At 66.6% G+C, this 456537-nt stretch carries 394 protein-coding genes, 4 tRNA genes, 3 other RNA genes and 3 pseudogenes (1 of these 404 cut by a window edge); 186 read left to right on the top strand and 218 right to left on the bottom strand.

The genetic code is table 11. The features are described 5' to 3' along the window. Window positions 1–170: 170 nt before the first annotated feature. The 6 genes from AAFN88_RS08715 to xerC all read left to right on the top strand — a co-directional run bounded on the left by AAFN88_RS08715 (window position 171) and on the right by xerC (window position 5395). On the top strand, window positions 171–770 hold the full coding sequence (locus AAFN88_RS08715) for a hypothetical protein (protein ID WP_347519884.1): 600 nt from the start codon (window positions 171–173) through the stop codon (window positions 768–770). Continuing rightward, complete coding sequence (locus AAFN88_RS08710) at window positions 767–1030, top strand: hypothetical protein (RefSeq protein WP_347519883.1); 264 nt, start codon at window positions 767–769, stop codon at window positions 1028–1030. Before AAFN88_RS08715 ends, AAFN88_RS08710 begins: the two co-directional genes overlap by 4 nt. A 113-nt stretch (window positions 1031–1143) precedes the next feature. Beyond that, a complete protein-coding gene (locus tag AAFN88_RS08705; RefSeq protein WP_347519882.1) occupies window positions 1144–2421 on the top strand; it encodes a phage major capsid protein in 1278 nt (425 codons plus the stop codon). A 2-nt stretch (window positions 2422–2423) separates the two neighbouring features. Next, window positions 2424–2966 (top strand): HK97 family phage prohead protease, encoded by a 543-nt coding sequence (locus AAFN88_RS08700; RefSeq protein ID WP_347519880.1) that lies wholly within the window; start codon window positions 2424–2426, stop codon window positions 2964–2966. A gap of 1 nt (window position 2967) precedes the next feature. Further along, complete coding sequence (locus AAFN88_RS08695) at window positions 2968–4215, top strand: phage portal protein (RefSeq protein WP_347519878.1); 1248 nt, start codon at window positions 2968–2970, stop codon at window positions 4213–4215. Window positions 4216–4234: 19 nt separating this feature from the next. Beyond that, entirely contained in the window at window positions 4235–5395 is a 1161-nt protein-coding gene (gene xerC, locus AAFN88_RS08690) for a site-specific integrase (protein ID WP_347519877.1), read from the top strand. A 90-nt stretch (window positions 5396–5485) separates the two neighbouring features. Here xerC and AAFN88_RS08685 read toward each other — a convergent pair. The 3 genes from AAFN88_RS08685 to AAFN88_RS08675 all read right to left on the bottom strand — a co-directional run bounded on the left by AAFN88_RS08685 (window position 5486) and on the right by AAFN88_RS08675 (window position 7251). Continuing rightward, window positions 5486–5561 (bottom strand) — tRNA-Glu (locus AAFN88_RS08685). 203 nt (window positions 5562–5764) lie between these two features. Then, entirely contained in the window at window positions 5765–6865 is a 1101-nt protein-coding gene (locus AAFN88_RS08680; RefSeq protein ID WP_347519876.1) for a low specificity L-threonine aldolase, read from the bottom strand. Continuing rightward, on the bottom strand, window positions 6862–7251 hold the full coding sequence (locus AAFN88_RS08675; protein ID WP_347519874.1) for a hypothetical protein: 390 nt from the start codon (window positions 7249–7251) through the stop codon (window positions 6862–6864). Before AAFN88_RS08675 ends, AAFN88_RS08680 begins: the two co-directional genes overlap by 4 nt. Window positions 7252–7354: 103 nt before the next feature. On the opposite strand from AAFN88_RS08675, the gene AAFN88_RS08670 reads away from it, so the two are divergent. Both AAFN88_RS08670 and rpoH read left to right on the top strand, forming a co-directional pair. Continuing rightward, a complete protein-coding gene (locus AAFN88_RS08670) occupies window positions 7355–8311 on the top strand; it encodes an RluA family pseudouridine synthase (protein WP_347519873.1) in 957 nt (318 codons plus the stop codon). Between the two features lie 195 nt (window positions 8312–8506). Further along, window positions 8507–9391, top strand: a complete 885-nt coding sequence (rpoH, locus tag AAFN88_RS08665) for an RNA polymerase sigma factor RpoH (RefSeq protein ID WP_347519871.1) — start codon at window positions 8507–8509, stop codon at window positions 9389–9391. An 81-nt stretch (window positions 9392–9472) separates the two neighbouring features. Here rpoH and AAFN88_RS08660 read toward each other — a convergent pair whose 3' ends face one another. The 4 genes from AAFN88_RS08660 to AAFN88_RS08645 all read right to left on the bottom strand — a co-directional run bounded on the left by AAFN88_RS08660 (window position 9473) and on the right by AAFN88_RS08645 (window position 14775). After that, on the bottom strand, window positions 9473–10084 hold the full coding sequence (locus tag AAFN88_RS08660; protein WP_347519870.1) for a hypothetical protein: 612 nt from the start codon (window positions 10082–10084) through the stop codon (window positions 9473–9475). A gap of 13 nt (window positions 10085–10097) precedes the next feature. Continuing rightward, window positions 10098–12143 carry a hypothetical protein gene (locus tag AAFN88_RS08655; protein WP_347519868.1) on the bottom strand — a complete coding sequence of 682 codons (2046 nt, stop codon included), beginning with the start codon at window positions 12141–12143 and terminating at the stop codon, window positions 10098–10100. A gap of 178 nt (window positions 12144–12321) precedes the next feature. Then, complete coding sequence (locus AAFN88_RS08650; protein WP_347519867.1) at window positions 12322–13614, bottom strand: adenylosuccinate synthase; 1293 nt, start codon at window positions 13612–13614, stop codon at window positions 12322–12324. Between the two features lie 6 nt (window positions 13615–13620). After that, window positions 13621–14775, bottom strand: coding sequence for an ATP phosphoribosyltransferase regulatory subunit (locus AAFN88_RS08645; RefSeq protein WP_347519865.1), 1155 nt, complete (start codon window positions 14773–14775; stop codon window positions 13621–13623). A 296-nt stretch (window positions 14776–15071) separates the two neighbouring features. Here AAFN88_RS08645 and AAFN88_RS08640 point away from each other — a divergent pair, with 296 nt between their 5' ends. Then, a complete protein-coding gene (locus tag AAFN88_RS08640) occupies window positions 15072–15608 on the top strand; it encodes a paraquat-inducible protein A (RefSeq protein WP_347519864.1) in 537 nt (178 codons plus the stop codon). A gap of 116 nt (window positions 15609–15724) precedes the next feature. Here AAFN88_RS08640 and AAFN88_RS08635 read toward each other — a convergent pair whose 3' ends face one another. The 3 genes from AAFN88_RS08635 to AAFN88_RS08625 all read right to left on the bottom strand — a co-directional run bounded on the left by AAFN88_RS08635 (window position 15725) and on the right by AAFN88_RS08625 (window position 19510). Further along, on the bottom strand, window positions 15725–16714 hold the full coding sequence (locus tag AAFN88_RS08635; RefSeq protein ID WP_347519863.1) for a hypothetical protein: 990 nt from the start codon (window positions 16712–16714) through the stop codon (window positions 15725–15727). Then, entirely contained in the window at window positions 16671–18248 is a 1578-nt protein-coding gene (gene serA / locus AAFN88_RS08630; protein WP_347519862.1) for a phosphoglycerate dehydrogenase, read from the bottom strand. Before serA ends, AAFN88_RS08635 begins: the two co-directional genes overlap by 44 nt. 92 nt (window positions 18249–18340) lie before the next feature. Next, window positions 18341–19510 (bottom strand): phosphoserine transaminase, encoded by a 1170-nt coding sequence (locus tag AAFN88_RS08625; protein ID WP_347519861.1) that lies wholly within the window; start codon window positions 19508–19510, stop codon window positions 18341–18343. A gap of 301 nt (window positions 19511–19811) precedes the next feature. On the opposite strand from AAFN88_RS08625, the gene AAFN88_RS08620 reads away from it, so the two are divergent. The 4 genes from AAFN88_RS08620 (at window position 19812) to AAFN88_RS08605 (ending at window position 23923) form a co-directional block, all read left to right on the top strand. Continuing rightward, on the top strand, window positions 19812–21797 hold the full coding sequence (locus tag AAFN88_RS08620; protein ID WP_347519860.1) for a hypothetical protein: 1986 nt from the start codon (window positions 19812–19814) through the stop codon (window positions 21795–21797). Window positions 21798–21801: 4 nt separating this feature from the next. Further along, the gene (locus AAFN88_RS08615) at window positions 21802–22467 is read left to right on the top strand and encodes a hypothetical protein (protein ID WP_347519859.1); all 666 of its coding nucleotides are present in this window, start codon (window positions 21802–21804) and stop codon (window positions 22465–22467) included. Then, window positions 22467–22832 (top strand): hypothetical protein, encoded by a 366-nt coding sequence (locus tag AAFN88_RS08610; protein ID WP_347519858.1) that lies wholly within the window; start codon window positions 22467–22469, stop codon window positions 22830–22832. Before AAFN88_RS08615 ends, AAFN88_RS08610 begins: the two co-directional genes overlap by 1 nt. A 143-nt stretch (window positions 22833–22975) precedes the next feature. Further along, a complete protein-coding gene (locus AAFN88_RS08605) occupies window positions 22976–23923 on the top strand; it encodes a hypothetical protein (protein ID WP_347519857.1) in 948 nt (315 codons plus the stop codon). On the opposite strand, the gene AAFN88_RS08600 is transcribed toward AAFN88_RS08605, so the two are convergent. The 7 genes from AAFN88_RS08600 to AAFN88_RS08570 form a co-directional block, all read right to left on the bottom strand. Continuing rightward, window positions 23880–24254 (bottom strand): type II toxin-antitoxin system RelE/ParE family toxin, encoded by a 375-nt coding sequence (locus AAFN88_RS08600; RefSeq protein ID WP_347519856.1) that lies wholly within the window; start codon window positions 24252–24254, stop codon window positions 23880–23882. The genes AAFN88_RS08605 and AAFN88_RS08600 overlap by 44 nt on opposite strands. Continuing rightward, on the bottom strand, window positions 24254–24526 hold the full coding sequence (locus AAFN88_RS08595) for a type II toxin-antitoxin system Phd/YefM family antitoxin (protein ID WP_347519855.1): 273 nt from the start codon (window positions 24524–24526) through the stop codon (window positions 24254–24256). The genes AAFN88_RS08600 and AAFN88_RS08595 overlap by 1 nt, the downstream gene beginning before the upstream one ends. A gap of 67 nt (window positions 24527–24593) precedes the next feature. Further along, window positions 24594–25043: a MaoC family dehydratase gene (locus tag AAFN88_RS08590; protein WP_347519854.1), complete on the bottom strand. Its 450-nt coding sequence runs from the start codon at window positions 25041–25043 to the stop codon at window positions 24594–24596. Window positions 25044–25096: 53 nt separating this feature from the next. Further along, the gene (locus AAFN88_RS08585) at window positions 25097–25579 is read right to left on the bottom strand and encodes a GNAT family N-acetyltransferase (protein WP_347519853.1); all 483 of its coding nucleotides are present in this window, start codon (window positions 25577–25579) and stop codon (window positions 25097–25099) included. Then, complete coding sequence (locus AAFN88_RS08580; protein WP_347519852.1) at window positions 25579–26058, bottom strand: cupin domain-containing protein; 480 nt, start codon at window positions 26056–26058, stop codon at window positions 25579–25581. The genes AAFN88_RS08585 and AAFN88_RS08580 overlap by 1 nt, the downstream gene beginning before the upstream one ends. A 41-nt stretch (window positions 26059–26099) precedes the next feature. Next, window positions 26100–26897 carry a PhzF family phenazine biosynthesis protein gene (locus AAFN88_RS08575; RefSeq protein WP_347519851.1) on the bottom strand — a complete coding sequence of 266 codons (798 nt, stop codon included), beginning with the start codon at window positions 26895–26897 and terminating at the stop codon, window positions 26100–26102. A gap of 13 nt (window positions 26898–26910) precedes the next feature. Further along, a complete protein-coding gene (locus tag AAFN88_RS08570) occupies window positions 26911–27174 on the bottom strand; it encodes a DUF1127 domain-containing protein (RefSeq protein ID WP_347519850.1) in 264 nt (87 codons plus the stop codon). A 115-nt stretch (window positions 27175–27289) separates the two neighbouring features. Between AAFN88_RS08570 and AAFN88_RS08565 the strand changes: the two genes are divergently transcribed. Continuing rightward, window positions 27290–28657: a PLP-dependent aminotransferase family protein gene (locus AAFN88_RS08565; protein WP_347519849.1), complete on the top strand. Its 1368-nt coding sequence runs from the start codon at window positions 27290–27292 to the stop codon at window positions 28655–28657. A gap of 62 nt (window positions 28658–28719) precedes the next feature. Beyond that, the gene (locus tag AAFN88_RS08560) at window positions 28720–28944 is read left to right on the top strand and encodes a hypothetical protein (RefSeq protein WP_347519848.1); all 225 of its coding nucleotides are present in this window, start codon (window positions 28720–28722) and stop codon (window positions 28942–28944) included. 95 nt (window positions 28945–29039) lie between these two features. On the opposite strand, the gene AAFN88_RS08555 is transcribed toward AAFN88_RS08560, so the two are convergent. From AAFN88_RS08555 to AAFN88_RS08475, 17 genes are all read right to left on the bottom strand, one after another. Beyond that, complete coding sequence (locus AAFN88_RS08555) at window positions 29040–29759, bottom strand: LrgB family protein (protein WP_347519847.1); 720 nt, start codon at window positions 29757–29759, stop codon at window positions 29040–29042. Then, window positions 29756–30136 (bottom strand): CidA/LrgA family protein, encoded by a 381-nt coding sequence (locus tag AAFN88_RS08550; protein ID WP_347519846.1) that lies wholly within the window; start codon window positions 30134–30136, stop codon window positions 29756–29758. Before AAFN88_RS08550 ends, AAFN88_RS08555 begins: the two co-directional genes overlap by 4 nt. A gap of 43 nt (window positions 30137–30179) precedes the next feature. Further along, complete coding sequence (glmM, locus tag AAFN88_RS08545) at window positions 30180–31526, bottom strand: phosphoglucosamine mutase (RefSeq protein ID WP_347519845.1); 1347 nt, start codon at window positions 31524–31526, stop codon at window positions 30180–30182. Between the two features lie 56 nt (window positions 31527–31582). Next, window positions 31583–32740, bottom strand: coding sequence for a dihydropteroate synthase (folP, locus tag AAFN88_RS08540; protein WP_347519844.1), 1158 nt, complete (start codon window positions 32738–32740; stop codon window positions 31583–31585). Between the two features lie 114 nt (window positions 32741–32854). Next, on the bottom strand, window positions 32855–34789 hold the full coding sequence (gene ftsH / locus AAFN88_RS08535; protein WP_347519843.1) for an ATP-dependent zinc metalloprotease FtsH: 1935 nt from the start codon (window positions 34787–34789) through the stop codon (window positions 32855–32857). Window positions 34790–34877: 88 nt separating this feature from the next. Further along, complete coding sequence (tilS, locus tag AAFN88_RS08530; RefSeq protein ID WP_347519842.1) at window positions 34878–36263, bottom strand: tRNA lysidine(34) synthetase TilS; 1386 nt, start codon at window positions 36261–36263, stop codon at window positions 34878–34880. Between the two features lie 27 nt (window positions 36264–36290). Beyond that, window positions 36291–37382, bottom strand: a complete 1092-nt coding sequence (ybgF, locus tag AAFN88_RS08525) for a tol-pal system protein YbgF (protein ID WP_347519841.1) — start codon at window positions 37380–37382, stop codon at window positions 36291–36293. Window positions 37383–37638: 256 nt separating this feature from the next. After that, window positions 37639–38160 (bottom strand): peptidoglycan-associated lipoprotein Pal, encoded by a 522-nt coding sequence (pal, locus tag AAFN88_RS08520; RefSeq protein ID WP_347519840.1) that lies wholly within the window; start codon window positions 38158–38160, stop codon window positions 37639–37641. A 147-nt stretch (window positions 38161–38307) separates the two neighbouring features. Then, on the bottom strand, window positions 38308–39696 hold the full coding sequence (gene tolB, locus AAFN88_RS08515) for a Tol-Pal system beta propeller repeat protein TolB (RefSeq protein WP_347519839.1): 1389 nt from the start codon (window positions 39694–39696) through the stop codon (window positions 38308–38310). Next, window positions 39693–40634: a cell envelope integrity protein TolA gene (locus AAFN88_RS08510; RefSeq protein WP_347519838.1), complete on the bottom strand. Its 942-nt coding sequence runs from the start codon at window positions 40632–40634 to the stop codon at window positions 39693–39695. The genes tolB and AAFN88_RS08510 overlap by 4 nt, the downstream gene beginning before the upstream one ends. Window positions 40635–40685: 51 nt before the next feature. After that, window positions 40686–41192 (bottom strand): protein TolR, encoded by a 507-nt coding sequence (gene tolR, locus AAFN88_RS08505; protein ID WP_347519837.1) that lies wholly within the window; start codon window positions 41190–41192, stop codon window positions 40686–40688. A 3-nt stretch (window positions 41193–41195) separates the two neighbouring features. Beyond that, on the bottom strand, window positions 41196–41924 hold the full coding sequence (gene tolQ, locus AAFN88_RS08500) for a protein TolQ (RefSeq protein WP_347519834.1): 729 nt from the start codon (window positions 41922–41924) through the stop codon (window positions 41196–41198). Between the two features lie 3 nt (window positions 41925–41927). Next, entirely contained in the window at window positions 41928–42389 is a 462-nt protein-coding gene (gene ybgC / locus AAFN88_RS08495; RefSeq protein ID WP_347519832.1) for a tol-pal system-associated acyl-CoA thioesterase, read from the bottom strand. After that, window positions 42386–43456 (bottom strand): Holliday junction branch migration DNA helicase RuvB, encoded by a 1071-nt coding sequence (ruvB, locus tag AAFN88_RS08490; RefSeq protein WP_347519830.1) that lies wholly within the window; start codon window positions 43454–43456, stop codon window positions 42386–42388. The genes ybgC and ruvB overlap by 4 nt, the downstream gene beginning before the upstream one ends. Beyond that, complete coding sequence (gene ruvA / locus AAFN88_RS08485; RefSeq protein WP_347519827.1) at window positions 43453–44058, bottom strand: Holliday junction branch migration protein RuvA; 606 nt, start codon at window positions 44056–44058, stop codon at window positions 43453–43455. The genes ruvB and ruvA overlap by 4 nt, the downstream gene beginning before the upstream one ends. After that, window positions 44055–44645, bottom strand: coding sequence for a crossover junction endodeoxyribonuclease RuvC (gene ruvC / locus AAFN88_RS08480; protein WP_347519825.1), 591 nt, complete (start codon window positions 44643–44645; stop codon window positions 44055–44057). Before ruvC ends, ruvA begins: the two co-directional genes overlap by 4 nt. A 54-nt stretch (window positions 44646–44699) precedes the next feature. Next, entirely contained in the window at window positions 44700–45449 is a 750-nt protein-coding gene (locus AAFN88_RS08475; protein ID WP_347519822.1) for a YebC/PmpR family DNA-binding transcriptional regulator, read from the bottom strand. 293 nt (window positions 45450–45742) lie between these two features. Between AAFN88_RS08475 and AAFN88_RS08470 the strand changes: the two genes are divergently transcribed. Next, window positions 45743–46027, top strand: coding sequence for a hypothetical protein (locus AAFN88_RS08470; RefSeq protein ID WP_347519820.1), 285 nt, complete (start codon window positions 45743–45745; stop codon window positions 46025–46027). 27 nt (window positions 46028–46054) lie between these two features. Here the strand turns inward: AAFN88_RS08470 and AAFN88_RS08465 are convergent, their stop codons facing one another. From AAFN88_RS08465 to AAFN88_RS08445, 5 genes are all read right to left on the bottom strand, one after another. After that, window positions 46055–46867 carry a TIGR00282 family metallophosphoesterase gene (locus AAFN88_RS08465; RefSeq protein ID WP_347519817.1) on the bottom strand — a complete coding sequence of 271 codons (813 nt, stop codon included), beginning with the start codon at window positions 46865–46867 and terminating at the stop codon, window positions 46055–46057. Between the two features lie 15 nt (window positions 46868–46882). Beyond that, window positions 46883–47527 (bottom strand): 5-formyltetrahydrofolate cyclo-ligase, encoded by a 645-nt coding sequence (locus AAFN88_RS08460; protein WP_347519815.1) that lies wholly within the window; start codon window positions 47525–47527, stop codon window positions 46883–46885. 41 nt (window positions 47528–47568) lie between these two features. Continuing rightward, window positions 47569–47725, bottom strand: a non-coding RNA gene (ssrS, locus tag AAFN88_RS08455) — 6S RNA. A gap of 18 nt (window positions 47726–47743) precedes the next feature. After that, window positions 47744–48106 carry a cell division protein ZapA gene (locus AAFN88_RS08450; RefSeq protein WP_347519813.1) on the bottom strand — a complete coding sequence of 121 codons (363 nt, stop codon included), beginning with the start codon at window positions 48104–48106 and terminating at the stop codon, window positions 47744–47746. Window positions 48107–48133: 27 nt separating this feature from the next. Continuing rightward, window positions 48134–48370 (bottom strand): hypothetical protein, encoded by a 237-nt coding sequence (locus AAFN88_RS08445; RefSeq protein ID WP_347519811.1) that lies wholly within the window; start codon window positions 48368–48370, stop codon window positions 48134–48136. Window positions 48371–48690: 320 nt separating this feature from the next. Between AAFN88_RS08445 and tkt the strand changes: the two genes are divergently transcribed. The 11 genes from tkt to AAFN88_RS08390 all read left to right on the top strand — a co-directional run bounded on the left by tkt (window position 48691) and on the right by AAFN88_RS08390 (window position 60828). Continuing rightward, a complete protein-coding gene (tkt, locus tag AAFN88_RS08440; RefSeq protein WP_347519809.1) occupies window positions 48691–50700 on the top strand; it encodes a transketolase in 2010 nt (669 codons plus the stop codon). A gap of 76 nt (window positions 50701–50776) precedes the next feature. After that, entirely contained in the window at window positions 50777–51781 is a 1005-nt protein-coding gene (locus AAFN88_RS08435) for a class I fructose-bisphosphate aldolase (protein ID WP_347519808.1), read from the top strand. A gap of 79 nt (window positions 51782–51860) precedes the next feature. After that, the gene (gene gap, locus AAFN88_RS08430) at window positions 51861–52868 is read left to right on the top strand and encodes a type I glyceraldehyde-3-phosphate dehydrogenase (protein WP_347519806.1); all 1008 of its coding nucleotides are present in this window, start codon (window positions 51861–51863) and stop codon (window positions 52866–52868) included. 112 nt (window positions 52869–52980) lie between these two features. Next, on the top strand, window positions 52981–53391 hold the full coding sequence (locus AAFN88_RS08425; RefSeq protein WP_347519804.1) for a hypothetical protein: 411 nt from the start codon (window positions 52981–52983) through the stop codon (window positions 53389–53391). 4 nt (window positions 53392–53395) lie between these two features. Further along, on the top strand, window positions 53396–53899 hold the full coding sequence (locus tag AAFN88_RS08420; RefSeq protein WP_347519803.1) for an AAA family ATPase: 504 nt from the start codon (window positions 53396–53398) through the stop codon (window positions 53897–53899). 38 nt (window positions 53900–53937) lie between these two features. Next, on the top strand, window positions 53938–54606 hold the full coding sequence (locus AAFN88_RS08415; RefSeq protein WP_347519801.1) for a thiamine phosphate synthase: 669 nt from the start codon (window positions 53938–53940) through the stop codon (window positions 54604–54606). Window positions 54607–54717: 111 nt separating this feature from the next. Continuing rightward, a complete protein-coding gene (gene efp, locus AAFN88_RS08410; RefSeq protein WP_347519800.1) occupies window positions 54718–55284 on the top strand; it encodes an elongation factor P in 567 nt (188 codons plus the stop codon). 73 nt (window positions 55285–55357) lie between these two features. Further along, window positions 55358–56161: an inositol monophosphatase family protein gene (locus AAFN88_RS08405; protein ID WP_347519798.1), complete on the top strand. Its 804-nt coding sequence runs from the start codon at window positions 55358–55360 to the stop codon at window positions 56159–56161. A gap of 143 nt (window positions 56162–56304) precedes the next feature. Next, entirely contained in the window at window positions 56305–57837 is a 1533-nt protein-coding gene (locus tag AAFN88_RS08400; protein WP_347519797.1) for an OmpA family protein, read from the top strand. Between the two features lie 114 nt (window positions 57838–57951). Further along, window positions 57952–59109 (top strand): flagellar motor protein MotA, encoded by a 1158-nt coding sequence (locus AAFN88_RS08395; RefSeq protein WP_347519795.1) that lies wholly within the window; start codon window positions 57952–57954, stop codon window positions 59107–59109. A gap of 270 nt (window positions 59110–59379) precedes the next feature. After that, window positions 59380–60828: a peptidoglycan -binding protein gene (locus AAFN88_RS08390; RefSeq protein ID WP_347519794.1), complete on the top strand. Its 1449-nt coding sequence runs from the start codon at window positions 59380–59382 to the stop codon at window positions 60826–60828. Between the two features lie 132 nt (window positions 60829–60960). Here AAFN88_RS08390 and AAFN88_RS08385 read toward each other — a convergent pair whose 3' ends face one another. After that, entirely contained in the window at window positions 60961–62799 is a 1839-nt protein-coding gene (locus AAFN88_RS08385; protein ID WP_347519792.1) for an ABC transporter transmembrane domain-containing protein, read from the bottom strand. Window positions 62800–63078: 279 nt separating this feature from the next. Between AAFN88_RS08385 and rpmE the strand changes: the two genes are divergently transcribed. Next, entirely contained in the window at window positions 63079–63300 is a 222-nt protein-coding gene (gene rpmE / locus AAFN88_RS08380) for a 50S ribosomal protein L31 (RefSeq protein WP_193367937.1), read from the top strand. Between the two features lie 169 nt (window positions 63301–63469). Here rpmE and AAFN88_RS08375 read toward each other — a convergent pair whose 3' ends face one another. After that, window positions 63470–63883: a DUF1465 family protein gene (locus AAFN88_RS08375; RefSeq protein ID WP_347519790.1), complete on the bottom strand. Its 414-nt coding sequence runs from the start codon at window positions 63881–63883 to the stop codon at window positions 63470–63472. Window positions 63884–64249: 366 nt separating this feature from the next. Here AAFN88_RS08375 and AAFN88_RS08370 point away from each other — a divergent pair, with 366 nt between their 5' ends. Beyond that, on the top strand, window positions 64250–64717 hold the full coding sequence (locus tag AAFN88_RS08370) for an Hsp20 family protein (RefSeq protein ID WP_347519788.1): 468 nt from the start codon (window positions 64250–64252) through the stop codon (window positions 64715–64717). A 92-nt stretch (window positions 64718–64809) separates the two neighbouring features. Here AAFN88_RS08370 and AAFN88_RS08365 read toward each other — a convergent pair whose 3' ends face one another. Further along, the gene (locus tag AAFN88_RS08365) at window positions 64810–65991 is read right to left on the bottom strand and encodes an MFS transporter (protein ID WP_347519787.1); all 1182 of its coding nucleotides are present in this window, start codon (window positions 65989–65991) and stop codon (window positions 64810–64812) included. A 299-nt stretch (window positions 65992–66290) separates the two neighbouring features. Here AAFN88_RS08365 and AAFN88_RS08360 point away from each other — a divergent pair, with 299 nt between their 5' ends. From AAFN88_RS08360 to fetB, 3 genes are read left to right on the top strand one after another with little or no spacing between them, the layout of a single operon-like run. Next, window positions 66291–67766: an ATP-binding protein gene (locus tag AAFN88_RS08360; RefSeq protein ID WP_347519784.1), complete on the top strand. Its 1476-nt coding sequence runs from the start codon at window positions 66291–66293 to the stop codon at window positions 67764–67766. A gap of 51 nt (window positions 67767–67817) precedes the next feature. Then, window positions 67818–68432, top strand: a complete 615-nt coding sequence (locus AAFN88_RS08355) for an ABC transporter ATP-binding protein (RefSeq protein WP_347519782.1) — start codon at window positions 67818–67820, stop codon at window positions 68430–68432. After that, the gene (gene fetB / locus AAFN88_RS08350) at window positions 68429–69226 is read left to right on the top strand and encodes an iron export ABC transporter permease subunit FetB (RefSeq protein ID WP_347519780.1); all 798 of its coding nucleotides are present in this window, start codon (window positions 68429–68431) and stop codon (window positions 69224–69226) included. Before AAFN88_RS08355 ends, fetB begins: the two co-directional genes overlap by 4 nt. 131 nt (window positions 69227–69357) lie before the next feature. Here fetB and AAFN88_RS08345 read toward each other — a convergent pair whose 3' ends face one another. From AAFN88_RS08345 to AAFN88_RS08335, 3 genes are read right to left on the bottom strand one after another with little or no spacing between them, the layout of a single operon-like run. Beyond that, window positions 69358–69789, bottom strand: a complete 432-nt coding sequence (locus AAFN88_RS08345; RefSeq protein ID WP_347519778.1) for a thioesterase family protein — start codon at window positions 69787–69789, stop codon at window positions 69358–69360. 8 nt (window positions 69790–69797) lie between these two features. Further along, window positions 69798–70586, bottom strand: a complete 789-nt coding sequence (locus AAFN88_RS08340; protein WP_347519777.1) for an alpha/beta hydrolase — start codon at window positions 70584–70586, stop codon at window positions 69798–69800. A gap of 8 nt (window positions 70587–70594) precedes the next feature. Beyond that, complete coding sequence (locus AAFN88_RS08335) at window positions 70595–71890, bottom strand: O-acetylhomoserine aminocarboxypropyltransferase (protein ID WP_347519775.1); 1296 nt, start codon at window positions 71888–71890, stop codon at window positions 70595–70597. 1068 nt (window positions 71891–72958) lie between these two features. On the opposite strand from AAFN88_RS08335, the gene AAFN88_RS08330 reads away from it, so the two are divergent. From AAFN88_RS08330 to AAFN88_RS08320, 3 genes are all read left to right on the top strand, one after another. Next, window positions 72959–74410, top strand: a complete 1452-nt coding sequence (locus AAFN88_RS08330) for a TrkH family potassium uptake protein (RefSeq protein WP_347519773.1) — start codon at window positions 72959–72961, stop codon at window positions 74408–74410. Window positions 74411–74417: 7 nt separating this feature from the next. Next, window positions 74418–75641, top strand: coding sequence for a hypothetical protein (locus AAFN88_RS08325; protein ID WP_347519771.1), 1224 nt, complete (start codon window positions 74418–74420; stop codon window positions 75639–75641). Between the two features lie 209 nt (window positions 75642–75850). Next, window positions 75851–76405, top strand: a complete 555-nt coding sequence (locus AAFN88_RS08320) for a peroxiredoxin (RefSeq protein WP_347519769.1) — start codon at window positions 75851–75853, stop codon at window positions 76403–76405. A gap of 106 nt (window positions 76406–76511) precedes the next feature. Here the strand turns inward: AAFN88_RS08320 and AAFN88_RS08315 are convergent, their stop codons facing one another. Both AAFN88_RS08315 and AAFN88_RS08310 read right to left on the bottom strand, forming a co-directional pair. Beyond that, window positions 76512–77378, bottom strand: coding sequence for a cysteine hydrolase (locus AAFN88_RS08315; protein WP_347519768.1), 867 nt, complete (start codon window positions 77376–77378; stop codon window positions 76512–76514). A 91-nt stretch (window positions 77379–77469) separates the two neighbouring features. Beyond that, window positions 77470–77934, bottom strand: coding sequence for a nuclear transport factor 2 family protein (locus AAFN88_RS08310; RefSeq protein WP_347519766.1), 465 nt, complete (start codon window positions 77932–77934; stop codon window positions 77470–77472). A 208-nt stretch (window positions 77935–78142) separates the two neighbouring features. On the opposite strand from AAFN88_RS08310, the gene AAFN88_RS08305 reads away from it, so the two are divergent. Beyond that, window positions 78143–78703 (top strand): TetR family transcriptional regulator, encoded by a 561-nt coding sequence (locus AAFN88_RS08305; protein ID WP_347519764.1) that lies wholly within the window; start codon window positions 78143–78145, stop codon window positions 78701–78703. A 123-nt stretch (window positions 78704–78826) separates the two neighbouring features. Here AAFN88_RS08305 and AAFN88_RS08300 read toward each other — a convergent pair whose 3' ends face one another. Further along, window positions 78827–79609, bottom strand: coding sequence for a 3-hydroxybutyrate dehydrogenase (locus AAFN88_RS08300; protein ID WP_347519763.1), 783 nt, complete (start codon window positions 79607–79609; stop codon window positions 78827–78829). Window positions 79610–79657: 48 nt separating this feature from the next. Next, the gene (locus AAFN88_RS08295; RefSeq protein WP_347519761.1) at window positions 79658–80587 is read right to left on the bottom strand and encodes an AEC family transporter; all 930 of its coding nucleotides are present in this window, start codon (window positions 80585–80587) and stop codon (window positions 79658–79660) included. 96 nt (window positions 80588–80683) lie between these two features. Between AAFN88_RS08295 and AAFN88_RS08290 the strand changes: the two genes are divergently transcribed. Further along, window positions 80684–80899, top strand: coding sequence for a hypothetical protein (locus tag AAFN88_RS08290; protein WP_347519759.1), 216 nt, complete (start codon window positions 80684–80686; stop codon window positions 80897–80899). Between the two features lie 303 nt (window positions 80900–81202). Continuing rightward, window positions 81203–82969 (top strand): hypothetical protein, encoded by a 1767-nt coding sequence (locus AAFN88_RS08285; RefSeq protein WP_347519757.1) that lies wholly within the window; start codon window positions 81203–81205, stop codon window positions 82967–82969. Here AAFN88_RS08285 and AAFN88_RS08280 read toward each other — a convergent pair. The 6 genes from AAFN88_RS08280 to AAFN88_RS08255 form a co-directional block, all read right to left on the bottom strand. Beyond that, window positions 82962–84335 (bottom strand): TRAP transporter large permease, encoded by a 1374-nt coding sequence (locus AAFN88_RS08280; protein WP_347519756.1) that lies wholly within the window; start codon window positions 84333–84335, stop codon window positions 82962–82964. The genes AAFN88_RS08285 and AAFN88_RS08280 overlap by 8 nt on opposite strands. Before the next feature lie 4 nt (window positions 84336–84339). Further along, complete coding sequence (locus AAFN88_RS08275) at window positions 84340–85083, bottom strand: TRAP transporter small permease (protein WP_347519754.1); 744 nt, start codon at window positions 85081–85083, stop codon at window positions 84340–84342. Window positions 85084–85218: 135 nt separating this feature from the next. After that, the gene (locus AAFN88_RS08270) at window positions 85219–86229 is read right to left on the bottom strand and encodes a TRAP transporter substrate-binding protein (protein WP_347519752.1); all 1011 of its coding nucleotides are present in this window, start codon (window positions 86227–86229) and stop codon (window positions 85219–85221) included. Between the two features lie 321 nt (window positions 86230–86550). After that, window positions 86551–87924, bottom strand: a complete 1374-nt coding sequence (locus AAFN88_RS08265; protein WP_347519751.1) for a sigma-54 dependent transcriptional regulator — start codon at window positions 87922–87924, stop codon at window positions 86551–86553. Window positions 87925–87926: 2 nt separating this feature from the next. Beyond that, window positions 87927–89822, bottom strand: a complete 1896-nt coding sequence (locus AAFN88_RS08260) for an ATP-binding protein (RefSeq protein WP_347519749.1) — start codon at window positions 89820–89822, stop codon at window positions 87927–87929. Then, on the bottom strand, window positions 89797–89979 hold the full coding sequence (locus AAFN88_RS08255) for a DUF1192 family protein (RefSeq protein WP_347519747.1): 183 nt from the start codon (window positions 89977–89979) through the stop codon (window positions 89797–89799). The genes AAFN88_RS08260 and AAFN88_RS08255 overlap by 26 nt, the downstream gene beginning before the upstream one ends. 183 nt (window positions 89980–90162) lie before the next feature. On the opposite strand from AAFN88_RS08255, the gene AAFN88_RS08250 reads away from it, so the two are divergent. The 3 genes from AAFN88_RS08250 to AAFN88_RS08240 all read left to right on the top strand — a co-directional run bounded on the left by AAFN88_RS08250 (window position 90163) and on the right by AAFN88_RS08240 (window position 93931). Further along, window positions 90163–91167 carry an NAD(P)H-quinone oxidoreductase gene (locus AAFN88_RS08250; protein ID WP_347519745.1) on the top strand — a complete coding sequence of 335 codons (1005 nt, stop codon included), beginning with the start codon at window positions 90163–90165 and terminating at the stop codon, window positions 91165–91167. A 193-nt stretch (window positions 91168–91360) separates the two neighbouring features. Continuing rightward, entirely contained in the window at window positions 91361–92014 is a 654-nt protein-coding gene (locus AAFN88_RS08245; protein WP_347519743.1) for a cell cycle transcriptional regulator TrcR, read from the top strand. A 363-nt stretch (window positions 92015–92377) separates the two neighbouring features. Further along, window positions 92378–93931: a peroxidase family protein gene (locus tag AAFN88_RS08240; RefSeq protein ID WP_347519741.1), complete on the top strand. Its 1554-nt coding sequence runs from the start codon at window positions 92378–92380 to the stop codon at window positions 93929–93931. A gap of 209 nt (window positions 93932–94140) precedes the next feature. Here the strand turns inward: AAFN88_RS08240 and AAFN88_RS08235 are convergent, their stop codons facing one another. The 3 genes from AAFN88_RS08235 to AAFN88_RS08225 form a co-directional block, all read right to left on the bottom strand. Next, window positions 94141–95139, bottom strand: coding sequence for an Ldh family oxidoreductase (locus tag AAFN88_RS08235; RefSeq protein WP_347519740.1), 999 nt, complete (start codon window positions 95137–95139; stop codon window positions 94141–94143). A 33-nt stretch (window positions 95140–95172) separates the two neighbouring features. Beyond that, entirely contained in the window at window positions 95173–95982 is an 810-nt protein-coding gene (locus AAFN88_RS08230; RefSeq protein ID WP_347519739.1) for an SDR family oxidoreductase, read from the bottom strand. Window positions 95983–96183: 201 nt separating this feature from the next. Further along, window positions 96184–98079 carry a propionyl-CoA synthetase gene (locus AAFN88_RS08225; protein ID WP_347519737.1) on the bottom strand — a complete coding sequence of 632 codons (1896 nt, stop codon included), beginning with the start codon at window positions 98077–98079 and terminating at the stop codon, window positions 96184–96186. Window positions 98080–98532: 453 nt separating this feature from the next. Between AAFN88_RS08225 and AAFN88_RS08220 the strand changes: the two genes are divergently transcribed. The 5 genes from AAFN88_RS08220 to AAFN88_RS08200 all read left to right on the top strand — a co-directional run bounded on the left by AAFN88_RS08220 (window position 98533) and on the right by AAFN88_RS08200 (window position 106126). Then, window positions 98533–100761 carry an ATP-dependent endonuclease gene (locus AAFN88_RS08220; protein WP_347519735.1) on the top strand — a complete coding sequence of 743 codons (2229 nt, stop codon included), beginning with the start codon at window positions 98533–98535 and terminating at the stop codon, window positions 100759–100761. Continuing rightward, window positions 100758–102641: a UvrD-helicase domain-containing protein gene (locus AAFN88_RS08215; RefSeq protein WP_347519733.1), complete on the top strand. Its 1884-nt coding sequence runs from the start codon at window positions 100758–100760 to the stop codon at window positions 102639–102641. The genes AAFN88_RS08220 and AAFN88_RS08215 overlap by 4 nt, the downstream gene beginning before the upstream one ends. An 11-nt stretch (window positions 102642–102652) precedes the next feature. Then, window positions 102653–103144, top strand: coding sequence for a GNAT family N-acetyltransferase (locus tag AAFN88_RS08210; RefSeq protein ID WP_347519731.1), 492 nt, complete (start codon window positions 102653–102655; stop codon window positions 103142–103144). A gap of 386 nt (window positions 103145–103530) precedes the next feature. Then, window positions 103531–104811: a sugar-transfer associated ATP-grasp domain-containing protein gene (locus AAFN88_RS08205; RefSeq protein ID WP_347519730.1), complete on the top strand. Its 1281-nt coding sequence runs from the start codon at window positions 103531–103533 to the stop codon at window positions 104809–104811. A gap of 100 nt (window positions 104812–104911) precedes the next feature. Continuing rightward, window positions 104912–106126 (top strand): aminotransferase class I/II-fold pyridoxal phosphate-dependent enzyme, encoded by a 1215-nt coding sequence (locus AAFN88_RS08200; protein WP_347519728.1) that lies wholly within the window; start codon window positions 104912–104914, stop codon window positions 106124–106126. An 83-nt stretch (window positions 106127–106209) separates the two neighbouring features. On the opposite strand, the gene AAFN88_RS08195 is transcribed toward AAFN88_RS08200, so the two are convergent. Further along, window positions 106210–106857 carry a cupin domain-containing protein gene (locus AAFN88_RS08195; protein WP_347521650.1) on the bottom strand — a complete coding sequence of 216 codons (648 nt, stop codon included), beginning with the start codon at window positions 106855–106857 and terminating at the stop codon, window positions 106210–106212. A 50-nt stretch (window positions 106858–106907) separates the two neighbouring features. Here AAFN88_RS08195 and AAFN88_RS08190 point away from each other — a divergent pair, with 50 nt between their 5' ends. Next, window positions 106908–107600 carry a hypothetical protein gene (locus AAFN88_RS08190; RefSeq protein WP_347519726.1) on the top strand — a complete coding sequence of 231 codons (693 nt, stop codon included), beginning with the start codon at window positions 106908–106910 and terminating at the stop codon, window positions 107598–107600. Window positions 107601–107778: 178 nt separating this feature from the next. On the opposite strand, the gene AAFN88_RS08185 is transcribed toward AAFN88_RS08190, so the two are convergent. From AAFN88_RS08185 to AAFN88_RS08175, 3 genes are all read right to left on the bottom strand, one after another. Beyond that, on the bottom strand, window positions 107779–108906 hold the full coding sequence (locus AAFN88_RS08185) for a slipin family protein (RefSeq protein WP_347519724.1): 1128 nt from the start codon (window positions 108904–108906) through the stop codon (window positions 107779–107781). 508 nt (window positions 108907–109414) lie between these two features. Then, window positions 109415–109490 (bottom strand) — tRNA-Asp (locus tag AAFN88_RS08180). Between the two features lie 511 nt (window positions 109491–110001). Continuing rightward, window positions 110002–112071: a methyl-accepting chemotaxis protein gene (locus AAFN88_RS08175; protein WP_347519723.1), complete on the bottom strand. Its 2070-nt coding sequence runs from the start codon at window positions 112069–112071 to the stop codon at window positions 110002–110004. 277 nt (window positions 112072–112348) lie between these two features. Here AAFN88_RS08175 and AAFN88_RS08170 point away from each other — a divergent pair, with 277 nt between their 5' ends. The 3 genes from AAFN88_RS08170 to AAFN88_RS08160 all read left to right on the top strand — a co-directional run bounded on the left by AAFN88_RS08170 (window position 112349) and on the right by AAFN88_RS08160 (window position 116889). Beyond that, on the top strand, window positions 112349–113992 hold the full coding sequence (locus AAFN88_RS08170; RefSeq protein WP_347519721.1) for an acyl-CoA synthetase: 1644 nt from the start codon (window positions 112349–112351) through the stop codon (window positions 113990–113992). A gap of 156 nt (window positions 113993–114148) precedes the next feature. Next, window positions 114149–115225, top strand: coding sequence for a glycosyltransferase family 2 protein (locus AAFN88_RS08165; RefSeq protein ID WP_347519719.1), 1077 nt, complete (start codon window positions 114149–114151; stop codon window positions 115223–115225). After that, window positions 115222–116889: a hypothetical protein gene (locus AAFN88_RS08160; RefSeq protein WP_347519717.1), complete on the top strand. Its 1668-nt coding sequence runs from the start codon at window positions 115222–115224 to the stop codon at window positions 116887–116889. Before AAFN88_RS08165 ends, AAFN88_RS08160 begins: the two co-directional genes overlap by 4 nt. Before the next feature lie 278 nt (window positions 116890–117167). Here AAFN88_RS08160 and AAFN88_RS08155 read toward each other — a convergent pair whose 3' ends face one another. Further along, window positions 117168–117338: a YdcH family protein gene (locus tag AAFN88_RS08155; protein ID WP_347519714.1), complete on the bottom strand. Its 171-nt coding sequence runs from the start codon at window positions 117336–117338 to the stop codon at window positions 117168–117170. Between the two features lie 79 nt (window positions 117339–117417). Here AAFN88_RS08155 and AAFN88_RS08150 point away from each other — a divergent pair, with 79 nt between their 5' ends. Continuing rightward, the gene (locus tag AAFN88_RS08150) at window positions 117418–118038 is read left to right on the top strand and encodes a UbiX family flavin prenyltransferase (protein ID WP_347519712.1); all 621 of its coding nucleotides are present in this window, start codon (window positions 117418–117420) and stop codon (window positions 118036–118038) included. Between the two features lie 15 nt (window positions 118039–118053). Here AAFN88_RS08150 and AAFN88_RS08145 read toward each other — a convergent pair whose 3' ends face one another. Genes AAFN88_RS08145 through AAFN88_RS08135 form a run of 3 tightly spaced genes read right to left on the bottom strand, consistent with a single transcriptional unit; the run spans window position 118054 to window position 120323 of the window. Continuing rightward, on the bottom strand, window positions 118054–118641 hold the full coding sequence (locus AAFN88_RS08145) for a hypothetical protein (RefSeq protein WP_347519710.1): 588 nt from the start codon (window positions 118639–118641) through the stop codon (window positions 118054–118056). Window positions 118642–118650: 9 nt separating this feature from the next. After that, on the bottom strand, window positions 118651–119211 hold the full coding sequence (locus AAFN88_RS08140) for a TIGR02444 family protein (protein ID WP_347519709.1): 561 nt from the start codon (window positions 119209–119211) through the stop codon (window positions 118651–118653). Beyond that, window positions 119208–120323 carry an ATP-dependent 6-phosphofructokinase gene (locus AAFN88_RS08135; protein ID WP_347519707.1) on the bottom strand — a complete coding sequence of 372 codons (1116 nt, stop codon included), beginning with the start codon at window positions 120321–120323 and terminating at the stop codon, window positions 119208–119210. The genes AAFN88_RS08140 and AAFN88_RS08135 overlap by 4 nt, the downstream gene beginning before the upstream one ends. A gap of 206 nt (window positions 120324–120529) precedes the next feature. On the opposite strand from AAFN88_RS08135, the gene AAFN88_RS08130 reads away from it, so the two are divergent. Beyond that, window positions 120530–120736: a DUF465 domain-containing protein gene (locus tag AAFN88_RS08130; protein ID WP_347519705.1), complete on the top strand. Its 207-nt coding sequence runs from the start codon at window positions 120530–120532 to the stop codon at window positions 120734–120736. Between the two features lie 54 nt (window positions 120737–120790). On the opposite strand, the gene AAFN88_RS08125 is transcribed toward AAFN88_RS08130, so the two are convergent. Further along, window positions 120791–121522, bottom strand: coding sequence for a GGDEF domain-containing protein (locus tag AAFN88_RS08125; protein ID WP_347519704.1), 732 nt, complete (start codon window positions 121520–121522; stop codon window positions 120791–120793). Between the two features lie 283 nt (window positions 121523–121805). On the opposite strand from AAFN88_RS08125, the gene purE reads away from it, so the two are divergent. Next, the gene (gene purE / locus AAFN88_RS08120; protein WP_347519702.1) at window positions 121806–122303 is read left to right on the top strand and encodes a 5-(carboxyamino)imidazole ribonucleotide mutase; all 498 of its coding nucleotides are present in this window, start codon (window positions 121806–121808) and stop codon (window positions 122301–122303) included. A gap of 16 nt (window positions 122304–122319) precedes the next feature. Beyond that, window positions 122320–123456, top strand: coding sequence for a 5-(carboxyamino)imidazole ribonucleotide synthase (locus tag AAFN88_RS08115; protein WP_347519700.1), 1137 nt, complete (start codon window positions 122320–122322; stop codon window positions 123454–123456). Here AAFN88_RS08115 and AAFN88_RS08110 read toward each other — a convergent pair. Together AAFN88_RS08110 and AAFN88_RS08105 are read right to left on the bottom strand one after the other, a co-directional pair. Beyond that, a complete protein-coding gene (locus AAFN88_RS08110; protein WP_347519697.1) occupies window positions 123434–123850 on the bottom strand; it encodes a response regulator in 417 nt (138 codons plus the stop codon). The two genes, AAFN88_RS08115 and AAFN88_RS08110, sit on opposite strands and share 23 nt — an antisense overlap. 8 nt (window positions 123851–123858) lie before the next feature. Continuing rightward, a complete protein-coding gene (locus AAFN88_RS08105; protein ID WP_347519696.1) occupies window positions 123859–125226 on the bottom strand; it encodes a sensor histidine kinase in 1368 nt (455 codons plus the stop codon). Window positions 125227–125763: 537 nt separating this feature from the next. Here AAFN88_RS08105 and AAFN88_RS08100 point away from each other — a divergent pair. After that, a complete protein-coding gene (locus tag AAFN88_RS08100; protein WP_347519694.1) occupies window positions 125764–126279 on the top strand; it encodes a PAS domain-containing protein in 516 nt (171 codons plus the stop codon). A gap of 126 nt (window positions 126280–126405) precedes the next feature. On the opposite strand, the gene AAFN88_RS08095 is transcribed toward AAFN88_RS08100, so the two are convergent. Next, window positions 126406–127116, bottom strand: coding sequence for a COQ9 family protein (locus AAFN88_RS08095; protein ID WP_347519692.1), 711 nt, complete (start codon window positions 127114–127116; stop codon window positions 126406–126408). Then, window positions 127109–127705 carry a peptide deformylase gene (gene def / locus AAFN88_RS08090; RefSeq protein WP_347519691.1) on the bottom strand — a complete coding sequence of 199 codons (597 nt, stop codon included), beginning with the start codon at window positions 127703–127705 and terminating at the stop codon, window positions 127109–127111. Before def ends, AAFN88_RS08095 begins: the two co-directional genes overlap by 8 nt. A gap of 416 nt (window positions 127706–128121) precedes the next feature. Here def and rpsU point away from each other — a divergent pair, with 416 nt between their 5' ends. Then, entirely contained in the window at window positions 128122–128325 is a 204-nt protein-coding gene (gene rpsU / locus AAFN88_RS08085; protein WP_167223142.1) for a 30S ribosomal protein S21, read from the top strand. A gap of 211 nt (window positions 128326–128536) precedes the next feature. Here rpsU and AAFN88_RS08080 read toward each other — a convergent pair whose 3' ends face one another. Continuing rightward, window positions 128537–129154 carry a GNAT family N-acetyltransferase gene (locus tag AAFN88_RS08080; protein ID WP_347519688.1) on the bottom strand — a complete coding sequence of 206 codons (618 nt, stop codon included), beginning with the start codon at window positions 129152–129154 and terminating at the stop codon, window positions 128537–128539. A gap of 362 nt (window positions 129155–129516) precedes the next feature. Beyond that, window positions 129517–131121 (bottom strand): tetratricopeptide repeat protein, encoded by a 1605-nt coding sequence (locus tag AAFN88_RS08075; protein WP_347519687.1) that lies wholly within the window; start codon window positions 131119–131121, stop codon window positions 129517–129519. A gap of 405 nt (window positions 131122–131526) precedes the next feature. Between AAFN88_RS08075 and AAFN88_RS08070 the strand changes: the two genes are divergently transcribed. Beyond that, a complete protein-coding gene (locus AAFN88_RS08070) occupies window positions 131527–134229 on the top strand; it encodes a PAS-domain containing protein (RefSeq protein ID WP_347519685.1) in 2703 nt (900 codons plus the stop codon). Between the two features lie 22 nt (window positions 134230–134251). Here the strand turns inward: AAFN88_RS08070 and AAFN88_RS08065 are convergent, their stop codons facing one another. Continuing rightward, window positions 134252–134674: an NUDIX hydrolase gene (locus AAFN88_RS08065; RefSeq protein WP_347519683.1), complete on the bottom strand. Its 423-nt coding sequence runs from the start codon at window positions 134672–134674 to the stop codon at window positions 134252–134254. Between the two features lie 75 nt (window positions 134675–134749). Here AAFN88_RS08065 and AAFN88_RS08060 point away from each other — a divergent pair, with 75 nt between their 5' ends. Further along, window positions 134750–136234, top strand: a complete 1485-nt coding sequence (locus AAFN88_RS08060) for an AMP nucleosidase (RefSeq protein WP_347519682.1) — start codon at window positions 134750–134752, stop codon at window positions 136232–136234. A gap of 43 nt (window positions 136235–136277) precedes the next feature. Here the strand turns inward: AAFN88_RS08060 and AAFN88_RS08055 are convergent, their stop codons facing one another. From AAFN88_RS08055 to AAFN88_RS08025, 7 genes are all read right to left on the bottom strand, one after another. Then, entirely contained in the window at window positions 136278–136889 is a 612-nt protein-coding gene (locus AAFN88_RS08055; RefSeq protein ID WP_347519679.1) for a GNAT family N-acetyltransferase, read from the bottom strand. A 212-nt stretch (window positions 136890–137101) separates the two neighbouring features. Continuing rightward, window positions 137102–138784, bottom strand: a complete 1683-nt coding sequence (locus tag AAFN88_RS08050) for a methyl-accepting chemotaxis protein (RefSeq protein WP_347519677.1) — start codon at window positions 138782–138784, stop codon at window positions 137102–137104. 27 nt (window positions 138785–138811) lie between these two features. Continuing rightward, window positions 138812–139378 (bottom strand): hypothetical protein, encoded by a 567-nt coding sequence (locus AAFN88_RS08045; protein WP_347519675.1) that lies wholly within the window; start codon window positions 139376–139378, stop codon window positions 138812–138814. 545 nt (window positions 139379–139923) lie between these two features. Next, window positions 139924–142437, bottom strand: a complete 2514-nt coding sequence (locus AAFN88_RS08040) for a cation:proton antiporter (RefSeq protein WP_347519674.1) — start codon at window positions 142435–142437, stop codon at window positions 139924–139926. 147 nt (window positions 142438–142584) lie between these two features. After that, a complete protein-coding gene (locus tag AAFN88_RS08035; protein WP_347519672.1) occupies window positions 142585–142917 on the bottom strand; it encodes an SHOCT domain-containing protein in 333 nt (110 codons plus the stop codon). A gap of 30 nt (window positions 142918–142947) precedes the next feature. Beyond that, entirely contained in the window at window positions 142948–143640 is a 693-nt protein-coding gene (locus tag AAFN88_RS08030) for a hypothetical protein (RefSeq protein WP_347519670.1), read from the bottom strand. Window positions 143641–143766: 126 nt separating this feature from the next. After that, complete coding sequence (locus AAFN88_RS08025; protein ID WP_347519669.1) at window positions 143767–144510, bottom strand: TIGR02281 family clan AA aspartic protease; 744 nt, start codon at window positions 144508–144510, stop codon at window positions 143767–143769. 409 nt (window positions 144511–144919) lie between these two features. Between AAFN88_RS08025 and AAFN88_RS08020 the strand changes: the two genes are divergently transcribed. Beyond that, window positions 144920–145795, top strand: a complete 876-nt coding sequence (locus AAFN88_RS08020) for a GNAT family N-acetyltransferase (RefSeq protein WP_347519668.1) — start codon at window positions 144920–144922, stop codon at window positions 145793–145795. A 187-nt stretch (window positions 145796–145982) separates the two neighbouring features. Further along, window positions 145983–146381, top strand: a complete 399-nt coding sequence (locus AAFN88_RS08015) for a VOC family protein (protein ID WP_347519666.1) — start codon at window positions 145983–145985, stop codon at window positions 146379–146381. On the opposite strand, the gene guaD is transcribed toward AAFN88_RS08015, so the two are convergent. Both guaD and AAFN88_RS08005 read right to left on the bottom strand, forming a co-directional pair. Further along, a complete protein-coding gene (gene guaD / locus AAFN88_RS08010; RefSeq protein WP_347519664.1) occupies window positions 146378–147688 on the bottom strand; it encodes a guanine deaminase in 1311 nt (436 codons plus the stop codon). The two genes, AAFN88_RS08015 and guaD, sit on opposite strands and share 4 nt — an antisense overlap. A gap of 10 nt (window positions 147689–147698) precedes the next feature. Next, window positions 147699–148934: a urate hydroxylase PuuD gene (locus AAFN88_RS08005; RefSeq protein ID WP_347519663.1), complete on the bottom strand. Its 1236-nt coding sequence runs from the start codon at window positions 148932–148934 to the stop codon at window positions 147699–147701. A 170-nt stretch (window positions 148935–149104) separates the two neighbouring features. Here AAFN88_RS08005 and AAFN88_RS08000 point away from each other — a divergent pair, with 170 nt between their 5' ends. Together AAFN88_RS08000 and AAFN88_RS07995 are read left to right on the top strand one after the other, a co-directional pair. Next, entirely contained in the window at window positions 149105–150091 is a 987-nt protein-coding gene (locus AAFN88_RS08000) for a LysR family transcriptional regulator (protein WP_347519660.1), read from the top strand. 221 nt (window positions 150092–150312) lie between these two features. Then, window positions 150313–152004, top strand: a complete 1692-nt coding sequence (locus tag AAFN88_RS07995; protein WP_347519659.1) for a tryptophan halogenase family protein — start codon at window positions 150313–150315, stop codon at window positions 152002–152004. A gap of 165 nt (window positions 152005–152169) precedes the next feature. On the opposite strand, the gene AAFN88_RS07990 is transcribed toward AAFN88_RS07995, so the two are convergent. The 8 genes from AAFN88_RS07990 to uraH form a co-directional block, all read right to left on the bottom strand. Further along, window positions 152170–153252 (bottom strand): BMP family ABC transporter substrate-binding protein, encoded by a 1083-nt coding sequence (locus AAFN88_RS07990; RefSeq protein WP_347519657.1) that lies wholly within the window; start codon window positions 153250–153252, stop codon window positions 152170–152172. Window positions 153253–153303: 51 nt separating this feature from the next. After that, window positions 153304–154233: an ABC transporter permease gene (locus tag AAFN88_RS07985; RefSeq protein WP_347519655.1), complete on the bottom strand. Its 930-nt coding sequence runs from the start codon at window positions 154231–154233 to the stop codon at window positions 153304–153306. Window positions 154234–154253: 20 nt separating this feature from the next. Beyond that, window positions 154254–155372, bottom strand: a complete 1119-nt coding sequence (locus AAFN88_RS07980; RefSeq protein WP_347519654.1) for an ABC transporter permease — start codon at window positions 155370–155372, stop codon at window positions 154254–154256. Continuing rightward, the gene (locus AAFN88_RS07975; protein WP_347519652.1) at window positions 155362–156921 is read right to left on the bottom strand and encodes an ABC transporter ATP-binding protein; all 1560 of its coding nucleotides are present in this window, start codon (window positions 156919–156921) and stop codon (window positions 155362–155364) included. Before AAFN88_RS07975 ends, AAFN88_RS07980 begins: the two co-directional genes overlap by 11 nt. Further along, on the bottom strand, window positions 156918–159251 hold the full coding sequence (xdhB, locus tag AAFN88_RS07970; RefSeq protein WP_347521649.1) for a xanthine dehydrogenase molybdopterin binding subunit: 2334 nt from the start codon (window positions 159249–159251) through the stop codon (window positions 156918–156920). The genes AAFN88_RS07975 and xdhB overlap by 4 nt, the downstream gene beginning before the upstream one ends. 47 nt (window positions 159252–159298) lie before the next feature. Further along, window positions 159299–160651, bottom strand: a complete 1353-nt coding sequence (locus AAFN88_RS07965; RefSeq protein ID WP_347519650.1) for a nucleobase:cation symporter-2 family protein — start codon at window positions 160649–160651, stop codon at window positions 159299–159301. 66 nt (window positions 160652–160717) lie between these two features. Then, entirely contained in the window at window positions 160718–162202 is a 1485-nt protein-coding gene (gene xdhA, locus AAFN88_RS07960; protein ID WP_347519648.1) for a xanthine dehydrogenase small subunit, read from the bottom strand. 4 nt (window positions 162203–162206) lie between these two features. Next, complete coding sequence (uraH, locus tag AAFN88_RS07955) at window positions 162207–162563, bottom strand: hydroxyisourate hydrolase (protein WP_347519646.1); 357 nt, start codon at window positions 162561–162563, stop codon at window positions 162207–162209. A gap of 269 nt (window positions 162564–162832) precedes the next feature. Between uraH and puuE the strand changes: the two genes are divergently transcribed. The 8 genes from puuE to AAFN88_RS07915 all read left to right on the top strand — a co-directional run bounded on the left by puuE (window position 162833) and on the right by AAFN88_RS07915 (window position 170186). Next, on the top strand, window positions 162833–163741 hold the full coding sequence (gene puuE / locus AAFN88_RS07950; RefSeq protein ID WP_347519645.1) for an allantoinase PuuE: 909 nt from the start codon (window positions 162833–162835) through the stop codon (window positions 163739–163741). Window positions 163742–163752: 11 nt separating this feature from the next. Further along, window positions 163753–164256 (top strand): 2-oxo-4-hydroxy-4-carboxy-5-ureidoimidazoline decarboxylase, encoded by a 504-nt coding sequence (gene uraD, locus AAFN88_RS07945; RefSeq protein ID WP_347519643.1) that lies wholly within the window; start codon window positions 163753–163755, stop codon window positions 164254–164256. Further along, window positions 164253–165506 (top strand): allantoate amidohydrolase, encoded by a 1254-nt coding sequence (locus tag AAFN88_RS07940; protein WP_347519641.1) that lies wholly within the window; start codon window positions 164253–164255, stop codon window positions 165504–165506. The genes uraD and AAFN88_RS07940 overlap by 4 nt, the downstream gene beginning before the upstream one ends. A gap of 13 nt (window positions 165507–165519) precedes the next feature. Further along, entirely contained in the window at window positions 165520–166758 is a 1239-nt protein-coding gene (locus AAFN88_RS07935; RefSeq protein ID WP_347519639.1) for a M20/M25/M40 family metallo-hydrolase, read from the top strand. Next, window positions 166755–167510: a class I SAM-dependent methyltransferase gene (locus AAFN88_RS07930; RefSeq protein WP_347519638.1), complete on the top strand. Its 756-nt coding sequence runs from the start codon at window positions 166755–166757 to the stop codon at window positions 167508–167510. The genes AAFN88_RS07935 and AAFN88_RS07930 overlap by 4 nt, the downstream gene beginning before the upstream one ends. A 73-nt stretch (window positions 167511–167583) precedes the next feature. Beyond that, complete coding sequence (locus AAFN88_RS07925; protein WP_347519637.1) at window positions 167584–169191, top strand: gamma-glutamyltransferase; 1608 nt, start codon at window positions 167584–167586, stop codon at window positions 169189–169191. Window positions 169192–169262: 71 nt separating this feature from the next. Beyond that, window positions 169263–169826 (top strand): methyltransferase domain-containing protein, encoded by a 564-nt coding sequence (locus AAFN88_RS07920; protein ID WP_347519635.1) that lies wholly within the window; start codon window positions 169263–169265, stop codon window positions 169824–169826. 102 nt (window positions 169827–169928) lie between these two features. Beyond that, entirely contained in the window at window positions 169929–170186 is a 258-nt protein-coding gene (locus AAFN88_RS07915) for a DUF6455 family protein (protein WP_347519634.1), read from the top strand. Window positions 170187–170195: 9 nt separating this feature from the next. Here AAFN88_RS07915 and AAFN88_RS07910 read toward each other — a convergent pair whose 3' ends face one another. From AAFN88_RS07910 to AAFN88_RS07900, 3 genes are read right to left on the bottom strand one after another with little or no spacing between them, the layout of a single operon-like run. Next, a complete protein-coding gene (locus tag AAFN88_RS07910; protein ID WP_347519632.1) occupies window positions 170196–171629 on the bottom strand; it encodes a homospermidine synthase in 1434 nt (477 codons plus the stop codon). Window positions 171630–171666: 37 nt separating this feature from the next. Further along, window positions 171667–172215 carry an N-acetyltransferase gene (locus tag AAFN88_RS07905; protein ID WP_347519630.1) on the bottom strand — a complete coding sequence of 183 codons (549 nt, stop codon included), beginning with the start codon at window positions 172213–172215 and terminating at the stop codon, window positions 171667–171669. Window positions 172216–172226: 11 nt separating this feature from the next. Further along, window positions 172227–173357, bottom strand: a complete 1131-nt coding sequence (locus tag AAFN88_RS07900; protein ID WP_347519629.1) for a type III PLP-dependent enzyme — start codon at window positions 173355–173357, stop codon at window positions 172227–172229. A gap of 673 nt (window positions 173358–174030) precedes the next feature. Between AAFN88_RS07900 and AAFN88_RS07895 the strand changes: the two genes are divergently transcribed. Beyond that, a complete protein-coding gene (locus AAFN88_RS07895) occupies window positions 174031–175698 on the top strand; it encodes an alpha-D-glucose phosphate-specific phosphoglucomutase (RefSeq protein ID WP_347519628.1) in 1668 nt (555 codons plus the stop codon). 20 nt (window positions 175699–175718) lie between these two features. Here the strand turns inward: AAFN88_RS07895 and AAFN88_RS07890 are convergent, their stop codons facing one another. The 5 genes from AAFN88_RS07890 to AAFN88_RS07870 all read right to left on the bottom strand — a co-directional run bounded on the left by AAFN88_RS07890 (window position 175719) and on the right by AAFN88_RS07870 (window position 181696). Next, window positions 175719–177128 carry a phosphotransferase gene (locus AAFN88_RS07890; protein ID WP_347519627.1) on the bottom strand — a complete coding sequence of 470 codons (1410 nt, stop codon included), beginning with the start codon at window positions 177126–177128 and terminating at the stop codon, window positions 175719–175721. A 6-nt stretch (window positions 177129–177134) separates the two neighbouring features. After that, window positions 177135–178334 (bottom strand): acyl-CoA dehydrogenase family protein, encoded by a 1200-nt coding sequence (locus tag AAFN88_RS07885; protein WP_347519625.1) that lies wholly within the window; start codon window positions 178332–178334, stop codon window positions 177135–177137. Window positions 178335–178469: 135 nt separating this feature from the next. After that, window positions 178470–179243, bottom strand: a complete 774-nt coding sequence (locus AAFN88_RS07880; protein ID WP_347519624.1) for a glucose 1-dehydrogenase — start codon at window positions 179241–179243, stop codon at window positions 178470–178472. Next, window positions 179240–180889, bottom strand: coding sequence for an acyl-CoA synthetase (locus tag AAFN88_RS07875; protein WP_347519623.1), 1650 nt, complete (start codon window positions 180887–180889; stop codon window positions 179240–179242). Before AAFN88_RS07875 ends, AAFN88_RS07880 begins: the two co-directional genes overlap by 4 nt. A 33-nt stretch (window positions 180890–180922) precedes the next feature. Further along, on the bottom strand, window positions 180923–181696 hold the full coding sequence (locus AAFN88_RS07870; protein ID WP_347519621.1) for a GntR family transcriptional regulator: 774 nt from the start codon (window positions 181694–181696) through the stop codon (window positions 180923–180925). A 119-nt stretch (window positions 181697–181815) separates the two neighbouring features. Here AAFN88_RS07870 and AAFN88_RS07865 point away from each other — a divergent pair, with 119 nt between their 5' ends. Then, window positions 181816–182754, top strand: coding sequence for a hypothetical protein (locus AAFN88_RS07865; protein WP_347519619.1), 939 nt, complete (start codon window positions 181816–181818; stop codon window positions 182752–182754). A gap of 45 nt (window positions 182755–182799) precedes the next feature. Here AAFN88_RS07865 and AAFN88_RS07860 read toward each other — a convergent pair whose 3' ends face one another. The 12 genes from AAFN88_RS07860 to AAFN88_RS07805 form a co-directional block, all read right to left on the bottom strand. Continuing rightward, window positions 182800–183189 carry a RidA family protein gene (locus AAFN88_RS07860; RefSeq protein ID WP_347519618.1) on the bottom strand — a complete coding sequence of 130 codons (390 nt, stop codon included), beginning with the start codon at window positions 183187–183189 and terminating at the stop codon, window positions 182800–182802. Between the two features lie 81 nt (window positions 183190–183270). Beyond that, the gene (locus AAFN88_RS07855) at window positions 183271–184431 is read right to left on the bottom strand and encodes an iron-containing alcohol dehydrogenase (protein ID WP_347519616.1); all 1161 of its coding nucleotides are present in this window, start codon (window positions 184429–184431) and stop codon (window positions 183271–183273) included. 11 nt (window positions 184432–184442) lie between these two features. Further along, on the bottom strand, window positions 184443–185879 hold the full coding sequence (locus AAFN88_RS07850; RefSeq protein WP_347519614.1) for an aldehyde dehydrogenase family protein: 1437 nt from the start codon (window positions 185877–185879) through the stop codon (window positions 184443–184445). Between the two features lie 65 nt (window positions 185880–185944). After that, window positions 185945–186202 carry a hypothetical protein gene (locus AAFN88_RS07845; RefSeq protein ID WP_347519613.1) on the bottom strand — a complete coding sequence of 86 codons (258 nt, stop codon included), beginning with the start codon at window positions 186200–186202 and terminating at the stop codon, window positions 185945–185947. A gap of 190 nt (window positions 186203–186392) precedes the next feature. Then, window positions 186393–187391: a TRAP transporter substrate-binding protein gene (locus tag AAFN88_RS07840; RefSeq protein WP_347519611.1), complete on the bottom strand. Its 999-nt coding sequence runs from the start codon at window positions 187389–187391 to the stop codon at window positions 186393–186395. Between the two features lie 54 nt (window positions 187392–187445). Beyond that, window positions 187446–189362: a TRAP transporter large permease subunit gene (locus AAFN88_RS07835; protein WP_347519609.1), complete on the bottom strand. Its 1917-nt coding sequence runs from the start codon at window positions 189360–189362 to the stop codon at window positions 187446–187448. Next, window positions 189346–191076, bottom strand: coding sequence for a gamma-glutamyltransferase (locus tag AAFN88_RS07830; RefSeq protein WP_347519607.1), 1731 nt, complete (start codon window positions 191074–191076; stop codon window positions 189346–189348). The genes AAFN88_RS07835 and AAFN88_RS07830 overlap by 17 nt, the downstream gene beginning before the upstream one ends. 231 nt (window positions 191077–191307) lie before the next feature. Continuing rightward, complete coding sequence (locus AAFN88_RS07825) at window positions 191308–191988, bottom strand: FadR/GntR family transcriptional regulator (protein ID WP_347519604.1); 681 nt, start codon at window positions 191986–191988, stop codon at window positions 191308–191310. A gap of 137 nt (window positions 191989–192125) precedes the next feature. After that, window positions 192126–194450, bottom strand: coding sequence for a 3-hydroxyacyl-CoA dehydrogenase/enoyl-CoA hydratase family protein (locus tag AAFN88_RS07820; RefSeq protein WP_347519601.1), 2325 nt, complete (start codon window positions 194448–194450; stop codon window positions 192126–192128). Between the two features lie 100 nt (window positions 194451–194550). Next, window positions 194551–196689, bottom strand: coding sequence for a methylmalonyl-CoA mutase (gene scpA / locus AAFN88_RS07815; protein ID WP_347519599.1), 2139 nt, complete (start codon window positions 196687–196689; stop codon window positions 194551–194553). A gap of 10 nt (window positions 196690–196699) precedes the next feature. Next, window positions 196700–198712, bottom strand: coding sequence for an acetyl/propionyl/methylcrotonyl-CoA carboxylase subunit alpha (locus tag AAFN88_RS07810; protein ID WP_347519596.1), 2013 nt, complete (start codon window positions 198710–198712; stop codon window positions 196700–196702). Between the two features lie 45 nt (window positions 198713–198757). Next, window positions 198758–200290 (bottom strand): acyl-CoA carboxylase subunit beta, encoded by a 1533-nt coding sequence (locus AAFN88_RS07805; protein ID WP_347519593.1) that lies wholly within the window; start codon window positions 200288–200290, stop codon window positions 198758–198760. Window positions 200291–200562: 272 nt separating this feature from the next. On the opposite strand from AAFN88_RS07805, the gene AAFN88_RS07800 reads away from it, so the two are divergent. From AAFN88_RS07800 to AAFN88_RS07790, 3 genes are all read left to right on the top strand, one after another. Continuing rightward, the gene (locus AAFN88_RS07800; protein ID WP_347519591.1) at window positions 200563–201972 is read left to right on the top strand and encodes an XRE family transcriptional regulator; all 1410 of its coding nucleotides are present in this window, start codon (window positions 200563–200565) and stop codon (window positions 201970–201972) included. A 251-nt stretch (window positions 201973–202223) separates the two neighbouring features. Further along, the gene (locus tag AAFN88_RS07795) at window positions 202224–203285 is read left to right on the top strand and encodes a putative sulfate exporter family transporter (protein ID WP_347519589.1); all 1062 of its coding nucleotides are present in this window, start codon (window positions 202224–202226) and stop codon (window positions 203283–203285) included. Window positions 203286–203359: 74 nt separating this feature from the next. After that, window positions 203360–204253, top strand: a complete 894-nt coding sequence (locus AAFN88_RS07790; RefSeq protein ID WP_347519587.1) for a LysR substrate-binding domain-containing protein — start codon at window positions 203360–203362, stop codon at window positions 204251–204253. 54 nt (window positions 204254–204307) lie between these two features. Here the strand turns inward: AAFN88_RS07790 and AAFN88_RS07785 are convergent, their stop codons facing one another. Next, a complete protein-coding gene (locus AAFN88_RS07785; protein ID WP_347519585.1) occupies window positions 204308–205015 on the bottom strand; it encodes an SDR family NAD(P)-dependent oxidoreductase in 708 nt (235 codons plus the stop codon). 120 nt (window positions 205016–205135) lie between these two features. On the opposite strand from AAFN88_RS07785, the gene AAFN88_RS07780 reads away from it, so the two are divergent. From AAFN88_RS07780 to AAFN88_RS07770, 3 genes are read left to right on the top strand one after another with little or no spacing between them, the layout of a single operon-like run. Next, the gene (locus AAFN88_RS07780) at window positions 205136–205987 is read left to right on the top strand and encodes a fumarylacetoacetate hydrolase family protein (protein ID WP_347519583.1); all 852 of its coding nucleotides are present in this window, start codon (window positions 205136–205138) and stop codon (window positions 205985–205987) included. Next, the gene (locus AAFN88_RS07775) at window positions 205984–207156 is read left to right on the top strand and encodes a mandelate racemase/muconate lactonizing enzyme family protein (protein ID WP_347519581.1); all 1173 of its coding nucleotides are present in this window, start codon (window positions 205984–205986) and stop codon (window positions 207154–207156) included. Before AAFN88_RS07780 ends, AAFN88_RS07775 begins: the two co-directional genes overlap by 4 nt. 7 nt (window positions 207157–207163) lie before the next feature. Further along, window positions 207164–207925, top strand: coding sequence for a FadR/GntR family transcriptional regulator (locus tag AAFN88_RS07770; protein WP_347519579.1), 762 nt, complete (start codon window positions 207164–207166; stop codon window positions 207923–207925). Here AAFN88_RS07770 and AAFN88_RS07765 read toward each other — a convergent pair. The 5 genes from AAFN88_RS07765 to AAFN88_RS07745 form a co-directional block, all read right to left on the bottom strand. Then, window positions 207871–208647 carry an SDR family oxidoreductase gene (locus AAFN88_RS07765; protein WP_347519577.1) on the bottom strand — a complete coding sequence of 259 codons (777 nt, stop codon included), beginning with the start codon at window positions 208645–208647 and terminating at the stop codon, window positions 207871–207873. The genes AAFN88_RS07770 and AAFN88_RS07765 overlap by 55 nt on opposite strands. After that, the gene (locus AAFN88_RS07760) at window positions 208644–209726 is read right to left on the bottom strand and encodes a sn-glycerol-3-phosphate ABC transporter ATP-binding protein UgpC (protein ID WP_347519575.1); all 1083 of its coding nucleotides are present in this window, start codon (window positions 209724–209726) and stop codon (window positions 208644–208646) included. Before AAFN88_RS07760 ends, AAFN88_RS07765 begins: the two co-directional genes overlap by 4 nt. A 9-nt stretch (window positions 209727–209735) precedes the next feature. Continuing rightward, window positions 209736–210545 (bottom strand): carbohydrate ABC transporter permease, encoded by an 810-nt coding sequence (locus tag AAFN88_RS07755; protein WP_347519573.1) that lies wholly within the window; start codon window positions 210543–210545, stop codon window positions 209736–209738. Beyond that, on the bottom strand, window positions 210545–211408 hold the full coding sequence (locus AAFN88_RS07750; RefSeq protein ID WP_347519571.1) for a sugar ABC transporter permease: 864 nt from the start codon (window positions 211406–211408) through the stop codon (window positions 210545–210547). Before AAFN88_RS07750 ends, AAFN88_RS07755 begins: the two co-directional genes overlap by 1 nt. Before the next feature lie 61 nt (window positions 211409–211469). Further along, the gene (locus AAFN88_RS07745; protein ID WP_347519569.1) at window positions 211470–212798 is read right to left on the bottom strand and encodes an ABC transporter substrate-binding protein; all 1329 of its coding nucleotides are present in this window, start codon (window positions 212796–212798) and stop codon (window positions 211470–211472) included. Window positions 212799–212904: 106 nt separating this feature from the next. Between AAFN88_RS07745 and AAFN88_RS07740 the strand changes: the two genes are divergently transcribed. The 9 genes and pseudogenes from AAFN88_RS07740 to AAFN88_RS07700 form a co-directional block, all read left to right on the top strand. Continuing rightward, a complete protein-coding gene (locus AAFN88_RS07740; protein ID WP_347519567.1) occupies window positions 212905–213756 on the top strand; it encodes a hypothetical protein in 852 nt (283 codons plus the stop codon). Between the two features lie 13 nt (window positions 213757–213769). After that, window positions 213770–214645 (top strand): SMP-30/gluconolactonase/LRE family protein, encoded by an 876-nt coding sequence (locus AAFN88_RS07735; protein WP_347519566.1) that lies wholly within the window; start codon window positions 213770–213772, stop codon window positions 214643–214645. A 932-nt stretch (window positions 214646–215577) separates the two neighbouring features. Further along, window positions 215578–215937: a metalloregulator ArsR/SmtB family transcription factor gene (locus AAFN88_RS07730; RefSeq protein ID WP_347519565.1), complete on the top strand. Its 360-nt coding sequence runs from the start codon at window positions 215578–215580 to the stop codon at window positions 215935–215937. Next, complete coding sequence (locus tag AAFN88_RS07725; RefSeq protein ID WP_347519564.1) at window positions 215934–216434, top strand: SRPBCC domain-containing protein; 501 nt, start codon at window positions 215934–215936, stop codon at window positions 216432–216434. The genes AAFN88_RS07730 and AAFN88_RS07725 overlap by 4 nt, the downstream gene beginning before the upstream one ends. An 83-nt stretch (window positions 216435–216517) precedes the next feature. Then, complete coding sequence (locus AAFN88_RS07720; RefSeq protein WP_347519562.1) at window positions 216518–216934, top strand: SRPBCC family protein; 417 nt, start codon at window positions 216518–216520, stop codon at window positions 216932–216934. Between the two features lie 13 nt (window positions 216935–216947). Then, on the top strand, window positions 216948–217406 hold the full coding sequence (locus AAFN88_RS07715) for an AAC(3)-I family aminoglycoside N-acetyltransferase (RefSeq protein ID WP_347519560.1): 459 nt from the start codon (window positions 216948–216950) through the stop codon (window positions 217404–217406). A gap of 88 nt (window positions 217407–217494) precedes the next feature. Next, window positions 217495–218115 (top strand): YdeI/OmpD-associated family protein, encoded by a 621-nt coding sequence (locus AAFN88_RS07710; RefSeq protein WP_347519559.1) that lies wholly within the window; start codon window positions 217495–217497, stop codon window positions 218113–218115. A 179-nt stretch (window positions 218116–218294) separates the two neighbouring features. Next, window positions 218295–218989: pseudogene (locus tag AAFN88_RS07705) on the top strand (ATPase, T2SS/T4P/T4SS family); the annotation flags it as partial. Between the two features lies 1 nt (window position 218990). Further along, window positions 218991–219254: pseudogene (locus AAFN88_RS07700) on the top strand (DDE-type integrase/transposase/recombinase); the annotation flags it as partial. A 76-nt stretch (window positions 219255–219330) separates the two neighbouring features. Here the strand turns inward: AAFN88_RS07700 and AAFN88_RS07695 are convergent. After that, complete coding sequence (locus tag AAFN88_RS07695; RefSeq protein WP_347519557.1) at window positions 219331–219564, bottom strand: hypothetical protein; 234 nt, start codon at window positions 219562–219564, stop codon at window positions 219331–219333. Between the two features lie 1525 nt (window positions 219565–221089). Here AAFN88_RS07695 and AAFN88_RS07690 point away from each other — a divergent pair. After that, window positions 221090–222073, top strand: a complete 984-nt coding sequence (locus AAFN88_RS07690) for a site-specific integrase (protein WP_347519556.1) — start codon at window positions 221090–221092, stop codon at window positions 222071–222073. A gap of 281 nt (window positions 222074–222354) precedes the next feature. Here the strand turns inward: AAFN88_RS07690 and AAFN88_RS21950 are convergent, their stop codons facing one another. From AAFN88_RS21950 to AAFN88_RS07615, 16 genes are all read right to left on the bottom strand, one after another. Then, window positions 222355–222912: a hypothetical protein gene (locus AAFN88_RS21950; RefSeq protein WP_367576144.1), complete on the bottom strand. Its 558-nt coding sequence runs from the start codon at window positions 222910–222912 to the stop codon at window positions 222355–222357. A 284-nt stretch (window positions 222913–223196) separates the two neighbouring features. Beyond that, the gene (locus AAFN88_RS07685; RefSeq protein WP_347519555.1) at window positions 223197–228695 is read right to left on the bottom strand and encodes a type IV secretion system DNA-binding domain-containing protein; all 5499 of its coding nucleotides are present in this window, start codon (window positions 228693–228695) and stop codon (window positions 223197–223199) included. Beyond that, a complete protein-coding gene (locus tag AAFN88_RS07680; protein ID WP_347519553.1) occupies window positions 228692–230233 on the bottom strand; it encodes a hypothetical protein in 1542 nt (513 codons plus the stop codon). The genes AAFN88_RS07685 and AAFN88_RS07680 overlap by 4 nt, the downstream gene beginning before the upstream one ends. Continuing rightward, window positions 230230–232353, bottom strand: coding sequence for a hypothetical protein (locus tag AAFN88_RS07675; protein WP_347519552.1), 2124 nt, complete (start codon window positions 232351–232353; stop codon window positions 230230–230232). The genes AAFN88_RS07680 and AAFN88_RS07675 overlap by 4 nt, the downstream gene beginning before the upstream one ends. Window positions 232354–232479: 126 nt before the next feature. Then, window positions 232480–233775: a DNA cytosine methyltransferase gene (locus AAFN88_RS07670; RefSeq protein WP_347519551.1), complete on the bottom strand. Its 1296-nt coding sequence runs from the start codon at window positions 233773–233775 to the stop codon at window positions 232480–232482. A 605-nt stretch (window positions 233776–234380) separates the two neighbouring features. Then, window positions 234381–236666 (bottom strand): phage/plasmid primase, P4 family, encoded by a 2286-nt coding sequence (locus AAFN88_RS07665; RefSeq protein WP_347519549.1) that lies wholly within the window; start codon window positions 236664–236666, stop codon window positions 234381–234383. 623 nt (window positions 236667–237289) lie between these two features. Further along, window positions 237290–237365 (bottom strand) — tRNA-Lys (locus AAFN88_RS07660). Window positions 237366–237605: 240 nt separating this feature from the next. Beyond that, entirely contained in the window at window positions 237606–238760 is a 1155-nt protein-coding gene (gene rodA / locus AAFN88_RS07655; protein WP_347519547.1) for a rod shape-determining protein RodA, read from the bottom strand. Beyond that, window positions 238760–240658 carry a penicillin-binding protein 2 gene (mrdA, locus tag AAFN88_RS07650; RefSeq protein ID WP_347519544.1) on the bottom strand — a complete coding sequence of 633 codons (1899 nt, stop codon included), beginning with the start codon at window positions 240656–240658 and terminating at the stop codon, window positions 238760–238762. The genes rodA and mrdA overlap by 1 nt, the downstream gene beginning before the upstream one ends. Before the next feature lie 14 nt (window positions 240659–240672). Next, window positions 240673–241188, bottom strand: a complete 516-nt coding sequence (mreD, locus tag AAFN88_RS07645) for a rod shape-determining protein MreD (RefSeq protein WP_347519543.1) — start codon at window positions 241186–241188, stop codon at window positions 240673–240675. After that, entirely contained in the window at window positions 241185–242084 is a 900-nt protein-coding gene (gene mreC / locus AAFN88_RS07640; RefSeq protein WP_347519542.1) for a rod shape-determining protein MreC, read from the bottom strand. Before mreC ends, mreD begins: the two co-directional genes overlap by 4 nt. A gap of 132 nt (window positions 242085–242216) precedes the next feature. Continuing rightward, window positions 242217–243257: a rod shape-determining protein gene (locus AAFN88_RS07635; RefSeq protein WP_167223262.1), complete on the bottom strand. Its 1041-nt coding sequence runs from the start codon at window positions 243255–243257 to the stop codon at window positions 242217–242219. A 72-nt stretch (window positions 243258–243329) separates the two neighbouring features. Then, the gene (locus tag AAFN88_RS07630; RefSeq protein ID WP_347519540.1) at window positions 243330–244919 is read right to left on the bottom strand and encodes a 2-isopropylmalate synthase; all 1590 of its coding nucleotides are present in this window, start codon (window positions 244917–244919) and stop codon (window positions 243330–243332) included. 512 nt (window positions 244920–245431) lie between these two features. Further along, window positions 245432–247099 (bottom strand): tripartite tricarboxylate transporter permease, encoded by a 1668-nt coding sequence (locus tag AAFN88_RS07625; protein WP_347519537.1) that lies wholly within the window; start codon window positions 247097–247099, stop codon window positions 245432–245434. Window positions 247100–247114: 15 nt separating this feature from the next. Next, window positions 247115–247624 (bottom strand): tripartite tricarboxylate transporter TctB family protein, encoded by a 510-nt coding sequence (locus AAFN88_RS07620; RefSeq protein ID WP_347519536.1) that lies wholly within the window; start codon window positions 247622–247624, stop codon window positions 247115–247117. A 175-nt stretch (window positions 247625–247799) separates the two neighbouring features. After that, the gene (locus tag AAFN88_RS07615; protein WP_347519534.1) at window positions 247800–248780 is read right to left on the bottom strand and encodes a tripartite tricarboxylate transporter substrate binding protein; all 981 of its coding nucleotides are present in this window, start codon (window positions 248778–248780) and stop codon (window positions 247800–247802) included. A gap of 237 nt (window positions 248781–249017) precedes the next feature. On the opposite strand from AAFN88_RS07615, the gene AAFN88_RS07610 reads away from it, so the two are divergent. After that, entirely contained in the window at window positions 249018–249830 is an 813-nt protein-coding gene (locus AAFN88_RS07610) for an aspartate dehydrogenase (RefSeq protein WP_347519532.1), read from the top strand. 159 nt (window positions 249831–249989) lie between these two features. On the opposite strand, the gene AAFN88_RS07605 is transcribed toward AAFN88_RS07610, so the two are convergent. From AAFN88_RS07605 to miaA, 6 genes and pseudogenes are all read right to left on the bottom strand, one after another. Continuing rightward, window positions 249990–250559, bottom strand: a complete 570-nt coding sequence (locus AAFN88_RS07605) for a GNAT family N-acetyltransferase (RefSeq protein ID WP_347519530.1) — start codon at window positions 250557–250559, stop codon at window positions 249990–249992. Between the two features lie 235 nt (window positions 250560–250794). After that, window positions 250795–251820: pseudogene (gene ilvC / locus AAFN88_RS07600) on the bottom strand (ketol-acid reductoisomerase); the annotation flags it as partial. 142 nt (window positions 251821–251962) lie between these two features. Continuing rightward, the gene (locus AAFN88_RS07595) at window positions 251963–252760 is read right to left on the bottom strand and encodes a class II glutamine amidotransferase (protein ID WP_347519529.1); all 798 of its coding nucleotides are present in this window, start codon (window positions 252758–252760) and stop codon (window positions 251963–251965) included. A gap of 139 nt (window positions 252761–252899) precedes the next feature. Next, window positions 252900–253418 (bottom strand): acetolactate synthase small subunit, encoded by a 519-nt coding sequence (gene ilvN, locus AAFN88_RS07590; RefSeq protein WP_347519526.1) that lies wholly within the window; start codon window positions 253416–253418, stop codon window positions 252900–252902. A gap of 87 nt (window positions 253419–253505) precedes the next feature. Then, a complete protein-coding gene (locus AAFN88_RS07585) occupies window positions 253506–255269 on the bottom strand; it encodes an acetolactate synthase 3 large subunit (protein ID WP_347519525.1) in 1764 nt (587 codons plus the stop codon). A 190-nt stretch (window positions 255270–255459) separates the two neighbouring features. Then, window positions 255460–256440, bottom strand: a complete 981-nt coding sequence (gene miaA, locus AAFN88_RS07580; protein ID WP_347519524.1) for a tRNA (adenosine(37)-N6)-dimethylallyltransferase MiaA — start codon at window positions 256438–256440, stop codon at window positions 255460–255462. 88 nt (window positions 256441–256528) lie between these two features. Between miaA and serB the strand changes: the two genes are divergently transcribed. Further along, window positions 256529–257428 carry a phosphoserine phosphatase SerB gene (gene serB / locus AAFN88_RS07575; protein WP_347519523.1) on the top strand — a complete coding sequence of 300 codons (900 nt, stop codon included), beginning with the start codon at window positions 256529–256531 and terminating at the stop codon, window positions 257426–257428. Between the two features lie 128 nt (window positions 257429–257556). Here serB and AAFN88_RS07570 read toward each other — a convergent pair whose 3' ends face one another. The 4 genes from AAFN88_RS07570 to hflK all read right to left on the bottom strand — a co-directional run bounded on the left by AAFN88_RS07570 (window position 257557) and on the right by hflK (window position 261705). After that, on the bottom strand, window positions 257557–259047 hold the full coding sequence (locus AAFN88_RS07570) for a DegQ family serine endoprotease (protein ID WP_347519521.1): 1491 nt from the start codon (window positions 259045–259047) through the stop codon (window positions 257557–257559). Window positions 259048–259360: 313 nt separating this feature from the next. Beyond that, on the bottom strand, window positions 259361–259546 hold the full coding sequence (locus AAFN88_RS07565) for a DUF2065 domain-containing protein (protein ID WP_347519519.1): 186 nt from the start codon (window positions 259544–259546) through the stop codon (window positions 259361–259363). Between the two features lie 113 nt (window positions 259547–259659). Continuing rightward, the gene (locus AAFN88_RS07560) at window positions 259660–260538 is read right to left on the bottom strand and encodes a protease modulator HflC (protein ID WP_347519517.1); all 879 of its coding nucleotides are present in this window, start codon (window positions 260536–260538) and stop codon (window positions 259660–259662) included. Between the two features lie 12 nt (window positions 260539–260550). Continuing rightward, the gene (gene hflK, locus AAFN88_RS07555; protein ID WP_347519516.1) at window positions 260551–261705 is read right to left on the bottom strand and encodes an FtsH protease activity modulator HflK; all 1155 of its coding nucleotides are present in this window, start codon (window positions 261703–261705) and stop codon (window positions 260551–260553) included. A gap of 159 nt (window positions 261706–261864) precedes the next feature. Here hflK and apbC point away from each other — a divergent pair, with 159 nt between their 5' ends. After that, window positions 261865–262998, top strand: coding sequence for an iron-sulfur cluster carrier protein ApbC (gene apbC, locus AAFN88_RS07550; protein ID WP_347519514.1), 1134 nt, complete (start codon window positions 261865–261867; stop codon window positions 262996–262998). Window positions 262999–263107: 109 nt separating this feature from the next. After that, a complete protein-coding gene (locus tag AAFN88_RS07545) occupies window positions 263108–263581 on the top strand; it encodes a YHS domain-containing (seleno)protein (RefSeq protein ID WP_347519513.1) in 474 nt (157 codons plus the stop codon). A gap of 27 nt (window positions 263582–263608) precedes the next feature. Here AAFN88_RS07545 and AAFN88_RS07540 read toward each other — a convergent pair whose 3' ends face one another. From AAFN88_RS07540 to AAFN88_RS07525, 4 genes are all read right to left on the bottom strand, one after another. After that, the gene (locus AAFN88_RS07540; protein WP_347519511.1) at window positions 263609–264019 is read right to left on the bottom strand and encodes a L,D-transpeptidase family protein; all 411 of its coding nucleotides are present in this window, start codon (window positions 264017–264019) and stop codon (window positions 263609–263611) included. Between the two features lie 277 nt (window positions 264020–264296). Continuing rightward, window positions 264297–264719: an SRPBCC family protein gene (locus tag AAFN88_RS07535; protein WP_347519509.1), complete on the bottom strand. Its 423-nt coding sequence runs from the start codon at window positions 264717–264719 to the stop codon at window positions 264297–264299. A gap of 191 nt (window positions 264720–264910) precedes the next feature. Beyond that, complete coding sequence (locus tag AAFN88_RS07530; protein WP_347519507.1) at window positions 264911–265438, bottom strand: dihydrofolate reductase; 528 nt, start codon at window positions 265436–265438, stop codon at window positions 264911–264913. Between the two features lie 3 nt (window positions 265439–265441). Beyond that, entirely contained in the window at window positions 265442–266236 is a 795-nt protein-coding gene (locus AAFN88_RS07525; protein WP_347519505.1) for a thymidylate synthase, read from the bottom strand. A 175-nt stretch (window positions 266237–266411) separates the two neighbouring features. Here AAFN88_RS07525 and ssrA point away from each other — a divergent pair. Together ssrA and AAFN88_RS07515 are read left to right on the top strand one after the other, a co-directional pair. Then, window positions 266412–266788, top strand: a transfer-messenger RNA (tmRNA) gene (gene ssrA / locus AAFN88_RS07520). Window positions 266789–266930: 142 nt separating this feature from the next. Further along, window positions 266931–267452, top strand: coding sequence for a ClpXP protease specificity-enhancing factor SspB (locus tag AAFN88_RS07515; RefSeq protein WP_347519504.1), 522 nt, complete (start codon window positions 266931–266933; stop codon window positions 267450–267452). 83 nt (window positions 267453–267535) lie between these two features. On the opposite strand, the gene AAFN88_RS07510 is transcribed toward AAFN88_RS07515, so the two are convergent. Continuing rightward, window positions 267536–267736 carry a hypothetical protein gene (locus AAFN88_RS07510; protein ID WP_347519502.1) on the bottom strand — a complete coding sequence of 67 codons (201 nt, stop codon included), beginning with the start codon at window positions 267734–267736 and terminating at the stop codon, window positions 267536–267538. Between the two features lie 173 nt (window positions 267737–267909). On the opposite strand from AAFN88_RS07510, the gene AAFN88_RS07505 reads away from it, so the two are divergent. Together AAFN88_RS07505 and AAFN88_RS07500 are read left to right on the top strand one after the other, a co-directional pair. Next, window positions 267910–268572: an alpha/beta family hydrolase gene (locus tag AAFN88_RS07505; RefSeq protein ID WP_347519500.1), complete on the top strand. Its 663-nt coding sequence runs from the start codon at window positions 267910–267912 to the stop codon at window positions 268570–268572. Between the two features lie 57 nt (window positions 268573–268629). Continuing rightward, window positions 268630–269436: a YafY family protein gene (locus AAFN88_RS07500; RefSeq protein ID WP_347519499.1), complete on the top strand. Its 807-nt coding sequence runs from the start codon at window positions 268630–268632 to the stop codon at window positions 269434–269436. A 48-nt stretch (window positions 269437–269484) separates the two neighbouring features. On the opposite strand, the gene AAFN88_RS07495 is transcribed toward AAFN88_RS07500, so the two are convergent. Then, a complete protein-coding gene (locus AAFN88_RS07495; protein ID WP_347519497.1) occupies window positions 269485–270975 on the bottom strand; it encodes a methyl-accepting chemotaxis protein in 1491 nt (496 codons plus the stop codon). 491 nt (window positions 270976–271466) lie between these two features. Here AAFN88_RS07495 and fumC point away from each other — a divergent pair, with 491 nt between their 5' ends. The 4 genes from fumC to AAFN88_RS07475 all read left to right on the top strand — a co-directional run bounded on the left by fumC (window position 271467) and on the right by AAFN88_RS07475 (window position 274988). Beyond that, window positions 271467–272888: a class II fumarate hydratase gene (gene fumC / locus AAFN88_RS07490; protein ID WP_347519496.1), complete on the top strand. Its 1422-nt coding sequence runs from the start codon at window positions 271467–271469 to the stop codon at window positions 272886–272888. Between the two features lie 24 nt (window positions 272889–272912). After that, window positions 272913–273263, top strand: coding sequence for a ribbon-helix-helix domain-containing protein (locus AAFN88_RS07485; protein WP_347519494.1), 351 nt, complete (start codon window positions 272913–272915; stop codon window positions 273261–273263). Between the two features lie 115 nt (window positions 273264–273378). Continuing rightward, the gene (locus tag AAFN88_RS07480) at window positions 273379–273729 is read left to right on the top strand and encodes a YciI family protein (RefSeq protein WP_347519492.1); all 351 of its coding nucleotides are present in this window, start codon (window positions 273379–273381) and stop codon (window positions 273727–273729) included. Continuing rightward, a complete protein-coding gene (locus AAFN88_RS07475) occupies window positions 273726–274988 on the top strand; it encodes a sigma-70 family RNA polymerase sigma factor (RefSeq protein ID WP_347519490.1) in 1263 nt (420 codons plus the stop codon). Before AAFN88_RS07480 ends, AAFN88_RS07475 begins: the two co-directional genes overlap by 4 nt. Before the next feature lie 3 nt (window positions 274989–274991). On the opposite strand, the gene AAFN88_RS07470 is transcribed toward AAFN88_RS07475, so the two are convergent. After that, the gene (locus tag AAFN88_RS07470; protein WP_347519489.1) at window positions 274992–278462 is read right to left on the bottom strand and encodes an AsmA family protein; all 3471 of its coding nucleotides are present in this window, start codon (window positions 278460–278462) and stop codon (window positions 274992–274994) included. A 479-nt stretch (window positions 278463–278941) separates the two neighbouring features. On the opposite strand from AAFN88_RS07470, the gene AAFN88_RS07465 reads away from it, so the two are divergent. After that, entirely contained in the window at window positions 278942–279106 is a 165-nt protein-coding gene (locus tag AAFN88_RS07465; protein ID WP_347519488.1) for a hypothetical protein, read from the top strand. A 159-nt stretch (window positions 279107–279265) separates the two neighbouring features. Here the strand turns inward: AAFN88_RS07465 and AAFN88_RS07460 are convergent, their stop codons facing one another. The 6 genes from AAFN88_RS07460 to AAFN88_RS07435 all read right to left on the bottom strand — a co-directional run bounded on the left by AAFN88_RS07460 (window position 279266) and on the right by AAFN88_RS07435 (window position 287517). After that, window positions 279266–282049 carry an HAD-IC family P-type ATPase gene (locus tag AAFN88_RS07460; protein WP_347519487.1) on the bottom strand — a complete coding sequence of 928 codons (2784 nt, stop codon included), beginning with the start codon at window positions 282047–282049 and terminating at the stop codon, window positions 279266–279268. A 169-nt stretch (window positions 282050–282218) separates the two neighbouring features. Beyond that, window positions 282219–283619: an FAD-linked oxidase C-terminal domain-containing protein gene (locus AAFN88_RS07455; RefSeq protein ID WP_347519484.1), complete on the bottom strand. Its 1401-nt coding sequence runs from the start codon at window positions 283617–283619 to the stop codon at window positions 282219–282221. Between the two features lie 92 nt (window positions 283620–283711). After that, a complete protein-coding gene (locus AAFN88_RS07450) occupies window positions 283712–285019 on the bottom strand; it encodes a TRAP transporter large permease subunit (protein WP_347519483.1) in 1308 nt (435 codons plus the stop codon). A gap of 10 nt (window positions 285020–285029) precedes the next feature. Then, window positions 285030–285557 (bottom strand): TRAP transporter small permease, encoded by a 528-nt coding sequence (locus AAFN88_RS07445; RefSeq protein ID WP_347519481.1) that lies wholly within the window; start codon window positions 285555–285557, stop codon window positions 285030–285032. A gap of 71 nt (window positions 285558–285628) precedes the next feature. Then, window positions 285629–286615: a TRAP transporter substrate-binding protein gene (locus AAFN88_RS07440; RefSeq protein ID WP_347519480.1), complete on the bottom strand. Its 987-nt coding sequence runs from the start codon at window positions 286613–286615 to the stop codon at window positions 285629–285631. Window positions 286616–286830: 215 nt separating this feature from the next. Next, complete coding sequence (locus AAFN88_RS07435; RefSeq protein WP_347519478.1) at window positions 286831–287517, bottom strand: aspartate/glutamate racemase family protein; 687 nt, start codon at window positions 287515–287517, stop codon at window positions 286831–286833. Between the two features lie 84 nt (window positions 287518–287601). Here AAFN88_RS07435 and AAFN88_RS07430 point away from each other — a divergent pair, with 84 nt between their 5' ends. Then, complete coding sequence (locus tag AAFN88_RS07430) at window positions 287602–288318, top strand: hypothetical protein (RefSeq protein ID WP_347519477.1); 717 nt, start codon at window positions 287602–287604, stop codon at window positions 288316–288318. A 10-nt stretch (window positions 288319–288328) separates the two neighbouring features. Here AAFN88_RS07430 and AAFN88_RS07425 read toward each other — a convergent pair whose 3' ends face one another. The 7 genes from AAFN88_RS07425 to AAFN88_RS07395 form a co-directional block, all read right to left on the bottom strand. Then, window positions 288329–288823: a hypothetical protein gene (locus AAFN88_RS07425; protein WP_347519476.1), complete on the bottom strand. Its 495-nt coding sequence runs from the start codon at window positions 288821–288823 to the stop codon at window positions 288329–288331. Window positions 288824–288948: 125 nt separating this feature from the next. Further along, complete coding sequence (locus tag AAFN88_RS07420) at window positions 288949–289497, bottom strand: winged helix DNA-binding protein (RefSeq protein ID WP_347519473.1); 549 nt, start codon at window positions 289495–289497, stop codon at window positions 288949–288951. Next, window positions 289494–293162, bottom strand: a complete 3669-nt coding sequence (locus tag AAFN88_RS07415) for a hydantoinase B/oxoprolinase family protein (protein ID WP_347519472.1) — start codon at window positions 293160–293162, stop codon at window positions 289494–289496. Before AAFN88_RS07415 ends, AAFN88_RS07420 begins: the two co-directional genes overlap by 4 nt. Before the next feature lie 359 nt (window positions 293163–293521). Continuing rightward, window positions 293522–293857, bottom strand: a complete 336-nt coding sequence (locus AAFN88_RS07410) for a hypothetical protein (RefSeq protein WP_347519471.1) — start codon at window positions 293855–293857, stop codon at window positions 293522–293524. Window positions 293858–293860: 3 nt separating this feature from the next. Continuing rightward, entirely contained in the window at window positions 293861–294178 is a 318-nt protein-coding gene (locus tag AAFN88_RS07405) for a hypothetical protein (protein WP_347519469.1), read from the bottom strand. A gap of 79 nt (window positions 294179–294257) precedes the next feature. Further along, window positions 294258–294857 carry a glutathione S-transferase N-terminal domain-containing protein gene (locus AAFN88_RS07400; RefSeq protein ID WP_347519468.1) on the bottom strand — a complete coding sequence of 200 codons (600 nt, stop codon included), beginning with the start codon at window positions 294855–294857 and terminating at the stop codon, window positions 294258–294260. A 151-nt stretch (window positions 294858–295008) separates the two neighbouring features. Next, window positions 295009–296400, bottom strand: a complete 1392-nt coding sequence (locus tag AAFN88_RS07395) for a methyl-accepting chemotaxis protein (RefSeq protein WP_347519466.1) — start codon at window positions 296398–296400, stop codon at window positions 295009–295011. Between the two features lie 201 nt (window positions 296401–296601). On the opposite strand from AAFN88_RS07395, the gene AAFN88_RS07390 reads away from it, so the two are divergent. From AAFN88_RS07390 to ligA, 26 genes are all read left to right on the top strand, one after another. Further along, the gene (locus AAFN88_RS07390) at window positions 296602–297348 is read left to right on the top strand and encodes a DUF3750 domain-containing protein (protein WP_347521648.1); all 747 of its coding nucleotides are present in this window, start codon (window positions 296602–296604) and stop codon (window positions 297346–297348) included. 119 nt (window positions 297349–297467) lie between these two features. Continuing rightward, the gene (locus AAFN88_RS07385) at window positions 297468–298199 is read left to right on the top strand and encodes a TerB family tellurite resistance protein (RefSeq protein ID WP_347519464.1); all 732 of its coding nucleotides are present in this window, start codon (window positions 297468–297470) and stop codon (window positions 298197–298199) included. A gap of 271 nt (window positions 298200–298470) precedes the next feature. Next, window positions 298471–300345: an ATP-binding cassette domain-containing protein gene (locus tag AAFN88_RS07380; protein WP_347519462.1), complete on the top strand. Its 1875-nt coding sequence runs from the start codon at window positions 298471–298473 to the stop codon at window positions 300343–300345. Beyond that, window positions 300342–301265 (top strand): EamA family transporter, encoded by a 924-nt coding sequence (locus AAFN88_RS07375; protein ID WP_347519460.1) that lies wholly within the window; start codon window positions 300342–300344, stop codon window positions 301263–301265. Before AAFN88_RS07380 ends, AAFN88_RS07375 begins: the two co-directional genes overlap by 4 nt. 59 nt (window positions 301266–301324) lie before the next feature. Further along, window positions 301325–302014 carry an N-acetylmuramoyl-L-alanine amidase gene (locus AAFN88_RS07370; protein WP_347519459.1) on the top strand — a complete coding sequence of 230 codons (690 nt, stop codon included), beginning with the start codon at window positions 301325–301327 and terminating at the stop codon, window positions 302012–302014. 29 nt (window positions 302015–302043) lie between these two features. Continuing rightward, window positions 302044–302447, top strand: an RNA gene (gene rnpB, locus AAFN88_RS07365) — RNase P RNA component class A. 405 nt (window positions 302448–302852) lie between these two features. Continuing rightward, window positions 302853–303329, top strand: coding sequence for a division/cell wall cluster transcriptional repressor MraZ (locus AAFN88_RS07360; RefSeq protein ID WP_347519457.1), 477 nt, complete (start codon window positions 302853–302855; stop codon window positions 303327–303329). Next, on the top strand, window positions 303326–304351 hold the full coding sequence (rsmH, locus tag AAFN88_RS07355) for a 16S rRNA (cytosine(1402)-N(4))-methyltransferase RsmH (protein WP_347519456.1): 1026 nt from the start codon (window positions 303326–303328) through the stop codon (window positions 304349–304351). Before AAFN88_RS07360 ends, rsmH begins: the two co-directional genes overlap by 4 nt. After that, complete coding sequence (locus AAFN88_RS07350; protein ID WP_347519454.1) at window positions 304348–304755, top strand: hypothetical protein; 408 nt, start codon at window positions 304348–304350, stop codon at window positions 304753–304755. The genes rsmH and AAFN88_RS07350 overlap by 4 nt, the downstream gene beginning before the upstream one ends. Continuing rightward, window positions 304752–306551, top strand: a complete 1800-nt coding sequence (locus AAFN88_RS07345; protein ID WP_347519453.1) for a penicillin-binding protein 2 — start codon at window positions 304752–304754, stop codon at window positions 306549–306551. The genes AAFN88_RS07350 and AAFN88_RS07345 overlap by 4 nt, the downstream gene beginning before the upstream one ends. Then, window positions 306538–308037 (top strand): UDP-N-acetylmuramoyl-L-alanyl-D-glutamate--2,6-diaminopimelate ligase, encoded by a 1500-nt coding sequence (locus tag AAFN88_RS07340; protein WP_347519451.1) that lies wholly within the window; start codon window positions 306538–306540, stop codon window positions 308035–308037. The genes AAFN88_RS07345 and AAFN88_RS07340 overlap by 14 nt, the downstream gene beginning before the upstream one ends. Then, window positions 308037–309512, top strand: coding sequence for a UDP-N-acetylmuramoylalanyl-D-glutamyl-2,6-diaminopimelate--D-alanyl-D-alanine ligase (locus AAFN88_RS07335; RefSeq protein WP_347519449.1), 1476 nt, complete (start codon window positions 308037–308039; stop codon window positions 309510–309512). Before AAFN88_RS07340 ends, AAFN88_RS07335 begins: the two co-directional genes overlap by 1 nt. A 13-nt stretch (window positions 309513–309525) precedes the next feature. Beyond that, a complete protein-coding gene (gene mraY / locus AAFN88_RS07330; RefSeq protein ID WP_347519447.1) occupies window positions 309526–310614 on the top strand; it encodes a phospho-N-acetylmuramoyl-pentapeptide-transferase in 1089 nt (362 codons plus the stop codon). 280 nt (window positions 310615–310894) lie between these two features. After that, window positions 310895–312337: a UDP-N-acetylmuramoyl-L-alanine--D-glutamate ligase gene (murD, locus tag AAFN88_RS07325; RefSeq protein WP_347519445.1), complete on the top strand. Its 1443-nt coding sequence runs from the start codon at window positions 310895–310897 to the stop codon at window positions 312335–312337. Beyond that, on the top strand, window positions 312334–313455 hold the full coding sequence (gene ftsW, locus AAFN88_RS07320; RefSeq protein WP_347519444.1) for a putative lipid II flippase FtsW: 1122 nt from the start codon (window positions 312334–312336) through the stop codon (window positions 313453–313455). The genes murD and ftsW overlap by 4 nt, the downstream gene beginning before the upstream one ends. Then, entirely contained in the window at window positions 313455–314621 is a 1167-nt protein-coding gene (gene murG, locus AAFN88_RS07315) for an undecaprenyldiphospho-muramoylpentapeptide beta-N-acetylglucosaminyltransferase (protein WP_347519442.1), read from the top strand. The genes ftsW and murG overlap by 1 nt, the downstream gene beginning before the upstream one ends. Further along, window positions 314618–316042: a UDP-N-acetylmuramate--L-alanine ligase gene (murC, locus tag AAFN88_RS07310; protein ID WP_347519440.1), complete on the top strand. Its 1425-nt coding sequence runs from the start codon at window positions 314618–314620 to the stop codon at window positions 316040–316042. The genes murG and murC overlap by 4 nt, the downstream gene beginning before the upstream one ends. A gap of 5 nt (window positions 316043–316047) precedes the next feature. Further along, window positions 316048–316980, top strand: coding sequence for a UDP-N-acetylmuramate dehydrogenase (gene murB, locus AAFN88_RS07305; protein WP_347519439.1), 933 nt, complete (start codon window positions 316048–316050; stop codon window positions 316978–316980). After that, the gene (locus AAFN88_RS07300; RefSeq protein WP_347519437.1) at window positions 316977–317921 is read left to right on the top strand and encodes a D-alanine--D-alanine ligase; all 945 of its coding nucleotides are present in this window, start codon (window positions 316977–316979) and stop codon (window positions 317919–317921) included. Before murB ends, AAFN88_RS07300 begins: the two co-directional genes overlap by 4 nt. Then, window positions 317909–318832 (top strand): cell division protein FtsQ/DivIB, encoded by a 924-nt coding sequence (locus AAFN88_RS07295; protein ID WP_347519435.1) that lies wholly within the window; start codon window positions 317909–317911, stop codon window positions 318830–318832. Before AAFN88_RS07300 ends, AAFN88_RS07295 begins: the two co-directional genes overlap by 13 nt. Before the next feature lie 46 nt (window positions 318833–318878). After that, window positions 318879–320144, top strand: a complete 1266-nt coding sequence (gene ftsA / locus AAFN88_RS07290; RefSeq protein ID WP_347519433.1) for a cell division protein FtsA — start codon at window positions 318879–318881, stop codon at window positions 320142–320144. 93 nt (window positions 320145–320237) lie between these two features. Further along, entirely contained in the window at window positions 320238–322196 is a 1959-nt protein-coding gene (gene ftsZ / locus AAFN88_RS07285; RefSeq protein WP_347519432.1) for a cell division protein FtsZ, read from the top strand. A gap of 301 nt (window positions 322197–322497) precedes the next feature. Continuing rightward, window positions 322498–323448, top strand: a complete 951-nt coding sequence (lpxC, locus tag AAFN88_RS07280) for a UDP-3-O-acyl-N-acetylglucosamine deacetylase (RefSeq protein ID WP_347519430.1) — start codon at window positions 322498–322500, stop codon at window positions 323446–323448. Window positions 323449–323720: 272 nt separating this feature from the next. Next, the gene (locus AAFN88_RS07275) at window positions 323721–324575 is read left to right on the top strand and encodes an outer membrane protein assembly factor BamD (protein ID WP_347519428.1); all 855 of its coding nucleotides are present in this window, start codon (window positions 323721–323723) and stop codon (window positions 324573–324575) included. 31 nt (window positions 324576–324606) lie between these two features. Then, entirely contained in the window at window positions 324607–326265 is a 1659-nt protein-coding gene (gene recN / locus AAFN88_RS07270; RefSeq protein ID WP_347519426.1) for a DNA repair protein RecN, read from the top strand. 33 nt (window positions 326266–326298) lie between these two features. Then, window positions 326299–328461 (top strand): NAD-dependent DNA ligase LigA, encoded by a 2163-nt coding sequence (ligA, locus tag AAFN88_RS07265; protein WP_347519424.1) that lies wholly within the window; start codon window positions 326299–326301, stop codon window positions 328459–328461. Between the two features lie 662 nt (window positions 328462–329123). On the opposite strand, the gene AAFN88_RS07260 is transcribed toward ligA, so the two are convergent. Next, a complete protein-coding gene (locus AAFN88_RS07260; RefSeq protein WP_347519423.1) occupies window positions 329124–330545 on the bottom strand; it encodes an ATP-binding protein in 1422 nt (473 codons plus the stop codon). A gap of 238 nt (window positions 330546–330783) precedes the next feature. Here AAFN88_RS07260 and AAFN88_RS07255 point away from each other — a divergent pair, with 238 nt between their 5' ends. Next, on the top strand, window positions 330784–331608 hold the full coding sequence (locus tag AAFN88_RS07255; RefSeq protein WP_347519422.1) for an ABC transporter substrate-binding protein: 825 nt from the start codon (window positions 330784–330786) through the stop codon (window positions 331606–331608). Window positions 331609–331910: 302 nt separating this feature from the next. Then, a complete protein-coding gene (locus AAFN88_RS07250) occupies window positions 331911–332180 on the top strand; it encodes a hypothetical protein (protein ID WP_347519421.1) in 270 nt (89 codons plus the stop codon). A gap of 69 nt (window positions 332181–332249) precedes the next feature. On the opposite strand, the gene AAFN88_RS07245 is transcribed toward AAFN88_RS07250, so the two are convergent. Next, window positions 332250–334097, bottom strand: a complete 1848-nt coding sequence (locus AAFN88_RS07245; RefSeq protein WP_347519420.1) for an aminopeptidase P family protein — start codon at window positions 334095–334097, stop codon at window positions 332250–332252. Between the two features lie 210 nt (window positions 334098–334307). Here AAFN88_RS07245 and AAFN88_RS07240 point away from each other — a divergent pair, with 210 nt between their 5' ends. Continuing rightward, window positions 334308–334955, top strand: coding sequence for a DUF1127 domain-containing protein (locus AAFN88_RS07240; protein ID WP_347519418.1), 648 nt, complete (start codon window positions 334308–334310; stop codon window positions 334953–334955). Window positions 334956–335322: 367 nt separating this feature from the next. Here the strand turns inward: AAFN88_RS07240 and AAFN88_RS07235 are convergent, their stop codons facing one another. Together AAFN88_RS07235 and AAFN88_RS07230 are read right to left on the bottom strand one after the other, a co-directional pair. Then, a complete protein-coding gene (locus AAFN88_RS07235; RefSeq protein ID WP_347519417.1) occupies window positions 335323–336213 on the bottom strand; it encodes a 50S ribosomal protein L11 methyltransferase in 891 nt (296 codons plus the stop codon). 32 nt (window positions 336214–336245) lie between these two features. Then, window positions 336246–338552: a UvrD-helicase domain-containing protein gene (locus AAFN88_RS07230; protein WP_347519415.1), complete on the bottom strand. Its 2307-nt coding sequence runs from the start codon at window positions 338550–338552 to the stop codon at window positions 336246–336248. A 148-nt stretch (window positions 338553–338700) separates the two neighbouring features. On the opposite strand from AAFN88_RS07230, the gene AAFN88_RS07225 reads away from it, so the two are divergent. After that, entirely contained in the window at window positions 338701–339840 is a 1140-nt protein-coding gene (locus tag AAFN88_RS07225) for a succinylglutamate desuccinylase/aspartoacylase family protein (protein ID WP_347519413.1), read from the top strand. Window positions 339841–339950: 110 nt separating this feature from the next. After that, entirely contained in the window at window positions 339951–340964 is a 1014-nt protein-coding gene (locus AAFN88_RS07220; RefSeq protein WP_347519411.1) for a S1C family serine protease, read from the top strand. 155 nt (window positions 340965–341119) lie between these two features. Here the strand turns inward: AAFN88_RS07220 and AAFN88_RS07215 are convergent, their stop codons facing one another. Then, on the bottom strand, window positions 341120–341359 hold the full coding sequence (locus AAFN88_RS07215) for a helix-turn-helix transcriptional regulator (RefSeq protein WP_347519409.1): 240 nt from the start codon (window positions 341357–341359) through the stop codon (window positions 341120–341122). Between the two features lie 259 nt (window positions 341360–341618). Between AAFN88_RS07215 and AAFN88_RS07210 the strand changes: the two genes are divergently transcribed. Beyond that, entirely contained in the window at window positions 341619–342497 is an 879-nt protein-coding gene (locus AAFN88_RS07210) for a LysR family transcriptional regulator (RefSeq protein WP_347519408.1), read from the top strand. A 101-nt stretch (window positions 342498–342598) separates the two neighbouring features. Further along, the gene (locus AAFN88_RS07205; protein ID WP_347519406.1) at window positions 342599–343366 is read left to right on the top strand and encodes a hypothetical protein; all 768 of its coding nucleotides are present in this window, start codon (window positions 342599–342601) and stop codon (window positions 343364–343366) included. Window positions 343367–343539: 173 nt separating this feature from the next. Here the strand turns inward: AAFN88_RS07205 and AAFN88_RS07200 are convergent, their stop codons facing one another. From AAFN88_RS07200 to AAFN88_RS07190, 3 genes are all read right to left on the bottom strand, one after another. After that, on the bottom strand, window positions 343540–345345 hold the full coding sequence (locus AAFN88_RS07200) for a chloride channel protein (protein ID WP_347519403.1): 1806 nt from the start codon (window positions 345343–345345) through the stop codon (window positions 343540–343542). A 214-nt stretch (window positions 345346–345559) separates the two neighbouring features. Next, window positions 345560–346033 carry a pentapeptide repeat-containing protein gene (locus tag AAFN88_RS07195; protein WP_347519401.1) on the bottom strand — a complete coding sequence of 158 codons (474 nt, stop codon included), beginning with the start codon at window positions 346031–346033 and terminating at the stop codon, window positions 345560–345562. 100 nt (window positions 346034–346133) lie between these two features. After that, the gene (locus tag AAFN88_RS07190; protein WP_347519398.1) at window positions 346134–346634 is read right to left on the bottom strand and encodes a thioesterase family protein; all 501 of its coding nucleotides are present in this window, start codon (window positions 346632–346634) and stop codon (window positions 346134–346136) included. A gap of 158 nt (window positions 346635–346792) precedes the next feature. Here AAFN88_RS07190 and AAFN88_RS07185 point away from each other — a divergent pair, with 158 nt between their 5' ends. From AAFN88_RS07185 to AAFN88_RS07175, 3 genes are all read left to right on the top strand, one after another. Further along, window positions 346793–347755 (top strand): hypothetical protein, encoded by a 963-nt coding sequence (locus tag AAFN88_RS07185; RefSeq protein ID WP_347519396.1) that lies wholly within the window; start codon window positions 346793–346795, stop codon window positions 347753–347755. Window positions 347756–348107: 352 nt separating this feature from the next. Beyond that, window positions 348108–349022 (top strand): VacJ family lipoprotein, encoded by a 915-nt coding sequence (locus AAFN88_RS07180; protein WP_347519394.1) that lies wholly within the window; start codon window positions 348108–348110, stop codon window positions 349020–349022. 4 nt (window positions 349023–349026) lie between these two features. Further along, window positions 349027–349668, top strand: a complete 642-nt coding sequence (locus AAFN88_RS07175) for an ABC transporter substrate-binding protein (RefSeq protein ID WP_347519392.1) — start codon at window positions 349027–349029, stop codon at window positions 349666–349668. 64 nt (window positions 349669–349732) lie between these two features. On the opposite strand, the gene ettA is transcribed toward AAFN88_RS07175, so the two are convergent. The 8 genes from ettA to AAFN88_RS07135 all read right to left on the bottom strand — a co-directional run bounded on the left by ettA (window position 349733) and on the right by AAFN88_RS07135 (window position 363060). Further along, window positions 349733–351409: an energy-dependent translational throttle protein EttA gene (ettA, locus tag AAFN88_RS07170; protein ID WP_347519391.1), complete on the bottom strand. Its 1677-nt coding sequence runs from the start codon at window positions 351407–351409 to the stop codon at window positions 349733–349735. Window positions 351410–351546: 137 nt separating this feature from the next. After that, window positions 351547–354297: a sensor histidine kinase gene (locus AAFN88_RS07165; RefSeq protein WP_347519390.1), complete on the bottom strand. Its 2751-nt coding sequence runs from the start codon at window positions 354295–354297 to the stop codon at window positions 351547–351549. Between the two features lie 2 nt (window positions 354298–354299). Next, entirely contained in the window at window positions 354300–354617 is a 318-nt protein-coding gene (locus tag AAFN88_RS07160) for a hypothetical protein (protein ID WP_347519388.1), read from the bottom strand. Window positions 354618–354671: 54 nt separating this feature from the next. Further along, on the bottom strand, window positions 354672–355049 hold the full coding sequence (locus AAFN88_RS07155) for a response regulator (RefSeq protein ID WP_347519387.1): 378 nt from the start codon (window positions 355047–355049) through the stop codon (window positions 354672–354674). A 126-nt stretch (window positions 355050–355175) separates the two neighbouring features. Further along, window positions 355176–357983, bottom strand: a complete 2808-nt coding sequence (locus tag AAFN88_RS07150) for a DUF2339 domain-containing protein (protein ID WP_347519385.1) — start codon at window positions 357981–357983, stop codon at window positions 355176–355178. Window positions 357984–358010: 27 nt separating this feature from the next. Next, window positions 358011–361481: an acyl-[ACP]--phospholipid O-acyltransferase gene (locus AAFN88_RS07145; protein WP_347519383.1), complete on the bottom strand. Its 3471-nt coding sequence runs from the start codon at window positions 361479–361481 to the stop codon at window positions 358011–358013. A 45-nt stretch (window positions 361482–361526) separates the two neighbouring features. Further along, a complete protein-coding gene (locus tag AAFN88_RS07140) occupies window positions 361527–362435 on the bottom strand; it encodes an alpha/beta fold hydrolase (protein ID WP_347519382.1) in 909 nt (302 codons plus the stop codon). Between the two features lie 4 nt (window positions 362436–362439). Beyond that, on the bottom strand, window positions 362440–363060 hold the full coding sequence (locus AAFN88_RS07135) for a TetR/AcrR family transcriptional regulator (RefSeq protein WP_347519380.1): 621 nt from the start codon (window positions 363058–363060) through the stop codon (window positions 362440–362442). 270 nt (window positions 363061–363330) lie between these two features. On the opposite strand from AAFN88_RS07135, the gene AAFN88_RS07130 reads away from it, so the two are divergent. From AAFN88_RS07130 to AAFN88_RS07120, 3 genes are read left to right on the top strand one after another with little or no spacing between them, the layout of a single operon-like run. Then, on the top strand, window positions 363331–365022 hold the full coding sequence (locus tag AAFN88_RS07130) for a Na/Pi cotransporter family protein (RefSeq protein ID WP_347519378.1): 1692 nt from the start codon (window positions 363331–363333) through the stop codon (window positions 365020–365022). 51 nt (window positions 365023–365073) lie between these two features. Next, window positions 365074–365436 (top strand): phosphoribosyl-ATP diphosphatase, encoded by a 363-nt coding sequence (hisE, locus tag AAFN88_RS07125; protein WP_347519376.1) that lies wholly within the window; start codon window positions 365074–365076, stop codon window positions 365434–365436. Continuing rightward, window positions 365436–366275 carry a DeoR/GlpR family DNA-binding transcription regulator gene (locus AAFN88_RS07120; protein ID WP_347521647.1) on the top strand — a complete coding sequence of 280 codons (840 nt, stop codon included), beginning with the start codon at window positions 365436–365438 and terminating at the stop codon, window positions 366273–366275. Before hisE ends, AAFN88_RS07120 begins: the two co-directional genes overlap by 1 nt. 172 nt (window positions 366276–366447) lie before the next feature. On the opposite strand, the gene phnE (AAFN88_RS07115) is transcribed toward AAFN88_RS07120, so the two are convergent. The 5 genes from phnE (AAFN88_RS07115) to AAFN88_RS07095 form a co-directional block, all read right to left on the bottom strand. Then, window positions 366448–367266: a phosphonate ABC transporter, permease protein PhnE gene (phnE, locus tag AAFN88_RS07115; protein ID WP_347519374.1), complete on the bottom strand. Its 819-nt coding sequence runs from the start codon at window positions 367264–367266 to the stop codon at window positions 366448–366450. Then, window positions 367263–368057 (bottom strand): phosphonate ABC transporter, permease protein PhnE, encoded by a 795-nt coding sequence (gene phnE / locus AAFN88_RS07110; RefSeq protein ID WP_347519372.1) that lies wholly within the window; start codon window positions 368055–368057, stop codon window positions 367263–367265. Before phnE (AAFN88_RS07110) ends, phnE (AAFN88_RS07115) begins: the two co-directional genes overlap by 4 nt. After that, complete coding sequence (gene phnC / locus AAFN88_RS07105; protein WP_347519370.1) at window positions 368054–368887, bottom strand: phosphonate ABC transporter ATP-binding protein; 834 nt, start codon at window positions 368885–368887, stop codon at window positions 368054–368056. The genes phnE (AAFN88_RS07110) and phnC overlap by 4 nt, the downstream gene beginning before the upstream one ends. After that, window positions 368887–369915: a phosphate/phosphite/phosphonate ABC transporter substrate-binding protein gene (gene phnD, locus AAFN88_RS07100; RefSeq protein WP_347519368.1), complete on the bottom strand. Its 1029-nt coding sequence runs from the start codon at window positions 369913–369915 to the stop codon at window positions 368887–368889. The genes phnC and phnD overlap by 1 nt, the downstream gene beginning before the upstream one ends. Before the next feature lie 247 nt (window positions 369916–370162). Further along, window positions 370163–371035: a LysR substrate-binding domain-containing protein gene (locus tag AAFN88_RS07095; protein WP_347519366.1), complete on the bottom strand. Its 873-nt coding sequence runs from the start codon at window positions 371033–371035 to the stop codon at window positions 370163–370165. Between the two features lie 194 nt (window positions 371036–371229). Here AAFN88_RS07095 and AAFN88_RS07090 point away from each other — a divergent pair, with 194 nt between their 5' ends. From AAFN88_RS07090 to phnY, 3 genes are read left to right on the top strand one after another with little or no spacing between them, the layout of a single operon-like run. Continuing rightward, entirely contained in the window at window positions 371230–372441 is a 1212-nt protein-coding gene (locus AAFN88_RS07090; protein ID WP_347519364.1) for a 2-aminoethylphosphonate--pyruvate transaminase, read from the top strand. Window positions 372442–372459: 18 nt separating this feature from the next. Next, window positions 372460–373740 carry a phosphonoacetate hydrolase gene (gene phnA / locus AAFN88_RS07085; RefSeq protein ID WP_347519363.1) on the top strand — a complete coding sequence of 427 codons (1281 nt, stop codon included), beginning with the start codon at window positions 372460–372462 and terminating at the stop codon, window positions 373738–373740. A 14-nt stretch (window positions 373741–373754) separates the two neighbouring features. Next, window positions 373755–375215, top strand: a complete 1461-nt coding sequence (phnY, locus tag AAFN88_RS07080; RefSeq protein WP_347519362.1) for a phosphonoacetaldehyde dehydrogenase — start codon at window positions 373755–373757, stop codon at window positions 375213–375215. 39 nt (window positions 375216–375254) lie between these two features. Here phnY and AAFN88_RS07075 read toward each other — a convergent pair whose 3' ends face one another. Next, window positions 375255–375608 (bottom strand): hypothetical protein, encoded by a 354-nt coding sequence (locus tag AAFN88_RS07075; protein ID WP_347519360.1) that lies wholly within the window; start codon window positions 375606–375608, stop codon window positions 375255–375257. A 171-nt stretch (window positions 375609–375779) separates the two neighbouring features. On the opposite strand from AAFN88_RS07075, the gene AAFN88_RS07070 reads away from it, so the two are divergent. The 4 genes from AAFN88_RS07070 (at window position 375780) to AAFN88_RS07055 (ending at window position 381195) form a co-directional block, all read left to right on the top strand. Then, the gene (locus AAFN88_RS07070; protein WP_347519359.1) at window positions 375780–376622 is read left to right on the top strand and encodes a DMT family transporter; all 843 of its coding nucleotides are present in this window, start codon (window positions 375780–375782) and stop codon (window positions 376620–376622) included. A gap of 245 nt (window positions 376623–376867) precedes the next feature. Continuing rightward, window positions 376868–377890, top strand: coding sequence for a putative 2-aminoethylphosphonate ABC transporter substrate-binding protein (locus AAFN88_RS07065; protein ID WP_347519357.1), 1023 nt, complete (start codon window positions 376868–376870; stop codon window positions 377888–377890). Window positions 377891–378053: 163 nt separating this feature from the next. Next, a complete protein-coding gene (locus AAFN88_RS07060; protein WP_347519354.1) occupies window positions 378054–379169 on the top strand; it encodes a putative 2-aminoethylphosphonate ABC transporter ATP-binding protein in 1116 nt (371 codons plus the stop codon). Then, complete coding sequence (locus AAFN88_RS07055) at window positions 379153–381195, top strand: putative 2-aminoethylphosphonate ABC transporter permease subunit (protein WP_347519353.1); 2043 nt, start codon at window positions 379153–379155, stop codon at window positions 381193–381195. Before AAFN88_RS07060 ends, AAFN88_RS07055 begins: the two co-directional genes overlap by 17 nt. 71 nt (window positions 381196–381266) lie before the next feature. Here the strand turns inward: AAFN88_RS07055 and AAFN88_RS07050 are convergent, their stop codons facing one another. Next, window positions 381267–382784 carry an ATP-binding protein gene (locus AAFN88_RS07050; protein WP_347519352.1) on the bottom strand — a complete coding sequence of 506 codons (1518 nt, stop codon included), beginning with the start codon at window positions 382782–382784 and terminating at the stop codon, window positions 381267–381269. Window positions 382785–383034: 250 nt separating this feature from the next. On the opposite strand from AAFN88_RS07050, the gene AAFN88_RS07045 reads away from it, so the two are divergent. After that, window positions 383035–383769 carry a transporter substrate-binding domain-containing protein gene (locus AAFN88_RS07045; RefSeq protein ID WP_347519351.1) on the top strand — a complete coding sequence of 245 codons (735 nt, stop codon included), beginning with the start codon at window positions 383035–383037 and terminating at the stop codon, window positions 383767–383769. A gap of 190 nt (window positions 383770–383959) precedes the next feature. Further along, window positions 383960–384328, top strand: coding sequence for an SPW repeat protein (locus tag AAFN88_RS07040; RefSeq protein ID WP_347519348.1), 369 nt, complete (start codon window positions 383960–383962; stop codon window positions 384326–384328). 24 nt (window positions 384329–384352) lie between these two features. Here the strand turns inward: AAFN88_RS07040 and AAFN88_RS07035 are convergent, their stop codons facing one another. The 4 genes from AAFN88_RS07035 to acsA are packed head-to-tail and all read right to left on the bottom strand — an operon-like array spanning window position 384353 to window position 389547. After that, the gene (locus tag AAFN88_RS07035) at window positions 384353–384601 is read right to left on the bottom strand and encodes a phosphopantetheine-binding protein (RefSeq protein ID WP_347519346.1); all 249 of its coding nucleotides are present in this window, start codon (window positions 384599–384601) and stop codon (window positions 384353–384355) included. Next, window positions 384598–385785 carry a dihydrolipoamide acetyltransferase family protein gene (locus tag AAFN88_RS07030; RefSeq protein ID WP_347519345.1) on the bottom strand — a complete coding sequence of 396 codons (1188 nt, stop codon included), beginning with the start codon at window positions 385783–385785 and terminating at the stop codon, window positions 384598–384600. The genes AAFN88_RS07035 and AAFN88_RS07030 overlap by 4 nt, the downstream gene beginning before the upstream one ends. 10 nt (window positions 385786–385795) lie before the next feature. Next, window positions 385796–387790, bottom strand: coding sequence for a pyruvate dehydrogenase (acetyl-transferring) E1 component subunit alpha (pdhA, locus tag AAFN88_RS07025; protein ID WP_347519343.1), 1995 nt, complete (start codon window positions 387788–387790; stop codon window positions 385796–385798). Further along, window positions 387787–389547, bottom strand: a complete 1761-nt coding sequence (gene acsA, locus AAFN88_RS07020) for an acetate--CoA ligase (protein ID WP_347519342.1) — start codon at window positions 389545–389547, stop codon at window positions 387787–387789. Before acsA ends, pdhA begins: the two co-directional genes overlap by 4 nt. Window positions 389548–389762: 215 nt before the next feature. Between acsA and AAFN88_RS07015 the strand changes: the two genes are divergently transcribed. Together AAFN88_RS07015 and AAFN88_RS07010 are read left to right on the top strand one after the other, a co-directional pair. After that, window positions 389763–392240, top strand: a complete 2478-nt coding sequence (locus AAFN88_RS07015) for an ATP-binding protein (protein ID WP_347519341.1) — start codon at window positions 389763–389765, stop codon at window positions 392238–392240. After that, entirely contained in the window at window positions 392227–393135 is a 909-nt protein-coding gene (locus AAFN88_RS07010; RefSeq protein WP_347519339.1) for a hypothetical protein, read from the top strand. Before AAFN88_RS07015 ends, AAFN88_RS07010 begins: the two co-directional genes overlap by 14 nt. Window positions 393136–393142: 7 nt before the next feature. Here AAFN88_RS07010 and AAFN88_RS07005 read toward each other — a convergent pair whose 3' ends face one another. Beyond that, complete coding sequence (locus AAFN88_RS07005) at window positions 393143–393712, bottom strand: HPF/RaiA family ribosome-associated protein (RefSeq protein ID WP_347519338.1); 570 nt, start codon at window positions 393710–393712, stop codon at window positions 393143–393145. 446 nt (window positions 393713–394158) lie between these two features. Between AAFN88_RS07005 and AAFN88_RS07000 the strand changes: the two genes are divergently transcribed. The 7 genes from AAFN88_RS07000 to AAFN88_RS06970 all read left to right on the top strand — a co-directional run bounded on the left by AAFN88_RS07000 (window position 394159) and on the right by AAFN88_RS06970 (window position 398929). Next, on the top strand, window positions 394159–394965 hold the full coding sequence (locus tag AAFN88_RS07000; RefSeq protein ID WP_347519336.1) for a bifunctional DNA primase/polymerase: 807 nt from the start codon (window positions 394159–394161) through the stop codon (window positions 394963–394965). 105 nt (window positions 394966–395070) lie between these two features. Continuing rightward, window positions 395071–395259 carry a SlyX family protein gene (locus AAFN88_RS06995; RefSeq protein WP_347519335.1) on the top strand — a complete coding sequence of 63 codons (189 nt, stop codon included), beginning with the start codon at window positions 395071–395073 and terminating at the stop codon, window positions 395257–395259. Window positions 395260–395268: 9 nt separating this feature from the next. Continuing rightward, window positions 395269–395523 (top strand): hypothetical protein, encoded by a 255-nt coding sequence (locus tag AAFN88_RS06990; protein WP_347519333.1) that lies wholly within the window; start codon window positions 395269–395271, stop codon window positions 395521–395523. A gap of 67 nt (window positions 395524–395590) precedes the next feature. Next, window positions 395591–396382, top strand: coding sequence for a hypothetical protein (locus tag AAFN88_RS06985; RefSeq protein ID WP_347519331.1), 792 nt, complete (start codon window positions 395591–395593; stop codon window positions 396380–396382). 81 nt (window positions 396383–396463) lie between these two features. After that, the gene (locus tag AAFN88_RS06980) at window positions 396464–396916 is read left to right on the top strand and encodes a universal stress protein (RefSeq protein WP_347519329.1); all 453 of its coding nucleotides are present in this window, start codon (window positions 396464–396466) and stop codon (window positions 396914–396916) included. A 157-nt stretch (window positions 396917–397073) separates the two neighbouring features. Continuing rightward, entirely contained in the window at window positions 397074–397349 is a 276-nt protein-coding gene (locus AAFN88_RS06975) for a hypothetical protein (RefSeq protein WP_347519328.1), read from the top strand. Window positions 397350–397432: 83 nt separating this feature from the next. Further along, the gene (locus AAFN88_RS06970; RefSeq protein WP_347519327.1) at window positions 397433–398929 is read left to right on the top strand and encodes an SLC13 family permease; all 1497 of its coding nucleotides are present in this window, start codon (window positions 397433–397435) and stop codon (window positions 398927–398929) included. Between the two features lie 3 nt (window positions 398930–398932). Here AAFN88_RS06970 and AAFN88_RS06965 read toward each other — a convergent pair whose 3' ends face one another. The 4 genes from AAFN88_RS06965 to AAFN88_RS06950 form a co-directional block, all read right to left on the bottom strand. Continuing rightward, complete coding sequence (locus AAFN88_RS06965) at window positions 398933–400321, bottom strand: Glu/Leu/Phe/Val dehydrogenase (protein WP_347519325.1); 1389 nt, start codon at window positions 400319–400321, stop codon at window positions 398933–398935. Window positions 400322–400331: 10 nt separating this feature from the next. Continuing rightward, a complete protein-coding gene (locus AAFN88_RS06960) occupies window positions 400332–400736 on the bottom strand; it encodes a phasin family protein (RefSeq protein ID WP_347519323.1) in 405 nt (134 codons plus the stop codon). Window positions 400737–400888: 152 nt separating this feature from the next. Then, window positions 400889–401995, bottom strand: a complete 1107-nt coding sequence (locus AAFN88_RS06955; protein WP_347519322.1) for a TRAP transporter substrate-binding protein — start codon at window positions 401993–401995, stop codon at window positions 400889–400891. Between the two features lie 249 nt (window positions 401996–402244). Continuing rightward, window positions 402245–403033: a DeoR/GlpR family DNA-binding transcription regulator gene (locus AAFN88_RS06950; protein WP_347519321.1), complete on the bottom strand. Its 789-nt coding sequence runs from the start codon at window positions 403031–403033 to the stop codon at window positions 402245–402247. Window positions 403034–403250: 217 nt separating this feature from the next. Here AAFN88_RS06950 and AAFN88_RS06945 point away from each other — a divergent pair, with 217 nt between their 5' ends. Genes AAFN88_RS06945 through AAFN88_RS06935 form a run of 3 tightly spaced genes read left to right on the top strand, consistent with a single transcriptional unit; the run spans window position 403251 to window position 407395 of the window. Further along, window positions 403251–404714, top strand: coding sequence for an NAD(P)/FAD-dependent oxidoreductase (locus AAFN88_RS06945; RefSeq protein WP_347521645.1), 1464 nt, complete (start codon window positions 403251–403253; stop codon window positions 404712–404714). Further along, a complete protein-coding gene (locus AAFN88_RS06940) occupies window positions 404704–405972 on the top strand; it encodes an FAD/NAD(P)-binding oxidoreductase (protein WP_347519319.1) in 1269 nt (422 codons plus the stop codon). Before AAFN88_RS06945 ends, AAFN88_RS06940 begins: the two co-directional genes overlap by 11 nt. A gap of 1 nt (window position 405973) precedes the next feature. Further along, window positions 405974–407395, top strand: a complete 1422-nt coding sequence (locus tag AAFN88_RS06935; RefSeq protein WP_347519317.1) for an FGGY family carbohydrate kinase — start codon at window positions 405974–405976, stop codon at window positions 407393–407395. 10 nt (window positions 407396–407405) lie between these two features. Here AAFN88_RS06935 and AAFN88_RS06930 read toward each other — a convergent pair whose 3' ends face one another. Both AAFN88_RS06930 and AAFN88_RS06925 read right to left on the bottom strand, forming a co-directional pair. Beyond that, window positions 407406–407822: a hemerythrin family protein gene (locus tag AAFN88_RS06930; RefSeq protein WP_347519316.1), complete on the bottom strand. Its 417-nt coding sequence runs from the start codon at window positions 407820–407822 to the stop codon at window positions 407406–407408. A gap of 153 nt (window positions 407823–407975) precedes the next feature. Further along, window positions 407976–408965 (bottom strand): magnesium transporter, encoded by a 990-nt coding sequence (locus AAFN88_RS06925; protein WP_347519315.1) that lies wholly within the window; start codon window positions 408963–408965, stop codon window positions 407976–407978. 108 nt (window positions 408966–409073) lie between these two features. Here AAFN88_RS06925 and AAFN88_RS06920 point away from each other — a divergent pair, with 108 nt between their 5' ends. The 3 genes from AAFN88_RS06920 to AAFN88_RS06910 all read left to right on the top strand — a co-directional run bounded on the left by AAFN88_RS06920 (window position 409074) and on the right by AAFN88_RS06910 (window position 411422). After that, a complete protein-coding gene (locus AAFN88_RS06920) occupies window positions 409074–409820 on the top strand; it encodes a BON domain-containing protein (protein ID WP_347519313.1) in 747 nt (248 codons plus the stop codon). A gap of 19 nt (window positions 409821–409839) precedes the next feature. Continuing rightward, window positions 409840–411159 carry a hypothetical protein gene (locus tag AAFN88_RS06915; protein WP_347519311.1) on the top strand — a complete coding sequence of 440 codons (1320 nt, stop codon included), beginning with the start codon at window positions 409840–409842 and terminating at the stop codon, window positions 411157–411159. A 65-nt stretch (window positions 411160–411224) separates the two neighbouring features. After that, a complete protein-coding gene (locus tag AAFN88_RS06910; RefSeq protein WP_347519310.1) occupies window positions 411225–411422 on the top strand; it encodes a hypothetical protein in 198 nt (65 codons plus the stop codon). Window positions 411423–411458: 36 nt separating this feature from the next. Here the strand turns inward: AAFN88_RS06910 and AAFN88_RS06905 are convergent, their stop codons facing one another. From AAFN88_RS06905 to AAFN88_RS06875, 7 genes are all read right to left on the bottom strand, one after another. Next, window positions 411459–413240: an ABC transporter ATP-binding protein gene (locus AAFN88_RS06905; protein ID WP_347519307.1), complete on the bottom strand. Its 1782-nt coding sequence runs from the start codon at window positions 413238–413240 to the stop codon at window positions 411459–411461. A 23-nt stretch (window positions 413241–413263) separates the two neighbouring features. Next, on the bottom strand, window positions 413264–414208 hold the full coding sequence (locus AAFN88_RS06900; RefSeq protein ID WP_347519305.1) for an acetamidase/formamidase family protein: 945 nt from the start codon (window positions 414206–414208) through the stop codon (window positions 413264–413266). Window positions 414209–414210: 2 nt separating this feature from the next. Next, entirely contained in the window at window positions 414211–415833 is a 1623-nt protein-coding gene (locus AAFN88_RS06895) for an ABC transporter substrate-binding protein (protein WP_347519303.1), read from the bottom strand. A gap of 74 nt (window positions 415834–415907) precedes the next feature. Beyond that, the gene (locus tag AAFN88_RS06890; protein ID WP_347519302.1) at window positions 415908–416828 is read right to left on the bottom strand and encodes an ABC transporter permease; all 921 of its coding nucleotides are present in this window, start codon (window positions 416826–416828) and stop codon (window positions 415908–415910) included. Then, window positions 416828–417676 (bottom strand): ABC transporter permease, encoded by an 849-nt coding sequence (locus AAFN88_RS06885; protein ID WP_347519300.1) that lies wholly within the window; start codon window positions 417674–417676, stop codon window positions 416828–416830. Before AAFN88_RS06885 ends, AAFN88_RS06890 begins: the two co-directional genes overlap by 1 nt. Continuing rightward, window positions 417673–418290, bottom strand: a complete 618-nt coding sequence (locus AAFN88_RS06880) for an ANTAR domain-containing protein (protein ID WP_347519298.1) — start codon at window positions 418288–418290, stop codon at window positions 417673–417675. The genes AAFN88_RS06885 and AAFN88_RS06880 overlap by 4 nt, the downstream gene beginning before the upstream one ends. Next, window positions 418287–419471, bottom strand: a complete 1185-nt coding sequence (locus AAFN88_RS06875) for a transporter substrate-binding domain-containing protein (protein ID WP_347519296.1) — start codon at window positions 419469–419471, stop codon at window positions 418287–418289. The genes AAFN88_RS06880 and AAFN88_RS06875 overlap by 4 nt, the downstream gene beginning before the upstream one ends. 300 nt (window positions 419472–419771) lie before the next feature. On the opposite strand from AAFN88_RS06875, the gene AAFN88_RS06870 reads away from it, so the two are divergent. Together AAFN88_RS06870 and AAFN88_RS06865 are read left to right on the top strand one after the other, a co-directional pair. After that, a complete protein-coding gene (locus AAFN88_RS06870) occupies window positions 419772–420173 on the top strand; it encodes an MbcA/ParS/Xre antitoxin family protein (protein WP_347519294.1) in 402 nt (133 codons plus the stop codon). Further along, complete coding sequence (locus AAFN88_RS06865) at window positions 420170–420865, top strand: RES family NAD+ phosphorylase (RefSeq protein WP_347519292.1); 696 nt, start codon at window positions 420170–420172, stop codon at window positions 420863–420865. Before AAFN88_RS06870 ends, AAFN88_RS06865 begins: the two co-directional genes overlap by 4 nt. An 85-nt stretch (window positions 420866–420950) precedes the next feature. Here the strand turns inward: AAFN88_RS06865 and AAFN88_RS06860 are convergent, their stop codons facing one another. Next, window positions 420951–421937, bottom strand: a complete 987-nt coding sequence (locus AAFN88_RS06860; RefSeq protein WP_347519290.1) for an ABC transporter substrate-binding protein — start codon at window positions 421935–421937, stop codon at window positions 420951–420953. Between the two features lie 244 nt (window positions 421938–422181). Here AAFN88_RS06860 and AAFN88_RS06855 point away from each other — a divergent pair, with 244 nt between their 5' ends. The 6 genes from AAFN88_RS06855 (at window position 422182) to AAFN88_RS06830 (ending at window position 427601) form a co-directional block, all read left to right on the top strand. Beyond that, a complete protein-coding gene (locus tag AAFN88_RS06855; RefSeq protein ID WP_347519287.1) occupies window positions 422182–422850 on the top strand; it encodes a TetR/AcrR family transcriptional regulator in 669 nt (222 codons plus the stop codon). Window positions 422851–422967: 117 nt separating this feature from the next. Further along, entirely contained in the window at window positions 422968–423768 is an 801-nt protein-coding gene (locus tag AAFN88_RS06850; RefSeq protein ID WP_347519286.1) for an ABC transporter permease, read from the top strand. After that, the gene (locus AAFN88_RS06845; RefSeq protein ID WP_347519285.1) at window positions 423765–424859 is read left to right on the top strand and encodes an NAD-dependent epimerase/dehydratase family protein; all 1095 of its coding nucleotides are present in this window, start codon (window positions 423765–423767) and stop codon (window positions 424857–424859) included. Before AAFN88_RS06850 ends, AAFN88_RS06845 begins: the two co-directional genes overlap by 4 nt. Next, window positions 424846–425694 (top strand): GNAT family N-acetyltransferase, encoded by an 849-nt coding sequence (locus tag AAFN88_RS06840; RefSeq protein ID WP_347519284.1) that lies wholly within the window; start codon window positions 424846–424848, stop codon window positions 425692–425694. Before AAFN88_RS06845 ends, AAFN88_RS06840 begins: the two co-directional genes overlap by 14 nt. Before the next feature lie 39 nt (window positions 425695–425733). Then, window positions 425734–426798, top strand: a complete 1065-nt coding sequence (locus AAFN88_RS06835) for a dihydrodipicolinate synthase family protein (protein WP_347519283.1) — start codon at window positions 425734–425736, stop codon at window positions 426796–426798. A 23-nt stretch (window positions 426799–426821) separates the two neighbouring features. Further along, window positions 426822–427601, top strand: coding sequence for an ABC transporter ATP-binding protein (locus AAFN88_RS06830; RefSeq protein WP_347519281.1), 780 nt, complete (start codon window positions 426822–426824; stop codon window positions 427599–427601). Between the two features lie 92 nt (window positions 427602–427693). Here the strand turns inward: AAFN88_RS06830 and AAFN88_RS06825 are convergent. Beyond that, window positions 427694–427769 (bottom strand) — tRNA-Ile (locus tag AAFN88_RS06825). 102 nt (window positions 427770–427871) lie between these two features. Beyond that, a complete protein-coding gene (locus AAFN88_RS06820) occupies window positions 427872–428513 on the bottom strand; it encodes a CHAP domain-containing protein (RefSeq protein ID WP_347519279.1) in 642 nt (213 codons plus the stop codon). Window positions 428514–428878: 365 nt separating this feature from the next. Between AAFN88_RS06820 and AAFN88_RS06815 the strand changes: the two genes are divergently transcribed. Next, complete coding sequence (locus AAFN88_RS06815) at window positions 428879–429130, top strand: hypothetical protein (RefSeq protein ID WP_347519278.1); 252 nt, start codon at window positions 428879–428881, stop codon at window positions 429128–429130. 18 nt (window positions 429131–429148) lie between these two features. Then, the gene (locus AAFN88_RS06810; RefSeq protein ID WP_347519277.1) at window positions 429149–429649 is read left to right on the top strand and encodes a septal ring lytic transglycosylase RlpA family protein; all 501 of its coding nucleotides are present in this window, start codon (window positions 429149–429151) and stop codon (window positions 429647–429649) included. A 74-nt stretch (window positions 429650–429723) separates the two neighbouring features. On the opposite strand, the gene AAFN88_RS06805 is transcribed toward AAFN88_RS06810, so the two are convergent. The 5 genes from AAFN88_RS06805 to AAFN88_RS06785 all read right to left on the bottom strand — a co-directional run bounded on the left by AAFN88_RS06805 (window position 429724) and on the right by AAFN88_RS06785 (window position 436279). Beyond that, window positions 429724–430326 (bottom strand): glycine zipper domain-containing protein, encoded by a 603-nt coding sequence (locus AAFN88_RS06805; protein ID WP_347519276.1) that lies wholly within the window; start codon window positions 430324–430326, stop codon window positions 429724–429726. A gap of 108 nt (window positions 430327–430434) precedes the next feature. Then, a complete protein-coding gene (locus AAFN88_RS06800; RefSeq protein WP_347519274.1) occupies window positions 430435–431331 on the bottom strand; it encodes an MBL fold metallo-hydrolase in 897 nt (298 codons plus the stop codon). Between the two features lie 90 nt (window positions 431332–431421). Then, complete coding sequence (gene rpoD / locus AAFN88_RS06795) at window positions 431422–433530, bottom strand: RNA polymerase sigma factor RpoD (RefSeq protein ID WP_347519273.1); 2109 nt, start codon at window positions 433528–433530, stop codon at window positions 431422–431424. A 100-nt stretch (window positions 433531–433630) separates the two neighbouring features. After that, window positions 433631–435598 carry a DNA primase gene (gene dnaG, locus AAFN88_RS06790; protein ID WP_347519271.1) on the bottom strand — a complete coding sequence of 656 codons (1968 nt, stop codon included), beginning with the start codon at window positions 435596–435598 and terminating at the stop codon, window positions 433631–433633. Window positions 435599–435823: 225 nt separating this feature from the next. Next, window positions 435824–436279 (bottom strand): GatB/YqeY domain-containing protein, encoded by a 456-nt coding sequence (locus AAFN88_RS06785; RefSeq protein ID WP_347519270.1) that lies wholly within the window; start codon window positions 436277–436279, stop codon window positions 435824–435826. A gap of 178 nt (window positions 436280–436457) precedes the next feature. Here AAFN88_RS06785 and carA point away from each other — a divergent pair, with 178 nt between their 5' ends. The 3 genes from carA (at window position 436458) to greA (ending at window position 441540) form a co-directional block, all read left to right on the top strand. Continuing rightward, on the top strand, window positions 436458–437717 hold the full coding sequence (gene carA, locus AAFN88_RS06780; protein WP_347519268.1) for a glutamine-hydrolyzing carbamoyl-phosphate synthase small subunit: 1260 nt from the start codon (window positions 436458–436460) through the stop codon (window positions 437715–437717). Then, window positions 437710–440985 carry a carbamoyl-phosphate synthase large subunit gene (gene carB, locus AAFN88_RS06775; protein ID WP_347519267.1) on the top strand — a complete coding sequence of 1092 codons (3276 nt, stop codon included), beginning with the start codon at window positions 437710–437712 and terminating at the stop codon, window positions 440983–440985. The genes carA and carB overlap by 8 nt, the downstream gene beginning before the upstream one ends. 78 nt (window positions 440986–441063) lie before the next feature. Continuing rightward, a complete protein-coding gene (gene greA, locus AAFN88_RS06770) occupies window positions 441064–441540 on the top strand; it encodes a transcription elongation factor GreA (RefSeq protein ID WP_347519265.1) in 477 nt (158 codons plus the stop codon). Between the two features lie 40 nt (window positions 441541–441580). Here the strand turns inward: greA and AAFN88_RS06765 are convergent, their stop codons facing one another. Both AAFN88_RS06765 and AAFN88_RS06760 read right to left on the bottom strand, forming a co-directional pair. Further along, on the bottom strand, window positions 441581–442099 hold the full coding sequence (locus AAFN88_RS06765) for a GNAT family N-acetyltransferase (protein ID WP_347519262.1): 519 nt from the start codon (window positions 442097–442099) through the stop codon (window positions 441581–441583). Between the two features lie 71 nt (window positions 442100–442170). Next, a complete protein-coding gene (locus AAFN88_RS06760; RefSeq protein ID WP_347519261.1) occupies window positions 442171–442671 on the bottom strand; it encodes an Lrp/AsnC family transcriptional regulator in 501 nt (166 codons plus the stop codon). A gap of 203 nt (window positions 442672–442874) precedes the next feature. Here AAFN88_RS06760 and AAFN88_RS06755 point away from each other — a divergent pair, with 203 nt between their 5' ends. From AAFN88_RS06755 to AAFN88_RS06735, 5 genes are all read left to right on the top strand, one after another. Further along, the gene (locus AAFN88_RS06755; protein WP_347519259.1) at window positions 442875–443900 is read left to right on the top strand and encodes a mitochondrial fission ELM1 family protein; all 1026 of its coding nucleotides are present in this window, start codon (window positions 442875–442877) and stop codon (window positions 443898–443900) included. A 110-nt stretch (window positions 443901–444010) separates the two neighbouring features. Then, on the top strand, window positions 444011–444670 hold the full coding sequence (locus AAFN88_RS06750; RefSeq protein WP_347519258.1) for a 2OG-Fe(II) oxygenase: 660 nt from the start codon (window positions 444011–444013) through the stop codon (window positions 444668–444670). A 35-nt stretch (window positions 444671–444705) separates the two neighbouring features. After that, window positions 444706–446616 (top strand): hypothetical protein, encoded by a 1911-nt coding sequence (locus AAFN88_RS06745; protein WP_347519256.1) that lies wholly within the window; start codon window positions 444706–444708, stop codon window positions 446614–446616. Between the two features lie 84 nt (window positions 446617–446700). After that, window positions 446701–447141 carry a VOC family protein gene (locus tag AAFN88_RS06740; RefSeq protein ID WP_347519254.1) on the top strand — a complete coding sequence of 147 codons (441 nt, stop codon included), beginning with the start codon at window positions 446701–446703 and terminating at the stop codon, window positions 447139–447141. A gap of 247 nt (window positions 447142–447388) precedes the next feature. Then, window positions 447389–448639 carry an MFS transporter gene (locus AAFN88_RS06735; RefSeq protein WP_347519253.1) on the top strand — a complete coding sequence of 417 codons (1251 nt, stop codon included), beginning with the start codon at window positions 447389–447391 and terminating at the stop codon, window positions 448637–448639. Window positions 448640–448654: 15 nt separating this feature from the next. On the opposite strand, the gene AAFN88_RS06730 is transcribed toward AAFN88_RS06735, so the two are convergent. Then, on the bottom strand, window positions 448655–450391 hold the full coding sequence (locus AAFN88_RS06730) for a SulP family inorganic anion transporter (RefSeq protein ID WP_347519252.1): 1737 nt from the start codon (window positions 450389–450391) through the stop codon (window positions 448655–448657). Window positions 450392–450772: 381 nt separating this feature from the next. On the opposite strand from AAFN88_RS06730, the gene trxB reads away from it, so the two are divergent. Both trxB and AAFN88_RS06720 read left to right on the top strand, forming a co-directional pair. Beyond that, window positions 450773–451762, top strand: a complete 990-nt coding sequence (gene trxB, locus AAFN88_RS06725; protein ID WP_347519251.1) for a thioredoxin-disulfide reductase — start codon at window positions 450773–450775, stop codon at window positions 451760–451762. Window positions 451763–451958: 196 nt separating this feature from the next. Next, complete coding sequence (locus AAFN88_RS06720) at window positions 451959–452849, top strand: LysR family transcriptional regulator (protein ID WP_347521644.1); 891 nt, start codon at window positions 451959–451961, stop codon at window positions 452847–452849. Window positions 452850–453303: 454 nt separating this feature from the next. Here AAFN88_RS06720 and msrP read toward each other — a convergent pair whose 3' ends face one another. After that, on the bottom strand, window positions 453304–454290 hold the full coding sequence (gene msrP, locus AAFN88_RS06715; protein WP_347519249.1) for a protein-methionine-sulfoxide reductase catalytic subunit MsrP: 987 nt from the start codon (window positions 454288–454290) through the stop codon (window positions 453304–453306). Between the two features lie 301 nt (window positions 454291–454591). Here msrP and AAFN88_RS06710 point away from each other — a divergent pair, with 301 nt between their 5' ends. Next, a complete protein-coding gene (locus AAFN88_RS06710) occupies window positions 454592–456082 on the top strand; it encodes an ATP-binding protein (protein ID WP_347519247.1) in 1491 nt (496 codons plus the stop codon). A 25-nt stretch (window positions 456083–456107) separates the two neighbouring features. Here AAFN88_RS06710 and AAFN88_RS06705 read toward each other — a convergent pair whose 3' ends face one another. Next, on the bottom strand, window positions 456108–456537 hold the 3' end of the coding sequence (locus AAFN88_RS06705; protein WP_347519245.1) for an elongation factor G. Its footprint extends 1616 nt past the window's final position; the window shows 430 of its 2046 coding nt (coding positions 1617–2046); the start codon falls outside the window, past its right edge; the stop codon is at window positions 456108–456110.

The following is a 456537-nucleotide window of genomic DNA, read 5'->3' as shown; positions in this document are numbered from 1 at the left end:
AATACACTGTTACATCAGATGTAACGGACCCCTCTAAATAACGACGAGTTACTGTTTGCGCTGTTACATTGGGCGCAACGCGTGGCAGGCCTGGGCGCCGGGCTTCGGGCTCAAGCGCGTCAATTCGTGGTCCTTGCCACGGTTGCCGAATCCGTGGTACGGACCACGTTATGGAAACGACCTTCACCCCGACCCTCTTCACGCCCGGCGAAGCCGAAGGCATCACGGGCGTTTCCACGGCCCTGCAGCGCGACTGGCGCCGACGCGGCTTCCTCCCCTCAAACGACGGCCATGCGCGTTTCGACGTCTTCGCCCTTGCGGAGATGTGGGCGCTGAGGCTTTTGGCCGAGCGCGGCATCGGGCCACAGCAAAGTCGCAAGGCCGCCGCTTGGCTGGCGGCCGGAATCGTCCATGAAGCGCTACAGCATCGCCAGGCTTACGAGGGCGACTTCGAAGCCGCCGCGCTGCGCGGTGCCCACCCTGACGATAACGTCCAGGACCGGCTTGATGTACTGGCCAGGTGGATCGTGCAAGAACGCAGCCGACCGCGCGGCGCCGGACAGGTACTGCCGGCGCGCTTCTTCGTCTGGACCGGTGATGGCAAGCGCCGATGGGTCGACTCCGTCGATGCTTGGTTTGACGACATTGATGGCGGCCGACGCAAGGGCGCGGGCGCTGTCATCGTGATGGACCAGCGGGCGCTTGGCCGAAGGCTGCTTGACCTGGCGCGCCGGCCGTTTGTTCACGTTGAAGAAGGCGAAGCCGAATGACCGGGACCACGTTTGACGCACAGTTCCTGCCGCCCGATCACCCGAAGGTCCAGGAAGCCGCCGCCGCGCTCCAGGAGCTGCGCCAGCGGCTGCGGGGCGTTGGCTTCAGCGACAACGATATTGCCGAGGCGCTGCTTTCCGAAGCGCTGGCGACCATGACCGCGCAGCACGGTGCGCAGCACGTGGCTTGCCACCTGGGGGCGCTGGGGAAGCTGCTGATTCACCTGGAGCAAAACCCGCCCCCGCAAGCAAGACACTAGCGCGACGGGGCGCGCGCTGGCCGGCCGTCGTGATGACGCCCGCTCCCTTAGATGGAACGCCCCAACCAACGCCCGTCGTGATGACGCGCGCTATCCCTTAGAAGGAAACTCGAATGACAAAAATCAGTGACCTGTTGAAGCAGCGCGACACGCTCCGGCGCGAAGCGCAGAAGATCATCAAGACTGCCGAGGACGCCGACCGCGCGCCCGAGGGCCAGGAACAGACGCGCCTGGATGAAATCAGGACCGAAAGCGACGCCCTGGAAACCCGCATTCGCAACCAGGCCATGATGGACGAATTCGACCGCCAGGCGGAGGGCGATCCGCTGGACGGCCAGGGTGGTGAATTCGAGCGGGAGGCGTCGCAGGTTTCTCTGCTGCGCGCGATCGCCTGTTCTGCGGGCCTGGAGGGCGACTACGGCCGCGAGCGCGAGGTCAGCGCGGAGCTGGCCCGCCGCTCCGGCCGCAAAGCGCAAGGCGTCCTGGTCCCGGCCAACGTGCTGCACGTGCGCGCCCATCGCGGCCTCGAAACCCGTGTCACGACGGCCGCTGGCGGTGGCGCAGGCGCGATCTTCGAGTCCGGCCGGCCGGACATGTTCATTGACGCGCTTCGCGCCAACCTGGTCACGTCGGCGCTTGGCGCCACCGTGCTAAACGGCCTGGAGGGTGGCCCTGTTTCGCTGCCGGCGATGGACAGCGGACAGTCGGGCAGCTGGATCGCCGACGATTCCGCATTGACGCCGGCAGACGTCGACGTCAACAAGCGCCAGCTCACCCCGAAGACGGTGGGCTGTCTGACCGAGTTCAGCCGCAACTTCGTCCTGCAATCGTCGCCGGACGTCGAAGACATGGCGCGGCGCGACTTCTCCGCCGCCCTGGCGGTGGCGCTTGACGGCGCCGCCCTGGTAGGCGGTGCCGCCAATGAACCGAGTGGCATCTTGGATCAGATTACGCCGGGAACGCTGGGGACTCCGACCTGGCAGGAAGTGCTTAACATCGTGAAGGGAGTCGAGGTCGCAAATGCGGCGATGGGCCGTCTCGGCTGGGCTGTAAACCCGAACGCCGTTGCGACCCTGCGCGGCACGACGAAGGTCAACGCCGACGCCGGTGCAGGGTTCATCATGGACTCGCCCCGCGAGCTGGCGGGCTATCCGGCCATGTCGACCACCGGACTGCCAGTGGATGAATCGCCGGAGAACGGCAGCGTTGTATTCGGTGACTGGGCAAGCCTGGTTGTCGGTTACTGGACCGGCATCGACATCTTGGCCAACCCCTACGCGGCGACGGCATACGCCAAGGGCAACATCCAGGTGCGTGGCTTGCTTACGGCCGACGTGGTTCTCCGTCATGTCGAGTCCTTCGCCGGCGCCATCGACGTTCCGGCGGCGTAAGCATGACGGCGGCAGCGCAAAACCTGGAGCATCGCGGCGCGCTGGAATGGCGCGTCGCGGGCCGCCGCCTGGTTGGACACGCCGCGGTGTTCGACCAGGCGGCCGACATCGGCGGCAAGCGAGAGGTCATCCGGCGCGGCGCCTTCGCGAAGGCACTGGCCAGCGGCGCCGATATCTTGGCCCTGGTTGACCACTCTCCGCAGCAGCTGCTGGCCCGCACCCGGTCGCGGACGCTGCGCTTGGCGGAAGACGCGCGCGGCCTGTCGTTCGAGATCGACCTGCCGCAGACGTCCCTGGGGAGTGATATCTTGGCCCTGGCAGAGCGCGGCGACCTGGGCGGCGCGTCTTTCGGCTTCATCATTCCGAAGGGCGGTGAGCGGTGGCAGGGGCACACGCGGGAGCTGGTCGAAATCGACCTGCGCGAAATCAGCATCGTGCACAGCTGGCCGGCCTACCCGACCACGGACGTTGCTGCCCGCTCACGCGGTGCGGATCGCGGCGACGTGCTGCGCACGCTGGCGCGGCTCAAGGCGGAGTTTATGTGACATGGGACTGCTTCGACGCCTTGCCGACGTCTTCGACCCGCCGCCGCCCATCGAGGAACGCGCGGGCGGCTTTGACTTCGATCCGCGCCTCGTCGACTTCGACCGGCCGGGGCGCCAGCTCGCTGTTGGGGCCGATTCCGTCCTGTCCAACTTGTCGGTCGCAAACGCCTGCGTGCGACTGCGCTCCGAGCTGCTGGCGGGCGTCCCGCTGGAGCTGTTCCGACGTACGCCGGACGGCGGCGCGGAGCGCGCGGAAGACCACCCGCTCTTTTGGCTGCTGCGCGACGCTCCCAACGATCGCCAGACGGCTTTCGAAGCGCGGGAACTGGCCGGCCGCTCCCTGGACCTGGCCGGCAACGCCTATGCGCGCGTGGCGCGCGATCGCACCGGGAACGTCACGGCGTTTCGTGTCGTGGCGCCCGGCGCCGTCTCTGTGGAACTGCTGCGCGGCGCGCGTCTGCGCTATCGCTTCATGGAGCCGCAGAGGCCGCCCGAGGTGGCCCTGGAGGGCGCGGGCGAAGTCCTGCACGTGCGCGCGGCTTCCCATGACGGTTTCATAGGTCGCTCGCCGTTGCACGCGGCACGCGGCGCGCTGGCTCTCGCCCTAGCCGGTGCGCAGACCGAGGCCAACATCATGGCCAACAGCCTGCGGCCAAGTGGCGTGTTCTTGTACGACAAGGTCCTAAAGCCAAACCAGCGCGAAGAGCTACAGAAGTTGCTGACCGACATGGTTACCAGCAAGAACGCCGGCGCGGCGATGCTCCTGGAGGCTGGCGTGAGATTCGAAAAGGTGTCTTTCAGCGCCAAGGACTCGGAACTACTGGGCTCGCGCAAGTTGGCGGCTGAAGACGTCGCGCGCATCTTCGGAGTGCCTCCGGCCGTGGTCGGCATCGGCGACCGGCCGACCTATGGCAGCGCAGTCGAAGAAGCGCGCCAGCTGGTGCAGAACGCTTTGCAGCCACTGGCCGCGCGGATCGAAGGTGCGATGGAGCGCGACCTGTTGAGCGAGGCCGAACGGCGCACGTACTTCATCCGGCATGACTTCGGCGCGCTGTTGCGCGGCGACCTGAAGTCGCGCTTTGAAGCCTACAAGATCGGCCGCGAGGCCGGGATATTGTCGCCGAACGACTGCCGCCGCCGCGAAGGCGAAGCGCCAATCGAAAACGGCGACGAATACATCCGTCCGCTGAATTTCACGCCGCTGGGAACGCCGCCGGCGCCGCCAGCTCCACCGCGTGAGGTCGATTAACCAGGCAAGGGAGGCTGGCATGGCCAGGATTCGGGTGAAGTACATCAAGCAAGACGTCGACCGCCACGGCAACTTGCGCACTTACCTGGCGATGCCCGGGCGCCGCAAGGTGCGCATCCGCGCGGACGTCGGCACGCCAGAATTCTGGACCGAGTACCACGCGGCCGTTGAAGCGGCGGAGTCGCCGGCTGCGGAGCCGGTGATATCCGAAGATCCCGGACAGCCGGCCGCACCCGGCTCGCTGGCCTGGCTTTGCCAGCGCTGGTACGCCTCTGCCGAATTCAAGCGCCTGGGACGCTCCACGCAGCGCACGCGCAGACGCATCCTGGAGCGCTGCTGCGCGGTGCGCGACCAGAAGGGCGTGACGCGCGGTGCCAAGCCCTATCGCACCCTGGAGTCGCGCCACGTGCGCGCCTGGCGCGACAAGCTGGCCGAAACGCCCGAAGCGGCCAACGGCCTGGTCAAAACGGTGCGCCGGCTGTTCGCCTGGGCCTGTGATCCGAGCGTGAACCTAGCCGAGCGCAACCCGGCGCGCGACGTGCCCAAATTCACCGGCAATGGTGAGGGCTGGCACGCCTGGACTACCGGGGAAATCGAGCAATACATCGCGCGGCATCCCATCGGAACGCAGGCTTACTTGGCGCTGGCACTGCTGCTGTTCACGGGCGTGCGCCGGTCGGACGTGGTGCGCCTGGGCCGCCAGATGGAGCGGCGCGAAGGCGATGGCGTGTGGCTGCGCTTCACGGAAACCAAGGGTGCCGCCCGCCTGGCCAAGCAACGCGAGATTCCCATGCTGCCGGACCTGCAGGCCGCCATTGAAGCCTGCCCCTCAGGTCACATGACGTATCTGGCAACGGCTTATGGCAAGCCCTTCACCGGCAACGGCTTCGGCAACAAGTTTCGCGACTGGTGCAAGCAGGCCGACCTGCCGCACTGCTCGCCGCACGGCCTGCGCAAGGCCGGCGCGACCATCGCGGCCGACGCCGGCGCTTCGGCACACGAACTGATGGCGATCTTCGGCTGGCGCTCCATCCAGGAAGCCGAGCGCTACACGCGCCAGGCCGACCGCCGGCGCCTGGCGGGCCGTGCCATGCGCCTGTTGAAGCCCGAAGGCTTCGGCGATGCCTCGATCACGCTGCTGCCGACTGGCAGCGCCAAGGACCGCAGGGGCGCGGGGTGAGTCAAAAAGTCCCACTTCGAAGGGGGGTGCGGCCCGGTGGGACTTTTCCGGCATTTAAGCCGTTGAAATGGCTATGTCGCGGAAAGCGGATGGCGTCCCCTAGGGGAGTCGAACCCCTGTTTCCGCCGTGAGAGGGCGGCGTCCTAGGCCACTAGACGAAGGGGACCAATGGCCGGAAGGCCGGTGATGTAACCCAAGACCCGGCCGCTTGCAAGCCCTCTTTGCAAGGCCCGGCTTTCCGGAGCCCTCCCCTCCATCCTTCGAGACGGCGGCCGCGCCGCCTCCTCAGGATGAGGGTTGGGCTTTGGGCCTTCGAGACGGCGGCGGTACCGCCTCCTCAGGATGAAGGCCGTGCCTGGGGGCGGACGGCTAGCCGCCCACTCCGGCCCCCACCCCTGCCAGGCGTGCCGCCTCGGCCAGGAGGGCGGCCACCTCCTCGGGCCGGCTGTCGAAGGCGGTCACGAAGCGGCAGAGGGGCGCGCCACCATCCGCCGGGCCTTCGTCGCGCCAGACGTAGAAGACGAAGCCCTTGGCCTGCAGGCCCTCCACCAGGGTCCTGGGCAAAGCGGCGAAGACCTCGTTGGCCTCCACCGGGGCCGTCACCTCGACGCCGGGCAGCGCGGCCAGCCCTTCGGCCAGGCGGGTCGCCTGGGCATTGGCGTGCTCGGCGTTCCTCAGCCAGAGACCGTCGCTCAGGTAGGCCTCGAGCTGGGCCGAGACGAAGCGCATCTTGGAGAAGAGATGGCCGCCGCGCTTCCGGAGATAAGGGAACTCGGCCGCCTGCTCCGGCTTGAAGAAGATCGCCGCCTCGGCCGCCAGGGCGCCGTTCTTGGTCGCCCCCAGGGTCAGCACGTCGACGCCGGCCTTCCAGCTCGCCTCGGCGGGCGAGCAGCCCAGGCGGGCCAAGGCGTTGGCGAAGCGCGCGCCGTCCATGTGCAGGGCCAGCTTGTGCTCCTTCGCCACGGCCGCCAGGGCCGCCACCTCGCCCGGCACGTAGACCGTGCCCTGCTCGCTGGCCTGGGTGATGGAAATCGCCGCCGGCTGAACATGGTGGACGACGCCGGCGCCGCTCACCGCCGCGGCCACGGTCCCGGCGTCGATCTTGGCGTGGGGGCCGTCCAGGGCCACCAGCTTGGCGCCGCCGGTGAAGAACTCCGGCGCGCCGCACTCGTCGACGTTCACATGGGCCTCACGATGGCAGTAGACGGCGCCATAGCGCGGCACCAGGGCCGACAGCGCCAAGGCGTTGGCGGCGCTGCCGGTGGCCAGCGGAAAGACCGCCACCTCGTGCTCGAAGACCTCGGCCACAAGCTTCGCCAGGCGCTTGGTGATTGCGTCCTCGCCATAGGGCATGGCCGGGCCGGCGTTGGCGCGGACCACGGCCTCCAGGATCTCCGGGCTGGCGCCGCTGACGTTGTCCGACGCGAAATTCGGGGCGGGGGTTAGCGCTGCCGGAGTTAGATCGGTCATGGGGCCTGCCGGGCGCCGACCGGCACCGCCTTGACCCGGCCCAACTCCCGCCCGCTCGCCAGGTCGACGATCACCAGTTGCTGACAGCCCCGTTCCGCCTGGCCGGTAAAGCGCACCACCAGGCGGTCGCCCGCCAGTTCGCTGCCGGCAAGGCTGCAGCCGTCGGGAACCACCAGGTCGAGAGCTCCGAAGGGCGTGATCGGGGCGCCCGCGCCGCCGCGGCCCGCGCCGGTCATGGCGCCGACGGCCGCCGCCCCGGTAGCCGTTTCTCCGGCACCTTCTCCCGCCCCGTCCCCGGTGCGCGTCACCAGGCCGTACACCAGCAGGGCCATGCCGGCCATGATGAGGATGCCCATGAAGATGACGAGGGCTTTCAACGCTTGCATCGGGTAGAACCCCTTATCAGAACCTGTATCCGTGGTTAGGGAGCGAGGAAGCATGGCCGCCCAGCGGGGTCAAGGTCCAGGTGAGGGTCAAGAGCGACATGAGGTGACGGCGGGGCCGGAGGCGGCCGGCGCCCGGCTCGACCGCCTGCTGGCCGAAGCGCTGCCCACCCTCTCCCGCAGCCGGCTCAAGACCCTCATCGAGGACGGCCGGGTCAGCGCCGGCGGCACGGCGGTTACCAGCCCGGCGGCCAAGGTCAAGGCCGGCCAAACTTTCGCCATCATTATCCCCGAGGCTCGTCCCGTCGCCCTGGAAGGCCAGGCGATCCCCCTGGAAATCCTTTACGAGGACAAGGATCTTATCGTGCTGAACAAGCCGGCAGGCCTGGTCGTTCATCCGGCGGCGGGGAACCCCGACCGAACCCTGGTCAACGCCCTCATCGCCCACTGCGGGCACCAGCTCGAGGGAGGATTGACCGGGATCGGCGGCGAGCTGCGCCCTGGCATCGTCCACCGCCTGGACAAGGACACCTCAGGCGTGATGGTCGCGGCCAAGAGCGAGGCGGCGCACCAGGGCCTGGTCGAGCAGTTCTCCGCCCGCAGCATCGAGCGCAGTTACCTGGCCCTGGTCTGGGGACGGCCCAGCCCGTCGCAGGACGCGATCACCGGCAACATCGGCCGCAGCCCGCGCAACCGCAAGAAAATGGCGGTTCTGCGCCGCGGCGGCCGCCCGGCCGAGACCGGCTACCGGGTGCTCGAGAGTTTTCAGAACGGCAAGGTCAGCCTGGTGGAATGCCGCCTCAAGACCGGGCGCACCCACCAGATCCGCGTCCACATGGCCGAGGCCGGGCATCCCCTGCTGGGCGACCCGCTCTACGGCCGCGGCGACGGCCGCCGGGCGAAGGCCCTACCGGCGCCGGCGCAGGCGGCGCTGGCCGCCCTGGGCCGTCAGGCTCTACATGCGAAAACCCTGGGATTCCAACACCCTGTGAGCGGGGATACCTTGCAGTTTACCTGCGAACCACCATCTGACATTCGTGACTTGATTCGTTCCTTAGAATGATTTTAAAATATACCTGACTGAGCAAGTCGGAATTAGCGCAATCCTGAGGGGGACCCATGCTTGAGCGGCGTTCGCGGACACCGCGGCCCTCCCCCGGCGGAGAGCCCCCGGCGTCAGTTTGCGTTCAGTCGGTGAGTGTATTGAGGAGTCCGGGGCAGAGGACCAGCCCCAGACCATCGAGGATGGAGTACCGCTATGGCCGCCCCTAAAGTCCCTGTCCTTGCCCCGGAAGGCAATCTCAGCAGCTATCTGCAGGAGATCCGCAAGTTCCCGATGCTGGAGCAGGAACAAGAGTACATGCTCGCAAAGTCATGGCGGGAACGCGGCGACACCGAGGCCGCGCACAAGCTGGTGACCTCCCATCTGCGCCTGGTGGCCAAGATCGCCATGGGCTACCGCGGCTACGGCCTGCCCCTCTCGGAGCTGATTTCCGAGGGCAACGTCGGCATGATGCAGGCGGTCAAGCGCTTCGACCCGGAGCGCGGCTTCCGCCTGGCGACCTATGCCATGTGGTGGATCCGCGCCTCGATCCAGGAATACATCCTGCACTCCTGGTCGCTGGTGAAGATGGGGACCACGGCCTCGCAAAAGAAGCTGTTCTTCAATCTGCGCAAGCTGAAGGGCCAGCTCAAGGCGATGGAGGAAGGCGATCTGCACCCGGAGAACGTCTCCAAGATCGCCGAGACCCTGGGCGTGCCGGAGCAGGACGTGGTGTCCATGAACCGCCGCCTCTCGGCGCCGGACCATTCCCTCAACGCGCCGCTGCGCATCGACGGCGACGGCGAGTGGCAGGACTGGCTGGTCGACGAAGGCGAGGATCAGGAGACCCTCCTGGCCGAATCCGAAGAGCTGGGCAAGCGCCGCGCGCTCCTGAAGGCGGCGATGGAGAACCTCAACGAGCGCGAGCGCCACATTCTGCAGGAGCGCCGGCTGAAGGATCAGCCAACGACCCTGGAGGACCTGTCCCAGGAGTACGGCATCAGCCGCGAGCGGGTGCGCCAGATCGAGGTGCGCGCGTTCGAGAAGCTGCAAAAGGCGATCCGCAACGCCGCCATCGAGGAACGCCTCGCGGTAAGCTGACGCGGGCCGCCGGCGGCTCCCCCTTTCCGATTTCGCCTAAGGCCCCCGCCCCGGCAGGGGCGCGCGGAGAGCCGCATACCTTCAGCGAACGGGCTCCGGCTGCACCAACTCCGCTTCGGCGGTCTCCAGGCCCGGCTCGGCATCGCCTGCCTCGCCCTCGTCGTCTTCGGCCTCTTCGTCCTCGTGCGGCAAGGCCATGACCGCGCCCTCGGCCACGGGGTGGCCCCATTCGGCGATCAAAGCCTTCTGCTTGCGGATCAATCCCTTGATGCGGGCCTGGGTGGTCATGCGGTAGTAGCTGCCGACGACCGTGGGCATGAAACCGAAGATCGCCCAGCCGACCCCCGCCGCCCCGTAGGCCACGACCCAGACGAAGACGTCGCCGATCAGGTCCATGGCCACCGGGTGGCTCTGCCCCCGCGACCAAAGATTGATTATGGCCGGCAGGGTGCCGGCGAAATTCAGCAGCCCCACGGTGATCGCCAGATGCTTCTCGCGGGAGCGGTCGGTGACGTAGGCCACCACGGTCGGCCCCATCATGGTCGCAATGACCAGGGTCGTCGGCAGCAGCAGCGCGGCAAAGGGGAACAGCAGGACCAGAACCATCGCCTTGACCCAAGGCTTCATCGGTCCACGCTTCGCCTTGCGCCGCTTGCCCTTGCCCGCCGTCTTCGCCCGTGCCGCCTTGGCCATGCTTCCCCTCGCCCTAGAATACGGAGTTCAAGGTGATCAGCAGAACGGTCACCGCGGCGATAACCGAGGAAACGATGCTGGAGGCCTCGCGGGCGCTGGCGCGCACCACCGCCGGCTTGGTGAGGCCGCCGTTGCGCAGCCAGTTCATCTGTTCCACCAGCGAGGCGAATTCCGCCTTGGCGTGGCGGAACCCCTCTTCATCTGCAGATCGCCGCTGCGGGTTGTCGACCATCTCAACCAGGGCTGCGAGGTTGCCCTTGGCCGCCAGATCACGCAGCACCGCCATCATCTGCTCGCGCCGGGTGCGGTTGCGGAACTCCGCCACCGCCGGCTGCAGAAGGGCCGCACACCAAGCCGCCAGATACGGCAGGTGCTGCGGCCCCGCCGCGGCCTGCACCTCCGCCAGCAACCGCACGACGCCGAGGTTGAAGACCTTGGCGTCGTCGTCATGCGTCAACTCGGTAAAAGCTCGATCGGGCGCCGACTTCATACGCGCGGAGACGAAACCCGCGATATGCCAGTCGATCGGCAAGCGCTCGGTCTTGCCGTCGCGGGCCAATTGCTCCAGCGCCGGCAGCAGATCGTCGAGGTCGGCCACGTAGTCGTTGCGCAGCAGCGGGCTCTGGCAAGGCCAGCTTGGATTGAGCGAATAGAGCGCCCGCTCCGCGCCGTAGCCGATACGCGGCTTCGTCAATTGCAGGATGATGAGGTCGTAGGTGCGCGCGAAGGCCACCATGTCCGCACGGGTTTGGGGCTGCGCTTCGATCCAGTGTTGCGGCAGCTTGTCGATCATCAGCTCGGCAAAGGTCTGGCGCCGCTTGTCATCGTGATAATTCACGGCGAATGCCGTAGCCAAGCCCTGGATGCGCGCGGCGACCTGCTTGTAGCGCAGCGGCGCTTGATGATCCAAAGCCACGAGCACGCGCGACAGCAGGCGGTCTTCCAACGAGTTGACGGCGCCGCCGCCGATGCCGATGACCGACTGAGTCGCCGAGCCCACGGCATTGGCGCAGACGTCGTCCGACAGCGAACGGCGAATCCAGCTTTCGAGATCGTTACTGCGGATGACCTGCAAGGCCGCCTGCCAGTTGCGGCCCATGGCGTTGGAAAGCGCCGGCGCATTGTTGTATTCGGCGCCCTCGAAGGGAAAGAGGCGCGCCGCCTTGGGCGGCAACAGGGCCTGCTTCGGGCTGAGATGGCGTCCGTTCAGCCAGAGCTGCAGGTCGTCGTGGCGCCAGCGTTCCTCGGGATCGTCGCAGAGCAGGCCGCGCAGCACCTCCACCATGGGCAGCGACAGGCGCGTTTCGCCTACCAGGGTGGCGTAGGAGCCTTTGCTGATCTTGGACTCGACGATTTCCTGCTCGCTCAGGTGCGCGACGGGATTGCCGCCGCAGATCAGCACCAGGATCAGGACGCCCAAGGCATAGAAATCATCGGCGGGGCTGCCGTGGCCGCGCCCTTCCGGCATCGACATGGCGCTGTCGATCGGTTCGTAGATCGACGGCTGGGCCATGGCCGGAGGGCCGGAGAAACACTCCCCAAGCAGCACCGATTCCCGCGTTCCATCGGCAAAGAAAAGATTGTCCGCCCGGATGCTGCGATGGGTCAGCAGGCGGTCGCCCAGTTCCTTGAACATCGGCAGCAGCGGATTCATGACGACGCGGACCACGCGGTCCTCGCGCCAGGGGTCGATGGTCGCCTCCGGGCTGGGGAGGATGCGCTCGCCGCCCGGCTGATGCAGCACGATGATGAAGCGGCGCGCCTGCGCCGGCGGCCAGTAGGCCACACCCCAGCGCAGCGGCGAGGTCATGGGCAGGCGGTTGAAGCGGGAGAACTGAGTCAGGACCTCAGTCCTGGGGGCGACGTCCGTGCGGCAGACCAGCGCGAAGAGGGCCTTGGGCGCGCCGCGTTCGTCGGAAGCGCTGTACGCCTTGACGCCGCCGGGCGCATCCAGTGCGGGAATCGGCTGCTCGGGGTGGATCCGGTACCGGTCCGCCACCAAGACAAGGGCGGACTGGTCGCCCCCCTTCACATCCGCTTGCCGCGCTTGACTGCTCATTGCCGTATCTAAAGACGTCGAAAGGCCGCCGGGCGGTCCGGAGAACCGGCCGGCTGCCTTCAACTTAGCCGCAATAAGGCAAACAGATGGTTAAGGCCCCGGCCTCGAAAGCGCAGAGTTCCGCGGCTTTCCAACGGCCCGTAGGCTTATGGGGGCTGCCGACGCCCCCGGCGGAGGATCAGTCGGCGAAGGGGTCGCGCACCAGGATGGTGTCGTCACGCTCCGGCGAGGTGGAAAGGAGGGCCACCGGCACCTGGATCAGTTCCTCCAGGCGGCGGATGTACTTCACCGCCGGGGCCGGCAGATCGGCCCAGGAGCGCGCGCCCATGGTGCTTTCCGACCAGCCGGGGATGGTCTCGTAGACCGGCTTGGCCGCGGCCTGGCGCGACGGCTGCGCCGGCAGGTAGTCGATCCGCTCGCCGCCGACCTCATAGCCGACGCAGACCTTGATTTCCTCCAGGCCGTCCAGCACGTCCAGCTTGGTCAGCGCGATGCCGTCGATGCCGGCCACCTTGGCGGCCTGGCGCACCATCACGGCATCGAACCAGCCGCAGCGCCGCTTCCTTCCCGTCACCACGCCGAATTCGCGTCCGCGCTCGCCCAGGCGCTCGCCGATGGCATCGGTCAGTTCGGTCGGAAAGGGGCCGCTGCCGACGCGCGTGGTGTAGGCCTTGGTGATGCCCAGCACGTAGTCCAGCGCCGCGGGGCCCATGCCGGAGCCGGCGGCGGCGCTGCCGCCCACGGTGTTGGACGAGGTGACGAAGGGATAGGTGCCGTGGTCGACGTCCAGCATGACGCCCTGGGCGCCTTCGAAAAGAATGCGCCGGCGGTCGCGGCGGGCGGTATCGAGGCTCTGCCACACCCGGTCGGCAAAGGGCAGGATGCGCGGCGCCAGTTCCAGCAGGCTGGCGACGATCTCGTCGGCGGTGAACTCCGGCTGGCCGAGGCCGCGCAGCAGCGCGTTGTTGTGGACCAGCAGGCCCTCGACGCGCTGACGCAGCAGCTCGGGATCTGCCAGGTCGCAGAGCCGCACCGCGCGGCGGCCCACCTTGTCCTCGTAGGCCGGGCCGATGCCGCGCCCGGTGGTGCCGATCTTGCCGTCGCCCTTGGCCGCCTCGCGGGCGCGGTCCACCGCGCCGTGCATGGGCAGGATCAGGGCGACGCTCTCGGCGATGCGCAAGCGCTCCGGCGTCACGTCGACGCCCTGGGCACGGATGCGGTCGATCTCCTCGATCAAGGCCCAGGGATCGACCACCACGCCGTTGCCGATGACGGAGAGTTTGTCCTGACGCACCACGCCCGAGGGCAGCAGCGACAGCTTGAAGACCTCGCCGCCGATCACCAGCGTGTGGCCGGCGTTGTGGCCGCCTTGGTAGCGCACCACCACGTCGGCGCGCTCCGACAGCCAGTCGACGATCTTGCCCTTGCCCTCGTCCCCCCACTGGGACCCGACGACGACCACGTTAGCCATGATGGATCAGTCCTTTATTTCTGAAATCTCACCGTCGCGCAGCACAAACCCGCAGCCCAGACGCCGGGCCTCGGCCGCGGGGTCCGCCGCCGCCGCGAGGCCGGCCAGCGTAATCCAGCCCTCGGCACGCAGGCGCCGGCCTTCCGCCGCAGGCGTACCCAGCGGCAAGTAGATGCGCCGGATCGGCGCCGGTGCCGGCAGCGCCCGCAGCACCGTGTCCATGAACAGCGTGAAACCGGTCGACGACTCGCGCTCCCCGTTGGGACCGGAGGCCTCGTAGCGGCCGCCGCGGCCCAGCTCGCCGCGCACGCCCTTGGCGAAGAGGATGAAGCTGATGCCGGTCTGGTACTCGAAACCACGATGCTCCACCGGATCGACAGTCAGGCGCGCCTGGGGCGCCGCCGCGCGGATCAGCGCCACCACCTCGACCAGGTGCTTCACCTCGCCGGCGGCGGCCGCGGGCAGGGCCAGCTTCTCCAGCGCCGCCAGCGCCTTGTCGGCCGGCCCGGCGGCGCGCAGCAGTTCCTGGAACAGCCCGGCATGCCCGGCAGCCAGATCGGTCACCGCCGCGGCATCCTTGCGGTCGAGGGCGAGGCGCAGTTCGGCGACCTGTTCCGCGCCCAGGCCGAGGTCCTGGGCCAGGGCGCCGACCAGCGGCGGCAGGTTCAGGTCGACGGAGAGGCCCTCGACACCCAGCGCCGTCAGCGCCTCGATGGCCAGGGCCACCACCTCCGCATCGCCGGTCGCGTCGGTGGCGCCGATCAACTCGACTCCGGCCTGGGCGAATTGGCGCTCAGGGCGCAGTTGGCTGCCGCGCACCTGCAGCACCTGGCCGCCGTAGCAGAGGCGCAGCGGACGCGGCGCGTTCTTCAGCCGCGTGGTGGCAATGCGCGCCACCTGCGGCGTCATGTCGGCGCGCAGGCCCATCATGCGTTGGCTCACAGGATCCATAAGGCGGAAGGTCTGCCCTGCCAGCGCGGCCCCGGCGCCGGTCAGCAGCGCCTCCTCGAATTCCAGCAGCGGCGGCTTCACGCGGTCGTAGCCCTGTGCCTGGAAAGCGGCGATGAGGCGCTCGACCACCGCCGACTCGTGCGCGGCGTGCGGCGGCAGCACGTCTTCCAGGCCGGCCGGTAGAAGGCCCTTTTCGGCGTGATCGGTCATGTCAGCAGGTCAGCGGAGAAAAGCGGTCCGGTTCCATGGGATAAGCACGGAAGCGGTCGTGCCCCGTCCCCTCGGCGCCATCTGCGCCGCCACGGGGCCCGCTTCCGCCCTCTGTTACCAGCCCAGGCCGTCGCGGGCAAACAGAAAACCGCCCAGCACGCTCCGTCCCCGAAAGTAAAACGATTAGAATCAAGACCTTGAAATCACCGGGACTGGCTGCAGGGCGGACTGGGGTGTAAACTGACCGCCGACATTCAAGACCGGACGCCAGCGCCCCGCCCCTCTATCCTGCCCCCATGAACCTGAAAGCCTTCCGTCTCTCCCCCCCGGGCACCTTGGCCGCCGACAGCCGCGGGCCGGACCGTTTCCTGGGCCTGTTGCTGCTGGCCGCGGCCGCGGCGCTGCTGGCCGGCTGGCTGCTGCCGGTGATGACCGTCCACACCCTGGTGATCTTCGACGACGAGGTCTCCATCCTGACCGGCGCCTTCCGCCTGCTGGAGAGCGGCGACTACGCGATCTTCGTGCTGATCGTGCTCTTCACCGTGGTGCTGCCGGTCGGCAAGCTGATCTTCGCCTGGCTGGCCTGGAGCCGCCTCAGGGTCGACGACCCGCGGGTGCGCCGCGCCCTGCACTGGGTCGAGGCCGTCGGGCGCTGGTCCATGCTCGACGTCTTCGTCATCGCCATCCTGGTGGTGGTGATCAAGCTGTCGCTGATCAGCGACGTGGAGATCCATTCCGGGCTCTACGTCTTCATTGCCGCGGTGGTGCTCTCCATGATCGCCGTGCGCCGCATCGCCGTGCTGGCGCACCGCAAGCTGGAAGAACGCGGATAAGGACCACATGCTTCGAGACGCACGCTTCGCGTGCTCCTCAGCATGAGGGCAGAGCTCAAGCCTCATCCTGAGGAGGGCCGCAGTCCCGTCTCGAAAGATGTGCTCAGGGAACGCCGTCAGCGGTACAGCCGCACTTCCAGGCCGTCGTCGAGCTGGAAGATCACCTCGTCCATGCCGTTGCCGTCCAGGTCTTCCAGGCGGAAGTCGCCGATGATCTGCGCGTCGTAGAAGCTGCGCCCGAGAAGCTTCAGCTCGCCGTCCTGATAGCGCATGACGCGCAGGGAGCGGCGCCGTGCCGAGGGCAGGAAGATCTCCGGCAGGCCGTCCTCGTCGAAGTCGAGAATGGCGGAAAGCCCCAGCTCGCGCGAGCCGATGAGGTGATTGGAGAAGCCGGCCCAGGACGCCTCCTCCACCAGCTTGTCGCCCTTGAGGGAGACGATGCGCAGGATGCCGCCGATGTGCGGCGTCTCCACGTAGGCCACCTCGATCGCGCCGTCGCCGTCGAAGTCGGCGGCGCCGACGGGGTTCAGCCAGCGCTGCGCGGTGAGGTTCTGCGGCCCCTCGGCGATCAGCTTCAGCTCCTCGCCGACCAGGCCGTAGGCGGTCAGCACCGCGCCGTGCTCCAGGGAGGAACGCACCAGCAGCACCTCCGGCTCGCCGTCCCGGTTCAGGTCGGCCAGGCGGGGCTTGAGGTCTTCGAAGACCTGGTCCTCGGGGAGCAGCAGTTGGCGTTCGCTGCCGTCGGCAAGGCGCAGCAGCAGGCCGCCGGCCTCCACCGCGTCGCCCAGCACGCCGTGGTCGTAACGTTCGGTGGGTGCGATCAGCCAGGCCTCGGCGACGCGCCCCCAGGCGCCGCCCGCCGCCAGGGCCGGCTGGCCATCGGGCAACGCGTTCTCCGGTCGCACGGTGCGGCGCAGCTCGATCTTCATGCGCGAAGAGGGCTCGGCGAAGAAGGGCCGGAAGCCGAGGGCCTCCAGGCTCTTGATCGAAGCGGCCGCCGCGCCGTCCGGCGCTGCCCAAAGAAGGGCGGCGCCGAGCAGCGCGAGGCCGGCGACGAGGGCCTTAGAAGCGCAGGGGCTCGGCCTGCTTGGTGTGCGGCAGGGCACGCACCTTCTCCAGCGTCTGGGGATCGATCTGCCCGTCCAGTTCCAGCAGCGCGATGGCGTCCTGCCCCTGGGCGGCGCGGCCCAGGTGGAAGGTGGCGATGTTCACCCCGGCATCGCCCAGCGTGGTGCCCAGCGCGCCGATGAAGCCCGGCTTGTCCTCGTTGGTGATGTAGAGCATGTGCGGCGTCAGCGCCGCCTCGATGGAGATGCCCTTGATGTCCACCACGCGCGGCTTGGTGCCGCCGAAGAGGGTGCCGGCCACGCTGCGTTCGCCGCGTTCCGTGGTCACGGTCATCCGGATCAGGGTCTGGTAGTCGCAGTCGCGCTCGTGCTTCACCTCGGCCACGTCGATGTCGCGTTCGCGCGCCACGTGCGGCGCGTTCACCATGTTGACCGTATCGAGCATGGGGGTGAGCAGACCGCAAAGCGCGACCTGCGTCAACGGCCGGGTGTTGTGCTCCGCAACGTCGCCTTCGTATTCGATGGTGATCGACTTCAGGCCGGTGCGGGTCAGCTGCCCGGCGAAGCTGCCGAGCTGCTCGGCCAGCGTCATGTAGGGCTTGAGACGCTTGGCCTCGTCAGCGGTGAGCGAGGGCATGTTGAGGGCGTTGGTGATGGCCCCGGTCACGAGGTAATCGCTCATCTGCTCGGCGATCTGCAGGGCCACCTTCTCCTGTGCCTCGGAAGTCGAGGCACCGAGGTGCGGCGTCGCCACCACCTGCTCCAGGCCGAAGAGCACGTTTTCCTTGGCCGGCTCCACGGTGAAGACGTCCAGCGCGGCGCCGGCGACGTGACCGGACTCGATGGCCGCCTTCAAGTCTTCTTCCACCACCAGGCCGCCGCGCGCGCAGTTGATGATGCGCACGCCCGGCCTGGTCTTGGCCAGAGCCTTGGCGTCGATCATGCCGCGGGTTTGGTCGGTCATCGGCACGTGCAGGGTGATGATGTCGGCGCGCTTCAGCAGCTCGTCCAGTTCCACCTTCTCCACGTCCAGGTCCGCGGCGCGGTCGGGCGAGAGGAAGGGATCGTAGGCGATGACCCGCATGCGCAGGCCCTGAGCGCGGTCGGCGACGATGGCGCCGATGTTGCCGCAGCCGATGACGCCCAGCACCTTGCCGGTCAGCTCACTGCCCATGAAGCGCGACTTCTCCCACTTGCCGGCCTGGGTCGAGGCGTTGGCCGCCGGGATCTGCCGGGCCAGGGAGAGCATCATGGCGATGGTGTGCTCGGCGGTGGTGATGGAGTTGCCGTCGGGCGTGTTCATCACGACAATCCCGCGGCCCGTGGCTGCAGGAATATCCACGTTGTCGACGCCGATGCCGGCGCGGCCGACGACTTTCAGGTTATCCGCGGCGGCGATGATCTCCGCCGTCACCTTGGTGGCCGAGCGGATGGCCAGGCCGTCGTAGTCGCCGATGCAGGCCTTCAGTTCCTCCGGCGTCATGCCGGTCTTCACGTCGACCTCGACCCCGCGCTCGCGGAAGATCTCCGCCGCCTTCTCGCTCAACTTGTCTGAAATCAATACCTTTGGCATGTCGGCTTAAACCTCTTTGTCGCGGTGCGCCAATTTCACGAGGGGGCGCACCGGCGTTGCATGGAACTCTCTGTTGCTTGAGGGTGTGCCGCTCAGGCGGCCGCCTTCTCCGTCTTCACTGCACCGTAGGCCCAGTCGAGCCAGGGCAGCAGGGCCGCCATGTCGGACGGCTCCACCGTGGCGCCACCCCAGAGGCGCAGGCCGACCGGCGCGTCGCGGTAGCCGCCGATGTCGTAGGCCACGCCCTCTTCCTCCAGCAGCGACGCGATGCGCTTGGCCGCCGCGCCCTGGGCGTCCGCATCCAGGGAGAGGAACCAGGGGTCGACGATCTTCAGGCAGATGGAGGTGCAGGAGCGCGTCTCGGGCGTCGCCGCCAGGAAGTCGGCCCAGTCGGAGGCCTCCACCCAGTCGGCCACGGCCTTGAGGCTCTGCTCGGAGCGGCCAATGAGCGCCTTGAGGCCGCCGATCTCCTCGGCCCACTTCAGGGCGTCGAGGGCGTCTTCCACCGCCAGCATGGAAGGGGTGTTGATGGTCTCGCCCTTGAACACGCCCTCGATCAGCTTGCCGCCCTTGGTGAGGCGGAAGATCTTTGGCAGCGGCCAGGCCGGGCTGTAGCTCTCCAGGCGCTCGACGGCGCGCGGGCTGAGCGCCAGCATGCCGTGCGCCGCCTCACCGCCCAGCACCTTCTGCCAGGACCAGGTGACCACATCCAGCTTGTCCCAGGGCAGGTCCATGGCGAAGGCCGCCGAAGTGGCGTCGCAGAGGGTGAGGCCCTGGCGCTCGGCCGGGATCCAGTCGCCGTCCGGCACCTTCACGCCGGAGGTGGTGCCGTTCCAGGTGAAGACCACGTCGCGGTCGAAGGAAACCTGGGAAAGGTCGGGCAGGTCGCCGTAGTCGGCCTCGATGACGTTGAGGTCGGTCAGCTTAAGCTGCTTGGCCGCGTCGGTCGCCCAGCCCTTGCCGAAGCTTTCCCAGGCCAGCACGTCGACGCCGCGGGCGCCGAGCAGCGACCACAGTGCCATCTCCACGGCGCCGGTGTCGGAGGCCGGGACGATGCCCAGGCGGTAGTCCGCCGGCATGCCCAGGATGGTCTTGGAGCGCTCGATCACCTCGGCCAGCTTGGTCTTGCCGACCTTGGCGCGATGAGATCGGCCCAACGCCGCCTCGCTCAGACCACCCAGGGACCAACCCGGGCGCTTGGCGCAGGGTCCTGAGGAAAAGCAAGGGTTCCCAGGCCGATTGGCCGGGCGGACGGCGTTCATAAGGCAGCTCCTTAGAAGAAAGAGTGGAAGTGTCGCCGCACCCCATTTGAGCAATCAAACGCCCACAACTCCGGGGCGCGCGCGGGCGGATACTAGCACCATGCTGCACCGCGTCAATTATTGATGCGCCGCTTTCCGGCGCCAAAGCGTCGCGACTGGCAAACTTGACCGGAGGGTCAGGAAATGGGGGCGCCGGAGCCGCGCCAGAAGCCCGCCACCCTCCCCCGCGCTCTGGCATCCGCAAGCCGTCTCGGCAATACTGTCTCTCAACCTGGAGATTAGTCGCCCTAAGGGCCCCAACATGATCCGCCGCTTGGTCTTCGTTCTCAGCCTTCTGGCCACGCTGCTGCCCGGCACCGCCGCCGCACGAGACGTCACCTGGCAGGAGGTGGCGCAGTCACTCATCATCGTCGCCGGTACGCCGGAGCCCTATGAGTCCAAGTTGCTGTCCCAGGATGACCTGCAGAACAGACGGCTTGTGCAGGTCGAGAACCCGGTCTTCCTGAAGGGAGGCCCATCAGACATTCCGGTTCTGCTCCAGGTACTTCCCTACGACCTCGTGCTTTGGAACCAGCCGACGGTCTTCTTTCTGAGGAAATTCTCGCTGGAAGAAGGTGCCGAAGGGAGAGAGCTCTACGGTTGGACCTCCTGGTACGGCTATGAAGGCATGTTCGGCTTGGATTACGGACCCAGACCGCGGCTCTATACCGACGGCTTGGCGGCGCAAATCAGGAAGCTGATCGCCCAGAACGATCGCTACCGGGAAATCGGCTCCGCCTATAAGCCGGACCCTGACGACCCTCTTCTGGTAGAGGTTCAGAAAGATCTCCACGAGATCGCAAACTCACTGGACCTTCAGGTGGGCACGGAACCAGCGGAGATCGCACCCCACAGCCTGGCAATCCGCCGCCTCTTGTATCGGGGAGAAGACATCGTTCCACGACTAGTTTCCTTGCTTGATTCCACTGAACCTTTCCCAGCGGGATACATCATCGAGGATCCGACCCACTTCCAATGGACCGACAGGAGACCTCCGCCCTCTGCGAGCAACATGGGCGAAGCCATCGATATTCTGCTGGGAAGCTGGTCGGGCTCCATCTTCGGCTATGGCAAGTCCTTGCCCACTCACCGATCTGTCGTCGAACTCTGGCAGACCTACCTCGGATACCAGCTATCGGGGATCGACCCGTCGCAGGTTGGGCCGGTCGATTGGAAACTGGTTGCCCAAAGCCAGTTGATAGCTGAAGGAACACTGACCATTGCAGAGGACCCGTACGAGCGGGACATCTACAAGCCCTATAGCAGCATCTGGGCGACCCTCTCGAACCCAAGGTTCGTGAAGGGAGAAGATCAAGGCGCCCCCTATCGAATACTCCTCAACGAGCATTGGATCCGGCGGGCGAAGAACATCGAGGGCAAGGTCGTCGTTTTCTCCAGGGGGAGGCAAATCAGCACAGCCGACCAGCAGCCATTCTATGGCCTTGTCCTCGTAGAAGATCACAAAGAGCTTCATCGATCCGAGGGCTTTGACTTCAACCAACTCGACACTCTTCTGGCGGTAAGTCGGAGTTACCGGGAGAGCGGAGAATCCTTTCAAATCGACGCCAACGATCCCTACTGGTCGGAACTCAGACGCAGCCTCGAGAGCATAGCGACAGCTTCCGGTAAGGACGAGTTCAGCTCCGCCGTGCAGCGCGTGATCGAGTATGGCGAGCCGGCGGTTCCCTATCTCATTGCACTCCTGACTGCTCAGGAACCGTGGCCCTATGGTAAAATTTTCAGTTTTCTGGAGCGACCGTGGCTGGGCACCCCGTCTACTGTCTACGCAAAGAACTGGGGACACATCGCAATGCAGTCTCTCAATTGGATCACGGAGTTACCCCTGAGCGAGTGGCCCATCGGCCCCTCCCTCGTCGAAGAGCCGGGGCGAAGCGCATACTGGTCCGCCTACCTCGGACAGAGGCTATCCACGCCGGAGGGGCGCCTGTCGCTGTCGCACGATCCGGCCGTGAGCAAAGCCGAAGCGCTGCGCCGCGCAATCTCAGCCGAACTGCCTCCTGGCGTGGGGCGACCGGAAATCGATGCCTTCTTCGACAGACGAGAGCTATCCCCCTTCTACGATGAATTCAGCTACTACGGCGCGATCAGCCCGCGTTACCAGGCCGTTGTGCCCGATGCCAATCCCGGCGACGACCTGGACGAGACGGTCGTCGTGCACATCTTCCTCGACAGCGACGCGCGCCTCATCGGCTCCGACGTGCGCTATCTCTTCGACCTCTACCGGTGAGGATATGAAGAAAACGGCTGCCTTGCTTGCCTTCTTCTTGCTGCTCCTCAATGGAGCGGCAGCGGCAACCGACAACGTCGAGATTCACTACCTGCCCTTTGACCTCTCGACCTATCACGCCATCACGCGCGAGGGCATTACCGGCGCGGCGCACGCTTCGGCTGAGGTTGGCCGGACCGATCCGCGTCTCCTGCAGGTGATGTTGGACATCGAAATGGCGCCCGACGGGCCGCCCCTTGAAGAGCAGTTCATCCGCGCCCGCATCCGCCTTCCCAATGGCTGGACCGCCTACTTCGACAAGACCGGCGGCGTCCAGGTGCCGGAGCGGAGCGTGACCCTCGATCAAACAACCCGAGACGGCGTGGACATGAACCTGGCCCTACTCACTGGAGCGGACACCAAAGGCCTGGTGCTCGAATGGGCCGTCCAGCAAGCCGGAGACTTCGTCGAGAAGACAACAGACTGGCCGAAAACCGACTACAGTTTCCGTATCATTCTCGCTATGCCGCTTGCCATGGCAGACAGAGTCATCGTGCAGGTCATTCATCACGACGACATCGACGCCCGGCCCGAGAAAGATGGAATGGTAACCCTCGGCGGCGGCAAGTCTTTCGAGCTCCACTTCGATCCCGTGACGAAAGAGCTCGGGCAGATACTCCGGTATCAGTGATGAACAAGGAATTCCTGCCGCGCATTGCCGAGCTCTTCGAACTGCTGCGCAGTGATGGCCGGTATCTCACCGGCGAATTTGATTCCAAAGACGATGAGGCTGCCGCCTTCGATCTCTTCGAGCACGACAACATGATCTGCCCGGCCGCGTGGAAGATGCTGAATGGGTTCGAGACACTCCATCCTCTCGACAAGGCTGCCCTGCAAGATCCGATACTCTTCGGCACGCGGCTGCTTAAAATTCCGGACGGCAGCGATGACGGGGCGACGACCCGTGAAATCGGCCACCTCGAGCATGTTCTGCGCTATGCCCGCAACCTTGAGGAACTCCGCCAGGTCTGCCTGCGCTGCATGACGGAGCCCTAAATCTCCGAACTCCCACTCCAAAGAACAGGCGCCGCCGCTGTACAGGCCGCCGCAGAGAGATCACACTATCGTCGTTACTTCCTGTTGTAGCGTCGTCCTGTCCGTGACTTGCCGCAGCTTCCGGAGGTGCCCCAGCGTCCGCCATGACGAAAGCGCCTGCCTCCGCCGTCCGGGGCTTGACCCGGCCGCTGATCCTCACCGGCTTTCTGGTGGCGGGCGAGGTCGCGCTGATCACCGGGTCGGCGGAGTTCTTCCGGGCCATGAACGGCGACATCCCCGCCGACCTGCTGAGCGGGCTGCTGCCCGCCGCCGACGACCCCACCCTGCGCGCCGAGGCGCTGCACGCGCGCCTCGCCTGGATTGTCAGTGTCGTCCTGGCGATCTTCGCCTCCATCGGCGCCACGCTGCTGGCGGTCACCAAGATCATGAAAGAGGCCGAGCCGCTGCGCCGCTGGCTGCTCATCGCGGTCGCGGCGCTCGCCTTCGTCACCGCCATCGTCGCCGCCGGCTCCGACGTGTCGCGCGAGGTGCTGCAGCGCCCGGTGCTGGAGCCGACCCTGGGAAGCTGGAGCGTGGGCGGCATCGCAGTCGCGACGACCTTCACCACCATCCGCCAGGTGGTGAACGCCCTCTTCTCCGCCGCCACCGTCGCCCTGGTGCTGGCGCTGGCCGCCCGCGCGGCGCTGGGCGCGACCCAGGAGGTAGCCCGGGGCCGCGGCCTGAAGGCCGCCGAGCGCAAGGCGGACCTGCGCGAGCTGCTGCTGGCCGCCGCCGCGGTGCTGGTCTCCATCGTCATCACCATGGCGGCCTGGCTGACCTGGCCCAAGGCGGGGCTGGCCGACAACTCCGCCGCCTTCGTGACGCTGGATCACATCGCCCAGGGGGTAGGGCTCTATTGGGGCGGGGTCTTCTCGCTCTGCCTGGTGCTCGCCTACCTGCCCTGTGTCGCCTACCTGAAGGATCTGGAAGGCAAGGGCGCGGCAGCAGGTGACGCCGCCGGCAACGGCGGCAAGCAGGTGAAGCTGCTGCAGGACGTGGCGGCGCTCCTCAGCCCCTTCGTCTCGGCGCTGATCCCGGTTTTCCTGATTTAGGTGACCAAGGTCCGAGCAGCCGGCGCGCCAGAAGACTCTGCATGTCGCGCCGCCCATCCGCGATCACGTAGACAACGACACGCCGTCGCTTTACCCGGTAGATAAGCCGATAGGGCTTGAAGAAGACCTCTCGAAACTCGGTAATTCCGAGATCAGCGAGTTCACGCGGATGACGGCCGCGATCCGGCAGTTCCGCGAGACTGGCCAAGGCGGCTTCTACACGGTCAAGCACATAGGCCGCGGAGTTCTCCGAGTCATGCCCACTGATGTAGCTGCAGATATCATCAAGGTCGCGTAGTGCATCCTCGGTGAGGACAACCCCATAGGGCATCAGCCGCTGTGCTTCTTGCGCAGAGACGCCAAAGCATCCTTCGCACTATGCACGCGCCCCTCTTCCACTTGGCGATTGCCGAGCGCCAGAATCTTCAGCAGTGCCAAAGTTTCCTGAGTCTGCTCATAACTCTTCACGTCCTGGATCACCGCCTTGGCCTCACCGTTCTGGGTGATGACCAAGGGCTCCCCGGACTCTGCCAGCCCATCCACAACCTGGGCCGCATTCGCCTTCAAATAGCTGATCGGCTTGATCTGGCTGGAGAACTTCATGGAGGGAACTCCAAATCTTGAAGGGGACTAAATATAGTCTGAATTTAGTCCGATCACAAGACCCGGTTCAGGCCGTCCGGCGCGCGAAGATGTGGATGGCGGTGAAGGTCATCACCGCCTCGCCGTGCTGGTTGCTGACCTCGTAATCCATCAGCAGGGTGCCGCGGTCGGGTTTGGACTTGGAGGGGCGCTTCTCGCGCACCCTCCCCTTCACCTTCAAGGTGTCCCCGGGGCGCACGGGGCGCAGCCAGCGCAGCTCGTCCAGACCCGGCGAGCCCATGGAGCAGGCGTTGATGACCTTCTCCTGGTAGAACAGCCGAAAGGCGACGGCGAGGGTCTGGAAGCCGGAGGCGATGAGACCGCCGAAGGGGCCTTCCGCCGCCGCCTCGGCGTCGATGTGAAAAGGCTGCGGATCGTAGAGCAGGGCGAAGTCGAGGATCTGCGACTCACTGAGCGTCGCGCCCTTGCTGTGGAATTCCTGCCCCGGCTCGAAATCGTCGAAATAGAGATCCTGCACGGCTGCGCGCCCTTCCTGCTGTTCATCCCGCGGGGGAGAAGATAACCGCCGTATCAGGCGGAGGCGAGCGCCGACAGGTCGCAGGCGAGGCGGCGGACATCGGCAGGCGTCTCCGCCTCCGGCGGCAGGGGATGGAAGCCGAGCTCCGCATAGAGCGCCTGGGCGGCGGTCATGAAGTCCAGGGTTTCCAGCACCATCCACTTGTGCCCTCCGGCCCGCGCGCCCGCCAGCGCCGCCTGGACCAACCGGCGGCCGAGGCCGCGGCCGCGCCAGCCTTCGCGAACCCAAAGGCGCCTCATCTCGCAGGTCCCGCCCGCCAGCGGACAGACGCCGACCCCCGCCGCCGGCGTGCCGTCGACACGGGCGATCCACAGTCCGCCGGCCGGCGGGCTGTAGCTGCCCGGCAGGCCGGCCAGTTCGGCTTCGAAGCCCTGGAGGCAATAGTCCACCTGCAACCACGTGGCATACTCGCGGAACAGCGCCCGGACATCGTCCAGGTCGTCCGCCGCGGCCGCCGAGACCACGATCTGCGCCATCAGTAGGGCTCGCCGTTCTTGTGCGTGAAGCGGTAGTTTCCATCCGCGGCGGCGGGCAGGAAGAGGTCGATATCCGGATAGTGGCAGGAGTCTTCGGGCGAGCGGCCGCCGACCTCCAGATAAACCGCCGAGGCGTTGCCTCTGTTGACCAGATGGTGACCGTCTTCCCTGCCCGCGGGAAAGCCCGCGGCCATGCCGGGCGTCAGCACCTGCGCGCCGGCATCGGTGATGAGGGTCACCTCGCCCTCCAGCACATAGACGAATTCGTCCTCGTGGCTGTGCCAATGGCGCTGCGACGACAGCGCCCCCGGCGGCAGGCGCACCAGGTTGACTCCAAAGGCGGAGAGACCCAGGGCATCGCCGAGCCTCCGCTTCTCCCGCGCCCCGCAGGCCGAACCCCAGGGTTCGGGGTAGGAAGATCCCTTACGGGCCTCCAGGGAAGCGGGATCGAGGGCGGGCAGCATCGGGTTCTCGGACATGAATACTCCTGGTCGGTCGTTCCGGTTGATCGGCCGCCAGTTTATACGCGGATGCGGCCCTCCAGAAAGGGGGCGACTTTGCCGGAAATCAATGTGCGGCCGCCTTTGTCCTCCACCTGCAGTTCGCCGAGGCGCGACGAGACCTGCCGCGCCGCCAGCTTCGCCTTGCCCAGCCGCTTTGCCCAGTAGGGGGTGAGCACCACGTGGGCTGAACCCGTCACCGGGTCCTCCGGGATACCGGCGTGGGGTGCGAAGTAGCGCGAGACGAAGTCCACCTCGTCCCCTTCAGCGGTGATGATGAGGCCGTCGCCCGGCAGCGCTTTCACCTTGGCCAGGTCGGGCGCCGCGGCGCGCACCTCCGCTTCGTCGGCCAAAACCGCCATGATCTTGCCGCCGTCGACCTTTGGCGCCTTCAGCACCTCCTGCGGGACGATGCCCAGGGCCTTGGCGACGGCGCCGCCGTCCGTGAAGACCGCCGGCGGCTCGCTGGGGAAATCGAGGGTGAAGACATCACCCTCGCGGCTCACCGTCAGCGGACCGCTGGCCGAGTGGAACAGCACCCGCTCCATTGCCGGGTCGATATAGGTGGCGATGACATAGGCGGAGGCGAGCGTCGCATGGCCGCAAAGCTCCACCTCCACGGCCGGGGTGAACCATCGCAGGCGGTAGCCGCCGTCCTCGGGCACGAAGAAGGCGGTTTCCGAGAGGTTGTTCTCCGCCGCGATGGTCTGCAGGGTGGTGTCCGGCAGCCAGGCATCGAGCGGGCAAACCGCGGCCGGATTGCCGCCGAAGACGGCGTCGGTAAAGGCATCTACCTGATAAAGTCTTATCTCGGTCATCGCCATCTCCTCCTCACCTTCGCCAAAACGGCTTGTCGCTCTCGCAGCGGACCTCCAGGCGGGTGAGGCCGATGTCCCGCAGGCGCGCGTCGTTCATCGCCTGCAGGCAGGCGCGGCTTTCCATACGCTGCTGCCAGACCACCAGCAGGTCCATGAGGCCCAAGGCCATCCGCCGGGCCCTCTGCCGGGCCATCCTTGGACCCAGCCCCGGACCGGCGCCGGAAGCGCCGCCCAACAAGCGCGCGGCCGGCAGGGTGGCATCCTTCATTGTATCCATCTTACCCTCCTATCCAAGGAGATTGTATCGATTATATTTCTTATCATTGTATTAGTTGTTGCCCTTTCCTCCGGTCAATTGCTATATTGTCATCATGACAAATTGGATGCCTTCCTTGGAGAGCGCCGCGGGCCCGCGCTACCTGGCCATTGCCGACGCCCTGGCCCGCGACATCACCGCCGGCAAGCTGAAAACCGGCGACCGCCTGCCCACTCATCGCGACCTCGCCTGGCACCTGGGAGTCACCGTCGGCACCGTCAGCCGCGCCTACGCCGAGGCGGAGCGGCGCGGACTTACCTCCGGCGAGGTCGGCCGCGGGACCTTCGTGAATGTCCCGGTTTCCTCCGAGCAGCTGCACCGCTGGCATGACGCCACGCCCGGCACCATCCACCTTCACTCGGCCCCCCCCATGCCCTGCCCCGAGGAAGCGGAGATCGCGGAAGTCTTGCAGCGCGTCGCCGCCGGGCCGCGGGCCATGGAGATGATGCGCTATCAGAATCAGCGGGGCCTGCTGGAGCACCGGGAGGCCGGCGCTCTGTGGATCGGGCGCTCGGGCTACGAGGTGAGCGCCGAGCAGATCACGATCAGCGCCGGCGCCCATCATGGCGTGCTCATTGCCCTGGCCGCGGTGGCGCGGCCGGGCGATCATATCGTCTCCGACAGCCTGACCTACCCCGGCATCCGCAGCCTGGCACGCCTGCTCGGCCTGCGCCTGGACGGGCTGGAGCGCGACGCCGCAGGGCCGCTGCCCGAGGCCTTCGAGGAAGCCTGCCGCACCCACGACGTGAAGGCGATCTACCTCTGCCCCAACCAGCACAATCCGACCAGCCTCACCATGCCGGAAGGGCGCCGCCGCGACCTGGCCGTCCTCGCCCGGCGCTACGGTGTCGCGGTCATCGAGGACGACACCTTCGGATTTCTGGACGGCTCCGAGCCGCTGCCCATCGCCGCCCAGGTGCCGGAGCTGGGCTACTACGTGGGCAGCCTCTCTAAGACCGTCTCGCCGGGACTGCGCATCGGCTACGTCGTGGCCCCCGAAAAAGTGCAGGGCCGGTTGGGCAATGCCGTCCACAGCACCTGCTGGATGGCCTGCCCCCTGACCGCGGAGATCGGCGCAGAGATGATTCGCAGCGGCGTCGCCGCCCGCGTCAGCGCCGGGCGCAAACGCGAGGCCGAGGTGCGCAGCGCCATCGCCCGCGAGACCCTGAGCGGCTGGGATTTCGACTGCAGCGAGGGGGCCACCTTCCTCTGGCTGCGGCTGCCAGAGCCCTGGCGCTCCAACGAGTTCGCTGGCGAGGCGGAGAAGCGCGGCGTCCTCGTCACACCGAGCGACCCCTTCATGGTCGGCCGCCGCGAGAGCGCGCCGGCGGTCCGCGTCTGCTTCGGCCCGCCGAAGGACAGCGACGAGCTGCGCCGCGGCCTCTGTCTGCTCGCCGAGCAACTCCAAGAAGGCCCCACCTGCGCCTTCAACAACGTGGTGTGAGTCGAAGGGCTCAAGCGATGGCCAAGAAGCTTTAGTGCTGGCGCTGCCAAGTCGAGGTCCCGATGCTCGACGAGGCGGAGTGGGTGCAGGTGGAACCGCCGCTGTCGAACGCGATCAAGCAAATCAAGCGCTACCGCACTGAGCATGGCGTATCTCTCGCCAAAGCGAGACGTGACGGCTATGGGAAGGAGCGCTGGAACGCTACTTCCAAATCACTGGGTACCGCGAAACGAATGCAGACGCCCTTTGGCACCATAGACTGGTCTACTTTGGTCCACCCTGCATAGAGTGTGGAAAACCGCTTCGCACCCCCAAGCCAAGCTTTGCGCTGAGTGTGGAGCAACCGTAGCCGTGCCAAGTCAAGGCTGAAGGCACTCGCCCCTTACCGCAGCCAGTCGATCAGCAGCGGCACCAGGAAGGCGGTCAGCAGGCCGTTCAAGCCCATGGCGATGCCGGCGAAGGTGCCGGCCACCTCACTGACGTGGAACGCCCGCGCGGTGCCGATACCGTGCGCCGCCACGCCGGCGGCGAAGCCGCGCGCCTTCCAATCGGTGATACCCAGCAGGTTCAAGACGGGTGTCGCCAGCATGGCGCCCAGGATGCCGGTCAGGATCACCAGCACAGCGGTCAGCGACGGCAGGCCGCCGATGCGCTCGGAAATGCCCATGGCAATTGGCGTGGTCACCGATTTGGGCGCCAAGGACGCAAGGGTCTCGAAACTGGCGCCCAGCAGGGCGGCGACGCCGACGGCGCTGACCACCGCAGTGACGGCACCCGCAAGCAACGCTACCAGCATGGGCACGACGACGGCACGCACCTTCCCGAAGTGGCTGTAGAGCGGAATCGCCAGGGCGATGGTCGCGGGCCCCAGCAGGAAGTGCACGAACTGCGCGCCCTCGAAGTAGGTCTGGTATTCCGTGCCCGTGGCGGTCAGCAGGGCGACCAGCAGGACCACGGCGATGGCGACGGGGTTCAGCAAGGGATTGAGCCCCGCGCGCTCGTAGAGCCACTGCGCGGCGACATAGGCCGCCAGCGTCACCGTCAGCCACAGCAGCGGCCCGGTGCGCAGGTAAACCCAGATGTCGGAGAACTCGGCGATCATCGGGCGCCTTCCTGACTATCGCCCGCGTCATCGTCCAGCTTCATGAGCCGCATCATGGCGCGCATCACCACCGCCGTGACCACGATGGTGGCGACCGAACTGACCAGCAGGGCCGTGACCAGCGCCAGCCATTCGGCCTGGATGCGCGCCAGGTGCTGGAGCACGCCGACGCCGGCGGGCACGAAGAGCAAAGAGAGGTGTTTCAGGAGGGTGCCGGCGGTGGTCTCCAGGCTGCCGGGAATGCCTTTGCGCAGGGCCAGGAAGGCCAGCATCAGCACCAGGCCCAGCACCGGGCCGGGGACCGGCAAATGGGTGAGGCGCACCACCGCCTCGCCGATAAGCTGGCACAGCAGGAGACCCGTCAACGCCGTCAGCATGACCCCGCCCCCGCTCGGCCCCCTGTCTTTCGGATCCGCCGGATCAGCCGGCGCGCTGCTCTATGGTCTGGCAGATGTCGCCCACCACCTGGTCGACCAGGGCCTCGTCCTCGCCCTCGGCCATGACGCGGATCAGCGGCTCGGTGCCCGACTTGCGGATCACCAGGCGCCCGGCATCGCCCAGGCGCATCTCGCCGTCGCGGATCGCCGCCTGCACCTGGTCGTCCTCCAGCGGCGCGCCGCCGTTGAAGCGCACGTTGCGCAGCAGCTGGGGCAGAGGCTCGAAGAGCCGCGTCACCTCGCTGGCCGGCCGGTCGGACTGCACCACCACCGCCAGCACCTGCAGGGCGGCGATGAGGCCGTCGCCGGTAGTGGCGAAGTCGGTCAGCACGATATGGCCCGACTGCTCGCCGCCGACGTTGAAGCCGCCGGCGCGCATCTGCTCGACGACGTAGCGGTCGCCGACGGGGGTGCGCACCAGACCGACTCCCAGGCCACCCAGGAAGCGTTCCAGTCCCAGGTTGGACATCACCGTGGCGACCACCGCGCCGCCGCTGAGGCGCCCGTCCTGCAGCCAGGAGCGCCCGACCAGGGCCATGACCTGGTCGCCGTCGACCACGTTGCCCTTTTCGTCGGCCAGGATGGCGCGGTCGGCGTCGCCGTCCAGCGCGATGCCGAAGTCGGCGCCGTGGGTCACCACCGCTTCCTGCATGCGCGCCGGGTCGGTCGCGCCGCAGCGCTGGTTGATGTTGAAGCCGTCGGGATAGACGCCCACGGGCACCACCTCGGCGCCCAGCTCGTAGAGTACCTTGGGGGCGACGCGGTAGGCGGCGCCGTTGGCGCAGTCGATCACCACCTTCATGCCGTCCAGGCGCAGGCCGCGCGGGAAACTGCTCTTCACGAACTCGATGTAGCGGCCGTGGCCGCTCTCGTCGAGGCGCTGGGCCCGGCCCAGTTGATGGGCGGGCGCGACCGCGCAGCCGCCGTTGTCGATGCGCGCCTCGATCTCCTTTTCGACTTCGTCTGAAAGTTTGTAGCCGTCAGGACCGAACAGCTTGATGCCGTTGTCCTCGTATGGGTTATGCGAGGCAGAGATCATGACGCCCAGGTCGGCGCGCATGGAGCGGGTCAGCATGCCCACCGCCGGCGTCGGCAGCGGGCCGAGCAACACCACGTCCATGCCGACGGAGAGGAAGCCGGCGGCCATGGCGGGCTCCAGCATGTAGCCGGAAAGGCGCGTGTCCTTGCCGATCACGACCGTATGGCGGTGATCGCCGCGCAGGAACTGGCGGCCGGCGGCCTTGGCCACCGCCAGCGCGGTCTCGGCGGTGATCGGCTCCACGTTCGCGGTGCCGCGAATGCCGTCGGTTCCGAATAGCTTGCGTGTCATCTGCGGGTCCTGGTTCTGCGACTCGCCATCTTCAGCGGTCGAAGGTGGCGATTTCCTTATAGCAGGCCGCCACCGGCCCTGTCCGCCCGGCTCTCGCCGTCCTCGACCGGCGCCCCTTCAACGGGAGGCGGCACGGCGCCGGCCGCCCGCCAGAAGGCGGCCGCCTGGGCGGTCTCGGCCACGTCGTGAACGCGCAGGATCTGCACGCCGCGCTGCAGGCCGAAAAGCGCCGCCGCCAGGGAGCCGCCGAGGCGCTGCTTGGGCCCGGGCGGCGCTTCGGAAGCCTGGGGCGCCAGCTTGGCGATGAAGCTCTTGCGGCTGGCCCCCAGCAGCACCGCGGTGCCGAGGCCCTGGAACAGCGCCAACTGCTCGAAGAGCTGGAGGTTATGGTCCAGGGTCTTGCCGAAGCCGATGCCGGGATCGACGACGACGCGGCCGGGATCGATGCCCGCGGCCGCGCAGGCCTCCAGACGCCCGGCCAAATAGCCGTAGATATCGAGCGCCACCGAATCGTAGGTCGGGTTGGCCTGCATGGTCTGCGGCTCGCCCTGCATGTGCATGAGGATGACCGGCACGCCGGTCTCGGCCGCCACGGCCAGGCTGTCGGGATCGCCCTCCAAGGCGGTGACGTCGTTGATGATGGCGGCGCCGGCGGCCACCGCCTCGGCCATGATGGCGGCATGGCGGGTGTCGATGGAGACGACGGCGCCGGCCTTGGCCAGGGCCTCGACCACCGGCAGCACCCGCGCCCGCTCCTCGGCCAGGCTGACCGGCTGCGAGCCAGGGCGTGTCGACTCGCCGCCGACGTCCAGGATGTCGGCGCCGGCCGCCAGCATGGCCAGACCGTCGCGCACGGCAACCTGCGGATCGGCGCGGTCGCCGCCGTCGGAAAAGGAGTCCGGCGTCACGTTGAGAATGCCCATGATCCGGGGACGGTCGAGGCTCAGGCCCGCCAGCGGCGCGCGCGGCGCAGAGAGGCGCTGCAGCAGGGCCTCCGCCGCGGCGCCGCCGCGCCCCGGCGCCTGCCTTTCCGCCCAGAGCGCCAGCTCGGCCAGCGGCAGCACGGCGCGCCGGGTGTGGCGGCCGGCCCGCCAGATCGCCTCGCACTTGCCAAACCGCAGCGGCCCGCCGGCCAAAGGGAGAAGGACCTCCGCCGCGTCGACTTCCGCCGGCCCGCGCAGGCCGACCGGCCTCAGTGTGAGTGCGCCCGTCATTCCCTTGCTTATATCCGCGCCCGGCCATCAAGAAAACGGTCAAAGAAAAAGGGCCTCCGTGCAGCGGAGGCCCTGTTCTTATCGGTTTGCGCTGGAACGGCTAGCTTCCCGGCCCTAACTTCCCGGCTGGGGCTCCGGCTCCAGGCCACCCGGCGCATCGCCGCTGTCCTTGCCGGCGGCCTTGCCGCTGGTCGGCACCGAGGAGCGGCGTCCCGTGGGCCCGCTCGGCGTCTCGTCGCTGCGGTCGATACTGCCGCCGTCGATGATGATCTTCACCTCGTCGCCGGAAAGCGTCTCGAACTCGAGCAGCGCCTTGGTCACCGCGTGCAGGTCGTCCATGTGTTCGGTCAGCACGGTGCGCGCTTTCGCTTCGGCCTCTTCGATGAGACGCCGGATCTCCTCGTCGATGAGGCGCGCGGTCTCCGGCGAGATGGTCTGGCTGCGCGAGACGGAGTGGCCGAGGAAGACCTCTTCCTGGTTGTCGACGTAGCGCAGGCGGCCGAGCTTGTCGCTCATGCCCCACTCCGTGACCATGCGGCGGGCCATGTTGGTGGCCTGCTGGATATCGTTGCTGGCGCCGGTGGAGACGTTCTCGATGCCGTAGATCAGCTCCTCGGCCATGCGGCCGCCGAACATCATCGCCAGCTTCGCCGTGATCTCCTTGAACTTCAGGCTGTAGCGGTCGGACTCCGGCAGGTTCATGGTGACGCCCAGGGCGCGGCCGCGCGGGATGATGGTGACCTTGTGCAGCGGGTCGTTGCCCGGCACGAAGAGACCGACCAGGGCGTGACCGGCCTCGTGATAGGCGGTCATCTCCTTGTCCTCTTCGCTCATCACCATGGAGCGTCGCTCGGCGCCCATCATCACCTTGTCCTTGGCGTTCTCGAAGTCCGCCATGGTGACGACGCGCTTGTTGGCGCGGGCGGCCAGCAGCGCCGCCTCGTTCACCAGGTTGGCGAGATCGGCGCCGGAGAAACCCGGGGTGCCGCGCGCGATGGTCTTGGCCTCCACGTCGGGGCCCAGCGGCACCTTGCGCATGTGAACCTTCAGGATCTTCTCGCGGCCGATGATGTCGGGGTTCGGCACCACCACCTGGCGGTCGAAGCGGCCCGGGCGCAGCAGCGCCGGGTCCAGCACGTCGGGACGGTTGGTGGCGGCGATGAGGATGACGCCCTCGTTGGCCTCGAAGCCGTCCATCTCCACCAGCAGCTGGTTCAGGGTCTGCTCGCGCTCGTCGTTGCCGCCGCCCAGGCCGGCGCCACGGTGGCGGCCGACGGCGTCGATCTCGTCGACGAAGATGATGCAGGGGGCGTTCTTCTTGCCCTGCTCGAACATGTCGCGCACGCGGCTGGCGCCGACGCCGACGAACATCTCGACGAAGTCGGAGCCGGAGATGGTGAAGAAGGGCACGTTGGCCTCGCCGGCGATGGCGCGGGCCAGGAGCGTCTTACCGGTGCCCGGGGGCCCCACCAGCAGGCAGCCCTTGGGAATCTTGCCGCCCAGGCGCTGGAACTTCTGCGGGTCGCGCAGGAACTCCACGACCTCTTCAAGTTCCTGCTTGGCCTCGTCGATGCCGGCCACGTCGTCGAAGGTGACGCGGCCTACTTTCTCGGTCAGCAGGCGCGCCTTGGACTTGCCGAAGCCCATGGCCTTGCCGCCGCCGCCCTGCATCTGGCGCATGAAGAAGATCCACACGCCGATGAGCAGCAGCATCGGGAACCAGGTGATGAGGATGTTCAGCAGGGTGTTGTTGTTGTCGACCGGCTTGACCGTGAAGGTCACGCCGCCCTCGCGCAGCGCCGGGATGAGACCGCCCAGTTCGTCCGTCGCACGGGTGGCAAACTGCCGGCCATCGCTGTCGATGCCGGTGATCTCGCTGCCCTGGATGGTCACGGAGGTGACCTGGCCGCTCTGCACGTTATCCAGGAAGGTCGAGTAAGGGATATCCTGCTGAGGACCCCGGCTGACATTGCTCTGGAAGAAATTGAACAGCGCAAACAGCAGCAGAACGATAATGATCCACAGCGCTGCGTTCCGGCTGAAATTCACGGTCTAACCCCTGTTAAACGTCCAGGCACAAAAAAAATGCCCGGCGGCCAGCAGGCCGCCTCTCGTAGAAGATAATGCGCCTTGCAGTCTAAACAACCGTAAAAGCAGGGCTGGTTAACCCATTTTGGGGGGCAAAACGACACTCTTTCAACCGCTTGGCCGTTCCAGCATCCCGAAAATAGCCCACAGGTGGCACCGCCGCCAGGCCACGGCGGTCGCGGATGGCCGGCAGGGCGCCGCGGGCCGCCGCCGGGATGCGCGCGGCCCGCGCCCCGGTTCCCGCCGCCTCCAGCGCTTCCGCCAGGCGGCGCCAACCGGCGCTGCCCAGCGGACCGATGGTCATCCCGCCGCCCGCCTCTCCCTGCGGTTGTGCCGCCGCGCCGCGGGCCAGCCGGACCTCGAAGCGGCCGTCCCACAGCAGAGCGCCGCCCGGTTTCAGAGCGGCCTCGGTGCTGCGCCCGGCCTCCCGGACGATGAGCCAGCGCCCCTCGCCCGAGGCGGTTTCCCGCGGCAGGATGCGGCAGCCTCCCAGGGTCACCCCCCGCTCCAGGCCGTCCTCCAAATAGGCATGCAGGCGTTCCAGGCGCTCCAGGCGCGGCGTATAGTCACAGCCGCCCACGGCCATGAGGCAGCGCGCCAGGGCGCGCAGCGACACCTCGGCGCTCTCGCGGCGCAGGAATTCCGGATTCAGGTCCAGAAAGCCCGCCGGATCGGGCCGCACCGCCCGCGCCAGGGCCGCCGCCACGTCCGCCTCGATCGCCGCGCGGGCCCGGCCCAGGTTATGGGTGGCGCTGCCCAGGCGCGCCGGCGTCATCCCCTCGCCCGCCAGTTCCGGCAGCAGGCGGCGCAGCCGGACCCGCGCGAAAGCAGCATCGGCATTGCTCGGATCCTCGATCCAGTCCTGCCCGCGTGCCTCTAACTCCTCGACAAGCTGCGCCTTGGAGAGGGCGAGCAGCGGGCGCAGCAGGCGCAGCCCGCTGGTCTCGCTGACCGGCGCCATGGCGGCCAGGCCATCCAGCCCGCTGCCGCGCCCGAGACGCAGCAGGAAGGTCTCCGCCTGGTCTTCCAGATGATGCGCCAAAGCGAGATGGAAGATGCCGCGCGCCTCGCAAGCCCGCAGCAGCAGCTCGTAGCGCGCCGCGCGCGCCGCCGCCTGCAGCGAGCCGCCGGGCTTCTTCGCCGGCTTGTCGCCGCGCCAGCGCAGGATGTGGTGGGCGATACCCTGGGGCTTCAATTGCCCGGCGACCCAGGCGGCCTCTTCCGACGCGCCGGGCCGCAGGCCGTGGTCGACGGTGAAGGCGGTGAGGCGTCCGCCGCGCGGCGCCAGCCAGTCGGCGAGCAGCAGCGCCAACGCCATGCTGTCCGCGCCGCCGGAAACCGCCGCCGCCACATGCGGCCGCGGCTCGAAAGGCCCGAGTTCCGCCATCAGGCGGCCGAAGGCCTCAGGGGTCACGCCGGCGGAGCGCGCGGTCATTGGCCGATCCTCCGCCGCCCGCGCACCTCAGGGACAGCTCAGCCGCTGCGATTCCCGCTGCGCCCGCGACAGGATCGTGGCCGGGGCGTCGGCATAGCGGTCCAGCAGCACGCCGAAGGTGCCGCAAGCATCCTGGGTGCTGCCCAGCGACGCCAGCGACATACCGAGCTTCAACAGGTTGTCGGGCGCCTTGGAGTTGTTGGGATAGGCCTCGAAGCCTTCCGCGAAGGTCACGGCCGCCTGCTGGTAGTTGCCGCGCACGTAGTAGGTCTCGCCCAGCCAGTACTTGGCGTTGCCGGCCAGGGCGTCGTCGGGGTGCTGCACCAGGAAGGCGGCGAAGGCCTGCTCGGCCCCCGCATAGTTGGCCTGGCGCAGCAGGCCGAAGGCATAGTCGTACTGCTGCTGCGGCGTCCCCTCCGGCAGGACTCCGGCGCCGGACGGCACGGCGGCCTGCTGCTGACCGCCGGGGGCCGGGGCAGCCTGAGCCTGAGCCTGAGCTTGAGCCTGGGCCGTGGTGGAGGCCTGCCGGCTCTGGAAGCTGCTGAGATCGCTCTCGCTGATGGAGCCGATGCTGCCCGGCTGGCTGGGGGCCGGGGGGGCCGCGCCGGCCTGCGGCAGAGCCGCGCCCTGTCCGCCCGCCATCTGCGGCCCTTCCGCGACCGGTGTCTGGGGCTGGGGCTGGCCCTGGGCGCCCACCGGCGGCAGGCCGCCCTGCTCCAGGTTGCGCAGGCGCAGGTCGACGTCGGCGACCAGCTTGTCGAGGCGGTCGCTGACGCTCTGCATACGGAAGCCCATATCCTCGACGCGGCCGGTCAGCTCCTGCATCTGCACCTCGAACTGGTCGAGCTGGAGCTGGAGGCGCGCCGCCTGGGTCGGGGCCAGGCCGCCGCCGGAGGCGGCCGCGCCCGCCGGGGGCGCCTCGCCGCCATAGACTTGGCGCTGCAGGTCGGAAAGTTCGCGCTGCAGGCGCTGGATCTGGTCGTCGACGCTCTGCTGCGCCAGGACGGGCTGCGGTCCGGCGAGCATCACCAGCAGCAGGGCCAGTGCTGCGCCGCGCGCGAAAGACATCATCTTGGAAGTCGTGGTCGTGAAGGGGAAGCTACGGACCTCGCCGGCCATCGCTCGTTCCTCCGCTCTATATTCGGTTCCGGGAGCCTGCTCCGGGGTGCCCTAGCGGCTCCGCCGGCCATCCTCTGTGGCAGGTTTTCTTGTCATCTTTATGGCGCGGTTGCCCAACGGAGACCAGTATCGCGGCCGGCGCCGGGCCCCTCGCGGAGCGGGAAAAGCGCGCCAAGTAAGCGAAAACCCCGACCGGGAAAGCGGCAGGCGCTCGACCGGACGGGGTTCGCAAGACGACTGAGGCGTCAAACGCCGCTTAGTTCACAACGAAAGCGCCGCGGCGGTTCTGCGCCCAGGCGGAGTCGTTGGAGCCGAGCACGGCCGGGCGCTCCTCACCGTAGCTGACGGTGGTGAGGCGGCCGGGGTTGATGCCCAGGGCCACCAGATAGTCGCGCACCGAATTGGCGCGGCGCTCGCCGAGCGCCAGGTTGTACTCGCGCGTGCCGCGCTCGTCGCAGTGACCCTCGATGGTCAGGGTGACCGACGGGTTGGTGTCGAGCCAAGCCGCGAGGGCCTCGACGGTGCCGCGCTGGTCGGCGCGGATGTTGTACTTGTCGAAGTCGAAGAAGACGCGGTCGCCAACTTCGACGGTCAGCTCTTCCTGGGTACCCGCGCCAGGACCGGGAATGGTCTCAGCCTGCGGGGTCGGCGTCGGCTGCTGAGTCGTGCCGGTTCCGCTCGAGCCGCTGCCGGACGCTGCGCCGGAATCTTCGGACGGAGTAGAACACGCCGCGAGCAGCAAGGCCGCAGCGAAAGTCGTAACAAGGGAAAAGCGCATATTCTGCCCTCTCAAACACATCCCCGGATTTTCTGGATTGAGGCCGATCTGTCACCGGTGACTTAACAGATCGAACCTGCTTGATACGGCCCCCCAACGTCGGCAACTAACAGCCGAAAATGGTTAACGGACTATACCGACGCCCCCCTACTGAATCAAGGGGGACCACGCCGGGTCTGAGGCGTCCAGAGGCGTCACAAGCTCGCGTTCGTTGAAACCTGTAAGATCAATCGTAAAGATCTTACTACTGATCTGCCCGCGCGAGTCGGCGCGCGAGGAGCGGAAGTAGGACAGGACCCGCCCGTTGGGGGCCCAGGTAGGGGCTTCCACGTTGTAATCCCTCACTAACATCCGTTCGCCGGTGCCGTCGGGACGCATCACGCCGATGTAGAATTCCCCCGCATGTTGACGGGTGAAAGCGATCAAATCTCCGCGCGGCGACCATACCGGGGTGTAGTAGTACCCCTGTCCACGACTGATTCGTCGCACATTGCTTCCATCACTATTCATCACATAGATCTGAGGCCGCCCGCCGCGGTCGGAATTGAATACAATTTCGCGCGAATCGGGGGAAAACGACGGCGAGGTGTCGATGGCCGGGTGATTCGTCAGCCGCGTCTGGCGCCGGGTGCGCAGATCGACGGTGTAGATTTCCGAATTGCCGTCCTTGGCCATGGAGAGGATGACCGCATTGCCCTCGCTGGAAAAGCGCGGAGCGAAGGTCATGCCCGGGAAGTCGCCGAGCACTTCCTGCTGGCCGGTGTTGAGGTTGAAGAGATAGACCCGCGGCACCTCGGCCCTGCCGTTGGACTGATAGGCCATGTAGGTGATCTCGCGGCTGGAGGGCGAGAAGCGCGGGGTCAGCACCAGTTCGTTGCCGCTGGTCAGGAAGCGGTGATTGGCGCCGTCCTGGTCCATGATGGCCAGGCGCTTGATGCGCCGGTTCTGCGGTCCCTGCTCGGCGATATAAACGATCTGTGTATTGAAGTAGCCCCGCTCGCCGGTCAGGCGCTGGTAGATCTCGTCGGCGATGCGGTGGGCGATGCCGCGCCAGTTGGCCGGCGGCGTAGTGTACTGGGTGCCGCGCATCTGCACCTCCGAGAAGGTGTCCCAGAGGCGGAACTGCACCACCATGCGCCCATCGGCCTGGAGCTGCACGACACCGCTAACCAGCGCCTGGGCGTTGATCAGGCGCCAGTCGCCGAAGCGCGGGCCGTAGCGCAGACTGGAGGAGTCCTGGATGAAGGCGCCCTTTTCGACCGGCCGGAACAGGCCGCTGCGCTCCAGGTCCGCGGCGACCACGGAGGCGATGTCGGCGCCCAGCTTGGCCTCCTCCCCGACCTCGCCGAAGAGATCGGTGATGGCGATCGGCAGGGGCTCTACGAAGCCTTCTTCGATGTCGACGTTGAGCTGGGCGCGCGCCGGCGCGGCCACGGCGGCCGCCAGCAGGCCGGCAGCCAGGCACAGGAAGACCCGCAACTTGGCTGGATTGGTGCGCCCGGTCGGACGGGACTTGAAGCGGTGCATCGACGTCATGATCCAAGCATCTCTCTCGGGTTGAAGGTCAGGTTCATCGTCTTCCATTCGGAATACTGGGCGACGGGCAGCTGGAAGGGGCTGCACTTGAGGATCGCCCGCACGGCGTTCTCGGCGGCACTGCGGAAATAGGCATCGCGGTTCATCCGCACGGTATCGACCACCCGCGGCTGACCGATGACCCGCCCATCCGGCGCCAGGTTCACCGTAACCTCGACGATCAGATCCTCCGCCTTGCGCGCGCCGGCATCGATGCGCCAGCAGCGCTTGATCTGATTCTGCACCGAGTTCTCGAGCTGCTGGCGCTGCACGGCGGAGATCCTGGGCGTCGGCGCCTGAACCGGCGCGCGCGCAGCCTGCTGCGGTTGGCTGGAAGGCTTGTCCTTCAGCTTCTCCACATTCTTCAGGATCGAGGTCAGCCGGTCTTCCGGCTTGGGCTCTTCCTTCTTCTTCTCCGGCTCCGGCTGCTGGGCGACCTGCACCGGCGGCTTGGGCTTGGGCCTCGGCTTGGGCGGCGGCGCTTCGGCCTCCGGCTCCGGTTCGGGTTCCGGCTCGGGCTCAGGCTCGGGTTCCGGCTCTGGCTCGGGCTCGGGTTCCGGCTCCGGTTCGGGTTCCGGTTCGGGCAGGGGCGCCGGCTCGGGCTCCGGTTCGGGCTCAGGGGCCGGCTCGGGTTCCGGCAGGGGTTCTGGCTCGGGCGGCGGCGCCTTGGCGATCTCCGGCTCGGGCTCGGGCGCCTTCTCCGGCGCCTCGTTGACCGGCTCCGGCTCGGGATCGGGTTCGGGCGCCGGGGCTTCGGTGTTGGCCTCCGGCTCGAACACCATCTCCATCGTCGGCGTATCGAAGTTGACCATGGGCTCGCGCAGCACGGGCAGGCCGAACACCAGGGCGAGGATGACACCCAGGTGCAGAAGCGCGGAAAGGAAACTGGCCTTACCCATGATGGCGTTCAGCGATGCTCTCTCGGCTCGAAATGACGTCCGGCGGCGGGCTTACTGCGGCGCGGCCGGCTTCTGGCTGGCCGGCTGCTGGCCGTCGTCCGGGGCGGCCGCCTCGCCGCCCTTCGGCAGCTCGGCGATCAGCGCCACCCGCTTGAAGCCGGCGGAGTTCACCGTGCCCATGACCTGCATGATGCGGCCATAGGCGATGGCGCGGTCGCCGCGCACGAAGATGCGCGTGTCGGGCTTGCTCTCGGTGATGGCGCGCAGGCGCGGCACCAGCTTGTTCAGCTCGACCTCCGTGTCCTGGATATAGATCGTTCCTTCCGCGTTGACGGAGATGACGAGCGGTTCTTCCGGATCGGCGATGGACTGGGCCTGGGTCTTCGGCAGATCGACCGGCACGCCGACGGTCAGCAGCGGCGCCGTCACCATGAAGACGATGAGCAGCACCAGCATGACGTCGACGAAGGGCGTCACGTTAATCTCGCTGAGGGGGCGATAGCGCTTCTGGGCGCTCCGGCCACCGCGGCGGCCCGACGATATGAGTGTCGCGGCCATGGTTCAGTTCTTCTCGTCCAGCTTGCGCGACAGGATAGCGCCGAACTCGCCGGCGAAGGCTTCCAGCCGTCCGGCGTAGCGTCCCAGGTCATTGGACAGCTTGTTGTAGCCAATCACCGCCGGAATGGCGGCGACCAGGCCCAGCGCCGTGGCGAAGAGCGCCTCGGCGATGCCCGGCGCCACCACGGCGAGGCTGGTGTTCTTGGCCGCGGCGATGGAGGTGAAGGCGTTCATGATGCCCCAGACGGTGCCGAAAAGGCCGATGAAGGGCGCCGCCGAACCGACCGAGGCCAGGAAGGTCATGTGGCGCTCCAGCCGGTCCATCTCGCGCCCCATGGCGATCTCCATGACCCGCTCGATGCGCTGCTGCAGGCTGGCCTTGATCTCCGCCGAGTTGGCGAGGCCGCGCGCCGAGGAGCGCCGCCACTCACGCATGGCCGAGACGAAGATCGAGGCCATGGGGTCGGGCGGGCGGTTGTCCAGCCGGTCGTAGAGGTCGTCCAGCGAGCCGCCGGACCAGAAGGCCTCCTCGAACTGGCCGGCGCGCTCCTTCAGGCGGCGCAACCGCAGCACCTTCTCGAAGATGATCGCCCAGCACCAGAAGGACGCCAGCAGAAGCAGGACCATGACGATCTGCACGACGATGTCGGCTTCCAGGAAAAGCCCCCAGACCGACAGGCTCGGGTCGACCGAACCTTCGAGCACAAGAGAATTTACGGCGTCCTGTTCCATGGGTTACCCCTGCTCCAAAGGCTGTACGAATGGTTCCAAGGCGGCGCGGATGGGCGCCGGAATGCGTGCCGGCCGGCCGTCGCCGCCGACCGAGGCGATGACGACCACCAGGCGGACCAGTTCCTCGCCGGCCCGGCAGATGCTCTGCACGGCGCTGAGCCGCGCGCCGCGCAGCTCGGTCAGGCGCGAGCGCACCTCCACCAGGTCGTCGAGCCGCGCCGGGCGGCGGTAGTCGACCTCGCAGCGGTGCACGGCGAAAACGATGTCGTGGCTGTCGCGCAGCTTCGACTGTTCGATGCCTGCGAGACGGAGGATCTCGGTCCGCGCCCGCTCCGCGAACTGCAAATAGCGCGCGTAGTAAACGATGCCGCCGGCATCGGTGTCCTCGTAGAAGATGCGCAGCGGATAGCGGTGCTCTCCGTCGACCACCCTGCCCGACAGCCCGAGGCCTTCGACGTCGCTCAAGCCGCGCCTCCCCCGTTGCCCGAATCCTCAGCCAGGAAGTCGAGCTGTTCCAGGCTGCGCGGCACGTCCAGGCCCAGATAGCTGAAGCCGCCGCGGGTCAGCACCCGCCCGCGGGGGGTGCGCTGCACCAAACCTTGCTGGATCAGGTAAGGCTCGATGACCTCTTCCAGCACGTCGCGCTGCTCGGACAGCGCCGCCGCAAGGGTCTCGACCCCGACCGGACCGCCGCCGTAGTTGTCGGCCATACAGCGCATGTAGCGCCGGTCCATGGCGTCCAGGCCGCGCTCGTCCACGTCCATGCGCTTCAGGGCGCTGTCGGCCTGCACCGCCGCCACTTCCTCGACCCCGGCCACCGCCGCGAAGTCGCGCACCCGGCGCAGCAGGCGACCGGCGACCCGCGGCGTGCCGCGCGAACGCCGCGCGATCTCCGCCGCGCCCTCGGAAGTGAGCTTCATGTCCAGCACCCGCGCACCGCGGCTGACGATGAGTTCCAGTTCATCCGGCTCATAGAACTGCAGACGCAGTGGGATGCCGAATCGTTCCCTCAGAGGCGTGGTGATGAGGCCCGAGCGCGTGGTCGCGCCGACCAAGGTGAAGGGCGGCAGGTCGATGCGCACCGAGCGCGCCGCCGGCCCTTCGCCGATGATGAGGTCCAGGTGGAAGTCCTCCATCGCCGGGTAGAGCACTTCCTCCACCGCCGGGGACAGGCGGTGGATCTCGTCGATGAACAGCACGTCGCGCGGCTGCAGGTTGGTCAGGATCGCCGCCAGGTCGCCGGCCCGCGCGATGACCGGGCCGGAGGTGGCGCGGAAGCCGACGCCCATCTCGCGGGCGACGATCTGCGCCAGGGTGGTCTTGCCCAGGCCCGGTGGGCCGAAGAACAGCACGTGGTCCAGGGCGTCGCCGCGCCCGCGCGCCGCCTCGATGAAGACGCGCAGGTTTTCGCGCACCGCGCGCTGGCCGATGAAGTCGTCCAGGTGAGAAGGGCGCAGGCTGATCTCGCCGCTGTCCTCCTCGCGGAAGTCCGGCGCCACCACCCGGTCGTCCTGGGCGCTGAAGTCGCTCATGACGCCAGTTCCTTGAGGCCCGCCTTGATCAGCGATTCGACCGAGGCCTTGGCGCCCAGATCACCGCTGGCCTTGGCCACCGCGGCGAAGGCCTCCGCCCGGCGGTAACCCAGGTTTACCAGCGCCGAGACCGCGTCCTCCGACACCTCGCCGCCGCCCGGCCCGGCGCCGTTGACCGCCTCGGCGGGCCCGAGGGCCATGCCGCCGGCCTTGTCCTTCAATTCACTGGCGATACGCCCGGCGAGCTTGGGGCCGACACCGCTGGCGCGCGTCAGGGAGGCCTTGTCCTGAGCGGCGATGGCGCGCACCAGTTCGTTGGGCGGCAGCACCGAGAGCACGGCCAGCGCCATCTTGGCGCCGACGCCCTGCACCGAGTGCAGCAGGCGGAACCAGTCGCGCTCGGCGGTCTCGGCGAAGCCGTAGAGGTGGATGTGATCCTCGCGCACGTGGGTCTCGATCCACAGCGCCGCGGCGCCGCCAGGCGGCGGCAGCAGGCCCAGGCTGCGCCCGGAGCAGAACACCAGGTAACCGACCCCGCCGACATCGAGGATCGCCCAGTCGTCGCCTGTGGAATCGACGATGCCGGTCAGCTTGCCGATCAACGGCGGCCTCCCGCGACGCGACGCCGGGAGGCCGGCCTGGCTCCCGCCGCGGACCTGCCTGCGGCGGCCCCTGACAGATCTGCGAGGGGATCCTCAACGCCGGCATCCCACTTGCGGCCGGTGGCCAGATTGTGGGCGTGACAGATGGCGACGGCCAGCGCGTCGGCGGCATCCGCTTTTGCCGGATTGCAGCCGGGCAGCAGGCGGGCGACCATCATCTCGACCTGCTGCTTGTCCGCGTGGCCGGTGCCGACCACCGCCTTCTTGACGATCATCGGCAGGTACTCGGCGACCTCCAGCCCGCCCAGCGCCGGGGTCAGCAGCGCGATGCCGCGCGCCATGCCGAGCTTCAGGGTGGAGGACGGGTTCTTGTTGGCCAGCGTCACCTCGACCGCGGCGGTCTGCGGCGCGTGAAGGGCCACCACCTCGGCGATGCCGCGGTGAAGCTGCAGTAGGCGGGAGGCCAGGTCGGCCTTGCCGTCGGAAACGACCACGCCATTGGCGACGTGCCTGAGGTGGTTCCCCTCGGCATCGATAACGCCCCAACCGGTATGGCGCAAACCCGGATCAAGCCCAAGTACTCGCATTACGGTCGCTTCGGTTCCCCCAATCGATTCGCCCTCTGCCAGGCGGTCAGGCTGCTAGGCGGTCAGGCGCGCCATGACGTCGTCGCTGATGTCGAAATTGGCCGAGACGCGCTGCACGTCGTCGCTGTCGTCCAGCACGTCGAGCAGTTTCAGCATGGTTTGGGCCTTGTCCTCGTCGATGGCCACCGTGTTCTGCGGGCGCCAGGTCAGTTCCGCCTCGCGCGGATCGCCGAACTTCTCGGTCAGGGCATCGCGCACGGTCGAGAAATCGTCGGGATCGCAGGTGACCTCGTGCTGCTCGGCGCTGCTCTCCACGTTGCTAGCCCCGGCCTCGACCGCCGCCTCGAAGACCGCGTCGGCCGAGCCGACCTCGGCGGGGTAGCTGATCACGCCCAGCCGGTCGAACATGAAGGACACCGAATTGGTCTCGCCCAGGGAGCCGCCGTGCTTGCTGAAGGCGGCGCGTACCTCGGAGGCCGTGCGGTTGCGGTTGTCGGTCAGCGCCTCGACGATGACGGCCACGCCGCCGGGGCCGTAGCCTTCGTAGCGGACCTCTTCGTAGTTGATGCCCTCGTCGCCGCCGGCGGCCCGCTTGATGGCCCGCTCGATGTTGTCCTTGGGCATGTTGGCCGCCCGCGCGGTCTGGATGGCGCCGCGCAGGGCCGGATTCTTGTCCGGATCCGGCAGGCCTGCCTTGGCCGCCACCATGATTTCACGGGTGAGACGTGCGAACTGCTTGGCGCGCTTCTTATCCTGCGCGCCCTTGCGGTACATGATGTTCTTAAATTGTGAATGGCCCGCCATAACTCGACGATCCTGATCCTACATAGTGGGACGATAAGGTGAACAGTCTACCATATTTTGAGTGAAGCGGGGCACTCCAGCGCAACGCATAAGCCTCCAATATGGCGACATTAGGGCGGCTTCTAGCAGGTCGCCGGATCGATCTAAAGTCTTTCGAGCGCGCAAAACCGCAGGTTGGAGGTGAATAAGGCGGGAAAGCGGCCCGGAAATGCAAGGGGCCGGGTTAACGCCAAATTAACGCCGCCGAGTCACTCTCAAGCCCGTCTCAGCGCTTTCCTGAAGGACGGAATCCCATGTCGCGGCCCTTGAACATCATCGATCTGGCCATCACCGAGGAGGTGTCCAACGACGCCGCCGAGGTCGCCCGGCGCCTGGACCAGGCCGCCGATCTGGTCGAGGAGTTTGCGGAGGAAAGCGCCCTGGGGGCCCTGAACGCCCTGCTGTCCGCGGCCACCGCGGACAAGAACAGCGCCGGCGAGATCTGCCGGCTGGCCGAGGAGACTTCCGACCAGACGGAAATCCTGCATTCGGAGATCGAGCGCTTCCTCGCCGTTTCCGCCGGCCAGCGCCCCAACTGACAACGCGGCGGCCGGCCCTGAACGGGCCTAATCCGGAACCGTCTCCGCAAGGCGCCCGCCGAGCCTGATCGGCGCCACGCGCCGGGCCAAGCCCGTGGCGTCGTCGGTCTCCACGAAGACCGCGCAGAGCGTCCCCTCGCCACCGGCGACGCTCAGCCGCTCGCCCCGCACCTTCTTCACGAAACGCTCCATCGGCACGGTCTTGTCCATGCCGATCACCGAATCGTAGTCGCCGCACATCCCGGCGTCGCTCTGGTAGGCCGTGCCGCCGGCCAGGATCATGCTGTCGGCGGTCGGCACGTGGGTGTGGGTCCCGACGAAGAGCGACACCCGGCCGTCGACCACGTGGCCCGCGGCCATCTTCTCCGAGGTCGCCTCGGCGTGGAAATCCAGGATCGCCGCGTCCACCGTGGCGCCGAGGCGATGCTGGGCCAGGATGCCGTTTATGCAGGCGAAGGCGTCGTCCAGGTCTTCCATGTAGAGCTGGCCCATGACGTTGAGCACCAGGACCTTCTTGCCGCGCCGCGTCTGGAACACGCCCGCGCCCCGCCCCGGGGTGCCCGCCGGGAAGTTCTGCGGGCGCAGCAGCCGGGGCTCACCGTCGATGTAGGACATGACGTCACGCTGGTCCCAGGAGTGGTTGCCGCCGGTGATCACGTCGACCCCGAGATCGAAGAGCTGGCGGCAGATCTTGTCGGTGATGCCGAAGCCGGAGGCCGCGTTCTCGCCGTTGGCGACCACGAAATCCAGGTCGAGGCGCTGGCGCAGGCCCGGCAGGTGGGCGGCGACGGCGTCGCGCCCGGGCCGGCCCACGATGTCGCCGCAGAACAGAAGTCGCATGCTCGTAATCTTTCCTTACTCTTGCCCGTCTTGATTTGCCGCAGCGCCAGGCACCACCACGCCGCCCTCGGTGACCACCAGGTCGAGGGGCTGGTCCGTCGCCTCGCGCGGGACCGCCGGCACCTGCTGATCGGCGTAGGCGAGGCCGACCGCCAGGATATCGCCCGCCTTGCGCAGAAGGGCAAGGCTGCGGTCGTAGAATCCGCCCCCATAGCCCAGACGGTAGCCGGCCCCGTCGAAGGCCAGCAACGGCACCAGCAGCAGGCCGGGCCGTAGCGCCTCGGCCGTCGCCGGAGGCTCCTGGGTGCCGAAACCCGCCGGCTGCAGGGCATCGCCCGGCCGCCAGGCGCGGAAATCGAGCGGTTGCCCGGCCGCGCGGATGGCCGGTAGGGCCAGGCGGCAGCCAAAGGCGTCCAACGCCGCCATCAGCGGACGCGGGTCGATCTCGTCCCCCATCGGCCAATAGCCGGAAACCACGATCTCCTCGGCCAGGGTCTTGCCCGGGAGGAAGCGGGCCAGAAAGTGGTCGCGCAGGACCCCCGCCGCATCCCCCTTGGCCGCCCGCTCGCGTTGGGCGGCTAAGGTCCGCGCGGCCTTGGCGGCCTTGCGCAGCGCCCGTTTTTCTTCCTGTAGGGGAGAGATCGCGGAATCGGCGGGCAAAATCGGGGCTTTCGGGGTGGACGGGGGAGGCAAGGAGCATGGGCGGCGCCGCGAAGGCCGTTGGCAACATGAATCCTCTGCGGCCTGCCAAAGCAGGTGGGCGCCATATACCGAGACCAGGGTCCCGGCAGGGACAGCTCCCTAGAGGTTTGTATTGGCCCCAGGGATTGCGATACCTGACGCACCCCGCAGCACCGCCACACTCAGAGGCTTTATCTAGGCACCCTGGAGGCGGGCGGCAATAGCCTCGATTCGCTGAGCACAAGCATCCAGGGCCCGTGACGCCTGCTCTTGGGAGGCCACGGCCGTACCGCCGGCAGCCGCGGCCGGAGCCGCCTGCGCAGCGGGGCGGCCGGCCTTGAGGCCGTCGACCTGGCGCTGGGCGTCGAAGAGCTCGTCGGCGATCAGAAGGCAGCTCATGAACAGCAGGCGCTGCTCGCCGACCTGCCCGATACCGCCCTCCAGCTCGGTCATCTTGGCGTCGATGTGTTCGGCCAGTTGCAGCAGGTGGCTTTCCTGACCGTCGTCGCAGGTCACCTGATAGCTGCGGCCGTGAACGGTGAGCGAAATCTGTGCCATGCCCGGTTTCCTTCCTCTGGCCTTCTTCTAGCTCACCAGCTTGCGCAGGCGCCCGATGGTCGCGTCCAGGCGCGTGGACACCGTGCCGGCAAGCTGCTGCAGGCGGGCGTTCTCCCGCCGGGCCGCCTCCAGGGCTTCGCGCAGGGCGTCGTCGTCGCCCGTCTCGCCACCGGGCCCGCCCTGGGCGGCCCGCTGAGCCACCACCCGTTCCAGGTTGTCGATGGCAACCTGCAATCTGTGGCTGGCTTCTTCCAATCGGGGCATTCGGCTTCCGTTCGAATTGTCTGTCCGTGCGCTCCGCTCGAGACCGGTTCCCCTTCGAGCCGATCTCCAGTCGTGACGACGCGGCGGATTCCCGCGCCGCGCGCCGTGTCTGAGGATAGGCTTCGCCTTCGTGACCGGTCAACTGCGGACCCTGGACCGGGCCAGCTTTGCCACCATGCGCCCGCGGCGGAATGAAAGGCGGCAGATTCCGCCTTTCTGCGGCGATATGCCGGTTGACCTCGGCGGGACGTGGCGGCATGTTGCCGCACGAAAGCGGCCTGTGCTGCCGCCCTCCGTTCCCCACCAGGTGGACCTTCTTAATGGACGTCGTCACGTCATCCCCGACGCAAGACAGCTCAGCAATCCCGGAAAACCAGCGAGACATGGCCAACGCGATCCGCGCCCTCGCCATGGACGCCGTGCAGAAGGCCAATTCCGGCCACCCCGGAATGCCCATGGGCATGGCCGACGTCGCCACGGTGCTGTTTTCGCGCTTCCTGAAGTTCGATCCTTCGCGCCCCGACTGGGCCGACCGCGACCGCTTCGTGCTCTCCGCCGGCCACGGCTCCATGCTGCTTTACGCGCTGCTGCACCTGACCGGCTACGAGGACATGACGCTGGAGGAGATCAAGAACTTCCGCCAGCTCGGCAGCCGCACCGCCGGCCACCCGGAATACGGCCACGCCGCGGGTATCGAGACCACCACCGGTCCGCTGGGGCAGGGCCTGGCCAACGCCGTCGGCATGGCGCTGGCCGAACGCCTGCTCAACGCCCGCTTCGGCGACGGCCTGGTCGACCACTTTACTTATGCGATCGCCGGCGACGGCTGCCTGATGGAGGGTATCAGCCATGAGGCCATCTCGCTGGCCGGCCACCTGCGGCTCGGCAAGCTGATCGTCCTCTTCGACGACAATTCCATCTCCATCGACGGCAGCGTCGACCTGACCTGCAACGACGACCAGATCAAGCGCTTCGAGGCCTCTGGCTGGGAGACCGCCAGCGTCGACGGCCACGACCCGGAAGCCGTGGCCGCGGCCATCGCGGCGGCCCGCGAGAGCGACAGGCCGAGCCTCATCGCCTGCAAGACCACCATCGGCTACGGCGCGCCCAACAAGCAGGGCACCGCCGCCACCCACGGCGCGCCCCTGGGCGAGGAAGAGATTGCCGCCGCCCGCGAGGTGCTGGGCTGGCCCTACCCGCCTTTCGAGATTCCCGAGGCGGTACTGAACGCCTGGCGTGCCGTGGGCCGGCGCAGCCAGGACGCGGTGAAGGCCTGGCAGGGCCGCCTTGAGGCCAGCGAGCAGCGCGCCGTCTTCGAGCGCCAAATGGCCGGCAAGCTGCCCGAGGGCTGGCAGGATGCCGTCGCCGCCTTCAAGGCCGAGATCGCCGCCGAGGCCCCCAACGTGGCGACCCGGGTGTCCTCGCAGAAGACCCTGGACGTGCTGGCCGCCGCGATCCCCGAGATGATCGGCGGCTCCGCCGACCTGACCGGCTCCAACAACACCAAGGCCAAATCCCAGGGCGTGGTGACGCCGGACGACTTCTCCGGCGCCTACATCCACTACGGCGTGCGCGAGCACGGCATGGCCGCCGCCATGAACGGCATCGCCCTGCACGGCGGCCTCATCCCCTACGGCGGCACCTTCCTGGTGTTCAGCGACTACTGCCGCCCTTCGATCCGCCTCTCGGCGCTGATGGGCCAGCGGGTCGTCTACGTCATGACTCACGATTCCATCGGCCTGGGCGAGGACGGTCCGACCCACCAGCCGGTCGAACACCTGGCCGCGCTGCGCGCCATTCCGAATCTGCTGGTCTTCCGTCCGGCCGACACCATCGAGACTGCTGAGTGCTGGGAACTGGCCCTGCAGAGCGAGGATGCTCCCTCGCTGCTGGCATTGACGCGCCAGGGCCTGCCGACCCTGCGCAAGGACATCTCCGAGAACCACTCGGCCTACGGCGCCTATATCATGGCGCCGGCCGACAGCGAACGTCAGGTGACGCTGATCGCCTCGGGCTCCGAGGTGCAGATCGCCCTGGAAGCGCAGAAGCTACTGCGCGACGAAGGTATCTCGGCCGCCGTGGTGTCCATGCCGTGCTGGGAGCTTTTCGAGCAGCAGCCGCCGCATTACCGCGACGAGGTGCTCGGGCCCGGCACGCTGCACATCGCCATCGAGGCCGCCCTGCCCTTCGGCTGGGAGCGCTGGATCGAATCGGGCGGCGCCTTCGTCGGCATGCGAAGCTTCGGCGCTTCGGCCCCGATCAAGGACCTGTACAAGAAGTTCGACATCACCGCCGAAGCCGTTGTGGACGCCGTCAAGACCCGGATTTGACCGCCCCCACGGCGCCGCGGGTTTTCTTTAGGACACCTGCTCCCCCGGAGCAGGCATGCATTTGGAGGCCCAGTTTATGACTTCTTCTGCGCTGGCGGAAACCGCCCAAGCCCTGGTTGCCGACGGCAAGGGTATCCTGGCCGCGGATGAAAGCTCCCCGACGATCAAGAAGCGCTTCGACAGCATCAAGATCGAAAGCACCGAAGAGAACCGCCGCGACTACCGCGACATGCTGTTCACCACGCCGGACGCCGGCAAGTACATCTCCGGCGTCATCCTCTACGACGAGACCATCCGCCAGAAAGCCGCCGACGGCACGCCGCTGGTCAAGAAGCTGACCGATGCCGGCATGATCCCCGGCATCAAGGTCGACATGGGCGCCAAGCCGCTGGCCGGCCACGAAGGCGAGACCGTGACCGAGGGCCTGGACGGGTTGCGCGGGCGACTGGAGGAATACGCCAAGCTGGGTGCGCGCTTCACCAAGTGGCGCGGCGTCTACCGCATCGGTGACGGCATCCCCACCCCGGGCTGCATCACCGCCAACGCCCATGCCCTGGCGCGCTACGCCGCGCTGGCGCAGGAAGCCGGTCTGGTGCCGATCGTCGAGCCGGAAGTGCTGATGGACGGCGACCACGACATCGATGTCTGCGAGGCGGTCACCGAAGAGGTGCTGCGCAGCGTCTACAACGAACTGGTGTTGCAGGACGTCTGGCTGGAAGGCACCCTCCTGAAGCCGAACATGGTGATCTCCGGCCAGGACTGCGAGGAGCAGGCCGGGGTTCAGGAAGTCGCCGAGCGCACGGTGCAGTGCCTGAAGCGCACCGTCCCGGCCGCCGTGCCCGGCATCGTCTTCCTGTCCGGCGGACAGAGCGACGCCTTGGCCACCGAGCATCTCAATGCCATGAACAAGCTGCCCGGCACGCTGCCCTGGAAGCTCAGCTTCTCCTACGGCCGCGCGCTGCAGGCGGCGCCGCTGAAGGCGTGGAGCGGCAAGCCGGCGAACCTGGAAAAGGGCCAGGCCGCTTTCCTGAAACGCGCCCAGGACAACGCCGCGGCAGCGAGTGGCACCTACGCCGCCTGATCCGCGGCACCCAAGAAACGCAGGGGAACCGTCGGCGGCCCGGACCGGGGCCGCAGGCACTAGGGAACGGAGACTGAATATGGCAGTTCGGGTTGGTATCAACGGTTTCGGGCGCATCGGGCGGCTGGTGTTTCGCGCGGCAATGGAAGCCAAGCGCAAGGACGTGGAATTCGTCGCCATCAACGATCTCGGCACGCCCGAGGCGAACGCGCACCTGCTGAAGTACGATTCTGTGCACGGCATCTACCCCGGCAAGGTTCAGGCCATGAAGGACGCCATCAAGGTCGATGGCAAGAAGGTCAAGGTGTTGGCCGAACGCGACCCGGCCAAGCTGCCCTGGGACGACCTGGGTGTCGACATCGTGATGGAGTGCACCGGCATCTTCACCAGCAAGGAAGCCGCGGGCAAACACCTGGACGCCGGCGCCAAGAAGGTACTGGTCTCGGCCCCGGCCTCCGGCGCCGACATCACCGTGGTCTACGGCGTCAACCACAAGAAGCTGAAGAAGAGCCACAAGATCATCTCCAACGCCTCCTGCACCACCAACTGCCTGGTGCCGGTGGCCTGGGTGCTGGACAAGACCGTCGGCATCAAGCACGGCTTCATGACCACCGTCCATTCCTACACCGGCGACCAGCCCAGCGTCGACACTCTGCACAAGGATCTGCGCCGCGCCCGCGCCTCGGCCCTGTCGATGATCCCGACCTCGACGGGCGCCGCGCGCGCCACGGGTCTGGTGCTGCCGGAACTGCTGGGCAAGCTGGACGGCACCTCGGTGCGCGTGCCGACCGCCAACGTCAGCCTGGTCGACCTGGTGATCGAGGCGAAGAAGAAGACCGACGCCGAAGCCATCAACGCCGCCATGGCGAAGGCCGCTAAGGGCGACCTGAAGGGCGTGCTGGAAATCAACGAGGCGCCGCTGGTCTCCTGCGACTTCAACCACAACCCGGCCAGCTCCACCTTCGACGCCACCCAGACCCAGGTCCTGGACGGCACCTGCGTGCGCATCCTGTCCTGGTACGACAACGAGTGGGGCTTCTCCAACCGCATGAGCGACACCGCCGTGGCGCTCGGCAAGCTGCTCTAAGGGCTTGCCCCCGGCCCCGCCCGCGGTGCGGGCGGGGGGTTGGGAACGATCCGGAACGGCACACAAAAATAAAGCGGGACCTTCGGGTCCCGCTTTTTATTATCATCCGGCCATGAGCGAACGCGTCATCATCATCCACTCCCTGGAACAGGCGGTCACCGCGCTGAAGGCGGCGCGCGACCTGGGCCTGCCGGTGACGCTGGCCTCGCCGCCGGGAGCGGCGGCCTACACCGGCGCGCTGTGGTTCCGCGAGGTGGTGAAGCAGGCCGAGCGCGAGGTGCCCCAGGCCGAGGTGTCCTCGATCCTCGACTGCGGCGACAAGCCGGGCCTGGTCATGGCGGCCTTCCGCCAGGGCGTGCTGCGGGTACGCTTCACCGGGCCCAAGGCGGCCGCGGACAAGCTGCGCGCCATCGCCGAGGCCGAAAGCCACCACTTGATCACCGGCCCGCTGGAGGCGCTGGACCTGCTGGACATCGCCGATAGAGCCCAGGCCTGCCGCGATTGGCTGAAGACGGAGACTTGAAGACATGACGAAACCGCCGGCGCCTCTGGGGATCGACGAACTGCCGCTGTCGCAGAAGGATATCGACACCCTGCAAAAGATCTGCCGCAACGCCGGCAAGCAGGCCAACCAGTTCTGCCTCTTCTCCGGCCCCAGCGGCACCGGCAAGACCATGGTCGCCGCCGTGATGGCCAATGAACTGGAGCGGCCGCTGCAGCGGATGAAGCTGGGAGCGGTGGTCGGCAAATCGGCCGGCGAGACGGCGGAGAACCTGACCGCCCTGTTCGCCAAGGCGCAGGAAGCCGAGGCCGTGCTGTTCTTCGACGAGGCCGACGCTCTGTTCGGCAGGCGCAGCGAAGTGCAGGACAGCCACGACCGCTTTGCGAACCAGGAGGTCGGCCACCTGCTGGAGGCCCTCGCCGCCTACAGGGGCCTGGTCATCCTGAGCAGCAACCGGAAGGCCGAAGCCGGCTCGCCGGTCTCGGCCTGCAAGGCCCACAGGCTGACCTTCGCCCGCCAGGACGACTGAGCCCCCGCCCCACCGCCTCCTCCGAGAAAGCCCCGCCCTTGTCCGAGCCTTTGTCCGACTTCCTGCCCCGCCTGATGCTGGTCTCGCCGCTGCTGGACGACAGCGCGGCCAGCGCTGTCGCCAAGGCTCTGGAGGCCCTGGATCCGGCAACGCTGGGCGACATCGAGGTTTCCGCCCTGCTGCTGCGCGGCGGCGCGCTGGACGACGCCGCCTTCGCCCGCCTGGCGGCGCCGCTGATCGCCGCGGCCCAGGCGCGCGACATCGCGGTGCTGCTGGAAGACCGCCCGGAACTGGTGGCCGCCAGCGGCGCCGACGGCCTGCACCTGACCCTGGCGGAGGACGAAAAATCGCCCGTCAAGGCGCTGCGCAAGCGCTTCGGCGAGGATGTCATCCTGGGCGCCGGCTGCGGCGGCTCGCGTCATTTGGCGATGACCGCCGGGGAGGACGGGGCCGACTATCTCGGTTTCGGCGACTTGGAGGGATCCGAGGGTGGCGGGGCGGCCGCCAACCCCGAGGTCATCGCCTGGTGGGAGGCGGTCATGACCCCGCCCCAGGTCGCTTTCGGCGCCAGGACCGCTGAGGAGGCCCGTGCCCTGGCCGCCGCGGGGCCCGACTTCCTGGCCCTCGGCCCGGCCTTCTGGCTGGGGGAAAAGGACCCTGCCGGGGCCCTGAAGGCGCTGCTCGGCGGCCTTGGCGAGAGCCGCTGACAGCGCGGATTTCCGCGCTTTCCGCCGGGCCACCTCCGGCGTTGCCACCCTGGAGGCAAGCTGGTAGCTTCCGCGCGCTTTCCAGAACACCTAATCCCGGACGATCCCCCAATGAAGATCAACGGCAACGCGATCCGCCCTGGCAACGTCATCGAACACAAGAACCGCCTGTGGCGTGCCGTCAAGATTCAGCACACCCAGCCCGGCAAGGGCGGCGCCTACCTGCAGTGCGAGCTGAAGGACATCCGCGACGGCACCAAGCTGAACGAGCGCTTCCGCGCCAGCGAGGACGTCGAGCGCGTCCGCCTGGACCAGAAAGAGTATCAGTACCTCTATGAGGACGGCGACATGCTGACCTTCATGGACAACGATACCTACGAGCAGATCACCCTGAACAAGGATCTGGTGGGCGAGCCGGTGGTCTTCCTGCAAGAAGGCATGAGCGTCACCATCGAGTCCTACGAGGACGAGCCGATCTCGGTCATGCTGCCGGACACCGTGGTCATGGAGATCACCGAGGCCGACCCGGTGGTGAAGGGGCAGACCGCCTCCTCCTCCTACAAGCCCGCGGTGCTGGAGAACGGCAGCCGTATCATGGTGCCGCCGCATATCGAGTCCGGCACCCGCGTGGTGGTGAACACCGCCGACGCCAGCTACGTCGAGCGCGCCAAGGACTGAGGCCGCCCGCGCCCCTTCCCCGAAGACCGCTCCCCCAAACGACCCAAGAAGCTAGAAAGACCGCAAGACCCGCATGGCCACCCGCTCCGCCCTCTTGAACGTCATGACCAAGGCCGCCGACAAGGCGGCCCGCGGCCTGAAGCGCGACTTCGGGGAGGTCGAGAACCTGCAGGTCTCCCGCAAGGGCCCGGCGGATTTCGTCTCCGCCGCCGATCTGAAGGCCGAGAAGGTCCTGAAGGAGGAGCTGCAGAAGGCGCGGCCGGGCTACGGCTTCCTGATGGAGGAGTCGGAGGCGGTGGCGGCCAGCGACGACAGCGGCCGGCGCTGGATCGTCGACCCCCTGGACGGCACCAGCAACTTTCTTCACTCGCTGCCGCATTTCGCCATCTCCATTGCCCTGGAGGAGCGCGGCGAGATCATCGCCGGGCTGGTCTACGATCCGATCAAGGAAGACCTCTTCCATGCCGAAAAGGGCCAGGGGGCCTTTCTCAACGACCGCCGGATCCGGGTTTCCTCCCGCACCAGGATGACCGACTGCCTGATCGCCACCGGCGCGCCCTTCGCCGGTAAAGGCGACCGCCCGCAGTTCCTGGGCGAGATCGACGCCGTCATGGCCAATACCGCGGGAATCCGCCGCTGGGGCGCCGCCGCCCTGGACCTGGCCTATGTGGCGGCCGGGCGTTTCGACGGCTTCTGGGAGCGCGGGCTGTCCCCCTGGGACTACGCCGCGGGCCTGATTCTGTTGCGCGAGGCCGGCGGATATGTCAGCGAAATGAATGGGAAAGCCCTCACATTGGGCTCGCCCAGCATCCTGGCGACCAACAACGCCATCCACAGCGACCTGATGAAGCTGCTACGCAAACCTTTAAGTAACTAAAAGGCTCAATAATAAGCCCCTCCGCGGCACACCGCTGTGCCGCCCGCCGCCCCTGCGGCCCCGCAAAGCAGGTTGTCCCGGGCGCGGTGGAAGCATAGTGTTAACCACAGTGGTTAGCAGGGGAAACTGGGGTATTAGGGGCTATGAGCAGACTCGCATCACTCGGCCGAAATACGGCGGAAAACCGGGCGAAAGAGCGCCGGTTTGCGCCGGCCTGCGCGGCTGCCGGCGCCCTCGCCCTGACCCTCACCGCCACTGCGGCCCTGGCGCCCGCGGCGCTGGCCCAGTCCAACTCCGGCATCGTCATCAACAGCGACGTGCTCAACAGCCTTGGCCCCGGCCCGGCGGCCACCGCGCCGCTGGCCCCGCAGCCGGGCTATCTGCCCGCGCCGCAGGTCCGGGCCCAGCCGTCCCAGGCGCCGGTCCTGCGTCTGCCCCCGCAGCAGGCGCCCGGCAGCCAGAACTTCCAGTCCTACGGCAACGGCAACTACGTGGTGACCCGTCCGGGTACCTTGCTGTTCCCGCCGCTGGAGGCCCCAGCCAGCACCCTTGCGCCGGATTTCCAGGACAATCACGCGGCCCGCGCCGAAGCCATGCAGAATGCCTTCGCCGAGGGCCCCGAGCCCTCCTCGCAGCTGCTGATCCCGCTGGACAACGGCCAGCGCCCTGCCGGGGGCGCGAGCGCGGACGGCAGCATCGTCGTCTTCATGGACAACCTGCCGCCGGTCGACGAGAGCGCCGCGGCCGGCGACGCGCCCAGGCTGACCCTGCGCCGCCCGCCGATAGCCGTGCCGCAGCCGGCCCCGCGCAAGCCGGAGGTATCGCCGGAAATGCTGGCCGAGGTCGGCGTCACGACGGTCGATGAGCCGGCCGCGCCCCTGGCGCCCGAATTCCAGACCCCGGCGAAGAACGACGCGGCCCCGACCATGGCCGAGGTGCCGCCGGTCGCCGAGGTCGAGACTGCCGCCATCGAGCCCGCGCCCGCCGCGCCGGCCCCCGTCGTCCAAACTCCCGTCGTGCAAGCCACCGCCGAGACAGCGACCACCGCCACGGCCGCGCCCGGAAACATGGCTGCGCCCGCCGCGCAGCCTGCCGAGGTTCCGCAGAGCACGGCGAAAGCCGGTGCGATGCCGGCCAGCAGCGCCGACATGCCGGCGCCCGTCGCCACGACCGAGCCGGCCCCTCGGGAGCACATGGCCCAGGCGGAAAGCGACGGCCCGGTCAACCTGCTGCCGGCGAGCGAAGTTCAGGCCGCAGCGCCGATGACCGGCGAGACGGTGGCCAGCGCCGACGTGCCGGCGCCGATCGCTGCCGCACCCGCTACGCCCGGCGTCCAGACCGCCAGCCTGGCGGTCGGCGCGCCGCTGGAAGACATCAGTGTCACCTTCGACAACGATTCGGCGGAACTCTCGGACCTGGTTCAGGCCGAGTTGCTGTCCCTCGCCGACAGCCTGCGCGCCAACGAAGCGGGCCGCATCCAGGTGCTCGGCTTCGCCAGCGCCAAGGACGGGTCTCAAGACCTGGCGCGCAAACTGGCCTTGTCCCGGGCGCTCAAGGTTCGCAGTTTCCTGATCGATGCCGGCGTTCCCTCCGCGCGCATTCAGATCCGTCCGGCCGGCGAGCAGACCGGCAACGGTCCTGCAAATCGGGTCGACATCCGGCCGATTGACAGCTAACCCTTAAAGACGCGAGCTTAAGGTGGATTCCCCGGCTGCGCGGGTCGCAGCGCGGGCCGATCTGCCTTATGATTGACACATCCGCCCCGCGGACCCGAGGGTAAGACCGTCACGATGTCCTTCCTGCAGACCTATCTCATTCGAATGGTGGCGTTTCTCGCGGCCTGCGCCGTGGCCGGCGCCTTCATCGCACCACAGTTGCAGGACGCCTTTGTCGCCAATCTCTGGCTCAACGGTCTGATTATTCTCATTCTGATCATTGGCATTGCCTACAGCTTCATTCAGGTGCTCGGCCTGCGCGGCGAGATCTACTGGCTGGAGACCCTGCGGCGCGAAAGCCGCGGCGGGCTGGTCTTTCCCGGCACCCTGTCGCAGGACAGGCCGCCGCGCCTGCTGGGCCCCATGGTCACCATGATCGGCGACAAGGCCGGGCGGCTCAGCCTCTCGACCATGTCGATGCGCTCGCTGCTGGACACCATCCAGGCACGCATCGAGGAATCGCACGAGATCTCCCGCTATGTCATCGGCCTGCTGATCTTCCTCGGCCTGCTGGGCACCTTCTGGGGCCTGCTCGACACGGTCAACGCCGTGGGCGAGACCATCGGCGGCCTGTCGGGCGGCAGCGGCGACGCCGTCGCCCTCTTCGAAGAACTGAAGGGCGGCCTGCAAGCGCCGCTGTCAGGCATGGGCACGGCTTTCAGTTCCTCGCTCTTCGGCCTCGCCGGTTCGCTGGTGCTGGGGTTCCTGGAACTGAACTCGGCCCAGGCGCACAACCGTTTCCTCAACGAGCTGGAAGAGTGGCTCTCCAGCGTCACCAAGCTGGGCAGCGGCGGCGGCTTCAGCGGCGAAGGCGAGCAGCCGGTCTCGGCCTACGTCCATGCCCTGCTGGAAAAGACCGCCGACAGCCTGGAGCAGCTACAGCGCACCGTGGCGCGCGGCGAGGAAGACCGCGCCAGCGTGAACCAGAACCTGGCGGCGCTGACCGAACGCCTCAGCAGCCTCACCGACCACATGCGCACCGAGCAGTCGGTGATGCTCTCCATCGCCGAAACCCAGGCCAGCATGAAACCCCTGCTGCAGCGCCTGGCCGATTCCGGCGAGGAAGGCGGCGGCCTCGACAAGGCCACCAAGGGCCACATCCGTAATCTGGACCTGCGCCTGGAGCGCATGTCGGCGGAGATGGCGCACGGCCGCGAGTCCGCGGTCGAAGAACTGCGCAGCGAAATCCGCCTGCTGACCCGCACCCTGGCGGCCATGGCCGAAGAGGGTTAGGTAAGGCCCCACCATCAGGATTAGGTGCATCATGAGATCGACTTTTCGACCGCACCCGACAGGAGCCACGCGCAGCACGATGTGGTGCATCGGGCAAGCGTGGCGACGCCGCGGGCGCGGAGCGAAAAGCGACCCTGCGGGCGGTCGGGAAGGTCCCGTGGACGTCGTCGCACCGGCTTGCCGATGGCCCACATCGCCTGCACCGGTGCTCCTAGCCACGGGGCGTTCCCGACCGTCTCATGGCGCACCTAATCCTGATGGTGGGGCCTAATGTACGCGCTGGGCAGAGGAGGGTCGCGCCGTTCGATCAACATCTGGCCGGGCTTCGTCGACGGCCTCGCAACTCTGCTGCTGGTCGTCATCTTCGTCCTCATGGTCTTCATGGTGGCGCAGTTTTTCCTCTCGGTCGCCATCACCGGCAAGGACGAGGCGCTGACGCGCCTGGAAAGCGAAATCGCCGAGCTGGCCGAGCTTCTGGCGCTGGAGCGGAACGCCAATACCGAGCTGCGGCTCAACGTGCAGCAACTCTCCGCCGAGCTGCAGTCCTCCCTTGCCTCGCGCGAATCCCTGGCCAACCAGCTCGCCACCGTCAGCGAGGAGCGGGAGTCCCTGGTCAACCAGCTTGCCGCCCTGGCCGACGAGCGTGACCGCTTGGCCGCATTGCTGTCCGAAGAACAGGCCGAGCGCGAGCGTCTGGCCGGCGTCGCCGCCAGCAGCGAGGAAGAACTCGCCGCAGCGCGGACGGAGTTGCAGCAGAACCGCCAGGCCCTCAGCGAGGCCGAGACGGCGTTGGCCGACGAGCGCGACGAGTTGAACGCCGCCCTCGCCCGCCTGGAGGTCGAGCAGAAGAAGCTGGAAGAGGCCCTTGCCGTCATCGCCGCCGGCAAGGCCGAGCTGGAGGACGCCTATTCGACCATCGAGGCCGACAAGGACAAGATCGAGGCGCAGCTCGCTGAGTTGGCGATCCTCAAGTCCCTGCGCGACGATCTGGTGGAGAAGCTGCAGGCTTCGCAGAGCTCACGCGAAGAATTGGAAAGCGAGCTGAAGTCGGAGCGCACGGCGCTCGCCGAACAGAAGCAGCTCTCCGAGGAAGCTCAAATCCAGGTGACGCTGCTGAACCGCCAGCTCGCCGCGCTGCGCGAACAGCTCGCCCAGGTCGCCGAGGCCCTGGAAGTCTCCGAAGCCAAGAACAAGGAGCAGGAGGTGCAGATCGCCGACCTCGGCAAGCGCCTCAACGTCGCCCTGGCCAGCAAGGTGCAGGAGCTGGCGCGCTACCGCTCGGAGTTCTTCGGGCGCCTGCGCGAGGCGCTGGGCAACCGCCAGGACATCCGCATCGTCGGCGACCGCTTCGTCTTCCAGTCGGAGATCCTCTTCGCCAGCGGCCAGGCCACCATCGGCGGCGAGGGCCAGCGCCAACTGGCGCGGCTGGCAAGCACCTTGAAGGAGATCGCCGCCGACATCCCCGGCGAACTCGACTGGGTGCTGCGCGTCGACGGCCACACCGACCGCGCGCCCATCAGCACCGCGGCCTTCCCTTCGAACTGGGAACTGTCGACGGCGCGCGCCGTCTCGGTGGTGAAGTTCCTCATCAGCGAGGGCATCCCGCCGCAGCGCCTGGCCGCCACCGGCTTCGGCGAGTTCCAGCCGCTCGATCCCGGCGGCGACGAGATCGCCTACCGCCGCAACCGCCGAATCGAATTCAAGCTGACCCAGCGCTGAGTGGTTCTGCTACGAGACGCTTCGCCCTTCGAGACGGCCTTTCAGGCCTCCTCAGGGTGAGGCTTTAACCCAGACCTCATGCTGAGGAGGCCGCGCAGCGGCCGTCTCGAAGCATGCGCCGATTGGAAATCCTCAGCCCCCCGAAGCGCGGACACCCTCTGCGCCGGCGCCGTTGCCCAGCGCCGCGCCTTCGCCGAACTGCAGGGTGGCGAGGTGGGCGTAGAGGCCGCCGGCGGCGACCAGCTCGGCATGGGTGCCGCTTTCCACCAGGCGGCCCTGGTCGATGACCAGGATGCGGTCGGCCTTCAGCACTGTGGCCAAGCGATGGGCGATGATGAGGGTGCTGCGTCCGGCCATGAGGCGGTCGAGCGCCTGCTGCACCACGCGCTCGCTCTCGGCGTCGAGGGCCGAGGTGGCCTCGTCGAGCAGCAGCAGCGGCGGATCCTTCAGGATGGCGCGGGCGATGGCGAGGCGCTGGCGCTGGCCGCCGGAAAGGCGCACGCCCTTCTCCCCCAGGTAAGTGTCGAAGCCCTCGGGCAACCGCTCGAGGAATTCCAGGGCCCCGGCCGCCGCGGCCGCCGCACGCACCTCTTCGTCGCCGGCCCCGGGGCGCCCGTAGCGGATGTTCTCCCAGGCGTCGGCGGAGAAGACCACCGGCTCCTGCGGCACCAGGCCGATGCGCGCCCGCAGATCGGCCGGATCGGCCTCCGGCAGTGCCACGCCGTCGAAACGGACGGCGCCGCTCTGCGGATCGTAAAAGCGCAGCAGAAGCTGGAAGATGGTGGTCTTGCCGGCGCCGGAGGGGCCGACCACGGCGACCTTCTCGCCCGGCGCCACGGCGAAGTCGAGGCCCTGCAGGGCCGAGTGGTCGGGGCGCGAGGGATAGTGGAAGACCACGTCTTCGAAGGCGACGGCGCCGCGCGGCGGCTGCGGCAGAGCGACAGGGTTGGCGGGGGCGGTGATGTCGGGCTCCACAGCCAGCAGATCGAGCAGGCGCTCGGTGGCGCCGGCGGCGCGCTGCAGGTCGCCGATCACTTCCGAGAAGGCGCCGGCGGCGCCGGCCACCACGATGGCGTAGAACACGAAGGCGGAAAGTTCGCCGGCGGAGATGCGCCCGCTGATCACGTCGTGGCCGCCGATCCACAGGATGGTGCTGACCGCGCCGAAGACCAGCACGATGACCACCGCGGTCAGCATGGCGCGCGCCGCCACGCGCTGGCGCGCCGCGGCGAAGGCCTCCTCGACCCGCGCGCTGAAGCGCCTGCGGTCGACGCCCTCGTGGACGAAGGCCTGCACGGTGCGGATGGCGTCCAGCGCCTCACCGGCGTAGACGCCCAGGTCGGCAACCCGGTCCTGGCTGGTCCGGCTGAGGCGCCGCACCCGGCGCCCGTAGGTGAGGATCGGCAGCAGCACCAGTGGCACCACCAGGAAGACCAGCGCCGTCAGCTTCGGCGAGGTGACGACCAGCAGCACGCTGCCGCCGATCAGCAGCAGAAAGTTTCGGATGGCGATGGAGACCGAGGAGCCGACCACGGTCTGCAGCAGCGTGGTGTCGGTGGTCAGCCGCGACAGCACCTCGCCGGTGCGGGTCAGCTCGTAGTAGGCCGGCGAGAGCGTGAGGATGTGGTCGAAGACGCGCGCGCGGATGTCGGCCACCACCCGCTCGCCGATCCAGGACACCAGGTAGAAGCGCGCGTAAATGGCCAGCGCCAGCAGGAAGACCACGCCGAAGAGCACCAACACCGCCTGGTTCAGCAGGGTGGCGTCGCCGGTGGAAAAACCTTCGTCGACCAGCCGGCGCAGCCCCACGCCGAGGCCCAGCACCGTGCCGGAAGCGATCACCAGGGCGGTCATGGCGCCGGCAAGCTGCAGACCGTAGGGGCGCACGAACTGCCACAGCTCGACCAGCAATTTCAGGCTGCCCCGGGCCCGCGCGTCCTCGCGCTGCGGCGCCGGGACGGCAGAAGACATTCTCATAAACAGACGATCCCTTCGTCCCCGCCGCCCTAAGGCCTGTATGGGCGCGGGTGGCGAGAAGATAACGCCTCACAGGGCGCTTGGCGAACCCTCAGGCGCCCGGCGCGGGCCATCGATAATTGCGATTATTGCAATAATTGGAGCCTGCCCCGGAAACGATCATCAACCCTTTGGAAATCAAGGCTCATTCGGATCGGCCCCGGCGCTCCGGCCGGGGCTTGCACCGCCGGACGGTCTCGGGTATACAGCGCGGCGCTTTAAAGGATCAAAGCCATGAAAAAAGACATTCATCCCGACTACCACGAGATCACCATCCAGATGACCGATGGTAGCGAGTTCAAGACGCGCTCCACCTACGGGGCCGCGGGCGACACCATGCGCCTGGAGATCGACCCCAAGACGCACCCGGCCTGGACCGGCGAGCATCGTCTGGTCGACAGCGGCGGCCAGGTGGCCAAGTTCAACAAGCGCTTCGGCAGCTTCGGCCTGAAGTAAGACGGGCTGAGCCAGCCGGGGCGCCGAACGGCGCCTGCCAGTACGACATCGAAGGGCGGCAGTTCTGCCGCCCTTTTGTCATGTCCGCAGGACGGCTCGACGAGAGCCTGGAGCAGATCAGGATCGGCTGGAATCGCCGGAGGCGATCCAGCGGCCCTGTGAATCCGATCTAGCTGAACTGCCGGCGCGGCGGGTCCTGTAGCGAATCCAGGCGGGAAACCCGCTGGTAGAGGCGAAGCGAGCGGTCCAGCAGCTCGGCCAGACGCGGCTGCAGGGAGCCGTCCACCGGCGGCTTGGTTTCCTCGCAGACCGACTTCCCGGCCAGGCGGAATTCCGGCGCCTTGGCCTCCTCGCGGGACATTTCCCCCGCGTGCACCGCCTTCTGCACCAGCAGCCAGGCCATAATCTGGGTCAGGCGCGAGGTCAGCCGCATGGCCTCGCAGGAGGCCAACATGCGGTCGTTCGGCGTCAGGCGCTCGCGCTCCAAAGGCTCGCGATGGGTCAGGTAGTCGCGGGCCTCGCGGGTCAGCGCCAGGGCCTCCTCGAAGGTGCTGTCGAAAAAGGCGACGGTGGTATCACTCAAACTGAAGTCTCTTGCCCTGAAATCTGTCGTAGCGGCCACGGAAAGCCGCAGGCCGGCCCAAGCCGCCCGCGCTCCGTTCTCCGGCTCCCTACTCTCCGGCGGCGAGTTTAACCGAGGCCGGCTTAATAATCCCTTGGTCTCGAAAGGGACAGGCCGCGGCGGCGTCGGGGTCGAATTTATGAATATTTTCCTTCATCTTCGGAACGTCGGGGCGCCTTGAATCGGCGCCGGGCCCTCACGATATATCCAGTGCCGCCAAGGGGATGCCTCCCAGCAGGGTCCCACATCCGGCGGCAAGCAAGCGAGGGTCCGACCATCCGGTGGGCCCGATGACCAAAACCATGTTGCTCAAAGGAGAATGTGGACATGCGTACCATGGATCTTTCCCCCCTGTACCGCGCCTCGGTCGGCTTCGACCGGCTTCTGAAATCGCTCGATACGGCTGGCCGTCTCGAGGAGAGCGCGTTCAGCTATCCGCCCTACAACATCGAGAAGGTCAGCGACGACGCCTACCGCATCGTCATGGCGGTCGCCGGCTTCGGTGAGGACGAACTCGACATCACCGCGAAGGAAAACAGCCTCGTGATCTCCGGCCGCAAGGACAAGGCCGAAGGCGAGGACGAGGTGACCTTCCTGCACCGCGGCATCGCCAACCGCGCCTTCGAGCGCCGCTTCGACCTTGCCGACCACATCAAGGTGACCGGCGCGAAGCTGGAGAACGGCCTGCTGGCCGTCGAGCTGGTGCGCGAGATCCCCGAGGCCATGAAGCCGCGGAGCATCGCCATCACCAACGGCGACAAGAAGGCCAAGGTGATCGAGAACGAGGCGGCCTAAAGAGCCGCCGCCCACCCCCTGTCCGCCAGGGGGTTCATGACCGGAACGGCCGGCCGGATGGAGCAATCCATCCGGCCGGTTTCGTTTTGCGCTCAGGCAGGGCGTACCCGCCAGGCGGCAAGGAAGAGGCCGAGGCCGACCACCGCCGCGGCCAGCATGACAGCCAACACCAGGTCGTAGCTGCCCAGCTCCCACAGCAGCGCGCCGACGAAGGGTGCCACCGCCACCGTCAGCTTGAAGATCATCGCCTGGCTGCCGCTGACGGCGCCGAAGTTGGCCCGGCCCAGCACGTCGCCAATGACCAGCGGCTTCATGATGCTGGTCACCCCGTGGCCGGCGCCCTGCAGGATGACGAAGGGCACCAGCATCATCGGCACCAGCGAGGCGGTGAAGAGGGAGGCCGTCGCCAGCGCCACCGAGCCGAAACAGGCGGCGGTGATGCCGCGGTTGGAGACGTGGCGCTCCACCGCCATCATCGCCAGCCGCCCGGCCACCTGCATTGGCCCGATCATGGCAGCGGCGAAGACCGCCATGCCCGCCGGGATGCCGCGCTCGTCGAGCAGCGGCAGCAGGTGGTTCAAGATGGTCGAGTGGTTGAGGCCCAGCAGCGCGAAGCCCACGGCCAGAAGCCAGAAGGCCGGGCGGCGCAGGAAGCCGCCTCTCCGGCTGTCCTCGCCGCCGCCGTCTTCCAGCTCGACCTCCGGCTCCGCCGTCGCTTCCATCGTACGCGCGCCCAGCCACATCAGCGGCAGGCCGAGAAGGCAGATCATCAGCGCAAAAGCCAGGCAGCTCCAGCGCCAGCCGAAGGCCTCGGCGATGCCGTGGGCCACCGGAAAAGACAGGGTGCCGGCGAGTCCGGCGACCAGGGTGATGAGGGTGATGGGGCGGCGCGCCTGCGTCCCTTCGGCGCGCACCACCAGGGCGAAACAGGCATCGTAGAGACAGAAAGCGGTGCTGATGCCGATGAGGCACCACAGCAAATAGAATTGCCACAGGGATTGCACAACCCCCAACAAAGCGATGCAGAGCCCGCCCGCAAGCGCCCCTCCGGCCAGCACCTGCGGGCCGAGGCCGCGGTCGATGAGGCGCCCGGCCAGCGGCGAGAAGACCGCCGAAAGCCCGATGGCCAGCGTGACGGCGCCGGTCAGCTCCGCCTTGGCCCAGCCGAAATCCGTCTCCCAGCGCAGGATTAGCGCTGGAAAACTGTAGAACAGCCCCGCCCAGACGATGGTCTGCGCCAGGGCGAGTTGCCAGACCGCCGGAAGACGCCGCACGCCTTGCTCCTCTTATCTACCGTCCTGTTATCTACCGTCTTGGCCGGTCTCCGTCGGCGGAGGCGGCTGCGATGATCATAGTCCTAATCGGCCGCTCCGTCCCCTGCCGCCGCCACGGCGCGGCAGGCCGCTCATACTTTGTTAACCATTGGCGTCAAGGATCTGCTTTGCCTTCCATAGTAGGATGGCGGCCAAGCGGCAGGGCGCCGAAATAACACGAGGGACGGCAGGTGCCGGGCATCGACACCGAAGAAACAAATAGGACAAGACTCCTGCGACCCCAGGTCGGCAAGGCCTGGTTGCCGCTGCTCGTTCTCATCCTGGTCTCCAGCATCGCCGGCGGCTACGCCCTCTACCGCTCCAACCTGCACTGGTTCGAGACCAACAAGGCGGAGGAAACCGCCACCGCCCTGCGCCTGGTCGAGGCCATGGTCGCCAACTACACCGACATCCGCAGCGACGTCCTGGCGGACGACGCGCCGGTGCCCGCCACTTTCCGCGCCCACTCCATCGATCGCTTCAACGCCGCGCGCGACAGCGACCATCAACTGCAGATGGACTGGCTCGGCATCCCCGGGCGCGAGATCGCCACGGCGCCGCAGGACGAGACGACGGCCGCCGCGATCCGCGAGGCGGCCCGGACCGGGCGCAGCGAACCGCGCAGCGAGTGGCTGACCCGGAACGGCGCCCTCGTGTTTCGTACCATCGCGCCTTCGGTCGCCAGCCAGCAGGCCTGCGTCGACTGCCACAACCTCTATGTCGGCAGCGGCGAGCCTTGGCGCTTGGGCGACGTCATGGGCGCCTTCGTCATCGACGTGCCCGCCGCCGGCTTCCTTGCCGCCGCGCGCCGCGGCGCTATCGTCTCCGGCGGCGTGCTGTTCCTGGTGCTGGCCACGGTGAGCGGCCTCATCCTCTTCCTGCAGCAGCGCCGCCACCAGGCCGAGGTCCTGGCCTCCGCCCATGCCGAGCAGGCGCGCACCGCCAGCGAGGGACGGCGCATCGCCGAGGCGGCCAGCCGCGCCAAGTCGCGCTTCCTCGCCCTCATGAGCCACGAACTGCGCACGCCCTTGAACGCGATCCTCGGGTTCTCCGAAGTGATGACGCGCGAAACCATGGGCCCGATCCCCGCGCGCTATGCCGACTACGCCCAGGACATCCACAAGAGCGGCCAACACCTGCTGACGGTAATCAGCGACATTCTCGACCTGGCGCGGGCCGAAGCCGGCCACCTGCGCCTCAGCGAGCAGGAGATCACTCTGGAGGACGCCGTCGGCCCCTGCCTGCGGCTCATCCGGCCGCGCGCCGAGCAGCAGAAGATCACCGTCACCGCCAGGCTGCCCAAGGACCTGCGGCTCGACGCCGACCTCACCAAGCTGCGCCAAGCCGTCCTGAACCTGCTGTCGAACGCGGTGAAGTTCACGCCGGAAGGCGGCCGCATCCTGGTGAGCGCCGAGCTGCGCGACGACGATGCCCTCGCCATCGCCGTCACCGACAGCGGCATCGGCATCAAGCCGGAGGACATTCCCCAGGCTCTCACTCCCTTCGAGCGCCTGGACGCCGCCGAGCAGATCGAGGGGACCGGCCTGGGCCTGCCGCTCGCCAAGGTGCTGACGGAGCTGCACGGCGGGGCGCTGGAGCTGGAGGGCCTGCCCGAAGGCGGTACCCGCGTCACCATCGTCTTGCCGCCGGAGCGCGTTCACACCGCAAGCGCGGTGGAAGCGGGCCCGATCAGCGCCGGGGTGGAGCCGCGCCTGGCCGCCATGCCGGAGCGCTGAGCGGCGGAGGCTAGCGACATCCGGGCCGCGATGGCCTAATCTGCCCGCTCTATGCTGAGCGTCAAGAATCTCACCCGCCCCGGCCTGGAGCCGGTCGCTTTCGAACTGGCCGCCGGCGAATGCATCGCCCTGCGCGGCCCCTCCGGCGCCGGCAAGTCGCTGCTGCTGCGCGCCATCGCCGATCTCGACCCCAACGAGGGCGAGGTTGCCCTGGACGGCACGCCGCGCGAGAAGATTGCAGCGCCCACCTGGCGCCGGCGGGTCGGCTACATCCCCGCCGAACCGGGCTGGTGGTCAGAGCGTCTGAGCGATCATTTCCAGGACTGGGCGGCCCAGGCGGGCCCGGCCCGCCGCCTGAAGGTCTCGCCGGAGGCGGAGACGCGCCGGGTCAGCCAGCTCTCCACCGGCGAACGCCAACGCCTCGCCCTGCTGCGCGCCCTGGAGCATCGCCCGGAAGTACTGCTGCTGGACGAGCCCACAGGGCCGCTGGACGAGGAAACCACCGCCGCCGTCGAGGCGCTGCTGCGCGAGAAGCAGGAAAACGGCCTCGCCTTGCTGTGGGTCACGCACGACAAGCGCCAGGCCGCGCGCGTGGCGACGCGGCGCTTCTGGATCGACCGCGGCCGCCTGCGCGAGGAAATGCTGGAAGAGGCAGAAGCGCGGTGAACTACATCCGCCTCGACTATTGGGACCTGGGCCTGGCCGCGCTGCTGCTGCTCGGCGTGGCGGCCTTGTCGCTGGCCCTGCAGTTGAAGATCGAGAAGAAGCTTCTGTGGGCGGGCCTGCGCTGCGCCCTGCAGCTCGCCCTCGTCGGCCTGGTGCTGACCAAGCTCTTCGAGCTGGTCTCGCCCTGGTGGACCGGCCTCGCCGCGCTGGCCATGGTGCTCTTCGCCGGGCGCGAGATCATGGCCCGGCAGGAGCGCGGCTTTGAACCCGCCTGGGCCTACGGCATCGGCACCTCGGCCATGCTGATGGCCGCCGCCCTGGTCACCATCTTCGCGCTGACCACGGCGGTGAAACCGGAGCCCTGGTACGACCCGCGCTACGCCCTGCCGCTGCTGGGCATGATCATGGGCAACACCATGACCGGCGTGGCGCTGGGCCTGCAGCGCCTGACCGAGGGCGCGCGCCAGCAGCGCCCGGGCATCGAGGCCCTGCTCTGCCTCGGCGCGACACGGCGCACGGCCCTGCTGCCGGTGACGCGCCAGGCGCTGACCACCGCGCTCATGCCGATCATCAATGCGCTGGCCGCCACCGGCCTGGTCTCCCTGCCCGGCATGATGACCGGCCAGATCCTCGCTGGCGTCGAGCCGCTGGAGGCGGTGAAGTACCAGCTGATGATCATGTTCATGATCGCCGGCGGCACCACGCTGGGCGCCGTCGCCGCCGTCTTCGTCGGCGTCTACCGCCTGACCGACAGCCGCGACCGCCTGCGGTTGGATCGCTTGGCGGGGGATTAGGTTTTCTGGATTGTCGCCCTCGGGCTTGACCCGAGGGTCCATTCCTCAACCGCACGGTCCGGAGAAGTGGATGAATGGATGCTCGGATCAAGTCCGAGCATGACGATTGAGGATGTCGGGAGGGGCAGCGCTCACACCTGCAACGTCTCGAGCGCCTTCCTTAGCCCGTCCGGGATCGGTACCGGCGTCATGCCGGCGCGTTCGACGAAGACGTGCACGAAGCTGCCCAGCGCCGCGGCCTCTTCGCGGCCGTCCTTGAAGAGGCCGATCTCGTAGCGTACCGAGCGGTTGCCCAGGTGGCCGACGCGCAGGCCCGCCTCGACGTCTTCGGGAAAGGCGAAGGAGGCCTTGAAGCTGCAGCTGCTCTCGGCGCAGACGCCGATCACCGGGCCGTCGTGGATGTCGAGCCCGCCTTCGCGGATCAGGTATTCGTTGATGACCGTGTCGAAGTAGGAGTAGTAGACGACGTTGTTCACGTGGCCGTACAGATCGTTGTCCATCCAGCGCGTCGGGATGGTGAGGAAGTGTGGGAAGCGGTCGCGGGTTTCGGCTACATCACTCATCGGCGTCTCTAGAGAATCGTCCTCAGCGCATCCAACGTCTCGTCAGGCTTTTCGGCCAGCATCATGTGGCCGCAGCCGGGGATCAGCACCTGCTGCGCCTTGGGGATCGCGCCGGCCAGCTTCGCGCCGGCGCGGGCCGGAGTCATCTTGTCCTCAGCCCCCATGATCACCACAGCCGGACAGGCGACCTTGGCGGCGGCCTCCATCCCCTCCTGATAGGCATTGCAGGCGGTGAGGTCGGCGTGGAGCACGCCGGGCCGCACCCGCTCCAGCAGGCGCTCGCCGCCGCCCATGAGCCAGGAGCCCGGGACGCGCGCGCCGCCGAGATGCCCGGCCGGGCCGAAGCCCCAGGAGGTCATGAGGTCGAAGGCCTTGTGGTCGTTGGCTTCCGCCGACGCCAACAGGTCCGGATGCACCGGCATCTTCGGCGCCGCGCCCAGCAGGGCCAGCGCCCGCACGCGGCTGCCGTGCCGCGCCGTGGTTTCGAGGGCGATCAGCGCGCCCTGGGAGTGGCCGGCCAGCGCCGCCCTGCCCGCGCCCACCTCGTCCAGCAGCTTCACCACCCAGTCGGCCAGGGCGGCGATCGATGTCAAAGGCGCGCCTTGTGACTTGCCGTGGCCCGGCAGGTCGACGGCCAGCACCGAGCGGTCGCGGTGGGCGAAGTAGCGTGCCGGCAGCGCCCAGACCGTATGGTCCAGGCCGGCGCCGTGCAGGAAAACGATCAAGGGGAGATCCGGGTCGAAGGCGCGTCCGCCGGTGCCGGCATGGACGTGCTGTCCCGCAACGGTCAGGTCCATCTTGGGTTTCAGTCCTTCTGGGAAGCCTTAAGCGCCTGGCGCAGGTCGGCGATGATGTCGTCGGGGTCTTCCAGACCGACCGAGAGGCGGATCATGTCCTCTCCCACCCCGGCGCGCCGCAGCTCCTCCGCCGTCATCTGCTGATGCGTCGTGCTGGCCGGATGGATGACCAGGGTCTTGGCGTCGCCGACGTTGGCGAGGTGCGAGGAAAGCTGGCAGGCCTCGATGAATTTGGCGCCCGCCGCGCGCCCGCCCTTCACGCCGAAGGAGACGATGGAGCCGCAACCCTTGGGCATGAGCTTCTGCCCCAGGGCGTGGTCGGGGTGCTCGGGCAGGTCCGGGTGCAGGACCCAGGAGACCGCCTCCTCGCGCTGCAGCGCCTCCAGCACCTTGTGGGTGTTGGCCATGTGGCGCTCCATGCGCAGCGGCAGAGTCTCGATGCCCTGCAGGATGTAAAAGGCGTTCTGCGGCGCCATGGTCGCGCCGAAGTCGCGCAGGCCCTCGGCACGCGCGCGCATGGCGAAGGCCTGGGGGCCGAACTCCTCGGCGAAATCGATACCGTGGTAACCGGCATAGGGCTCGGTCAGGGTGTCGAACTTGCCGCTGTCCTCCCAATCGAAGCGCCCGCCGTCGACCAGCAGGCCGCCGAGCGCCAGGCCGTGGCCGCCCAGCCACTTGGTCGCCGAGTGCATGACCAGGTCGGCGCCCAGTTCGACGGGACGACAGAGGTAGGGAGTCGCGAAGGTGCTGTCGATGGCCAGCGGCAGCCCGGCCTTGTGCGCCACCTCGGCCACCGCCGGAATGTCCAGCACCTCCAGGCCCGGGTTGCCGAGCCCCTCGGCGAAGACCAGCCGCGTCTCCGGGCGGATGGCGTCGCGGAAGGCGGCGACGTCGCGCGGATCGACGAAGGTCGTGGTGATGCCGAAGCGCGGCAGGGTGTGGGTGAAGAGGTTGATGGAGCCGCCGTAGAGCGAGCGCGAGGCGACGATGTGCCCGCCCTGGCCCATCAGCGTGGCGACCGCCAGGTGCAGCGCCGCGTGGCCCGAGGCCGTGGCGATGGCGGCGACGCCCAGTTCCAGCGCCGCGATGCGCTCCTCCAACACCGCCGTGGTGGGGTTGGAGATGCGTGAGTAGATGTGGCCGGCGCGCTCCAGATTGAACAGCGCCGCCGCCTGGTCGGTGTCACGGAAGACGTAGGACGTCGTCTGGTAGATCGGCACCGCCCGGGCGCCGGTCGCCGGATCGGGCTGCTGGCCCGCGTGCAGCGACAGAGTATCGAACTTCAGGAACTTCGGATCCGCCACGTGACCTCCCTCTGCCTGGCCTTCCTCCTGCCTGGCCTTTCCCCCTGCGTCATCTTCGGGGGCGGCCGTATCGCGCAGGCGGCGGAATCTTACACGAATGGCCCCGGTGGAGGGACATTCCAAAGCTCCGGTCAGGGGGCGGCTCGAGGCCATCGCAAGGCGCGGTTTCGGGGCGAAGAGTGCACAAGAGGCCGGGCATCTTGCGCAACCGGCCGCCTCGGGAAGGCCGCCTGCAAATAACTGCGGGGAATTTACTTTAGAAATAATCTAAGTCCAGGCTAAATAGCCGCGGACACCAAGAAAAGGGGCCTAAAATTAAAGGAGGGCCTTCGATCCTTATGGATCGTGGCCCTTCCCCTTGTTTAAGTCCTACCCTGTCAACTTGCCTGGGCGAAACAGTAGCAGCGTCCCTCAGACGGTCAAGTGGAGAATCGTTAAGGCCGGGCGAAGTCCCTAAAAACACTCAACTCTCTGCGGATTCCCCGGCTTCCCGGCCATCCCGGCGCCAAGGGCGGCAAGAGGGCGCGCCGCGGCTGAAGAGCCGCAAACCGGCATCTGTGGATAACTCTGGGGACAAAAGAAAAAACCGCCGGGCGATCCCGGCGGCAAGTTTAACAGGGAGGCGTTACAAGGAACGGATAAACATCCGAAAGACGGTCGGGAGGACCCGGGGAGGGCTCACCGAGCCGTCTGTGTCTAAAATTAGTCCTAAACTCCTAAAAAAAGGTTAACGAAACCTTCTATACAGGGTCAGCCGCAGAAAAACTTCTAAGTTACTGTTTTTCAATGCTATAGAAGCCGGCCTCACGCTTTGGACAGAACTTGCCGAGGACAAATAGCGGGGGAAAAGCCGCTGAAAATTAACTTTCGCCGGGCATTTCGACGCCGTACCGGCGAATCGGGGACATCCCCCCCGCCGGCCGTTTCGCCGGCGTTGCAGTCTTGGCCCCGGGCGGGGAAAGCGTGAAAATGCCGCCGCCGCCTCGCGAAGCTTGCCTCGCGGCAAGCGGCGCCGCGCAGCGAAAAAACCTATGCAGCACCGTTTCATCTCAGACGAAGGGCTCGCCGTTGACCGAAATTGACGTCACGCCGGTTGCCAGAGTCCTGGGCCTGATGCTCTGCGCGCTGGCCGGAGTGATGCTGGTTCCCGCCGCCGTCGACGCCAGCTTCGCCAACCCCGATTGGACGGCCTTCGTCGAGTCCGCCGCGGTCACCGGATTCATCGGCGGCGCCATGGTCCTGGCCACCCAGCACCGCGGCGCCTTCGAACTCAGCCTGCGCCAGGCCTTCCTCCTGACCGTGGCGAGCTGGCTGACGGTCACCGCCTTCTCCGCCCTGCCGTTTCTGGGCCTGGGGCTGGACTATACCGACGCCTTCTTCGAGGCGATCTCCGGGATCACCACGACGGGCTCGACCGTCATCTCCGGCCTCGACGCACTGCCGCCGGGGATCTTGCTGTGGCGTTCGCTGCTGCAGTGGATCGGCGGCCTCGGCATCATCGTCATGGCCATCGTCATCCTGCCCTTCCTCAGGGTCGGCGGCATGCAGCTCTTCTACACCGAAAGCTCCGAGCGCTCGGAGAAAGTGGTGCCCAGCGCCTTCCACCTCTCCGCCTGGATCGGCACCATCTATGTGGTGCTGACCGCCACCTGCGCGCTGCTGTACGGCGCGGGGGAGATGTCGGCCTTCGACGCCGTCAACCACGCCATGGCGACGCTGTCGACCGGCGGCTACTCCACCCACGACGCCTCCTTCGCCTACTTCCGGCAACCGGCAACGCAGTGGACCGCGATCCTCTTCATGCTGGCCGGCGCCTTGCCCTTCGTCGCCTACATCCGTTTCCTGAGGGGCGAACGCCGGACCTTCTGGCGCGACCCGCAGATCCGCGGCCTGCTGCGCTTCCTGCTGATCGCCGTCGGCGCCATGGCGGTCTGGTTATGGGCAACGCGGGAGATCGACTTCCTCGACGCGCTGCGTCTGACCGCCTTCAACATCACCTCGGTGGTCACCACCACGGGCTTCGCCAGCGACGACTATGGCGGCTGGGGCGCCCTGGCCGTGGCGGCCTTTCTGATGTTCACCTTCGTCGGCGGCTGCACCGGGTCGACCTCCGGGGCCATCAAGATCTACCGCTACCAGGTGCTGTGGATCATCGTGCGCAGCCAGCTCATGCGCCTGGTCAGCCCGCGCCGCGTGGTGCTGCTGCGCTACGGCAGCCGCAGCGTCCCCGCGGACGTGCCCGCCTCGGTGCTGGCTTTCGTCGCCGTCTTCCTCGCCACCGTGGCGCTCTTCACCGTCGCCCTGGCCGGCATGGGCCTGGACCTGGTGACCGCGCTGTCGGCCAGCGCGACGGCGATCACCAACGTCGGCCCGGGCCTGGGGCCCATCGTCGGCCCGGCCGGGAACTTCGCGAGCCTGCCGGACGCCGCCAAGTGGATTCTTTCCGTCGCGATGCTGCTGGGACGCCTGGAGATCTTCAGCGTGCTGATCCTCTTCGATCCCGAATTCTGGCGCCCGTGAAGCCGCCATGACCGGCAACGGCCTCGTTCTCACTGCGGTGGCGATCCTGCTCGGCGCGGTGCTGCTCAATCCGCGCCTGGTGAAGTGGCCCTTCTGGCAGGCGACCGTCACACCGCTGGCCTCCATCATCGGCTCCGGGTTCCTTGTCGCCGGGCCGATCCTGGCCCACGCGGCCGGCCGCCACGCCTGGCTGGCCATGCTGGGGCTCTGTGCCCTGGCCTACCTCTTCGGCGACGCCCTGCGCCACAACATCCGCCATGTGGAGCCGCTGCTGGCCAGCCGGCACCGCAGCGGAATCTCCGCGACGGTGCGCGGGCTCGAGCGCGCCTCGGAGCTGGCACTCTCCCTCGCCTATTTCGTCTCGGTCGCCTACTACCTGAACCTCTTCGCCGCCTTCGGCCTCAGGATCGAGGGCATCATCGACCCCTTCTGGATCCGCGTGGCGGCGACGGCCAGCATCGCCGCGGTCGGCGCCGTCGGCGCGCTGGGCGGGCTCACCGGGCTGGAGCGCGTCGAGATCGGCGCGGTCGGCCTGAAGCTCAGCCTCATCGGCGGGCTCTTCGCCGCCCTTGCCGTCACCACCGCGGCGGCGCTGGCCGGCGGCAGTTTCGGCTGGCCGGAACTCCCGCACGCCTACGGCCTGCACGAACTCACGCTTCTGCTGGGGCTGGTGATCCTGGTGCAGGGTTTCGAGACCTCGCGCTACCTCGGCAGCAAGTACGACGCCGAGGTGCGCGTCCGCAGCATGCGCTGGGCCCAGGGCATCGCCACCGCCATCTACCTGGTCTTCATCCTGCTGATCACGCCCTACTTCACCGACGGGCTGCCGCAGCAGGGCGGCGAGACGGCGATCATCGACATGCTGCGGCCGGTCAGCCTGGCGGTGGCGCCGGCATTGATCATCGCCGCCCTGGCCTCCCAGCTCTCCGCGGCCGTCGCCGACATGAACGGCGCCGGCGGCCTGCTGACCGAGATCTTCGGCCGGCGCCTGAAGGTCCGGATCGGCAACCTCATCACCGCGCTGGTCGCCATCGCCATCACCTGGTCGGCCAACATCTACGAGATCATCGCCTACGCCTCCAAGGCCTTCGTCGCCTACTACGCCCTGCAGTCGGCCCAGGCCTTCCTCTCGGCCTGGCGGCAACGCCGTTTCCTGCAGGCCGCCTTCTTTCTCGCCGCCATGGCGATCGCGCTCGCCATCATCCTCTTCGCCACACCGGTCACGGTCTGACGCCGCCGCGGCCGGCCGCAGGGTCCCAAGAAGCCCAAAAATCCGCCGGTTTCAGCGGTTTCGGTTTTCCACAAAAAATCTTCCATTCGCTCTTGATTTTGCAGTGCAACATATTATATTGGAATAATTCCAATTAACAAAGAAAGACCCGCTGGGCCAAGGCCCAGGGCTTTCCAGATACCTTTTTCGCTACCGCGAGGAGATTTTTGATGATCGGCCGAAAACTTCCCCCCGTGACCTTCCGGACCCGCGTCCGCGACGAGTCCATCGAGGGCCCGAACCCCTTCCGCTGGGAAAACAAGACCACCGACGACTACTTCAAGGGCAAGAAGGTCGTGCTCTTCTCCCTGCCCGGCGCCTTCACGCCGACCTGCTCCACCTACCAGCTGCCGGACTTCGACAAGATGGCCGAAGACTTCCGGGCCAAGGGCATCGACGAGATCTACTGCCTCTCGGTCAACGACGCCTTCGTGATGAACGCCTGGGGCAAGCAGCAGGGCCTGGAGAACATCAAGCTCATCCCCGACGGCTCCGGCGAGTTCACCCGCAAGATGGGCATGCTGGTCTGCAAGGATAACCTGGGCTTCGGCATGCGCTCCTGGCGCTACGCCGCGGTGATCGATGACGGCGTGGTCAAGGCCTGGTTCGAGGAGCCCGGCTTCTCCGACAACTGCGAGACCGACCCCTACGGCGAGTCCTCGCCGCAGAACGTTTACGAGAAGCTCACCGACGAGGTTCTCGGCGAGAAGTCCGAAGCCGCGTAACGCGACGGGGCCTCGCCGCGAAAGCCAACGGCCCGCCATACGGCGGGCCGTTTTTCGTTTCCGGCAGCGGTCTTCCGCAGGCCGCCCCCGCAATCGGCCGGAGCCGTCAGACGGTGAGCGCGCGAATGCGTTCCTCAGCCTCATCGGTCGCCCAGACGGCGTTCGCCATCATGCGGAAGTTGATGAGAGCGGCGAGATAGCCATCGCCCTCGGGCACCTTCGCACCGGCGGTCGCATCCTGCACCACCGCGACCTCGAATCCCTGCTCGATGAAGTCGCGCATGTGGCTTTCGACGCAGAGATTGGCGGACATGCCGGCGAGAACGATCTGCTCGACCTTGAGCTTGCGGAGCTGGAGTCCGGCGTCGTTCTGCTGGGGACCGTAGATCTTGTGCGGCGAGGCGATGATGGTCTTGCCGTCGAAGATGTAGTCCTTGTACTCGGCCATGAAATCCGCGCCCGAGCCCTCGAGGCCCTTCGTGTCCAGCGGGCCCGGACGGTCGAACATGCCGATCGAGTGCATCACCTTTTCCAAGGCGCCCTCGAACTGCCAGCGATGGTCGTGCGGGTAGTAGTAGTGGGGAGAGACGACCACCGGCATGCCGGCGGCCTTGGCGGCGCGGAACAGGCGGGCGATGTTCTCCACCACATTGTGCTCGGTGACGCTCTCACCGACCACGCCCCAGGTCACGCCGTCGGGACTGAGGAAATCGATCTGCGGATCGACGACCAGCAAGGCGGCGCGCCCCTTCTCCAGCGCCATCGTAGAGGACGGCAGAGCGGGATCGGCCGGCGGCGCATAGGCGCTCAGGTCTGCCGCGTCGGCTTCCGACGCCGCAAGGCCGCCGCTGGCCGCGGCCGCCGCGAGGCCCGCCGCCCCCGCAACGCCGGCGGCGCCGGCGGTAACGAAGGCTCGGCGGTCCATGAACGCGCCTCGGCCGCCGTCCTGATGGTCATGATTACCGTTTTTCATCGTCTTGCTCCTTTCAGGCAGGGCGCGCGGCCCGCTGCGATGTGCGACCGGCACAGCCGGGCCGTCGACACGTTCCGGGATTTCGGCGGCCTTACAGCCCCAGTTCGGACAAACCCGGGTGATCCGCCGGCCTGGGTCCCAGCGGCCAGTGGAAAAGGCGGTCGCCCTCGCAGATCCGCAGGTCGTTGATCGAAGCCCGGCGCACGGCCATCAGTCCGTCGGGAGCGAACTCCCAGTTCTCGTTGCCATAGGCCCGGAACCACTGTCCGTCGGGACCCAGCGCCTCGTAGGCGAAGCGCACTGCGATGCGCGCGGCGTCGAAGCTCCACAGTTCCTTGATGAGCCGGTATTCGCGTTCGGCCCGCCATTTGCGGGCCAGGAAAGCTTCGACCTCGGCGCGCCCGTTCAGGAACTCGTTGCGGTTCCGCCAATCCGTATCCGCCGTGTAGGCGGCGGCGACCTTGATGGGGTCCCGGCTGTTCCAGGCGTCCTCGGCGGCGCGAACCTTCACGGCGGCAGAATCCTTGTCGAAGGGAGGAAGGGGTGGACGGGTCATGATGTCGCTCCAATATGTACCGATCTGTTCACTTTAATGCGCCCTATATGAACCGATCGGTTCACTTTTTCAAGATCATTTTCGCGCTCCGATCTAGAAGCTTGCGGAGTTACATCATAAACTATTATTTTATCTTATATTTTTCTGAACCCCTTGCCCTTACAGGCTGGATAATCCATATACCGATCTGTTCATGATTGGAGGGCTTATGCGCCCCAGCAAGCGAGACGAGCTGGTCCGGAAGGCACAGGAGATCTTCTACCGCGACGGCTTTCATGCGACGGGCATGGATTTGCTGTCCGCCGAGACCGGGATTTCCAAGACCACGATGTTCAAGCACTTCCGCAGCAAGGAAGAGCTCATCCTTGCGGTCCTGCGGCTGCGCGATCAGAACTTTCGGAATTGGCTGTTCCGCCGCATGGAGCAGGCCGGGCCACCCCGCGCTCAGCTCCTGGCGATGTTCGATGCGCTGGCGGAGTGGTTCGCCGCTCCGGAATTCCGCTCCTGCATGTTCATCAAGGCCGCCTCGGAGTACCCGGATCCCGCGCACCCGATCCACGCACAGGCCGCGGAGCACAAGCGGCTGCTGTTCCTGCAGTTGGAGAAATTCGCCGCCGCCACAGGCGCAGCGGAGCCCGCGGTCCTCGCACGGGCGCTGCTGCTGCTCAAGGAAGGCGCCATCGTCACCGCCCACCTGGGTCACGAGAAGGACCCTGCCGGCGATGCGAAGGCGGCCGCCGAGGCGCTCGTCTCCGCCGCCCTTGCCTGACCCCCGCCCCCGCAATGACCGCGGGCCGGCGGCGGCCCGAGGCCGATGCTTCCTATTACCCGGCTGATTTCCCCGGCCGGCGCCGCCTTCCGCCGGAAGCCCCCGGTTGCGGGAACGAGCTCTCTACTGCGCCATCCAGCCGCCGTCGATGGACAGCGGCGCACCGGTGATCTGGTCGGCCGAGGGCGAGCAGAGGAAAACCGCCAGGCCGCCGATCTGCTCGGGCGTCGAGAAATCCTTGGACGGCGTCTTCTCCGCCACCAGGGCCAGCTTCTCTTCCTCGTAGCTCTTGCCGGAAGCCGCGGCGCGGTCCTCGATCTGCTTTTTCACCAGCGGCGTCAACACCCAGCCCGGGCAGATGGCGTTGCAGGTGATGCCGGCCCCGCCGGTCTCCAGCGCCGTCACCTTGGTCAGGCCGACGATGCCGTGCTTGGCGGCCACGTAGGCCGACTTGTTGGCCGAGGCGGAAAGACCATGCGCCGAAGCGATGTTGATGACGCGGCCCCAGCCCTTCCTGCGCATGGCCGGCAACGCCGCCTTGGTGGTGTGGAAGGCCGAGGAGAGGTTGATGGCGATGACCGCGTCCCAGCGCTCGTCCGGGAAATCCTCAAGGGGAGAAACGTGCTGGATACCGGCGTTGTTCACCAGGATATCGACCGCGCCGAACTGTGCTTCCGCGTCCTGCATCATGCGGGCGATCTCCGCCGGCTTCGACATATCGGCCCCGTCGTAGGCGGCGGTGACGCCGTTTTTCTCCGCGATCTCCTTGCGCAGGGCCGCGATGTCGCCGGCCTCGCCAAAACCGTTCAGGACGATGTTCGCGCCTTGCGCCGCCAGCGCCTCGGCGATGCCCTGCCCGATGCCGCTGGTCGAACCGGTCACCAGCGCGGTCTTTCCCTTCAGCATACGAACGATCCTCCCGAAAGGTTCTCTGTCGCTGGGGCGTTGCTACCGCTAAGGCCTGAGCAAGGCAAGCAGGAAGGTCAAGGTCACCACCGAGAGGGCGGTGGAGATCAGTACCGCCGAGGCCGCGCGGCCCAGATAGATGTCGTATTGGCGGGCCATGATGAAGACATTGGCGCCCACCGGGGTCGCCGCGGTGATGACGGCCACGGTGGCGGCCAGGGGCGGCAGTTCGAAGACCCAGAACGCCAGAACCGCCATGACCGCGGGGTGAACCAGCAGCTTCATGGCGACCATGGCCAGGGTCTCCTTGATGTCGCCGCGCAGTTCGAAAGCGGTCAGCGAGGCGCCCAGGGCGAAGAGCGCGCAGGGCGCCGCCGCCCCGCCGAGCAGCGCCAGGAAGCGTTCGCCCGCCCCGGGCAGAGGAGCGCCGGTCAGCCCATAGGCGATCCCGAGGACCAAGGCGAGAATGATCGGGTTGAGGGCGATCGCCCTGAGGGTCTGGCCGGCAAGCCGGCGCCAGCCCTGCCCCGCGCCGCGCCGGAATTCGATCAGCACGGTGATCACCGGCAGGATGATCACCGCGTGAAAGGTGATGATCAGCATGAGCCGCAGGCCTGCGGCCTCGCCCAGGACGGTGAAGATCAGCGGGATCGCCAGCAGAACGGTGTTGGAAAAGACCGAACCCATACCGAACAGCACCTGTTCCACCGGGCCGGTGCGGAACACCAGGCGGGCCACCGCCAGGGCCAGCAGAAAGGTGACCAGGACCGCCGTGAAATAGCCGCCGACGATGGTGAATTCCACCGGCCCCATGCCGCGCGCCATGGCGCGGAACAGCAGCGCCGGGATGGCAAAGTAGAAGACGAAGGTGTTGAGGCCCTTGATGGCCTCCTCGCTCATCCAGCGCAGGCGGCCAACGAGGTAGCCGCAGAGCACCAGGCCGAAAATCGGCAGCACGGTTTCCAGGATGGATAGCATGGGCGTCGGAAGGGTCTCGGAACCGGCGGAAAGTCTTCGGATCAGGGGTTGGCAAGCGGCTGGAGGCCGCCGCCCGGATAAGCCACAATAGCAGCCATGGATCCGAAACTCACGGCCTGGCTGATCGTCATCTTCGGCTACCTGCTGCCCCTGGCCCACGTGATGCTGTCGCCGCGCGGAGGCCGCTGGCGTCCGCCGCCCGGCAGCGGCTGCCCGCTGGGCCCCCGGGTCGGCTGGATCGTCCTGGTGCTGCTGCTCGGCCCTGTCGGCTGGTTCATGTTCTGGCGCAGCCGCAAGCGGACCGGGACCTAGAAACACCTGCTTCTTGCCGCCCGGCACGGCGCCGGCAGCTCCGAGGACCGTCTCGAAAGGGAGTGAACCTTTCCGAGCGGCGCCGGCCTTCCGCCGGCTTGCAGCGCAGTCCCGGACAAGCGCAGTGCCCCCCAGCGCTCGCTGACAAGCCGGGGCGCGCCGGATACCGCGTCTCTTCGGCGGCAGTCACCATCTTGTGACGAAGCGTGAGGCGCCGGGAGAATTGTACAGCCGCCTCCGTTGCAGCATCGTCGACTCCGGCTCGCCCGACCTCATGAACGTTTTGCGCAGGAGCCAGGCCCCATGCGACAGCCCTTCTTCACCGGAAGCCTGGCCGGACTGGGTTTGGCCATGTTCTTGTCGGTTCAACCGCTGACCCGCGAAGCCATTGCCATTGAGCCCTTGGTGCAACTCGCCCAGCCCGGACCTTGGTCCGCCATCGATTCGATCATCGGCTATGGGCAACGCATCTGGTTCGCCAATCAGGAATCCTTCCGCAACCACAATGCGGCGGATATCTACAGCTACGACCCGGCAACAGGCGAGCTGCGTTACGAGCGGTCCCTCTTCAGCCAGGGAGCAGGCCGGCCGCTGACGGCGGAAGGTCTGCTGTATTGGCCCTTCGAGGACCCTCGCTTTACCGCCAACCGTGCCGAGTTCGCGGTCACCAACGGCACGGACTGGGCATGGCGCATCTTGCCGGAGGGGGAAGCCTTTCACCTGCATGTCATGACCGCGCACGATGGCAAGCTCTATGCAGCGTCATCCGCCTGGCGCGCCAACCTGCAGGTCTCGGCCGACAAGGGCGCAACCTGGCAGATGCTCTATGATCATCCAACGCCAGAGGGGCAGGTGTCGCGCATCACCTCTCTTGCATCCTTTCAGCGCCGCCTCTATGCGGGCCTCACCCAACGGCGCAATCTCGGGCAGCGCATCCTGACAGTGACGGAAGAGCACGTCGCGCCAGCGCCCGGTTGGCCCGCCGCCTATACGGCGAGCAACCTCACCAACTTCCGCGGCAACCTCTTCGCGATCCTCCAGGACGATGACGGCAGCCGGTTATGGTACAGCGATGGCGGCCCGGCGAAGCCTGTCGGCGAAGGCCCCTCGGGCCAGCCGCTGCACGCCTTGGCAGCCGGCGAAGACACCCTCTGGGCCATCACCGCCGGCGGCGGCGAAGGTGCGCTCTGGCAATCGGAAGACGGGCTTCAATGGACCAAGTCGCAGAACTTTCCCAATGCCGCCCCCATTTCCTTGGCGGTTTACCAAGGAGCCCTCTTTGTCGGCAGCATCGGCCCAGGGGGGCGGGGCACTCTGTGGGGGCCGCGCCCGCCGGCGGCGCTGCGCCGGCCGCCGCCCGGCCAGTCAGCATTCGGCCAGTCAGCATTCGGCCAGTCAGCGCTCGGCCAGTCAGCGCTCGGCCGGCCTTCGCCAGCCTTGCCGCCGGCGGGACGCCGAAGCGGAGGCATCGAACGCCATCTCGCCGCACTGGACAACCTGACCGCACCCGAAACGCTGAACGATCGCGACTGGCAGTACAAAAGCCTCATGCCGCCCCTTTGGGCCCTGGCCCAGGCCAATCTGCCGCGCGTAGGGGCCGCCCTGGCGGCGCGCTTGGAGGCGGCATTGCCGGAGCGTCCCCTTACGATCTTCGGTGGCAAGATCGAGGTTCGCACCTCGGCCCTCGCGCGCTGGTACCTGCTCTGGGCGATGGCGCAGCAGGGCGGCGGCCGGGTGCCGCCTGCGTTGCTCGCCGTGCCCTGGGACGTTCCGGTCAACCAGCCGGAGAAGTACTTCCATCCGGCGCCGGCGGCGGCCTGGGCGATGGCGCAGCTTGGCCAGGGAGATCGTGAAAGCCTCGCCGCCCTGATGGCGCGCCTGACCCGCCCCGGCGATCCGGACTGGCTGGCCGGCGATATCGTCGGGGCCCTGACGGTTCTCACCGGACAGCGCTTCGGTCACGACTACGGCGCGTGGCGGAGCTGGTGGGACCGGCAGCGACAAGAAACGCCGTCACGGGACAAACGACCGCCGTCAGAGGCCGGCCCGGAACCGCCGCCCCCTACTTGATGATCACCTCCGGCCCCATCAGCGCCGTGGGCAGCACGGTCGAGATCCAAGGCACGTAGGTGACGATGATCAGGAAGAGGAAGAGGATCCCCAGCCAAGGCAGCGCCGCCTTCACCACATCCAGCACCGGCATGCCCGCCACCCCCGAGGTGACGAAGAGGTTGAGGCCCACCGGCGGCGTGATCATGCCGATCTCCATGTTCACCACCATGATGATGCCCAGGTGAATTGGATCGATCCCCAGCTCGATGGCGATGGGGAAGACCAGCGGCGCGACGATGACGATGAGGCCCGAGGGCTCCATGAACTGACCGCCGATCAGCAGGATCAAGTTGACGATGACCAGGAACATGACCGGCCCGAAGCCGGCTTCCAGCATGGCCCCGGCGATGGCCTGAGGAATCTGTTCGTCGGTCAGGACGTGCTTCAGGATCAGCGCGTTGGCGATGATGAAGAGCAGCATGATGGTGGTCTTGCCCGCCTCGAAGAGGGCGTGCTTGGTGTCCGGATGGAAGAATACGGTGACCAGCGCCTGCGGCCGCTTCAGCAGCGAGTGGCGCTGGTCGCCTTCGCCCTTCAGCGGCCCCATGTCCTTGTAGACGAAGTTGGCGATGACGAAGGCGTAGACCGCGGCCACGGCGGCGGCCTCGGTGGGCGTGAAGACGCCCCCGTAGATGCCGCCGAGGATGATGACGATGAGGAACAGGCCCCAGGCCGAGTCCTTCGCCGAGGCGAAGATCTCGCCCCAGCCGGCCCAGTCCTGCGCCGGCAGATGGCGGATCTTGGCGGCGATATAGATGCCGACCATCAGCATCAGGCCGGCCAGCAGTCCGGGAATGACGCCGGCCAGGAACATGCGCCCCACCGAGACGTCCACGGCGGAGGCATAGACCACCATAACGATGGAGGGCGGGATCAGGATGCCCAGGGTGCCGGCATTGCAGATCACGCCGGCGGCGAAGTCCTTGCTGTAGCCGACCTGGCGCATACCGGCGATGACGATGGTGCCGATGGCGACCACGGTGGCCGGCGAGGAGCCGGAGAGCGCGGCGAACATCATGCAGGCGAAAACGCCGGCGATGGCGAGTCCCCCCTGGAAGTGGCCGACGCAGGCGATGGAAAAGCGGATGATGCGGCGCGCCACGCCGCCGGTCGACATGAAAACCGACGCCAGGATGAAAAAGGGAATGGCCAGCAGCGTGAAGTGCCCGGCGAAGGCGTTGAAGAAAGTCTGGGCGATGGAGCCCAACGAGCTGTCGGAGTAGACCAGCAGGAAGACGACCGAGCTGAGGCCGAGAGCGATGGCGATGGGCACGCCGATCAGCAGCAGGCCGATCACCATAGCGAAGAGGAAAACGACATCCACGGCCTCAGTCCTCCCGCTTCACGTTATTGGAGTTCGCCGGTCCCGAGCCCGCCGGTCCCGAGCCCGCCGGTCCGGAATCTGCCGGTCCGGAATCTGCCGGAATATCCTCCAGCCTGCCGCCGGCGCCCTCGATCAGGTCCTCGGCCTCGTGGCCGGCGACGATGACGTCGATTTCCCCGGCAACGACCCGCCAGGCGATCTGCAGAAAGCGGAAGGTCAGCAGGAAAAGTCCGATGGGCAGCGCCGCGTAGGGAATGAAGCGCGGCAGCTTTTCGTAAGCCTCGCCGGCGTTCATCGGCCCCTCGATGAAACGCAGGAAATCCAGCATGGGAATGTCGTTGACCTCGTACCAGGCCTGATCGCGGAAGGAGCCGTCCAGCTCCGGCAGTGCGGCGAAGGGGGCCCAATAGTTCCAGGCGCCGGCCAGCAGCAGGAGCGAAAAGGCAAGGCTGCAGCCCACGGCGAGCAGCGCCAGAACGCGGCGCGCGCCGGGGCCGACCATGTGCAACACCACGTCGACACCCAGGTGAACGCGGGTCTTCACGCAGTAGGACGCACCGATCAGCACCAGCCAGGCGAAGAGGAAGACGGTGGTCTCCAGCGCCCAGAGAATATTGCTGTTGAAAACATAGCGTGCGACGACGTTGGCGAAGGTCACCAGCGTCATCAGGCCGAGGAGTACCGCGATCAGCGTCTCCTCCATGTCGTTGACCACGCGCCCGAGCCGCGTCTTCGGCTGGTCGTGCATGGCATTCCCCCTTAGCGAAGCCCTTTGCGAAGCGGACTATGTTCTATTTGATTTCGACCGGCAACCGTGCCGGCGCGGCCCGGAAAGCTCCGGACCGCGCCAGGTGATCACGGGTTCGCCGGAGGGCGAAAACCGTCAGTTCGTCGCGTTGGCGGCCTGCGCGGCGGCGATCAGGTCGGCGCCGATGTCGTCCGCGAACTTGTCCCAGACCGGCTTCATGGCGGCGACCCAGGCAGCGCGCTGCTCCGCATTCAGGGCCCGCACCTTGCCGCCGGCCTCGATAATCGCCTTCTTGGCGTCCTGGTTGACGGCCTCGGACTCGGCGTTGCGGCTGGTGGTCACCTCTTCCAGGATGGTCGCGAGCTGGCTGCGCACATCGTCCGGCAGGCCGTCCCACCACTCGGTCGAGGTCACGACCAGGTAGTCGATGACGCCGTGGTTGGATTCGGTCACACCGTCCTGCACTTCGAAGAACTTCTGGCCGTAGACGTTGGACCAGGTGTTCTCCTGGCCGTCGACAACGCCGGTCTGCAGGGCGCCGTAGACCTCGGAGAAGGCCATCTTCTGCGGATTGGCGCCCAGTGCCTCCATCTGAGCGACGAGGACGTCGGAGGGCTGGACGCGGAACTTCAGTCCGGCGGCGTCAGCCGGCGTCAGCAGCGGCTTGTTGGCCGAAATCTGCTTCATGCCGTTGTGCCAGAAGGCCAGGCCCTGCAGGCCGCGGCGGCGCATCGAGCCCTTCAGCTTCTCGCCGTCCGCCGAGGTCTGGAAGCGGTCGACCGCGTTGATGTCGTCGAACAGGAACGGCAGATCGAAGAGGCGGAACTTCTTGGTGAACTTCTCGAACTTCGACAGCGAGGGCGCGGCCAGTTGCACGTCGCCGGCGAGCATCGCCTCCAGCACCTGGTCGTCGTTGTAGAGCTGCGAGTTCGGGAAGACCTCCATGCAGGCCTTGCCGTTCATCTCCTCGTTGACGCGCTGGGCCAGCAGCGTGGCGGCGATGCCTTTGGGATGCTTGTCGGTGTTGGTGACATGGCTGAACTTGATGACGATCTCGCCCTCTTCGCAGGCTGCGAGGGCTGAGGTTGCGGACAGGGTCGTGGTGAGCGCCACGGCGGCCGCGGCGACAATCAGTTGCTTCTTCACTGGATTTCCTCCCGTTATTCTTTGGCGCGCGGCGCCGGAGCCGCTTGCCCCCGCGCCCGCACACTGGGTTTTCAAGAGCAACGGGCATGCCAGTTTCCGGGCACACCAGCATCTAGGCGTTAAGTTATTGTTTGAACTGGAGCAGGCCGCCGGAAGATCAAGGGCCACAACCGGCGCGCGTGTGGCGCGCCACCCATCGGCGGCCCCCGATGTGTAGGAATCTACACAAGCCGCGCTGGCGGCGCTTTAGCCGGCCACCGCCGGAAACCCCACCCAGACCATAAGCGGCGTCCGCACCGCCCAGGGCGAGTCCCGCAGGTCTCACTCGTCCTCGCCCGCCAGAAAGTCCTCGCGCTTCAGGCCGTGGCGCTGCAGCTTGTCGTAGAGGGTCTTGCGCGACAGGCCCAGAGCTTCGTAAGTGGCCTTGAGACTGCCGTTCTGGCGACGCAGTTCGGCTTCCAGGATCGATTTCTCGACCGCTTCCAGGCGCTCTGACAAAGGCCCTTCGGCCGGGCCGACCGACGCCGCCGAAAGGCCCGGCACCACCTCCTCCAGGCCGAGCACGAAACGGTCGGCGGCGTTCCGCAGCTCGCGCACATTGCCGGGCCAGCCGTAGGAGGCCAGTGCGGCCAGCAGCGCGCCGTCCAGTTCCGGGATCTCGCGGCGATAGCGCGCCCGCGCCTCGCGCGTCAGATGATGGAACAGCAGCGGTATATCCTCGCGGCGCTCGCGCAGCGGCGGAATGGTCAAGGAGACCACGTTGAGGCGGTAGTAGAGATCCTCCCGGAAACGTCCTTCGCGGCAGGCAAGGGCCAGATCCGCCTTGCTGGCTGCCACGAAGCGGATATCGAGCGGCACCGGAGTATTGGACCCCAGGCGCTCGATGGTGCGGGTCTCGATGGCGCGCAGCAGCTTCACTTGCAGGTCGAGCGGCATGGACTCGATCTCGTCCAGCAGTACGGTGCCGCCGTCGGCGAATTCCAGCTTGCCGGTGCGCGCCTTCTGGGCGCCGGTAAAGGCGCCGGCCACATGGCCGAACAGCTCGCTCTCGATGATATCGGCGGGCACCGCGCCGCAGTTGATGGCGACGAAGGGGCCTTTGCCGCGCGTGCCGAAGTCGTGCAGGGCGCGGGCCACCACCTCCTTGCCGCTGCCTGTCTCCCCCACCACCAGCACGTCGGCGTCGGTGTCGGCCAGGGCCTTCACCTGGCCGCGCAGCCGCTCCATGGCCGCGCCGCGGCCGACCAGCCGGGCCTCCAGCCCGGCGCGGCTTTCCTCCAGTTCCTGGCGCAGGGCGCGGTTCTCCAACACCAGCCGGCGGGTCTGCAGCGCCCGCGCCACGACGCTGGCGAGGTGCGAGGTGTCGAAGGGCTTCTCGATGAAGTCGTAGGCCCCGGCCCGCATGGCCTCCACCGCCAGGGGCACGTCCCCGTGGCCGGTCACCAGCACCACCGGCAAGGCCGGATCGATCTCCAGAGCCCGGCGCAGCAGGGCGAGGCCGTCCATATCCGGCATCTTGATGTCGGTCACCAGCACGCCGTAGAGAGTGCGGCTGAGATGCGCCTCGGCCTGGCGCGCGGCGGCGAAACAGGTCGTCTTGTGGCCGCAGAGCTCCAGTCCCTGCTGCACCGCATGACGCAAGGGCTTCTCGTCGTCGACGAAGAGGACCCTCGCCTGGCCTGGGCCTTCCTTCACGGTCACGCCGACTCCTTCAGGGCCGCGGCCGGCAGCAGCGGCAATTCGATGACGAAGACCGCTCCGCCCCCGGGATGGTTCTCGGCGCGCAGGGCGCCGTCGAAGTCCCGCATGATGTTGTAGGAGATGGAAAGGCCGAGGCCGAGCCCCTCACCCACTTCCTTGGTGGTGAAGAAGGGATCGAAGATACGGCCGATCTGATCGGGTGGGATGCCGGGTCCGTGGTCGCGCAAAGTGATGGTCACACGTTCGCCGGCCTCTTCCACGGTGATTTCCAACCGCGGCGCCGCCTGCCCCTGCATGGCGTCCAGAGCGTTGGAGACGAGATTGAGGATCACGGATTGCAGGCGCACCCGCCCCGCGCGCACCACCAGGCCGCGGTCGGACTGCCGAAGCGTCACCTCGGCGCCGGCGCGCTCCAGGCGGATGCGAAGGAAGTCCAGAGTGTCGTCCAGCACCTCCGCCAGCACCACGGGGCGCAGCTCACTGCGCGGCTTGCGCGCGAAGGTCATGAGATGCTTGCTGATCTCCGCCATGCGGGCGGTGAGGTCCTTGATGAGCTTCAGATTGCCGCAGGCCTCGGCCTCGCGGTTGCGTTCGATGAGCAGTTGGGCGTTGTCGGCATAGGAGCGGATGGCGGCCAGGGGCTGGTTGAACTCGTGGCTGAGCGCCGCCGACATCTGGCCCAAGGCCGCCAGCTTGCCGGCCTGGATCAGATCGTCCTGGGCTTGGCGCAGCTCCGCCTCCGCCGCCTGGCGCTCTGCGATTTCGCGCCCCAGCTGAACGTTGACCTCGGTCAGATCGGCGGTGCGTTCCTCGACCCTGTGCTCCAGCTCCGCCGAAGCGCGGCGCTGGTATTCGATGCGTTCGATGAGACGGCTGCGGCGCTGGAGGATCAGGGTGGCGATCAAGAACGTGATGGCGCAGGCCAGCGCCGCCACCACCATTGCGGTGGCGGTTTGGGAACGGGCAAGCCGTGTGGAAGCCAGGACATGCAGGGTCCAGCCCGCCTCCGGCATGTCCCTGGAAACTTTCACGTACTCGATGCCGCCGTCCGCCTCGTCCTCTCCGGCCACGGTCATGAGCTGCGGCGTTCCGTCTTTCAGGACATCGATGCGCAGGTCGAGCGGCAGCAGGTCGACCGTCCGGTAGCGCCGGTTTTCCGCGATGGCGGCCAACGCTTCTTCGCCCAGGGGGGCAAGACTGCGGTAGCGCCACGCCGGCCGGCTGGAGATGAAGATGACGCCGTGCGGGTCCGTCACGATGACGTCCTCTTCCTCGCTGGCGCTCCACGCGCGCTCGATCTCGTCGAGGCTGACCTTCACAACCACCACGCCAAGGGCGCCGCCGCCCGGCGCCGACACCCGCGAGGCGAAGTAATAACCGCGCTTGCCGGAATTGATGCCCAAGGCGAAGAAGCGGCCGAGACGTCCCTGCATGGCGTCCTGGAAGTAGGGCCGGTAGTTGAAATTGTGATCGACGAAGGAATAGTCGCTGTCCCAGTTGCTGGCGGCGAAGGTCTTGCCCGAGACGTCCATGAAATAGGTGTCTTCGGCGCCGGTCAGCAGGTTCACCGTCTCGGTCATCAGATTGGCGCGCTGGCGCGTGGCGGGATCGTCCGGAGAACGGAAAAGCTCCACGACATCCTGGTGGAGCGCCAGCAGCCTGGGGATGGTCTGGTACTTGGCCAGCGCCCCGGAAAGGTTGCTGGCGTAGAGGTCCAGCTTCGCCGAAGCGCGGTCGCGGGTCTGCTCCAGAAAAAGATCCTCGGCCCAGGTACGGGTCAGCAGGACGACGACCACGCAGACGGCCAACGCCAGGCCGATCTGCACGGCCGTGCGCAGGCGGCCGGCCCGCTGGCCGCCCCCCGCCTCAACTCTTGAAGAGGGAGTCCGCACCGCTCAGATAACTCTTCTTGGCGGCGATCTTGTCGCGCACACGCTGGGCCTCGGCCTCCAGTTCGGCCAGGTACTCCTCCAGTTCCTCGACGCCCAGGCTCTCCAGATCCTTGGGCTTGGGGCGCTGCTTGCGCGGCTCCAGGTCGTCCACATCCATGGGGCACTGCCTCCCAGTCTCGCGGTCCATTCCGCAGTTTTCCGCCGGTCCCGCCCGAAGGCCGGCGGCGCTTCAGGGCCTCCCGGCCCCTTTTCAATTGCCCGGAGGCACTATACTAAATCCCTCCCTAGGAAGGCGATTCATCCCCCGCACCGCAAGCCCCAAAATGAAGGAGCCGCCCCCATGAGCCAGAGCCTGCCCGCAACTATGAAGGTGATCGAGATCAGCGAGGCCGGCGCCCCGGAGGTGCTGAAGCCGGCCGAGCGGCCGGTCCCCCAGCCGGGCGAGGGCGAGGTGCTGATCAAGGTGGCGGCGGCCGGGGTCAATCGGCCCGACTGCCTGCAGCGCCAGGGCAGCTATCCGCCGCCGCCGGGCGCCTCCGACATTCCCGGCCTGGAGATCGCCGGCGAGGTCGTGGCCCTGGGCGCCGGCGTCAGCGCGCCGAAGCTGGGCGAGCAGGTCTGCGCCCTGGTGACCGGCGGCGGCTATGCCGAGTATTGCCTGGCGCCGGCGCCCCAGTGCCTGCCGGTCCCCAAGGGCTACTCCCTGGCACAGGCCGCGGCCCTGCCGGAGACCTTCTTCACCGTCTGGGTGAACGTCTTCGAGCGTTCCGCCCTCAAGCCCGGCGAGAGCTTCCTGGTCCACGGCGGCACCTCGGGCATCGGCACCACGGCGATCCAGCTCGCCAAGGCCTTCGGCTGCACCGTCTTCGCCACCGCCGGGTCGGCGGAAAAGGTGAAGGCCTGCGAGGATCTGGGCGCCGACCGTGCCATCAACTACCGCGAGGAGGACTTCGTCGAGGTGGTCAAGGCAGCGACGGACGGCAAGGGCGTCGACGTCATCCTGGACATGGTGGGCGGCAGCTACATCCCCCGCGACATCAAGGCCATGGCGACGGACGGGCGGCTGAGCTTCATCGCCTTCCTGGACGGACCCAAGGCGGAGGTCAACTTCGCCGCCGTGATGATGAAGCGCCTGACCATCACCGGCTCCACCCTGCGCGCCCGCCCGGTGGCCGTGAAAGCCGCCCTGGCCGAGGCCCTGAAGGCGAAGGTCTGGCCCCTGCTGGAGGCCGGGAAGATCGCCCCGGTCATGGCCGCCAGCTTCCCCCTGGCCGAGGCCGCCAAGGCCCACGAGCTGATGGAATCCTCCAGCCATATCGGCAAGATCGTCCTGACTTTGGACTGAAAAACCGCGGGATTCAGCGCCTTAGGGGCGCCCCGCTGACCCCGCGGGAGAATTTCCGGGCAAACCGCGGCCCCGAGCTTTATTCGCGCTTGGCGGGGCCCTATATTGGGGGTATTCCCACGTCGGCATGAATAACGTGCCGCCGGCCGGGCGCAGGGAACTGCCGCCGGTCGGATGGAAGGAGGATTATCTGATGTCACTACCGCTCATGCCGAAGGCGACGGCCGTCTGGCTGATCGACAACACCGGCTTGACCTTCGAGCAGGTTGCCGATTTCTGCGGCTTGCATGCCCTGGAAGTGCAGGGCATCGCCGACGGCGAGGTGGCCGTGGGGATCCAGGGTATGGACCCGATCGCCAGCGGCGAGCTGACCCGCGCGGAGATCGAGCGCTGCGAGAAAGACGCTTCGGCGCGCCTGGCCATGGCCAAGAGCAACCTGCCGCAGCCGTCCAAACGGACCAAAGGCCCGCGCTACACGCCGGTGGCCAAGCGCCAGGACAAGCCGGACGGCATCGCCTGGCTGGTGCGCCACCATCCGGAGCTGAAGGATTCCCAGATCGCCCGCCTGATCGGCACCACCAAGACCACGATCCAGGCGGTGCGCGACCGCAGCCACTGGAACTCGCCGAACATCCGCCCGCGCGATCCCGTGCTGCTGGGCCTGTGCAGCCAGGGCGACCTCAACACCGCCGTGGAGAAGGCCCGCAAGGCCGCCGAGAAGGCCGGCATCACCCTGCCGAAGCCGGAGTACGAGCAGGAAGAGGCCGCCGCGCCCGAGCCCGCCGGCGACCCGGACAATCCCTTCTCGCTGGAAAACTTCGGCCTGCCGAAAAGCGGCAACGACTGAGGCATCACCATCGAGTGAAAAAGCCTCTCCCGCGGTCAGCGCGGGAGGGGTTTTTTTTCTGCCGCAGCCGTCCTGCCGCTTCAGTGCCCGGCGTAGAGGTCACCGGGGCCCTGCGGACGGGATCCGGTCGAAGGTGAATTGATCGTCGAGGCCCGCGCTCTGCACGGCGCTCCCGCGCAGAAGGTTGCCGCCCGCAAGGGGCGCGTCGCGCTGGATCGCCAGTGCCTTGGGACTAACGGCGCGCGCCGATGCGCCACCGCCTGGAATCTCGCCCTATACCCTGCGCCCTGCCCCCGAATTGCGATTGCCCGCCACCGCGGCACTTTCCATAACGGAGGGCTCAAGGCAAAAGGGGAAAACAAGATGGCCGGCAGCGAAAAACAGACCTCCCTCAAGGACCGGCTGCTCGGCGCGGCCCTGAAGGCCGTCACCGCCGTGCCGCCGTTGCACCGCCTGCTGAACAAGCGCCTTATCAACACCTACGCCTACGCTACCGGACCGCGCCCGCGCCCCTTCTCCATGGCGGCGTCCTATACCACCTGGCGCGGACTGACCGACCGGCGGTTTTCCGGCCGCCATCTGCCGGCCGCAGCCGCCTACAACGCCGCCTTGCCGCCGCAGGACGAGGTGCTGAAGCTGTTCGCGAAAACCAGCGACCTGCGCGCCCGCGACACCAGCCTGCTCTTCCCCTTCTTCGCGCAGTGGTTTACCGACAGCTTCCTGCGCACCAAGTGGAAGAAGCCGGACGAGCAGGACTTCTCCGAGAACGAGAGCAACCACGAAATCGATCTCTGCCAGATCTACGGCATCACCGAAGCGCAGACCGCCATGCTGCGTAGCTTCGAAGGCGGCCGCCTGAAGAGCCAGACGATCGACGGCGAAATCTTTCCCGCGCCGCTGTTCGAGGAGCGCGACGGACAAGTGCAGCTGCGCCCGGAGTTCGAGAAACTCTACAGCGAAGACAACTTCAACCGCGTTTTCGCCAACGCCGACGACGCCCACAAGAAGACCAGCTTCGCCGTCGGGCTGGAGCACGGCAACTCGACCCTCGGCAACACGCTGATGAACACCCTCTTCCTGCGCGAGCACAACCGCATCGCCGGGGAGCTGCAGAAGGCGCATCCGGATTGGGACGACGAGCGCCTGTTCCAGACCACGCGCAACATCTGCATCGTGCTGCTGCTGAAGATCGTCATCGGCGACTACATCGTGCACATCGCGCCCGCGGACTTCCCGCTGATGGCCGTCCCCGGCATGGCGGAGAAGGAGCGCTGGTACCGCACCAACTGGATCGCGGTGGAGTTCGCCCTGCTCTACCGCTGGCACGACCTCATCCCCTCCACCGTCAGCTTCAACGGCGAAACACGCGATTCCAGCGCCCTGCGGCACGGCAACGCCTGGCTGCTGGAGACCGGCATCGACCGGGTTTGCCGCGAGGCTTCCCACCAGCTTGCCGGCAAGATCGCCCTGGGCAACACGCCGGACTTCCTCATGAAGGTGAAGGAAAGCAGTCTCGCCATGGCGCGGCGCTGCGAGCTGGCGCCCTACAACGCCTACCGCGGCTACTACGGCAAGAAGCCGGCGCAGAGCTTCGAGGAGCTGACCCGCGACCCGGCGCTGGCCGCCAAGCTGAAGGACGCCTACGGCGACATCGACAAGCTGGAATGGTTCGTCGGCATCTTCGCCGAGGGCTACGACGACAAGGAGATGATGGGCGATCTCCTGAAGACCATGGTGGCCAACGACGCCTTCACCCAGGCCCTGACCAACCCGCTGCTCGCCGAAGCGGTCTACAATGCAGAGACCTTCTCGCCGGAAGGCCTGACGATCATCGAGAACACCGGCAGCCTGGCCGATATCGTCCAGCGCAACACGGGGATCGGCGACACCGCGGAAGTCGGCTTCCAGATCCGCTAGCCAACTGGACCGAAGGTCCGGCTGGCAGCTTTCCTGCGGAGCGGGTGTCACCCCCACCCTGACCCTCCCCCATCGGGGGCGAAGGGGAAAGAGTTTGCGGCGGCAAGAGAACTCGCCTTCCCCCTTTGAAGGGAGAAGGCCGGGATGGAGGTGAAGGCCGAATCCCTTCCCTCCGGATTACGCCCTCAATAGAGATTGCACGTGAAGGCCTAAGCCAGCGCCTTCACCCGCGTCCACAGCTCGGCGTCGACGGCGAAGCCGCGGTGGCGGGCGTGGTGCAGGGCTTCGCCCTTGGCGAGGCCGGGCAGGTGGACGCCCTCGTCGGCCTGCACCGCCTCGAACCAGTCGTGCAGGCGCGCATGGAAGCCGGAGACCGGGGAGACCGCGAGAACGAAGAGGCCCGCACCCGGCGACTTCGCCCCCTTGTTGAAGGCCGGCGCGTCCTTCGACCAGTTGGCGCCGGTGAGGCCCGCCGCCAGCATCTCCACCATGAGCGCGATGTTGGCGCCGCGCGCACCGCCGAAGGGCAACAGGCTGCCGGCCAGGGCGGCGCGGGCGTCGGTGGTGGGGTGGCCCGCCGGGTCGAGTCCCCAGCCCTCCGGGATCTCGCGCCCCGCCTCTGCGTATTCGCGGAGCTTGGCGAGCGAAGAGGAGGACGACGACTGGTCGATCACCAGGGCCGGCGCATCCTCCGTGCCCCTCGGCACCGCAAAGGCGATGGGGTTGGTGCAGAAGACCGGCGTCTTGCCCCCGGAAGCGGCCATGACCGCCGGGCCGGCGTTGGCCGCGACCAGGGCGGCGAAGCCGTGCTCCTCGGCCAGCTTGCGCGCGAAGTAGCCCAGCGCCCCGCAGGGATAGCCGTTGCTGAGCGTCAGCAGGGCCAGACCCAGCCGCTCCGCCCCCTCCGAAAGGCGCGGCAGCGCCAACTCGAACCCCAGGTGCGGCAGGCCCTCGGCGGCGTCGACGCGCGTCACGACCTCGGTGACTTCCTCGACGACCGACTCGGCCTCGCCCCTGGCGCGCCCGGCTGCCAGGGCGTCGCGGTAGGCGAAGAGATGCTTCAGGCCGACGCCGCGGTTGCCCTCGGCCTCCGCCGTCACCAGGGCGCGCCCGGTCGCGGCGGCATGAGCAGGCGACGCCCCGGCAGCTTTCAGCGCCGCCACCGCGGCGGCCAGCGCTTCGTTGAAGCTGACGGTAATCTCGGCCACGGACCGAGTCCTGCTCTGCCCGCTCCTAATCCTTCACCCATCCTCCTTGACGGGGACGGTGTAGTTCAGGCCCAGGCGGCCGCCGTCGGCGTAGATGGTCTGGCCGGTGACGTAGCTGGAAGCGGGCGAGGCCAGGAAGACGGCGACGTTGCCCATCTCCTCCGGCTCGCCGAGACGGCCCATGGGGGTGCGCGACATGAGCCGGTTCCAGGCCGCCGGGTCGTTGTTCACGGCGCGCACCATCTCGGTGTTGATCGAGCCGGGGCCGACGCCGTTCACGCGGATACCCTTGTCGGCCAGCGCCAGCGACATGACCTTGGTGAGCTGGTTCACCCCGCCCTTGGCGACGCAGTAGGGGGTGATGGCCGGAATCGCCATCACGGCGTTGACGGAGGACATGTTGACGATGGTCCCGCAGGTGCCGTCGGCGCCCTCACCAGTCCGGGGCCCCTGCTTGACCATCTGCTTCGCCGCCGCCTGGCCGCAGAGGAAGACACCCTTGAGGTTCACGCGGAGCACCGCGTCGAAATCCTCCTCGGTGAAGTCCAGGAAGTCGCCCGCCTTCACGATGCCGGCGTTGGCCACCATGCAGTCGATGCGCCCGAAGGCCTTCACGGCTTCGGCGATCAGCGCCTCGACCTCAGCCTTGTCGCCGACGTCGCAGGGAACGAAGACGGCCTCCGCCCCCTCGCCTTTCAGGCTTTCCAGGGCCTCCTGCCCCTTCGCCGCGTCGATGTCGGAGAGCACCACCTTGGCGCCCTCGGCGGCGAAGCGCCGCGCGCAGCCGTAGCCGATCCCGGACGCCGCGCCGGTGATCACGACGACCTGGTCTTTCACACGCATAGTTCCGGTCCCCTCAAATTCTTCACGGTGCCCCACCCCCACCCTAACCCTCCCCCATCAAGGGGGAGGGAACAAGATGTCGAAGCGGCTCAGAAGAGCCCCTTCCCCCTTGATGGGGGAAGGATGGGTAGGGGGTGACAGCGGCGCAGACAGACGCTCGCCTTTGCCGCCACAGCAAACTCTTGCCCGCTTTATAACGCCTCAACCCGCCTTCGGATAGCCGATGCTGGCCAGCGTCTCCTTGATCTCGTCCAGGATGGCCGGGTCGTCGATGGTGGCGGGCACCTTGACCTCGGCGCCGTCGGCGATCTGGCGCATGGTGGCGCGCAGGATCTTGCCGGAGCGGGTCTTGGGCAAGCGCTTGACCACCGCGGCGGACTTGAAGGCGGCCACCGGGCCGATGCGGTCGCGCACCATCTGCACCACTTCCTTGGTCACCTCGTTGGAGGAGTCGGCGCCGGCCTTCAGCACCAGGAAGCCGACCGGGAGCTGGCCTTTCAGCTGGTCGGCGACGCCGATGACGGCGCACTCGGCGACGTCCGGGTGGGCGGCCAGAACTTCCTCCATGGCGCCGGTCGAAAGCCGGTGGCCGGCGACGTTGATGATGTCGTCGGTGCGCGCCATGACGTGGACGTAGCCGTCCTCGTCGATGATGCCAGCGTCCCCCGTCTCGTAGTAGCCGGGGAAGTTCTTCAGGTAGGCGTTGGTGTAGCGCTCCTTGGCGTTCCACAGCGTCGGGAAGCAGCCCGGCGGCATGGGCAGCTTGCCCGCCAGGGCGCCGATGCTGCCGGCCGGCACTTCCTTGCCGTCGGCGTCGAGGACGCGCAGGTCCCAGCCCGGCACGGGGCGCGTCGGCGAGCCCGGTTTGACGGGAAGATATTCGATGCCCATGCAGTTGGCGGCGATGGACCAGCCGGTCTCGGTCTGCCACCAGTGGTCGATGACCGGCACCTGCAGCTTCTCCAGCGCCCATTCCAGGGTGTCGGGGTCGCAGCGCTCCCCGGCCAGGAAGAGCACGCGGAAGAGCGAGAGGTCGTACTTGGCCAGGTGCTCGGCCTCCGGGTCCTGCTGGCGGATGGCGCGGAAGGCGGTGGGCGCGGTGAAGAGGCTGACCACCTTGTGCTGCTCGATGACCCGCCAGAAGGCGCCCGGGTCCGGGGTGCCGACCGGCTTGCCCTCGTAGATCACCGTGGTCGCGCCGTGCAGCAGCGGGGCGTAACAGATGTAGGAGTGGCCGACCACCCAGCCGACGTCGGAGGCCGCCCAGTACACCTCCCCCGGCTCGATGTCGTAGATGTTCTTCATCGACCACTTCAGCGCCACCGCGTGGCCGCCGTTGTCGCGCACGATGCCCTTGGGCTGGCCCGTGGTGCCGGAGGTGTAGAGGATGTAGAGCGGGTCGGTGGCGGCCACCGGCACGCAGTCGTGCGGTTCGGCAGCATCCACGGCCTCGTTCCAGTCGTGGTCGCGCCCGGCGATCATCTCCGCCTGCTCCTGCGGGCGCTGCAGCAGGAGGCAGAACGCCGGCTTGTGGATCGCCATCTGGATGGCGGCGTCCAGCAGCGGCTTATAGGGGATGACGCGGTTCACCTCGATGCCGCAGGAGGCCGACAGGATCGCCTTGGGACGGGCGTCGTCGATGCGGGTCGCCAGCTCGTTGGCCGCGAAGCCGCCGAAGACGACGGAGTGGATGGCCCCAAGCCTTGCGCAGGCCAGCATGGCGATGAGGGCCTCGGGCACCATGGGCATGTAGATGATGACCCGGTCGCCCTTCTCGACGCCGCGCGCGGCCAGCGCCCCGGCGCACTTGGCCACGGCGTCCTGGAGCTGGTGATAGGTCAGGTGGCTGACGGTGTCGGTGACCGGGCTGTCGTAGATGATGGCCGCCTGGTCGCCGCGCCCGTCCTTCACGTGGCGGTCGACGGCGTTGTAGCAGGTGTTCAGGGTCCCGCCGGCAAACCAGCGGTAGTAGGGCGGGTCCGAGTCGTCCAGGACCTTGTCCCACTTCTCGATCCAGTGGATGTCCTCCGCCGCCTTGCCCCAGAACCCCTCAGGGTCCTGCATGGAGGCCTGATAGACCTCGTCAAAACGCCCCATGGTCACATCGCTCCCTCTATGCTCTCGGCCGTAGAGCCGCCCCCGCCCTCATCCTGAGGAGCCTTGCGCGGCAAGGCGTCTCGAAGGATGAAGCGGCCGGACCACCCCTTCCTGGGCCTCACCCTGAGGAGCATCCCGCAGGGATGCGTCTCGAAGGGCGCGGCCCACCCGTCGTTGGATCTGAGAATAATCCCGGAATCCCGCGAAAAAAAGCCTGGGGAAATAGCGGCTTGCGGGCCGTGATTTAGGTCAAGCAGGGCCAAGCCAGCATTGTCAGAAGCACAGCCCACCCTGCTTCGCTCCACGCCCAGGCTGCTTCAACGCCATTCCTCAATATCGAAGTCGCTGAGAACATGCACTCCCAACCACGCGAAGACTACAATCGGAAGTAGCGTTCCTTCCGGCAAAGAATTAGCATTAGAAGAATTGGCTAAAATACGGCGAGCTAACTAAATGCATCTGAGCAACGTGAGATTTCACAACTACCGCCGCTTGATGGATACCAAGATCGACTTTGACAAGGACATCTCAATCTTTGTTGGCGCCAACAACAGCGGAAAGACCTCAGTAGCACAAGCAATCCATTCATTCTTATCAGGTTCACGCGACAGATTTTCTTTTCACGACATCAGCGCGAGCCTCTGGGCCGAGATTGAAGCATTCGCGCGCGGTGAAAATGACGCGGCGCTTCCTTGGATGGCGATAGATCTCTGGTTCTCGGTCGACGATGACGACCTACATCGCGTCATTGATCTACTGCCGAGTCTCGATTGGCAAGGTGGCCGAGTCGGCCTTCGGATAAGTTTTGAGTCACAGAGACCGCAAGAAACCCTTGAACGCTTCAGGGAAAAACAACGGCTCTCCCAAGAGGCGGCAGCCGCAGCCGAAAATGCCGCAGGTGCAGAACATCAAGATGAATTTGTCGCCTTCCCGCGGAACCTCACCGAATATCTTCAGAAGGAGATCAAGCGTGAGTATGGGTTCAAGTATTTCGTACTCGACCCTGCGCAGTTCGATGAGGAACTCGAACCTCGCGCAGACTACGCACCTCTCGAGCTACTTCGGGAACAAGGGCGCACTGGGAAAGACATTGTCGACTCTCTTATAAAAGCTGACACACTTCACGCTCAAAGGCACCTCTCCGATAGCGAAGGCGGCAGTCGTTCCGAAGAGCTATCGAAGCATCTTGGCCGGTACTATAGCCGCAATCTTGAGAGACATGCTGACGACTTCAACGCGATTCGCGCACTATCGGAATCGCAGAGACTACTTGATTCTCACCTCGAGCAAGTTTTTGCGGGCACGCTCTCCCATCTTGCCGAACTGGGCTATCCAGGTCTTACCAATCCACGGCTCGTCATTAGATCAGCGCTGAACCCGGCAACCGTCATGAGCAGCCATGACGGGACGCAGGTCCATTACGCTCTTGATGATGGTGACCTAACTCTTCCTGACAAGTACAGCGGTTTAGGTTTCAAGAACCTTGTCTACATGGTTGTCCAACTGCTCGATTATCACGCGCAGTGGATAGATACCGAGAAAAACCGACCTCCCGTTCATCTGGTGTTTGTCGAAGAGCCAGAAGCGCACCTGCACGCACAACTTCAACAAGTTTTCGTAAATAAGATACTCGGCATTCTCGCCGAGGAATCCGACGGCATCGCATCTTTTACAACACAGTTAGCTCTGACGACCCATTCTCCACACATTCTCTACGAACGAGGCTTCCGCCCTATTAGGTACTTTCGCCGGGAAAATAGCGGACTAACCCAGCGCTCTCGGGTCTTAAACCTCTCGGAGTTCTACGAACGAACCGCAAATCCGAGTCGGGATTTTCTAGAGCGATACCTAAAGCTCACCCACTGCGACCTCTTCTTTGCAGACGCCGCAATACTCGTAGAAGGCAATGTAGAGAGGCTTCTCATGCCCCAGTTCATCCTAAATTCCGCGCCGGGCTTGAGATCAACATATCTGAGCGTGCTCGAAGTCGGTGGCGCATTTGCCCATCGGTTCCGCACGTTGATTGAGTTTCTCGGCATTACGACGTTGATAATCACCGATCTCGATAGCGTGTATGGCGCCGGGCCAGGAGAAGAGGCCGACGCAAACAGCGGCGAAACCGGCAATCATAAAAGCGGCAATGAAGAAGAGATTGAAGGAGCAAAACCTGGGCGCACATGTCGGCCAGAAGAACCAAACGCTGTCACCTCGAATAGGATGTTGATCGACTGGCTGCCTGCACGAGAGCAAATTGATCAGCTTTTGGCTCTCGGCCCTGAAGCTAAAACGCAATATCAAGATGGAGAACACTCGTTTGGTGTACGGGTGACTTACCCCTTAACTGTTCAGCTTGAACTGGACAATAACATCTCAGACCGCGCAGGACGGACATTCGAAGAAGCTTTCGCATTCGAAAATCTAGCTTGGACGCAAATCGAGGTGAATGCGGATCTTGGTTTGCGCATACCCAACGTGAATGATGTTGAAGGCGTTGGGGAACGTCTACACAAGCGAATTCATAGGTCGAGCTTTAAGAAGACTGACTTCGCTCTAGCACTACTCGCAAAAGGCCCAGTTGACTGGAAAGTGCCATCGTACATCTTAGAAGGTTTGCTCTGGCTCGAGAAAGAGCTAGGCGTGGCGATCACTGACAAAGAAGGCGGAGAGGATCAGGCTGCATGACGAGCCGCATAGGCAAACCTGACACCGAGACCGACGTCGCCCTTCGGGACCGCCTGAATAGCGAGGGCACCCGTCACTTCGTGATGGTTGCTGGCGCTGGTTCAGGAAAGACCACTTCGCTCGTCAAAGCCCTTGCACACCTTGCATGTTCACAAGGCCCGCGCTTTAGGCGTGAGGGGAAACAGATTGCTTGCATCACTTATACGGAAGTTGCTGTGGAGGAGATCAAAGGTGATGTCGGTGGCGACAACCTATTTCATATTTCAACCATTCACAGCTTTCTTTGGACTGTTATTAAGCCCTTCCAAAAGAACCTGCGAACCTGGGTGCTTGAGCGACTCGATCGAAAGATCGCCGAGGCGAATGAGAAAATCGGGAATCCTCGTAGCCGCGCAACAACAAAGGCAAAAGCAGCGGAAGATATAGAACGCTATACCCGCCAAAAAGATGAGATCAAACGGGTGAAGACCTTCCGCTATGGCACCGGAAGTGACTACTCGAACGGCATCCTGGGGCATAGCGACATCCTAAGCATCGGTCCGGATTTTATCCGCAACAGTGAAATCATGCGCAAGGTCATCGCACGTAGATTTCCCGTTATCTTTGTCGATGAGAGTCAGGATACCGATCCAAATTTCGTTGAGGCGCTCCGAATCATTGCAACGGATGGATACCACGATTTATGTCTCGGGTTCTTCGGTGATCCAGTACAGAAAATCTACATGCAAGGGGCTGGCCCGATCGCAACGGAGGAAGGTTGGGTGACGCTGCGGAAACCTGAGAATTTTCGTTGCCCACAGAAAGTGCTAGCGGTTATCAACAGCATTCGTGCAGAGGATGACCGGCTTGAGCAGACGGGCGGCCGCGTAAAGGAGATAAATGGCAAAAATGTCTTTGTCCAGGGCACGGCACGAGTCGTGATATTGCCCGCAGACGAAAGGCGGCAAGAGCGCCTTGAAAACGCAAGATCTTGGCTTGCCGAACAAGATGACGACGAAGATTGGTGCGCAGACGAGGATGCGGTGGAGGCTGACATACGGCTCCTTGTTCTCGTCCATCGGATGGCGGCTAACCGACTTGGCTTTCCCAGCATTTATTCAGCGCTTAACGATAAGGCGCCCGAAGACCTAAAGTCAGGACTTGTAGATGGCACAGCTTGGGTTGTAAGGCCTTTCCTTTCTTACATTTTGCCGTTGATTGCCGCACAGCATAGCAATTCTGAGTTCGAGGTGATGCGGATGTTGCGCCGATATTGCCCGTGCCTTCAACCCGAACACTTGGCAGGCTTAGATGCGGCTGAGATTCTTGCAGATTTGAAGGACAATATTGCTGAATTGACACAGCGATTTGAACCAGATGGCGGCCATACAATCGGTGATATTTTTTTGTTCCTTAAAAACAATAGGCTCCTGGCACTCGACGAACGTTTCGATGATCTTCTTAAGCTGTACCAAGAAGGTCAACCACCGGAACAGGAGGCACCTGAGAATGCTGCTCACCGCTTCGCGCTAAGCCCGGCAACTGAATTGTGGGGTTATCGCCGCTATATTGAGGATCTTTCACCTTTCGCCACCCAGCAGGGAATCAAGGGGGCCGAGTTCGAAAAGGTTCTTTTAGTCATTGATGACCAAGAGGGTGTAAATCCTGCGTTCTCTTACGGAAAATACTTTGGAGTCACTGAGCTCACCGCAAAAGATCAAGATAATATCGACCAAAAGAAAGACTCCGTCATCGATCGAACGAGGCGGTTATTTTACGTGTGCTGCTCGCGCGCCCTCCATGACTTGGCAGTTGTCGTATTTGCTGAAGACGTCGAACGAATGCGCGAAGCAATCCAAGCCAAGACATTCTTTCAATCAGACGACATCGTTACTCTTTGAACACAAAGATCTTGATTTCCACCTCCCCCCTCATCCGCCCGCCGCGCCCTGACGACCACGACCAGTGGCTTCCCCTCTGGCATGCCTACAACGTCTTCTACGGGCACGCCTGGGGGCCGGCCGGCGAGCCGCCGGTGGCACCCGGCGTGACGGCGATGACCTGGGGGCGGCTCTTCGACGATGCCCAGCCGCTGTGGGGACTGGTGGCGGAAGCGGAGGACGGCAGCCTGCTGGGCTTCACCCACTACCTCTATCACCTGAGCACCAATGTCCTGGGCTCGCTGTGCTACCTGGAGGACCTTTTCACCGCCGAGGCGGCGCGCGGGCAAGGCGTCGGGCGGGCGCTGATCGAGGCGGTCTGCGACGCGGCCACGGCGGCGGGCGCCAAGCGCGTCTACTGGCAGACGCAAGGCGACAACGCGACGGCGCGGCGGCTCTACGACGCCGTGGCCAAGAACAGCGGCGCCATCATCTACGAGCGCGAGATCAAGGGCGGGCGCTAGACGGGGCGGCGGCTCTACGACCGGGTGGCGGAGAAGTCGGAGTTCATTGTCTACCGGAAGGATCTTTAAGGGCTTTCAGGTCGCCTTGCCCGGGCTTGTTCCGGGCATTTAGCGGCAGCCGCCCGGTCCCTCGGCCCCCCTGAAGCTCTTGGGGCCCCTCGGGACAAGCCCGAGGGTGACGGCAGACAGGGCGTCCCTTCCCCTACTTCAGCATCCCCCTCATCCAGCTTCGCATGGCGCCGAGGGCGGCGCTCACGCCGGAGTATATCATTTACACAATATTAAAGCCGGGACGCGAAACTGGCCGCGGGTGGCGCCGCACGGGACGCAGGCGGCCAGGCCGAGATGGCCCCGGCGGTGGGGCCTTGCAGAGAAGGAACGCGCCCATGAGCAACGCGGCGAAACAGGCGGCCGAAACGCCCGCCGAAGGGAATCCTGCGGATCACGCAGAGACGGTTCACGAAGCGGCGCAGAACGGGCCGGAAACCGGGCGGGCGGGTCTGGCAGCGGCACAGGCCGCCGGCGGCGACGATGCCCGCGCCCGGCAGGACCGGCTGGCCCATGCTGTCAGCCACGACCGCGCCGACCAGAGCAAGGCCAAGCCACCGATCGCCGAATACCTGCGCCACGCCCAGCAGAGAAGCGGGCGCGGCCCCTTCGAGCTGGTGCGCGAGTACTTCCGCCTGCACCGCGGCCCCGGCCGGATCACCCTGCCGGAATACATCCAGTACGGCGTCTACGACCGGCAGCGCCACAGCCCGGTCGGGCAGGCGCGCTTCATCACCAACACCCTGCACTGGCCGATCACCCACGCCTGCTGCGACATGACCTGGCAGGCGACCACCGAGGACAAGTGGCTCTGCTCCCACATCCTGGCGCGCAGCGACATTCCAGTGCCGCAGACCCTGGCGGTGATCGACCGCAGCGCGCGGCGCTATCCCGGCACCGAGAAGATTGCTACCGCGGCCGAGCTGCGCGCCTTCATGACGGCGCCCGGCGTGCTGCCCGCCTTCGGCAAGGAGAACCGCGGCATCTGCAGTTTCGGCGCCTTCCTGGTGGAGACCGCCGACAACGAGGGCTTGGCGCTGGCGGGCCGCGGGCGCGTCGGCTACGAGGCCTGCATCGACGAACTGGTCGGCGATACGCCTTACCTGCTGCAGCGGCTGGAGCGCAACCACGACTTCTTCCAGCGCTATACCGACGCGCTGGCGACGGTGCGCCTTTGCATCCTGATCGCCGACGACGGCGTGAAGATCCCCTTTGCGGTGCTGAAGCTGCCGGCGCGCGGCAACGTGGCCGACAGCTTCTGGCGGCCCGGCAACCTGGCCTGCAAGCTGGACGTGGCGAGCGGCGAAATCCTGACCGCGCGCACCAAGGACCCGCTGGGCACCACCGACCACGACGCCGACCCGGTGAGCGGCGCGCCGCTGGTGGGCGAACACCTGCCGATTTGGGAGCGCGTGATCGAGCTGGCGCGCAACTGCGCGCCGATCTTCCGGCCGGTGCGCTACCAGTCGATGGACGTGGCAATCACCCCAAACGGCCCGGTGCTGATCGAGATCAACACCGGCGGCGGCTTCGACCTGCCTCAGCTCGCCACCGGCGAGGGCTTCTTGACCGACGAGGTGCGCGACTTCTTCCGCGCCTGCGGCTACCGCAGGCTGTGAGCGCCACGCGCCGCCGCGGGCTCTGTGTGGGGAAAGTGCTGTTAGGGTCACGACGGCCGGGCCCGCAGGAAAGGCCCGGCGCGAACAAGGATATGCGATGATGGCGAGCCCACCGAATCTCTACGATGCCGAGCCGATCCCCGATTCAGCGCGCGAGGAGATCGAGGCGCTGCTGTCCAGCGGCGACCTGTTCCGCTACCGCGCCGACGCCGACTCTCCGGCCGCCGCGCTGGAGCGTGCTTTCGCCGCCCACATGGGCGTGCCTTTCGCGCTGGCGGTGAGCTCCTGCTCCTCGGCGCTGTTCCTGGCGCTGAAGGCGCTGGGACTGGAGCCGGGCGACAAGGTCGCCATCCCCGCCTTCACCTTCGCCGCCGTGCCCTCGGCCGTGGTGCACGCCGGCTGCCGGCCGCTACTGGTCGAGGTGGGCGCGAACTACCGCATCGACCTGGCCGACTTCGAGGCCTGCCTGGAAGAGGACGTGAAGGCAGTGCTGATCAGCCACATGCGCGGCCACACCTCCGACATGGACGCCATCCTGGCGCTCTGCGAGGCACGCGGCATCCCGGTGGTCGAGGACGCGGCACACTCCCTGGGCACGCTGTGGAACGGCCGTAAGATCGGCACCCTGGGGCGCATCGGCTGCTTCTCCTTCCAGTCGTTCAAGATGATGAATGCCGGCGAGGGCGGCATGCTGATCACCCAGGACCCCGACATCATCGCGCGGGCCGTGATCATGTCCGGTGCCTACGAGCACAACTGGCTGAAGCACGCCATCGTGCACGAGCGTTGTCGCTTCTGGCAGAACCGCCTGCCGCTCTACAACATGCGCATGAACAACCTGTCGGCCGCCGTGGCGCGCTCGCAGATCGAAGAACTGGCGAGGCGCGTGCGCGACGGGCGGGCCAACCACGACTACGTGGCGCGGCTGCTGAATGCCTCGCCCTGGCTGGCGGTGCCCGACCCGCTCCCCCAGGAGGAACGCGCGCCGGATTCCATCCAGTTCAACCTGGAAGGCTTCGACGGCGACGCCGAAGCCGTGGCCTTCCAGCAGGCGGCCAACGCGCGCGGCGTGCCGGTGCAGATCTTCGGCATGTCGGAGGACAACGCGCGGGCGTTCTGGAACTGGCAGTTCATCGGCGAACAGCGCGACCTGCCCAAGACCCGCGCCATGCTGATGCGTGCCTGCGACGTGCGCCTGCCGGCGCGCCTGACCCAGGACGAACTGGACAGCGTGGCAACCGCGCTGATCGAGGCCGCCGCGGCGGTCAAAGATGCGCGCCGCAACGCCGCCGGGCCGTACAGCGCCTCGGCCTGAGGCGCTTCAGGACGGCCCTCTCTCACAGAGAAGAGAGGCTGTTAGGTTTACCCCTTTCCCCTTGAAGGGAGAGGGGAATACCGTCAATAGGGCGTGCCGTCCTTATGGACGAAGCGGCCGTCGGCGTTGGCGCTCTTCATGTCGATGTCGGCGCAGGTGGTGAGGTCGTCGGGCTGCCGCGAGCCGACGTCGAGGTAGACCGCCACGGCCTGCGACCTGTTGATCAGGTGATGGCCGTCGCCCGAGCCCTTGGGGAAGGCCGCGCAGTCGCCGGCGCCGAGCAGCGTCTCGCCGCCGTCCTCGACCAGGACCACCTCACCTTCCAGCACGAAGACGAACTCGTCCTCGTGGCTGTGCAGTGGCGCTGGCTCGACCAGTTGCCCGGCGGCAGACGCATGAGGTTCACCCCGAAGTCGCTGAGCCCCCCGGCATCGCCGAGGCGCTGGCGCAGGCGCCCGGCGCAGGGCGGCGGATAGCCCGCGCCCCGGTGCTGCGGCACGGCGGCGAGGTCGATCTTGGGCATGGCGGTGCTCCCGGCAGTCAATGAGCTTGGGCCTTAGCGCAACCAGCGCGCGGACGACGCTAGCACGCTTCAGCCCAGGGCGGCAGCGATGGGCAAAAACCCAGCCTCTGCGGCAACTTACCGCGGTGCGGCAAAATGCCCTGCGACACCTTTGCAAGTCGATCGCGCGGGGGGCAGGCCCTATATCCGGGGCACCTGACTGGCACATCAGAACAACAAAAACCGATCCCCCCAACTGCAAGGCTGGACCCCCTCCCCATGCGTCATCTTCCCTACCTCATCGGCCTCTTCATGCTGCTGCCCTTCGCGGTGTGGCTGGGCCTGGACCTGACCATCCTGCCGGGCTCGACCCGCAACCTGGACCTGCCGCTGGTGGCGGCGCTGACCGCCGTCTGCCTGCCGCTCTTGGCCTGGTTCTTCCTGGTGAACCTCGGCTTCCTCGCCAACTCCATGAGCGGCGCCGACGAGTTCGCGCGCCCGCGCAACACGGCCGTGCGCCTCACCATCGCCGCCCTGCCCTGGATCTCGCTGCTCGGCAGCCTCGCCAGCGTGCCGATCCTGGCGGCGGAAGGGCTGGCCCCCGCCCTGCTGGCCCTGCCGCCGGTTGTCGGCGCGCTGATCTTCTTCGCCATCCGCTTCGGCGAGAAGGCGCGCACGCAGGACCGCCACCGCCTGCGCGCCAAGGCCGCCGCCGCTCCCCGCAATCGCGGCACGGGCCTCAAGGCCCTGGGCAGCTCCGCCTTGCGCGCGCTCTACGCCGTGCCTGTCGCCGGCTGGCTGCTGAAGGACGCCGTTCACGGCCGCGCCAGCGCCAAGGCCTTCTTGGCCTTCAACTGCTTCCTGCTGCTGGCCGCGGGCATCGCCGTCTTCGGCTATCCGGTGCTGATCGTCGCGGCTCTGACGCTGGTGCCGGTGATCTTCGCCGGCCTCTTCGTGCTGACCTGGGCGTAGCCAGACAACGAGTCTGCCGCCCCACCCCCTCCCTAACCCTCCCCCGTCAAGGGGGAGGGGAACTGCGGAACGGGGAGCGGAAAAAGAAAGCGGGGCCGGAACCACCCATCGTTGGATGGCACCGGCCCCTTCTTAAGCCCCGGGGCGGCAGTCCAGTGGATCGCCGGCCTTCGCGTGCCTAGGCACCCTTGGGCCGGATCCGCACCAGATCCTGCAGAACGCCCTCGACACCGTTGGTGACGACGACGTTGCCGAACTTCTCGGACACCTTCTCAAGCGCCTCGAGCTCCTTCAGCCGCAGGAGGATGGGGTTGTCCTCCATCAGCTTGGCGGTGTTCAGCAGGGACCGCGTGGCCGCGGTCTCCTCACGCCGCTTGATGACGTTGGCCTGGGCGGTCTTCTCCGCCTCGATGACCCGGTTCATCAGCTCCCGCACGTCTCCGGGCAGGATGATGTCCTTCACACCGACGGAGGGCACCGCAAGGCCCGCGTCACCCAGCTTGGGCAGCACCAGCGCCTCGATCGCCTGGTTGATGCCCAGCTTGTCGCCGAGCACCTGCTCCAGGGTCCGGGTGCCGATGACCTGACGCAGCGCGAACTGAAGCTCCTTGTAGAGGAAGTCCTTCAGGTCGCTGGTCAGGGCGACCGCCTTCAGCGGATCGACGATCCTGAAGACGGCGGTCAGGTTGGCCCGCAGGCCGACCCGGTCCTTGGTCAGCAGCTCCTGGCCGGTCACCTCCAAGGTCTGCAGCCGCAGATCGAAGGAGGCCACGTCGACCCGGTGCAGCGCCTTCACGAAGGCATAGCGCCCCGGCTTCAGCTGCTTCTGCAGCACGCCGTCCAGGTAGAGCAGGCCGACGTGGTCGGAGACCACCTCAACCACTGCCACCAGATCCTTCGCGCCCAGCCGCGCCAAAGGGCCGACCAGCCGCTCCGGCAGCTCGAAGGCGGTGGCCGCGTCGACCACCTCCAGCTTCACCTGCCGCAGCGCCTTGGCGTAGAACGCCACGCTGCGCGGCGCCACCAGTCCGGCCAGCTTGCCGTCGGCGGTGACGATGCCCAGATCGCCATCCCCCATGTCGGCGACGAGGAAGTGCGCCTCGACCACCTGGGGGTGGGTCAGGTAGAGCGCCGCCAGGGCCGCGTCGCGAACCGGCAGGGCCCGCAGGTCGAGCTTCACGACCTCGATCTCCGCCCGGCCCGGCAGGAAGCGGTACACGCCCGGCGCCAGCACCTTCTGGAAGGCCCGGTCCCGGTAGAGGAGACCGAGCTCGTAGTCCGCGATCTTCTCGGTCTTGAAAACCATCGGTCTGTTCCTTTCTTCTTTTTCTCTTCTCTCTTCTCTTCTTCTGTGGTTGTCCCGCGAGGGATCGGAGCATTGCTTGTTTATGTTTTTCGCCCCGCTTCGGGGGCCGGAATGCTCCTAAAAAATATCGGTTGAGGAACACCGGAAGAGCCCCGACGCCGGCTGCTGGACGGCCCCGGCCCTCTCCCCCCCCCGCCCGCGCGGGACCCTCGGGGTTCCCTTCCCGAAAATGCGGAAAGGGCGTGCCGAAGGTCCTTGCGGGCAGCGTCGGAGAGCGCGGTGGGGACGCGCGGAAGCGAACCGCCGCCTGGCCCCTGCCCTTCGCCGCGGCGCACCGCCGAAGCGGCACGCTACGATTCCAGACGGGGCCTGGCGCTCTTCCGGCATCCTTCGTTTCGGATCAGCTTTTGAGGCTGAGTCGGCTTATCAGGCCGAGTTGATGGCGGGAATCGAACCCGCGACAACTAGAGTCCAAGTCTAGCGCTCTAACCTAACTGAGCTACATCCATGGGGCCGAACACGGGAATCGAACCCGTGACCCCCGAATCGACAATCCGGTGCTCTCACCGCTGAGCTAGTTCGGCCGCTAAGGTACCTATTGCTCGACACACGCAGGACGCATTACGAACGTCCAGCGCGCCGGCCGGGCCTACGGAACCCGGACCATAGAGCGGTCTGCCAAGTACCAAACGAATAGGGCTCCTGATCCTCTCGCGAGGGATGCCGTTCGTCTTTTATGTCTCGAGTGATCTCATTTCTTTCCTGCCTCCGTGTCGTATTCGCCGGGGCAGGAGTCGCGCGGAAACCGCGGGCTCTAGACCCGGTCTGTGTTGGCCCTTTCGTCGGGGCTTATGTGACGATCCATAAAGGTCATCGGGTTTCCGTTTCGCGTAATCCGGCGCGGGAGTGCGTCCGGGAGGCGGGGTATAGGCCAGGCCGGAGTCGAAAATCAACCGGAACCTGTAGACGAGGCGAAAAAAGACCGATCGCGAAAGATCGCGGCCGTGAAGCGCAAAGAAAGTTGCGCCGCCTCGGAGGAAGCCCGGCCGGGCCCGCCCGAGACGGCGCAGGGGAAACGGAAGTTTGGGTGTCGGCCTAGGCGGCGCGCACGGAGTTCAGGAAGTCCTGCACCTCGCGCTGCAACTCGTCGGCCTGGGCCGAGAGGGCATCGGCGGCGCTGAGCACCTGGGAAGCCGCGGCGCCGGTCTGCGCCGCACCCGCGTTGACGCCGCCGATGTTGGCCGAGACCTCGCTGGTGCCGGCGGCCGCCTGCTGCACGTTGCGGGCGATTTCCGAGGTGGCGGAGTTCTGCTGCTCCACCGCCGCGGCGATGGCCGCCGCGTTCTCGTTGATCGAGCCGATGATGTCGCGGATGCCATCGATGGCGGACACGGTGCCGCCGGTGGCGTCCTGCATGCCGCCGATCTGCTGGGCGATCTCCTCCGTCGCCTTGGCGGTCTGCGTCGCCAAAGTCTTCACCTCGCTGGCCACGACCGCGAAGCCCTTGCCGGCTTCGCCGGCGCGCGCCGCCTCGATGGTGGCGTTCAGGGCCAGCAGGTTGGTCTGCTCGGCGATGTCCTGGATCAGGCCGATGACGTCGCCGATCTTCTGTGCGGCGTCGTCCAGACCCTTGACCCGTCCGGTGATGTTCTCGGTCTCCGCCACCGCTTTGGTGGTGTAGTCGTTGGACTGGGCGACCTGGCGCGAGATTTCACCGATCGAGGAAGACAGCTCCTCGGCGCCGGAGGCCACGGTCTGCACGTTGGAGGAAGCCTCCTCGGCGGCGCTGGTCACCAGCTTGGCGTTCTCCGCCGTCTCCTCCGCCGTCGCGTTCATCTTCTGGGCGACAGAGCGCATCTCCTCGCAGGAGGTGGCGACGGCCTGCAGCACCGCCGCAGCCTTCTGGTCGAAGTTCTGGCAGAAGTCCTCGATCTGCCTGGCGCGGGCTTCCTTGGTGGCCTGTTCCTTCTGCTGAGCCTCGGCGAGTTCCTTCGCCTTCACGCCGTTCTGCTTGAAGACCTCGACGGTGCCGGCCATGGCGCCGATCTCGTCCTTGTCCTCCGCGAAGGGCACGCTGACGGAGAAGTCGTCCTCGGCCAACTGCTGCATGACGCTGGACAGGCGGCCGATACGCCCGGAGATGACACGGCCCATGACCAGCGCCAGCGTCACCGCCACCATGAAGGAAGCCAGCGTGGCGATGACGATCATGATGACCCCATCGCTCCGGTTGCCGCTCAAGGTCTCCAGACCCAGTTCCATCGAACGGTGGACCGCTTCCTCCGCGGCGTCGGCCGTTTCGATCAGAATCTCGAAAGAAGCGTCGAAAACCTCGTCGGCTTCGCTGCCGGCGCCGGAGACATCCAGGCTGGACTGGTAGCGGGACGTAGCGAGGTCGCTCAGCTCCTGGATGCCGCTCAGCAGCTCGGAGGCGCCGGCCATGCGGTAGGTTTCGCCCAGTTTGGCGACAAGCGCCTGGGCCTCGGCGAAGTTGCCGGTGGCTTCGGCGATGTCCTCGCCGGCATCGCCGCCCAAGACCTCTTCCACCATCAGGTGGCCGTTGGCCAGCAGGTAGCGCGCTTCGCCGGCGAGGCGCTGCGCCTCGGCCACATCTCTCAGAACGCCCTCATTGGCGCCCGCCCCGATGCCGGCCAGCAGGCCGTCATAGAGCTCGTCGAAGCGCTCGTCGGCGCCGCTGCCGACGCCCTGATTGTCGTTCAGCGAGGCATAGCGCTCCTCGGCCACGGCGATGAAGCTGTCGAGGTTCTCAAGAACCTTGGAGATGTGGGCGCGCACGACCGGGTCCTCGCTGGCGAAGAAGCGGCCTTCCTCGTTCTCGCCGCCGTTGAGGATGGCGTTGGCATAGAATCGCGCGTCGTCGAGCAGACCCCACACCGCCTGGATGTCTTCGCCGGCGTCGCCGGCCATGATCTCCTCGAAGATCAGATGGGCTTCGGTGGCCGACAACTTGATCTCCATCGCGGCGTCGCTCAAGGGCGCCAGCCGTTCGCCCACGCGCTCACCCTCTTGACCGATGCTGTTGGCGGTCCAGCCGCCCAGCAGGCCCGCAACGCCCGTCAGCATCGCCAGAGCCAAAAAACAGCCGAGAATCTTCGCCTTTACGCTTAGGCCGCGCAAGAAGGCCAGACCAGAACCAGCAGACATGGCGTCGTCACTCCTGTGGCCGTGACGGTCCCCACCGCTCACGGATACGTTGAATAAGCAGGTTTGCTTTTTAGCAGTAACGAATTAACAGAAAATGTCATAAAAACGGGATCTTAGCGTCTAAAGGTTCCGTTTATAGACCAAACACAACCCCTGGGACCTCAAAGGGCGTGAGACGGAAGCGCCAAAGTAAGTTGCGCGCCTCAGGGCGAGGCGCTACCTCTGCTCCTCCAGGGCAGCAGCGAGAAAAACACCTGCAAGGGAGCAGGCGGCACCTATGGGCGACAGCGTGAATCCCTTCGAAAGCGACCTGGGCCGGGGACCGTCCAATCACCTGGCGCTCAGCCCCCTGAGCTTCCTGCCGCGCGCGGCCGCGGTCTATCCGGAGCGCTGCGCGGTCATCCACGGCGATCGCGCCTATACCTGGGCCGAGGTCTATCAGCGCAGCCGGCGCCTCGCCTCGGCGCTCACGAAACGCGGCATCGGCCGCGGCGACACCGTGGCCATGATGGCCCCCAACACGCCGCCCTGCCTGGAGGCGCACTTCGGGGTGCCGGCGGCCGGCGCGGTGCTGAACGCCCTCAACGTGCGCCTTGACGCCGCGGCCATCGCCTTCATGCTGAACCACGGCGAAGCCAAGGTGCTGATCACCGACCGCGAGTTCTCGCCCGTCATCAAGGAGGCCCTGGCCGAGATCGCCAAAGCCCCTGGGCGCGAGATCCTGGTCATCGACATCGACGACCCTCTGGGAGAGGGCGGCGAGCTGCTGGGCGAGACCGACTACGAAAGCTTCCTCGCCACGGGCGATCCCGACTTCCCTTGGATCCTGCCCGACGACGAGTGGGAGTCGCTCTCCCTGCTCTACACCTCCGGCACCACCGGCGACCCCAAGGGCGTGGTCTATCACCACCGCGGCGCCTACCTGAACGCCATCGGCAACATCCAGGTCTGGGGCATGGGCCCGCATCCGGTCTACCTCTGGACCCTGCCGATGTTCCACTGCAACGGCTGGTGCTTTCCCTGGACGGTCACCGCGCTGGCCGGCACCCACGTCTGCCTGCGCCAGGTACGCGCTTCCGCCATCTACGATGCCCTGGCCGACCACGGCGTGACCCACCTGTGCGGCGCACCCATCGTCATGCAGATGCTCCTGAACGCCCCTGAGGAAGAGCGCCGCGACTTCGGCCAGCAGGTAAAGTTCATGACCGCCGCCGCGCCGCCGCCGGCCGCGGTGCTGGCCGCCATGCAGGACGCCGGCATCGAGGTGACCCACGTCTACGGCCTGACCGAAGTCTACGGCCCTGCCGTGGTCTGCGCCTGGCGCGGCGAGTGGGATGCCTTCGACATCGAGAAGCAGGCGGCCATGAAGGCGCGCCAGGGCGTGAACTACCCGGCGCTGGAAGGCCTCATGGTCGCAGATGCCGAAACGTTGGAACCCGTGCCGCGCGACGGGCAGACCCTGGGCGAGGTCTTCATGCGCGGCAACGTGGTGATGAAGGGCTATCTGAAGAACCCCTCGGCCACGGAGAAGGCCTTCAACGGCGGCTGGTTCCACACCGGCGATCTCGCCGTCTGGCATCCCGACGGCTACATCGAGCTGAAAGACCGCTCCAAGGACATCATCATTTCCGGCGGCGAGAACATCTCCTCCATCGAGATCCAGGACGCGCTCTACCGCCACCCCGCCGTCGCCGGCGCGGCGGTGGTCGCCAAGCCCGACGAGAAGTGGGGCGAGACCCCTTGCGCCTTCATCGAACTGAAGCCGGGCGCGAGCGCCGAAGAGGTGGAGATCATCACCTTCTGCCGCGACCGCCTGGCCCACTTCAAGGCGCCCAAGAAGGTGGTCTTCGGCCCCCTGCCCAAGACCTCCACCGGCAAGATCCAGAAGTTCGTCCTGCGCGAGAAAGCAAAGGGGCTCTAGGCAAAATCCGGCGGGGCCGGCGCCCGGCCGACACCTCCGGGACATTGGATTCGGCCTTGCCGCCACAGGTTGTTTGCATCGGCATATCTTAACCCGATCTTTGGAAAGTTCCTTGAGGCTCCAAAGCTCTAGCGCAAGGAATCTGGAGGTCCGGCGATGCCCCTTTCCCAAGAGCGCTGGAGGCCGCCCTCAATCGGGAAGACGGGGCACCGCCTCCAGCGGCCCGACAAGACTCTTTCCCTGCTGGTGCCGGTGTTCAACGAAGAGGATGCCATCGACCTCTTCATGGCGGAGCTGGGGCCGGCTCTCGAAGAGGCGCTGCTCCGCCTCGCGCCGCACGGCAACCACGAAATTGTGTTCATCGACGACGGCAGCAACGACGGCACCGTCGCGCGCATCCTCGCCCATACCGCGGGGGCTCCGCGGGTTCGCTTGGTGCGGCTATCGCGCAACTTCGGCAAGGACGCCGCCTTGGCCGCGGGTCTGCACTTCGCCGCCGGCGACGCGGTGATCCCCATCGACGTGGACCTGCAGGACCCGCCGGAGGTCATCTCCAGCATGGTGGCCGCCTGGATCAACGGCGCAGAAGTCGTCAACGCCCGGCGCTGCGACCGCAGGTCCGACGGCTGGCTCAAGCGCTGGAGCGCGAAAGCCTTCTACAGGGTCTACAACGTTCTCGCCACCGACAGCATCCCCGGCAATGTCGGCGACTTTCGCCTGCTTGACCGCAAGGTGGTCGACGTGCTGAACGATTTCAGCGAACGCAATCGTTTCATGAAGGGCGTGTTCTCCTGGGTCGGTTTCGAGCAGACGACGATCACCTACGAGCGCCCCCCGCGCGCCGCTGGGACCACCAAGTGGAAATTCTGGAGGCTTTGGAATTTCGCACTGGACGGCTTAACGGCGTCGACCACCGCACCGCTGCGGATCTGGACCTACGTCGGCCTCGCCGTGGCGCTCGGTGCCATCGGCTATGCCATCTTCCTCGTCGCGCGCACCCTCATTCTGGGTATCGACGTGCCGGGCTATGCCTCGCTCATGACGCTGATTTTGACCCTGGGCGCGCTGAACCTGATCTCAATCGGCATCCTGGGAGAGTATATCGGCCGGATCGCGATCGAAGTGCGCCAGCGCCCGCTCTACGTGGTGCGGGACACTTACGGATTCGACGACACCGACACGCAGAAGAGTTCCGGCGGCAAACAGCGGGCCGCGCCCGGCACGGCCGGATGACGGCCGCCACGCACGCACTGCCCGTTCGTGACTGGCGGCCGGCTTTCGCGGTGCTGCTCCTGGCCGGCCTCGGCGCGCGGCTGATGTTCCTCGGGGACCGGGCGCTGTGGCTGGACGAAGCCTACAGCGTGTGGTTCTCGGACCAGGACTGGACCTACCTCTGGCAGTCGGTCCCGCAGTTCGAGACCCATCCTCCGCTGTACTATTCTCTGCTGAAGCTCTGGCGCGCCTTCGGCTCGACCGAAACCTCGCTTCGCCTGCTCTCCGTCCTGGCGAACACCGCGACGATCGTGCTGGTCGCCCTTGCCGGCCACCTGGCCGCTCCGCGCCCCTACAAGCTGCCGTTGGCGCTTGCCGCCGCCCTGCTGTTCGCGGCGGCGCCGCTGCAGCTCATCTACGCCCAGGAAGCGCGGCCCTACGCCCTGCTGGTGCTGGCCATGGCAATCGTCCTCTGCAGCGCGATCTGGATCGTCACCCATCCCGAACGCGCCAGCCGGCGTCTCACGCAGCTCCATCGCCGAGACCGTGCGGCACTGGCCGCCTTCCTCGCCCTCGGCGTCGGCATGGCGATGCTGCTGTGGATGCACAATCTCGGCATCGTCTTCGCCGCGGTGCTCGCGGCGATCCTCGCAGCGTGGTGGATTTGCCGGGGGAGGCGCGGCGCCGCGCTCTTCGTGAACCTGCTGGCCGCGGCGCTGCTGGCCGTCACGCTCTACGCGCCCAATATTCCGAACCTGCTGCTGCAGGTGCGCTCGGTTTCGGCGCAGTTCTGGCTGGAGATTCCGACGCCCGCACAGCTTTACCTGATGACGGAACTGATCTATGGGCAGTTGCAGATCGCCTTCTGGGGGTCCGCCGAGAAGCACCTCGTACAGCTCGTGGTCGCCGTTCCCCTGGGAGTCCTGGGTGTCAGGGGCATTTGGCGCCTGACGGCGGAGTCACCGGACCGGCGCTGGGTCGCCTGGCTGCTGCTCGGCACCGCCTTCGGTCCGACGCTGGTGATGCTGGCGCTGACGTACAGCGTCCAGCCGGTGATGATGGAGCGCACGCTGCTGCCGGTTCAGGTTCCCTGGATGCTGCTCTGCGCGGCTGCGCCCTTTGCGGTCCGCCCGGACCGGGCGGCGCTGGTGGCAGGCCTCTTCATCGCCATCGCCGTCGTGAACCTGGGCGGCTTTGTCGCCAACCAGGCCACGCAGGAACATCGCGAGGAGGAACGCCCCTGGCGCGCTATCGCGCAACAGATTGCACAGAGCAACGCGCCAGACGCACCGGTGATCCTACTGCCCAACAGCGCCGGCCTTCCCCTGGCCTACTACGACGACTTGCTGAACCTGGGTTTGACGATGCAGCCTCTGCCCGCTCCCTACCCGGTTCGCGGTGAGGTTCACAGCTATCCGGCAGGCGGCCAAGGTGTCCCGGCGATGGACGCCGCCGCCTTGCACCGCCTTGCCGAAGCGACGGGGGACGCCCCGACGGTCTGGCTCATCACCCGTTTCGAAGTGCTTTTCGATCCTCAGAGACTGGTGAGGCATTCCCTGGCCGCGCGCTTTCCCTGCGCCAAGAGCACGCATCACGGCCTGATCACCGTATCGCGTTTCGACCGCGCCGCCGAGGGGACGAAAGCAGGCCATTGCCGGTCGAATCCACCGCGGTCATCGTCCTGAAAAAGCGAAACGGCGCACGCCCGGCCTCGCCTTCGAGCCGGCCGGACACCGCAAAACGAAACCGCGTTCCCCGGAACCTCCACGAAGGGAGTACGAGGAACGCGGATGAGGATGTCGATAACGTATTTCCGGTCCGTCTAGCCGGCGGCCACCCGTCGCGTCACTGCTGAAGGGAAATCCCTTCCGGCAAGCGCCTGCCTGGCTGCCGATCGATATCAGCGCCCGGGCCCAGTTTCCGGTTTGGGCCTCCGGCCTGGCGGCTTTGCTCGGGAGTTCTGCTAGGCGTGGTCGAGATGCCCCGCTATTTCGTCCTTGATGCGGAGCTTTTCGCGTTTAAGTTCAATGATGCGGAGATCATCGGGATGCGGCCGGTGCTCTTCCTCGTCAATTGCGTTTTCGATGGCCGCGTGCTTGGACCGCAATGACGCGATACGCTCATCTGCTGGCATTCGGAACCTCCAATGAGCCTTTGGTACATTGCTATGCTAGCCTACAAGCGATTTCTTTGCAATTGAGTGACGCCCGAAAATGGGCCCGGGACGGGTTAAAATCGTGACACAAAATCAACGTTTGATCGTTGGGATCACGGGCGCGAGCGGCGTGCGCTACGGCGTGCGGATGCTTGAGATTCTGCGCGATTTGCCGGTGGAGAGCCACCTGGTGCTCTCCAAGGCGGCGGAAACCACCCTGGCCTATGAAACCGACCTCAAGGTCGCCCAGGTCAAGGCCCTGGCCGACGTGGTCTACCCGGTGGGCGACGTGGGCGCGGCCATCTCCAGCGGCTCCTTCCAGACCCTCGGCATGGTCATCGCCCCCTGCTCGATTCGCTCCATGTCGGAGATCGCCACCGGCGTCACCTCCAACCTGCTGACCCGCGCCGCCGACGTGGTGCTGAAGGAGCGCCGCCGCCTGGTGCTGATGCTGCGCGAGACGCCGCTGCACAGCGGCCACTTGCGCTCCCTCCTGGCGCTCTCGGAAATGGGCGCGATCATCGCCCCGCCGGTGCCCGGCTTCTATGCCAAGCCGGAGTCGATCGACGAGATGGTCGACCACACGGTCGGCCGCGTGCTCGACCTCTTCGGGCTCGAGGCCGGCAAGGTGAAGCGCTGGGGCGAGGAGTCAGGCAAAGTGCGCCCGCTCAGGGGCTGAATACGTCTCAAGCCCTCAGCGGGTACCGCCCTGCAGGGCCGCATAGAACGCGCCGACCTTGTCGACCAATTTCTCCGTTCGCCGTCCCGAATAACCATGTCGTCGCGCCAATTGCGCAAGGCGCTCGCTCTCCTGGTGCTGCCCGACAGCCGCTTCTATGGCCGCAAGATTTGCATAGGCCAGCGCATAGCCGTCATCGAGCGCCAGGGCCGCCTGCAACTCCTGCCGCGCCCTCTCGAAATTCCCCATCATCATCGAAGCCGCGCCGATGTTGTTGCGTGCCATGGCTTCTACATTCCAGGTGTAAAGCGACCAAGTGAGATAGATCAGCTTGCGGCGCCAGGGCTGCGACTTGACCGTCGCCAGAAACCGCTCACCGGCCTCAATCGCCTCGGCATAGCGCTCAGAGTTCAGTTGCCGCCGGCTGAGATAGAGATCTTTCAGGAAAGTGCTCGATATCCTCCCGGGAATGAAAAACAGCAGCGCGACGAAAAAGACCACGTTGTAGTTGCCGGGATTGGCCTGCAGATAGAAATGGACGGCGGCAAGGGTCACGGCCAGCACGGCCGCCACCAGCAACAGATAACTGGCAGCCCTAGTCATCCTTTCATCTCAATCGCTTTGCTCCTCCAGCAAGCGGATGGCGTGCACCGGGGCCACCTCCGGGCAGGCGCCGTGCAGGACGGCCGCCAGGTCGGCCAGGTCGTCGTCGGTCGGCAGCGGCTTGAAACGCGTGAGATAGAGCCGCAGGTTGGCGGCGACGGCTTCGGCATCGCCCGCGCCTTCCGGCACCTCCAGTTCCTGGTACAGCACCAACTGCTCCAGCATCTCGGCCTGCAGTTCCAGGCTCTTGACCTCCTCGCGGAAGGCTTCGCCCAGATCCTCGGGCACGGCGACCTGCTGCTTCAGCCAGCGCCGCGCCGCGCGCAGCGGGGCCACCACCTCGTCGTGCCAGGGCCGCGAGGCCGAGCGCAGCAAGCCCAGCTCGGCGTTGTCGAGCCGCCGCCCGCGCGCGCCCGCCCAGGCGCAGAACAGCAGCAGGTTCACGTCCAGGCCGTGGCGGTCCTGCAGGTCGAGGCAGGCCTCGGCCACACCGGGCCGACCGTAGACGCTGCCGGAGAAGTGCCAGAACGGCGTCTTGTCCGGCGCGGAGGCAGGTTCCGTCTGCGTCATGGCGAAAACTCCCCAAGATAGGTGCCCAGACCATGTGCGGTGTGCACCAGCGGCCCGTCCAGGTCGACGGCCTTGTAGCCGGCGATGGCTTCGGCGATGGGGATATCGACCACCTGGCGGCCGCTCCAGGCCACCATGCGGTCGAACTTGCCTTCGGCGATGAGATCCACCGCGCGCACTCCAAAGATCGAGGCCATCAGCCGGTCGCGGTCGGTGGGCATGCCCCCGCGCTGCAGGTGGCCCAGCACCGTCACCCTGGTCTCCGCGCCGGTCTCCTCGGCGATGCGCGCGGCGAGGTAGTGGCCGATGCCGCCGTAGTTCACCGCGCCCGCCGCCTGCTTCTGCTTCACCGGCTCGCCTTCCTCGGTCCTCACCGCCTCGGCCACCACTGCCAGCGCGAAGTTGCGCCCGCGCTTGCGGATCGACTCGATCTTGGCGGCGATCCCGGCCATCGTATAGGGAATTTCCGGGATCAGGATGATGTCGGCGCCCCCGGCGATACCGGCGGCGATGGCGATGTGGCCGGCGTCGCGGCCCATGACCTCCAGCACCATCACCCGCGAGTGGCTGGCCGCCGTCGGCTGCAACTGGTCCAGGGCATCGGTCGCCACCTTCACCGCGGTGGAATAGCCGATGGACATCTCGGTATGCCCCAGGTCGTTGTCGATGGTCTTGGGCACGGTGACCAGGCCGATGCCGGCTTCCTGGGCCAGGCGCCGCAGGATCGCCTGACTGCCATCGCCGCCGATGCCGATCAGGGCATCCAGGTCCAACTGGCGGTAGCCCTCGATCACCTCCGCCACGCGATTGACCCGGCTGCCGTCCGGCATCTCGTAGTCGAAAGGATTGCCCTTGTTGGTGGTGCCCAGGATGGTGCCGCCGCGGCGCTGCAGCGTGCCGTCCAGCAGATCGGGGCTCAACCCCAGCATCTCCGCCTCCACCGGCCGCGCCAGCAGGCCGGCGGTGCCGTTGCGGATACCGACCACCTGCCAGCCGTAGTGCCCGGCGGCCCGCAGGACCACCGCCCGCAAGACCGCGTTGAGGCCGGCGCAGTCGCCGCCGCTGGTGAGCACCCCGATCCGTTTCTGCCCTGTGGATTTGACTTGGGCCATAACCCCTCTTCGTCTCTGCGCGCCCACCTTGGCGCGAAATTAGCGCTGTCCGGGAGACTTTAGAGTCCTTTTAAGGCAGATTGAACCGTAGTGCCGGGCGGCGGAATGGAAATCGGCCCGCCCCCGGGCCGCCGCCCCCCGCAAGACTCCCACCCGTGGCGCCAAAAGAGTATACTGGGGCCTCTTGAAAACCGTTCCTGAGCGCAATGGATCAACCAGATTTCGAGCAGATGCGTCGCAAGCTGGCGGAGCTGAAGTCGGAGCACCGCGACCTCGACGACGTGATCAGCCATCTCATCGAAACCCGTCCCTTCGACCAGCTTCAGCTGCAACGCCTGAAGAAGCGCAAGCTGGCGCTGAAAGATCAGATTTTGAAGCTGGAAGACGCGCTTCTGCCTGACATCATCGCCTGAGGCCCCGACATCATCGCCTGAGGCAATGTCGCCTGCGCCTGGACGCAGCGTCCGTCAGGACTCCTCCCGGCCGCCGCGCTTATTGGCGTACATCGCCCGGTCGGCCGCTTTGAGGGCATCGTCGGCCTGCTGATCGCCGCTCAGCGCGTGGACACCGTAGGCAACGCTGACATGAAGCGGCGCGCCCTCCCAGACCACCTCCTCGGCGGCGATGGCTCCGGCCAGCAGCCCCGCCTTATCGGCGGCCGCGTCGAGGCCCGACTGGGCCAGGATGACGCCGAACTCGTCGCCGCCCAGACGTCCGACGACGTCGGACGCGCGGGTGTCGCGCAGCAGCACCTCGCAAACCCGCTTCAGGACCGCATCCCCGGCGGCGTGGCCGTGGGTGTCGTTGATGACCTTCAGGTCGTTGACGTCGAAATAGAGCACCGCGCCGGCCGCGCCGTAGCGTTCTTCGAAGGCGGCCATACGGCCCAGTTCGCGCACGAAGGCCCGGCGGTTCAGCACCGGGGCCAGGGAATCCTGGTCGGCCAGCTGCTCCAGATAGCCGGCCCGCTGGCGCGCCTCCTCCACCTCCTGACGCAGGGAATAGACTTCCGCCATGAGCTGCTGCAGCGCCTTGCGGACCTTCGGCGTCAGCTCCGATTCGGGAATTCCCATGACGGTCGCCACGTCTTCGGCGCGCGGCACCGGCTGGGGCTGAGCCGCATTGCGATAGGCGGTCTCCGCCCTGACGGCGCTGCCGCCGGTCACTGGGGTGGCCCCGCCTGTCTTGCTTACCTTCATCCTGGCATCCGTCGCTTGCCGAGCGGCCGCACCGCCCGGCGAAACCCCGGCGACGCCCCGAATCTAGCACGAAGCTTAGTGCGGGAGGGTAAACGCTTCCTTGCGGCGCCGGAACCCGGGATCGCCACGAAAACATCCCGATGCCCGAAATTCCGCCCTTTTCCGCGCCCTCCAGGGGGGCTCTGCCGCCGCGGCGCTGCCTGCTTGCGCGCCGGGAGGCTAGTCCGGATAATGCGCCCCTTTTTCGGGAACCGCCCCAAGGCTGCAGAAAACGGAAGGTACGATGGCGCAAGCAACGCCCCAGGTCGGCATCATCATGGGCAGCCAGTCCGACTGGCCGACCATGAAGCACGCCGCCGAGGTTCTGGATACGCTGGGTGTCGCCTACGAGGCGCGCATCGTCTCGGCCCACCGCACCCCCAAGCGGCTTTACGACTACGCAGGCAGCGCGCGCGAGCGCGGCCTGAAGGTGGTCATCGCCGGGGCCGGGGGCGCCGCCCACCTGCCCGGCATGACCGCCGCCATGACGCCGCTGCCGGTCTTCGGCGTGCCCATCGAGAGCAAATCGCTGAAGGGCCAGGATTCGCTGCTTTCCATCGTGCAGATGCCGGGCGGCGTGCCGGTCGGCACCCTGGCCATCGGCAAAGCCGGGGCGATCAACGCGGCCCTGCTGGCCGCCGCCGTGCTGGCGCTCGGCGACCCCAAGATCGCCGCGGCGCTTGACGAATGGCGGGCCCGGCAGACCGAAGCCGTGGCCGAACGCCCCTCCGACGACGGCTGACCGGGGGACATAGACCTTGCCCGAACACCCCACGCACGATCTGAGCGCCCCCCTGGCCCAGCCTCTCGCTCCGGGGGCCACCATCGGCATTCTCGGCAACGGCCAGCTCGGCCGCATGGCGGCGCTGGCCGCCGCGCGCCTGGGCTACCGCTGCCACGCCTACGGCCCCGAGGCCGATGCCCCCGCCAACCAGGTCTGCGACGCGGCGACGGTGGCGGCCTATGACGACGAAGCGGCGCTCGCCGGCTTCGCCGCGGCGGTCGACGTGGTGACCTTCGAGTTCGAGAACATTCCGCTGACCACGGTGAAGGTGCTGGAAAAGCTGGTGCCGCTGCGGCCCAGCGCCCAGGTGCTGTCGATCTGCCAGCACCGGCTGCGCGAGAAGGAATTCTGCCGGGCCGCCTCCGTTCCGACCGCCGACTACCGCCCGGCCGAGGACCTGGACAGCCTGCGGCAGGCGGTCGAGGAGATCGGCACCCCTTGCATCCTGAAGAGCGCCGAGCTGGGTTACGACGGCAAGGGTCAGGTGCGCATCGCCGCGGACAGCGACCTGGAAGAGGCCTGGAACGCCATGCGCGGCCACGCCGCCCCCTCATCTTCACAAAGGGCCATCGGCATCGTCGAGGCCGTCGTCGAGTTCCGCATGGAGATATCGGTTATCGTCGCGCGCGGCGCCGACGGCACGACGCGCACCTATGTGCCGGTGGAGAACCGCCACAAGAACCACATCCTGGACGAGACCATCGCGCCGGCCAACCTGGCGGAAGAGGTCTCCGACCGCGCCGAGGCCATCGCCCGTCACCTGGCTCAGGAAATGGATCTGGTCGGCCTGCTGGCGGTGGAGATGTTCGTCACCCACGACAACAAGGTGCTGGTCAACGAGATGGCGCCACGCCCGCACAACTCGGGTCACTGGACCATCGACGCCTGCGTCACCTCGCAGTTCGAGCAGTTCGTGCGCGCCGTCGCCGGGCTGCCCCTGGGCTCGACCGAACGCCTCTGCGACGCGGTGATGAAGAACCTGCTGGGCGACGAGGCCGACGACTGGAAGAAGATCCTCGGCGATCCCGGCAACAAGCTGCACCTCTATGGCAAGGCCTCAGCCCGCCCCGGACGCAAGATGGGGCACGTCACCCGGCTGATTCGCCGCTAACGGAAGGCCCGCCCGGCCCGCCGTGGCGCGGGCAGAAGCGGCTCAGGGCATCCTCGATCTGCTCGGCCAGCACCGGCTTGATCAAGATATCCGAGGGATGATCGGCCTTGATGCGGTCGATGGTTTCCTGCTCGTTGGAGCCGGTCACGTAAACCGTCGGCACCGCCTTGTGCCGGTAGATTTCGTTGGCGGCGTCGACCCCATCCCGCACGCCCGCCAGGCGCACGTCCATGAAGATCAACGCCGGGTCCTCCTCCCGCGCCAAACGGACGGCCTCGTCCGCCGACTTGGCGATCCCGCAAACGCCATAGCCCATGGCCTCGACGAGGATCTTGAAATACTCGGCGATCATCCGTTCGTCCTCGACGATAAGGATCTTGGGCGCAGCTTCCATGGTGTCTCTCAAGTCCTTGCCAGGGGAATCGTCATGACCACTTCATGGCCGTCGGCGCCGGTGGTTTCGAGTTCCGCATCCAGTTGGGCGACCAGTGAGCGCACGATCATGTCGCCGACGCTTTCGCGTCCGCCCGCACCCCGCACCCGACTCGCCTCGGGACGGCCGACGCCGTTGTCGCCGACCGAAAGGCGAAGGACATCCTTCTCCTGGGGGTGCGCGGCGACGGAGATCACGCCGGCCCGTCCGTCCGGAAAGGCGTGCTTGGCCGCGTTGGACACCAACTCGACGACCATCAGGCCGATGGGAACCGCGCATTCCAGATGCAGCGGCACGGAAGCGATATCCGTTTCGATACGCAGGCCCCGCGAGTCCAGCCCGGCGCCCCGTGCCTGATGGCGGCACAGATCCTCCAGAAAACTGCGCAGGTCTACCGTCGCCAGGTCCCGCGAGCCGATGAGGTGCTGGTGGACGAGGCTGAGCGCATGGACACGGGCGCGAATTCCGGCAAGCCGCTCCTCCACGGAACCCGTGCCGCCGCCTGCCGCCTCCAGCGCCAGCATGGCGTCGATGAACTGAAGATTGTTCTTCACGCGGTGATAGACTTCTTTCAGCAGGATATCGCGGTCGCTAAGCGCGCGGCGCAGTTCCTCGTTGGACTTCAGCAGGACCCTGGCATCCGCGTTCTCGCGCAATGCCGCCCACAGCAGCAGGGCGACGATGCTGCCGGCAGCCGTGATGGCCATGACGCTGAGCCGGAAGTTGGCGTTGATGAATCCGCCCTCGACGGCGATGAGCGCAAGCCCGCAAAACACGAAGGGGCCGATGGCCGCGAAGGGCAGGGTCCGCCGCAGCATCGCGCTGCCGGGGCCGGGACCGACGAGAATGCGCATCCACCCCCAGGTCGGGCGCGACAATAGCAAAGCCAGAAACAACAGAAAGAAGGCAGCGGCGGTGTGCAGCGCCATCGACGAAAAAGCCAGGACCTCGAAGAGGGCTTGGCTGTCGAAGGCGTACCCCGTCAGCGCCAGCAAGGTGACGAAAAGGCCTATCCCCACGAGCAGGCCGAAGAGATCGCCGTTGAGGTAGACACCGCGGCGGCGGCGGATCAACAAGGCGCCGGCGCTGAGAGCCAGGCAAACGGAGGTGGCCGGCGACATATGGATCGCCGCACGATCATCGCTGAATTCGAAGACCAACTGATCGATGCCGCGATCGGGCTGCGCCGCGAGCAGGACCAGGTTGGCCAGTGCGACTCCAAGGGCCGTCAGGGCCAAAACGCGGCAGCCGGGACGCTGGGAGGTCCGTGACCACGCCGTCGTCTGAATGACGCAGAGGCCGCAGGCCATCAGCCCGAAAGCGGTGCTGACGGCCATACCCGGGAGCCCCGGCAGGATGCGGCGCACGGACGCGACGTCGAGGCCCCAGCCAACCAAAAGCACACAAACGGCAAGTAAAACCACGATCACGGCCAAACCGACCGCAAGGCGCTTCAGGAGTCGGTCTCTGGCGCGCCATCTCGACGGCCACACGCTTAATTCTGACGCCAGGATGTGGTCTATAATCAATTCACCCGAATACAGTAATATGGCGAAGCGATCACCAGCGGCGCGGCACCTTTCGACACTATGGGGCCGGCGCTTAAGGCATCCTTAATCAGAATGGGTCTCGAAGTCTTGTCCAAAAACGGATCGGACAGCCGGCAATTCCACGAATGGGAAAATTTCCGCAACGCCGCGCAACCACTAGCCCCCGGCGTCTCCCGGGATCTTGTCGTCCGACCAGCGGGCCCTCAATCAACTGCCCGGAAAGGCGCGACCGGGTAACGACAGTCCGGGGAGAGTTATCTATCATCCAGGAATGGGAAGCCGAGAGTGGAATATGCCGCTCCGTGACGAGATGATGCCGATTTCATGAAACGCATTACCGACGAGGACGAGATAGAAAGCGCCGATATCCGCGCGCTTTTCAGATACTGGCGAAGCAAGTGTCCGGAAGGCGGGATTCCGCGCCGGGCCGATATCGATCCCGTGGACATCCCGCGGCTGATGCCCAAACTGCTGATCGCCGACATCGAACGGAATCCCTTCCGCGTCAGGTACCGCCTGGTCGGCACCCGGATCGTCGAAATGACGGGTTTCGAATTCACCGGCCGATATCTCGACGAGATCGCGCTGGAGGATTACGAGGGGCCGTTCCAGGAGTGTTACCAGACGGCTTGCGAAACGAAATCGCCGATCATCACCCGAATCAGTTGGAGCCTCACACCCGGCCTGACAGCCGAGTACGACGTTTGCTTCCTGCCCCTGTCCGATGACGGGGAAACCGCCAACATGGCGTTGTCGCTGGAGTGCTATCAGAAGGTGGAGCGGGACTTCACGCTCTTGGCGGGCCGTGTCTACACGGCCACCAAATGCCCCGACCGCTAGATCGGATCTATTTCAAAGGCATAGAGCAGAGTCACAGGGCCGCTGGATCGCCTTGGGCGATTCCGGCCAACCCTGGTCTGCTGTAGGTCGTCTAAACGTGGACTGCGGCGGCCGCGGCGCCGGGCCTTAGCGGCGGGCGCCGTGTCTCGGCCCCGGCCGGCGGGGCGACGTCATGGCTCCGACGATACGCTCCGGCAGGTTCAGGACCGCGCCGACCCCCTTGCCCAGCCGCCCGGCCACCTGCAGCACCTCCGAGATGCGGCGGTCGAGGAAGGCCCAGGTCGCGGCATAATCTTCCGACTTGTCGTTCAGCCAATACAGCAGGGTCGAGGAATAGACCGCGCTCAGAAGAGCCCGCTTGCTGTAGAAGTTGTAGTCCGTGGCCTTGTCGCCGGCGGCATACCAGATCGCATCCACCGTACGGCAGAGACAGGCGAGACCCGCCGCCGCGTTCTGCGGCAGGGCGAAGAAATTGAGCCCGCTGCGCACGGCCTCGCGATGGGCGGCGACGGCCTCCAGGCGGGCGCGCACTCCGGCGGCCACCTTCTCGCGCACCTTCATGGCGTCCAGGTCGAGGCTCTCCAGCGTCTCCAGCATGTGGCGGTCGGCCTCGCCGCTGAAGGCGCGGATCAATTCCAGTGGGCCACCGGGAAAGAGACGCTGCGCCTCCCCGGCATCCAGACCCAGGTCGCGGGCCCCGGCGTCGATCGCCGTCCAGGTCCAGCCGTCGAAGGGAACGTGGCGCAAGGCAGCGTCCAGCAGGCTGCGCCGCTGGCGCGCCAGCTTCTCCGCTGCGGCACCGTCGATCGGAGTTTCGCGCCGCGGCGATTCAACCATGGCTCTCTGCCCTTTCCCGTTCCAAGCTTCCCGCCTCTTCCGGAACGGCGGCCTGCGGGGAGCGGCCAATCTCGCTGGTGAAGGCCAGCAGCGAGAGATCCGTCATGCGTTGCGGATAGAGGATGCCGTCCAGGTGATCGCACTCGTGCTGCACGACGCGGGCGTGGAACCCCTCGGCCTCTCGCTCGATCGAGGCGCCTTCCAGGGTGAGGCCACGATAGCGGATCCGCGTCACCCGCGGCACCTGGCCCATCAGGCCGGGGACCGAGAGGCAGGCCTCCGGCCCCAGGGACAACTCATCGGTCAGCGGTTCGATGACCGGGTTGATGAGCACCGTCAGCGGCACGTCGTCGCGGCCGAGCGCCGCCTCGTCCTCCGCCGCCGCACGGCGTCCGGAAACGAAGAACACCACCACCCGCAGCGGCACATGCACCTGGGGCGCCGCCAGACCGGTACCGCCGGCGTCGTCCATGGTTTCCAGCATGTCGCGCACCAGCGCCGCGATTTCCGGCGCCGTCGGATCGGCCACGGGCGCCGCCTTCTGGCGCAGCACCGGGTGGCCCATGCGGGCGATTTTCAAAATGGCCATGAGGTTCAATATGGCCTTCCCCCGCGGCCGGGTAAAGGTGCCGGATCGCCCCGCCGCCGGCTCCGCCGAGCCAGGCGGAGATCCCGCCGGCCCGCCCGAGAAAGGAATTTATTCTCTTCTTTCTGACGCAAGACCGAAGAGCCTCCCCGGGAAGGGAAATGGAGCGCGGAGGCTTGGAGAAAAATGGCGGAAAACCGCGACGGAACGCGAAGAATCGGCCGCCGCGGGCAAGGCGGTCGCGGGCGGAAAACCCTTAGAAACCCCTTCCTTTTTCCCAAACCCTGTGATAGGAACCCCTGTCTCTGCGGCAACCGTGCCGCGGAAATGGTTTTTTTGCCCTTATTGTTGAGCAATCCGGCCCGAAGGTCTGTCGGGAGACAGGCTTTCACGGCTTAAGAAAGGAGCGCAGAGCGTCTGTGCAAGTTCAGGTTCGAGACAACAACGTCGATCAAGCCCTCCGCGCGCTGAAGAAGAAGCTGCAGCGCGAGGGTGTCTTCCGGGAAATGAAGCTGCGCCGCAACTTTGAGAAGCCCTCCGCCCGCAAGAAGCGGGAGCGGGCCGAGGCCGTGCGCCGCTATCGCAAGCTGCTGCGCAAGCGCATGGAGCGCGAAGGCTTCTAGAGCCCTTCCGCACCCCTGTTCTGCGGGGGAACCGACGGGCGCCTGCTTGAAGGCGCCCGCTCAGGCTCCTGCAGGAGTGCCCGGGAAGACAGGCTCCAGCAGCCGCTTCCGATCAGAGGACGAAAAAAAGTGCCGCCAGGCCGCCACCGCAAGGGTGCGCGGCCTTTGTCGTTTGCGGGCCGTAAGCCGCACAGCCGGAGGCCTTGCAGGCTTAGGCTGCAGTGGCGCCGTTGGGGTGGCACGCGATCAGCTTGGCCATGTGGACGGCGGGCACCTCGACGCCGTTGCCGCCGGGGATCGACAGCCGGCGGATCTCCTGATAGCCGAGCCTGCGGTAGAGCGGCACGCCGGTGAGGCTCGCCCAGAGCTCCAGCAGGCGGAAACCGGCGGCCTGCGCCTCCTCCTCGACATGGCGCACCAGGCGCGAGCCCAGGCCGCGGCGGGCATACCTGGGATGCACGAAGACCGAGCGGACCTTCGCCGAGGTGGGGGAGAGGACGGACGTCTGCTCGTCGATGCCGGCGCCCGGCGCCTCCGAATGCGGCAGGTGCCGGGCCCAGCCGCCGCTGGCGACCACCCGGCCCTCAACTTCGACGCTCCGGTCCTCGATCAGGTAGTACGTCCCACCGTGGACCATCGCGGGATCGTAGGTGCCGTGGGTGATGAAGGCTTCCAACTCCGCCGGGCTGTAGTCGGCCGCGCCAAGCCCCTGCACCGAGAGGAAATGCATGGCGTCTATGGCCGGGATGTCTTCCGGGGCCGCGCGGCGCAGCACCAGTTCGGCTGCCGCGTCCCGTGGTCGATCAGGGCACTTCGGTTTTTCTGTCATGGCGCGCTGCGGGCCTTCATATCGGCGTGGAACGGCACACTGGTGGATGGGGTGAGGTGGATGGGGTGCGTGCAGTGCGGGTTGCCGGAACCAGAGGCCGCTGCCTCCAACTTCCGCGACGGTGTCGCCGCATGAACCGCCGCGGGAGCTTGATGCCGACCGGGCCCCGGCCCCAGCACCGCACGCCACGGACAACTTGGCAGAGGATTGTTTCAGCCTGTTTTCGCGCGGCAGGGCAAAGTGTTTTGATTGTTTCTCCAGGCATAAAAAAGGGGGGCACCGCCCCCCTTTTTTACATCCGAATTGCCGCTCCAACGCGCCCGAGCAGGCCCGGCTTCGGGCCCCCGCTCCACCCGGCGGTCTCAGGCGACCAGGGCCTGCTCCATGCGGCGCAGGGCGGTACCCCGGGAATCGGTTTCGCCCATCTCGCTGAACAGCGACGCGGCGCGGCGATAATCTTCGGCCGCCCCGAGCCCGTCGCCCATCCGCGCCCGGCAGTCGCCGCGTCCCATGTAGGCCCAGGGCTCGGTGGGATTGAGCGACACATCGTACTCGAAGTCGGGCAGTGCCGCCGCGAAGCGCCCTTGGCGCAGCAGGAAGCGCCCTCGCTTCTGGAAGTAGCAGCCGTTACCCGGCTCCAACTCCACCGCCCGGTTGAGGTCCGCAAGGGCGCCTTCGCGCTCGCGCAGCCGCTCGCGCCAGGCAGCCCGCTCGGCATAGCCGCGCGCGCAGGCCGGCGAGAGCTGCAAGGCCCGGTCGCAGTCGGCAACCGCCTTGGCGTAGTTCTTGATCTCGCCGTAGCAGCGGGCCCGGTCCAGGAACAGCGAGGCACGGCCGTCGCCGCGGGTCAGCGCCGCATTGAAGTCGATCACCGCAAGGCGCAGTTGCCCCAGTTTGCTGTAGCACTGGCCCCGGCGCGCGTGTGCCTGCCAGGAGCCCGGATCGAATTCCAGCTCACGGGTGAAATCCTCGATGGCGCCGCTGTAGTCCTCGAGACGCTGCAGCAGGCGGGCACGATTGGCGTAGACCGGCGCGAAGGTCGGATCCGCGGCGATGGTGCGGTCGAAGTCCTCCAGCGCCTCGGTCAGCTTGCCCTGCGCCTCTCGCGCGATGCCGCGGCGATTGAGGATGGAGGCCTCTTCCGGGGCGAAGCCGGCGGCGCGCGTCAGATCGGTCTCGGCCTCGGCATAGCGCTTCAGGCGATAGTAGGCGGCGGCGCGATGAAACAGGGTCACCACCTGCTCGCCACCCAGGTCGAGGGCGCGGGTGAAATCCGCCACCGCCTTCAGGTCGTCGTAGCGGTCCAGATGGCAGAGGCCGCGGTTGGAATAGGCTGCGGCAAAGCCGGCGTCGTGATGGATGGCGTTTTCGAAATCGCAGAGCGCGCCGGTCAGGTCGCCCTTCTCCCGGCGCACCATGCCCATGCCGTTGTGGGCCGCCGCCCAGCCGGCGCCGTGGATGCCGGCACGCTCGAAATCGTCGATGGCGAGATAGGTATAGCCCAGGCTGCGGTAGCTGTAGGCGCGCTCCAGGTAGTATCCGCCGTTGCGGGACTCACAGGCCAGCGCGGCGGTGAAATCCGCCACCGCGCCCTGGTGATCTCCGGCCTTGGCGCGGGCCAGGCCGCTGCGGAAGCTGTCGCCGCCGTCGTGCCGGCGCGGCGCCGCCGTGGCCGCCACCGGCGGATCCTCGCCCGCACCGGGCTCGACGGTCTGGACGCCCAGCTTCACTCCGAGGGAATCGAACAACAATTCCCGCGGCAAGGCCGCCGCCTCGGTGCCCTGCGGCAAATCCGCCGCACCGTTGGCGATCGGTCCCAGGACCAGAGGGTCGATTTCGATCGTTTCGCGCGTGCGGCCGCGGGCGGGCGGGTCCGTGGGAAGAAAATCACAAGGAATATGACGCGACAGCCTGAATCCGCTCTCCCGCAAGCCGTCCTGCGCTGCATTCTCTTGCTGGCCAACCATGGTATTCCCCCTAATGCGGGCCTTCGCCCCTTCGCACGATTTCTGGCCGCGAGCTTGCCCGAGGCGCGATGAGCGCTCTGTGAGGAAAATCACACCCTGGGCGAATGAGGGAGGACATTCCGCGGAAATCCGGGAAAATTCGCAAGGTCCGGCCGCGATCGGACCCGCAGACCGCGACGGCGCGCGGGCCGGGCCGGCGCCGCTGCATCCCCCGCGCGGACCGGCCCGTAGGTCCCGGGGAAAGAACAATCGAAACCAATTTCCCCCGGCCGTCACATGAGACTGAAACATTTGCGTTGCAGGGTCTCGCCTGCCGCTTCCGGCCGCGCGCCCCCGCCTGCTAAGCTCGCGGATGCGATAGCGAAAACGGCGCCCCTGCCGAGCTGGTCCAGTCAGGTTTCCGAGATGTCCAAACCGGTTCACCCAGCGCTTTGCCGCCCCCGCCGCGTCACCGCGGCCCTGCACGGCCTCGACGGCCCCCTGGCGCTGGCCACGCGCGAGGCCCGGCCGCGGCTGCTGGGCGCCAACCGGGCCTTCGTCGAGGCCGCCGGATGGGACGCCGCGAGCGTGATCGGACGCTGGCTGGACGACATCCGCGAAGATGGCGGCAGCTCCGCCCCGGACGCCGCCGGCCCGCCCCCCGTCGACATACGCCCGCTCTACGATGGTGCCGGACGGCACCGCCACTGGCTGGTGATTCACCGCGACGGCGCGGCGGCGACGGGGAAGACGCGCGCCGGCGGCAAGGACGCGGCGGCACCCGGTCCCGGCACGGATTTCCGCACCCTCGTGGAAGGCATCAGCAACGGCGTGCTGGTCCACCGCGACTTCAAGCCGCTTTACGCCAACGCGGCCTGTGCGCGGCGTATCGGCTTCGCGAGCGGCGAGGAGCTGCTGCGCGAGCCGACCCTGCTGCCCTTCCTGCCGATCGAGCTGCACGGCCGCGCGCTGCGCCGCCATGCCCGGCTGCTGGCCGGCGAGGCGCCGGGGCCGGCCCGCATCCTGCGCTGCCTGACGCGCAGCGGCGAGCCCTTCTGGGTCGAGGCTTCGGAAAAGCGCATCCTCTGGGAGGGCGAGCCCGCCGTGCTGGTCTCGCTGAACGACGTCACCGAGCAGGTGCAGATGCGGCGCACGGAGCTGATGCTGCGCGAGGCCATCGACAACCTCTCGGACAGCTTCATCCTCTACGATTCGGAACAACGGGTGGTGCTGACCAACCGCCGCTTTCACGAGATCCTGCCCTTCCACCCCAGCCAGGACGAGATCGTCGGCAAGCCGATGCGCGAGTTGATCGAGGCCAGCGTCGTCAACAACGCCATCACCGATCCCCGCGTCCTGCACGATCCCGAGCGTTTCGTCGAAGACTTCATCGCCGAGCGCATGAGCAAGCGCTCCAACATCCGCGAGGATACCTGGCCCGACGGGCGCTGGGACCTGGTGAAGGAGCAGCACACCCGCTCCGGCGGCTTCGTCAGCGTGCGCACCGACATCACCGAGCGCAAGAAGGCGGAGATCGCCCTGCGCGACCAGGAGAGCCTCCTGGAGCAGACCCTGGCGGAGCGCACCTCGCAGCTAAAGGGCGTGCTGGCCAACATCGCCCAGGGTGTCACCGTCACCGCGCCCGATCAAACGGTGCTGCTGGTCAACCAGGGCTATCTCGACATCTTCGGCCTGCCCGAGGAGCTGGGCCGTCCCGGCATCCATCTCTCCGAATACATCCGCCACGGCCTGAAGACCGGTGAGTACAGCCCGGAAGAGGTTGCCGCGGCCGGCGGCGAGGAGGGTTTCGTGCAGCACCGCCTGGCGGTGCTGTCCAGCGCGCAGCGCGGTGTCGCTCAGCGGACCCTGGGCGACGGCCGGGTGGTCGAGATCCGCCAGCAGCGGCTGCCCAACGGCTGCATCGTCTCCACCTACAACAACATCACCGACCGGGTCACGACCGAGCAGGAACTGCAGCGCCAGCGCGAGAAGGCCTATCAGAACGAGAAGCTGAGCGCCCTCGGCGCCCTGCTGGCCGGCGTCTCGCACGAGCTGAACAACCCGCTTTCGGTGGTCATCGGCCAGGCCGCTCTGCTGGAGACCCTGGCCGGCAGCGGCGAGATCGCCGAGCGCGCGGTCAAGGTGCGCACCGCCGCCGACCGCTGCGCCAAGATCGTGAAGACCTTCCTTTCCATGGCACGACAGCACCCCGCCGACCGCCGCCCCATCCAGGTCAACGATCTGGTGATGGACGTGCTGGACCTGGTGACCCACCAGCTCAGCACCACCGACATCGAGGTCACCTGCGATCTGGCGCCGGAGCTGCCGCCGCTGGCCGGCGACTCCGACCAGTTGAGCCATGTTCTGCTCAACCTCTTCATCAACGCACAGCAGGCCATGCTCGATACGCCGCCGCCGCGCCGCCTGGTCATCGCCACCGCCTACCAGCCAGCCAGCCGGCAGGTGCGCATCACGGTGCGCGACAACGGCCCGGGCGTGCCCGGTGACATCCGCTCGCGCATCTTCGATCCCTTCTTCACCACCAAGCCGGTCGGCCAGGGCACCGGCGTGGGGCTTTCGGTCTGCCACGGCATGGTCAGCGCCCATGGCGGCAGCATCTCCGTCGACGAGGCCGCCCATGACGAGAAGGGGGCCGGCGGCGCGGTCTTCACCGTCCTGCTGCCGGCGGGCGGCAACGCGCCGGCATCGGGCGAGAAGCGGGAAGAGGAAACCCCGAAGGCCGGGACCGCGGCGCAGTGCCGCGTTCTGGTGGTCGACGACGAGCCGGACATCACCGGCTTCCTGGTCGAGATTCTGGAGGCCGCGGGCCACGCGGTCGACGTCGCCGCCAGCGGCGAGAGCGCGCTGGCAAAACTCGAGCAGCGCGACTACCAGGCCATCGTCTGCGACCTGCGCATGCCGCACCTGGACGGCCCAGGCCTCTACGAGGCCCTGAAGGCGCAGAAGCCGCATCTGCTGGAGCGCATGATCTTCGCCACCGGCGACCTGCTGAACGAGACCACCGACACTTTCCTCAAGTCCACCGGCCGGCCCTGCGTCGAAAAGCCTTTCTTGCCGGCGCAGATCCGCGAACTGGTGGAGAAGGTCGCCGGCAAGCAAGAGGGCTGAGCGGTCTCTCCTTCCTTCATTCCTACCCGCGGCCGGCCAGGTAGTCGCAGAGCCGCACTTGCAGGTGGGAGATCGCATCCGGCAGGGCCAGGAAGTCCGCGATGGACATCATCCGCCAGTACTGCCCCTCCTCGCCGAAGCGGATGGCGGCGACCTCCGCCTGGCTGATCTCCGCCGCCAGGAAGTAGCTGTCGCGCTGCGGGTCCAGCATCGCGGGGTAGCGGCGGCACCAGTGGACCCGGCCCGGCACCAGGGCCAGGCCGAACTCCTCCTCGACCTCGCGCAGGGCGCAACCGGCCGGGGTCTCGGCCCCCTCGCGCCCGCCGCCGGGCAGGTCCCAGAGTCCCGGCCAGGGGATCGCGGGCGAGTCGTCGCGCCGATAGGCGACGAGTTCCGCGCCGCAGACCAGGGCGATCTTGGCGCCGGTGAAAGCTTCGCTTGCCATGCCGCAAAGCTGCCACAAGCAGGCCGCGAAGGTCGATAGCGGGAAAGAAGCAAATGGTCTAGGCTCAGCCCGACCATGACCGAACTGCCCAAGATCGAGACCCCCGAGACCGCCGCGCCGGAAGCCTTCACCGACCCGGAGGCCGCGGTGGAACGGCTCATCGCGCTCTACGGCCAGGCCACGGACTTCCTGTGCCACGGCTTCGACGACCTGCTGGCGGGCAAGGCGCCGCCGCGGCGGCTGCGCGCCTTCTACCCGCAGGTGGCCATCACCACCGCCAGCTTCGCCCATATCGACTCGCGGCTTTCCTACGGCCACGTACCGACACCGGGCCACTACGCGGCGACCATCACCCGTCCGGACCTGTTCCGCGACTACCTGATCCAGCAGTTGGGCCTGCTGCTGAAGAACCACGAGGTCCCGCTGGTGGTCGGCCCCTCGCAGACGCCCATTCCGCTGCACTTCGCCTTTCCCGGCGGCATGCATGTGGAAGGCGCCCTGGTGGAGCAGTTGGTCCACCCCTTGCGCGATCTCTTCGACGTGCCGGACCTGGCCGTCACCGACGACGCCATCGTCAACGGCACTTTCGAACCCAAGCCGGGAAAACCCCTGCCGCTGGCGCCCTTCACGGCGCCGCGGGTCGACTATTCCCTGCACCGCCTGGCCCACTACACGGCGACGCAGCCGGAGCATTTTCAGAACTTCGTTATCTTCACCAACTACCAGTTCTACATGGATGCCTTCTGCGAACTGGCCCGCGAGGCCCTTCAGGAGAGCGGCAACGACTACGAAGCCTTCGTAGAGCCCGGCAACCTGGTGACGGCGCGGGGGGCGGTGTCGCCAGCGGGCGGCCCGCGTCCGGAACGCCTGCCGCAGATGCCGGCCTACCACCTTAAGGCGCCCAACCACAGCGGCATCACCATGGTGAACATCGGCGTCGGCCCCTCCAACGCCAAGACCATCACCGATCATATCGCGGTCATCCGGCCGCACGCCTGGCTGATGCTCGGTCACTGCGCGGGCCTGCGCAACACTCAGGCGCTGGGCGACTACGTGCTGGCCCACGGCTACGTGCGCGAAGATCACGTGCTGGATGCAGATCTGCCGACCTGGGTGCCGATCCCGCCGCTCGCCGAGGTACAGGTCGCCCTGGAAGACGCCGTCGAGGAGGTCACCGGCCTGGAGGGCTACGAGTTGAAGCGGATCATGCGCACCGGCACGGTGGCCACCATCGACAACCGCAACTGGGAACTGCGCGACCACCGCGAGCCGGTGCAGCGGTTCTCCCAGTCGCGCGCCATCGCCCTGGACATGGAAAGCGCCACCATCGCCGCCAACGGCTTCCGCTTCCGGGTTCCCTACGGCACCTTGCTTTGCGTCTCCGACAAGCCGCTGCACGGCGAGTTGAAGCTGCCGGGCATGGCCACCGCCTTCTACAAGCGCCAGATCGACCGGCACCTCAAGATCGGCCTGCGCGCCATGGAGATGCTGCGCGCCATGCCGCCGGAACGCCTGCACTCCCGCAAGCTGCGCAGCTTCACGGAAACCGCGTTTCAGTAAGGCCAGACGGAAAACCGGGCAGGCCACGGCGGCCCGCCAGCCGCTACAGGGAGACGGCGCGGGTCATCAGCAGGACTTCGGTGCTGTAGGGATAGCACGCGTGGGCGACGATCGGCCGGCGGTCGGCCACCTGATAGCCACAGCGCTGGTAGAGGCGGTAGGCGCCGAGGTTCTCGGCAAAGACCTGCACGCTCAGCGTGGCGCAGCCTGCGGCCTTGGCGCGGGTTTCGGCGATGGCCAGCAGTGCGCTGCCGATGCCGGCGCCGCGGTAGGTATCGAAGACGCCCAGGGCGTTCAGATAGAAGCTGCCGGGGACCTGGTATTCCAGTTCCACGAGGGGCCGCAGCAGGTCGGGGATTTCCGGCAGTTCGGCCAGATCGGCCGCCGTCGGTTCGGGCAGCGGATAGGCCAGCAGCATGCCCGCGACCTCACCCCCGACCTCGGCGATCACCGCGTTGCGGTAGGAGAAGTTGGCATCGTCGCGCGCCGCCCGCTCGGTCCCGACATCCAGGGCCGTCTGGCCGTCCTGCGCCTGCCGCGACCAGAGGTATGAGGGTATTCCTTCACCCGCGATCTCGATGAGCTGCGCCAGCGCGCGGGCATCGTCCTTCCTGGCGTCACGATAAACGGGCAGGGACCCAGTTTTGGGGAACATCCGATCCTCCGCAATTCGATTTCCCATTGTGCTTTCCACAAGATGCGGCGGCAACCAAAGACACTTACGTGCCGGGAGGTGCGGGAAGTGTCAATTGAAGGGCAGCAGCAGCTTGCTACGGCGGTGCGGAGAAAAACGGGGCCCCGGGCCTGAGCGCCCGAGGCCCCGCAAGAACCGCCTCACGCGGGTTTGGCGGGGCGGCCTGCTATCGGTCAGGCTGCCTTGATGGTCGCAATGAAGCTCTGCACGGTGTCACGCATGCGCTCGGCGTGCTGCGACAGCTCCTCGGAGGCCGTCAGCACGTTGCGGGAAGCGGAGCCGGTTTCGCCAGCCCCACCCTTCACCTGCGTGATGTTGCTGGTCACGTCGCTGGTGCCGCGCGAGGCTTCGGCGACATTGCGGGCGATTTCCCGCGTCGCCGCCGTCTGCTCCTCGACGGCCGCGGCAATGGCCGTGGTGATTTCGTCGATCTGCTGAATGACCGTCGAGATATGATCGATTGCCGAGACCGCGTTCTCGGATTCGCCCCGCACGCTGGCGATCTGAGCCGAGATCTCCTCGGTCGCTTTGGCGGTCTGGGTCGCCAGACCCTTGACCTCGCTGGCGACCACGGCAAAGCCCTTGCCGGCTTCCCCTGCGCGCGCCGCCTCGATGGTGGCGTTCAGGGCAAGCAGGTTGGTCTGCTCGGCGATCTCGTTGATCAACTTCACAACATCACCGATCGAGTCAGACTGTTCGCGCAGGCCGGTGATGACGCCGGTGGTGTCCTTCGCCGCTTTCACCGCGCCCTGGGCGACCTCGGTAGCGCGCGAAACCTGACCGGCGATCTCGGCGAGGGAAGCGTTGATCTCCTCGGTCGCCGAGGCCACGGTCTCTACGTTGTTGGAGGCCTGCTCGGCGGCCGCGGCGACGCTGGTGCTCATCTCCTCGGTGCGCTGGGCGATACCCGACATCGAAGTAGCGACCTGCTTCAGCTCGCTGGAGCCGTCCGCGACGCTGGCGACCAGTTGCGAGGAAGCCTTGTCGAACTCGTTGGTCATATCCTCGATGCGCTTGGCGCGGGCCGCCTTCTCTTCGTTCTCCTTGGCCGCACGCGCTTCCATCTCGCGGTTTTCGATGAGGCGCTGACGGAAGAACTCGACCGACTTGGCCATCATGCCGATTTCGTCGCCGCGGTCCTGGTTGGCGGTCTGCTCGTCATAGTGCCCCTCGGCCAGGCCGCCCATGAAGGCCGACATGCCGTTGATCGGGGTGGCGATGGCGCGCGACAGCACGAACCAGGCAGCCGCGGCAAAGAGCATCGCGATAGCGGTGCCGGCCATCAGCGCCATGAGGGTGAAGTCGAAAGCCGAATCCACCGCCTCTGCGTTACGGGCGGTAAGCTCCTTGGCCAGTTGGGCCAGTTCCGTCAGATCCCTATTGGCGGCGTCCAGCATGCGTTCGCCGTAGCCATTGGCTTCCAGCACCCGCGCCTCGTCGACGGTCAGGGGGTTGTGCATCAGGCTTATCTGACGGGTGACGATGTCGGCCTGCCATTTCGAGATCTGCGCACCGGCCGAAACTATGAGCTGTTTCGCCTCGTCGACCGTGAGCCGGGACTGCAGGGAGTCGAATAGGCGGTCGTACTCCGCCTTGGCGCTCGTATACTCCTGAATGTACTCGCGGTTGCCGCTCAGCAGCAGTCCGCGCACGGCCGCCTGCTGCTTGGCCACCTCCTGACGCATGGCTTCCATGTCGCCGGTGACGGCGTTGACGCGTGTGGTGTCGGCAACACGGTCGCGCGCCTGACCGAGCTGGAAGAAGGTGACGCCGGACAGGCAAGCGATGATGAAAACCAAGGTCGCGAAAGCCGCGATCAGCTTGATCGAAATCTTGGTGTTGTTGATAAGGTTCATTTCTTTGGCTCCAGTACGGACGGCGGCTCAGACTTTGCCTGCGGCAGAGCGGCGGCGAAGCTCGGTGATGTTGACTTCCACCGTGATCGCGCCGACCACCTGGCCGTTCTGGGCTATGGAGAGGTTCACCTGGGCGTTTTCCGTGCCCGTGTCCTCGTTGATCTCAATCTCGTCGATGAAGATGGCCTCGGGCCCGACCCGATAGGTCTTCTGCCACTTGCCTTCGTCGCCCTGCCAAAAGTCCGAGGTGATGGCGGACTGGCCCGCGTTGAGGCCCTTGGCGTCCATCACGAAAATCTCGGTATAGAGGCCGCGCGAGCGCGCCTGAATCCGGGTCAGGTAGCTCGACAGAGGGCTGGAGAGCACGGCGGTAATCAGCGGCTGGTCCTCCACCTCACGCTCAGCGCGCCACTGCTTGTCCAGGGCATCGATCCCCGCCTGGTCTAGGTCGGCGTAACGCTCGTTGCTCGCCTCCAGGGTCAACAGGACCACCGGCGACGACGACCACGACCGGATCTCGTCAATGACATGCTCACGGACCAGCCATTCATCGGCCGACGCACTGCCTGACGAAAGGATTGGAAGACAGACCAATAAGGCCGCCCAGAATGCCCTCATTGATAACATCGAATTGCTCCTCAACCTGGAGGTTTACACTGCTCTCTGATGCGTTGTATTAGGCCCAAGACCTTAAGTTTTTCATAAGTGGTTTTCAGAGATAGGGTTTTCCGGACCAGAGATAGAAATTGCTCCGGCCAAATTCGCTATCAATGAGAATTCTGGATATCGGTGGCGCCGATCGTCTCCACAAATCCTGGAATTGTCCAAGCTACAGGCGTCGATTTTTCGGTTCTTTTGTAATACCAATTTTGATTCATCGACCTAAACGATTGAAATGGCGTTCTTCACAATCGAAGGTTATATCCTGCGAATTACAGCAGCCTGCGTGCCGACGGGGGCCATGCGGCCGGCCGCAAGATTTCGTGCCCGCCTGATCGAGGACGAGTTCACCTTCGGACCCAGCAGCGGCAAGCCACCATCAAATCCTGAACCTGCTCTTTGGTGACCCGGGCTGCGGCCTTCAGCGCCTCCCGGCTGCTTCCGTTGTACCGGTGGCATCAGCCGCGAGCGGTCCCGGACTACTCAGCGCCGGGGTCGCCCGCTTCCGTCGCACGGAGGTTCATTTGCCGCCGGTCGCGGGCGACCTCGGCGAGCTTGGAGCGCCACTGCGGGAAGGAGCGGCCGAGTTCCTCGAAGGCGGCGCGCGGCAGGAACAGCAGATGCGAATAGCTGATGGAACGGACCGAGGCACTGCGCCGGCTCTGGTCCAGCAACCCCATCTCCCCGAAGAAATCTCCGCGCCCGAGGCGATGCTGGGTCTCGCCGATGGCTATCTCGACGGCGCCGTTGGCGATGAAATACATGCCGTCCGCGCGCTCGCCCCTCTTGAAGACGAAGGCATCGACCGCGAAGACGCGCTCCTGCAGGCGCTTTGCCACACGTTTCAGATCGTCTTCGCCGAGATTGCTGAACACAGGGAAGGCGCGCAACAGCTCCGGTATGGTCACGCGGATGTCGACGGCGCCGGACCGCCTGCGGCTGGCGTAGATGTCCTCCGCCTCGGAGCGCAGGTGGCGGGCCAGATCCTCGCTGATGATGCCGGCCTCGCGCATCTGCACCACCTGCTCGATCTCTTCGCGATAGGCATAGCGTTCCAGAACCGCGTGATCGAGGTCGCGGGCAAAATTCGGATACTGCAGGCGCAGCGCATCGATATGGCGTTCCACCTCGGTCAGGCGCTGATTGACGATCTCGCCGAGCAGCTCCGTCAGGCGGTCGCCGAGCAGGCTGCCCAGCCGGAACTCCAGGAACACCACCAGTTCAAGCAGGAGGATGCGGTTGACCAGGAGATACTGGAACCGCCGGCCCAGATAGGTTGCGAGGGGCCGGCTGATCCCCAGGCGGGAGTGTGCCATCCCGAGCAGGCGGAAACGCCAGGTCTGCTTGTAAGGCATCCGCGCGGCACGCAGATAGCCCAGGCGCCCGCCCTCGCGCGCGCCGTCGATCATCGCTCCGACCGTCAGCAGATAGCGGTCGATCAAGGGGCTCGCCAGGCCGCCGCTCCAGCGCTGCTCCACGATCAGAGCCTTTTCCTGATTGGCCAGGGCGATGAGGCCCACGGTCAGGCGCTCGCGGTCGCTCAGCTCTTCAGCGAAGGAGTTGTCCTCCGCGACCCGCGACAGCCGATCGCTGTAGGGGCGCACCGCCTGGTCGACCAGGTCGTCATCCAGTTCGTAGCGCCCGGCGAAGGAACGCAGGTTGGAGCGCACGCTGGACAGCGACTGGGTCAGAACCTGGCTGCGAAAGGCGCGGTCGATGGGCGAGAGCTGGTCCAGGCCGAGCCAGCGCATGAGCGGACTGAGGGTGGTGCCCTGCACCAGCAGGGTGAAGAGCGCGAAGCCGGTCGCCTGGATGGCGATGAAGCTCTTCACCTCCGGCTCGACGTCCAGGTTCTCCGTCACCGCCAGGGCCAGCGCCAGGGTGACCGAGCCGCGCAGTCCGCCCCAGATGATCACGGTCTTCATCGGCGTGGTGACCTTCTGCACCACCCGCGCAGCCGAGAGCAGCGGGAAGACCCCGAAGAGGATCACGGCCCGGGCGACCAGGGCGGCCAGCACCGCGACCAACAGGTAGAGCAGATCGGCCAGGGTGGCGGCTTCCAGCAGCCGCGGCACCAGGATCGCGGCCAGCACGAAGACCAGGCTGGTGGCCCAGTAGGCGAGCTGCTCCAGGGTGTCGAGGCAGAACTGGAAGGCCTCCGGCTGAAAGCGCGAGCGCCCCACCGCGCTCAGCACCAGACCGCTGGCGACCACGGCGACGACGCCCGAGACCTCCAGGTAGTTGTTGCAGAGCACGTAGACGACATAGGGCAGCGCCACGGTGACGGTGATCTGCGCGCCGCGGTAGGAGCGCAGGAAAGAGAGCAACTGCGCCGCCGCGCGGCCGGCCAGCAGGCCGACCAGGATGCCTCCCGACAGCCGCCAGGCGAGATCCTCCGTCACCATCCAGAAGTTCAAGTCCTGGCCGGTGACGACGACGGTCAAGAAGGCGCCGAAGGCGGCAATGGCGGTGGCGTCGTTCAGCAGGCTCTCGCCCTCCACCAGGCGGGTGAGCCGCGCCGGCGCGCCGAGATCGCGGAACAGGGCGATAACCGCGCTGGGATCGGTGGTGGCGACGATGGCGCCGAACAGCAGACAGACCACCAGCGGCATGGGCGCCACCAAGTAGACGGCGCCGCCGATCACCACCAGGGCGACGACCACGGCCAGCACCGCCAGCAGGACAACGGCGGCGATGTCCTGGGCCAGGCGGCGCACGTCGATGGTGATGGCGCCCTGGAACAGCAGCAGCGGCAGCAGGATGGTCAGAAAGGTGGCGGAGGAGACCGGGATATCGATCACCATCTCCGCCACTTCGTCCAGTTCCCGGACCGCCTGGCTGCGCAGCACCCAGAGCGCCGCCAGGCCGATCAGCACGCCGACCACGGCCAGGACCACCGTAAACGGCAGGCCGGTGCGCCGTGCGAGCGGCTGCACGCTGGCCACGACCATGAGCAGCACGGCGGTGGTCAGAACGATGTCGGCGATGATCATGCCCGGTGTCTTCCGCAGCGGAGCCGGCAGCAGGCGCCGGATCCAGTCTCTGACTTACCGGTCTAACAAATATTCCCGCTTCGCACCAAGCCCGGGCCGCAGCGGAAGTGTGCGAAATCTCACCGGAAGGCCCCGGATCGGGCGGGCTTATTCGCCGAGCACGCGGCGGCGTTCCTCGAACTCCTCCTTATCGATCTCACCACGGGCATAGCGCTCCTTGAGAATATCGAGGGGCGCCTTCCCGCCGGGCGTGTGCTGGGCGTGGTGAAACGGCTGGCTGCCAAGCCACCGCACCACCAGGACCACCACGACCACCAGGGCGGCGAAGAACAGCACCATGAAGAGCGGCCCCAGGAACATGCCGTGCCAGCCGCCGTCCCACATCGGATGGCCGTAGTAAGGGCGGCTCTCCTGCGCCTGCGCCGCCGCCGGCAGCAGTCCGGCGGCAAGCGCAGCGAGGCTCGCGTACTGAAGTTTCATCTCGGCTCCCTCCTAGCAAACCATCCAGGCCTAGCGGACCATCCGGGCCCAGCCGCTGTGGCGGTCCACCTCCAGGCGCTGAACCAGCGAACCGTCCTGGGTCACGATCTCGGCGAGGATGGTATCGTCGTCCTTCTCCTCCACCTTGCCCAGCTTCACGTGAGGATTGCCCTGCCAGGCAAGGCGGCGCTCCAGCATGACCTTCACGTCGTCGCTCGTGAGATTGCGCGGCGACGGCTGCATCATGCCCTGATCCATTCCGGGGCCCATTCCGGGGCCCATTCCTTGGCCCATTCCGGGTCCCATGCCCGAACCCATGCCGCGGCGCTGTCCGCCCGGGCCCATCATCGGTCCGGCATCGCCTTGCGGCGCGTAACCAGGCCCCATCATGCCGGGCCCCATCATTCCCGGTCCCATCATGCCCGGGCCCATCGTTCCAGGACCCATCGTTCCAGGACCCATCGTTCCAGGGCCCATCATGCCGGGGCCCATCATACCGTGGCCGCCCATGCCGTAGCCGGGGGCCATGGGGCAGCCCTGCATCATCATGCCCTGGCCGCCTCCCATCATCGGGCCCATGCCGCCGCCGTAGTGCCAGCCTTGGTGCCAGCCATAGGGATTGCCGCCGCCGTAGCCTGGGCTGTGGGCCAAGGCCAGGGATGCGGATCCCAGCGTCATGCAAGCCGCCAGCGCGGCGGCCGTAAGAAAATTCCTGCGGATCATAAGGTTCTCCTCCCAGCTTTCTGAAAGGTGTCGCACCACATTAAGCGACCATTGGCCCGTTGTCACATTGAGGGAAGTCAATGCTTCGCGAACGGCGGGGGCCGCATCGCGGTCAGATTGACCGGCTCAGCGGCGCAGGATGAGCCTGTCGCCCCGCACCTCGTAGGAGTCCAGCCGGCGCAGGAACGTCATTCCCAGCAGCGACTCGCCCATGGAGGCTTCGTTGACCGAGGCCGGCAGGTCGTTGAAGACGATCGGGCCGACGGCCAGGCTGTCGAGGCGCACCGGCGCGCCGCGGCCGACGCCGTTGGCGGTCTGATACTGGCGGGTGAAGCTGAGCAGCGCCGGGTCGTAGCCCAGACGCCGCGCGTCGTCGGGGCCGAGCACGATGTCGCTGGCGCCGGTATCGACCAGGAAATCGACCGGCTGGCCGTTGACCTCGGCGGTGACGGTGAAATGCCCGTCGCGCCCGGCGCGGATCTCCACCTCGCCCGCTCCCAGCTCGACCGCGCGGGACGGCAGCAGTTCGCCGCCGAGACGCGATCCGACGCCGGAGAAATCATCGCGGTAGGTATAGCCGATCAGCAGCACGCCGGCGATGCCGGCCCAGATCGCGGCATTGCGCAGCGTCTCCCGCAGGGGAACGCGGCGCAAGAACAGAAGGCCGCTGGAGCAGACCACCACGATGGCCGAAAGCTTCACCAACTGCACCCAGTCTCCCCGGCCGAGCTGACGCTGGGGAAAGACCTCAAGCAGAATCCAGACCAGCGCGCCCAGCCCCGCGACCATCAGCAGCCAGAACCAGGGCCCGTGAAAGCCGCCCCCGCTCGAGCCGCGCCGTCGGTTCCTGGGATCCCGTTCAGGAGTCATTCCGCTTTCCTTCCGTCCTGCCCAACGTCCGGCAGTCTACAACAGGGCGAGGCAGAGAAAACCGGCCTTGCAACCGGGGCAGGCCGCTTGACCGGCAAGACGCGGCCGCTAGATCGGATTCGCAGGGCCGGTGGCTCGCCTTCGGCGATTCCAGCCGGCCCTGATCTGCTTTAGTGTGCTAGAAACCATCGCCGGCGCGGCCGGCAAGAAACGATGCCTCGGGCGCAGGGCGCCCCCTGGCTCAGCGGGATCGAAAGTTTGGCGGGATCGAAAGCTTGGCGGAAGACATGACGGCGAAATTCAGAACTGCGGCGGTCGGGAGCGTGGCGGCAAGCCTCGCCACCCGCAAGATGCGGCCCCGCGGCGGCAAGGGCGGGATCCGCAGGACACCGCAAGGCCTCGCCGCGCCATGAGCGAGCTGCAGATCCGCGAAGCCTCGGCGGCAGAGTTCCAGACCGCCGTCGACTGGGCCGCCGCCGAAGGCTGGAACCCCGGCCTGGACGATCTGCCGGTCTTTCACGCCACCGACCCCGGCGGCTATTTCATGGGCTGGATCGGCGATCAGCCGGTCTCCTCCATCTCCGTGGTGCGCTACGGCACCGGCTTCGGCTTTCTGGGATTCTACATCGTGCACCCGGACCATCGCGGCAAGGGCGCGGGCATCGCCACCTGGAACCACGGCATGGCCACCCTGGAAGGCCGCAGCGTCGGCCTGGACGGCGTCGTCGACCAGCAGGACAACTACCGCAAGAGCGGCTTCGTGCTGGCCGGGCGCAACATCCGCCACAGCGGCGTGCCGGCGGTCGGCGGTGCCCCAAACGCCGAAACGCCGGCCGTGGAGATCCGCCTGGTGAGCGATCTGGAACTGCCCGCTCTCGTGGCCTACGACGGCGCCTTCTTCGCCGGGCCGCGTGCGGTCTTCACCCGCCCCTGGGTCCTGCCGGAGGACGGCGTGCGCCGCAGCGCGCGCTTTGCCCTCAAGGACGGGGAGATCACCGGCTACGGCGTCATCCGGCAGTGCCGCAGCGGCTGCAAGATCGGCCCACTCTTCGCCGAGGACGAAGCCACCGCCACCGCCCTCTTCCTGGCCCTCTGCGCGACCCAGCCGGGCGCGGAAGTCGCCCTCGACACGCCCGAGGACAACAAGGCGGCGGTCGCCCTGGCCGAGCGCTTCGGCCTGCGGCCGGTCTTCGAGACCGCACGCATGTACCGAGTGCTCGGGGGCCCGGCGCCCGAGCTGCCCACCGCCCGCACCTTCGGAGTCACCACCTTCGAGCTGGGTTGAGCGGGCGGTCCCCCTCACTCCTCTGTCACCCTCGGGCTTGACCCGAGGGTCCATCTTTCAGCAGCGAGGTGGCGGCACGATGGATGCTCGGGTCAAGCCCGAGCATGACAGTTGAAGTTGTGGTGGCGGAGGTGCGAGCATCACGCCACGCATCTATCCGGCTTCTGATCATCCTCAGAGGTTCCCCATGCTGGACCATATCTCGATCACCGTTTCGGACATCGCCCGCGCCGCGCCCTTCTGGGACGCGGTCATGGGCGCGCTGCTGGTGCCCTGCGTGCTGCGCAGCGAGCGGCAGCTCGGCTACGGCCTGCGCAACCGCGCCGAAGACGACAGCCACAGCTATCTTTCGATCTTCGAGAGCCGCGGACCGGGCCTGGTGCCCGACAACCGCCATTGGTGCTTCCGCGCGCCGAGCCGCCCGGCAGTCGACGATTTTCATGCCGCGGGCCTGGCCCACGGCGGCAACTGCGACGGGCCGCCGGGACTGCGCGGCGACTATCACCCGGCCTACTACGCCGCCTTCCTGCGCGACCTCGACGGCAACCGCATCGAGGCGGTCTACCACCGGCAGCCGGAAAGCTAGATCCGGTCGTCGGCCTTCTCGCCGGCGATGTAGGTGGCGCGCACGGCGCGGTCATCGCCCAGGGTCATGAGCAGAAAGAGCTCTTCCTCCAGGGTCTCCACGCGCTCGGCGCGGTGGGCCATGGCCGGCGTGGCGCGGGCGTCCAGCACCACGATGTCGGCTTCCCGGCCCGCTTCCAGGGTGCCGATGCGGTCGTCGAGCTGCAGCGCGCGGGCGTTGCCGAGGGTCAGCCAGTAGAAGCCGAGCAGCGCCGGCAGGTTCTGATGCTGGAGCTGCAGCACCTTGTAGCCCTCGGCCAGGGTCCGCAGCATGGAATAGCTGGTGCCGCCGCCGACATCCGTCGCCAGGCCGACGCGAAGGTCCAGGGCCGGATCGTGCGCCTTGGCCAGGTCGAAGAGCCCCGAGCCGATGAAGAGGTTGGAGGTGGGACAGAAGACCGCCACCGAGCGGCTCTCGCTGAGCAGCAGCCGCTCGCGGTCGCTCAGGTGGATGCAGTGGCCGAAGAGCGAGCGCGCGCCCAGCAGGCCGAAACGCTCGTAGACGTGGGTGTAGCTCTCGGCCCAGGGGAAGAGCTCATGCACCGTCTCGATCTCCCGGCGGTTTTCGCTGAGATGGGTCTGCAGGTAGCAGTCCGGGTGCTCTTTCATGAGGGCACCGGCCGCCTCGAGCTGGGCCTCGCTCGAGGTGATGGCGAAGCGCGGCGTCACCGCGTAGAGCTGCCGTCCTTTGCCGTGCCAGCGCTGGATCAACGCCTTGGAGTCGTCGTAGCCGCTCCGGGCGGTATCCAGCAGGCCGTCCGGCGCGTTGCGGTCCATCAGCACCTTGCCGGCGATCATCCGCGTGTTGCGGCGGTGGGACTCGGTGAACAAGGCCTCCGCCGCCTGCGGGTGAACGCTGCCGTAGACCGCCGCCGTGGTGGTGCCGTTGCGCGCCAGTTCGTCCAGGAAGAAGCCGGCCACGGCAGCGGCGTGCGCGCTGTCGCCGAAGCGCAGCTCCTCGGCGAAGGCGTAGCGCTGCAGCCAGTCCATGAGCTGCGCGCCATAGGAAGCGATGACCTGGGTCTGGGGAAAGTGGATATGAGCGTCGATGAAGCCCGGCAGGATGAGGCCGCCGGGAAAGTGATCGACCGCCGCGCCCTCGGGCAAGCGCGCCAGCAGCTCGGTGGCCTCCCCCAGCTCGGCGATACGCCCGCCCGCCAGCAGCACCAGGCCGTCCTCGATGTAGGTATAGCTTGCGTCTCCGGCTGTCGCCGGGTCGTCGCGGAAGGTCAGGAGGCGCCCGCGCAGGGCGCGTGTCACGGCGGTCATGGCGGCAAGTCTACCAAGCCGGGGCCCCGGCGGCGAGCCAGGCGGCGAGGATCCGGCGCTCGTCCTCCTCGATGAAGGTGATGTTGCCCGGCGGCATGGCATGGGTCGCGACGGCCTGCATCTCGATCTTGCGCGCCTGGGCGCGGATCTGCGCCGGCGTCTCCAGCAGCACGCCCTTGGGCGGCACGCGCAGGCCCTCCCACAGCGGCTCGGCCGCGTGGCACATGGAACAGCGCGACAGCACCACGTTCTCCACCTCCAGGCCCAGGTCCTCTTGGCTCAGCCCGGCCAGGTCGGTCTCTTCCGGCAGGGTCGCCTGGTCGAGAGTGGTCGCAGGCTGGGCCGAGAGCCAGACGATGGCGGCGAGTCCCAGGGCCGCCGCCCCCCAGGTCCATAAGGGGCCCCTGCCGGTCTTGTGCTTGGTGTTGAAATAGTGGCGGATGATCGCGCCCATCACCAGCACCACGGCGAGGATCAGCCAGTTCCAATGGCTGGCGAAGGCCAGGGGGTAGTGGTTGGCGATCATCACGAAGATCACCGGCAGGGTCAGGTAGTTGTTGTGCAGGGAGCGCTGCTTGGCCTGCATGCCCAGCCTGGGGTCCGGCTGCCTGCCGGCGATGAGGTCGGCCACCACCTTCTTCTGGTTGGGGATGATGACCATGAAGACGTTGGCCACCATCATGGTGCCGATGAGCGCGCCCATCTGCATGAACATGCCGCGCCCGCTGAAGACCAGGGTGAAGAGGTACGAGAGCGCCACCAGGAAGACGAAACCGACCAAGGCCAGCGCCGTATCGTTGCGGCCCAGCGGCGAGCGGCACAGCAGGTCGTAGACGATCCAGCCGAGAGCCAGGCCGCCCAGGCTGACGGCGACGGCGACCAAGGGCGTCAGCTCCATCACCTGCGCATCGATCATGAAGAGCTCGGCCTGCAGGTAGTAGACCAGCACCAGCAGGCCCATGCCGGAGAGCCAGGTGGTGTAGGCCTCCCACTTGAACCAGGTCAACTCGTCGGGCATGCGCGCCGGGGCGACCAGGTACTTCACCATGTTGTAGAAGCCGCCGCCGTGGACCTGCCAGGCCTCGCCGCCGGCCCCCTCCGGCAGGCCCCCCCGCTGCTTCAGGCTCAGATCCAGGGCGATGAAGTAGAAGGAGGAGCCGATCCAGGCGATGCCGGCGATGACGTGCAGCCAGCGCACCGCCATCTCGGCCCATTCCCAAAGCACCCCCGGCAAGGTCCCGGCCATGGCGTCCCCTTTCTAAATGCTTCGCCTGCCTACGGAAATTCCGTCCAACCGCGGTTCATGCTAGCGCGGGCCGCGCGGCGGCGGAATGGAAGGCTGGACGCTATGACTTTCAAAGAAAACGAAATAAACTAACCGCAAGAATAAGATCGCGACAGGGAAGCAGGCGGGCCATGTCCCTTCTGGACAACATGCGGGTTTTCGTGCGCGTGGTGGAGCAGGACTCCATGTCCGCCGCGGGCCGCCTGCTGCGCCTTTCGCCGGCCGTGGTCAGCCATCGCATCCAGGCGCTGGAGAGCCATCTCGGCGTTCGCCTCCTCAACCGCACCACCCGGCGCGTACAGCCCACCGAACAGGGCCTCGCCTTCTATACCGCCTGCCAGGAGGTCCTGGCTTCGGTCGAGCGGGCGGAGAACGTGGTGGCGGGGGTCGGCGGCGCGCCCCAGGGCTCCTTGCGGGTCACCGCGCCGCTGGGCTTCACGCGGCGCATCCTGGCGCCCCTGGTGCCGGAGTTTCAGGCCCTGCACCCCAAAGTGACGCTGCAACTGCGCTGCTCCGAGCACCTGCTGGACCTGCTGACCGAATCCGTCGACATTGCCGTGCGCATGGCGATCCTCTCCGACTCCTCGCTCATCGCCCGCAAGATCACCGACTGCGAGCGCCTGCTTTGCGCCGCCCCCGCCTATCTTGCGGAGCAAGGCGCGCCACAGACGCCGGAGGACCTGCTGGACCACAGCTGCCTGCTGCTGCGCTTTCCCGGCTCCCAGCAGTTCCGCTGGACCCTGCAGACGCCCGACGGCCTCAAGACCTACTCCGTGCAGGGCCGTTTCGATGCCGACGACGGCGACACGCTGACCGGCTGGGCCCTGGACGGCCGGGGCATCGTGCTGAAGCCGCTGTGGGAGGTGGCCGAGCACCTGCGCGACGGCCGCCTGGTCCCGGTGCTGGCGAACTTCCCGCCGGAGCCGGTGGCCCTGAGCGTGCTGTATCCCCACCGCCGCCTGCTGCCGGCGCGCGTGAAGGCCTTCTCCGATTTCGCGGTGACGCGCTTCGCCGAGGAGATCGAAAAAAGCTTGCAGGGCATGACGCTGGCGAAAATGCGGGCGGCGCGAGCCGCCGGCGCGCCGGTCCGCGGGACGGCACGCCAAGACCTGGCATGAGCCCCGGGGCATCACCGGCGCCGAGGCCGCCGGAGGACCGCGCCAGGGCATAAAATCCCGGGATTGGGGCGTCCGGCCCCTGCGCAGGCGCCGAAATTGACCCTCCGACGATATCGGGGCACTCTTTCAACCAAGAAACGTGGCCAGCTACGGGGCGGCCGGACCGGACGGCCGCCGCCCGAGACTGGACCGCAAGGGGGGATCTGCCAGGGGGACGGCCGATGGGGCAACCGATCAAGACCATCACGATCGTGGGCGGCGGCACCGCCGGGTGGATGACCGCCCTGCTGCTGGCCACCTACTGCCGCAGCCGGGACGGCAAGGACGCCGGCCGGGATCTCCAGGTCACTCTCATCGAATCCCCCAGCGTGAAGACCGTCGGCGTCGGCGAGGCCACGGTTCCCTCCATGCCGATGCTGCTGAGGAACACCGGCATCGACGAGAGGGACTTCTTCCAGCGCTGCAACGCCTCCTTCAAGCTTGGCGTGCTGTTCGACAACTGGAACGCCGACAAGAACGGCAAGCGCGTCGCCTACATCAATTCCTTCAACGAAGGGCGTATGATCGGCGGCGTCGAGGCCGCCTATTACTATCTGAAGTACGGCGCCGGAGGCGGTCCCTTCTCCGATGTCGTCACGGCGGCGCTGGATCTCGCCCGGGTCTTCAAGGGTCCGCGTCCCATCGGCGCCAAGGCGGAGGAGCAGAATCCCGGCTTCGCCTACCATCTGGACGCCGGCCTCTTCGCCGAACTGCTGCGCGACATCTGCACGGCGCGCGGTGTCGCGCACCTCCGCGACGACGTGGTCGACGTGGAGCAGGACGATCGCGGCTTCATCGCCGCCTTGCGGCTGAAGGAGCGCGGCCGCCTGCCGGTGGAACTGGTCGTCGACTGCACCGGCTTCCGCGGCATGCTGATCAACAAGGCGCTGGAAGAGCCCTTCGTCGACTATTCGAAATATCTGGCCAACGACCGCGCGGCCGCGATCCAGATCCCTCATCCGGATCCCGGCAAGATCGAACCCCTGACCCGCTCCACGGCGCTGGGCGCCGGCTGGGTCTGGCGGGTGCCGCTCTACAACCGCGTCGGCACCGGCTATGTCTTTTCCTCCGCCCACCGCAGCGACGACGAGGCCTGCGCGGAACTGCTGGCCCATCTGCACGCCAGCGGGCAGCCGCCGGCCGAGGGGGCGGAGCCGCGCATCATCCCCATCCGGGTCGGCCGCACGCGCAATCCCTGGGTCAAGAACTGCGTCGCCATCGGGCTTTCCAGCGGCTTCATCGAGCCGCTGGAATCGACCGCCATCTTCATGATCGAGTTGTCCGTGCGCTGGCTGCTGGCCTACTTCCCGGACCTGGACTTCGCCGCGACGCTGCGCGACCGCTACAACAGGATTTCCAATCAGCTCTACGACGAGGTACGCGACTTCATCAGCCTGCACTACGTCCTCAACAACCGCAGCGACAGCCAATACTGGATCGACGCCCGCGAGGCGCTGGAGACGCCGGACAGCCTGGCCGCCAACCTGGAGCTCTGGAAACACACCCTGCCGACGCGCAACGACCTGGAGTCGACACGGCTCTTCGGCCACCGCACCTACCACGCCGTGCTGCTCGGCAAGCGGGTCTACGAGACCGGCTATGCTCCGCCGCCGGAAAGCGCCAGGACCCTGAACCGCAAGCTCTGGCGCGACTACGTGAAGCAGGTGCGCGGGGGCTTCAATCAGGCGGCGCGCGTCCTGCCCGACCACAAGACCCTGCTCACCTCGATCCGCGGCGAGCTCGACCCCGGCGCCCTGCCCGGCGGCGCGGCGCCGAGAATCCCGGCGGCGCCGGGACTGCGGGGAACGGTGCCCCTGCCCGGACAGACGCCCCCCCTGGCGCCGCAAATCTCGATGAAACGCAAGGGCGTGTGAGAAGACCGAGGCACGGGCAGAGCGTCCCGCATAACGACGGCGATCCAGGCCGAATGCGCCGCGAAAGTCGCGGCATTGCGAGTCCCCCGCGCCCCGAAAAGAAAAACGGCGGAGCCTTTCGGCCCCGCCGTTTCGCGTTTCAGGTCGCTGCGTCGCGCGTCGGCGCTACGCCGAAACCCCTTCCACGTACCAGTCCATGCCCAGCAGGTCGCCGTCGGGGATGGTCTGGCCGGCGGGGATCTTCTCCGCGCCGGACTGGTCGTTGATGGGGCCCTCGAAGGGGTGCAGCTTGCCGGCGACGATGTCCTTGCGCACGGCCTCCGCAGCCGCGACCGCCTCGGCGGGGAGCTTCTTGTTGTAGGGCGCCATCTCGACCATGCCCTCCTTGAAGCCGTACCAGACGTTGGAGGTCGCCCAGGTGCCGTCCATCACCGCCTTCACGCGCTCGATGTAGTAAGGCGCCCAGACATCGAGAATCGCCGTGGCGTGATGGTCGGGCGCGAAGGTCGTCATGTCGGAGGCCTGGCCGAAGCACCACGCGCCGCGGCTGGCGGCGGTCTGCACCGGCGCCGGGCTGTCGGTGTGCTGGGTGATGACGTCGCAGCCCTGGTCGATCAGCGCCTTGGTGGCGTCGGCTTCCTTGCCCGGGTCGTACCAGGAATTCACCCAGACCACCTTGATCTCGGCGTCGGGGCGCACCTTGCGGGCGGCCAGGATGAAGGCGTTGATGCCCATCACCACTTCCGGGATCGGGAAGGAGGCGATGTAGCCGAACTTGCCGGTCTTGGTCACATGGCCGGCGATGGTGCCGATCACCGCGCGCCCTTCGTAGAAGCGGGCGTTATAGGCCGACATGTTGGGCGCGGTCTTGAAGCCCGTCGCATGCTCGAACTTCACGTCGGGGAACTGCTTGGCGACCTTCTCGGTCTGGTTCATGAAGCCGAAGGAAGTGGTGAAGATCAGCTTGTTGCCCGAGGTGGCGAGCTGGCGGATGACGCGCTCGGCGTCCGGGCCCTCGGCCACGTTCTCCACGAAGGTGGTCTTCACCTTGTCGCCGAACTCCTTCTCGACCGCCTTGCGGCCCAGGTCGTGGCCGTGGGTCCAGCCGAAGTCGCCCACCGGGCCGACGTAGACGAAGCCGACCTTCAGGGGGTCGGCGCCCAGGGCGGTGCGGCCGCCGAGGGCGAGCGCGCCCGCCGCGGCGGTGCTGCCCGCCAGGAAATGGCGGCGCGACAGGTCCTTGAACATGAATGCCTCCTTACGTTCGTTTGACTGACTGTTGGTTGCGGATGCCTTGGGTCAAGTAGATGGCCTAAACGGCTTGCCAAGGCAAGCCGGGGCGTTGAGCCGCCCCTTCCAGGGCCCGGCGGCGATGACGGTCAGCACCAGGATGGTCGCCAGATAGGGCAGCATGGACATGACCTGGGACGGAATGCCCAGGCCGCCGGCGCTCTGGGTGTAGAGCTGGGCGATGGTGACGCCGCCGAAGAGGTAGGCCCCGGCCAAGAGACGCCAGGGCCGCCAGGAGGCGAAGACCACCAGGGCCAGCGCGATCCAGCCGCGCCCGGCGGTCATGCCCTCGGCCCAGAGCGGCGTGTAGGAGAGCGAGAGAAAGGCCCCGCCCAGGCCCGCCATGGCGCCGCCGAACAGCACGGCGCGGTAGCGCACGCCGATGACGTCGTAGCCGATGGAATGAGCGGAGATGTCGGATTCGCCGACCGCGCGCAGGATCATCCCCGCCCGCGACTTCTTGAGAAACCAGGCGACGGCGGCGACCGCCGCCAGGGAGAGATAGACCAAGGCGTCGTGGCCGAAGAGCAGCGGGCCCGCCAGCGGCAGGTCGCTGATCCCGGGGATCGCCAGCTTGGCCAGCGGCGGCACCGGAATGCCGACATAGCCGGCGCCGATCAAGGAAGAGAGGCCGAGGCCGAAGATGGTGAGCGCCAGGCCGGTGGCCACCTGGTTGGCCGCCAGGGTCAGCGTCAGCACGCCGAAGACGAAGGCCAGCGCCGCGCCCGCCGCCGCCCCGGCGAGGACGCCCAGGCTGCCGGAGCCGCTGCCCGAGGCAACGGCGAAGGCGGCCACGGCGCCGACGATCATCATGCCCTCGACGCCCAGGTTCAGCACGCCGGATTTCTCCACCACCAGTTCGCCCAGCGCGGCGAAGAGCAGCGGCGTGGCGGCGCTGATCACGGTCAGGAGGATGAGGGAGACCGCATCGAAGGTCATCGCAGGCGCTCCATGCGGCGCTACTCCGCCGCTTGCGGCTGGGCTGCAGCCGCAGCGCCGCGCAGGCGCAGGCGGTAGCGCACCAGGAAGTCGGAGGCCAGCAGGAAGAACAGCAGCAGCCCCTGGAACACGCCGGTCACGGCCTGGGGCAGGCCGACCTCCACCTGTGCCGTCTCCCCGCCGATGTAGCTGAGCGCCATCAGCAGGCCTGAAAGGATGATGCCCAGGGGATGCAAGCGCCCCAGGAAGGCAACGATGATGGCGGTGAAGCCGTAGCCGGGGGAGATCTGCGGGACGAGCTGGCCGATTGGCCCGGCGGCTTCGAAAAGGCCGGCCAGGCCCGCCAGCCCGCCGCTCAGCAGCAGGCAGAACCACACCAGGCGCGGACCGCTGAAGCCGGCGAAGCGCGCCGCCTGGGGCGCCTGGCCCAGCACGCGCACCTGGAAGCCGACGATGGTGAAGGTCATCAGCACCCAGCCGGCCACGGCAATGGCCAGCGCGATGACGGTGCCCAGGTGCAGGCGCGTGCCCCCCAGCAGGATCGGCAGCAGGGCCGCGTCGCCGAACAGGCGCGATTGCGGGAAGTTGAAGCCCAGGGGGTCCTTGAGAGGCCCGTAGACCAGGGTCGAGAGGAACAGGGTCGCCACGTAGGTCAGCATGAGCGAGGTCAGGATCTCGTTGACCCCGAAGCGGGTCTTCAGAAAGGCCGGAATGGCCCCATAGGCCATGCCGCCGGCGATGCCGGCCAGGCACATGAGCGGCAGGGTCAGCGCCGTTTCCTCGCCCCAGAAGGCCAGGGCCACCGCGCCGCCGGCCACCGCACCCATGGTGAGTTGGCCCTCGGCGCCGATGTTCCAGACATTGGCGCGGAAGCCGACGGCCAGGCCGACGCCGATCATGATCAGCGGCGCTCCCTTCACGAAAAGCTCGCTCCAGCCGTAGAGGCTGAGCAGCGGCGAGACGAAGAAGTGATAGAGCGACAGGAAGGGGTCGTAGCCCATGGCGAGAAAGAGGAAAAATCCGGTGAGGACGGTGAACGCCACGGCCAGCGGCGGTGTCGCATAAAGCAGGCCGCGCGAAACCTCGCGCCGCGGCTCGATCTTCAGCCAGGGAGCTTTGAGCTGCGCCTTAGGCGACATGAACCCCTTCCTCTCCCACGCTTCCCTCGCTGCCGCTGCCGTCCAGGCCGTGCACACCGCCCATCAGCAGACCGATTTCCTCCACCGAGGCCTCCTTGGTCACCATGGCGCTGGATAGCACGCCGACGTTGATGACCGCCAGGCGGTCGGTGATGGCCAGCAATTCGTCCAGGTCCTGGGAGATCACCACCACGGCGACGCCTTCCGCGGCCAAGTCGGCCAGCGCCTGGTGGATGGTGGCCGCCGCCCCGGCGTCGACGCCCCAGGTCGGCTGGGAGACCACCAGGACCGTCGGGTTCTGCAGGATCTCCCGCCCGACGATGAACTTCTGCAGGTTGCCGCCGGAAAGACTGCCCGCCGCCGCGCCGGTGCCCGGCGTGCGCACGTCGAAGGCCTTGACGATCTCGCCGGCGAAGCGTCCCGCCGCCCCGGCGCGGATGAAGAGCGAGGAGACCAGCCCCATGCGGTGATGACCGCTCAAGACGGCGTTCTCCACCAGCGACATGCCGGGCACCGCGGCATGGCCGTTGCGCTCCTCCGGCACCGCGCAGAGGCCCTGACGGCGCCGCGCGCCCGCATCGCGGCGGCCCATCGGCTGGCCGTCGATGCGCAGCACCGTCGCGTGGTCGGCCAGGCGTTCGCCGGACAGCGCCGCCAGCAGTTCGTTCTGCCCGTTGCCGGCCACCCCGGCGATGCCGAAGACTTCCCCCGCCCGCACGGCAAAGGAAATGTTCTTCAAGTCGGTGCCGTGCACCTCCTCGGATGCCAGGCTGAGGCCCTCCACGACAAGGCGCGCCTCGCCCAAATCACCGCCGCTGCGCCGGGTCACGGTCTTCAGGTCGGCGCCGATCATCATCTGCGCCATGGACTTGGCGGTCTCCGCCTTGGGATCGCAAGCGGCCACCACCCGGCCGCCGCGCAGGATGGTGGCGCGGTCGCAGAGCGCCTTGATCTCCTGCAGCTTGTGGGAAATGTAGAGGATCGACACGCCCTCGGACGCGAGCTGGCGCAGGGTCTCGAAGAGGCGGTCCACCTCCTGCGGCGTCAGCACCGAGGTGGGTTCGTCCATGATCAGCAGCTTGGGGCCCTGCAGCAGGCAGCGCACGATCTCGATGCGCTGGCGCTCGCCCACCGACAGCGTGTAGACGTCGCGGTCGGGGTCGAGCGGCAAGCCGTAGGCCTGGCTGACCTCGCGCACCCGCCGCGCCAGGACCGTCATGTCGCCCGGCTTGTCCATGCCCAGGGCCACGTTCTCCAGCACCGTCATGGCCTCGAAAAGGGAGAAGTGCTGGAACACCATGCCGATACCCAGCGCGCGGGCGGCATGGGGGTCGGCGACGGAGACCTCCGCGCCGTCCCACGCCAGGCTGCCTTCGTCAGGGTGCAGCACGCCGTAGATGATCTTCACCAGGGTCGACTTGCCGGCGCCGTTCTCCCCCAGCAGCGCGTGGATCTCCCCCGGCGCTACGGCGAAATCGACCTTGTCGTTGGCCAGCACGCCGGGAAAGCGCTTGCTGACGCCCTTGACCTCGAGACGCGCTGCGCTCATGCCAGCTTTCCTTCCAGCGCGGCGGCTTCCTTCCGCAGGCGCTCGACGGTCATGAGCACCCGCTCCGGCGTCGCCGGGGCATCGAGGCGCGGGCAGAGGCGGTAATCCGCGACCGAGGCGACGGCGTCGGACAGCGCCTGCAGCACCGAAATCGCCAGCATCAGCGGCGGCTCACCCACCGCCTTGGAGCGGAAGATGGTCTCTTCCCGGTTGGGGCTGTCCTGCACCAGATCGACATTGAAGATACGCGGACGGTCGCCGCAGGCCGGGATCTTGTAGGTGGAGGGTGCGTGGGTGCGCAGGTGCCCCTTATCGTCCCACCACAACTCCTCCATGGTGAGCCAGCCCATGCCCTGCACGAAGCCGCCCTCGATCTGACCGATGTCGAGGGCCGGGTTCAGGGACTCGCCAACGTCGTGCAGGATGTCGGCGCGGATCACCCGGTACTCGCCGGTCAGCGTGTCGACCGCCACTTCCGAGGCCGCCGCGCCATAGGAGAAATAATAGAAAGGCCGCCCCCTGCCCGCCGCGCGGTCCCAATGAATCTTCGGCGTCTTGTAGAAGCCCGTGGAGGACAGCGAGACGCGGGCCATGTAGGCGGCGTTCACAAAGCCGGGGAAGTCGATCTCCTGGTTGCCGACGCGCACGCGGCCCGGCAGGAATTCGACCTGCTCCTTCGGCACCTCCCAGTTCTCCGCCGCGAAGTCGACGAGGCGCGCCTTGATGGCGTTGCAGGCGTTGAGCGCGGCCATGCCGTTGATGTCGGAGCCGGAAGAGGCGGCGGTGGCGGAGGTGTTGGGCACCTTGCCGGTGGAGGTGGCGGTGATCTTCACCTTGTCGATGTCGATCTGGAAGGCCTCGGCCACGACCTGGGCCACCTTGGTGTAGAGCCCCTGCCCCATCTCCGTGCCGCCGTGGTTCAGGTGCACCGAGCCGTCGCGGTAGATGTGCACCAGGGCGCCGGCCTGGTTGTAAGCGGTCAGCGTGAAGGAGATACCGAACTTCACCGGAGTCAGCGCGATGCCGCGCTTGATGACCGGCGAAGTTCTGTTGAAGGTGCGGATCTCCTCACGGCGGCGCTGGTAGTCGCAGTCGACCTCCAGCTTGGCGATGATTTCCGGCGCGATGTTGTCCTCAACCTGCTGATGGTAGGGCGTGATGTCGCGCCCCGGCCCGTAGAGGTTCAGTTTGCGGATCTCCAGCGGGTCCTTACCCAGGGCGAAGGCGATCTCCTCGATCACACGCTCGCCGCCGACCATGCCCTGCGGTCCGCCGAAGCCGCGGAAGGCGGTGTGGGAGCAGGTGTTGGTCCGCAAGGGCTCCGAGGTCAGCTTTACATCCGGGAAGTAGTAGCAGTTGTCGGCGTGGAACAGGGTGCGGTCGGTGACCGGGCCGGAGAGGTCGGCCGACCAGCCGCAGCGCGCCGCATAGTTCATGTCGACGGCGAGGATGCGGCCCTCGTCGTCGAAGCCGACCTCGTAGTCGATGAGGAAGTCGTGGCGCTTGCCGGTGATGATCATGTCGTCGTCGCGGTCCGGGCGCAGCTTGGCGGCACGGCCCGACTTCTTGGCGACCAGGGCGGCCACCGCGGCGAAGAGGTTGCCCTGCGTCTCCTTTCCGCCGAAGGCGCCGCCCATGCGCCGCACCTGCGTCGTCACCGCGTTGGCCGGCACGCCCAGCGCCCCGGCCACCATGGACTGGATCTCGGTCGGGTGCTGGGTGGAGCAGATCACCGTCACCTCGTCGTCCTCGCCGGGGTAGGCCAGTGCGATCTGGCTTTCCAGGTAGAAGTGCTCCTGCCCGCCGAGGTTCATCTGCCCGGCGAGACGCCGCGGCGCCTGGGCCAGCGCCGCCCGGGCGTCGCCGCGCGCCAGCGTCATGGGCTCGGTCACCAGCCGGCCCGCCGCCCGCGCCTCCGCGTAGCTGAGTGCCGCCGGCAAGACCTCGTAATCGATCGCGGCGAGGCGGGCAGCGAAGCGCGCCTGCTCGCGGGTCTCCGCCGCCACCGCGAAGATCGGCTGGCCGGCGTAGTGAACTTCGCCCCCGGCCAGGATCGGCTCGTCGTGCAGATGGGTCGGGCTGATGTCGTTGACACCGGGAATGTCCGCGGCGGTCAGCACCAGGTGCACGCCCTCGGCCCGGCGCACCGGGTCCAGATCGACCTTCTTCAGGCGGGCGTGAGCATGCTCGGAGAGGCCGAGGCAGACGTGCAGCAGCCCCTGCGGCTCGACCAGGTCGTCGGCATAGGCGGCCGCGCCGGCCACGTGCTTGTGGCCGCTGTCGTGGCGCTGCGGCGTCTGCACGCCGCCCCTGATCGCATCGGTTTTCACCTCGGCCCCGGTTCCAGCCAAGAAACCTCTCCCTGTGTTCGAGCGGGTTAATACCCCGCTTCTTCGTGGTCCCGCTCCTCGGGGATGACCACATTAAGCAAAATCGCAAGGAACGCCACCGGCAACAAGCCAGTCTTCAACAACAATTGTGCGGTGTCCGGCAGATGCTGGATGGCCTGGGGCACTGCCTGCAGGCCCAGGCCGACCGAGAGAGACATGGCGATAATCACCATGTTGCGCCGGTTGAAGGTGACTTCGGAGAGCATGTTGAGGCCTGCGGACACCACCATGCCGAACATGACGATGACGCCGCCGCCCAGCACCGCGATCGGCATCGCCGCGATGACCGCGCCCACTTTGGGCACAAGACCCGCGACGATGAGGAAGACTGCGCCGATGGTGACCACATGGCGGCTCATCACGCCGGTGATGGCGACCAGGCCGACGTTCTGGCTGAAAGAGGTGTTCGGAAAGGCGCCGAAGAGGCCGGCCACGGCCGTGCCCAGGCCGTCGGCCATGGTGCCGCCGGCGATCTCCTTGTCGGCGGCCTCGCGGTCGGCGCCGCCCTTGGTGATGCCGGAGATGTCGCCGACCGTCTCGATGGCCGAGACCACCGCCATGAGGCACATGCCGATCACCGCCGCGGCGTTGATCTCGAAGCCGAAACGTAGCGGCGAGGGCAGCGCAAACCACGCCGCGCTGCCGACGCGGCCGAAGTCGACCAGTCCCATGACGCCGGCGACGAGGTAGCCCGCGAGAATGCCGATCAACACCGCCGCGGCGCTGACGAAGCCTTTGAAGAAGAACTTTATCCCGAGGGTGACGAAGATCACCACCAGTGCGAGGAACCAGTGGATGAAGCTGCCGAACTCCGGCTTGCCCATCAGCGGCACCCCACCGGCGGCGTACTGGATACCGACGGGGATCAGCGCCAGGCCGATGGACATGACCACCAGGCCGGTGACCAGCGGCGGCAGCAGATTGCGGATCTTGCCGATGACCGTGCCCAGCAGGAAGTGGAAGATACCCCCCAGGACGACGCCGCCAAAGAGGGCACCCAGCCCGGCGCCCTTCACGATCGGGATCATGACGGGAATGAAGGCGAAGGAGGTGCCCTGCACCACCGGCAGCCGCGCGCCGACAGGCCCGAGGCCGACGGTCTGCATCAGCGTCGCGATGCCCGAGAACACCATGGCCATCTGGACGAGATAGACCAGGTCGGCACCGGCCAGCCCGGCGGCCCCGGCGATGATGAAAGCCGGCGTCACGTTCGACACGAACATGGCCAGGACATGCTGTATCCCCAGCGGCACCGCGATGGCCAGCGGCGGCATGTAGTTCGGATCCCGCAACAGGTCGGGCCGCAGGTTGGTGTCAGCGCCGCGCGCTTGCGTCGTCATATGGAAATTCCCCCTCTTTTCGTTCGGCGTGGCTTTGCGCCCTTGTTGCCGCCGGCGTCTTGCGCGTCAGTAGGCGCCCTTCTCCAGCGATTCCAGCGCCGGGCCCGCGAGGCGGGTGGCGCTGTCCGGTTGCGTGGTTTCGATCAAGCAGCGGCGCAGCAGGTTCCGCGCCACCTTCATGCGGTAGGCCGCGCTGGCGCGCCAATCGGTGAGCGGTTGGAAGTCGTTCTCCAGGGCCGCCATGGCGCGCGCCACGGACGCCTCGTTCCAGGATTGGCCCAGCAGCGCCGCCTCGGCCCCAGCGGCGCGCCGGGGCGTCGCCGCCATGCCGCCGTAGGCGATCCGCGCCGTGGACACCACACCGTCCTCGACGCGCAGGCAGCACGCCCCCAGCACCGCCGTAATGTCCTGATCGAAGCGCTTGGACACCTTGTAGGCGCGGAATATCTCGCCGGCCTTGCGCAGCGGCAAGGTAACGCCCGTCACCAGCTCGCCGGCTGCGCGATCCTGCTTTCCATAATCGAGGAAGAAATCTTCCAGCGGCAGCGACCGCTCCGCTGCGCCTTTGCGCAGGTGCAGAGTGGCCCCGGCGGCGATGAGCAGCGGCGGCGTGTCGCCGATGGGCGAGCCGTTGGCGATGTTGCCGCCGATTGTCCCGGTATTGCGGATCTGCACCGAGCCGATGCGCCGGATCACCTCGCCCATGTCCGGGTAGTGTTTGGCCAAGACGTCCAGCGCGTCGCTGTAGGTGACCCCGGCGCCGATCTCGAGAACCTCCGCCGTCTCCTCGATCCGCGCCAGCTCGGCCACGCGACCCGTGTAAATCAGCGTCGCCGGACGCTGCATCTGCTTGGTGACCCAGAGGCCGACGTCGGTGGACCCGGCGCTCAAGGTCGCCTCGGGGTTCTGCTCGTAGAGCGCCGCCAGATCGTCGAGCGCCGCCGGGGCGAAGAAACGCCGGCCGCCTCCGTCATCGAGGGCGACGGTCTCCTCGTCGCGCAGCGCCGCCAGTTTCTCCAGCGTTACCGCTTCGTCCGCGGTAAAGCTGTCGTCGCGCGGCCCCATCCCGTAGACAGCTTGGGCGGCGCGGGCGATAGGCGCGTAGCCGGTGCAGCGGCAGAGGTTGCCGGCCAGCACGTCGTCGATGGCGGCCTCGTCGGGCGCGGCTTCGTGGTCGCGGGTCATGGCGAAGAGCGACATGACGAAGCCCGGCGTGCAGAACCCGCACTGAGAGCCATGAAGATCGAGCATGGCCTGCTGCACGGGATGCAGTCTGCCTTGCTTTGCCAGATGCTCCACGGTGATGAGCTGGCAGCCATCCAGGGTGCCGAGAAACTGGATGCAGGCGTTGACGGCCTGGTAGCGCAGGCGGCCCTTCTCCGGCTTTGCCACTACCACGGTGCAGGCCCCGCAGTCGCCCTCGTTGCAACCTTCCTTGGTGCCGGTCAGGTGCTCGGCCTGGCGCAGGTAGTCCAGTACGGTCATGGTGGGATCGAACTGCGTCAGGCGGCGCGGCGCGTCATCCAGCAGAAATCGGATTTCGCCGCGCATGATGTCAGCTGCCCCGGTAGGTCGAGTAGCCGTAGGGCGAGATCAGCAGCGGAACATGGTAGTGCTGACCGGGCTCGGCGATGCCGAAGCGGACCGGCACCGCTTCCAGGAAGGCTGGTGAAGGCAGCGGGGTCCCGGCCGCGCGGAAATAATCGCCGGCGTGAAAGACCAGCTCGTAGGTTCCGGCGGTGAAATCGGCGCCGTGCAGAAGTGGGCCGTCGCAGCGGCCATCGGCATTGGTCTCGACCTCGCACAGGGGCTCGCGGGTGCCGCCGGCCAGGCGGAAAACCTCGATTCGCACCCCGGCAGCCGGCCGGCCGCCGGCAGTGTCCAGCACGTGCGTCGTCAGTTTTCCGCTCATGTCGATTCCCCTCCCCGGCCAGCTTGTCGCGGTTTTTGGCCCGTTTCAGCACTTTGCGGCCAAGCCCCCATCCAAGAAAGGGGGGCCTTGGTTCTTGTCGCTGACCTTCTGAGTCAGGTAAGTCTCAAGGGTTGCGACGGGAATTTGAAGACTACTCCCTCCGGAAGCAGTTTCAAAAAAAACATGCAAATTCAGCCCCGTTCGCCCGGACTATTATGGTCAGAGGCCCTGTGGCGAACGGCGGCCCGCCAGGGGAAGGCAAGAAGACGATGACCGGCGACTATCCGCGCGACCTCACCGGCTACGGCGCGACACCTCCCGACCCGGCCTGGCCCGGCGGCGCCCGCATCGCAGTGCAATTCGTCATCAATTACGAAGAGGGCGGCGAGAACAGCATCCTGCACGGCGATGCCGCCTCCGAGGCCTTCCTCTCGGAAATCGTCGGTGCCCAGCCCTGGCCGGGCCAGCGCCACATGAACATGGAATCCATCTATGAGTACGGCAGCCGCGCCGGATTCTGGCGGCTGCACCGTCTCTTCACCGCCGCCGGCGTGCCGGTCACGGTCTACGGCGTCGCCACGGCGCTGCAGCGCAACCCCGCCGCCGTCGCCGCCATGCAGCAGGCAGGCTGGGAAATTGCCTCCCACGGCCTGAAATGGATCGAATACAAGGACTTCACCAAGGAAGAGGAGCGCGCCCACCTGGACGAGGCGATCCGCATCCATACGCAAGTGACCGGCCAGCGGCCCCTGGGCTGGTACACCGGACGCACCTCGGTTCACAGCCTCGACCTGGTGATGGAGGAAGGCGGCTTCCTCTATTCCGCCGATTCCTATGCCGACGACCTGCCCTACTGGATTGAGGGGCCGAAAGGGCCGCACCTCATCGTACCCTACACCCTGGACGCCAACGACATGCGCTTCGCCACGCCCCAGGGCTTCAACTCCGGCGACCAGTTCTTCACCTACCTGAAGGACACCTTCGACGTGCTGTATGCCGAAGGTCAGGCGGGCGCGCCGAAGATGATGTCGGTCGGCCTGCATTGCCGCCTTGCCGGACGGCCGGGGCGCGCCGCGGCCCTGGCCCGCTTCCTCGACTACGTGAAGTCGCACGACGCCGTCTGGGCGGCGCGGCGCATCGACATCGCCCGCCACTGGCACGCGACCCACAAGCCTTAAGGGATTTCGTTTTGAACCGGGCCTCCTTCGTCTCCCGCTTCGGCGGCGTCTTCGAGCATTCCCCCTGGATCGCCGAAGCCGCCTATGACGCCATGCTGCAGCAAGGCGGCCTGCCCGCGGAGCCCTGGACCGCCGAGGTCCTGCACGGCGCGATGGCGGCGGCGATGCGGGCCGGCAGCGAAGCGCAGAAACGCGCCCTCATCGAGGCTCACCCGGACTTGGCCGGGCGCCTCGCCCAGGCCGGGCGCCTGACGGCGGAATCGACCAGGGAGCAGGCCTCCGCCGGACTCGACCTCCTGAGCGACGCAGAGCGGGCGCGCTTCACCAAGCTTAACGAGCGCTACAAGGCGAAGTTCGGGATCCCCTTTATCATGGCGGTCAAGGGGCGTACCAAAGAGGAGATCCTGGCGGCTTTCGAGACGCGGCTGGAAAACGACTCGGCGGCGGAGTTCAATACCGCCCTGGAACAAATCGAACGAATCGCCCTCTTGCGGTTGAAGGAGATGCTGTCATGACCCTCGCCACGAAACCCCTGGCTGGCGCCGGGACCTGGATCAAGGCGATGGTCGACGGCTGGGCGCGCTTCAGCGAAGAGGAGGACAAGCTGACCCGTGTCTTCCTCAGCCCCGAACACAAGGCCTGCGCCGAGGCGGTGATGACCGCCATGCGTGCCGCCGGCATGACCGCGCGCATCGACGCCATCGGCAACGTGATCGGACGCTACGAGGCAGCCACCGAAGGGGCGAAGACGCTGATCACAGGCTCTCACATCGACACCGTGCGCGACGCCGGCGCCTACGACGGCAACCTGGGCGTCGCCCTGCCCATCGCCTGCATCGCCGATCTGGATTCCCGCGGCAAGCGCCTGCCCTTCGCGGTGGAGGTCATCGCCTTCGGCGACGAGGAGGGCGTGCGCTTCCCGACCACGCTCAGCGGCTCGCGCACCGTCGCCGGCACGGTAGATCCGGCCATACTGTCGGTCACCGACGCCCAGGGCCTTTCCCTGGCCGAGGCCCTCACCCACTTCGGTTGCGACCCCACGGCCATCGGCGCCGAGGCGCGCCGGCCCGAAGACGTCCTCGCCTTCGTCGAGGTACACATCGAGCAGGGACCGGTTCTGGAAGCCGAGGGCCTGCCGGTGGGCGTGGTCACCGCCATCAACGGCGCCAGCCGCTACACCGTCACCCTGGAGGGCATGGCCGGCCATGCCGGCACCGTGCCGATGAACCTGCGCAAGGATGCCCTGGCCGGCGCGGCGGAGATGATCGCCGCCATCGAGCAGCGCGCGGCGGCCGAGGATGGCCTGGTCGCCACCGTCGGACGCATCGAAGCGGCACCCGGCGCCATCAACGTGATTCCCGGCCGCGTGTCCTTCACCCTCGACCTGCGCGCGCCGGAGGACGGCCAGCGCGCCGCCGCCATCGCCTCGGTGAAGCAAAAGCTGCAAGGCATCGCCGAGCGCCGCGGCCTCGACCTCGCCATGGACCTGCTTTACGAGGAAGGCGCCGCCGGCTGCGATCCGGCGCTGATGGAGCAGCTCGACAAGGCCGTCCAACGCCAGGGCTTCCGGCCGCTCCGCCTGCCCAGCGGCGCCGGCCACGACGCCATGGCGCTCTCGGCGCTCTGCCCCATCGCCATGCTCTTCGTGCGCTGCGGCGGCGGCATCAGCCACAATCCGCTGGAGAGCATCACCGGCGAGGACGCCGAAGCCGCGGCCCGCGTCTTCCTCGACTTCCTCGAGAACTTCGACCCCAATTTCGGCTGAGGCCCTTTTTACGATGACCGATTTCCAAACGACGATCCTGAGCACCCTGGAGAGCGAGCGCGAAGCCGAGGCCCGCTTCCTGGCGGAACTGGTGAAGGTGCCCTCCGACAACCCGCCGGGCGACTGCGCCGCCCACGCCGAGCGCGCCGCCGCGCTGCTGGAAGGCCTGGGCTTCGAGGTCGAGCGCCATGCGGTACCCAAGGAAACCGTGGAGGCCGCCGGCATGATCGCAGCCACCAACCTGGTGGTGCGCAGGAAGTTCGGTGAAGGTCCCGTGATTGCCCTCAACGCCCATGGCGACGTGGTGCCGCCCGGTGAAGGCTGGACGAAAGACCCCTACGGCGCCGAGATCGTCGACGGCTGGATGTACGGACGCGGCGCCGCCGTCTCCAAGTCCGACTTCGCCACCTATACCTATGCGCTGATCGCCCTGGAGGCCGCCGCCAAGGCGGGCGCGGCGCTGAAGGGCACGGTGGAACTGCACTTCACCTACGACGAGGAAACCGGCGGCATGGTGGGTCCCTTCTGGCTGCTCGACCAAGGCATCTCTAAGCCCGACCTCTCCATCGGCGCCGGCTTCTCCTACAACGTGGTGACGGCACACAACGGCTGCCTGCACCTGGAGGTGACGGTCAGCGGCAAGTCGGCCCATGCCGCCATGCCCTTTACCGGCCACGACGCCCTGGAAGCTTGCAACGCCGTGCTCACCGCGCTCTACGACTGGCGCAAGAGTCTGGCCGCCAAGGTGTCCGAGATCGAGGGCATCGGCAGCCCGCAGTGCACCGTCGGGCTCATAGAGGGCGGCATCAATACCAACGTGGTCCCGGACAAGGTGACCTTCCGCCTGGACCGCCGCATGATCCCGGAGGAAAACCCCGAAGAAGTCGAGGCCGAGCTGCGCGGCCTCATCGAATCCTCGGCCGCGTCCTTCCCCGGCATCACCGTCGCCATCCGCCGCATCCTGCTGGCCACTCCGTTGATGCCGCTCGCCGGCGGCGAAGCCCTGACGCAGAAGCTCTGCCAGCGCGCGACCGGGATCATGGGGGAGTCGGTGGAAGCCAGGGGCGTTCCGCTCTACACCGACGCACGGCTCTACGCCGCCGCCGGCGTTCCCACGGTGCTCTATGGCGCCGGCCCCCACAACATCGAGGAAGCCAACGCCCACCGCGCCGACGAGCGCCTGCCGCTGGACGACCTCTACAAGGCGACCCAAGTGGTGGCGCTGACGCTCTACGACCTGTTGAGCCAGTGAACGACGACCGTCTCTACGACGACCCGGACCTCGTCCAGTTCTACGACCTGGAGAACGGCTGGGGGCCGGACTTCGAATTCTGCGCCGGGCTGGCGAAGAATGCCCGCTCGGTGCTGGACCTTGGCTGCGGCACCGGCGAGCTGGCGGCGAAGCTGTCGGAGAAATGCGAGGTCGTGGGTGTCGATCCCGCCGCTTCCATGCTGGCGGTGGCGCGGACGCGGCCCGGCGGCAGCCAAGTGACTTGGGTGGAGGGCGACGCCCGCGACCTGCGCCTGGACCGGCGCTTCGACCTCATCCTGCTGACCGGCCACGCCTTCCAGGTTTTCCTGACGCCGGAGGACCAGCTCGCCGCCCTACGGACCATGGCCCTGCACCTGAACCCGCGCGGCCGCTTCCTCTTCGACAGCCGCAACCCGGCGGCCGAGGCCTGGAAGAACTGGGTGCCGGAGAAGTCGCGGCGTCAGCTCCAGCATCCGATCCTGGGGGCCGTCGAGGCCTGGAACGACGCCACCTTCGACGCCGCCAGCGGTATCGTCACCTACGAGACCCACTACCACGCCGTCGAGAGCGGCAAGCACCTCACCGCCGCCTCGCAGATCCGCTTCACGCCGCGCGATGAGCTGGAACTCCTGATTTCCGAAGCCGGGCTGCACGTTAGCCAGTGGCAGGGCGACTGGCAGGGCGGCCCCTGCACGCCGGCCTCGAAGGAACTCATCCCGCTCGGCGGCCTGGTGCAACTCACGGGAAACTAGGCCATGGGAAAGAGCAGCGGGAGCCTGTAGAGTCACCGCGCTTCGTCGTTCTCTCCAGGGTATTTCTCGCCGCATGTCGTCCTTCTCCTCGTCCCAGATCGTCCGCAAGCCCGCAACTTCCTCGCACAACGGCATCGTCGCCGCGCAGCACCGCAAGGCGGCGGAGACCGGCGCCGAGGTGCTTGCGGCCGGCGGCAACGCGGTGGACGCGGCGGTCGCGGTCTCCTTCGTGCTCGGCGTGGTGGAACCCTGGATGAGCGGGCCGGCGGGCGGCGGCGCGGCCATGCTGTGGCACGCGGACGAAAGCCGGGCGGAGGCTTTGTTCTACGGCATGCGCGCCCCGGCCGGGCTCGACCCCGCCGACTTCCCGCTTTCAGGGGAGAAAATCAGCGGCGACCTCTTCCCTTGGAAGGCCGTGGTGGAAGACCGCAACGTCATGGGCGCCACCGCCGTCGCGGTCCCGGGCCTGGTCGACGGCCTGGGCAAGGCCCACGCGCGCTACGGCACCCTGCCCTGGCGCGAGCTGCTGCAGCCGGCCATCGCCTGCGCCAAGGAGGGCTTCCAGGTCGACTGGTACGTGGCGCTGCTGATCGCCGCCGCCTCCCGCAACCTCGCGCGCGACCCGGACGCCGCGGCCCGTTTCCTGGACGATGGCCAATGGCCACGGGTCGCCAACTGGACCGCGCTCTCCGACCAGCGAATCGACATGTCCTCCATGGCGCCGACCCTGGAGGAGATCGCCGAGCAAGGTCCGCGCGCGCTCTACGACGGCGACCTGGCGGCGGCCCTGGCCAAGGACGTGGAAGCCAAGGGCGGCGCCCTGCGCCTGGCGGACCTGCAGGCCTATCAGGCCGAATGGCAGGAGGCGCTCAGCTTCGACTACCGCGGCGCGCGGCTCCACGTGACGCCGCATCTGACCGCCGGGCCGACCATCGCCCAGGTCTTCGCCCGCCTGGCCGAGGACTTCACGCCGGCGACGGCCCCGGTAGGCGCCACCTACGCCGCCTACGCCGCCGCGCTGAAAGCCGCCTATGCCAAGCGCCTGGCCGCAGACGGAGATGCCGCAGGCGGTCATGGGGCCAAGGACAGCGGGGCAGAGGGCAACGACGACCCGCGCGCGCCGGCCTGCACCACGCACTTCTGCGTGGCCGACAAGGACGGCAACATGATCGCGGTGACCCAGACCCTGCTCTCGGCCTTTGGCGCGCGGGTCGTCTCGCCCGCCACCGGCCTGCTGCTCAACAACGGTCTCATGTGGTTCGACCCGGAACCCGGAAAGCCCAACTCACTGGGGCCGGGCAAGCGCTGCCTGATGAACGTCTGCCCCCTGATCGGCGAGGTCGGGGAGCGGCGTTTCGCCCTCGGCGCCTCCGGCGGCCGCAAGATCATGCCGGCGGTGGCCCAGCTCGCCTCCTTCCTGGCCGATTTCGGCATGTCCCTGGAAGACGCCTTCCATCAGCCCCGCATCGACGTTTCCGGCGGCGATACCGTGATCGCCGACGACAGCCTGGCGCCGGAGACGCTCCGCGAACTGAGCGCGGACAACCAGGTGGTGACGACCCGGCGCGCGCCCTACCCCTTCGCCTTCGCCTGTCCCGCCGGGGTGCTGCGCCAGGCCGGGGAGAACTGGGGCGCGACGGAGCCCCTGTCCCCCTGGGGCGATGCCGTCGCGGAGACCTGAAGGACGTTGCGAAAACCGGTCTTGCGGTCAATCGGGCACTCCAGGCAGACTCCCCGGACAAGGAGGCAGCCATGGCAGGCCAAATCCCGGCGAAACAGAAGGTGGTGCTTCACGTCGGCTGCGGAAGCTGGCGTCCCAACGCTCTGCATTCCGACTACGACACGCCGGAATGGAGAGAGATCCGGCTCGACATCAATCCGGCGGCCGAGCCGGACATCGTCGCCTCCATGACCGATCTGAGCCCGGTGGACTCGGACTCGGTGGACGCTATCTGGAACTCCCATGCTCTGGAGCACCTCTTCGCCCACGAAGTTCCCGTCGCCCTGAGAGAGTTTCACCGGGTGCTGCGTCCCGGCGGACACCTCTTCATGCGTATGCCGGACCTGCAGAAGGTGGCGGAGACCCTCCTGGAGGTCGGCCCTCATGGAACCGCGTACGAATCTCCCTCGGGCGCGATTACGCCGTTGGATATGTTCTACGGCCACGGCCCTTCCATCGCCAAGGGCGAACACGGCATGCAGCACAAGACCGGCTTTACTCAGAACAGCATCGTGACCCTGATGAAAGCCGCCGGCTTCCGCTCAGCCAAGGCCGTGCGGAACAGGTTCGATCTCTGGGCCAGGGCGGTGAAATAGCCTTCTTCACGGACGCCGGAAACGGTGAATTTGATCCAGCGCAAGGCCGCCGCCGCGGCAATGGCCGACACTCGCCCCGGATCCAAGAAGAGGGCATGCCTGATGACGAACTTCCTTTCCCGAATGGAGCTCCACAGCAAGCTGATGGGCCAGATGATGGAGCGCTGCGGGGTCGACGCGGGACAGCTCGCTCAAGACCGTCTGGGCGCCACGCTGGCCGCCGCCGCGCGGGCCTGCATGGCCTGCGGACGCACCGATAGCTGCCAGCGGTGGCTGGAGGCGACCGACGGCGGCGTGGAGCAGATCCCGCCGGCCTTCTGTCCCAACGCCCGGCGCCTGGCGGCGCAGAAACCCCAGTAGGGGGCCGCGTCACCGCACCAGGACGTTGCGGAACTGCCAGGGGTCGCTGTCGTCGGTATCTTCCGGGAAGAAGCCGCGCCGGTTCGTCAGCGGCGTCCAGTCGGTGTAGGTGCCCTTGACCGGGCCGAGATAGGGCCGCTGCACCTGGAGGCAGCGGGCGTGATCCATCTCGTCGGTCTCGACGATGCCGGCCTCGGGATTTTCCAGCGCCCAGACCATGCCCGCCAGCACCGCCGAGGTGACCTGCAGGCCGGTGGCGTTCTGGTAGGGCGCCAGCTTGCGTGTCTCCTTGATCGAGAGCTGCGAGCCGTACCAGTAGGCGTTCCTGGCGTGGCCGAACAGCAGCACGCCCAGTTCGTCGATGCCGTCGATGATGTCGTGCTCGTCCAGGATCTTGTGCGCCTCCGGCGCCTGACCGCCGCGCCCGAACATCTCGTGCAGGCTGAGCACCGCGACGTCGGCGGGATGATAGGCGTAGTGGCAGGTCGGGCGGTAGACCGCGGTGTCGCCTTCACGAAGGGTGTAGTAGTCGGCGATGGAGATCGCCTCGTTGTGGGTGACGAGGAAGCCGTACTGCGCCTGGGCCGTCGGCGTCCAGCTCCGCACCCGCGTGTTGGCGCCGGGCTGCAGCAGGTAGATGGCGCACTGCGGGCCGGCATCGAAGCTCCGCGCGTTGTCCGGCATCCACTTCTCGTGGGTGCCCCAGCCCAGCTCGGCCGGCTGCAGACCCTCGGAGATGAAGCCTTCCACCGACCAGGTGTTCCAGAACTGGTTCATCGGCCGCGGCTCGCGGGCGCGCTGGGTATCGCGCTCGGCGATGTGCACGCCCTTCACGCCCAGGCGCTGCATGAGCGCCGCCCAGTCCTCGCGGCTCTGCGGCGTATCGGCCTCGACGCCGGTGTCCCTGGCAATATCCAGCAGCGCCGCCTTGACGAACCAGGAGACCATGCCCGGGTTGGCGCCGCAGCAGGAGACCGCCGTGGTGCCGCCGGGGTTGCGCGCCTTTTCGCGCCGCACCGTCTCGCGCAGGGCATAGTTGGTCCGCTCGGCCGGGTCGGCGCCCTCGTCGAAATAGAAGCCGGGCCAGGGTTCGACCACCGTGTCGATATAGAGCACCCCCAGCTCGCGGCACAGCTTCATCACGTCCAGCGAGGAAACGTCGACCGAGAGGTTGACGCAGAAGCCCTGGCCGTCGCCGGCGGTCAGCAGCGGCGTCAGCAGTTCGCGGTAGTTCTCCGGCGTCAATGCCGCCTTGACGAAGCGGATGCCGCGCTCGTCCAGCAGTTCCTTGTCGGTATCGTCCGGAGCGACGACGACGAAGCGGCTGCTGTCGAAGTCGAAATGGCGCTCGATCAACGGCAGGGTGCCGCGGCCGATGGAGCCGAAGCCGATCATGACGATGGGGCCGCCGATGGCGCCGTAGTCAGGCCAGGGGGTGGTCATGCCTCAGTCTCCCTTGCTGCGCTTGCAGTCTATCAGATCACGCGGCGCGGCGGGGGCTCGTGCCGGAAAAACGGGGCGCCGCCGCGTCCCGAGGCCGCCAGGGGCCGGCGGCGCAGAGCAGGCCGTGGGCGGCACTCAGGGCGCCGGGGCGCAGTTCTTGTCCGAGAAACCGGTGGCGCTCCACCGGCCCCGGCATCTCCAGCCGGTGGGTCGGGGCGGCGCTGAAGCCGAAGCGGCCATAGTAGGGCGCATCGCCCACCAGCAGCACGGCGCCGTGGCCCGCCGCCGCGGCGCGGTTGAGCGCGCGGCGCAGCAGCGCGGCGCCGATGCCCTGACCCCGGCATTCCAGCGTCACCGCCAGCGGGCCCAGCAGCAAGAGGCCGCGGCCGCCCGCCGCCGCCACGGACCACAGCCGGACGGAGCCGACCAGGTTCCCGTCCTCGCGGGCGGCCAGGGACAACTCCGGCAAGCGGCCTTCGCGCAGCCGCTCGGAGGTCTTCGCGAAGCGCGCCGGGCCCAGCGCCGCATCGAGCAGCGCCTCGCGGGCACCGGCCTCGCCCGGTGCCTCGTCGTCGATCGCGTACACGGAGCGGCCCTCTAGATCACGAGGGATTTCAGCGGCGCGAAGCCGTTGAAACCGACCGAGGCGTAGGTCGTCGTGTAGGCGCCGGTGCCCTCGAAGAGCAGCATGTCGCCGATCTCCAGCGACAGCGGCAGCAGGTAGGGCGTCTTCTCGTAGAGCACGTCGGCGGAATCGCAGGTCGGACCGGCGACGACGCAGGGGCCCGCCGCCTCGCCGTCGCGCTCGCTGCGGATCGGATAGCGGATCGCCTCGTCCATGGTCTCGGCCAGACCGCCGAACTTGCCGATGTCCAGATAGACCCAGCGGGTGTCCTCGCTGGGGTCCTTCTTGGAGATCAGCACCACCTCGGTCTTCAGCACGCCGGCGGAGCCGACCATGCCGCGGCCCGGCTCGATGATGGTCTCGGGCGGGCGGTTGCCGAAGTGGCGCAGGATCGACTCGCGGATCGACTGGCCGTAGCGCACCGCAGCGGGCTCGTCGCCGCGGTAGCGGGCCGGGAAGCCGCCGCCCAGGTTCACCAGCGTCAGGCGGATGCCGCGCTCGGCCATGGTGCGGAAGATCGCGCTGGCGCCGGCGATGGCCGCGTCCCAGGCCTCGGTGTTGCGCTGCTGCGAACCGACGTGGAACGAGATGCCGGCGGCCACCAGGCCCAGGCGGTGGGCGTGCTCCAGCACCTCGGGCGCGTGCTCAGGGGTGCAGCCGAACTTGCGCGACAGCGGCCAGTCGGCCCCGGCGCCGTCGCAGAGGATGCGGCAGAAGACGCGGGCGCCGGGGGCGGCGCGGGCGACCTTCTCCACCTCTTCGATGCAGTCGACGGCAAAGAGGCCGACGCCCAGGCGGTGGGCGGTCGCGATGTCGCGCTCCTTCTTGATGGTGTTGCCGTAGGAGATGCGCTCGGGCGTGGCGCCGGCGGCCAGGGCGGCGCCGATCTCCACCACCGAGGCGCAGTCGAAGCAGGAGCCGAGCGCCGCCAGGGCGGAGAGAATCTCGGGCGCCGGATTGGCTTTCATGGCGTAGAAGATGCGGCTGTCCGGCAGGGCGCGCTCGAACGCCAGGTAGTTCTGGCGCACCTCCTCCAGGTCGACGACGAGACAGGGGCCCTCGTGGCGGTGGCTGCGCAGGAACTCGCGAACGCGGTCGGTCATGGGACTCTCCCGTAAGAAAACGACGTTCAAGAAGCGCCGGCGCCGCCTGGGCGGACCCGCCGTGGTGGAGACGGCGGCCCGAAGGCGATACCGGCTGCCGCGCGAACACGCCGAACACGGCATGGTCGTCGCGACCCCTAAAAGTGCTGCCTTGGCTTGGAACGGGAGACCCGGTCCGCACGGCGGGCAAGGAAGTAGCTGCCTCTTCAGTGACCCCGGCCCTTGGAGAGGCCGGCAGAGACCAAAAAAGCCCTCTACGTCGTTGCTTTAAGTCGCTCGGCCCTCCGTAGCTTCAGAGAGCCCCGCCGCTTGGCGTCGTGGGAGCAACCACGGGCACGTGCGAATTTGGGCGAGCGGTAAATAGGGCCGAACCGCTTCCGGCGCAAGAGTTTTTTTCGAACTTTTCACTGGCGGATGAACGCCTTGCCCAGCGGAAGAGAGGGTACCGCGACGGCCGCCGGGGCGGTCCGGCCCGCAAAGCCTTGCAGGGCGGAACCCGGAGCGGCCCTTACACTTCGAATCGGCACGATCGGGTAAATGTGGCAAGTCCGGAGGATGATCCAGCGCCCCAAACAGTCAGCCACATAAAGGAACACCGGCGGCCGGTTCCGCGGCAGCCCACGCCGGGCCGCCCCATCCGAGTTCCAGAAGGCAAACCCCAGGAGACGAAGTCATGCCCGTGAAGGTCGCCACCACCGCGCCGTTCGAAGGCCAAAAGCCCGGCACCTCGGGCCTGCGCAAGCGGACCTCCGTCTTCATAGCGCCGGGCTATACGGAGACCTTCGTGCAGTCGATCTTCGACACGGTCGGCGGCCTCGGCGGCGGCCCCGGCGGCAATCCCGGCGGCAGCCTCGCCGGCAAGACCCTGACCCTGGGCGGCGACGGGCGCTACTTCAACGACCGGGCGATCCAGACCATCCTGAAAATGGCCGCGGCCAACGGCGCGGCGCGCGTGGTGGTGGGCCGGAACGGCATCCTCTCCACCCCCGCCGCCTCGGCGGTGATCCGCGCGCGCAAGACCGACGGCGGCCTGATTCTCTCGGCCAGCCACAACCCGGGCGGCGCGGACGGCGACTTCGGCCTCAAGTACAACATCCCCGCCGGCGGACCGGCACCGGAGAGCATTACCGAGGCGATCTACCGGCGCACCCAGGAGATCACCGAGTACCGGGTGCTGGAGGCCGGCGACGTCGACGTCTCCACCTGCGGCGAGAGCACCTTGGGCGAGATGACAGTCGAGGTCATCGACCCGGTGGCGATCTATGCGGATCTCATGCGCGGACTCTTCGACTTCGACGCCATCCGCGCGCTCTTCGCTTCCGGCTTCACCCTGCGCTTCGACGCCATGCACGCGGTGACCGGCCCCTACGCCAAGGCGATCCTGGAGGGCGAGTTGGGCGCGCCCCGAGGCAGCGTGGTGAACGCGACGCCGCTGCCCGACTTCGGCGGCGGCCATCCCGACCCCAACCCGGTCCACGCCAAGGAGCTGGTGGACCTGATGATGGGGCCGGATGCGCCGGACTTCGCCGCCGCCTCCGATGGCGATGGCGACCGCAACATGATCCTCGGGCGCGGCGTCTACGTGACGCCTTCCGACAGCCTGGCGGTGCTGGCCGCCAACGCGCAACTGGCGCCCGGCTACAAGGGCGGCCTGGCGGGCGTGGCGCGCTCCATGCCGACCAGCCGCGCGGCCGACCGCGTCGCCGAGAAACTGGGCATCAAGGCCTTCGAGACGCCGACCGGCTGGAAGTTCTTCGGCACCCTGCTGGACGCCGGGCTGGTGACGCTCTGCGGCGAGGAAAGCGCCGGCACCGGCTCCAATCACCTGCGCGAGAAGGACGGCCTCTGGGCGGTATTGCTGTGGCTGAACATCCTCGCCGAGCGGCGCCAGCCGGTGCTTGACATCCTGCAGGCGCATTGGCGCAGCTACGGGCGCGATTACTACACCCGCCACGACTACGAGGGGGTCGACAAGACGGCCGCCGAAGACCTGATGGCCGAGCTGCGCAGACGCCTCGACACCCTGCCGGGACAGAGCTTTGCCGGTTTGACGGTGAGCGCCGCCGACGACTTTGCCTACGAAGACCCGCTCGACGGATCGACGGCGCGCCAGCAGGGCATCCGCATCTTCTTCGCCGAGGACGCCCGCGCCGTCTTCCGCCTGTCGGGCACCGGCACCGCCGGCGCCACCCTCAGGGTCTATCTGGAGCGATTCGTCGACGACGCCGCGCTGCTGGCCGGCGACCCGCAGGACATGCTGGCCGAGGTCATCGACGCGGCTGGAAGAATCGCGCAGATCGCTTCCCGCCTGGGCCGGGAGCGGCCCGACGTGCGTACGTAACCCGGGACGGCAGGCAGGGTCTATCCGCCCTTGGCGCTGCGCAGCGGCCGCTCGTCGCCGCCGCTGGCCGGGATCGCCTTCGCGCTTTCCAGGAAACGCGGATTCGCAACCGTCAGGCGGCGCTCCGTGTCGTCGCGCAAGCGGAGCCATAACTTCGGCCCCATCGGAACGCGGCCAGCGCGCAGGCCTTCGGACAACGCCCTATCTCCGCCGCCTCCCGACGGCTCCGCCAGGCTGCGCCGGACGATCCCGAGGGCGTTTGCGATCATAAGGCCGGCCAGGCGCTTCTCCGACGGCAAAGCCGGGATGAGGTCGTCGCGCAAGGTTCGATCGGCGATGCGCAGCAGGTCCCGCTCCGTCGGCACATCGATCCCCCGCAGTTCCGGAAGCGCCTCCAAATCGGAGCGATCGACCGGCGGGGTCAGGGTCAGCAGGTCCCATTCCATCTCGACCGCGCGGCGTCCGATCAGGGCCGGTTCGATCGCCTCTTCCGCACCGGACAGGAATCGCTCTCCTTGCTGGAGAGCGATGACGGCCCAGCGCAGATGGGCATAGGCTTGCCAGAAGGCCAAGCGGTCCGGGTCGATGCCGCGCCCCGTTTCACGCCGGTAGCCGCGCAGGAAGTCCTCCAGCGCCCCGAGCCCGCCGCCGTCTAGATCGCGGCGGGAAAAGCGCCAGCAGGCGGCCGAGAACCAGCCGATATCCTCGGCCGGATCCGACCACCCGGCGAACTCCCAATCCAGAATGGCGGCCAGCCCATCCGCGTTGAGCATGAGGTTACCGGTCCGGAAATCACGGTGCGACAGGACCACGTCCCCCTGCTCGCCCGGAATGTTCCGGTCGAGCCACGCCATGCCCCACTCCAGGACCGGAAATCGCCGGCCCAAGGCGTCGAGATGCCGGCGCAGGGCATCCAGCGCGGCGCGCGCGGAATTCTCCGGGGCCGCCTCCAAAAACGGAAAATCGTGCGTCTGCGGGGTGATCTTATGAATGCGGCCGAGCTGGACCCCGAGATCCTCCAGCAGCGCCCTGCGGTCCCCGCCCCAGGTTCGGTCCTTCACCACCTTGGGGCCGAGCGCCAGGCCATCCACGCGGGCCATCAGATAGAAGGGCCGCTGGAGCAAGGACAGGTCCGCGCAGAAAAGATAGGGCTCCGGCACCTTCACCCCTGCCGCCTGGGCGGCGGACACCAGGGCGAACTCCTCGGCCCGGGAATGACTGAGCGCGATCGAGGACGGCGCGTCGGTGCGCAGCACCAAGGGGTAGTCGCCCTCCTTCGCGCCGCCGCGAACCGAAACGTCCAGCGCCCAGTTCTCCTGTATCGCACCGCCGGACAGCTTCCATACCTTGCTGACGACGATTTCCCGGGCGCCCCAGCGTTCCGCCAGCCACTTGGCAAGCGCCGCGCGTGCTTCCAGTCGGTCAAGCATCCCGGCTCAGACCCCCCAGCGCCAGAAATCGTTCTCCTCTTCCTGGAGGAAACGGTTCAACACCATCTTGTGGACTTCCGACGCTCCGTCGACGAGGCGGGCTTGCCGGGCGTAGCGATAGATCCACTCCAGCACGGTATCCTTGGAATACCCGCGGGCGCCGTTGAGCTGGATCGCCGTGTCGACACAGAGGTGCAGGCTGTCGGCGACCTGGATCTTGGCCATCGAGACCGCCTTGCGCGCCTTGTCGCCCTGATCCAGCAACCAGGCCGCCCGCATGGTCAGCAGCCTGCCCATCTCCACCGCCATCGCCGCGTCCCCCAGCATAAGCTGCACGGATTCCCTGTCCTTCAGGGCGACGCCGAATCCCTGCCGGGTCTCGACGTACTGCCTGGCGATCTCCAGCGACCGCTTGGACAGCCCGAGCCACCGCATGCAATGGGTCAAGCGGGCCGTGCCCAGGCGGATCTGGGTCAGCTTGAGGCCGTCGCCGACCTCCATCAGGCGGTCCTCGTCGGGTATCTCCAGGCCGTCGAACTCCAGCTCGCAATGCCCGCCGTGCTCTTCCGGCCCCATGATGGGAATACGCCTGACGATGTGCCAGCCGGGGCTGTCCTTGTGGAACATGAAGGCGGTGAGACCCCTGCGCGGATCGTCGCTGGTCTTGGCGATCAGGATAAAGTGCCCCGCCTCGCCCGCGCCGGTGATGAACCATTTTCGCCCCTTCACGACCCAGCGGTCGCCACGCCGCTCGGCGGTGGTACGGATCATCGAAGGGTCCGACCCGCCGCCGGGGGCCGGTTCCGTCATCACGAAGGAGGAGCGCAAGGTGCCGTCGACGATGGGCTGCAGCCACTTCGCCTTCTGGTCCTCCCGCGCCACCTTTTCGAGAACGATCATGTTGCCGTCGTCAGGGGCGGCGCTGTTGAACACGACGGGCCCGAAGATCGACCTGTTCATTTCTTCATAGCAGGCGGCCAATCCCACGACGGGCAGACCCTGACCGCCACGGTGCTTGGGCATCTGCAAGGCCCACAACCCTTCGGCCTTTGCCTTGGCGCGCATCGACTGCAGCAGCGTGGTCGAAATGTTCTCATGCGCATCGTAGGACGCTGCATCGGCTTCGAGCGGAATCAGCTCGCGATCGACAAATTCGCGAATGCGCTGGCGATACCGTTCGATCTCCGGTGACAGTTCGAAATTCATTCCCACACAGGTCCCCTCTTACTTCAGAGCCAAGTCAATCGCCGTCGAGCTGCCGCGCCGTCCCTCGGGAACGGTGCGGGCGCCCGCACGGAACCGCGTCTATCGGATCAACAGCCTGCCTGCGCGCCGCCCTGCTCACGGCAAGGGAAGCACGTGGCCGCCATCTATGGTCAGCACGCTGCCGGTCACGTAACCGGCGCCTTCCCCGGCCAGGAAAAGCAGGCCTGCGTCGAGGTCTTCCGGCCGGCCGAAGCGTTTCATCGGAATTTTCCGGCGCATTCTCTCGCCTGCGTCGCTTTGCAGGAACCCCCGGTTCAGATCGGTCTCGATATAGCCGGGGGCCAAAGCATTCACGCGAATGTTCTGCTGCGCCAGCTCCAGGGCCAGAGCCTTGGTCATCTGGATGACGGCGGCCTTGGAGACGGCGTAAGCCGCGACCTGCCCGGCCACGCGCAATCCCAAGATGGACGCGACGTTGACGATGCAGCCGCCCGCCCCGGTCTCTGCAAGCTTGCGCGCAAAGGCCTGCGCGCAATGCCAGGCGCCCGTCAGGTTGGTGTCGATAACCTGGTTCCAATCGTCGTCGGAGTGATCGAGCGCCTTTGCCGACAGCGCGATTCCCGCGTTGTTGACCAAGACGTCGAAACGGCCCATGCGCCGCCATGCGTTCTCCAGGCCCTCCGTCACCGAGGCCACTTCGGTCACATCGATGCCGACCGCCTCGCACCTGCGGCCCAGCGCCTCGATTTCCTGCGCCAGGTCCTTCAATCTCTCGGTCCGCCGCGCCGCGGCCACCACGTCGTAGCCGGCCTTCGCCAAGGTCAGGGCGAAATGCCGGCCGAGCCCGGAAGACGCGCCCGTCACGACGGCGACGCGACCCGATGGGTTCTGCGAAGCTTCCTGCGTCATGCGCTCTCCTCCAACACTCTCTCTCGCAGCACGAACTTCTGGACCTTGCCCGTCGAGGTCTTGGGCAGCGGGCCGAACACCACCCGGCGCGGAACCTTGAAGCGCGCCAGATGATCGCGGCACCAGCCGGTGACCTGCTCTGCGGTGAGAGCGCCGTCGGCGCCCGGCTTCACGGCGACGAAGGCGACCGGCGTCTCGCCCCAGACCTCGTCGGGCGCGGCAACGACCGCCGCCTCCATGATATCCGGATGGCGATGGAGGCATTCCTCGATTTCCAAGGACGAGATGTTTTCGCCGCCGGAGATGATGATGTCCTTCTCCCTGTCCTTGATCTCGACGTAGCCGTCGGCGTGCCAGACGGCGAGATCCCCCGTCATGAGCCAGCCGTTCTTGAACGCCTTGCGGGTCGCTTCGGCGTTCTTGAGATATCCCTTCATGACGGTGTTTCCGCGGATCATCAGCATACCCAGCGTCCGGCCGTCCCGCGGCACCGGCTCGCCGCTGTCAGGGTCGGCGACCTGCTGGGCGGCAACCCCCACATGGGGTACCCCCTGGCGCGCCATCTTCTCGGCCCGCTTTTGCAGCGGCAGCGCCGCCCAATCGTCCTGCTCGATACAGATCGTGGAGGGCCCGTAGGACTCCGTCATGCCATAGAGGTGGGTCACGTGGAATCCGAGCCGCTCGATGCCGGCAATGACCGCAGAGGGCGGCGCCGCGCCTCCCGTGGCGACCTGGACGGTATGGGGGAAGTCCCGCTGCGCCTCCTCGGGGGCGTGTATCAGCAGGTTCAGGACGATCGGAGCGCCGCTCATATGCGTAACGCCGTGATCGGCGATGAACTGGAATATCCGCGCGGGGTCGACTTTGCGCAGGCAGACATGCGTGCCGCCGGCTGCCGTGACGGCCCAGGTATGCGTCCAGCCGTTGCAGTGAAACATCGGCAAGGTCCAGAGGTAGACGCTGGCGGGCGTCAACCCGAAGGAAATGACGTTGCCCAGGGCATTCAGATAGGCACCGCGATGATGATAGACGCTGCCCTTCGGGTCGCCCGTCGTCCCGGAGGTGTAGTTCAAGGCGATCGCCTCCCATTCGTCGCTTGGCGGCCGCCAAGCGAAATCCGGATCTCCCCCGGTCAGGAAGGCCTCGTAGTCGCAGGCGCCCAGAAGTTCGCCGGAGCGGTCTTCGGGGTCGTCGATATCGATGACCAGCGGCGCCGTCGAAGCCGCCGCCAAGGCGGGCGAGGTGGTCGGCGAGAGAGACCGGTCCGCGATCAGGACCTTGGCGCCCCCGTGCTTCAGTATGAAGCCGACGGTGGCCGCGTCCAGGCGGGTATTGATCGCGTTCAGCACGGCGCCGATCATCGGGCAGGCATAGTGCGCCTCCAGAAGCGCGGGCACGTTCGGCGCGAACACGGCGACGGTGTCCCCGCGGCCGACCCCGGCTTTCTCGAGAGCCGACGCGAGGCGCCGCGCCCGTTCCCAGAAGTGCCGGTAGGTCAGCCGCCGATCGCCATGAATGACGGCCACCTTGTCGGGCCAGATCAGAGCCGCGCGCTCCAGGAACTGGATGGGGGTCAGCGCCGCATAGTTGGCCGGGCTGCGCTCCAGACCCTGATCGAAATGCCCCGGCAGCGCAGTCGCATTCATCGGGAAAGCCTCCATTTCCTTACTCACGTCAGCCTAGCTCCGGCGCATCTCGACAAGATCGTCCGGCACGCTCGGGTCCAGCGGCAGCTCGAAAGCGCAGCTCACCAGGTCGCCCCGATGCCAGGTTCGTCCCGAGAGGACCGGCCGTCCTTCCTTGTCGAGGTAAACCATCGCGCGCTCCAGCACCGGATCGGACTCCTGGATGCAGAGGACCAGAGCGAAATCCTTGTCGGCGGTGAGCGCGCTCATCCGCCATTGCGCTTTCGACAGGCCGATGCGCTCGCGCAACCTGCCCACGATGCTGCCGCTCGCCACCGCAGGGTCGAAGCCGGCCTGCACGGCGATGTCTTCGGGAATGAGCCGTTCGTCCAAGGCGACGGGAACGCCATTGGCGGAGCGCACGCGCCGGATCTTCAGGACGGCCTCGAGTTGCGGATCGGAAAGCGCGGCTTTTTCCTCGGCGCCGGCCGGCTGAACCTCGAAGCCGAGCACACGCGTCTCCGGCTGCACGCCCGAGAGCGCATACTGCTGGTCGATATCCAGGCTAGGGGACAGCCTCTCGACATAGGCGCTTTCGGTGACGAAGGTGCCGCGGCCGCGATGCCGCACCAGGAGCCCGGCCCCGACCAGGTCGTCGATCGCTTGGCGCACCGTCATCTTGCTTACCCCGAACCGCTCCGCCAGCTCCAGGTCGCTGGGAAAGCGCGCCTCCAGGTCGGACCACGACCTTATCTCGGCGATCAGCGCCTGCCGGATCTGCAGGAACAGCGGAACAGGCGAACTGCGGTCCAGTTGGGTCATGCTCATCAGACTGGGGTCCCGAATTATCTGCTCGACTCTCAAGTCTATAACACTATACTTTTAGGTCTTTCAATATGGAAGCGCTTGCGCAGAGCCAAATTTGCACGTCGAAAGGAGACTCAGGCATGGATGCCTCTATGCTCGAAGAAACGATACAGAACCCCAATCCCTACCCGGTCGTCGCGGATCTGCAGTATGACGACATCTGGCAGCTCTGCGTTCAGGCCCGGGAACTGGCGTGGGATGCCGACGGCGACATCGATTGGGCCGGACTGACCAAAGACATGGCCGAGCTGCCGGAAGATGTCCGCTCCGCGGGCGCCGAGTGGTGGTCGCTGCGCGCCTGGATGGAACACGGCGCGACGCCGTACGGCGCCGAGCGGCTGCGTCAGGCGATCTTCGAGCACATGCCCTTCGAGGTGAAGCAGCACGTGGTCAATTTCATCGTCGAGGAAATGCGCCACCATGAGGCTTCCTTCCGGATCGCCGAGGCCTTGGGCGGCTACCAGCCGTCGCCGCGCAGCGACTACTTCCAGCTCATCATTCCCAAGTTCCACGACGAGAAGGACGAGAGGCAGATGTCCTTCTATGCCGGCATGGCGGTGAACACCCTGTTCGAGCAGCTTTCCGGCGAGCTCCTGACCGCGCGCTACAAGAACGCGAAGCATCCGGAGATCCGCAAGGCCTGCAAGCTGATCCTGCGCGACGAAGCCCGGCACGTTCAGTTCGGACGCATCCTGATGCGCCGCTTCTTCGACACCCTGTCGCAGGAAGAGAAGGCCATGCTGGGCGCGAAATTCGCGAAGAAGCTGCGTGGCAGCCTGCTGAACGGCGTCTACTCCGTGGTCAACCTGCCGCAGGACGAACGCAAGCGCTCGGCCCAGGCCAGAACGCTGGCGGCGGAATACGGCCTTGGGGCCACCCATCCGGACGAAGAAGTCGAGGTCATCACCCAGGCTCTGAAGCAGATCCGTGAAGACGTCGCTCCTTACGACGTTCCGATCCCGCTGATCCCCGAGATCGAAGGCGACGGCCCCCAGAAGGGATCCCTGGCCGCGGAATAACCCTCAGCCCTGAGATCCGGTTGCCGCCGCCTGCTCGAGAAGTCTTCACGCGCGGGCGGCGACGACCTCCACCTCGACCTTCAGCTCCGGCTTGACCAGGGCCGACACGAAAACGAGGGTCGATGTCGGGCGGAAATCCCCCAACACCGCCGTGCGAACCGAACCGTAGGCCGCGAGATCGGCGGGGTCGGTGAGATAGGCCGTCATCTTGACGATATCGCCGATGTCCATCCCGGCGGATTCCAAGATCGCCTCGATATTCCGCCACACGATACGCGCCTGACCTTCCGCATCCGGCGGAACGCTTCCATCGTCGGCGATGCCGACCTGCCCCGAGACGTGCAGAAGCCGCGCATTGGGCGGCGTCTCCAACCCGTGCACGTAGGCCCCGATGGGCGCGCCGATGCTGGCGGGATTATGAGCCTTCGAAGTCATTTTCGAGTTTCCTTTCAAGAACGGAAAAGCCGCCGGCGCGCGGTATTGCGCTCCGGCGGCTCATCAAAACAACGCGACCGCCTACAGGTTGAGGTGAGGCTGCCGCCCCCCGGTGGGGTGCCGCATGTGTTCCAGAATAACGCGGATCTCCGCCATGGAAGCCGGCCGCGGATTGACTTTGAGCTGGCCGCTCTTGCTCGCGCCTTCCGCCACCAGGTCTCTTTCCGCATCGCCGGGAACGTAATCGTCAAGCGAGAGGTCCAGCCCGACGCGGTGCCGCAGGGCGGAAAGCCCTTCGGCCGCGTTGGAGCCGCCGAAGATGCCGGCCAGGACTTCTCCCTTGTCGCCCAAGGCGGGATCGTTGAACGCCATGCTCCACGGCAGCGCCAAGGCGTTGGCCAGTCCGTGAGGCACATGATGCAGCGCCCCCAGGGCACCGGCGATCGCGTGGGCGAGGCCCAAGTGCGCGGAATTGAACGCCACTCCCGCCTGCATCGACCCGATGAGGCATTCCCCCCGCGCCGCGATGTTGCCGGGCTCGTCGAAGACCACCGGCAGCGACCGCGCGAGCAGTTCCATGGCTGACCGCGCCAGGGGATCGGTCATGACGTTCGCAACCTTGGAGGTGAAAGCCTCCGCCGCGTGGGTGACGGCATCGTAGCCGGCAGCCGCCGTTACGTGAGGCGGCGCGGTCACACCCAGCTCGGGATCCAGCAAGGCAAGCCGGAAGCCCATGTTCGCCGAGCGCAAAACGGCCTTGTAGTCGGTGCCGACCTTGGCGATGACGGCCGACTCCGACACCTCGCTGCCGGTCCCCGCCGTTGTCGGCACGGCGACGAAAAGGCTTTCGTGCGGCAGCATGGGCATACCCATGGCGCCGACGATGTCCTCGATGGGGCCGGGGTTGCTGACCAGCATCCGGGCCGCCTTTGCCGTGTCCATCGCCGATCCGCCGCCGACGGCGACGATCAGATCGGCCTCGGCGTCGATCAGGGCCTTGCGGGCCGCGTCCACGGTGTCGGTGTCCGGCTCGTGCTGCGGGACCGCGTGGAAGCTCGGCGAGAACTCCTTCAGGCTCTCCGCCAGGCGGTCCTGCACCGGGCCGCCCAGGAAGAAAGCATCCATCAGGACAGCCGCCTTGCGGCGCTTCTCCGCTGCGGCGATCGCCGGCAGGTCCGCCAGGCAACCCGGGCCGTACTGGATGCAGTGGGTGGAATGAAAGAACTTGAATGCTGTCTGCATCTCGATCCTGCCTAGTTGCTGATGTCCATGATCACGGCTTTCTCCTGAAGGAAGGCATCCAGCCCCTCAACGCCGAGTTCGCGCCCGTAGCCGCTCTTCTTGTACCCACCGAAAGGTGTTTCGATGCCCACCACCGCAGGCGTGTTTACGCTGACGCTGCCGGCTTCCAGCCGGGCGGCCACCCGGTGGGCCCGGCCGACATCGCGCGTCCAAAGCGTGGCGGCCAGGCCGTAGTCGCTGTCGTTGGCCAGCGCGATGGCGTGTTCCTCGTCTTCCGCCCGCAAGACGGCAAGCACGGGGCCAAAAACCTCCTCGCGCGCCAGGTCGCTTTGCGGGTCGACGCGGTCGAACAAGGTGGCTTCCACATAGGGGCCCGTGACATCGGCAGCACGACCGCCGCAGATCATCTCCGCGCCGTCGGCCGCCGCTTTCTCGCAGATTCCCAGGATGCGCTGCTGCGCAGCCGCGTCGATCACCGGCCCCAACTGCGTCGCCGGGTCCAGGACATCGCCCGCCTTGAGCCCGCGGGTGACGGCAGCCAGCCTTTCGACCACGGCGTCCGCGTTCCGCTTCGTGACGATCAACCGCGTCCGCGCCGCGCATTTCTGCCCGGCGTGTCCGAAGCAGCCCGCCACCGACGCCGGCACGGCCCGGTCCAGGTCCGCATCGTCAAGGATGACGGTTGGCGACTTCCCGCCCAGCTCCAGCGTCAACCGCTTGATGCCACCGGCCGCCTCGCGCGCCACTTCGGCGCCGACCTCGGTGGAGCCCGTAAAGCTCACCTTGGCGACGTCGCGGTGGCGCACCAATCCCATTCCCACGGCGCCGCCCGGCCCCGGCAGGATGTTGAGCACGCCCCGCGGCAGCCCCGCGCGCTGCGCCAACTCAGCAAAGAGCAGCGCCGTCAAGGGCGTCAGGCTGGCCGGCTTGACCACCACGGTGTTGCCCGCCGCGAGCGCCGGCGCAACCTTCCAGATCATCAAGAGCAGCGGAAAGTTCCAGGGAACGATCAGCGCGCAGACCCCCAGCGGCTCGCGCCTCACATAGCGGTGCAGACCGGCCGGCGACGCCACGACACGGCCATCCACCCGCTCGGCGCAGCCGGCGAACCAACGCAGCGTCATGACCGCCGAGTAGATGTCGATGCGCGCGTCCGCCAGCGGTTTGCCGGCGTGCTGCGCTTCCAGTGCGATCCAGGAGTCGGCATCGGCGGCCAAGAGGTCGGCCATGGCGGACAGCGCCTTGGCCCGGTCCGCCGGCGCCAAATCGCGCCAGGCCGGCCAGGCCGCGCGGGCGGAGTCCACCGCCGCATCGATGTCCGCGGCAGCGGCGGATCCCACCTCCGCCAAGGATTCCCCCAACTGCTTTCCGACAACCATGAAGGGGGCACCTTCGCCACGGCGGAACTCTCCATCGACGAAGATGGTTCCGTTCGGATAGCGAGACATCAGATTCTGCACACCGGTTGCAGACGCGTTTACAGACATTCACAACACTCCGCTATGCGCCGTTGCTATCCAGCTTGGCGCTCTAGGTCTTCAATCAGGGACAGGACAACCGGCAGCGGCCGGCAGTCGCGCAGCAGCTCGGCGACGAGCCGGCGATGTTCCGGGTCCGTCTTCAAGGTCTCCGCGGTGATTTCCGGATGACCCTGCTTGTTCAACGCCTCGATGGCGATCCGCATGATCTGGACATCCATCGGCCCGGCGCGCAGCTCGGTTTCCTCCGGGAAGTCGCCGCCTTCGAGCGGGGGAATTTTGGGGTCTGTCATCGTCTGTCACCTTTCCCAAGGAGAACCAAAAAGTGGCCGACCTAGAGCGCGGACGCCCCTGACGATGCCGCCGTGAGCGTGGCTCGCACTCTAGGTCGCTGTGGTGATGGCTAAGCGCCGGCAGCCTTTTCTCCGAAGGCCGCGACCGGCCGGGCGAGCCCGGCCGGCACCCGCTTCGCCTCCGAGAACGTCACTTCGTCTCGACGATCGCCTCGATCATCGACATGCCGCCGACGTTATCGGCATAGGAGGCCCAGAAAGGAGCCATGGCGGCCTGCCACTCGGCGATGTCCTGCTCGATCACCTTGGCTCCGCCTTTGATCGCCTGCTGCAGGGCGGCTTCCTGCTCGGCCGCGGCAAGCTGGTTGAAATAGGGAATCGCCTCGGCGGCGGCGGCTTCGAGGGCCGCCTGCTCCTCGGCGTCCAGGCTGTCCCAGAAGCTCTGGCTCATATACATGACGCCCAGCGACCAGATATGCGAGGTGCGGGAGAAAGCGGGAACCACTTCGTACAGCTTCAGCGCGTTGTATCCCGACATGGTCATGTCCATGAAGTCCACGACGCCCGTTTCCAGGGCATTGTAGGACTCGGTGATCGGGATCGGGGTCGGGCTGGCGCCTAGGGAATCCCAGAGCGCGATATGAAGCGGGCTCTGCAGCACGCGCATCTTCTTGCCGTCGACGTCGGCGGGCCCGGTGATGGCTTCCTTCGAGATCACGTTGCGCGAACCGTAGGTGATGAACCCGAATGCCTTGAAACCCTGCTCGGCGAACAGCGATTTGAACCTGTCGCCGACGGGACCGGCCATGACGGCGTCAATGTGAGCCTGGTCGCGGAACATGAACGGCATGTCGAAGAGCGCCGCGGCGGGGACCCAGGTGGTCATGTTGGCGAGCGTGGAGATGCCGGCCTGCAGCGAGCCGAGGCGGACCCCCTCTACTTCTTCCTTCTCGCCCCCAAGCGCGCCGTCGGGGACGACGTTGAACTTCAGCTTTCCCGGGGCCTCTTTCTCGACCAGATCCTGCATCTTCAGCCAGACCTGACCTTGCGGCTTGTCGATCGAATAGATACTGCCGACGGTGATCTGCTTGGGCGCCGCTTCCGCTAGCCCTTGGGTTCCCATCCCAATCGCCAGGGAAGCCGCGGCCGCGAGAGCCACCGAAACCAAGCCTTTCCTTGTAACATCCATTCTTATGCCTCCGATTAGGGTTCTAGTTTGAGCAATCTGAACTCGCTTGCGCCGCTACCCTTGAATGAGCCAACCGAGACCGAGCGAAACCGCCGGCACATAGGTCACCAACAAGAGAGCGAGGAGCAGGACGCCGAGCAACGGATACATCACCCGGAACACCTCATGGACGGGCGTCCCTGAGATCGATGAAGTTATGTAGGCCAGCATGCCGACCGGCGGGGTCAAGCCGCCGAGCATGAGGTTGACGACCACCACAAGAGAGAAGTGGATCGGATCGATGCCGAGCTGCACCATCAGCGGAAGCAGCAGCGGCGTCAGAATGAGGATCGCGGCCCCGATGTCCAGGAACATCCCGAAGAACAGCATCACCAGGTTAGCGAGCAGCAGAACCAGATAGGGGTTATCCGAAAATCCGGTGATCGCCGTCGCGAGACTCTGGGGAATCTGCTGGGTGACGAGGATGAAGGTAAAGGGAGCCGCCGCACCGATGAGGAGGCCGACCATCGCGGATTCGACGGCCGCGGTCCTGAGAGACTTCCAGAGTTCCCCGAAAGTGAAGCTGCGATAGACGAAGAGACCCAGGACAAGGGAATAGGCCACCGCCAGAACGCCGGCTTCCGTCGGAGTCACAACGCCCCCGCGAATTCCCCCGATGATCACCACGCCGAGGCCCAGAACCGGCAGGGCCTCGATGCCCGCCCGGCCCCGTTCGGCCCAGCTCGCGCGCGCGTTCGCCGTGCCGTAGCCGCGCAGGCGCGCGATCACGTAGATGCTCAGCATCAGGCTTCCGGCCATCAGGATGCCCGGCCCCACGCCCGCCAGCCAAAGGCTGCCGACGGAGAGATTGGCGACCGAGGCGAGGATCAGCAGGGCGATCGACGGCGGAACGATGTTCGGCAAGGTGGCCGAAGCGGCGGTGACGGCGCAGGCAAAGCCCGGCGAATAGCCGTGGCGAATCATCTGCGGGACCAGGAGCTTGGAGCCCAGCGCCGCCTCGGAATAGCTGGAGCCGCTGATGCCGGCATAGAACGCGCTGGACAGCACGTTGACCTGGGCGAAACCGCCGCGCAGGTGCCCCACCAGCCTAAACGCGAAATCCATCAGCCGGGTGGTCAGCCCGCCGATGTTCATCAAGGCGCCGGCAGCGATGAAGAACGGGATGGCGAGCAGCAGGAACTTTGACGACCCGTTGACCATGTTCTGAACCACGGCGGCCGGCGGAAGCGTGCCGCCGGCGGCGTTGGCCATGAAGGCCGCGAAGATCATCGCGAAAGCCACCGGCGTGCCGATCGCCATCGATCCGAGAAAGGTCAGAATCATGATGCCGGCTGGGCTCGCGCCGCTCAGGCTGATCGGACCGCCCGGCAACATCGCCCAGTAGAGCGCGAAAGCGACGACGATGCTCGCCGGTCCACGCCAAACGCCGCGGCCTTCGTCGAGGCCCTGCAACGCCAGATAGACGAGCCCCAACCCCGAGGTGATGGGAATCAAGGCGAACTTCAGCCACGTCGGCAGCCCCAGGACGTAGTTCATGCCGCCGACCGCCGCGACAAGCTTGGTGCCGCCGAACAGAAGCATGATCGTCGCATAGGCCACGATGATGTCGACGATGAAGCCGACGGCGGTCTGCGACCTTTCCGGCAAGGACTTGACCACGACGTCGATCGCGAGATGGCGCCGCCCGCGATGGGCCAGCGGCACCGCCAGGAAGATAACCCCAATGAAGAGCCACTGAGCGGACTCGGCGGCCCAGGGCAGCGAGTTGCTGAAGAGATAGCGCCCCACGACATTCGCAAACACGATGACGATCAGGCTGATAAGCGCGCAAGTGGCCGTCGCCCCGATCACGGAATCGAGGACGCCCAAGGTCTTGCGGGCCAAACGCCTGGCCGCGGGCAGCGCCTCCTCGCGCTCCTCCCGCGCCTCGGCGAGGTTACCTGTCTCTACGATTTCATCGACCAACGGCATAGCCCAATCCTCCCCGCGGATTCGCCGCACCGCGCAGGCGTCCATCCGGATCGCGAGCTACTGCGCAGAGGCGCCCTTCCGACCAATCTTCGGCAACCGACAGGTCATGACCTCGCCGGCGCAATCCCTCCTGAACCTCATCGGCGAACCGCCCTTCGACGACGAGCCTGCCAGGAGACGCATGGCGCGGATAGAAGGAGTTCGGAAAATGCTCGCTATGGAAAGCAGGCGCTTCGATCGCTTCCTGCAACCCCATGCCGTGGACGAGATGGCGGATCAGGAACTGCAGTTGCCACTGGTCCTGCTGATCGCCGCCCGGCGTTCCACACGCGAGATAAGAGCGCTTCTGACCATCGAGCACCAAAGTGGGCGTGAGGGTCGAGCGCGGCCGCTGGCCGGGGACAAGTCCCGACGGCGCATCCGGATCCAGCCACATCATCTGTGCGCGGGTCCCCAAAGGAAAGCCCAATTCGGGAATTGCGGGAGAAGACTGCAGCCAGCCTCCCGAAGGCGTCGCGGAGACCATGTTGCCTTGCGCATCGACAACGTCGATATGGCAGGTATCGCCGCTGATGCTGCCCTGATAGCCCAGCTTCTCGATGGACTGCACCGTCGGCTCGCCGCCGCCGTAGGCCGACAGCAGCCCCGCATCGCGCTTTCGCAGGCAGGCCGCCCCGTAATCGATCGGCCGGCCACAACCGGCGATCGCACCCGGGCGCCAGCTATTATCGGCATCGTCGCCGATCTGGCTCCTCCGCTCCGCCGCATACTCCGGCGACAGCAGCCGGGCCATCGGGACACGCGCATTCAGGGGGTCGCCATAAAAGACTTCTCGGTCGGCAAAGGCCAGCTTGATCGCCTCGACAAGCCGGTGGACGAAGAGATCGCCGAGCGGATCCAACTCCGCCATTTCATCGAAGGGAAGCAGCGTCATCGACTGCAGCAAGGCCGGGCCCTGGGTCCAGGAATCGCACTTCAGAACCTCGAAGTCGCCGTAGCGGAGCGACAGCGCGGGCTCCACGGTCGCCCGCCAGCCGGCCATATCCGAACCGCGCAGCGCAGCGCCGTGCACCCGTCCCGATACGTCCATGACCTCGGTCTGCCGGCAGAAGCGATCGATCGTCTCGGCGACGAAGCCGTCGGACCAGGTGGCGCGGGCGGCCTCGATCTGGCGCAGACGGTCCGAACCGGCCGACTCGGCTTCGCGCAGCAGGCGCTGGAAGAACTCGAAGAGAACCGGATTCGACAGGGTCTCGTCCGCCTGTGGAACCTTGCCTCCAGGCAGGAAGGTCGCGACGGAGCTCGGCCAATAGCGCTCGAAAATGCCGGCGGCGGCATCCAAGGTCGCATGCAACCGCGCATCGACGACTATGCCGCGGCTCAGATAGTCGAGACAGGGCTCCAGCACGGTGCGCAGAGGCAGGGTGCCCTTTTCCTCCAGAAGCAGCATCCATGCATCGAAGGCGCCGGGGACGACGGCGGGCAGCAGGCCCGTGCCCGGAATGATGTCGAGCCCGAGGCCGGCAAAGAGCTCCAGCGTCGCGGATTCCGGCGCCGGCCCCTGGCCGCAGATCGCGGCCGACTCTCCGCTGCGGGCATCGTGGAAGAGCATCGCGACATCGCCGGCCGGGCCGTTCAAATGCGGCGCCACGACCTGCAGGAGGAAACCTCCCGCCACTGCCGCGTCGAAGGCATTGCCTCCCAGTTCCAGCATTCTCAAGGCCGCCTGACTTGCAGGCGCGTAAGTCGAAGAGGCTACGCCAAACCAACCATGGATTTCCGGACGCCTAAGGATCACTCGCTCACCTTCCCCATCCCGCCGCCGGCCTGACGCCGGAAAAAGAGCGGGAGAACTAGAAGATACCAATAAGGTACCTTTCGATGCCTTTTAGTGAACCATTATGGGCATCGAGAGTCCGTGCTGTCCATGGAAAAAGTGCCGGAACTAGAAAAGAAGGTTGCTCTGAACCCGCGACAGGTGTTCGGCAATCGCTGCGCTTGCAGCCTCCCCATCGCGTGCAACCAGAGCCTCTACGATACGCTCGTGATGCTGGTGATAGACCCGGCGCCTCTCGTCCGTGAGCCCCTTCCGCCGGAGCCCGCTCCAGGCTTGGGATTGCCTCGCCCGGTAGATCCCTTCGAGGATGCCGATCAGGTACTGGTTCTTCGAAGCATGGGCTATGGCAAGGTGCAGCTGGTTGTCCCAGTGCTCGAACTCGGCCATCGACTTGGACCTGCCGCCGTTGTTCAGAATCGCCTGAATTGCCTCGAGTTCCCGCTCACTTGCGCGAAGAACGACCAGTCTTGCAAGCAATGGTTCAATGAGCAGCCGTGCCTCCATGACCTCGGCCGGATTGATCGACTTGGCGTCGATCTGCGCTTCCCCGGCGCTGCCGGGAATCGACTTCACGAAGGTGCCGCGGCCGACTTGCCGCCGGATCCAGCCCTCCGCTTCCATCTTGGCGAGAAGCCGGCGCACGGTATTCCTGCTGACGCCATAATCCTGCGCCAGTTCGCGTTCGTTCGGCAGCTGGGTGCCGATCGTCCATCCCCCTTCGCGAATATGACCCTCAATGGAATCACGCAGCTTTTGAGCGGCCTTGCGCGCTTCCTCGCGAACGGACATCGGCGATTCCTTTTCTATACCATATGTGAACCAATTTAATTGTGGCTCACAACGCTGGAATGATCAAGGGCGCATCCTTTTATATTTCTGATCGTGCGGCCAGGCCGCGGGGGCCGTCGCGGCGAGGTGTACTTGGCTCAGTTTCTCAGCGGCTTGCCGGTTTTCAGCATATGTTCCATCCGGGCGCGCGATGCGGGCAGGCTGACGAGCTTCAGAAACGCCTGGCGCTCCAGCGCCATCATGCCCTCCTCGGTCAGGCTTTCGCCGGATTCGGCAGCCTTTCCGCCCGTCAGTACGAAAGCCAGGACGGCTGCGATGGTTTCATCCGTCTCCGTCAACCGCCCAGCGGCAACGCCCTCGGCCACCGGCACCAGAAGGCCGCCGCAGGCCGACGGCTCGAACGCCGGAAGAGCGGCTTTTGGCGGCGGGGCATAGCCGGAAACGAGCGAGAGCGCCTTGGCCTTCGCCGCCGGTAGCAAGTCTTCGCGGTGCATCGTGATCCCGTCCCCCTTCCGCAGAAGCCCCAGGCGCATGGCCTGGCGCGCCGAAGAGGCGACCGCGCCCGAGCGGATCAGGTCGAACACCGCCGCGAGCACCGCAGGGGGCCGCTCGCCGTCCGCGCCCTCGAGCCCGCGCAAAAGCAACTGCGTGCCGCCGCCCCAACCCGGAATCAGGCCGACTTTCGTTTCGGGCAGGCCGGCATTCAATTCGGCATGGGCGACACTTGCATCGGCATGCAGCATGAACTCGCAGCCTCCGCCGAGGGTGAAACCATGAACCGCGGCGACCACGGGAACCGGAAGATACTTCATGCCAAGAAAGAGCCGCTGGCCACGGGCGAGGTAGTCTTCGAGCGACAACTCGTCACCGCCATCCAGAAGTTTCAGGATGGACGACAAGTCGGCGCCGGCGGAGAAAGCGCGCCTGTCGTCGTTTCCGAGCACCAGGCCCTGGAAATCCCGCCCCGCTCTCGCCAGCGTGTCCTCGAGGATGTCGAAGACCTCCGGCGCGAAGCTGTTCATCTTCGAGGTGATCTCGAAGCACGCGATGCCATCGCCGAGATCGCGGAGCCGGGCGCCGGCGTTTCCGATGATCTGCGCGTCTCCCGCGAGCAGCGACGGCGAGGCGGACGCGGTCCGGCCGTCACCGCCGGTCAAGAGCGCACCGTCCTGCGAGTAGAAACCCTTCTGCGCCGCCGCCGCCAGCAAGGGCGACGGTCCGGCCTCGGACGACAGGCGCTCCACCGCCGGGACCTGTAAGCCGATGCGGTCCGCCATGCGGAACGGGCCTTCCCGCCAGGAGTATCCCAGCTCGATGGCGGCATCTATCGACCCGACATCCTCCGCGATTTCGGGCCCGCAGGCCGCCGCGTAGGCCAACACCTCGGAGAACAGGGACGCGGCATAGACACCCAGGCGGCCTTCGTCCGCCAGCAGAGCCGCGACATCCCTGCCGCCGCCGGGCAAGTCCTTGGACGCAACGGCCGCGGCGGGCCGGTAGGCGCCGCTGACCAGGTCCAAGGCCTCCCGGCGCCCCTCCTTTCCTTTGCGGTAGAACCCCTGGCCCGTCTTGCGGCCGTGACGGCCTTCGGCGATAAGCGACCCGATCAGCGGACTGCCCGGCAGGTCGAAGCGGCGAAAGCGGTCCCCCGCCGGCACGGCCTGCATAAGGCTCCCCCAGATGGCCGGCACCAGGTCGATACCGATAAGGTCCATGAGACCGAAAACGCCGGTCCGGGGAACTCCCAACGCCGCATTGACCGCATCCGCCTCTTCGACGGTCAAACCGAGGCGCGCGGCCTCCAGGACGCCGGCGGCCAGCCAGTAGCAGCCGATGCGGTTCGCGATGAACCCCGGCGTGTCGCGGCACATCACCGCAGACTTGCCGAGCAGGCTGCGCGTCGCGTTGGCCACCCGGCGCACCAGGTCGTCCGAGTTCTCCGGTCCCGCGACGATTTCGACCAGCCGCATTACGCGGGGCGGGTTGAAGAAGTGCGTTATGACGAAGTCGGCGGCAAAGCGATCGCCACCGGCCGCGACGAGCTCGCGGCGCGGGATCGTGGAGGTGTTGGAAGAAACGATCGTGCCGGGGCGCCGCACCGCATCGATCTTGGCATAGAGGCTGCGCTTGATCTCCAGGTTCTCCACCACCGCCTCGACAATCCAGTCGGCCTCGGCCAGCCGGTGAAGGTCGTCCTCGATGTTCCCGGCCCTCAGCAGCGCCGCGCCTTCCTCGGCCATGAAGCCATGACTCTTGAGCTGCCGCGCGATCCCCGCTTCCGCCGGCGCGTTCCGTCCCCCCGCCTTGCCCGGCACGTCAAGCAGATCGACGGCAAGCCCCGCATTCGCGAACTGCGCGGCGATTCCGGCGCCCATCGCCCCCGCGCCGATCACCGCCGCCCGTCGGATCCCGGTTTCTTCAACGCCAAGCGCCGGCCGGTAGGGTGAGGAAGACTGGGGCATCGATATCTCTCCAAAACGATTTCGAACGAGTTCCAGGCGCAAGTCCCTCCCCGCGGCCGGGTACCCCCGGCTGCAAAAACGGCCAGCCCTGTGAGTTGGATTACTGGTTGCGCCGGCGGCCCTGCAGGAGGTCGAGAACCGCGTTCGCCGCCTCCAGAATCGTGGTCCCGGGGCCGAACACCGCGGCCACGCCCCGGTCGGTCAGGAACTGGTAGTCCTGACGGGGAATGATGCCGCCGACCACGACGATGATATCGCCGCCCCCGTGAGCTTTCAGGGCCTCCAGCAACTGCGGGGCGAGGGTCTTGTGCCCGGCGGCCAGCGAAGAGATCCCAACCACCTGAACGCCGCCCTCGACCGCCATGGCCGCGGCCTCCTCCGGCGTCTGGAACAGCGGGCCGCTGATCACGTCAAAGCCGACGTCGCCGAAACCGGACGCAATGAGCTTGGCGCCCCGGTCGTGGCCGTCCTGGCCGATCTTGGCGACCATGATCCTCGGCTTCGCGCCCAACCCCCGGGTCAGCGCGCCGACGCGGCCGATCAGGTTCGCGTACTCCGGATCGTCCTCGCAGGCGGCGCCATAGACACCCTTCACCACCACCGGCGTCGCCGAGTGGTCCCCGAAAACGGCGCGCAAGGTATCGGAGACCTCCCCGACGGTGGCGCGGGCCCGGCAGGCTTCGACCGCGGCTTCGAGTATGTTCCCCTCCTGCCCACGGGCGACATCGCCAAGGCGGACAAGCGCGGTTTCGACCCGGCGGGCGTCGCGGCGCTGCCTGACGTCCTTGAGTCTCTCAACCTGCGCCCGGCGCACGGCATCGTTGTCGATATCGAGAATGCTGACCTCATCCTCGGTATCCGCCCGGTACTTGTTGACGCCGACGATGACCTCCTCGCCGCGGTCCACCGCCGCCTGACGTTGGGTCGCCGCCTCCTCGATCAGACGCTTGGGGAATCCTTCGTTCACCGCCTTCGTCATCCCGCCCATCGCCTCGATCTCCTCGATCAGCGACCAGGCGGCATCGGCCAGATCCTTCGTCAGAGACTCCACATAGTAGGAACCGGCCAAGGGATCGACCACCTTGGTCACGCCGGTTTCGTGCTGCAGGATCAACTGCGTATTGCGGGCGATGCGAGAGGAGAACTCCGTCGGCAGGGCGATGGCCTCATCGAAGGAATTGGTGTGGAGAGATTGGGTTCCGCCCAACACCGCGGCCAGAGCCTCATAGGCGGTGCGCACGATGTTGTTGTAAGGGCTTTGCTCCTGCAAGGAGACGCCGGAGGTCTGGCAATGCGTCCGCAGCATCATGGATTTCGCCTTCTTCGGCTGAAACTCGCCCATGATGCGCGCCCATAGAAGACGGGCGGCGCGGAGCTTCGCGGCCTCCATGAAGAAGTTCATTCCGATGGCGAAGAAGAACGACAGGCGCCCGGCGAAATCGTCGACGTCCAATCCCTTGCGCAGGGCGGCCCGCACGTACTCCCGGCCATCGGCGAGCGTGAAAGCCAGCTCCTGAACCAAGGTCGCCCCGGCCTCCTGCATGTGATAGCCGGAGATCGAAATGGAGTTGAACCTCGGCATCTGCTTCGCGGTGAACTCGATGATGTCGGCAACGATCCGCATCGACGGAGCCGGAGGGTAGATGTAGGTGTTGCGGACCATGAACTCCTTCAGGATATCGTTCTGAATGGTCCCGGAAAGGTCGGCCCGGGCGACTCCCTGCTCCTCCCCAGCGACGATGAAGCTGGCCAGAACCGGAATCACCGCGCCGTTCATGGTCATCGACACCGAGACCCGGTCCAAGGGAATGCCGTCGAAAAGGATCTTCATATCTTCGACGGAATCGATGGCGACGCCCGCCTTGCCGACGTCGCCGACCACCCGCGGATGGTCGCTGTCGTAGCCGCGATGGGTCGCAAGATCGAAGGCGACGGACACGCCCTGCTGTCCCGCGGCCAGAGCCTTGCGGTAGAAGGCGTTGGAGTCCTCCGCCGTCGAGAAGCCGGCGTACTGCCGGATCGTCCAAGGCCGGCCCGCATACATGGTCGCCCGCGGCCCACGGACGAAAGGCTCGAACCCCGGCAGCGAGCCCAGGTGCCCGGCGTCCCGAATGTCCTCCGCGGTATAGAGGGGCTTGACCGTAATTCCCTCGGGCGTGCGCCAGAGCAGGCCGTCGGGCGACGCTTTCAACTCGGCTTCGGCCAGCTTGCGCCAGTCCGCGGCGTTGCCATCCTTCATCGTCCCTGCCTCAAGCGAATTCCATGATCACTTCGTCGACGGCGAGACTCGCCCCGGTCTCGACGGCGACGCGTTTCACCGTCCCCTGACGCTCCGCGCGCAGCAGGTTCTCCATCTTCATGGCTTCGACCGTCGCCAGGGCCTGCCCCACTTCCACCGCGTCCCCTTCTCGGGCATGGAGCTGCGTGATCACGCCCGGCATCGGGCAGAGCAGCATCCTCGATCTGTCCGGGGGCACCTTGACCGGCATCAACTGCGCCAGTTCCGCCACGCGCGGCCGGCGGACCTGCGCGGTGGCATCCACGGCGCGCCAGCGCAGGCGCCAACCTGCGCCGGCGGGCGTCGTCTTGACGCCCATCCAAGTGCCCCCGACCTGAAAGGCGGCCTGCCGGCACCCGGGCCGCCAGTCGCTCAACACTTCGAGTATCCCGTCCTCGCCGTCATCTCCGAAGGCAACCGACAGTCCGCCAGGACACTCCCTTACCGTCACTTCGAAGCGGGCATCCAGAAGCGCGATCACCCGTGCCGGGCCGATTGCGCGGGCGCGGCGGCTCAAGCTTCCGGCGATCTGCGCGTCCCGCCGCTCCGATACATGCTGGATCCAGGCGGCGACGGAGGCGAGACGCCGCAGTTCCTCGGCACAGGGCCGGCGGTTCTCGAAGCCTTCGGGAAACTCCTCCGCGATGAAGGCCGTCGTCAGGTCTCCTTGGCGGAAGGGTTCCCGGAGCATGACTGCCGACAGGAACGGCAGGTTGTGGCCGATGCCCTCGACCTCGAAATCGTCCAGCGCCTCCGCCATGGCATCGATCGCGGCCGGGCGGCTCGGAGCCCAGGTGCAGAGTTTGGCGACCATCGGATCGTAGAACATGGAAATCTCGGCGCCCTCGAACACGCCGGTGTCGTTGCGGACCACCGCGCCGCTGTCCCGCACGCCTTCGGCCGGCGGGCGGTAACGGGTCAGCCTGCCGATGGACGGCAGGAAGTTGCGGTAAGGGTCTTCGGCGTAAATACGGCTTTCGATGGCCCAGCCGTCGAGCATCACGTCAGCCTGGGAGAGGCTCAGCCGCTCGCCTGCCGCGACCCGGATCATCTCCTCGACCAGGTCGATCCCGGTGATCAACTCCGTAACCGGGTGTTCGACCTGAAGCCGGGTATTCATCTCGAGGAAATAGAAGTTCCGATCGCCGTCGACGATGAACTCCACCGTCCCGGCCGAGAAGTAGCCGACCGCCCTGCACAGCGCCACGGCCTGTTCGCCCATGGCCTTGCGCGTCGCAGGATCGAGAAAGGGAGAGGGCGCCTCCTCGATTACCTTCTGATTCCGGCGCTGGATGGAGCATTCCCGCTCACCCAAATAGATGAGGTTTCCGTGGCGGTCCCCCAAGACCTGAATCTCGATATGGCGCGGCCGGTCGACGAACTTTTCGACGAAGATCCGGTCGTCGTCGAAGGAGGCCCGCGCTTCGTTCCTGGAGGCCTCGAAGCCTTCGCGCGCGTCCGCGTCGCTCCAGGCAATCCGCATCCCCTTGCCGCCACCGCCGGCGGAGGCCTTGATCATTACCGGATATCCGATGTCGCGCGCGATCCGCAGCAGCTGATCGACGTCCTCGACCACACCCATGTGGCCGGGCACCGTGTTGACGCCGGCCGCGGCGGCAATGCCCTTCGAGGTGATCTTGTCCCCCATGGCCTCGATGGCCGCGGGCGGAGGCCCGACGAAAATGACGCCGGCCGCCTCCAGCGTCTTGGCGAAAGACGCATTCTCGGACAGGAAACCATAGCCCGGATGCACCGCCGTGGCGCCGGTCGTCTTCGCGGCCGCCAGCAGGCGCGCGGCGTCGAGATAGGACTGACTAGCCGGCGGCGGGCCGAGATGCACGGCCTCGTCGGCCATCCTGACATGCAGCGCGTCCCGATCCGCGTCGGAGTAGACGGCCACGGTCGCGATGCCGAGCTTCTTGGCGGTCCTGATGATGCGGCAGGCGATTTCGCCGCGATTGGCGATCAAAAGTTTTTCGAACATTCACGTAAGCTCACAAAGGGCCCGGACAGTCGCAAAGGAGGATGCTCACAAGGGTATCGTGTCGTGTTTCCTCCAGCGCGTCTCGAGGCTCTTTCCGCGCAACGCGGCGAAGGCCCGCGCGATGCGCCGGCGCGAGGAATGCGGCATGATCACTTCGTCCACGAAGCCGCGCTCGGCCGCGACGAAGGGATTGGCGAAACGCGTCTCGTACTCGCGGGTGCGTTCCGCGATCTTCTCGGGATCGCCGAGCTCGGACCTGTAGAGAATCTCCGTGGCCCCTTTGGCCCCCATCACGGCGATCTCCGCCGTCGGCCAGGCATAGTTGATGTCGGCGCCGATATGCTTGGACGCCATCACGTCATAGGCGCCCCCATAGGCCTTGCGCGTGATCAGCGTGACCATGGGGACCGTCGCCTGGCTGTAGGCGAACAGCAGCTTGGAGCCGTGCTTGATGACGCCGCCGTGCTCCTGCGTCGAACCGGGCAGGAAGCCCGGCACGTCGACCAGCGTCAGGATCGGGATGGAATAGGCATCGCAGAAGCGGACGAACTTGGCCGCCTTCCGCGACGCATCGATGTCCAGGCAACCGGCCAGGATCATGGGCTGGTTTGCGACAACCCCGACCGTCTCGCCTTCTATCCGCAGAAATCCGGTAATGATATTCCTGGCGAAGGCTTCCTGAAGTTCGAAGAAGTCCTGCTCGTCGGCGATCGCAAGGATCAGTTCCTTCATATCGTAAGGCTTCGCCGAGCTGTCCGGGATCAGCGTGTCGAGCTGCATCTCGATGCGGTCGGGATCGTCGCAGGACGGCCGGGCCGGCGCCTTCTCGCGATTGTTCAGCGGCAGAAAGTCGAACAGCCGCCTGACGGCCTCCAGCGTCTCGATATCATTGTCGAAAGCCGCATCCGCCACCGAGGACTTTTCGGTGTGCACGCGGGCGCCGCCCAGGTCCTCGGTGGTCACGACTTCGTTGGTCACCGTCTTCACCACGTCGGGCCCGGTGACGAACATGTAGGAGGTGTCGCGGACCATGAAGATGAAGTCCGTCATCGCCGGAGAGTAGACCGCGCCGCCCGCGCAGGGGCCCATGATCACCGAGATCTGAGGCACCACGCCCGAGGCCTCGACATTGCGTTTGAAGACCTCCGCATAGCCGGCGAGCGAGGCGACGCCTTCCTGGATTCGCGCGCCGCCCGAGTCGTTCAGCCCGATCAGGGGCGCGCCGTTGCGGGCCGCCATGTCCATGATCTTGCAGATTTTCTGGGCGTGCGTTTCCGAGAGGGAACCGCCCAGCACGGTGAAATCCTGCGAGAAGACATAGACCAGGCGCCCGTTGATCGTGCCCCAGCCGGTCACCACCCCGTCGCCGACGACCTTCTTCTCCGCCATCCCGAAATCGACCGCCCGATGGGTGACGTACATGTCGAATTCCTCGAACGAACCTTCGTCCAGAAGAACCTCCAGGCGTTCGCGGGCGGTGAGCTTGCCTTTGGCGTGCTGGGCATCGATACGCCCCTGACCGCCGCCGAGGTGGGCTTCGGCCCGCCGCTCGGCGAGTTGCTCGAGAATGGCCCGCATCAGCGCCTCCAGACCCGGCCACAGTGCCTCCGGTCCCCGTGGGTGGCTCCCCCGCGGCCGCGCTTCGGCGCCGCCGGGCCGTGCCGGAGGCCGCACCCCGCGCCTTGCTGAACCACTTCGCGTAAGAAGATCACCTTCGCCCTCCGACTTCGCCGCGGATCTCATGCCCGCCGGAATGCACCTAGCCGCCGCCAAGGGCGAAGAAAAGAATTGAAGGGCGCGATTGCAAAATATAGCTTTTTGCGAATTGCAAATAGCAAAGTTGCGAAACAATGTCTAAGAAGCTCTATATCGGCCGGAAAATCCGGGAAATCCGCGAAGCGCGCGAGGCGACGCAGACCGCTTTCGCCAAGCTTATCGGCATATCCACCAGCTACCTCAACCAGATCGAGAACAACCAGCGGCCGGTCTCCGCGTCCGTCTTGCTGGCGCTCGCGGAAAACCTGCAGGTCGACATCGCCTCCCTCTCCGTCAGCGACGGAGACCGGCTGCTGTCTGCTCTCTCCGAAGCCTTGGCGGACCCGCTGTTCGACACTTACAGGCCCAACCTCCAGGAGGTAAAGCTGGTCGCTCAGAATGCTCCGGGAATCGCGCGGGCGTTGATTTCCTGCCACCAGGCCTTCCGAAGAAACAGCGAACAGCTCACCAGCCTGGACGCGTCCATCAGCATGAATCTCGGTTTCGCCGAACCGACGCCCTATGAAGAGGTGCGCGATTTCTTTCACTTCGTCGACAACTACATCCATGAGATCGACACCGCCGCCGAGCGCATGGCCGGCGAACTCGGCATCGGCAACGGAGAACCCGGAACGATCCTCGCCGCCTATCTGGAAGAGCGGCACGGCGTCCGCATCACCCGTGACGGCACGGCAGGGCCTTTCATCCGGCTGTTCGACCCGAAATCGAAACTGCTGTTTCTGAATCCTCACCTGCCTTCGGCCACCCGGAACTTTCAGATGGCCTTTCAGATCGGTCAGTTGGAACTGGAGGGCACGGTCGACACCCTGGTCAGGAACGCCGACTTCCATTCCGAGGAAGCCAACGAAGTCTGCCGTGTCGGGCTCTTCAACTACTTCGCAGGCGCCCTCACCCTGCCCTATCGGACATTCCTGCGCGCCGCCAAGGAACTGCGCCACGACCTCGAGCTGCTCGCCGGCCGCTTCGGGGCAGGCCTGGAGCAGGTCGCCCACCGCCTAAGCACTCTGCAGCGGCCCAGGCACAAGGGCGTTCCGATATTCTTCGCCCGCATCGACCGCGCCGGCAACATCACCAAGCGCCATAGCGCGGCAAAGCTGCAGTTCGCCCGCTTCGGCGCCGCCTGTCCGCTGTGGAACGTCCACCAGGCCTTCGAGAAGCCCGGCCGCATCATCCGCCAGCTGGCGGAAACGCCGGACGGCGAGCGCTATCTCTGCATAGCGAGGGAACTGAACAAGGGCGAGCAGGGCTTCCAGGCGCCGCGGCGGCACTACGCGATAGCGCTCGGCTGCGAGATCTCCTTTGCCGGCGACTTCGTCTACGGGGATGGGCTCGACCTCTCCGACCGGGCCGCCTTCGACCCTATCGGCATCTCCTGCCGTATCTGCGAGCGAACGAATTGTCCACAACGCGCCATACCGCCGCTGTCGAGCCGGCTGAAGGTGGACCGCAACAGCCGCACGGCGGTCCCCTATAGCATTCGCTGACGGCGCGCCCGGCAAGCGGGCACGCCCTACCGATCAGCCGCCGCCGTCGTCCGGATCCCGCCGGCGGCGGGCCGCCCCATCACGCCCGCGGCGCGAGACCGGTGGGCGCGCGCCGCGTAGCCTCGACGGCCGCCGTCCCGCTTCCTTCATCGAAAGGACTTGTCGTAACGATCAGTTCAATGCGTTGGACCGGCGACCGCCTTGCCGTCAACATCGCCGCCGATTCCCACCGACACTCCTAAGCTGGTTCCATGTCGCCGACCGACCTTTCGACGAACGTTTCTGTTTCCGACCCGCAATCCTCGCCGTCTCGCCCTTCATGGCAAGCCGCCGGCAACTTTCTGGCCGGCATTCTGATCGCCGCCGGGATCGCCGCCACGGCCTTTGCCCTGCACCTGCTGCCGGTCATGGACCGTCTGAGTCCTTTGATCCTGGCGGTCACCATCGGCATCGTCTTCGGCAACACGATCGGCGTGCCGGGCTTCGCGCGCGCCGGCGTGACTTTCTCCATGCGAACCCTGCTGCGTGTCGCCATCGTCTGCCTCGGGGCGCAGATCACCTTGCCGCAGCTTCTCTCCATCGGCGCCGGCGGCGTCATCGTGACCGTCGCGACCTTGCTGGCCACCTTCTTCATCACCATCGCGCTGGGCCGCGCCTTGGGAGTGGAGCGGAAGCTGACCCAGCTCATCGCCGCAGGCACCGCGATCTGCGGCGCTTCGGCGATCGTCGCCACCAGCACGACGACACGCGCCAGCGAGGAAGACACCGCCTATGCCATTGCCTGCGTGACCCTGTTCGGCACCGTGGCGATGCTCTGCTATCCCCTGGTCCTGCCGCTGCTGGGCCTCGGCCTCGATCACTACGGCCTTTGGGTTGGGGCTTCGATCCACGAGATCGCGCAGGTCGCCGCCGCCGCGTTCCAGGTATCCAGCGACGTCGGCGAACACAGCATGATCGTGAAACTGCTGCGGGTGCTGCTGTTGGTGCCGCTGATCTTGTGCCTTTCCATGAGCGAAGCCCGGCGGCGGGACGGGACGGCCCCCTCGGCCGGGCGGCAGCCGTTTCCCTGGTTTCTGCTGGGCTTTGCCGCGGTCGTGGGCCTGAACAGTTTTGGCGTCATCCCGGCAGACGCCAAGAGCTGGATCACCTCGGCAAGCAGCCTGCTCTTGACGATGGCGCTTGCCGCCATGGGCCTGGCGGCCAATGTCAGAAAGCTGGCGGACAAGGGGATCCGTCCGCTGGTCCTTGGAGGCGCCTCTTCACTCTCCATCGCCGGTTTCAGTCTGCTCCTGATTCTCGCCTTCCTTAATTAGCCTCGACTACCTCGAGCAAAAGGGGCATGGTCCCGCCGGCTCGGCATCACTAGCAAGACCCGGGGCTCCCTGCCTTGACATTGGAACAGTTGCGCATCTTCGTGGCGGTGGCTGACACGCTGCACATGACCCGCGCCGCACGCGAGCTCAACCTCACGCAATCGGCGGTGAGCGCGGCTGTCGCCGCCCTCGAGAACCGCCACGGCGTGCGCCTTTTCCACCGCATCGGGCGGCGCATCGAACTGACCCAGGCCGGAAAGCTTCTTCTCTCCGAGGCCAGGGCGGTTCTGGCCCGCGCGGCGGCCGCCGAGCGCGCCCTGATCGAGCACTCGGAGCTCCAGCGCGGCTCGCTCGCCATTCACGCGAGCCAGACCATCGCCAACTACTGGCTGCCGCCGATCCTCCACAGATACCGGCAGCGCTATCCCAAGATCGCGGCCAGCCTGACGATCGGCAACTCGCGCCAGGTTGCCGAGCAGGTCATCGAGGGCGGTGCCGATCTGGGTTTCGTCGAGGGCCCGATCGACGAACCCGCTTTGGCCGACCGCCCCCTGGCGGGCGATACCCTCACCCTTGTGGTGGGGACCGGCCATCCCTGGGCGCGGCTCGACCGGCTCGACCCTGCGCGTCTCACCGAGTCCGATTGGACGCTGCGCGAGCCGGGATCTGGAACGCGCGCCGAGTTCGATTCGGCGCTACGGTCTCTAGGGTTCGGGGTTGACCGGCTCCCGGTCACCTTGGAACTGCCCTCCAACGAGGCCGTTCGAGCGGCGGTCGAGGGCGGGGCCGGGGCGACCGCGATCTCGCGTCTGGTCGCCCAGGCCAGCCTGCGCTCCGGTGCCTTGCACGAGCTGGACTTTCCTTTTCCCTCGCGGCCTTTCCATCTTCTGTGGCATCGCGAACGGTCCCGCAGCCATGCGACGGAGGCCTTCATCGCCATGCTGCCGGAGGCATCGGGAAGCGCGTGACGCCACCGCTCGGCTTCCCGGCACTACTCTCCCGGTAGTTCCGGGCCAGCCGCCTCAGTAAGTGGCGCGCCCGCCCGAGAGGTCGAAGACCGCGCCGGTCGAAAAGGAGTTCTCGGCGGTGCAAAGCCAGGCGATCATGGATGCGGCCTCATCGACCTCGAGAAACCGCCCGCGGGGGATCTTCGAAAGCATGTAGTCGATATGCTCCTGCGACATCTGATCGAAGATGCGCGTCCGCGCGGCTGCCGGCGTGACCGAGTTGACTGCGATGTCCAAGTCCGCGTTCTCTTTGCCCATGGATTTCGTCATGCCGATCACCGCTGCCTTGGAGGCGGAATAGGCGCTCGCGCCCGGATTGCCCTCCTTGCCCGCAACCGAGGCAATGGTCACGATCCGGCCGAAGTTGGCCTTTCGCATATAGGGAAGCACGGCCCGGCAGCAGTGGAAGACCCCGTCCACGTTAACCTTCATGATCCGGCGCCAGTCATCCAGCCCATAGTCATGCAGCGGCGCGTTCGGGCCCGCCAGGCCCGCGCTCGCAACCAGCGCGTCCACACGGCCGTGATCCTTCACCAAATCCGCAGCCGCCGTCTCGACGGCCTCGGCATCCGTCACATCGACGGCCCTGCCCTCGCAGCCCAGGCGCTCGGCCGCTGCGGCCACAAGCTCGGCGTCGAGGTCCCAAAGAACGGCCTTTGCCCCGCCGGCCGCGAGCCGCTCGGCGACGGCGAGGCCTATGCCCTGCGCCCCGCCGGTGACCACCGCGACGCGCCCCGACAGATCGTATGAATTCATCGCTTCCCCACTTTCCTGACTCCGTGCTTGATTGTCCTGTCGTATAAAAAGTAATACTATAAGAACATCATTTTACAGGAGATCAAGATGAAACTTGTCCGAGTGGGAGCCCCAGGGCGCGAACGCCCTGCTGCGATTGCCGCGGATGGAAGTATCCGAGACCTTTCCGCGCATCTCGGCGACATCGGAGGTGACGCGCTCGGCGACCTTGGGCGGCTCGCAGACATCGACTTGTCGGCGCTCCCCAGGCTGGCGGAGGACGAAAGGACCGGCGCCTGCGTCGCCAACGTGGGAAAGGTCGTCTGCATCGGTTTGAATTACTCAGACCATGCCGCCGAGGCAGGGATGCCGGTGCCGGACGAGCCGGTGATCTTCATGAAGGCGACCAGCGCGCTTTGCGGCCCGAACGACGACGTCCTGCTGCCGCGCGGCACGGAGAAAGCCGACTGGGAGGTGGAGCTCGGCGTGGTCATCGGTCGTACCGCCTCGGAGGTTTCGGAAGCCGACGCCCTCGGCCATGTTGCGGGCTATTGCATCGTTCATGACGTTTCCGCCCGCGACTTTCAGCTTGATCGCGGCGGTCAGTGGGTCAAGGGGAAGAGCGCCGACACCTTCGGCCCCATCGGCCCGTGGCTGGTCACGCCGGAGGAGGTTGGCGACCCCCAGAACCTGGCCCTGTGGCTGGAAGTGAACGGTGAGCGGATGCAGGACGGGTCGACCGCGACCATGATTTTCGGCGTCGCCTATCTGGTATCCTACGTATCGCAGTTCATGTCGCTGCAACCCGGCGACATCATCTCCACAGGCACCCCTCCGGGCGTGGGCATGGGGCTGAAACCCCACCCCCGATACCTCTCCGATGGCGACGTCGTCCGCCTCGGCATCGATGGGCTCGGCGAGCAGCGGCAGGTCGTCCGGTCGAAGGGCGGCGCCAAATGAAGATCGAAACGGTCGATTTCTGGTACCTGCGGATGCCCGTCGTCGAGAACATCGGGGACGGCAGCCAGGACGCCTTGCTGGTACGGGCGCGCGGCGGCGGGCACGAAGGCTGGGGGGAGTGCGAGGCGGCCCCCCTGACCTCGATCGCGGCGGCCTTCGCGCCGATGTCGCACGAGGCGTGCAAGCCGGTGCTTGACGGTGTCATTGGCGCGGAGCTAAATGACCCTTCGGATATCCACCGCCTCACCGACCGTCAGCGCCGGGCGTGCATGGATCATCTTCAAGCACCGCATACCTGGTCGGGAATCGAGATTGCTCTGTGGGATCTGTTGGGCAAGGCTCGCGGAGCGCCGGTCTGGTCGCTGCTGGGGCACGCCGCCTCGCATCCGAAACGGCCTTACGCCTCGGCGCTCTTCGCAGATGACCCTCAGGGTACGCTGGAGAACGCGCAGGCCGCCATCAGGGCCGGCTTCAGCGCCGCCAAGTTCGGTTGGGGGCCTTTTGGCATGAGTTCCGTTACCGAAGACCGCGACCACGTACAGGCCGCGCGCGAAGGCCTCGGCCCCGATGCCCTGCTCCTGGTCGATGCGGGCCAGGCATTCGGACGCGATGTCGACAAAGCCCACGCCCGGATGGCCGCCCTGTCGGAAGCGAAGGTCGGATGGCTGGAGGAGCCGTTCGGCGGCGAGTGCCATGCCCAGTATGCCGAGCTTAAGCGGCGCGGCGGCTGCGTGCCGCTGGCCGGCGGCGAAGCGGCGCATTCTTTCGAGATGGCCGAGCACGCCATAGAGTTCGGCCAGGTGGATTTCATTCAGATCGACACCGGCCGCATCGGGGGCATCGCCCCCGCCGCGCGCGTCGCGGAGCTGGCGGCCGGCAGGGACCTGCGCTTCGTCAACCATACATTCACGTCGCAGCTCGCGCTCAGCGCATCGCTGCAGCCCTTCGCGGGCTATGCGTCCTTCGATCTTTGCGAATATCCTGCCGCGCCGAAGCAGCTCGCCATAGACATCGCCCCGGCGCTGCCGCTCGAGGACGGAGGTCGCGTCAGGGCCCCCGATGCGCCGGGCCTGGGCGTGTCCGTGGACCTTGCGGCGCTGAAACCCTACATTCAGGATGTCGCAATCGAGATCAACGGCGAAACTCTCTATCGAACGCCTCCAATCTAGGACGCCAATGCCTCAGCCAAGCCCAGTAAGCTCAAGTCTGCACGCCCGTATCGCGGAGCGACTCGGGCGTGACATCGTAAGCGGCCAGATCGCCGAAGGCGCGCTGCTGCCCGGTGTGGAGGAACTCCGGGAGCAATTCGGGGCGTCCCGCGTGATCGTCCGGGAGGCGATCAGGACGCTTGGGGCAAAGGGCTTGGTGTACAGCAGGCGCCGGATGGGGACCCGCGTCGCCGAGCGGGCCGGTTGGAACCTCTTCGACGAGGAGGTTCTCGCCTGGGTCATGGCCGAAGGCGGCGCCAGTGCTTTCCTGACGGCCTTCGTCGAGTTCCGTCTCATGGTCGAGCCCGACGCCGCAGCCCTGGCGGCCGAGCGTGCGTCACAGGAAGACCTTGCCCCCCTTCGGACGAGCGTGGACGCAATGGAGAACGCGTCGGGGGACCTGGCGCGCTTCCATGACGCCGACGTCCACTTCCACCTCGCGCTTCTGAAAGCCAGCACCAACCCCTTTGTGGCAGGCCTCGGCCGGGCGTCTCAAACCTACCTCGACATCTCGTTCCGGCTCCAGGAAGCGAACGTCGACGAGAGCACCATTCAGGAGGAAGTCGAGATGCACCGCCGGCTTCTCGACCTGATCGAGACCGGTGAGGCGGAAGAAGCACGGCGCGAATGCCGCCGCATCATCATGAGCGGCAAGCGGGCTCTTGAGCGCAGCCTTCAGAAGGTGGCCGTCAATCCGCCATCGACCGTCAGCACCGCGCCGGTGACATAGCTGGCGGCATCCGACAAGAGAAACGCGATGACGTCCGCGATCTCTTCGGGCCGTGCCGGCCTGCGAAGCGGCAGCCGGCCGCCCTCCACGTAAAACCTATTGAAGGCGTCGGTGGTCGTTTCGTCGACCCCGTCGACGACGGACATGGCGGTGCGCACGAAGCCGGGCGCGACGACATTCGCACGAATGCCGTGCCGGGCCAGATCGATGGCGAAGCCCCGCGTTGCGGCCTCGATCGCGCCCTTCGAGGCCGCATAGGCCGCTGCGCCGGGCTCCGTCGCGGCCGCGTGGATCGAGGAGACGGCGACGATGCGGCCATCGCCCTTTGCGATCATGCCCGGGGCGAAGGCGCCGACCAGGCAGGCATAGGCCTCGATATTCACGGCCTGCACGTTTCTCCAGACCTCGGCATCGAAGGCCTCCGTCGGGAGTTCCGCCGCAATGGCGGCGTTGTTCACAAACAGGGACGGCGCCCCATAGCGGCTTAGGATCGCTTCAGACGCCCCTTCAACCGCCGAGCGGTCGGAAAGATCGGCAGCCACGGCAACTGCGCCCGGCAGTTCCGCCGCCATCAGGTCCAGCTCTTCCGAAGGCCGCGCCACCAGCGCCACACGCGCGCCCCGGGCCGCCAGAACGCGGGCGGTCGCGGCGCCAATTCCACGGCTCGCGCCCGTGACGACGGCGAAGCGCCCTTCAAACTCCGGGCCGTGTTCCTTACTCATGCGGGGTTCTCCACCGGCGCGACCGTCGTGCCCGCCGCGTCGAAAAGGTGCGCGTCCTCGACGTCAAATCGCACGCCCACCCGGTCGCCGGCGCGTTCCGAAGCGGTCCCGGAAACGACGACAACCATCGGATCGTCGCTGCCGACATTCAAATGCACATGCGAATGGCTTCCCAGCCGCTCGACGGCGGCGACCTCGGCACGGATCAATCCGTCTTCGGGCGGACCTAGCGTAACCGCCTCGGGACGGACCCCCAGCGTCAGGGCACCATGGGCGGGACGCCCCGGCCAGCGCGCCGCGTCGACCGCCCCATCGGCGCCAAGCCGGAGCGAGGCGCCGTCCGCTTCGGCAGGAATGAAGTTCATCGGCGGCGCTCCGAGGAAGCCGGCGACGAACCTGTTCGCCGGCCGGTGATAAAGGTCCAGCGGCGCGCCGGCCTGTTCCACGCGGCCGGCGTTCAGCACGACGATGCGATCGGCCATGGTCATAGCTTCCACCTGATCGTGGGTCACGTAGATCATCATCGCTCCCAGCTCCTTCTGAAGCCGCGCCAGCTCGACGCGCATCTTTCCCCGAAGCGCGGCGTCGAGGTTCGAGAGCGGCTCGTCGAACAGGAAGAGCTCCGGGTGGCTGACGATGGACCGGCCGATCGCGACCCTCTGGCGTTGCCCGCCCGAGAGCGCTCCCGGCCTGCGCTCGAGAAGGTCCGTCAGAGACAGCATCGCTGCGGCAGCGTTCACTTCGGCTTCGCGCCTGTCTTTCGGAACGCCCCTGATGCGGAGGCCGAAGTCGATGTTCCGCCGCGCCGACATGTGGGGATAGAGGGCATAAGTCTGGAACACCATGCTGACCCGCCGGTCGGCCGGCGCCAGTCCATCGATCCGCCGGCCGTTCAGATGAATCTGCCCCGCCGTGACGCTCTCGAGCCCGGCGATCATACGAAGCAGCGTCGATTTCCCGCAACCGGAAGGACCGACGAAAACCACGAATTCACCCGGTTCGATGCTCAGATCGACAGACTTAATGACTTGCTCGGCGCCGAAGCTCTTCCTCACGGCGCTTGCCGTTAGTCCCTCCATTAAGTCTCCTTACTTGACGGCGCCGGCCATGAGGCCGCGGATGAAGTATCGCTGAAACGCGAGGTAAAGCGCGAGCATCGGCAGGCTGGCCAATGTCAGGCCCGCCATGGTCAGCGGCACGTTGTTGTTGTAGCGCCCTTGAAAGACGCTGATCCCGGCCATCAGCGTCCGGCGGTCGTCGTCCTGCAGGAAGATGATGGCCACCAGCAGGTCGTTCCAGACGTAAAGCGCGTTCACCACGACCAGCGACAGCAGCGCGGGCATCGACAGCGGCAGGACGACGCTCAGGAGAGTTCGAAACGAACCGGCTCCATCGAGGGTCGCCGCCTCGAAGAGTTCGTTGGGCAAGGTGCGGAAAAACGTCGTGAGCAGGAAGACGCCGAATGGCGTGATGAGCCCCGCATAGATGAGGATCGTTCCTCCGAAGGTGTTGATCAGCCCGAGCTGCGTGTAGAGCACGAAGAGGGGAACGATCATCGTCACGGGCGGCACGACCATGAGAGACGTGCTGACGCCCAAGAGCACGTTGCGGCCGGGGAAGCGCATTCTCGCGATCGCATAGGCGGCGAGCACTGCGACCACCGTACTGAGCAGCACGGCGCCGCCGGTCAGCAGCAGGCTGTTCAGTCCCCAGCGGAGAAAGGGATGTTCCACCAGAGCGGAGATGTAGTTTCCGAGGCTCGGGTCGGACGGCAAGGCCACCTTCCGGGCCGCATACTCGCCTGCGCTGCGGAGGGATGTCACCACCATGAAGACCGACGGAGCCAGGGCGATGACGCCGATCAGGGCAAGCGGAAAGTGTGTCCAGGACGGCCGCACTAGTCTTGCCCCCTTCTGCGGAAGACGAAATAGGGCACCATCACCACCAGGCAGACTGCGAGAAGCATGATGCAGACCGCGGCGGCGATGCCCGGCAGGCTCATGCGGGTCAGCGCGTTGAAGACGTAGAGTTCGAGCACCATGGTCGAGGTGCCCGGCCCGCCGCGCCCGCCGCCGATCATGTAGACGTAAGCGAAGATGGCGGAGACCATGGTGATGATACCGAGGACGCCGAGAAACTCGATGACGCTCCAGCTCTGCGGAACGATGACGTGGCGCAACCTCTGCCACCAGTTCGCGCCTTCCAGCCGCGCGGCCTCGGTGTGGCTCTCGTCGATGCTCATCATGCGCGCCAGGACGAGGATCGTCCCGAGAGCGGCTTCGCGCCATGTGATGACGCTCGCCAGAGTGAACAATGCGACATCGGGCGATCCGAGCCAATCGAGCGCAACGCCCTCGAGCCCGGTGCCCCGCAAGGTCTCGTTCACGGGACCGTCAAACTGCAGCATCTGCTTCGCAATCACGGCGACGACCGGGATCGCGAGAATGAAGGGAAGGAAGACGATCGAGCGCATCATCTTCCAGCCGGCGGGCTGCTCGTTGAGCAGCGCCGCCGCAAAAACCGACAAGCCCAGCAAAACCGGAATCGCGAGCAGAAGCTGAAGGTTGTGGCCGACGGAGGTCCAAAAAAGGTCCTGGCCGAGCACCAGCTTGAAGTTCTGGAACCCCACCCAAGGCCCATCGATGCCGCGAACCATCTTGAGGCTGAACTCCACCATCTTGGCGACCGGATATCCGAACACGAAGAGCAGGAGCGCCACGAGGGGAGTGACATAGAGATAGGGTTCGAGGCGGGATCGCATGAGATTTCCTTCACGCCGGTGCGCACTGTACGCACCGGCGGATTTCCAGCTTGGTTCCGGTTCAGCTCAGGTCTTTGGCCCAGGTTTCATAGGATTCGAGAAGATCGGGATTGAAGGCCCGCCACTCCTTCACGACGCCTGCTGCGATTTCTCCGGCCTCCTCGCCGCCGATCTCACCCGCAAGGATACGCTGCGCGATCGGCACCATGGCCTGCTCGTAGAACTGGCCAGGCGTAAGGTTGGCCACGTGGGGAATGTTCTCCGACAAGCCCCAGCGCTGCCAGAGGTCCCGGACGGAGGCATCTTCGATAACGGAAGCGTCGAAGTTGGTGTTGGACGGCAGCCAGCCGGTCTCCTCCCAAAACAGTGCAAGCTGCTCCGGCGCGTGGAGATGCTCCAGGAACCGCGCCGCGAGCTCGGGGTGTTCGCTCCCCGCGGAGATACCGAGGCCCTGGACGTCGAGGATCGGCTTACCCGCCATCGCACCCTTGCCGTAAACCGGCATCGTCATCACGCCGATTCCGCCCTTCGTCGCCGCGCTGTCGGCCGGCAGCCGGGTGCCGATCGACGGCCCCATGGCCACTTCACCCGCGACGATCAAGTCGATGCCCGGATACAGCTCCAGGGAGGAGATGCTCGGATTCACGAAACCTCCGTCACGCAGCTCGGCCAGCCGTGTCCAGTGCTCATGATATCGCGGCTCCCGAAAATCGAGACCGCCGGTGAAGAGGCCCAGCGCCTCAGCCGGGCTGTCCAGGTTCTGAACCAGCGCGTGGGCCAAGTACCACTCGCCAAAATACCCATCTTGGATGCCGCCCCCAAAGGGCATTTTGCCGATGCCTCGAATGGCCTCGCAGGCAGCGAGGAATTCCGGCCAAGTGGCGGGCGGCGCCTCGGGATCCAGGCCGGCTTCCTCGAAAACCTTCTTATTGTAATACCAAACCATGGGGATCGGATACCAACCGACGCGGTAGGTCTGCCCCTCGTAACGCGACAGCACGGTTGGCGAGGATGCTTCGACCACAGCATCGGCGACAAGCCCCGAAACAGGCCGCGCGTAGCCGAGCCAGACGCTCTCCATGTGGTAAATGCCGTTCCAGAAGTACTGGATGTCGGGCGCCTCTTTCGCGGCTGCCGCCGTTTGGAACTGCGTGATAACGGCGTTCGTGTCTTGCAGGAGCGGAGAGACGTTGCCGCCGTCAAAAGAGGCCACGGCCTTTTGAACGAACGATTGCAGGCCCGGCAGTTCCTGCTCGCCCCACCACCAGAAGTCGAGATTTGCACCTTGCGCGATTGCTCTCGGCCCCAAGGCCAGGGTCACCATGCCAGCGCCCATGCCACCCAGCACCGCGCGGCGGCTGGGTGCGAATCTCCTCTTCATGCTTCGCATGATCAACGTCCTCCCAATTTGCATTTGCCGCATTTCGGTGCGGTCTTGGCAATACAGTCGTGATACAGTCCCTTTGTCAAGTAGTATTACTTATTGGTGATATCAGATGCCGGATCAGAACCTGCTGCTGCTGCGCTCGGGATCAGCCGTTGCGGAAATCCGTCTCGACCGTGGCGCCTGCATTTCGGCCCTGCGGCCGGCCGAGGCGGCTCAAAACGTTCTTCTGGAGAACCCGGAAGCGGCCGAAGCCGGGCTTGGCGACTACGACGCGGCTTGGATCGGGGGATTCGACGAGATCTGCCCGACCGGCGCGGCCGCAACGGTCGGCGCAAGGCGGCTGGAGGATCACGGGGTGCTGTGGCACGAGCAATGGACGCTCGCTGCGCTGAGCACATCGTCGGCCGAGGTGGAGTGCCGACCCGCCGGCTACCCGATCCACGTCCGCCGTCAGCTTGAGCTCTCGCCCGACTCAACCCTCACAACCCGGCATGTCATACGCAACCTTTCAGCCGAGCGGCTTCCGTTGATCTGGGGCGCGCACATCGGCCTGCCGCTTGGGCCGGACACGATCTTCGACCTCGGGGGCGACCCGCTTCCCGATGCCTGGCCGCCCGCGCCCTGGCCGCGGGAGGGCCTGCCGACGGGCGACCACGCGCTTCATATCTTCGCCGCGCCGCCGGCGGGGCGCATTGGAGTGCGGAGCCCCGGGAAGCCGGCCATCGAGATCGGCTTCGACCCGCAGGAACTGCCATGGCTGCACGTCTGGGTGAGCGACGGCTTCCTGTTCGGCCGCCGTGCGCTTTGCATAGAGCCATTCTCGGCGGCTCACGACGCGCTCGATACGTGCATCGCAAGCGGCATGGCCGCCTGGCTGCCGCCGGCTGGCGAAGTGAGCTACCGGATCGCTATTTCTCTCCCCGGGTTGACCGGCCACCAACATCCCTTGCGAACGACATGAGAGGTTTCACCACATGAAAAGACTCGAGCACCCGCGTCTGGTCTTGGGCGAATCGGCGCGCTGGCTGCCGGCCCAAGGCCGCTTTGCGTGGATGGATCTCATGGAACGGCGCCTGTTCTTCGCCGCTCCCGACGGGGGCTCCATCGAGTCCGTAGCCGTCGACGCGCCCGGTCCCCTGGGCGCGCTGCTTGCGACGGGCGAGCCGGAACGCGCTCTGCTGACCTGCGCGACGGGATTGGCGTCCCTGGATCTGTCCAGCGGCGCGCACACGCCGGTCATGCCGTTCGAAACGGGGCGCGAAGGTATGTACTTGAACGACGCCGGCGTCGATGCGCAGGGCCGGATCTGGCTGGGCAGCTACCATGTGGACGAGGCGGGTCCTTTCGGCGTCCTCTACTGCTGCAACCTGAGAACCGGCACCCAGAGCATCGCCGACAGCGGCTTTATCGTTCCCAACGGCCCCGCCGTTTCGGCCGACGGGAAGACGCTCTTCTTCTCCTCTTCCTTTGAGCGGACCGTCCTGGCCTACGACATCGATCCCGCGGCCGACCGCCTGGTCCGGCGCCGCGTCCACATCCGCTTCGATGAAAAGGACGGGCTCCCCGACGGCCTGGCATGCGATGCGGAGGGCTGCCTGTGGGTCGCGCACTGGGAAGGGGCATGCGTTACGCGCCATGCGCCCGACGGCGCCGAAATCTCCCGGCTTTCGCTTCCGACGCCTTTGGTGACAAGTGTCGCTTTCGGCGGCGAGGACATGCGGTCGTTGCTGATCACCACGGCCAGCGTCACGCTCGACGACGACGCGCTCGCGAGCGATCCGGACGCGGGGTCGGTCTTCATCGCCAGGGTCGAGAGTCCGGGAGCCGAGACCTTCGAAGCGGCGCTCTAAGGCAAGGGCCGTTCTATTGATCGCATGCGAGCGGAACCGCTGCTGTGCCCCGCCAAGCCGACCGTCTCCGGCAAGTCCCTTGAGACCAGGGACCGCGGCCAGGCCGGCGGGGCCGCCGCAAGCCAGCAAGGCCTCGCGGTTTCCCAAAGCGGCCTAAGAGGGCTTCCCCAAACCCGGAAGCGCTGCGCGCCGTCTATTCTATCTAATTGAGATATCTTGGGGAAATGGTGGGCGTACAGGGACTCGAACCTTGGACCCGCTGATTAAGAGTCACCGGAAAGGCGCAGTTTTCCGCCAATATTTGGAAGAGATTTGCCGAATTTCGCCATAGAAGCCCGTAATGTTCTGCCTGGGGTTCCAAATGGATACTCAACATTTGAGAGATATAAATAGCGGTAAATTCTATCTGAGGATGCCGTCAACCGCTGCACCTCTGCACTATCAGTGATCAACAACAGAATCGCCAATCGAAAGACCAGAGTTCGGCTCATTGCGAACGGGCACCTTTGGGATGCGCTCCAGAGATCTAGATTGCGCTTGCTTGCATAAGAAGCGTTATGCGCGGATCAGTCACCCGAAGTTGAGCGAAGTGGAGTACCGGACGCTCGGCGGCATTCTGAAAGGCGTTCAGCATGATGCCCACTTCAGCATCCACGCTGAAATCCTCCGCCTCATCGCCCTGACCGGCTGTCGGCGAGGCGAGATCATCGGTCTGCGGTGGAGTGAGATCGACATTGAGGGCAGCTGCCTTCGCCTGAAAGACAGCAAGGAAGGCGCTTCGGTGCGACCGGTTGACCGATGCTGCGCTCTACACATAAGACGGCTTCGGAAAGTCGAACACATCTGCAGCGACAGTCGCAGGTTGGGATCTGATTCTGCGGAATCCTATCTTTTGGAAGGCAACCAACACTTACCTCTTGCGGTAAGTTTTGATGCGCCTTATACTTACCTATATGGATAACAATTCATCCGAACTCGATACCGTGTTCCACGCTTTCGCGGACAGCACCCGCAGGGCAGTCCTGCGGCAGCTTGGCGATGGCCCGGCCTCGGTCAGCGATCTGGCCGCACCTTTCGACATGGCTTTACCGCCGTTTATGAAGCACATCAGGACGCTGGAGAATGCGGGCCTGATCACCACCAGGAAGGTGGGACGGGTCAGGATTTGCGAACTCAATCCCGAAAAATATGCAGCCGTCGAAGAATGGCTCAAAGGTCAGCGCAAACAATGGGCCTCGCGCTACCGAAAACTCGACCAACTCCTCGAACAACTTAAGGGCAAGAACAGATGAAACCCGACCTCCACTACAGCTTCCAGGCCAACATGCAGACCAACCGGCTCACGATCCGGCGCGAATTTGATGCGCCCAAGGACCTTGTCTGGGACTGCTATACAAAAGCTGAATTACTGGACCAATGGTTCGCCCCCGAACCTTTCACCGCGAAAACCAAATCCATGGCCTTCGAGGAGGGCGGGTATTGGCATTTCGCCATGGTCGATCCTGGCGGAAACGAGCACTGGGCCCGCTTCGACTATGAAAAGATCACGCCGAAGGACGGCTATCGCGCCCAAGACGCCTTCAGCGACGCTGAAGGACGCATAAATCGTGACCTTCCCGTCTCGATCTGGGAGGTGACGTTCGAGGACGCATCCCCGCACACGCTCGTGCAGATCGTCTCGACCTACGAGACACCCGAGGCGCTGCAACAGGTCATAGACATGGGCATGCAGCAGGGTCTGGAAGCGACTCTCGACGCACTCGACAAGCTGTTGAGGAAACTGGCCTGAACCGAAGGATTGCCGGCGACATCCTTGGCACATCGCGGCACTAAAGGCCGTCATAGCTGAGCATTCAGAAAGGACAACCAATCATGACCAACAATCAAATCACCATCGACACCATTATCGACGCGCCCGTTGAACGTGTATGGCAGGCTTATTCGACACCTGCCGACATTACACAATGGAATTTCGCGTCGGACGATTGGTGCTGCCCGAGCGCCGAGGCCGATTTGAAGGTCGGCGGCGCCTACAAAGCACGCATGGAAGCCAAGGACGGCAGCTTCGGCTTCGATTTCGAGGCAGTCTACGATGAGGTCGACCCTCACAAGGCGCTCACCCTCGCCATGAGCGATGGGCGCAAGGCCCGGACGACATTCGAATCCTCCGGCGGACAGACCAAAGTCACGACCACGTTCGATGCGGAAGACCAGAACCCGATCGACATTCAGCGGGACGGCTGGCAGGCGATCCTGAACAATTTCAAACGCCATGTGGAAGCCGGTTGACCGGATGGCTGGAATGAGCATTACCATGCGGCACCTTAAGGCGGGAGACAGTGATCTTTTTAGAAAGATGCTCGACCTCTTCGGCGCGGCATTCGACGATGAAATCACCTATGGCGCCAACCGACCTGATGAGATTTATGTGGCGCACCTGCTGGCAAATCCGGCCTTCATCGCGCTCGTTGCGATCGAAGAAGGAGAACTGGTGGGCGCACTGGCCGGCTATGAATTGCCCAAATTCGAGCAAGCCCGGTCGGAGTTCTACATCTATGATCTCGCCGTCGATGAGAAGAGCAGGCGCCGGGGTATCGCAACCGCGCTGGTCGACGCGATGCGGGCTATCGCGAAAGTACGCGGTGGTTCCGTCGTGTTCGTTCAGGCCGATCACGGCGACGATCCAGCGATAGCGCTCTACTCCAAGCTCGGTAACCGCGAGGATGTGCTGCATTTCGACATTCCAGCCGATACCGTCTGAACTCCAATTGTCCGGTGATATCTGATATCTTTCAATCTACCTAAGCAGTGTCGGTGGTCGGCAACATCCGCCATGATGGGAGAGGCGAATGATTACGGATATCGAGGATTTCTTCACGAAGGGATGCGGTCGATGCGATCGTTTCGCGACGCCTGATTGTTCGACCAGGAAATGGGAAGCTGGTCTTGAATCCCTGCGCCGCATATGCTTGGACGCCGGGCTTGCCGAGACGGTGAAATGGGGCCACCCCTGCTACATGCATGCGGGGCGTAACATCGCTCTGATCGGCGCGTTCCGTGGCGATTTCCGCCTCTCCTTCATGGACGCCGCGCTCCTGAAGGATCCCGAAGGAATCCTGGAGAAGAACGGACCCAACACGCAGCATCGGGGCGTCATCCGCTTCACCGCAAGCAAACAGGCAGAGGAAATGGCGCGAACTGTCAACGCCTATTTGAAGGAGGCAATGAGCTATGCGGACGCCGGAATCAAACCAAAGAAACAGCCGGGAGAAATCGAACTTCCAGACGAATTAGTAGAGGCGCTGGACAACGATCTCGAACTCGCCGAAGCGTTTCATAGCCTGACGCCTGGACGGCAACGAAGTTACATCATCAATCTCAATGGGGCGAAGCAGGCATCCACAAGGGTCGCACGGATCGGAAAGTTTCGAGACCGTATTCTGGCAGGCAAAGGCGCGATGGAACGATGAAATCGCTTCACCGATAGGCTACGCCCCAAGGAGCCGACGGCACGACCGTGGATCACCAGAGACCGTTCGCACTACTCCCTGCCTTTACCCGCCACAGCCCTACTACGCCCTCAACACTGTTGCCGCTGACCAGATAACGGTCTTCTTGATGCGCCTCGTAACAAATTGCGGGGCCGCGAATGACCGTCCAACATTTCCAGATAGAAGCGATCCAGCGCGGCTCCCGCTTGCTTCGCACGGCGCTCGGGCCGCATGTCACCTCATGACTCGATGACACTACCGTCGTCGAAGTTATGCTCAACCCCGAGGGACGGCTCTGGGTGAATCGGCTCAGTGAAGGTCTTGCCGATACCGGTGAGCGGCTTTCCGCCGCCGATGGTGAGCGGATCGTCAGGCTGGTCGCGCATCATGTCGGCGCCGAAGTTCATGCGGGAGCGCCGTGTGTGTCTGCAGAACTGCCTGGGACGGGAGAGCGGTTCGAGGGGTTGCTGCCGCCTGTCGTCGCGGCACCCACCTTCGCGATCCGTAAACCTGCTGTCGCCGTTTTCACCCTCGACGACTATATCGCGCCCACATTTTGGATGTGAGAGCCTCCGACGCTTTGCGCGAAGCGATCGCCATGCGCGCCAGTATCCTCGTCGCCGGCGGCACATCAACCGGCAAGACCACGCTGACCAATGCGCTCCTCCCAGAAGTCGCCAAGACCTCAGACCGTGTGGTGCTGATCGAGGACACGCGCGAACTGCAATGCCTGACGCCGAACCTCGTGGCCCTGCGTACCAAGGACGGCGTCGCGACGCTCTCCGACCTCGCGCTCATCGCTGCGATTGGCCCCGACCGTATCCCCATCGGTGAGGTGCGCGGACCCGAAGCGGCGGCCCAGCTGGCAACACCATGTCTGGGCCTACGACTTCGTCCAGGCCCGAACCCATGACGGCAGTGTATTTCGCATGCTGACAGTGATCGATGAGTACAGCCGTGAGTGCCTGGCCATCGAGGTCGCCCGGCGTCTGCGGTCTGACGACGTGCTGCAGGTCCTGGCCGGGCTCCTTGTCCGGCATGGGCCGCCCGATCACATGCGATCCGACAATGGCGCAGAGTTCACGGCCAATGCGGTTCGCACCTGGCTCCAGCGGGTCGATACGAAGCAGATCGACGCTTACACGCAGACCGCAGCAGTCTAAACTAGCGAGTGGTACTAAGTCCGGGGGCAGGTCAAAACAACTGTGCGGCGGAGCCGGCTTTGCGATTAGTGCCGCGTTCCTTCAGGTAAGCCCCACCCACGTTAATCGTCATCTGGTCGATCGTCCCGAGGCTGCGTTCCATGTCTCGCGCAATGACCCTCAAGGCGGAGCAAGTCTGATCGGTTACGCCATCTGAGTTCGCGATTTCAAGAATTGCCTCGTGAGCCTCGCCTAAATGGAGCATATGGTCTCCGATATCATTCACGAACTGGTATGCCACCTCCAGGTTAGACTGGGAATTAGGCTTGGTGAGAGTCAGCGGGGCATCTTTCGACTCTTATACCTTGGTCATGTCATGTTCCTACACAATAGCTAATACAGTCAGGCGGGTATGCCTGGATCCAGAGACTGATAACGCGACGTAGAACGCACGGGCCTCACCTCCTCGGACAATCCATCGCGCGTCTGCAATAGGCGCATGACTAAGCGCCCTGTCGGATGCGGCTTTCGACTACCAAAAGGTTATCGGCTTGGGAGTCAATGACGTGACAAGGGTATCGATTCCGTCAACGGATACCGCCCTACTTCTCTTTTGAACGGGCAAGCCCTGGCGAGGGGTACTGTCTTCAGATGATTCTCGATTGCCAGGATGGCGGCCGGTGATAGCGGCAGGTTGGCTCTTTCTGACTGCCAATGCTGATGAAAGAGCGCCACGGTCTCGCGTGCGGTATGGAGCACCAGCGTTTCGGGGAGCCGCGCTTTGGCCGCAAAATGCGCAAGCTCATCTTCTGTGAAGTCGTCAAAGCGCTTGCTCCGGCTCACATTCAGGGACTGTGCGATGTAGCGCCGGGGACCTTGATCCTCGGGGTGGCCCGCTAAATCCCGTTTAACGGCCCCCTTGGGGCGATTTTCCCAGGGCGGCCGCGGCCGGGCCTCAAGTAATCTGCATCAGATCCCAAACATAAACTCGCAAACTCCCTCTATTTGCGGCCGATACTGAGCACTCCTGAACAAATATTCACCTCTCCCCTGTCGCCGGCGTCTGCAATAGCGCTCGATGGTGACCCCTCTGAAGGTTTCAGTTGAGTTAGGTTGAGGCATCTCTTGTAGCGACAGTCGGCGTAAATGACTGAGCTGCTTTTGACAGCTGACCTTGCCGCCCCCTCACCGAGATCACTGGCACTCTTGCTCTCCTTCAACGAAGGGGGAATTCATGTCAGAACCTCTGAACTCCAGAGCAACATGCTGCCCGAACCCGAGGAACCTTAGTGGCGTGTGGGCCGGCTTTCCTCTCCATCTACGGGGCTCGGTTTGCCCCTAGCCCCGGAAACCCCGCAACCCATTCAGGGGCACCTTTCGGTGTTGGCCACCATGCGGACCCTGGCCCGACCTGGTCGGGCCTCCCCAGTGGCTGCGATCCGTCAAGGTACTGGGGAGCCTTCCCACCGGCCGGATGATAGCCCTACTGTCTTCGCCGCGGCAGCCGCCGCCACCGGGCTTCAACAGGCTGAATTTGAGCTTCATCGCTCCTGGAATTCCGCCTGGAGTCAGCAAGCCGGATCGTTTTTCCCAAACGCCATTCAAGCGGGTTCCCAAATGCGAGCCGCTCGCACATACTCAGTCATCTAACCAACTGAAATATCTGGGGAAATGGTGGGCGTACAAGGACTCGAACCTTGGACCCGCTGATTAAGAGTCAGCTGCTCTACCAACTGAGCTATACGCGATATCAAGGACTTAGCGGGCGATACCCCAGTGCTGGCACACAGCTGTCACACTGGAGAGCCAAAATGGCAACGATTCGCAAACGTGGAGGCCGGTACCAGGTCCAGATTCGCCGGAAGGGGCACCGCCCTGTTACCAAGTCCTTCAGCACCCTTTCAGACGCCAGAAGATGGGGCGGAGTCATTGAGTCGCAGATCGAACTGGGAGACTTCGCCCGTAAAGAGCCCCTAGATTGCGATCTGCAGACCCTTCTGGAAAGGTACCTTCAGGAGGTCACGCCCCACAAGAAATCGGCTGCAGGTGAGACAAGACGCATCAGGAGGCTCCTCAAAGATCCCGTTGCATCCTTGCGCCTGACCGAGCTTACCTCAGCTCAATTGGCGGCTTTCCGGGACAGAAGATTGAACGACGGCCAGCGAACCTGTCAGTACGACTTGATACTCCTCCGGCATGTGCTGAAGATTGCCCGTGATGAATGGGACATTGAGGGCCCGCACAAGCCGTTCGAGAAGGTACGGTTGCCCAAAGGTCCAAAGCCAAGGGAACGCCGCCTCACCCCAGAAGAGGAAGAAAGTTTGTTCAAGGTTGCAGGGCGGTGCCGCAATCCGCTGATGCTTCCCCTGATCGAAGTCGCCCTGGAAACGGCTATGCGTCGAGGAGAGCTCCTGAAAGCTAGATGGGACAATTGGGACCAGACAAATCACCTACTCAAGATCACGGACACCAAGAATGGTGATGACCGTCTGATCCCCCTATCAAATCGAGCTCAAATCATACTGGATAGTCTTCCGGCAAGTTCGTCACGAATCTTCCCGATGACAGAGGCCGCGGTTCGAATGAACTGGGACCGACTGGTCCGCAGAGCGCAAATCGAGGATCTTCGCTTTCACGATCTTCGCCACGAAGCAATCAGCAGGCTGTTTGAGCGAGGGTTAAGCGTTCCAGAAGTAGCCTTGATCAGCGGCCACAAGGACTACCGAATGCTGTTCAGGTACACCCATCTTCGGCCCGAAGAAGTTGCAAAGAAGCTCAATCAATTCACAGACTGAGTTAATGAGAAGAGAGATTCTCCACGAGGATGAACTGTGTTACGACTTTCTATCAAAGTAGGAGGCGAGCAATGCATGAAAATTTATGCCCAGCTCCTACAATGCTTGTACCCTGAGGAGTTTCTCGAAGCTGGCAAGTTACCACTGTCCGGCGACATAGCTCGTCGAGCTAAGAAGCCCGGTCGATCTCTAACGCTAAGTTATGTTCAGGCCACTCCAACAAAAGGAAGTAGATCGGGAAAGAGGCCCGCAAGCGCGCCACGTGTCCCAAATGCTTTCCGTTAGGATGTGCTATCTCGTCCTTCTGCGAAGACATCCGGCGCAAATCGGCAACGAAGTTTCAGCGGACAGTTCTCACAATGTGGATGACGAGGTGTACATATCTTGGCGGCCAGATCGAGGATTGCCCAGTTGATTTCTTTGGGCGAATCGTGATCCGAAACTCTCCGTGCGAGCTTCTGCAAGTAGGGATCATAGCGAATGTCCGCAAGCTTACGCGGACCGAAGTACCTTTCAACGACACGCGCCATGTTCACGTCTAGGAGAGGCTCTCGCTTTCCGTGGGCCATAAGCAGGATTGCATTGGCTATATACTGACCGACCCCCGGCAACGCTTCGATTTCCGACCGCTCGAATGGAAAGTGGCCGTTTCTGCTGACGATTTCTTTGGCGAGTGCATTGAAAGACGCCGCGCGCCGATGCGAAAGGCCAATCGGTTCCAAGAACTTTTGAAGTTCCGATTCTTGAGCCTCCGCTAAATGCCACCAAGAGGGGAACCTTCTGTAGAAATTCGGGAGGAATCGCTCAACGGTATCTGCGCGAGTCCTCTGGAGCAGCATCTCAGAAACAACAACCTGATAGGTAGTTGCTGAAGGAGCCCGCCAAGAAAAGTGGCGGCCCTCCACTTTGAACCAACGAAGAATGTCCTCCTGGAATCGCTGAACGCGGTTCCAGGGTATCCTGGGTAAGCTGGTCGAAGAAGGTGCCGACATTGGCATAGTGATCTGGCTAAAGCTGCATTGCCCTAGTAGATTTGCCCGACCCGAGGGGCATGTATCCTGTAGGCGACCTTCAGTTTGGCAACTAAGCTAGCTAGTTCTCAACATACACTCACACTGGCAATCTATCGAAGCGTGTAAAACGGAATGCCCCGAATGAATTTTCCGTCGACGCCGAGTGTCTTGTATAGGCACTGGTGGCTTTCCAGCGACTTGATCGTGTTTACAGTGTCGGCGCTTGCGTTTGTCAAGCCGATCCCCTCGAGATCCTTGACGCTGATATTTGGCACCTTGTGGAGGAACCAGGTTAGAAGCGGCTCAAGGTAATTCTCGTGGGCAGTTTTGAAGTGCGATAGGTACTGCGAGGCCAACAGTACACCCACACCGAACTCTCTACCCTGTAGCAAGATCTTCTTAAGAACGTCGAACTCATATTGCATGATATTATCTGCTTCATCAACTAGGAGCATGGTGTCGATGAAGCGAAGCTGTGGCGACGCACCAATGAATGGCCTTTTTTCGATGCGAAGCATGTATTCATAGAACAGATTCAGGAATATGACGACGAGCATATTCTTCGTCTTGTCGTCTTGACCGACCTCCGCAAGGTCAATGACCACTACGCCCTTGATGAACTCGGAGAAAGGCTGAACCTCTCCCTGGTTAGCAACAAAGTAGCCGCCATCAATTAGGTCGCTCATAATCGAGTATGGCGAATCTATGTTGCCCTTGTTGGCGGCCGCGTAAGCGTTGAAGACGTCATCTATCGTCGGCGCGGATCTACCGGCGTCTGATGCAGCATCGTAAGCTTGTTTAACCGCCCCCTTGATCCGTTGGCGTTGCGCCGGCCCGATGCCGGTGTAGATTTTGTCTAGAATATCCGAGAAGAACTTTGATCGTTCCAACCATGCGTTTCTTCGCTGCGAGCTATTGCTGATGTCAAACAAATTCAGGGGCATGTCGAATGGGCTAATCACTCGAGCCCCAGTCGCTTCCACGAAATCCGGCTTCGTGTAGTCTCGCTTGTAATCGAAGATTAGCACGTTCGGCCGGTGCCCTCGATTTGTCTCCGGTCGCTGCCGCAGCTGGTAAACGAGGGCTTGGATTAGCTGAGTTTTGCCCGTGCCAAGATCTCCAACAATTCCCACGTTGAGCTGGTTAAGGGCGGTATTGCCCGGGAAGAAGTACGCGTCTTCCGAATTGAAGCTATGAATTGTATGTCCGACCTGGAACTGGATTCCCGATTCTGACCCAGCAACGAACTCACCTGAACTTGTGCCCTTTCCTCCTTTTTCCCGATCACTTTCAGTGGTGGCCTCTGAGGGAGTGACCTCTGGAACGGTGGCGCCACTACCAGCAAAGGAGGGCTCCGAGGTCCCGTCGTTCTGTACTGGTTCGCACGGCGACTCACTGGGCACAGAAGCGGGCGAAATAGGTCCTTCCGAATCAGGCACGTCGCCAATCGGTTCCGATGAAGGCTTTTCGGCCTCTGGCTTGAGCATCCAATCCTTAAGCTGCTCTCGCATCGCTTTTAGGAGTGGGGAATTGCCCTGTGCGAGGACCGAGAACCCATCCGAGTGCGACAAGGAAATGGTTTCTTGAAAGCCGTCTCTATCAGTATCTTTGGGTGCCGATGCCGCAACTTTTTCGATGACAATCAACCGTCCGCGTTCGTCAATCTCAACATCGAGTTCGCCATTTGCAAGGGACCGAAGGGTCGCTGAGTGCTGAAAGGCCCACTCGCTCTGTTTCATAAACTGGTCTAACTGGCCGTATACGCGAAAACCGTAGTCAAGGAGAGTTGACAATAAGCTCCGCCATGCAACACCCCAAAGCTCGGTGTCTGCCGCATGCTGTTGGGCTTTTGTCAAGAAGCGACCAAACAGGCTTGCTTGGAGTAGTGCGGCTTTTCGATCCGCCTCCGACAGTAGCCCACCTCTCGCCTTCACTTCGATAGGCGTAATTCTGAGCTTCATGGGAATGCCCGAGACAAAGCTCAGACTGAGCACAAGCAAATCGGGTCGTTCGCCTTGCCTGTTTTCCAATGCGACCCGGAGGTCCTCAAAGTGATTCCTGAATGGATCAGCAGGAATGACGAGATTTAGTGTCTCATCTTCTCCCTTTATAGGGAGCAAGCCTGGGCCAGCTGGTGAGCGCTCGAATTCCGATTGGAACACCCGCAGCGCCACGAGCATCCCAACCTCACCGAGTGACATTGAGCCGCCCGCAGTGAGTCGCTTCAGTGTAGGCATTCCACGACGGGATACTTCCTCAAGTAGGTCGGAAATTCTTTCATCTTCCAACTCGCCGTGACCTCCAAGCAAGGCAAGGGCTGACCTTACTGAGACGAGCATTCCTTCCGTCTCTCGGGCCAGCAGAAAGTAACCACTGTTTTCACCTGCGCGTCGAGCATACGACGGGAGTTCGTAGTCCCAAAGATATGCCCTGCCAGTTGATCCGAAGAAGCATGCGGCGTCGATATTCGAGGAAGACACGGCGCTGTAAAATGATGAATCAACTACACTCGAAAGAACGCTCATGTTTGGTGCAAAAACGTAGCTATCGAACTCATCTCGGCAGCTTCGCTCGATGGCGTCTACGCAGCCCAAGAGCTTGCCAACGGTAGCCTCGCGGTCGACGTTTGCAGGCACTTCTCCTATTCTCGACTCTGCAATGAACGCAGTGCTCTGGTTAGGTAGCTGTTTGCGTACTCGCCAACGGGCGAGTGACGTCGGATCAATCGCAGACCTGATTCCTTGTTTTGTGAACTCGTGGTTCATCGTTCCGAGATGAGCGATTATGGAAAGGTCGTACTTTTGTTGTGTGGTATCTATCTCTCGCCGCTTGAACCATTGGACTGCACCGTTTGTACGATGCGTAAGCGAAGCCATTGCAGCCTGTTCAGGATGAAGGGACTGTGGCCGGTGATCTATGACAGCCAGCGTGCGCTGTCCTGCCGTGTACCAGTAGTCTTCTTCGGGCCCTAGGTTTGCTGTACACCACGCGTCGATTCCATCGTTGCAGCTCCCGGCGCCCGTAGTATCGCTTGAGACACCAACTCGCAGTGAAGACTTGGCCGAGAGTAGTCTAGAAGCTTCGTCGAGCGCCCGGATTACCTGTTGAGAGCTGAATCCACTTGCCAATCCATCTACGTTGATTCCAAATTCGGCTCCTAAGACTGGGTCTTCTTTCGCTCCGCCGAGCTTTCCGATGGCGTTCACCGACCAAAGCACGCTCCAATAATCCGACGAACTAGCCATGGCCGCGAAGGGTCGCCGAGTCACTTGACCAGCTCCGGTTCGGCAAGGAAGGAGCATGCAATCAGGAAAGTAAGAAGGGTTCAGCATGCTGGCCGCCGGGCACCGGGAGTTCTTGCGAACTGCTTCTTGGAGGACTTCCTGCGCTCGGCATTGCCAGGCTAACCGAATTGGGTGCAGAGGGGTGAGGAGAATTGCATAGGGAGTGGGATTCAGAGCCTGGACGCCAGCCTGCGACTCGTGGATCGAGATCAAGTCGGTCCACGCGGCGAGATCATAGTCTGCCTCCAGCCAATGGAGGTAGGAGTCTAGAAGTTCAGTGAGAGCTTTTGAGAATGAAGCATTCTGCATGAGCTCGTGAAGGAGAAACGTTCCGGCAGCAGGAGTCGGTTCGTCGCCGGAAGGTCGGAGAAGGTCCAATATCTTGGAGCGCGCGGACAGGTACCTCTCCGGAGCCTGGAACTGTTCGTGTGACGGGCGCGGGTCTACTGGCATGCTTAAGTTAGAAATCGAGTCGTGAGTCTTCCAATCGGGCTTGTGCCACGCGTCCAAATAATCCGGTCCCAAAACAAGTGGTCGAAATGACTCTGAATCTTCGAGGGCCCATTCCTCTAGATTCGTCACGCGGGAATGCGAGGACTCGACGCGCGCATTAACGTGCTCGCGTCTTGCTGATGCCCGGTTCGCAATCACCAGTCTATCGAACTCGCTGGTCGCACCGGTTGGCTCGACGTCGTCGGCGGATAGGTAAACTCTGAAAGGGACCCGCTCTCCAGATTGCGCTGGATCAGCTAAGAAGTCGTAGAAACACTCCTCATCGGACTCAATGAGACTAGTCGAATGGTGCTCGTCTGATCTTTGTATAGGTCGCTCGACTGCATCCTCTTGCCCAGAGTCCACTTCGTAGCCGATAACTAATTCGCCTAGCGTTGTGCGGCTGGACGTGTAGAAGTCTAAGGTGTGCGCCCCCATTCCGGGCAGTTCAAGATCGCACTCGTAGCGTTTGATCGTTCGATTTTCGTTGTCCTTGGCCTTCTTGTTCAGCTTGAATGGGGTCGCCTTTTTGGCACCCCGACAGGACACGACGACCCCAGGGCCATATTCATCAAGAATGATCACCTTTATGCTTACCGGCGAGTATCCGTCAGCTTCCAACTTATAACGCACAAACCGCTCATGAGTAGGCACGTGTTTGTCCGAGTATGTCTGTGAAGCATCGGTACCAATCGTGACCTGACCTATTTCCTCAAGTCTCGATTGGCCACTTGCGCGGCTTATTGTGACGGCTACGGGGTTTTCGGCATCGTCTACTGAGACTTCAAAATCGACTCGGTCACGGGTAAGGAGCGGCATGCCACGAGGAGCCGCCGCCACCTGATTTGTGACCCTGACGCCGAGCTTCCCGGTTGGCTCGGCCTCGTCGCTGGAATCAAGTAGTGTTATCCACGCCTCGACATCGAGGTCTCGCCACCAACTCGGAATTTCCTCTTCCTTGCTGCGCAGGGGAGAGTAGATCTGCAGTGGATTACGTGCGAATTCGCTGGCCTCGAAGATTGCCTGATCTTCAACGTGTTGACGGAAAGATTGCAAGGATGATGATAAGTTGTCACCAGCGTTTTCTTGAAGCTCTTCGAAACCCTTCCTGAGACCATGCGCTTGCATCATCTCGGCGAGGCGATCGAGGAGCTGCAAATGCGTCTTGCTTCCGAATTCGGAGGTGGAACACGAAGGCAAACCAAGTACAGCCGAGAGCGCTTCGGAAGGAGTGCTGGCTGCCGGCTGAAACTCCAGGAGCTTTTCAAGAATTGCCCACGTAGCGGCTTTGTTTCGGTGTCGCTCGTCGGCATTCCAGGCCTGGCTGAGCGAGTGTGTGATTACAGCGCGGGCACTATCAGAGTGAGCGCTGCCGAAGGCATTGCCAATTGCCCTTCGGATGAGCTCATCAATCAATGGTTCTCGAAACCAATCGTCAAAGCTCTCTGTTTCACTACGGATGCCTAGCGGCTTAACCGAAGTTGTGAGGGACTGACTCATGGCAATCCCAACCTCGTGCAACGCGAGGAATACAGGATGCCCATGAGTGCGTACCTGGACAAGGTAGTTGGGAGTACAGCGAGCGGCCGAGGTTCTCTCGGAAGGATCTTTAGTTGTTGCGTCGACGAGGTATACTGGGACCTCGATTGCTCCTCGAGCAGTTTCAATTCTCATTCCGCCGTGATCGCCAGTTAGCTGCTCGAAGACCTGCTGTAGTTGCCTCATGGGAGGCCCGGCGAAAAGCACTCGAAGCGTGTCGTCCGATGAAGTCTCTGCTGACACCCGTAGTTCACGTTCGAGGTATTCAGCAAGGGCGATTGCCAAGTTGCTCATGATTTAGCTTGTTCCTTGGCGACATGTTCAAATGGGTTAATCACCACCATGCCACCCTCTGCGTCCGGGCTATCCAAAACCAGACCCAGGTTGCGAAGTGTCTGGCCTAGTTGGGACCCGGGCACTGCTTGAGCTTGAACATCGATTCCGTATTCACCGAGATGACGGCATAGATCCTCGACTGTGCGAGGACCCTTTGCGCTATGAGTGCATGCATTGACTAGCGACAGAACTGACACTGGGCCAAGCGACACGATCCATGGCGCTGTCCGGTAACCTCCCTTCTTCGCTAAGAAGTAACCTTGGTCGTAGCTGTCGAGACCAGGCTCCGCAGTCTGCCGTTGGCCAAGTGCGTGGCGCAAGAATTCCTTCACGTTGGCGGAGATGCCCTTTTTTCCCGCCATCAGGCGTTGATCACTCTCCAAGATATCTTGGTAGTCATGCCTGAAGTCTTCCTCGTTGATGCACGTGCGATTCTCGCGCAGCCATTGGCAAAAAGCTTCCAACTCCTCGAGGTTTCCAAGACACGTTGAAAGGTGCTTGTAAGAGCCATTCAGGTAGTGAAGGAGCAGGTTGATTCCAGCTCGTGCCTTAACGAATCCCGTGGAGAAATCGGTAATTGTTCCTGCTGCTAACTGCCCATATCGCCAATATCCGGATCCGACGCTGAGGTGCTGCTCAAGTTCCGCACGTGTAGGGGCTTGAGCACCATTCAGGATCTGTCGAAAAATGGCAAAACACTGCATGTTCGCGTTGCAGATCCATAGGATGTAAGAAGCGGTGCCAAGACGGAGCATAGCTTCGACCATGCTAATCCACTGGCGCCGCGTAAGATGAATCTTGAGCGCAAGAGTGTACTCAAGATCAATGACAAACCTTGCAGCCGGTGTCGGTAGCCAAGCCTTACGCCATGCCGATGTGGCGAGGCTGTCCGAGAGATCACTAGGTCTTGACCAGGAAGCCATATGGAGCTTGTTGCGCCAAGATTCGAACTCTTCTTGTAGGAAACGAGCCCAAATGTCGTCATCTTCGCTGACTGAGAGCGAGTGAAATAGCTGGTTCCAAAGCTCCTTTGCGTCGGCTTCGCTGTGCTTCCCCAGGAGTATGATCCGGGCGACCAGCGCACCTGGGTTCCACGAATTTGCCGAGAGTCTCGCCGAAAGTGTGTAAAGGGCGGCGTCGGGAACAACCGGGCTAATTTGGAGAAAACGCTTGGCCGCTTGGTTTGGCTGTTTTGGACTGCGAAGTGTCCCAGTTATGATTCGCCGCCATGCCTCAATATCGATGTCAGTGCCTACCGCATCCGCTCGAGGACGTCTTCCCTTGTCGAGGTTCTTTTGGAACTCTCTGCCATTTTTTGGAGTACGACCTTCGGAAACCGCGTCTCCTTTGAAACCAACTTCCCGATATGTTGAGGCCAGTATAACTTCGCCAGATGCGTATTCAGGAGCAGGGCGCATGTGCAGGAAGCTGTTGTCATAGGCTTCATGGATGTTCGCCGGTGCCCAGGGTTTCTTTAGGAATTCCTCCGTGGTCATTGGCGCCCTCCCCTTGAGAAGTGGAACTGGCCACCCACGTACTCAATGGTGTCGAGAGAAGACCCCAGCACGATATGTGGCTCGTCGTTGAGGATTTGCTCGTCTCGAACCACCTGCCCGGCCACCAGGGATTTCACACGATCCAAAAGGGAATAGATCTCGCTGGGCAGCGAAGCTTCATGCAAGCCATCTGAGACTTCCTCCAGCACTCGAAACAGCTCGTATGTCAGAGCGACGTAGTGCCCTTCGATTCGAAAGTACGGGAGGTTCTCGGCTGGGCGCTTGTCGGAGTCTTCGGCCAGGACAGGCTGAACAGCCACCATCTTGGGAAGGAGAAGTGCCACGTCTCGAGATCGTTCCGCAATTGGCTGTCCAAAAGTTGTCGCTAGCCCCGCTCGAAACTTGTTGTTCGAGTCGTGCAAGAGGTTCCTAAGCTCCTTCCTCACGTCATTCTGTGCAGCGGTTTGACGGGCTGCTGATACGTATCGCTCAAAATGATCCACATCGCGACATACCGCCCGCCGAACCCCCAGGCTGCGCTTCACAAGTCGCGCCGCGAATTGTCGAATAGTGGACTGGAGAAGGCGGGCCTGGCGAGTCCGGTTTCTAGGGAACTTGTCTTCGACAAGAGCCTCATCTGCGAGGACTAGCGTCTGCAGAATGTCTCTCTCAAGCGTTTCGATTTGGGTGCCAACCAGCTCAAGTCCGTTTCGGACAGATAGGCTCAACCTGTTTTCGACATCTGCAACGGCGTAGTCTTGACCATCCTTGGAGAACAGAACCCTCTCGCTTGGAGAGAGTGCTGGCTCCAGCGCTGGGCCAAGCGAGTCACGAATGCGATCAGGGATATCTCCGCTCGCACGGGAAATGATTTCTTGGGCTTTTGACGCGAACCGAAAATAGCCCCTGGCTGCTAGCAAACCTTCATCTGAATGCTTTTCCTTGAACAGCTCGCGCTTGGCACTTCTGTGTTCCCCGCGATCGAAACCAGGCCATCTTGGGAAAAGGCGGTGGTGGAACAAGCGCGACATGAGCAAGAATGGAGCCCTATCGCGTTCCACACTATTTGCCGGCCCTTCGCGGGCAATCCGATACTGTTCAGCTGCCCAATCACAAGGGGACAATCGTTTCCCACGAATCTCGAGTTCAGAGTAATCCCCCACTATTAGGTATGGGACGAGCGAAAATAGATCGCGAAACGTCCATCTCTTACCCGAGCTAACCTCGTAGTAGTAGAGGAGCTGAACGAGCGATTCCAATACGCCCTTGCGCGTAAGAAGGCGACGATTCTGGCAAAACGGGCACCGAGTTCCAAGCTCACAGGGCTCGTTCCACCGCTTCTCTTCGAGGGCCGATTCGAAGATTTTGTAAGCGACTGACTGCTCGAAGCCCGTGTCGGATGGTGCTACCAGAGATTCAACATCCATGGGCCACACCCCGATATGTGAATAGCCTTCGAGAGGCCAACAAGACGGGGCGGTAGGACCGCTGGTAACAGACATTGTAATTTTAGAGAGCAGGTCTGCGGAAATGAAGTAGTCACCGCTTTCTTCCGCTATCGAAGCAGCGTGAGCAAGGATGCCGCGATTCACGCAGCATATGTATATGCCAGCCGATTCGGCATCCACATGTCCTGCAATGTCGTCGAGGAGCAGCTGTTCGGCAGACGCGCCTATTGACTGGTCGCCTTCTGTAGCGTCTTGGACGAGTGAGACAGAGACCTGTAGATGGCTTGGCAAGATCACGCCTATCGAAGACAGGTCAACTACGGTCTTGCGTGGTGGTAGCTCGTCTCTATGGGAATGGTACTGGGTGGCGAACGCCTCGTAGAGTGCCCCACGAGCATTCAGCTCTCTATCAAGGGCCTCGATGCATCCTTCAACGGCGTCGGTTTTACCGTTCCCTGGGCCGCCGACGAGGAAGATCGCGCGCGGAACATCATTTCCCGCAACAAGTCCTTCAACCCAGCTCCTAAGGCGCAAGACGACCGGAGTTTCGAACTGGTCTCCAGTTGGACGGCCGGTGTTCCGCTGGAAGGGTTTCCGCACTCCTCCGTGGCGATATCCGCTCCAGCGGATCAAGCCCTCGGGAAATTGTTGCAGATCTTCTGTCTCAGCCATTTCCTATACCGGATAGTCGGTCACTAGCATTCTGACCAACGGTGGAGACAAGGGTCTTGGCTGACTTTAATCATGTTGTGGAGCGTCAACCTGTCCAGGCGCCAGGTATAGAAGGCCATGCCTCATTCAGGCCGCCTCTCTTCTGGCGATTGCTCTTTGTGCCTTTGCTCGTCTCTGAGGGCGGAGATACTTCAGTAGAACCTCTCCCCACATTTCCGCCAACAAGGGCGGCACCGCGTTGGCGACTTGCGTGAACCTAGGTACCTCTCGTGCGCGCCGGTCTCCGCCTGTGGTATACTTCCCATGAAAGGAGAACCAATCAGGAAAGGTCTGGAGACGTGCATTCTCGCGCACTGTCAACGTACGCGGTTCTGAATAGTGTAATAGGTCGTCCGGCATGCTGGTGATCGTTGGTGAGACTTTCGCAGGGTCCAACACACGTGTTGCCATCTTCTTGATGCCGTAGCGCTCCCGCATTTCGCGATTGATTTGCACGTCGAGGCGGTCCGATTTCTTGCATTCGTCAATAATCTTGGCGAACCGTTTGACTATGTGTGGCCTGTGCTTTGCCAGACGGGTATCTGAGATAGGACCGTCGTATCCGTCGCGCATCAGGCGTTGGAAATTTGTGCGTGGCTTGGTCGTGCGAACTGCGTCGTAGCCCTTCGAGTCAGGGCATTCCCAGGTTCCTGCGCGCGCAACTTCGAGATCGGAAATCGCTTGCTGGCAGCTTACCTTTGCGCGAAGGCGCCTAGCCGACAAGAAGTCATCCTTTGCAGATTGGAGATGAGCAAAAGGATCGCCGCGGTTAGGTAGGTCGAGGTCATTTTTGAGAATGCCTACAAGGAAGAAACGCGGTCGTCGCTGAGGCACGCCATATGCGGAACACGGAACCGTGTCTTTGTAGACATGGTAGTTTTCTTCGAGGCGCGCGATGAGCTCGTTTGCGAAATTTCGTCGAGAGGTCGAACTGCTACTTGCCGCGAAGTCATAAGTAATGCCCTTCACGTTCTCGATCAGCACGATCCGGGGTTGTACCAAGTCGACAAACTCGAGGTATCGCTCGACGAGCCGATTACGAGGGTCTTTGTGGCGTCGCCTGCCGGCGCTAGAGAAGCCCTGGCAAGGCGGCCCCCCTGCAAGAAGATCAACCTGGCCGCGAAGCTTGGACAAGCGCTCGTAGTGCGCCGAAATAAGTTCCTCGATAGCCCAGGGCTTTTGCTCTAACCAACTCGCCCAGTTGTAGCCGTAGCGCGCGTTTGGCCCAAGCAAGTTGGATTGCAACGTGTCAAATGCGAAAGCGTCCTTCTCGACGGCAAATAGGCCGCGCCAGCCTGCTCGAAGGAGGCCAAGGCTCAATCCACCGCAACCCGCAAAGACATCGATGAACACCGGATCCCGATTAACGGCACGCCTACTCATCTACCTTTGCCTTTCCCGAGAAAGGCCGCAAGTCAGCAGAGTCCTCTCCACAAACAGGTTCCCCCGAAGCGACTGCAAAAACGATTCGACCAAACTACCATTCGTCCATTCGGCGCAGACGGCCAACGATGGAACGGGATGCCGAATCTTCCCACAACAGTGTCGCAGAATGCCGAATCGTCTAGGGGTAGTTCAACCAAGAAGAATATATCAGGCGAAGAACAGAATGGGAACGTTTGCTGTAACACTTTGACTTCACCAATTGTTGGCGCCCTACCGCTGTCCACGTGCTCTGAGACCAGCATAAACCTATGGATTGCAACTGATACGCCTAAAGATTGATTTTACATAGATACATTTAACCCTAGATGTAAGCGCCAGGAAATTCTCAGCATTTTCGAGAGGCAGATCCAACTCCCCTCAAAAACACCTCCAAGGCAAGCCTGTAAGCTCCCAAATGTGAGAAGTGAATTTAGTTGCCAGCGATGACAGGTGACAGATGATGACATGGATTTCTGGAAACTCTCTCATGAGCAAGACATGAGCTACTTCCCGATTTCCTGTATCACCCCTGTCACCCTGTCACCCCAGGACAAGAGAAAAGGTCACGCTTCAGTTTGGTCTTTCAGCCGAATCCCATACCAGCGCCGCTCGCTCTTCGTCCTGCCCTGTTGTAGACCACGGCCACCAAGTCGCTTAGCAAACTCTGACTTCGGAAGAGGGGTCTCGACAGTCTCGACACACCAGTCCTCGTATGCAGCGTAGAGCTCTTTCGAAGGGCTGAAGCGCTCAGGAGCCAGCTCACAGCAATCGTCAATGAACTTAGCCACCTGATCCGATTCGGCTCGGTACTCCTTGGTCGCTGCGCGCACTTTCTCGGGAGGCTGAAGCCCATCATTCTGCCACGCCAAGCACCCCTTAACTGCCCAAGCCAAGATGCCCTGCTGCTCAGCTCTTAACTTCTCAGGCAGACCCTTGTCCCTCTTTTCCAGAGGGAACGTCACGTCAAAAGGAATGAGGTGAATTCGCCGCCAGATCCCTTCATCAGTACCTTCGATGTTCGGCTTCCGGTTCGTCGCAAGGAAGATTTTGAACTGAGGAACGAACTCGAACTCCTGCTGATAGAGGTAGCGGGCGGTAATCGGATCTCCTCCGGTCATCTGCTTGACCAAACCTTCAGCGAACTTGTGGTTCGCTTCCGACTCTGACGTTACGACCAACCTCGCCCCAGCAAGTCTCGCGATGTCCGACCGCGCCCCTTCGGAGCGTCGGACCATGAGGCTTTCTGCCTGCGCCTGACGAGCATAGGGGTCGAGGATATCCTTGATCGCGTTCAAGAATGTCGTCTTGCCGTTAGCGCCCGTCCCGTGCAGCAAGAACATGCATTGCTCGGAAGTGCTACCAGTCAGCGTGTAGCCAATCACCCTCTGGAGGTAGCTGACGAGTTCTTGATCACCGCCACAGACACCGTCCAGGAAGTTGTTCCACTTTGGACACTCTGCCTTCGGGTCGTAGGAGACCGGAACGATCTTAGTGATCAGGTCTGCTGGGCTATGGGGTCTCAGCGCTCCTGTCTTGAGGTCCAAGGTGCCGTTCTCACAGTTCAGTAGCCACGGATCGCTATCGAGTTCATCCGCTCCTACAGCCAAGTGGGGCTTTGCCAGTTCAAGCATGCTCCGGAGCTTTCGCTGATCGAGGGTTTGCGTCATCCACCTTGAAACCTGCTGCTGGTTTTCTGGTAACACCTGGTTGCGAAGATAGCCGCCATAGTCCCAGACGAGCTGTTGCCCCACCAGAATCACCTGATCTGTGGTGTCTTGCTTCCACTGTTTACCCATCCATAGATACCAACAGCCATGCTCATAGCAGTAGCGTGCCCTGCTTGAGCACTTTTGGGCAAATAGAAGGCCATTGTGTGAATCTGAGACCGGGAGCTCTCCCGAATCGGAATTCATCACGGAATGAGATACTCTCGAAGCGGAAATCACTGACACCTTCAACCCAAGCCAGTCCTGGACACAGCTACAGGATCGATCACCAATCAGTTCGGCCAACCGAGAAGGTCCGGCAACTGGCTCACCGCGAGCCAACCTAGCGACGGTATCGGCAATGCATCTCTTCCGGTCCTCGACATCCTCATCCTCTGCAGCATGGCACACAGCTTCAACGAACTGGACGGCGTTTTCCGAAGACCAACCGCCCTTGAGCAACGTGCCTGAAAGAGCCAATGCAAGATCATGCCGAGAGCCCTTAGCCCAATACTTGGCGATTAGGGATGCAGCTGCGCACTTCCTGACGGCAGATAGCAGGTCGTCTCTTGAGACGTGAGCAGGATCACCCTTGCAGTCGAACTCGACTCTCTCACCTGAAGGATGAACCGAACCCGGAAAGACGGTCTGGCTACCATTGGCCCTGTACTCCAACAGCATTCCCGCACCATCAGGGCCACTGAATGCGGTCCGGTCGCCGCAATCCGTCACCCTGTAGAGCCAGTGGCTCTTTGGCTTTGAGGAACGACCGAAGATCGCTTCAGTTGGGGGTAGGAACGCGGGAGCTAGCCGAATCGCTTCCTCGCAGTCGAGATCGATATCGACAAGTCCTCCAGACGCTTCGCCGAGGTTGATGCCAATATTCATCTGCTCTGCTCGGAAAGCTGCTTCGAGCTCCTTACCGTCAAGCGCAAGCTCTCCCCAGCCCTTCAGGCGAGGAGCCTTGTCCTTGTATGGAATTGGAATGGGCCGGTAGCCCATAGACCTGTAATGCTTGGCCCATTCGAGGGCCGTCTTGGGTGTTTGTACGTAGTCAGCCGGTTGGCTGTAGGCGGGAGTATATGTAGGGACTAAACTACTGGTCTCTCTCACTTTTTCCTCGTGATACAATATCGGCGCCATCCAGTCAGCCACTAAACGAGAGACCGAATGGCGCATCGCGAGAAGGTGAACCTTCTGCGTGACCAATAAATATGACCTAGAACACCAGACTACAATTCTTGAACGAAACTTTATGACTCCTATATAGGGATTTGCGAAAGATCGTTCCTGTAACGTGGCGAAATCAATATCTTGAATGGGCGACCCAGTCTCGGACTAGGTCCTGAAGATCTGGCGCACTCTCGAAATGCTTGGCTTAACGGTTTTCAGAAAACCGAGCCTGGGGACAACTTGAGTATCTATCTACCCAGGAGGCTGAATGGCGCAGCCTTTAAAGCGGCGGACGGTCTGGCTGAGGTACTTAACGGCTTGGTTTGATCAAGCTGGTTCAGTCGATCCGAGGTCTCCGACAGGTACTTAACACTTTCAAATCAGGAATTTTATGGGGAGCCCATGCATACTATACCCCGGGTACCCGGGTGGCCCCTGCGCCCCCTCTCCAACAGGCGAGGTGGCACACTCCTGTCACACCGCCTGTGACGGTTCGCGCCCAAAAGCCTTGTCTGCGAGAATCTGGAAAGAGATAATCAGGTCACCAGCACGGGGTATGTGCCTAGAAAACCTTGACTATCTGCGGGAGAAAATGGTGGGCGTACAAGGACTCGAACCTTGGACCCGCTGATTAAGAGTCAGCTGCTCTACCAACTGAGCTATACGCCCCCATGAAGGGTGGCCCGAGAGGTCTCTCTGCCCGCCGAAATCCTTGGAAAACCTTGGACTTAGCCCCGAGGAGGGGGTCGACAGTAGCGGGCCGGAAAACGGCAAGACCGCCGGGATGCGGGGTGATAGCAAGTCACGGCCCCTTTGTCGAGGCCCCAGGTGCGAAAAATCTGCAAAAAAAGGGGCATTCCGGCGGTGACCCGCGGGGTGGCTTCCTGGGGCGGTTCCCTGGAGTGCCCCCTAGACCTCCGCCGTGCCGCGGCGGGAGATGCGGATATCCCGGTGGATGTAGCAGGACATGATCAGGCCCATGGCGATCATCACCGTCAGCAGCACCGTGCCGCCATAGGAGACCAGGGGCAGCGGCACGCCGACCACCGGGAAGACGCCCATCACCATGGCCATGTTGATGGAGACGTAGAGGAAGAGGTTGGTGGTCAGCCCCAGGGCCAGCAGGCGCGCAAACTGGTTCCGCGCCCTGAAAGAGATGGCGAAGCCGTAAGCCAGGAGCAGGAAGTAGAGACCCAGCAGGCCAAGGCTGCCGACCAGGCCGAATTCCTCGGCCAGCATGGTGAAAATAAAATCGGTCTGCTTCTCCGGCAGGAAATTCAGGTGACTCTGGGTGCCCTGCATGAAGCCCTTGCCGGTGACCGCGCCGGAGCCGAAGGCGATCATCGCCTGCAGGCTGTGGTAGCCGGCGCCCAGCGGGTCGTTCTCCGGGTTCAGGAAGGTCAGCACCCGGGCCTTCTGGTAGTCGTGCAGGAACTGCCAGCCGATGGGGATCGCGGCCAGGCCAGCGACGATCACCAGGGCGAACTTCCACCAGCGCACGCCGGCGGCGAAGAAGACCGCGCCGGCGGCCAGCAGCAGCATGCCGGCCGTGCCCAGGTCGGGCTGCTTCAGCACCAGGCCGGCCGGGGCGACGGCCAGCATGATCGGCAGGATCAGGTAGGTCGGCCGGCCGATGTCCTCGTTGGCGATGCCGTGGAAATAGCGCGCCAGCGCCAGGATCAGCGCCACCTTCATCATTTCCGAAGGCTGCAGGCGGATGATGCCCAGGTCGATCCAGCGCTGGGCGCCCATGCCGATGGTGCCCATCACCTCCACCGCCGCCAGCAGGCCGAAAGCGGCGAAGTAGATCAGATAGGCATAGCGGAACCAGAAGCGAACATCGATCAGCGCCACGGTGAACATCAGCACGAGGCCGAGGCCGAAGCGGATCATCTGGCGCGAGGCCCAGGGCGACATATCGCCGTTGGCCGCCGAATAGAGCATGGCGAAGCCGACGCCGGCGATGAGGCAGAGCAGCAGCACCATGCCCCAGTTCAATTGCCAGAACTTCTGCCGCAGGGTCAGTTCCGGATTGCGCCGGGAGAGGAAGATATCCACCGCCATCAGCCGCGCTCCACCACCTGCGTCGTGGCTATGATGGGCAGGGAGCGGCGCCCGGCCGGATCGCGCTGCTGGGTCTCCAACAGGATGTCGCGGGCGATCGGCGCCGCCACCGCGGACCCGCCGCCGCCATGCTCGACCACCACGGCGCAGCAGTAGCGCGGCTTGTGCACCGGCGCGAAGGAGACGAAGAGCGCATGGTCGCGCCGCCGCCAGGGAAGCTGCTCGTTCTTGGTCACGCCGGCGGCGCGCTCGGCCATGGTAATGCGGCGCACCTGGGACGTACCGGTCTTGCCCGCCAGTTCCATGCCTTCTTCCTGGATCCGCGCCCGATAGGCGGTGCCGCGCGGGTGGTTGCTGACCGCGTCCATGGCGTCACGGACGATTTTCAGGTGGGCCTCCGGCAAATCCAGCGGGGCGAAGTCCGGCGCCGGCGCGGCCGCCTCCCCCTCCGGCAACTGGGCGTTGGCGCGCACGCCACGGGTCAGGCGCGGCGTCACCTGCCTGCCGCTGGCGATGCGCGCGGCCATGGTGGCGAGCTGCAGCGGCGTCGTCAGCACGAAGCCCTGGCCGATGGAGGCGACCAGGGTCTCGCCGCCCTGCCAGGCCTCGCCGATGTTGGCCAGCTTCCAGTCTCGGGTCGGGATCACCCCGCCCCGCTCCCCGTTCAGGTCGATGCCGACCTTCTCGCCCAGGCCGAACTGATTGGCCATGGCGGCGATGTTGTCGATGCCGACCTTGCGGGAGATTTCGTAGAAGAAGACGTCGCAGGAGTGCTGGATGCCCTCGTGCATGTCCACCCAGCCGTGCCCGTGGCGCTTCCAGCAGTGGAAGCGGGAGCGGCCGAGGGTCATGTACCCTGGGCAGAAGACCTTCTGATTGGGATTGATGCCGGCCTTCAGCGCCGCCAGGGCGACGACCATCTTGAAGGTCGAACCCGGCGCGTACATGCCGGCGATGGCTTTGTTGGTCAGCGGGTGCAGCGGATCGTTGATCAGGTCGTTCCACTGCTTGTAGGTCAGGCCGATATTGAAGGCGTTGGGATCGTAACTGGGCACGGAAGCCAGGGCGAGCACGTCGCCGTTCTCGATGTCCATGACCACCGCCGAGGCGCTCTTCTCGCCCTGCAGGCGCTGATGGACGAAGGTCTGCAGGCCGCCGTCGACGGTCAGAACCAGCTCGTCGCCGGGCTTGCCCTCCTCGCGGTTCAGCTCGCGGATCACGCGGCCGTAGGCGTTGACCTCGATCTGGCTGGTCCCGGCGTTGCCGCGCAAGGCCAGGTCGTACTTCTGCTCGATGCCGTTCTTGCCGATACGGAAGCCGGGCAGCTCCAGCAGCGGATCGCCGGTCAGGTCCCGCTCGGCCACGGCGGCGACATAGCCCAGCACGTGGGCCATGGAATCGGCGAAGGGATAGTCGCGGATCTGGCCCATTTCGATGGTCACGCCCGGTAGCTCCGGCCCGTTCACCTCGACCCGGCTGACCTCGTCCCAGGTCAGGTTCTCGCGCACGGTCACCGGGACGAAGCCGCGCTTGCGAGAGACCTCGCGCAGCACCCGCTTGGTGTCGTGCTCGTTCAGTTCGATCAGCCGCGACAGCGCCATCAGCACCTTTTCGACGTCGCCGGCATGTTCGCGCACCAGAACGACGCGGAAGTTCTGCCGGTTGGAGGCGAGCGGCAAGCCGAAGCGGTCGAGAATACGCCCGCGCGGCGGCGGCAGCAGGCGCAGGTTGATGCGGTTGTCCTCCGCCAGAGTCTTGTAGCGGTCGGACTCGATCACCTGCAGGTAGTACATGCGCCCGGCCAAGCCGGCCAGCAGCAGGGTCTGGGCGCCGCCCAACAGCAGGCCGCGGCGCGAGAAGGCTCTTTGGCGTTCGTTGTCTTCGTTCTTCTGCAGCATCGCCGGTCCCGCCCTTAGCGCTGGAACAGCCGCTGGCCGCGCAGGAAAACCCACGCCAGGCAGGGATAGAAGGCAAGCGTCACGAGATACTGGAAGAACACGGGATCGGGGCTCAGCAGCGCCGTCATGGCGATGCAGGTCAGCAGCCAGGTCACGGCCAGCGCCGCGGCGGCGACCAGCATGAAGGCGACCCAGATGACCGCGAAGGAGGCCGCCAGGAAAAAGCGATGCTGCCAGACGACCAGGGCGTGAGCCACCAGCAGGCCGATGATGCCCGGCCCGATGACGCCGCCGGTCAGCACGTCCTGGACCAGGCCGATCACGAAGACCGCCCAGATGGGCATGAGATCGGGGCGGTGCACCGACCAGAAGAACACCCCGATCAGCGCCAGCGCCGGCACGATGGGCGAGAGGTCGGCGACGTGCAGCGGCAACAGGGCGAAGAGGACCAGCAGCAGCGTCACGAAGAAGGGGGAGATACTGCGGGCCACGACGTCGAGGCGGTGCCAGACGCCCTCATCCTGCCTCACTGCGCCGTCCCGGCCGCCGCCGCCGCGCGGGCCGCCCCCACCTGTGCTTCGAAGTCCAGGATGCCGGTCATCTCGTAGTCGACGATGCGCAGCATCTCCATGTGCGACCAGTCGACGAAGGGCTTGACCCGGATGCCCTTCTCTCCGACGCCGGCGACCACGCCGATAGGCAGGCCCGGCGGGAAGACCCCGCCGTGACCCGAGGTGGTCACCCGGTCGCCGAGTTGAACCTTGGCCGTGGGCCCGAGGTAGAGCAGTTCAGGCGCATTGGTGTTGTCGCCGGCCAGCACGGCGCGGTCGCGGCCGTCGCCCACCACAACCGGCACCCGGCTGTTGATGTCGGTCAGCAGCAGCACCCGGGCGGAGCGTTTGCCGACCTCGGCGATGCGTCCGGCCAGGCCGTCGGCGGTGACGGCCGCCTGGCCCTTCTCCACGCCGTCGCGCTCGCCGGCGTTGATCAGCACGGTGCGCACGAAGGCGCCCCCGGGATCGCCCACGACGCGGGCGCTGATATAGGACATGGCCGGGTCCGGCACCATGCGGTTGAGCGAGCGCAGGGCCGCGTTCTCCGCCTCCAGGCGGCGGGCAACGGCCTGCCACTGCAGCAGGCGGGCGTTCTGTTCCTTGAGGGCCAGGTTCTCGCTGCGCAGATTGGCCAGGGCCTCGGCCTGGTCGATCACGCCGCTGAAGGTCTTGACCGGCTGCGATACGGCATTGAGGATCGGCGTCACCATGTCGGTGACCGCGGTGCGGGTTTCCTCGACGACGAAGCTGTTGGTGCGCCCGATGAGCATCAGGCCGAAAGCGGCCCCCACCAGGAGCAGAAGCGCGAAGCGGCTCGCCCAAGCCTTCAGGGGCGATGCTACGCGGATTTCTGAGCCGGTCGGTTTGTTCACAGGACCTCCTGTCGCTGCAGCCCCCCAACCAGGCCATCAAGCGACCGATTCGGGCTAAGTTACCGAACCATCACACCAAATACAAATGAAGAAAGCATTGACCCCTAATAGACCCTTAATATCCGAGTGGCCTCAATACATGGAGATCAGCACGTTCTTCAGGACTTTCATTTCCTCGAGGCAGCGGCCGGTGCCCAGCGCCACGCAGGACAGCGGATCGTCGGCGATGGAGACCGGCAGGCCGGTGGAGGCCCGGAGCACGTAGTCCATGTTGCCGAGCAGGGCGCCGCCGCCGGTGAGGACGATGCCCTTGTCGACGATGTCGGCGGCCAGTTCCGGCGCCGTGTGCTCGAGAGCGACCTTCACCGCCTCGACGATGGCCCCGACCGGCTCGGCCAGGGATTCGGAGATCTGCCGCTCGGAGATGATCAGTTCCTTCGGCACGCCGTTCATCAGGTCGCGGCCCTTGATCTCCATGGTGCCGCCCTCGCCGTCTTCCGGCGGGCAGGCGGAGCCGATTTCCTTCTTGATGCGCTCGGCGGAGCCTTCGCCGACCAGCAGGTTATGATTGCGGCGGATGTAGGCGATGATCGCCTCGTCCAGCTTGTCCCCGCCGACACGTACGGAGCGCGAGTACACGATGCCGCCCAGCGAAAGTACGGCCACCTCGGTGGTGCCGCCGCCGATGTCGACGACCATGGAGCCGGTCGGCTCGGTCACCGGCAGGCCGGCGCCGATGGCCGCGGCCATGGGCTCCTCGATCAGGAAAACCCGGCGCGCACCGGCGCTTTCCGCCGATTCCTGGATGGCGCGGCGCTCAACGGCGGTGGAGCCGGAGGGCACGCAGACGATGACCTGCGGGCTGGCGAAGGAGCGGCGATTGTGCACCTTGCGGATGAAGTGCTTGATCATCTCCTCGGCGACTTCGAAGTCGGCGATGACGCCGTCGCGCAGCGGGCGGATGGCCTGGATATTTCCCGGCGTACGTCCGAGCATCATCTTGGCCTCGTCACCGACGGCCAGGACCTGCTTCTTGCCTTTCACTTCGGCGATCGCCACCACCGAGGGCTCGTTGAGGACGATACCGCGGCCCTTCACGTAAACCAGGGTGTTCGCGGTGCCGAGGTCGATCGCCATATCGGCGGAGAGCATGCCGAGCAAACCAGAAAACATGGATCCAATCGCCTTTTCTTCAATCCATACACGTGCCGCGGCGCCCGCGGCGGTTCGAACCCGAAGCCTGGATCAGGCCGACATCACCTGGGGTGCCGTCTTTTCCCGCTTCACCAGTAATTTGTTCAGCGCGTTGATGTAGGCCCGCGCCGAGGCCACCAGGGTATCATGATCCGCGCCCTGGCCGTTTACCGTTTTACCATTCTCTTCCAAACGGACCGTTACTTCCGCCTGCGCATCGGTACCTTCGGTCACCGCATGGACCTGATAGAGCTGCAGGCCGGCCTCGTGGGGGAAAAGCTGCGAGATCGCCGCGAAGGTGGCGTCGACCGGGCCGTTGCCCGCGGCCTTGGCCGCCTTGGCCTCGCCGTCGATCTCCATCTCCAGCTCGGCCGTCTGCGGGCCCTTGGAACCGCAGACCACCTGCAGGGAGACGAAGCGCAGCCGGTCGTTGTGGCGCAGCACGGCGTCGTCGACCAGGGCGATGATGTCCTCGTCGTAGACGTCCTTCTTGGCGTCGGCCAGGTCCTTGAAGCGGACGAAAGCGTCCTGGATCTCGTTGTCGTTCAGGGTGAAGCCCAGCTCTTCCAGCTTGGACTTGAAGGCGTGGCGCCCGGAATGCTTGCCCATGACCAGGGTCGAGCGGCTGAGGCCGACCGATTCCGGCGTCATGATCTCGTAGGTCTCGGCATTCTTCAGCATGCCGTCCTGGTGGATGCCGGATTCATGGGCGAAGGCGTTGGCGCCGACGATGGCCTTGTTGGGCTGCACCGAGAAGCCGGTAATGGCGGAGACCAGGCGCGAGGCCTTGGTGATCATCTCGGTCTTGACGCCGGTCACATAGGGCATGGCGTCGTGGCGGGTGCGCAGCGCCATGACCACCTCTTCCATGGCCGCGTTGCCGGCGCGCTCGCCGATGCCGTTGATGGTGCACTCCACCTGACGGGCACCGGCCTGCACGGCGGCCAGGGAGTTGGCGACGCCGAGGCCCAGATCGTTGTGGCAATGCACCGAGATCACCGCCTTGTCGATGTTCGGCACCCGGTTTTTCAGCATGGCGATGAGGGCGTGGAACTCCTCGGGAACGGTATAGCCCACGGTGTCGGGAATGTTGATGGTCCCGGCGCCGGCCTTGATCGCCGATTCCACGCAGCGGCAGAGGAAATCGTGCTCGGTGCGGGTGCCGTCCTCGGGCGACCACTCCACGTCGTCGCAGAGGTTGCGGGCGTGGCCGACGCTGTCGATCACCGCCTGGTGCACCGCCTCCGGCTCCATCTGCAGCTTGAACTTCATGTGCAGCGGGCTGGTGGAGATGAAGGTGTGGATGCGCGGGGCGGCGGCGCCCTCCAGGGCTTCGGCCGCGCGGTCGATGTCGCGCTGGGTGGCGCGGGCCAGACCGGCGACGCGGGCCGCCTTGACCGCGGCGGCCACCGCCTGGACGGCCTCGAAGTCGCCCTTGGAGGCGATGGGAAAGCCGGCCTCGATGACGTCGACGCCCATTTCCTCCAGGACGTGGGCGACCTGCAGCTTTTCCTCGAGGTTCATGGAGCAGCCCGGCGACTGCTCGCCGTCGCGCAGAGTGGTGTCGAAGATAAAGACGCGCTCCCCGGCGGATTTACCGCCGGTCGCGTCCTTCTTCGCCTGGGCCTGCTTGCTCGCCACTGCCTGTTACACCCTTGCCTCGGGCCGCGGGCCTGCGCGGCCGCCACGTCCCGTCAAATTCACGTTCCCCGAGCCACCGGCCCGGTTGACCGGGGCGGCGGAGAGCGGCGGAAGAAAAGCTGGGCGCACGGCCGATCCTAGAGGCCACGGGAAGGGTCACTGCTTCTGCCGTCCCCCTTCCGGAGGCCCCCTATCGGAGGGGTCGAGACCCTCGACCTGTCGCGCCGTGTCCCGTCTTCAGCGCAACGGCCCCTGCACGGGACCACCATTCGGTTCAGAAGCGTGGTTAACGCCTACTTTTCTAAACCCCACTCTTGAGGTTAACAATATCTAATTTGGAAGCGTTAAGAATTGCTGAAGTCCAGGCGCTTCCTACGTTTTTTCCACGCAGGAAGGTTTTCCCCAGGTTGCGGAAAGGCAGCGGCCTCGCCCTCCGCCCGGGGCCGGCAAGGCGTCGCCCGGCGGACCTTCATCCGGCAGACCGCCACTCGAAGCGAGGGCCCGCCCCGCCGTCAGGTCTCGCGCGGCGCCTCCGGCAGGGCCCAGCCCGCCTGCCTGTGTCGATAGAGCGTGTAAACCGACCAGGCGATCAACAGCGCGCCCAGCAGCGGCCTGACCAGGCCTTCCATCATGAATAGGGGGATGGAGAGCGCCAAACTGGCCGCCGGAACGTAGAACAGCGTCCAGACCCGCGCCGTCCGCATCCGCTGGTACCAGGGGAAGGCCGCCGAAAACAGAGCGACGATCAGGAAGAACAGCGACCAGGGCCGGGTGATGAAGAGGGTCAGGTCGTCGCTGATGCCCAAGGCGCGGGACAGGTTGAGCTCCGCGATATTGCCCAGCACCACGCCCAGTATGATGGGCGCGAGGGGAAAGCCGAACAATTTCATCACATAGCCGATGATTCCAAAGGCGAAGAGCACCCAGATGTTGAACGTGACGTTGCCCAGGGCAAAGACACCGATGGCGCAGTACATCAGGATCACCGCCGCCAGGAAATACATCGGCATGCGCACGATCCACAGAAAGGCCCGCAGGCAGAACGCCTGCATGACGATCATGATGAAGTGCGCCAGGAAGAAGGCGACGAAGATCGCATAAGCCAATTGCGGATTGTCGGAAATGAAGGTCGGGCTGGGCTGCACGTTGTGGATCAGCAGCGCCCCCAGCATGACCGCCGTCACGATGTCGCCGGGAATGCCCAGCGCCATCATGGTGATCAGCGCGCCGCCGGCCGTGGCGTTGTTGGAGGCTTCCGGCGCGATGATGCCCTCGGGCGAGCCGTTGCCGAAGTCCTGCGGCCGCTTGGAGGCCTTCTTGGCCTGGTCGTAGGCCAGGATGTTGGAGATCGAGCCGCCGGCCGCCGGCAGAATGCCGGTAAAGACACCGATGAAGGCGGAACGCACCAGGTTCAGCCAATGGGTCAGGATCGTCCGGACCGCCGCCAGGTGCTCGACACGGACCGCCTTGGCCGTGCGTTCCATCAAGGGCCGGCGCGCGCGCTCCGGATCGCGCACGTCGCTCAAGAGCTGAGAGAAGGCGAAGAGACCGACCAGCACCGGCAGGAACTCCAGCTTGTCCTGCAGCACCTCGGTGCCGAAGTTGAAGCGCGCGACTCCGTTGATGTCGTCCTCGCCCATGGTCGAGATCAGCAGTCCCAAGAGGCCGGCGATGATGCCCTTGGTCAGGTTCTCGCCCGACAGGCTGGCTGTGATGGTCAGCGCGAAGATCACCAGGGCGAAGAAATCCCAGGGGCCGAACTCCAGCCCGATGCGGGCAAGCTGCGGGGCCAGCAGGACCAGAATGATGGCGGAGATGATGCCGCCGAAGAAGGACGACCAGACGCCGAGGCCCAGCGCCAGGCCGGGCTTGCCCTTGCGCACCAGGGGAAAGCCGTCGAAGACGGTGGCGACGGACGACGGCGTGCCGGGAATGCCGGTCAACATTCCCGACATAAGCCCGCCGGAAAGCCCGCCGACGAAGACGCCGATCATGGTGGCCAGGCCCTCCACGGCGCTGAGGCCGAAGGTGAAGGGCAGCGTAAGGACCACCGCCATGGTGATGGTGAAACCGGGGATCGAGCCGGCGATCAGGCCGGCCGTCACGCCCACGAACATGAGAATGAGGTTATAGGCGGAGAAGACTTCGCCGAAGGCGCCCCAGAGCGGTTCGAAACCCATGACTACGCCCCGCGCCTAGTAGATTCGCAGCAGCTCGCCTTCCGGCAGGAAGACGCGCAATCCGAAGGTGAAGATGGCCCACATGGCGCCGACCGAGCCGATCGCGACCGCCGCATGCAGCACGACCAGCGAGAGCCTGGGCCGCCCCAGGAGCGTCAAGGCCAGGAAGACGAAGAGGATGCCGCCGAGCAGCATGCCGAGGTAGTCGAGGGTGATCAGAAAGCCGAAGAACAGCGCATAGCAGATCAGCGCGTTGCGGTAGCGCAGGCACCAGCCGAGGATTCCGCCCTCCGCGGGGACCGGCGCCTCCTCTTCCTGCTCGGCCGCTGCGACTCGTCCCGTCACGGCCTGCCAGAGGTAGACGAGCGAGGCCAGCGTCAGGACGCCCAGGACGAGTTGCGGCCATGCCCGAGAGTTCATGGAAGCATAGTCGGTCAACCTGATGTGGGCCGATTCCCAGAGAAAGACGCCGCAGAACAGCAGCAGCAGCAATGCCACCACGACATCGCGATTGATCCGAGACAACGCCTGCCTCCCCTTGCTTTCACGCCTGCTGAGTTGTCGCAGCTTCTGCGGCAGGCTGCCCTGTGGTCAAATTTCCCGACAAGACGCGCTCGGCGCCGGCCCGGCGAAGAGCGGGAGCCGGGAGTTTTCCCGGCCGCCCTCTCCGCCGGCGCTCACGCCCAGCACCAAGTGCCGCCTATTCGCCCTTGTAGAGGCCCACTTCCTTGGCGATGCGCTTCCACCTGCTGAAGGTGTCCTCGAAGTAGGCGGTGTACTCGGCCGGGTCGAGGTAGACCACCTGGGTGCCCTTGGCTTCCATCTGCGCCAAGACCTCGGGGTCTTCCGCCGCCTTCTTGAAGACCGACGCGTAGTGGTCGATCAGTTCCTGGGGCGTGCCCTTGGGCAGCATCACGCCGCGGTCTGTTCCATAGACCATATCGTAGCCCTGCTCGTTCAGCGTCGGCACATCGGGGATCTCGGCGTTACGCTCCGGCGTGGTGATGCCCAGAGCCTTCAGCTCGCCGGTGGTGATGTACTTCTTGGCAGCGGCCAGGTTGATCTCGCCCAGCTCGATGTTCTTGGCCAGCAGCGCGGTCATGCGCTCACGGGTGCCGTCATAGGAAACATGCTTGAACTTCACGCCCGCCGCGTCTTCCAGCAGCAGGAAGACGAAGTGGCTGGTCGAGCCCAGGGTGCCGCCGGCAACGATCTCGCCCGGCTTTTCCTTGGCCGCGGCCACCAGCTCGTTGATGTTGTTGTAGGGCACGTCGGGGTTGGCGCCGAAGATCGCCGGCGTCCGGGTCAGCATGGAGACCGGCTCGAAAGCGTCCCAGGTAAAGTCGACGCGCCCGTTCAGGAAAGACGTGATGGCGCTCTGGTGAATGGCGAACAGCGTGCAGCCGTCGGCCTTGGCCTTGACCGCTTCCTTGGCGCCCTTGTTGCCGCCCTGGCCGCCGATGTTGACGACCTGCAGCTCCGGATCGGCGCCGTGCTTGTTGGCCGCGTCCACGAAAACGCGGAAGATGACGTCGGTACCGCCGCCGGCGCCCCAGGGCACGATCAGCTTGGCGGTGCGGCAGGGAATGTCGACCGCCGCGGAAGCCCCGTTCGGCACCGCGCCGGCGGCGACCGCCGCAAGCAGCCCCGCCGCACCCAGCATCGTTTTGCTCTTCATCATGATATCCGTCCTCCCATCCCTGTCGAGGGGTTGTATTTATTGGGCTCACACGCCGGATGGTCGTGCGCCAGTCAGAAAAAACGAAACCGCGGCCTCCGGCTGGTGGCTTTGCGCTACCTCGGGGATGGCACGCGGTCTTCCAATTGGTACTTTAACGCCCTGGCTTCGCGTGACAACGCCTGAACGCCGCGCTTCATCGTAACCTACGGAAATCTTTCGATCTTGGGAGTAACTTTCTTGTCAGATCAGATCACTGTCGCCATCGCCGGCTTCGGCGCCATCGGCTATGCCGTGGCCGAAGCCCTGGACGCCGGAAAGCTGCCCGGGCTGAGCTTGGCCGCCGTCTCGGCGCGCGATACCGCCAAGGCCGAGGGCCGCATGGCCGGGTTCAAGCGGCCCGTGCCCGTCCTGCCGTATCAGGACCTGGCGGCGGCCGACGTGGTGATCGAGTGCCTGCCCGCGGCGCATTTCGCCGAGTTGGCCCGATCCGTCCTCGGCCAGGGCAAGACCCTGATCCCGCTGTCGGTCGGTGCGCTGCTGCCGCGGCCGGAGCTGATCGACCTGGCGCGCGAGAAAGGCGGCACCATCGTGGTGCCGACCGGCGCCCTGCTGGGCCTGGACGCCGTCCGGGCCTGCGCCGAGGGGCCGGTGGAGAGCGTCACCCTGGTGACCCGCAAGCCGCCCGGCGGCCTCGCCGGCGCGCCGCACCTGGTCGAAAACGACATCTCGGTCGAGAACCTCACCGAGCCCAAGCTGGTCTTCGAGGGCACCGCCCGCGACGGCGCCAAGGGCTTCCCGGCCAACGTGAACGTCGCCGCGGCGCTCAGCCTCGCCGGCATCGGCCCCGACAAGACCTCCCTGCAGATCTGGGCCGACCCCACGGTCACCCGCAACACCCACACCGTGCGGGTCGAGGCCGACGCCGCGCGCCTGACCATGACCATCGAGAACGTGCCGACGGAAGAAAACCCAAAGACCGGCAAGATCACCGCCCTCTCGGTGCTGGCCACCCTGCGCCGCATGGCCGGGCCGCTCAGAGTGGGGACTTGAGAGCCTGGGACTTACTGACCGCCGAAGGCTCTCCTGAGTCCTTCGGCTTCCGGCTTGCCGGACCGGACCGCGGTCAATTCGCGGATCGGCGCAGCTCTCTCCGATCCGCGGACCCGTCCGGGCCGCCATGCCGGCGGCGGCAAAGGATGCCGCATTTGCTCACTGCCCGTTACTCCAGTCCGCGCCTTTCAGCCGATACAGCACATGCCGGCACAGGCGGTGGCCCTGCGGCAGCTTGGGATGGTCGAAATCGTCGGCGGGATCGCAGGTCATGCCGAGACGGCGCATGACCGCCTGGGAGCGGGCGTTGGTCGTGGTGGTCAGGGAAACGATCTCCTCCAGGCCCAGATCCTGGAAGCCGAAACGCAGGCATTCCCGCGCGCCCTCGGTGGCGTAGCCGCGGCCCCAGAAGGGCCGGGCGAGGCGCCAGCCGACCTCGACGCAGGGGGTGAAGTGGGCCTCGAAGTTGGGAACCCAGATGCCAATGAAGCCGATGAAGGGCGCCTCCCCCGGCAGCTCCGCCGCCCACCAGCCGAAGCCGCGCTCGGCGAAGTGCGCCCGCAGGCGGCCGACCATGGCCTCGCTCTCCTCCCGGCTCAAGGACGCCGGGAAGTGCTCCATGACCTCGGGATCGGCGTTCAGCGCCGCGAAGGGCGCCAGGTCGCTGTCGCGCCAGGGACGCAGGATCAGGCGCTTGGTGGTGAGGGTCGGGATGGCGGTCGTGGTCATGGCGGGCGGAAAGTTATCCAATGTCGGAGCGGCTGCCCACCCCCACCCTGGCCCTCCTCCATCAAGGGGGAGGGAATGGTTTGCGAGGCGGCCGCTATCGTCCCTCCCCCCTCGATGGGGGGAGGTCAGGAGGGGGTGGAGCCACGGACCGGAGTCCGCCCCCCGAAAACACTTCGGGCCCCGTGCCGGAACGGCGCGAGGCCCGAGGCCGAGCTGAAAAGCCCGAAGGAAGAACTTAGTTCTTCTCTTTATCGACCAGCTGGTTGGCCGCGATCCAGGGCATCATGGCGCGCAGCTTGGCGCCGACTTCCTCGATGGAGTGCTCGGCGTGGCGGCGGCGCAGGGCCTTGAAGGAGGGCTGGCCGGCCTTGCACTCGGTCACCCAGTCGCGCGCGAAGCGGCCGGCCTGGATGTCGTCCAGCACCCGCTTCATCTCGGCCTTGGTCTCCTCGGTGACGATGCGCGGGCCGGTCATGTAATCGCCGAACTCGGCGGTGTTGGAGATCGAGTAGCGCATGTTGGCCATGCCGCCCTCGTACATCAGGTCGACGATCAGCTTCACTTCGTGCAGGCACTCGAAGTAGGCCATCTCCGGGGCGTAGCCGGCCTCGCAGAGGGTCTCGTAGCCGGCCTGGATCAGCGCCGTCAGGCCGCCGCAGAGCACCACCTGCTCGCCGAAGAGGTCGGTCTCGCACTCTTCCTTGAAGGTGGTCTCGATGACGCCCGAGCGCCCGCCGCCGATGGCGGAGGCGTAGCTGAGCGCGATCTCCTGGGCGTTGCCCGAGGCGTTCTGCGCCACGGCGATGAGGCAGGGCACGCCGCCGCCGCGCACGTATTCGGAGCGCACGGTATGGCCCGGGCCCTTGGGCGCGATCATGAAGACGTCGAGGTCCTTGCGCGGCTCGATGAGGTTGAAGTGGACGTTCAAGCCATGGGCGAAGGCCAGGGCCGCGCCCTCCTTCATGTTGGCTTCCAGGCTGTCGCGGTAGATATCGGCCTGCAGCTCGTCCGGGGTCAGCATCATGACCACGTCAGCCCACTTGGCGGCCTCCTCCGGGGTCATGACCTGGAGGCCGGCGTTCTCCGCCTTCTTGGCCGTGGCCGACCCGGCGCGCAGCGCGACGCGGACCTCGGAAACTCCGCTGTCCTTCAGGTTGTTGGCGTGGGCGTGGCCCTGGCTGCCGTAGCCGACGATGGCAACTTTCTTGCCCTTGATCAGATTGACGTCGGCGTCCCGATCGTAATAGACGCGCATTGCGGCCGTCTCCCTATGTACTTTTGTTGTCCGAAAAGGCTCGCCGGGGTTCTAAAGCGCCGAAAGGCAAAGCGCAACGGGATTCCCGGCATGGCCCCCTGCGCCTGCCGCATAGCCGCCAAACGGCGGAAAATCGGGGAACTCGGCCCTATTCGGCAGCCGCGCGCGGGAGCTCCAGGGCCTCGAACCCGACCGCGAGGTCCGGCCCCACCACCAGCACCCGGTCGGCGGGCACCGACTGCCAGGTTTCCGGCTGCTCCAGCGGCTCCGAAACGACGGAGACGGAGCGCTTGCCGCCGCAGTCGGCGGCCCGCCAGTAGAGGCTGGGGGGCGCCTGATCGCTGGCATGGCGCACCGCATAGACCGTTTGCCCATCGCTGAGCGCCGCGGTGAAGCGCAGCGGCGCGCGGACAGCGTGCTCGGCCGTCACCCCCCGTACCTGGGCCAGCGTCCGCGACAGGGCGCCCACCGGGTCTTCCTCCAGGCCGTTGGCGAAGAGCAGGTAGAACAGCACCTCGCTGTCGGTGGTGCCTTCCCGGTACTGGTAGTAGCTGTCGGGGATGAGGGATTCCAGCGGCCGGCGCAACCTGTGGTAGCCGCCGATCTGTCCGTTGTGCATGAACAGCCAGCGCCCGTGGGCGAAGGGGTGGCAGTTGGGCCGCGAAGACCCGGTGCCGGTGGAGGCGCGCACGTGGGCGAAGAACATCCCGGCGCTGATCTGATAGGCCAGGCTCCTCAGGTTGGGGTCGTTCCACGCCGGCAGAACCTCGCGATAGAGCCCCGGTTCCGGGCGCTCGCCGTACCAGCCGATGCCGAAGCCGTCGCCGTTGGTCGGGGACTTGGCCTCGGTGGCGCAGAGGCTCTGCTCGATCAGCGAGTGGACCGGCTTGCAGATCAGATCTTCAAGAAAAACCGGCGCACCGGTATAGGCCAGCCAGCGGCACATGGAGCCCTCGAAGGAATGGCGTCAAGACGCTGCGCAATATACGCCGGAAAGATGAAAAATCCTTGCGAAGAGTCCGGCGCGGGCGGCCTTGCGCGACGGCATGGCCCCGCAGGCCCAGCCGCAGCGCGACGGCCCCAGCCTAGAGTCCCTGCGGGCCGCGGGAGATGGCGACCACGCCGGTGCGGGAGACGTCGACCAGGCCCAGGGGCTGCATCAGGTCGATGAAGACGTCCAGCTTCTCGCTCTTGCCGGTCATCTCGAAGACGAAGTGGTCGTGGCTGGAGTCGACCACGCGGGCGCGGAAGATGTCGGCGATACGCAGGCTCTCGACGCGCTTGTCGCCGCTGCCGGCGACCTTGACCAGGGCCAGTTCCCGCTCCACCGAGGCGCCGTCCTGGGACAGGTCGCTGACCCGATGCACCGGCACAAGGCGGTCGAGCTGCGCCTTTATCTGCTCCAGGATCTGCGGCGTCCCCGAGGTCACCACGGTGATGCGGGAGAAGCGCTGGCGCGGATCGACCTCCGACACGGTCAGGCTCTCGATGTTGTAGCCGCGCCCGGAGAAGAGGCCGATGACGCGCGCCAGCACGCCGGGCTCGTTGTCCACCAGCACCGCGATGGTGCGCTTTTCGATTGCTTCGTCTTTACGGTTGGCCATGGCTCTGACAGGGGGCTTTTCGGCCCCCGCTTCCTAATCTATCGATCTTGGTCCGGAGGATGAGGGGGCGTGGACGCCGGCGCGGCCCTATACGAGAACCATGCCTTCCTCGGAAATCGGCTTGCCGACCTTGTCGTCGGGGCCCAGCAGCATCTCGTAGTGCGCCGCCCCCGAGGGAATCATCGGGAAGCAGTTCTCGTCCTTGGTGACGAGGCAGTCGAAGACCACCGGCTTGGGCGTCTCGATCATTTCCATGATCTTGTCGTCCAGCTCGTCGGCCTTGTCGCAGCGGATCCCGACGGCGTGGAAGGACTCGGCCAGCTTCACGAAATCGGGAAGCGCGGCGGAGTAGCTCTCCGAATAGCGCCCGCCATGCAGCAGCTCCTGCCACTGGCGCACCATGCCCATCCACTGATTGTTCACGATGAAGATCTTGACCGGCAGATTGTACTGGGCGATGCACGACAGTTCCTGAATGTTCATCAGGATCGAGGCTTCGCCGGCGATGTCGATGACCAGGGCGTCGGGATGGGCGCGCTGCACGCCCATGGCCGCGGGCATGCCGTAGCCCATGGTGCCGAGGCCGCCGGAAGTCATCCAGTGGTTCGGCTCGTCGAACTTGAAATACTGGGCCGCCCACATCTGGTGCTGGCCGACCTCCGTAGCGATATAGGGGTTGCGGTCCTTGGTCAGCTCGTAGAGCCGCTTGATGGCGTGCTGCGGCTTGATCTCCTGGCCCTTCTGCTCGAACTTCAGGCAGTCGCGGGCGCGCCATTCCTCGATCTTCTGCCACCAGGCCTTCAGCGCCTTCTGGTCCAGCTCCAGCTTGCGCGCCTGCCAGGCGGCCAGCAGATCCTCGAGAACCGAGCCGGCGTCGCCGACGATCGGCAGGTCGACCATCACGTTCTTGTTGATCGACGACGCGTCGATGTCGACGTGGATCTTCTTGGAGCGCGGCGAGAATTCGTCCAGGCGCCCGGTCACGCGGTCGTCGAAGCGCGCGCCGATGTTGATCATGACGTCGCAGTTGTACATGGCGAGGTTCGCCTCGTAGGTCCCGTGCATGCCCAGCATGCCGAGGAACTGCGGATCGGTGCCCGGGTAGGCACCCAGCCCCATCAGCGTGTTGGTGCAGGGCACGCCCAGCATACGAACGAAGCGGGTCAGCAGCTCGCAGGCCTTGGGCCCGGCGTTGATGACGCCGCCGCCGGCATAGACGATGGGGCGCTTGGCGCCGGCGATCATCTCCACAGCCTCGGCGATCTTCGCGTCCTCGGCCTTCACCTGCGGGCGGTAGCTGCGGTGCGTCACCTCCTCCGGCGCCACGTAGTGGTCGCTCTTGCCCTGCAGCACGTCCTTGGGCAGATCGACCACCACCGGGCCGGGCCGGCCGCTGCGCGCGACATAGAAGGCCTCGTGCATGATGCGCGGCAGGTCGGTGATGTCCTTCACCAGGTAATTGTGCTTGGTGCAGGGCCGGGTGATGCCCGTGGTGTCGGCCTCCTGGAAGGCGTCGTTGCCGATCAGGTGCGTCGGGACCTGGCCGGTCAGGCAGACCACGGGGATGGAATCCATCAGCGCGTCGGTCAGGCCCGTCACCGCGTTGGTGGCGCCGGGACCGGAGGTCACCAGAACCACGCCGACCTTGCCGGTGGAACGGGCGTAGCCCTCCGCGGCATGCACCGCGCCGCCTTCCTGGCGCACCAGGATGTGCTGGATGTCGTTCTGCTGGAAGAGCGCATCGTAGATCGGAAGTACGGCGCCGCCGGGATAGCCAAAAATGACGTCAACGCCCTGATCCCTCAGGGCCCTGATCAACATCTCCGCACCGGTCTTCTGTTCCGCCGACATCTTCTTCTACCTCTCGTCTTGCCGTCTTCCCGCCGGACCTTGTCCTTGCCCCTCGAACTCCGGGACCGGTCAAGCACATCCGAACATCACATAAAATTGGCCGGCAGAACCGGCCAAGCGCGAACAATTTCCAATGATTTCACAGCCTTCGCCCGCGATTTCGCGGGGCAAGGAGGCGGACCCTAGACCCTTAGCCCGGGTCGGTCAATAGGTTTTGACGAATTTTCGAAAAAGTTTCCGCCATCAAGCTTTCTGAATATTGCGTTTCGATGACATGAACAGTCGGATCGTTACCTAAAAACTGGTGGCGCAGCCAGGTCATCTGCCGCTTCGCATAGCGCCGGGTCGCCTGCTGGGCCCGGGCCAGGGCCGCCTCCAGGCTGAGGTCCCCGGCCAGATAGGCGGCGAACTCCGGCACCCCCACCGCTTTCATGACCGGCAGCGCCGGGTCGAGGTTCAGCGCCACCAGGGCCGCGACCTCCTCCAGCGCGCCGCCGCCCGACGGCCCGGATGCGATCATGGCCGCCAGGCGGGCGTCGCAGGTGGCGTAGAGCGCCGGGCGCGGCGGCAGCAGGCAGAGCCTGGCGAAACGATAAGGCGCCGGCTGCGCGGGCGCGGCCTGCCACTCGGCCAGCGAGCGCCCGGTGGCCGTCAGCACCTCCCAGGCGCGCAGCAGGCGCTGGCTGTCGCCCGGTTCCAGACGGACGCCCATCACCGGATCGCGCTCCGCCAGGCGGGCGTGGAAGGCGGCCTTCCCCATCTCCGCCAGGTCGGCGCGGGCGGCGGCGCGGACCGGAGCCGGCACTTTGGGCACCGCGTTCAGCCCCTCGGCGAAGGCCTTCAGGTAGAGCCCCGTGCCCCCCACCAGGATCGGCAGGCGCCCCGCCGCCAGCGCACTCTCGACCTCGCTGAGGGCCATCTCGCGCCAGCGCCCGACGGAGCAGGCCTCGGCGCCGGAGAGCACGCCGTAGAGGCGATGCGGCGCGGCGCGCAGTTCGGCACCGCCCGGCCGCGCGGTGAGGATCGACAGCTCTTTGTAGATCTGCATGGAATCGGCATTGATCACGGTGCCGCCCCACTCCGCCGCCACGGCCGCGGCCAGCGCGGACTTTCCGGAGGCCGTGGGGCCGGCGATCATCATCACCAGCGGCTTTTGCTCGTCGTCAGGCATGCGAAGGGGATGTCTTTACTGGCATGAAGGCTCGTCCATCGCGGCTGTGCGCTTGCGGGACAGGGGGCGGGCTCTGTATAAGCCGCCGATGCACTACGTGCTTACCGTGATTGGGGACTCGCACTCAAGGCCGCTGTCGGCTGCCCTTGTCGATGCCGCGCGCCGCGCCATCGACAACAGCCACAGTACGGCCGGCGCGGCCGACTGGCTGGCCGAGGATATCGCCTGCGACATCGAGTTCGAGGGCAGCGAACCCACCATCACCCATGCCCTGGTGCGCGAGGCCCTGGGCCCCTCGCCCCTGGACCTGGCGATCCAGCCCGCCGCCGGGCGGCGCAAGAAGCTGCTGCTGGCCGACATGGAATCGACCATCATCCGCGAGGAGATGCTCGACGAGCTGGCCGAGGTGGCCGGCATCCATGAAGAGGTGGCGGAGATCACCGCGCTGGCCATGGCCGGCGAACTGGATTTCGAGGCCGCGTTGCGCGAAAGAGTCGGTCTGCTGAAAGGCATGCCGTTGACGGCGCTGGAAGATGCGGCCGAGCGCATGACCCTGAATCCCGGCGCCCGCGCCCTGGTGGCGACCATGCGCGCCCACGGCGCCTACTGCGCCCTGGTCTCCGGCGGCTTCACCTGCTTCACCAGCCTGGTCCGCGAGGTCTGCGGCTTCGACGAAGACCGGGCCAACCGGCTGGAGGTGACCGACGGCGCCTTGACCGGCGAGGTGACTCCGCCGGTGCTGGGCCGCGCCGCCAAGCTGCAAACGCTGCAGGAGCTTTCCGCCGCCCGCGGCCTGGTGCCCAACGACGCCTGCGCGGTGGGCGACGGCGCCAACGACCTGGACATGCTGGGCGCCGCCGGCCTGGGCGTCGCCTTCCACGGCAAGCCCAAAGTGCGCGCCGCGGCGCACTACCGCATCGACCATGGCGACCTGACCGGCCTGCTGTTTCTCCAGGGCTACCACGCCGACGAGATCCGCGAGCCCTAGCAGAGGACGAGGCGGGGCAGAGGACGAGGCGGGGCAGAGGACGAGGCGGGGCAGAGGACGAGGCGCGCAAAAGAAAAACGGCGGCCCGAAGAGGCCGCCGTTTCGCTAAGAGGCTCGCCGCCCGCCGATCAGCTCTGATCGATCCTGACGGCCACCCACTGGAAGTCGCCCTGGCGGAACACCAGCAGGGTGACCACGCGGTAACCTTCCGACTTCGCCCGCTCGACCTTCTCCACCACGTCGGCCGGCGTGGCGACTTCTTCCTGGTCGACCTCGACGATGACGTCGCCTGCCTTCAAACCCTTCTCGGCGCCGGAGCTGCCGTCCTTCACCTCGACGATGACGACGCCCTTGGCGCCTTCGTCCAGGCTGAAGCGGCTGCGCAGTTCGGGCGTGATCTCGCCAAGGGCCAACCCGAGGGATTCCATCGCCTTCGGCTTGGCTTCCGGCGGCGTCTGCGTCGCCGGGGCGGTGGCGACCTGCTCGGCCTCCAGCTCACCGATGGTGATCCGCAGTTTCTTCTCCGCGTTCTTGCGCCAGATGGTGACGTCCACCGTGGAGCCGACGGAAGTCTCCGCCACCATGGCCGGCAGGCGGCGCATTTCCGGCACCTCGCGGCCGTTGAACTCCAGGATCACGTCGCCCTGCTCGATGCCGCCGGATTCCGCCGGACCGCCTTCCGTCACCGCCGCCACCAAGGCGCCGCGCGGCCGGTCGAGCCGCAGCCCCTCGGCCAGCTCGTCGGTCACGTTCTGGATGCGCACGCCCAGCCAGCCGCGCCGCACCTCGCCGGTGTCGCGCAGCTGGGCGATGATGTTGCGGGCCATGGAGGACGGCGTGGCGAAGCCGATGCCCACCGAGCCCCCGGAGGGGGAGAAGATCGCCGTGTTGATGCCGATCACCTCGCCGTCCATGTTGAACATCGGGCCGCCGGAGTTGCCCTTGTTGATGGCGGCGTCGGTCTGGATGAAGTTGTCGTAGCGCCCGGCATTGATGTCGCGCTGGCGCGCCGAGACGATCCCCGCCGTCACGGTGCCGCCCAGACCGAAGGGATTGCCGATGGCAACGACCCAATCGCCGATCCGCGTCTCGTCGGAATCACCCCAGGTGGTGGCCGGCAGAGGACGATCGGTCTCGACCTTGAGCAGTGCCAGATCGGTGTCTTTGTCGCTGCCGACGATGGTGGCGTCCAGCGAAGTACCGTCGGAGAGCACCACCTCGACCTCGTCGGCATCGGCGATGACGTGGTGGTTGGTGACGATGAAGCCGCTGGGTTCGATGATGAAGCCGGAGCCGAGGGAACTGCCCCGGCGCTGCTGCTGCGGCGGCGGCTCGCCGCCTTCGCCGCGCCGCTCGAAGAACTCCTTGAAGAACTCCTCGAACTGTTCGGCCTGGCCGCCCTCGATGGTCTGGCTGGTCTGGATGTTGACCACGGTGGGCAGCAGGCGTTCCGCCAGGTCGGCGAAGCTGTCGGGCGCCGAACGCGCCTGCACCGCCGACGACCAGGCCAGAGCCAAAAGGGCCGTGAGCACCGCCGCCGCACTCAACAGCCAGGTCAGCGGCGTCCGCGTTGCGGCACGCGCCGTGGCGCCACGGCGCCGTATGGGAGGCCGTTGCATTCCGGAAATTCGAGTCACAGTCTGTTCTCTCCCTCGCTTGGCGAAGTGCTCCGGCAGGGTGGATGGCCCTGGAGGCTCCTGAAGCGTCGTATAGCGCTATCTGGAACTATTGGAGCGGAGTTTGTAGGCCCTCTCAACAAAAAGTGTATCACCTGCAAGCTGCGATACGAAGTGGGCGAATTTATGGCGTGGCCACGCCATTCCCGCGTTTCCCGGCGCAACCCGCGCCAAGCGGAAGCGGTTAAGTTGCGCCATCTTTCAGGATAGATCAATTTCTGCCCCTCCAGGCGGCTCCACCTGATCCAGGGTTGATCTAACCGCGCAGCAGCCACACCAGGAATACGCCCAGGGCCGCCGCCGCCACGCCGCCGATCCGCAGGGAATCGGGCGATATTTCCGCCAGCATTTCAACGATTTGCCGCAGGCGCCGCGGAAACACCGCGAGAAACAGCCCCTCGATCACCAGGACCAGGGCCAGCGCCGTCAGGAAATCAGTCATGGCCGGTGCGGGACCTCGGCCGCGCCCCCCGCCGTGCCCCCCGCCGTGTCCCCGGGCCAGGCGGGAGGCGCCAAAACGCCTCCCGGCCCGCAGGGACTGCCCGGGGCGGCCGGCTAGTTGCCGGCACCCTCTTCAGCCTGGTTGAAGAAGCTGAAGAACTCGCTGTCCGGCGACAGGACCATGTAGGTGCTGTCGGCGCCAAGCGAGGCGCTGTAGGCCTGCATCGAGCGGTAGAAGTTGAAGAAGTCGGGATCCTGGCCGTAGGCATCGTTGAGAATCTGCGTCCTCCGCCCCTCGCCCTGGCCACGCAGAATCTCCGACTGGCGCTTGGCCTCGGCGCGAATGACCGTGGCCTCGCGGTCGGCCGCGGCCTTGATGCGCTCGGACTGCTCGAAGCCCTGGGCGCGGAACTCCGCCGCCTCGCGCTCACGCTCCGAGCGCATGCGGTCGAAGACCGATTCCCGGGTCTCGTCCGGCAGGTCGGCGCGGCGGATACGCACGTCGACCAGGACGATGCCGAAATTCCGCGTCTCCTTGTCCACGCTCTCGCGCAGGTCGGCCAGGATCTGCGTGCGCTCGTCGGAGAGCACCGAGGACAGGGTCGAGTTACCCAGAATTTGGCGCAAGCGGTCGTTGACGATGCCGCTGAGACGCTGACGGGCCACGCCCTCGCTGCGCACCGCCTGGAAGAACTTCAGCGGATCATGGATACGATAGCGCGCGAAGACATCGACGATCAGCCGCTTCTGGTCCGACAGCAGGATGTTCTCCGCCGGGGGATCGAGGTTCAGCACCCGCTTTTCGTAGTACTGCACGTTCTGAATGAGCGGCACCTTCCAGGCCAGGCCCGGCTCGGTGATAACCCGCTTGGGCTCGCCGAACTGCATGACGATGGCCTGCTCGCGCTGGTCGACGGTGAAGAGGGCGCCGTAGGCGACAAGGCCCAGGACGACGATCACGGCACCGATAATGAAATTTGTGCTCAAACGCATGGCGTCGCCTCCTCAGTTGCCGCCGCCGCTGCCGGTCGAACCTGACCGGCCGCGTAGTTCGTTCAACGGCAGATAGGGAACCACGCCGCCCTGCCCCTCACTACGGTCGAGGATCACCTTGTCGGTATCGCTCAGCACGTCCTGCAGAGTCTCCAGGTACATGCGCCGACGGGTCACGCCCGGGTTCTGCTTGTAGGCGTTGAAGACCGAGAGGAAGCGCTCGGCCTCGCCTTCGGCCTCGTTCTCGAGCTGCTCCTTGTAGGCCTCGGCCTCCTGCACGACACGCAGCGCGTCGCCGCGGGCGCGCGGCAGGATGTCGTTGCGGTACCTGTCCGCCTCATTGCGCGCACGGTCGCGGTCCTGCTGGGCGCGCAGCACATCGTTGAAGGCGTCGATCACCGCACGCGGCGGCTGCACGTCCTGCAGCGCCAGCTCAGTGATCTCGATGCCCGCCTCGTACTCGTTGAGCGTGGCCTGCAACAAGCTCCTCGCCTCGGCCGCCACGGTTCCGCGGGCCTCGGTCAGCGCCGGCTGGATGTCGGTGCGGCCGATGATTTCGCGCATGGCGCTCTCGGCGGCGATCTTCACCGTCGCTTCCGGGTCACGGATGTTGAAAAGGTACTGCCCGGCGTCGGCGATCTTCCACTGCACCGTGAAGTCGATATCGATGATGTTCTGATCACCGGTCAGCATCAGGCTTTCCTCTTCCACGTCGCGGCGCGCCGAACGGGCGCGCTCGTTTCCGGTGGAAAGGAAACCGATGTCGATCTGCTGAACCGAGGTGACGCTGGGGGTCAGCGCAGTCTCGATGGGCCAGGGCAGGTGCCAGTTCAGGCCCGGCTGGGTGGTTTCGACCCACTTGCCGAAGCGCAGCACCACGCCCTGCTCGTTGGTCTGAACCCGATAGAGGCCGGTGAAGAGCCAAGCGATCACCACGGCGACGGCGATCAGCAGCCAGGCCGATTTGCCCAGGCCGCCGGAGCCGCCGGGCAGGATGGTGCGGAAGCGGTCCTGGCCCTTCTTGATGAAATCCTCGAAGTCGGGGGGCCTCGGTCCGCCGCCCTGGCCTCCGCCGCCGCCACGGCCCCACGGGCCGCCGCCGCCGGATCCGCCGGAGCCTCCACCGCCGCCCCAAGAGCCGCCGCCACCTTTATTTTCCCAAGGCATACCGATTATCCCTGTTGCCGTTTCCGCTACCCTAGCTGGCCTGGTCCGAGGGTGAAATCCCCGGGCGCCGGTCTTATATCACGGCTGAGCTATTGTTCTAGCCGAGTCTGACTGCTACCTCCTGCGTGCATATCGGACGGACCGGGGAGTTTTCAAGGAATGAGTGGGATCAACGAAGCCGTCGTACTGGATGCCTTGAAGGGCGTCAAAGACCCTTCCAAGGGTGAGGATATTGTCGCCCTGGGCATGGTCTCCGGGCTGATCGTCAAGGACGGCAACGTCGGCTTCGCCATCGAGGTGGACCCGCGCCAGGGCGAGGCCATGGAACCGCTGCGCAAGGCGGCGGAGAAGGCGGTCTACGACCTGGCGGGCGTGACCTCGGTCACGGCGGTGCTGACCGCCGAGCGCGCGCCCCAGGGCGGCGCCGCCCCGGCCCAGCAGGCCGCCCCCGGCCGGACCTCCGCGCCCGCTTCGGGTCCGGGAGGCGCCATGATCCCCGGCATCCGCTCCATCGTCGCCGTGGCCAGCGGCAAGGGCGGCGTCGGCAAGTCCACCGTCACCGCCAACCTCGCCCTCGCCCTGGCCCGGCTCGGCCTCAAAGTCGGCGTCCTGGACGCCGACATCTACGGTCCCTCGCAGCCGCGCATGCTGGGCATCAGCGGCCGGCCGACATCGCCGGACGGCAAGACCCTCGACCCCATGGAGAACTACGGCATCAAGTGCATGTCCATGGGCTTCCTGGTGGCCGAAGACACGCCGATGATCTGGCGCGGCCCCATGGTGCAGAGCGCCCTGCAGCAGATGCTGCGCGACGTCGACTGGGGAGAGCTCGACGTGCTGGTGGTCGACATGCCGCCGGGCACCGGCGACGCCCAGCTCACCATGGCCCAGCAGGTGCCGCTGAGCGGCGCCGTCATCGTCTCGACACCGCAGGACATCGCCCTGCTGGACGCCCGCAAGGGCCTCAACATGTTCCGCAAGGTCGACGTGCCGGTCCTGGGCATCATCGAGAACATGAGCGTCTTCGTCTGCCCGAACTGCGGTCATGAGTCGCACATCTTCAGCCACGGCGGCGCGAGGCGCGAGGCCGACAAGCTGGGCATGGAGTTCCTCGGCGAGATCCCGCTGGACATCGAGATCCGCGAGACCTCCGACGACGGCCGCCCGGTGACGGTCTCCAAGCCCGACACCCCCAACGCCCAGGTCTTCCTGGCCATCGCCAAGCGGGTCTGGGAGAAGGTCTCGGCCCAGAGCGGTGCCGGCCGCCAGGCTCCCAAGATCGTCATGCAGTAAGCCGCGGCGCTCCCGGGCCCTCACCGCCGCGTAACGCCAGCTTGATTTGCCGCGCGCGGACAAACGCGCGACCCTGTGGCGGTTCACTTGCGCGAAAGGGAGATTCCGCATGTCCAGCAGCAGTCCGTCACGGCGCCGCTTCCTCGCGGCCGCCGCGGCAGGCCTGGCCGCCGGCGCGCTGGCCGCCGGGCCGGCCCGGGCCCTCGACCCCACCTTCAACAGCGGCGGCCTGGCCATCCAGGGCTACGACCCCGTCGCCTACTTTACCGACGGCAAGCCGGTCCGCGGCAAGCCTGAGTTCACCCACGACTTCGCCGGCGCGGCCTGGCGCTTCGCCTCCGCCGCCAACCGCGAGGCCTTCGCCGCCGAGCCGGAGCGCTATGCCCCGCAGTACGGCGGCTATTGTGCCTGGGCGGTCTCCCAGGGCTACACCGCCTCCACCGACCCTGCGGCCTGGCGCATTGAGGACGGCAAGCTCTACCTGAACTACTCCAAGTCGGTGCAGAGCCGCTGGGCCGAGGACATCCCCGGCAACATCACCAAGGCCGACGCCAACTGGCCCGGCCTCAAGGGCGGCAACTAGGCTTTCCGGGGAACCAGCCCTTCCGGATCAGGGCCTGATCTCGATCGGCGTGCCGTCGGGCACCAGCCGCCAGATTTCCTCGATTTCCTCCGAGGTGACAGCGATGCAGCCCGCCGTCCAGTCGCGCGCCCTGTGCCGCTCGCCAATCCAACCCAGACCGTTGGGCAGACCGTGAATCATGATCATGCCGCCGGGGTCCTGCCCTGCCGCAGCCGCCGCGGCCTTGTCCGCGGCGCTGGGATAGGAAATGTGCAGGGAGAGGTGGTAGGCGCTGCCGGCGTTGCGCCAGTCGATGACGTAGCGGCCCTCAGGGGTGCGGCCGTCGCCCTCGCGGCGCTTGTGGCCTTCCGGGGCGAAGCCCAGGGCGATGTCGTAGGCGGCGATTTCCGCCGCGCCGCGCCGCAGCACCAGCCGGCGCTCCCCTTTCAGCACCACCACAGCGGTCGCGCGCTCGCGCGCGGGCGCCGGGGCCGGCGGCGCGAGGGCAGAAGGCGCCGATGTAACGAAAACGCCGGAGGCGGCGCCCGGACCCTCTTCCGCGGCTCTCTACCGCTTCCAAGATACCGCCGCGGGGCCTTTCGGTCAGCCGCCGCGGGGCCGGGCGCCGTCTCCGGCTGGAGGCAGTGTACCCCAACAGCTTTTCCGGGAAAACCTGGATCGCCTCTCACGCCTAGCCGCCGAATGCGGCGACATTCCGGCGCCCAGACGGCGAAGTTCAGCCGCCGAACATCTTCTTCAGGTTTTCGAAGCCGGCCTCGTAGATCCCGCTGATGACCTCGATGGCCGCGCTTTCCGGCGCGCCCTTGGCATCGAACTCGCTCGACCACTCGACAGTGCAGCCGCTGCCCTTGTCGTCGCCGCGCACCCGCAGGGTCGCGGTGTAGTTGGAAACCGGCAGAGGACCCGACAGGATGGAGTAGGTATAGAGCCGCTCCTTGTCGTCGATCTGCTCCAGCTTCTCCTCGATGGTGCCGCCGCCCATGAGGGACAGCTTGCGCAGGGTGCGGCCGTCTTCCTTCTTGATCTCGCTTTTCTCGATCGCCGGGTGCCAGTCGGGCAGCGCGTTGAAGTTGCCGATCATGGCCCAGACGGTCGCGGCCGGCACCGGCAACTCGGTGGATGAACTGACTTTGGTCATGGTACAGAACCTCCCCATTTTTCGTCGCCATTTCTGAACGGGGAGCTTTTGCCGAAAGCTCCTACCTGCGGAAGTGTATAATCCCGGCGGCACCGGCGACAACCTGGCCGCAAGGGCGGCTTACCGCCCTGCCGACCCGCCTTTCCGCCGCGCCCTCTTTCCGCTGCGCCTGCACCGCAAAGCGCCGGCGCTCAGCGCCGTTCCAGCACCACGAAGCTGATGTCCGGCTGGCCCTCGCCGCCGGAAACCGGCGGGTCGCGCCGCACCTCCCGCCAGTCCGCCGGATCGAGATCGGGGAACCCGGTGTCGCCCTCGGGACTGGCGTGCACCTCGGTCAGGTAGACACGCCGGGCCAGCGGCAGGGTCCGTTCGTAGATCTGGCCGCCGCCGATCACCATCACCTCCTCCGCCCCGCTCTCCGCCGCCAGGGCCTGGGCGCGGGCCAGCGCCGCCTCGATGCCGGGAAAGACCTCGACCCCTGCGGCACGGAACGCCGGGTCGCGGGTAATCACCAGGTTGGGGCGGCCCGGCAGCGGCCGGCCGATGGACTGGAAGGTCTTGCGCCCCATGACCACCGGCTTGCCCAGGGTCTGGGCCTTGAAGAACTTCAGATCGCCGGAAAGATGCCAGGGCATGCCGCCCTCACGCCCGATGACGCCGTTGTCGGCACGCGCGACGATAAGGGCGAGCGGCAAGGCCGCTTCGCTTTTCTCAGTCATGGGTCAAACGGCGACCTGCGCCTTGATGTGCGGGTGGGCTTCGTAGCCGACCAGTTCGAAGTCCTCATAGCGGAAAGCGAAAAGGTCCTTCACCTCCGGATTGATCCTCATGACCGGCAGGGCCAGGGGCTGGCGCTGAAGCTGCAGATCCGCCTGTTGCTGGTGGTTCACGTAGAGATGCACGTCGCCCAGGGTGTGCACGAAGTCGCCGGGCTCCAGGCCGCAGACCTGCGCCACCATCAGGGTCAGCAGTGCGTAGGAGGCGATATTGAAGGGCACGCCCAGGAAGACATCGGCGCTGCGCTGGTAGAGCTGGCAGGAGAGCTTGCCCTCGGCAACGTAGAACTGGAACAGGCAGTGGCAGGGCGGCAGCGCCATCTTGTCGACCTCCGCCGGGTTCCAGGCGCAGACGATGTGGCGGCGCGAGTCCGGGTTGCCCCGCAACTGCTGGAGCAGCTGGCCGATCTGGTCGATGTGGCGGCCGTCCGGCGCCGGCCAGGAGCGCCACTGGGCGCCGTAGACGGGCCCGAGGTCGCCGTTCTCGTCGGCCCACTCGTCCCAGATGCGGACCCCGTGCTGCTTCAGGTAGGCGATGTTGGTGTCGCCCGCCAGGAACCACAGCAGTTCGTGGACGATCGACTTCAGGTGCAGCTTCTTGGTGGTCAGCACCGGAAAGCCCCGGCTGAGGTCGTAGCGCATCTGGTAGCCGAAGAGGCTCTGGGTGCCGGTGCCGGTGCGGTCGCTCTTGTAGCAGCCCTCCTCGCGCACCTTGCGCAGGAGGTCGAGGTATTGCTTCACGTCGGTCCTTTTCGCCTTCTCTCCGAGTGACTGGCCTTCTCCTCCGGGGCCGCGGCGCGGCGGCGCCGGAGTCGTAGCCCGGCATTCTAGCGCAGATGCCCGCCCCAGGCCCGGTATTCTGCACCGCCAGGGCCGGACATGCACTGCCGGCCCGGCCAGGACGCCGGCCCGCGTAGACCTTTTATCAACCACCCAAAGTGCTTATATTGGAGCTGCCGGTTCGCCGGCTATGGTGCTAAACGGGCCTGTGGAATAAGCGTTACGGACCCGGGGGCAGTACCCGGCGCCTCCACCAAACCCCTCCAACCCCGCAGAACCGCGGGGGTTTCGGGGGCTCTCATGGGGGCGAAATAGGATCGACGTGCGTGGTAAAGATGGGTTCGGTGCCCGGCATGGTACCGCCGTTATCGGGCCGAAACTATAGTTGCGAACGACAACTACAGTGAGGCACGCCTCGCCGCTTAATGCGGTCAGGTTAGCCAAATTTAAGTCCTAGGCTCTCACAAGTTTAGGCGGGGTTCGGGGCGCACCTGGCAACAGAAGCGCCCCACCGGGGCGCAAGACGGCAACAGAAGCGCCCCACCGGGGCGCAAGACGGCAACAGAAGCGCCCCTGCGCGGGGGCATCAACAAAGACAAGAACGTCCCGCGCGGAAGTAACTGGAAATGGTCTGTGGAAGGGCGTGACGGAGGCTATGTCGAACGAGGGGCTGCGATACGACCGCATGGTGGAAGATGCCTTGCGCTCCGTGGTGCGCAAGGCGCTGATCGAAGTCGCCGAGCACGGCCTGCCGGGCAATCATCACTTCTATATCACCTTCCGGACCGATCATAAGGACGCCGATATTCCGGCGGCCCTGCGCGAGCGCTATCCCGGCGAGATGACCATCGTCCTGCAGCACCAGTTCTGGGGCCTGGAGATCGACGAGGACCAGTTCTGCGTCACCCTCAGCTTCTCCGACGTGCCGCACCGTCTGGTGGTGCCTTTCGCCGCCGTGACCGCTTTTGCCGACCCCTCGGTGCGCTTCGGCCTGCAGTTCGACGTGGAAACCGCTGAATCCCTGGGCGCCGGGCCGGACAGCGCCGCGCTCTTCGAGCCGCCGGCGGCGGTGCCCGACGCGAAGGGCGAGCCCGACGAGGCCGAGCGGCCCGAGGACGGCGAAGAGAAGAAGAGCGGCGAAAAGGTCGTCACCCTGGACGCCTTCCGCAAGAAATAGCGACCCGCGCGCATCCGGCGGCGGGCAAAGTTCCGAAATTCAGGAAGGGCGGAGGCCCCCGGCCTCGCGCTAGGGCTGACCCGCTAGTGGCGCTTGCCCATGGCGGCCGGGTTCCAGCGCTTGGTCTTTTTCTGGCTGGCTGGCTTGCCGATACTGCCGGCCACGGCGGGACGCCGCATCAGGCCGACGAACTCCTCGAAGCGCCGCTTTAACTCCCGGCGCTCCTCCAAGGTCATCTCCCCCTCAGGAATCTCGCTGAGGTCGCGATGGCGAATGTCGTCCATGGCCAGCTCCTTTGGGGGCCTGCAGTTTCGAATCCAGAGGTCTCCGGAAAGCGCAAAAACCGCTTCCATCGGGGACAAATCCCTGGCCAGGGCCTATCATCCCGCCCCTTGGTTAAGGGAGCGTTAGCCTCCGGTCGTTCTCTTCCCTCCTCCCGAAAAGCACGAGAGCGCCGATGAATAACAGCGACACCCTGCCGGATCTGTTCACCGACGGTCCCGCGGACGCCCCTCTCACCTTCGCCTTCGCCCACGGCGCCGGGGCGCCCATGGACACGCCCTTCATGACCTTCTTCGCCGAGGGCCTGGCGGCCAGGGGCTGGCGGGTCGCGCGCTTCGAGTTCCCCTACATGGCCCGGCGCCGGCGCGAGGACAAGCGCCCGCCGCCGGACCGCCAGCCGGTACTGCTGGCGACCTGGCAGGCGGTGATCGACCATCTCTCAGGTTCCGGGGGCGCCGGCGGGCTGGTCATCGGCGGCAAGTCCATGGGCGGGCGCATGGCCAGCCTGATCGCCGATACCGCCAGAGAGCGGGGGTCCGGCGTGCGGGGCCTGGCCTGCCTCGGCTATCCCTTCCACCCCGCCGGCAAGCCGGAGCGCCTGCGCACCGAGCACCTGGCGGCGCTGAAGACCCCCTGCCTGATCTGCCAGGGCACCCGCGACGCCCTGGGCAAACGGGAGGAGGTCGCCGGCTATGCCCTGGCCAGAACCATCCGCCTGCACTGGGCCGAGGACGGCGACCACGACCTGAAGCCGCGCAAGGCCAGCGGCCGCACGGCGGAACAGAACTGGAGCGAGGCGGTCGAAGCCCTGGACGGCTTCTTCCGGACGCTGGTCTGAGCCCCGGATGGTCCCCGTCCGGCAACAACTGGAAAGTGTTTCCTCCCTCCTGACATTATGCTGTCAGGAGGGATTTGCTACTGTCCCCGTCAGGAGGAAGGCAGGATGCGCCGAGCGGACAGGTTATTTCAGATAGTTCAAGAACTTAGGCGCCGGAAGCTGGTAACGGCCCGGCACCTGGCGACGGTGCTCGAAGTCTCTGAGCGCACCATCTATCGCGACATTCGCGACCTGGCGGCGTCGGGCGTCCCCATCGAGGGCGAGGCCGGGGTCGGCTACGTGCTGCAGCGCGGCTACGACCTGCCGCCGCTGATGTTCACCGAGGAGGAGATCGAGGCCCTGGTGCTGGGCGCCCGGATCATCGAATCCTGGGCCGATCCGGCGCTGGCCAAGGCCGCCGGCGACGTCGTCGCCAAGGTCGAGGCGGTGCTGCCCGAGAACCTGCGCGATCAGGTCTCCCGCACGCCGCTTTCCGCGCCGGCCGACCACAAGGCCGCGCCGCTCAGCGTCGACGCGGCGGCGATCCGCGCCGCCTTGAGGAGCCGGCACAAGCTGCATTTCCACTACTGCAACGCCGAGGCGCGGGCCAGCGAGCGCAGCGTGCGCCCCCTGGCCCTGGCCTTCTACGGGCCGGTTTGGCTGCTGATCGCCTGGTGCGAGCTGCGTGACGACTTCCGCGCCTTCCGCCTGGACCGCATGGAGCGGATGACGGTGCTGGAGGAGCGCTTCACCGAGGAGCGCGGCAAGACCTTGCGGGATTTCGTCGCCGTCGACAGGGCGCGCCGGGCGGAGCAGGCCGCGAAGGGCGACGCGCCGGAGCCCGCGCCGGTGCTGGAGCGCCAGCCGGAAGCCGTCGCGGAGTGAGGGCGCCGCCGGCGCCCGAGGAGCGGGCGCGGCGTCGGGAACCGGAGATCAGGTCCCGGTGTTCTTGAGAAACTCCGAGACGTGGCCTTCCAGCGCCTGGGCCTGGGAGGAGAGCTCCTCGGCGGCGCGCAGCACGTCCTTCGACATGCGCCCGGTCTCGCCGGAGGCCTGGGAGACGGCGGAGATGTTCTGATTCACCTCCTGGGTCGCCGCGCCCTGCTCCTCCACCGCCGAAGCGATGGTGGTGGTGACGCTGTCGATCTCCTCGATCGTGCGGGTGATCGAATCGATGCCCGAAACCGCGGCCCCGGTCGCCCCTTGAATCTCGCCGATCTGCTGGGCGATCTGCTCCGTCGCCTTCGCGGTCTGATTGGCCAGGGCCTTGACCTCGCTGGCGACCACGGCAAAGCCCTTGCCCGCCTCGCCGGCGCGCGCCGCCTCGATGGTGGCGTTCAGGGCCAGCAGGTTGGTCTGCTCGGCGATATCCTGGATCATGTTGACCACGGCGCCGATGCTCTCCGCCGCCGTGGCCAGGCCGTTGACCATGGTGTTGGCCTCGCGCGCCGCCGCGACCGCCGACTGGGCGATTTCGGTCGAGTGGGTAATCTGGCGCGAGATCTCGGAAATCGAGCTGCTCAACTCTTCCGAGGCGGAGGCCACCGTGTTGGCCCGGGAATTGGTCTCCTCGGCTGTGCCCGACAGGGAATTGGCGTTGCTCTGCATCTCCGCGGAAGCCGCGGAAACCGCCGACACCACGGCAGAGACGCTCTCGGCCATGCGCAGGTTCTGGGTAATGACGGACCAGGTCACCATGGGCGCTACGTAGTTGCCTTCCCGGTCCATGACCGCCGAGACCTGCAGATCCAGCTTTTCGTCACCCAGGGCGATGGTCGCTCGATGCGGCAGGTTGCCGGGGTCGGCGAGCAGCCCGCGCTGGTGCTCGGGGTGTTTGTGGAAGATGTCGATGCACTGCCCCTTGAGATCTTCCGGGTCCACCGGCAGAAGATGTTTCAGGGGCTTCAGCGTGTCGATGCTGGTGCGGTTGATGTAGGTGATCTCCAGGCTGTCCTTGTCGGCCAGCATGACGTTGACCGGCATCTTGTCCAGCATGTCGAGAAGCTGCTGCGTCTCGCGCTCCTTCTTCACCTGGGCGCTCACGATGCTCCAGGTCAGCATGGGCCCCGCATAGTTTCCCTTGGCGTCGTAGAGCGCGGTCACCAGCAGGTCCAGCCACTCGCCGCCGACCGTGATCCTGGCCTGGTAGGGCAGGTTCGAGGGATCGGCCAGCAGGGCCCGTTGGTGGGTCGGATTCTTGTGAAATATGTCGATGCAGGCGCCGACGATCTCGTCAGCCGGCACCTTCAGGGCGTGCTGGATGCTTTTCAGGGCCTCCAAGGAGGCCTTGTTGGCATAAGTAATCCTCAAGTCCTGCAGGTCGCAGAGCATGACGCAGACCGGCATGTCCTCGACCATCTGCTTATAACTATTAGCGTCGAATGAAGTCGTCTGCCCTTTTGGACGCACCCAGCTGATGCCCATTTCTCTCACCCCAATCTTCTTTATCTCATTTAATGAGAAGTATTCACAGTTTGGGGCATGTAATCAGGAACTCGATTAAAAACTTGTGAATCAATTCAGATAAATACAAAACAATACTGTTGATTTACTGAATAATAAAAAACAACTCAAAGCTAGATATGAATAGATAAGATGCACTATCGAAACGATTGCATCATTACATCCTGGAGATTTGATCGATACCAGGCCGCATCTTTCCCGTGTCCCTTCGCCCTCGCGGCCGGCGGGCGAAGGCCATCGAGGCCGGCAGGCCTCCGGCCGCCGCGGGATCCGGCGGCCGGGGACAATTTCATGCGCCAGCCGGCCGCCATCGTTTGAGAAATCCGGGCGAGCCTCATAAACTCCGCCCCGTTCTCAACGCTGGCCCCGGCCGCCCCGTTCACCCCGCCGCCCGTTCACCCGGCCGGGGCGCAGCGCCCGGATCGCGCCGCAACAAGCAGGAATTTCAGGTCATGTCTCCCGCATCTCCCGCCGAAACCGAGACCCGCATCGAATCCGATTCCATGGGCGAGATCGCCGTGCCCGCCGACCGCTACTGGGGCGCGCAGACGCAACGCTCGCTGACCAACTTCAAGATCGGCGGGGAGAAGATGCCGCCGGCCCTGGTCAGGGCACTCGGAATCCAGAAGCTGGCGGCGGCGCGCACCAACAAGGCCCTGGGCGTCCTCGACGCCAAGCTGGCCGAGGCGATCTGCCAGTCCGCCCAGGAAGTCGCCGACGGCAAGCTGATGGACCATTTCCCGCTGGTGGTCTGGCAGACAGGCTCCGGCACCCAGACCAACATGAACGCAAACGAGGTCATCGCCGGACGCGCCAACGAGATCCTGAACGGCAGCAAGGGCGGCAAGGAGCCGGTGCACCCCAACGACCACTGCAACATGGGCCAGTCGTCCAACGACACCTTCCCGACGGTGATGCACATCGCCGCGGTGCAGAAGATCGTCGGTGAGACCATTCCGGCGCTCGGCCACCTGCACGCCGCCCTGGACGCCAAGGCCAAGGCCTTCGACGGGATCATCAAGATCGGCCGCACCCACCTGATGGACGCCACGCCGCTGACCCTGGGCCAGGAGTTCTCCGGCTACGCCACCCAGATCGCCTATGGCATCAAGCGCCTGGAAGGCGCCACCGAGCGCCTGCTGCAACTGGCCCAGGGCGGCACCGCCGTGGGCACGGGCCTCAACGCCATCGACGGCTTCGCCGAAGCCTTCGCCGCCGAGGTGGCCAAGATCACCCAGTTGCCCTTCGTCTCGGCGGAGAACAAGTTCGAGGCCCTGGCCGCCCACGACGCCGTGGTCGAGGCCTCCGGCGCGCTCAACACCATCGCCTGCTCGCTGATGAAGATCGCCAACGACATCCGCCTGCTGGGCTCCGGCCCGCGCTGCGGCCTGGGCGAGTTGAGGCTGCCGGCCAACGAGCCCGGCTCCTCGATCATGCCGGGCAAGGTCAACCCGACCCAGGCGGAGGCCATGACCATGGTCTGCGCCCAGGTGATGGGCAACCACACCACCTGCACCGTGGCAGGCTCCAACGGCCACTTCGAACTCAATGTCTTCAAGCCGGTGCTGATCTACTCGCTGCTGCAGTCGGCACAGCTCATCGGCGACGCCTGCGACTCCTTCCGCAGCAACTGCGTGGAAGGCATCGAGGCCGACGAGGAGCGCATCGCCGCCCTGATGAACCAGTCGCTGATGCTGGTGACGGCGCTCAATCCGCACATCGGCTACGACAACGCCGCCAAGGTGGCGAAGAAAGCCTACAGCGACAACTCGACCTTGAAGGAAGCAGCCATCGCCCTGGAACTGCTCACCGACGAGCAGTTCGAGCAGTGGGTGCGCCCGGATAACATGCTGGGCCCCCGGGCGAAGAGTTGAGCCGCGGGCGGTGAGCTTTCGGTGATGATCGGTAAATCGGCTCCACCGGCTGCGGCGCCGCCGCAGCCGGCCGCCCAGGAGGACGCGGCGGAGAGCAACACGCTGGTCCGCAAACGCTCGGTGAAGATCTCCGGCCACAGCACCTCACTGTCGCTGGAAGGGGTCTTTTGGGACGCCTTGAAGGAGATCGCCGGCGGACGCGGCCTGTCGCTCAATGCCCTGATCGAGGAAATCGACCGCGGCCGCAGCGGCAACCTGTCGAGCGCCGTCAGGGTTTTTCTGCTGCAGCACTACCGCGCCGCCGCCGCGCAGGGCCGCAGCCTCGAGACGCCACCTTCCTCCGGCTCCGCAGAGCAGGAACCTCCCAGGCGCTGAGGCGGCTTCCCTGCGAAAACCTATGCCCTAGACTGTCCAATCCACGACCGCCCGGGCGTCATAGGGTATGCCGCCCCCGCTTCACCGCAGCGGCTTCGCCAGGAAAGGAACCGAAATGGCCAGGAAAACCTATCTCTTCATCCAACGGAGTGCTCAGAGCAAAGCGCCAGCACGCGAGGCGCCGTCTCCTGCGCAGATGGAGGAGATGTACGCGAAGTTCAACGCCTGGAAGGAGCAGTTCCGGGAGAACATCCTCGATATGGGCGGGAAGCTGGCCGGCGGCGGCAAGGTCGTAACGTCCGACGACGCGACCGACGGCCCCTTCGTCGAAGCCAAGGAAATCGTGGGCGGCTACATGATCGTCACCGCGGACAGCTTGGACGAAGCGGTCGAGGTCGCGCGGCAAAGCCCCGGCGTGGCCATGCCTGGGTCCAGCGTCGAAGTCCGGGAGATCGCCCTCTCTTGAGGGCGCCCGAACCGCCCCGGCAATTCTTCCGGCACGAGTACGGCCGGCTTGTCGCGGTCCTGACGCGCCGCGTCGGGGCGCAGCATCTCGAGGCGATCGAGGATGCGGTTCAGTCGGCCTTGATGAAAGCGGTCGAAAGCTGGACGGCAAGGGGCAAGCCGGACAATCCCTCTGCCTGGCTCTACCGGGTGGCCCGCAACGAACTGCTGGGGGAGCTGCGCCGGCGCGCGGGCCGGCGCCGCCTTCTGGAGCGGAACGCGGGGGACATCATCGGCGATCCCGGCGAAGTGCCTGAGGTCCGCCTTGCCGGAGAGATGCAGGACGACCTTCTGAGCATGTTGTTCGTCTGCTGCGACGGCGCGCTCCCCGAGGAATCGCAGATGGCCCTGGCCCTGAAGGTGCTCTGCGGTTTCAGCGTCCCGGAAATCGCTCTGCGACTCTTCACCAGCGAAGCCAACATCTACAAGCGGCTCAGCCGCGCCCGAAGCCGGCTGCGGAAAACTCCGCCCCGCCCCGATGAGCTGTCCGCCGGCCTCTACGCCGCGAGACTTCCGTCGGTGAACAAGTCCCTCTACCTGCTCTTCACCGAGGGCTATCTCTCTTCGAACGCGACCGCGGCGATCCGCCGCGAGCTGTGTGAGGAGGCGATAAGGCTGGCCTCGATACTGGGCGATCATCCCGTCGGCGCGACCCCGGAGACCTTCGCCCTCTTGGCTCTCATGCAGCTCCACATGGCGCGGATGGACACCCGCCAGGACCGCAGCGGCGGCCTGCTGCTCCTGGAGGAGCAGGACCGGAGCCGATGGGACCGAGACCGGATTCAAGCGGGCCTACGATACCTGGAAAGATCTGCGCGGGGCGACAGTTTCACCCGCTATCACGCGGAGGCGGGAATTGCCGCGGAGCACTGTCTCGCCCCCTCCTTCCAAGAAACGCGCTGGGACAGGGTCGCGGAGTGCTACGAATTGCTGGAGAGCATCGCGCCCTCGGCGATTCACCGCATGAACCGCGCCGTCGCGGTCGCGGAATGGCGGGGCCCCGCCGCGGGCTTGTCCCTGCTGAAGGATTTCGCGCCGCCGGCCTGGCTCAGGAGTTCCTACCTCTGGGCCGCGGTCCTCGCCGACTTGCACCGCCGCTGCGGCGACACCGAGGCGGCAGGCCGCTACCGAGAAGAGGCCTTGAAGGCGGCTCCCACGCCGGCCGTGGCAGCGCTCCTAAAGCGGCGTCTCGAGAACTCCGGCGCCGGGTGCGCGCCGTAAGAGCTAGCCCCCGAGGCCTCTCAAGAGACCCTTCACGCCTTCTTTGAGCAGATCCTCCGGCCGCGGCGGCTGAGCCGGTTGCTGCGGTTGCGGTTCCTCTCCCCGCTCCGGCACCTGAATGACCGTGGGCTGCTCTGCGGCGGCCGGTTCCTCGCGGCGCTGGAACGGCTGGCCGCCGATCCGGACGTCGGGAGAGTCGGGCGGTCCCCGCAGCACCGCCGTCAGGTAGGCGTTCTGCGGGTCTGCGTCGCGGAACACGTCGGTGCGGCTTTCCATCTGCCAGGCCGGCAGGTCGACGTTGCCGGCGGTCAGGGCCTGGGCATCGCGCCCGCGCACCGTCAGGTCGTCGCTGCGCAGGACTCCCCGCTCCACCACGAAGGTCCCGCCAACCTTGGCCGGGGCGCCGGCAAAAGCGCCGAACAGCATGGTGGTACTGTCGCTGACCCCGCGCACCTCTTTCACCTTCTTGCCCAGCAGGTTGAGCACCAGGGCGCCGGCCTGCTCCTCCACCTTGGCCGCGACGGTCACCGTGCCGTGCAGCTTGCCCCTGCCGTTCAGCGCGGAAACCAGGGCCGCCTCGCTGAGCCCGCGGCTGTTCAGGCTGCTCTCCAGCGACATGGGGCCGGAGAAACGATCGGTGCCGGCCAGAGCGCCCAGCAGGTCCTTCAGTTCCACGTCGATGGCGGTGACGGCCGCCGCCACCTCCAGGCCGCCGGGCGCGCTCTCGCGGAAGTCGGCCTTGCCGGTGACCGCCAAGGCTCCGCCGTAGGTCTGCGCATTGAACTTGCGGAGGTCGAGGACACCGCCGGCCAGCACGGCGTCGATGTCGGCATTGTCGAGGCGCAGCTTGTCGGTGACGATCGCCTTGGCGCGCAGCTTGATATCCGCATCCAGCCCACGCAGGGCGCTGACGTCGATCGGCTTGGTCGACCAGCGCTCGCGGCCCGAAGCGGCGGAACTGCCGGCGGCGGCGGCGCCCGCGCCATTGCCCTTCTTCTGCGCCTTCACGCCGCCCGCCGCCGGTGCGCCCAACGCGGCCAGCGGCAAGACGCCGGTTTCCAGGTCGGCGGTGATCTTCGGCCGGGCCGCGGCGAGCGCCACGGTGACATCGCCGCGCCGCACCTCGGTGCCCGCGGCCTTGCCGGTGAGGCCGGAAAGACGGATCACCTCGGGCGTCGCCGCCAGCCGGCCCTTCAGCGCCACCGGCCCCAAGCCGCCGGGAACCGCCGCCTCACGCAGCAGTTCGCCCAGCAGCACGGAGAGATTGGGATGATCCAGCTCCAGCTCCGCCTCTACCTCGGGAGCCGTCCGCCCCAGTTCGGCCTTGCCGGCCGCGCGCAGGCTCCCGCCCAGGGCCGCCAGCTTCTGATCGAAACGAAGCTGCTCCCGGTTGCCGTTGACGGCGCCGCTGAGGGTGAAGGACTCCAAGGGGAGCTGTCCGCCGGTATCGATCGCCAGGGCCTTGGCGAGCCGCGACAGCGCCGCCACCGAGAGATCGAGCGAACCGTCCAACGAGGGTTCGCGGTCGACGTTGGCGACGCTGCCGGCGAACCGTCCGCGGCTGCCGGCGAGATCGGCCACGGAGAGGTCGCGCACCACCAGGCCGCCACGCTGCAGGGTCGCATCCAGGCGCAGGCCGTTCAGCGGCAGCCCCCGGTAGGTCATCTGGCCGACCTTCACGTCGATGTTGGCATCGAAGCGGCCGAGCAGGGCGAGACCGGCGGGCGGCGGCGTTTGCGCAGCGCCCGATCCGGCCTGCGGAACCGCGCCTTCGCCCTGCGCGGTTCCGGGCGCCGCTTCCTGGGACGGTGCGGGTGTCGTCGCGGCCGCCGCGGCGGGCTCCGGCAAATAGGCGTCGAGGTTGATGCGGTCGAGCGAGACGCCGATGCCCAAGCCCGGCCGGTCGCGCAGGGCCACGGCGACGCCGCCGGTCAACCGGCTGACATCCAGGCTGAGATCGATGTCATGCAGCGTGATCTGGCCGGGCGCGGCGTCGATGCCGGTCTTCAGCGACAGACGGCGCAGCCGCTGGGGCGGGACCATGGCGACATCGATACCCAGCCAATGCAGCAGGCCGCGGAGGTTATCAGAGGTGGCGGCGACATCGCCGCCGAACCGGGGTCCCTCGGGTGCCAGGTCGAGCTGGCCCGACAACGCGACCTCGGAACTGCCCGGCAGTTGGGCCGACGCTTTTTCGAGCGCCAGCTTGCCGTCGGCCAGACGTGCCGCAACGGCGAGTTGGCGCACCGTTTGGCCGCGGTACAGCAACGCCTCGGCGGTGAAGTCGAGGCTGGCGGTCATATCGCGCGGCAGACCCGGGGCCGCGGCGGCCGGGCGCGCGCCGCCGTCTCCTGGGGCCGCCGGCGCGGGCGGCGCCGCGGCCGCTTTGCCGCCTTCGCCAAGTTCGCCGCCGGCCGCCGGCGCCGCCTGGCCCAACAGCTTGTCCAGATCGATGCTCTTGGCCGACAGGGTAGCCACGACGTCCGGCACCTCGCCGAAAGTGACGGCGACGTCACCGTCCAGCGAGACCTCACCCAGCTTCAGGGCGATAACCTGCACCCTGGCCTCGCTGTCGCTGCCCGAAATCTCCGCCGTTACGGCAAAGGGCTGGGCCAGCGGGACGGGCAACTCGGACGGTTTTGCCTGCAAAGGCAGCGCGGCAATCAGGCGGGCGAGGTCCTCGCCCTCCGCCTGCAGGCGGCCGCGCAGGGTGCGCAGGTCCTGGTGCCGCGACAAGGCGCCAAGGAAGCTGCCCGAGGCGGCCGACCGGGGCAGACTCAGTGACAGCGACAGCGCGGTCGCGCCGTCGTCGACCAGGCGGTCGAGGCTGAAGTCGAAGTCGAGCGGCACGTCGCGATAGACGGCACTGCCGGTCACGGCGAAGGGTCCGGCAAGGGACTGGGCGCCCAGTTCGGCGCTCAGGCCGGTCACCACCTCGGCGCGGCCGCTGCGCGCATCGCGGTAGCGCAGCGTACCGTCCTCGACGATGAAGCTGTCGACGCGGATCGACTCCTCGCCGCCGCCGCTCGCCGCCGTTCCGCCGGCCTCGGCATCCGGCGCGGGACCGCCCGGCCGCGCCGCCACCGGCGCATCGAAATTCCAGTTGGCCCGGCCGTCCGGCAGCACCTCGAGCAGGACTTCCGGCTTCACCAGGGTCACGCTCTCGACCCGCACCTTGCCGCGCAGCAAAGGCGCCAGGGCGACACGGATCTGCAGTTCCTCGAGTCGGACCATCGCGGGGTCCGAGCCGCCCTCGGCGTTGGCCAGGGCAACCTCGCGGGCCGAGAAGGCCGGGGTCGGCAGCAGCCGCAGGCTGACGTCGCCGGCAATCTTCAGATCGCGGCCGGTATGTTCCCTCACCAGGGCGGCGATGCGGCCCTTCTCTCCGTTCCAGTCCCAGAAACTGGGCACGACCAGCAGCCCTCCGACCACCAGGAGAACCAGAACGACAATTGCTATGGCCGCCTTCTTCACGATGCCTTCCCGTACCTTCTTGGCTTCCCTGCGCCTTGTTGCCCCAAGGTTTCGCCGGCGCACCGCACCCCCGGGGACATCGCAACCGCACCTGTTTCCGCTAAGCTACTTTAATTCGGGCCTGCCCGGCAAAGCGGAAGCTCAGGCACCCCCAGAAACGGAGCCGGCGCGGACCCGGGCGCGGGCCTGGGAACGGACCTGGGGAGCGGACCTGGGAACGAGCCCGGAAACGGCCGCCGGAACGGCAAGCGGATCCGTCCCAGATGATTATACTCCCGAAGGTCGTCCAGGCGTTATGTTCATCGGGATCGGGCAGCGGCGGCGCCCCCAGGACGCGGGCTGGAAAGCCGGCCGGAAAGACTTACATCCAAAGCGGTGCTTCCGAGTGCCTGACAAGAGCGTCCCGCCGTGTCCATAATGACGGTCGAGATCATACGACATCGAGGGACCCGCTCTCTTAATCAAGCTGGCGAGTGACTGTGCCGATGGGTGAAATCGTCGATCTGGACGCCTACCGCGCCGCGCAGCGGCAGCGGCAGCGTGAAGAAGCCAAGCGCAAGGACCGCAACCGGTCGCGGCCGGAGCGCGGCGAGTCCAGCAACACCAAGCCGGAGGCCGAGCCTCTGGAGGAAGATCCCGCCTAGATCGGATCACGATTAGGCGGAACTACAGGTGGTTCCGCCTAATCGTGTGAATCCGATCTATTTCAAAGGCATAGAGCAGGTTTACAGGGGCGGTGGATCGCCTTCGGCGATTCCAGCCGACCCTGACCTGCTCTAGGCTTCGGCCCCGCGGGAGTGTTGTCAGCCATTCGAGGCCCGGCGCCGGGCCGCGCGCAGCCAGGCTTTGCGCAGTTCCATCACGGCAAGCAGCGAACAAGCGAGGACGGCAACCAACAGCCAATCCGCCAGGGCGATGGGCTGCACCGACAAAACGCCGCTGAGACCCGGCAGGTACATGGCCGCGACATGGATGCCCTGGGCGCCGAGGATCGCCAGGATCAGAAAGGGATTGGCGCCCAGCGGCACGGCGAAGACCGAGCGCTCCTCGGAGCGGGCGTTGAGGGCGTGAACGTTCTCGAACAGCACCATGAGCAGCAACAAGAGGTTGCGAACCTGGTCCTCCGGCAACCCGCGCTGCAGGGCCCAGACGTAGAACCCGAAAGCGCAGGCGCCCATGTAGATGCCGGCGACCAGCACCTGGCCCAGCATGCGGCGGTCGAAAAGCGATTCCCGACGCGGGCGCGGCGGGCGGTCCAGAACCCCAGGCTCCCCCTTTTCGAAGGCCAAGGCGACGTCCTGGATGCCGTTGGTCACCAGGTTCAGCCACAGGAGCTGCACTGCGAAGAGCGGCAGCGGAAAGCCGGCGCCGATGGCCAGGAGGAACAGCACGATCTCCCCCAGGCCCGTCGAGACCAGAAGGTAGATCAGCTTGCGCACGTTGTCGTAGGCGATGCGCCCCTCCTCGATGCCGGCGACGATGGAGGCGAAGTTGTCGTCGGTGAGGATCAGGTCGGCGGCGCCGCGTGCCACGTCGGTGCCGTCCTTGCCCATGGCCACGCCGATGTCGGCGGCGGCCAACGCCGGCGCGTCGTTCACGCCGTCGCCTGTGACCGCGACCAGATGGCCCGCTTCCTGCAGGCAACGCACGATCTTCAGCTTCTGCGCCGGCTCGACGCGGGCGAAGACCTGGGCGCCGCCGACCAGCTCGGCAAAGCGCGCGGGCTCGTCGGCCGCCGCCGTCAGCTCGCGGCCGCTGACGACCTGTGCCTCACCGCCCGCGCCATCCGCTCCGATGCCGAGCTGGCGGGCGATGGTGCGGGCGGTTTCCGGGTGGTCGCCGGTGATCATCACCACTTCCACCCCCGCGGCCCGGCAGCGCTCCACTGCCGCCGGCACCTCCGGACGCACCGGGTCCATGAGCCCCACCAACCCCAGCAGGCGCAGGTAGCGCAGCGAGTCCGGCGCGGCGCGCCGCGCGGCCTCCTGCGAGACCACGCCGCTGGCCACGGCCAGCACGCGGTAGCCTTCGGCCGCCAGGGCCTCGCCCGCCTCCAGGGCCTGCGCCCAGTCGGCGCCGTCGCACATCGGCAGCAACGCCTCCAGCGCCCCCTTGACGTGAACGGTGACGCGCCCGCCCGGCCGATGCGCCTCCGGCCCCGCGGCGTAGGCCGCGACGAAGGCCGCGCCGTAGCGGCGCTGCGGCTCGTAGGGGATGATGCTGAGCTGGGCGGCCTCGGCCTTGGCCCGGTCGGGATCGATGCCCAGCTTGTGCGCCAGCACCAGGAAGGCCACGTCCACCGTGTCCCCCAGGTGGCTGACAGTTTCCTCGTGCAGGCGCAGCTCTGCCTCGTTGCACAGCACCGCGCTGCGTGCCAGCTCCAGGAAGCCGGCCTGCTCCTGTGGCGTCGGGTGACGGCCGTCCACGGTGATGCCGCCATCGGGGCGGTAGCCCTGGCCCGCCACCTGCCCGTCGACCGCCGGGCCGGCATCGTCGAAGAGCACCAGCCGCTTCACGGTCAGTTCGTTGCAGGTCAGGGTCCCGGTCTTGTCGCTGGCCACCAGCGTGCAGGCGCCGAGCCCCTCCACCGCCGGCAGGGCGCGCACGATGACGTTGCGCCGGGCCATGCGCGAAGTGGCGATGGCCAGGGCAACCGTGATCGCCACCGGCAACCCCTCCGGGATCGCCGCCACCGCCAGGGCGACGGCCACCAGAAAGACGGTCAGGATCGACAGGCCTTGGGCGAGCTGCACCGCCGCCAGCACGGCGATGGCCACCAGGCAGGCGATGCCGATCCAGCGGCTGAACTGCTCCAAGCGGCCGATCAGCGGCGGCTGCGTCGGGTCCGGCGCCGCCAGCGCCGTGGCGATGCGGCCGATCTGGGTGTGGGCACCGGTGGCCGCCACGACGCCCTGGGCACGCCCGGTCAACACGGTGGAGCCCGCGAAGAGCAGATTGATCCGCTCGGCCATGGGCGCCGCCTCGTGCAGCACCACCGCGGCGTCCTTGATCACCGGCAGGGACTCGCCGGTCAGAAGGGACTCGTCGACGGCCAGTTCCTGCTGGTGCAACAGGCGCAGGTCGGCGGGCACGGCGGTGCCGGACTCCAGGCGCACCACGTCGCCGGGCACCAGCCCGGCGGTATCGATGCGCGCCGCCACGCCATCGCGCAACACCACGGCGGTGGCCTGCAGCATGCGGTCCAGGGCGGCGGCGCTCTGCTCCGCCTTCCATTCCTGCACGCCGCCGATCAGCGCATTGAGCTGAAGCACCACGAAGATGAAGGCCGCGTCGCTCCATTCGCCGACGATCAGCGAAACCACCGTGGCGGCCAGCAGCAGATAGACCAGCGGGCTCTTGAACTGGCGCAGGTAGACGACGAAGGGGGGCGTGGTCTCGCGGTGCGGCAGCCGGTTCTCGCCGTAGCGCGCCAGGCGCTCGGCCGCCGCCTGCGCCGTCAGGCCGCCATGGCCGCTGCCCAGCACGTCCAGGGCCGCTTGCGCCGGCAACGCGTGCCAGGCGCCGCGCGGCGGCAAGCTGCCGGCGCTTTCCAGAGCGGGAGATACGGAGGGACTGACCTCAGCCATGATGCCGCAAAGTTTGCGCGGCGGGCGCGGGGGCCGCAAGCGACAGATTTGCCGCAGCGCCTTACCTCGCCCTTCGAGACGGCGCTATCGCGGCTCCTCAGGCTGAGGCAAGACTAAGGCCTCATGCTGAGGAGGCCCGCAGGCCCGTCTCGAAGCATGACCCGCCCGCTCAGACCGTCAGGATCTTGCCGGGGTTCATGATGTTGTCGGGATCCAGCGTCACCTTGAGCTGGCGCATCACCGCCAGAGCTTCGCCGTGCTCGGCCTGCAGGAAACGCATCTTGCCGGTGCCCACGCCGTGCTCGCCGGTGCAGGTGCCGCCCATGGCGAGCGCGCGCATCACCATGCGCTCGTTCACGCCCTCGGCCTTGGCCATCTCCTCCGGCTCGTCGGGATCGATCAGGAAGGTGAGGTGGAAATTGCCGTCGCCGACATGGCCGACGATGGGCGCCAGGACGCCGGATGCGTCAATGTCCTTGCGGGTCTCCAGAATGCACTCGGCCAAGCGTGAAATCGGCACGCAGACATCGGTCGCCCAGGCCCCCGCGCCCGGCTTCAAGGCCATGCAGGCGAAATAGGCGTTGTGCCGCGCCTCCCACAGCCTGGTGCGGTCTTCCTGGCGCGTCGCCCATTGGAAGTTGGACCCGCCGTATTCCCCGGTGATCTCGCCGACCAGCTCCGCCTGCTCCTTGGCCCAGGCCTCGGTGCCGTGAAACTCGAAGAACAGCGTCGGCTTGACCGGGTAGTCGAGCTTGGAATAGGCGTTGATGGCCTTGACCTGCAGCTCGTCGAGCAGCTCGATGCGCGCCACCGGAATGCCGGACTGGATGGTCAGGATCACCGCGTCGACGGCCCCTTCCAAGGTGTCGAAGGAGCAGACCGCCGCGGCCATGGCCTCGGGGATGCCGTAGAGGCGCAGCTGCACCTCGGTGATGATGCCCAGGGTTCCCTCCGAACCGACGAAGAGCCGCGTCAGGTCGTAGCCGGCCGAGGACTTGCGGGCGCGCCCGCCGGTGCGGATCACCCGCCCGTCGGCCAAGACCACCGTCAGCCCCATGACGTTCTCGCGCATGGTGCCGTAGCGCACGGCGTTGGTGCCGGAGGCCGAGGTCGCGGCCATGCCGCCCAGCGAGGCGTCGGCGCCGGGATCGATGGGGAAGAACAGGCCGGTGTCGCGCAGATGGGCGTTCAGCGTCTTGCGGGTCACCCCGGCCTGCACGCGGCAGTCCAGGTCCGCCTCGTTGACCTCCAGGATGGCGTTCATGCTGGAGAGGTCGATGCAGATGCCGCCCTGGGCCGCCTGCACCTGGCCCTCCAGGGAGGTGCCGGTGCCGAAGGCGATGACCGGGCGCTTGTACCGAGCGCAGAGCTTGACGATGGCCGAGACTTCCTCGGTGCTCTCGGCGAAGGCCACCGCGTCGGGCGCCTCCATGGCGTGGTAGGAGGCATCCTTGCCGTGGTGCTCGCGCACCGCCTGGGCGGTGGACAGACGATCCCCCAGCAGCGCGCGCAGCGCCTCGATCAAGGGGTCCTGCGGCTGGTTTCTCTTGTCTTCTGCGGCGTCGGCCATCGCACCTGCTCCATGCTGGGGCGGCACTATAGCAGAGGTCGTGCGGGAACGGGCAATGCCCCGAATCCGGCGGAACCGGGCCCCCAAGCGGTCTAGGGACTGGACCGCATCTGCGCCGGCAGCCAGGTGGCGATCTCCGGGAAGGCCACCACCAGGATCACGGCCAGCACCATGATGCCGAACATCGGCAGCGCCGCCCGGGCGATGAAGGGGATCTCGTGGTGGGTCATGCCCTGCAGGACGAAGAGGTTGAAGCCGACCGGCGGGGTGATCTGCGCCATCTCCACCACGATGACCAGGAAGATGCCGAACCACAGCATGTCGATGCCGGCCTGGCGCACCATGGGCTCGACCACCGCCATGGTCAGCACCACCGCGGAGATGCCGTCCAGGAAGCAGCCGAGCACGATGTAGAACACCGTCAGCGCGGCGATGAGCGCCAGGGGCGACAGCTCCAGCGAGCCGATCCAGGCCGCCAGGTCGCGCGGCAGGCCGGTGAAACCCATGGAGAGGGTGAGGAACTTCGCCCCGGCGAGGATGAGGGCGATCATGCAGGAGGTACGGGTCGCGCCCATCAGGCTTTCGACGAAGCTCTCCCTGGTGAGCGACCCCTGCAGCAGCGACAGCAGCAAGGCGCCCACAACGCCCAGCACGGCGGCCTCGGTGGCCGTGGCGATGCCGGCGTAGATCGACCCCAGCACCGCCAGGATCAACAGGACCACCGGCAACAGGGAGAAGGAGTCGCGAAACTTCTGCAGGATCCCCGTGGCCGCCTCGCGCGGCGGCATGGACTCGGGCCGCAGCACCGCGCGGATGAAAATGTAGCCCATGAACAGCAGCGCCAGCATGACGCCGGGGAAAACCCCGGCCATGAAGAGGCCGGCGATCGACTCGTTCACGGTGACGCCGTAGACGATGAGGATGATCGAGGGCGGGATCAGCAGGCCCAGGGTGCCCGCCCCGGCCAGGGTGCCGATGATCATGTTCTCCGGATAGCCGCGGCGGCGCAGTTCCGGGATCGACATCTTGCCGACCGTGGCCACCGTGGCCGCCGAGGAGCCGGAGATGGCGGCGAAGAGCGCGCAGCCCGCCACGTTCACGTGCAGCAGGCGTCCCGGCAAGCCGCCGAGCCAGGGCGAAAGGCCCTTGAAGAGGTCCTCGGACAGCCGCGTCCGGAACAGGATCTCGCCCATCCAGATGAACAGCGGCAAGGCGGTCAGCGTCCAGGAGGAGGCTGCGCTCCAGATCGTCGTCGCCATGGCGTCGCCGACCGGGCGGCTGGTGAAGAGCTCCATCCCGACCAGCGCCACGCCAAGCAGCGACAGGCCGACCCAGACGCCGCTGCCCAGCAGGAAGAACAGCACGCCGAGAAAAAGCAGCGTCAGGAGCAGGTTTTCCATCTTCCGTCCCCTACCCCACCACGTCTTCCGGCGGCGCCTCTTCGGGTGCGGCCTTCTTGTGGTCCAGCGGCGCCCCCAGCGCCACGCGGATCAGGCGGTCGATCAGCGCCATGGCCAGCAGCACCGTGCCGACCGCCATGCCGATCTGGGGGATCCACAGCGGCGTGGCGTCGGCGCCTTCGCTGACGTCGCCCAGCATGTGGGAGACACGCACCATCTTCACCGAATACCAGGCCAGATAACCGGCCAGGAAAGCGCCGGCGGAAAGACACCAAAGCTCCAGCGCGCGGCGGCGCGCGCCGGAGAACTTGTCGATGAAGAGGGCGACGCGGATGTGCCCGCCCTTGCCGAAGGTATAGGCCAGGGCCAGGAAGGACGAGGTCGCCATGGCGTAGCCGGCGTAGACCGACAGCCCCGGCACGTAGAGGCCCAGCAGGCGGGTGACGATGGACAGCAGCACCAGCACCGCAATGGCGATCAGGCCGAGGCCGGCGAGAACCCCCGCCGCCAGGTAGAGCCGGTCGAGCGCGGCGCGCATGCGAAGTCGATCCTTCCTGAACAAGAGAACGGCCGGTGACACCGTCACCGGCCGCGGCTCCTTTTCAGACCTTACATCGCCTTGTAGGCGTCGATCACGGCCTGACCGTCGGCGCCGGCGCGCTCCAGCCATTCCTTGGTCATGGTGGCGCCGATACCTTCGAAGTCGGCCTTCAGCTTGTCGCTGGGCGCCTCGACGACCATGCCGTTCTCCGCCAGCTTTTCCTTGTACCAGTCGGAAAGCTCCCGGGCCTTGTCCCAGCCGCGCGCCTCGGCCGCGGCGGCGGCGTCCAGCACGACCTTCTGCAGCTTCGCATCGAGGCCTTCCCAGGCCGCCTTGTTGACCACCACCATGTTCTTGGGCAGCCAGGCCTGGACGTCGTACCAGTACTTCACATGCTCCCAGATCTTGCGGTCATAGCCGGTCGAGCCGGAGGAAATCATCGAGTCGGCAACGCCGGTCGCGAAGGCCTGCGACAGTTCCGCCGCCTCGATCTTGGTCGGCACCGCGCCCATCAACTCGGCGAGACGCGAGGTCGCGGCGTTGTAGGCGCGGAACTTCACGCCCTGCATGTCCGCCGCCTGGCTCACCGGGTTCTTGTTGTAGAGCCCCTGGGGCGGCCAGGGCACGGTGTAGAGCAGCACCAGGCCGGCCTCGTCGAGGGTCTTCTCGAGCTGCGGCTTGGAGGCTTGATACAGTTTCCAGGAGTCGTCGAAAGATGTCGCCAGGAACGGCAGGGCGTCGATCTCGAACAACGGGTTCTCGTTGCCGAGGGCCGAGATCAGCCGCTCGCCGATGGGCGCCTGTCCGGTACGCACGGCACGGTAGATCTCGCCGCCGCCGAACAGCGAACCGCCGGGGTGGGCGACGATCTCCAGCTCGCCGCCGGAAGCCTTGGTGACCTCCTCGGCGAACTGAGCCGCGTTTTCCGAATGATAGTTGCTGGCGGCATAGGCCAGCGGCATATCCCACTTCTCGGCGGCCGCGGCGCCGTTGGCCGCGAGGCCCAGTGCAACGACCGAAGCAATCCCGCCAAGGGATTTAAGGAACGTCTTCATTATATGTCTCCCTGTTTGGCCTTCGGCGGGACTTCGATGCCCGCAGATTTTCCCCAAAAAGCCTTTAGGCCAGAACCTGCATGAGAGGCCGCGCTTGCCGCGCCCTTCAAGGGCTCAACTTTAGGCGCGGAGCCTGCCAGCAGGCAACTGACGCCTGAAAGTGACATTTTATCGATAAATTATCAACGTTTTCGAACTGACCACTCTACCCTCCTTCAAAGATCGGCCAGGCGTGCCTCCACCAGGGTCACCAGGTCGTAGACCGGCAGACCGAGAGCCCGGGACAGCGCCGCGCGGTAGGGCGGCAGGTTGGTGCACTCCAGCACCACGGCGCCCAGCGCCGGATGCGCGGCCCGCAGCGCCTGCCCGGCGGCCAGCACGTCCGACTCCGCCGCCGCCGGGTCCAGCACGGCGAGGTCCCGGGTGATCACCCGGTGCAGCTCGCCGCCGTCCTCCAGCCCAGCGAGCGGCGTGTCGGCCGGGGCGCCGGCGGCGGCAAGGTGCGCGGGCGAAAGGCGGCCGGCGTCGATGGTGATGACGCCGACGCTTGCGCCCGGGGACAGCTCCGCCGCGATCGCCGGAACCTGCAGCAGGCTGGAGGTCACCACCGGCACCGGCAGTGCCGCCTGCAAGGCGTCCTGCGCCGTCACCAGGAAGCCGCAGGAGGTGGTGATGAGGTCCGCGCCCTCGGCCACCAGGTCCCGCCCGGCCGCGGCGAAGGCCTCCACCAGGCCCTCGGGCAGCGGGCCTGCCCGCACCACGGCGGCCACGTCGGCGGGCTCGACCACCTGATAGAGGCTCGGCACGGACCAGGTCTGCGGATTGCCCACGTCGCCCGGCGGACGCGGAAAGCCCGTCTTCAGCATGAGGATGCCCAGGGTAGGCTTGCCGTCTGTACGCATGCGTCATCCTAGCGCCTTCCCCAGCCGACAGGAATGCCGCTAAACTCCTGCGCACAAACGACAGGGAAGCAAGCGACCCCAGGTATGATCGAGGCCAGAAAGTCCAGCCGGCTCTCTCCCCAGGAAAAGAACCTGCAGACCATGCTGCTCAGCATGACGGTGCCGTTCCGCGACGGCGGCGGGCTGGTCTTCCCTCTGGGATTTCCCTTCGCCGGTTACGAGCTCGACGAATGGCAGTTCGAGCGTTACCGCTCGCTGCTGGACCGCAGCCTCTTGAGCCCGGAGATGAAGCGCGAAGGGCGCGTCGTGGTCGCCGTGTTCTTCACGCTCGTCGGCGTGATTATCGGCGGCAGCATCTTCACCTATTCCTTTTCCTTGTTCGAGAACAGCCCCGTCGGGCAAGGCTTGCGTCAGTGGTTCCCAGTGGTGTGGTTCGCCCCCTTCGTCCTCTTCGTGGTTTACAGCTACGCCTTCGCGCAGCGCTTTGCGCGCGCGGTGCAGGAACAGTTCCCCGGCGCCCGCAAGACATCGCGTACCGCTTATCTCCGGCGACGGCTGCTGGGCTACATGGCCGCGAAGTCCTTCAAGCCGCTGCGCGCCCTGGCGCTCGTCCTCTTCGCCCTGCCCCTGGGCGTGCTGATGCTCGCCGCCGGCCTCTGGATACCGGTCGCCTACTACGCGTTCCTGGGATTGCTGCTGCTGTTCGTCGCGGCATTCAAGGGCTGCCTGCTGCTGGTCTATTGGTCCTTCCGCCGCCGCCAGGGCTGCGGCCCCACCGCTGAGAACCTGAAACCCGTCTAGGGCGTCTGCCTTAACCTTCGGCGGCTTTCGGATAGAAGCCGAAGCTGCGGCCCTCGCCGTCCTTGCCGACGGCGCTGATGGCGACGCCGCCTTCGTTGAGGAAGAGGCGCGCCTCGATGCGCAGGCCGCTGTCGCAGGTGGCGCTCCAGTCGGCATCGGTCGGCGTGCGCAGCACGTAGCCGCCCTGGCACTCGTCGTCCACCTCGGGCAGGGAGAGGCGCAGGCCGCCTTGCGTGCCCGCGCGATTGTAATAGGCGCGGCCGCTCTTGATATCGCCGCGCCCCTGCCAGCCGACCTTGACGGCCTCGCTGACCCAGGGCGACGGTTCGGCCGGCACTTCGGCGACCCGCCCGCCCTGGCGCAGGCAGGCCCAGGGATGCGAGACGAAGTAGGCGCGGCCGTTCAGCTCGCATTCCAGGCGGGTTTCGGCGGTCTGATCCGGCGACCCGGCGCAACCGGCGACAAGGCCGACCAAGGCCAGAAACCCCACTCCCGCAGACTTCATCGCCAGCGCTCTCCCACTTGGTCCCACACCCATAGGTGGTCGGGAGAAGGTAATTCGCGCAGGAAGGCAGTGCAACAGGCTCTGTTTAGAGGCCGGAATGAATGGGTCGCGGCAGCAGCCGACGACTATAGACTCGACGCCGACCTTGCCGCCTGGTCGTAGAGGCCGGAGAGGGCGCGCAGCAGGTCGGCGGCCTCGCCGATCTGTTCGTTGAGCTCGCCGGCCTTGTCGCCGCCGAAGGCGCTGAAGGCACTGACCAGACAGTCCTCGCGCACCTCGCGGTAGGTCGCGCAGGCCGCCTGGCCGTCCCGCGTCGTCGCGTAGAAAATCTCCTTGCCGCGCTTGTCGCCGGCGACCAGGCCCAGGCGCGTCAGCTTCTTCAGGGCGTAGTTCACCGTGTGGCTGTCCTCGATGTTGAGGACGAAGCAGATGTCGGCCAGCTTCTTGTCCTTGGCGCGGTGGTTCACCGTGTGCAGCACCATGACGTCCAGGGCGCTCAGGTCCGGGTAGCCGGCCGCCGACATGCAGCGCACGATCCAGCGGTTGAAGGCGTTGGAGGCGATGTAGAGGCCGTATTCGAAGGCGCTGGTCTCCGCCGCGCGCTCGGAGACCAGGTGCGCCGAGGAGACGATGGAGCGTTTATTTTCCCTGCTGTCTTGCTTGGGGCCGCTCATTCCGCCGCCTCCTTCCGATCTTCGGTCTTGCCATAGCCGCCGCCGCCCGGCGTCTCGATGACGAAGACGTCGCCGGCGCCCATCTCGATCTCGTCGCTGCCCTTCAGCTCCACGAAGGAGCCGTCGCTCCGCTCCACGGTGTTGCGTCCGCGCCGGCCCGGCTCGCCGCCCGCCAGGCCATAAGGGTCGGTGGCGCGGTGGAGCGACAGGATGGTGGCGGTCATGGGTTCCAGGAAGCGCATGCGCCGGATGACGCCGTCGCCGCCGCGGTGCTTGCCGCCGCCCCCCGAACCGGGACGGATGCGGAAGGCCTCCAGGCGCACCGGGAAGCGCCATTCCAGCACTTCCGGATCGGTCATGCGGGTGTTGGTCATGTGCGAGTGCACGGCGGAGGTGCCGTCGTGGTCGGGCCCGGCGCCGGTGCCGCCGCAGATGGTCTCGTAGTTCTGGTAGCGGTCGTTGCCGTAGACGAAATTGTTCATGGTGCCCTGGGCCGAGGCCAGCACGCCCAGCGCCCCGTAGAGCGCGTCGGTGATGCACTGCGAGACCTCGGTGTTGCCGGAGATCACCGCCGCCGGATACTCGGGGCTGATCATGGAGCGTTCCGGGATCTTCAGCTTCAGGGGTTTCAGGCAGCCTTCGTTCAGCGGGATCTCGTCCTCCACCAGGGTGCGGAAAACGTAGAGCACCGCCGCCTTGCAGACCGCCGTCGGGGCGTTGTAGTTGCCCTTGTCCTGGGGCGAGGTGCCGGTGAAGTCGATGAGCGCCTCGCGCGAGGTCTTGTCGACGGTGATCTTCACCTGGATTTGGCTGCCGTTGTCCAGGGGATAGGTAAACTCCCCATCCTTCAGCACGTCCAGCACCCGGCGCACCGACTCCTCGGCGTTGTCCTGCACGTGGCGCATATAGGCCTGCACCACGTCGAGGCCGAAGTGGGCCAGCATCTTGCGTACTTCCTGCACCCCGGTCTCGTTGGCGGCGATCTGCGCGGAGAGGTCGGCCATGTTCTGCTGCGGGTTGCGGCAGGGGTATTGACCGGAGGTCAGCAGGGCCAAGGTCTCCTCTTCGCGAAAGCGGCCTTCTTCAACGAGCAAAAAGTTGTCGATGAGGACGCCTTCCTCCTCGATGCGGGTCGAGTCCGGCGGCGCCGAGCCCGGCGTGCGACCGCCGATGTCGGCGTGGTGGCCGCGCGAGCCGACGTAGAACAGCAGCTCCTCGCCCGCTTCGTCGAAGACCGGGGTGATGACCGTCACGTCCGGCAGGTGCGTGCCGCCGTTATAGGGCGCATTGAGGGCATAGACGTTGCCCGGCTTCATGCTGCCGGCGTTCTCGCGGATCACCGTCTTGATCGACTCGCCCATGGAGCCGAGATGGACCGGCATGTGCGGCGCGTTGGCGACCAGGTTGCCCTCGGGATCGAAGATGGCGCAGGAGAAGTCCAGGCGCTCCTTGATGTTCACCGAATAGGCGGTGTTGGCCAGGGTCGCGCCCATCTGCTCGGCGATGTTCATGTAGAGATTGTTGAAGACCTCCAGCATCACCGGGTCGGCCTCGGTGCCCACCGCCTCGGTCTTGGGCCGCGGCACCACGCGGGTCAGCACCAGGTGGCCGCGCCGGGTCAGTTCGGCCTGCCAGCCCGGCTCCACCACCGTGGTGCCCGTCGTCTCCACGATGACGGCGGGGCCGTCGACCTTCTGGCCGGGCAGCAGGGCGTCGCGGTCGTAGAGCGGGGTGTCGTGCGCGCCGCCGCCGGAGTGCATGGCGACGCGGGTCAACGGTTCTGCCTCGGTCGCGCCGGCCGGCACGTCAAGCTCCGGGTCGGCGACTTCTTCGGTGGAACCGATAACCTCGACCGAGACGGCCTCCACCACCAGTTTCCGTTCGGTCGCGATGAAACCGAAGCGCTGCTTGTGCGCCGCCTCGAAGGCCTCCTGCATCTGCGCCAGTTCGCCGAAGTCGACCGGCAGCGGGCTGTCGGTGCCCTCGTAGCGGAGTTGCGCCTTCCTCACCTGCTTGATGCGGTCGGGATGGACGCCCTGGTCCAGCACCTCCGCCTCGGCCTCGGCGGCCAGCGCTTTGTAGGCCTCTTCCATCACCACCGGCGCTTCCACATTGAAGGGTACCTCGACCTGCTGCTCGCGCAGGGCCCGCACGTCGGCCAGGCCCATGCCGTAGGCCGAGAGCACGCCGGCGAAGGGATGCAGGAAGACCTTCGACATGCCCAGCGCGTCGGCCACCAGACAGGCGTGCTGTCCCCCGGCGCCGCCGAAGCAGTTGAGCGTGTACTCGGTGACGTCGTAGCCGCGCTGCACCGAGATTTTCTTGATGGCGTTGGCCATGTTCTCCACGGCGATGCGCAGGAAGCCCTCGGCCACCTCCTCCGGGCTCTGCAGCGGCTTGCCGGTGGCCTCGGCGATGTCCCGGGCCAAAGCCTCGAACTTCTCGCGCACCACGGCGGCGTCCAGCGGCTGGTCGGCGTTGGGTCCGAAGACCTTGGGGAACTGTTCCGGCTGGATCTTGCCCAGCATGACGTTGCAGTCGGTGACCGCCAGGGGACCGCCGCGGCGGTAGCAGGCCGGGCCGGGATCGGCACCCGCCGAGTCGGGCCCGACCCGGAAGCGCGCACCGTCGAAGTGCAGGATCGAGCCGCCGCCGGCCGCCACGGTATGGATGTGCATCATCGGCGCGCGCATGCGCACGCCGGCAACCAGGGTGTCGAAGGTGCGCTCGTACTCGCCGTCGTAGTGCGACACGTCGGTGGAGGTGCCACCCATGTCGAAGCCGATGAGCTTGCCGAAGCCGCCCATCTGCGCCGTGCGCACCATGCCCACGACGCCGCCGGCCGGGCCGGAAAGGATGGCGTCCTTGCCCTGGAACAGCCGCGCGTCGGTCAAGCCGCCGTTGGACTGCATGAACATGAGGCGCGGGCCCTGCTCGACACCAGTCTCCATGGGCGCATCCAGTTGGCTCGCCACCTGATCGACGTAGCGGCGCAGGATGGGCGAGAGGTAGGCGTCCACGACGGTGGTATCGCCGCGGCTGACCAGCTTCATCAGCGGGCTGACCTCGTGGCTCACCGAGACCTGGGTGAAGCCGATGTCGCGGGCGATGGCCGCGACCTTCCTCTCGTGGTCGGGAAAACGATAGCCGTGCATGAAGGCGATGGCCACGGCGCGGATGCCGTCGTCATAGGCGCGCTGCAGGGCCGCGCGGGCGGCGTCCTCGTCCAGCGGCGCGATGACCGCGCCCTCGGCGCTGATCCTTTCGGACACTTCCACCGAGCGCTCGTAGAGCATCTCGGGCAAGACGATGTGGCGGTCGAAGAGGCGCGGGCGGTTCTGGTAGCCGATGCGCAGCACGTCGCCGAATCCCTCCGTCGTGACGAAGAGGGTGCGGTCGCCCTTGCGCTCCAGCAGCGCGTTGGTGGCCACCGTGGTGCCCATCTTCACGGCCTCCACGGCGCCCGGCGGCAGGGCGTCGTGCTTGCCCAGGCCCAGCAGCGTGCGCACGCCCTGGACGGCGGCGTCCTTGTACTGCTCCGGATTCTCGGACAGCAGCTTGTGGGTCACCAGTTCGCCGCCGGGCTTGCGCGCCACCACGTCGGTGAAGGTGCCCCCCCGGTCGATCCAGAATTGCCAAGCGGGTTGCCTGTTGTCGCCGTCCATTTTTTCCGTGCCTTTGTCCGAAAGAGCGCATCTCCGCGCCCGATTACAAAGACATTTTATCGATAAATTGTCAACGTTCTCTCGGAATACGGCAGCATTGAGGGGCACTGAAGGTTCGCTTGGCCGCCTCGTGAGCAGGGAACCGGACAGCACGGTCTATCAGGGCACTTGGCCGGCGCGCGACATGCAGTTCCGCATCCGGCACGACAATCCGGCACGTCCTCACCAGTACTGCATCGACCTCTACGAAACGAGGGGCCAATACTCCCGATTGCGCTCCGGCAGCGAAGGGTTCTTCGACATCGACAGCATCACCGCCGGCAACGTGAAGAAACTGCCGCTGGACCAGGCCACTGCACTCAACCGCCGCCGCCGGCATCGAGATCGACGCCGCCGGGCCCGGCGGCCTCCTCCCCGGCCCGGCCGCGCCCAGCGGCACGGCTGCCCAGGAAACCGTCAAGAAGGGCCAGGTGTATCGGCCGGACGAAAAGCGGGATGGTGGCGGCCGGCGGGCGAGGTTTGCCGCTGCTCCGCCGTTCCAGGAACTTGACCAGAAGCCGGAATAGGGCCAACGCCGTGACGGAAAAGACCAGCACAAGGCCCAGAGCGAAGAGCAGTTCGTCGCCGCGCGCGCCGTTCCACAGGAGAAACAGGCCGAGGGCTTCGAGCACCAGGAAAACGAGCCACGTCGGCACGGGCTAGCTCCCTTGGGTCGGAGGGGTGGTGTCGGCCGCCGCCTCGGTCTTGCGGCGCAGCCGGCGGTGCTGCACGACAAGATAGATGATGTAAGCGACGTTGGTGACGGCCAGGATGGCGATGCCGTTGGCGTAGGACACCTCGCTGCCGGGCCGAGCGGCCCGCCACAGCTGCCAGATGCCGAGCCCGGCCCCCAGGCAGAAATAGCTCCAGGTACAGAACCGGCAGTGGAACATGCCTTCGGAGAGAAAGTAAGACGCGAGGCAGATCACGCCCGGCAGCACCAGGGCGGTCACGAAAAGAAAGACCAGCAGCCCCATCGCCCTGCCCCCTCGGCATCGCCAAACCTAGAGGGGAATTGTAAGGAGCGATTTCCCGCTTTCCACCTCGTTGTGGGTCCTAGGCCGGGACGGTTTCCTGCATGGAGGGGCGGGCGTTGAACTCCTCGAACCAGGCCGCCAGCGCGTCATGGCCGTCGCGCCACTTCAGGTCGTCATGACGCAGGTCCAGGTAGGCCAGCCCGGCGCCGCAGGCGATGTGCCCCATGGTGACCTCGCCCGGCAAGCCCTTCAGGTGATCCATCATATGGCCGAGGCTGCGCCGGATCGCGGCGCGATAGCGGTCGACCACCTCCGGCGAGCGCTGCCCTTCGGGGCGGCGCGCCTCCATCGTCGCATAGTAGGCCGCGTCTGTGACGCCCTGGCCCAGCGCGGCGGCCACCAGCACCTTGAAACGGGCGGCGCCGGCCGCCGGGATCAGCGCCGGCGCCGAGCCGACACCATCCAGGTACTCGGCGATGACCGGACTGTCGAAAATGGCGGTGCCGTCGTCGAGAATAAGCGCGGGAACCTTGCCCAGAGGATTCCTGCGCTGCAGCTCCGGCGGATCCGTCATGGGATTGCAGGCGACCTCTTCGACATCCGCCATCAGGTCACGCTCGCGGGCGACCACCCGGCACTTGCGGGCATAGGGGGACGTAGGAGAGTAGAAGAGCTGCATAGCCGCCTCCGTGCGCAACGATTTTCTGTGGAAACGGCGCCATGAAGCGGCGCCGGCCAGGACAGCGGAGACCTTAAGGGATTGTGTGTGCGGGGTCGATAGGCAAGCGCAGGGCAAGAATCCTGCGTCGCTCCATCGCCTAAACGCCGCGTCAGACCTTGTAGGCCAGGCGCACGCCGCCCCAGTGCCTGCCGCCGACCACGATGGGCGCCGAGACGTCCTTCATGACCACGAACTTGCCGCCGCCCATGTCGCGGCGATAGGTCTGCAGCAGGAAGGGTTCGGTGTTCCGGCCGGCGGCCAGGCCGACGCGGTCGTCGAAGATGCGCCGGTTGCGGCAATTGGCGGCGTTCCACACGGGATCGTCGCCCTGGGGCTGCGCGAACTTCAGATTGTGGGTCGGCAGGAAACCGTTCACGTCGACGCTGGCGCAGAACACCACGCGCTCGTCGAAATCCAGCGCGGGCTCCTGGATCGGCGGCAGGACTTCGTCGGTCAGCGCCACGCAGCCGGCCATGAGCTGTTCCGGGTCGCTGCCCGGGATCGGCTTGTAGTCGCGGTCGAAGAGCTGCGCCTCGGCGATCCGGCCCTCGGCCAGGGCCTGTTCGAAGGCAGCCGAAACCTTGGCCGCCACGCCCTTCACCTGCTGGATGAAGGGGCCGTCGACGGAATTCATGGAGCTCTGCGCGGTCAGGCGGATGACCTGCTCGCTGACGCCGATCAGACGGTTCACCCTGTCGCGGGCCTCGCCCAGGGTCGTGCTGGAGACCGCGACCTCTTCGTTCATACCCTCCAGGGTGGAAACGAAGGTGCCGCACTGTTGATCGATGCGCGCCGCGCTCTCGGCGATGGCCGCGGTGTCTTCCTCGATACCCGTCACCGCCTGGCCGACGACGCTCATCACATCGCCGATGGTCTGGGTGCCGCTGCGCACCGATTCAGCCCGCCCGGTGGTCTCGTTGCCTTGATTGATCAGTTGATCGGCCTGCTCGGTCAGCCGCTTCAGGGTCTCGTCGATCTGTGCGGTCGCCTTGGATGTCTGGGTCGCCAGCTCCTTCACTTCGCCGGCCACCACGGCGAAGCCGCGTCCCGCCTCGCCGGCGCGCGCCGCTTCGATGGTGGCGTTCAACGCCAGCAGGTTGGTCTGCTTGGCAATGGCGTCGATGCCCTGGGCGACCTGGGCGACTTCGCTCAGCGCCTCCTGCAGTCCGTTGAGCTGCCCCTCGATGACGGAGACGGCCTCGACCAGGGCATGGATGTCGTTGACGGCGTTGCGCACGGTGTCTTCCGACTCGCGGACGCTGGTTGCCGTTTCCGAGGCCTTCTCGCGCGCATGGCCGGCGGCGGCGGCGATGCGGCGGTTGCTGTCGTTCACCTCGCCCGCGTTCTCCACCAGCCCGCGAAACGAATGCGCCTGCTGCTCGACCCGCGTCGAAATCTCGTCGATATTCCCGGCGACATCGACGATTTCGACTCCCAGGCCGGCGGCTTCGCGCGCCAGGCCCTCTATGATCTTCGCTTCGGAGGTCTCGTCACCCGACATTTTCAACCCATCGATCCCCAGATCCCAGACACGGCTCTCCGGCCGTTCCCATTGGGCGATAATTTGGCGAAGCAGGGTTAAGAAAGCCTTATACAGGTAAAACCCTCGGCAGATTCGCGCCACAGGAGCGCCACATTGAATGCCTAGGCTAAGTATCCCGTCCGCCACCGCTTGTTATAGGGGACCCCTGCCTTGGCCTATGTGATCGCCAACCTGTGGCGCCTGGTGTTGCTTCTCGGCGTTCTGCTCGCCGGGCCGGCCCTTGCCCTGATGACCGGCGAGGTCTCGCTGGACCGCAGCTGGTACACGGCGAGCCGCGAGAGCGCCGCCATTGTGCCGCCGGCCGCCAGCACGCCCGAGGCCGTGGTCCAGGTCTACGGCGCACGCACCTTCCACTGGCGCGGCGCCTTCGCCGTGCACACCTGGATCGCGGTGAAGGCGGAAAATGCCGACCGCTATGTGACCTACGAGGTGATCGGCTGGCGCCACTGGCGCGACGGCAGCGGCCTCACCCGCCGCGAAGGCCCGCCCGACCGCCGCTGGTTCGGCGCCGAGCCGCAGATCTATGCCGAGCTGCGCGGCGCGGCCGCGGCCCGCGCCATCCCGGAGATCGAGGCCGCGGTCGCGGCCTATCCCTACGCCGACGAATACCGCACCTGGCCGGGCCCCAATTCCAACACCTTCACCGCCAGCATCGCCCGCCAGGTGCCGGCGCTGAAGCTCGACCTGCCGCCGACGGCCGTCGGCAAGGATTACCTGCCCCCCGGCGATTTCGCCGCCCCCACGCCCAGCGGCAGCGGCTACCAGGTCTCCCTCTACGGCGTCCTGGGCGGCATGCTGGCGCTGGAGGAAGGCTTCGAGCTCAACCTGCTGGGCCTCACCTTCGGTGTCGACCCCAAGGATCTGGCCTTCAAGCTGCCCGGATTGGGGCGCGTCGGCGTGAACTAGCGGCCTGCGCGCACCGCGCAGGGCGGCTCTGCGCCGGTGCGGCTTGACGCACCCGGGGGCGGACCGTCATTCTGCCGCCGTCGACCCTTTCCTCCCTCCTTTCCGACGACAGCAACGACATGAGCGTTTGGGGCAAGATTCTCGGTGGCGCCGCCGGCTTCGCGCTGGGCGGCCCGATTGGTGCCTTGATCGGCGCCATCGCCGGCCATGCCGTCGACAAGTTGAAGGAGTCGACCGGCCCGGAGGCCAACGACGCCACCAAGCAGATCGCCTTCACCATCGGTGTGATCGTGCTGGGCGCCAAGCTGGCCAAGGCCGACGGCCGGGTGACCCGCGACGAAGTGGACGCTTTCAAGCAGGTGTTCCACATTCCTCAGGACGAGATGAGGAACGTCGGCCGGGTCTTCGACCAGGCGCGCAAGGACGCGCACGGCTTCGAGCCCTACGCGAAGCAGCTCGCCCGCATGTTCGCCGACAACCCGGCGGTGCTGGAGGAACTGCTGGGCGGCCTGTTCCACATCGCCCGCGCGGACGGCCGCGTGGCGGAGGAGGAACTGGCCTACCTGGAGCAGCTCGCCGTCATCTTCGGCTTCGACGCGCAGGACTGGGACCGTATCCGCGCGGCCAACGTCGGCGCGGAGAAAGGCGATCCCTTCCGCATTCTCGGCGTCGCCCGCGAGGCCGGCGACCAGGAGATCCGCAACGCCCACCGCAAGCTGGTGGTGGAGAACCATCCCGACCGCCTGGTCGCCCAGGGCATGCCGCAGGAGTTCGTCGACATGGCGAACGAGAAGCTGGCGGTCATCAACGCCGCCTACGACGAAATCAAGAAGCTGCGCGGCATCAAATAGGGCCTGTAGACACTTGGCTTGCGGGCTTTGGTATGAGCGAAATCGGCCCGCTGTTAGGAGCGACGACGAAGGACATGCCAAAGCATATTCGAGGAGGAGCGACGCGGCAGCGGGCCGATTTCGCCATATCCCTAGGGGACGGGGCGGATTTTGGCCTGGGCCGCGTCGAGAAAAGCTTGTGGTGGTCCACACCGCAGCGCTTTCCTCTCCTAACCCAGGCCAAAATCCGCTCCCGCCAAACCCACAACCCAAGTGCCTACAGGCCCTAACCATGGCCGTCACGCCTCCCCTTATCGCGTTGAAGGACGCGCGCCTGGCCTTTGGCGCGACCACGCTGTTCAGCGGCCTCGACCTGACCCTGGCCGCCGGCGAGCGCGCCTGCCTGGTGGGGCGCAACGGCACGGGCAAGTCGAGCCTGCTGAAGATCATCGCCGGGCTGCAGGACCTGGACGGCGGCGAACGCTTCCTGCAGCCGGGCACCAGGGTCGCCTACCTGCCGCAGGACCCGCAGTTCGACTCCGCCGAGACCATCGCCGACTATGTCACCCACGATCCCGCGGGCGGAGACGATGCCCCGCGCCACGCCGTCGACGCGGTGCTGCTGCGCCTGGAACTGGACGGCACACGCAAGCTGGGCGGCCTTTCCGGCGGCGAAGGCCGCCGCGCGGCGCTGGCCCGCTGCCTGGTCTCCGACCCCGAGGTGCTGCTGCTCGACGAGCCGACCAACCACCTGGACCTGCCGACCATCGACTGGCTGGAGAGCGAACTGAAGCGCTTCCGGGGCGCCCTGCTGGTGATCAGCCACGACCGCGCCTTCCTGGCCCATCTCACCAACACCACCTTGTGGCTCGACCGCGGCAGGCTGCAGCGCCTGGACAAGTCCTTCGCCTTCTTCGAGGACTGGGCCGAGGAACTGCGCCAGCAGGAGGCTGAGGCGCAGCACAAGCTGGAACGTCAGATCGTGCGCGAGGAGCGCTGGCTGCAGCGCGGCGTCACCGCGCGGCGCAAGCGCAACCAGGGCCGCCTCGCCCGGCTGCAGGGCCTGCGCAAGGAACGCGCCGAGTGGCTGAAGCAGACCGGCACGGCGAAGCTCGAGACCGCCAGCAGCGGACGCAGCGGCGACATGGTCATCGAGGCCGAGAACCTCTCGAAGAGCTTCGCCGGCCCGAAAGACGCAGGGAGCGGCGAAGTGGTGATCCTCAAGGACTTCTCCACCCGCATCCGCCGCGGCGATCGCCTGGGCATCATCGGGCCCAACGGCGCCGGCAAGTCGACCCTGGTGAAGATCCTCATGGGCGATCTGGCCCCGGACAGCGGCAAGCTGCGCCTCGGCGCCAACGTGGAGCCGCTCTACTTCGACCAGCGCCGCGAGAGCCTGGATCCGGAAGCGACGCTGTGGCAGGTGCTGGCCCCGGATGGCGGCGACACCATCATCGCGCGCGGCCGCCAGCGCCACGTGGTCTCCTACCTGAAGGACTTCCTCTTCGACGAAAGCCAGGCGCGCCAGCCGGTCAAGGCGCTTTCCGGCGGCGAGAAGGCGCGCCTGCTGCTGGCCCGCCTCTTCGCCAAACCCAGCAACCTGCTGGTGCTCGACGAGCCAACCAACGACCTGGACATGGAGACGCTCGACCTGCTGGAAGAGGTCCTGGACGAGTACCAGGGCACCTTGATCCTGATCAGCCACGACCGCGACTTCCTGGACCGCCTGGTGAGCTCGGTGATCGCCATGGAGGGAGGCGGCCGGACCGTGGAGGTGGCCGGCGGCTACAGCGACTACCTGCACTACAAGCGCCAGCGCGGCGAGACGGCGCGCAGCGAGGCCAAGGCCAAGGCAGCAGGGGCCAAGGCAGCAGGGGCCAAGGCAGCAGCCACCCGCCCCAAGAAAGCCGCCAAGCTGAGCTACAAGGACCAGCGCGAGTTGGACCAGCTGCCGGCGCGCATCGACAAGCTGACCGCCGAGGTGACGGCGCTGGAGGACAAGCTGGCCGACCCGCAGCTCTACGCCAAGGACCCCCGCGCCTTCGCCGAGACCACCGGGATCCTCACCGCCAGGCGCAACGAGCTTGCGGCGGCGGAGGAGCGCTGGCTGGAACTGGAAGCCGAGCGCGAGGCGCTCGAGTCGGGAAGAGGGGAACTCGCCTCTTGAGCGACGCGGGGCCCTCTCACGCGACGCCGGCGGCCGAATCTCCGCTCACCCCGCTGCACCTGCTGCTGCTCCTCGGCATCATGGTGCTGTGGGGCCTCAACTTCGCCGTCGCCAAGATCGGCCTGCAGCAGGTTCCGCCGATCTTCCTTGTGGCCTGCCGCTTCGTGCTGGTCGCCATCCTGCTGCTGCCCTTCGCCAAACGCCCTCATGGTCAGTGGGGCGCCATCTTCGCCATCGCCGTAGTCCTGGGGCTGCTGCACTTTTCTTTCATGTTCAACGGGCTGAAGACGGTCGACGCCGCCACCGCGGCCATCACCATTCAGCTTCAGGTCCCCTTCGCCTCCTTGCTGGCGGCGGTCTTCTTCAAGGACAAGCTGGGCTGGCGCCGCGCGCTGGGCATGGCCATCGCCTTCCTCGGCGTTGCCGTGATCGCCGGAGAGCCGCGCCTGGACGGCCAGTACCTGGCGCTCAGCTTCGTGCTCATCGCCTGCTTCATCTGGTCCGTCGCCAACGTGATGATCAAGCGGCTGAAGGACATCGACGGCATCACCCTCAACGCCTGGCTGGCGGCCTTCGCCACGCCGCTGCTCTTCGCTGCCTCGGCGGTCTTGGAGGACGGCCAGATCGAGGCCGTGCGCCAGGCCGATTTCTGGGCCTACTTCGCCGTGGTCTATCAGGCCCTGGCGGTGGTGGTGATCGGCTACGGCTGCTGGTACTGGCTGCTGCGGCGCTATCAGATGAACCAGGTCATGTCGGCGACCCTGCTGGTGCCGCTGTTCGGCGTGCTGTCCGGCGTCGTCTTCCTGGGCGAGGATCTGACCGTGAACCTGATCTCCGGCGGCGTCATGACCATCGCCGGGGTCGGGATCATCATCCTGCGGCGCCCCAGGACCACGGCCCCCGAAGCCGAGCGGCTCTGAGCCCGGCGGCATAAACGCGGCACCTCTCAGCTATGGCGCATCTCGGGTATAGTGTCGGCATGACGGATTCGGAAATCATCGATAGCCCTTCCCCCAACCACGACGCCCGTCCCGACGGCCAGGATGTCGACACCCTGATCCTGCACTACACCGGCATGAGGAGCGGCGAGGCGGCGCTGGAGCGGATGTGCGACCCGGACGCCAAGGTCAGCGCCCACTACTGCATCGAGGAGGACGGGCGCGTCTTCGCCCTGGTCGGCGAGGACCGCCGCGCCTGGCACGCCGGCGCCGCCTGCTGGCAGGGCGCGAGCGACATCAACGCCCGTTCCATCGGCATCGAGCTGGTCAACCCGGGCCACGAGTTCGGCTACCGCCTCTTTCCGGCGGCGCAGATGGCGGCCCTGAAGGCCCTGGCCATCGATATCCTGGCGCGCCACCCCATCCCGCCGGCGCGGGTGCTGGGCCACGCCGACGTCGCGCCGCTGCGCAAGGAGGACCCGGGCGAGCTCTTCGACTGGCGCGGCCTGGCGGGCAGCGGCATCGGGATCTGGCCGGAGGAAAGCTCGGCCGCGGTGCTGGAAAGCGCCGTCGGACAGGCGCTGAAGCGCATCGGCTACGGCTACACCGACGAGGATCTGCCCGCCGTGATCCGCGCCTTTCAGCGCCACTACCGCCAGAGCGGCATCACCGGCGCCGCCGACGCCGAGACCCGGCGCCGCATGGCCGCCCTGCTCGCCGTGATTGACTGAAATCCACCCATTTCCTACATAGAAGACCGCCAGACGGCCGGATGGCTGCCTTCGGCACCCTATAAAGGTGCCGGGGGAGGAAAGTCCGGGCTCCACGGAAACAGGGTGCCGGGTAACGCCCGGCGGGGGCGACCCCAGGGAAAGTGCCACAGAAAGCAAACCGCCGGCCCCAAGGCTTCGGCCCGGGCAGGTAAGGGTGAAAGGGTGCGGTAAGAGCGCACCGCGGCCCCGGCGACGGGGACGGCACGGCAAACCCCACCCGGAGCAAGATCAAGTAGGGACGGCCGGCGGGCCTTCGGGTCCGCCACGCGGGTTTCCGCGCCGCCGTCCGGGTCGATCGCGCGAGGCGCCGGGCAACCGGCGTCCCAGATGAATGGCCATCTATGCGGGGCAACCCGCGGGACAGAACCCGGCTTACAGGCCGTCTGGCGTTTTATTTCCCCGTTACATCTCCTGCCCGGTGCCGCAGCGGCGCGGCGCCGCGCCGTCCAGCGCACCCGCCGGGCGCCGAATTCGGCCATTCTTTTGCTTCGATCGGAACAAAGAAAGAACAATTCTTGGCACCGGATTCGATTGCGGCTTGATTGTGGTTTTTCTCGGAAGATCCACAAGGGGTGCCACAACTACATGGCAAGGCCTCGAAAAGAACACTTTAAGCTCTTGTTAACCCGCAATAATTACTTGTAGCGGCATTGACACCCATGAAATCCCATGATATCCCAAATAATCCCATTTTAGGGGTAAGCTACGGCGATTTTTGCCAGATCCCTCTTGGGGGCGCAGCGGGCGCCGGGGTGACCGGGACAGACGAGCGGGGAAGGAGCCGCGGGGGAAGCAGGTGGCGATCTTTATTGGCACCTTCGAGAACAAGGTGGACGCCAAGGGCCGGGTCTCCGTGCCCGCGCCGTTCCGCCAGGCACTCGCCGGCCTGCCCTTCCAGGGCATCGCCGCTTTCCGTTCGCATCGCGCCGATGCGGTCGAAGGCTGCGGCATGGACTTCATGGAGCAGATGATCGCCCGCGTCGGCGAGCTGGATCTCTTCTCCGCCAATTCCGACGACCTGGCGACCACTATCTTCTCGGACTCCCAGCAGCTGCCCTTCGACAGCACCGGCCGCATCCAGCTGCCGGAGAACTTCCGCCAGCACGCGGGCATTGCCGGCAAGGCGGCCTTCGTCGGCATGGGCCAACTGTTCCAGATCTGGGAGCCCGGCAAGCTGGAGGCTCACAAGGCGGCGGCGCGCGAGCGCGCCCGCGAGCAGCGCCTGACCATTCCCGCCCCGCAAGGCGGATCGGGCGGCGGAGGCGGCCGATGAGCTTCAAACCCCCTTCCACCGGCCCCACCGCCGGCGGGCACCGCCCGGTTCTCTTGAAGGAAGTGTTGGAAGCCCTGGCGCCGCGCGACGGCGCCATTTACGTTGACGGCACCTTCGGCGCCGGCGGCTACAGCCGCGCCCTCCTGGACGCCGCCGACTGCACCGTCTGGGGCATCGACCGCGATCAGAACGCCGTCGCCCGCGGCCGCGAACTGGCCGCCGGCTACGCCGGGCGCCTGCAGATCGTCGAGGGCCGCTTCGGCGACATGGCCGAACTGCTGGCCGACAAGGTGAGCCAATCCCTGGACGGCGTCGCCCTGGATCTCGGCGTCTCCTCCATGCAGCTCGACCAGCCCGAACGCGGCTTTTCCTTCCGCGCAGACGGGCCGCTGGACATGCGCATGGAAGGCGCCGGCGAGCGGCCGACCGCCGCCGATGCCGTGAATTCGCTGCCCGAGGCCGAGCTGGCCGACATTATCTATACCTATGGCGAGGAGCGCCGCGCCCGTCAGGTCGCCCGCGCCATCGCCGCCGCCCGCGCCGAGAAGCCGCTGACCCGCACCGCGGAGCTGGCCGAGCTGGTGCGCGGCGTGGTGAAAGCCCCCAAGGGAGCCAAGGGCGCGAAAGCCATCGACCCGGCGACCCGCACCTTTCAGGCGCTGCGCATCTATGTGAACGACGAACTGGGCGAGCTGCACCGCGGCCTGGAGGCCGCCGAGGCGCTGCTCGGCCCCGGCGGGCGCCTGGCCGTGGTCTCCTTCCACTCCCTGGAAGACCGCATCGTGAAGCAGTTCCTGCGCGAACGCAGCGGCCGGCAGGCCGGCGGCTCGCGCCACGCCCCGCCCAGCCCGGCGGAGGACGCCAAGGCCCCGACCTTTACCCCGCTGTTCCGCGGCACGCGCCGCGCCGGCGAGGAAGAGTGCCGCGAGAACCCGCGCGCCCGCTCCGCCCAGTTGCGCGCCGCCGAGCGCACCGCCGCCCCGGCCTGGCCCCGCGCCTATGGGGAGGCCCGCGTCGCATGAAGCGCCTCGTCATCTTCTGCTGGCTCGTCGCCGGCTCGGTCACCGCCCTCATCCTGTTTCAGATCAAGCAGGAAGTGCGCAGCCTGGAGCAGGAAATCGCCCAGACCCAGCGCCAGGTCGTCAGCGACCAGGAAGCCGTGCATGTGCTGGAAGCGGAGTGGAGCTATCTCAACAGCCCCTCGCGGATCGCGGCGCTGGCCGAGCGTCACCTGGGCATGGCGCCGATCCCGGCCGAACGCATCATCGCCTTCAACGACCTGCCGCTGCCAAGCGCGCCGGGAGAAGACGGTACTGCGCCGGAGGACGGCGACCCGCAACGGCCCTCCACGGCGACCCTCGTAAAAGCTGGCGTGAAAGCCGGGACCGAGACGCCCCTGGGCCCGACGGGAGCCTTGCGCCAATGATCCGCCGTTTCATCGCCCGGCAACTGCGCCAGCCGCTGCCGCCCGCCAGGCCGGAGAACGACCCCTACCTCCGCGCCCTGCCGAAGGCCGACCTCAGTGGCGGCCGTCCGGCCGTCGTGCGGCTCGACGGGGCCACCAAGCAGGCGCTGGAGACCGGCCGCACCCGCCTGCTGGTCGCGGCCATGAGCTTCACCCTCGCGTTCGCGCTGATCGGCGGGCGGCTGATCGACCTGGGCCTCATGGCCGAGCAGCACGAGCCCTCCCTGGCGCGCAGCCTCTCCTCCGACGCGCTGGAGACCGGCCGCGCCGACATCGTCGACCGCAACGGCATCGTGCTGGCGACGACCATGCCGACGGCCTCGCTCTACGCCAATCCGCAGCACATTCGCAACCCGGAAGGCGCCGCCGAGCGCCTGGCCGAGGTGCTGCCCGACCTCAGCCCCGCCCACCTGCGCGCCAAGCTGGCCAGCGGGCGCAGCTTCGTGTGGCTGCAGCGCAACCTGACGCCGCGCCAGCAGTACCAGGTCAACCGCCTGGGCATTCCCGGCCTCTACTTCCAGCGCGAGCAGCGCCGCTTCTACCCGCACGGCCCGCTGCTGCCCCACGTGGTCGGCTTCACCGACGTCGACAACCAGGGGCTGGCCGGCATCGAGCAATCCTTCGACGACGTGCTGCGCTCCTCGGCCCAGCCGCTGCAGCTCAGCATCGACCTGCGCGTGCAGCACGTTCTGGCCCAGGAACTGTCCGGCGCCATGGCCGAGTTCCGCGCCATCGGCGCCGCCGGCGTGGTCATGGACGCCCTTACGGGCGAAGTCGTGGCCATGGTGTCGCTGCCCACCTACGATCCCGAAAAACCGGCCGCCGCGCCCGCCGACGCGCGCTTCAACCGCGCCAGCCTGGGCATCTACGAGATGGGCTCCGTCTTCAAGCTCTTCACCACGGCCATGGCGCTGGACGAAGGCATCGTCGACCTGAACGACGGCTACGACGTGCGCCAGCCGATCCGCGTGGCGCGCTTCACGATCCGCGACTACCACCCCAAGAACCGGTGGCTTTCGATCCCGGAAATCCTGATGTACTCCAGCAACATCGGCACCGTCCACATGGCCATGGACGCCGGCACGCCGCGCCAGAGGGATTTCCTCGGCCGCCTCGGCCTGCTGCAGCCGGCCGGCGTCGAGTTGAGCGAGATCGGCCAGCCGCTGGTGCCCTCGCCCTGGCGCGAGATCAATACCATGACGATCTCCTACGGTCACGGCCTCGCGGTTTCGCCGCTGCAGTTGACCAGCGCCGTGGCCGCCATGATCAACGGCGGCACCGAAGCGCGCGCCACGCTGCTGAAGCAGGATCCCGCGCGCGCCGACAAGGGGCGGCGGGTCATCGCCGCCGCCACCTCGGAAAAGATGCGCCGTCTCATGCGCCTGGTCGTGGTCAAGGGCACCGGCCGCAAGGCCGACACCGCCGGCTACGCCGTGGGCGGCAAGACCGGCACGGCGGACAAGCCCTCCGGCGGCGGCTACGCGCGCAACTCGCGCATCGCCTCCTTCGTCGGCGCCTTTCCCATGGACGACCCGCGCTACGTGGTCTTCGCCATGGTCGACGAGCCCAAGCCGACCAAGGAGACCTTCGGCTATGCCACCGGCGGCTGGGTCGCGGCCCCGGTCGCCGGGCGCCTGATCGAGCGCATCGGCCCGCTGCTCGGCGTGGCGCCGCGCGGTGACGACAACGAATTGATCGAGCAGATGCTCGTCGACATCGAGAGCAACGCGGAAGGTCGCCAACTTGCGTCTAACTGACCTTCTGCAGGGCGAGGAAGTGGTTATGCAGCCGGCAACGGCACAGGCAGAGGTGGAGATCAGCGGCCTGACGGCGGACAGCCGGCAGGTGGGCGCGGGCTACCTCTTTGCCGCCCTGCCCGGCAGCCGCGCCGACGGCCGCGACTTCATCCCCCAAGCTCTGAAACGGGGCGCCGCCGCCGTATTGGCGCCCGAGGGAACCCGGCTGCCCGAGACCGCCCGAGACGAGGCCAGGCCGGTCGCCCTCATCACCGATGCCAATCCGCGGCGCCGGCTTGCCCTGCTCGCCGCCCGCTTTTACGGATGCCAGCCGGAGACGGTCGCCGCCGTCACCGGCACGAACGGCAAAACCTCGGTCGCAAGTTTCACCCGGCAAATCTGGCAAGCGCTGGGACATGACGCCGCCAGCCTCGGCACGCTCGGCCTGCAGCCGCCGCGCGCCGACGCTCCGGCCTCTCTCACCACGCCGGATTCGGTGGAACTGCACCGCTGCCTTGCGACGCTGGCCCGCGATCACATCGATCACGTTGTGCTGGAAGCCTCGAGCCACGGCCTAGACCAGTCTCGGCTTGATGGGGTCCGGGTCAGTGCCGCAGCCTTCACCAACCTGACGCGCGATCATCTGGACTACCACGGCACGATGGAGGCCTATCTGGCCGCCAAGCTGCGCCTCTTTACCGGGCTGCTGCAGGACGGCGGCGCCGCGGTGGTCAACATCGACGATCCGGCCGGCGCCGACGTGGTCGCCGCCTGCCGCGCGCGGGGGGTAAGGCTGATCACTTACGGCAAAGCCGAATCCGACCTGCGCCTCTTGGGCCAGGAGCCGACGGCCACGGGCCAGAAGCTCGCCATCGAGGTCTTCGGCAAGCGCTACGATGTGAGCTTGCCGGTCGCCGGCGCCTTTCAGGCGGACAATGCCCTGGCCGCCCTCGGCCTGGTGCTGGCCACCAAGGGAGAAGACTCCGCCGAGACGGATAAAGCCGTCACGGCGCTGGAGCAGGTCTCCGGCGTGCCGGGCCGGGTCGAGCTGGTCGGCGCCACGCCGGCCGGCGGCCACGTCTATGTCGACTTCGCGCACACGCCCGATGCGCTGGAGACGGTGTTGAAGGCTCTGCGCCCGCACACGGAAAATCGACTCTTCGTCATCGTCGGCTGCGGCGGCGACCGCGACCCCGGCAAGCGCCCCATGATGGGCCGTATCGCCGTGACCTTCGCCGACCGCGCCATCATCACCGACGACAACCCGCGCAGCGAGGACCCGGCTTCGATCCGTCAGCAGATGATGGACGCGGCCCCCGGTGCGCAGGAGATCGGCGATCGGGGGGCGGCCATCGCCACCGCGGTGGCCGCTTTGGGTCCGGGCGACGTACTGGTCATTGCCGGCAAGGGCCATGAGACAGGCCAGATTGTTGGGGGACAAGTCTTGCCGTTCGACGACCGGGAAATCGCCCGGACCGCAATTTCCAAGCTGGCGGGAGGCGCATGATGGCCGCCGCGACCCCCCAGCAACCCGCCGCAGCCAAAGAGGTTCTGTGGACCGCCGAGGAAGCCGCCCAGGCGACCGGCGGGCGCAACACCATGGACTGGCGGGCGACCGGAGTCTCCATCGACTCGCGCACGTTGGAGCCGGGCGATCTCTTCATCGCGCTGAAAGGGCCGACCTTCGACGGCCACGACTACGCCGGCAAGGCGATCGAGGCCGGCGCCGCCGCCTCCATGGTACACCGCCGCGCCGGCGGCGTGGACGAATCCCTGCCGTTGCTGATCGTCGACGACACCTTCGCGGCGCTGTGGCGGCTGGGCACCGCGGCGCGCGAGCGCAGCACGGCCCGGCTGATCGCCGTCACCGGCTCAGTCGGCAAGACGGGCACCAAGGAGGCTCTGCGCCTCTGCCTCACGCCCCAGGGCGTGACCGCGGCCAGCGCCGGCAGCTTCAACAATCATTGGGGCGTGCCCTTGAGCCTCATGCGCATGCAGCGCGACGCGGTTTACGGCGTCTTCGAGCTGGGCATGAACCATCCCGGCGAGATCCGCGAACTGACCGCCCTGGTGCGTCCGCAGGTCTCCATCATCACCAACATCGAACCGGCGCACATCGGCAACTTCACCTCGATCACCGAGATCGCCGACGCCAAGGCGGAAATCTTCGAGGGCATGGATGCCAACGGCACCGCCGTGTTGAACCGCGACAGCGCCCTGTTCCACCACCTCTGCACCAAGGCGGAGGACGCCGGGGTCACGCGCATCGTCTCCTTCGGCCGCCATAAGGAGGCCGACGCGCGCTTGCTCGACTGCTCGCTGCACGCCACCAGCAGCGCCGTCACCGCCAGCATCCGCGGACAGGAGATCGACTACTGCCTGGCCATGCCGGGCTCGCACTGGGTGATGAACTCCCTGGCCGTGCTGGCCGCGGTCAGCGCCGCCGGCGCCGACGTGGTCAAGGCCGCCGCCGAACTGGCCAATCTGAAGCCTTTGAAAGGCCGCGGCGAGCGCCACAGCATCGAGACGGCGTCCGGCAGCTTCACGCTGATCGACGACAGCTACAACGCCAACCCGACCTCCATGCGCGCGGCCTTCGAGGTGCTGGGCCGCGCCAGCCTGAACGACGGCGGCCGGCGCATCGCCGTCTTGGGCGACATGCTGGAACTCGGCGAGCGTTCGGCGGAGATGCACGCCGGCCTGTCCGGCCCGCTGGAGGCCGCCGGCATCGACCTGGTCTTCACCTGCGGCGGCGCCATGGCCGCGCTGCACGAGGCGCTGCCGGAGAGGCTGCGCGGCGCCCACGCCGAAACCTCCAAGGAACTGGCCGGGTCCGTCGTAGAGACGGTGCGGCCCGGCGACTCCCTGCTGGTGAAGGGTTCGCTCGGCAGCCGCATGGCCGTGATCGTCGAGGCGCTGATCGCGCTGGGCGGCGACTCCCCGCAGGCCGCGAACGGCTCCAAAAAAGCAAACGGACGGTAGGACACGACAACCTATGCTCTATAACCTGCTCGTCCCCCTTTCCGAAGACGTCCAGATCTTCAATCTCTTCCGCTACCTGACCTTCCGCAGCGGCGGCGCGGTGATCACGGCGCTGGCCATCTGCTTCCTGCTGGGGCCGCGCGTCATCGCCTGGCTGCGCTTCAAGCAGGGCGAAGGCCAGCCGATCCGCGAGGACGGACCGGAAGGCCACCTGCTGACCAAGAAGGGGACGCCGACCATGGGCGGCTTCCTCATTCTCATCGCGCTGACCATCTCCACCCTGCTGTGGGCGGACCTGACCAACCGCTACGTCTGGTGCGTGCTCTTCGTGACCACCGGCTTCGGCGCGGTCGGCTTCGTCGACGACTACCTGAAGCTCACCAAGCGCTCCAGCGACGGCCTGCCCGGCCGCCTGAAACTGCTGATCCAGGTGATCATCTCCACCCTGGTCGCCCTGTGGATCTCCAACATCGCGCCGCCGGAGATGGACACGCACCTGGCCGTGCCCTTCTTCAAGAGCCTGCTGGTCAACCTGGGCATCATGTTCGTGCCCTTCGCGGTCTTCGTCATGGTCGGCGCCTCCAACGCGGTCAACCTGACCGACGGCCTGGACGGCCTGGCCATCGTGCCGGTGATGATCGCGGCCAGCTGCTTCGCGCTGATCTCCTACCTGGTCGGCAACTCCTTCTTCGCCGAGTACCTGCAGGTGCACTACGTGCCCGGCACCGGCGAGCTGGCGGTCTTCTGCGGCGCCCTGGTGGGCGCCAGTCTCGGCTTCCTGTGGTTCAACGCGCCGCCGGCCATGGTCTTCATGGGCGATACCGGCTCGCTGTCCTGCGGCGGCGCACTGGGCTCCATCGCCGTGGTCACCAAGCACGAGCTGGTGCTGGCCATCATCGGCGGTCTTTTCGTCCTGGAGACGGTCTCCGTCATCGTCCAGGTCGCCTCCTTCAAGATGACCGGCAAGCGCGTCTTCCGCATGGCGCCGCTGCACCACCACTTCGAGAAGAAGGGCTGGGCCGAGCCGACCATCGTGATTCGCTTCTGGATCATCGCCTCCATCCTGGCCCTCGCCGGCCTTGCAACGCTCAAACTCAGATAAGGAACGCAAGTGCCCCCTATCAGGGTTAGGAACATCATGAGATCGACTTTTCGATCGCACCCGGCAGGAGCCGCGTGCAGCGCGATGTGGTGCATCGGGCAAACGCGGGGACGCCCCGGGTGCGGATCGAAAATCGACCCTGCGGGCGGCCGGGACCGGCCCGTGGATGTCGTCGCGCCGGCTCGCCGATGCACCACATCGCCTGCGCCAGCGCTCCTAACCACGGGACGGCCCCGGCCGTCTCATGACGCTCCTAACCCTGATAGGAGGCACTAGTCCCGTGATCGACCTCAGCTTCTTCGCCGGTTTGCCCGTGGCCGTTCTCGGCCTCGGCAAGTCCGGGCTGGCCGCGGCGCGGGCGCTGCAGGCCGCCGGGGCGGAGGTCTGGGCCTGGGACGACAACGAGGACGCCCGCGCCAAGGCGCGCGAGGCCGGGGTGCCGCTGGTCGACCTGAACCAGGTGAACTGGCAAGAGCCGACCAGCCTGATCCTCTCGCCGGGTATCCCGCACAGCTTCCCGCAGCCGCACGCCATCGTCGCGGAAGCTAAGAAACACAACGTGGAAATCATCGGCGACATCGAGCTGCTGGCCCGCGCCCAGCGCGATGCCCGCTACATCGGCATCACCGGCACCAACGGCAAGTCGACCACCACGGCGCTGATCGGCCATATCCTGGAGCTCGCCGGGCGCCAGACCGCCGTGGGCGGCAACCTGGGCACCCCGGCGCTGACCCTGGAAGCGCTCTACAACGACGGCATCTACGTGCTGGAGATGTCCTCCTATCAGCTGGAGCTGACGCTCTCCATCACCTTCGACGTGGCGGTACTGCTGAACATCACGCCCGACCATCTGGACCGTCACGGCGGCTTCGAGGGCTACGTCAAGGCCAAGCGCCAGATATTCCACCGCCAGACCAGGCCGCGCAGCGCCATCGTCGGCGTCGATGACGAGACCTGCTCGAAGATCTACAGCGAACTGAAAGCCGCAGGCGAGCAGAACGTGATCGGCATCTCCGGCGAACGCCTGGTGCCCGGCGGCGTCTACACCCAGAACGGCGTACTGATCGACGATACCGAGGGTGCGCGCACGCCGGTCATGGATCTGACCGATATCCCCAGCCTGCCCGGCAGCCACAACGGCCAGAACGCCGCGGCGGCCTATGCCGCCTGCAAGGCGATCGGCGTCGAGACGCCGGTCATCGCCGCCTGCCTGCGCAGCTTCCCGGGCCTGAAGCACCGACAGCAGATCGTCGCGGTGATCGACGGCGTGCCCTACGTCAACGATTCCAAGGCGACCAACGCCGACGCCGCCGCCAAGGCGCTGGCCTGCTACGACAAGATTCTGTGGATCGCCGGCGGGCGCGCCAAGGAGACCGGTCTCGAGGGCCTGGAACCCTTCTTCCCGCGCATCGCCCGGGCCTTCCTGATCGGCGAGGCCGCCGAGGATTTCGCCAAGGTACTCGAAGGAACCGTGCCGGTTTCCCTGTCCGGCACCATTGCGCAGGCCGTGACAGAGGCCGCCGACGCCGCCTCCCGCCTCCCGGGCAGCGTCGTGCTGCTGTCGCCGGCCTGCGCTTCTTTCGATCAGTTCGCCAACTTCGAGCTGCGCGGCGACGCCTTCACCGCCGCCGTCGAGGCCCTGCCCGGCGAGCGCGGCGAGATCGCCGTGCCCGCCCTGAAGCCCACCCCGTCACCCGCCCAGAGCCCGGAAGGTGCGGCATGAGCAGCTTCGCGCGCACGGATACCTCCCTGCTGGGGCGCTGGTGGTGGACCGTCGACCGCTGGACTCTGCTGTCGCTTATCGCCCTCATGGGCTTCGGCGCCGTGCTGATGCTGGCCGCCTCCCCGGCCGCGGCCGAGCGCATCGGCCTGCAGTCCTTCCAGCTCGCCAGCCGTCAGATCGTGCTGCTGCCGCTCGCCGCGGCGCTGCTGATCGCCATGTCGCTGGCCACCCCGCGCTGGGTGCGGCGCATCGCCTGCCTCGGCTTGCTGGGCTCCATCGCACTACTGGGCCTGACCCTGGTGGCCGGCGCGGAGATCAAGGGCGCCACCCGCTGGATCAGCCTCGGCGGCTTCTCACTGCAGCCTTCGGAGTTCGCCAAGCCCTGCTTCGCCGTGGTGTCCGCCTGGCTGTTCTCGCTGGAGCGCGAGGAAAGCGGCGTGCCCGGTGTCAAGATCGCCATCGGCCTGTGGCTGACGATGGTCTCCCTGCTGCTGCTGCAGCCGGACCTGGGCCAGGCGGTGCTGCTGAGCGCCATCTGGGGCGCCCAGCTTTTCCTGGCCGGCCTGCCGCTGGCCTGGATCGCCGGCCTGGCGGTGTTCGGTGCCGGCGGCATCGTCGCCGCCTACTTCGCTCTGCCGCACGTGACCGAGCGCATCAACTCCTTCCTCGATCCCGCCGCCGGCGACCGCTACCAGATCAACCGCTCGCTGGAGGCCTTCGTGAACGGCGGCCTGCTGGGGCGCGGCCCCGGTGAGGGCACGGTCAAGGCGCAGCTGCCCGACGCCCACTCCGATTTCATCTTCGCCGTGGCCGGCGAGGAAATGGGCCTCATCGCCTGCCTCATCATCCTCGGGCTCTTCGCCTTCGTGGTGCTGCGCGGCTTCGCGCGGCTGATGGGCGAGAACTCCTTCTTCGTGCTGCTGGCGGCCAGCGGCCTGCTGGTGCAGTTCGGCCTGCAGGCCTTCATCAACATGGCCTCCACCCTGCACCTCATGCCGACCAAGGGCATGACCCTGCCCTTCCTAAGCTACGGCGGCTCCTCGCTGATGGCGCTGGCCCTGGGCATGGGCATGCTGCTGGCGCTGACGCGGCGGCGCGTCGGCGGGGAGGCGCTGTGATGGTCTCCGCCGTGAAGAAACCCGGCAAGGTCGTGCTCGCCGCCGGCGGCACCGGCGGCCACATGTTCCCGGCCCAGGCCCTGGCGCGCGAGCTGCTGTCGCGTGGCATCGGGGTGGTGCTGATCACCGACGCGCGCGGCGGCGGTTTCGGCCCCGACCTGCCGCAGGTCGAGACCTACCGCATTCCCGCCGGCGCCATGGCCGGCGCCGGCCTCATGAAGAAGCTGCGCTCCATGGCGCAGCTCGGCCTCGGCTACCTGCAGGCGCGCGGCCACCTGAAGCGCTGCGGCGCCGAGGTTGCGGTCGGCTTCGGCGGCTACCCCTCGGTGCCCACGGTCCTGGCGGCGGCCCACCGCGGCCTGCGCGTGGTGCTGCACGAACAGAACTCGGTCCTGGGGCGCGCCAACCGGCTGCTGGCTCCACGCGCCGAGATCATCGCAACCTGCTTCGATAAGGTCGACGGCGTGACCGACACCGACCGCGGCAAGCTTCGGGTCACCGGAAATCCGGTGCGCGAGGCCATCGCCGCGGTCGGCGCGCGCCCCTACGCCGTGCCCGGCGACAACGACCCGCTGCGCCTGCTGGTGGTCGGCGGCAGCCAGGGCGCCGTGGCGTTCAACGAAGTCGTGCCCGCCGCGGTAGCTTTGCTGCCCGACGATCTGCGCCGGCGCCTCACGGTGCACCAGCAGGTGCCGGGCCAGGCCATCGACGCCGTGGCGCGTGTCTACGACGGCTGCGGCGTGCGGCACGAACTGGCCGCCTTCTTCGACGACGTGCCCGAACGCCTGGCCGGCGCCCACCTGGTGATCAGCCGCGCCGGCGCCTCCACGGTTGCCGAGCTGGCCGCCGCCGGGCGGCCCGCCGTCATGGTGCCCTTCCCCTCGGCCACCGACGACCATCAGACCAGCAACGCCCAGGCCCTGGTCGAGGCCGGCGGCGGCTGGCTGATGCCGCAGTCGGGGCTGGACGCCGACAGCCTGGCCGAACGCCTGCGCTCCCTGCTGAGCAGCCCGGCGCTGCTGGCGCGCGCCGCCGGCTGCGCCCATGCCGTGGCACATCTCAACGCGGCCCGCGACCTGGCCGACCTGGTCTGCGGCGCCTCCAACGGCAACGGCGAGGCCCTGCAGGACAAGAACAAGAACAGCGGCAAGGAGGCGGCGGCATGAGGGGTCTGCCTCTCGATCTCGGCACCATTCACTTCGTCGGCATCGGCGGCATCGGCATGAGCGGCATCGCCGAGGTTCTGGCCAACCTGGGCTACCAGGTCCAGGGCAGCGACATGTCCGACAATGCCAATGTGCAGCGCCTGCGCGGCATGGGCATCCAGGTCGCCATCGGCCACAAGGCCGAGAACCTGGGCGAGGCCAAGGTCGTCGTCGTGTCCTCCGCGATCAAGGCGGGAAACCCGGAAGTCGACGCCGCGCGCCAGCGTTTCATTCCCATCGTGCGCCGCGCCGAGATGCTGGGTGAGCTGATGCGCCTCAAATGGTCCATCGCCGTCGGCGGCACCCACGGCAAGACCACCACGACCTCCATGGTCGCCACCCTGCTGGACGGCGCCGGGCTGGACCCGACGGTGATCAACGGCGGCATCATCAACGCCTACGGCACCAACGCGCGCCTGGGCGAGGGCGACTGGATGGTCGTGGAGGCCGACGAGAGCGACGGCAGCTTCCTGAAGCTGCCCGCCACCATCGCCGTGGTTACCAACATCGATCCGGAGCACATGGAGTTCTACGGCACCGAGGAAGCGCTGCACCGCGCCTTCGAAACCTTCGTCGAGAACATCCCCTTCTACGGCTTCGCGGTGCTCTGCATCGACCATCCCGCGGTGCAGAACCTGATCGGCCGGATCGAGGATCGCCGCGTCATCACCTACGGCGTCAGTCCGCAAGCCGACTATCGCGCCGAGAACATCCGCGTCGCCGACGGCGGCCTGACCTTCGACGTCGAGGTCACCGACCGCAGCGGCAAGGTCGCGACCCACGTCCAGGACCTGCGCCTGCCCATGCTGGGCCACCACAACGCCATGAACGCCCTGGCGGCGGTCACCGTGGCGCGCGAAATGGGTCTGGAGGAAGACAAAATCCGCAAGGCGTTGGCCGGCTTCGGCGGCGTGAAGCGGCGTTTCACGCGCACCGGCGAGGCCGGCGGCGTCACGGTGATCGACGACTACGGTCACCACCCGGTAGAGATCGCCGCCGTGCTGGCCGCCGCGCGCCAGGCCGCCAAGGGCAAGGTCATCGCCGTGGTGCAGCCGCACCGTTACAGCCGCCTGCACGACCTCTTCGAGCAGTTCTGCACCTGCTTCAACGACGCCGACGCCGTGGTGGTGGCCGAGGTCTACGCCGCCGGCGAACAGCCCATCGAGGGCGCCGACCGCGATCACCTGGTCGAGGGCCTGCGCGCCCGCGGCCACCGCCAGGCCCTGCCCCTGCCCTCCGCCGAGGAACTGCCCGGCGTGATCCACGAGCTGGCGGCCGCCGGCGACCTGGTGGTCTGCCTGGGCGCCGGCAACATCACCGCCTGGGCCAACGCCCTGCCCGCAGAGCTGGACAAGCTGCAGGCCGCCGGAGGGGAGCGATGAACGCCATGGCGGCTGAACGTCATACCCCCCTGATCGAGCGCCTGCCCGCTGTGCGCGGACGGCTGACCGCCGAGGCGCCGCTGAACGGCGTCACCTGGTTCCGCGTCGGCGGCCCGGCCGAGGTCATGTTCCGCCCGGCCGACCGCGACGACCTGCTGGCTTTCCTGGCGGCCAAGCCCGCCGACGTGCCGGTGACGGTGCTGGGCGTCGCCTCCAACGTGCTGATCCGCGACGGCGGCCTGCCGGGCGTGGTACTCCGCCTGGGCCGCGGCTTCGCCGACATCGCGGCGGAAGGCAGCGACATCCTCTGCGGCGCCGCGGCGCTGGACCTCAACGTGGCGACGGGCGCCAAGCTGGCCGGCATCGCCGGGCTGGAGTTCCTCTCCGGCGTGCCGGGCACCATCGGCGGCGCCGTGCGCATGAATGCCGGCGCCTACGGCAAGGAGATCAAGGACGTGCTGGTCTGGGCCGAGGCCACCGACGCCCGCGGCCAGGTCCACCGGCTGACCAATGCCGAGCTGAAGTTCGAATACCGCCGCTCGGCCCTGCCCGCCGACTGGATCTGCCTGGGCGCGCGCCTGGCCGGCGAAGCCGGCGCGCCGGCCGAGATCGAGGCGCGCATGAAGGAGATCCAGGGCCAGCGCGCCGGCAGCCAGCCGATCCGCAGCCGGACCGGCGGCAGCACCTTCAAGAACCCGCCGGGGCACAAGGCCTGGCAGCTCATCGACGCGGCCGGCTGCCGCGGCCTGAAGGTGGGCGGCGCCCAGGTTTCGGAAAAACACTGCAACTTCCTGATCAACACCGGCGAGGCGACGGCGGCCGACCTGGAGAACCTGGGCGAGGAGGTGCGCCGCCGGGTGAAGGAAACCTCCGGCGTCGACCTGGAGTGGGAGATCAAGCGCCTGGGCGTGCCCGCGGCCAAGGGAGGGACGGCATGACAAAAGCTTCCCCTGGGCGCATCGCCGTACTGAAGGGCGGCATGTCCGCCGAGCGCGAGGTCTCGCTGAACTCCGGCAAGGCCTGCGCCGCCGCCCTGCGCGACAAAGGCTACGACGTCAGCGAGATCGACGTCAGCCGCGACATGGCCGCCCTGGTGAAGGCCCTGACCCCGAAGCCGGACGTGGTGTTCAACGCGCTGCACGGCCGCTGGGGCGAAGACGGTTGCATCCAGGGCCTGCTGGAACTGCTGCACATTCCCTACACCCATTCCGGCGTGCTGGCCTCGGCGCTGGCCATGGACAAGCAGATGGCCAAGACCGTGGTCGCCACCGCCGGCGTCACCAGCCCGGAAGGTATCGTCATCAAAGCCCAGGAGTTGGGCGACGACGATCCCCTGCCGCGTCCCTACGTGGTCAAGCCGGTGCGCGAGGGCTCCAGCGTCGGCGTGCGCATCGTGCGCGAGGGCGACAACCAGCCGCCGATTTCCGTCCACGGTTGGGAGCCGGAGACCGAACTGCTGGTCGAACCCTTCATCGCCGGGCGCGAGCTGACCGTCAGCGTCATGGGAGACAGGGCGCTGGCCGTTACCGAGATCCGTCCCCTGGGCGCGGGCTTCTACGACTACGACGCCAAGTATTCAGAGGATGCTCAGGTCGCCGCGGTGCATGTCTTGCCCGCCGAGGTGCCCTCCGAAATCTACGACGGCGCCATGGCGGCCTCCCTGGCCGCCCACAAGGCGCTGGGCTGCCGCGGCGTCAGCCGCTCCGACTTCCGCTACGACGACACCGGCGCCGCGCCGGGGCGTCTCTATTACCTCGAGACCAATACCCAGCCAGGCATGACCTCGACGAGCCTGGTACCCGAACAGGCCCGTTATCTGGGCATGTCCTTTCCCGATCTCTGTGCCTGGATGGTGGAGAACGCCGCATGCGATTCCTGAACCCCTTCAACCGGTCGACCGACAAGGGCGCGGCGAACAAGCGCCGACCGGCCAAGACTTCCGCGCGCGGCGGCAGTAAGCGCAAGGTCAAGAAGACCACCCGGCGCCGGAACCGGTCCGGTTTGAGCTGGCGGTTGGCGCTGCGCGCGGCGCCGGTCTGCCTCGCCTTGGGCGCGCTCGGCGGGCTGGCCTGGCTGTGGCAGGACGGCTGGTTCGGCCGCCAGGCCGAAGCCCTGCGTCTCGCCGCCCTGCAGGGTTCCGCCGGCATGGGCCTGAAGGTCGAGGAAGTGCTGGTCGAAGGCCGCCAGCGCACCGAAGGCGCGCTGATCCTGTCGCGCCTGGACCTGGCGCTGGGCCGGCCGATCCTGGACATCGACCCCGAGGCGGCGCGCGCCGAGCTGGAGGCCCTGCCCTGGGTGCGCAGCGCCAGCGTCGAACGCCAACTGCCCGGCACCATCTACATCCGCCTCAGCGAGCGCGAGCCCCTGGCTCTCTGGCAGGAAAACGGCGTGATCCGCGTGCTCGACCGCAACGGCGAGATCATCCCCGGGGTGGAACCGCGGCGCTTCGCCCACCTGCCGCTGGTCGTCGGACCCGACGCCCCGCCGCACGCCGCCAAGCTGGTCGCCCTGATGAACAGCGAACCCGACCTGCGCCAGCGCGTCACCGCCGCCGTGCGTGTCGGCGGGCGCCGCTGGAACGTCCAGATCGAGGGCCGCATCGACGTGCGCCTGCCCGAGGCCGACGCGGCCGCCGCCTGGGCCCAGCTCGCCCGCATCGAACGCCAGCAAGGCGTTCTGAAGCGCGACGTCATCGTCATCGACCTGCGGCTGCCGGACCGGCTGGTGGTGCGCACCGACCCGGAAAAGGGCCCGCTGGGCCACGAGGAAGTCAAAGGGGAAAGCACATGAGCCGCGAACGCGCGCTGAGCATCCAAGGAGGAACCGGGAGCGCCGCATGAGGAAGGGTTTGGTCAGAGGCGGCATCGCCGCGGCACTCGACGTCGGCAGCAGCAAGGTCTGCTGCTTCATCGCGCGCGTGGACGACGACGGGCGGCCGCAGGTCATCGGCATCGGCCAGCAAGCCAGCCGCGGCATCAAGAGCGGCGCCATCGTCGACATGGACCTGGCCGAGACCTCGGTCCTCAACGCCGTGCACGCGGCCGAGCAGATGGCCGGCACCACCATCGACCGCGTGGTGGTGAACCTCTCCGGCGGCTACCCGGCCTCCTCCACCGTCGGGGTCGAGGTATCGCTGAACGGCCACGAGGTCGGCGAGGCGGACCTGCGGCGCGCCGTGGCCTACGGCCACCAGACGCAGCTGCAGCGCCAGCACGAGGACCAGAGCCGGCAGATGATCCATTCGATCCCGACCGGATATTCCATCGACGGCAACCGCGGCATCCGCGACCCGCGCGGCATGTTCGGCGAGCAGCTGGGCGTGCACATGCACATCATCACCGCCTCGGCGGGCGCGGTGCGCAACGTCAGCACCTGCATCCAGCGTTGCCACCTGGAACCGGCGGCCTTCGTGGTCTCGCCCTACGCCTCGGGCCTGGCCTGCCTGGTCGAGGACGAAACGGAACTCGGCGTCACCGTCATCGACATGGGCGGCGGCACCACCACCATCGCGGTGTTCTACGAGAACAACGTCATCTTCACCGACGTGATCCCGGTCGGCGGCAATCACGTCACCAGCGACATCGCCCGCGGCCTGTCGACGCCCCTGGTCCACTCGGAGCGCATGAAGACCCTTTACGGTCACGTCATCGCCGCCCCGACCGACGAGCGCGAGCTGATCGACGTGCCCCAGGTGGGCGAAGACGAGAATTCCGGATCGCAGCAGATCCCGCGCTCCCTTCTGGTCGGCATCATCCAGCCGCGGGTGGAGGAAACGCTGGAGCTGGTGCGCTCGCGCCTCGAGCTCAGCGGCTTCGACAAGATCGCCGGGCGCCGGGTGGTGCTGACGGGCGGCGCCTGCCAGCTGCCGGGAACGCGCGAGCTGGCTTCGACCGTGCTGGACAAGCAGGTGCGCATCGGCCGCCCGACGCACGTCGGCGGTCTGGCCGAAGCCACGGCAGGACCGGCCTACGCGACCTGCGCGGGCCTGTTGAACTATGCCGCCACGGCGGACGTGGCGATGCCCGGCGAGGCGTCGCCGGAACCCAGGGAGCTGAGCGGCCTGATGGGCCGCCTGGGACATTGGCTCCGTGAGCACTTTTAGAAGGCAGATAACGGACGTTCCGGCCGGATCGGAACAAAGGAACACCGGCCCAGCCGGAAGTGACGTTAGGGTCTAAGGCAACTGGAGGCAGACATGACTCTCAATTTGAACGTACCCACAACCGCCCCGGACCTGTCTCCGCGGATCACGGTGATCGGCGTAGGCGGAGCCGGCGGCAACGCCGTCAACAACATGATCCAGAGCAACCTGGATGGTGTCGAATTCCTGATCACCAACACCGATGCGCAGGCGCTGACCCAGTCGCTCTGCGAACGGCGGATCCAGCTGGGCCGCAACATCACCCAGGGCCTGGGCGCCGGTTCGCGCCCCGACATCGGGCGCGCGGCGGCTGAAGAGGCGCTGGACGAGATCCTCACCGATATCGAGGGCCAGCACATGGTCTTCATCACCGCCGGCATGGGCGGCGGCACCGGCACCGGGGCGGCGCCGGTCATCGCCCGGGCGGCGCGCGAGGCGGGTATCCTGACCGTCGGCGTGGTGACCAAGCCCTTCCACTTCGAGGGCGTGCACCGGATGCGCCTGGCGGAATCGGGCATCAACGAGCTGACCCAGTACGTCGACACGCTGATCATCATCCCGAACCAGAACCTGTTCCGCGTCGCCAACGAGAAGACGACCTTCGCCGACGCCTTCAAGATGGCCGACGACGTTCTGAACTCCGGCGTGCGCGGGGTCACCGACCTGATGGTGAACCCGGGCATGATCAACCTGGACTTCGCCGACATCCGCGCGGTGATGTCCGAGATGGGCAAGGCCATGATGGGCACCGGCGAAGCCGAGGGCGAAGGCCGCGCCATCGCCGCCGCCGAGGCCGCGATCTCCAACCCGCTGCTCGACGACGTTTCGATGAAGGGCGCCCGCGGCGTGCTCATCAACATCACCGGCGGCATGGACCTCACCCTCTTCGAGGTCGACGAGGCCGCCAACCGCATCCGCGACGAGGTCGACCCGGAAGCCAACATCATCTTCGGCTCCACCTTCGACCAATCGATGGAAGGCAACATGCGGGTCTCCGTGGTCGCCACCGGCATCGACGTCGACGCCGAGACCCGGCCGAAGCCGATCACCCTCAGCGTCGTCGGCGGCCAGAAGGCCCGCCATGTGGACAATGCTCCCAGCGCCGGCAGCGGCGCCGGCGCGGCGACGGCTTCCGTCGCGGCGGCGGGCGCGTCGGTGGCCGCCGAAGGCGGTCTCTTCGGCCAGCCCTCGGCCAGCCAGCCCTCCGCCGGTCAAGCGGTGTCCAGTCAGCCGATGTCGGGCCAGCCGATGTCGGGCCAGCCGATGTCGGGCCAGCCCTCGGGCGGCCACGCCGGTGCCGGCTTTCCGCACACCAAGTATCCGCTGGCGGGCAACGCGGCCATGAATGCCGAACTCTACGCCGCGGCGGCCGGTCCGGCCGTGGCCATGCCGCAGCCGGAAGCGAACCTGCCCCCGCAGGCCAAGGCCGAGGAGGATAGCTTCATCGCCCCGGCGCCGGCCGAGCCGGAGCAGGACGAAGACGGCACGGCCGGGTTCCTGCACGCCGAGCCGGATCCCTTCGCCGAGGCGGCGCTGGCCAATGCGGCCCGCCCCGAGCACCCGGCGGCCCGGAGCGAAGCGAACCCGCAGCTCGCGCGCCGCGAGCCGGCCGCCGAGGCCCGCCCGGAAACGCGCCCGGAACCGCGTGCGGAAAGCCGCGAGGCGCCGCGGGCCGCGCCCCCGGCTCCGCGCCAGAGCCTCTTCGCCAAGGTGACCGGGGCCGCCCGCGCCCTGACCGCCGCCCAAGGCAGCGAGACCGCCGCCCGCGCCCCGCAGGCCGACGCGCCGCGGCCGATGGCGGCGCGCGGCGCTTCCCCGGCCCAGCCGGAGCGGCCCTCGGCGGCACCCGGCCGGGCGGATACCGGCCGGCCCGCCGCCGCTCAGCCCGCCCAGCCGGCGGCCACGGCACAGCCGCGCTTGGCCGGCTTGGACCCGGCCGAACGGATCGGCCACAGCCAAGCGGAAGAAGATCTGCTGGACATCCCGGCCTTCCTGCGCCGGCAGGCGAACTGACGCTCGGCGCCGCAAGGAAGGGATAAAACCTTTCCTTGCGGCGTACTAGCGTTCCGCGTTCTTTGCATCGCGGTAACATATTGTAACAAAGAGTGATTTGAGTACTTGAGGGGGGCTTTCTATAGTCCCCCTACTTGTTAGTGGGTTTTTGATTGGGGGTTCCCAGCAAGATCGTCGCCGGCGCCGAAAGCCGCGGATTTCCGCGGATCCCAGGTGAAACAGATGCGACGGCTTGCCGATATTCGTGACGTAGTTTCGTGGCTTAGTTTGGTCGGTCAACCTCAGGATTGAGACGGATACCATGGCAGCAGACAGCGCTTCGACAGGACATGTCGTTCGCCAGCGGACGCTGAAAAACTCCATCAACTGCTCCGGAGTCGCGCTTCACAGCGGCGCCAAGGTGAGCATGATGCTGCATCCGGCTGAGGCGGACACCGGCATCGTGTTCCGGCGCACCGACGCGGCCGGCGGCAGCGAGGTTCTCGCGAGCTGGCGCAACGCCATCGAGACGCCGCTCTGCACGACCCTGGTGGACCCCAAGGGCAACCAGATCGCCACCATCGAGCACCTGATGTCGGCGCTCAGCGGCTGCGGCATCGACAACGCCGTCATCGAGCTGAACGGCCCGGAAGTGCCGATCATGGACGGCAGCGCCGCGCCCTTCGTGTTTCTCATTGAATGCGCCGGGATCACGGTCCAGAACAGCCCGCGCCGGGCGCTGCGCATTCTTGAAGAAGTTTCGGTCGCCGAGCCGCACCGCGCCGCCTCGCTGGCGCCGGGCAGCAGCTTTACCGTCGGCTTCGAGATCGAGTTTTCCGAAACCCTGATCGGCCGCCAGGAATGGTTCACCGAGGTGGACGAAAGTTCCTTCAAGCGCGATGTGGCCCGGGCGCGGACCTTCGGCCTGGCCCAGGACATCGAGAAGATGCGCGCCATGGGCCTGGCCCGCGGCGGCTCCCTGGAGAACGCCATCGTGGTCAACGGCCATGAGATCGTGAACGAGGAGGGGCTGCGTTTCCCCAACGAGTTCGTGCGCCACAAGGTGCTGGATTCGATCGGAGATCTCTACCTGGCCGGCACCCCGATCATCGGACATTTCCAAGGCGACCGGGCGGGCCACGCCCTGACCCTGCGCCTGCTGCAGACCCTCTTCGCCGAGGAAGGCGCCTGGGAGTGGACCGAGCTCACCACCAGCCACGGCGCCGCCGGGGCCCAGACCCAGCCCGACCGGGCGGTCGCGGCCCGCGCCTGACGGCTGCCGCCGGTCTCGGGGCTGAAACGCCGCCTGCCTCCCGGCCGGCGGCGTTTTCGTTTCTTTACGGATTTCCCGCGCCAGGGCCCGCGGCGCCGGCGGCCCCGCCAAGCCACGAAAACAGAGCGCTTTTCACTCCTTTCGGGCGCCATGAGCCCGCTTGAGGCGTCCGCCGCTTGGACCTATAGTCGCCTGGACTGACACCTACCAAGGCAGGGATTCGTTCGGGGGCGCGCCGCACAGGCGCCTGGCACCCCGGGGTACGGGAAATCATGAGCGACCGCACAATCAACCTCTTCGGCGCCGCACGGCCGCGCCGCCGAAGCTTGCCGCATCGGCTGAGCCGCCTGGCCACCGCGGCGCTGCTGGGCTTGGCCCTGGCCGCCTGCAGTTCCGACGAGCGCCCGGTCTACGTCGAAAAACCGGTCGAGGAGCTCTACAACGGCGCCATGAACGCCATGCAGGCCGGTGACTACGAGGAGGCCGCACGCCTCTTCGACGAGGTCGAACGCCAGCACCCCTACTCCGAGTGGGCCTCCAAGGCCCAGCTCATGGCCGCCTATGCCTTCTACCAGGAAAATTCCTACGACGAGGCGATCAACGCGCTGGACCGTTTCATCGAGCTGCACCCCGGCAGCCCCGACGTCGCCTATGCCTATTACCTGAAGGCGATCAGCTACTATGAGCAGATCTCCGACGTGCGGCGCGATCAGAAGATGACCGCCGAGGCGCTCACCTCACTGGAAGAGCTGGTCCGCCGTTTCCCGAACAGCAAATATGCCCGCGACGCCGAGCTGAAGATCGACCTGGCGCTCGACCACCTGGCCGGCAAGCACATGGCCATCGGGCGCTTCTATCAGGGCCGCAGCGAGTTCCTGGCCGCCATCAACCGCTTCCGTACGGTGATCGAGCGCTACCAGACGACGACCCACGTGCCCGAGGCCCTGCACCGCCTGGTCGAGTGCTACCTGGCCATGGGCATCGTCGACGAGGCCAAGGCGACGGCGGCGGTGCTGGGCCACAACTTTCCGGGCAGCGAGTGGTACATCGATAGCTACGCCCTGCTGACCGGCGAGAATCTGCGTCCGGAAGACAGCGAAGGTTCCTGGATTTCCGGCATTTTCTAAAGGCGCTCTTGTCTCGGTCCAGGATGGGTGAATGCTGGTCAGCCTGTCGATCCGCAATGTCGTCATCATCGAGAAGCTTGACTTGGCCTTCGATCACGGCCTCGGCGTCCTGACCGGGGAGACGGGGGCGGGCAAGTCCATTCTGCTCGACTCCCTGGGCTTCGCCCTGGGGAACCGCGCCGATGCGCGCCTGCTGCGCCCCGGCGCCGACCAGGCCAGCGTCACCGCGGCCTTTGAAATCTCCGATGACCACCCCGCACGCGCGGTCCTGGCCGAACAGGACATCGAGGCGGAGGACCTGCTGGTGCTGCGCCGGGTGCTGACCAAGGACGGCCGCAGCCGCGCCTTCGTCAACGACCAGGCGGCTTCCGCCGGCCTGCTGCGCCAGCTCGCCGACTGCCTCATGGAGATTCAGGGCCAGTTCGACCAGCGCGGCCTGATGGACCCGGCGACCCACCGCGACCTGCTGGACGCCTACGGCCGCCTGCAGGCCCCCGCGCGCGCCCTGCGTGAGGCCTGGCGCGCCTGGCAGGACGCCCTGGCGGCCCGCGAGGCAGCGGCGCGGCGTCTGACCGAGGCCCAACGCGACGAGGCCTTCCTGCGCCACGCGGTGGAGGAGTTGGACAGCCTCGACCCGCGCCCTGGCGAGGAGACGGAGCTGGGCGAGAAGCGCAACCGCCTGATGCACCGCGAAAAGCTGGTCGAGGGCCTGAACGCGGCGGCGGGCGAGATCGAAACCGGCGCCGAGCCGGCCCTGGGCCGCGCCCTGCGCGCCCTGGAGCGCATCGCCCCCACCGCCGGCGAGGCCCTGACCCCGGCCCTGGACGCGCTGCAGCGCGCCGCCGCGGAAAGCGAGGAAGCGCTGGCCCAGTTGAACTCCTTCGCCAGCGACATGGAGCTGGAGGCCGACGACCTGGAGGCCGTGGAGGAACGCTACTTCGCGCTGCAGGACATGGCCCGCAAGCATCACACCGAAGTCGACAGCTTGCCGGCCCTGCGCGACGAACTGGCCGCACGCCTCGCCTCCATCGACGGCGGCGAGGCGGAGCTGACCCGGCTGGCCAAGGAAACCGCCGAAGCGCGCCGCAAGTATGTCGAGAACGCCGAGGCACTGTCGAAGCAGCGCGCCAAGGCCGCCGCCGCCCTGGACAAGGCGGTGATGGCCGAGCTGCCGCCGCTGAAGCTGGAGCGCGCGGTCTTCCGCACCAGGCTGGAACGCCTGGAAGAGGATGATTGGACCGCGCAGGGCCTGGACCGCATCGCCTTCGAGGTGGCGACCAACCCGGGCAGCGCGCCGGGTCCCCTGGGGCGCATCGCCTCGGGCGGCGAGTTGGCGCGCTTCCTGCTGGCCATCAAGGTTGTCCTGGCCAGCCTCAACCCGGAGCGCAGCCTGGTCTTCGACGAAGTCGACAGCGGCGTCGGCGGCGCCACCGCCCACGCGGTGGGCGAGCGCCTGGAACGCCTGGCGCGCGACCGTCAGGTACTGGTCATCACCCACAGCCCCCAGGTCGCCGCCCGCGGCACCCAGCACTGGCAGGTGGTCAAACGCATGACCGGCAAGCAGGTCGCGACCCAGGTCGACCAGTTGAGCGCCGGCGACCGCCGCGAGGAAATCGCGCGCATGCTTTCCGGCGCCGAGATCACCGAAGAAGCCCGCGCCGCCGCCGAGCGCTTGATCGGCGCCACATGAGCCACACAATCCGATAGGAAGCACCGCCGCTTTATGCCGGGCAAAGCCGCCAAGACCGGAACCTCTGGGAAGACCGCCGACCTGCCGGCCGAGGATCTCAACGAAACCCAGGCCGCCGCCGAGCTGGCGCGCCTGTCCAAGGTCATCGCCCACCACGACAAGCTGTACCATGAGAAGGACGCGCCGCTGATCAGCGACGCGGACTACGACGCCCTGCGCCGCCGTAACGAGGCCATCGAACAGCGCTTCCCCGGACTGCTCCGCGACGACAGCCCCTCCAGGCGGGTCGGCGCCGAGCCGGCCGCCGGCTTCGGCAAGGTGAAGCACAAGGTGCCCATGCTGTCTCTCGGCAACGCCTTCGAGACCGAGGACGTCCAGGAATTCCTGGCGCGCATCGGCCGCTTCCTGGGCCTCGGCGCGGAAGACGCCGTCGACATCATGGCCGAGCCGAAGATCGACGGCCTGTCCTGCGCCCTGCGCTACGAGGGCGGCAAGCTGGTGCAGGGCGCGACGCGGGGCGACGGCGCCACCGGCGAGGACATCACCGCCAACGTGCGCACCATCGCGGACCTGCCCAAGGAGCTGAAGGGCAAGGGCTGGCCCGAGGTGCTGGAGGTTCGCGGCGAGGTCTATATGTCGCGCCAGGCCTTCATGGAGCTGAACCAGCGCCAGGAGGAAGCCGGCGCCAAGATCTTCGCCAATCCGCGCAACGCCGCCGCAGGCTCCCTGCGTCAGCTCAATCCCGAGATCACCGCCTCGCGGCCGCTGCACTTCTTCGCCTACACCTGGGGGGAGGTCTCGGGCGATCCGGCCGAGACCCTGGGCGGCACCATGAAGGCGGTGCGCGGCAGCTTCAAGAAGTGGGGCTTCGAGCTGAACGAGCCCTCGCGCCTCTGCCACGGCCTGGACGAGCTGCTCGACTTCTACCGGCACATCATGGCCGAGCGCCCGGAGCTGCCCTTCGACATCGACGGCGTGGTCTACAAGGTCGACCGACTGGACCTGCAGCAGCGCCTCGGCTTCGTCAGCCGCGCGCCGCGCTGGGCCATCGCCCACAAGTTCCCGGCCGAGCAGGCGCAGACCATCCTCAACGCCATCGACATCCAGGTCGGGCGCACCGGCGCCCTCACCCCCGTCGCGCACCTGGAGCCGATCTCCGTCGGCGGCGTGGTGGTCTCCCGCGCCACCCTGCACAACGAGGACGAGATCGCCCGCAAGGACATCCGCATCGGCGACCACGTGATCGTGCAGCGCGCCGGCGACGTCATCCCGCAGGTCGTCGAGGCGCTGAAGGACAAGCGCCCGAAGAACAGCGAACCCTACGTCTTCCCCGACCATTGCCCGGTCTGCGGCAGCCTCGCCCTGCGCGAGGAAGGCGAGGCGGTGCGCCGCTGCACCGGCGGCCTGGTCTGCAAGGCGCAGAACTACGAGCGTCTGCGCCACTTCGTCTCGCGCAACGCCTTCGACATCGAGGGCCTGGGCGGCAAGCACATCCAGGCCTTCCTCGACGACGACATGATCACCACGCCGGGCGACATCTTCCGCCTGCACGAAGCGGAAAAGGCGATCAGCGAGCGCGATGGCTGGGGCAGGCAATCGGCGGCCAACCTGATGAAGGCCATCGAGGCGCGGCGCAGCATCGGCCTCGACCGTTTCATCTACGCCCTCGGCATCCGCCAGGTCGGCGAGGCCACCGCCAAGCTGCTGGCGCGCAGCTACGCCACGCTGGACGCCTGGCGCAGCGCCATGACCGCCGCCTACGGCGAACGCAAGGAACAGCCCGAAGCGCGCAAGCCCGAGGAAGTAGGCGAGCACTACGCCGAACTCTGCAACATCGAGGGCATCGGCATGAGCGTCGCCGACGACCTGGTGTTCTTCTTCGGCGAGGACCACAACCTGAAGGTCCTGAAGGACCTGGAAGGCGAACTGACCATCGAGGCGGTGGAAGCGCCCGCCGCCAGCGGCTCGCCGGTGGCCGGCAAGACCGTGGTCTTCACCGGCACCCTGGAGACCATGACCCGCAGCGAGGCGAAGGCCCGCGCCGAAACCCTGGGCGCCAAGGTCGCCGGCTCGGTCTCCAAGAAGACCGACTACGTGGTGGTCGGCGCCGACGCCGGCTCCAAGGCCAAGAAGGCTGCGGAACTGGGCGTTTCGATCCTCAGCGAAGAAGAGTGGCGCAAGTTGATCGGCGGGTAAGCCAGACGGTAACTCGCAAAGTCCGCTTGCCAACCCAGACCCGGCCGCCTGGCGGTTTTATCTCCGGGGTTACTCCCGACCTGAAGGCGACTCAGGCCAACTTTCTGGATGATGCAAGATCACACGAACCTCGCGAGAGGTTCAGGCGGTCAAGAGTGCCGCCGCCAAGTCTTGCTTGTCCGGGTTCCGAAGGGCGAGGACGGCTCACGGCCGACGACCCGCAATAGCGACGGCGGCGCGCCGAAACGGTCGCTTGGAGAGACCTGGGACCTACCTCGCTTCGCATGGCGTTGATGGATCCATGTCGCCGTTTCCAGCACGAGACTCACGAGTGGCGAGAATTCGTAGCGCGAACTATCGACTTCGACTCTCGGGTGCCCGGGTTCAATCTTATTCATCAATGCCTCCTGGAATTGCAGGAAAGCCGTCGGAAAGCGGGTACCAAAAAACTGCCGAAAAGAATGCTCACCTCATAACTAGCGCCATCTCGCATGCCTTGCTGTGGGAATCGTCACGCCCTCCCTCAGCCGGGCGCACTCCGTAGAGCAGAACCGATACCGTGAAGCCAAGCACGGATGGATCTCCGCCATTCACTGTATCGCGACGCCCATCTGCGCCAACTGCACAACCCCGACTGGAAGCCGCGTCGCGCGAACCGGCTCCTATTCAGCCACGGCCGATTCCTCTTCGGCATACACGATGGGAAACTCCGCCCAGAAAACCGATCCTTCACCGGGCTTGCTCTCGCAGCCGACCTTGCCGCCCATGACTTCGGTCAGAACCTTGGAAATCGACAATCCCAGGCCGGCGCCGGGTATATCTCTGCACTGATTCTCCCCGCGATCGAACTCGTCGAAAATCCCGCTCATCTTCTCTCGCGGAACGCCGATGCCGCTGTCCCGGACAAAACAGCGGAGCACACCGTTGGGCATGGCTTCGCAACCAACCTCGACATGCCCTCCAGCCTTGTTGTACTTCACCGCATTGGATACGAAGTTGAGAACAATCTGCCGCAGGCGCGCGCGATCCGCCATGATCCTCTGGTCCGTCTGCACGCTCGTAAACAGGGTAAGCCCTTCCTGTTCGACAAGTTCACGGATCAGCCACAGACTGCTCTCGATTTCCTCCGCGGGACACAAAAGAACAAGATCAAGATCGATCGAACCGGCTTCGACCCGTGCAAAATCGAGGATATCCCCGAGTAAAGTACTGAGCAGGCGGCCGCCCTTAATGATGTTTTCCAGATAGGCGCGGCGGCACACCTCACTATCGGCGCCGATCCCCAGCTCCAACGCCTCGGCAAAGCCGATGATGGCGTTGAGAGGCGTCCGCATCTCGTGGCTCATTGAGGCCAGAAAGATCGACTTGGCATTGTTTGCGATCTCCGCCCGCCCGGCCGCTGCCCTGAGTTCGTCCGACCACTGCTTCATCTGCTGGCTCAAGTGGTCCAGTTCGTCGCCCTTCGCCGGCAAATCCGATGGCTGCTTCGCAACACGGACCGACTCAGCCAGCCTGGTAATTCGCTGGGTCACCATAGCTTGATAGACGATCAGCAGAATCACGGAGAGCAGCATGCTCTTCGCGACGCCGGAGATCATCGCGTTGATGGTCCTCTTTTCAAATCCGGGCGCAGCGGCGACAGGGTCGAGCTTGATCAGCAGATCGCCGACGTTGGCCTCCGGCTCTCGGACCCTGAGGACGCGGGAAAAGGAAACCGTGTCGGACCCGAGCAGGAAGCCCGCAATGGCCGACTGATCCGGGTCGACCGCTCGCTGCACTCGCGCCAACTGGTCCCCGAAGTCGTCCGTCAATTGAACCAGCACGATGGCCGGATCGCTCAGCAGGCTCTCGGCGAGCTCCTGCGCGGCCAAGGTGTCGAGCCGGTAGGCAGCCCTAGCAGCCGTCCGCTCCGAATAGTCCAGAATCGCTTCCGCATCCCGACGAAGCCGCTCCTGTTCTTCACTGGCATCAAGGAGGATCTGAGTAGTTGCGAAGACAAGACCGATCACCAAGGCCAGTGCGACTGCAACTTGGGCCTGTTTCACAGAGAGCCGCCGAAAGAACGGAACGCTGCTTTTCGACATGATTGCTTCTTGCTGGTCGCTGCAAATCCGCGATTTCATCTGCTAGTCATGGCATCAGCGCCGCTTGTTGCGCCCGCCTGAATGAGGCGCTGCTATCTCACGAAATGATGCCGCATAGAAGGCAAATGACCTCTTCATTCAACCTCGAAGCGAAGGCCATGACACCCTACCCAGATGACAACAAATTTTAGTAGATTGAGCTACATCATAATGACTAGATCCGGCAATGCGGCTAGCGATGCGCAAATTCCTGAGGCTCGGCCTTATTGTGATTTTGCCGGCTTGGGCAAACCCGGCAAACGCGGATGACGCTTGTCCGGTATTCGAAGCCCCTGAAATCGCAGCGGAAGATGCCTGGTTCCCATATTCGGGACTCTACGAGGGAGAGCTTCGCGGAATCTCTCTCGATATCATCTCAGCTGCCTATCATGCAGTCGGCTGCAAGGTGAGGTTTTTGATTTCACCCTATGCGCGCTGCCGCAGGGAGGTCGAGGCCGGACGGCAGGTCGGCTGTTTCAACACGAGCAACTCGCCGGAGAATCTCAAGCTTTTCATTTTTCACCAAGAGCCGCTGTTCCAGAGCCGCCTTCTCGTCTACGCCCATCCCGAGCGTGGCAGCGACTTCAAGGTCGACGACATCGCCAAGGGAACCGTCGCCATCGTGCGCGGCTACACCTATACCGATGAATTGGATGCAAACACATCGATCAACAAGATCAACGTCGAGTCGGATCTCCAGACACTCGCACTGGTCGCTCGCAAACGGGCGGACTTTGCCCTGGTTTACGAAAAAGTCGCCAAGTATCACATCAGCAGGAATGCCCGGCGCATAGATCCCGCCCCGGTACCGATACTCCGCCTCGCGGAAGTGGACCTTTTTATATCTTTTTCCAAGCGCCTCGGCGGCCGCTCGACGGAACTTGCCGAACTGCTCGATCAGGGGCTGAGAGAAATCCGCCGCGATGGCACCTATGCAAACATCGACGCGGAATGGGACCATTGGCTGAACGACGGCATTCGCAGAGGCGAGCCGGCGCCCCACTGGCAGCCTGTGGCACACTAGCTGAGCGGGCCAATCTCGTCATCGTCCAGCGCCGCCGCCGGAAAGGGGCCGCTTGCCGGCCAGCGTGATCGTTGAGGAATCCTAACGTGCGCTAATCCTTATGGTTTAGTTCACTCAACTGGATCGATCCCGTCGTCAGGCCCGAAGATCAAATCCTTCATCCTCCGGGCGAACCACGCACGCAGGACACACGCGGGTGCGGCAAAAATCGTCGGATTCGAGCCGTTCTTTCAGTGAGCTAAACAGTCTTTTTACCAGCTTCCGCGTAGTTTCGCCGGGCAACAGCTACACTGGGCAGGACCATGCTGACGGCCGACGATAGCCTCGAATTCATTCTCGACCAGGTCCAGGAACTGGGCCGTGGGGACAAGTCCCATGAGAAGGCAGCCTACCGGGCGCTCATTCACATGACGCAGCGCTGGGCCGAGCCGACCGACCTCTATATCAGCGAAGACCTGCAGATGGCCGAGCGCATCGGCCAGGACCTGGCCGATATCGCCCGCCACATCCAGGACATCCAGCACGCCTACATGAAGGCCCTGTTCGAAACCGGCGCCGAGAAGGCCGGCTAGACCGGACTCACAGGGCCGGTGGATCGCAGTTGGCGATTCCGGCTGCCCCTGATCCGCTCTTGGCCGCCGCTATTCCGCCAGCGGCGCCGTCGCCGCTTCCAGCCAGGACCTTGCCGCTCCCTCCAACTGGGGAGCGATCTCCGCGCGCACCCTTGCGTGGTAGCTGTCCAGCCAAGCCGCTTCCTCCGCGCTGAGCAGATCGCGTAGCACCAGCCGCCGGTCGATGGGCGCCAGCGTCAGGGTCTCGAAGGCCAGCATCTCGCGCTCCTCCCCCTCGCCGCGCGGGCTCTCGGTCACCGCCACCAGGTTCTCGATGCGGATGCCGTAGGCGCCGGTCTTGTAGTAGCCCGGCTCGTTGGAGACGATCATGCCCGGCTTCAGGGCGACGCTGTTGGGCAGCTTGGAGATGCGCTGCGGCCCCTCGTGGACGTTCAGGTAGCTGCCCACGCCGTGGCCGGTGCCGTGGTCGTAGTCGAGGCCTTCCTGCCACAGGGCATAGCGGGCCAGGCTGTCGAGCTGGCTGCCCGAGGTGCCCTTGGGAAAACGCGCCCGCGCGAGCGCGATGTGGCCCTTGAGCACCAGCGTGAAGCGCCGGCGCATTTCCTCGCTGGGCGCGCCGATGGCCAGCGTGCGGGTGATGTCGGTGGTGCCGTCGGGATACTGGCCGCCGGAATCGCAGAGGAACAGCTCCCCTTGCCCCAACGCCCGGTCGCTCTCCTCGCTGACCCGGTAGTGGACGATGGCGCCGTTCGGGCCCGAGCCGGCGATGGTGTCGAAGGAAAGGTCGCGCAGTTCCCCGGTCTCGGCGCGGAACGCCTCCAGCCTCTTCGCCGCCTCCATCTCGCTGACCGGCCCCCCATCGCTGTCGCCCGCGGCGCGCGCCTCCGCCTCCACGCTCAGCCAATGCAGGAAGCGGCTGACCGCGGCGCCGTCGCGCCGGTGGGCGCGCCGCATGCCCTCCAGCTCCGCCGCGTTCTTGCAGGCCTTGGGCAGCAGGCAGGGATCGGCGCCCGGCAGCACCTCGGCCCCGGCCGCGCGCAGGCGCTCGAAGATCCAGCGCGCCGCGGTGGCGGGGTCGGCCAGCACCTTGTGCCCGGCCTTGCCGAGGCGGCTGAGGCTGTCGCCCAGGCGCTCCGGCGCCTCGATGGAAACGGCGTTGCCGAGCTGCTGGACCACCTGCGGGGTCAGCTTGTCGGGATCGACGAACCATTCCACGCCGCCGTCGGCGTACAGCAGGGCGAAGGACAGCGGCAGCGGCGAGTGGGTGACGTCGCCGCCGCGCACGTTCAGCAGCCAGGCGATGGAGTCCGGCAGGGTCAGCACCGCCGCGGCGACACCGGCCTTGTCCAGCTCGCCGCCCAATTCCTCACGCTTGTCGGCGCTGCTGCGCCCGGCCAGCGCCAGGTCGTGCAGCTGGATCTCGGCCTTGGGCGGCGCCGGGCGGTCGCGCCAGACGGCGTCCAGGGGGTTCTCTTCCAGGGCCACCAGACTGGCGCCGAGGCCGTCCAGCGTCTTCTCCAGGCGGCGCACCTGGTCCTCGGTGTGGAGCCAGGGATCGTAGGCCAGGCGCTGGCCGGGGCGCAGGTTCTCCTTCAGCCACTCCGACAGCGGCTCCTCGGTGACGTGGCGCGGCGTGAAGAGCCTCTCCTCGACCTCCTGGCGGACCTGCAGGGTGTAGCGCCCGTCGACGAAGATCGCCGCCGCCCCGCTCAGCACGCAGGCCATGCCGGCCGAGCCCTTGAAGCCGGTCAGCCAGGCCAGGCGTTCGGCCGAAGGGGGCACATATTCTCCCTGATGCTCGTCGCCGCGCGGGACCAGGAAACCGTCCACGCCGCACTGGGCCAGTTCCGCGCGCAGAGCGGCCAAGCGGCCGGCGGCAGTCTCGGCGGTAACGTCAAGAGCCTCGGTTTTCGCCATAGAATCAGGTCTTTCCTCGATCATCCATCGGCACTCATGCAGGAGCTGCAATGCTGCAGTGCGAAAAACTCGCTTTCAAGCCTTTGCCGCTCCCCTCATCTCTTCTTTGAAGGTCAGGGCTCGCGCCCGACTTGGCAAGCCCCTTCGGCAGCCGCAATTCCCGAACCCTTTTCGAAAACCATAAAGCCGCGTTTTTTGGAGTCCTTTGTCATGACCCGCCTATCTGATTTCCCCGGTCGCCCTGTCGGCAGCGAGGCAGTGCGGTGGGATCAGCGATCCCTTGACGTCGATACTGTCATCAACACGGCCCGGACCCTGCGGGCCGAGTACATCGCCGATCACCTGCGCAGCGCTGCCCGAGCCATCGCCCTCCGGAGCGGCCTCTCCGCCTTCTTCGCCGCCTGGCGCCGCCGCCGGCAGTGCCGCCGCACCCTGAAGGCCCTGACCGCGCTCGACGATCGTATGCTGAACGACATCGGCGTGGACCGCGCGGAGATCGCCGCGACCGCGGCGCTGAGCTGCGACGCCTCCGGCGATGCGGCCCCGAGCGGCGGCAATTCCGCCTGGCACGGGCTGGCCGCCTGGGCCGCGCGCGAAGTGAACCGCCGCCGCACCCTGCGTGAGCTCTCGGCCCTGTCCGACGAAATGCTCGCCGACATCGGCATCTCCCGCGCGGAGATTCCCGACATCGTCGACGCGCTCTCGTCCGGCCGGACCCCGGATACCACCGGCGCGACGGCCGGCATCGCCGGCATCCCGGCGGCAGAACCCGTTCCGGCCCAGTTGTTGGCCCTGGTGGAAGTACGCCGCAGCCTGCAGCAGGCGGCCAATCAGAACCTCGACCGTCCGGCCGCCTGAGGCCGGCATCCGGGAAGCCGCAAGAAAAGCTCGTCTGAACACGGTTAGCCACGGGACGAGAACCGGAGCGCGGTCCCGCAAGGACCATCCCGCTCCCGCCGCCAGGACGGCGGCACCCGGCGGCGCTTCCAAGAAGGAGGCGCCGCCGTCGCTTCTCAGCTCCGGCCACAACACGAAAAGTTGAGAATTTCTTCCGCCGGAACAGCCAAAAGGCGACTGGAAAACCCCGCGGAACATCCCAAATCAACAGCGGCAGAGCTTCCTGCCCCGAGATCGTCCTCCCCGCTTAATCCAAACCGGAAGGACGTAGCTGCCGAGAGGCGGCGGCCGGCGGCGCCTCCATGACGGAAGCGCCGCCGGTGTCATTTCACACGCCGCCGCCCAGCACCAGCGTCGACCACTCGCCCAGGCGATAGCGCTTCACCAGCGCCAAGCCGGCGGCGCGGTAGCGGGCGGTGACCTGGCGCTCCTGGGAGATCAAGAGGCCGGAGAGGATCACCGTGCCGCCGGGGGCGAGGTGGCGCGTCACCTCCCGGGCCATGGCGCAGAGCGGCTCGGCCAGGATGTTGGCGAGGATCAGCTCGTAGGGTCCCTCGCGGCGCACCCGCGCGTCCTTGAAACCGTCGCCCAGCAACAAATGCACCGTGTCGGCGACGCCATTGGCCTCGAGATTCTCCTGGGCGACCCTGATGGAGGGCGCGTCGTTGTCGACGCCCAGCACCCGGCAGGGCCACAGCTTGGCCGCCGCCATGGCCAGCACGCCGGAGCCGCAGCCCATGTCGAGGATGCGGGTGATCGGCCGGCCGACCGGCCGCTTCTTGGCGATGTCCTGCAGGGCCAGGAGGCAGCCGCGCGTGGTTTCGTGGCGTCCGGTGCCGAAGGCGGCGTTGGCGTCGATCAACAGGTCGATGGCGCCCGGCGGCGCCGGCTCGGTGACGTGGGAGCCGCGGACGCGAAAGCGCCCGGCGGCGATCGGCGGCAGCGCCTTCTGGCTCTCCGCCACCCAGTCGATATCGGGCAACGCCTCCAGGCTGTAGGCGGGCGTTTCCGCAAGATCCGCAACTTCGCAGGCGATGGCGATCAGGCGTTCGACCTCGGCGTCCTCCGGCCGTTCGGCCAGGTAGAGCTGCCAGGGCACGATGCCGACGCTGTCGCGCGCGCCGGTGACGATGGCGCCGTCCAGGGGTTCGAAGATCGCCTCGAAGGTGTCCAACGTCTGTGCAGGGACGCTCAGGGACAAACAGTAGGTCGCACTCACGGGAAGCTGTCTCTGTCAGGTGGAAAGGGAACTCAGCCGGCCTGGTCGGCGGGCACCACGAAGCTGGCGATGACTTTCTTCTCGCCGGCCTTGTCGAAGCTGATGTTGAGGCGCTCGCCCTCGACGGATTTGATGCTGCCGTAGCCGAATTTCTGATGGAACACCCGGTCGCCGCGCTGGAAGGCGCCGCTGCCGATGGTCTCGACCCGGGTCGGCACCACGTCGATGAAGGGCGAGGAGCCCTTGTCCCGGCGCTGGCGCGCGCGATGCAGACCGGGACTGACCCGCGCCTCGCGCCACTCGGCACCGCCCCAACCGTCCCCCATGCCGCCAAAAGCCGACGCCGCGGCGCCGTAGACGCCCTGGTCGCTCTCCACCTCGACCTGCTCCTTGGGCAGCTCGTCGACGAAGCGCGAGGGAATGGCCGCGGCCCAGGAGCCGTGCATGCGCCGGTTGGCGGCGAAGGAGATGATGACCCGCTTGCGCGCGCGGGTCAGGCCGACGTAGGCAAGGCGGCGTTCCTCCTCCAGGCCGCTTCGCCCGGTCTCGTCGAGGGCGCGCTGGTTGGGGAACAGCCCCTCCTCCCAGCCCGGCAGGAAGACGGTGTCGAACTCCAGGCCCTTGGCGGCGTGCAGGGTCATGATGGTGACCATGTCCTGGCCTTCCTGGGTGATCGCCTCCATGACCAGGGAGACGTGCTCCAGGAAGCCGGCGAGGTTCTCGAACTCGCCCAGGGCGTTGACGAATTCCTTCAGGTTCTCCAGCCGCCCCGGCGCCTCCAGCGACTTGTCGTTCTGCCACATCTCGACGTAGCCGGACTCCTCCAGCACGATCTCCGCCAGCTCCGGATGCGGCGTGGTCTCCATCAGCCCGCGCCAGCGGTCGAAGTCGTCCAGCAGCTTGGTCAGGCTGCGGCGCGCGGCCGGGCGCAGCTCGTCGGTGTCGGCGAGGCGGCGCGCGGCCAGGGCCAGAGGCACGCCGCCGGCGCGCGCGGCCTGGTAAAGCGTCTGCAGGGTGGCGTCGCCCAGGCCGCGCTTGGGCTTGTTCATGATGCGCTCGAAGGCCAGGTCGTCGGCGGGCTGATGCAGCGCGCGCAGGTAGGCCAGCGCGTCGCGGATCTCCTGGCGCTCGTAGAAGCGCGGGCCGCCGACGACCCGGTAGGGCAGGCCCAGAGTGATGAAGCGCTCTTCGAACTCGCGGGTCATGGCGCCGGTGCGCACCAGGATGGCGATCTGGTTCAGCGGGTGCGTCTTGTCGCGGGCGATAAGGGCCTCGATCTCCTCGCCGACGAAGCGCGCCTCGGCCTCACCGTCCCAGAGGCCGCGCAGGCGGAGCTTCTCTCCCTCGTCGTCCTCGGTCCACAGCGTCTTGCCCAGGCGCCCCTCGTTGTGGGCGATGAGGCCCGAGGCCGCGGCCAGGATGCGCCCGGTGGAGCGGTAGTTGCGCTCCAGGCGCACCACCTTGGCGCCGGGGAAGTCTTCCTCGAAGCGCAGGATGTTGCCGACCTCGGCGCCGCGCCAGCCGTAGATCGACTGGTCGTCGTCGCCCACGCAGCAGATGTTCTTGTGGCCCTGGGCCAGGAGGCGCAGCCAGAGATACTGCGAGACGTTGGTGTCCTGGTACTCGTCGACCAGCACGTAGCGGAAGCGGCGGTGGTAGTCGGCAAGCACCTCCGGCTCGTTCTGGAAGAGCGTCAGGTTGTGCAGCAGCAGGTCGCCGAAGTCGCAGGCGTTCAAAGTGCGCAGGCGCTCCTGGTAGGCTTTGTAGAGTTCCACCGCGCGGCCGCGCGCGAAGTCGCCGGCCTCGCCCGCCGATACCTTCTCGGGTGACAGGCCGCGGTCCTTCCAGCGCCCGATGATGGCCAGCAGGGCGCGCGCCGGCCACTTCTTCTCGTCGACGTTCTCGGCCTGCAGGATCTGCTTCATCAGGCGGATCTGGTCGTCGGTGTCGAGGATGGTGAAGTTGCTCTTCAGGCCCACCGCCTCCGGGTTGCGGCGCAGGATGCGCGCGGCGATGGCGTGGAAGGTGCCGAGCCACCAGCCCTCCACCGACTCGCGGTTCAGCAGGGCCGCCACCCGGTCCTTCATCTCCCGCGCCGCCTTGTTGGTGAAGGTGACGGCCAGGATCTCGCCCGGCGAGCGCGCCTTGCCGGTGATCAGCAGGTGGGCCAGGCGGGTGGTCAGGGCCCGGGTCTTGCCGGTGCCCGCGCCGGCCAGCACCAGCACCGGGCCGTCGAGAGCCTCGACGGCGGCGCGCTGGCCCTCATTGAGAGCCTCCAGATAGGGATAAGGCCCCACGCCCTGCGAAGACGCCGGGGGGGCCGCGAAAAGATCGGACATGCCCCCTATATAGCGCAGCCGGGCGGCGGGCTCACGCGGTAAGGCGCACTTTTTTCACCCGCCGCATAGGCCTCTTGACCCGATCCTGCCACGGGCCTTTGATGCGGCTGCTCACTTTCCCATCGCCCTCATCTCCCAGGATCTTCCCATGCCCGTCCGCAGCGAATGCCTGCCTCTCCTGACCGCCAGCCCCGGCAGCGCCCGGCACCTCAACGTCCACCGCTTCGGCAACCCCGGCGCCCGGCCCAAGGTCTATCTGCAGGCCGCGCTGCACGCCGACGAAACCCCGGGCCTGCTGGTCCAGCACCATCTCTACGGCCTGCTGGAGGAGGCCGAGCGGCGCGGCGAGATCCAGGGCGAGATCGTCATGGTGCCCTATGCCAACCCCATCGGCCTGGCGCAGTTCACCAACGGCGAGAACCTGGGGCGCTACGAGCAGGGCGGCGGCGGCAACTTCAACCGCAACTGGCCCGACCTCTACGAGCCCATCGTCGAGGCGGTGAAGGACAGGCTGAGCGAGGACGAGGCCGGCAACGTGGCGGTGATCCGCCACGCCATGATCGAACAACTGGCCACCCAGCAAGCCGGCAGCGAGTTGCAGTCGCTGCGCCTGCACCTGGCGCGGCTGGCCGCCGACGCCGACGTGGTGCTGGACCTGCACTGCGACGACGAAGCGCTGATGCACCTCTTCCTCACCCCGGCGCTGTGGCCGCAGGGGGCGGACTTCGCCGCCGACCTGGGATGCCGCGCGGTACTGCTGGCCGAGGACTCCGGCGGTAATTCCTTCGACGAGACCTTTTCGACGCCCTGGACCCGCCTGGCCGAGCGCTTTCCCGACGTGCCCATCCCGCCGGCCTGTTTTTCCGGCACGGTGGAGCTGCGCGGGCGCGCCGACGTCGACGACGCCACGGCCCGCGCCGACGCCCAGGCGCTCTACCACAGCCTGCAGCGTTTCGGCGCCGTGGCCGGGCAGCCGCCGGCCCCGCCGGCCGCGCTCTGCGAGGCGACGGCGCTGGAGGCCACGGACTCGGTGCGCAGCCCGGCCGCCGGGGTCATCGCCTACAATGTGACACTGGGCCAGGAGGTGAAAGCCGGCGACGTCATCGCCTGGATCGTCGACCCCTCGGCCGCGCCCGGCGCCGCCCGCACCGCCGTCACCACCCAGGCCAGCGGCCTGGTGCTGTCGCGGCGCAGCCACCGCTACGTGCGCCCGGGCCTGGCGATCGCCAAGGTGGTCGGCAAGGAGCCGCTGGTCCACCGCCAGGGCGCCTACCTGCTGGAGGACTGAGCAGCCCGCCGGGAGGCGCGCACTGGACAAGCTCCGAGGACGCGCTATGTCCGAGTCAGCGGCATCGTCTGAATAATCCGGGAGAATGCCGCCACGACGAGGAGAGCGGCATGCCTGCCAGGTTGACCGCCCGGAATATGGGCAAGACGTTGAGTTTCCTGATTCTGGGCGTCCTCGGCCTTGCCGCGCTGACGCCCCTGGGGGCGGCCGAGGGTGCGCCGCGCGGCAATCCGCTGAATGCGGTCGTCGGCGTGCGCGCAAAGGTGCCGCCCTCGGCGCGCACCGCCGAGACCCTGGGCGCCGAGCGCCAAGGCGGCGGCGTGGTCATCGGCGAAGACGGCCTGGTCCTCACCATCGGCTACCTGATCATGGAAGCGGTGCAGACGGAGATCGTCGAGCAGGACGGCTCGGTGGTGCCGGCCGACGTCGTCGCCTACGACTACGACACCGGCTTCGGCCTGCTGCGCCCGCTGGCCAAGCTGAACGCCACGCCCATCGAACTGGGCGATTCCACCCGGCTGCCCGAGGAGACCCAGGTTCTGGTCGCCGGTCCCGACGGGCCCAGCGCGGCCCTGGTGGTCTCGCGCCGCGAGTTCGCCGGCTATTGGGAGTACCTGCTGCCCGACGCCATCTTCACCGCCCCGCCCTACCGCAGCTTCGGCGGCGCGGCGCTGATCGGCGCCGACGGGCGGCTGCTGGGCATCGGCTCGCTGATCGTGGCCGACGCGGCCCGGCCGGGCGAGACCTTCCCGGGCAACATGTTCGTGCCCATCTCGGCCCTGCCGCCGATCATGGAAGACCTGCTGCGCGAGGGCCGCTCGGCCAAGCCGGCGCGGCCCTGGCTGGGGCTCTACGCCCAGGAACTGCGCGGCCACGTGCTGATCAACCGGGTCGCGCCGGATGGACCCGCCGCGCGCGCCGGCGTCGCCGCCAACGCCATCATCACCGAGGTAAACGGGCACGCCGTCTCCAGCCTGTCCGAATTCTACCGTGCCGTCTGGGCGCTGGGAGAGGCCGGCGTCGAAGTGCCGCTGACGCTGCTGGACAGCCGCCTCGGCACGCAGCGGGTGACCGTCACCTCCGGCGACCGCTACGACTATCTGAAGCTCGATCCGAGCTATTAGGCCGCCCCCGGAAGGGGGACGGACCAAAAAAAGTGCCGGCCGGATGTGACAGCATCCGACCGGCACCTTGACGACCGCCACCTTCTCTTGGCCTCAGCAGCTTGGGGGCTACGCCGGCCGGGGGAAAGTGGCTGCCCTCCCCGAAACTATGACCCTTACCCTCGTCCGGCGGAGCCGCTCTCCGCCGCGGGCCGGAAAAACGCGGTGACCGGCAGGTCGAAGGCATCCGACAGGCGGCACAGCAACCCCGCCGGCATGGCTTCCTTGCCGGACTCGTACTTTTCGAGCTGCTCCGACTTGATCCCGAGGATGACGCCTAGATCCTGCCTGGTGAGATTCCGTTCAGCCCTTGCAAAGGCGATTTGTTTTCCGATGATCTCGCCACTGGGGTCCAAGCCGTCCACCTCGCTTGCCGAAGCGCTGAATTCATAGACACTGATCCCATGAAACTTTGGGGCGAATCAATTCACCAAATCCTCACCGTAGGAGGTAAATTGATTGGCCGGCAAAAAGGATTCTCTCTGCCGGCCGTGAAGGCGAATTTGCAGTACCGGAACAAAATTGTTCCTAATTGAGGATAAGTTCCTGCTAGACTGACCCCAACGCGGAAACCCGCCGGCCAGAGCCAAACAGCGAGAAAAGCGCCCCAACCCCGTGCCGCAAGAAACGACACCCTCAACCCTCTTCGAGATCCTGAGGTCCTTCACGACCCTGGCCAGCACGCTCAATCTGAGTGAAACCGTGCAGCGCCTGGGCGTGACGCGCCAGACGGTGCGCCGTCACATCAACACGCTGGAAGAGTTGAAGGGCGCCAAGCTGTTCGAGTTGCGCAACCGCAGCTACTCCCTCACCGACGCGGGCGTGCAATGCCGCCTGGAGGCGCAAGCGATCCTCGACCAGACCGAGGATTGGCTGCGCAACAGGTCGGTGCGGGCGCGCAGCCGCGACGCCCTGGAGCGGGTCTCCTACAAGGACGAGAAGGGCTACAGCTTCCATGCCCAGCAGCACCACCTCGGGCGTCTCTGGGTCGACGCGCCGCCGCTGCTCCGCCGCGCCTTCGAAGCCTGGTCGCAGGCCGAACTGCAGCTCGAGCATCCGGCCATGTCCAGCATCAAGGCCTACCGCCTGGTCTACCGCCGCCTGCAGGACAGCTGGCTCTGCGTCGAGGTCGGCGAATCCTCGTCCTATGCCACCTGGCTGGGCTGGGAATGGGCCAAGAGCGCCGTCGGCCGCTTTTCGCAGGACGATCCCGTCGGCACCGATTTCGACAACTTCATGTCCCAGGCCTATCACGGCGTCTTCGTCGCCGGCGGTGCGCGCCTGGACCATATCGCCGGCCTGATCCCGCGCGCCCGCAATGCCGAGGCCATCCCGGCACGCTTCCAGCGCCTGCTCCTCGGCTGCGTCTTTCCCGATGGGGAGCCCGCCTTGGCGCTCTTCGTCGCCCGCACGAACCGGGTGGAAATTTCCGGGCGCGCACCGGACGAGATACCTGAAATGCCGGCGGAATTGCTGATGGAAGACGACATTTAGGTGTAAATTTTTAGTGCTTCCAAACTAAGATTGCATTCTTGTGCAATATTTCTGGCTAACCTTTGCTGGCGAACCTCACCCCAGCAAAGGATTATCTTCCAATGCCACCTTGTGATCTCTACAAGCAATTCGAATACATCAGCAACATTGACCACATAGCCGGACGGCACGGCATGAAGATCGAAGTCAGTGCCGACTTCGAGGCCTTCCGCCAACTGCGCGGCGCGCAGCAGAAGCGGCTGCCGATTTCGCCGATCTTCGATTGCCAGGAAACCGAGCTCAACGGCGCCAACGGTTTCTGGATCAAGGGCACCAGCAGCGACGGCGAACTGGTGCATCTGCAAGCCGTGCGCCTGGAGGACATGAGCGGCCTCTGCCTGGCCGAGCACCTCTACCAGCACCGTCACGTCTACGCCCCGCCGGGAGTGGAGGTCGATCTGGAGCGGACCGACTATGCCGCCACGCCGGCCTCGCACCGGATCACCGGCAAGGTCTGCTATCACGGCGAACTGTGGCTGAAGGGCGGGCCCGGCGGCTATCGCGGGCACGGCCTCACCGCCGCGCTGCCGCGCCTGGCCCTGGCGCTGGCGCACATGGCATGGTCGCCGGACTACATGTTCGGCTTGGTGCATCCCCTGGCCGCCTGCAAGGGCCTGCCGGCGCGCGAAGGCTACATGCACCTGGAACCGGGCGGCATCCTGTGGCACCGCAAGGACAGCGACGAAGTCTATGACGAATGGTTGGTGTGGATGGGCCACGGCGATCTTCAGCACCTGCTGCGCTTCCCGCCGCTGGCGCTCTACGAGCAGTTGGAGGCCAAGAGCAAGGACAGCGCCGGCTTCGCCAACCGGGTCCGGGCCGCCGCCTGAGCCGGCCGCAGCGTTCTCCTCAGGCAGGCCCGGCCCCTAGGACAGATCAGGGTCGGCTGGAGTCGCCGAAGGCGATCCGCCGGCCCTGTGAATCTGCCCTATAGCTCTGAAATAGGCCGGATTCACACGTTTAGACGGGACCACATTGTGGTTCCGTCTAAACGTGATCCGATCTAGGGCCGGTACGTCCGCTGCCGGGAGGACGCCTCGCCCCGCTCTTCGGCGCGGGCCTGGTTCAACGCGCGCTGATAGGCCAGCATGACCTCGTGCTCGTGCACCAGTCCGCGCATCACCATGGTTTTCTTGTCGCCGACCACCGGGATATGCGGCTCGCCGATCACGTTGAACACCTTGACCGCGCTTTCGAGATGATCGCCGATCTGCAGCATGGCCGGCACGTTGCGGGCCACGTTGCTGGCGATCAATTCCGAATCGTGACTGGTGTCGAAGGCGGCCTCGTGGAGGTCGGCATAGGTGATGACGCCGGAAAGCACGCCTTCCTCGTCGACGACGAAAAGCTCTCCCCAGGGCGCGGCCTGGAGTTTGAGCCGAACCTGCGCGATGGGAGTTTCCGGCGCGACGGCCGAGTAGCGGTGATCCATCACCGAGGAAACCTTTACGCGGCGCATCAGCCCGGTCTGATGACCGCCGCGGATCGACACGCCGCGGCGCTCCAACTGCCAGATGAAGTAGGAGCGCTTGTGGACCTGCTGCGTCACCACGCTGGCCATGACCGTGGCCAGCATGACGGCGATGGTCAGTTCGTAGTCGTTGGTCATCTCGAAGATCATCAGAATGGTCGAGATCGGCGCCCCCAGCACCGCGCCGGCCACCGCGCCCATACCGATGATGGTGTAGGCGCCGTGGCCCGAGGACAGCTCCGGGAAGGCCTGGGTCGCGATGATGCCGTAGGCGCCGCCCACCATGGCGCCGATGAACAGCGAGGGCGAGAACACGCCGCCGGCGAAGCCGCTGCCCAGGCAGATCGCCGTCGCCGCCGTCTTGGCGACGATCAGCGCCAGCAGCAGCCACAGTTCGTAGCTGTCGGACAGCGCGGCGTCGGTCGCCTCGTAGCCGACGCCCAACACCTGCGGGAAGACCAGGGCAATCGCCCCCACCAGCAGGCCGGCCAGCGCCGGGCGCAGCCAGGGAGGAACCGGCAGCTTGGCGGCGGCGTCCTCGGTGAACATGATCGACCACATGAAGAGGATCGCCGCCAGCGCCGAGACCAGCCCCAGGATCGCGAAGGCCGGGAACTCCCAAAACGAAACGATCGTCCAGTTCTCCGGCAGGATGAAGGCCGGGAAGTCGCCGTAGCGCGCGCGGCTGATCAAGGTGCCGGTCACCGAGGCGATGACGATGGGCGCGAAGGCCGAGAGCGCATAGTGCCCCACCACGACCTCCAGCGCGAAGAAGGAGCCGGCAATGGGCGCGTTGAAGGAAGCCGCCACACCGGCGGCGACGCCGCAGCCCAACAGGGTGCGCGCCAGCACGCGGCCGAGATGCAGACGCTTGGCCGCCCAGGAGCCGAGCGAGGCGCCGAGGTGGACCACCGGGCCCTCGCGGCCGACCGAGGCGCCGACGCCGATGGAGGCTGCACTGGCCAGCGCCGCGCGGATGCCCGTGGTGAGCGACATGCGCGCATCGTTCAGCGCCGAGGCTTCGATGACCTGGGCCACGCCCTGCGGCCGCCCGTCCGGCAGGCCGTAGCGAATGAACAGCCCGATCACCAGACCGCCTGCCGCCGGCGCCAGCAGCAACTGCCACCACGGCAGCCCGGCCGCCAGGGAGGCGACGTTCTCTCCGCCGAAACCGTAGACGAGCCATTGGATGCCGGAGATGGCGTCGCGGAACGCGATGGCGGCGCCGCCCGCCGCAGCGCCGATCACCACGGCCAGGATCGACAGCACGACTTGATCGTTGCGTCCGAAACGCAGCAGGGAAACCCGGACACGGCGCTTGATCTTGCGCGTCTGCATCAGGCCCTCCCGGCCCCGGCGCGTGCTGGGGCCGCGGCGGTTGCTCGGAAGCGGCGGCCAGCGGTTGGAACGGCGGCGCTCATGACACCCTCAGTCCTGGTTTCAAGTCCGGGCGGCGAACATCGGGAACCAACAAACCACTGCTGACGTCCGGGGAAGTCACTATAGACCGCATGGCGTGGGAAAACTCCTCGCCCCGGCATGCCGCGCCGGCCTAGTTGCAGCGGCCGATGGAGCCCTCGCCGCAGGTCCGCTCGCCATCGATCCAGGTGGAGCCGGACAGGTCGGCGTTGGTCAGGTCGGCGCCCCCCAGCTTGGCATCCGTGAGATCGGCCCCGCGCAGGTTGGCCTCGAAGAGGCGGGCCCGGCGCAGATCGGTGGCCACCAGGTTCGCGCCGGAAAGGTCGGCCTTGGTCAAGTCGGCTTCGCGCAGATCGGCTCCGGGAAAGCCGGCACCGGCCAGCGTCGCGTTGACGAACTTGGCGCGGAAGGCCTTCACGTTGTCGAAGCGGCTTTCACTCAGGTCGGCGCGAAAGAAGCTGGCGTCGCGCAGCTCCGCGCCGGTCAGGTCGACTTTGCGGAATTCCAGTCTGTCGAAGACGCAGCGCCGCCAGTTGACCTCCGGCGACGGCGGGTCGGTGCAGTCGGCCAGAGCTTCGGAAGCCGGCGCCAGGAACAGGAGGGTCAAGGCAAGAAGCCACAAACGCTGAGCTAGCATGGCTCTAAGGATCACCATCGCGCCCGCGAGGGCAATGGAAAACTGACCGGCCGCAAGCATGGAGGCCGCCTCAAGCCGGCCTCGGCATGCCGGCCAGCGGCGGTTTGGCGATCACCCGTCCCGCCTCGGGCGGCGGGGCCAGCTTCCCGTGGGCGGCGAAAACCTCGGCCAGGCGTTGCTGGACCGGCGCCGGCATGACCGAGACCCGGCGGCGGTTCAGGTCGACGTAGAGGCTCAGGCTCTCCATGGTCGAGGCCAGGAAGCCTTCTTCGGCATGGTACATGCGGCAGAAGAAGCGGATGCGCTTTTCGTCGTAGCCCAGCAACTGGGTGGTGATGCGCAGAGGATCGCCCTCTTTCACCTCGCGCTGGTAGGTGAGGTGGATGTCGCCGGCGAAGGTGGTGCCGCCGGTGGCCTCGCGGTGCGCGCCATCCAGGCCGAGGAAATCCAGAAAGGCATCGGTCGCATGGTCGAAAGCCAGCAGATAGTAGGCCACGTTCATATGGCCGTTGTAGTCGATCCATTCCGGCAGCACGACGGCACGGTGCTGGTCGAATGGCGCTTCGATCATGGTGACGGCTCCCTCGCGTCCGCTTTCGTCTCGCAGCGGGATTGCCCGCGGGCAGCACGATAGAGCATTGGCCCGGAGGGTCAAAGCCGCTAGCGTCGCCACTTCACGAGGGCGGGTCGCCAAGCCCGTCCGCCGCCGGGAAACGAAACGGGGACAGCATGAGCCGACTGCTCGCCTTCTTGGGCGGACACGCAACCTGGGTGCTTTTCATCGGGGTTTTCCTCGGCCTCGCACTGCCGTCGCTGGCCGCGCTGGCGCGTCCCCTCCTGGCGCCCGCGGTGGCGGTGCTGCTGACCGCCACCCTGGTGCGCATCGACTGGCAGGTGATGCTGGGATATCTGCGCCGCCCCTGGCTGGCCGTGGTGATCACCGCCTGGCTGCTGCTCGGCGCGCCGCTGCTCACGGCCGCTGTCCTCGCCTTCCTGCCCCTGCCGGCGGCCCTGTCGACCGCCCTGGTGCTGATGGCGGCTGCCCCGCCGATCCTCAGCGCCGCACCCATCGCCATGATCCTGGGGCTGGACGGCGCCCTGGCGCTGGTGGCCGCGCTCGCCGCCACGCTGCTGACGCCGCTGACGGTGCCGCCCCTGGCGTTGGCGCTGTTGGGCCTGGAACTCGACATCGGAGTCGTCGAGTTCATGACCCGTCTGTCGCTGGTGGTCGCCGCCGCCTTCGCCGCCGCCCTGGTGATCCGCCGCCTGATCGGCCGCGACCGCCTGCCCCGGGTCGCCACGCACCTGGATGGACTGGTGGTGGCGGTCATGCTGGTCTTCGCGGTGGCGATCATGGACGGCGTCACGGCCACGCTGATGACGCGGCCGATGACGGTGGCGCTGTGGCTCGCCGTCGCCTTCGTCGCCAATCCGGCCCTGCAGATCGCCGGCACCCTCGCTTTTGCCTGGCTGGGCCGCCGCCGGGCGCTGACCGTGGGGCTGATCTCCGGCAACTGCAATATGGGGTTGCTGCTGGCCGCCTTTCCACCCGGCACAGATTTCGACGTGGTGCTCTACTTCGCGGTGGCGCAGTTGCCGATGTACATGCTGCCCGCCATGCTGCTGCCTTTCTACCGGCGGCTGGTGCGCCCCGAGATCGAAGCGCCGAGGCCCTCGGCGCCCGCCGGCTGAGAAGCCCCGCCAGCCCCCGCGGCAACCGGACTCGCAAATTGATGCAAATTTGCAACAGTGATGCAAAGGGACGACAGTCGGCGAAGCCAGATCACTAGTCAGGCACAACGCGCTGTGATAGGGGAACTATGGTTAGCGGCCAGTTCGCGGTCGCTTGCGCCTAAGGGTTCCTTAAGAGAATTTTGCCAGTTTTTCAGGCTCTGATTGGTGTGGAGTTCCGGGAATCTTCTGGTTTTGCACAGGTCGGTTTGACCGCGTATCGGGGACCGCCCCCGGGCGCGCGTCGGCGTCGTTTCACCTGCGGCATTTCGGTTCTGCCTTTTTCGGGGGTAAGGTTTTGTTCGGGGGTAGTTTGAGTTCCTCATTTCCGCAGGCTCTGCGGTCCATCTTTGCCGTTGTCGCCGTTTCCGTCGTCCTGGGCGCCTGCGCCGGCACGCCTGAGACGGGGGCGCCGCGCAGCGAAGCGCTGGCTGCCGATCCGCAGTCGACACAGATCGCCCAGAGCGATGGCGGCCAGAGCGATGGCGGCCAAAGCGACGGCGGCGACGCCTGGTCGGAAAGCGAATCGGGCGATTTCGGCCCGGAGCCGGACGACAACGACCCGCTGGAGATCCCCAACCGCATGATCTTCGCCTTCAACGAGGCGTTGGACTTCGCGGTGATCCGGCCCGTGGCGGTGACCTACCGCTTCATCGTGCCGACCGGCGTGCGCAATTCCGTGCGCAACTTCCTGCGCAACCTGCGCAGCCCGGTGGTGCTGGCGAACGACCTTCTGCAGGGCGACCTGGAGCGCGCGGAGAACACCTTCGCCCGCTTCTTCATCAATTCGACGATCGGCCTGCTCGGCCTCTTCGACATCGCCGCGGACTCGGGCTACCCCTACCATGACGAGGACTTCGGGCAGACGCTCGGCACCTACGGCGCGGGCGAGGGTTTCTATCTGGTGCTGCCCATCCTCGGCCCCTCCTCGCTGCGCGACGGGTCCGGCAGGATCGTCGATATCTTCCTGGATCCGCTGACCTATATCGCCCCCCAGGAGTTCAACCTGGGCCGCTCGGCGGCGACCGGCATCGATTTCCGCTCGCGCAACATCGAGGAACTGGATTCGCTGGAAGCCGACTCGCTGGATTTCTATGCCCGCATCCGCTCGCTCTATCGTCAGAACCGGGAGAACGAGATCAACAACGGCGCATCTTCCGGCGAGACGCCGGACTTCTCGGAAGCACTCCCGGCGGCTCCGGGGCAAAGCGCGTCTTCCGTGGAGTAAAGCCATGCGCCGTCGCGACCTGAGACCGTCCCTCGCCTTCAGCCTGCTGGCCCTCGCGCTGCTCGTGCTGCCGGCCGCCGCCCAGGCCCTCGACACCAAGCAGGCCGCGAGCTTCCTGGAGGAGTTGCAGGAAAAGGCGGCCTCGCGCCTGGGCGACGCCTCGATCAGCGATCAGGAAAAGGAAGAGCACTTCCGCAAGCTCTTCAACGAGAACTTCGACGTGCCGGCCATCGGCCGCTTCGTCATCGGCCGCTATTGGCGCGCCGCCTCGCCGGATGACCAGCAGGCCTTCCTGGCGGTCTTCGAGGATGCGATGGTGCAGCGTTTCCTGCCGCTGCTGGCCGAGAACAGCAGCGAGCGCTTCAAAATCGGCAACGTCACCATGGACGCGCGCAACGACAACATGGTTCTGATCGACTCCCGTATCGACCGCCCCGAGGGCGAGCCTTACAAAGTGAGCTGGCGGGTGCGCGAGACCGACGGCGACTTCAAGATCCTCGACATCGTCGCCGAAGGCGTCAGCATGGCCATCACTTTGCGTTCCGAATACGGCACGGTGCTGAAGAACAACGGCGGCAAGCTGCCGCCGCTGACCGAAGCCCTGCGCGAAAAGGTCGCCGCCGGCGCCTTCACCCCGAAGCAGTAGCGGCAGCGCGCAGCGCGAAGCAAAAGGGCCCCTTTCCGGGGCCCTTTTTTCGTATGCGCCGCGGCTAACGTGTCAGCGGCTTGTACTTGATGCGGTGCGGCTGGTCCGCGGCGGCGCCCAGCCGGCGGTGCCGGTCTTCCTCGTAGGCCTCGTAGTTGCCTTCGAACCACACCACCTGGCTGTCGCCCTCGAAGGCGAGGATGTGGGTGGCGATGCGGTCCAGGAACCAGCGGTCGTGCGAGGTCACCAGGACGCAACCGGGAAATTCGGAGATGGCTTCCTCCAGCGAGCGCAGGGTGTCGACGTCCAGATCGTTGGTCGGCTCGTCGAGCAGCAGCACGTTGGCTGCTTCCTTCAGCATCTTGGCCAGGTGGACGCGGTTGCGCTCACCGCCGGACAGCTGGCCGACCTTCTTCTGCTGGTCGGAGCCGCGGAAGTTGAAGGCGCCGACGTAGGCGCGCGACGGGGTCTGGTGCTTGCCGAGCTGGATCACGTCCAGGCCGTCGGAAATCTCCTCCCAGACGTTCTTGTTGCCGTCCAGGGCGTCACGGCTCTGGTCGACGTAGCCCAGCTTCACCGTGTCGCCGACCTTCAGGCTGCCGCTGTCGGGCTGCTCCTGGCCGGTGATCATGCGGAACAGCGTGGTCTTGCCGGCGCCGTTGGGGCCGATGATGCCGACGATCGCGCCCGGCGGGATCTTGAAACTCAGGTCGTCGATCAGCAGCTTGTCGCCGAAGGCCTTGGAGAGGTTCTGCGCCTCGATCACCATGTCGCCCAGACGCGGCCCCGGAGGCACGGAGATGCTGCCCGGCTCCGGCGCCTTGTCGGCGGCCTCGGCCACCAGGGTCTCGTAGGCCTGCACGCGGGCCTTGGATTTGGCCTGACGGGCGCGGGGGCTCTGGCGGATCCACTCCAGTTCCTGCTTCAGCACCTTCTGGCGGCCGGACTCGGTCTTCTCTTCCTGGGCCAGGCGCTTTTCCTTCTGCTCCAGCCAAGACGTGTAGTTGCCCTCGAAGGGCAGGCCGCGGCCGCGGTCCAGCTCCAGAATCCAGCCGGCGACGTTGTCCAGGAAGTAGCGGTCGTGGGTCACGGCCACGACGGTGCCCGGATACTCCTCCAGGTAGCGCTCCAGCCAGGCCACGGACTCGGCGTCCAGATGGTTGGTCGGCTCGTCGAGCAGCAGCATGTCCGGCTTCTGAAGCAGCAACCGGCAGAGCGCCACGCGGCGGCGCTCGCCGCCCGACAGCTTGGTCACGTCGGCCTCGCCCGGCGGGCAGCGCAGGGCGTCCATGGCGATCTCCACCGTGCGGTCCAGGTCCCAGGCGTCGGCGGCCTCGATCTTCTCCTGCAGCTCGGCCTGCTCGGCGATCAGCTTGTCCATCTCGTCGGGATCGGCCTCGGCGAAGGCGTTGCTGACCTCCTCGAAGCGGTCGAGCAGCGCCTTGGTCTCGGCCACGCCCTCGAAGACGTTGCCGGCCACGTCCTTGTTCGGGTCGAGCTGCGGCTCCTGCGGCAGGTAGCCGACCTTGATGCCGTCGGCGGCCCGCGCCTCGCCGTTGATCTCGGTATCGATGCCGGCCATGACCTTCATCAGGGTGGACTTGCCGGCACCGTTCAGGCCCAGCACACCGATCTTGGCGCCGGGCAGGAAGAACAGGCGGATATCCTTGAGGACCTGCTTGCCGCCCGGATAGGTCTTGGACACGCCGTCCATCTGATAGACGTACTGATAGGAAGCCATGAAGTCTCCGGCCTTGAGAAAGTTAACGCTGTGGTTGGATCGTCAGCGACTATAGATAGGGACTGCTGGGCGCGGTTTTTAGCCCATCGCCCCACCCTATGCAATCGGGGCCCTGCGCGCGCGGGCCGGACCGGGGCTCAGACCGCCCGGCGGGCCGCCTCGCGGGAGCGGCGGGGCAGCACTATGCAGAAGCGCGCGCCGTTGCCGGGCGAGGACTCGACCCAGATGCGCCCGCCGAAATGCTCGATGATCTGGCGCGAGATGGTAAGCCCCAGGCCGGTGCCGCGCGGCTTGTCGGTCAGGTTCTCGCTGACCTGCTGGAACTTCTCGAAAATCAGCAGGCGGTTCTCGGGCGGCACCCCGCGCCCGTTGTCGGCGACGGAGATCTGCAGCCCCTCGGGGTGGTTCGCGGCGCTGACGACAACGTAGCCGGCCTTCTCGTCGCAGAACTTGGCGGCATTGGAGAGCAGGTTCACGAGAACCTGGATCAGGCGGTCGCGGTCGGCATGGACCGTGGGCAGGCCGCGGGCGATCTGCACCTCCAGGCGGGCCGCCTTTTCCGTGAAGAGGGCCGAGGTGACGGCTATGGCCTCCTCCACCACGGAACGGGGATCGAGGGTCTCCATCTCCCAATCGATGCTGCCGGCTTCCATCTTGGCAAGGTCGAGGATCTGGTTGATGAGGCGTGTCAGGCGTTCGCTCTCCTTGACGATGACCGTCAGAAACTTGCGCCGGTCGCCGACCCCCAGATCCGGATTGTCGAAGAGAATTTCGCTGAAGGAGCGGATCGACGTCAGCGGCGTACGCAGCTCGTGACTGACCGTGGAAAGGAACTCGTCCTTCATATGGTCGAGCTCCTGCAGGCGCTCGTTGGCCCCCCGCAGCTCGGACGTCAGCGCCTCCAGATCGCGCGACTTCTGCTCCAGGCCGTGACTGTATTCGATGACCTGCGACGTTTCCTCCAGGATCTCCATCACCTCCTCGATCCCCAACACCTCGCCCTTGGCGACGGAGGCCACCATGACCCGCGCCGAGGCCGCGCCGATGGCGCCGGCCAGCAGCCTTTCGGTGAAACTGACCAGGCCCGGATCGGCCTCGCGCAGCTTGGTGACGTTGATGCCGTGAGTCCGCCCGTAGTCCTCGAAAGCGCGCTCGGCCCGCCGGGGGCCGATGAAACGGGCCACCAGGTTTTTCAGGTCGGGGACCGTGGCCGAGCCGCGCCAGAAGTGCGAGCCGCTCTGCACGCCGGAATGCCGGAATACATCGACGAAAAGCACCGCCTGGATGCGTTCGATGGCGCTCTGACGGGCCAGCAGCGAGACCACCACGTAGCCGCCGATGTTGGCGAGCATGCTCCAGAACATGGCATGCGACAGGCTGTCGAGGCCCTGCAGGCCAAACAGCGCATAGGGTTTCAGCAGCGCGAGGCCCAGCGGCCCCTGCTCGATGAAGGAGGTCGGCAGCCAGCCCGGCCGGGCGAACGAAGGCAGCAGCAGGGTATAGGCCCAGGTGACGAAACCCAGCGTCAGGCCGGTGAGCGCCCCCAGCCGCGACCCGCTCTTCCAGAAAATGCCGCCGATGATGGCGGGGGCGAACTGCGCCGCCGCCGCGAAGGACACCAGGCCGATGGTGACCAGGGCTTCGGGCTGTCCGATGAAGCGGAAGTAGGCGAAAGACAGCAGCAGGATCATCACGATGGCGAAGCGGCGGATGCGCAGCAGCAGGACGGAGAGATCGCCGCGTTCGGTCAGCGCGAGCCAGCCGATCCGCAGCAGCGCCGGCATGATGAGATCGTTGCAGATCATGGTCGACAAGGCGATGGCGGCGACGATGACCATGCCGGTGGCCGCGGAAAGGCCGCCGATGAAGGCCAGAAGGGCCAGGAACTCCGCCTGCTCCTTCATCGGAATGGTCAGCACGAAGGTGTCGGCATCGACCAGTCCCGCGGGAAAGTGCAGCAGTCCGCTCATGGCGATCGGCAGCACGAAGATGTTGATGGTCAGCAGGTAGAGCGGAAACAGCCACACGGCCCGGGCCAGGTGGCGCTCGTTCACGTTCTCCACCACCGTCACCTGGAACTGGCGCGGCAGGCAGATGATGGCGGCCATGGACAGCAGGGTCAGGGTGATCCACTGCAGGTAGCTGCCGCCGGAATCGGCGAGGAACAGACGTGAGATCGATTCGTCCGCCGCCGCCCGGCGGAACAGGTCGCCGAAACCGTCGTTGACGCCGAAGGTGACGAAGATGCCGACCGCCAGGAAGGCGACCAGCTTCACCAGGGATTCGAAGGCGATGGCGGCGACCATGCCCTCGTGATGCTCGGAGGCGTCGATATGGCGGGTGCCGAAGAGAATCGCGAAGGCCGCCATGATGAGCGCCACCCAGAGCGCCGTGTCGGCCAGCAGCGGGACGTTCTCCTGCAGCGGCATGGCCACCATGGGATATTGGCGCAACACGTTGAAGGAAGTGGAGACCGCCTTAAGCTGCAGCGAGATGTAGGGGATGATGCCGACCACCGCGATCACCGTGACCAGCGCGCCGAGAATGGTCGACTTGCCGTAGCGCGAGGAGATGAAGTCGGCGATGGAGGTGATGCGGTGGGCCTTGCTGATGCGGATGATCTTGCGGATCACGAACCACCACAGCAGGAAGACCAGAGTCGGCCCCAGGTAGATCGGCAGAAAATGGATACCGCCAGAGGCGGCCCGCCCGACCGAGCCGTAGAAGGTCCAGGACGTACAGAAGACGGCGATCGACAGAGTGTAGATCCAGGGGCTGCGGATCAGGCTGCGCCCGGCGTCGGCGCGCTTGTCGGCATAGTAGGCGATGGCGAAGAGCAGGCAGAGATAGCCGAGCGCCACGGCAATGATGCCCCAACCGGACAGCATCGTCAGTCCTTCGCCTCGCGAGGGTCCGACGCGACCGCGCCGTCACCGGCCGGGAGGGAGTCGGGATCCTCCGGCGGCCGCGCCGGCACAGGACCGGGCATGTGCAGCGGCTGCGCGTCCTCCGGCTCCGTCAGGCCCGGCACATTGAGCGCCAGCAGAGCGATCGCCGCCCCCCAGGCCAGCAGGATATAGAGATAGAGCACCGGAACGCCGAAGATCAGTTCCGGCACGGAGAAGATCGTGAGGACAGGCGGATTGAAGGCCAGCAGCGCCACGATGAAGAGCACCACCGACCACTCGCCGCTGCGGCGCCGGTTCATGCCGTCCCTCCCGGGCGCGCGTCCCGCGGGCCCGTTGCCGCCGGCGCCATCGGGCTACTCCGATGGCAGGCCGAGCAGCGCCCGGACCCGGTCGACCAGATCGCGGGTCGAGAAAGGTTTGGTGACGTAATCGTCGGCGCCGAGTTCCAGGCCCTTGCGCCGGTCCAGCTCGCGGCCCTTGGCCGACAGCATCATGATCCTCACAGCGTCCAGCTTGCGGTTGGCCCGGATCGCCTTGCAGACGTCGTAGCCGTCGCGCCGCGGCAGCATGACGTCCAGCAGCACCAAGTCCGGCACGTCGCTCTCGACCATGCGCAACGCCGTCGTGCCGTCCTGGGCGATCTTCACGTCGAAGCCCTCCTGCTTCATCAGAAAACTAAGGGATTCGACGATATTCGGCTCGTCTTCGACGACGAGAACCCTCTGTGACACCCTGCTCCCCTCCCGCTTATGCGCGGGGCCCCCGAAAGCCCTGGCCGCCGGTCCCGCCTGCGGTTTCTTCCAGCCAGCATAGCACGGCAAAGGAGGAGCGCGATGCCTGATTGAGCCGCGGGAGCCCTAGCCGGACCCGGCGGGCGCGGATGGCGCCTCCCCGGCCGCCGGCTTCCGCTGCGGCGGAAAGACGAAGCGCTGGTAGAGGAAGGGGATGCCCAAGAGGCTGAAGCCCAGGGCGGCGAAGGAGAGGAAGCGGTACAGCCCCTCCAGCGCCCCCCAGTCGAACAGCAGCACCTTGCCGGTGGCGACGGCCAGCACCGCCAGGGAGGCGTAACGCAGGCTGGCGAAGCCCGTCTTCAGGCCGAGGCCGAAGAGGACCCAGGCGTAGCCGAGCCAGACCAGCGAATAGGCCAGCAGTTCGCCATTGGTGGTGGCGTGGCGGTACAGCCAGGGACCTTGGAAGGCATGACGCACCTCCAGGCTCAGCCAGGTGAAGACCAGCAGCAGGGCGTAGACCGCCGCCGCCATAGCCGCCTTGGTTTGGCCGTCTCGGCGCAGCTCCCAGGCGAAGAGCAGCGCGAAGACGCCGGGCAGCAGATAGGCCAGCGCCAGCAGGTTCAGCAGCGGCCAGTCGCCGACGTTTACCGCGGTCCACAGCGGATTGCCCAGCAGCAAAGGGAAGAGCGCCGAGTGCAGGGCGGCGAGCCCGGCCAGCAGGCGCCAGCCCCACAGCAGCACCTTGCGGCCCGTGACCCGATAGGCGCGCAGCCAGCCGTAGGCCATGGCCAGCCAAGCCACGGTCTGCAGCGACTGCTCGGCCAGGTCGTAGCTGCGGCTGGCGAGGTCGCCGGCGATGAGGCTGCGGATCTCCAGGGTCACCAGCAACCAGGCCAGCACCAGGGCGCCGCCTTCCAGCAGCAGCACCAGCAGTTCCCCGGGCCTGTCGGAGGGCCAGCCGGAAACCAGGCTGCGGAAGCGCCGCGCCGCCCACCAGAAGGCCAGGGCCGGCAGGCCGTAGCCGTAGGAGATCCAGTTCACTCCCGGCAGGCTGCCGAGCGGGTAGTCGAGGACGTTGTAGTTCAGCACCAGGCGCACCAGCACGGTGCCGGCAAGCGCAAAGGCGGCCGGACGCAGGCCACGCAGCTTCAGGGCGCCCGCGATCCAGGCCACGGCGGCGAGTTGCAGCGACAGGGCGACGGTGAGCCAGGCCTGCTGCAGGGCCATGGTGAAAGCCAAGCCCAGCGCGGCCACGCTGCCGAGGGCATAGATGCCGAGCAGCAGGTCATTGGCCAAGTCCCCCGCCAGCCGCTCGGCGGCGGGGCGCGGCGGGCGGCGGTGCAGTTGCGCCGTCGCGGCCAGGCCAAGCAGCGCCAGCCCGGCGGCGGCCGCCGACCAGGCGAGATCGATGCCCAGCCCGGTGACCCGCCAGTAGGCGACCGCCATCAGGGCCACCGGCAGACCGGCCGAGGCCCCGGCCCAGATCACCGGGCGCCGGGCCGCGGGCAGCGCCAGGAAGCCGGCCGCGGCGAAGAGCGCGCCGAACAGAAAAGCGACCAGCACGAAGGCCGAGAGCTGCGGCGGCACCACCGGCCCCAGCTCTCCGGCATAGCCTTCGCCGCGGTAGTCGTGGGTGAAGGCGGGCCAGTCGGCGATGGCCGGCAGGTGCCAGCAGGCGACCACCGCCAGGGCCAGCAGGGCGCCGGCGGCCGTCAGCCCCTCGAAGGCCGGCTCGCGCCAGGCGGCGGCAAGGAACAGCCCGGCCAGCAGGAAAACGGCGATGAGGGAGACCGGGTCGTAGCCGTCCATGCGCACCAGGATGAAGCCCAGGACCGCGCCCGCCAGGGCACCGGCCCAGGCGATGCGGTCGGGCGTGGTCTTCGGCCAGGGGCCGCCGTCCGCCGCCGCTTCGACACGGTAGCGCAGGGCCAGGAACAGCCCGGCCAGCGCCACCACGTAAAACGCCAGCGCCGGGCTGTCCCAGGGCGACCAGAGGGCGGCGAACCACAGCAGCGGCCACAGCACGGCGCCGGCCAGCGCGCCCCAGGCGAGCCACCAGCAGGCCATGTAGCGGGTCAGCGCCAGGGCCGCCGCGGTGAGCACGAAGAGATAGGAGAACAGGCCCCAGGCCGAAGGCTCGGGCGTGGTCACCAGCAAGGGGGTGGCGAAACCGCCGAGCAGCGCCAGGACGGCGATCAGCGGGCCCTGCAGGATGGCCAGCGCGAAGGCCGCGAAAGCGACCAGCGCCAGCAGCAGGAAGGTCATCAGCGGCGGCATCAGGCCGTAGAGGGCGTGCGCGGCATAGATGCTGGCGAAGGCCGAGGACAGGCCGGCCGCGGTCAGCGCCGGCGGCAGGTAGTTGGGACCGATGGCGGCGATGGCCTGCTGCAGCGGGCGGCGGCGCAGCCATTCGCCGCCGGCGGTCAGCGCGAGGCCGAAGAGGAAGCCGGCGCCGCAGCGCGCCGCCGGCCCGAGCGCCAGCCAGCCGCGCTCGTAGGTGTACTTGGCGAGGAACAGGCCGGCCAGGGCCAGGGTGATGCCGCCCAGCCAGATGAGGCCGCGCGAGGTCAGCCACTGCTCGATGCCGAGGCCCGGCGCCGCGGCGGCCGGGGGTGCGGCCGGGGCCGCCGGCCGCGGCGCGGCGGAAGGCTCAGCGGGGGGTTCGGCAACGGCTTCCGGGGCCGGTTCGGGCTCGGGTTCAGGCTCCGGTTCGGGGGCCGGCGCCTCCTCCGGCGGCGGCGCCGCCGCGCCGCGGTCGAGCCGCCGGCGCAGCGCCGCGACTTCGTCACCCAGGTCGTTGAGGCGCTTGCGCAAAGCGGCCAGTTCCACCGCCGGTGCGCCGCGCCGCGCGAAGGCGGCGATGCCGAGTGCCGGGCCGATCAGCAGGTAGAGCACCAGCGATCCGCCCAGAAGAACCCAGAAGACTTCGTCCATGATCCCGCTCCTTCGCGTAACGCCCGCTCAGGCGGCCCCGACGGGGGCGCCCACGAGCTGTTCGGCCAGGGACTTGGCCGCGGGGTAGTCGACCTTGCCGCTGCCCAGCAGCGGCAGCTTGTCGAGGCTGAAGATCTGCCTCGGCACCATCAGCTCGCTGGCGCCTTCGGCGCGGGCGTGGGCAGAGATGTCCTCGCGCTTCGCCTCCTCCCGCTCGGTCAGCAGCACCAACTGCTCGCCCTTGCGCGCGTCCGGCAGCGCGACGACGGCATGCATCTCGTCGGGCCAGAGAGCACTCACCAGGTTCTCCACCGCGCCCAGGGAGATCATCTCGCCGGCGACCTTGGCGAAGCGCTTGGCGCGGCCGAGGATGGTGACGTAGCCTTCGGCATCTACATCGACGATGTCGCCGGTGTCGTACCAGCCGTCATCGAGGCGCTCCAAGTCGCCCGGGTTCTCGGCCTTCAGGTAACCCAGCATAACGTTGGGCCCGGCGACCTGCAGGCGCCCGCCATGGTCCACGCCGGGCACGGGCTCCAGGCGGTGGTGGATGCCGGGCAGCAGGCGGCCGACGGTGCCGGCCTTGAAGTGCATGGGCGAGTTCACGGCGATGACCGGCGCGCACTCGGTGGCGCCGTAGCCCTCCAGAATGCGCAGGCCGAATTTTTCCATCCACAGGCGGCGGGTTTCCTCGCGCACCCGCTCGGCGCCGGCGAAGACGTAACGCATGGCATAGAAATCGTAAGGGTGCGCCATGCGGGCGTAGCCGGCCAGGAAGGTGTCGGTGCCGAACATGATGGTGGCGTTGGTGTCGTAGGCCAGCACCGGCACGATGCGGTAATGCAGCGGCGAGGGATACATGAATGTCTTCACGCCGGAGAACAGCGGCAGCAGCAGGCCGCCGGTCAGGCCGAAGGAATGGAACACCGGCAAGGCGTTGAACACGCTGTCGGTGGGATTGAAATCGATGCGCGCGGCGAGCTGGCGGCAATTGGCCAGCAGGTTGTCGTGGCTCAGCACCACGCCCTTGGGCGCGCCTTCCGAACCGGAGGTGAAGAGCACCAGGGCCGGCGCTGCCGGGTCCAGGCCCGCCGCCCCGCAGGCCCGCGCGTGGAGCGCGCCGGCGAAGGGCCGCAGGACCAGCCCCAGAAGCTTCGAGAAAGCGCCGATCTTGCGGCGCAGGTCCTCCAGATAGATGAGCTTCACTTCTTTGGAGAGCACTTCGGCGACCTCTTCCAGCTTGGCCTGCTCGACGAAGCGGCGGGAGGTGTAGACGGTCGCGATCTCCGCCGTCTTGCAGGCGGAAACCAGGTTGGCGCTGCCCGCCGTGAAGTTCAGCATGGCCGGCACCCGCCCGAAGGCCTGCAGCGCGAAGAAGGAAACTGCGGCGCCGCCGGCCGAGGGCAGCATGAGGCCGACGACTTCGCCTCTGCGCGTCGCCTTGGCCATGCGGCGGCCCAGCACCAGCGCGCCGGTCACCAGGCGGCCGTAGGTCAAGGGCTTGCGCTCGATGTCCTCCACCGCCGCCTTGCCGCCGCCGTGCAGGGAGCGCGCCTCCAGCAAAGCCTGGAACAGGGTACGCGGTTCCTGGTGGTGGATGCGGAACATCATGTCCGACATCACCTCGTAGAGCGCGTCGCCGGCCAGTTGGCGGCGCTTGCGCCCGCGCGCCTCCGCCGGAATCTCGAAGCGGCGCGGCGGCAGCACGGTGATGGTGATCTTGGGGAAGAGACGCAGGCGGAACTTGCCCTTCAGGCGCGAGAAATAACTGAACTGCGCACCGTCGATCCGTACCGGCAGGATCTGCGCGCCCGACTTGTCGGCGATCATGCCCGGACCTTCGTAGACCTTCATCAAGGCGCCGGTGACGGTGATGCGGCCTTCGGGGAAAATGACGCAGTGCTTGCCCTTCTCCACCTCGCGGATCAGCGCGCGGGTCGCGAAGGGCGAGGTCGGGTCCATGGGAAAGCCCTCGACCAGGGCCATGAAGGGCTTCACCCACCAGCGTGTCGCCATGTGGGAGTCGATGGCGAACATCGGCCGCCCCGGCAGGAAGGCGGCAAGCAGCGCGCCGTCCAGGAAGGAGACGTGGTTGACCACGATGACCGCCTTGGCGCCGGCCGCCTTGATGTTCTCGCGGCCGTGCAGTTCGACCCGATAGAACAGCCGGAAGACCGCCGCGAAGATGCCCTTCAGCAGCTCCTGGGGCAGCAGCTTGCAGACGTACCAGGCGGCAATCACGTTGGCCGCGGCGATAATCAGGAAAACGCCGGTGACGGTCATGCCCAGGGCGAAGAGGGCCGCCGCCGCACCCGCGCCGATCACCATGAAGAGCGCGTTCATGACGTTGTTGGCGGCGATGGTGCGGGCGCGGTGCCCGGCCTCGGCGCGCGCCTGCACGATGGCATAGAGCGGCACGATGTAGAGGCCGCCGCAGATGGAGATCAGCAGCAGGTCGGCGAGGATGCGCCAGTGCGCCGCCTGGGCCAGGAAAGCGCCGACGCCCAGCAGCGTCTCGGCCGGCGCGGCCGGCGCCACGGCGAGGCTGGCGAAGTAGAGGTCGATGGAGAAGACCGCCATGCCCAGGGCGCCGAAAGGCACGGTGCGCGCCGAGACCTCGCCCTTCAGCAGGCGGTCGCAGCCGAGCGAGCCGACGCCGATGCCGATCGAAAAGACCGTCAGAAACAGCGTCACCACAGTCTGATCCCCGCCCAATACGTCCTTGGCATAGGGCGGGAAGAGCAGGATGAAGGTGGCGCCGACCAGCCAGAACCAGGAAATGCCGAGGATCGACAGGAAGATGTCGCGGCGCGCCGCGGCGTGCCGCAGGATCTCCCCCGTCTCCCAGGCGAAGTTCCAATTGACCTTCAACTGCGGCGCGGGGGCCGGAGCCGCCGGGATCGTCAGGCTGGCCCCCCAGCCGAGCAGCGCCACCACCACGATCCCGCCGGAGATCACGGCAACACCGCCCTCGGTCAGGATCAGGAGTCCGCCAGCGATGGTGCCGAGCAGGATCGAGAGGAAAGTCGCCGCCTCGATCAGAGCGTTGCCGCCGACCAGTTCCCTGGTTTCGAGATGCTGCGGCAGGATGCCGTACTTCAAGGGGCCGAAGAAGGCCGACTGGGTGCCCATGAGAAACAGCACGGCGATGAGAAAGTCCGCCCGAGCCCAAGCGAAGCCCAGGGCGGCCAGCACCATGATCGCCACCTCGGCCAGCTTGACGCCGCGGATCATCTTCGCCTTGTCGTACTTGTCGGCAAGCTGCCCGGCGGTGGCGGAGAAGAGGAAGAAGGGCAGGATGAAGACGCCGCCGGCCAGGGTGACCAGGAACTCGCCGCTGAGCCCGCCGACACTGCCGCCCGGCGCAGCGAGACGGAAGAGGATCAGCATCACCAGGGAGTTTTTGAAGAGGTTGTCGTTGAAGGCGCCGAGAAACTGCGTCGCGAACAGCGGCAGGAAGCGCCGGCTCTTCAGGATATCGAGGGTACGGTCGGACATAAGGTGCGGTCCTCTGGTGTTCGGTTTCTCTCGGCGAACGGCGCTTCAGCGCAGCCGCCCGGTCTCCAGGAAATTACGGGTTGCGGCGATGGTCTGCGGGTCGCCGGCGATCACCGTATGCAACGCCGGCACCACGATGTGGTCGCGCGCGCCCGGCAGGCGGGTTTCGCTCACCGTCACGACGCCGTCGTTGTTCTCCGACAGCAGCGGGTTGAAGCCGCTCCCGCCGTCTGTACCGCCGGCGATGATCGCCACTTCGATCTCCGGAGACACCGGCGCGAAGGGCGGGCCCGCGGCGATCTCGCGCGCCGCAGGGCCGCCGATCCAGTGATAGGGCGGCAGGCCGGCAACGGACTCGGCCAGCTCCGAACCCTGGTTCGGCGGCGCGATCATGACCACGCGGCCCAGCTTCAGCTTGTTGTGCCAGATTGCGGTTATCGGGTCCCCCTCGCGGCTCAGCACTTCGCGCACCACCAAGCCGCCCAGGCTGTGGCTGACGAAGGACACCTTCTCGACACCCCGCGCCCGTGCAAGCAGGAGTTCGACCTGATCGGCATGGCCGGCGATGTCCTTGGTCAGGCTGGGGTAGCTGACCGCCACCGCGTCGAAGCCAGCGGCGCGCAGGTCGCGCTCCATGGCGCGGAACAGGGCGGGCGAGCGCCCCATGCCGTGCAGCAGGATCACCAGGTGCGGGCTGCGCGGTGCGAGTCGTTCCGTCCGCTTGAAGCGCTGCAGCGCATCGAAGCAGGCGCTGAACAGGCCGTGTTCGCGGACCCGCTGCTCATCGTCGAGCAGGCGGCAGGTGGGGAGCATCACGTGATGCTGCACGCGCCAGCCGGCATAGACCTGGCTGTCTTCCCAGAGCTGCGTGCGATTGAGCTGCACGGCCCCGGCGATCAGGGTGGCCAGGGTCAGCAGCAGCAGGACGCGGCGCCGCGTGAGCTTGACGCGCATGGCTTCAGCCCTCCCCTCGTTCAGTCCGAAGGCCGCCGCCCAAGGCCCGCCAGCAGCTTTCGGCGAGCTGGTCGGCGACCTCACCAAGGGGCCGGGTGACGCGGCCGTAGACCCTGAAGACCGCGACCTGCAGGACGATGCCCATCACCATGGCGGTGGCGACCTCGGCGTCCTGCCTGGGGATCTCGCCGCGCGCCATCGCCGTCTCCAGCACCGTCTTGATGACCTTCACCGGGGTCTGCATGTCCTCGGTGACGCGCGAGAGCTGGCCGTGCTGCACCAGCAGCAGGAAGCGGAACATGTCCGGGTCCTGCTCGAAGAGGCTGCAGAACATCCCGACCATGACCCGCAGCTTGCCGGGCAGGTCGTGCCGTTCGGCCTGCAGCGCCTCCACCTCGGCGGCCAGGCGCAGGTAGTTGGTGGAGAAGAGCTGCCAAATGAGTTCTTCCTTGCCCGGATAGTGGCGGTAGATGGTGCCCTCGGCGATGCCCGCCGCACCGGCGATGTCGCCGATGGTGGTGCGGTCGACGCCCTTCTCGGCGAAAAGCGCCAGGGCGACTTCCTGGATCTTCTCCTGGGTGCGGGCGCCTCGGGACGGCGTTACGCGGGCCATGGTGGCGGCCATGGGGTTCTCTCCGGCCGAAGGAATGTGAGTGAACGTTCACTCACATATAATCTCTTTGCCGCGCCCGTGCAAGCCCCGCCATCCATCCAGGCGGCCGCGACAGTGGAGCGGAATCAGGATCAAATTCCCATAACACACGAAGATTTAAGCGATAAGGCGCAGGATCGTCAGGGATTCGCCCTGGGCCGGCTTCTGCCCACTTGCACAGAACGCCAGAAAATGTAAGTTTTCTTACAACCTCTAAACACCTGGAATCTCTGAGACTCTCACGTGGAAACCATTGTCAGTATCGCCGGCGGCGTGGCCCTCCTGCTGTGGGGAGTGCGCATGGTGCGCACCGGGGTCACCCGGTCGTTCGGCGCCGAGCTGCGGCGCCTGCTGGCCCTGTCCGCGAAAAGCCGCTTCACCGGCTTTCTTTCCGGCCTGGTCGTAACCGGGGCGCTGCAGAGCGGCACCGCGACGACCCTGATCACCACCTCCTTCGCGGCCCAGGGCCTGGTCACGGGCGCCGCCGCGCTGGCTATCATCCTGGGCGCCGATGTCGGCACCACCGTGGTGGTGCAGGTGCTGTCCTTCGGTCTTCACTGGCTTTCGCCGCTGCTCATCGCCTGCGGCGTTTTCGGTTTCCTGTCGTCCAAACGCACCCGGCACAAGAACCTGGCGCGCATCACCCTGGGTCTCGGGCTGATGCTGCTGGCGCTGCAACTGATCGTGGAGGCTTCTGCGCCGCTGCGCGAATCGCAGGTCTTCGCGGTGCTGCTGCAGCCGCTGGGCAGCGAGCCGCTGCTGGCGGTGCTGGTCGCCGCCGTGCTCACCTGGGCCTCGCACTCCAGCGTCGCCATCGTGCTGCTGATCATGTCGCTGGCCACCGCCGGCGTCCTGGCCGCGCCGCTGGCGCTCGCCCTGGTGCTCGGCGCCAACCTGGGCGCCGCCATCACCCCCCTTGCCGTGACCTGGGCCTCGCCGGTCGCCGCCCGCCGCCCGCCGATCGGCAACCTGGTGATCCGCACCGCCGGGGTGCTGGCGGTCCTGCCGGCGCTGCACTGGCTGCTGCCTTACCTGGAACTGCTGGGCGCCTCGCCGGAGCGCATGGTGGCCAACTTCCACACCCTCTTCAATCTGGCCATCGCGGCGCTCTTCCTGCCTTTCGTCAGGCAGGTCATCGCGCTGGTCACCCGCCTGCTGCCGGACCAGGCGGCGGCCGACGATCCGGGCCGCCCCCGCTACCTCGACGACGGCACCCTGGAAACCCCGGCGGTGGCGTTGACCTGCGCGACCCGCGAGGCCCTGCGCATGGGCGACGAGGTGAAGAAGATGCTGCTGGCCACGGGCCGGGTGCTGCGCAGCAACGACGAGGCCTTGAAGAAGGAAACCGAAGCCGCCGACGACATGGTCGACCGGCTGCACGAGGCCATCAAGCTTTACCTCACCAAGCTGAACAACGAAGAGCTGGACGGTCAGGAAAGCGGCCGCTGCGTGGAGATCCTGAACTTCACCACCAACCTGGAGCACATTGGCGACATCATCGACAAGAACCTGATGGAGCTGGCCAGCAAGAAGATCAAGCAGCGCACCTCCTTCTCCGCCCCCGGCATGGAGGAACTGGAGGACTTCCACGCCCACATCGTCGCCAACCTCGACCTGGCGATGAACGTCTTCGCCTCCGGCGACATCGAACTGGCCCGTCAGCTCTTGCGCCAGAAGTCCCAGGTCCGCGAACTGGAGCGCCGCTACATCGAGAACCACTACGAGCGGATCGGCGAAGGGCGGCCGGACTCCATCACCTCCTCGTCGCTGCACCTCGATGTGCTGCGCGACCTGAAGCGCATCAACAGCCATCTGACCTCAGCCGCCTACACCATTCTGGAGCGCGCCGGCGAACTCTCCGACAGCCGCCTGCGCGAGAAGGTCAAGGCCGGCGGATGCCAGCCGCGGGGCGTCACTGCACCGGACATTTCGTGATCGGCGCGCCCCTTCCCTAGGATAGATACCAGGCCAGGAAAAGGTCGGGCCATGAGCGACGCCATCATGAGACTCTACGCTGCGGTAACGCTGGAGCGGGGGCAGAGTCCCAAGCTCTCGCGCACCGCCAAGCTGTTCAACGGCGGGCGCACCAAGATCGCCAAGAAGCTGGTCGAGGAAGCCTCCGAAGTGTCCCTGGAGTTCGTCACCAACAACCGCGACGAGGTGATCCACGAGTCGGCAGACCTGATCTACAACTGGGTCGTGCTGCTGTCGGAGATGGGCATCCGCCCGGCCGAAATCTGGGAGGAGATGGACAGACGCGAAGCCGAGTACGGCATCGCCGGCAAGCTGCCCAAGTCCGACACCCCGGAACTTGGCCCTTCCGGCAAAAAGACGAACGGCGGCGCGTGATGACTCTGGTCGGCGGCAGGGGCATCGGCGGCATAGCCAGCGGGAGCACCCGCGACGACATCGCGGGCCGCCACGCGCGCATTCTCAACCTGCTGGAAAGCCGCGGCTTCGTCTCCATCGGCAGCCTGGCCAAGTCCTTCGCCGTCTCCGAGCAGACCGTGCGCCGGGACCTCAACGACCTGGAGCGACGCGGCCTGGTGACGCGCTACCACGGCGGCGCCGGCCTGCCGCCGGTGGCCGGCGACGTCGACTACGACAAGCGTAAGCGGCACCACGCCCAGGAAAAGCGGAGGATCGCCGCCCTGGTCGCCAGCCAGATCCCCGAAGGCGCCACCATCTTCATCGATATCGGCACCACCATGGAAGCCGTCGCCGAAGCGCTGCTGCAGCACCGCCGCCTGACCGTGGTGACCAACCACCTGACCGTCGCCATGACCCTGAACCGCAAGCGCGACTTCCAGGTGATCCTGGCCGGCGGCGTCCTGAAGCACAATGACCAGGCCACCACCGGCGAGGCGACGCGAGAGTTCCTGGAGAAGTTCCGCGTCGGCTACGGTATCTTCGGCATCGGCGGTATTTCCGAGGACGGCGACCTGATGGACTACGACTTCCGCGACATCGGCGTCTCCAGCACGGCGATGAAGATCTCGCGGAAACGGCTGGTCGCCTTGGATCACTCCAAGTTCGATTCCGATGCCATGGTGCGCGTCGCCCACCTGCGCGATATCGACACGGTCTTCACCGACGAAGTCCCGCCGCGGCGCCTGAGCCGCATGCTGAGCGACAACAACGTGGCGCTGTTCACCGCCCAGCAGAACGCCGCCCGCCGGAACGGCTGACGCGGAGGCGATCCCTCACGCCCCCTCCTCCGTCCTCGCGTCGCTTATTGCCGCACCCAATTCTCCGCCGTCCCACCCGAATATGCCGGGCAGAGCATCATCGCTTGCGTGCGCCAAGAGGTCTGGAACGCCAAGCCGCGGGACGACGACGGGGCAGGCAAGGCTGGGGAAATCAGATGATTCGCTTGCGGATCTGCGTCACGATCAATTCCGCCGCGATGACGACGGCGAAGATACTGAGTAGAACGGTCGACACCTTGTCCCAGTAGAAGGTGTCCAGAGCCTGGTCGAGGGCAACCCCGATGCCGCCGGCGCCAACCAGGCCAAGGACGGCGGATTCTCTGACATTGATGTCCCAGCGGAACAAGGCGATCGACCAAAGCGCCGGCTTAACCTGCGGCCAATACCCCTTGAGCAGCACACTTGCCGGCGGGGCGCCGGTCGCGACCAAGGCCTCGATGGTGCCCGGATGCGCCTCCTCCAGCGCCTCACCGAGAAGCTTGCCGACGAAGCCGACGGAGCGAAAGGCGATGGCGAGCACACCCGCCAAGGTCCCCGGTCCGAACACGGCTACGAAGAGCAGTGCCCAGACCAGCGAGTTGACGGAGCGGGAGGACACCAGCACCAGTTTCGCAAGCAAGTTCAGAATCGGATTGGCGGTGATGTTTCGCGCCGAGAACAGCGCCACCGGGACCGCCAGAATCAGCGCCAGAAGAGTGCCGAGGCTGGCGATATGCAACGTCTCGATAAGCGCGTCGTGGACACCTTCCCGGTAATAGGAAAGGTCCGGCGGCCACAGCCGGTGCAGCAGGTCCAGCATCTGCGAAGGCGCGTCGTAGAGAAACTCGGGAATCACCTCGACGTGGCGGATCGATACGACGATTGCGGCAACTGTGACGAACAGAATGAGCCAACGGGAGAAACGCTCTATCGGAGTATGCCGCTCGAGACGCCGGCGCGTGTGCTCGAGAGGAGAAGCAGCGCCGCTCACTTGAAAACTTCCTTGACCCAACCGCTGAGGTATTCTCCGACCATGATAATAGCAATCAGCGAAATCAGGATCGCCGCGACGAAGTCATAGTCGAAACGCTGGAAGGCCGAGAACAGCGTGCCACCGATGCCGCCGGCCCCGACGATACCGACCATGGTCGAATTCCGCAGGTTTGAATCGACCTGATAGGTCGAAAAACCGATGAAACGCGACAGCACCTGGGGCACCACGCTGAAGATGATAACGTTGCCAAAGGGAGCCCCGGTCGCACGCACCGCTTCCACCTGCTTTAGCGAAATCTCCTCGATCGCCTCGGCGAACAGCTTGGCGATGAAGCCGATTGACGCAACGATCAACGCCAGGATGCCCGCGAGGGCGCCAAAACCCACGGCCTTCACGAACAGAATGGCGACGATCACCGGATGGAACGAGCGGCATAGCGCGATCAGCGCCCGGGCCGGCCAGGTCACCCAGGGGGGCATCATATTGCGTGCGGCCAGGAAGCCGATAGGCAGCGACAAAAGGATACCGATCGAAGAGGCCAGGATGGCAATCTCGAGGCTCTCCACGAGGCCTTCCAAAAGCAGGCTCCAGCGCGAAAAGTTGGGCGGCACCATGCGGCCCAGCATGTTCGCTCCGTGTCCCAAGCCATCGAAAACCCGTTGAGCGCTGATGTCGATCAGGCTCAACGCATAAACGACATAAGCCAGAACCAGCCCCCACAGCAGCCGTGAGCGCCAATTGGTCGGAAACGGATTGCGCCGCGCAGGTTTCTCTGCAGTCGCCGTCATTGCAGCCAGTCCTCACCCCCATAGATCTGCTTGAGGTGCTGGTCGGTGATCGTGCTTGGCGGGCCGTCGAAGACGATCTGCCCGCCCGACATGCCGATCATGCGTCGCGCGAAACGGCTGGCGAGGGTGACGTCGTGTATGTTGACGACAACAGGAATATCCCGCTCGCCGGCAAGCTGAGACATCAGGTCCATGATCTCGACCGAGGTCTTCGGATCGAGCGACGACGTCGGTTCGTCCGCCAACAGGATACGCGGTGTTTGCATGAGTGCCCGGGCGATGCCGACCCGCTGGCGCTGGCCGCCGGAAAGGGCATCTGCGCGTTGATATGCGAACTTGCCGAGCCCGACTGCGTCAAGCAGGTCGAAAGCGCGGTCGACGTCGCTTTGGGGAAACTTTCTGAGCCAAGCCTTAAACGGCGACACGTAGCCGAGCCGCCCGCACAGCAAATTCTCGACCACCGTCAAACGTTCGACCAGGTTGTACTCCTGGAACACCATGCCGATCTTGCGCCGCGCCCGGCGCAATCTGGCGCGGCCAAGGCGGGTGATATCCTCGCCCTCGAACACGATGGAGCCTTGGGTGGGCTCCACAAGCCTGTTGATACAACGCAAAAGCGTGCTTTTGCCGGTGCCGGACGGACCGATGATGGCGGTCATCCCCAGGCCCTCGATGTCGAGGTCGATGCCCCTGAGAACGGGCACGCCGGGCACGTACTCCTTGACCAGGCCGTGTATGCTCATCGAATGCGCCGGCAGACCGGCGGAGTCCGCGGGGCCAAGGCCCCGCGAACCCATCTGCGACGACATGCCGCCGTTTTCTCCGTCCATCAGTTCGACTTTTTGGCCGCTTTTTCAGCTTCTTTCTTGGCCATGGCGTCGAGCCCCTTGCGGTCATATTCCTCGCCGATCGATTTGGCGATCTGACGAATCACGGCCCAGTCTTGCTTGTAGGTGATCGGGAAGAAGCGATCCGCACCGCCGAAAGTTTCCTGCATCTCCGGGGTAAATCGGAAATCCCTGAAGGCCTCGCGGATCTGCTGGACGAGTTCGGGCTTGAGGTCATGGGCATAGGCGAACGAAGAGGTCGGGAATTTCGGACTGCGATAGATGATCCGAAAGTCCTCAGCCTTGACGACGCCGCGCTCGACCATCCGCGTGAACACGTCGGAAGCGACGGGCGCCGCGTCATAGTCACCGCTGTTGACGCCAAGCACGGATTGATCGTGCTTACCGGAGTAGAGCACCTCATAGTCCTGTTCCGGCACCAGCCCCTGATCCGGGAAGAGTGCGCGCGGCGCCAAGTTGCCCGAGTTGGACGACGGCGACGTGTGCGCGACCTTCTTGCCCTTCAAATCGGCCAGTGTCTGGTAGGGGCTATCCGTCTTGACGATGACGATCAGGTTGTAGCCCTGGAACTCGCTTTCGGTGCCCTTGACGGCAAGCGGCACGGCCCCTGCAAGGTTGACTGCGAAGCCGGTCGGGCCGGTGGAGAAGCCGGCGACATGCAGGCGGCCGGAACGCATCGCCTCGATCTCGGCGGAGTTCGACTGCACTGTGTAGTAAATGACTTTCTTGCCGGTTTTCTCTGCCAGGTAATCCTGAAACGGCCTGAAAGCATCCCGGTACACGGCAGGGTCCTCGACCGGCGTGTAGGTAAAGACCAAGGTCGACGGATCGCGCCACTTGGACGGGTCCGTCGGGGCATCCGCAACAAGATCTCCGTCTTCGTCGCAGTAGATCTCGTCAAGCGTGCCGCGGTTCTTGCACTCATCGGCTTCAACCGTCGACGCCTGGAAAAGCAAAGCGCTGCACATCAGGCCGAGACCGGCGATCAGTGCGAAAAATCTGGAACTCATGACTTCCTCCCTGGCATTCCTCTGCAGGCCCACCTCTTTTTTTCCGCAGCGCCTGATGCCGCGCGCTGTGGCTCCAGACGGGCGAACGATTTATTACAGTTATATGTAAGAAAACTTACAATTCATTCGCGGCGGCTGGCAATCGATTTGTGCCGCCGCAACGGCGATGTCCCGGCGCAGCACGCCTGAGAAGCGGTGCGCCGGCTTGGCGGCAACTGCGACGAGCGGTATCCCGGAACGGGCCGGATCATCCGGCCGCGGCGACCTCGCGGGCGGTGTCGAAGAAGGCCCTGATGACCTTGCCGCCGGCGCGCTCGCGCAGGCAGACCAGGGCCTCGTCCATCAGCACCTCGCAGTCGGAGAGGCGAACCGGCACCAGGCGGGAGTCCTGGCCGAACTCGGCGGCGGAGACCACGCCGACGCCGCCGCCGGTGGCGACGATCTCGCGCACCGCCTCGCGGCCTTCGGCCTCGATCGAGGGCGCTAGGGTCAGCCCGCGCCCGCGCGCCGCCGCCTCGATGCTCTGGCGGGTCTTGGAGCCGCGCTCGCGCAGCACCAGCATCTGCTCGGCGAGCTCGGCCAGGGTGATCGATTTGCGCCGGCTTAAGGGATGATCCTTGTTGGCGAAGGCGATGAGCGGGGTGGAGCTCAGCTTGATGACCTCGAAGTCGCGGCTCTCCGGGACCTCCCCCAGGATACCGACCTCGGCCTCGTAGTCGTAGAGCTGGGCGATCACCTCCTCGGAGTTGCCGGAACTGACCACCATCGCGATGCCGGGGTAGCGCTCGCGGAAGCGCCCCAGGATGTGCAGCATGTGGTGGGCGGAGTCCGCCACCACGCGCAGCGACTCGGAGCGCAGGGCGCGCGATTCAGACAGCAGCTCCAGGGCCTGCTTTTCCACCTCGAACATGCGCCGGGTGATCTCCAACAGCTGCTGGCCCGCCTTGGTCAGGCTGACCTGTTTCTTGTGCCTGTTGAAGAGGATGACGTCATATTCCTCCTCCAGCTTGCGCACCTGGTCGGAGATCGCCGGCTGGGTCAGGCACAGCGCCTCGGCGGCGCGGGAAAAGCCGCCGCAGATGGCGACGTAGTGAAAGGCCCGCAGTTGAACGTAGCGCAAGGCTCTCCGGCTCCGGTTCTCCGCCAGGGGGCGGTCAGAAAAGCGTCCACTCGACCCATCAGCATAACCTATCCAACTTATACAAAATAACGATTTTACAGATATATCAGGAGCGCCCAGGATGCCCGCCGAGGCCGGGACGACACCGGCCGCCGGCCCATCCGGGCCCCTCCCCCTTCAGGAGTTCGACGCTGATGACCCGTGACAGCGGCGCAGCCGTGCCCCCCAAACCCGCTGTGTGCGAGCCGCCCGCCTGCGGCGAGCCCTACCTGCTGACCCCCGGCCCGCTGACCACCTCGGCCAGCGTGAAGCGCTGCATGCTGAAGGACTGGGGCTCCTGGGACGGCGATTTCCGCGCCATGACCGCCGAGCTGCGCCGCCGCCTCCTGGATATCGCCGGCGATACCGAAGGAGCTTACGACTGCGTGCCCATGCAGGGCAGCGGCACCTTCTCGGTGGAGGCCATGCTGGGCAGCTTCCTGCCGCGCGACGGCAAGGCCCTGGTGCTGGTGAACGGCGCCTACGGCCAGCGCATCGTGCAGACCCTGAACATCCTGGGCCGCACCTGCCGGGTCATCGACAAGGGCGACTACCTGCCGCCGCGCGGGCCCGAGGTCGCCGCCGCCCTGGAGGCCGACCCGGCCATCACCCACGTGGTGCTGGTCCACTGCGAGACCTCCTCAGGCATCCTCAACCCCGTGGCCGAGATCGCCGAGGTGGTGGCGGCCAGGGGCCGCAAGCTGCTGATCGATTCCATGAGCGCCTTCGGCGCCCTGCCGCTGGACGTGCGGGAGATCTCCTACACCGCCATGGTGTCCTCGGCCAACAAGTGCATCGAGGGCGTGCCCGGCTTCGGCTTCGTCGTCGCCAGGAAGGCGGAGCTGGAAGCCGCCAAGGGCCGCAGCCATTCGCTCAGCCTCGACCTCCATGCCCAGTGGGACTACATGGAAAAGACCGGCCAGTGGCGCTACACCCCGCCGACCCACGTGGTCGCCGCCTTCCTGCAGGCGCTGGCCGAGCACGAGGCCGAGGGCGGCGTTGCCGGGCGCGGCGCGCGCTACGCCGAGAACCGCGACGTCATGGTGGCGGGCCTGCGCGAGCTGGGCTTCGAGACCCTGCTGCAGGACGGCTGGCTGTCGCCCATCATCGTCACCTTCTTCAACCCCGCCGACCCGAAGTTCGACTTCCAGACCTTCTACGACCTGCTGAAGGCCAAGGGCTTCATCATTTACCCCGGCAAGCTGACCGTGGTGGACTCCTTCCGCATCGGCTGCATCGGCCGCCTGGACGCGGCGGTCATGCGCCGCCTGGTGGGCGCCGTCGCCGAGGCGTTGAGGGAAATGGGCGTCGACGACGCCACGCCGCCGGCCGCCGCCATGGACGAGCGCGCCAAGCTGGTCGCCTGACAAGACAAAGGACACCCGATGACCGATTCCGCCCCCATCACCGTCCCCCCGGTAACCGTAAATGGCCGCAGCTACGCCTTCCCCAAGGCGCCGGTCGTCGTGGTCTGCATCGACGGCTCCGAGCCCGACTACATGGAAGAGGCCGTGGCCGCCGGGCGCATGCCCTGGCTGAAGTCCGTGCTGCCGGGCGGCGCCGACCTGCGCGCCGACTGCGTGGTGCCCAGCTTCACCAACCCCAACAACCTCTCCATCGTCACCGGCCGGCCGCCCAAGGTGCACGGCATCTGCGGCAACTTCTTCTACGACCCGGCCAAGGACGAAGAGGTCATGATGAACGACCCGGCCTACCTGCGCGCGCCGACGATTTTCGCGGCTTTTCAGCAGGCCGGCGCGAAGATCGCGGTGGTGACGGCCAAGGACAAGCTGCGCCGCCTGCTGGGCCACGGCCTGACCATGAAGGCCGGCGAGGCGGTCTGCTTCTCCGCCGAGAAGGCCGACGAGGCGACGGTCGCCGAGAACGGCATCGACGGCCTGCTGGAACTGGTCGGCAAGCCGGTGCCCAGCGTCTACTCGGCCGACCTCTCCGAATTCGTCTTCGCCGCCGGCGTGAAGCTGATGGAGAGCCTGCGGCCCGACCTCATGTACCTCTCCACCACCGACTACATCCAGCACAAGCACGCCCCGGGCAGCGAGGGCGCCAACGACTTCTATGCCATGATGGACGGCTACTTCGCACAGCTCGACGCCGCCGGCGCCGTCATCGTGCTGACCGCCGACCACGGCATGAACGCCAAGCACAGCCCCGACGGCGCGCCCAACGTGCTGTACCTGCAGAGCGCGCTCGACGACTTCCTGGGCGCGGGCAAGGCGCGCACCATCCTGCCGATCACCGACCCCTACGTGGTCCATCACGGGGCCCTGGGCTCCTACGCCACGGTCTACCTGCCCGAGGAGGCCGACGTGGGCAGCGTCGCCGCCTTCATCGAGGGCCTGGAGGGCGTCGAGCAGGTGCTGACCCGCGACAGCGCGGCGCAGCTCTTCGAGCTGCCGGACGACCGCATCGGCGAGCTGGTGGTGGTGACCGAGAAGACCCGCGCGGTGGGCACCAGTCCCGACAGGCACGACCTCTCCGGCCTGGAAGTGCCGCTGCGCTCCCACGGCGGGGTCAGCGAGCAGCGCGTGCCGCTGGTCGTCAACCGCCCGGTCGGCGGCCTCGAGGGCCGGCGCCTGCGCAATTTCGACGCCTTCGACATCGCCCTCAACCACGTCGAGGCCCGCCAGACCGCGGCGGCCGAGTAAAGGAACCCAGTACCATGAGTATCGCCGAGAGCTTCGCAGCCTCCCCCCGCCACGAACCCCTGCGCATCGCCGGGCGCAAGGTCGACGCCGAGGGCGTCATCGAGGTGCGCTATCCCTACACGGACGAGGTCATCGGCACGGTGCCGGCGGGCAACACCGCCCACGCCCGCGAGGCCTTCGAGATCGCCGCAAGCTACACGCCCAAGCTGACCCGCTACGAGCGCCAGCAGATCCTCTTCAAGACCGCGGAACTGCTGGTCGCCCGCAAGGAAGAGATCTCCGATCTCATCACCCTGGAGCTCGGCATCTCCAAGGCCGACTCGCTCTACGAGGTGGGCCGGGCCTACGACGTCTTCACGCTGTCGGCGCAGATGTGCATCCAGGACGACGGCGAGATCTTCTCCTGCGACCTGACTCCGCACGGCAAGGCACGCAAGATCTTCACCACGCGCGAACCGCTGACGGCGATCTCGGCCATCACGCCCTTCAACCACCCGCTCAACATGGTGGCGCACAAGATCGCCCCGGCGGTCATGACCAACAACTGCATGGTGGTGAAGCCGACCGAACTCACCCCCCTCACGGCGCTGGTCCTGGCCGACGTGCTCTACGAGGCGGGCCTGCCGCCGGAGATGCTCTCCGTGGTCACCGGCTGGCCGCAGGACATCGGCCTGGAGATGATCCAGAACCCCAACATCGAGCTCATCACCTTCACCGGCGGCGTGCCGGTGGGCAAGATGATCGCCGAGAAGGCGGGCTACAAGCGCACGGTGCTGGAACTGGGCGGCAACGACCCGCTGATCATCCTCAACGACCTGACCGACGACGACCTGGCCAAGGCCGCCGACCTGGCCGTGGCCGGGGCGACCAAGAACTCCGGCCAGCGCTGCACGGCGGTCAAACGCATCCTCTGCCAGGAAAGCGTCGCCGAGCGCTTCGTGCCCCTGGTGCTGGAGCGCGCCAAGAAGATCCGCTTCGGCGATCCCATGGCCAAGGACACCGACCTGGGCACGGTGATCCACGCCCAGGCCGCCGAGGCTTTCGAGAACCGCGTCCACGCCGCCGCGGAAGCCGGCGCGGAGGTGCTCTACAATCCGGGCCGCCAGGGCGCGCTGCTGCCGCCCATCGTGGTCGACCGCGTGCCGCACGAGTCCGAGCTGGTGATGGAGGAGACCTTCGGCCCCATCGTCCCCATCGTGCGCGTGCCCGACGAGGACGAGGCGGTGATGCGCATTTCCAACTCCACCGCCTTCGGCCTGTCGTCGGGCGTCTGCACCAACGACTTCCGCCGCATGCAGGCCTACATCAAGGGCCTGAAGGTCGGTACGGTGAACATCTGGGAGGTGCCGGGCTACCGCATCGAGATGTCGCCCTTCGGCGGCATCAAGGACTCCGGCCTGGGCTACAAGGAAGGCGTCATCGAGGCCGCCAAGAGCTACACCAACGTGAAGACGTTTTCTCTACCGTGGGGGTAGGGCTCGCTGCCCTGGGGGTGAGGGGCGAAGGATCGGCTTTCAGTGAACGCGCTCCGGCGGAAGCAGAAAGAAGAACAGGACGATGCACATAACGAAGGTCGCAACGGCAGCGAAGAGGCACTTGCGAAAGAACCTGCCTCTCGGCGTCAGCAGGTCGCTGTAAAAGATCACGTTCAATCGATTGAGCAACATCCAGTCTTGGAAGCTGTCCGGCTTGAACCAGTTACGCAGGCTGAAGACCTTCGGATAGGTCCCGGGAACGGCATTGAAGGGAATGCACAGGGCGCTGACAATGATCACAAGCCAGGCGAGCAGAGCGAGTGCAAGAAGCGCGAGAGGCAGCAGTTGCCTGAGCTGCTGCCATATTTGCGGATCAGATATCTGTTCGGTCAAAACGCGCCTCCCCTCGGCGCAACCATTGAGCCAGAAGTGGCAGAGCAATTGAAGAGAATTTTTCTCCGCCTTTCCCGCTTGCCGTGCAGAGGCGCGGGACAGATGTTCAAGCAAGGGGCGGCCGCAGAAGCCGCGCCGAAACGAGTAGACGAAAAGAAGCTAGGGTTTTGATTGTCTGAGTTCGCTGTTGCGCTGGTCTTGAGCGCGGCGGTGCTGCACGCCACCTGGAACGCCATCGTCAAGGGCACCCGGGCGCGTGCCCTGGTGCTGGCCGCGGTGGCCGGCACCCACGGCACCGTCGGCCTCATCATGCTGCTGTGGTTCGAGACTCCGCAGCCGGCCTCCTGGCCCTACATCGCCGCCTCGGCGACGACCCATTACGGCTACTACTATTTCCTGTCGATGGCCTACAAGTGGGGCGACCTCTCGCGGGTCTACCCCATCTCGCGCGGCATCGCGCCGCTGCTGGTCTCCCTCGGCGCGCTGATCTTCGCCGGCGAGCAGCTTTCGGCCTTCGGCTGGGGCGGCGTCGCCCTGGTCTCGCTCGGTATCTGCCTGCTCGCCTTCTTCTCCAAGGGCCCCAGCGTGCCCGACCCGCGCTCGACCCTGGCCGCCGTCGCCACCGGCCTGATCATCGCCAGCTACAGCGTGATCGACGGCATCGGCGTGCGGCTCTCCGCCAGCCCCTTCGGCTACATCGGCTGGCTGTTCTTCACCGAGTTCCTGGTCACCCTCTTCGTCCTGGTCCGCCTGAAGCCGCGCCTCACTCCGGAGGTGCGCGCCACCCTGCGCGTCGGCTACCTGGGCGGCCTCTGCGCCGTGGCCGCTTATGCCCTGGTCATCTATGCCAACACCCTGGCGCCGCTGGGCATGGTCTCGGCCCTGCGCGAGTCGAGTGTCATCATCGCAGCTCTCTTCGGGGTTGTCATATTCCGCGAACGCCCCTGGATCAGCCGCCTCGCCGCCGCAGTCACGGTGGGCGCGGGAGTCCTGGTGTTGACGCTGACCCGCTGAGAAATCCATATATCAGTGAAATCTTTTATTTCATAAAAATAATAGATTTCCTCTATTGTAGCCATCCGATCACACTAACGATCGGAAACCGACACGGCCGCCGGGGGCCCGCAAGCGGCAGCCCAAGAGGTGGCGGCACCATGAAGCCGGCGGTCAGGGGGAAACGCCCGAAGAGACGACAGACTGCCAAGGAAAACCGGTTTGAAAACCGGATGTTCGGCTAGCAACAGGGAGCACAGACAATCATGGCATTTCGGAAAACTCTGCTGACCGCGGCCGCGGCCAGCCTCCTGGTCGCGGCGGCCGCGAAAGCGGAAGTCGAGCTCACGGTCTATACGGCCGTCGAGGCGGAAGACCTGAAGCGCTACGCGGAGACCTTCAACCAGGACCACCCGGACATCAAGATCAACTGGGTCCGCGATTCGACCGGCATCGTCACGGCCAAGCTGCTGGCCGAGAAGAACAATCCGCAGGCCGACGTGGTCTGGGGCCTGGCGGCCACCTCGCTGCTGCTGCTGAAGACCGAGGGCATGCTGGAACCCTATGCGCCCAAGGGCGTCGAGAAGCTGGACAAGAAGTTCGTCGACAAGAGCACTCCGCCGGCCTGGGTCGGCATGGACGCCTGGGTGGCCTCGGTCTGCTTCAACACCGTCGAGGGCGAGAAGCTGGGCCTGCCGGTGCCCAAGACCTGGAAGGACCTGACCAAGCCGGTCTACAAGGGCCACGTCATCATGCCGAACCCGAATTCCTCGGGCACCGGCTTCCTGGACGTTTCCTCCTGGCTGCAGCTGTTCGGCGAGAAGGGCGGCTGGGAGTACATGGACGCGCTGCACGAGAACATCGCGCGCTACACCCACTCCGGCTCGGCCCCCTGCAAGCTGGCGGCCGCGGGCGAGATTCCCATCGGCGTATCCTTCGCCTTCCGCGGCGCCAAGTCCAAGGCCGCGGGCGCACCGCTGGAGATCGTCGTCCCCGAGGAAGGCGTCGGCTGGGACATGGAAGCCACGGCCATCGTCGCCGGTACCGCCAAGCTGGAGGCCGCCAAGACCCTGGTCGACTGGTCGATCTCCAAGAAGGCCAACGAGATGTACAACACCGGCTATGCCGTGGTCGCCATGCCGGGCGTGGCCAAGCCGGTCGAGTTCTTCCCGGAGAACCTGGTCGACAAGATGATCGACAACGACTTCGAGTTCGCCGCCAACAACCGTGCGGCGATCCTGGAAGAGTGGCAGAAGCGCTACGATTCGAAGTCCGATCCCAAAGGCTGATCCCGGTTTGAATCCCCTGGAGAGGGCGCCGCTTGCGGCGCCCTCTTCCGCTTCAACGCCCCCTCCCGCATACTGACCGCAAGGCCCGCGGGGGCCGGCGCGCAGCGCGCCGGGCGAAAGACGGGCGGCGAAGCAGCCAATTCGAGCAAGGCGAGGCGTTTACTTGTCCAGCTATCTGCGCATCCGCAATCTGTTTAAGAACTTCGGGGACTTCACGGCCCTGAAGGACATCTCCCTGGACATCGAAGAGGGGGAATTCGTCTGCTTCCTGGGGCCCTCCGGCTGCGGCAAGACCACCTTGCTGCGCGCCGTCGCGGGGCTGGACCTGCAGAGCTACGGCAGCGTCGAGCAGGCCGGGCGCGACATCTCCGACCTGCCGGTCACCCAGCGCGACTTCGGCATCGTCTTCCAGTCCTATGCCCTCTTCCCCAACCTGACCATCGAGCGCAACATCGCCTTCGGCCTGGAGAACCTCGGCAAGCCCAAGGCCGAGGTCGCCGCCCGGGTCACCGAACTGCTGGACTTGGTGAACCTGGCCGACCAGCGCAAGAAATACCCGGCGCAGCTCTCCGGCGGCCAGCAGCAGCGCATCGCCCTGGCCCGCGCCATCGCCACCTCCCCCGGCCTCTTGTTGCTCGATGAGCCCTTGTCTGCCCTGGACGCCAAGGTGCGCGTGCACCTGCGCCACCAGATCAAGGAGCTGCAGCGGAAGCTGGGCGTCACCACCATTATGGTCACCCACGACCAGGAGGAGGCGCTGGCCATGGCCGACCGCATCGTGGTGATGAACCATGGCGTCATCGAGCAGGTCGGCAGCCCGACGGAGATCTACCGCGCGCCGCGCTCGCTCTTCGTCGCCGACTTCATCGGCGAAACCAACCAGATCCACTCGACCGTCACGGAGCCGGGCTGCCTGGCCCTCGGCCGTACGCGCCTGAAAGGCCAGACCGGCGAGCTGGCCTCCGGCCAGAAGGTCGTCGCCACCATCCGTCCGGAAGACATCGTTCCGCACGAGCCGGCCTTCCGCGAGGCCGAGGACGACCACAGCCTGCTGGAAGTGACCGTGGGCGAGATGGAGTTCCTCGGCTCCTTCTGGCGCTCGCGCCTCACCGGGGCGGCGCTGGACGACGAGGTGCTCTACGCCGACTTTTCCATCAACGCGGTACGGCGCCTGTCGATCGGCGAAGGCAAGACCCTGACCATCGAGCTGCCGCCCTCGCGCCTCATCGCCTTTGCCGCGGGAGAGAGTGCCGGAGAGAGCCATGGCGAGCACGTCTGAGGCGGTGGCGGCCGGCCGGCCGCCCAAGACGAAGCCCGTCAAACCCAGGCCCGTCAAACCCAGGCTGGGGCGCGACGACCTGATCATGCGCGGTTTCATGGCGGTAATCGCCCTCTACCTGGTGATCGCCATCGCCCTGCCGCTTTACGCCATGCTGTCGAAGTCCTTCTCCACCTACAGCTTCGACCTCACGGCCTACGAGTTCCAGGTCAGCGACGAAGCGGGCGCCTTCGCCGGCCCGCCGGTCAGCGCCGCCGCCCTGAACGACGAACTGCAGGCCGTGCCGCCGGAGGACCTGTCCACCTCCAACGACGGACGCCTGCCGGCGACCTCCTTCTTCCCGGACTTCAGCTTCCGCAGCCCGGTCATGTACAAGATCCGGGGCACCCACGACGACGCGGTCTATCTGGTCGGGACCGAGCGCTTTGCCGGCACCCAATGGAAGGAGGTGGACTCCAACACCTTCCGCCGGGTCATGCTGCGCCCGTCGCGCGACATCGGCTTCGCTAATTACGCGACCTACTTCTCGACGCCGGCGCTGTTCCAGTCCATCGAGAACTCGGTCTTCATCGCGGCGCTCAGCACCCTCATCACGGTGACGCTGGCCTTCGGCTTCGCCTATGCGCTGAACCGCAGTTGCATGCGCTTCAAGGGCTTTTTCCGCCTGGTCGCGCTGGCGCCCATCCTGGTGCCCTCGCTGCTGCCCGGCATCGGCCTGGTCTACCTCTTCGGCAACCAGGGCATGATCAAGGGGCTGCTGCTGGGCGAACCGATCTATGGGCCCATCGGCATTCTCATCGGGTCGGTCTTCTTCACCTTCCCCCACGCCATGATCATCATCACCACGGCGCTGGCGATTTCCGACGCGCGCCTCTACGAGGCCGCCGAATGCCTCAAGGCCAGCCGCTGGAAGATCTTCTGGACCGTCACCGTGCCCGGCGCGCGCTACGGCCTGATTTCGGCCGCCTTCGTGGTCTTCAATCTGGTGATCACCGACTTCGGCCTGCCCAAGGTCATCGGCGGGCAGTACAACATGCTGGCGGTCGACATCTACAAGCAGGTCATCGGCCAGCAGAACTTCGAGATGGGCGCCGTGGTCTCGGTGGTGCTGCTCATGCCGGCGCTCATCGCCTTCGCCGTCGACCGCCAGGTGCAGAAGAAACAGGTCGCCCTGCTCTCGGCCCGCTCGGTGCCCTACCAGCCCAAGCCCAACCCGCGCTTCGACTGGCTGGCCTTCGCCTACTGCGGGCTCATCGCCGTCTTCATCCTCGGCCTGCTGGCGGTCTGCCAGTTCGCCGCCTTGGTCAAGTTCTGGCCTTACGACCTGAGCCTCAGCCTCAAGAACTACGCCTTCGACCTGATGGACGGCGGCGGCTGGGATTCCTACTACAACTCCATCCAGATGGCGCTGCTGACCGCGGTGGCCGGCACGGCGGTAGTCTTCGTCGGGGCCTACATGGTGGAGAAGACCAAGGGCTTCGAGGCCGGGCGCTCGCTGTTCCAGCTTCTGGCCATGCTGCCCATGGCGATCCCCGGCATGGTGCTGGGGCTGGCCTACATCTTCTTCTTCAACAATCCGGCCAATCCCCTGAACTTCCTCTACGGCACCATGGCGATCCTGGTGATCTGCACGGTGACCCACTTCTACACCGTCTCGCACCTGACCGCGGTAACGGCGCTGAAGCAGATGGACCGGGAGTTCGAATCCGTCGCCGCCTCGCTGAAGCAGCCCTTCACCAAGCTGTTCCGGGTGGTGACCGTGCCGGTCTGCCTGCCGACCATCCTCGACATCTCGATCTATCTCTTCGTCAACGCCATGACCACGGTCTCGGCGGTGATCTTCCTCTATTCGCCGTCCACCACTCTGGCCTCGGTCGCTGTCCTCAACATGAACGACGCCGGCGACATCGCCCCGGCGGCGGCCATGGGCATGATGATCTTCTACACCAACGCCGGGGCGCGCCTGCTCCACCTGGCCATCTCCAAGGGCGTGCTGAAGCGCACCCAAGCGTGGCGGTTCAGGTAGAGGCCTGGCGCTTCAGATAGAGATCCGGCGCTTGTACCAGGGAGTTGGCGCGCGCCCCGGAAGCAGGGGCTTCAGGCGGTGCGGCGGGCGTCGGTGGCGCGCTCGGCCGGGAAGGCGATGGTGACGGTGGTGCCCTCGCCGGCCCGGCTCTCGATCTCCAGGGTGCCGCCGAAGAGGCGCATGAAGTTGTCGCAGAGATGCAGGCCCAGGCCGGTGCCGGCGTGCTCGCGCGCGCGGGCGTTGTGGGCCTGCTCGAAGGGGCGCAAGGCCTTGGCCACGCCCTCCTCGGTCATGCCCATGCCGTTGTCGGCGACGGAGGCCAGGATGCGTCCCCGGCTGTCGGTCCAGGCGCTGACCTCGATGCGGCCGCCCTGCGGCGTGAACTTCACCGCATTGGACAGCAGGTTGTTGAAGATCTGCGTGACCACGCGCTTGTCGCCCCACAACGCCGGCAGGTCGGGGGCGACCGTCGAGGACAGGACTTGCCCGCCGGCCTCGGCGGCCGCGGCCACCTGCCGGATACAGCTCTGGATGAGGGCGTCCAGGTCCACGTTCTCCTCGGCCAGTTCGTACTTGCCGGCCTCGACCTTGGAAATGTCGAGCAGGTCGTTGATCAAGGCGATCAGCAGGCTACCGCTGTGGTGGATATCCTCGACGTATTCGTCGTAATGGGCATCGCCCAGCGGTCCGTAAGCGCGGGCGCGCATGATTTCGCTGAAGCCCAGGATCGCGTTCAGCGGCGTGCGCAGGTCGTGGCTCATGTTCGCGAGGAACTCGGTCTTGGCGCGGTTGGCCTCCTCCGCCTGGAAACGCGCGCTCTCCAATTCCGCCGTGCGTTCGGTGACACGCTCTTCCAGGTAGGCGTTGGCGCGGCGCAGGTCGCGCTCGGCCTGTTCGACGCGCAGGCCGTTCAATCGCAGCCGCTCCAGCGCCGCGGCCATACGGCTGAGGTCGTCGTTGTGCCCGCCGGAAGGCACCTCGGTATCCAGGTCACCCTCGCCGATGCGCACCATGGCGTCGGTGATCCGTGATAGGGAGCCGGTGATCAGGTTTACGCCCAGAAACACGACCACCGCCGTGATCACCGCGAGAATCGCCGCGGTCGTCGCATCGGCGCGCACCGTCTTCCAAACCTCCGCCGCTACCCCGGCGGTGGACACCCAAACCAGCAGGGTGCCGACCGCTTCGCCGGTCTCGGCCGTGATCTCGCGGTTGAAGAGCAGGACGCCACCCCTTTCCCCGGACCTCGAATCTTCGGGGCGGAAGCCGTCGATCATGACCTCGGCCAGCTTCTCGCCATCGGTCGACAGGACCCGCGCGCCGGCGATCGACCCCGTCGCCGCCAGGCGCTCCAGGCGTTGCTGGACCATCTCGTAGTCGTAGTCCCACAGCGGGTCGGAGAGGGTGTCGCCAAAAACGCTGGTGAGGATCTGGGATTCGGCCTTCAGCCCGCTCATCAGCCGCGCCGCATGTTCGCGGCCGGAAAGGCCGGTGCCGACCATCGACACGACGACCACCGTCGCCAGCACGGTCAGGACGATGCGGTTGCGGATCGATGTGCCGGTGAGTCTCTTGCTTTTCTGTCGCATGCAGGCCGTTGATCTGAATTCTACAGCACTGCCCAATATCCGGACCGTGACAGACCAAATAAACGTTCCTGCTGGGCAATGAGGCCACCGGACACTAGCCCGTTGTCCTTAAACGAATCTTTACGCAAAGCGACATACTTATACGGTATAGCTTGGGACTCGAGCCAATTAGTTTATTTGTTTATTCTTTTTGTTTATTCGGCCGACCGGCCGTCTTGGCTCGCCCGCTTTTGACTGACGGAGATGCAGGATGCGCCGGGCCATTCGCGGTTTCGCGCCGCCCTTCCTCGCTGCGGCGCTGGCTGCCGCCCTCGCTGCCGGCTCCGCCGGCGCGCAGGACGTGCTGCATCTGACGACCGAGCAGTACGCGCCTTTCAACTTCGACAGCGACGGCGAGATTCTCGGCCTCGGGGCCGATCAGGTGCGCGAGATCATGAAGCGCAGCGGCATCGACTACGACATGGAACTGCTGCCCTGGTCGCGCGCCATCGGCCTGGCCAGGGAAAAGCCGATGACCTGCGTCTTCACCACCGCCCACACGGCGGAGCGCGACACGCAATTCAAATGGGTCGAGCCGCTGCTGATCGAGCGCACCCTGCTGATCCGCGCCGCCGGCTCCGCTATCGAAGCCTCCAGCGTTGCCGAGGCGACGGGCTACCGCACCGGCACGCAGACCGGCGACTACACCGTCGAACTGCTGCGCAACGCCGGCTTCACCGAGATCGACCTGGCGCGCGACCTGGACCTCACCCTGAAGAAGCTGCTGAGCGGCCGCGTCGACCTCATGGCCGTCTCCGAGTCGTTCTTCCGCCGGCTGCAGGGCGAGGGCGTTCCGATCGAGGAAGTCGCCGTGCTCTACGAGCAGATTTTCTCCATCGCCTGTTCGCCCCAGACCCCCGACAAGATCGTCGACCGCATGCAGAGCGCACTGATCGGCATCATCGCCGACGGCACCCAGAGCGAAATCCTCTCCCGCTACCGCTGAACTGCGGAAAAACCGCCGGGGCCGGCCGGAATCGCGGCTGCACAGAAACCTTGCCCGCGCCCCGCGACGGGCCTACTCTTTTAGGCGAAGATGGTGTCCGAGCTCCCGAATATGGGGTGGTCCGGCACCGCCGCCCCCCCTCCTTCCGGACGCTCGAGCGCCCTCAAGACAGCTTGGAAGGAGGTATGTCATGACCACTTCTATAAAACACGGCTGGCTCACCGAGCACCGCGGCTGGGAGGACTTCTGCTCCGCCGGCTGCGGCTTGCTCATCGTTCTCTCGCCGATCCTGGGCACCGGGGATGCCGTTGCGGCCGTGTCCATCAGTGCCGGCCTGGCCGGCGTCCTCATCACCATGCTGGCGCTGCTGGAGGTCATGCAGTTGCAGCGCTGGGAAGAAGTGTTGGAGTTCGCCTGCGGCCTCTGGGTCGTGGTTTCGCCCCTGGTCTTCGGCTACGGCGGGACTCTGCGCCTCGCGCATTTCCTGCTCGGCGCCACGGTCGCGGCGCTGGCACTGCTGGAGCTGTGGCAGGACCGCAAGCGCCGCCTGGAGGGCTAGGCCGTATGACCCAATGAGCGGGGGCTAGCCGCCGCTCTTGGCGCTCAAATAGGCGACGGCGCCGCCGATGGTGATCAGCTTTGCGTAGTCGGCCTCGGGAATGTCGATGCCGGTACGCTTGTGGAGTGCGATGACCAGGTTCAGCAGGTCCATGGAGTCGATGTCCATGGCCTCGCGGATGTCCGCGCCGGGATCGATCTCCGCCGGATCCCACTCGGGGGCGATGTTGCCCAGCTCTTCGAAGAAGACCTGGCGCGCTTCGTCTGGAGTCATAGGGCTTCGGGCTCCTGCAGCAGTCGGTCGATGTCGTTCAGCAAGAGGGCGCCGCGGTGGCCGTCGCTCACCCGGTGGTCGCCGGCCAGGGTGACGGTGACCAGCGGCCGCGGCGCTATCTTACCGTCAACCGCCCCCCCGACGACCGTGGGCCGCTCGGTCACCTTACCGATACCGAGGATGGCGACCTGCGGCGGGTAGATGATGGAGTACATGCCCTCGACGCCGCGCTCGCCCAGGCTGGAGACCGTCACCGTCGGGTCCGCCAGCTCCGAGGAGCGCAGCGTGCCGGCGCGCACCCGCGCCACCAGGTCGCGCATCTTCGCCATGATGGCGTCGAGGCCGAGCGTGTCGGTGTCGTGGACCGCCGGCGCCACCAAGCCGCCGCCGCGAATGGAGACCGCGATGCCGATGTGGACCGCCGCGCTCGGCACGAAGCCGCCCTCGCGATAGAAGCCGTTGAAGGCCTTGTGCTTCTTCAGTGCCAGCGCAACCGCCTTGAGGAACAGCGCGCCCATGAGCAGGCGCTGCGCCGGCTCGCGCGCCGCGTTGGTCGCTTCCAGCCAGGACGTTGCCGCCGCCAGGTCGATATCATGGGACAGGTAGTAGTGCGGGATCTCGCGCTTGGAACGGCTCATGGCCGCGGCAATGGCCCTGCGCATCTCGTCGAGATTCAAGCCGCCGGCTTTCGCTGTTGGCTTCGGCCCGGCTGCCGCGGCGCCCTCCACGTCGGCCAGCACCACCGCGCCGCCGGGGCCGCTGCCCTCGAGGGCGGCGAGGTCGAGGCCGCGTTCGGCGGCCAGTTGCCGCGCCGCCGGAGAGGCGGCGACGCCGCTGGTCCTTGCCGCCTTGGACGCCACGGGCGGCGGGGCCACCGGTAGCGGCAGGGGCGTTGGGGACGCTTCCGGCGCCGGTCTCGGTTTTTCCGCTGGCGGCGCCGCGGCTTCCCCCGCCCCGCGGATGCGCGCCAACGGCGTGCCGACGGGCACAGTCTGGCCGATGTCGACGAGATACTGCTCCAGGACGCCGTCCTGGAAACACTCGATCTCGATGGCGCCCTTCTGGGTTTCGACCACGGCGACGACGTCGCCGCGCTGCACCGCCTCGCCCGGCTGCTTCAGCCACTCGACCAGGGTGCCGGCCTCCATGTCGGAGCCCAGCGAGGGCATGAGGAAGTCGCTCATAATCCCCGCCTCATGACCGATGCAGGGCGCGCCTGGCCGCGGCGGCGATCTGCGGCGGCTGGGGGATGGAGGCCTGCTCCAGGTGCTGCGGATAGGGGATCGGCACCTCGGCGCCGCAGACCCGCTCCAGCGGCGCGTCCAGCGACCAGAAGCAGCACTCGGTGATGCGCGCGGAGATCTCCGCCGCCAGGCTGCCGCTGCGCCAGCCGTCGTCGACGATGACGGCGCGCCGCGTCTTGGCCACGGAGGCGGCGATGGTTTCATCGTCCAGCGGCCTGAGACAGCGCAGGTCGATGACCTCCGCCTCGATGCCCTCGCCCGCCAGGACCTCCGCCGCCGCCAGGGTGCGCCACAGCGCGCCGCCATAGGAAATCAACGTCACGTCCTTGCCGGGGCGGCGCAGCGCCGCCCGCCAGGCGCTCTCCGGCGCCGGCGCCAGACCCGCTTCCTCCGCGGCCTTGCGGTTGTAGAGCATGACGTTCTCGAAGATCAGCACCGGGTCCGGGTCGGCCAGCGCCGGGGCCAGCATGGCCCGCGCGTCGGCCACCGTCGCCGGCGCCAGGATCTTGATGCCGGGGATGTGCGCGAACCAGCCCTCCAGGCTGTGCGAGTGCTGGGCGGCGAGCTGCTTGCCGGCGCCGGTCGCCATGCGAATCACCAGGGGCACGCCGCACTGGCCGCCGGACATGTGGCGCAGGGTCGCCGCAGAATTGAGGATCTGGTCGAGGGCCAGCAGGCTGAAGTTCACGGTCATCACCTCGACGATGGGCCGCAGGCCGTTGACCGCCGCGCCGACGCCGGCCCCGGTGAAGCCGGATTCGGAAAGCGGCGTGTCGCGGATGCGCTCCGGCCCGAAGTCCTGCAGCAGCCCCATGGAGACCGCATAGCAGCCGCCGTAGTGGCCGACGTCCTCGCCCATGAGGAAGACCCGAGGATCCTGGCTCAGCGCCTCGCGCAGGGCCTCGCGCATGGCCTCGCGGTAGGTCATCTCCGGCGGCGGCGCGGCGCCGACGGTGACGGCAGGGTCGCCCCCCTCCTCGGCATAGGTATGGCGCAGCAGCTCTTCGACCGGCTCCCAGGTTCCCGCCTCGGCGAAGTCGACCGAGGCCTGGACCTCCTCGGCGGCCTCCTTCTCCATGGCGTCGAAGTCGCTCTCGTGGGCGATGCCGGTCTCGCGCAGCCAGGTCTGGTAGCGCAGGATCGGGCCCTTGCCCTTCCATTCCTCCACCTCGCCCTTCTCGCGGTAGAGCTGGGCATCGAACATGGAATGGGCGCGGAAGCGGTAGGTGCGGCATTCCAGGAACTGCGGCTTGCCGTCGCGGCGCGCCGCCTCGACGGCGGCCTGGGCCGCGGCCTCCACAGCAACCACGTCCATGCCGTCCACCACCTGGGAAGCGACGCGGTAGCTCTCCGCCTTCTTGTGGATGTCGGTCTCGGACTCCGTCAGGTCGAGAGCCGAGCCCATGGCGTAGAGATTGTTCTCGCAGACGAAGAGCACCGGCAGGTCCCAGAGCGCCGCCAGGTTCAGGCTCTCGTGGAACTCGCCCTCGGCCACCGCGCCCTCGCCGAAGAAGCAGGCGGTGACGCGATCGCGTCCCTGCAGCTTGTCGGCCAGCGCCAGGCCCACCGCAAGCGGCAGGCCGCCGCCGACGATGGCGTTACCGCCATAGAAATTGGCCGCCTTGTCGAAGATGTGCATGGAGCCGCCGCGCCCGCGGCTACATCCCTCCTGCTTGCCGTACATCTCCGCCATGACGCCGTTCATGGAGAGGCCGCGCGCCAGGGCGTGGCCGTGCTCGCGGTAGGTGGCGACGATGGCGTCCTCCGGCTGCAGGGCCTCCATGACGCCCACGGCGTTGGCCTCCTCGCCGATGTAGAGGTGCAGGAAGCCGCGGATCTTTTCCTGAGTGTAGAGCTCGGCGCACTTTTCCTCGAAGCGGCGGATGCGCAGCATCTGCTTCAGCAGATGAAGGGCGTGCGCGCGGCTGAGGCGGGGCTTGGTCATTTCTGCTCGTCGCTTTCAAGGGTCGAGAGATCTCCTTCCGGCAGGCCCAGTTCGCGCGCCTTCAAGAGGCGGCGCATGATCTTGCCGCTGCGCGTCTTCGGCAGGTTGCTGCGGAAGGCGATGTCGCGCGGCGCCACCGCGGGGCCCAGGCGCTTGCGGGCGTGGCCCAGCAGTTCCTTGCGCAGTTCCTCGCTGGGCTCGACCTTCGGCTTCAGGCCGACGAAGGCCTTCACCACCTCGCCCGCCGTCTCGTCGGGGATGCCGATGACGCCGACCTCGGCGACGGCGGGATGCTCCATGAGCGCGCTTTCCACCTCGAAGGGGCCGATCAAGTGTCCGGCCGACTTGATCACGTCGTCGGCGCGCCCGACGAACCAGAAGTAGCCGTCGGAATCGCGCATCGCCAGGTCGCCGGAGAGGTACCAGCCGTCGGCGAAGCACTTCCTGTAGCGCGCTTCCTCGTTCAGGTAGCCGCGCATCATCGAGGGCCAGCCGGGCCGCAAGGCGAGTTCGCCCAGCGCCATGGGCTTGGTGACCTCGGTGACGCCACCCTCGGCCTTGCGCTCGACAATGCCTGCCTCGATCCCCGGCAGGGGCCGCCCCATGGAACCGGGCTTCACGTCCATGGCGGCGTAGTTGGCGATCATGATGCCGCCGGTCTCGGTCTGCCACCAGTTGTCGTGGAAGGGCTTGCCGAAGGTCGCGTTACTCCACACCACCGCCTCGGGGTTCAGCGGCTCGCCGACGCTGGCCAGGAAGCGCAGGCTGGAGAGGTCATAGTTTTCCGCCACTTCCTTGCCGGCGCGCATCAGCATGCGGATCGCCGTCGGCGCCGAGTACCACACCGTCACCTTCTCGTCCTGCAGGGTCCGGTACCAGCGCTCGGCATCGAATTCCGCCTCGTCGACGATCATCGTCGTGCCGTTGGTCAGCGGCGCGATGATGCCGTAGGAAGTGCCGGTCACCCAGCCCGGATCCGCCGTGCACCAGTAGATGTCGTCGGCATGCAGGTCCAGGGCGTAGCGCCCGGTGATGTGGTGCGCCACCACCGCGCCGTGCACGTGGAGGGCGCCCTTGGGTTTGCCGGTGGTGCCGCTTGTGAAGTGCAGCAGGGCGCGGTCTTCCGGCCCGGTCTCTGCGATCGCGAAGTCTTCGGAAGCTTCAGCCATGGCAGCAGCCAGATCGACACAGCCTTCGGGCAGCGGCTTGTCGGTCGTGCGTACCAGCAGCACGTGGTCGAGGTCCGGCAGTTCGCCGCGCCAGGCCGCGACCTTGCGGCTGTAAAGCGCGTCGGTGGTGACCAGCGCCTTGGCGCTGCCGATGGCCATGCGCGCCTTCAAGGGCTCCGGCCCGAAGGCGGAGAACAGCGGCGAGAAGACGCTGCCGTTCTTCAGGATGCCGAGCATCGCCTCGTAAAGTTCCGGGCGCCGGCCCATGAGGCCGAAGACCGCCTCGCCGCGTGCCACGCCCAGCGACTTCAGCACATTGGCGAAGCGGCTGCTGGCCGCCGCCGTTTGTTTGTAGGTAATATCCCGGCGGCCGCCATCCTTGCCCAGCCAGCGGATCGCGACCTTCTCGCCGTCGCCGCGGGCCAGGTGGCGGTCGACTGCCTCGTAGGCGATGTTGAGGCCGCCGCCGGGCAGGCCGTCCAGCTCCGCGCGGGCGCTGTCCCAGGAGAAACTGCCGCAAACGGCGTCATAGTCGCGCAAATTGGCCTGCGCGAGCAGAGCCGGATCCTGCTTGTGGATAATATCCAAAAGGGCCCTCCCGCCGTGATCCTTCGCCGGGTACTTTTCGTCAGGGCCTTCATCGTCGCCCGAGCCGGCTCAGCTTCTCTATGACCTATATCAAGCCCCTATCGCGACGGCCGGGCAGGCGATAGGCTTTGATCCCGGTCAATGCCGCACCGAGCGGCAGCCCGCAAGGTCGCGGTCACGACGGGTATCGGAAAATCACCGGGCAGAAAGGAACCATGGCACCTTCAGCGCTTGCGCCGGAACAGCTCTATACGCACTGCAAGCTCGGCGGCCTCGATTTCGAGACCACGGCAGACCTCGAGGACCTGGAGGAAGTCATCGGCCAGGACCGGGCGCTGGAAGCGATCCGCTTCGCCGCCGAGATCGAGCAGGAAGGCTACAACCTTTTCGTTCTCGGCCCGCCGGGCACCGGCAAGCACACCACGGTATCGCGCATTCTGAAGGAAAAGGCGGCGAATGAGCAGGTGCCCCCGGACTGGGTCTACCTCAACAACTTCGTCACGCCGCACCAGCCCAAGGCGCTCTCTCTGCCTACCGGCCGGGGCCGCGAGCTGCAAAGCGCCATGAAGCAGCTGGTCGATGAGCTGCGCGCCGCGGTGCCCGCGGCCTTCGAGAGCGAGGATTATCGCAACCGCCGCCAAGCCCTGGAGGAAGGCGCGCGCGAGCGGCAGGAAAATGCCTTTCAGGCCCTGCGCGAAAAAGCCGAGGAAAGGAGCATCGCTCTGGTGCGCACGCCGATGGGCTTCGCCTTCGCCCCCATGGAGGACGGCGCGGTGATGGAGCCAAAGACCTTCAACGCCCTGCCCACCGAGGAGCGCAAGCGTATCCAGGAGGAAATCGAGAAGCTGCAGGCCGAGCTAGAGGAGATCGTCAAGCAGATCCCCGGCTGGGCCAAGGAGCACCGCGACGCCCTGCACGAGCTGAACCGCGAAGTGACCGCCCAGACCATCGACCATCCCATCGACAAGTTGAACGCGCGCTTCGGCAAGATAGAGGGCATCGGCGATCATCTGGAGGAGGTCCGCGAGGATCTGCTGGACAATGTGCACTCCCTGCTGCAGCTGGAGAGCGCCGCGCAGCAGCAGGGCGCAGGAGAGGCCGAGTCCGTAACTCCCGGCCATCCCCTCGGCAACGGCTTCAAGCGCTATGCCGTAAACCTCGTCGTCAACGGCGAGGACAGCGAAGGCGCCCCGGTGATCTTCGAGAACAACCCCACCCTGGCGAACCTCATCGGCCGGGTGGAGCACATTTCCGAGATGGGCGCTTTGATCACCGACTTCACCCTGATCAAAGGCGGCGCGCTGCACCGCGCCAACGGCGGCTACCTGATCCTCGACGTTCTGAAGGTATTGAGCCAGCCTTTGGCCTGGGATGCCCTGAAGAGGGCTCTCAAGGCCGGCAAGATCCGTATCGAATCGGCGGGGCAGATGATGAGCCTCATCAGCACGGTATCGCTGGAGCCCGGCGACATTCCCCTGAAAGCCAAGGTGATTCTCTGCGGCGAGCCGATCTACTACTACCTGCTGAGCGCCTACGACCCCGAGTTCGCGACACTGTTCAAGGTCGCCGCCGACTTCGAGGGCGCCATGGACCGCAGCGGCCCGGGCGAAGCGCTCTTCGCGCGCCAACTGGCGACCATGGTGAAGCAGGCGAAGCTGCGGCCGCTGAACCGCGCCGCCGTGGCCCGCGTCATGGAGCACGGCGCCCGCCTGGCCGAGGACGCCGAGAAGCTCTCCATCAACCTGCGGGCCATTTGCGACCTGACGCGCGAAGCGAACTTCTTCGCAGGCAAGGCCGGTGCCGCGGTGACCGACGCGGCGCACGTGCAGCAAGCCATCGACGCTCAGATCCGCCGTGCCGACCGCCTGCGCGAGCGCAGCTACGAAGCCATTCAGCGCGGCATCGTCCTGCTGGACACCGATGGCGCCGCCGTGGGCCAGATCAACGGCCTCAGCGTCCTGCAACTGGGCGACTTCGCCTTTGGACGGCCCAGCCGCATCACCGCAAGCGTGCGCCTGGGCGCCGGCAAGGTCATCGACATCGAGCGTGAGGTAGAGTTGGGCGGCCCCATCCACTCCAAGGGCGTGCTCATCCTTTCCTCCTACCTGGCCAGCCGTTTTGCCGGCGACAGGCCGCTGTCCCTGGCCGCCAGCCTGGTCTTCGAACAGTCCTACGGCGGGATCGAAGGCGACAGCGCCTCCTCCGCCGAGCTCTATGCCCTGCTCTCGGCGCTCAGCAATGTGCCGCTGAAGCAGAGCCTGGCAGTCACGGGATCGGTGAACCAGAACGGACAGGTTCAGGCGATCGGCGGAGTCAACGAGAAGATCGAGGGATTCTTCGACATCTGCAGGCAGCGCGGCCTGACCGGCGACCAGGGCGTGCTGATCCCGGCAAGCAACGTCATGCACCTGATGCTGCGCCGGGATGTCATCGACGCCGTGGCCGCTGGCCAATTCCACATCTATCCGGTGGAGACCATCGCCCAGGGCCTCGAGCTGCTGACTGGGCGGCCCGCCGGCGAACGCAGCGACGCCCCGGATGGCAGGGGCCGCTTCCCGGAGGCGTCGGTCAACCGCCTGGTCGAGGATCGCCTGATCGCCTTTGCCGAGGCGCGCCGCCGCTTTGCCGCCCATGATGGCGACGAAGCCGGCGCGGCGAACGGCAATCAGGGAGGCGGCAGTGCCGGCGGCTGAAACCACGGCGCGGCCGGGCGGAGGCGAGGCCCGGCACATACGACGGGTCCTGGTCGCGCTGGACAGCTCCACGGCCTGCGCCGTGACGCTGGAGGTCGCCGCCAGCCTCGCCGCCGCCACGGCGAGCGAACTCAGCGGCCTCTTCGTCGAGGACCAGGATCTGCTGCATCTCGCCGGACTGCCCTTCGCCCGCGAAGTCCAGCTCGGCAAGGTGCGGCCCGGCGAGTCGCTGTCACGGGACCTCGATCCCGCCGTCCTGTTGCGCGACCTGCGCGCCCAGGCCGCCGTGGCGCGCGAGGCCATGGCCAAGCAGGCCGCCCTGCACCGCCTCGCCTGGTCTTTCCAGGTCGCCAAGGGACGCAGCGAGGAAGCGCTGCTGCTGGCCGCGGCGGCCGGCGACGTCATCGCCGTGGCGCGCGGTTTCGGCCCGATGGCACGCTTCGGCCGCATCAGCCGCGAGGTTCGTCTCATCGCCGCCAGGGCACCGGGGCCGCTGCTGCTCGCCGGCGCCGGCGGGACCCTGCAGGCCGGCCCCGTGCTGCTGCCTTACGATGCCTCGCCGGCGGCCGAGCACATGCTCGCCATCGCCGCCGACCTGGCGGTCACCCGCCGCGCGCCGCTGGAGATCATGCTGCTGGGCGAGACCGCCCCTTCGGTGGAGGACATGGCCGGGAGCATCCGCGCCGCCGGCGGCAGGGAGCCCCTGCCGCCGCTGCAGATCTGGATCCCCCGCGACCGCAGGGCCGCTCTTCACCGGCTCTGCGCGCTGGACCGCGGCCTGCTGGTGCTGCCCGCCGACGAGCCCTGGTTCGAGAACGGCCAGGTCGAGCAGATCATCGAGCGGGCGAAGGTGCCCATCGTCCTGCAGACGGAAAAGGCGCCCTCACCCGCCTGACCGTGGTTCAAGCCAGATGGTGCTTGCCGATCAGCTTCACCGTGCTGGCTTGCGGCCCCTTCTCGCTCTCCTTCTCGGCGACCACGTAGCGCACCTCCTGGCCTTGCTCCAGCTTGGTGAAATCGCCATCCACCAGGCTGTTCTGGTGGAAATAGATCTCGCCGCCGTCCGGCGTCTCTATGAAGCCATAGCCTTCGTAGGGGAATAAACGCGCCACCTTTCCGTGCGGCGGCACCTCGTGCGTCTTCACCTTGCCCGCCTTTCGCCGCGAGTGATCCTCCAAGCGGCGCCGTGCCGCGTTGAAGGCGTCCCGCACCGCCACGTAGACATCTTCATGAGCATGGTTCTTACCGGGGTTGCGGCCGACCACGACCTGCTTGCCCGGCACCGACAGCTCAATGTTGACCTGGAAGAGGTTCCCCTTGGTGTGCTGGCGGTTGATCGATTCCACCCGCACCCGGCAGGACGTGATGCGGTCGTAGACCTGCTCCAGCTTATCCACCTTCTCGCGGATTCGGGCCTCGACGGCGTCGGAGTGGTCCATGTTGCGGAAAGTGATTTCCAGGGGTGTCTGCATGGCTGCGTCGTACCTCCATTACCTTGGGGCGATTAAACTCCGTCCAGAATCATCCCGTAAGAGAGGCGGCGGCCGCATTGAGGTTGATCAATTGCGGCGCAGCGCCTCTTCGGGCCGATCGGGACTATACTGAGATAACAAGCGAATAACCTCCGCGTCCTTCACCTGCGTGAAATTGCGGCAACAGGCGCCGATGGCGTAGAAATCGGCGGGCCGCGCCAGCCAGGCCGCCTCGTCGGCCAGGTTGCCCCGTCGGCCAGGTTACCCGGGCGCGCCGAGGTGTCCCCGGGGCCACCGGCACAGCGAGAATGATGCGCCTTGGCCGCAGCCGACGCAATGGCTGCAAATCGCCCCCGGCCTCTGGCGGCAGCGGGAAATTTCGGGGCTTGTCCTGGGACCGGATAGAGCCAGACTGGAACCGACCTTTGACGGGAAGCGAAAGCGCCATGGCCAAAGCGCCCGACAACAGACTGTCCGAAGATCGACAGGCCGCCGCCCTGGCCTATGGCGCGGCGGGTTGGTCCGTGGTGCCCATGGCGCCGCGCGGGAAGCAGCCCTTACTGTCCTGGCTGGAGTTTCAGCAACGCCGCGCCTCGGACGAGGAAATCCGTGACTGGTTCCGGCGCTGGCCAGAGGCGAACATCGCCGTGGTCACCGGCGAGATCTCCAACATCGTGGTGCTGGACATCGATCCGCGCCACGGCGGCGAGGCCTCGCTGGCTCTGCTGGAGGACGAGACAGGACCGATTCCCAGCACCGTGGAAGCCTTGACCGGAGGCGGCGGACGCCATCTCTACTTCGCCTATCCTGGACGCCGGCTGCGCAACCGGGCCGGCCTGCGTCCCGGCATCGACCTGCGCGGCGACGGCGGCATCATCATCGTGCCGCCCTCGGTCCATCCTTCCGGCAAGCGCTATACCTGGGCGGCCAACCACAGCCCGCGGGAGGCCGACCCGGCGCCCCTGCCCGAACGCTTGCGGGCCGAGTTGACCGCCCGGGGCAGCCGCCAGGGCCGCCCCCTCGCCTACTGGCGCGACCTGGTGGCCGAAGGCGTACCGGAAGGCAGGCGCAACAGCACCATCGCCTCCTTCGCCGGCCATCTGCTGTGGCACGACATCGACCCGGACGTTGTCAGCGAAATGCTGCTGTGCTGGAACCGCGTACGCTGCCGCCCGCCCTTGGCGGAGGAGGAAGTGCTTCGCACGGTGCGGAGCATCACCCGCCTGCACGAGCGCGAGGACGATTCGGACTGAGGCGCGCGCCCGTTTACGATAGATCAATGCCGCTTGGACCCGCGCGGCGCCACAATGGCGCAAGAAGACGCAAACCGTGAGATTGCATTCGACAGGAGGCTCGTCATGACCGGCAGCGATCCCAAGGCGCTGGAGGAACTCGAGGCCCAGATCGCCTACAACGAGAAGATGCTGAGCGACCTCAGCGACGTCGTCGTCGCCCAGGGCCAGGAGATCGACCGGCTGAAGGCCGAGATCGACATCCTGGGGCGCCAGATCCTGCAGATCACCGAGGGCGAAGCCGGCTCGCACTGAGGTGCGGTCATGAACGACCAGAATCAGAATCAGGGCCGGGGCCGCAGCAAAAGCCGCGGCCGGCCGGCGCCGCCGGGCCTGCTGCTGACCGACCTCTACCAGCTCAACATGATGCAGGCCTACGAAGAGGCCGGCATGGCCGAGACGGCCGTCTTCGAGCTCTTCGTGCGCAAGCTGCCGGAGACCCGCATCATGAATCTGCTGCACTTCGAAACGGTCATCGCCAGCAAGGCGGCGCGCCTGCGCCTCGCCGCCGGCGGCTAGATGCTGGTCGACTTCGGCCTGCGCCGCGCGCGCCAGCTACCTGGCCGGCTTCGGCGCCACGGCAACTGTGGAGGCCGGACGGCGCTTCGGCATTCCGCTCAGCGGCACCATGGCGCATTTCTTCGTGCAGGCGCACGACGACGAAGCGGAGTCCTTCCGCCACTTCGCGCGCTCACGCCCGGACAACGTGGTCTTGCTGCTCGACACCTATGACACCGAGGCGGCGGCGCGGAAGGTCGTGGCCCTGGCCCCGGAGCTGGCCGCCGAGGGCATTCCCCTGCGCGGAGTGCGCCTGGACAGCGGCGACCTGGGCGCCCATGCGGTAAAGGTGCGCGCGATCCTGGACGACGGCGGGCTGACCGCCGTAAAGATATTCGCCAGCGGCGGCCTCGACGAATGGGCGCTGGCCGGACTGCGGGACAAGGACGCGCCGATCGACGGCTACGGCATCGGCACCGGCCTCACCACCTCGCAGGACGCCCCGGCATTGGACTGCGCCTACAAGCTGCAGGTCTACGCAGGCAAGCCCAAGCGCAAGCTCTCGGAGGGCAAGGCCACATGGCCGGGCCGCAAGCAGGTCTACCGCCGTTATGACGAGGACGGCCGCCCGCGCGAAGACCTGTTGACCCTGATCGACGACCGGCAGGAGGGCACACCGCTGCTGAATCCGGTGATGCGCGGCGGGCGCTGTATCGCCGCGCTGCCCAGCCTGGAGGAAAGCCGTGCCGCCACCCTGGCGCGGCTGGAACGGCTGCCGCCCGATCTGGCGGCCCTGGAACGGACGCGGAGCTACCCGGTCGTGGTTTCGCAGCCGCTGAAACGGCTTGCCGAAGAAGCCACGCCACACGACCGGGCTTGATGCAGGTCAAGGAGGCGCAGCCGCGGCCGCCGCTAGGGTGATATGGCTTCGAAATCTCTTCAGCGACCGGGAGGCTTTGTCATGTTCAAGCATCTTCTCGTACCCGTCGACGGTTCGGAGCATGCCGCGCGCGCCGTCGACGTCGCCGGCGATCTGGCGCGGCACTACGGCGCCAAGGTCACGTTGCTGCACGTGCTGACCCGCGCCGGCGGTTACCAGGTGCCCAGCGAGCTGATGGCCTTCGAAAAGATCGAACACCTGCGCGTCACCGAGCACGACATCATCGAGGGCGCCGGGCAGGAGATCCTCGCAAAGGCCGAACAGCGTGCCCGCGACCGCGGCGCCAGCGACTGCGCCACGTTGCTGGAAAGCGGCGATCCCGCGGGCCACATCGTGCGGGCCGCAAAGAGCCGCGGTGCCGACCTGATCGTCATGGGCCGGCGCGGCCTCGGCGACATCGGTGGCCTGCTGCTGGGCAGCGTGACCCATAAGGTCTCGCAGGCTGTGGATTGCTGCTGCCTGACGGTAAAGTGACGGCCAGGGCGATGTGACGGCGTCCCTCGGAGGGCATCCCGGCTTTTTTCCCGCCGGACCGGCGAAGAAGGCTTCGCCTGACCTTGATCTCGGTGCCGCGGCTGCCCAGGTGAGGAAGCAAGCCGACATCTCCCACTCGAAGCCGAGAGAGGGTCCGATGAGCACGTCAATCGACTATGAGCAAGCCTTGTTGAATCCAGCCGCTGTCTTCAAGACACCGGAATCGGTCCTGACCGAGGACCGGCTGAGCAAGGCGCAAAAGATCGAAATCCTGCGCCGCTGGGAGTACGACGCCAGCGAGGACGCGGTGGCCGAAGAGGAAGGCATGCAGGCGGAGCACCCGCTGATGCTGCGCCGCGTGCTCCTGGCCCTGGAGGAACTCACCGGCAGCCGCGGTGCGGCGCACGCGGCGCCGACCAAGCAGAACGGCTGAGCGGCCGCCCGGACACCGCTTGCTCGCGGAAGCGAAGCCGCTAGGCTACGGTCATCGATCCCCGCCGCGAGCGCCCGCCGCCGATGACCTCAGAGACCGACAGCCAAACCAGCCTCCTGCCGCGCATCGGCCTAGCTACCGGGCCGCTCGTCTTCATCGGCCTGCTGCTGCTGCCGCCGCCGGCCGGGCTCACGCAGGCGGCCTGGTCGGTCGCGGCCGCCGCGGCACTGATGGTAATCTGGTGGATCACCGAGGCTCTGCCGGTGGCGGCAACCGCGCTGCTGCCCATCGTCGCCTTTCCGCTGCTGGGCGTGGTGGAGGTCAAGGCCGCGGCGGCGCCCTACGCCCATCCGCTGATCTTTCTCTTCCTGGGCGGCTTCCTCATCGCCAAGGCGGTGGAACGCTGGAATCTGCACCGGCGCCTGGCGCTCTCCCTGCTCACGGTCGTCGGCTCTTCGCCGGCGCGCCTGATCGGCGGCTTCATGGGCGCCACGGCGCTGCTCAGCATGTGGCTCAGCAACACCGCCACCACCATCATGATGGTGCCCATCGCCCTGGCGGTTGTCGGTTTGCTGGAAAACGGCGGCGACAACGAAAGCAACAGCGATGCCGCGCCGAATCCCTCCGACGGCTTCGGTCTGGCGTTACTGCTGGGCATTGCCTACGCCGCCAGCCTGGGCGGCCTCGGCACCCTGATCGGCACGCCGCCCAACGCGCTGCTGGCCGCTTTCCTGGCCGAACGCTACGAGATCGCCATCGGCTTCGCCCAGTGGATGCTGCTGGGCGTGCCGCTGGCCGCGGCGCTGCTGTTCCTCACCTGGCTGCTGCTCACCCGCGTCGTCTTCCGCATCGACCGCCGGCCCATCGCCGGCGCCGCCGAAGCCATCGCCGGTCAGCTTCAGGCGCTGGGCCCGCCGCGCCGCGAGGAACGGCTGGTCGCGCTGGTCTTCCTGGCGGTCGCGCTGCTGTGGATCACCCGCCCGCTGCTGAACGACCTGCTGCCGGGCCTGCAGCTCTCCGACACCGGCATCGCGCTGGCCGGCGGCCTTGCCCTCTTCGTCATCCCGGCCGACCTGCGGCGCGGAGTCTTCCTGATGAACTGGCAGACCGCCAAACAACTGCCCTGGGGCGTGCTGCTGCTGTTCGGCGGCGGCCTCAGCCTCGCCGAAGCGATCCAGGCCAGCGGCCTGGCGGCCTGGATCGGAGAAGTGCTGGCCGGCTGCAGCGGCTGGCCGGTGCCGGCGCTGATCCTGCTGGTGACGGCGGTCGTGGTCTTCCTGACCGAAGTGACCAGCAACACCGCCACCGCCTCTGTCTTCATTCCCATCGCCGCGACCTTGGGCGCCTGCATCTCCGCCGATCCGATGCTCTTCGCCGTTCCGGTCGCGCTGGCGGCAAGCTGCGCCTTCATGATGCCGGTGGCGACACCGCCCAACGCCATCGTCTACGCCAGCGGCCGCATCCGCATCCCGCAGATGGCCAAGGCCGGCTTCCTGCTGAACCTGCTCTGTATCCTGGTGATCACCGGCGCCGCCTACGCGGCGGTCGGCTGGCTCTTCGGGACCTTCCTGCCTGACTAGGCTCTAGGGCCAGATGCCGCGCTTCAGGGTGGCGCGCGCGACCCGGCGCACGGCCACCACCAGGGCGGCGGTGCGCAGGTCCGGCGGACGCTTCACCGGCGCCGGCTTCGCGCCGCTCTCGCTTTGCGCGGCGGCTTCGCCCGAGTTCTCCAGCGGCAGGGTTGCGCCGCCCTTAATCTCCTGAAGGCACTCCACCACGCTGTCGACGCCGCGGCGCAAGCGGTGGCGCAGACGATGGTTCACCTCCTCCAAGTCCCACTCCGAATTTTCGATGTTCTGGACCCACTCGAAGTAGCTGACCGTCACGCCGCCGGCGTTCACCAGAATGTCCGGCAGCACGGTAACGCCGCGGGCGCAGAGAATGTCGTCGGCTGCTGGTGTGACTGGGGCATTGGCCGCCTCCACGATCAGCCTGGCCCGGACCGCCGCGGCGTTGTCGCTGCGGATCTGGTTGCCCAGCGCCGCGGGAATGAGAATATCGCAGTCGAGGGCCAGCAAATCCTCGTTGGTGAGAGTGCGACTCTCCGGCAGGCCGACCAGGGTGCCGTGCTCGCGCTTGTGGGCGGCCACCGCCTCCAGGTCGAGGCCTTTCTCGTCCAGGATCGCACCCTGGGAATCGCTGAGCGCGACGATCCTGGCGCCGGCCGCGCGGAACGCCTCGGCCGCGGCGGCGCCGACCTGGCCGTAGCCCTGGATGGCGACGCGCGCGTCCTTCAGGCCGCCGAACCCCGGCGGCGGCGCCAGCTCCAGAAAACGTTCGGTCACCAGGAAGGCGCCGTAGCCCGTCGCCTCGCGCCGCCCGACGGAGCCGCCCAGGTCCAGCGGCTTGCCGGTCACCACCGGCCGGTTGTTGCTGCCCGGATGCAGGACATCGTAGGTATCGTAGATCCAGGCCATGGTCTGTTCGTTGGTGTAGAGATCCGGCGCCGGCACGTCGGTGTGCGGCCCGATGTTGTCGCCCAGTTCGTGGATGAACCGGCGCGTGATCCGCCGCAGGTCGGTCTCGGTCAGCTCCTTCGGATCGCAGACCACGCCGCCCTTGGCGCCGCCGAAAGGCACCTTCACGATGGCGCACTTCCAGGTCATGAGCGCCGCCAGGGCCGCGACCTCGCGCCGGGTCAGCTCCGGGTGATAGCGGATGCCGCCCTTGCCCGGTCCCATGACCCGGTTGTGCAGCACGCGGTAGCCGTGAAAGGTGCGTACCGAGCCGTCTTCCATCTCCACGGGAAAGCAGACCGAGATGGTGCGCTTGGGCACCTCGAAGAACTCTATGAGGCCGCGCTTGAAACCTTCCAGGTGGGCGCGCGCGCGATTGAACTGCTCACGCGTGATGTGCAGCGGATCCAGCTCTTCCGGCAGCCCCGACACGGCGCCGGTTTCGTCGTCCCTCATCGCAGCCTGCTCACTTTCGCTTCGCGCGCTTCCTCTCGCCTCCGGCGCCGCGCAGGCCCTGGTCGAGAACCTCGATCTCCGACACTCCCGCCTCAGTCTCCATGTCGCCCAGGCGCGTGGCTTCCTTCATATAGTCGACCAGGGCCCGCTGCATGAACTCGCTCTGCAGTCTCAGCAGTTCGACCGGTGTCCTGCAGGCGCAGATCTTCTCGACGAGGTCGAGATCCTGTTTCCAGCGCCGGGTCACGAAGCCGGCCGACTCGCCGGCCAGCTTAGCCCAGGATTCCAGCCATATCTCGGCCGCCTTGGCGTTGGCCTGCACCAGGCTCTCGAACCCCTGGGCAGAAAAATCTTCCTCTGCCGGGTGCGGGGCCGGGAGACCCGCCGCACCCTTGTTCTTCGCTTGAGAGGGCATCGCATCACTCCTTCTTCAGAGTCAGCCCCGGAAGGCTAATCGATGCCCTTTCGCGGAGCCAAGGTCATTGACCTGCCTCAAGCGCCGGAAAGTAAAAGCGGCCGCCGGATCGCTCCGGCGGCCGCCCTTTGGAAACTCGCCGATCCGAAAGATCAGGAGTAGCGGTAGGGAACGCCGACCTTGTCCATGGTGGCGTTGTACTTCTTGTAGATCTCGACGACGCGGGCGGCGCGAGGGGAGATCGAAGCGATCTCGTCCCAGAACTGCTCGGCGTCCTTGACCACCTGATCCCACTCCTCGGCGGGGATGGTGGTCAGCTCCATCTTGTTGCCCTCGGCGCGCAGCTGCGCCTCGCCGCCCCAGTACCAGACCTGACGGTAGTAGTGCGACTGGTCGACGGAGATGAGGAACAGCTCCTTCAGGTGATCCGGCACCTTCGCCCAGGAATCGGTGTTGGCGAAATAGGAGCCGCACCAGGCGCCGGTCACGTTGTTCAGCAGTGCGTAGTTGCAGACATCGGCCCAGCCGACCTCGTAGGCCTCGGTGAAGCCGCACCAGGCGACGCCGTCCAGCTCGCCGGTCTGGATGGCGACTTCCACGTCGTCCCAGGGAACGGTGACCGGGATCAGGCCGTAGCGGGCCAGGAAGCGGCCGGCGGTCGGCACGCCGAAGACGCGCTTGCCGTTCATGTCGGCCAGGGAGTTGATCGGCTCCTTGGTGAAGATGTGGCAGGGGTCCCAGGCGCCGGCGCTCAGCCACTCGACACCTTCGACCTCGTCATAGGCCTCCTTCCAGATTTCGTTCAGGCCATAGCGCTGGAACAGCACCGGCAGATCCAGGCTGTAGCGCGTGGAGAACGGGAAATAGCCGCCGAAGACGGATATGTCGACCGGCGAGGCCATGGTGGCGTCGTCGCTCTGCACCGCGTCGATGGTGCCGTTCTGCAGGGCGCGGAACAGCTCGGACGTCGGGACCAGCTGATCGGCGTAGTAGAGCTCGATCTCCATCTCGCCGTTCGCCGCCTTGTTGAAGGCTTCGATCTGCGGCTTGATGACGTGAGCGCCCAGCGGTGCACCCGAATAGGTCTGGAGACGCCACTTGATCGGCCCGCTCTGGGCGTGAACGTAGGGGGCCGCCAGGGTGGAGGCGGCGACCGCCGTACCGCCGACACCGGCGTTCTTCAAGAACGAACGGCGCCCCGTGTTGACCGTCTTGTCGGCCGCCTTCCCTGCCTTGTTAGGTTGTGACTTCTTCGTCATTGCCTTCTCCTGTTTCATACGGATTCACTTTCTCAGCCAGCCTCCCCCAACGCGACCTTTCGATCCGACCCGAAGTCTCGCCCTACTTGGATGCGAACTCGGGGAAGCCCGTCACACGTACCGGCCGCCCTGGAAAACCTCCCGAGAGGATGCCCCTCTGGCGCGGCTGCGCGCCCGGCCGGTAGATGTCTCTCTAATTCCTTGGTCACCATCCCCCGCAATCAAAGCGTCCATCGAGGCTTCGGCGCTTCAATGAACGGATACCCCCGCCGCCGCCAGTTCCCCCGCCAGCGCGCCCGCCGGCACGCGGTCGCAGACCAGCGCACCGATGCGCTCCAGCGGGCAGACCGCGAAGGCCGCCCGGCGCTGGAACTTCGACGCATCGGCCACCACGATCAGATTATCGGCGTTCTCCATCATCGCCCGGGCCACCTGGGCCTCGTCGAAGTTGAAGTCCGTGGCGCCGGCCGCCGCGTCCAAGGCACCGATGGTAATCAGGGCGTGGTCCGCATGGAACGATTGAATCTCCGAAATCGCCGTCGGGCCGACGGTTTCCTGATTATCGCCGTCGAAGCGTCCCCCCAGCAGAAAAATCACCGTTCGGTTGCCGCCTCCGGACATCACCGCCGCGATGCGTGTGGAATTGGTGATCACCGTCAGGCCGCCGATCTTCGCGATCTCCTCGGCGCACATCAGGGTCGTGGAACCGGTGTCGATGAAGATCGTGTCCCCGGGCGCGATGAGGCGCGCCGTCTTTTCCGCGATCACGCGCTTGGCCACCGCGTTGAGGACCATGCGCTCGCGGAACGGCCCCTCTTCCTGGCGGCCGGGCAGCTTGGCGCCGCCGTGAAATTTCTGGATGCTGCCGGTCTCCGCCAGGGCGGCGAGGTCGCGGCGAATGGTCTCGTGGGAGGTCTTGAAGCGGAGCGCAAGCTGCTCGACGCTGACCTTGCCGTGGCGGCGCACCGCCTCGGCGATCTTCTCCCGGCGCAGCTTGGGGCCGAGAAAACGCGCCTTGCTCTTCGTTTTTGCCGTCAAGAGCGGCCCCCGCCGGAACGACCCGAAAATGTGCGCCTCCAGGCATCCATATGCAATGCCCGAATCCACAAAATATCTATTATCTTATTGTTTTTGCTCAAATATTCTGCGCCCATATGTTTGGCATTTTATTGACCGAAAGGGCAATCTCAAGTACGGTAGGCGTCTGCTCCTTACGGGGCAAGTGTAATTTCCGAAAGCCGCCGGCGCCGTGAGGATGCTCCCCGCCGCCGCCAGCCACGAGGACCACGCCTCCGTTATGCCCGACGCCCCGGCAGACCATCCGGCGCAACGCGGTGAGACCTTCGACGCCGCGGTGATCGGCGCCGGGGTCGTCGGCTGCGCCGTGGCGCGGCGGCTGACCCTTGAAGGCGCCAAAGTGGTGGTGATCGAAAAGGCCAGCGACATTCTGGACGGCGCCAGCAAAGGCAACAGCGGCATCCTGCACACCGGCTTCGATGCGCCGCCGGACTCCCTGGAGCAGCGCTGCATCGCCGCCGGTTACCGGGAATACCTGGAAATCCGCGAGCGGCTGAATCTGCCTCTGCTCGCCTGCGGCGCCCTGGTGCTGGCCTGGAACGAAGAGGAGGAGGCCCGGCTGCCCGCCTTGATGGCGCAGGCAAGGGCCAACGGGGTCGACGACGTCGCGGCGCTGAGCCGGGCCGAGATCCTGGCCCTGGAGCCCAATCTCTCGCCCCGCGTCCGGGCTGGGTTCCGCGTGCCGCGCGAGTACGTCATCGACCCCTGGAGCGCCCCCACCGCCTACCTGCGGCAGGCCCTGGAGAACGGCGCCGCCTGCCGGCGCGGCTGCGAGGTGCTGGGTGGCGCTTTCGACGGGGAAGCCTGGGACCTGGAGACGGGCGGCGGGCCGCTGCGGGCCCGCGCCGTCGTCAACTGCGCCGGGCTGTACGGCGATATCGTCGACCGCCGCCTGCTGGGCGAGGCCAGCTTCACCATCCGCCCGCGCAAGGGCCAGTTCGTGGTCTTCGACAAGGCGGCGGCCAGCCTCGCCGAGGCCATCATCCTGCCGGTGCCGACCGCCAAGACCAAGGGCGTGGTCATCTGCCGCACCAGCTTCGGCAATCTGCTGGTGGGGCCGACCGCGGAGGACCAGGACAGCCGCGACGACGCCTCGACCGACGGCGCAACGCTGAAGATGCTGCGCGACAAAGGCATCGAGATGCTGCCGGCCCTGGCCGGGATGCCCGTCACCGCCACCTACGCCGGCCTGCGCCCCGCCAGCGAGGACAAGGACTACCAGGTGAAAGCGCGCGCGGCGCAACGCTACGTCACCGTCGGCGGCATCCGCTCGACGGGGCTCAGCAGCGCCCTCGGCCTGGCGCGCGAGGTCCACCGCCTGCTGGTCTCCTTCGGCGACAGCTACACTCCGCCGCAGGAAGCCGCCTGGCCCCGGGCCGGCGTGCTGACCGACTACGCCGAGCGCGCCTGGGCCCGGCCGGACAACGGCGGCATCGTCTGCCACTGCGAACTGGTGACCCGGCGCGAGATCGAGGCGGCTCTGGACGGCCCGCTGGCCGCGCGCAGCCTCGCCGGCCTGAAGCGCCGGACCCGTGCCACCATGGGACGCTGCCAGGGTTTCTACTGCCTGGGCGCCCTCTCGCAGATCACGGAAGGGTGCTTTGAAGAACCGCTGGCGGAGGACGAAGGCGATGCGGGGTGATCGCAAGACCCTGCCGCAGGCGGTCGAGGTGGCCGTCGTCGGCGGCGGCCCGGCCGGCCTCGCCGCCGCGACGCGGCTGAAGGAACGCGGCGTCGCCTCGGTCGCGGTGCTGGACCGCGAGCCCCGGGCCGGCGGCATCCCGCGCCACTGCGGCCACTACCCCTTCGGCCTGCGCGAGTTCCACCGCCTGCTGCGCGGCCCCGACTACGCCCGGCGCCTGGTGGCCCGCGCCGAGAAGGCCGGCGTCGAGATCTATCCGCAGACAACCGTCACCGCCATCGCCCCTGGGCCGCGCTTGACTCTATCGACGCCCGAGGATCTGAGCGAATTGTCCGCCAGGAAAGTCCTGCTGGCCACCGGCGTGCGCGAGACCAGCCGCGCCGCGCGCTTCATCGGCGGCCAGCGCCCGCTGGGCGTGGTCTCCACCGGGGCGCTACAGTCCATGGTCTACCTGGCCGGCAAGCGCCCCTTCGCGCGCCCGGTCATCCTGGGCAGCGAACTGGTTTCCTTTTCCGCCATTCTCACCTGCCGCCACGCGGGCATCCGCCCCGCGGCCATGATCGAAGCAGGCGAGCGAATCACCGCGCGCAGCTTCTTCCAGGCCCTGCCGCTCCTCTCCGGCATCCCGCTGCATCTCGGCACCGAATTGCTCGCCATTCACGGCAAGCGCCGGGTCGAAGGCGTCACCCTGCGCGGGCCCGGCGGCGCGGAGCAGGAACTGGCCTGCGACGGCGTCATCGTCACCGGCGCCTTCACGCCGGAGGCGACGCTCTGCCGCCTGGGCCACCTGGAACTCGACGCCACGGATAAGGGGGGCAGCGGCGGCCCGGTCATCGACCAGTTCGGCCGCTGTTCCGATCCCGACTTCTTCGCCGCCGGCAATTTGCTGCGCCCGGTGGAGACCGCCGGCTGGAGCTGGCGTGAAGGCGTCGCCGCCGGCGACGTGCTGGCCGACAGCCTGGCCGGCCGGCTGCCGCCCGCCGAGCGCCACCTGAAGATCGTCGCCGATCACCCGGCAATCAAGCTGGCGCTGCCCCAGCGCATCGCCCTGCCCTTCACCGAGGGCGCCCTGCCCCCTCTGCAGCTACGGATGACGCGTGCCGCCGCCGGACGGCTGGAGGCGCGCGACGGCGACACCGTCGTCTGGTCGAAGACCCTGTCGGCCCTGCCGGAGCGCCGGGTGCTCTTGCCGCTCAACGAGGTCGCCCGCAAGGTGCGTGGCGGCACTCTTTCCCTCAGCTTCTCCGAGGTCGCCTGACATGACCATCGCCGCCATCGATCAAGGCACCACCAGCACCCGCGCCCTGGCCCTGGAAGCCGGCGGCGCCGCGCGCGTGGTCAAAGCGGTGGAGCACCGCCAGATCTATCCGCAGCCCGGCTGGGTCGAGCATGACCCGGAGGAACTGATCGCCAGTATCCGCACCTGCGCCGAAGCGGTCGAGGCGCCGGAGGCCTTCGGGATCGACAACCAAGGGGAAAGCTGCCTCGCCTGGCATGCGGAAACCAAAGAGGCCGTCTCACCGGTCATCGTTTGGCAGGACAGCCGCACGGCGGAGACCCTCGAGATCCTGAAGCGCGACGGCGCCGAAGCGCTGACCCTGGAACGCGCCGGCCTGCCGCTCGACGCCTACTTCTCCGCCGCCAAGCTGGCTTGGATCGTGGAGACCCTGCCCGAAGCAAAGCGGCTGCTCGACAAGGGCAAGCTGCGCCTCGGCACCACCGACGCCTTCTTCCTGGACCGCCTGACCGGACGCTGCGTCACCGACATCACCACCGCCTCGCGCACCTCGTTGATGAACCTGGCAAGCGGCCTCTGGGATGAAGAACTCTGCCGCCTCTTCGGCGTGCCGATCGAGGCTCTGCCGGAGATCGTGCCCACCACCGGCGATTTCGGCGCGCTGGAGGTCGCGGGCAGGGCGGTCCCGGTGACCGCCAGCCTGGTCGATCAACAGGCGGCGCTCTACGGCCACGGCTGCCGCAAGGCCGGCGACGTGAAGATCACCTTCGGCACCGGCGCCTTCGTCCTCATGCTGACCGGCGCCGAGATCCTGCGCGCGCCGGACAAGGGCCTGTTGCCCACCGTGGCCTGGCAGCTTGCGGGCGAAGAACCGGTCTACGCCCTGGACGGCGGCGTCTATTCGGCCAGCGCCGCGGTCAACTGGGGGCGCGGGCTCGGCCTGTTCCAGGATTTCGACTGGCTGAACCGCCTGGAGGGGCCGCCGTCCCTGGAAGCGGGCCTCGCCTTCGTGCCCGCGCTCTCCGGTCTGGCCTGTCCGCATTGGGACCGCCGGGCGCGCGGCACCTGGGTCGGCCTTTCCATCGACCACGGGCCGGCGGAGCTGATGAAGTCCATCCTGGAGGGGGTGGCCTGCCGCGCCGCCGAGGTGGTCCAGGCGATGTCCAGCCTGCTGCCGGCCAGCGGCCCGCTGTCCGTCGACGGCGGCATGTCGGCCAATCCCTACTTCCTGCAGTTCCTGGCCGACATCCTGGAGCGCGAATTGAACGTCTCGACCAACGCCGAACTGACCGGCAGCGGAACGGCGAGGCTGGCCGCCCTGGCCTGCGGCCACGGCGTGACCGAAGGCGGCGCGGTACAGGCGGTGCGCCCGGCGGCGACGCGCGGCGAGCTGCTGGCCAGGTTCGCCGAAGCGGTGAAGGTATCGCGCGGCTGGAAAGGCTGAGGCGCCCGCTTCAAGGCATCGCGGCACGCAGGAAGGCGTCCAAAGGCCGGTCAAGCTCTTCGACGTGCGTTAATGTCTGCTCGACGTAGTCGACGACGCCGTCATGCAGGGCGCCCGGCTCGTCCAGCAGCAGGAAACGGTCGATGGCGGCGAGGCTGTCGCGCAGGCTCTCATGGTGGCCGCGGTGCGCCTCGTAATCCGGAAAGCCAAAGCTGCGCATGGCGTCCTCTTCGATGGCGAAGTGCCGCTCCATCCAGACTTGGAACCGCAGCAGAACCTGCTTGGCGAAAGCCGTGTCGCCCGCCGCCACGGCCTTGCTCAGGTCGTCGAGGAGCTCACGCAGTTCGAAATGGTCGTCAAGGATGAGATCCAGGCACTTGGCTACGCTTTCGCGCGCCCTGGCGCCCCCGTCGCCGGTATCCGTCATGCCGCCCCGCCGTGTCTTGCCGCAAGAAGCACTGGATCAGAGAGTCCGCATCTTTCGCCAGAAGTCTGACACAGTTCCCTCGAAAGTGGAATGTCCGAAGGCCTTGGCATCCGGCCCAGGCCTTCCGGGGGTCCTGCGCAGGTCCTCCCGGACCTAGACGACCACCAGCGTCACCAGCGCGAAGTAGATGGCCAGGCTGGCCACGTCCTGAATGATGGTGCAGACCGGGCCGCTGCCCAGCGCCGGGTCGAAGCCGAGGCGCTGGAAGGCCCAGGGCAGACCGAAGCCGACCACCGCCGACACCGTGCCCGCGCCCAGCACCGCCAGTCCCAACGCCACGGCCAAAGGGCCGTCGCCGAAGACCAGATAGACCGGCAAGGCCGAGAGCGCGCCCATGGCCAGGCCGATGGTCAGGCCGATGATCAGCTCGTCGCGCACCAGGCGCAGCAGCCCGACCTCCACCACCGAGAGGGCGCGCACCGCCACGGAGACCGCCTGGGTGCCGATGGCCCCGGCGATGTAGACCAGCGCCGGCACGAAGAAGGCGACGGTGACGTTGGCATTCAGCGTTTCCTCGAAAAGGGCGACCACCGCCGTCGCCGCCGTGGATGCCAGCAGGCCGACGACGAGCCAGGGCAGGCGGCGGCGCACGCGGTCGTGGATCGGCGCCTGCAAGGCCTCGGCCGCGCCGTCGGCGTGACGCTGGATACCCGCCAGGCGCTGCAGATCCTCCATGTGCTCGTGCCGCAGGATGTCGAGCAGGGCTTCCGGCGGCACCGCGCCCACCAGCCGGCCCGCCCTGTCCAGTACCGGCACCGCGATCATGTCCTTCTCCATGGCCAGCAGGGCGATGTGTTCCTGATCGTCGTCCAACTGCGCGGTGCCGTGGCGTTCCTCGACGATGCCGCCGATTTCCTCCTCGGGCGCGGCGGCCAGCAGGTCGTTGATGCGCACGACGCCGGTGAAGCGCCCTTCGCCGTCGGTCACGAAGATGCAATCCGCGCAGTCGAAGCGATGGCCGCGCAACTCCTCCTCCACCACCGCCACGGGCAGGTCGGCGGTGGCCTTGGGAATTCCCGTCACCATGTGAAAGGCGGCCGTTTCCAACGCCTCTTCCTTGTCTTCCACGGTGTGAGCTTGCATCGTCACGGGGCTCCTGTGCTGCCTTGCCGCGGCGTTTGACCCACGTCAATGTGGGCAGCCCGCCGCCGCCGCAGCATAGCACCACCTTGGCCCAGGGAGAGCCGCTCCATGTCCAGCGCACCGACCCCGCAAGACGTCCTCAACGCCGTCCGCCGCACCTGGCGCAGCGCGCCGCGCATTGGCCCCAAGGCACCGCACGGCAACATGGAATTCGACGCCGGCACCCTGACCCTGGAAGGCGAGATGCCGGATATCGCCGCCAAGAAGCTGGCCCTCGAGCTGGCCGCCGCGGTGCCGGGCGTGACGGGCATCGTCGACCGCCTGCACGTCGCCCCGGCCGAGCGCCTGGAGGACGGCGAGATCCGCGATCTGGTGAGCCGCGCGCTGGAACAGGAGCCGGCCTTCGCCGAACTGGCGCTGTCGGAGATCGTCAAGGGCGGGGAAAAGATCCTGCGCGACCCGGCCGAGCGCAAACGCGGTTGGATCCGGCTTTCCGTCGCCGAGGGGGTGGTGACGCTGGACGGCGAGGTGCCGGGCCTGGAGTTCAAGCGCCTGGCCGGCGTGCTGGCCTGGTGGGTGCCGGGCAGCCGCGACGTCGTCAACGGCCTGGGCATCACCCCCGAGGAGGCGGACAACGACGCGGAGATCACCGGCGCCGTGCGCATGGCCCTGGAGAAGGACCCCTTCGTCAACGCCGGGCAGATCATCGTCGGCACCGTCGACGCCGTGGTCACCCTGGCCGGACTGGTGCCGAGCGAAAGCGAGCGCGAGATGGCGGAGTGCGATGCCTGGTACGTCTTCGGCGTCGACCGGGTCCACAACAAGATCGAGGTGGCGCCCTTTGCGGCGGGCTGATCGCCGCCGGGGGACCTCGATGTCCCGCAGCGGCATGACCGCCGTGAGGAAACTCGCCCTCTGTTTCCTGCTGCTGGCCGTCGTCTTCGTCACCGCGGGTCCGGCCGCGGCCCAGGATGGCGGGGAGAACCCCTGGTACCGGACCGATGCCAAGGGCGAGGTCGAAATCTCGCTGCATTTCTTCTATTCCGCGACCTGCCCCTATTGCGCCGAGGCCGAGCGCTTCCTGCCGGGGCTGCTGCTGCGGCGGCCCTGGCTGAAGCTGGAATCCTACGAAGTGGACTCCTCGGCGGAGAACCGCGCCCTCTTCGCCGATTTCGCCGCCGCCCTGGACGAGGAGATTCTGGGCGTGCCCGCCTTCTTCCTCTGCGGCCAGATGATCGTGGGCTTCGACGAGAGCACGGGAGGAGTCCTGGCCGCCACCGCCGACTACTGCCATGAGCTGTTGCAACAGGATGTGGCGGCCGAGCTGAAGGCTACCGAGCTGAAGGCGGCGGAGCCCCCGGCGCAGGAGGTCGCCCTGCCCTTCTTCGGCGCCCTGCAGGCCGGACAGCTTTCCCTGCCCGTCCTCACCCTGGTGCTGGGCGGCGTCGACGCTTTCAACCCCTGCGCCTTCTTCGTGCTGCTGTTCCTGCTGAGCCTGCTGGCCCACGCCCACAGCCGCCGCCGCATGCTTCTGGTCGGCGGCGTCTTCGTGCTGTTCTCCGGCCTGCTCTATTTCGTCTTCATGGCCGCCTGGCTGCATTTCTTCCTGGTGCTGGAGGGGCTGCGCGCGGTGACCCTGATCGCCGGCCTTGTCGCCGGCGCGCTGGCGGTCATCAATCTCAAGGATTTTTTCCTGGCCGGACGGGGCCCCTCGCTGGAAATCCCCGAAGGACGCAAGCCGGAGCTCTTCGCGCGCATGCGCGGCCTGCTGGCGGCCGACAGCCTGCCGGCGATGCTGGCCGGCACGGTCGTCCTGGCCCTGGCGGCGAACACCTACGAACTGCTGTGCTCCACCGGCTTCCCCCTGGTCTACACCCGGGCCTTGACGCTGAACGAGCTTTCGACCGGCGGTTACTACCTTTACCTGGCGTTCTACAACCTGGTCTACGTGCTGCCGCTGCTGGCCATCGTCGTCGTCTTCACCTTCGCCTTGGGCAGCCGCAAGCTGAGCGCCGGCGAAGGCCGCGTGCTGAAGCTGCTGTCGGGCTTGATGATGCTGGGCCTCGCCGTGGTGCTGGTCGCCGCGCCGGATCTGCTGAACAATGGCCTGACCGCCCTTGTCCTGCTCGTCCTCGCGCTGCTGGCGACCTGGCTGCTGCACCGGCTGGTGAAAGGGCGCATACTCGGGTCCTGACCCACATGAAGGTGGCGGCGTTGTGCCGCTGCCTTGCTGCTCCCGGACCGGGAAGGAGGGACGCCATGACCTGTGCCGCAGCCGACCCCCGCAAGGGCAAGGGGCCGAAGCGGCCCTACAGCTACAGCGAGGGCAGCGACGAGTCGCCCTCGCTGCTGGAGGAGGAGCCGGTGGATATCGAGGAGAGCACCCCCGCCGACAAGCGCAGCTCGGTGGAAGGCGTGGAGTCCGACGACAAGACGCCACCGTTGTTCGAGGAATAGAACGCCCCGGCGTCTGACCTTTGTGACCGCGGCTGCCTAGACCGCGGCCAAGTGGCCGCCGCCGAAGTCGTGCAGGCGGACGTAGTCGGGCGTGAAGTCGAGGCTCCGCACCGGGCTCGGCACCTCGCCGGTAAGACGCAGGCGGTCGCCGCGCCGGCGCGTCGGATCGGCGATGGGCACCGCCTCCAGAAGCCGCTTGGTGTAGTCATGGCGCGGATTTTCGAAGACCGCGGCGCGCGGCCCCATCTCGACGATCTGCCCCAGATACATGACCGCGACCCGGTGGCTTACCTGCTCGACCACCGACATGTCGTGAGAGATGAAGAGGAAGGAGAGCCCCAGGTCGTCCTGAAGTTCCTGCAGCAGGTCGAGAACCTGCGCCTGCACCGAGACATCGAGGGCCGAAACGCTCTCGTCGGCGACGATGACCTTGGGATTCAGCGTCAAGGCGCGGGCGATGCAGATGCGCTGGCGCTGGCCGCCGGAGAACTCGTGGGGGTGGCGACGGACTGCGTCCGCACCGAGACCGACCCGGCGGAACAGCTCCACCACCCGGTCCTCCAGCTCCCGACCCTGGGCCATCTTGTGGATGACAAGAGGCTCCGCCACCAGGCGCCCGACCGTCATGCGCGGATCCAGCGAGGCGAAAGGGTCCTGGAAAATCATCTGAATGTCTCGGCGCACCGGCGCCATCCGGGTTGCCGAGAGGCCGGCGATATCGCGGCCGGCAATGGCGATTTCGCCCTCCCAGGGCACCAGGTTCAACAGCGCCTTGCCGGTCGTCGACTTGCCGCAGCCCGACTCGCCGACCAGAGCCAGGGTCTCGCCCGCGGCGATGTCGAAGGATATGCGCTCCACGGCATGCACGCGGCGCTGCGGACGCTGCAACAGGCCACCGACGATGTCGAAGCGCACGGTGAGATCGCGGACCCGCACCACCGGCGCAGGCGCCGCTTCCTTGCGTTCGCTCCGGGCGCGCAGCGGGCGGTCGCGCCCTGCCATGCTGCCCAGCTTCGGCACCGCCGCCAGAAGCTTTCGCGTATAGGCCTGCCTCGGGGCCTGGAAGAGGCTCTCCACCCCGTCGGCCTCGACCACGCGGCCCTGATTCATCACGACGACCCGGTCGGCCATCTCCGCCACCACACCCATGTCGTGGGTGATCAACAGGATCGCGGTGCCGAACTCCTGTTGCAGGTCCTCCATCAGCGCCAGGATCTGCGCCTGGATGGTGACGTCCAGGGCCGTGGTGGGCTCGTCGGCGATCAATACCTTGGGATTGCAGCACAGCGCCATGGCGATCATCACGCGCTGGCGCATGCCGCCGGACATCTCATGGGGATACTGGCGGAAACGCCGCACCGGCTCCGAGATGCGCACCGCCTCCAGCACCCGCACCGCTTCCTGCCGGGCCGCGGGAAGGGAGAGGTCGCGGTGGGCGCGCAGGGCCTCGACAAGCTGCGTGCCCACGGTCATCACCGGGTTCAGAGAGGTCATGGGCTCCTGGAAGATCATCGCGACCTCGCCGCCGCGCACCTTCAGCATCTCGCGCTCCGGCAGGGCGAAGAGGTTCTTGTCGCCCAGCCACGCCTCTCCGGCGGCGACCCCGGCGCCCTCGGGCAGCAGCCCCATGAGCGAGAGCGCCGTGATCGATTTGCCCGATCCGGATTCGCCGGCGATGCAGAGAGTCTCGCCTTCGTACAGATCGAGGCTCACATCGTCGACGACCCGCCGTGGCCCCTCCTCGGTGGCCACGGCGACCGCCAGGCTGCGCAGCGACAGCACCTTCCTGGCACTGCTCGCCCCCGCGCCCGAGGGCATTGGATCGGCCCGGCCCGCGCCCATCAATCCAGCACGACACGCGGGAAGTAAAAGGACACGATCCAGTTCGGCTGGTCGACAATCTCGCTGATGCGCAAATCGCCGCAGACCGAGCACAGCATGTAGGCTTCGACCGGCGCCATGCCGTGACGCGCCGCCAGCAGGTCCACCATCTGGGAGACCGCCGCCTTGGCGCCCTCGAAGAGGTCGCTGCCGACGCCGGTGGTCACCTCGTAGCCCTTCTCGTCCAGATGACGGGTCACCGGGCCCGGCGTGGTGAAGCGCGGCATCTTGAGGCCGGCGTCCTTCACCAGGTCGAGCGTCAGCACCACATCCATCGGGCTTTCGATGGCGGTGCCGCAGACCTCCCCGTCGCCCTGGGCGGCGTGGGTATCGCCGATGGAGAACAGCGCTCCCGCGACTTCCACCGGCAGATAGAGCTCGGTGCCCGCCGCCAGGTCGCGGATGTCCATGTTGCCGCCGACGCGCCGCGGCGGCACCACGGAATGCAGTCCCGGCTCCGCCGGCGCCAGGCCGATGGTTCCGGCGAAGGGCTTCAGCGGCACCCTGCCGCCCGGCCCGTAAAGCGCCGGAGCGAGACCGGCGGCGTCGTATTTCCAGATGTTGAGGGCCGCCTCGCCGAACTGGTCGGCCAGCAGGCCGAAGCCGGGAATGTTGGCCGTCCAGCCGAAGCCGGAGGGCTTGAATTCATGGATCGTCACCTTGATGGCATCGCCCGGCTCGGCGCCCTCGACGAAGACCGGGCCGGTAACCGGGTTCACCTTGCCGAAATCGAGCCCGGCAACGTCATCCACCGTGGAGTCCTTGGTGAGCTGGCCGCCGGAGGCGTCCAGGCACTCGAACTCGATGGTGCTGCCGGGCGCGACGGTCATGACGGGTGGGATCGAACGATCCCACCCGAAATGATGGTGCGTGCCATGAATGGTGTAGTCATGGGCTTTGCACATGGTTACTGCGCGTCCTTTGCGTAAACGTAGTCGTAGTGAACCGGAATGTGCACCGGATCGACGAAGATCCCCTCCGGCCCGTCGAGACGGCTGGAGCGGATGGTGAAGCGCTGCTCGTTGAAGATCGGCACCCAGGGGGCCTCATCCTGGATTTCCGTGAAGATCTTCTTCCACTCCTCGATGCGCGCCGCGGCCTGGGAAGGATCGGCCATGGAGTCCGCCTTGATGGCGCGGGCATCCAGCGTCTCGTTGCAGTACCAGGCCCAGTTCCAGCCGCCCGGCACGGCGCCGCCGCAGCCCAGGATCGGGCCGTAGAAGTTAGAGGGATCGGGGAAGTCCGCGATCCAGGCCATGCCGCCGGACCAGATCATCGGCGCCTGGTCGGCCTCGCCGCCGGCGGCGATGACGTTGGCCTGGGCCAGGGACTTGATCTCCGCCTTGATGCCGATCTCGGCCAGATCCTGCTGGATCGCCTGGGCGATGCGCGGCTGCGGGTCGGTGTTGGCGACGAAGAGCTCGGTCTCGAAGCCGTCGGCCAAGCCTGCCTCGGCCAGCAGCGCCTTGGCCTTGGCCGGATCGTAGGAGAAGCCCTCGTAGCTCTCGTCGTAGCCCGGCATCAGCGGCGGCAGCGGCTGGTTGGCCGGCACGGCGCGTCCGTTGATGATGCGCACGATGCGATCCTTGTTGATCGCCATGTTCACGGCCTGGCGGACCTTCAGGTTATCGAAGGGCTTCGTCTTCACGTTCAAGGTGACGTAGCCGGTGTGCAACTGGCTGCCCTCGACGATCAGGTCCTTGAACTTGGGATTGTTCTTGGTCTCCAGGAACTTCGCCGGGGGAATGCCGTCGCCGGCGATGTCCACCTCGCCGCGCTCCAGGCGCAGCAGGGCGACGATGGGCTCCTGCCCAACCTCGAAGACGATCTGGTCGAGACGCGGCAGGCCCTCGTGATAGTAGTCCTTGTTGCGCTCGAAGACGACGCGCTGGCCCAGGGTCCACTCCGCCAGCTTATAGGCGCCGGTCCCGACCGGGTGCTTGCCGAAGTCCGCGCCGTGCTTCTCGGTCTCCTCGGAGGGAACCACATGCGCGAAGTTCAGCGCCATGACATGCAGGAAGGTCGCATCCGGCCGCGACAGCACGATCTTCACCGTCGAATCGTCGACCGCCTCGACGCCTTCCAGCCCCTTGGCATCGCCCGAGGAGGCAGCGTCGAAACCCTTGATGGCGCCGAAAAAGCCGGCGCCCGGGCTCTGGGTCGCCGGGTCGACCACGCGCTCCAGCGAGTACTTCACGTCCTTGGCCGTCATTTCACGGCCATTGTGGAACTTCACGCCCTTGCGCAGCTTGAAGGTATAGGTCATGCCGTCGCCGGAGATCTCGTAGCTCTCGGCCAGATCCGGCACCAGCTCGGTGGTGCCCGGCTTGTAATCCATCAGGCCGTCGAAGAGGCTCTTGATCATCGACCAGTTCTGCCAATCGTATCCGATGGCCGGGTCCAGCGTCGACACGTCGTCCTTGTAGGTGACGGTCATGGAACCGCCTTGCTTTACCTGCGCCAGCGCCGGAGCGACGGCTGAACCCGACAGCAGGAGCACGGCGGCACCTGCGAGCAACCACTTTTTCATTTCAAGTCTCCCTGTTCTGAACTTGATCGAACGCCCGGAGGCGTTCCTCCCCTTCTGCAACAACACTGCTTCACTCACCTGAGCTTGATCCTGGGATCGATGAAAAGCGCCACGATGTCGGCGACGAGATTGCCGATGACAATGGCGCAGGCGGCCACCAGGGTGACACCCATGATGATGGGAATGTCGACGCGCTGGATGGCCTGCCAGGCGAGTTGACCGATGCCCGGCCAACCGAAGACCGATTCGACCACCACGATGCCGCTCATCAGCAGGCCGATGTCGATCCCGACCATGGCGACCACCGGCAGCAGGGCGTTGGGTACCGCGTGGTGCAGCACGACCCGCCCCTTGCTGAGGCCCTTGGCCCGCGCCGTGCGCACGAAATCCTGCTGCAGCACGTCCAGCATGGAGGAGCGCATCATGCGGGCGTACCAGCCGGCGCCCAGAAATCCGAGAGTCAGGGCCGGCAGCACCACGTGCTGCGGCGTGCCGTAACCGCTGAGCGGAAACCAGTTGAGCCAGTAGGCGAAGACATAGATCAACAGGATGCCGACCACGAACTGCGGCGCCGAGACCCCGACGAAGGAAAAGACCATGAGACCCTGGTCGAGCTTCGTCCGCCGACGCACCGCCGCGACGATCCCGACAGTCAGGCCGATTACCAGCTCGGCGCAGATGCCGGCGGCCATGAGCAGCAGGCTGGGCGGCAGCCGTGAGGCGATCAGGGTGTTGACCTCGGTCTTCTGGATGTAGGAGCGGCCCAGGTCGCCCTGCAACAGGCCGGCCAGATAGTGCAGATAGCGCTCATAGAACGGCAGATTGAGACCGAGCTGCTCGCGGATGCTCTCCACAGTTGCCGCGGTGGCACTGCGCCCGGCGATCTGGCGCGCCGGGTCGGCCGGCAGCAGATAGAGCAGCACGAAGGTCACCAGACTGATCCCCAGCAGGATCAACGCCGACCCGAGCAGCCGCCGCAGCAGGTAAGCCGCCATCAGCTTCGGCCCTTCTGCTTGGGGTCGAGAATGTCGCGCAGGGCGTCCCCGACGACGTTGAAGGACAATGCCAGCAGCAGGATCGCCGCGCCGGGAATGAAGACCAGCCAGGGCGCGGTGGTGAAGTAGGTCTGGTTCTCGAAGATGATGTTGCCCCAGCTTGGCGTCGGCGGTTGCACGCCGATCCCGAGGAAACTGAGCGTCGCCTCCAGTAGCACCGTGGTCGCGATGCCCAGCGTCGCCCAGACCACCATGGTCGACACCAGGTGCGGGGCGATGTGCTGCACCAGAATGCGCAGCCGCGAGGCGCCGAGGCTGCGCTCCGCCTCGACGAAATCACGCTCGGAAAGAGAGATGGTCTCGGTGTAGATGACCCGCGCCACCTGCACCCAGTTCACCATGGCGATGACCAGCGCGACGATCCACAGGCTGGGACGGAAGATCGCCGCCAGAACGATCGCCAGCAGAAGTGCGGGAAAGGCCATCATCAGATCGGTGAAGCGCATCAGAAGGGCACCCACGAAGCCCCGCAGGAACCCAGCGGTGATGCCGATGATGGCGCCGGTGAGCACGGCGACGCCGTTGGCGACGATGCCGATCACCAGCGAGGTGCGCGCGCCGTAGACCAGACGCGAGAAGAGGTCGCGGCCCAGAAGGTCGGTGCCGAGAATGAAGTCTCCGCCCGGCGGCAGCGGCGCCCCCTCCAAGGTCAGCCCCTCGAAGAGCTGTGCGTCCGGCGCGAAGGGGGTGATGAACGGCGCCAGCAGCGCCATGATCACGATGACGGCGATGATCAGCAGCCCGAAGACGGCAAGCTTACGCCGCAGCAGTTCCTTGAGCACCGTCATCGCACGCCGAAACCACCGCTTTGGCGCCGGGGCAAGAGCGCGCGCAGGACGACCTCGTCGGCGGCCGCGCAGAGAGCTTCCACGGTGACGCGCCGCTCCATGGCGGCGGCGCGCAGGATCGCGAAGGCCTTGTCCTCGTCCAGGCCGCCGAGGCGCATCAGCGTCAGCACCGCGCGGATCACCTCCGGGCGCTGGCGCAGGCGCTTCCGCAACGCCTCGATGCGCGCCTCCTGCTCGCGGGCCTGGGCGAAGCTGTGGCTGGCCAGCACCAGGGCGCTGTAGACGCCGCTGGACTGCACCGGCTTGACGAGGTGCGAGGAGATGCCCTGGGCCATCACCCATTCCAGGCGCCCCGGCGCCTCGGAGCGCATCAGCGCGATGAGCGGCACGGGCGGCTGGCCGGCGGGCCAGGGAAAGAGACCGTCGTAGCCGCTGTCGCCGTCGAAGAACACCGCCTTGACCGCCGGTTCCAGGCGTTCCAGGCAGGGCCAGGCGAATTGCGTGGCGACGCCGAAGCGCTCCAGTTGGCGGGCCAGCCGCTGCATGCCCGCATCCTCGCGGTGCAGGACCGCCACCTGCCAGCCGCGGAAGTTGGGCGTGCGGAAGCCGTTCATTTCACCACCTTCAAGCGGGCCGGGCCGGTGCCCGCCGCGGAGCGGCGCTCGACATCGGCGGCGAAGGCGCGGGCGTCGAAATCGACCAGGTAGGGGTCCGCAGCAATGGGCTCCGGCGCCGCCTCGATGACCTTGAAGACGCCGTCTCCCTCGACCCGGCCGATGTAGGGCCTGAGCGCCGCGTGATTGGTGCGGCGATCGATCCGGGTCGTCCCCAGCGGCGTATCCAGGTCGAGCGCGAAGAGCGCCTCCTTCACCGCCTCGATCTCGTCGCTGCCGCAGGCGAGGATCGCCTCGGCCAGCAGCTTCACGGCGACATAGGCGTTCACCAGGTAGACCGAGTTGCGCCGCGCCGCGCCGAAACGCGCCCGGACCCGCTGGCGGAAAGCGTGGCTGGCCGGGGTTTCCAGGCTGTCGAAGTAGATGGCGGTGGAGATCAGGCCGGCCTGCGCCGGGCCGACGCTGTCCAGCTCGGCCTCGGTCAGGTTGCAGCTCACCACCGGGCGGCGTCCCGGCGCGAAGGAAGCGTCTTCGCGCGCGGCGGCATGATAGGCGGCCAGGAAGGCGTAGCTGGAAGTGCCCACCAGATTGTTGAGGACGAAGTCGGGCCGCTGCTCGCGGATGTCCTCGATCAGGCGCCCGACGTCCTGCGCCGAGAAGGGTAGATATTTTTCGCCCGCCACCTCGCCGCCGGAGGCCTGCACCAGTTCGCGCGCGGTGCGGTTGGTTTCCCAGCCCCAGATGTAGTTGGAACCGACGAGGTAAACCCGCTTGCCGTAGCGCGGCAGCAGATGGCGGAACAGCGGAACGATGTGCTGGTTGGGGCTGGCGCCGGTGTAGATGACGTTCTCGCAGCACTCGAAGCCCTCGTAGGGGCACATGTACCAGAGCAGCGCATCGTACTTCTCGATGATCGGGATGACTTCCTTGCGCCCGATCGAGGTGATGGTACCGATGATGTGGCGGCAGCCCCGCTCGCGCAGCATCGCCTCGCTCAGCGCGTGATAGTCGTCGATATTCGCGCCGGGATCTTCGATCTCGGCACGGAAGCGGAAGGGATAGCGCGGGTCGCCGTTGACCTCTTCCAGCCCCAGACGCGCGCCGGCCAGGCAGGCCTGACCGATCAGACTGTAGGTCCCGGTGACCGAAAACAGGATCCCGAGGGGGATCTCCCCTGACATCAAAACCCGCTCCTAAAACGAAAAAAGCCCCAAGACCCGTCCCTTCTGTCAGGGCGGTTCTGGGGCAACGCTGCCTCGCGCGGTCTTTCCGCATGTTTGTATGACGCGCCGTCGCGCGGCGCCTGACCTCCGAGTTTTGACCAATCCGATTGCGCTGTCAAACGCCAAGGAAGCCCCTGTCCCCCAGGAAGCCGGCAAGAAGCCAGCCTTCCCGGCGGCTTGGGGCGCCCCGAATTGGTTGTTGCGGAAAGTCCATAAATAGACTATATATTTATTATAGACTACTTATGGAGTATTATGATGAAGACCGAACCCCGCGCGGCAGCGGCCGACCGCAAGAGCCTGTCGGGGGCCGGCCTGCGCGCTTTCTTCAGAATTGCCGGCCTCTGGGGGCTTTCCGTGGACGAACAGATGGCGCTGCTCGGACTGACGGCGCGCTCGACCTTCTTCAAATGGAAAAAAGACCCGAACACGGCCCTGCCCAAGGACACCTTGGAGCGCCTCTCTTATATCCTCGGGATCTACAAGGCCCTGCAGGTGCTGCTTCCCGACGAGAGGGCAGCCGACGAATGGGTGCGGCGAGCGAACGCCGCGCCGCTGTTCGGTGGGCGCTCCGCGCTCGAACGGATGTTGTCGGGCCAGGTCGCCGACCTCTTCGTCGTGCGGCAATACCTGGATGCGCAGCGCGGCGGCTGGGCGTGACGCCGCCGCTTGCCAGCATCGAGTGGAAACCGTGCTGGCGGATCATCCCGAGCCGGTTTCCGCCTATCCAGCTGTTCGAGCGGATAACCGACCCGGACGACCTGGAAGCGGTCTTCGAACTGGAGGCTCTGACCAACCCGCGCATCCGGGACGAGGTTGGCGACATTCGCCTGATCCCGCCCGAAGACCGGATCAGCGGTCCCGGCACCAGCATCGTCATGGCGGCCTTCACCCATCTCAACCCCGACGGCAGCCGGTTCTCCGACGGCAGCTACGGCGTGTTCTACGCCGCCGGCGATCTCGCCACCGCGATCGCCGAGACGAAGCACCATCGTGAGCGCTTCATGAGGGCGACGGCGCAGGCGCGCATGGAGCTGGACATGCGCGTCTACCTCATCGACCTCGCGGGCGACCTGCATGATCTGCGCAAAAGGAAGGCGGACTACGCGCTCGTCTACGACAAGAACGACTACGCCGCGAGTCAGCATTTGGCGCGGAGCCTGCGCCGGCAAGCCTCCGACGGAATCGCCTATGACAGCGTGCGGCGCACGGCGGGAGAATGCGCCGCCGTATTCCGCCCACGGCTTCTGTCCAACGCCCGTCAGGAACGTCACCTCTGCTACATTTGGGACGGCAGCAACATCTCGTCGGTCTATGAAAAACAAATGCTCGGCAACGAGAGTTCCCGGTAGGCGTCTTCGCCAGGGCCGCTCCCTCGGAAAGGCGGCGAAGAGGGAGGCGGGCCCGGCCGCCCGGAAGCGGCCGGGAACAAGCGGGTTATTCCTTCGCCATCTTGATGGTGAGGTCGAGCAACGCGTTCGTGTACACGGCCTTCACGTCAAAGGGCTGCTCGACACCGAAGTGCGTTTCGACCATCCGGTAGTCGGCGGCCATGCGGGAGTCGTCGAAGGCGCCGAGAGCTACGGAAGTCGTGGTGTCGTCGCGCATCAGTTCCTTGATCCGGTTCCACTGATCGCGCTGATTCTGCCGGTCCAATCCGGAAACGCTCGCCAGCAGCGCGTCGAGACAGGGCTCGACGTTCTCCACACAGGCCTTGAAGGCGCGCTGGGTGACCTTGGTGAAGGTCGCGACGGTATCGGGATTGTCTTTCATGAATTCGGCATTGACGATCACCGCGTTGCCATAGGGGTTGACCCCGATGTCGCGCCAAGCGACGAAGCCGAGATCGTCGCCGAACTCCCGCACCTTAAGGTCGTGCTCGTTGTAGAAGTCGCTCGTAATGTCGATAGCACCGCTCTTCAGGGAAGGCAGCTTGGCCTGCGGGCTGACGTTCACGAAACGCACGGAATCCGGCGCAATGCCGACTTCCTGTGCGAACATAGGCCACATCACCCGGGAGGCGTCGGCCGGCGGATTGCCGATCTTGCGGCCGGCAAAGTCGGCCGGACCGGAAATGCCGTTGCTCTTCAGCCAATAGAAGCCCTGGGGTGAATTCGCATAAACCGCCATCACGGCAACGAAGTCCGCGCCCTTGCTCTTGGCGACCAGGGCGGTGGCCATGTCGGCGACACCGATCGGGGAGATGCCGGCGCCGACACGCTGTGCCGCCGCACCGGAGCCGCGCCCGGCTTCGATGTTCAGGGTGATCCCCGCTTCCTCGTACCAACCGGCCTCGACGGCATAGAAGTAGGGGGCGTGGTCGGCCGTGGGCACCCAGTTAAGGATCATGTCGATTTCTTCGGCTGCCGCGCTCATAGGGGTCAGGGCTGCGGCCGCCAGGGCCAAAAGTCGTAGCTGTTTCACCAGTGCCTCCTGTTCTCGTTCCCGTCGCCCTTCGTCTCCTTGATGAGAAATCCCGAACCGGCGCCCGTTACGGCCCTTTCGCTTCTGTCTTCGCCCCGCCTTGGCCCCTTGCTGTAAGCTTGCAGGGAACGCCTTGTGCGGACAGAAAGTAAACTACGGGATTGGCAACCACTCTTCGGGACGATACCCATTCTCTCTTAGCCGATCAATAAATAATCAACTAGTTGGTTGAAACGAGGTCTGTATGCCGAAACCCTCCGCCTCCCGCCGCGCCGGCCAGCCCGCCCGTGGGGCGCGCCGTGACCCCCAGGCCACCCGCCAGGCGCTGCTGGAGGCCTCGATCTCGGAGTTCGCCGACAAGGGGCTGGCCGGCGCCCGGGTCGACGAGATCGCGCGCCGCGCCGCGGTCAACAAGCAGCTCGTCTACCACTACTTCGGCAGCAAGGAAGACCTCTACTTCGCGTCGCTGGAGGAGGTCTATGGCCGCATCCGAGAGCGGGAAAAGGAACTGCAGCTCTCCGATCTGTCACCGCCGGCCGCGATGGAGCGCCTGGTCGGTTTTTCCTTCGATTATCTTGCCGAACACCCTGAATTCATCGCCCTTCTCAACGACGAAAACCGGATGAGCGCGCGCCACCTGGCGGAGTCCAGCGAGGTGGTGGCGATGCACTCGCCGCTGGTCGAACTGATCAAGGAAACCCTCGGCAGAGGCATCGGCGAAGGCGTTTTCAACGACCGCTTCGGGCCGGTCAATCTCTACATTTCCATCGCCGGACTATCGTACTTCTATTTCTCCAACAACAGCACGCTCTCGGCCATCTTCGACCGCGACATGGCGGCGCCGGGAGAGGTTGCCCGCCGGCGTCAGCACGTTATCGACCTGGTTCTCTCCGCCCTCCGCCCAGATAAATAACCAACCAGTTGGTTGACACCCAGGCACCCCGCCTGTAGGCTCGAGGCTCATGAGAGGAGTGTCTTGGTGGTAAACATGCCCGAGTCCCCACCGGTCTCCGGAAGTGCGCCTGAAGACATGGCGGCTCTGGACGCCGAAGCCAATCGCCGCGCCGCGGAGCGCCGCCAAGTCCTGCAGCGCCGCGCCGTGGTGATCCTGGTGCATCTCGCCGCCCTCGCGGTCTGGGAGGTTCTCGTCGTCCTCCTGGAGGTCAAGAATTTCATTCTGCCGCCGCCCAGCGACGTTCTGGCGACCCTGTCAGGCAGTCACTATGGCTGGCTCGAGAACACCTGGGTGACGACGCTGGAGATCTTCGGCGGCTATGCCCTTGCGGTGATCCTGGGCGTTGCCTGCGCGCTGGTCTTCACCTGGTCGAAGGCGCTCCTACTCCTGGTCTTCCCCCTGCTGGTGACCCTGAACATGATCCCCAAGGTCGCCCTGGGTCCGCTGGTGATCGTCTGGTTCAGCTACGGGATCGGCACCAACATTCTCATCACTTTCAGCCTCTGCTTCTTTCCGATTCTGCTGACCACCATTCGCGGCCTGCGGGAGATCGAGCCGGATCTGCTGGACCTGGTGAACTCGCTGCGCGGCTCGCGCTGGCAGAAGTTCATCTACATCCAACTGCCCGGCGCGCTGCCCTATATCTTCTCCGGCATGAAAGTGGCCTCGATCCTGGCGGTCGCCGGCGCGGTGGTCGGCGAGTTCATCGCCTCCGAGCGTGGGCTCGGCTATCTGATGATCCAAGTGCAGGCAAGCCTGGACACGCCGGCCATGTTCATGGCGGTGATCCTGATCACCGGCCTCGGCGTTCTGCTCTACCTGCTGGTGTTGGTACTCGAGTATTTTTCCGTTCCCAAAGATGCGAGGATGTCGTGAGCGAAGTGGTGGGCGCGATGAGCAAGGCGCGCAAAGAATCTCAGACGACTCCCTGCCTCTTGTCGGCGCACAAGCTGCCGGAGCGCTTCGCCGACGTGGCGGCGCTGGAAGAATTTCTGGCGCGCCCGAGCGAGGCCTTGATCGACGATCTGGCAGCCACCGACGGCGACATCATGGTGCTCGGGGCCGGCGGCAAGATGGGGCCGAGCCTTGCCTGTCTTGCGCGGCGCGCGGCGCCGGGCAAGCGCGTGATCGCGGTAGCTCGCTTTAGCGAGCCCGACCTGCGGGAGGGCCTCGATGAACAGGGCGTCGAAACGATCGCCTGCGACCTCTTGGATCCGGAGGCGGTGTCGCGGCTGCCGTTCTGCAAGAACGTGATTTTCATGGCGGGCCGCAAGTTCGGCTCGGGCGGCGACGAGCCCCTGACCTGGGCGATGAACGCCTATGTGCCGGCCCTGGTCGCGCAAACATTCCGGGCGTCGCGCCTGGTGAGTTTCTCGACCGGCTGCGTCTACAGCTTCGTGCCGGTGGACGGCGGCGGGGCGGACGAGACGACCAAGCTGACGCCACCGGGCGAATACGCGAACTCCTGCATCGGGCGCGAACGTCTGTTTCAGTACTTTTCGCAGCAGCATGACACGCCCGGCCGCTTGTTCCGGCTGAACTACGCCATCGACCTACGCTACGGCGTGCTGCACGACATCGCCGTGAAGGTGCGCGACAAACAGCCCGTCGACGTGACCATGGGGCATGTGAACGTCATCTGGCAGGGCGATGCCAATGCCCAGGCGCTGCGCTGTTTGAAGCAGGCGACGACGCCGACGACGCCGATCAACGTCACCGGGCCGGAGACCGTCTCCGTGCGCTGGCTCGCCAAGCAGTTCGGCACGCTTCTGGACCGCAAGCCGGTCATCGAGGGGGCGGAGGCGCCGCAAGCCTGGCTCAGCAACACCAGCCAGGCCAACGGGCTCTTCGGCTACCCCATCGTGCCGCTGGAGCGCATGATCGCCTGGACGGCGGACTGGGTGTCCAAGGATCTGCCGAGCTACCAAAAGCCGACCCACTTCGAGGTTCGCGATGGCGCTTACTGACGCTCCCGCAGCGGAGACCCTGACGCAGGCGGCGGTGGAAGAAGCCATGGCGCTGTCAGAGGAGGCCGGCTGGAACCAGCTTCCCGCCGACTGGGGCTTCTTCTTCGACCATGGCCGGGTCTTCGGTTTGCGCAAGAACGGTGCCCTGATCGGCACGGCGGCGATCCTGCCCTATGGGGAGGACTTTGCCTGGCTCAGCATGGTGCTGGTGAAGGTTTCCGAGCGCGGGCGCGGGGCCGCGCGCCGCCTGCTGCAGCACGGCCTTCAAGCGCTGGAGGGGATGGGGCGCGCCGCCGTGCTCGACGCCACTCCGGCGGGCGAGCGGGTCTATCGCGATCTCGGTTTCGACGGCGAACGGCAGATCGAGCGCTGGGAGGGCTTCGCCGAAGACTGCCCGGAGCCGGCCGGCAATCGGACTTTCCTGCCCATCGATACAGCGGAACGACTCGCCGCCGTCATCGCGCTGGATGCCGCTGCCTTCGGTGCCGAACGGGGAGATCTTCTGACTCAGATCGCCGCGCGGCTGCCGCAGGCGGCATGGACCACCGCCGACGGACGCGCCTTTGTCCTGGGGCGCGACGGCGCGAGCGCGACGCAGCTTGGGCCGCTCATCGCCGAAGACGACAAGATCGCAGAAGGGCTGCTGAGCCAAGCCCTGGCCAAGCTGCGCGGACCCGTCTTTATCGACATCGCCGGCGATCGGCCAGGCTTGGCGGCGGTGTTGGCGGCCCGCGGATTCCGGCGCCAGCGGACCTTTAGACGCATGGTACGCGGGCAGCTTCACCTCCCGCGGGCCACGGCCCTGGCGGCCATTGCCGGCCCCGAATTCGGCTGAAGACGCCGGCACGAGAGACAAGAGGACGCGTGACTTAGTATGGCTTTGCATCACAGTGATATTGCCGCGGAGCGGATCGCAGTCCTGCGCGGCGGCGCGGTCATCCCGGCGCATCCCCTGGCGCTCGACGCGGCCCGCAAATTCGACCGGAGACGCCAGCGCGCCCTGACCCGCTACTACGTGGATGCCGGCGCCGGCGGCTTGGCGGTGGGTGTCCACACGACCCAGTTCGCGATCCGCGAAACCGGTCTTTTCGAAAGCGTACTGGCCGCGGCGGCCGAAGACAGCGTGGCCTGGAGCGACCGGCCGCTGTTCCTGATCGCCGGACTCTGCGGGTCCACGTCGCAGGCCGTGGCGGAAGCCAAGACGGCCGTTTCCCTGGGATATCATGCGGGCCTGTTAAGCCTCTCCGCCCTGCGCTCGGCATCGCGCGAGGAGCTGTTGGCGCACTGCCGCCGCGTCGCGGAGGAGATTCCGCTGATCGGCTTCTACATGCAACAGGCGGTCGGCGGCATTTCCCTGGATCGCGCGTTCTGGCGCGCTTTCGCCGAGATCGACAACGCCGTCGCCGTGAAGGTCGCCCCCTTCGACCGTTACCGCACCCTGGATGTCGTGTCGGGAATTGCCGAGGCCCGCGCGGAAAACCGGATCACGCTCTACACCGGAAACGACGACCACATCGTCGCGGATCTGGCGACACCCTTTCGCGTGCGCCGCGCGGGGGAGGACGTGACCCTTCGGTTCAGAGGCGGCCTGCTCGGCCATTGGTCGGTTTGGACCCGCCAGGCGGTCACGCTCCTTGAGCGCATTCACACCGCTATCGAGGCCGGAGGAACGATGGACCCCGAGCTGCTGGCGCTCGACAGCCGTGTGACGGACTGCAACGCGGCTTTCTTCGACGTTGCCAACAACTTCCACGGCTGCATCGCCGGCTGTCACGAGGTGCTGCGCCGGCAAGGCTTGCTGGAGGGCATCTGGTGTCTCGATCCGCAAGAAGGCCTGGGGCCGGGCCAGGCCGCCGAGATCGACCGGGTCTATCGCGATCACCCGGACCTCAGCGACGACGGCTTCGTCGCCGCCAACAGAGAGAGGTGGCTGTCGTGAATGCGCCCGCAGGAAACGGCACGATGGAAGCTGACGCTTCGCGACCGCCCTTCATTCGGCTGCAGAACGTCCGCAAGGTCTATCGCACCAATGGACAGGTCTTCGTCGCGGTTTCCGACGTCACGCTGGATATCCGCGAGGGCGAGTTGCTCTCCGTTGTCGGTCCTTCCGGCTGCGGCAAGACCACGGTGTTGAAGATCCTGGCGGGACTGCATGAGGCCGATGAAGGCCAGGTCGAGATCGGCCTCGGCGCGACCCAATTCACCCCGGGCCGCGACGTCGGCATGGTCTTCCAGCAAGCGCTGCTCTTGAAGTGGCGGACCATCCTCGAGAACGTCATGTTTCCCGCCGATATCCTGCACCTGCCGCGCAAACAAACGCGGGAGCGGGCAAGGCACCTCCTGGACATGGTCGGGCTGGGCGGCTTCGAGAACAAGCGGCCCTACGAGCTGTCCGGCGGAATGCAGCAGCGCGCGGCCATCGCCCGCGCCTTGATCCACGATCCCAAGCTGGTACTGATGGACGAGCCCTTTGGCGCTCTGGACGCGATCACCCGGGAAAAAATGAACCTGGAACTGCTGCGCATCTGGGAGCAGAGCGGCAAAACCATCGTTTTCGTCACCCACGGCATCCAGGAAGCCATCTTCCTTGGCTCTCACTGCGCCGTGCTGACTGCCGGCCCCGCCAAGATGTCCGATCACTTCGCCATCGACCTGCCGCAGCCGCGCAGCCTGGACTTGAAGACCTCCGATGTCTTTGGCGGCTATGTGAAGCGAGTCTATCAGCAGCTCGGCATGGAGTAGCCCGCCCGCTGAAGACCCGTCCGCGCGGCAAGCGGAAGGGATCCGGATCCTGGCGAACGAACAGGGGAGAAGCGGAGACCGCTTCCGGAGGGTGGTGGGCCCGGCAGGATTCGAACCTGCGACAACGCCGTTATGAGCGGCGGGTTCTAACCGCTGAACTACAGGCCCCCAAGAACGTCCCTGGCCGCCATTGTGCCGCCGCACAGCGTCAGATCAAGCGAATTGGGCAGGAGGAATTCCTATTCCTCGGGCGGCGGCGCAGCGCAGGGCCTAGTTGGCGGCCTGGCGCAGCTCCGGCGTCCCGCCGGTCTTCGGGTAGATGAAGCCATAGGCGGGATAGTGGCCCGAACCCATCTGCTGGCCCGGCGTGTACCAGACGCGCACCAGGGACCAGTCGTTGTTCTTCGAGACGTCGCGAACCGGGGTGTAGCGGTGGATCTGGCCGCGGTTCAGCCAGTTGGCCTGGTGGACGATGATCTCGCGGCTGCTCACCACCTCGGCGACATAGGCCAGATGGCCGAGGCGCAGGCGCCGCGACTTGCTGAGCACCAGGACCGAACCGACCTGCGGCGCCGAGCCGCGCTCGTAGCGGCCTTCGGCCTTCTGCCACCAGGTCCAGGCGTTGCCGCGCAGGGCGATGCTGGAGAGCTCGCGCGCGTAGGGCACGCACTGCAGGGGGCGCTTGGCCGCGACGATGGCCGGCCGCGGGCGCGCCGGCGCGGGCGGCTTGGGCAGGGCGGTGAAACCGGCCGGCGTCACCTCCGTCAGGCGCGGCGCGTCCGGGCGCGCCACCTGCTGCGTCGTCAGAGGCTTGGGGATCTGCGCACGCGGCGTGGCGGCGGCAGTTTCCCCGCTGCCGGAACCCGCTTCGGGGCCGAGCGGCGCCGCGCAGGCGCCGAGCAGCAACAGCAAGCCGAGCGACACCCCCAGCACAGCCGGCACACGCGAAGAACGAAACGACCTACAACCCAACAGGGACCCTCCCCTCATGCCCCGGCGGCGCAGAGCCGCCACGATACCGGCATGGCTTTCCGGCCTTCACCGCCCGACCCGAGACAAAACCGGAACAACAAATAAGACGAAAACCAAGTCTACAACAGGAGCACCGAGGTATTGCTCCAATTGCCGGCGAGGCTTGACTGCAGAGATTACGCCCTCAGCCGGCAATGTAAGATCAGAAGCTTTTAAGGGCACAGTTTTGACATAGCAACAACAAGCTGACGCTCCCTATATCCCTGCCCAGACAGCAATCAGTCCATTGAGGCAGGGAGATATAAATGATTCGTTTATCCGCTTTCGCACCGGCCCTTCTCCTCGCAGCCGCCCTGGGGCTCTCCGCCTGCGGCAGCTCCACCGGCGACCGCGGCCTCAGCGGCGCCGGGATCGGCGCAGCGGCCGGTACGGCCCTCGGCGCGGTCACCGGACTGGGGATCGTGGAAGGCGCCCTGATCGGCGCCGGCGCCGGCGGCCTGACCGGCGCGCTGACCGACGAGGACACCATCGACCTCGGCGATCCCTGGTGGAAGTAGGGGAGTCGAAGTAGGGAGATGGAAGTCGGGGGACCGGCGGGGAGAGCCCGCCCCCCTTCGAGCAGCCCTGCAGCGGCACGGCGCCACGGCACGGCGGCGCTCGGCGCATTGCTGAGCCTGCTGCTCGTCGCCGGCTGCGCCTTACCGGCCGATTCCCGCGACGGCGGCAGCGGCAATGACTTGGCCGCTCTGCCGCCGGCCGGGGAGAAGGTTATCGAGAGCCACGTCGGGCTCGCCTCCTGGTACGGGCCGGGCTTCCACGGCCGGCGCACCGCCAGCGGCAAGCGCTTCGACATGGCCGCCCTCACCGCGGCGCACCGCAGCCTGCCGTTCGGCAGCCGCGTGCGCGTCACCAATCTCGCCAACGGGCGCTCGGTGGTGGTGCTGATCAACGACCGCGGCCCCTACGTGAAGCCGCGCATCATCGACCTGTCCCGCGCCGCCGCCAGGGAGCTCGACTTCCTGGAGGACGGCATCACCCGCGTGCGCATCGACCTGCTGGCCGGACCGGCGGGCTAGCACAACTCGCTCCTTGCAGGCGTCACCGGCCCGGCGCCGCGATGGCGCGCCGGGCCGGAAGCTCAATCGATCGATCAGTTCTGGAGTTTCCACGCGCCGTCGGGCTGGCGGCAGGCGGTGCCGTAGGTTTCCCTGCTGCGCCCGCCGATCACGGCGGTGGCGCTGTACTCGCGGCAGTAGGCGCCGGCGGTCTGATACGTGCGCAGCGGCTCGACCTGGTAGCGCGTCCGATCGGCGCCGATCCAGGTGATGTCGGAGCCGTCGGGCGCGTGCTCCAGAACCTGGCCGACGCAGTTCTGGTCGACGCGGTCCATGGAGCGGCCGAGGCTGCCGCCGACCAGGAAACCGACGACCGCGCCGCCGATGATGGCGGCGGTCTTGCCGCTGCCCGAGCCGATCTGCGTGCCCGCGGCGGCACCGGCAGCACCGCCCAGCAAGGCGCCCAGAGTTTCCCGATTGCAGCGGCCGAGGCCGATGTCGAAGGGCGCCCGGTAATCCGAATAGCGATAGTGCTTGTTCTTGTGCTTGGCGCGATAGCCGTGGGCAGGCGCCCAGGGCGGCGGATCGGCCCAGGCCGGCGCCACCGGCGCCGCGGCCATGGTGAAGGCTGCGAGCGCGGCGGCAAAAAGTCCCAGCCGGCGCCCGCCGCAGCGCTGCGCCGTTCGATTGCATAACATTGGTCTAGTACCTCTTGCTGCCTTTCCAAGGGCCGTCTCCGGCCCGGCGCAAGTGCATCTAGGCAGCGATCATGGCAACAAGGTGGCGATCGGCGTGATACCGCTGTGTCATCGCCGCGCCCCGGCGGCGGGCCCGCCCAGTGCCAGAACCGCCTGGCCATAGGCGACGCGGCGCGCCGTCAGGTCGATGCGCAGCAGGTCCTCGGCCAGGACCAGCGGCCCGGCGAAATCGGCAGCCACTTCGACCAGCAGCGCCGCCCGGTCGCAGGCCGGCGGCACGAAGTGGGTGAGCGCCAGGGCCTTCACGCCGGCCTCGGCCGCGATCTTGCCGACCTCATCCGACAGCGTGTGGTAGCTCGCCACGTTGGCCACGGTCTCCGCCGAGCGCACGCCCTCCACCACCGGCATCTCGCGGTGCACGAAGACCTCGTGCACCAGCAGGTCCGCGCCCCGCGCCGCTTCAATCAGCGCCGCGCAGCGCCGGGTGTCGCCGGAGAGCGCCAGGCGCTCCCCCTTCTCTTCGAAGACGAAGCCGAAGGCATGGCGCACCGGCTGGTGGTCGACCGGCACCACCCGCACCCGCAGGCCGGCGATGTCGAAGACCTCGTCTGCCGCAATCTCCGTCACCGCGATCTTCAAGGCCTCGGTGGAGGGGCGTTTTTCATGCGCGATGCGCTGGCTGAGCTCCGGCTCCCACAGCGCCATGAGCCCTTCGACGTAGCGCCGCGTGCCCGGCGGCCCGTAGATCGGCAGGGGCCGGTCGCGGCCCTGGTGCCAGGAGGAGACGATAAGCTGGTAGAGGTCGACCAGGTGATCGGAATGCAGGTGCGTCAGCAGCAGGGCGTCGAGGCCGCGCCCCGGCGTGCCGGCGGCCAGCAGGCGTTGCGTCACGCCGGAGCCGCAGTCGACCAGCACCTTGGCCGCCGCGCCCAGAATGAGCTGCGACGGCCCGTAGCGTTCGGTCGAGACCACCGGACAGCCGGTGCCGAGAAAGACGATTTCCATGGCCGGAGAGGCTAACGCGACCGGCGCGGGGTGCAACGGAAAAGGGCCGCTCCGGAGAGCGGCCCTAAGCCTTTGGTCTGTCTGCTTTGCTCAGGTATCCAAAAACGAGCGCAGCTTGCGCGAGCGCGAGGGGTGCTTCAGCTTCCTCAGCGCCTTGGCCTCGATCTGGCGGATGCGCTCGCGGGTGACCGAGAACTGCTGGCCGACTTCTTCCAGCGTGTGGTCGGTGTTCATGCCGATGCCGAAGCGCATGCGCAGCACGCGCTCCTCGCGCGGCGTCAGGCTGGCCAGCACCCGCGTGGTGGTCTCGCGCAGGTTGGACTGGATGGCCGCGTCCAGCGGAATGACCGCGTTCTTGTCCTCGATGAAGTCGCCGAGGTGGCTGTCCTCCTCGTCGCCGATCGGCGTCTCCAGGGAGATCGGCTCCTTGGCGATCTTCAGGACCTTGCGCACCTTCTCCAGCGGCATGACCAGACGCTCGGCCAGCTCCTCCGGGGTCGGCTCGCGGCCGATCTCGTGCAGCATCTGGCGGCTGGTGCGCACCAGCTTGTTGATGGTCTCGATCATGTGCACCGGGATACGGATGGTGCGCGCCTGATCGGCGATCGAGCGGGTGATCGCCTGGCGGATCCACCAGGTGGCGTAGGTCGAGAACTTGTAGCCGCGGCGGTACTCGAACTTGTCGACCGCTTTCATCAGGCCGATGTTGCCTTCCTGAATCAGGTCGAGGAATTGCAGGCCGCGGTTGGTGTACTTCTTGGCGATGGAGATGACGAGACGCAGGTTGGCCTCGACCATCTCGGTCTTGGCCTTGCTGGCTTCCTTCTCGCCGGTCTGCACCGTCTTGACGATGCGGCGGAACTCGCTGATCGGCAGCTCGCTCTCGGCGGCGATCTCGCCGACTTCCTTGCGGATGGCCTTCACGTCATCGCCGTAGCGCTCGGCGAACTTGGACCAGCCCTTGCCGGTCAGGCGCTTCACCCGGCTGACCCAGCGCGGGTCGAGCTCGCGCGTGAAGTAGTGGTCCAGGAAGTCCTGGCGGTCGACGCCGCAGCGCTCGGCCATGCGCAGCATCTTGCCCTCGAAACCGACCAGGCGGCGGTTGAGGCCGTAGAGCTGGTCGACGAGCTGCTCGAGGCGGTTGTTGTTGAAGTGCACGCCCTCCATGAGCTCGACCAGCTCATGCGTCAGCTTCTCGTAGCGCTTCTCGGTCTGCGGCGTGATCTTCTCGCCGCGCTGCAGATGGGTCAGGCGCTTTTCCTGGACCTTGGTGATCTTCTTCCAGGTCTTGGAAATCTCGTCGAAGGTGTCGAGCACCTGCGGCAGCAGGGCGGCTTCCATGGCGGCGAGGGAGATGGAGTTCTCCTCCTCCTCGTCATCGTCGTCGTCGCCTTCGCCCTCGGCCTTCTCGCCCTCTTCCCCGGACTTCTCGTCCTCGTCCTCGGACTTGGCCTTCTTACCCTTGGACTTGGCCGTAGCGTCCTCTTCGGCCTTGGCGGCCTTGCCGCCCTTGCCCTTGGCGTCTTCCTTGGCGTCCTTGTCCTTGGCCTCTTCCTTGGACCCCTCCTTGGCGGGGGGCTCGTCCTCCATCTCGGCGATCTCCTCGACCGCCTGGTTCATGGCGTCCTCGGAGGGCCCGCCGCCGTAGGTGGCGTCCAGGTCGATGATGTCGCGCAGCAGGATGCGGCCCTCGATCAGGGCTTCGCGCCAGGCCAGCAGGGCGCGGATGGTCAGCGGGCTCTCGCAGATACCGCCGATCATCTTCTCGCGGCCGGCCTCGATGCGCTTAGCGATGGCGATCTCGCCCTCGCGCGACAGCAGCTCCACCGAGCCCATCTCGCGCAGGTACATGCGCACCGGATCGTCCGTGCGCCCGATGTCGTCGTCGTTGAGGTTGCCGGTGACCGTCTTCTCGCCGTCCTTGGCTTCTTCATCGCCGGAGGAGTCGTCCTGCTCCTCGCTCTCGATGACGGTGATGCCCATCTCCGAGAGCAGGGACATGGTGTCCTCGATCTGTTCGGAGGACATCTGGTCCGGCGGCAGAACGGCGTTCAACTCGTCATAGGTGACGTAGCCGCGTTCCTTCGCCTTCGCGATCATCTTCTTGACCGCGGCGGACATTGAGTCCATCAGCGGCCCGTCAGAGGACTCCTCGCGCGATTCCGCCGCTTCAGCGCTTTCTTTTGCCTTGGTCGCCATTCAGCCCACTACCTCAAAATGCCTTCTTGGAAGGCCCCGGCGGCGCCGAAGCGTCGATCCGCCCAAGATCGACCCCTCCGCGCCCCGCGGCGCACCTTGCTCAAGAGTCTGCTTTGTCCACTGTCGTTTGAAGCATTGCCTCAAATCGGTCCAGATCCACCTTGCGGCCGTCTTCCGTAAGCCGCAGCTTCTGCCGGGCCTGAACCCGCTTCAACTGCTCAGCCGTCATATCCGCCGCCAGGGCCTGCGCCTCTTCGACGCGCTGGACCCCGGATTGGCGGTCACGCAAAACCCCCAAAATATGCAAAACAGATTGCCGCGCCACCTCCGCTGAGGCGTCGGGACGGGCAAACCTGCCGTGAACATATACGTCTGGGGCCAAAAGCGCAGCCAAAAGCCCCGAAAACCCCTGCTTGGAGAGGTGGCATTTCACACCTTCGGTGTCAAGTTCCGCATTGCGGGCCATGCAGTCGATCAGGGCCTGGCGCAGCCGGTTGAGGTCGCTGCCGGTGAAGTCGATACCCGCCAGATCCTCGACAAACTCGCTTAATAAATTGTTATGATTAATCAGAGTGGCAAGGAGTACCTGCTCGGTCCGCTCCGGGCGCAGCAGATCGCCGGGCCGGCGGCGCTTGCCGGGCTCATCCAGCGGGTCCCACTGAGCGGCCCAGCCGCCCCTGCCCGCCGCCGGCCCGCGCCGGCGCCCCCCGCCATAGCCGGAGCGGCCGCCGCGGCGGCCTCCCCCCCTCTGGGTCAGGGACTGTCCCCCTCCCCCCTTGGGGGCATAGCCGAAGACCAGCTCGAAGCGGCGCTCCATCTCCTGGCGATAGTCCTCGCGCAACTCCGGGTCGCGGATCGTGCGCACCTGATCGCGCAGCTCGGCGCGGATCGCCGCGCGGCGCTCCGGCGTGTCGGCGGCCCGGCCCTCGGTGGCCTGGCGCCAGATCACGTCGGCCAGGGGCTGGGCGGTTTCCAGCAGGCCGCGCAGGGCCGCCGGGCCCTGGCCGCGCAGCAGGCTGTCCGGGTCCTCGCCCGGCGGCAGCAGCGCGAAGTGCAGGCTCTTACCCGGCTTCAGCAGCGGCAGGGCGCGGGCGGCGGCGCGGAAGGCGGCGCGCTGGCCAGCGGCGTCGCCGTCGAAGCAGAGCGTCGGCTCGGCGGTCAGGCGCCACAGCTCCCCGATCTGTTCCTCGGTGATGGCGGTGCCCAGGGGCGCCACCGCCGCCGGAAAGCCGCCCTCGGCCAGGGCGATGACGTCCATGTAGCCCTCGGTGACCAGCAGCTCGCCGGTGTCGTGGGCGGCCTTGCGGGCGCGGGCCAGGTTGTAGAGCACCCGCCCCTTGTGGAACAGCGGCGTGTCCGGCGAGTTCAGGTACTTGGCCTTGGACTCGCCCAGGGTGCGCCCGCCGAAGGCGATGACCCGGCCGCGCCGGTCAGTGATCGGGAAGATGACCCGGTGGAAGAAGTAGTCGCGCAGGTCGTCCCCATTGCTGCTTGAGGGACCGTCTTCCCCGCGCTTCACCAGGCCGGCTTCCAGCAACTGGTCGACGGTGATGCCGCGGGCGCGCAGGGCCTTGGCCAGGACGCCGCGCTGGCGCGGGGCGAAGCCCAGGCGGAAGGCCTTCACGGTCGCCGGCGCCAGGCCGCGGCGCTCCAGATAGTCGCGCGCCTCCTTGCCCGCCTCGGTGCCGAGCTGCTCCTCGAACCAGGCCGCCGCCGCCTCCAGGACGTCGATCAGGCCGGCGCGCTTCTGGGCGCGCTCGCGGTCTTCGGGGCGCCCCCGGGGCACCTCCATGCCGGCCAGCCCGGCCAGGCGCTCCACCGTCTCCGGAAAGCTCAGGCCCTCGGTGTTCATGATGAAGTCGATGGCGCCGCCGTGCGCGCCGCAGCCGAAGCAGTGGTAAAAGCCCTTGTCGTCGTTGACGGTGAAGGAGGGCGTCTTTTCGTTGTGGAAGGGGCAGAGGCCGGAGAACTCGCGGCCCTTCTTCACCAGCTTCACGCGCTTGCCGACCACCTCCGAGGTGGCGATGCGGTTGCGCAGTTCGTCCAGAAATTCCGGTGGAAAAGCCATAATGCCGAGCGTTCAGGAGGCCGGGCGGTCGCAGCGACACCGCCGGCGGGTCGCCAAACCTATCAAAGCCCCGCGGGGCGCGCATCCGCGCGCCGCGCCCGAGTCGTGGACATTATAGCAGGACAACTTCGGGAAAACTTCTGGAAAACCTGATGAACTACGGGGATCGATCACCCCAGCCGCCCGGCGCCAGAGCGTTGCGGGCCTGGGGATAAGACTCCTTCCCTAAACCAAGGCCTCTTTGACGATGCCGCTGGCCTTGCCGAAGTCCATGCGGCCGGGATAGCGCTCCTTCAGGGTGCCCATGACCCGGCCCATGTCCTTGACGCTGGAGGCGCCGAGCTCGCCGATCACCGATTCGATGGCGGCGCGCATGTCGGTCTCGTCCATCTGCTTGGGCAGGAAGCGTTCGATGACCTCGATCTCCTCGCCCTCGCGCTTGGCCAGGTCGTCGCGGCCGCCCTTGGTGTACATCTCTATGGAATCGTGGCGCTGGCGCACCATCTTCTGGAGCATCTCGAGGATCTGCTCGTCGCCCAGGCCGTCGCCGTTGCCCTTGGTCCGCTCGGCGATATCCCGGTCCTTCAAGGCGGCCAGAATCAGCCGCAGGGTCGAGGTGGCCCGGGCTTCCTTGGCCTTCATGGCATCTTTAAGGGCGTCGTTGAGACGGGTGCGCAACATCTATGGTCTTCCCAGTGACTCGCAAGGCGCGGGAGGTTAGCCCAATTCATCCGAAATGGCAAAACGCGGAACGGCGTTTTAAACTATTGAAATATATAGATTATGGACTTTCGCTTGGGCTTGACCAAGCCGGGCCTTTCCCTTAAACATCAGGCCGCCTGCGTCGAGGATCCGCTTCATGAACGACACACCTCCGATCCCTAACCCGTCCGCCGAGGACGGGCCGTCTTCCGCTGCGCCCGTTTCCGCGCCGCGCCAGGTGCCCGAGGGCGTCACCGGCGCCCTGGTTCTGGCCGACGGCAGCGTATTCTGGGGCAAGGGCCTGGGCGCCAGCGGCCGGGCGGTGGGCGAGGTCTGCTTCAACACCTCCATGACCGGCTACCAGGAGATCTGCACCGATCCCTCCTACGCCGGCGAGATCATCACCTTCACCTTCCCCCACATCGGCAACGTCGGCACCAACGCCGAGGACATCGAGACCCTGAGCCCGGCCGTGCGCGGCGTGGTGCTGCGCGACGACATCACCGAGCCGTCGAGTTGGCGCAACGCCCAGCACTTCGACGCCTGGCTGAAGTCGCACAACCTGATCGGCCTGGCCGGCGTCGACAGCCGCGCCATCACCCGGCGCATCCGCGACGCCGGCGCGCCGCACGGCACCATCGTCCACTTCCCCGAGGGCCCCGATGGACCAGGGGAGGCGGATATCGAGGCCTGCCGCAAGATGGCCGCCGAGTGGCCGGGCCTGGAGGGCATGGACCTGGCCGCCGAGGTGAGCTGCCGCCAGACCTACGACTGGTCGGAGACGTGCTGGGAACTGGGCCGGGGCTACGGCTCCCAGGCCGCGCCGAAATACAAGGTGGTGGCCGTCGACTACGGCGCCAAGCGCAACATCCTGCGCTGCCTGGCGACGCTGGGCTGCGACGTCACCGTGGTGCCGGCCAACGCGACGCCCGAGGAGATCCTGCGCCACAAGCCCGACGGCGTCTTCCTCTCCAACGGCCCCGGCGACCCGGCGGCGACCGGCGTCTATGCCGTGCCGACGGTGCAGGCCGTCCTGGCGACCGGCCTGCCGCTCTTCGGCATCTGTCTCGGCCACCAGATCCTGGCCCTGGCGCTGGGCGCCAAGACCACCAAGATGCAGCGCGGCCACCGCGGCGCCAACCACCCGGTCAAGGACCTGGCCACCGGCAAGGTGGAGATCACCAGCCAGAACCACGGCTTCATGGTCGACACCCAGACCCTGCCGGCCGGCGTGGTCGAGAGCCACGTCTCCCTCTTCGACGGCACCAACGAAGGCATCGCCGTCGAGGGCCGTCCGGTGTTCTCCGTGCAGTACCACCCCGAGGCCTCCCCCGGCCCGACGGACAGCCACTACCTCTTCAAGCGCTTCGTCGCCCTGATCGAAGACCACAAGGTCAGCGCCAAACAGCATGCCTAAACGCACAGACATCAAATCGATCCTGATCATCGGGGCCGGGCCGATCGTCATCGGCCAGGCCTGCGAATTCGACTATTCCGGAGCGCAGGCCTGCAAGGCGCTGAAGGAGGAGGGCTACCGGGTCATCCTGGTGAACTCCAATCCCGCCACCATCATGACCGACCCGGACCTGGCCGACGCCACCTACGTCGAGCCCATCACCCCGGCCGTGGTCGCCAAGGTGATCGAGCGCGAGCGCCCCGACGCCCTGCTGCCGACCATGGGCGGGCAGACCGCGCTCAACACCGGCCTGGCGCTGGAGCGCGACGGCACCCTGGAAAAGTTCGGCGTCGAGATGATCGGCGCCAAGGGCGACGTCATCGACAAGGCCGAAGACCGCCAGCGCTTCCGCGAGGCCATGGACAAGATCGGCCTGAAGTCGCCGCGCTCCCACCTGGTGAGCACCTTCGAGGCGGCCATGGAGGCCCTGCCGGACGTCGGCCTGCCGGCCATCATCCGCCCCTCCTTCACCCTGGGCGGCACCGGCGGCGGCATCGCCTACAACCCCGACGAGTTCGAGGAGATCGTCAAGGGCGGCCTGCGCGCCTCGCCGACCGACCAGGTGCTGATCGAACAGTCGGTGCTGGGCTGGAAGGAATACGAGATGGAGGTGGTCCGCGACTGCGCGGACAACTGCATCATCATCTGCTCCATCGAGAACGTGGATCCCATGGGCATCCACACCGGCGACTCGGTCACCGTGGCCCCGGCGCTGACCTTGACCGACAAGGAATACCAGATCCTGCGCGACGCCTCGATCGCGGTGCTGCGCGAGATCGGCGTCGACACCGGCGGCTCCAACGTGCAGTTCGCCATCAACCCGGACGACGGCGAGCTGGTCATCATCGAGATGAACCCGCGCGTCTCGCGCTCCTCGGCGCTGGCGTCGAAGGCCACCGGCTTCCCCATTGCCAAGATCGCCGCCAAGCTGGCGGTGGGCTACACCCTGGACGAGCTGGACAACGACATCACCAAGGTGACCCCGGCCTCCTTCGAGCCGACCATCGACTACGTGGTCACCAAGATGCCGCGCTTCACCTTCGAGAAGTTCCCCGGCGCCGAGCCGCTGCTCACCACCTCCATGAAGTCGGTGGGCGAGGCCATGGCCATCGGCCGCAGCTTCGCCGAATCCCTGCAGAAGGCGCTGCGCTCCATGGAAACCGGCCTCACCGGGCTGAACGAGGTGGAGATCCCCGGCGCCCTGGACGCGGAGGGCAAGGTCGACCGCGACGCCATCCGCACCGCGCTGGCCGCGCCCCGGCCCGACCGTCTGCTGACCATCGCCCAGGCCTTCCGCCACGGCATCACGCTGGTGGAGATCCTGGAGACCACCCACTTCGACCCCTGGTTCCTGCGCCAGGTGCAGGACATCGTCAAAGCCGAAGAGGAGGTGCGCAAGGGCGGGCTGCCGCGCGACCGCGCGGGCTGGCTGCGCCTGAAGCAGATGGGTTTTTCCGACGCGCGCCTCGGCGAGCTGAGCGGCCAGGAGGAGAGCGCCGTCTACCAGGCCCGCCTGGCCATGGATGTTGCCGCCGTCTACAAGCGCATCGACACCTGCGCCGGCGAGTTCCCCTCCATCACGCCCTACATGTACGCCGCTTACGAAACCGGACACCTGGGTCCCGACGGCCCGCTGGCGGCGGACTGCGAGGCCGACCCCAGCGACCGAAACAAGGTGATGATCCTGGGCGGCGGGCCGAACCGCATCGGCCAAGGCATCGAGTTCGACTACTGCTGCGTCCACGCGGCCTACGCGCTGAGCGACGCCGGCTACGAGACCGTCATGGTCAACTGCAACCCGGAGACCGTGTCCACCGACTACGACACCTCGGATCGCCTCTACTTCGAGCCGCTGACCACCGAGGACGTGATCGGCATCGCCCGCAAGGAGCAGAGCCGCGGCAGCCTGAAAGGCGTCATCGTGCAGCTCGGCGGCCAGACGCCGCTGAAGCTGGCCAACGACCTGGAGCGCGCCGGCATCCCCATCCTGGGCACGGCGCCCGACGCCATCGACCTGGCCGAGGACCGCAAGCGCTTCCAGGCGCTGCTGGCCGAGTTGAACCTGAAGCAGCCGCCCAACGGCACCGCCACCTCCAAGGAAGAGGCCCTGGCGGTGGCCGAGAAGATCGGCTACCCGGTGCTGATCCGCCCCTCCTACGTGCTGGGCGGGCGGGCCATGGAGATCGTGCACAGCCCTGAGCGCCTGGAGCGCTACATCGAGACCGCGGTGAAGGTCTCCGGCAAGAACCCGGTGCTGATCGACAGCTACCTGCGCGAAGCGGTCGAGGTCGACGTCGACGCGGTGGCCGACGGCGAGGCCGTCTTCATCGCCGGTGTGATGGAGCACATCGAGGAAGCCGGCATCCACTCCGGCGACAGCGCCTGTTCCCTGCCGCCCTACAGCCTGGCCCCGGCCATCGTCGAGGAGATCGGCCGCCAGACCGAGCGGCTGGCCCGGGCGCTGAAGGTGGTCGGCCTGATGAACGTCCAGTTCGCGGTGCGCGGCGAGGAGATCTACATCCTGGAGGTGAACCCGCGCGCCAGCCGCACGGTGCCCTTCGTGGCCAAGGCCACCGGCCTGCCCATCGCCAAGATCGCCGCCCGCGTCATGGCGGGCGAGAAGCTGGCCGACTTCGACCTGAAGCGGAACGGCGGGACCCATGTGGCGGTGAAGGAAGCGGTCTTCCCCTTCGCCCGCTTCCCCGGCGTCGACGTTATGCTGGGGCCGGAAATGCGCTCGACCGGCGAGGTGATGGGCCTGGACAGCGATTTCGCGCGGGCCTTCCTGAAGGCGCAACTCGGCGCCGGCGTCACCCTGCCCCAGAGCGGCACCGTCTTCATTTCCGTGAAGGACGACGACAAGATCGCCATGACCCCCGTCGCCCGCGCCATCGCCGGCCTGGGCTTTCGCATCCTGGCCACCGGCGGCACGGCAAAACACCTTTCAGATCAAGGCCTTGATGTCGAGCTCATCAAGAAGGTCCGCGAAGGCCGGCCGCACATCGTCGACGCCATGAAATCGGGAGAGGTGCAACTGGTGTTCAATACCACCGAAGATGCCAAGGCCATCGCCGACTCCTTCGAGCTCCGCCGGACGGCGTTAACCAATTCGATACCTTATAGCACCACCGTAGCCGGCGCCCGCGCCGCCGTTAAGGCCATCGAGGCCCTGAAATCCGACGATCTTGCGGTGGCCCCTTTGCAGTCTTATTTTAGTGGGTCGTACTGAAGACAGCGGCTTTTCGGGCTCTGTCTTATCGGGCACAGTTACTCTCTCGGTAATTTAGGAAGCATCAGGCTTGCTCCCATGAGCGATAAGGTACCTATGACTGCAGGCGGGTTTGTCCGCCTTGAAGAAGAGTTGCGCTATCTGAAGACGACGGCGCGGCCGGAAGTGATTCGGGCTATTGCCGAAGCGCGCGAGCACGGCGATCTCTCGGAAAATGCGGAGTACCATGCCGCCCGCGAGCGCCAGAGCTTCATCGAGGGCCGCGTCGCCGAGCTGGAGGACAAGATCGCCCGCGCTGAGGTGATCGACGTCGCCAGCCTGGACGGCAAGACCGTGAAGTTCGGAGCCACCGTCACCCTGGTCGACGAGGACACCGACGCGGAAGCCGCCTACCAACTGGTGGGGGAGCTGGAAGCCGACGTGAAGGAAGGCCGCCTGGCCATCACCGCGCCCCTGGCGCGCGCGCTGATCGGCAAGGAAGTCGGCGATTCCGTCGAGGTGATGACCCCCGCCGGCTCCAAGGCTTACGAGATCCTCAAGGTCCAGTACGTCTGAGACCGCGCAGCCTTGGGCTGCGCCCACGACTGCGCAAAGGTCAGGCGAGATCGAGGCAGGCTTCGATTTCGCCGTCGAGCACGCGCCCGGTCGGCGTCAGGCCGCAGCGCGCATAGAACGCCGCCGGGCCGCCCTCTCCCTCCACATAGCTCAGATAGAGCCGCGGGAAGCCGTTTTCACGGGCGAGGCGCGCCAGGAGTTCCAAGGCGCGGCGGCCCAGCCCCCGGCCCTGGAATTCCGCCGCGATCATGAAGCGCCAGACGAAAAGGCCGTCGTCGCGCACCGGCTCTTCGGGGGCCGTCACGTCGTTCGGATCGCCGCCGCGGCGCGGATCGTGCAGCATCACGAAGCCGACCGGCCGATCCTTCAGGTAGATCGCGCGGAACCAGGCGGAGTCGTAGTAGTGGCCCTGGGCGACGGAAAAGGCGTTGGAGGCGACGAAGCGGTCCTGCCCCGCCCCCAGGCGCAGCCGCGCCACGGCTTCGAGGTTGTGCTTGTCGATCTCGACGAGGCGCAGGTCGTCCCCCGCTGCCGGCCGGTAGTTGATTGATGGCGTCAAAAAGACCTCCGGGCGGACCACCGACTCCGCCGCTCAAATGGCTTGGCCTGAAACGGGTTAGATGGCGACGCTCAGTCCTGGCTGGCCGGTTCGGCGCCCTGGGCGATGTCGATGGGCACGCCCGGCGTCGACTTGGCGGTGCGGATCACCTGTATGGTCTTCACCGTCACCACGTGCGGGGCGGAGGTGAGGCGCTGGGTCAACTCGTTCTCGTGCGCCGTGTTGCGCGCCACCAGGCGCAGCACGAAGTCGTCGGGCCCGCGCGCCATGTGGCACTCGCGCACCTCCGGCCAGCTCCCGGCCAGGGTCTCGAAGGCGTTCAGCACCGTTTCCGACTGGCTGTCCAGGCCGACCAGCGCGAAGAAGGTCACCTCGAAGCCCAGCGCCTCGGCGTCCAGGTCGGCGTGATAGCCCTTGATGAAGCCGGATTCCTCCAGGGCGCGCACGCGCCGGAGGCAGGGCGGCGCCGAGATGCCGGCGCGCCGCGCCAGCTCCACGTTGGTGATCCGTCCGTCTTCCTGGAGGTCCTGCAGGATCTGCAGGTCGATTCGGTCCAATTTGACCCGCCGCATGGGCATCCTCGGTAACGCAAAGAAAAGATCGCGCCCGTCTGCGCGGCCGCCGAGTAACAATATTACCCGGCCGCCCCTTCGGTTCAAGCCCCGAGGCCTGTGCAAAACCTCCGGGCGCAAGCTTCTTCACCGGGGCGCCGGCGGCGGAAGGGGACGCGCTTCGGTCTTGCACCGGGCGGGAGGCAATATCATAGTCCGCCGCCATGACCCGCCTCGAGAGTTCCGACCCCCCCGCATCGCAGAGCCTGCACGACCTCACCTGCTGGGTGGTGACCGACGGCAAGGCCGGCATGGAGATCCAGTGCCTCGGCCTGGCCGAGGCCATGGGCTGCGTTCCGCTGGTCAAGCGCGTCTCCGTCGGCAAGCCCTGGCGCTGGATGCCCGCGGCCCTGCTGCGCAAGCCCTTCAAGGCGCCCCTCGGGACCCTGGGGCCCAAGGGCGACAGCCTGAGCCCGCCCTGGCCGGACCTGTGGATCGCCAGCGGCCGCCAGACCGTGCCCCTGACCCGCGACATGAAGCGCCTGAGCGGCGGGCGGACCTTCACCGTGCAGGTGCAGAACCCGGCCATCGATCCCGCCGCCTTCGACCTCATCGTCACGCCGGAGCATGATCGCCTGCGCGCGGAGAACGTACTGACCACGCGCGGCGCCCTGGGCCGGATCACCGCCGAACGCCTGGCCGCCGCCGCCGAGCACTTCGAGCCGCTCTATGCCCACCTGCCGGCGCGCCGCATCGCCGTGCTGATCGGCGGCAACAACAAGGTCTTCCGCATGACCGCGGACCTGATGACCAAGCTGACCGGACAGCTCGCCCGCCTGGTGCGCGAGGAAGGCGTCGGCCTGATGGTCACCCCCTCGCGGCGCACCGGCGCGCGCAACGAGGAGATCCTGCGCCGCGGCCTGGAGGGCCTGCCGGCCCACATCTGGGACGGCAACGGCGAGAACCCCTATTTCGGCATGCTGGGCCTGGCCGACGCCATCGTCTGCACCGGCGACTCGGTCAACATGGTCTCGGAGTCGGCCAGCACCGGCAAACCGGTGCACATCGTCCAGCTGGAGGGCGGTTCGGCCAAGTTCCGCCGCTTCCACCAAGCCATGCAGGCGGCCGGGATCACCCGCCCCTTCACCGGCGCCCTGGAGCAATGGTCCTACACGCCGCTGGACGAGACCCACCGCGTCGCCGACGAGATCCGCCGGCGCCTCCGGGCGCGGCTCGCCGCGACCGGATGAGCGGACGCCGGCCGAACGGCTTGATCTGGCTCATTTGATCTTTCCCGGTCCCACCTATAAATAAGTCTGCAGACAGACCCGTCGACCGCCGAATCCGGGGAATCCGCCGCTTGTCGAGCCTTACCGCCGAAACCGTCCCGACCTCCCCGCGCCTCGACATGGCCCGCTTCGAGGCGGCGCCGCTGCAGCGCGCGCCCTTCGACTTCCTCATCCTCCCCGGATTCCTGAAGCGCGAAGCCCTGCCCGCGGTTGAACGCGACTTCCCGCGGATCACCAGCGGCGGCAGCTTCCCGGCGAGCAGCCTGAAATGCGGCCCGGCCTTCACGGACTTGCTGGCCGAATTGCAAGGCCCGGCGGTGACCGCCGCCTTCCAGGCCAAGTTCGGCATCGATCTGGCCGGACGGCCCACCATGATCACCCTGCGCGGCCAGTCGCGCGCCAAGGACGGCGCCATCCACACGGATTCCAAGACCAAGCTGGTCACCGCCCTCATCTACCTGAACAGCGCGTGGGAATCCGACGGCGGGCGCCTGCGCATGCTGAACGGCCCCGACGACCTGGAAGACTACGCAGCCGAGGTGCCGCCCGAAGCCGGCACCCTGGTCGCCTTCCGCTGCTCGCCGGAAGCCTGGCACGGCCACAAGCCCTTCATCGGCCAGCGCCGCTCCATCCAGCTCAACTGGCTGACCGACGACGGCGTGCTGAAAAGAGAACTCAAACGCCACGCCTTTTCCGCCCTGACCAAGAAGCTGCTGCGCTTCGGCGCCTAGGCTCGCCCCCCCCTCACGTACGCCCCGAGAGAACCATGGCCCTCAAGATCGAGACTTTCAGCAACGCCAAGGGCGGCAACGCCTTCTTCAAGGCCATCGGCCATCCCCTGGCCGCGCGCGAGGCGGCGGCGCTGCTGCGGGACTTGGGCTCGGGGCCCGTGGCGGTCTACGACCCGCTGGGCTACGCCAAGGCCTTCGCCGAGATCTACGACCTCTCCGGCCTCGACATCGCCGCGGTCTATGTGCAGGACCTGGAAGACATCGGTGTCGAGATCCTGGGCCGCCAGGCCCAGCCGGTCACCGACCTTCCGGGCTCTTCCGCCCCCAAGGTCTTCGTCACCGCCTTCGATGCCGGGCGCCTGATCGACCACATCCGCCATCTGCTGCCCAAGGATGCGGAGGTGGTGAGCCTGGACGCGCTGCGCCTGCCCGAGGCCATGCTGACCAACACCCGCAACTACCTGGACAGCCTGAACTTCGCCACCAACCTGGTGTTCTTCCGCGAGGGCGGCGGCCACCACACGCGCCTGGCCACCGCCAACTACTGGTCGGGCTACGGCGCCAAGGCGCCGAGTGCCTGGTGCTGCCTGATGGACGAGAACGGCAGGCCGCTGGCCGAGTGGAGCGACCCGCTGCCGGGCGCCGGCGCCAGCGTGGTGATCGACTCGAAAGACGTGCGGGAACGGTTCGGCCTCGGCGACTTCTGCGGCAGCCTCTTCCTGCACGTCTGCGGGATCGCCGGGCACGACATCGTCAAGTACGCCCTCGACACCTACGGCGATGGCGACGAGGTGCTGTCCTGCACCCACGACGCCAACTCCTGGCCCGCCGACCTCTATGGCGGCCTGCCGGCGCCCAAGGACGACGAGAAGGTGCTGCTGTGGGTGCAGAACAGCCACCCCGCGCCGGTGCCCGCCGGCAGCGTCGGCCTGAACCTCATGGGCGAGGCGGAGATTTCCTGGCTGGACCGCGAGATCCCGCCCTTCGGCACCCTGGCCATCGACACCGCCGAGCTGCTGCCCGCGGCGCGCTGGCCGCAGCAGATCGAGGTGCAGGCGGGCAAGCACTTCGTGCGCCCGCGCTACGAGGTGCTGGCCAACGGCGCCATGACCCCGCCGCGCCGGCGCATCGCCCACGCCAACGTGGAGCGCGTCGACCTCAAGCCCGATCCGCGCATCCCCGAGCTTTCCAACCTGCTGGGCAAGGGCTTCATCCTGCCGGCGCCGATCCTGCCGCGCGGGCGCTTCCGCTCGCTGGCCCTGCCGACGCCCATGTCGACCTGCCAGGCCAACCTGCCCCTGGCACTCTACGCCTACGACCCCGAGGGCAAGGAGATCGGCGGCAGGTCGCTGGGCAAGCTGCCGCGCAACCACGCCACGCTGGTCGATATCGACGATCTCGTGGATGGCGCCGATACCGACTGGGGCCACATGGAACTGGTCTACGACTTCGCCGAGGGCGGCGAGGCCGACGGCTGGCTGCACGGCCTCTTCCGCTACGAGGACAAAGCATCAGGACACGTGGCCGAGACCTCCTTCGGCGCCCACGTCTTCAACGCGGTGCTGACCTACAAGAGCGAACCGCAGTCCTATGCCGGGCGCGCGCCGGGCCTCTCGACCCGCCTCTTCCTCTCCTTCGGCCCCGAGCCCTACGAGCCCGTCTGCCACCTGATCTACCCGGCCTCGACACCCTGGCACGCCAAGAGCGAGACCCACCTGATGCTCTACGACCGGGACGGCCAGCAACTCGCCGAGCACGAGGTGCGGATCGCCTGCGGCGGCTCCCTCTTGTGGAAGCCGGCGGACTTCTTCTCCGCCGCCGACATGAGGAAGGCCGGCCCGGCCGGCTACGTGATCATCCGCGACATGACCTGCCGCCTCTTCGGCTACCACGGCCTGATGAACGGCGAGAAGGCCTTCTCCTTCGACCACATGTTCGGGTTTTAGGGCCGCTACACAGGCGTGCCGCTGGAACCTAGATTAAAGGCAAGCAATCCCTCCGCATAACCCCACGATCAGAGAGAGTTTCCGATGCGATACCTCCACACCATGGTCCGCGTGAAGGACCTCGACGAGTCCCTCGACTTCTACTGCAACAAGCTGGGCCTGCAGGAGGTCCGCCGCATCGAGAACGACAAGGGCCGCTTCACCCTGGTCTTTCTCGCCGCGTCGAAAGACGTCGAGCGCGCCAAGCAGGACAAGGCGCCGCTGGTCGAGCTGACCTACAACTGGGACCCGGAGGACTACGGCGGCGGGCGCAACTTCGGCCACCTGGCCTACCGGGTCGACGACATCTACGCCACCTGCCAGCACCTGATGGATTCCGGCGTCACCATCAACCGCCCGCCGCGCGACGGCTACATGGCCTTCGTGCGCTCGCCCGACGGCATCTCCGTCGAACTGCTGCAGGAAGGCGACGCCCTGCCTCCGCAGGAGCCCTGGGCCTCCATGGAGAACACCGGGAGCTGGTAGGAGCCAGCGTCCCACCCCCTCCTAACCTCCCCCCATCAAGGGGAAGGAATGTTTGACGGCTCACCCGCCGAACTGCCCCCTCCCCCTTGAAGGGGGAGGGTTGGGGTGGGGGTGACTTACGGTGCCCACCTAGAGGGCCCCTTTTCACTGAACTTGTGAGACGACGCATTCTCGGTTAGGGGAGCAGGAAGGCTTTTTCGCCGCCCTGCCCGCATAAGGACCCCCTAACTAGGAATTGGGACCGCCCATGCTCGCCCGGCGCATCTACGACTCCTGGCCGCTGTTCCTCGGCATGCTGCTCTTGATGATCAGCAACGGGCTGCTGGTGACGCTGCTGACGACGCGGGCCACCGGGCTGGGCTTTTCGCAGACGCAGATCGCTTTCATGCAGGCGGCCTATCCGCTGGCCGCCGTCTTCGGCTGCCTGGTGGCCCCGCGCATCGTCGCCGCCGTGGGCCACATCCGCAGCTTCGGGGCGCTGGCCTCGCTCTGCTCCACTGCCGCCCTCATCCACATGGTGACGGCCGACCCCTGGAGCTGGGCGGCCATGCGGGCGCTGGCCGGCTTCTGCTTTCCGGGGCTCTACGTGGTGGCGGAGAGCTGGCTGAACGGACGCGCCGACAACCAGACGCGCGCCGCCCTGCTCTCCGTCTACTTCATCACCCAGACCGGCGGCGCGGCGCTGGGCCAGTTCCTGCTGTACCTGCCGGACAGCGACGGGACCCTGCTGTTCGTCATCACGTCGGTGCTGATCTCGCTGTCGCTGGTGCCCATGCTGCTCTCGGCGCGACAGGGCCAGGCCTTCGAAGCGCCGGCGCGGCTTTCGGTGCGCGAGCTTTTCGCCATCTCGCCGCTGGGCCTTTCCGTCGGTTTCCTGAACGGCATCTCCCAGGGCGCCTTCTATGTCGGCCTCGGTCTCTTCGGCGTCGCCCTCGGCCTGCCGGTCGGCGACATCGGCCTGCTGGTCGCCGCGGGCACCCTGGGCGGCGTGCTGGGGCAGTTCCCCCTGGGCGCGCTCTCCGACCGCCTTGACCGCCGCCTGGTGATTGCCGGGGCCGCCGCCGCGGGGCTGGCCGCCTGTCTCGTCATCGCCGCCGCCGCACCGATGCTCGCCGGCACGCCCTGGCTCTACGCCGCCGTCGCCCTGGTCGGCGCCTTCGTGCTGCCGCTCTATTCGCTGGGCGTCGCCCACACCAACGACCGCCTGGCGCCGGAGCAGATGGTCGCGGCCTCCGGCGGGCTGGTGCTGGTGATGAACGTGGGCATCGTGCTGGGCCCGCCGGCCGGCGGCCTGGCCATCACCCACCTGGGGGCGCCGGCCCTCTTCGGCTGCCTGGCGCTGCTGCAGGGCGCGACGGCCCTGCTGGCGGTCTACCGCCTGGTCGCCGGGGAAAAGCGCGCCGCCGAGACCGGCACCGCCCTGCCCGTCGGCCACGCCGCCACGCCGGTCGCCAGCCGCCTCAATCCCGAGGCGCACGAAGTAATGCAAGAAGACTGAGCCGGAGGGACCGCCCTACTCCGCCGCCTTGTCTTCGATCATCGCGGCGGCCATCTCGCGGGCCTCGGCGAAGTTGGCGGCGAAGCGCAGGTTGTCGTGCCGCCCCCCGGCGTCCGTGCCGAAGCCCATGCGCGCCAGCACCTCCTTGGGCTGCGGGCGGATGCCCGAGACGATGACCGCCACGCCGCGCGCGTTGCAGCGGCGCAGGAAGTCCGACAGGGCGGCGACACCCGAGGAGTCGATCATCGGCACGTTGCGCATGCGCAGGATGAAGACCTTGGGCGGCGCCGGCAGGGCCTCCAGCGCGTCGCGCAGGCTGCGCGCGGCGCCGAAGAACAGCGGCCCGCGCAGGGAGAACATCTCCACCCCCGCCGGCAGGGTCTGGAAGGCGTAGTCCAGCGCCGGGATCTGCGCGTCGTCGACGTCGCCCTGCAGGAAGCCGACGCCCTTTTCCACCTGCACCACCTGGGCCATGCGGTGCATGAAGAGCACCGCGGCCATGACCACGCCGACCTCGATGGCCACGGTCAGGTCGACCATGACGGTCAGCGCGAAGGTCACCAGCAGCACCACGGCATCGCCCGGCGGCGCGCTCATCAGGTGGCGGAACTTGTCGATCTCGCTCATGTTCCAGGCGACGATGACCAGCACCGCGGCGAGGCTGGCCAGCGGCACGTAGGCGGCCAGCGGCGCGGCGGCCAGCATGAAGACCAGCAGGAAGACCGCGTGCAGCATGCCGGAGATCGGCGAGCGCGCGCCCGAACGGATGTTGGTCGCGGTGCGCGCGATGGCGCCGGTGGCCGGCAGGCCGGCGAAGCAGGCCGAGGCGGCGTTGGCCAGCCCTTGCGCCACCAGCTCGCAGTTGGAGCGGTGGCGCGCGCCCGTCATGCCGTCGGCCACCATGGCCGAGAGCAGGCTCTCGATGCCGGCCAGGAAGGCGATGGTGAAGGCCGAGGGCAGCACCTCGACCGCCTGGCGGAGGCTGAAGTCCGGCAACTGGGGCAGCGGCAGGCTGGAGGGGATCTCGCCGAAGCGCGAGCCGATGGTCTCCACCGGCAGGCCCAGGCCCCAGACCGCCAGCGCGGCGCCGACCACCGCCACCAGCAGGGCCGGGATCTTAGGGGCAAAGCGGCGCAGCAGCAGGATGGCGGCCAGCGCCGTCGCGGCCACCGCGAAGGTCGCCGGGTCGAGGGTGTCGCGCGCCGCCCAGAGCGCCTTGAGCTTGGGCAGGAACTCGGCCGGCACCTCCGCGAGCGACAGGCCGAAGAGATCCTTCAACTGGCTGGAGAAGATGATGACGGCGATGCCGGCGGTGAAGCCGGTCACCACCGGCTCCGGGATGTACTTGATCCAGGTGCCGAAGCGCAGCAGGCCGGCCACCACCAGCATGGCCCCGGCCATGAGGGTGGCCAGCAGCAGTCCGTCGTAGCCGTGCTGGGCGATGACGTTGAAGACCACCACCACGAAGGCGCCGGTCGGCCCGCCGATCTGGAAACGGCTGCCGCCCAGCAGAGAGATCAGGAAGCCGGCGATCACCGCCGTCACCAGGCCCTTGTCCGGCGTCGCGCCCGACGCGATGGCCAGCGCCATGGCCAGCGGCAGGGCCACCACCGCGACCGTCAGGCCGGCCACAGCGTCGGCGCGCAGGTGCCCCCAGCCGTAGCCCTCCTTCAGGACGGTGATGAGCTTGGGCTTGAAGAGCCGCCAGGCATGACCGCTCGCGCTTGGGGGGGAACCGTCGGTCACCATCATGCGCGCGCCCGGCCGGGGCGGCGCGGTCCTGCAGAGAACATCGTCATATCCGTGTGGTGGGGATGCCGCGGCGCCAAGATTACACACAAGCACTGCATTTTACATATGTTTTATGTCGATCTCTGCCCTGCAGCGGACGCGGGCGGCGCGCCGGCCCCCCGCCTTGGCCTGTGCCTTGGCCCCCCCTTGGCCGGCGCCTTGGCCGCCGGGCCAGATGTCAGGCGGATCGGCAACCGAAACGGCGGGCGGAACGGCAGGCGGAACGGCAGGCGGAACGAAAGTCGGCAGCGATCCACAGAAAGTGGCGCTTCGCCGCCTTGCGAGCCCCTGCCGGCGTCTCTATTTTCCAAGGGCAATCTCGAGTCTGGAGTCCCCCCCGACATGGCCGATACCCGACACAGCGCCGATACCCGACACAGCAAGGTCTTCATCATCGGTTCCGGCGCCGCCGGCCTGACCGCGGCGATCTATACCGCGCGCGCCAACCTGAAACCGCTGCTGGTCCAAGGCCTGCAGCCGGGCGGGCAGATGACCATCACCACCGATGTGGAGAACTACCCGGGCTTCGCCGACGTCATCCAGGGGCCCTGGCTGATGGAGCAGATGCAAAAGCAGGCCGAGCACGTCGGCACCGAGATCGTCTCCGACATCATCAACGAGGTGGATTTCTCGCGCCTCCCCTTCGTCATGAAGGGCGACAGCGGCACCACCTACACCGCCGATGCAGTGATCATCGCCACCGGCGCCCAGGCGCGCTGGCTGGGCATTCCCGGCGAGCAGAAGTTCAACGGCCGCGGCGTCTCCGCCTGCGCAACCTGCGACGGCTTCTTCTACCGCGACAAGGAAGTCGTGGTGGTCGGCGGCGGCAATACCGCCGTGGAGGAAGCGCTCTACCTGGCCAACATCTGCTCGAAAGTCACCCTGGTGCACCGCCGCGACGCGCTGCGCGCCGAGAAGATCGGCCAGGAGCGCCTGTTCCGGCATCCCAAGATCGAGGTGCGCTGGAACGCCGTCATCGACGATATCCTGGGCGGCGACGGCCCCATGGACGGGGTCGAGGGCGTACGGCTGAAGAACACCCAGACCGGCGAGACCGGCGAGCTGGCCTGCGAAGGCGTCTTCATCGCCATCGGCCATGACCCGGCCACCAAGGTGTTCCGGGGCGCGGTGGACCTGGACGGCGAGGGCTACATCCTGGCCGAGGCCGGCGGCACGCGCACCTCGGTCCCGGGCGTCTACGCCGCCGGCGACTGCGTCGACAAGGTTTTCCGACAGGCCATCACCGCCGCCGGTATGGGTTGCATGGCGGCCCTGGAAGCGGAAAAATTCCTCGCAGAGCAGGAGGATTCCGCCAGCAAGGCGGCGGAATAGCCTCCTTAACCCCTCTGACCTATACTGATTCGCGGCGTTTCGGGCTTCCCACCGCCGCAGGAGCAGTATTTCTTCTTAACTCCCGCCGCGGTGGCGGGATTCCGCTGCCGCTTCGCCGGCTGCGATCGCGCCCCAGGAGGCGACCATGTTGGACGATGTCGGCCTGCCCCAGAAGCGGGGTCTCGGGGCCACCATTATGGATTGGGACAAGTTGCGCATCTTCCACGCGGTGGCGGAGGCGGGCAGCTTCACCCATGCGGGCGAGCTGCTGAACCTCAGCCAATCGGCGGTGAGCCGCCAGATTTCCGCTCTGGAGGACAGCCTCAAGGTGCCGCTGTTCCACCGCCATGCCCGCGGCCTGATCCTCACCGAGCAGGGCGAACTGCTGTACCGCACGGCCCATGAGGTCTTCGGCAAGCTGGCCATGACCGAGGCGCAGCTCACCGAGAGCAAGGACCGCCCCAAGGGCCCGCTGAAGGTCACCACCACGGTGGCCTTCGGCTCCCACTGGCTGGCCGCGCGCATGCATGAGTTCATCGAGGTCTATCCGGAGATCGAGTGCCACCTGCTGCTGCTCGATCGCGAGGTGGACCTTTCGATGCGCGAAGCGGACGTGGCGGTGCGCTTCTCGCCGCCGCGCCAGGCGGACCTGATCCAGCGCCACCTGATGACGGTGCACATGCACGTCTACGCAGCCGCCGGCTACATCAAGAAGCACGGCGTGCCGCAGACCGCCAAGGATCTGGACAGCCATCGCATCGTCGTTTACGGCGAGGACGTGCGGCCGCCGGTTCCGGACGTGAACTGGCTCTTGCGCGTCGGCTACAAGGACGGCCAGCTGCGCCGCCCGGCGATGACCGTGAACAACGTCTACGGCGTCATGAAGGCGGTGCAGTCGGGGGCCGGCATCGGCGCCCTGCCGGAGTTCATGGCCGCGGCCAACCCCGACCTGGTGCAGGTGCTGCCGGAACTCTCAGGACCGCAGTTCGATGCCTATTTCGTTTACGCGGAGGAGATGCGGCGCTCAAAGAGGATCTCGGTCTTCCGGGATTTTCTGCTACGTAAGGTTGCCGAATCCAACTTTTGAGTGTTATTCCCGGCCGCCGCCGTGTCATCCATAGGGGTTAATTCGAGGGGGTCTGCGGGGCCTTATTTTAATTAATTTTCATAGACTTAAGCAGCTATGCAAGCCCCGCATATCACCACTGCCCGAATGTATGTAGTAAAAGAAACTCAAATCCCTATCTTCAGGTCATCGGATGTTGCGACGCAGCATCCCGCGAGTTTCCCGGCGGCTCCGCCGGATCACTGTTCCGAGCGCCCCCCGCTCGGAGAAGGGCCTTTTTAGGTCCTACGTCTCCCAGACGTGAAGCCTCCCTGTTCAACTTGCCGGGCCCTTGGGCCCGGCATTTTTCTTTGGGGCCCCTGCAAACCGCCGGACCGAAAAAAAAAATGGCCCGCGCCCGGTCAGTCCGGGGTCGCGGGCCTGGATATGGCTGCTGGAGGAACTCGGAAAAGCGGGGCCTGAGCGCCGCCGGACCCTACATGAAGATGTTCTCCTGGGCGTCCATGCCCTTGTAGAGGTCGGCCACGTATTCGGCGTAGCCGTTGTAGAGCAACGTCGGCACCCGCTCGTTGAGGCCCAGCACCCGCTCGCTCGCCTGGCTCCAGCGCGGATGCGGCACCTCCGGGTTCACGTTGGCCCAGAAGCCGTATTCGCTGCCCTGGATGACTTCCCAGAAGGACTTCGGCCGCTCGTCGGTGAACTCGAAGCGCACGATGCCCTTGATGTGCTTGAAGCCGTACTTCCACGGCACGGCGAGGCGCAGCGGCGCGCCGTTCTGCTTGGGGATCGGCTTGCCGTAGAGGCCGGTGGCGATGAAGGCCAGGTGGTGGCGCGCCTCGGCCATGGTCAGGCCCTCGACGTAGGGCCAGGGATACCAGGCGGCGCGCTGGCCGCCGGCCGTGTCCGGATCCTGGAAGGTCGTCATCTTTACGTACTTGGCCGACGACAAGGGGCGGGCGAGATCGACCAGCGCCTTCAACGGAAAGCCGCTGTAGGGCACCGCCATGGACCAGGCCTCGACGCAGCGGTGGCGGTAGACCCGCTCCTCCAACGGCATCTTGGCCAGCAGATCGTCGATACCGATCTCCTGGGGCTGCTCGACCATGCCGTCCAGGGTCACGGTCCACGGCCGGATCGGCAAGGCCTGGGCCTTCTGCCAGATGTTCTTGGAGGAGCCGAACTCGTAGTAGTTGTTGTAGGTCGTGGCCAGGCTCTCGTCGGTGACCGGCCGGTCCAGCATGTAGTCGGGATTGCGGCCCACGGGATAGAGCTTGGCCGAGGGGTCCTCGCCCGCCGCGGCCTGGGCCGGCGTATCGTCGCAAGCCGCCAGCAGGCCGGCAGCGCCCAGCAGGACGGGCCCCGCGGCCGCGGCCTTCAGCAGGCGCCGGCGATTGTGGAACACGCTTTCAGGCGTCGCCTGAGATTCGGGGATTTCCCATCCCCTCTTGATGCGGATCAGCATACGACGACCGCTCCCTTCAACTGCCTTGGGGTCCGCGATACCGTTCAAGGAGGTAGCGCGGCGGCGCGAGGGCGACAATTCAACTAAACGAGAGCCCCCGCCCCGGACCGCGCGGGAAACGCCGAAAACCGCGGGCTGCGGGCGGATTCGACGGGATTTCCCGACGTCCGCGCGAATAGCCGCGCCAAGATTCCCGTCACGGTTAATAAATTGGAAAGAGCGGTTTGCTATCCAGTAATGAAGCCAGAGTGGATTTTCGCACAATAATGTTACCGAGGGATCTCGGGGGCCATCGACCGCCATGGCGGATCTGTCTCTTTCGCTCACCAAGCGATTCGCGCTCTTTGCCGGGCTCGTCGTAATCGCCGCCAGCGTGCTGATGATCGGCATGTACAAGCAGGTCGCAAGCGACGATCTGAACGCCATGGCCGAGCGCAGCAACACCGCGGTCGCGCAGATCTTCTCCAACGTGGTCTGGGACGCCCACGCCGGCTTTCTCACCACCGCGCATTTCCTCTCGCCGGATGCGATCCGCCGCCACCCGGAAACCCAGGCGATCCAGAAGAGCCTGCTGACGCGCCTGCGCGGGCTGTCGATCCTGAAAATCAAGATCTACGACCAGAACGGCCTCACCGTCTTCTCCACCGAACTCGCCCAGATCGGCGAGGACAAGAGCGCCAACGCGGGCTTCCTGGCGGCACGCACCGGCCACGGCGCCAGCGAGTTGACCCATCGCGACACCTTCAGCGGCTTCGAACAGACGGTCGAGGACCGCGACGTGCTGGCCAGCTACGTGCCGATCATCTCCGCCTCCGGCAGCATCGAAGGCGTCTTCGAGGTCTACTACGACGTCACCGATCTGCTGGCCACGATTCAACGGCGCCAGACGGTGCTGCAGATCGTGGTCGGCAGCACCTTCCTGCTGCTCTACCTGCTGCTGATCCTGGGAGTTTGGCTCAGCGAGCGGCAAACCAGGCGGCACTACTTCAAGAACCTGGACCTGGCCCGTGCCGCCGCGCGCGCCGAAGAATCCAACCGGCTGAAGTCGGAATTCCTGGCCACCATGAGCCACGAACTGCGCACGCCGCTCAATGCCATCCTCGGCTTCTCGGAGATTCTCAAGTCCGAGATACCCGGCGCCAGCAGCGACGAAACCCGGCGCGAATATGCGCACAGCATCTGGTCGTCCGGCCGGCACCTGCTGAACATCGTCGACGACGTGCTCGACATGTCGAAGGTCGAAGCCGGCGAAATGCCCCTGGACCGCGAGGCGTTCGACGCCGTCCATCTGCTGGAAAGCTGCCTGCGCCTGGTCGAGAAGCAGGCCGAGACCGACGAGGTGACCCTGACCTCCAACGTCGCGAGCGGCCTCCCGGCCGGCTACGGCGACGAACGGCGCATCAAGCAGGTGCTCATCAACCTGCTGTCCAACGCCGTCAAGTTCACGCCCGAAGGCGGCGGCATCAGCGTGTGGCTGGGCGCCGCGCCCGACGGCGCCTTGCAGTTCACCGTCGCCGACACCGGCATCGGCATCCAGCCCGGCGACATCGAAAAGGTACTGACCCCCTTCGGCCAGGTGGAGACCAGCTACGCGCGCCGCTTCGGCGGCACCGGATTGGGCCTGCCCATCGCCAAGTCGCTGGTCGAGATGCACGGCGGCAGCTTCACCCTGGAGAGCATCCTCGGCGAAGGCACCAAAGTCACCTTCACCCTGCCCCCCAAGAGCACGGCCAAAGACAGCACCACCCAGGACGCGGCGCTGTGCGGCCCGGCGGTGCCGGTGCCGGCCTAAACCCGCTGCACGACCGCTCCGCCGCTCAAGCCTCGCCGCCTTGGCGCTGGGCGATGACCTGCTGGGCCAGCTTGCCGGTCAGCTCCTGCAGATGATCGAAACGCCAGTCGAAACTGCCGACCCCCACGGTGAGCGAGCGCAGTTCGATGATCAGATCCTGCAGCTCGGCCTCGGGCAGGTGGCACTTGAGGGCGTCCCAACCCTTCCAGCCGGCCTGCATCTCGAAGCCGAGGATCTGGCCGCGCCGGCCCGAGACCAGCGAGTGCACTTTGTTGGTGAACTCGTTGGGCACCGTGATGGTGACTTCGTAGATCGGCTCCAGCAGCACCGGCTCGCAGTTCGGCATGCCTTCGGCCATGGCCAGGCGGCCCGCGGTCTTGAAGGCCTGGTCGGAGGAATCGACCGAGTGATGCTGGCCGTCGAAGAGCGTCACCGAGACATCGACCACCGGGAAG

Origin of the sequence: Pelagibius sp. CAU 1746 (assembly GCF_039839785.1) — a bacterium.
GTDB lineage: Bacteria > Pseudomonadota > Alphaproteobacteria > Kiloniellales > Kiloniellaceae > Pelagibius.
Note: the sequence above shows the minus strand (reverse complement) of the source record. Positions and strands in the feature narration are given on the sequence as shown.

Bases quoted from the DNA above. Each gene is read 5' to 3' on its own strand.
- AAFN88_RS07570 (WP_347519521.1), bottom strand. From the start codon at position 259,047: ATGCAACGGCCTCCCATACGGCGCCGTGGCGCCACGGCGCGTGCCGCA.
- AAFN88_RS06805 (WP_347519276.1), bottom strand. From the start codon at position 430,326: ATGTTATGCAATCGAACGGCGCAGCGCTGCGGCGGGCGCCGGCTGGGA.
- AAFN88_RS07135 (WP_347519380.1), bottom strand. From the start codon at position 363,060: ATGGCCGCCACCATGGCCCGCGTAACGCCGTCCCGAGGCGCCCGCACC.
- AAFN88_RS07505 (WP_347519500.1), top strand. From the start codon at position 267,910: ATGAATAACAGCGACACCCTGCCGGATCTGTTCACCGACGGTCCCGCG.
- AAFN88_RS07240 (WP_347519418.1), top strand. From the start codon at position 334,308: ATGACCCGCCTATCTGATTTCCCCGGTCGCCCTGTCGGCAGCGAGGCA.
- AAFN88_RS06995 (WP_347519335.1), top strand. From the start codon at position 395,071: ATGACCGGCAGCGATCCCAAGGCGCTGGAGGAACTCGAGGCCCAGATC.
- AAFN88_RS08185 (WP_347519724.1), bottom strand. From the start codon at position 108,906: ATGGTTTTCAAGACCGAGAAGATCGCGGACTACGAGCTCGGTCTCCTC.
- AAFN88_RS08025 (WP_347519669.1), bottom strand. From the start codon at position 144,510: ATGACTCCTGAACGGGATCCCAGGAACCGACGGCGCGGCTCGAGCGGG.
- AAFN88_RS07040 (WP_347519348.1), top strand. From the start codon at position 383,960: ATGACCACTTCTATAAAACACGGCTGGCTCACCGAGCACCGCGGCTGG.
- AAFN88_RS08640 (WP_347519864.1), top strand. From the start codon at position 15,072: ATGAACCTGAAAGCCTTCCGTCTCTCCCCCCCGGGCACCTTGGCCGCC.
- AAFN88_RS08715 (WP_347519884.1), top strand. From the start codon at position 171: ATGGAAACGACCTTCACCCCGACCCTCTTCACGCCCGGCGAAGCCGAA.
- AAFN88_RS07175 (WP_347519392.1), top strand. From the start codon at position 349,027: ATGCGCCGTCGCGACCTGAGACCGTCCCTCGCCTTCAGCCTGCTGGCC.
- AAFN88_RS07840 (WP_347519611.1), bottom strand. From the start codon at position 187,391: ATGGATGTTACAAGGAAAGGCTTGGTTTCGGTGGCTCTCGCGGCCGCG.
- phnC (WP_347519370.1), bottom strand. From the start codon at position 368,887: ATGGACGGAGAAAACGGCGGCATGTCGTCGCAGATGGGTTCGCGGGGC.
- AAFN88_RS08145 (WP_347519710.1), bottom strand. From the start codon at position 118,641: ATGACTAGGGCTGCCAGTTATCTGTTGCTGGTGGCGGCCGTGCTGGCC.
- AAFN88_RS07185 (WP_347519396.1), top strand. From the start codon at position 346,793: ATGAGCCGACTGCTCGCCTTCTTGGGCGGACACGCAACCTGGGTGCTT.
- AAFN88_RS08110 (WP_347519697.1), bottom strand. From the start codon at position 123,850: ATGGAAGCTGCGCCCAAGATCCTTATCGTCGAGGACGAACGGATGATC.
- rodA (WP_347519547.1), bottom strand. From the start codon at position 238,760: ATGGCGGTGGATATCTTCCTCTCCCGGCGCAATCCGGAACTGACCCTG.
- AAFN88_RS07350 (WP_347519454.1), top strand. From the start codon at position 304,348: ATGAAGCGCCTCGTCATCTTCTGCTGGCTCGTCGCCGGCTCGGTCACC.
- AAFN88_RS08550 (WP_347519846.1), bottom strand. From the start codon at position 30,136: ATGCTGACGGCGTTGACGGGTCTCCTGCTGTGCCAGCTTATCGGCGAG.
- AAFN88_RS08385 (WP_347519792.1), bottom strand. From the start codon at position 62,799: ATGTCTTCTGCCGTCCCGGCGCCGCAGCGCGAGGACGCGCGGGCCCGG.
- ilvN (WP_347519526.1), bottom strand. From the start codon at position 253,418: ATGGCCAACCGTAAAGACGAAGCAATCGAAAAGCGCACCATCGCGGTG.
- carA (WP_347519268.1), top strand. From the start codon at position 436,458: ATGAACGACACACCTCCGATCCCTAACCCGTCCGCCGAGGACGGGCCG.
- AAFN88_RS07545 (WP_347519513.1), top strand. From the start codon at position 263,108: ATGTCCAGCAGCAGTCCGTCACGGCGCCGCTTCCTCGCGGCCGCCGCG.
- AAFN88_RS06810 (WP_347519277.1), top strand. From the start codon at position 429,149: ATGGAAGTCGGGGGACCGGCGGGGAGAGCCCGCCCCCCTTCGAGCAGC.
- AAFN88_RS07800 (WP_347519591.1), top strand. From the start codon at position 200,563: ATGTCTAAGAAGCTCTATATCGGCCGGAAAATCCGGGAAATCCGCGAA.
- AAFN88_RS06960 (WP_347519323.1), bottom strand. From the start codon at position 400,736: ATGCCCTCTCAAGCGAAGAACAAGGGTGCGGCGGGTCTCCCGGCCCCG.
- AAFN88_RS08445 (WP_347519811.1), bottom strand. From the start codon at position 48,370: ATGCCCCGATTGGAAGAAGCCAGCCACAGATTGCAGGTTGCCATCGAC.
- AAFN88_RS08650 (WP_347519867.1), bottom strand. From the start codon at position 13,614: ATGGCTAACGTGGTCGTCGTCGGGTCCCAGTGGGGGGACGAGGGCAAG.
- tolQ (WP_347519834.1), bottom strand. From the start codon at position 41,924: ATGGAACAGGACGCCGTAAATTCTCTTGTGCTCGAAGGTTCGGTCGAC.
- AAFN88_RS08080 (WP_347519688.1), bottom strand. From the start codon at position 129,154: ATGACAGAAAAACCGAAGTGCCCTGATCGACCACGGGACGCGGCAGCC.
- ettA (WP_347519391.1), bottom strand. From the start codon at position 351,409: ATGGCTTCCTATCAGTACGTCTATCAGATGGACGGCGTGTCCAAGACC.
- AAFN88_RS07455 (WP_347519484.1), bottom strand. From the start codon at position 283,619: ATGGCCGACGCCGCAGAAGACAAGAGAAACCAGCCGCAGGACCCCTTG.
- AAFN88_RS07735 (WP_347519566.1), top strand. From the start codon at position 213,770: ATGAAAAGACTCGAGCACCCGCGTCTGGTCTTGGGCGAATCGGCGCGC.
- AAFN88_RS08165 (WP_347519719.1), top strand. From the start codon at position 114,149: ATGCCCCTTTCCCAAGAGCGCTGGAGGCCGCCCTCAATCGGGAAGACG.
- AAFN88_RS07915 (WP_347519634.1), top strand. From the start codon at position 169,929: ATGACGAACTTCCTTTCCCGAATGGAGCTCCACAGCAAGCTGATGGGC.
- greA (WP_347519265.1), top strand. From the start codon at position 441,064: ATGAGCGATAAGGTACCTATGACTGCAGGCGGGTTTGTCCGCCTTGAA.
- AAFN88_RS07690 (WP_347519556.1), top strand. From the start codon at position 221,090: ATGGCAACGATTCGCAAACGTGGAGGCCGGTACCAGGTCCAGATTCGC.
- miaA (WP_347519524.1), bottom strand. From the start codon at position 256,440: ATGCCTGACGACGAGCAAAAGCCGCTGGTGATGATGATCGCCGGCCCC.
- scpA (WP_347519599.1), bottom strand. From the start codon at position 196,689: ATGAAGGATGGCAACGCCGCGGACTGGCGCAAGCTGGCCGAAGCCGAG.
- AAFN88_RS07740 (WP_347519567.1), top strand. From the start codon at position 212,905: ATGCCGGATCAGAACCTGCTGCTGCTGCGCTCGGGATCAGCCGTTGCG.
- AAFN88_RS06970 (WP_347519327.1), top strand. From the start codon at position 397,433: ATGACCTCAGAGACCGACAGCCAAACCAGCCTCCTGCCGCGCATCGGC.
- AAFN88_RS08355 (WP_347519782.1), top strand. From the start codon at position 67,818: ATGCTGAGCGTCAAGAATCTCACCCGCCCCGGCCTGGAGCCGGTCGCT.
- AAFN88_RS06855 (WP_347519287.1), top strand. From the start codon at position 422,182: ATGCCGAAACCCTCCGCCTCCCGCCGCGCCGGCCAGCCCGCCCGTGGG.
- AAFN88_RS07090 (WP_347519364.1), top strand. From the start codon at position 371,230: ATGACCCGTGACAGCGGCGCAGCCGTGCCCCCCAAACCCGCTGTGTGC.
- AAFN88_RS08615 (WP_347519859.1), top strand. From the start codon at position 21,802: ATGAAGAAAACGGCTGCCTTGCTTGCCTTCTTCTTGCTGCTCCTCAAT.
- AAFN88_RS06895 (WP_347519303.1), bottom strand. From the start codon at position 415,833: ATGAAAAAGTGGTTGCTCGCAGGTGCCGCCGTGCTCCTGCTGTCGGGT.
- AAFN88_RS06760 (WP_347519261.1), bottom strand. From the start codon at position 442,671: ATGCGGCGGGTCAAATTGGACCGAATCGACCTGCAGATCCTGCAGGAC.
- AAFN88_RS08320 (WP_347519769.1), top strand. From the start codon at position 75,851: ATGATCGGCCGAAAACTTCCCCCCGTGACCTTCCGGACCCGCGTCCGC.
- AAFN88_RS08275 (WP_347519754.1), bottom strand. From the start codon at position 85,083: ATGCACGACCAGCCGAAGACGCGGCTCGGGCGCGTGGTCAACGACATG.
- AAFN88_RS07260 (WP_347519423.1), bottom strand. From the start codon at position 330,545: ATGTCGAAAAGCAGCGTTCCGTTCTTTCGGCGGCTCTCTGTGAAACAG.
- tkt (WP_347519809.1), top strand. From the start codon at position 48,691: ATGGACGTCGTCACGTCATCCCCGACGCAAGACAGCTCAGCAATCCCG.
- AAFN88_RS07745 (WP_347519569.1), bottom strand. From the start codon at position 212,798: ATGCGAAGCATGAAGAGGAGATTCGCACCCAGCCGCCGCGCGGTGCTG.
- rpoD (WP_347519273.1), bottom strand. From the start codon at position 433,530: ATGGCGACCAAGGCAAAAGAAAGCGCTGAAGCGGCGGAATCGCGCGAG.
- AAFN88_RS07055 (WP_347519353.1), top strand. From the start codon at position 379,153: ATGGCGAGCACGTCTGAGGCGGTGGCGGCCGGCCGGCCGCCCAAGACG.
- AAFN88_RS06900 (WP_347519305.1), bottom strand. From the start codon at position 414,208: ATGTGCAAAGCCCATGACTACACCATTCATGGCACGCACCATCATTTC.
- AAFN88_RS08160 (WP_347519717.1), top strand. From the start codon at position 115,222: ATGACGGCCGCCACGCACGCACTGCCCGTTCGTGACTGGCGGCCGGCT.
- AAFN88_RS08625 (WP_347519861.1), bottom strand. From the start codon at position 19,510: ATGAACGCCGTCCGCCCGGCCAATCGGCCTGGGAACCCTTGCTTTTCC.
- AAFN88_RS06870 (WP_347519294.1), top strand. From the start codon at position 419,772: ATGAAGACCGAACCCCGCGCGGCAGCGGCCGACCGCAAGAGCCTGTCG.
- AAFN88_RS06965 (WP_347519325.1), bottom strand. From the start codon at position 400,321: ATGAGGGACGACGAAACCGGCGCCGTGTCGGGGCTGCCGGAAGAGCTG.
- AAFN88_RS08135 (WP_347519707.1), bottom strand. From the start codon at position 120,323: ATGGCCCAAGTCAAATCCACAGGGCAGAAACGGATCGGGGTGCTCACC.
- AAFN88_RS07145 (WP_347519383.1), bottom strand. From the start codon at position 361,481: ATGTCCGACCGTACCCTCGATATCCTGAAGAGCCGGCGCTTCCTGCCG.
- AAFN88_RS08130 (WP_347519705.1), top strand. From the start codon at position 120,530: ATGGATCAACCAGATTTCGAGCAGATGCGTCGCAAGCTGGCGGAGCTG.
- AAFN88_RS06880 (WP_347519298.1), bottom strand. From the start codon at position 418,290: ATGAACGGCTTCCGCACGCCCAACTTCCGCGGCTGGCAGGTGGCGGTC.
- AAFN88_RS07345 (WP_347519453.1), top strand. From the start codon at position 304,752: ATGATCCGCCGTTTCATCGCCCGGCAACTGCGCCAGCCGCTGCCGCCC.
- AAFN88_RS07335 (WP_347519449.1), top strand. From the start codon at position 308,037: ATGGCCGCCGCGACCCCCCAGCAACCCGCCGCAGCCAAAGAGGTTCTG.
- AAFN88_RS08300 (WP_347519763.1), bottom strand. From the start codon at position 79,609: ATGCTGAAGGGAAAGACCGCGCTGGTGACCGGTTCGACCAGCGGCATC.
- AAFN88_RS08305 (WP_347519764.1), top strand. From the start codon at position 78,143: ATGCGCCCCAGCAAGCGAGACGAGCTGGTCCGGAAGGCACAGGAGATC.
- AAFN88_RS06905 (WP_347519307.1), bottom strand. From the start codon at position 413,240: ATGCCCTCGGGCGCGGGGGCGAGCAGTGCCAGGAAGGTGCTGTCGCTG.
- AAFN88_RS08680 (WP_347519876.1), bottom strand. From the start codon at position 6,865: ATGACCGATCTAACTCCGGCAGCGCTAACCCCCGCCCCGAATTTCGCG.
- AAFN88_RS06830 (WP_347519281.1), top strand. From the start codon at position 426,822: ATGGAAGCTGACGCTTCGCGACCGCCCTTCATTCGGCTGCAGAACGTC.
- AAFN88_RS08710 (WP_347519883.1), top strand. From the start codon at position 767: ATGACCGGGACCACGTTTGACGCACAGTTCCTGCCGCCCGATCACCCG.
- msrP (WP_347519249.1), bottom strand. From the start codon at position 454,290: ATGCTGATCCGCATCAAGAGGGGATGGGAAATCCCCGAATCTCAGGCG.
- efp (WP_347519800.1), top strand. From the start codon at position 54,718: ATGAAGATCAACGGCAACGCGATCCGCCCTGGCAACGTCATCGAACAC.
- phnE (WP_347519372.1), bottom strand. From the start codon at position 368,057: ATGACGGCGACTGCAGAGAAACCTGCGCGGCGCAATCCGTTTCCGACC.
- AAFN88_RS08070 (WP_347519685.1), top strand. From the start codon at position 131,527: ATGTCCAAACCGGTTCACCCAGCGCTTTGCCGCCCCCGCCGCGTCACC.
- AAFN88_RS06885 (WP_347519300.1), bottom strand. From the start codon at position 417,676: ATGACGGTGCTCAAGGAACTGCTGCGGCGTAAGCTTGCCGTCTTCGGG.
- AAFN88_RS06835 (WP_347519283.1), top strand. From the start codon at position 425,734: ATGGCTTTGCATCACAGTGATATTGCCGCGGAGCGGATCGCAGTCCTG.
- AAFN88_RS07685 (WP_347519555.1), bottom strand. From the start codon at position 228,695: ATGAGCAACTTGGCAATCGCCCTTGCTGAATACCTCGAACGTGAACTA.
- AAFN88_RS07875 (WP_347519623.1), bottom strand. From the start codon at position 180,889: ATGAATGCGACTGCGCTGCCGGGGCATTTCGATCAGGGTCTGGAGCGC.
- AAFN88_RS08435 (WP_347519808.1), top strand. From the start codon at position 50,777: ATGACTTCTTCTGCGCTGGCGGAAACCGCCCAAGCCCTGGTTGCCGAC.
- purE (WP_347519702.1), top strand. From the start codon at position 121,806: ATGGCGCAAGCAACGCCCCAGGTCGGCATCATCATGGGCAGCCAGTCC.
- AAFN88_RS08580 (WP_347519852.1), bottom strand. From the start codon at position 26,058: ATGTCCGAGAACCCGATGCTGCCCGCCCTCGATCCCGCTTCCCTGGAG.
- AAFN88_RS07415 (WP_347519472.1), bottom strand. From the start codon at position 293,162: ATGGACGGCGACAACAGGCAACCCGCTTGGCAATTCTGGATCGACCGG.
- AAFN88_RS07450 (WP_347519483.1), bottom strand. From the start codon at position 285,019: ATGGAAAACCTGCTCCTGACGCTGCTTTTTCTCGGCGTGCTGTTCTTC.
- AAFN88_RS07750 (WP_347519571.1), bottom strand. From the start codon at position 211,408: ATGCGATCCCGCCTCGAACCCTATCTCTATGTCACTCCCCTCGTGGCG.
- AAFN88_RS08190 (WP_347519726.1), top strand. From the start codon at position 106,908: ATGCGTCATCTTCCCTACCTCATCGGCCTCTTCATGCTGCTGCCCTTC.
- AAFN88_RS08610 (WP_347519858.1), top strand. From the start codon at position 22,467: ATGAACAAGGAATTCCTGCCGCGCATTGCCGAGCTCTTCGAACTGCTG.
- AAFN88_RS07295 (WP_347519435.1), top strand. From the start codon at position 317,909: ATGCGATTCCTGAACCCCTTCAACCGGTCGACCGACAAGGGCGCGGCG.
- AAFN88_RS08020 (WP_347519668.1), top strand. From the start codon at position 144,920: ATGAGCGAGCTGCAGATCCGCGAAGCCTCGGCGGCAGAGTTCCAGACC.
- AAFN88_RS07885 (WP_347519625.1), bottom strand. From the start codon at position 178,334: ATGAATTTCGAACTGTCACCGGAGATCGAACGGTATCGCCAGCGCATT.
- AAFN88_RS08005 (WP_347519663.1), bottom strand. From the start codon at position 148,934: ATGGCCGGGACCTTGCCGGGGGTGCTTTGGGAATGGGCCGAGATGGCG.
- AAFN88_RS08250 (WP_347519745.1), top strand. From the start codon at position 90,163: ATGAGCCAGAGCCTGCCCGCAACTATGAAGGTGATCGAGATCAGCGAG.
- AAFN88_RS07165 (WP_347519390.1), bottom strand. From the start codon at position 354,297: ATGCTGTCCGGTTGGGGCATCATTGCCGTGGCGCTCGGCTATCTCTGC.
- AAFN88_RS07775 (WP_347519581.1), top strand. From the start codon at position 205,984: ATGAAGATCGAAACGGTCGATTTCTGGTACCTGCGGATGCCCGTCGTC.
- recN (WP_347519426.1), top strand. From the start codon at position 324,607: ATGCTGGTCAGCCTGTCGATCCGCAATGTCGTCATCATCGAGAAGCTT.
- AAFN88_RS08055 (WP_347519679.1), bottom strand. From the start codon at position 136,889: ATGTTCCCCAAAACTGGGTCCCTGCCCGTTTATCGTGACGCCAGGAAG.
- AAFN88_RS08015 (WP_347519666.1), top strand. From the start codon at position 145,983: ATGCTGGACCATATCTCGATCACCGTTTCGGACATCGCCCGCGCCGCG.
- AAFN88_RS07440 (WP_347519480.1), bottom strand. From the start codon at position 286,615: ATGAAGACGTTCCTTAAATCCCTTGGCGGGATTGCTTCGGTCGTTGCA.
- AAFN88_RS07780 (WP_347519583.1), top strand. From the start codon at position 205,136: ATGAAACTTGTCCGAGTGGGAGCCCCAGGGCGCGAACGCCCTGCTGCG.
- serB (WP_347519523.1), top strand. From the start codon at position 256,529: ATGCACTACGTGCTTACCGTGATTGGGGACTCGCACTCAAGGCCGCTG.
- AAFN88_RS07530 (WP_347519507.1), bottom strand. From the start codon at position 265,438: ATGACTGAGAAAAGCGAAGCGGCCTTGCCGCTCGCCCTTATCGTCGCG.
- AAFN88_RS07720 (WP_347519562.1), top strand. From the start codon at position 216,518: ATGACCAACAATCAAATCACCATCGACACCATTATCGACGCGCCCGTT.
- AAFN88_RS07935 (WP_347519639.1), top strand. From the start codon at position 165,520: ATGACCGATTTCCAAACGACGATCCTGAGCACCCTGGAGAGCGAGCGC.
- AAFN88_RS08245 (WP_347519743.1), top strand. From the start codon at position 91,361: ATGTCACTACCGCTCATGCCGAAGGCGACGGCCGTCTGGCTGATCGAC.
- AAFN88_RS07220 (WP_347519411.1), top strand. From the start codon at position 339,951: ATGCCTGCCAGGTTGACCGCCCGGAATATGGGCAAGACGTTGAGTTTC.
- rpmE (WP_193367937.1), top strand. From the start codon at position 63,079: ATGAAAAAAGACATTCATCCCGACTACCACGAGATCACCATCCAGATG.
- AAFN88_RS07765 (WP_347519577.1), bottom strand. From the start codon at position 208,647: ATGAGTAAGGAACACGGCCCGGAGTTTGAAGGGCGCTTCGCCGTCGTC.
- tilS (WP_347519842.1), bottom strand. From the start codon at position 36,263: ATGACCGCGCGCTCCGCCGGCGTGACCCCTGAGGCCTTCGGCCGCCTG.
- ruvB (WP_347519830.1), bottom strand. From the start codon at position 43,456: ATGAGCGACTTCAGCGCCCAGGACGACCGGGTGGTGGCGCCGGACTTC.
- AAFN88_RS07565 (WP_347519519.1), bottom strand. From the start codon at position 259,546: ATGACTGATTTCCTGACGGCGCTGGCCCTGGTCCTGGTGATCGAGGGG.
- glmM (WP_347519845.1), bottom strand. From the start codon at position 31,526: ATGACACGCAAGCTATTCGGAACCGACGGCATTCGCGGCACCGCGAAC.
- AAFN88_RS06815 (WP_347519278.1), top strand. From the start codon at position 428,879: ATGATTCGTTTATCCGCTTTCGCACCGGCCCTTCTCCTCGCAGCCGCC.
- AAFN88_RS08450 (WP_347519813.1), bottom strand. From the start codon at position 48,106: ATGGCACAGATTTCGCTCACCGTTCACGGCCGCAGCTATCAGGTGACC.
- AAFN88_RS06785 (WP_347519270.1), bottom strand. From the start codon at position 436,279: ATGTTGCGCACCCGTCTCAACGACGCCCTTAAAGATGCCATGAAGGCC.
- AAFN88_RS08595 (WP_347519855.1), bottom strand. From the start codon at position 24,526: ATGAAGTTCTCCAGCCAGATCAAGCCGATCAGCTATTTGAAGGCGAAT.
- AAFN88_RS08425 (WP_347519804.1), top strand. From the start codon at position 52,981: ATGAGCGAACGCGTCATCATCATCCACTCCCTGGAACAGGCGGTCACC.
- hisE (WP_347519376.1), top strand. From the start codon at position 365,074: ATGAGCGACGCCATCATGAGACTCTACGCTGCGGTAACGCTGGAGCGG.
- AAFN88_RS08570 (WP_347519850.1), bottom strand. From the start codon at position 27,174: ATGGATACAATGAAGGATGCCACCCTGCCGGCCGCGCGCTTGTTGGGC.
- AAFN88_RS06710 (WP_347519247.1), top strand. From the start codon at position 454,592: ATGGCGGATCTGTCTCTTTCGCTCACCAAGCGATTCGCGCTCTTTGCC.
- AAFN88_RS07585 (WP_347519525.1), bottom strand. From the start codon at position 255,269: ATGTCGGCGGAACAGAAGACCGGTGCGGAGATGTTGATCAGGGCCCTG.
- AAFN88_RS07835 (WP_347519609.1), bottom strand. From the start codon at position 189,362: ATGCCGTTGGTCGATGAAATCGTAGAGACAGGTAACCTCGCCGAGGCG.
- fumC (WP_347519496.1), top strand. From the start codon at position 271,467: ATGTCTCCCGCATCTCCCGCCGAAACCGAGACCCGCATCGAATCCGAT.
- AAFN88_RS08100 (WP_347519694.1), top strand. From the start codon at position 125,764: ATGAAACGCATTACCGACGAGGACGAGATAGAAAGCGCCGATATCCGC.
- AAFN88_RS07480 (WP_347519492.1), top strand. From the start codon at position 273,379: ATGGCCAGGAAAACCTATCTCTTCATCCAACGGAGTGCTCAGAGCAAA.
- AAFN88_RS07245 (WP_347519420.1), bottom strand. From the start codon at position 334,097: ATGGCGAAAACCGAGGCTCTTGACGTTACCGCCGAGACTGCCGCCGGC.
- AAFN88_RS08060 (WP_347519682.1), top strand. From the start codon at position 134,750: ATGACCGAACTGCCCAAGATCGAGACCCCCGAGACCGCCGCGCCGGAA.
- AAFN88_RS08175 (WP_347519723.1), bottom strand. From the start codon at position 112,071: ATGTCTGCTGGTTCTGGTCTGGCCTTCTTGCGCGGCCTAAGCGTAAAG.
- AAFN88_RS08475 (WP_347519822.1), bottom strand. From the start codon at position 45,449: ATGGCGGGCCATTCACAATTTAAGAACATCATGTACCGCAAGGGCGCG.
- apbC (WP_347519514.1), top strand. From the start codon at position 261,865: ATGAGTGGGATCAACGAAGCCGTCGTACTGGATGCCTTGAAGGGCGTC.
- AAFN88_RS07925 (WP_347519637.1), top strand. From the start codon at position 167,584: ATGTCGTCCTTCTCCTCGTCCCAGATCGTCCGCAAGCCCGCAACTTCC.
- AAFN88_RS06955 (WP_347519322.1), bottom strand. From the start codon at position 401,995: ATGACGAAGAAGTCACAACCTAACAAGGCAGGGAAGGCGGCCGACAAG.
- AAFN88_RS06720 (WP_347521644.1), top strand. From the start codon at position 451,959: ATGGATTGGGACAAGTTGCGCATCTTCCACGCGGTGGCGGAGGCGGGC.
- AAFN88_RS07300 (WP_347519437.1), top strand. From the start codon at position 316,977: ATGACAAAAGCTTCCCCTGGGCGCATCGCCGTACTGAAGGGCGGCATG.
- AAFN88_RS07725 (WP_347519564.1), top strand. From the start codon at position 215,934: ATGAAACCCGACCTCCACTACAGCTTCCAGGCCAACATGCAGACCAAC.
- AAFN88_RS07250 (WP_347519421.1), top strand. From the start codon at position 331,911: ATGCTGACGGCCGACGATAGCCTCGAATTCATTCTCGACCAGGTCCAG.
- AAFN88_RS08200 (WP_347519728.1), top strand. From the start codon at position 104,912: ATGGCGAGCCCACCGAATCTCTACGATGCCGAGCCGATCCCCGATTCA.
- AAFN88_RS07400 (WP_347519468.1), bottom strand. From the start codon at position 294,857: ATGCAGCTCTTCTACTCTCCTACGTCCCCCTATGCCCGCAAGTGCCGG.
- AAFN88_RS07770 (WP_347519579.1), top strand. From the start codon at position 207,164: ATGCCTCAGCCAAGCCCAGTAAGCTCAAGTCTGCACGCCCGTATCGCG.
- AAFN88_RS07865 (WP_347519619.1), top strand. From the start codon at position 181,816: ATGGATGCCTCTATGCTCGAAGAAACGATACAGAACCCCAATCCCTAC.
- AAFN88_RS08555 (WP_347519847.1), bottom strand. From the start codon at position 29,759: ATGATCGCCGAGTTCTCCGACATCTGGGTTTACCTGCGCACCGGGCCG.
- pal (WP_347519840.1), bottom strand. From the start codon at position 38,160: ATGCGCTTTTCCCTTGTTACGACTTTCGCTGCGGCCTTGCTGCTCGCG.
- AAFN88_RS08585 (WP_347519853.1), bottom strand. From the start codon at position 25,579: ATGGCGCAGATCGTGGTCTCGGCGGCCGCGGCGGACGACCTGGACGAT.
- rpoH (WP_347519871.1), top strand. From the start codon at position 8,507: ATGGCCGCCCCTAAAGTCCCTGTCCTTGCCCCGGAAGGCAATCTCAGC.
- folP (WP_347519844.1), bottom strand. From the start codon at position 32,740: ATGACGGGCGCACTCACACTGAGGCCGGTCGGCCTGCGCGGGCCGGCG.
- AAFN88_RS06980 (WP_347519329.1), top strand. From the start codon at position 396,464: ATGTTCAAGCATCTTCTCGTACCCGTCGACGGTTCGGAGCATGCCGCG.
- AAFN88_RS08465 (WP_347519817.1), bottom strand. From the start codon at position 46,867: ATGCGACTTCTGTTCTGCGGCGACATCGTGGGCCGGCCCGGGCGCGAC.
- AAFN88_RS07395 (WP_347519466.1), bottom strand. From the start codon at position 296,400: ATGTCGGGTGACGAGACCTCCGAAGCGAAGATCATAGAGGGCCTGGCG.
- ftsW (WP_347519444.1), top strand. From the start codon at position 312,334: ATGAGCAGCTTCGCGCGCACGGATACCTCCCTGCTGGGGCGCTGGTGG.
- AAFN88_RS08065 (WP_347519683.1), bottom strand. From the start codon at position 134,674: ATGGCAAGCGAAGCTTTCACCGGCGCCAAGATCGCCCTGGTCTGCGGC.
- AAFN88_RS07940 (WP_347519641.1), top strand. From the start codon at position 164,253: ATGACCCTCGCCACGAAACCCCTGGCTGGCGCCGGGACCTGGATCAAG.
- AAFN88_RS08325 (WP_347519771.1), top strand. From the start codon at position 74,418: ATGACCGGCAACGGCCTCGTTCTCACTGCGGTGGCGATCCTGCTCGGC.
- AAFN88_RS08660 (WP_347519870.1), bottom strand. From the start codon at position 10,084: ATGGCCAAGGCGGCACGGGCGAAGACGGCGGGCAAGGGCAAGCGGCGC.
- AAFN88_RS08700 (WP_347519880.1), top strand. From the start codon at position 2,424: ATGACGGCGGCAGCGCAAAACCTGGAGCATCGCGGCGCGCTGGAATGG.
- AAFN88_RS08225 (WP_347519737.1), bottom strand. From the start codon at position 98,079: ATGGGGCGTTTTGACGAGGTCTATCAGGCCTCCATGCAGGACCCTGAG.
- AAFN88_RS08290 (WP_347519759.1), top strand. From the start codon at position 80,684: ATGGATCCGAAACTCACGGCCTGGCTGATCGTCATCTTCGGCTACCTG.
- AAFN88_RS21950 (WP_367576144.1), bottom strand. From the start codon at position 222,912: ATGCTGCTCCAGAGGACTCGCGCAGATACCGTTGAGCGATTCCTCCCG.
- AAFN88_RS08420 (WP_347519803.1), top strand. From the start codon at position 53,396: ATGACGAAACCGCCGGCGCCTCTGGGGATCGACGAACTGCCGCTGTCG.
- AAFN88_RS07635 (WP_167223262.1), bottom strand. From the start codon at position 243,257: ATGTTTTCTGGTTTGCTCGGCATGCTCTCCGCCGATATGGCGATCGAC.
- AAFN88_RS07430 (WP_347519477.1), top strand. From the start codon at position 287,602: ATGATCGAGGCCAGAAAGTCCAGCCGGCTCTCTCCCCAGGAAAAGAAC.
- xerC (WP_347519877.1), top strand. From the start codon at position 4,235: ATGGCCAGGATTCGGGTGAAGTACATCAAGCAAGACGTCGACCGCCAC.
- AAFN88_RS07200 (WP_347519403.1), bottom strand. From the start codon at position 345,345: ATGCAGACGCGCAAGATCAAGCGCCGTGTCCGGGTTTCCCTGCTGCGT.
- AAFN88_RS08340 (WP_347519777.1), bottom strand. From the start codon at position 70,586: ATGGACCTGACCGTTGCGGGACAGCACGTCCATGCCGGCACCGGCGGA.
- AAFN88_RS07005 (WP_347519338.1), bottom strand. From the start codon at position 393,712: ATGCAGACACCCCTGGAAATCACTTTCCGCAACATGGACCACTCCGAC.
- AAFN88_RS07560 (WP_347519517.1), bottom strand. From the start codon at position 260,538: ATGCGTTTGAGCACAAATTTCATTATCGGTGCCGTGATCGTCGTCCTG.
- AAFN88_RS08220 (WP_347519735.1), top strand. From the start codon at position 98,533: ATGCATCTGAGCAACGTGAGATTTCACAACTACCGCCGCTTGATGGAT.
- AAFN88_RS06755 (WP_347519259.1), top strand. From the start codon at position 442,875: ATGACCCGCCTCGAGAGTTCCGACCCCCCCGCATCGCAGAGCCTGCAC.
- AAFN88_RS07995 (WP_347519659.1), top strand. From the start codon at position 150,313: ATGGGGCAACCGATCAAGACCATCACGATCGTGGGCGGCGGCACCGCC.
- AAFN88_RS08695 (WP_347519878.1), top strand. From the start codon at position 2,968: ATGGGACTGCTTCGACGCCTTGCCGACGTCTTCGACCCGCCGCCGCCC.
- AAFN88_RS08600 (WP_347519856.1), bottom strand. From the start codon at position 24,254: ATGCCCTATGGGGTTGTCCTCACCGAGGATGCACTACGCGACCTTGAT.
- AAFN88_RS07830 (WP_347519607.1), bottom strand. From the start codon at position 191,076: ATGCTGGAACTGGGAGGCAATGCCTTCGACGCGGCAGTGGCGGGAGGT.
- AAFN88_RS07670 (WP_347519551.1), bottom strand. From the start codon at position 233,775: ATGAGTAGGCGTGCCGTTAATCGGGATCCGGTGTTCATCGATGTCTTT.
- AAFN88_RS06850 (WP_347519286.1), top strand. From the start codon at position 422,968: ATGGCGGCTCTGGACGCCGAAGCCAATCGCCGCGCCGCGGAGCGCCGC.
- AAFN88_RS06910 (WP_347519310.1), top strand. From the start codon at position 411,225: ATGACCTGTGCCGCAGCCGACCCCCGCAAGGGCAAGGGGCCGAAGCGG.
- AAFN88_RS07675 (WP_347519552.1), bottom strand. From the start codon at position 232,353: ATGGCTGAGACAGAAGATCTGCAACAATTTCCCGAGGGCTTGATCCGC.
- AAFN88_RS07255 (WP_347519422.1), top strand. From the start codon at position 330,784: ATGCGCAAATTCCTGAGGCTCGGCCTTATTGTGATTTTGCCGGCTTGG.
- AAFN88_RS07160 (WP_347519388.1), bottom strand. From the start codon at position 354,617: ATGAACCGGCGCCGCAGCGGCGAGTGGTCGGTGGTGCTCTTCATCGTG.
- AAFN88_RS07230 (WP_347519415.1), bottom strand. From the start codon at position 338,552: ATGTCCGATCTTTTCGCGGCCCCCCCGGCGTCTTCGCAGGGCGTGGGG.
- AAFN88_RS08140 (WP_347519709.1), bottom strand. From the start codon at position 119,211: ATGACGCAGACGGAACCTGCCTCCGCGCCGGACAAGACGCCGTTCTGG.
- AAFN88_RS07760 (WP_347519575.1), bottom strand. From the start codon at position 209,726: ATGGAGGGACTAACGGCAAGCGCCGTGAGGAAGAGCTTCGGCGCCGAG.
- AAFN88_RS06920 (WP_347519313.1), top strand. From the start codon at position 409,074: ATGTCCAGCGCACCGACCCCGCAAGACGTCCTCAACGCCGTCCGCCGC.
- AAFN88_RS08030 (WP_347519670.1), bottom strand. From the start codon at position 143,640: ATGATCCGCAGGAATTTTCTTACGGCCGCCGCGCTGGCGGCTTGCATG.
- AAFN88_RS06800 (WP_347519274.1), bottom strand. From the start codon at position 431,331: ATGGAAATCGTCTTTCTCGGCACCGGCTGTCCGGTGGTCTCGACCGAA.
- AAFN88_RS07595 (WP_347519529.1), bottom strand. From the start codon at position 252,760: ATGTGCCGCTGGCTGGCCTATACCGGTGCGCCGGTTTTTCTTGAAGAT.
- AAFN88_RS07965 (WP_347519650.1), bottom strand. From the start codon at position 160,651: ATGACGACGCAAGCGCGCGGCGCTGACACCAACCTGCGGCCCGACCTG.
- AAFN88_RS07225 (WP_347519413.1), top strand. From the start codon at position 338,701: ATGCCCGTCCGCAGCGAATGCCTGCCTCTCCTGACCGCCAGCCCCGGC.
- AAFN88_RS08035 (WP_347519672.1), bottom strand. From the start codon at position 142,917: ATGAAACTTCAGTACGCGAGCCTCGCTGCGCTTGCCGCCGGACTGCTG.
- AAFN88_RS08400 (WP_347519797.1), top strand. From the start codon at position 56,305: ATGAGCAGACTCGCATCACTCGGCCGAAATACGGCGGAAAACCGGGCG.
- AAFN88_RS08395 (WP_347519795.1), top strand. From the start codon at position 57,952: ATGTCCTTCCTGCAGACCTATCTCATTCGAATGGTGGCGTTTCTCGCG.
- AAFN88_RS08295 (WP_347519761.1), bottom strand. From the start codon at position 80,587: ATGCTATCCATCCTGGAAACCGTGCTGCCGATTTTCGGCCTGGTGCTC.
- AAFN88_RS07795 (WP_347519589.1), top strand. From the start codon at position 202,224: ATGTCGCCGACCGACCTTTCGACGAACGTTTCTGTTTCCGACCCGCAA.
- dnaG (WP_347519271.1), bottom strand. From the start codon at position 435,598: ATGGCTTTTCCACCGGAATTTCTGGACGAACTGCGCAACCGCATCGCC.
- pdhA (WP_347519343.1), bottom strand. From the start codon at position 387,790: ATGACCAAGCCCCGCCTCAGCCGCGCGCACGCCCTTCATCTGCTGAAG.
- def (WP_347519691.1), bottom strand. From the start codon at position 127,705: ATGGCCATTTTGAAAATCGCCCGCATGGGCCACCCGGTGCTGCGCCAG.
- AAFN88_RS08205 (WP_347519730.1), top strand. From the start codon at position 103,531: ATGAGCAACGCGGCGAAACAGGCGGCCGAAACGCCCGCCGAAGGGAAT.
- AAFN88_RS08230 (WP_347519739.1), bottom strand. From the start codon at position 95,982: ATGCGTGTGAAAGACCAGGTCGTCGTGATCACCGGCGCGGCGTCCGGG.
- phnD (WP_347519368.1), bottom strand. From the start codon at position 369,915: ATGAGTTCCAGATTTTTCGCACTGATCGCCGGTCTCGGCCTGATGTGC.
- tolB (WP_347519839.1), bottom strand. From the start codon at position 39,696: ATGACGTCGATGCACCGCTTCAAGTCCCGTCCGACCGGGCGCACCAAT.
- AAFN88_RS07860 (WP_347519618.1), bottom strand. From the start codon at position 183,189: ATGACTTCGAAGGCTCATAATCCCGCCAGCATCGGCGCGCCCATCGGG.
- AAFN88_RS07730 (WP_347519565.1), top strand. From the start codon at position 215,578: ATGCGCCTTATACTTACCTATATGGATAACAATTCATCCGAACTCGAT.
- AAFN88_RS07275 (WP_347519428.1), top strand. From the start codon at position 323,721: ATGAGCGACCGCACAATCAACCTCTTCGGCGCCGCACGGCCGCGCCGC.
- AAFN88_RS07000 (WP_347519336.1), top strand. From the start codon at position 394,159: ATGGCCAAAGCGCCCGACAACAGACTGTCCGAAGATCGACAGGCCGCC.
- AAFN88_RS07405 (WP_347519469.1), bottom strand. From the start codon at position 294,178: ATGGGGCTGCTGGTCTTTCTTTTCGTGACCGCCCTGGTGCTGCCGGGC.
- AAFN88_RS07900 (WP_347519629.1), bottom strand. From the start codon at position 173,357: ATGACCGACCGCGTTCGCGAGTTCCTGCGCAGCCACCGCCACGAGGGC.
- AAFN88_RS07045 (WP_347519351.1), top strand. From the start codon at position 383,035: ATGCGCCGGGCCATTCGCGGTTTCGCGCCGCCCTTCCTCGCTGCGGCG.
- AAFN88_RS07890 (WP_347519627.1), bottom strand. From the start codon at position 177,128: ATGCTTGACCGACTGGAAGCACGCGCGGCGCTTGCCAAGTGGCTGGCG.
- AAFN88_RS08645 (WP_347519865.1), bottom strand. From the start codon at position 14,775: ATGACCGATCACGCCGAAAAGGGCCTTCTACCGGCCGGCCTGGAAGAC.
- ligA (WP_347519424.1), top strand. From the start codon at position 326,299: ATGCCGGGCAAAGCCGCCAAGACCGGAACCTCTGGGAAGACCGCCGAC.
- AAFN88_RS08000 (WP_347519660.1), top strand. From the start codon at position 149,105: ATGTCCCTTCTGGACAACATGCGGGTTTTCGTGCGCGTGGTGGAGCAG.
- AAFN88_RS06915 (WP_347519311.1), top strand. From the start codon at position 409,840: ATGTCCCGCAGCGGCATGACCGCCGTGAGGAAACTCGCCCTCTGTTTC.
- AAFN88_RS07140 (WP_347519382.1), bottom strand. From the start codon at position 362,435: ATGCGCGTCAAGCTCACGCGGCGCCGCGTCCTGCTGCTGCTGACCCTG.
- AAFN88_RS06990 (WP_347519333.1), top strand. From the start codon at position 395,269: ATGAACGACCAGAATCAGAATCAGGGCCGGGGCCGCAGCAAAAGCCGC.
- AAFN88_RS07615 (WP_347519534.1), bottom strand. From the start codon at position 248,780: ATGATGAAGAGCAAAACGATGCTGGGTGCGGCGGGGCTGCTTGCGGCG.
- AAFN88_RS07510 (WP_347519502.1), bottom strand. From the start codon at position 267,736: ATGGACGACATTCGCCATCGCGACCTCAGCGAGATTCCTGAGGGGGAG.
- AAFN88_RS06745 (WP_347519256.1), top strand. From the start codon at position 444,706: ATGGCCCTCAAGATCGAGACTTTCAGCAACGCCAAGGGCGGCAACGCC.
- AAFN88_RS06940 (WP_347519319.1), top strand. From the start codon at position 404,704: ATGCGGGGTGATCGCAAGACCCTGCCGCAGGCGGTCGAGGTGGCCGTC.
- AAFN88_RS07035 (WP_347519346.1), bottom strand. From the start codon at position 384,601: ATGACTCCAGACGAAGCGCGCCAGGTCTTCTTCGAAGAGCTGGGCAAC.
- AAFN88_RS07015 (WP_347519341.1), top strand. From the start codon at position 389,763: ATGGCACCTTCAGCGCTTGCGCCGGAACAGCTCTATACGCACTGCAAG.
- AAFN88_RS08315 (WP_347519768.1), bottom strand. From the start codon at position 77,378: ATGAAAAACGGTAATCATGACCATCAGGACGGCGGCCGAGGCGCGTTC.
- AAFN88_RS07495 (WP_347519497.1), bottom strand. From the start codon at position 270,975: ATGGGCATCAGCTGGGTGCGTCCAAAAGGGCAGACGACTTCATTCGAC.
- AAFN88_RS08105 (WP_347519696.1), bottom strand. From the start codon at position 125,226: ATGGCCGTCAGCACCGCTTTCGGGCTGATGGCCTGCGGCCTCTGCGTC.
- hflK (WP_347519516.1), bottom strand. From the start codon at position 261,705: ATGCCTTGGGAAAATAAAGGTGGCGGCGGCTCTTGGGGCGGCGGTGGA.
- AAFN88_RS06925 (WP_347519315.1), bottom strand. From the start codon at position 408,965: ATGCAAGCTCACACCGTGGAAGACAAGGAAGAGGCGTTGGAAACGGCC.
- AAFN88_RS06875 (WP_347519296.1), bottom strand. From the start codon at position 419,471: ATGTCAGGGGAGATCCCCCTCGGGATCCTGTTTTCGGTCACCGGGACC.
- AAFN88_RS08215 (WP_347519733.1), top strand. From the start codon at position 100,758: ATGACGAGCCGCATAGGCAAACCTGACACCGAGACCGACGTCGCCCTT.
- AAFN88_RS07030 (WP_347519345.1), bottom strand. From the start codon at position 385,785: ATGAGCGACTTCCTCATGCCCTCGCTGGGCTCCGACATGGAGGCCGGC.
- murG (WP_347519442.1), top strand. From the start codon at position 313,455: ATGGTCTCCGCCGTGAAGAAACCCGGCAAGGTCGTGCTCGCCGCCGGC.
- AAFN88_RS07370 (WP_347519459.1), top strand. From the start codon at position 301,325: ATGACGGATTCGGAAATCATCGATAGCCCTTCCCCCAACCACGACGCC.
- AAFN88_RS08575 (WP_347519851.1), bottom strand. From the start codon at position 26,897: ATGACCGAGATAAGACTTTATCAGGTAGATGCCTTTACCGACGCCGTC.
- AAFN88_RS08705 (WP_347519882.1), top strand. From the start codon at position 1,144: ATGACAAAAATCAGTGACCTGTTGAAGCAGCGCGACACGCTCCGGCGC.
- AAFN88_RS07895 (WP_347519628.1), top strand. From the start codon at position 174,031: ATGCCCGTGAAGGTCGCCACCACCGCGCCGTTCGAAGGCCAAAAGCCC.
- AAFN88_RS07445 (WP_347519481.1), bottom strand. From the start codon at position 285,557: ATGCGCGCCGCGCTCGACCGGCTCTACCTGGCGGCGGGGGTTCTCGCC.
- AAFN88_RS06890 (WP_347519302.1), bottom strand. From the start codon at position 416,828: ATGGCGGCTTACCTGCTGCGGCGGCTGCTCGGGTCGGCGTTGATCCTG.
- AAFN88_RS08050 (WP_347519677.1), bottom strand. From the start codon at position 138,784: ATGAACCTTATCAACAACACCAAGATTTCGATCAAGCTGATCGCGGCT.
- AAFN88_RS06730 (WP_347519252.1), bottom strand. From the start codon at position 450,391: ATGATGGTGACCGACGGTTCCCCCCCAAGCGCGAGCGGTCATGCCTGG.
- AAFN88_RS08605 (WP_347519857.1), top strand. From the start codon at position 22,976: ATGACGAAAGCGCCTGCCTCCGCCGTCCGGGGCTTGACCCGGCCGCTG.
- AAFN88_RS07985 (WP_347519655.1), bottom strand. From the start codon at position 154,233: ATGACCTTCGATGCGGTCTCCCTCATCCTCCTGACCGTGATCAGCGCC.
- AAFN88_RS07975 (WP_347519652.1), bottom strand. From the start codon at position 156,921: ATGAGCGCAGCGCGTCTCGAGGTCAAGGGCGTCAGCAAGCGCTTTCCC.
- AAFN88_RS07920 (WP_347519635.1), top strand. From the start codon at position 169,263: ATGGCAGGCCAAATCCCGGCGAAACAGAAGGTGGTGCTTCACGTCGGC.
- AAFN88_RS08095 (WP_347519692.1), bottom strand. From the start codon at position 127,116: ATGGTTGAATCGCCGCGGCGCGAAACTCCGATCGACGGTGCCGCAGCG.
- AAFN88_RS08240 (WP_347519741.1), top strand. From the start codon at position 92,378: ATGGCCGGCAGCGAAAAACAGACCTCCCTCAAGGACCGGCTGCTCGGC.
- AAFN88_RS07980 (WP_347519654.1), bottom strand. From the start codon at position 155,372: ATGTCGCCTAAGGCGCAGCTCAAAGCTCCCTGGCTGAAGATCGAGCCG.
- AAFN88_RS07500 (WP_347519499.1), top strand. From the start codon at position 268,630: ATGCTGTCAGGAGGGATTTGCTACTGTCCCCGTCAGGAGGAAGGCAGG.
- AAFN88_RS07870 (WP_347519621.1), bottom strand. From the start codon at position 181,696: ATGAGCATGACCCAACTGGACCGCAGTTCGCCTGTTCCGCTGTTCCTG.
- AAFN88_RS06930 (WP_347519316.1), bottom strand. From the start codon at position 407,822: ATGACGGATACCGGCGACGGGGGCGCCAGGGCGCGCGAAAGCGTAGCC.
- AAFN88_RS08510 (WP_347519838.1), bottom strand. From the start codon at position 40,634: ATGGGTAAGGCCAGTTTCCTTTCCGCGCTTCTGCACCTGGGTGTCATC.
- ftsZ (WP_347519432.1), top strand. From the start codon at position 320,238: ATGACTCTCAATTTGAACGTACCCACAACCGCCCCGGACCTGTCTCCG.
- AAFN88_RS08125 (WP_347519704.1), bottom strand. From the start codon at position 121,522: ATGAAGGTAAGCAAGACAGGCGGGGCCACCCCAGTGACCGGCGGCAGC.
- AAFN88_RS07460 (WP_347519487.1), bottom strand. From the start codon at position 282,049: ATGGCTGAGGTCAGTCCCTCCGTATCTCCCGCTCTGGAAAGCGCCGGC.
- AAFN88_RS06740 (WP_347519254.1), top strand. From the start codon at position 446,701: ATGCGATACCTCCACACCATGGTCCGCGTGAAGGACCTCGACGAGTCC.
- AAFN88_RS07855 (WP_347519616.1), bottom strand. From the start codon at position 184,431: ATGCAGACAGCATTCAAGTTCTTTCATTCCACCCACTGCATCCAGTAC.
- AAFN88_RS08040 (WP_347519674.1), bottom strand. From the start codon at position 142,437: ATGATCATCGCCGACATCGTTCTGACCACCGCCGTGCTGCTCATGGTC.
- gap (WP_347519806.1), top strand. From the start codon at position 51,861: ATGGCAGTTCGGGTTGGTATCAACGGTTTCGGGCGCATCGGGCGGCTG.
- AAFN88_RS08345 (WP_347519778.1), bottom strand. From the start codon at position 69,789: ATGAGTGATGTAGCCGAAACCCGCGACCGCTTCCCACACTTCCTCACC.
- AAFN88_RS08075 (WP_347519687.1), bottom strand. From the start codon at position 131,121: ATGGTTGGCCAGCAAGAGAATGCAGCGCAGGACGGCTTGCGGGAGAGC.
- AAFN88_RS08470 (WP_347519820.1), top strand. From the start codon at position 45,743: ATGTCGCGGCCCTTGAACATCATCGATCTGGCCATCACCGAGGAGGTG.
- AAFN88_RS07190 (WP_347519398.1), bottom strand. From the start codon at position 346,634: ATGATCGAAGCGCCATTCGACCAGCACCGTGCCGTCGTGCTGCCGGAA.
- AAFN88_RS08150 (WP_347519712.1), top strand. From the start codon at position 117,418: ATGGGCCCGGGACGGGTTAAAATCGTGACACAAAATCAACGTTTGATC.
- AAFN88_RS07820 (WP_347519601.1), bottom strand. From the start codon at position 194,450: ATGCCCCAGTCTTCCTCACCCTACCGGCCGGCGCTTGGCGTTGAAGAA.
- ruvC (WP_347519825.1), bottom strand. From the start codon at position 44,645: ATGCGAGTACTTGGGCTTGATCCGGGTTTGCGCCATACCGGTTGGGGC.
- AAFN88_RS07605 (WP_347519530.1), bottom strand. From the start codon at position 250,559: ATGACCACGACCGCCATCCCGACCCTCACCACCAAGCGCCTGATCCTG.
- AAFN88_RS07625 (WP_347519537.1), bottom strand. From the start codon at position 247,099: ATGGGTTTCGAACCGCTCTGGGGCGCCTTCGGCGAAGTCTTCTCCGCC.
- AAFN88_RS07205 (WP_347519406.1), top strand. From the start codon at position 342,599: ATGCCACCTTGTGATCTCTACAAGCAATTCGAATACATCAGCAACATT.
- AAFN88_RS07880 (WP_347519624.1), bottom strand. From the start codon at position 179,243: ATGACGCAGGAAGCTTCGCAGAACCCATCGGGTCGCGTCGCCGTCGTG.
- serA (WP_347519862.1), bottom strand. From the start codon at position 18,248: ATGCCAAAGGTATTGATTTCAGACAAGTTGAGCGAGAAGGCGGCGGAG.
- AAFN88_RS07715 (WP_347519560.1), top strand. From the start codon at position 216,948: ATGAGCATTACCATGCGGCACCTTAAGGCGGGAGACAGTGATCTTTTT.
- AAFN88_RS08370 (WP_347519788.1), top strand. From the start codon at position 64,250: ATGCGTACCATGGATCTTTCCCCCCTGTACCGCGCCTCGGTCGGCTTC.
- murB (WP_347519439.1), top strand. From the start codon at position 316,048: ATGGCGGCTGAACGTCATACCCCCCTGATCGAGCGCCTGCCCGCTGTG.
- uraH (WP_347519646.1), bottom strand. From the start codon at position 162,563: ATGAGCGGAAAACTGACGACGCACGTGCTGGACACTGCCGGCGGCCGG.
- AAFN88_RS07515 (WP_347519504.1), top strand. From the start codon at position 266,931: ATGTCGAACGAGGGGCTGCGATACGACCGCATGGTGGAAGATGCCTTG.
- mrdA (WP_347519544.1), bottom strand. From the start codon at position 240,658: ATGCTGCAGAAGAACGAAGACAACGAACGCCAAAGAGCCTTCTCGCGC.
- AAFN88_RS06945 (WP_347521645.1), top strand. From the start codon at position 403,251: ATGCTCCCCGCCGCCGCCAGCCACGAGGACCACGCCTCCGTTATGCCC.
- AAFN88_RS07535 (WP_347519509.1), bottom strand. From the start codon at position 264,719: ATGACCAAAGTCAGTTCATCCACCGAGTTGCCGGTGCCGGCCGCGACC.
- AAFN88_RS07150 (WP_347519385.1), bottom strand. From the start codon at position 357,983: ATGGACGAAGTCTTCTGGGTTCTTCTGGGCGGATCGCTGGTGCTCTAC.
- AAFN88_RS07435 (WP_347519478.1), bottom strand. From the start codon at position 287,517: ATGCGTACAGACGGCAAGCCTACCCTGGGCATCCTCATGCTGAAGACG.
- AAFN88_RS07850 (WP_347519614.1), bottom strand. From the start codon at position 185,879: ATGTCTCGCTATCCGAACGGAACCATCTTCGTCGATGGAGAGTTCCGC.
- AAFN88_RS07825 (WP_347519604.1), bottom strand. From the start codon at position 191,988: ATGTCCGTTCGCGAGGAAGCGCGCAAGGCCGCTCAAAAGCTGCGTGAT.
- AAFN88_RS08255 (WP_347519747.1), bottom strand. From the start codon at position 89,979: ATGGATGTGGACGACCTGGAGCCGCGCAAGCAGCGCCCCAAGCCCAAG.
- rsmH (WP_347519456.1), top strand. From the start codon at position 303,326: ATGAGCTTCAAACCCCCTTCCACCGGCCCCACCGCCGGCGGGCACCGC.
- AAFN88_RS07990 (WP_347519657.1), bottom strand. From the start codon at position 153,252: ATGTTCAAGGACCTGTCGCGCCGCCATTTCCTGGCGGGCAGCACCGCC.
- AAFN88_RS07485 (WP_347519494.1), top strand. From the start codon at position 272,913: ATGATCGGTAAATCGGCTCCACCGGCTGCGGCGCCGCCGCAGCCGGCC.
- trxB (WP_347519251.1), top strand. From the start codon at position 450,773: ATGGCCGATACCCGACACAGCGCCGATACCCGACACAGCAAGGTCTTC.
- murC (WP_347519440.1), top strand. From the start codon at position 314,618: ATGAGGGGTCTGCCTCTCGATCTCGGCACCATTCACTTCGTCGGCATC.
- AAFN88_RS07810 (WP_347519596.1), bottom strand. From the start codon at position 198,712: ATGTTCGAAAAACTTTTGATCGCCAATCGCGGCGAAATCGCCTGCCGC.
- AAFN88_RS08675 (WP_347519874.1), bottom strand. From the start codon at position 7,251: ATGCAAGCGTTGAAAGCCCTCGTCATCTTCATGGGCATCCTCATCATG.
- AAFN88_RS07805 (WP_347519593.1), bottom strand. From the start codon at position 200,290: ATGCGGGCCATTCTCGAGCAACTCGCCGAGCGGCGGGCCGAAGCCCAC.
- AAFN88_RS08405 (WP_347519798.1), top strand. From the start codon at position 55,358: ATGGCCACCCGCTCCGCCCTCTTGAACGTCATGACCAAGGCCGCCGAC.
- AAFN88_RS07065 (WP_347519357.1), top strand. From the start codon at position 376,868: ATGGCATTTCGGAAAACTCTGCTGACCGCGGCCGCGGCCAGCCTCCTG.
- AAFN88_RS07385 (WP_347519464.1), top strand. From the start codon at position 297,468: ATGAGCGTTTGGGGCAAGATTCTCGGTGGCGCCGCCGGCTTCGCGCTG.
- AAFN88_RS07845 (WP_347519613.1), bottom strand. From the start codon at position 186,202: ATGACAGACCCCAAAATTCCCCCGCTCGAAGGCGGCGACTTCCCGGAG.
- AAFN88_RS07120 (WP_347521647.1), top strand. From the start codon at position 365,436: ATGACTCTGGTCGGCGGCAGGGGCATCGGCGGCATAGCCAGCGGGAGC.
- AAFN88_RS08170 (WP_347519721.1), top strand. From the start codon at position 112,349: ATGGGCGACAGCGTGAATCCCTTCGAAAGCGACCTGGGCCGGGGACCG.
- AAFN88_RS08560 (WP_347519848.1), top strand. From the start codon at position 28,720: ATGCTCGACGAGGCGGAGTGGGTGCAGGTGGAACCGCCGCTGTCGAAC.
- AAFN88_RS08195 (WP_347521650.1), bottom strand. From the start codon at position 106,857: ATGTGCCAGTCAGGTGCCCCGGATATAGGGCCTGCCCCCCGCGCGATC.
- AAFN88_RS08620 (WP_347519860.1), top strand. From the start codon at position 19,812: ATGATCCGCCGCTTGGTCTTCGTTCTCAGCCTTCTGGCCACGCTGCTG.
- tolR (WP_347519837.1), bottom strand. From the start codon at position 41,192: ATGGCCGCGACACTCATATCGTCGGGCCGCCGCGGTGGCCGGAGCGCC.
- AAFN88_RS06975 (WP_347519328.1), top strand. From the start codon at position 397,074: ATGAGCACGTCAATCGACTATGAGCAAGCCTTGTTGAATCCAGCCGCT.
- AAFN88_RS07710 (WP_347519559.1), top strand. From the start codon at position 217,495: ATGATTACGGATATCGAGGATTTCTTCACGAAGGGATGCGGTCGATGC.
- AAFN88_RS08310 (WP_347519766.1), bottom strand. From the start codon at position 77,934: ATGACCCGTCCACCCCTTCCTCCCTTCGACAAGGATTCTGCCGCCGTG.
- puuE (WP_347519645.1), top strand. From the start codon at position 162,833: ATGACCGGCGACTATCCGCGCGACCTCACCGGCTACGGCGCGACACCT.
- phnY (WP_347519362.1), top strand. From the start codon at position 373,755: ATGAGTATCGCCGAGAGCTTCGCAGCCTCCCCCCGCCACGAACCCCTG.
- lpxC (WP_347519430.1), top strand. From the start codon at position 322,498: ATGGCAGCAGACAGCGCTTCGACAGGACATGTCGTTCGCCAGCGGACG.
- mraY (WP_347519447.1), top strand. From the start codon at position 309,526: ATGCTCTATAACCTGCTCGTCCCCCTTTCCGAAGACGTCCAGATCTTC.
- AAFN88_RS06840 (WP_347519284.1), top strand. From the start codon at position 424,846: ATGGCGCTTACTGACGCTCCCGCAGCGGAGACCCTGACGCAGGCGGCG.
- AAFN88_RS07665 (WP_347519549.1), bottom strand. From the start codon at position 236,666: ATGGCGCCGATATTGTATCACGAGGAAAAAGTGAGAGAGACCAGTAGT.
- guaD (WP_347519664.1), bottom strand. From the start codon at position 147,688: ATGACCGCCGTGACACGCGCCCTGCGCGGGCGCCTCCTGACCTTCCGC.
- AAFN88_RS08390 (WP_347519794.1), top strand. From the start codon at position 59,380: ATGTACGCGCTGGGCAGAGGAGGGTCGCGCCGTTCGATCAACATCTGG.
- AAFN88_RS08285 (WP_347519757.1), top strand. From the start codon at position 81,203: ATGCGACAGCCCTTCTTCACCGGAAGCCTGGCCGGACTGGGTTTGGCC.
- AAFN88_RS06735 (WP_347519253.1), top strand. From the start codon at position 447,389: ATGCTCGCCCGGCGCATCTACGACTCCTGGCCGCTGTTCCTCGGCATG.
- AAFN88_RS07050 (WP_347519352.1), bottom strand. From the start codon at position 382,784: ATGCGACAGAAAAGCAAGAGACTCACCGGCACATCGATCCGCAACCGC.
- phnA (WP_347519363.1), top strand. From the start codon at position 372,460: ATGACCGATTCCGCCCCCATCACCGTCCCCCCGGTAACCGTAAATGGC.
- AAFN88_RS07420 (WP_347519473.1), bottom strand. From the start codon at position 289,497: ATGAGCGGCCCCAAGCAAGACAGCAGGGAAAATAAACGCTCCATCGTC.
- carB (WP_347519267.1), top strand. From the start codon at position 437,710: ATGCCTAAACGCACAGACATCAAATCGATCCTGATCATCGGGGCCGGG.
- ftsA (WP_347519433.1), top strand. From the start codon at position 318,879: ATGAGGAAGGGTTTGGTCAGAGGCGGCATCGCCGCGGCACTCGACGTC.
- AAFN88_RS08655 (WP_347519868.1), bottom strand. From the start codon at position 12,143: ATGAGCAGTCAAGCGCGGCAAGCGGATGTGAAGGGGGGCGACCAGTCC.
- AAFN88_RS06935 (WP_347519317.1), top strand. From the start codon at position 405,974: ATGACCATCGCCGCCATCGATCAAGGCACCACCAGCACCCGCGCCCTG.
- AAFN88_RS08155 (WP_347519714.1), bottom strand. From the start codon at position 117,338: ATGCCAGCAGATGAGCGTATCGCGTCATTGCGGTCCAAGCACGCGGCC.
- xdhA (WP_347519648.1), bottom strand. From the start codon at position 162,202: ATGCGCGGCGAAATCCGATTTCTGCTGGATGACGCGCCGCGCCGCCTG.
- AAFN88_RS07910 (WP_347519632.1), bottom strand. From the start codon at position 171,629: ATGACCACCCCCTGGCCTGACTACGGCGCCATCGGCGGCCCCATCGTC.
- ybgF (WP_347519841.1), bottom strand. From the start codon at position 37,382: ATGGCCGGCGAGGTCCGTAGCTTCCCCTTCACGACCACGACTTCCAAG.
- AAFN88_RS07380 (WP_347519462.1), top strand. From the start codon at position 298,471: ATGGCCGTCACGCCTCCCCTTATCGCGTTGAAGGACGCGCGCCTGGCC.
- AAFN88_RS07680 (WP_347519553.1), bottom strand. From the start codon at position 230,233: ATGACCACGGAGGAATTCCTAAAGAAACCCTGGGCACCGGCGAACATC.
- AAFN88_RS07425 (WP_347519476.1), bottom strand. From the start codon at position 288,823: ATGAAGTCTGCGGGAGTGGGGTTTCTGGCCTTGGTCGGCCTTGTCGCC.